Genomic DNA, 449,415 nt, shown 5'->3' with positions numbered 1-449,415 from the left:
GTACATGGGTCTGATGCCGCCCGAATGGGACATCCCCCGCCTGACCGAAATCACCCCGAACGTACCCAAAGGCGCGCTGGTCGCTGCCGTGCGTCAGCTGATCATCTTTACCAACGCGACGCCCACCGGGTGGCGGCACATCGGGCAAACCGCCTTTGAAGGTTTCGACCCCGGCCGCGACCCGGCCACGCTGTTACGGGCGGGCGATGAGGTCCGGTTCGCGACGATCTCTCCGTCAGAACTCGCCGCGCTGGAAGCGGACAATGCCGATGGCCGCGGCGGCGCACGGGTCGAGGCGCTATCATGACGGCCTTGATTATCCATCAGGCCAGCGCGGGCCTCACCCTGCAGGACATGGGCCGCCCAAACCGCTTGGCTCAGGGGCTGTCCCGCGCCGGGGCCGCGGACCCATTGGCACTGATCGAAGCGGCGGCGCTGCTCAACCTCCCTGCTCCGGTATCATCGCTGGAAATGCCCATGATGGGAGGCACGTTCGAGGTCACCGCGCCCACCCGCGTCGCCCTGACCGGCGCGCAGATGCAGGCCAGCATGAACGGTGCGCCAGTCAATTGGAACACGACCGTCACCCTGAAGATCGGTGACCGCCTGACCATCGGCCCCGCGCGCAAGGGAACATATGGCTATCTGACGCCTGCGAACGGATTTGCGACCGAACCCGTGATGGGTGGTCAAGGCACGCATCTGACCGCCGGGATTGGCGAACGACTGACGCAAGGCGCGCAGATCGCATTGCATCCCGACGATGCGCCAGACCGACCGCCGATGGTCCTTCGCCCGGACGAACGCCTGTCGGGCGGCCCCATCCGGGTAATGCCCGGGCCTCAGACCGATCTATTCGACAGCGCGACGATCAACCGCTTCTTTGCGACCGCATTCACCCGCTCGACAACTGGCAACAGACAGGGCGTGCGGCTGGACTTTGACGACGCGCCCTTTGCCAGCGAAACCAAATCGCTCGCCTCGGACGTCATTCAGCCCGGCGATATCCAGATGACAGGCGACGGCATCCCCTATGTGCTGCTGACGGAATGCCAGACGATGGGCGGCTATCCCCGGATCGGCACTGTGATCCCGCAAGACCTGCCCCGCGTGGCCCAGGCCGCGCCCGGTACCGCTCTGACCTTCCAGCGCATCACTCTGGAACAGGCCGATGCGCTTTGGCAGCCGATGACCGAGACGCTCAAAGCGCTCCGCAAACGCGTTCAGCCGTTACGGCGCGATCCGCATGACATCCCGGACCTGCTGTCCTATCAACTGATCGGCGGCATGGTCCGCGGAGACGAGGGAGACGCCACATGACCCGGACAATCGACCTGAACGCCGACATGGGCGAAAGCTTTGGCCTTTGGGTCATGGGCAATGACGCGGCCCTGCTGGATATCGTGACCTCGGCCAATATCGCCTGTGGCTTTCACGCGGGCGACGCAGACGTGATGGCCCGCACTTTCCGGATGGCGCAGGATAAGGGCGTCGGCCTTGGCGCGCATCCCGGCTTTGCCGACACGCAAGGTTTCGGACGGCGCCGCATCGCCCTGTCAGCCGAAGAGCTCACGAACCTGATCACCTATCAACTGGGTGCCGCACAGGCGATGGCCCGTGCAGCGGGTGGAGAGGTCCGGCATCTGAAGCTGCACGGCGCGCTGGCGAACATGGCGTCCGAAGACATCGACATGGCGCGCACCTGCTATGCCGCCGCTGAAAAAACCCAGCCCGGAATTGTCGTGATGACGCTGGCCGGAACCGCCCAGCAGGCCGCCGCCGAAGACCTTGGCCTGACCTTCGCAAACGAGATTTTCGCCGACCGCGCCTACAACGATGACGCCACGTTGGTAGACCGGAAATTGCCCGGCGCGGTGATCCATGACGCCGCACTGGCCGGACCCCGCATCGCCGACATGGTCCGCGAAGGGGCGATCATCACTGCGAACGGAAAACGCATTCCGACCCGGATCGACACGATCTGCCTGCACGGCGACACGCCCGAAGCCATTGAAATCGCAAAGTCCGTGCGCGACGCCCTGACCGCCGATGGCCTCACCCTCGCCAAACTGTAACGCCAGCTTCTTAGGCAAAAATCGCAAGGCAGCCGCCCGGTTTTTCAGCAAATGCTTGCCAATCGCGCGCTGACCCGCTTTGCTGTGGGTCGGAATGCCCGTCCGGTTCTACGCCGCATCGAACCGGGCACTGGGGGCCAACGGGGTAAGGCGGCGGACCAATGACATGACAATCTCCTTTCACTTGAACGGAGAGCGCGTGGACCTGACAGACGAGGTTCCACCCACGACCACCCTATTGGACTGGCTGCGCGAAACGCGTGGGCTGACGGGCACGAAAGAGGGCTGCAACGAAGGCGATTGCGGCGCCTGCACCGTTATGGTGACCGACCCCGACAGCGAACAGGGCCTGAAGGCGTTGAACGCCTGCATTCTGTTCATGCCCCAATTGCACGGCAAGGCGGTCCGCACGGTCGAAGGCTTGGCCGGGCCGGACGGAACGTTGCATCCCGTGCAACAGGCGATGGTCGATCACCATGGCAGCCAGTGCGGCTTCTGCACGCCCGGATTTATCGCGTCGATGGTGACGGCGCATACGGCAGGCAAGACGGAACATGACACCGTTCTGGCAGGAAACCTGTGCCGCTGCACCGGCTACGCCCCGATCATCCGCGCGGCCGAAGCCGCCGCTGACGCGCCGATTCCTGACTGGCTGTCGGACACTGCGCCCGATGTTGCGCCGCTGACCATTGCGCCGCAATCCTCGGACGAACTCGCTGCCATCTACGCCGCCCAGCCCGACGCCACGCTGATCGGCGGCGCCACGGATGTAGGCCTTTGGGTCACCAAACAACTGCGAGAGTTGGACCGCGTGATCTTCCTGAACCGCTGCGCAGACCTGAAGATCATCGACGTGACCGCGCCTGACACGATCCGCATCGGGGCCGCGGTCACCATGGCGGAACTGCTGCCGACTCTGGACGAATATTACCCAAGCTATGCCAGTATGGTGCGCCGCTATGGCTCTGAACAGGTGCGTCAGGCCGCGACCATCGGCGGCAATGTCGCCAATGGATCGCCAATCGGGGACAACCCGCCCGCGTTGATCGCACTGGACGCGACGCTGCACCTGCGCCATGGGAACACCCGCCGCGACTTGCCGATCGAGGAGTTCTTCATCGACTACGGCAAACAGGACCGCGTCCCCGGCGAATTCGTCGAAGCAATCACCATCCCTAAGACTGCGCCGCACCTGGCCTGTTACAAACTGTCCAAGCGGTTTGATCAGGACATCTCCGCCGTCATGGGGGCCTTCAGCATCGCGGTCGAGGATGGCAAAGTCGCCAGCGCCCGCATCGCATTTGGCGGCATGGCAGGCACTCCCAAACGCGCAACGCATGTCGAAACAGCCCTCACCGGCCAGCCATGGACCGAAGAGACTGTGATGACCGTCGCCGATGAATGGGCTAAGGATTTCACGCCCATGTCCGACATGCGGGCCAGCGCGGAGTATCGCCTGACCACCGCCAAAAACATGCTCCAACGCTACTTCCTTGAAACCCAAGGACAGGCACGCAGCGTGCGAGAGGTGATGCCATGAGCATGGGCAAACCCCTTCCCCACGACACCGCACACCTGCACGTCACCGGCGCGGCGCGGTATATCGACGACATCCCGACACCTACTGGGTCGCTGCATCTGGCTTTTGGGCTATCCCCCGTGGCGCGTGGTAAGCTGAATGGTCTGGACCTCGATGCGGTCCGAAATGCCCCCGGCGTGATCGCGGTGCTAACTGCGGATGACCTGCAGTTTGCCAACGATGTCTCCCCTTCGATCCACGATGAGCCTTTGTTGGCTACCGACAGGGTGCACTATGTCGGCCAACCGCTTTTTGTTGTGGCTGCGACCACCCATCTGGCCGCCCGTAAGGCCGCCAAGCTTGGCAAACCGGACATCTCAGAAGAAACACCTATCCTGACCGTCGACGAAGCCCTTGCCGCCAACAGCAGGTTCGAAGGCGGTCCTGTCACCTGGACCAAGGGTGACGCAGGATCGGCCATCGACGCTGCGCCGCGCAAGATCACTGGCACGTTGGAAGTCGGTGGACAGGAACACTTTTACCTTGAAGGTCAGGCCGCGCTGGCTCTGCCGCAGGATGGAGGAGAGATGGTCGCCCATTCCTCCACCCAGCACCCGACCGAGATCCAGCATAAGGTCGCCGAAGCGCTTGGTCTTCCGATGCATGACGTTCGCGTGGAAACCCGCCGGATGGGCGGCGGCTTTGGCGGCAAAGAAAGTCAGGGGAACGCGCTGGCCGTTGCCTGCGCCGTGATGGCCCGCGCGACCGGCAAGCCCTGCAAGATGCGCTACGACCGTGACGACGATATGGTCATCACCGGCAAACGTCACGATCTGCGCATCGAATACCGCGCCGGTTTCGACGACACCGGGCGGCTGACGGGGGTAGAATTTCGCCATCTGTTCCGCTGCGGCTGGGCTCAGGACCTGTCCCTGCCCGTCGCGGACCGTGCGATGCTGCATGCCGACAACGCTTACCTGCTGGAAAACGTCCGGATCGAAAGCCATCGTCTGAAAACCAACACCTGTTCTGCCACCGCGTTTCGAGGCTTTGGCGGGCCGCAGGGGCTGGTCGGGATCGAACGGGTGATGGATCACATCGCCCATGATCTGGGTATGGACCCGCTGGCGGTGCGGCAGGCGAATTACTATGCCGACGCGCCAGTGGATGGCGATGGGGGGCTGTCTGCCCCCAGCCGCCTGTCGGCGTCTTCCCCCGAGAATATTTCCCCGACCGAAGAAGATAAGGATTTGACCAGCCGTGGCGCGGAAGAGACGGGACCGCAGCAGCCCGTCGCCACGCCCAACGCGCAGACCACGCCCTATGGAATGGCGGTCGAAGATTTCATCCTCAACGCCATGACTGCAGAACTGGCCGAAACCTGTGACTATGCCGGACGCCGCGCGCAGGCCGAGGTCTGGAACGCCGCCAACCCTGTGCTGAAACGCGGGATCGCCCTGACGCCGGTGAAGTTCGGGATTTCCTTCACGCTGACGCACCTCAATCAGGCAGGTGCCTTGGTGCACGTGTACCAAGACGGCTCCGTTCAGGTGAACCATGGCGGGACCGAGATGGGGCAAGGCCTGTACCAAAAGATGGCACAGGTCGCGGGTTCTGTCTTTGGCGTATCCCCGGCTGCCATCAAGGTCACGGCGACAGACACTGGCAAAGTGCCCAATACCTCGGCTACGGCGGCATCGTCCGGGTCTGACCTGAACGGTATGGCCGTGAGGATTGCATGTGAAACAATCCGGGACCGGATTGCTGCCTGTCTGGCCGAATTGCATCAGGTCGCGCCCCAGACGGTGAACTTTGAAGGTGATCAGGTTCAGGTCGGGGCCGAGCGTATCAGTTTCGAAAAAGCGGCCCAGATCGCCTATGAAAACCGGATCAGCCTGTCGTCGACCGGCTACTACAAGACCCCCGATCTGGCGTGGGATCGTCTGCGCGGTCAGGGTCGACCGTTTTTCTACTTCGCGCACGGGGCTGCCTGTACCGAAGTGGTGATCGACACCCTGACCGGCGAATACCGCATCCTGCGCACCGACATCTTGCATGATGTCGGCCGGTCTCTGAACCCGGCAATCGACATCGGCCAGATCGAAGGCGGCTATGTCCAAGGTGCGGGCTGGCTGACGACCGAAGAACTGGTCTGGGATGACAAGGGGCGGCTGCGGACACACGCACCGTCGACCTACAAGATCCCGGCGTGCGGGGATCGGCCGGATATCTTCAACGTCGCACTGTGGGACGGCGACAACCGGGCCGAGACGATCTATCGATCCAAAGCCGTCGGCGAGCCGCCGTTCATGCTGGGCACTTCGGCGTGGCTCGCGCTTTCGGATGCTGTGGCGGCCTGCGGAACAGGATATCCGGCACTGGACGCCCCCGCCACGCCCGAACGTGTTCTGGCGGCAATCGAACGGGTGCGCCATGGTTGATCTGGAAGCGTTGAAACGCGCACTGCACGCGCATGGCAAGGTGGTCCGCGTCGTGATCGCAGGCGTCAAAGGCTCGACCCCCAGAGAGGTCGGCGCTGCGATGATCGTATCGCGCGAGGGCTTGGTCTCGGGCACCATTGGCGGCGGCACGTTAGAGCATGAGGCCATTACCAAGGCGCGCCACCTATCCGCCCCGGTCGTGGATAACCGCGCGCTTGGTCCCGACCTGGGTCAATGCTGCGGCGGGGCCGTGACGCTGGTCTATGATCGCTTCGATACGATGCCGGATGTACAGAACGGCCTGATCCTGCGACGGATAACCGGGACGAACGAGGCGCCGCTGGCCTTGCGTCGCAAACTGGCAGAGGCACGCAACGGCAACTTGGAAACCGGGACCCAACTGATCGATGGTTGGCTGATCGAGCCGGTTCAGACGCCCACAACGCCACTTTGGGTCTGGGGCGCGGGCCATGTCGGCCGCGCCATGGTGACCACGGCGGCCCCCCTGCCCGACCTCGACATCAAGTGGATCGACACCAGCCCCGACCGCTTCCCGGAAAGGGCGCCTGAAAGTGTCACCGTCCTACCGGCCGCACGTCCCGAACGGCTGGTCGCGCACGCGCCGGCAAACGCCAGCCACCTGATCCTGACCTATTCGCACGCGCTGGACCTTGCGCTATGCGACGCGCTGCTCCGCCATGACTTCGCCTTTGCGGGATTGATCGGATCGCGCAGCAAATGGGCGCGCTTCCGCCATCGCCTGTCTGCCGCGGGCCATTCGTCTGCCCGGATAGACAGCATTACCTGCCCGATCGGAGATCCGAGCATGGGCAAACATCCACAAGAAATTGCCATCAGCACCCTCTGGGCGCTAAAAACACAAATGGCGCGACAAGACGCCCTAAGGGATATGACAGGGTGACGGGACCACTCCTTTCCATCAAGGGCCTGACCAAGGCCTATCCGGGCGTCGTGGCCAACGACGACGTATCGTTCGATATCCAACCCGGCGAAGTGCATGCGCTGCTGGGCGAAAACGGTGCTGGCAAATCGACACTGGTCAAGATGATCTACGGATTGGTCAAACCCGACAGCGGCACGATGACCATGTCGGGTGAGGCCTTTGCCCCATCGGAACCCAAAGTCGCCCGTGCCCTTGGCGTCGCGATGGTGTTCCAGCATTTTTCGTTGTTCGACGCGCTGAACGTGGCCGAGAATATTGCCCTTGGCATGGCCGAACCGCCCGCGATGCGTGATCTGGCGGCGCGGATCCGGGACGTGTCAGACCAATACGGCCTGCCGCTGGACCCATGGCGCGTGGTGGGCGACCTGTCCGCAGGCGAACGCCAGCGGGTTGAGATCATTCGCTGCCTTCTGCAGAACCCCAAGCTGCTGATCATGGATGAACCCACGTCCGTGCTGACCCCGCAAGAGGTTGAGATCCTGTTCGAGACCCTGCGCAAGCTAAAGGCCGAGGGCACCTCGATCCTGTATATCTCGCATAAGCTGGAAGAAATCCGCGCCCTTTGTGACGAGGCGACCATTCTGCGGCTGGGCAAAAAGGTCGCCAACTGTACGCCCCGTGACACCACCGCGCGGGAAATGGCGGAACTGATGGTCGGCGCGGAACTGCATGTCCCCAGCCGCGACACCCGCGAACCCGGAGAGGTTCGGCTGGCCCTGAACAACCTGTCGGTCGCTTCGCCCGGTCAGTTCGGCACGTCCCTGAAAAACATCAGCTTCGAGGTCCGTGCGGGCGAGGTTCTGGGCCTTGCCGGCGTGGCGGGCAACGGCCAGGACGAATTGCTGGGCGCGCTCTCGGGCGAGTTGCGATCGGCATCGAACATGGTGGTTCTGGACGGGACGGAGGTCGGATCAACGGGCCCCGCCGCCCGCCGTCGCATGGGTCTGTTGACGGCACCTGAGGAACGGCTAGGTCACGCGGCTGCGCCCGACATGTCGCTGACCGAAAATGCCGCGCTGACCGCGGCGGAGCGTCGCAAAATCGTCAGCAGTGGATTCATCAACTGGGGCAAGGCGCGAGGTTTCGCACGCGAGGTGATCGAACGCTTTGACGTGCGCACGCCCGGAACGGAAAACGCCGCCCGTTCGCTGTCCGGTGGCAACCTGCAGAAGTTCGTCATCGGGCGAGAGGTCATGCAGGACCCGCAGGTTCTGATCGTCAACCAGCCGACATGGGGCGTAGACGCCGCCGCTGCGGCCACCATCCGACAGGCGATCCTTGATCTGGCAACAGGGGGCGCGGCGGTGGTCGTGATCTCTCAGGATCTGGACGAATTGATGGAAGTCTCGGACCGGTTCGCTGCGCTGAACGAAGGACGTCTGAGCGATATTCGCCCTGCCAAGGGGCTTACGGTCGAAGAGATCGGCCTGATGATGGGCGGTGCCCACGGGATGGAGGTGGCGGATGTTTAAAGCGACCTCAATTGATACGGCCCGGTGGCGGATGTCGGATGCCTCCGGCGGGAGTATTGCTGGAAAGATGAACGAGGGTCGTCGGCCCTTGACGGCGGAGGGTGCGCGATGATCCATCTGGAGAAGCGGCGCCAGCCTTCGACCGTCTTTGCATGGGCCACGCCGATTCTGGCGGTTGTGGCGACGATGATCTTTGGCGGGTTGCTGTTTGCCGCCCTTGGCAAGGACCCCTTCGTCTCCATCCGGACGATTTTCTGGGATCCGCTGTTCGGGCAGCATGCGTTCTATTACCGCCCGCAACTGCTGGTGAAAGGCGGGCCGCTGATCCTGATTGCGATTGGCCTGAGCCTTGGGTTCCGGGCCGGTATCTGGAACATCGGGGCTGAGGGGCAGTACATCCTTGGCACGATCTGCGGCGCGGGCGTGGCGCTGGCCTTCTATCCCATGGAGGGCTGGTTCATCTTCCCGCTGATGATCCTTGCAGGCGCTTTGGGCGGCATGGTCTGGGCGCTGATCCCGGGCATTCTGAAGGTCAGGTTCGGGACCAACGAAATCCTCGTGTCGCTGATGCTGGTCTATGTGGCCGAGCAATTGCTGGCCTCCATGTCGTTGGGATTGCTGAAAAACCCCGAAGGCTTTGGCTTTCCCGGGTCGCGCAACCTGCAACAATACCCGTCGGCGCATAATGCGGAAATCATCGCGGGTACCGGCATGCACTGGGGCGTGGCCGCGGCGTTTATCGCAGTGATCTTCGCCTATATCCTGCTGTCACGGCACCAGCTGGGCTATCACATCCGCCTGACGGGTGAAGCCCCACGCGCGGCCAAGTTCGCGGGCGTATCCCCTTCGCGTCTGATCCTCTTCTGCCTTGGCATCTCGGGCGCCTTCGCCGGTCTGGCGGGGATGTTCGAAGTGTCGGGCCCAGCCGGCCAGGTCTCGATCGACTTCAACACCGGTTACGGCTTCACCGCGATCATCGTGGCCTTCCTTGGACGGTTGCACCCAGTGGGCATCCTGCTGGCAGGTCTGTTGATGGCGCTGACCTACATCGGTGGGGAAATTGCGCAATCGGGTCTGGGTCTTCCGGCGGCCGCCATTCAGATGTTCCAGGGCATGCTGCTGTTCTTCCTTCTGGCGGTGGATGTTCTGACGTCTTACCGCATTCGATTTGGTCAGGGAGAGGCCGCGTAATGGACCTGTCAGCCATCAATCCCGTCCTTCTGATCGCCTCGCTCATGGTCGCGGCGACCGCCGTGATGATCGCCGCCATTGGCGAGTTGATCGTCGAACGCGCAGGCGTGCTGAACCTTGGTGTCGAGGGGATGATGATCACCGGCGCCATCTGCGGCTTTGCCATTGCGGTCCAAACCGGATCGCCAACTTTGGGCTTTATCGCGGCGGCGGGCGGCGGGGCTTTGTTGTCGTTGCTGTTTGCCTTCCTGACCCAATTCGCACTAGCCAATCAGGTCGCCTCGGGGCTGGCACTGACGCTCTTCGGTCTTGGACTGTCGTCCCTACTGGGGCAGGGCTATCAGGGGATCAAACCACCTTCGACCCCCCGGATCGATATTCCCGTGCTGACCGATCTGCCGGTCATAGGCCGGATCATTTTCGGCCACGATCTGATGGTCTATTTGGGCTTGGCGCTGGTCGCTGCGGTCTGGGCGTTCCTGAAATACACTCGCGCCGGGCTGGTTCTGCGCGCAGTCGGCGAAAACCACGATGCGGCCCATGCGCTTGGCTACAAGGTCGTGCGCATCCGCGTGATGGCCATCGCCTTTGGCGGGGCCATGGCGGGCCTTGGCGGGGCCTACATCAGCCTTGTCCGCGTTCCGCAATGGACCGAAGGCATGACGGCTGGCATCGGCTGGATTGCCCTTGCCCTGGTCGTTTTCGCCAGCTGGAAACCATGGCGCGTTCTGCTGGGCGCGTATCTATTTGGCGGCGTCACGGTGCTGCAGTTGAACCTGCAGGCGGCTGGGATCGCCATCCCGGTCGAGTATCTGTCGATGTCGCCATACATCATCACCATTATCGTGCTGGTCATCATGTCCGCCGATAAATCGCGTGCGCCTGCCTCTCTGGGTCGTGTCTTCCACGCGACGCACTAATGGCAGTAACCTCAAACCCAAAGAAAAGTCTGAAAGGGAAAATCATGAAACTTACGAAACGCGCATTGATGACCGGGGCCGCCATGGCCCTGAGCCTCGTCGCCACCGGCGTCGCGGCAGAAAGCCATAGCGAAAAAACCAAGGTCGGCTTTGTCTACGTCGGCCCCGTCGGCGACGGCGGCTGGACCTATGAACACGACAAAGGTCGTCAGGCTGTCGAAGAGCACTTTGGCGACAAGGTCGAAACCGTGTTCGTCGAATCCGTGCCCGAAGGCCCGGACAGCGAACGCGTCATGACCCAGATGGCGCTGGACGGCGCTGACCTGATCTTCACCACCTCCTTCGGCTACATGGACCCGACGATCAACGTCGCGGCCAAGTTCCCCGATGTGAAGTTCGAACACGCGACCGGCTACAAGACCGCCGATAACGTGTCCGTCTATTCCGCACGCTTCTACGAAGGCCGCGCGGTTCAGGGCACCATCGCGGGTCACATGACTGAATCGAACATCATCGGCTACATCGGGTCCTACCCGATCCCCGAAGTTATCCGTGGCATCAACTCGGCCTACATCCACGCCAAGAAGGTGAACCCGGATGTGGAGTTCAAGATCGTCTGGGCCTTCACTTGGTTCGATCCCGCGAAAGAAGCTGACGCCGCAAAGGTTCTGATCGAACAGGGCGCGGACGTGATCCTGCAGCACACCGACTCCACCGCGCCTCAGGCCGCAGCACAGGAAGCGGGCAACGTGATCACCTTTGGTCAGGCTTCCGACATGTCGGAATATGCGCCCAAGCCGCGTGTATCCTCGATCATCGACAACTGGGCCCCCTACTACATCGCCCGGACCCAGGCCGTCATGGATGGCACTTGGGAATCCACCAGCACCTGGGACGGTATCGGCGCAGGCATGGTTGAAATCGGCGAGATCTCGGACGCCGTTCCGGCGGACGTGAAGGAAGAGGCGCTGGCGCTTAAAGAGTCGCTGGCATCCGGCGAATACCACGCCTTCACCGGCCCGCTGAAAAAGCAGGACGGCTCTGACTGGCTGGCCGAAGGCGAAACTGCCGATGACGGTACGCTGGCTGGCATGAACTTCTACGTCGAAGGCATCGAAGGCGAAATCCCGCAGTAAACCGGGAAACGTTTCGCATCAGACGGGCGCGGGGAAACTCGCGCCCGTTTTTCGTCGCGGGATATCGGATAGGGCAGGCCGTCGGGCAGCCCTTGACCCTGTCCGGCAATTCCCGTTTCGATAGGCCCATGAATTCAACCGATATCCTGATCATTGGCGGTGGTGTTGCGGGCCTTAGCGCCGCTGCAGCCCTTGCCCCCCACGCACATGTCACGGTGGTGGAGGCCGAAGACCATCTTGCCTATCACGCCTCTGGCCGCTCGGCCGCGATGTTTCTGTCATCTTATGGCAACGCCACGGTGCGCGCGCTGAACGAAGCAAGCGAACCCCACCACAAAGCCACAGGCGTTCTGTCGCCGCGTCCCATCCTGCTGGTCGCCGGGGCCGACGACGCCGATGCCTTCGACACTGAAAAAGACAGCTTCGGGATGGAGCAGATCAGCCCCCAAGACGCACAAGCCCTCTGGCCGATCCTTGATCCGGCCAAAGCCCCCCTGACCGCGATCCGGGGCGATACAAGCGATCTGGACACCGACCTGCTGATCCAAGCCGCCCGGAAAACGGCCCGCGCGCACGGGGCGGAGGTTCTGACGGGTGCGCGCGTCACCGCCATCACCCGCGATCACAAATGGCAGGTCACGACCTCCAAAGGGGTCTTCCAGGCGCAGACCATCATCAACGCCGCAGGCGCTTGGGCGGATGACATCGCGGCGCTAGCAGGGATAGCCCCGATCGGGCTGACCCCTTTCCGCAGGTCCATGGCACGCATTCCCCTGCCCGATGGTATGGACCCGACGAATTGGCCCTTCACTGATGCGGTCAAAGAGGAATGGTACGCGAAACCCGACGCGGGCCAGCTGATCGTCTCGCCTTCGGAAGAAGACCCAAGTGCCCCGATGGATGCTTGGGCCGACGATATGGTGATCGCTGAGGGCCTCGCCCGGTTCCAAGACATGACCACGATGGAGGTCACGCGTCTGACAACCACATGGGCCGGATTGCGCACCTTCGCACCGGATCGGGCGCTGGTAATCGGGCGCGACGCAGCCCAGCCAGAGTTTGTCTGGCTGGCGGGACAAGGCGGCTATGGCTTTCAGACGGCCCCGGCTGCGGCACAGCTATGCGCCGCGATCATCCAAGGCTTGCCATCTGATCTGCCGGACGGCACGGTCAGGGCCCTTGATCCCAAAAGGTTCGCCAAATGACGGAACGCACCCTGCCCCCGACCGCCTCGGTGACGGAAAAGACGTCGGACGGCCGGCTGATCATGCCCGCCGCCCTGCGCAACATCACCGCGATTTCCGACCTCGTGGCACAGGTCATCGACGGCGAGGCGATCACAAACGCGCTGGAAATCGCCTCGGGCACCGGGCAGCACATTCTGCACCACGCGAAACGGCATCCGGAGATCACATGGCAACCGACCGACGTGGATGAAGAGCGGATCACCTCGATCAACGCTTATGCCGCGGAAGCGCCAGAGGGGAATATCCTGACCGCGCAGTATCTGGACGCCACGAAACCCGGCTGGTCAGACAGTCTGCCCCCGCAGGGCTTGATCGTTTTGGTGAACCTGCTGCACCTGATTTCAACCCCAGAGGCGCAGACGCTGATCCGCGAGGTCGGTAAAACGCTCAAGGTCGGCGGCACCTTCGTGCTTTACGGCCCGTTCATGCGCGGCGGAGAGCTGACGTCAGACGGTGACCGCCAGTTCCACGCGGACCTGACCGCCGCAGACCCAGAGATCGGGTACAAAGACGACTTTGACGTCACCGACATGATCCACGCCAGCGGGATGAGCCTGATCAGCTTGGTCGAAATGCCCGCCAACAACCTTGCCTTTGTTGCCCGGCGGGATTTCTAAGTCGGATTTATCCCAGATTTAACGGGTCGGCACCGGCGTATCGCCGCGGTAGTCGTAGAACCCTTTGCCGGTCTTGCGACCCAGCCAGCCCGCTTCGACGTATTTCGTCAGCAGCGGACAGGGGCGATACTTGGTATCCGCCAGCCCGTCGTGCAGCACGTTCATGATCGCCAGACAGGTGTCGAGCCCGATGAAATCCGCCAGTTCCAGCGGACCCATGGGATGGTTCGCGCCCAGCTTCATCGCCTCGTCGATCGACCGCACGTTGCCCACGCCTTCATACAGCACATAGACCGCTTCGTTGATCATCGGCACCAGCACGCGGTTTACGATGAATGCAGGAAAATCTTCGGCGGACGAGGCCGTCTTGCCCAGCTTTTCGACGACCGCCAGACAGGCTTTATACGTCTCTTCATCCGTGGCAATGCCGCGGATCAACTCGACCAGCTGCATCACCGGCACGGGGTTCATAAAGTGGAATCCCATGAACTTTTCCGGCCGATCCGTCCGGCTGGCCAGACGCGTGATCGAAATGGACGATGTATTCGAGGTCAGGATCGTCTCGGGCTTAAGGTGCGGGACGAGGTCCTTGAAGATCGCGTCTTTCACCGTCTCCCGTTCGGTCGCGGCTTCGATCACCAGATCGCTTTGCCCCAGCTCGGGCAATTTCAGCGTGGTCTTGATCCGGTCCCGGCCCGCCTTGGCGTCTTCTTCCGAAACCATGCCACGCCCGACCTGACGGCCTAGGTTCTTGTCGATCTGCGACATCGCCTTGTCCAGCGCGTCCTGATTGATGTCGTTCAGAAGAACGTCATAGCCCGCCAGCGCGCAGACATGGGCAATGCCATTCCCCATCTGGCCTGCGCCGATAATGCCAACTGTCCGGATCTCCATCCCGCTCTCCTTCTCTGGTTGCCGCTACAGTGACCAAACCATGCCGCCGCCGCAAGTACCCGACATTTGCATCGAATGCCGAATTTAGGGGCTTGGTAAGGAATCACGGGCATTAGAGGCAAGGGGTTAACAATGGGTGGGCATCATGACCTGCGATCACATCGGGCGTCGTCCGATCAATTATATGCCGTGCCGCTATGGCACGTCGCAAATTTCGTTCCGCGGTCCCAAGCCGGACCTTCGCGCGCCCTATGTGCTGTTCATGGGCGGTACGGAGACGTACGGGAAATTCGTGATCTCGCCCTATCCAAACCAAACAGCCCGTCAACTTGGGCTGTCGGCGGTCAATCTTGGTGTCTGCAACACCGGGCCCGATCTGTATCTGAACGAACCGACGCTGACGGCATTTAGCCGCAACGCAAAAGCGACGGTCGTGCAACTGACCAGCATACAGAACCTGACCAATCGGTATTTCAGCGTTCATCCCCGTCGAAACGACCGATTTGTTCAGGCGGCAGAGCTGTTGCGCACCATCTACCGCGATGTCGAGTTTTCAGAGTTTCATTTCACCGGCCATCTGATGCATCACCTGCATCATATAGACCCCAAGCGTTTCGATATCCTGAAGGTAGAGTTGCAACAGGCGTGGTGCGCGCGGATGAAGGCGTTGATCCTGACCCTGTCTGGTCCGGTCGTCCTGCTGAACCTCACGGGGCTTCCCGACGCTTTGGGCCTGCTGCCGACCGACCAGATGATCCAAGACCTGCGTCCGCTGGTCCATGACATCTTGGACGCACCAGTCAGTCCGGCGGCGCGGGATGAAGGCACCGATCGGATGATCCACGCGCCGCTGGAAAAGGCCGCGGCGGAACAGCTTCTTAGCCAGCGTGGTCACGATGAACTGGCCGAAGCACTGGCGACTAAGCTTCGGCCTTTCGTGCCACAATCAGATCAGTCCATCCCCGCCGAATGAAATCGCCGAATGAAAAAGGCCCGCCAAATCGGCGGGCCTTTCATATCTTGCGTAGGGCGGGGGTTACCCCGCCTGTGCCTTACAGCTTTTCGGTCAGTTCCGGGACCGCGTCGAAGAGGTCTGCAACCAGACCATAGTCGGCCACCTGGAAGATCGGCGCTTCTTCGTCTTTGTTGATCGCGACGATGACCTTGGAGTCTTTCATACCCGCAAGGTGCTGGATCGCGCCGGAAATACCGACAGCGACATACAGCTCGGGCGCGACGACTTTACCGGTCTGACCAACCTGCCAGTCGTTCGGGGCATAGCCCGAGTCGACGGCGGCACGGGATGCACCAACGGCAGCACCCAGCTTGTCGGCCAGCTTCTCGATGATCTCGAAGTCTTCTTTCGACCCAACACCACGACCACCGGACACCACGACACCAGCCGAGGTCAGTTCCGGACGGTCGGATTCGGCCATCGCGTCTTCGACCCACTCGGACAGGCCCGGGTTGTCAGCCGCTGCGGTGTCTTCGACCGAAGCAGAGCCACCGTCACCAGCCGCATCGAAGGTCGAGGTCCGGAAGGTGATGACCTTCTTCTCGTCCTTGGATTTCACGGTCTGGATCGCGTTACCGGCGTAGATCGGACGCTCGAACGTGTCGGCGTCAACCACGGCGGTGACATCGGTCAGAACCATGACTTCCAGCAGGGCTGCGACGCGGGGCATGATGTTCTTCGCGTCGGTCGTCGCGGGGGCGACGATGTGCGAATAATCACCGGCCAGCGACACGATCAGCGCGGCAACAGGTTCTGCCAGACGGTGACCATACAGGTCATCCTCGGCCACCAGCACCTTTGCGACACCGTCGATCTTGGCAGCTTCGCCAGCGGCGTCTTTCGCCTTGGCGCCAACGGCCAGAATGGTCACGTCACCCAGCGCTTTCGCACCGGCAACAGCCTTGGCGGTGGCGTCCAGCGCCAGTTCGCCATCATTGATTTCAGCAAGCAGAAGAACGGACATTACACGATCCCCTTCTCTTTGAGTTTCGCCACAAGCGTATCGACATCTTCGACCATCTCGCCCGCGCTGCGCGCTTCGGGTTCAGACGTCTTGACGATTTCCAGACGCGGAGAGACATCGACGCCGTAATCATCGGCGGTCTTCTCATCCAGCGGCTTTTTCTTCGCCTTCATGATGTTCGGCAGCGACGCATAGCGCGGCTCGTTCAGACGAAGGTCAGCGGTGATGATGGCGGGCATCTTGACCTTGATGGTCTGCAGACCGCCGTCCACTTCACGCTTCACAACGGCGCTGTCGCCGTCGACGTCCAGCTCGTTCGCGAAGGTCGCCTGGGACCAGCCCAGCAGCGCCGACAGCATCTGGCCGGTGGCGTTCATGTCGTTGTCGATGGACTGTTTGCCTGCGATCACCAGACCGGGCTGTTCTTCGTCCACGACACCTTTCAGGATTTTCGCAACCGCCAGCGGTTCGATATCCGTGTGCACGTCGTCCGCAGCAACCACCAGGATTGCACGGTCCGCGCCCATGGCCAAAGCAGTCCGCAGGGTTTCCTGCGCCTGCTTCACACCGATGGAAACCACGACAACCTCTTCGGCTTTCCCGGCTTCTTTCAGGCGGATGGCCTCTTCGACGGCGATTTCGTCGAAGGGGTTCATCGACATTTTGACGTTGGCAAGATCGACACCGCTGCCGTCCGCTTTGACCCGGACTTTCACGTTGTAGTCGATCACGCGTTTGACAGGCACAAGCACCTTCATCTGCGGTCTCTCCCTTGATAATAGCGTCAGCCCCCCGGGATCCGGAGGGCGCTCCCGGGTTTGATATAGTCTCTCTTTCGGACAGGACAGGCCAAAAGCGACGTGACGCCGCGACCTGACGCCGCGATATTCCGATTTGCAGTAGATATTTCCGCAGTGTGAAATATGTGAGCGATCACAATTCTGGTTAAGATGACAGGGAATCATCGAAGGACGAATCTCTTGGCCCCTCGCCTCTCCCTCCGCCTAGCCCCTGTGATCCTTTCGCTGGCCTGTGCCCTGCCCGTCGCCGCGCAACAGGCCACGGATGCGATCCCACCAGAAATGACGACAGACCTGTCCGCGCCCATCACCGACCCGGCCCTGCGTACGGCGCAAGAAGCCAAGCAGGCAGGCCGCCCCGTCACGGCGCGAAACTGGATGATCTCTGCCGCCCATCCCATGGCCGTGCAGGCGGGTGCGGATGTCTTGCGTCAGGGCGGCACCGCCGCCGATGCCATGGTCGCCGCGCAGGCGATGTTAGGATTGGTCGAACCGCAATCATCCGGCCTCGGCGGAGGCGGGTTTGTATTGTACTTCGATGCGGAAAGTGGACGCCTGTCATCGCTGGACGGTCGGGAAACCGCACCCAGAGACGCGACCCCCCGCCTGTTCCAGACCGAAGGCGGCGAACCGATGGGCTTTTTCCAGGCGGTCGTTGGCGGTCTGTCCGTCGGGGTTCCCGGCACGCCTGCGCTGATGGAAGGGGTGCACCAAAGATGGGGCCGCCTGCCATGGCCAGATCTTCTGGCCCCTGCGATTTCCGCCGCAGATCAGGGATTTGAAGTCTCTGCCCGCCTTGCCGCGATGGTCGGCTTTGATCAGGACCGCCTGATCCTGCACCCGAAAACCGCAGGCTATTTCCTGCCAGAAGGCGACCCGATCAACGCGGGTGACCTGCTGATCAACACCGCCTACGCAGACACCCTGCGCGCTTTCGCCACCGGCGGTGCGCAGGCATTTTACGAAGGTCCCTTGGCCGAAGAAATCTCCATGGCCGTCGCGAATGCGATTCAGCCCGGCCTGCTGACGCCATGGGATATGCGCAACTACACCATCAAAGATCGCGACCCGACCTGCCTGCCTTTCCAAGGGTACGAGGTCTGCGGCATGGGCCCACCTTCTTCGGGTGGGCTGACCGTGGCGCAAATTCTGGGCACGGCAGACGCTTTCCGAAATGGTGATCTGGGGGCGTCTGCCATCGCCTCGGACCCGGCGTTAAGTGTCGGGACCGAACAGCATCTGGATGACCTGACCCTGTTGGGGAATGCCGCGCGCCTCGCTTTTGCCGACCGGGGTCGCTACATCGCCGACAGCGACTATGTTCCGGTGCCAGAGGCCGGATTGATCGCGCCCGATTATTTGTCCACGCGCGCAGCCGAGGCCAGTGAAACACAGGCCATCGAAGCCGCCCACCCCGGCACGCCAGAATTCGACCACGCGATAGACTGGGCCGACCATCAGGGACGCGCCCTTCCATCGACAACGCACATGTCCATCGTCGATCAATACGGCAACGCACTGTCGATGACCTCGTCCGTGGAAAACGCCTTCGGCAGCCGCGTGATGGCCGCCGGTTTCTTGCTGAACAACCAGCTGACCGATTTTTCCTTCCGCTCTCATATTGACGGTACGCCGATTGCAAACCGCGTCGAACCGGGCAAGCGCCCGCGGTCTTCCATGGCTCCGACAATCGTGCTGAAGGACGGCAAGCCCGTGCTTGTCATAGGCTCTCCGGGCGGCAGTCGGATCATCGGATATGTCGCGGAAACCATCTGGCGGCATCTGGTCGAAGGCCACGACATCCAGCAGGCCATCGCCCTGCCCCATGCGGTTAACCGGTTCGGCACCTATGACATCGAAACAGGGCCAGATGCCGAATCCCTTGCGACGCAACTGCAGGCAAGGGGGTTCGAGACGCAAATTCGCGGGCTGAACAGCGGCTTGCATGGCATCGCCATAACCAAACAGGGGCTGCAGGGTGGTGCGGACCCCCGGCGCGAAGGCATCGCTTACGGCGAATAGCGACAAGAGGTCGGTTTCAGGCACCAATATGTCGGCTGGACAAAGCGCGCCCCGCGCCGCCTGCTAAACCGGTCCAAGATCAAGAAAGGGCGCGTCCATGAAATCGCACGTCAAAGCACTTGTTGTCGGGGGTGGCGCTATCGGCACCTCCATCGCGTATCACTTGGCTCGGGCGGGCTGGGAAGATGTGATGCTGCTGGAACGGGACGAACTGACGTCCGGGTCGACTTGGCACGCCGCCGGTCTGCTGCCGCTGTTCAACATGTCCTACGCGACGACCCACATCCACAAATACTCGGTCGAATTCTACAAGTCGCTTGAGGCCGAAACCGGCCTGAACGCAGGCTTTTCGATCGTCGGCAACCTGCGCATGGCCCAGACGCAAGAGCGTATGGACGAATACATGCTCTACGCGTCCACCGCCGAAACCGCCGAAGTGCCCTATGAATGGATGACCCCCAACCAGATCAAGGAGCGTTGGCCGCTGGTCCGCACCGAAGACCTGAAGGGCGCGATCTATCACCCCACCGATGGCTATATTAACCCCGCCGACGTCACCATGGCCATGGCCAAGGGGGCCCGTCAGCGCGGCGTGATGATCGAACGCAAATGGCAGGTCGACGGCTACGAATGGACCGGGTCCGAATGGCGTGTCACCATTACCAAGATGGTCGAAAAAGGCGGCAACCTTGTGCCGTCCGAAGAACAGCAGGTCATCACCGCCGAACACGTGGTCACCGCGACCGGTAACCACGCACAACGCACGGCGAAACTGCTGGGTATTAAGATGCCCGCCATCCCGGTCGAACACCAGTTCATCGTGACCGAACCCGATCCGGCGCTGGTCGAATACCGCCAAAACGGCGGGGCCGAGCACCCGGTTCTGCGCGACGCCGACGCCAAATGGTACGTCCGCGAAGAACGCGGCGGCTGGATCCTTGGCCCGTACGAACGTAACGCCCCGGCCCGCTTTGCCTATGGTGTGCCCGATAGCTTCCGCGCCGACCTGTTCCCGCTGGATCTGGAGCGGATCGAAGAAGAATACATGTCGATGATCCACCGTCTGCCGTCCTCGGAAGAGGTCGGTCTGAAAGACGATTTCAACGGCCCTATCTGCTACACCCCCGACGGCAACCCGCTGATCGGCCCGGCCCCCGGCCTGCGCAACATGTGGCTGGCCGAAGGCTTTAGCTTCGGCATCACCGCCGCGGGCGGCACCGGCTACTACCTTGCTCAGATGATGGTCGAAGGAGAGGCCGAGATCGACATGGCGTCGCTCGACCCCAAGCGCTACGGCTCTTGGATGACGACCGACTATGCGATCGCCAAGAACGAAGAAGCCTACGAACACGTCTTCATTCTGCACCACCCCGATGAAGAACGCGAAGCCGCCCGCGCCCTGCGGACCTCTCCGGCTTACGACCGCCAGAAAGCAGCGGGCGCGCAATTTGGTCAGATCAACGGTTGGGACCGCCCCAACTACTACGCGCCCGAAGGCTTCGATGATCACGCATCGCGCAGCTTCCGCCGTGGTGGCTGGTGGCAATATGCGGTGGAAGAGGCGAAGGCGATCCGCGAAGGCGTCGGCCTGATCGACGCGACCGCCTTTACCAAGCACCTGCTGAAAGGCCCCGGCGCGACCGCGTTCCTCGATTGGTTCACCTGCAACAAGCTGCCCAAGGTTGGTCGCATCAACCTGACCTACGCGCTGACCTCTGCGGGCACCACGCGCACCGAATACACCATCGTGCGTCTGGCCGAGGATGAATATTACCTCGTCTCTGCCGGGGCATGGACGGCCTATGACAGCGACTATCTGATGAAGGCGATCGAAGATAAGATCCCCGAATTCGGCTACATGTCCTGCCACGACGTGACGACGCAATGGGGCGTCTTTGCCATCGCGGGCCCGAAAACCCGCGACGTGCTGGGCGCGCTGATCCGCGACGCAGAGCCCGAAACGGCCCTGTCGAACAAGCGTTTCCCATGGCTGTCGATGCGCAACATCGAACTTGGCATGTGCCCTGTCCGTGCGATCCGCGTCGCCTATACCGGCGAATTGGGCTGGGAACTGCATCACCCGATCGAAATGCAGAACTACCTGTGGGATCAGCTGATGGCGGCGGGCGAACCGCATGGCCTGAAGCTGGTCGGTGGCCGCGCACAAAACTGGCTGCGTCAGGAGAAATCCTATCGCGCGTTCGGCACCGAACTAGGCCGCGACGCGACCCCGGCCGAAGCCGACCTGCCCCGCTTCATCGACATGTCGAAAGACTTCCACGGCAAGGACGCGATGGAGAAGACCGGCATCCGCGCCAAATGCGTCACCCTGCTGATCGACGGCCCCGACGATGCGGACCCCTGGGGCCGCGAGGCGCTGTACAATGGCGACACCAAAGTTGGTCGTCTGACCTCGGGTGGTTATTCGGTCGCTTTCGGCAAATCCATCGGCATGGGCTATGTCACCCCCGATCTGGCGGTGCCGGGCACCAAGCTTAAGGTCAAGATGTTCGACCAGCTCTGGGATGCTGAAATCACCGAAGACAGCCCCTATGACCCCAAGAACGAAACGATCCGCAAGGACGTTTGACGCGAAACATGGTCTGGCGGCTAAGGCCGCCAGATGCCTCCGGCGGAATTATTTGGATCAAGCTGAAAGTGCGGCCCCCTGCCGGCCCCGGCCTTCGGGGTGCAACAGGGGGCTTTCACCTTGAGCGGTCATCGGCGTCCCCGCCTGTACCGCACCTTCAGTCAATCAAGCCAAGGTTAACAAATCCCTTTCAGCTTGATGAAAATATCCCTGGGGGAGTCCGCAGGACGGGGGCAAAGCCCCCACGTTTCGATCAGCCAAGCCGCTCGGCAAATTGGTCGAAGCACTCCAGTGCCTTGGCCGCGTACATCATCGCCGGACCGCCGCCCATCTGGATCGACATACCCAAGACATCGGCCACTTCTTCCCGCGTGGCCCCGGCTTTGATCAGCGTTTCGACGTGCAGCGCAATACAGGCCTCGCAATGGGTCGAGACAGCGATGCCAAGGGCCACGAATTCCTTGACTTTGAATTCGAGAACGCCGTTTTCCTTCACCGCTGTGGTCAATCCGGCGAAGCCCTTCGACGCTTCTGGCGCAGCCTTGTAAAGCGCGCGCAGCTGGTCACGGGTACTGTCGATTTTCTGGGTCCAATCCATGGTCGCAATCTCCTTGTTTCAGAGACCGTAGAACACATGCGAATTCGGCGATCTTTGACGCAGATCAGATGCGGCAAGCCCCTAGCGCCAAAGATAAAACCGGCGCGGCGCCTGTGAAGCGAGGATCAGAAGACCGCCTGCAATCGCCCAGTTCTTGACCACGATCGTGACCTGCCAAGGATCGGCGCGTAGTTGAAAGTGAAAGTAGCTGGTGAACAGACAATAGAGTGCGCCGACCAAGGCCCAGATCTGGATGCGCGGGCCAACGATCAGACAGATGGCGGCAAGCAAGTTGAACAGGGCCACCGGCCAGACCAGCACACCGGGCAGGCCAATCGACGCGATCATCTGGACAACGGGCTCTGGATCACTGACCTTTTGCACAGCGCCGCCCAGAAACAGGAACGCGATCAGCAGCCGCCCGATCAGGTTGCCCAAATCCGCCATCACCCGCGACCGATATAGGGCATCTTGGTCGCCATGATCGTCATGAACTGTACATTCGCCTCGGCCGGCAGCGTCGCCATCGAAAGCACGGCCTGCGCCGCATGAGATACATCCATCGACGGCGGCGGATTATCGGGGTTCGCGTCGATGATCCCCTGTAGCAAATCCGTCCGCGCATTCCCGATGTCGATCTGCCCACACGCGATATCAAACGCCCGCCCGTCCAGCGATAGCGTCCGCGTCATCCCCGTCACCGCGTGTTTCGTCGCCGTATAGGCCAGCGACCCTTCGCGTGGCACATGGGCCGAGATCGAGCCGTTGTTGATGATGCGCCCCCCTTGAGGGGATTGCGTCTTCATCTGTCGAAACGCGGCGCGCGCAGCAAGGAACATGCCCGTCAGGTTCACGTCAACCACCTGCCGCCATTCGTCCAGAGTGATCCCGTCTATGGTATCCGCCCGACCAAACATGCCAGCATTCTTGAACAAAACATCCAAGCGTCCGGTCTTGCCGACAAAATCCGCGACAGCCCCTTCGACAGCCGCTTCCTCCGTCACATCGGCCGGCAGGATCACGGCGTTAGCTTGATCCCCAAAAGCGCCTTCCAACGCCTCTTTCCGCCGGGCGAGACAGCCGACCGTCCAACCCGCCTGCAGAAACGCCTCAGCCGTTGCCTTGCCTATGCCGCCGCTAGCACCTGTGATCAAAATGGTTTTCATGTCTCGGCCTCCTGATCTGCAGACAATTCCAAAGGCGCGGGCGCAACGCGCAGGTCTTCAACGCTTAGCGGATAGGATGGACGCGACAGCATGTTGCGCACCACCCAATGCAACCGCGTTTCAGCCCGCGTGATTGCCACATAGGCCAGCCGTTTCCACAAGGGTTGGCCCGCCTCTGACCGGCCCACCCGCGCCGCGGCGAATAAATCGGGTGCAAAGACCTGCACGTTGTCCCATTGAGAGCCCTGCGCCTTGTGGATCGTCACCGCCGCCCCGTGCAGAAAGGTCGCCCCCATACGCGCGGCATAGGGGATGAAAGGCTCTTCCTCGTCCGGTTTTTCGATCTTTACGATCGACGCCGCCGAGACCTGAGGACTTTCCGCCCCCACCACATGCAATCGCGAAAATCCTGGCTTGGATCCGGGGCCCAGATAGACGACCTGAGCCCCCTTGATCAGCCCGCGCGCCTCAAGATCCAACCGCTTCTTACGATGCTTCAATGGCAGCTCAAGCCCGTCACAGATCAGCGGTTCTCCGGGCAAGAGCGCATCTTCGGGCGCGTCATGGACCCTGCGAAACGCGTTCAATAACCGGATCCGCGTGACATTGCGCCAGACCAGAACCGGCGAACGCGCCATCAGATCTACATTCACCCGCTGCGCCCAGACGACGCGATCATCCTGCTGCGCCTGGTCCCGGATCATCTGTTCGAAATCCTCGAACGTCAGCGCCGGATCGGCCAGCGCATGGGCGAGGTCGAGAATGGGGTTATCCGCGTCCTGCCGGTGGACACGGTCCAGATGCAGCACCTGCGGCGCGGCCAGCCTGTCGAACACCATCTGCCCCGATTGGCCAACGGGCGCCAACTGAGCAGGATCGCCAAAGAGCAAAAGGGTGGGAAAGATTTCGCGAAGGTCATCGAATTGCTTGTCGTCCAGCATCGACGCCTCATCGATCAAACCGATGTCCAACGGATCGTCCCGGCGTTTCCAGCCTGTTATAAAGTCAGAGCCTCGCAACCCCGCCGTCGCCAACGCGCCCGGCACGGATTTATTGGTCTGATAGAACTCAAACGCCCGATCCAAGGCGGCATCGGTCAGCCCTTCAATGATTGGGCGATCACCCTCTCCTGCCAGCCATTCGGCGATCTTTTCGTATTCCGGGTCATAGACAGGCGTATAAAGGATGCGGTGGATCGTCGTCGCAGGCACCCCACGCAACCGCAGGACCGAGGCCGCCTTGTTCGTCGGTGCCAGAATCGCCAGCGTGCGGCGATCCTTATGCTTGCGCGGCTCATAATCGCCCGAAATCAGCGTCACCCCGGCCTCTTGTGCGGCTTGCGAAATTGCAGACAGCAGCAAGGTCTTGCCCGATCCGGCTTTCCCCGTCACGGCCAGCACGCGCCCCTTGCCGCCGCCCGGTGGACGCGTGTCGCCCTCAACTAGGTCCACACCTTCGCTGGCCAGCGCCTCGGCGATGCGATCAAAGGCGTCGGCCTGATCATGAGAGAATGTGACGGAGGGCAAGCTCATGCAGCGGACGCTACAGCGAACCGACGGCAGAGGCCAGATGCGCAAAGGGGGCTTTACCCTCGCGCGGCGGGGCCGCTCTCCCCCAAGAATATTCTGAGCACGAGGAAGTTAGGGGATTGAAAACCATGCTGCGCGATCCTGAAGGCGGGGACGTCGATGGTCGCGCAAGGGGATGCCCTCCGTTGGAGCCTCAAGCCATATATGGCCGGTAGACCCTTCGGAGGGTGAACCCATGTCCATCCTCTTGCCCGAAATATCCCGGGGGCCGCAACAGGCGGCGGGACAGAAGCCCGTCTGACCTATTCGGCCGCGACATCCTTGGGATCGGCCAGATCGACCACATCCATCATGATGGCATTCAGTTGGAAATCCTTAGGCGTGTAGACCCGGGCAACCCCCATGGCCAAAAGGCGCTTTGCGTCGTCTTCTGGAATGATGCCGCCGACGATAACGGGGATGTGGGTCAACCCGGCCTCGCGCATCCGGTTCATGACGTCTTCGACCAAGGGCAGGTGCGATCCCGACAGGATCGACAGGCCGACCACATGGGCTTCTTGTTCTTGGGCGCGGGTCACGATCTCTTCGGGTGTCAGGCGGATACCGTCGTAGTTGATATCCATGCCGCAATCGCGGGCGCGGAAGGCGATCTGTTCGGCGCCATTGGAATGGCCGTCGAGGCCTGGCTTGCCGATCACGAACTTCAACCGACGGCCCAATTTGTCGCTGACCGCGTTCACCGCATCGCGGATATCGTCCAAGCCTTCGGTCTGGTTCGACACGCTGGCCGACACGCCCGTCGGGCCGCGATATTCGCCGTGCACCGCCCGCATCTGCGCGGCCCATTCGCCAGTGGTCACACCAGCCTTGGCCGCCGCGATCGACGCGGGCATGCAGTTTTCGCCTGCCGCCGCAGCCGCACGCAGATCGGCCAGAGCTTTCTTCACCGCCTCTTCGTCGCGTTCGGCCCGCCAAGCGTTCAGGCGTTCCACCTGATCGGCCTCGACCGCCGGATCGACCGTCATGATGCCACCGTCTTCGCCCATCAGGGGCGAAGGCTCGGCCTCGGTCCATTTGTTCACGCCGACGACGATGGTTTTGTCAGTCTCAATCCGGTTCACGCGCTCTGCGTTCGATTCGACCAGACGCGACTTCATATAATCGATGGCCGCAACGGCCCCGCCCATGGAGTCGAGGTTCGCCAACTCGGCCCGCGCACCTTCTTTCAGCGCTTCGACCTTGGCATCCACTGCAGGATTGCCGTCGAACAGGTCGCCATATTCCAGAAGGTCCGTTTCATAGGCCATGATCTGCTGCATCCGCAGCGACCACTGCTGATCCCATGGACGCGGCAGGCCAAGCGCTTCGTTCCACGCGGGAAGCTGCACGGCGCGGGCGCGCGCCTTTTTCGACAGGGTCACCGCCAACATTTCGATAAGGATACGGTAAACGTTATTTTCCGGCTGCTGTTCAGTCAGGCCCAGAGAGTTCACCTGAACGCCGTACCGGAAGCGGCGGAACTTGGGGTCTTCTACGCCATAGCGTTCGGCACAGATCTCATCCCACAGGTCCACGAAGGCGCGCATCTTGCACATCTCGGTGACGAAGCGGATACCCGCGTTCACGAAGAAAGAGATCCGGCCAACCACGGTCGGGAAATCTTCGGCGGGCACGCGGGGCCGAAGTTCATCCAGAACCGCCATGCCGGTGGCCAGCGCATAGGCAAGCTCTTGTTCCGGCGTCGCACCGGCCTCTTGCAGGTGATAGGAACAGACGTTCATGGGGTTCCACTTGGGAACCTCGCGATAACAATACTCGGCCACGTCAGCGATCATCTTCAGCGACGGCGCGGGCGGGCAGATATAAGTGCCGCGGGACAGGTATTCTTTGATCAAGTCGTTCTGAACCGTGCCCTGAAGCACTTTAGGATCGGCGCCCTGCTCTTCCGCGACAGCAATATAGAGCGACAGCAGCCAAGGTGCCGTCGCATTGATGGTCATCGAGGTGTTCATCTCGGCCAGCGGGATCTGATCGAACAGCGTGCGCATGTCGCCAAGGTGGCTGATCGGCACGCCGACCTTACCGACCTCGCCCTTCGCCAGCACGTGGTCACTGTCGTATCCGGTCTGCGTCGGCAAATCGAAGGCCACGGACAGACCCGTCTGACCCTTTTTCAGGTTGCCCCGATAGAGCTCGTTCGAGGCCTTCGCGGTGGAATGGCCCGAATAGGTACGAAACAGCCAGGGGCGGTCTTTCTGAGGCTCGGTCATCTGGGTCTCCGGCAGGTGGCAACGGGATTCTGTCGCGCAATTAAATTACGTCTAGCGATAGTTATCGGAAAGAATATGGCGATGTCAATTCGCCGCAATGCGGCGTAACCTGATCCTAGCCGATTGACCCTGATCTGCCCCGGTCTTTCCGGCCAAACAGGTCTAAAATGGCCAAAACACCAAGGTTTCGACCGTTGCGCCACAACGTCACGGTCATAAAATTACAAAATACCACCGTTCGATGTTGCAATGTTGCGCGGTGACCGATATTCGAAAGTTCACGCCGCGATTCTGCATTGCGGCAAACATCTAACTCAGGAGGTCCACATGGCTCTGGATACCGATTCCGCGATTGCCGCTTACGACGCGCCCAAAAAAGACCTGTATGAAATCGGCGAGATGCCGCCCTTGGGCCATGTACCCAAGCAAATGTACGCCTGGGCGATCCGCCGCGAGCGTCATGGTGAGCCGGCGAAATCTTTCCAGAAAGAGGTCGTCGACACCTGGCAGATCGACAGCCACGAAGTGCTGGTTCTGGTGATGGCTGCGGGTGTGAACTACAACGGCGTCTGGGCCGGTAAAGGTGAGCCGATTTCACCCTTCGACGTACATGGTCAGGACTACCACATCGCGGGTTCCGATGCCTCGGGCATCGTCTGGGCCGTGGGCGACAAGGTGAAGAACTGGAAAGTGGGCGACGAGGTCGTGATCCACTGCAACCAGGACGACGGCGACGACGAAGAATGCAACGGCGGCGACCCGATGTTCTCTCCGACCCAGCGTATTTGGGGCTACGAAACGGGCGACGGCTCTTTCGCGCAGTTCACCCGCGTTCAGGCGCAGCAGCTGATGCCGCGTCCCAAGCACCTGACTTGGGAAGAGGCCGCCTGCTACACGCTGACGCTGGCCACCGCGTACCGGATGCTGTTCGGTCACCACCCGCATGAACTGAAGCCCGGTCAGAACGTTCTGGTCTGGGGTGCGTCGGGCGGTCTGGGATCCTATGCGATCCAGCTGGCGACCACCGCAGGGGCCAACGCGATCGGTGTGATTTCCGATGAATCCAAGCGCGACTTCGTCATGGCGCAAGGTGCCAAGGGCGTCATCAACCGCAAGGACTTCAACTGCTGGGGCCAGCTGCCTACGGTGAACAGCCCCGAATACAACGAATGGCTGAAAGAAGCCCGCAAGTTCGGCAAGGCGATCTGGGACATCACCGGCAAAGGTGTGAACGTCGACATGGTCTTCGAACACCCCGGTGAGGCGACCTTCCCCGTGTCGACTCTGGTTGTGAAAAAGGGCGGTATCGTCGTGATCTGTGCCGGCACCTCGGGCTTCAACACGACCTTCGACGTGCGCTACATGTGGATGCACCAGAAGCGTCTGCAGGGGTCGCACTTTGCCAACCTCAAGCAGGCCGCATCGGCCAACCGTCTGATGATGGAGCGTCGTCTGGACCCCTGCATGTCGGAACTGTTCCCCTGGGACGAGATCCCCGAGGCGCACATGAAGATGATGCGCAACGAACACAAGCCGGGCAACATGGCTGTTCTGGTGCAATCGCCGCGTCCGGGCCTGCGGACCGTCGAAGACGTGCTGGAAGCCGGCAAGGCCTGAGCGTTAGGGGGGCTTTGCCCCCCGGCTTTCAGCCTCCCCCAAGGAATATTTATGATCAAGTTGAAAGGGCGGGCCTGCGCAAGGTCCGCCCTTTTCCGTGGGATCAACATGGACAACCGCCCTTGGCCTGCGGATAGTCAGGCAAACGACAGCGGAGTTTGCCATGACCATCCATATCGGGGCCGAGAAGGGCCAGATCGCCGAAACCGTTTTGATGCCGGGCGATCCGTATCGCGCCAAATGGGCCGCCGAGACCTTTCTGGACGGCGCCGAACTGGTGAACGAAGTGCGTGGGATGCTTGGCTTTACCGGCACATGGAAGGGCCACCGCGTCACGATCCAAGGCTCTGGCATGGGGATGCCGTCCCTGTCGATCTACGCCAATGAGCTGATCAAGGATTATGACGCGCAGACCCTGATCCGCATCGGATCCTGCGGTGCGATGCAGCCGCATGTGAAAATCCGCGACGTGATCCTCGCCATGTCGGCGTCGTCGATTTCGACCCCGTCGCTGGGGTTCTTCAAAGAAGTGAACTTTGCCCCCACTGCGAACTTTGACCTGCTGGCAAAGGCCTTTGTCGCAGCGCAGGCGCGCGGCATCCCCACCCACACCGGCGGCATCTATTCAGCCGATGTCTTCTATGCCGAACGTCCCGATCTGGACGAGGCGATGGAGCGGCACGGCATCCTGGCGGTCGAAATGGAAGCGGCAGAGCTTTACACTCTGGCCGCCCGCTATGGCCGCCGGGCGCTGGCTGTCCTGACCGTGTCGGACCACCTGAAAACACACGAGGCCCTACCGTCGGAAGACCGCGAAAAAAGCTTTGGTGACATGGTCGAAATCGCGCTGGAAGCAGCCTTCGCCTGACGACCCTCAGGCCGGGGGCGGCGCCGTCCCCGGTGTCTTGGCGGGCTCTTTCTTACGGAACAGCCCCTGACCTTCTGGCCCGTACCATTCCTCGTTCCGGGTGGCGAACATCGTGGCGGCAATGGCCACAAAGGCCAGCGTCGATCCGGCCAGCAGCGCGTAATCCTCGCTTTGCAGGATCAGGTAGAGCACGGCGTAGACCAGAACCAGCATTGCCCCAAGAACCAGCGATCTGCGGCCCAGCCCCAATCCGATCCAACCGAACAAGGTCAGCAGCGCCGTCACCGCCCCAGCCGATACCAAGTAGGCAAGCGCGAACCCGATCTGCTCGGCGTAGGACACCATCAGCAGGACAAAGGTCGCCTGCGCCAGACCGATCAGGAAATATTGCACCGGATGCACCGGGGTGGCGCGGTTGCGATCGACCAGCAGTACGGTCAGGAAGGTCAGCGCGATATAAAGAATGCCGTAGCGCGCTGCACGGTAGGCTTTTTGGTAGAAATCATTCGGCTCGATCAGGCTGACGCCAAAGCTCATCTGATCCAGCATATAAGGTGTCACATCGCTTCGGCTGATCTGCTGCAGGGATCGCGCCAGATGTGGCACGGTCCATTCGGCGGCAAACCCTTGATCGTTCACCTCGGATTGGTCAGGGAGGAAGCTGCCCGTGAAACTGGGGTGCGGCCAGTCCGATCGCATAATGACCTTGCTGGTCCGCCCGACCGGCGCAACCATCAGCGAGGCAGCCCCGTTCAGCCCCAGTTCCATCCGGTATCTGCCGCCCTCGCGCGGGTCGCCGATCATTGCGATGATGCCGGGCGTGTCGGGATTTCCCGATGGCTCCATCGGGATCGTACCAGAAGGACCCTCCAGCACCGCGTCGCGCCGCAGACCGTTGCTGTTCGACACGAACAAAGTCAGCCGGGCATCTTCCCAATGCACGGTCGCGTCCCCCAGCGTCAGCGCCGCAAGGCTTTCAGCGGGAAAATCAAACTCCATCACCAGATCGGCGCGATAAACCGGGGCCGAGAAGATGCCGCGCTGGCGCACCTCGGTCTGGGACGTGATCTGCACGTCGAAGCGATCAGGATAAACCTGAAGCGCGGGCCGGACTTCGGTCACCTGCCGTCGCACGGTATCGCGCAGGGGCTGGCCCGTGGCCGGGTCGATCAGCGTCTGGCCGGTATCCGGATCGGTCCGGTCTCGCGTAAACTCACGCGTGACCTCTTCTGACACCGGGATCGTCAGCTTTGGGCCGCCGATGGACTGCTGCCCGCCCCATGTCTGGCCGATCTCTTGGATGACATCGCGCGACAGGCGTTTGCGGTCGCCGACCACTTCGGCGACGAAAAACAGGGGGATGAACATCAACAGGATCAACACCCCGACGATCAGAAAACGGGCTCCGAAACCGCGGCGCATGGGCTGTCCTCCTGCTGGTCACTGTCAGGTTAGCGGCCTGCAGGGCATTGGTCACGGGATTTGCAGTGCTAAAGCCCGTGGGTGCCAGAGTATCCGTTGCGCGGCGGGCTGTGCCATCCGTCCAAGGCGTCGTCGGCGGGCTGAAACGCTTCGATCAAAAGCGGATAACAGGCCGCCGTATCCGAAGAATGCTCGGCGCTGCAATCCCCGCCGGGACAGGCCGACAACGCGCCGATCAGGTCAATCTCGGCGAAGAATTCCAGATAATCACCGGCCCGCACCGGGCTGGCTTTCATAAAGTATTGCCCGGTGTCGCGGGTGAACCCGGTGCACATGAAGACGTTCAGCACGTCGTGCACCATCATCGCCGCCTGATCGACATCCACGCCAAACGCCCCGACCGCCGCGCGGGTCAGGTTGGAATGGCAGCAATGGTGGTAATCAGTCCCGGACAGAAGGTGATGGGTATGCGGATCGCAGCGTGTGCCGATGACGTCGTGCACCCGGCCCCCGAAGTCATCTGCACCATACCACTCCAAAGTATCCGCTGTGAGCGTCGCCATGGGTCGCAGGTCGGGAAAGCTGCTCCACATCCTGTCGCCGGTGTTCAGATGGGTGCCATGCAGCGCGCGCGTTTTGCCGGAATAGAACTTCTCGGACGGGTCGGCAGCGGACCAGAGGTTCAGATCGCCGACCTGAGGTCCATCCACACAGGTGATCCGGAAAAAACACCCTGCGGGCACTTCGAATGCCACCGCATCTCGCGGCGGCGCGACCCATTCGCCGATCTTGCGCGCCCCGTCCCGCGCCCGGGAATACAGCGCCAGATCCGGCGCCGGCAGCGTTTCAGTCGGGTAGCAGATCACTGGCGCAATGGCGCGGCGGGTTGCGGCATCTTGGGGTTCGTTCATGCGCCAACCCTGCCCTGCCCCCTGCATTTGCGCAATCACGAACAGCCCACTGTGCGCCCTGACGGTTGCCATGTGCGCGCGTCGGGACAATTGTACCCCCAGACATTCCCCGAAGGAGACAGCAATGTCCGATGACACCTACACCCCGCCCAAGGTCTGGACCTGGGATCAGGAAAGCGGTGGCCGTTTCGCCAGCATCAACCGCCCCATCTCGGGCGCGACCCACGACAAGGACCTGCCCGTCGGCAAACACCCCTTTCAGCTTTATTCGCTGGCCACGCCCAACGGCCAGAAGGTCACCATCATGTTCGAAGAACTGCTGGCCGCCGGACATGAGGGCGCAGAGTATGACGCTTGGCTGATCAACATTGGCGACGGCGACCAGTTCGGGTCGGGCTTTGTCGAAGCGAACCCGAACTCGAAAATCCCGGCGCTGGTCGACCATTCCGGCGAGAAACCCCTGCGCGTGTTCGAGTCGGGCAATATCCTGCTGCACCTCGCGCAGAAGTTCGACGCCTTCCTGCCCAAGGATTACCGCGCCCGGACCGAAGCGATGAACTGGCTGTTCTGGCTGCAAGGCTCGGCCCCCTATCTTGGCGGCGGCTTCGGCCACTTCTACGCCTATGCGCCGATCAAGATCGAATACGCCATCAACCGCTTTGCCATGGAAACTAAGCGTCAACTGGACGTACTGGAAAAGCAGCTGGCAGATAACAAGTTCTTGGCAGGCGACGACTATTCGATCGCCGATATGGCAACCGCGCCGTGGTATGGCCGGATGGTCACTGACGGCGCTTACAAGGCCAAAGAATTCCTGTCGGCCCACGAATATACCAACGTGATCCGGTGGGCCGAAACGATCTTTGATCGTCCGGCGGTCAAGCGCGGGCGCATGGTCAACGCGGCCTTTGGCGATCCGTCCAAGCAACTGCGCGAACGCCACGACGCCAGCGATTTTGAAACCAAAACGCAAGACAAGCTGGACGCGCAGGGCGAATAACCCGGACAGTCTGTAAGGCCTCGTCGCGCGGATCACCCGGCGGCGGGGTCTTTGTTGAGAATGCAGCGACCGCGGTCCACAAAGATATAGGCCAATGGCGTCGTCCACAGCAGCGTGCCAAAAATCGCGGTTTTCTCAATGATGCCGTCGTAGGCCGTTGGCGCCATAAGGTACCACCCCGCGAAGACGATCCAGATCACCGCAGCGAGGACGAACAGCACGGCATACAGCCGCGACAACCGCGCTGCCCCACGCGCCATTCCCAAAGGTCCGATCAGGTACAAAGGCCCCAGCCCAAAGCTGATCCAGGTGTGCACGCTATAGGTCTCACCCGGCTCCACCTCATTTTTGAACTGGTCGAACAGCCCGATCATCGACACCAGCAGCGCCAGTGTCGCAAGGCACAGGATCCCCACGGACCAGCCCAGGCCGCCCATCGGCACATGCGCCGCCGCGATGGCAAGGCTGACCAAACCACAGGCGCAAATGTAGAACCCGACATCCATGATGATCTTGTGCGGCCCACGGCCCAGATCACTAAGCGTACTGGCGATAAAATCATGCTCTGCCACAAGCGCAGACCAGATCGTTGTCAGGATCGGAGCAAAGCAGCCGATTGCGCCGACCAGCCCGAAGAAGATCAGGATTTCCGCCCGCTCGTGCGGTGCGACCGCTACGTTCTTCATCATCCGCCCGACCCCTTCGCTGCGCCACACAGATCACTTAGGGCATTCGAAGGGCATCAACACTGCCGAACGAAAAAAGACGCGAGGTATCACCACCTCGCGTCTTTCCTAATCACGTGATCCCCGGCTCCCCCACCGGGGCTCCAACGTGGATCAGATCACCACCACGTCCAGCGGAGGGAAGCCGTTGAACCCGACCGATGCATAGGTCGAGGTGTAGGCGCCGCAGTTGCGGATGATGAAACGATCACCCGAGCGCAGGCCAACCGGCAGCTCGACAGGGCGTTTTTCGTACAGCACGTCGGCGCTATCGCAGGACGGGCCAGCCAGAATGCAGGGGCCGGTTGCTTCGTGATCGCGGTCGGTCAGGAACTGGTAGCGGATCGCTTCGTCCATGGTTTCGGCCAGACCCGAGAATTTACCGATGTCGAGGTAAACCCAGCGGTGCAGGTCGTTGTCGGATTTCTGCGACACCAGCAGCACTTCGGCAGCAATCGCGCCCGCTTCGGCAACCAGACCACGGCCCGGCTCTGCCATCACGTGCTCGACATTGTCGAAGCGCTCTTCGATCAGTTCCATCACGCGGGCAGCATAGGCCGTCGGACGCTGGATTTCTTCGCCGTAGTAGGCGGGGAACCCACCACCGATGTTCAGCAGGGTCAGCTCGTGACCTGCGTCGACAGCGGCTTTCCAGACAGCAGCAACCTGATCCAGCGTGGTGGTCCACATTTCCGCGCGTTTGGTCTGCGAGCCAACGTGGAACGAGAAACCGACCGGGCGCAGGCCCAGATCACGCGCCATGTCCATCAGCATGACGGCTTTGTCGCGGGCACAGCCGAATTTACGCGACAGCGGCCAGTCAGCTTCGGATGCGTCGACGATCAGACGGATGTACACGTCGGAACCCGGTGCGAATTCCGCGATCTTTTCCAGCTCTTCTTCTGCGTCGGCTGCGAACAGGGTCACGCCGGCGTTGAAGGCGAACTCGATGTCGCGGACTTTCTTGACGGTGTTGCCGAAGGAAATGTTTTCCGGACGGGCACCCAGGGACAGGCACAGCTCGATCTCGGCGCGCGATGCGGCGTCGAAGCCGGAACCGAGGTCGACCAGACGCTCGATGATTTCACGCTGCGGGTTTGCTTTGACGGCAAAGTGAATGCGTGCGCGGCCCAGGCCAGATTTCAGGGCGTGGTACTGCTCTTCCACGCGATCGACGTCGATCACCAGCGTTGGGCGGTCGAAAACAGTCGAACGGATGAAGGATTCAACACGGGTTTCACGGCGTACAGAAGTGCGGGCCGAAAAGTCGGCTACGTATGCGTTCATTGGTCATCTCCAATCAGACCCGGCCATTCCGATTTAATCGGCTCAGACCGCTCAGTTCCAAGGGAGACGTTACCGTCGCTACGTAACCGCAGGGCTTATCGATTTAGCCCTCTCGCCAGAGGCGCGTGCGTTGGCGTCTTTTGTAATTGCGCATATCGGGCCAAACATAGATTCGATCAATAGGAAAAATGCGTCGAATTGCGATTTTTTCCGTCACGTCCCCAAGATCCCGCATAACCCATTGTAAAAAAGAAAAACTCTGCCACATCCGGGAAAAGAAATGTGGCAGAGTTGCATCTGTTTCGGCGCTGGCCTGCGATCAGGCCGCTTTGACGTACTCGAAATACTCAGATGCCTTTTCGTCGCGCACCAGTGTCGGCGTGGGCGAGAAATATTCATAGGCTTGGTTCAGGGCGTTCAGGGCTGCCTGTGCTTTACGCAGCTCGGCCTCGGTGGGTTTCACGATCTTTTCCATAGGTGCCTCGTTTAGGATCAAAGGCCCCTCCCTGCCGACAATCTGCGCCTTCAAAGGGCGAAAAACATCAGCCAAAACAACATTGCCGCATTGCAGCATTTGCAGGCCTCAAACCTCGCGCCCCGCGACCCGGCCGCTGAAGATGCACCCCCCAAGGAACGTCCCTTCCAACGCGTTGTAGCCATGGTAGCCACCGCCGCCAAATCCAGCGACCTCTCCTGCGGCATAAACACCATCAATGACCTGACCCGCGCTATCCAGCAGCCTGGCCCGCACGTCCGTATGCAACCCGCCGAGCGACTTACGTGTCAGGATGTTCAGCCGGACAGCAATCAACGGACCGGCCTTTGGGTCCAGAATGCGGTGCGGTTTCGCGGTGCGCACCAGCTTATCCCCCAGATAGCGCCGCGCCCCATGGATCGCAGTCACCTGCGCATCTTTGGAGAACGGATTTTCCATCTCGCGATCCCGCGCTTCGATCTGTCGGCGCAGATCCGCGGCGTCCAGTCGCGTGTCCGGCTCCAGCTTGTTCATACCTGCGACCAGTTCATCCAGCGTATCCGCCACGACGAAATCAGCGCCCTTGTCCTTGAACGCTTCGACTGGACCAGTTGCCGCCTTGTTCAGCACCCGCTGCCGGATCACCTCACCCCACTTGCCTGAGGTGAAGTCAGGGTTCTGTTCCGACCCCGACAGCGCAAATTCCTTCTTGATGATCGCCTGCGTCAGTACGAACCAGCTATGGTCCTGCCCCGTCGACAGGATCCGCCGCAGCGTCGCCAAAGTATCGAACCCCGGCAGGCAAGGGGCCTCCATCCGTTGGCCATATGCATCGAACCACAGCGACGAAGGCCCGGGTAGAATACGGATACCATGGTTCGGCCAGATCGGATCCCAGTTCTGGATACCCTCGCAGTAATGCCACATCCGGTCGCCATTGATCAGCGCGGCCCCTGCCCCTTCGGCAATGCCCTGCAACTGGCCATCGACATAATCGGGCACCCCCGAAACCATTCGTTTAGGCGCAGGCCCCAGCCGATCCGCGGGCCAATACCGCCGAACCTTGTCATGGTCGCCACCGATACCGCCCGAGGTCAGGATCAAACTGTCACCTGTCGCTTCGAAATCCTCGACGACCTCGCGCGACGTACTGACTCCGCGCGGCGCGTCTGTGGGCACCAGCACCTCGCCCGCAACCCGGCGGGCCTTCAGATCAAGGTCTGTCACCCGATGCCGGAAGGCGAACGTCAGCTTGCCCTCGGCCTCCAGTTCTTTCGCGCGTTTGACAAAAGGCGCGATAACGCCCGGTCCGGTACCCCATGTCAGATGAAACCGCGGCACCGAATTGCCGTGCCCATGCGCCAGCGCCCCGCCTCGTTCGGCCCAGCCGACCACAGGAAACCATCGCATCCCCATGCCCGCCAGCCAGTCGCGCATCTCTCCGGCTGCGAAATCCAGATAGGCTTCGGCAACCGCACGCGGGTTGGCATCCTCAGGCCGATCGAACCCGGCAGAGCCCATCCAATCCTGTGCGGCAAGATCACGACTATCCCGGATCTTCATGCGCCGCTGTTCCGGCGTATCCACCATGAACAACCCGCCCAAAGACCAGAACGCCTGCCCACCCAGCGATTGTTCGCCTTCCTGATCGATCAGCAAAACTTGACGGCCCCGACCTGCCGCCTCGGTCGCCGCGACTAGCCCCGCCAGACCACCGCCAATGACAATGACATCCGCCTTCAGCTGGCGCATCGGATCACTCGCCGATGCCCAAACGTTTCATCCGGCGATACAGCGTCGCACGACCGATCCCCAGGGCCCGCGCAGCCTCGGACACATTGCCCCCGGCCCGCGTCAGCGCCCGCATGACAGCCGCGCGTTCGGCCTTCTCAAACCCTGAAGGTCCATCACCATGGCCGAACAGATCGCTTGCCGGTCGCGCCTTAATCGGGCCCGAGGTCGCCATGCCATAGGCCTGCCGTGCCGACCGGGTCGCCCCGATCACGATGTCGTCCTGATCCACGGCCAACAGCGCGGTCACATCCCTATCTTCCCCTCCGGCCACAATGATCCGTGCCTTGGGAAACGACGCGCGGAAGAAATCCGCCTCAATCGTGCGCGCGGTCTGGGCGACCGTCGCCGCAATAATCCGATTGAACGCTTCTGTCTGATCCGCCCGGGCCGAGGACACGTCCAAGGCCGCCACGATCCGCCCATCGGGGCCAAAGATCGGCGCGTCCATACAGCTCATCGCGGTGTTGCGCGCAAAGAAATGTTCGTCGCGATGGATCGTCACTTGCCGCCGGTCCGTCAGACAGGTGCCGATTCCGTTGGTTCCTTCGCTGGCCTCTGACCAATCCGCCCCCAAAGCCAGCCCCCAGTGATCGAACGCGGCCGCATCCCCATCAGAACAACGACGGTCCAGCACGATCCCCTGATCGTCCGTCAACACAACGCCACACCCGGACTGCCCGACCAACCCGAACAGGTGATCCAGCTTCGGCCCGGCGACGCGCAGAAAATGCTCCAGCCGGTCTTGGTGCTGACGCACGTCCGCCTCACTCACCCGTTCTGGCGCGCGTTCCTCCCCGGGGTTCAGCCCATGATGCTCCAACGACCGCCACCATGACGCCGCCAAAGCCGACCGCGCCCCGGCAGAGCCCGATTGCACCGCCGAAATCACCCGATCGATATGGCTGTGTTTGGTCATGATGGTGTCCTCCGCCGGATAGCCTAGCGGGGGAAAAGCTTTGTGGCAAACTCCGCATTTCCGCCGCCCCCATCATCCTCTTGCCAAAAATAGTCCTGCGGGAAGCCGCAAGCCGGGGGCAAAGCCCCCAAAAGCAAAAGGGCGACCCTCAAGGCCGCCCTTCCGTAAGATTTGACGATCGGATCACACGGTCCGTTCGACCATCATCTGCTTGATATGCGAAATCGCCGCCGCCGGGTTCAAACCCTTCGGGCAGGTCTTGGCGCAGTTCATGATCGTGTGGCAGCGGTACAGCTTGAAGGGATCCTCCAGCTCATCCAGACGCTCACCCGTTGCTTCATCGCGGCTGTCGATGATCCAGCGATAGGCATGCAGCAACGCGGCTGGCCCCAGATACCGATCACCGTTCCACCAATAAGACGGGCAAGAGGTCGAGCACGACGCGCACATCACGCATTCATACAGGCCGTCCAGCTTCTTGCGGTCCTCGATGGACTGCTTCCACTCTTTCGCGGGGCGGTTCGTCTTGGTCTCCAGCCACGGCATGATCGACGCGTGCTGCGCATAGAAATGCGTCAGGTCGGGGATCAGGTCTTTCACCACCGGCATGTGCGGCAGCGGATAGATCGTCACGTCGCCCTTGATCTCGTCCAGCCCGTAGATACAGGCCAGCGTGTTGATCCCGTCGATCATCATCGCGCAAGAGCCACAGATCCCTTCGCGGCAGGACCGGCGGAAGGTCAGGGTCGGATCGATCTCGTTCTTGATCTTGATCAGCGCGTCCAGAACCATCGGGCCGCACTTGTCCATATCCAGGAAATACGTGTCGACCCGCGGGTTTTCCCCATCATCGGGCGACCAGCGATAGATCTTGAACTTGCGGATGTTCGTCGCGCCGTCCGGCTTGGGCCATGTCTTGCCCGTCCGGATGCGAGAGTTCTTGGGAAGGGTGAATTGTACCATGTCGTCCTCCTTAGAACGTCCGCGCCTTGGGCGCGATCCGCTTGAGTTCGATGCCACCCTCTGCCTCGGTCGACAGCGGGTCGGTGATGACGGGGCGATAGGTCAGATCGACCTTGTTACCCTCAACGCGGCTGATCGTGTGCACGCGCCACTTGTCGTCGTCACGCTCGGAATAATCCTCGTGCGCATGTGCGCCGCGGCTTTCGTGCCGCGCTTCGGCGCCGACGATCGTGGCCAGTGCGTTCGGCATCAGGTTGGTAAGTTCCAGCGTTTCCATCAGGTCGCTGTTCCAGACCAGGCTGCGATCAGTGACTTTCAGATCGCCCATCTTGCCAGCGATTTCGGTCATCTTATCGACGCCTTCCTTCAGCGTCTCAGACGCGCGGAAAACGGCTGCATCGGATTGCATCGTGCGCTGCATTTCCAGACGCAGTTCAGCGGTCGGCGTGCCGCCCGAAGCGTTGCGCAGTGTGTCAAAGCGGTCAAACGCCTTGTCGACCTGTGCTTTGTTGGTCGAGGGCACGGCACTATCGCGGTCCACAACTTCGCCAGCGCGGATCGCGGCGGCGCGGCCAAAGACCACGAGGTCGATCAGAGAGTTCGAGCCAAGACGGTTCGCCCCATGCACGGAGGCACAGCCCGCCTCACCCACGGCCATCAGACCGGGGACAACGGCATTCGGGTCGTCAGAGGTCGGGTTCAGCACTTCGCCCCAATAGTTCGTCGGGATACCGCCCATGTTATAGTGCACGGTCGGCAGAACCGGGATCGGCTCTTTGGTGACGTCCACACCGGCGAAAATCTTCGCGGATTCGGAAATACCCGGAAGACGTTCTGCCAGCGCTTCGGCAGGCAAGTGCGACAGGTTCAGGTGAATATGGTCCCCATGCTCACCCACACCACGACCTTCGCGGATCTCCATGGTCATCGAGCGCGAGACATAGTCGCGCGGCGCAAGGTCTTTGTACTGGGGCGCATAACGCTCCATGAAACGCTCGCCTTCAGAGTTGGTCAGATAACCACCCTCACCGCGTGCGCCTTCGGTGATCAGACAGCCAGAACCGTAGATGCCCGTCGGGTGGAACTGCACGAATTCCATGTCCTGCAGCGGCAGACCCGCGCGCGCCACCATACCGCCACCGTCGCCGGTGCAGGTGTGGGCCGAGGTGGCCGAGAAATACGCACGGCCATAGCCGCCCGTCGCCAGCACCACCATCTTGGCGTTGAAGACATGCATCGTGCCGTCGTCCAGCTTCCAGCAGACGACACCGGTGCAGACACCATCATCCGACATGATCAGGTCGATGGCGAAATATTCGATGTAGAACTCAGCGTTGTTCTTCAGCGACTGACCATACAGCGTGTGCAGGATCGCGTGGCCGGTCCGGTCGGCGGCAGCACAGGTCCGCTGCACGGCAGGGCCTTCGCCAAACTCGGTGGTGTGGCCACCAAAGGGACGTTGGTAAATCTTGCCCTCTTCGGTCCGCGAGAAGGGCACGCCGTAGTGCTCCAGCTCGTAAACGGCCTTGGGGGCCTCACGGGCGAGGTATTCCATCGCGTCCGTATCGCCCAGCCAGTCCGACCCTTTAACGGTGTCGTACATGTGCCACTGCCAGTGGTCGGGCCCCATGTTGGACAGGGACGCGGCGATGCCACCCTGCGCAGCCACGGTGTGCGACCGGGTCGGGAAAACCTTGGTCACGCACGCCGTGCGCAGACCCTGTTCCGCCATACCCAGCGTGGCACGCAGACCAGCGCCACCGGCGCCAACCACGACCACGTCATAATCATGCGTTTCGTATTCGTATTCAGCCATCGGAAACCTCGGGACTTACAGGGCCAGCTTGATCAGCGAAAAAATCGCGAACGCAGCAATGGCATAGGACAGGATGGTCACGCCGATGATCGTCAGGCGTCCGGCCAACCCGTGCACGTAATCTTCAATCGCCATCTGCGCGCCGTTCTTGAAGTGCGTCATGCCAACGATAAAGGTCAGCGCCGCAATCACGGACGGAAATGGACGGGAGTAATAGGCGACGACCTCTTCATAAGGGGCGCCAATGATATAGCCGGTGGTGAAGACGAACAAAGGCACCAGGATCAGCAGGGCGATCGACGTGACCTGCATGGACCAATGATGTGCGGTCCCGGTCTTTGATGCCCCCATACCTACGGCTCGCTTGCGGTCGGTCAGAAAACGCATGGCTGGCTCCTTTCTTATACGATGATCGCGGTCAGCAGGGTCAGAACGACCGACCCGCCGATGACAACCCAGCCCATCTTGTCCGAGCTTTCGACATCCAGCAGATAGCCGTTGTCCCAGATCAGGTGACGAACACCGGCCAGCGTGTGGTACCAAAGACCAAGGCAAGACAAGAGCATGATGATATCGCCGACCCAGCTTGTGATCACGAAATCTGCTACCTTGAAGTAGTCAGGCCCGGACGCGGCGGCCAACAACCACCAAGCAATCAGAAAAGCGGCGCCAATCAGCGCGTTCCCTGTGATCCGCGTCAGGATCGAGGTGACGGAATTCAGCTGGAAACGGTAGTATTGCCCCAGCATGAACGGCGACAGAGGGCGATTGCCCCGGTTCACATCGGCCATGAGGTCCTCATTCGGAATATCTGTTGGTGGTTCTAGTGATTTTTGTCAGCTTGTCATTAGGTCAGGGTCAAACCGTCGCAGAAAATGCAGGATTCCGACCCTAAAAGTTGTACGTGTGATCACAACAGACGCGCGCGTGATCACAACGGGCGACTCGTTTAACCAATTGGCAACCGCATGAGCGAATTACAGCGGCATCAGCGCCCAGTAATCCAGATCCAGCAGGACCTGGCTGTGGTATTTGCCGTTTTCGTCTTTCAGCTCGCCGACCGACGCGTCGTCGACAGCCACCAGCCGCAGCCGGATCGCGCCTACGCCGGGGGCCGAGGTCTCGGCCTTGTCCAGAACTTCCGACCACGCCTTGATCGTCTTCCCGCTGAAGCACGGGTTCGCATGTGCCCCACCGTTAAGGCCCACGATCATCTGCGCATTGGCCAAGCCGTTGAAAGACAGTGCCCGCGCCATCGAAATGACGTGACCGCCATAGATCAGCCGCTGCCCATCAGGCCGGAAGGTCGCGTCGAAATGCACTTTGGCCGTGTTCTGCCACAGGCGCGTGGCCATCATATGCTCGGCCTCTTCGATGGTGACACCGTCGACGTGGCCGATCACCTCACCAACCGCATAGTCACCGAACCGGTGCGGTTCCCCGGCAAGGGTGAAGTCGTAGTTAGTGAAATCCAAACCTTCGGGGATCACCAGATCCTTAGGATCAATGACCTTAGCCAAATCCGGCACAACAGCGTCTGGCGCAGGCGCATCGACATCATTCTTCCGCACCATCACCCAGCGGACATATTCCATCACGACTTCGTCGTTCTGGTTCATACCCCGGGTCCGCACGTACACCACGCCCGTCTTGCCGTTCGAGTTCTGCTTCAGCCCGATCACCTCGGACGACGACCGCAGCGTGTCACCCGCATAGACCGGCTTCAGCCAGCGCCCCTCCGCATAGCCAAGGTTGGCCACCGCGTTCAGCGACACATCCGGCACCGTCTTGCCAAAGACCACGTGGAACGCCGCCAGATCGTCGATGGGCGAAGCAGGCAGCCCACAGGACCGCGCGAATTCGTCCGAAGAATACAGCGCATGCCGCATCGGATAGAGCGCGTGGTACATCGCCCGCTCCCCGCCCGACACGGTCCGAGGCACCGCATGGTCGATGACCTGCCCGATCTTGTAATCCTCGAAAAAACGGCCCGCGTTCGTCTTGGTCATCACAGCTCTCCCAGCTTCACGTCGGGGTCATAGTCACCGGCGACGTCCTTGGTAACGGCCTGCCCACAGCGCATCACGCCCGTGGTCGCGTCATGGGCATAGGTCGGGCCGCCATAAAGCTCCCACCCCTTGGCCAAAGCCGCCGTCACCTTGTGGCAAAAGGCTGACGTGTCGTCCGCTGTCAAAAACCGGTAGGCTTTCATGATCTTCCCCTTAATCGCGGCTTACCCGAAGGTCGGATAGCCAAGCCACGTATGAATCATCCCGATCACGCCCAGCAGCACGATCGAAATCGCGGCGAACATGATGTCCTTGCCGATCTTGCCCTTGGCAGGCGGCACCCAGCCCGGCTCGGCCCGGTTGATCACCACCATCTCGGCCACGGCCCAAAGGCCCAAGCCACCGAACAGCACGAAGGACGGAACATCCCCGTTCACCAGCAGATGCGCGATGGTCCACAGCAGGAACCCGGTCAGCATCGGATGGCGCATCTTGTAGAACAGCGCGCCCTTCTTCGGCCCCGGAGACGTAAAGTACAGCGCCGCGATCATCAGCAGGTTGTTGATCCCCACGGTCGCAGAATGACGGCCCCAGAACACCGCGCCATCCGCCGCACGATAGCCAAAGATCATCAGCAGGATCGACACGACCAGCGCGACCGCAACGATCCCTTTGCCTTTGTCGCCCATCGACGCGCGATGCGCCGGGGCCAGACGTTTATAGAAATGGGCCAAGGCCCAAAGAAGAACCCCAAGGATCAAAAGGATCATAACGTGCGCCCCGCTGGCTAAGACAAATGTGCCGACACCCTGACGGGCTTAGCCCATCTTCGCAATCGCCTCTGCCTTCGCCAGCGTCTTTTTGGCGGTCTCGACATGCAGGTTCTCAACGATCTTGCCGTCCACGACAGCAACGCCCTGCCCTGTCCGCTCGATCTCCTCGTGCGCTTCGATCTGACGTTTGGCCAGATCGATCTCGGCTTCCGTTGGGGCAAAGGCAGTGTTCGCGCCCGCGACCTGCGCCGGGTGGATCAGCGTCTTACCGTCAAAGCCCAGGTCGCGGCCTTGTTCGCATTCCGCAGCCAGGCCTTCTTCGTCCAGATACTGGTTATAAACGCCATCGACGCAGATCACGTCATGCGCCCGCGCGGCTAGCAGCATCTGCTGCAGCGCGAACATCATCGGTAGACGATCCGCGCGGGACCGGCAGTTCAGTTCTTTCGCCAGATCGTTGGTGCCCGCGACAAACCCGGTCAGACGGGGATGCGCCGCGATTTCCAGCGCGTTCAGCACGCCCAGCGGCGTTTCGATCATCGCCCACATGGCGGTGTTGCCGCCCAGCAGCTCATCCAGCGCCTCGATATGCTTCACGCTGTCGACCTTGGGCAGCAGGAAGGCATCCGCGCCCGCGTCCTTCAGAACCTTGACGTCGTCGGCCCCCCATTCGGTGTCCAAGCCGTTGATCCGAATGATCTTGGCCCGGTTGCCATAGCCACCGTCCTGAAGCGCCTTTTTCAGCGTTTCGCGCGCTTCGCCCTTGGCATCCGGCGTCACCGCATCCTCAAGATCAAAGATGATCGCGTCGCAGGCCAGCCCGCGCGCCTTGTCCAACGCCCGCTCTTTCGAGCCGGGGATATAAAGGACGGAACGATAAGGGCGATAGGCAGTGTCCATGGGGCAACTCCGAGTCGCGGCCGGTATGGCCGGGTAACAATCTTGCGCACCAATGCCACTTTTTAAGGGAAAAGTTCAAGGCCCGTTTCGCCGCGTCGCAGAGAAAAGGCGCGCGCGACATCGCGACCGTCCACCGTGCGGTCGATTAACCACTTATTCGCACCTTGGGCGCAAATTGGTCGCGAGGAAGGATTGCGCTGGTCAGAGGACAAAGCCGCCAAAGCTGCGGCCCAAGGAAAGGACTGCACTATGCCCAAGTATCTGTCGATGACCCTGCTGGCCGCCGCCTGCCTGACACCTGTTGCCGCCACCGCCAACTCTGGTTGTGCCCCGCGCGACGTGGTGCTTAGCCGCCTCGCCTCGGCGTTTGGCGAAACCCGCCAATCCATCGGCCTCGGATCAAACAACCAGATGGTCGAAGTTTTTGCATCAAAAGAAACCGGTTCATGGACGATCACCGTCACCCGTCCCGGCGGCATCACCTGCCTTGTCGCCAGCGGCGAAGCCTTCGAAACCCTGTCAGAAGCGCTGCCAAATCAGGACAAGGACGCCTAGCAGAATCGCCCGCATTTTCGGTCAAAACGGCTGAGAAACATCCAGATGCTGCCCGTAACCGCGCGACCACGGGGTAAAAATTTATCCCGCAAGCTGCTGAAATAGAAACCAATCCTAAGGGTTTTTCCGCTCTTTCCCGCATGTGATGCGCCACTTGGCCCGGCCTCGGACTTGCACTGAGGCCGCAAAACTCCTACGCATCGCCAAAGTTTCATGAGATTGGAGATACATTCCATGGCACGACCCAAGATCGCCCTTATCGGCGCAGGTCAGATCGGCGGCACGCTCGCCCACCTCGCAGCATTGAAAGAATTGGGCGACGTCGTTCTGTTCGACATCGCGGAAGGCACGCCCGAGGGTAAGGCCCTCGACATCGCCGAATCCGGTCCCTCCGAAGGCTTCGACGCGACCCTGAAGGGCACGCAGGACTACGCCGACATCGCTGGCGCAGACGTCTGCATCGTCACCGCCGGCGTGCCGCGTAAACCCGGCATGTCCCGCGACGACCTGCTGGGCATCAACCTGAAGGTCATGAAGTCCGTCGGCGAAGGCATCAAAGCCAACGCCCCCGACGCATTCGTCATCTGCATCACCAACCCGCTGGACGCGATGGTCTGGGCCCTGCAGAAATTCTCTGGCCTCCCGGCCGAGAAAGTTTGCGGCATGGCCGGTGTTCTGGACAGCGCACGCTTCCGTCACTTCCTGTCGGTCGAATTCGGCGTGTCCATGAAGGATGTCACTGCATTCGTTCTGGGCGGCCACGGCGACACCATGGTCCCCTCCACCCGCTACTCCACCGTGGCCGGTATCCCCCTGCCCGATCTGGTCAAGATGGGCTGGACCACGCAGGAAAAACTGGACGCGATCATTCAGCGTACCCGTGACGGCGGCGCCGAAATCGTTGGCCTGCTGAAGACCGGTTCGGCCTTCTACGCACCGGCCACCTCGGCCATCGAAATGGCCGAAGCTTACCTGAAAGACCAAAAGCGCGTTCTGCCCTGCGCCGCATATTGCGACGGCGAACTGGGTGTGAAGGACATGTACGTGGGCGTGCCCACCGTGATCGGCGCTGGTGGCATTGAAAAGATCGTGAACATCAAGCTCAACAAAGAAGAGCAGGAAATGTTCGACAAATCGGTCGATGCCGTGAAGGGTCTGGTCGACGCATGTAAGGGCATTGACAGCTCTCTGGCCTGATCGCCTTGACGGAAAAGTCACAAAGACCAAACGCGGCCCGGTTGTCCCACGACGACCGGGCCGCTTTGATTGCGCAGGCCGTGTCGCTGTTCGAGGCAGAGCAAGCCGACAAGGCGGAACCGATCTACCAACAGGTGCTGGCGTCTGACCCCGACAACATTCCGGCCCTGATCGGCGCAGCCCACTGCGCGTCGAACCTACGGCGCGACGCAGAGGGGGCGCTGGCGATTTTGGACCACGCCCTAAAGGTCGCCCCGTCAAACGACCACGTCCACCAGTCACGCGCCGCGATACTGAACACCAAGGGCGATTTTGCCGGTGCCGTCGCCTCTGCCCGCCGCGCGATCGAGTTGAACCCCAGAAACGCGCTGGCTTACGTCAATCTGACGGAATCCACCAAGATCACTTCGGGCGACCCCTTGTTCGCGCAGGCCGAGCGCACGCTGGAGCAAGGCGGCCTGGCGCGGGAACACCTCGTCGCGCTGCATTTCGCTTTGGGGAAGGCCTATCAGGATTGTGGAGAGCTGGACCGCGCCTTTCAACACTTTGCCAGCGGCAACGATCTGAAGCCGGAGTTTACCGGTCAGGCGAATTACACCCAAGTGGCCGAGCGTCAGAAAGCACTTTATTCGCCCGCCTTCTGCGCCGAGTTCAAAGGCGCGGTGCGCGCTACCCCGCGGCCGATTTTCATCATCGGCATGCCACGATCCGGCACCACCCTGCTGGAACGTATGCTGGCCGCGCATCCGGACGTCACCACCGCCGGTGAGCGCCCCGAGATGAATGCGCTTAGCGAAAGCCTGTACGCGAACGCGTTGAAGACCCGCGGCGATCTGGCTCCGGATGATGCGATCCGACAGGCGATGACCCGCGACAACCTAACCAAGATCGCGCGAAGCTATATCACCAAGATCGCCAAGGTCGCGGATGCCAAAAGTCAGAACATCATCGACAAGATGCCCGCGAATTTCTGGACGCTTGGCCTGATTACCACGGTGTTCGCCGACGCGCCCATCCTGCACATGCAGCGCCACCCTTTGGATACCGGGCTGTCGAACTACCTTGCCAATTTCCGGGGCGGGCTGGACTATTCTAACCGGCTAGACACGCTCGGCTTCTACTACCGCCTTTACAATGACCTGATGGACCACTGGCAGCAGGTACGCGGCGACCGGATCCTTCGCATCAACTACGAAACGCTTGTTTCGGACCCCGAGGGGGAAACCCGCCGCATCCTGAAGTTCTGCAAGCTTGATTGGTGCGATGCCTGCGTGCACCCCGAGGATACCCAAGGTGTGATCGCCACGGCCAGCCGATGGCAGGCGCGGCAAAAGATCAACACCGCATCCGTTCAAAAGTGGCGACGCTATGAAGACCAACTGTCTCCGCTGATCGACGCGCTTGGCGGGTGGGAGTGGATCGATGCGCATGAACAGGAACGGTTCGCACGCACCGATGATGGCGGTCAGTCCTGACGCGACATCACCTCGTCCAGCACCCGCGCGACCAGCATCGCCGACCCAGCCATCACCAATGACCGACCGATCTGGGAGGCCACATTGTCAGGCGCAACCTTGTCTGCCCCATCCCGCGCAACACCGACGGCCCGAGCGACGCGACCGCTTGCACCATCGCCGCGGCCGGTGGGATTGGGCAGGTCCAGCGCCGAGGGGCGGATACGGGTCAGGGCGAACCCGGCGGCCACCACGGCGGCCCCTGCGGCAAATGGCTTCCACCATTGCGATTCCAAATCGGGCATGATGTCTTTCGGCTGATATTCGGTTAGTTTGTCGGCAAAGCTCATGGGTGTCTCCTTTGCGGGTCAACCACGCAGGGGGCGCACCGGTTCCGGCGAACGCAAGTGAGTCGCCTGTGATCGGACAGAAACGGTGCAGTGAATCGCCGATAGACACCGGGAACCCAAGCTTTTTAACCTTTGGTCAATGTTTGCGCGGAGCGTTGTGATCACACCGATAAAGCGTGTGATCACAAAGAGGTCTATTTCGGCTGTTTCCTGCAAACAGTGTCAGAAAATGATTCATCCGCCCCGCGCACTATGTCACACCCGGACACAATCGTATCTGAAACGAGGGACGGATTTCATGAACATCCATGAATACCAGGCGAAGGCAATTCTTCGCGACTACGGCTGCCCGGTGTCGGACGGCCGTGCGGTATTGAAAGCCGAAAACGCAAAAACCGCTGCTGGCGAACTTGATGGACCGCTTTGGGTCGTCAAGGCGCAGATCCACGCAGGTGGCCGCGGCAAGGGCAAATTCAAAGAAGCCGACGCTGGCGAAAAGGGCGGTGTCCGCCTAGCCAAATCGGTAGAAGAAGCAGCCGAAGAAGCCAAGAAGATGCTGGGCCGCACGCTGGTCACGCACCAGACCGGCCCCGAAGGCAAGCAGGTCAACCGCATCTACATCGAAGACGGCTCTGACATTGACCGCGAGCTTTATCTGGCCCTGCTGGTGGACCGTCAGACCTCTGCCGTGTCTATCGTCTGCTCGACCGAAGGTGGCATGGACATCGAAGAGGTCGCCGCTGCGACCCCGGAAAAGATCCTGTCGTTCTCGATCGAACCCGCGACCGGCTACCAGCCGTTCCATGGCCGCAAAGTGGCATTCGCTCTGGGTCTGGAAGGTCAGCAGGTCAAGCAGATGGTCGGCCTTCTGGGCAAACTGTACCAAGCCTTCACCGAGAAGGACATGGAGCAGCTGGAAATCAACCCGCTGATCGTGATGCCCGATGGCAACCTCAAGGTTCTGGACGCCAAGGTCGGCTTCGACGGCAACGCCCTGTACCGTCACAACGACATCATCGCCCTGCGCGATGAGACCGAGGAAGACCCCAAGGAACTGGCAGCGTCGAAATACGACCTGAACTACATCGCACTAGACGGTGAAATCGGCTGCATGGTGAACGGCGCAGGTCTGGCCATGGCGACGATGGACATCATCAAGCTGTATGGTGCTGAACCGGCAAACTTCCTCGACGTCGGTGGCGGCGCCACCAAAGAGAAAGTTACCGAAGCGTTCAAGATCATCACCTCTGACCCCAACGTCAAAGGCATTCTGGTCAACATCTTCGGCGGCATCATGCGCTGCGACGTCATCGCCGAAGGCGTTGTCGCTGCGGTGAAAGAAGTGGGCCTTCAGGTTCCGCTGGTCGTCCGTCTGGAAGGCACGAACGTCGAAAAGGGCAAAGAGATCATCAACACCTCTGGCCTGAACGTCATCGCGGCGGACAACCTGTCCGACGGCGCTGAGAAAATCGTTAAAGAAGTGAAGGGCTAAGATCATGGCAGTCCTCGTAGACGAAAACACCAAGGTTATCTGTCAGGGCTTCACCGGCTCTCAGGGCACCTTCCACTCGGAACAGGCGATCGCTTACGGCACCAAGATGGTCGGCGGCGTGACCCCCGGTAAGGGCGGCACCACGCACCTTGATCTGCCGGTCTTCAACTCGGTCCACGAAGCGGTCGACGTCACGGGCGCGAATGCGTCGGTGATCTACGTTCCGCCGCCGTTCGCCGCGGACTCGATCCTCGAGGCGATCGACGCAGAGGTCCCTCTGATCGTCTGCATCACCGAAGGCATCCCGGTGCTGGACATGATGAAGGTCAAGGCCGCTTTGCAGAACTCCAAATCGCGCCTGATCGGCCCGAACTGCCCCGGTGTCATCACCCCTGACGCCTGCAAGATCGGCATCATGCCCGGCCACATCCACAAGCGTGGGTCAGTTGGCGTTGTGTCCCGCTCCGGCACCCTGACCTACGAAGCGGTCAAGCAGACATCGGATGCGGGTCTGGGCCAGTCTTCGGCTGTTGGTATCGGTGGTGACCCGATCAAGGGGACCGAACACATTGACGTGTTGGAAATGTTCCTGGCCGATGATGAGACCGAGTCCATCATCATGATCGGTGAAATCGGTGGCAGCGCGGAAGAAGAAGCCGCGCAGTTCCTCGCTGACGAGAAGAAGAAAGGCCGCTGGAAGCCCACCGCTGGGTTCATCGCGGGCCGCACCGCCCCTCCGGGTCGTCGCATGGGCCACGCAGGCGCCATCGTCGCCGGCGGCAAAGGCGGCGCGGAAGACAAGATCGAGGCGATGAAATCCGCCGGGATCGTGGTCGCCGATAGCCCCGCCGGTCTGGGTGAGGCTGTTCTGAAAGCGATCAAGGGCTAAGTCCCTCAAGACACGAAGGTTCCGGGCGATCCCCGCCCGGAACGGTTTTTAAAGGATCGGCCATGGGCCACTTGGACAGGAAGTTCGCCGCGCTGTGTCTGGCATCCCGCAAGGATGGCACCGACATCGCCGCGCTGCGCCCCTGCCCTTCAAGAAAGGTCAACGCATGACCTTTGGCACCGCCGTCCGCACCTGTTTCCGCAAATACGTCACCTTTTCTGGCCGCGCGACACGGCCCGAATACTGGTGGTTCATGCTGTTCATCATCGTCGGTGGGTTTGTCACCAATATGCTGGATGGCTACCTTTTCGGCTTTACCACCACCCCCGTCAGCGAGACCGAATTCGAGGTCGAGAGCAATGGACCCATCGCCTCTCTCTTTTCGCTCGTGACACTGTTGCCGATCATCGCCGCAGGCTGGCGCCGGATGCACGACACGGGTCGGTCCGGCCTTTATCTGCTCTACCCGATCCTTGTCTGGATCGGCATCGGCACCTTTGCCAGCATGGCCGGACTGACCGGGTCCATCATGTCCGGCGACTTTGCCGCACTGTTTGCAGGGCTGACAGGCATCATCATGATCATCTCGATGATCATCGCGCTGTTTTCGCCCTTCATCGTCATCTGGTGGCTGACACGCCCCACGCAACCTGGGCCCAACGACTATGGCCCCAACCCTAACGAGGTCCCCGCATGACCGAACAAAATCCCAATGACGTCTTCCATGCCTCCAGCTTTATGCAGGGGCACAACGCGGAATATCTGGAGCAGTTGCACGCCAGATGGGCCAACGATCCGGCGTCGGTTGACGAGGCATGGGACGAGTTCTTCCGCCAGCTTGGCGATAGCGAAGTCGACGCCAAGAAAGAAGCCGCAGGCCCCAGCTGGGCGCGCATGGACTGGCCGCCGCAACCCAGTGACGAACTGACGGCCGCGCTGGACGGTCAGTGGCCCGTGCCCGCCGAAATGGCCGCCGCCGGGGATAAGATCAAAGCCAAAGCCGCCGAGAAGGGCGTCGCGGTCGATGATGACGCGGTGAAACAAGCGGTGCTGGATTCGGTTCGCGCGCTGATGCTGATCCGGGCCTACCGTATTCGTGGGCATCTGGCGGCGGATCTTGACCCCCTGGGTATGCGGGACGAAACCAACCACCCCGAGTTGGACCCCAAATCCTATGGCTTCAAAGAAGCCGACATGGATCGCCCGATCTTTTTGGACAATGTTCTGGGTCTGGAAGTCGCATCGATGCGCCAGATCGTGGACATCGTGAAACGTACCTACTGCGGCACCTTCGCCCTGCAGTACATGCATATTTCGAACGCGGAAGAAGCCGGCTGGCTGAAAGAGCGCATCGAAGGCTACGGCAAGGAAATCACCTTTACCCGTGAAGGCCGCAAGGCGATCCTGAACAAGCTGGTCGAAGCCGAGGGTTTCGAGAAATTCCTGCACGTCAAATACATGGGCACCAAACGCTTTGGCCTTGATGGCGGCGAAGCGCTGATCCCCGCGATGGAGCAGATCATCAAACGTGGCGGCAACCTTGGCGTCAAAGACATCGTCATCGGCATGCCTCACCGGGGCCGCCTGTCGGTTCTGGCCAACGTCATGAACAAGCCGTACCGCGCGATCTTTAACGAATTCCAGGGCGGGTCGTTCAAACCCGAAGACGTCGATGGCTCGGGCGACGTCAAATACCACCTTGGCGCGTCTTCCGACCGTGAGTTTGACGGCAACGAAGTGCACCTGTCGCTGACGGCGAACCCGTCGCACCTTGAGGCCGTTAACCCCGTCGTTCTGGGCAAGGTCCGCGCCAAGCAGGACCAGTTGAACGATCACGACCGCACCGCTGTCATGCCGATCCTGCTACACGGCGACGCGGCCTTTGCCGGTCAGGGCGTCGTGGCGGAATGTTTCGGTCTGTCGGGCCTGCGCGGTCACCGCACCGGCGGCACGATCCATATCGTGGTGAACAACCAGATCGGTTTCACCACCGCGCCGCACTTCTCGCGCTCCTCCCCCTATCCGACCGATATCGCGATGATGGTCGAGGCGCCGATCTTCCACGTGAACGGAGACGATCCCGAGGCCGTGGTGCATGCCGCCAAGGTTGCGACCGAATTCCGCCAGAAGTTCCACAAGGACGTGGTCATCGACATCTTTTGTTATCGCCGCTTCGGCCATAACGAAGGCGATGAGCCGATGTTCACCAACCCGATCATGTACAAGAAGATCAAGGGTCATAAGACGACCCTGTCGCTGTACACCGACCGTCTGGTCAAGGACGGCCTGATCCCTGAAGGTGAGATCGAGGATATGAAAGCCTCGTTCCAATCCTACCTGAACGAAGAGTTCGAGGCCGGGAAGGATTACAAGCCCAACAAGGCTGACTGGCTGGATGGCAAATGGTCCGGGCTGGAGCGTGAGAAAGACGATTACCAGCGCGGCGAAACCGCCATCAAACCTGAAACGATGGAGCAGATCGGGAAGGCCCTGACCCAACTGCCCGACGGTTTGCCGACCCACAAGACTGTCGAACGTCTGATGGAATCCAAGAAGCAGATGTTCGAATCTGGCACCGGCTTCGACTGGGCCACCGGTGAAGCTCTGGCCTTCGGGTCGCTTCTGACCGAAGGCTACCCCGTGCGTCTGGCCGGTCAGGATTCGACCCGCGGCACCTTCTCTCAGCGTCATTCGGGCATCGTCGATCAGAACACCGAAGAACGTTACTATCCGCTGAACAACATCCGCGAAGGCCAAAGCCGCTATGAAGTCATCGACTCTATGCTGTCGGAATACGCGGTGCTTGGGTTCGAATATGGCTATTCGCTGGCCGAACCGAATGCTCTGACCCTGTGGGAAGCGCAGTTCGGCGATTTCGCCAACGGCGCGCAGATCATGTTCGATCAGTTCATCAGCTCTGGTGAGTCGAAATGGCTGCGGATGTCGGGCCTCGTCTGCCTGCTGCCGCATGGCTATGAAGGTCAGGGCCCGGAACACTCCTCTGCCCGTCTGGAACGCTTCTTGCAGATGTGTGGTCAGGACAACTGGATCGTGGCGAACTGTACGACGCCTGCGAACTACTTCCACATCCTGCGCCGTCAGCTGCACCGGTCGTTCCGTAAGCCGCTGATCATGATGACGCCGAAATCGCTGCTGCGCCACAAGCTGGCCGTATCGGATGCCGACGAATTCACCACCGGCAGCTCGTTCCACCGGGTGCTGTGGGATGACGCGGACAAACAGTACGGCAAGAACCGTTCGTCGACCGATCTGGTTGAAGACAAGAAGATCAAGCGCGTCGTCATGTGTTCCGGCAAGGTCTACTTTGACCTGCTAGAGGCCCGCGACGAAGCCGGTCTGAAAGACGTCTACATCCTGCGCCTGGAGCAGTTCTATCCCTTCCCTGCGATTTCGCTGGTCAAGGAACTGGAGCGTTTCAAAGGGGCCGAGATGGTCTGGTGTCAGGAAGAGCCCAAGAACCAGGGCGCCTGGACCTTTGTGGAGCCGAACATCGAATGGGTCCTGACCCGCATCAAGGCCAAGCATCAGCGCCCGACCTACGCCGGCCGCGTCGCCACCGCATCGCCCGCAACGGGCCTTGCCGCCCAGCACAAGGCCCAGCAGGCCGCGCTGGTCAACGACGCGCTTGGGATCGACAGCTAACAACCGACTTTCAGGGCGGCGGGGTGACCTGCCGCCAGACCAGAGACAACCGAAGATAAGGAAAGCCACCGATGACCACCGAAATCCGCGTGCCCACCTTGGGCGAAAGCGTCACCGAGGCCACCGTCGCCACATGGTTCAAAAAACCCGGCGACACGGTCGCCGTGGATGAAATGCTGTGCGAACTGGAAACCGACAAAGTCACGGTAGAGGTGCCCTCGCCCGCCGCGGGCACCCTGTCCGACATCGTCGCCGAAGAAGGCGAAACCGTTGGTGTGGACGCCCTGCTGGGCAATATCTCGGAATCCGGCAACGCCGGGCCCGAGGAAACCAAACCGCGCGACGAAGGCACCAAATCCACCGAAGCGGAAGAGCCCGCCAATGGCGGTGACACCGGCGGCAGCGGCGAAACCGTCGCTGTTATGGTCCCGTCGCTTGGTGAATCGGTCTCTGAAGCCACCGTCGCGACCTGGATGAAGAAAGAAGGCGACAGCGTCGAAGCAGACGAAATGCTGTGCGAGCTGGAAACCGACAAGGTGTCCGTCGAAGTGCCCGCCCCCGCCGCTGGCGTGCTGGGCAAAATCCTGAAGAAAGAAGGCGAAACCGTCGAAGCCGGTGGTCAGCTGGCGGAAATCACCGCAGGCTCTGGCGGCGCAAAGTCGGCTCCCAAGGTCGAAGAAGAAGGCGCAAAAGGCGAAGCCTATCAGACCTCGCCGAACTCCGGCTCGCGCTCTGACGTCGAAGATGCACCCTCGGCCAAGAAAGCCATGGCCGAAGCAGGCGTGTCCCGCGATCAGGTCACCGGCACCGGTCGCGACGGTCGCATCATGAAAGAAGACGTGGCCAAGGCAATCTCTGCCGCGTCTTCGTCCTCCTCGTCGTCGCAACCTGCCTCGGCCCCGCGCGCGCCGGTATCGGCTGACGATGCGGACCGTGAAGAGCGGGTGAAAATGACCCGTCTGCGTCAGACCATCGCCCGCCGTCTGAAGGACGCGCAGAACGCCGCCGCGATCCTGACCACCTATAACGAGGTCGATATGACCGAGGTGATGGCGCTGCGGTCCGAATACAAAGACCTGTTCGAGAAGAAGCACGGCGTCCGTCTGGGCTTTATGTCCTTCTTCACCAAGGCCTGTTGCCACGCGCTGAAAGAGGTTCCCGAGGTCAACGCCGAAATCGACGGCACCGACATCGTCTACAAGAATTTCGTGCACATGGGCATCGCGGCCGGCACCCCGCAGGGTCTGGTCGTTCCAGTCATCCGCGACGCCGACAGCATGTCCTTTGCCGAGATCGAAAAAGCCATCAACGAAAAGGGCAAGCGCGCCCGCGACGGCAAACTGTCGATGGCGGAAATGCAGGGCGGCACCTTCACCATTTCGAACGGTGGCGTCTACGGCTCGCTCATGTCCTCGCCGATCCTGAACCCCCCGCAGTCCGGTATCCTCGGCATGCACAAGATCCAGGACCGCCCGATGGTCATCAACGGTGAGATCAAGATCCGCCCGATGATGTATCTGGCCCTGTCCTACGATCACCGCATCGTCGACGGCAAAGGCGCCGTGACCTTCCTTGTCCGCGTGAAAGAAGCGCTGGAAGATCCCCGTCGTCTGCTGATGGACCTCTGATTAATGGGGTAATTCCCATCCTACAGCGGGCCGTGCGACTTAACGCGCGGCCCGATTTATGTGAGCCGCCAGAATGCCCCGCCGCAACCGAGATGACACCCGCGCCGAATTGCGTCGCCTCACCCCCGGGATGGACCTCTACCGTGATTGGCGGATGGCCATGTGGCGGGCCCTTCACGGCCCCGACGCCCAGATCGACCCCAACGAATTCAACGTGACTGGCGCAGTCGTAATGGATGAATTCGACGCCTACACCGGCCCGCACTACGGCCATTTTCTGAAAGACATCCAAGGCTGGTACGCCGCCACCGCTAGCGATCTGACTTATTTCATGAAGACCGGCGATCAAGAAACGCAGCAAGCCGTCGCAACCTTCTTGGCTGACTTCAAATCAAACCTCGGCTTCAGCCTGTTCGACGAAGCCGGACTTTGGCACCGCACCGTGAAAAAGGTACTGACGCGGGGGCACATCGCCAACGACCAAGAATGGGCTATCATTCAGGATATTCTGATAGACACGGATCAGACGACGGTTTCCCCCGAAGATCTGACCCGTATCGCGTCACTGACCCAAGACTACGAGGCCCACCAATGACCCCCGAACTCGCCGCACTTGCCGCCACCGCCTTTATCCATCTGGTCGCCGTCGGCTGGTCGCAGAAGGAACTGACCAAGGATGTGGGCACCGATGGCAACGCCGGGCCGCGCGATGGCGATCTGGATATCTCGACCCGCACCGCCCGCCTGCGCCGTGCGCTGGCCAATCACACTGAAAACATCGGCCCCTTCATCATCGCCGTTGTTCTGGTCGAATTGACCGATACCAACAGTCTCCTGACGGCCATCGCCGCTTGGGTCTTCGTCGCCGCCCGCACGCTGTACCTGCCCGCCTACGCCTTTGCCTGGGTGCCATGGCGTAGCGCGATCTACACCGTCGGCCTGATCGCGACATTCACCATGATCATTCGGAGCTTTTTCTGATGACCCCTGAACTTACCGTCCTTGCTCTTGCCGCGCTTCTACAGGTCGCTCAGATCGCGTTGATGTCAGTGACCGCCAATATGGAACTCGACGCGGGCAAGACGCTTGGCCCGCGCGACCCGGATCGTCTGGGCAAGCCTCTGATGGAGCAGGTCAGCCCCCGCACCGGGCGCATCCACCGGGCGATGAACAACCATTTCGAAGGTCTGATCCTCTTTGGCATCGCCGCGCTTCTGAGCGCCCATGCCGGATCGACGGCCTTTACCACCATATGCGCCTGGGTCTACCTGATCGCTCGGGTCCTCTATGTCCCTGCCTATGTCTTTGGCTGGGTCCCATGGCGCAGCTTCATCTGGATGGCGGGCCTCATCGCAACGACGCTGATGATCCTCGCCACGCTCTTTTAACCATCCTCTTGCCATAAATATTCCCGGGTGAATTAAGCCAAAGGCTCAAGAGGGGCAGCGCCCCTTTCCCTTAGGACCAGACAGGGCTAAACCCAAGGCAAGTGCACCGCCGAACAGACCAAGGAGACGTCCCATGGCAGCCTATGATGTGATCGTGATCGGAGCAGGCCCGGGCGGCTATGTCGCGGCTATCCGCTGCGCCCAGCTGGGCCTGAAAACCGCCTGTGTCGAAGGACGCGAAACCCTTGGCGGCACCTGCCTGAACGTGGGCTGTATCCCGTCCAAGGCAATGCTGCACGCCACGCACAACCTGCACGAGGCAGAGCATAACTTTGCCACCATGGGCCTGAAGGTGTCCGCACCCAAGGTCGATTGGAAGACCATGCAGGAGTACAAACAATCCGTTGTCGACAGCAACACCGGTGGGATCGAGTTCCTGTTCAAGAAGAACAAGATCGACTGGCTGAAAGGCTGGGGATCGATCCCCGAGGCCGGCAAGGTCAAAGTGGGCGACGAGGTCCATGAAGCCAAGAACATCATCGTCGCCTCCGGGTCTGAACCCAGCAGCCTGCCGGGGATCGAGATTGACGAGAAGATCGTCGTTTCCTCGACTGGGGCGCTGGAACTGTCGAAAATCCCGAAGAAAATGGTCGTTGTCGGCGCCGGTGTCATTGGTCTGGAAATGGGCTCTGTCTACGCGCGTCTGGGCACCGAAGTGACGGTTGTCGAATTCCTCGACCATATCACCCCCGGTATGGACAAAGAGGTGCAGCGCACCTTGCAGAAACTGTTGAAAAAGCAAGGGATCGAGTTCATCCTGAACTCTGCCGTGCAATCGGTTGAAACGACCAAGACCAAGGCCAAGCTGACCTACAAATCCCGCAAAGACGACAGCGAGACGACGCTGGATGCCGATGTGGTTCTGGTTGCCACGGGCCGCAAACCCTACACCGATGGTCTGGGCCTGTCCGATCTGGGGATCGAGATGACCGACCGCGGCCAGATCAAGACCGACGATCACTGGGCGACCAACGTCAAAGGCATTTATGCCATCGGCGACGCGATTACCGGACCGATGCTGGCCCACAAGGCCGAAGATGAAGGCATGGCCGTCGCCGAGGTGATCGCAGGCAAACATGGCCACGTGAACTATGGCGTGATCCCCAGCGTGATCTACACCCACCCCGAAGTTGCGATGGTTGGCATGACCGAAGAGCAACTGAAAGACGAAGGTCGCGCCTACAAGGCGGGCAAGTTCTCTTTTATGGGCAACGCGCGGGCCAAGGCGCTGTTCGCGGCAGATGGGTTCGTGAAAATCCTCGCCGACAAGGATACCGACCGCATTCTGGGCGCACATATCGTCGGCCCCTCGGCCGGGGACCTGATCCACGAAATCTGCGTCGCGATGGAATTCGGTGCGTCGGCACAGGATGTGGCGCTGACCTGCCATGCGCACCCGACGGTGTCCGAGGCCGTGCGCGAAGCCGCGCTGGCCTGCGGCGACGGCCCGATCCACATGTGATCGGCAGCCAGATCAGAAACCAGAACGCCGCCCCAACCGGGCGGCGTTTTTCGTTTCAGCCTTTCAGGGGAAATCCGGCCTCGACCATCAGCGCGTTGCTGCGCTCTTCCACCCGCGACTCAAGTTCGCTGATGAATTCGTTGCGGCTCAGACCCGGGCTGATCGGGTCCAGAAACTCGACCACCGCTAGGCCCGGCTTCCGCAGGATGCCCTGCCGGGGCCAGAACACGCCCACATTGGTGGCGGCCGGTACGCAGACCTGACCAGTTTCTTCGTAGATCACAGCGGACCCGACCTTGTAAGGCATAACCACCCCGGGTGCCACGCGTGTGCCCTGCGGATAGATGATCAACTGGCCGCGCGGCGCGTCACCTGCCGTAACACCCCTCATCATCTGGCGGATCGCCTCGGCCCGCTTGCCACGATCCACTGGCACGCAGCCGATGCGCAACGCAAACCAGCCCAGGATCGGCGCATAAACCAAGCTGGCTTTCATGATGAACTTGGGTCGCGGGACTTCGCTGACGATCAGGATGATGTCGAAAAAACTTTGGTGTTTGGCGGCGATCAGAACCTCGCCTTCTGGAATTGGGCCGCGTACTTCGGATCGCAGCCCGACCATCCAGCGCGCCGACCAGCGCACGTAGCGGCAATAGGCATTCACAGCATCATAGGCCGAGTCGCGCCGGAAGATCGCCAGCGGCGTGTAGTACAGCGCCATGATCGCCATCGCGAGGTACATCTGCACGATGAAGATCAGCGACCGGATATATTGGATCATGTCAGCGCCCCCAGCACCCGAAGCGAGGCGCGCAGTGTCGCCAGATAGGCCACGCCTGCCCCGATCACCGGGATCAGGATCGGCAGGAACCATTCCCCACCCTGAAATCCGAGGCCGGTCAAAAAGCCGATGTCCTCTCCGGCCGAAGGCAGGAATAAGATCGCCAGTGTACCCAGAACGACGCCGGTGAAAGCCCCGGCCAATGTCCGCAGCGTGAACCGACGCACGAAAGCGCGGGCGATGTAACGATCTTCGGCGCCAACAAGGCGCAGCACTTCGATCACACGCGCGTTTGAGGCTAGGGCAGAGTTCGCCGCCAGCGTGATAATCGCCGCCATCGCCCCGCCGATCAGCAGGATGGAAAACACCCCGAGCGTTCGCAGGCGATTGGCCGCCGCCACCAAGGGCCGCCGCCAGCGTGTGTGATCGTCCAGCAGCGCGCCGGGCGCTTCGGCCTGAAGCCGCAGGCGCAGACCAGCGGCATCAAAGCCGTCGTCCGTTTCGATCACTTCGATCAACTGCGGGATCGGCAGCTCTTCTACCGGCACGTCTGCGCCGAACCACGGGGCCAGCAGGGCGCGCTGTTCTTCGGCTGTCAGGGCGCGCGCCTCGGCCACCCCTTCGGTGGACCGCAGCACGCGCAGGGCGGCATCCGTCTGCACCTGCATCTGATCTTCGGGCGCGGATATCCGCACGGTGGAGGCACGGGCCAAGTCCTCTCCCCACCGGTCAGCAAGACGCCCCGCCGCCAGGGAAAGCGCCAGGGCAAAGACCGTCAGAAAGGCCATAACCGCCGCCGCGAACAGCGTCAGGTGTGCCGATTGGCCAGAGGGTGGAACGACGCGGTCGGCTGACCCATCGCCCGACAGAAATTCCTTGATCAGCGTCGGCGCCCTCACAGGTCCGCCCCCGCAAGCTGCAGGCGCCGATTGGAAATCCGCAGAACCCGCGCCTGCACATGCTGTTTGGCGGCGCGGATCAGGCCCAGATCGTGGCTGGCAATCAAAACGGTTTTGCCCATGCGGTTCAGCTCGACCAGCAATTGCAAAAGACGCTGCGACATTTCCCAATCGACGTTCCCGGTGGGTTCGTCCGCCAGCACAACGTCCGGCGACAGGATCACGGCCCGTGCCAACGCCGCCCGCTGCCGTTCCCCGCCAGACAATTGCGGCGGCAGCGCGTTGGCCCGCGCACTAAGTCCGCACCACGTCAGCAGATCGGACAGGTTCTCTGCCTCACTCTGCACGTCGCGGCCAGCGACCGTCAGGGGCAGCGCGACGTTTTCATAAAGGCTCAGGTGGTCCAGAAACTGGCAATCCTGATGCACCACGCCGATCCGACGCCGCACCTGGGCCACGTCGTCGCGCGTCATCTCTCGGACGTCTTGGTCGAAAATCCTGACATATCCGGCAGTTGGCACCAGCGCGCCATAGCAAAGCTTTAGGAACGTCGTCTTGCCCGAGCCGGACGGACCTGTCAGGAAATGAAATGACCCCGGCGCGAGTTTCAGCGACACGTCGCTCAACAACTCCCCTCCGCCGTAGGAATAGGCCAGATTTTCCAACTCGATCACGTTTTGCCCTCACTCTGCCCGTCTTATCTGCACCAGAGGCGCGCAGGATTCAATTGGATCAAGCTGGCTGACGATTGCGTTTTTACCACAAGAGAATACAAGATAAGGTAATGTTAATGAGCTACCGGCAGATGCAGGCGGAAGTGCGATGCGGTTAACTTGCCCGAATTGCGGCGCGGAATACGAAGTTCCGGACGAGGTGATGCCCGCGTCCGGTCGCGATGTGCAATGTTCCAACTGCGGTGACACGTGGTTTCAGTACCATCCGGACCACATGCCGGAAGACGCGGCACAGGATGCGCCCGCCCAGACGGCCAGCAGCCGCTATGACGATGCCGAGGACGAAGATTTCGACGACGGCTGGGATGACGGCAGCGCTGACGACACGGCGGATGAGGAAGAGGACCTGGGCGATGCCTCCGACTGGGAGGACGAGACACCAGAGCCCGCGCCGGTGCCCGAAGAACAGCAACCCCTGCGCCGCAAACCCCTGTCACCCGAAGTTAAATCGATCCTGCAGGAAGAGGCGCAATACGAATCCCGTGCGCGTCAGGGCGATCCGCTGGAAAGCCAGCCGGACCTTGGCTTGGGCGTGCCAGACCCGGCCACGGCCAAACGCGAAAGTCTGGCCGAAAATCGGCTGGCCCGCGCCCGCACGACCCAAGCCGCAGAGCCGCCCCGCCCTAAGACAGAAGACAGCGGGTCGCGGCGTGAGTTGCTGCCGGATATCGAAGAGATCAATTCCACTCTCCGGCGCAAGGGCGAAACCATGCGCCGTCCGGAACGCACCAGCGCCCGTGCCGCTGCCAAGCAGCAGCGCAGCGGGTTCCGTCGCGGGTTCATGTCGATCCTGATCCTCGCCATCGTCGGCGCGGTCATCTATCTGCAAGCGCCCAAGATCGCGGCAGCCATTCCACAATTGGCCGGTGCGATGGAAAGCTATGTCGCTGCGGTGGATCAAGGCCGTGTCTGGCTGGATACCAAGGCCGCAGAACTGGCGCAGAAACTGGACGACATGTCGACCGAGGTCGCCCCCGACACGGGCGCCGAGCCTGCGCCCGACGCCAGTAATTAATCGCTTTTCCGAATTAGATCAGAACCGCTCTAGAAGGCGCTTTAGGTATTCCCGCTCGATCTCGGGGCGGTCACCTTCGCCGGATCGACGGCGCAGTTCATCCTCAAGCTCCAGCGCGCGGCGATAGACGTCGCGGTCCTGCAGCATGTCCTGCTGGCTGCCCATGTCACCGTTAGTGCCAGAGCTGCGGCCAAGCGGATCGTTCTGTTCCCCACCGGCGTTGCCATTGGCCTCGCCCTGCTGACCCTGAGCCTGACGACGTTCTTCGGCCATCGCCTCGCCCATGTTGCGGATACCTTCGCGCAGCGCGTCCATGGCTTCGGATTGCTGATCGATCGCCTCGGCCAGATCATCCCCGCGCAGCGCCTCTTCGGCCCCGCGCATGGCGCGTTCGGCGCGTTCCAATGCTTCGCGTGCGGCCTCTCCGGCCTCACCGCCCATGCCGGGCAGGTTGTTGCGCTGGCGGTTCAATTCGTCGCGCAGCGCCTGCTGGCGACCAGCAAGATCACCGGCCATGTCGCCTTGGCCCTGACCCTGTCCGGGTTGTTGCTGACCAAATTGCTCGCCACCCTGCTGGCCTTGGCCTTGTTGCTGACCTTGACCCTGTTGACCCTGACGTTGCCCGGGCTGCATGCCCTGACCGTGCTGCTGGCCCTGACCTTGATTGCCGTCGCGCCCTTGGTTTTGCGGGTTGTCACCCTGACCGGCATTCGGGTTGAACTGTTCTTGCAGGTCACGGAACGCCTGATCCGACAGGCCTTGCTGATCGCGCAGGGTTTCCGACAGCCCTTCCATCGCCTGCTGACCCGGCGATTGCTGCTGACCCTGCTGACCTTGGGTGACGCGCATGTTTTCCATCATCTGCTGAAGCTGTTCCAACGCTTCCTGCGCCTCGGCCATGCGGCCCTGCTCCATCAATTCCTGGATGCGGTCCATCATCTGCTGCAGATCGTCCTGAGACAGACGCATCGCATTTTCCATCTGCTCGGCCGACAGCTCTTCGCCCATCTGGCCATCTTCGGCCGCTTCGCGAGACAGCTGGCGCATGTAATCCTGCGTGGCGTCGCGAAGTTCCTGCATCAGCTGCGCAATCTCTTCGTCAGAGGCACCGTTTTTCATCGCTTCGGACAGACGTTCCTGCGCGCGCTGCATCCGTTCGCGAGCGTCTTCCAGATCGCCGTCTTCGATCAACAGCGCCAGATCCCATAGATCCTGCGCCATGGTTTCGACCTGTTCGTCACTCAGTGAGGCATAGCGGCTGACCGTATCCATCCGGCGCAGCAACACCCGCATCCGCAGATAGACCGTTTCACTGCGGAACAGACCTTCGGGTTCCCACGACACGGCTTTCATCACCTGAACGATGCGGCGCACGTTGTCGCGGTTCCATAGCAGGTCACGGCGCTGTTCGATCAGTGAAGCTGCCAACGGGTCAAAAAATCGACGCCCCGCCAGACGGGTTTCGAAAGGGTCCGACGCGCCGGTCTGGCCCGCCGCATCCGTCGCACGCAGGGTCACCTGCACGGGCAGATTAGCCCATGGGTGCAGGGACAGGTCTTCGATCAGTTCCTGAGTGAAAGCGGTGCGGTCACCAGCGATCGGCAGGGGCAGCGGCAGGCGGATCACCTCACGGTCTTCCGGGGCGATCTCAAGGCCGTAGCGGCGGTCGACATTGGCCAGATCCAGCGTGATCTCGGCCTCTCCCATCTCGATGCCGTAGTCGTCAGACGCCTCGAAAGGCAGTTTGAACTCGCCACGAATGCTGGCCTCGGCCTCTCCGGTCACGGTGACGGTCGGGGCGGTGTCGGGCGTCAATGCGACGGTCCAAGCCTCACCGCCGGGACCGTTGATGGACAGTTCGCCATCCTGTTCCAGATCGAAAGCCTGCGTGATGGCGGCAGGGTCTTCTTGGGCGTTCGTCACTGTCTGGTCCACAGACAGGGCGCCGACCTCACCATACAATCGGATGGTCGCCTTGCTGCCCTGCGGCACGCGGATTTCGCCGTTCTGATCGGCAAGATAAAGGACAGGCAGGCCGGTGTAGACCGGGGGTTCGATCCAACCTTCCCAGCTAGGACCCGCAGCCAGCGCCGCCCCGCCACCCGGGGCCATGCCCGCGACAGACCCGACGCGCCAGAACGACCCGAACAGCATCGCGACCATCAAAATCGCCAAGGCGACAAAGCGCAGGCCGAACCGGTCGCGGCTGCTGACACGCAGGTCTGGATCCACGGCGCGGGCGGCTGCGGCGCGGTCCGCCATGCGTCGCTGATGCGCCTGCCAAAGAGATTCCGACCCGAAATCGCCAGACCCGATGGTCTGTGCATCGCGCAATGTCTGCAAAGGACGGCCATTCAGCGACCCGTCCAGCCGCAGCAGCGCTTCTTCCCGCTTGGGCCAGCGGAACGTCCAAAGGCCGTAGCCCAGAAAAGCAACGGCCAGCAGCCCAAGAACACCACCGACGGCCCAGACGACCTCGACCCGAACCATGTCGTGAAGGCCCAGCATCAGCAGGCCCAGTGTCAGGATAAGGACGGTCCAGAGCGGCCAGAAAGATCGCGCCAATCGTTCCGCCACCATGCCCATGCGCGTCAGCGAAAGGGGCCGCGCAATGCGGTTCAGGGTGTCGGCGAAAAGGGTGCGATCTGACATGCGGCTCCTTCGGCCGGGGGCGGATGGCCCCCTATAGCCATGCAGGAAGCGTATCGCGGTTTATCATCTCGTCAAAGGTTGGACGGGGTCTGATGACAGCGAATTGATCCCCATTGACCAAAACTTCAGGGATCAGGGGGCGCGAATTGTATTCGCTGGACATCACGGCCCCATACGCCCCGGCCGAGCGGAAGGCGACAAGGTCCCCTTCGCCAAGTGGCGGCATCATTCGCTGCTTGGCGAAAGTATCGCCCGATTCGCAAACGGGACCGACAATATCGTACGGCTGGTAATCAATGCCCGCGTCCGGTTCGACCACCGAGACGATATCGTGATGCGCCTCGTACATGGCGGGACGGATCAAGTCGTTCATCGCCCCATCGAGGATCAGGAAATCCCGACCTTCGCCGGACTTTACGTAGATCACCTTGCTGACCATGATGCCCGCATTGCCTGCGACCAGTCGGCCCGGCTCAATCTCGATCTCGCAGCCTTTGTCACCCAGAGTTTCGCGGATCAGATTGCCGTAATCCATCGGCAGCGGCGGCGCCTCATTGCCACGGGTGTAGGGAATGCCAAGGCCACCGCCCAGATCAAGGCGCTGGATGTCATGGCCATCGGCGCGCAGGGCATCCGTCAGCTCACCGACCTTCTGAAATGCCAAGCGGTAGGGTTCCAGATCGGTCAGCTGAGAGCCGATGTGCACGTCGATGCCGACAGCTTTCAAACCCTTCAGGCTTTTGATGTGATTGTAGACCTCGCGCGCCCGCGCGATCGGAATGCCGAACTTGTTCTCTGACTTGCCCGTCGCAATCTTGGCATGCGTTTTTGCGTCCACATCGGGGTTCACACGCACCGTCACCGGGGCGATTTTGCCCATCGACAGGGCGACGCGGTTCAGTCGCTCCATCTCTGGCTCGGATTCCAGATTGAACTGACGGATGCCACCTTCCAACGCCGCGCGCATCTCCTCTTCGGTCTTACCGACGCCGGAAAAGACGATTTTCTCGCCCGGCACACCCGCCGCGATGGCCCGCGCGTATTCGCCGCCTGACACCACGTCCATGCCGGCGCCAGCCGCCGCCAAAGTCTTTAGGATCGCCTGATTAGAGGCCGCTTTCATCGCGTAGCAGACCATATGCGGCATGCCATCCAACGCCTCATCAAACAGGCGGAAATGGCGGGTCAGCGTCGCGGTGGAGTACAGATAGAACGGCGTGCCGACCTCGGCCGCAATTTCGGCCACGGGGACATCTTCGGCATACAGCTCGCCATCGCGATAAAGGAAATGATCCATAGCGGTCCTTTGCGGGGGCCTTAGACGGCCCGTGTTCTTAGGAAAAGATAAAGCGGCAGCCCGCAGCTGACGCCGATCAGGCAGGTCGCGGGGATGGCCAGCAAGGCCACCCAATTGCGACGCACTGCGACCTCGGCCAGAATCCAGAGGATCAGCGCGATCGCCGCGATCACCAGATCAAGTGACAGGCCCATAACTGCGTCATTTGCCGTCCACGCGGCCACCAGCGCGGCCCCGTCAAAGCCGTTTTCGCCGAACCACGACACGAAGTAATACATCGGATGCACCGCGCCCCAGATCGCCAGAGCGAGATATAGGATGCGCAGTACAGACATCAGAACATAACCCCGACCGCGGCGCGGCCACTGACTGTGATGCCGGGCTCGGGCGTGGCTTCGGGCTTTTCCGGTTCACCATCGACGCCGCAGGCCGCGACCAGCGCGGCCAAAGCGACCAGCGCGATGATCGTGACGAAACGGGTCATTTCAGCGCCTCTTGCCAGCGGGCGATCTGTTCGCGCACACGCGTCGGCGCCGTGCCGCCATAGGACATGCGCGACGCGACGGAATTATGCACGCCCAGAACGTCGAACACGTCTGCGGTGATCTTGTCGTGCACCGATTGCATGTCCTCAAGGGTCAGGTCTGGCAGGTCGCAGCCCTTGCCCTCGGCCATGGCAACCAACGATCCGGTCACGTGATGCGCATCGCGGAACGGCATGTTCAGTGCACGCACCAGCCAATCGGCCAGATCGGTCGCAGTCGAGAAGCCCGACCCCGCCGCAGCTTCTAGCGACGGGCGATTGGCGGTCATGTCGCTGACCATCCCGGTCATCGCAGCCAGCGCCAGCATCAGGTTGTCGGCAGCGTCAAAGACCTGTTCCTTGTCTTCCTGCATGTCCTTGGAATAGGCCAGCGGAAGCCCCTTCATCACCGTCATCAACGCGACGTTCGCCCCGAAAATCCGCCCGATCTTGGCACGGATCAGTTCCGCCGCATCGGGGTTTTTCTTCTGCGGCATGATCGACGACCCGGTCGAAAAGCGGTCGGACAGGGTGACGAACCGGAACTGGGCCGAAGACCAGATCACCAGTTCTTCCGCCATCCGGCTCAGGTGCATCGCGCAGATCGAGGATGCGGCCAGAAACTCTAGCGCGAAATCACGGTCCGACACGGCGTCCAGCGAATTGGCCATCGGGCGGTCAAAGCCCAAGGCTTGCGCGGTCATGTCCCGGTCAATCGGGAAAGACGTGCCCGCCAACGCCGCCGCACCAAGCGGGGATTCGTTCATCCGCACCCGCGCATCGCGGAACCGCGACAGATCTCGCCCAAACATTTCCACATAGGCCATCATGTGATGGCCCCAAGTCACAGGCTGAGCCGTCTGAAGATGGGTAAACCCGGGCATGACCCAATCGGCCCCGGCCTCTGCCTGACCCAGCAGCGCCTGCATCAAAGCTTGCAGGCCGTCGATCGCCGCATCGACCTGATCACGCACCCACAACCGGAAATCGGTGGCCACCTGATCATTGCGCGACCGGCCCGTGTGCAGACGCCCCGCGGGTTCGCCGATCACCTCTTTCAGGCGCGCTTCGACGTTCATGTGGATGTCTTCCAGCGCGGTGGAAAAGGCGAACTGGCCCCCTTCGATCTCTGACAAGATCGTGAGAAGCCCTTCCCTCATAGCCTCTGCGTCCTTATCGCTTACGATGCCTGTCGCAGCCAACATGGCCGCATGGGCGCGTGAACCGGCAATGTCCTGTGCCGCCATTCGCTGATCGAACCCGATCGAGGCATTGATCGCCTCCATAATTGCATCGGGTCCGGCGGCGAAACGGCCACCCCACATCTGGTTCGCGCTCTTGTCGGTCATAAGCCACCCTTGAGAGGTAAAATGAGAAACCTGTTCAAAGCGCTCCTTTATACGGGGTTGATCGTTACTGCAAACGCCGGCTGGCCCAATCTGGCGCAGGCGCAAGGGATTTCCGATCTACGTGACGGCGATCTGCGCAAACTGGTGGTGCATTCCGAAGCGAAGCCGATGCCGACCGTCGAATTCGACGGGCCGGATGGCAAGGTCAGCTTGGCCGATTATGCAGGCAAGATCACGGTGGTGAACTTCTGGGCGCTGTGGTGCGCCCCCTGCCGCGAAGAAATGCCGACGCTGGAATCCTTGTCGCAAGAATACGGCGGCGATGATTTTGCCGTGGTCACGGTAGCAACGGGGCCCAATGCGCCGCCCGCCATTGACGCCTTTTTCGACGATATCGGCGTGACCACACTGCCGAAATATCGTGACCCCCGCAGCGGTCTGGCCCGTGCCGCTGGCGTTCTGGGCCTTCCTGTGACCGTGATTCTGGATCGCGACGGGCAGGAACTGGCCCGGCTAACCGGCACTGCCGATTGGCATAGCGACAGCGCCCGCATGATTGTCGAGGCCCTGATCGCCAAGGACACGGCCGGGTAGACCATCCAACTTTCGCCGCACATCTTAGCGGTTTTTTAAGGCCCCGACCGGCACACTGTAGGTGGTTGGTGATATGGGGCCCGACAGATGGCACGTGACAAGAACGCAGTATTCGACATTCCCAGTGAACAACTGGATCCGCTTAGCTACGCAGTAGCGTGCCGTGATCGGGGCACCGTAGGAATGGTTCAGGCCGCTTTGAAACATGGGCATGTGGCCTTGGCTTACCAGCCCGTGGTTCAGGCCCGGGCCCCCGATCGCATCGCCTATTACGAAGGGCTGATCCGCATATTCGACGAAACCAACCGCATCATTCCGGCGGGCGATTTCATCGGCGCTGTCGAAACCACGGAAACAGGCCGCCTGATCGACTGCGCTGCTTTGGACATCGGTTTGAAAACGCTGGCGGATTGTCCGGATATCCGACTGGCCCTGAACCTCTCGGCCCGCTCCATCGGCTATCCCGCATGGATGCGCATCCTGCGCAAGGCCCTGATGCAGGACCGGACCATTGGCGAACGACTGATTCTCGAAATCACGGAAAGCTCGGCCATGCTGATCCCGGAACTGGTCGTCAATTTCATGTCGCAGATGCGCCGCCACGGGATCAGCTTTGCGCTTGATGACTTCGGCGCTGGCTTCACGTCGTTCAGGTACCTGCGCGATTTCCTGTTCGACATTCTCAAGATCGACGGCCAATTCGTCCGCAACGTGGCGCGGGATCCTGACAATCAGGTGCTGACCCGCGCCCTGATCGCCATCGCTGAACAGATGGATATGCTGACGGTTGCCGAACAGGTCGAAACCGAACCCGATGCCGACTGGATGATCAGCTCCGGCATCGATTGCTTGCAGGGATTCCATTACGCCGCGCCAACGCTGCGCCGCCCATGGGAAAACCCCAAGGCGTCCGTTGCCGCTGGATAAGCCGCGACACAACGGCTGATCGGCAAGGGGCTGATTGAGAATCGCAGCGATTTACGCTAGGCGAAGGGCATGGAGACGTGGGGGGAGAATTCCCTGCGTCATTTATCGGAGGATCATCCATGACCAATGTCGTCATCGCTTCGGCAGCCCGTACCCCTGTCGGTTCTTTTCTCGGCTCTTTCGCAAACACCCCGGCGCACGAACTTGGCGCGACCGTTCTGGCAGAATTGGTCAAGCGCGCAGGCATCAGCGCCGATGAAGTATCGGAAACCATCCTGGGTCAGGTTCTGACCGCAGGTCAGGGCCAGAACCCCGCCCGTCAGGCCCATATCAACGCCGGCCTGCCCGAAGCATCGGCAGCATGGGGCATCAACCAGGTCTGTGGCTCGGGCCTTCGCGCCGTGGCACTTGGCGCGCAGCACATCCAGCTGGGTGACGCGGATATCGTGGCCGCAGGCGGTCAGGAAAGCATGTCGCTGTCCACACACGTCGCGCACCTGCGCGCAGGTCACAAAATGGGTGACGTGAAATACATCGACTCGATGATCAAAGACGGCCTGTGGGACGCGTTCAATGGCTACCACATGGGCCAGACCGCTGAAAACGTTGCGGAAAAGTGGCAGATCAGCCGCGAACAACAAGACGAATTCGCCGTCGCCAGCCAGAACAAGGCCGAAGCCGCGCAAAAGGCTGGCAAGTTCCAAGATGAAATCGTTCCCTTCACCGTGAAAACCCGCAAGGGCGAAACGGTCGTGGATCAGGACGAATACATCCGCCATGGCGCAACGATCGAAGCCATGCAGAAACTGCGCCCGGCCTTCACCAAGGACGGTTCAGTCACTGCGGCCAACGCCTCTGGCATCAACGATGGTGCCGCGGGCGCCCTGCTGATGACAGCCGAAAACGCCGAAAAGCGTGGCATCGAACCGCTGGCCCGTATCGTATCCTACGCGACCGCCGGTCTGGACCCAAAGATCATGGGCGTCGGCCCGATCTACGCGTCGCGCAAAGCGCTGGAAAAAGCGGGCTGGAAACCATCTGACCTCGACCTCGTCGAAGCGAACGAAGCCTTTGCTGCACAGGCCTGCGCCGTGAACAAGGACATGGGCTGGGATCCCGAGATCGTGAACGTCAACGGCGGCGCGATTGCCATCGGCCACCCGATCGGCGCATCCGGCGCACGCGTTCTGAACACGCTGCTGTTCGAAATGAAGCGTCGCGGGGCGAAAAAGGGTCTGGCGACCCTCTGCATCGGCGGCGGCATGGGCGTTGCCATGTGCCTAGAGCGCGACTGATAAAGATTGTGACGGGCCCCACGCGGGCCCGTTCTTCATTATGATCCCAGATAACCCCGATCAAATCGTCTTTTCCGGCGGCGGACTGCGCTGTTTCTGGCAGGGCGGCTTTCTGTCCGAGATCGAAAAGCACCGCACGCTGCGCCCTAAACGGGTCACCGGCGTATCTGGCGGGGCCTTGGCCGGGGCCGCATGGCTATCAGGCACCGAAGACCGCCTTTTGAACGTCATGTGCGACGCTTTCGAAAAACGCGACAGCAACATCGGCCTGTTCGACCCCGACGACGATGGCATCACCCCGCACCAGCGCCTGTATTGCAGCGTGGTCGAAGAGGTGTTTGACGACACCCTGACGCAAAAGATCGCAGACGGCCCGCAATTCCAGATCCTGATCGCGCATCCCCCCTCGACCGGTCTGCCCACGTTGACCGGCACCGCTCTCGCCGCCGCCTATGAGGTCGAACTGCACACAATCAATTCGCCGCATTTCAACTGGGCCGAAAAGATGGGGCTAACGGCCAATCTGGTCGACGCGAACGAAGCCGCGCGCAACGGCAAGCTGGTCGATCTGATCAACGCCGCCGCCGTGATCCCCCCGGTGTTCGAACCAGAGCTATGGAACGACCGCCGCGTCGTCGACGGCGGCATGGCAGATCAGGCCCCGATGCCCGACCCGGACCATGGCGATACGATGATTCTGCTGACGCGGGATTACAAACGCATCCCCGAGATCGAGGGCCGCACCTATATTTCGCCCAGCGAAGAAACCGCTGCGGACAAAATTGATTTCACCGATCCGACAAAACTGCGCGATACTTGGTCGCAGGGGGTCAAAGACGCCCAAAAATACTTAAGAAACGCTTAGGTAATATTGTTGCGCATCTTGGCCCGCCACGGTAACAACCTTACCTGAACAATGCCTTAGTGGAGGACATCATGGCACGCACAGCACTCGTCACCGGAGGATCGCGCGGCATTGGCGCAGCGATTTCCAAGACTTTGAACGACGCAGGGTACACCGTCGCCGCGACCTATGCGGGCAACGACGAAGCCGCCGCAAAGTTCACCGAGGAAACCGGCATCAAGACCTACAAATGGAACGCGGCCGATTACGACGCGTCCAAGGCCGGTATCGAACAGGTCGAATCCGAACTGGGCCCCATCGACGTGGTCGTCGCCAACGCAGGCATCACCCGCGACGCGCCGTTCCACAAAATGACGCCCGCCCAGTGGAAAGAGGTCGTCGACACCAACCTGACCGGCGTTTTCAATACCGTGCACCCTGTGTGGCCCGGCATGCGGGAACGCGGCTTTGGTCGGATCATCGTAATCTCTTCGATCAACGGCCAGAAAGGTCAGTTCGGCCAGGTGAACTATGCAGCGACCAAGGCAGGCGATCTGGGCATCGTGAAATCTCTGGCGCAGGAAGGCGCGTCCAAGGGCATCACTGCAAACGCCATCTGCCCCGGATATATCGCTACTGACATGGTCATGGCTGTGCCTGAAAAGGTCCGCGAAGCCATCATCGGCCAAATCCCGACTGGTCGCTTGGGTGAGCCCGAGGAAATCGCGCGCTGCGTGGCTTTTCTGGCCGCTGACGACGCGGGCTTCATCAATGGCTCGACCATCACGGCGAACGGCGGTCAGTTCTTCGTCTGATCCCGACCAAAACGAAACGTCAAAGGCGCCGCGTCCCAGACCGGCGCCTTTTTCGCGGGTTTCTAGCTTCTTCTGGTCGATAAATACCGTCGGGGGAGTCGCGCCAGCGACGGGGGCAGCGCCCCCTGAGCGTTGACGCCCAAGCCGCGGTCGCGCAAGAGGACGACTATGACCAAACCTCGCGCCACTGCCATCGGATTTACCGCGGTCCTTCTATGGGCCCTTCTGGCGCTGTTCACTGTTGGCAGCGCGCCGCTCCCACCGCTGCAACTTAACGCCATCTGCTTTGCCATTGGCGGCACGATCGGGGTGATCTGGACCGCAGCGACCGGACAGCTGACAACTTTGCGCAATATCCCACTGCCCGCGCTGGCCTTGGGCACCATCGGCTTGTTCGGCTATCACGCGCTGTATTTCGCGGCGCTTCGGAACGCGCCACCGGCCCAGGCGGGATTGATCGCCTACCTATGGCCGCTGTTGATCGTGCTGTTTTCTGGCCTTTTGCCGGGAGAGCGTTTGCGCGCGGGCCATTTGATCGGCGCGCTGGCGGGCTTCGGTGGTGCGGCGCTGATCATCGGGGGCGTGAATGATGTGTCGTCCGACTACCTGCTGGGCTATGGCCTTGCGCTGGCCTGCGCGCTGACATGGTCCGGCTATTCGGTTCTGTCGCGCAGGTTCGGCACCGTTCCGACCAGTGTCGTCACGGTTTTCTGCCTGATCACGGCAGTTCTGTCCGTGCTGTTGCACCTGATATTTGAGACCACGACAGCCCCCGCCGGGGCTATCGGCTGGTTCTCGGTCATCGCGCTTGGCCTCGGCCCGGTGGGCCTCGCGTTCTACACGTGGGACATCGGCGTCAAGAAGGGTGACATACAGATCCTCGGCGTGGCGTCCTATGCCGCGCCGCTGCTGTCGACCTTGGTCCTTGTCGCCGTGGGAATTGCCGAACCAACTGCGCGGCTGGCCTTCGCCACCGCGCTGATCACGGGCGGCGCAGCACTTGCTGCCGCCGCCAGCTTGCGTCAGCCCAAACCCGTCGTCCCGCAGGACACGCCCAAGGGCTGATCAGTGCATGGAAAGTCGGCTGATCTCCTCCTTCAGCCGCAGCTTTTCCTTCTTTAACTGTTTGATTTCCAAGGTCGAAACCCCGGGCGACCGCTGCGCATCTTCGACAGCGACCGAGAGGGATGCATGTTTCTTCTTCAGTTCTTCCAGGTGCGAACTCAAGCTCATTCTAGTCTCCTCTCTGTTGCGAATAACAACAGTGGACCACAGTTTTACAATTCTGTCACGCTGCGCCTGCAACCATCTGCCGACACCGTTAAAGAAGTGTTAAAGCCCGAGTTCCGCGAAGCTTGACGCTTGGGAAAGAAGTGCTGTCGCCTCAGGGGTATAGTCGACGCCATCCGTTTCGTGGGCGGTCCCGCTATGCACCACCAACCCGGGGCGGAGACGAAACGCGGCGCGCCCACCCTTGCGCCCCTGTAGAATGAAAAGCTGGGAGTCACGCCCCACACGGGGAATCAACGGCGTCAGAATAAGCGAACCGAGTCGCGCACTGAACGGCCCAAACAAATCCGGCAATCGTTCGGTCCGATGAATAAAGCTGACCGTCCCCTGCGGTTTGCACCGCCGCGCGGCCGCATCGACCCAAGCCTCCAGCGGCGTATCCTCTCCCATCGCAGTTTCACGTCCGGCGTCTGCGGCAGGCGTGGTCTGGTCGCGCCGAAAATATGGTGGGTTGGCGATGACATGATCAAACGTTTCCTGACGCAAGGTTGGGGGCATCATGGTCAGATCGCCGTCGATCACATCGAACGACTGCTGATTTTCTTGGGCGTTCTGCCGCGCCAGCGCCGCGTATTCCCCTTGCCGCTCTAACCCTACCAGACGCAGACCGGGCACCCGCACCCCAAGGCACAGCGCCGCCGCTCCGACCCCGCAGCCCAGATCCAAAACGCTCTGCCCTGCCGTGGCGGATACGGATGCAGCCAGAAACACCGGGTCGACCCCAGCGCGATAGCCGCGTCGCGGTTGATGCAGAATGACACGACCGCCCAACATGGTGTTGCGCGTGATCTCTGCTGCGTCGTTCATGCTTCCAGCTCGAACCCGTTGTCAGTCAGCACGCGTTGCGCGCGGGTCAGATCCTCGGCCCGCACCATCAGGCGGCGCGGCAAAATGCCAATGGACCCGTCAAGGACGCTCATATTTACGTCCATTTCGAACCAGTCTATACCCTCGCCCTGAAGCAAAGCTTGGGCAAAGGCCATGTCGGCCATATTGTTCGTACGTAAAAGTTGTTCCACGGTTCGGACATAAGACCATAAGTGCCCTGTTTGTCGAGACGCGCATGTCACGACGCGGGCCGCCACGAAGTTCAAGGGATACCCCGGCTTGGATAAACCGGTCGAAAAACCGCACGAAGCGATCGCCGTCCTGCTGGCGGACGATCTGGATAACGTGAACGCCCTGATCCGAGAGCGCATGGCGTCGAAACACGCGCCCCGTATCCCCGAGGTGACCGCGCATCTGATCGACGCTGGTGGCAAACGTATTCGTCCGATGCTGACCTTGGCCGCGGCGCGGTTGTGCGGCTATGACGGCCCCTTCCACATCCATTTGGCGGCCACGGTCGAATTCATCCATACCGCCACGCTGCTGCATGACGACGTGGTGGACGAAAGCGCACAGCGACGTGGTCGTCCGACCGCGAACCTGCTGTGGGATAACAAATCTTCGGTGCTTGTCGGCGATTACCTTTTCGCTCGGGCGTTTCAGTTGATGGTCGAACCGGGACATCTGCGGGTGCTGAACATCCTGTCCGACGCCGCCGCCACGATTGCTGAAGGCGAAGTGCTGCAGCTGACCGCCGCGCAAAATCTTGGCACGACCGAAGATGTCTATCTGCAAGTCATCCGCGGCAAGACCGCCGCGCTTTTCTCGGCCGCGACCGAAGCCGGGGCCGAGATTGCTGGCGCAGATACCGCTCAGGTTCAGGCGCTGTTTGATTACGGTGACGCGCTTGGCATCGCGTTCCAGATGGCCGACGACCTGCTCGACTGGCAGGGCGACGCGGCCACTACCGGCAAGAACGTCGGGGATGATTTCCGTGAACGCAAACTGACCCTGCCTCTGATCCGCGCGATTGCCGCAGCGGATGCCGATGAACGCGCCTTCTGGGTGCGGACCATCGAAAAGGGCAAACAGACCGATGAGGATCTGACGACCGCCCGCGCGCTGCTGGACAAACACGGTGCGTTGGAGTCGACCCGTCACACCGCACTTAACTGGGCGGACCGCGCCAAATCATCGCTGGACGCCCTGCCCGATCACATCCTGAAAACGCATCTGTCCGATTTGGCAGATTATGTTGTTGCGCGGCTACGTTAAGGCCCGCGCCGCTTGACCCCAGCACCGGTTTTGGGCAAGTCAGGGCGCGGCCCGTGTCTGGGCCCCGCCAAAGGGCCACGGAAGGGATCACCATGACCAGAATCGACGCCACGTTCGACCGCCTCCGCGCTGAGGGGAAAAAGGCTTTCGTCGCGTATATGATGGCCGGCGACCCGGATGAGGCCAAGTCGATGGACATCCTGCGCGCCATGCCGGACGCAGGCGTGGACATCATCGAACTGGGCCTGCCCTTTACCGATCCCATGGCAGACGGCCCAACGATCCAGCTGGCTGGTCAGCGCGCGCTGAACGCAGGCATGACGCTGCAGAAGGTGTTGGACATGGCGACAGAGTTTCGCCGGGAAAACGACACCACGCCGATCGTGCTGATGGGCTATTACAACCCGATCTTCAGCCGCGGCGTGGACAAATTCCTGACCGACGCAAAGGCCGCTGGCATTGATGGCCTGATCGTCGTGGACCTGCCGCCAGAAGAAGATTACGAGCTTTGTATTCCGGCGCAGAAGGCCGGTCTGAACTTCATCCGCCTGGCGACCCCGACAACCGACGACAAGCGTCTGCCCAAAGTGCTGCAGAACACCTCGGGCTTTGTTTACTACGTGTCGATCACCGGCATCACCGGCTCGGCCGAAGCGCAGGCGGATGACGTCGCCCCCGAAGTCGCCCGCATCAAGGCACAGACCGACCTGCCCGTGATCGTTGGCTTCGGCATCAAGACGCCCGAGACGGCGAAGGCAATTGCTTCGGTCGCTGACGGCAGCGTTGTCGGCTCTGCCATCGTGGCGGAAATCGCCAGCGGCAAATCGACCGAAGAGGTTGCGGCCTACGTGAAGGCTCTGGCCGACGGCGCGCATAGCGCCTGATCACCCTCTATTGAAGCCCCCCTTCCCCGTTGCTAAACCCAAGCAACCAAGGGGGAGGTTCCTATGCCCGTCATCACCTGCATTGACGATCTGAAGCAGCTGCACAAAAAGCGCACGCCCAAGATGTTCTACGATTACTGCGAAAGCGGGTCGTGGACCGAACAGACCTTCCGCGAGAACACTTCGGATTTTAACGACATCCGCCTGCGCCAGCGCGTCGCCGTGAACATGGAAGGCCGCACGCTGGCCACCAAGATGATCGGTCAGGACGTATCGATGCCCGTCGCACTGGCCCCCGTGGGGCTAACCGGCATGCAGAACGCTGACGGAGAGATCAAGGCCGCCAAAGCGGCCGAGGCCTTCGGCGTACCCTTCACACTGTCCACCATGTCGATCTGTTCGATCGAAGATGTGGCCGAAGCGACGACCAAGCCCTTCTGGTTCCAGCTTTATACAATGAAGGATCAGGATTACCTGCACCGCCTGATCGGCCGCGCGAAGGATGCCAAGTGTTCGGCGCTGGTCATCACTCTGGACCTGCAAATCCTTGGTCAGCGGCACAAAGACCTGAAAAATGGCCTCTCCGCGCCGCCAAAACTGACCCCTGCCGTCATCGCCGACCTGATGACCAAATGGAAGTGGGGGATCGAGATGCTGCAGACCAAGCGGCGCGGCTTCGGCAATATCGTCGGCCATGTGAAGGGCGTCGAAGATACGTCCAAATTGGGCGAATGGACCGCGCAGCAGTTTGACCAGAAACTCGACTGGTCCAAGATCGAAGAGATCAAGAAGATTTGGGACGGTCCCGTGATCCTTAAGGGTATTCTGGACCCCGAAGATGCGGTGATGGCCAAGAAGGTCGGCTGCGATGCGATTGTCGTGTCGAACCACGGCGGGCGTCAGCAGGATGGCGCGCTGTCGTCGATCCGCGCACTGGACCCGATCCTGCAAGCCGTCGGCGGCGATCTGGAGGTGCATCTGGACAGCGGCATCCGCTCTGGTCAGGACGTTCTGAAAGCCATCGCCATGGGCGCCACCGGAACCTACATAGGCCGCGCCTTCGTGCATGGGCTTGGTGCGCAGGGTCAGGCAGGCGTCACCAAGGCGCTGGATGTCATCCGGAATGAGCTTGATATCTCGATGGCGTTCACGGGCAAACGTGACATCAAAGACGTAGGCCGCGACAGTATTCTGGTGCCCGAAGGATTTTCGGGCACTTGGGCGTAACCCTTTAGCCCCATCGGAACAGTCAAAAAGCAGGGCGGCGTGCTGTAAAAATGCACAGCCGTCGCTTGAAGTGACGCCAAAACGATACAGCTTTATCCTGTAGCTATTTCCGTCAGCCGGAAAAGCTGCTAAATAACAGAAAACCAAAAAGACATTCGGCAGTCACCCATGATCCACCACCTCAAATCTGCATGGAGCGGATTCGTACAGCCTATGCTGCAACGCCCAAAGCGTTTGCAGGTGGCCGCGCTGTGCTATCGTGGGGCCGATGACGACACCGAAGTGCTGATGATCACCAGCCGCGGTACAGGCCGCTGGATCATTCCCAAAGGATGGCCAATCAACGGCATGAACTCCGCCGAGGCGGCGCTTCAGGAAGCCTGGGAAGAGGCTGGCGTGCGTGAAGGTAAAACCCCCGGTGCGCCGATTGGATCGTACACCTACGAGAAGAAAAAGAACGGCTGGGGCATGATGGTCGACACGCTCGTCTATCCTGTCTGGGTCAAAGAGCTGCGTGACGACTATCCCGAAGCGGGCCAGCGCCGCCGGAAGTGGGTTCACCCGTCCGAAGCCGCCGCGCTGGTGGACGAGCCCGAATTACAACGCATCCTAGAAGAGTTCCGTCCCGTCGCCTGACGGATTTGATCCGCAGACGTTTTCGCATTAGTCACCCTAAGACCTAGGGGGTCCAAACATGTCGAATTCAGAAGATCACTCACGTCATTTGGAAACGCTGGACCGCGATCTAGGGCGGCTGTCGAATATCGAACTGGCCTCGTCCTACATCGCGCGCCCCCTTGTCGGGCCGGGCATCGCATTCCTTTTCATTCTGGGCGCAGCCCTTGGCGCGCTGCTTTTGTTCGGGTCGACCAGCAACACGCTGATCGTCGTAATCGCGGCGGCCTTTGGCGCATACATGGCGCTGAACATCGGCGCGAACGACGTGGCCAACAACATGGGCCCTGCGGTCGGTGCTAATGCCCTGACGATGGGCGGGGCGATTGCCATCGCCGCCATCTTCGAAAGCGCGGGCGCCCTGATTGCCGGGGGCGACGTGGTATCGACCATCGCCAAGGGGATCATCGCGCCTTCCAGCATGGGCACGACCGAGGTCTTTATATGGGCCATGATGGCAGCCCTTTTGTCGTCCGCCCTGTGGGTCAACCTTGCCACATGGATCGGCGCGCCGGTGTCCACCACGCATTCGGTCGTTGGCGGCGTGATGGGCGCAGGCATCGCCTCGGCCGGGTTCGCAGCGGTCAACTGGCCGACGATGAGCGCGATTGCAGCAAGCTGGGTGATTTCCCCGCTGCTGGGTGGCCTCGTGGCGGCTGGTTTCCTGTGGTTCATCAAGTCGAACATTATCTACCGCGAAGACAAGATAGCGGCGGCCCGCCGATGGGTGCCCGTATTGGTTGGCGTGATGGCAGGGACTTTCGCCAGCTACATCGCGCTAAAAGGCATCAAGAAACTGATCAAGATCGACATCCTGACGGCGCTTGGTATCGGGGCGGCGATTGGCGTGCTGTGCTGGATGATCATGATCCCGGTGATCCGCCGTCAGTCCGAGGGGCTGGAAAACCGCAACAAATCGCTGAAGGTCCTGTTTGGCATCCCGCTCGTCGTCTCTGCGGCACTGCTGTCGTTTGCGCATGGTGCGAATGACGTGGCCAATGCGGTGGGCCCCTTGGCGGCCATCGTTCAAGCCTCGGCCGCCGGGGATTTCACCCAAGCCGTGTCGATCCCCTTCTGGGTCATGCTGATCGGCGCCTTCGGGATTTCCTTTGGTTTGTTCCTGTTCGGACCCAAGCTGATCCGCGTGGTCGGCAGCCAGATCACCAAGCTGAATCCAATGCGCGCCTATTGCGTGGCGCTGTCTGCCGCGATCACGGTGATCATCGCCAGTTGGCTGGGCCTGCCGGTGTCGTCCACGCATATCGCGGTCGGTGCGGTCTTTGGCGTCGGGTTCTTCCGGGAATGGGATGCAGAGCGTCGGTTGCGCAAGGCGCGCGGAAGCGTGCCCAATCGCCCGAACCTGTCACCCGAAGAACGCCGCCGCCGCAAGCTGGTCCGCCGCTCGCACTTCATGACGATTGTCGCGGCTTGGGTGACCACGGTGCCCGCTGCCGCCCTGCTGTCCGCTGCGATCTTCCACGTGATCCGGATCGTCGCGACCTGATCCTAGCCCGCAGCCAGCGCCAACCCGTCGACCACACCGGTAAAAGCCTCCGACCGCGAAAGCTGCGCGGTCGGGCAGACCTCCTGCGCGGTGTCCTGCACCAGCCGCATCAGGCTAGACCCGCCGACCAGCACCACGGAACCGATCTGCATGGGCGAGACCTGTGCAGCTTGAAGCGTTTCATAGATCGTCATCTTCAGGGGATCAGTGAATTCGGCCAAGGCCGCATTCAACCCGCCCTTGGTCAGACGTAACGACAGGTCGCGCTCTACCACACTCAGGTCGATCTGCGCGGGCCCGTCACCATTCACAGCGATTTTCCCTGCCTCTACCGCAAAGGCGACATCGTGGCCCAAATGGTCGCGGATCACTCGCTGCAACCGCTCCAGCTTTGGGCGTTCGACGGCGAACTTCACCAAGTCTTCGACCATCCTTTCGGTCTCTCGCGTGTAGAGAAACGGGATCGCCGACCACGTCGCCAGATCGGTGTAGATCGCTTGCGGCACGGGCAGTCGCCCTTCCCCCATCTCGCGTCGCAGTTCGGTACCCTTGCCCAGTTCGGGCATCGCCGTCGTCAGCGACAGCGCACGGTCGAAATCCGTGCCGCCCAGCCGGATACCGTGGCTGGCGATGACCTCGACCCCATTGGCCCCACGCCGGAATACAGTGAAGTCAGACGTACCACCGCCGATATCGACGATCAGACCAAGGTCTCCGGAGTTCCCGACGCTCGACAGCGCGGCCGCTTCGGGCTCGAACAGGAAATCGACTGTGGTGAATCCTGCGGCAACATAGCAGGCGCGCAGATCGTCTTCGGCCTGTTGGTCCCGAACCGGGTCGTGATGAAACCGCACTGGTCGCCCAGACAGCACGGCATCGAAAGATAGCCCAGACTGATCCTGCGCCATGTCTCGCAGACGCTTTAAAAACGCGGTGACCACATCGGCCAGCGTCTGGCGCCGTCCACCCATCAAACGGCTTTCGTGAAATAGCGGCGTCCCCAGCACCGATTTCAGCGCCCGCATATAGCGCCCTTCGACCCCGTCAATCAGCGCCTGTCCGGCCGCACGGCCAATCTGCATGGCACCACCCACCGGAAAAAACACCGCCGTCGGCAACGTGTCTTCGCCATGCTCAAGCAGCACACGCCGAACCGCGCCACCGTCCATATAGGCGACCGCAGAATTCGAGGTTCCAAAATCGACAGCAAGACGGGGCATGGGATATCCTTGTCGCGGGCCAGCGGCCCGACTAGACAAGGTGCACCGGAATAGCAACTGGTCCACATGCTGTCCGGGCGATTTCCCCTTCCCAACCTTCCAGAATCCGTGTAAGCGCGCGACTTCATGCGGTCATACAGCCTTGGAGGATGACCGCCTAACCTTAGGAGAATAGACTGATGGCTGGAGAAATTCCTGATCTCGTAGCCCAGGAACGTGCGGGGACGGGCAAGGGCGCCGCTCGCGCAGCGCGTCGCGCTGGCATGGTTCCGGGTATTGTTTACGGTGGCGACAACGATCCGCTGCCGATTCAAATTCCGTTCAACGATCTGCTGAAAAAGCTGAAAGCAGGCCGTTTCCTCGCGACCCTGTGGAACCTCAAGGTCGAGGGCCACGAAGACGTCCGCGTGATCTGCCGCAACGTGCAGCGCGACGTCGTCAAGGACCTGCCGACCCACCTGGACCTGATGCGCCTGCGTCGTACGTCCCGCGTGAACCTGCACGTCCCCGTTGAGTTCATCAACGAAGACGAAGCACCCGGCCTGAAAAAAGGCGGCGTTCTGGCCGTTGTTCGTGCCGACGTGGAACTGAACGTCGTTGCTGGTGATATCCCCGAAAAGCTGGTCGTCGATCTGGCTGGCCTGCAGATCGGTGACACCGTCACGATCAGCAGCGTTGAGCTGCCGCAGGGTTCCAAGCCCGTCATCGACCGTGACTTCGTGATTGCCAACATCTCTGCACCGACCGGCCTGCGCGCCGACGATGAAGAAGAAGTTGAAGAAACCGTCGCGACCGAGGTCGAGCCCGATCCCGAAGCGTGATCGCTTGATCATCGAATTGAAACGGCCCTGCATCTGCGGGGCCGTTTTTCTTTGCGCTATGGCCCCTTAGCGTGCCACGCTTGGCGTGTTCAATCAGGAGCGTTCCATGCCCGGCCATGTCCATGTTGTCAGCGATTATACCTGTTCCCCAGATGACCTTTGGGCCGTCACCAAAGACCTAGATGCGCTTGTGGAAATGAACGCCAAGATGGTCAGGATGGAAGGCGTGCCCTCGGGCGACATGTATCCGGGTCAGCAGATCAATGCGCAGGTGTCTCTCTTCGGAAGACTGCCGTCCCAACCCTACGGGATTACCATTCTTGAGGTCGACGACGAACAACGCATGTTCAGATCGACCGAACAAGGCAGCGGCGTCAAAAGCTGGAATCACGTGGGCCGCGTCGAAGAAACGTCCCACGGCGCGCGCCTGATCGACGACATCGAAATCGAGGCGGGATGGAAAACGCCTCTGATCGTCGGCTGGGCCAATATGATGTACCGCGCGCGCCACAAGCCCCGGCTTAGATTGCTGGACCAGCGCGGGGCGCTTCGCTAAACCGGGGCCACGCATCCATAGGGGGCTAGGCGCTTGGAACTCTTTGTTGGTCTTGGAAATCCCGGCGGAAAATACGCGGGCAACCGACATAATATCGGGTTCATGGCGTTGGATCGTATTGCTGACGATCATGGCTTTGCCCCGTGGCGTTCCAAGTTTCAGGGGCAGGTCAGCGAAGGCAATCTGGATGGCGAAAAGGTCATCCTGCTGAAGCCCACAACCTTCATGAACCTTTCCGGTCAGGCGGTAGGAGAGGCGATGCGGTTCTACAAGCTGACACCGGACGACGTGACGGTGTTCCATGACGAGCTGGACCTTGCCCCTGGCAAGGTGCGCGTCAAACAGGGCGGCGGCCATGCCGGCCATAACGGCTTGCGGTCGATCCATCAGCATATCGGGGCGGACTATCAGCGCGTCCGGCTGGGCATCGGGCATCCGGGCCACAAGGATCGGGTCGCGGGTTATGTCCTATCCGATTTCGCCAAGGCCGATCAGGACTGGCTGGACGATGTCATCCGGGGTGTCGCCGACGGGGCCGCGCAACTGGCCAAGGGCGATGCGTGCAAGTTCATGAATGCCGTCGCGTTGCGCACCGCGCCGCCGCGCAGTTCAACCGGCGACAAGTCCGCCGCCAAAGCAAAAGCCGCAGATGTTGCCGGCGCGGCCACTAAAACGGAAGAAGAGGCACCGGACAGCCGGTCAGCCCTTCAGAAGCTGGCCGATAAATTCAGATGAGCCTTCAGGCGCTGTTTGATCGTCAGGCCGAGGCGTGCAGCCGCCTAGGTTCACCTTTCATGGCGCGAATGTTGCGGATTTGCGGGGCGCGATTGGCCCCCGGCCATCCAGTTTCCGACCGCCTGCTTCAATGGCCGGGCGATGCCACCGCCTACGGCGACGCGATTGCCCTACGCTTTGCTGGTGGGCTTCACGCGCTGGTTCTGATGGGGCGCGATGACGGACTGATTGCGGCCTACCCGCCCAATGACACATCCGACGGCACCCTTTGGGCGGCGATCCGTGCGGCAATGGACGCGCACACCGACCACCTGATGCACTGGCTGGACAGCGCGCCCCAGACGAACGAGGTCCGGCGCAGCGCCGCCATGATCTCGGCCGCGCACATATTGGCGGCGCGCTGTCCGGGCCTACCCCTGTGCCTGTCAGAATTAGGCGCGTCGGCCGGGTTGAACCTGTTCTTTGACCGCTTCGCCCTGTCCCTTCCCGATGGCACCACGCGGGGCGCACCGCAGCCCGTTCTGACCTTATCGCCGGATTGGTCAGGGCCGCTGCCCCCAAAGGCACCGTTCACCGTCGCCGAAAGACGCGGTGTCGATCTGAACCCGCTGAACCCGACTGAACCCAACGACGTGTTGCGCCTGCGCAGCTACACTTGGCCGGATCAGCCTGAACGAATGCAACGGCTTGAGGCCGCTCTGTCGATCGCTGACCCCGTCGTCGAAAAAGGGGACGCCGCCGAATGGCTGGCACGCCGACTGGCCACGCCCATGCCCGGTCGCCTGCACCTGATCTATCACACGATCGCTTGGCAATATTTTCCACCCGCAACCGACGCCGCCTGCCGCGACGCCTTGGCCACTGCCGGGGCTAAGGCGACCCCCGAGGCACCTATCGCCCACCTATGGGTCGAAGCCGAAGGCACCGCTCCGAACGCAAGGATCCGACTGACCCTCTGGACCGGAGAGGCCGAGCCGGACATCATGGACCTAGGATCGATGAACCCCCACGGCATAACGCTAAAGGCCACCGACGCGATGAAAGGCAGACCCCGATGACCCGCCAAGACCCCAGCGTGAACGTTCTGGGCAAGCCTTTGGAAACCTGTTCGACCCAGCCGCTGACGGGCTATTTCCGCGATGGGCACTGCAACACCTGCGCCGAAGACACCGGGTCCCACACCGTCTGCGCCATCATGACCGACGAATTTCTGGCCTTTTCGAAATACGTAGGCAACGACCTTAGCACCCCGCGGCCTGAATTCGGCTTCGCCGGTCTGTCGGCTGGGGACGCATGGTGCCTGTGCGCATCGCGGTTTCTGCAGGCCCATGATGAGGGCTGCGCGCCGAAGGTGCGGCTGCAATCGACGCATAAAAAGGCATTGGAGATCGTGCCGCTGGAAATCCTGAAGGAGTACGAGGTCGCGCAGGACTGACAGTGCGACTACGGCTAAGCGGCTTTGGGACTGCCGTCTCCTGAGCTGCCAGAGCCTGCTTCAGGCAACTCCACCACCTGATCGATAAACAGCGCCAGCAATTGCGACCGCCCCGACACCCCCGCCTTGCGATAAATCGCGTTGGTCTGGGCTTTGATCGTTCCGTCACTGACCCCACGCAGTTGCGCGATTTCCGAGATAGAAAACCCCTTTACCGAAAACAGGGTGACGTCACGCTCCGCAGGTGTCAGCCCCCATTGGTCGAAGGTTTCTTCAAGCATATCCATGAACGCGCCAGACGCGCGGCGCAGCTTTTCGCGGGCGCGCTCTTCGCTGCGGATTGTCCGCCGCAGGACGACGGCACCCAAGATCACGCCCGACATCAATCCGGCAGCGACCAGCAGTTCGATGATTTCACGCATCTGCCATGACATCGGGCGGCTACGGATGCCGATCACCGATGACAGAATGTCCGAGATAAAGAACAGCGCACAGGACACCTGGAAAACGACCAGAATAAACAGCCCCAGAGCGCGCCGGTTCATAAGATTCCACGCGGCTGACACAACAGATCAATCGTCACCATCGCCTCCATCATCACCATCGCTGTCGCCATCGCTGTCGCCGTCGCGGTCCCCGTCGTCGCCGTCATCACCATCGTCATCATCCCCGCCGCCGGAACCGGACTTACCACTGCGATCAGACTTATCGTCATCATCGTCGTCATCATCTTGATCGTCTTCGAAATAGTCGCGCAGCACCTCTCCGGTGCGATCGTTCACGATGATCTCACGTTCGCCATTGGGTCCACGCGCTTCGATCCGGGTCCGGCCCAGCCACGTACGCTCGACCTTGATCCGGCTGAAACCCTGCGTCTGAAGGGACTGGATCAGACCCTGCACACGATCCTGCGCAACGGCTGCCGTCGCCAGCAGAACTGTCGAAATGGCAATGAACATCGCGGATCTGATAGTCGTCATCAAAGTTTCCTTTGCACCCATAGGCCCCCTACGCTGGCAGGAGGCCTTGTTTTTCACACCACGCCTCAATCGTGGTCCGATCCGTGGCCACCATCGTCGCCGCGACCGCTATCGTGGTCACCGTTATGGTCGCCCCCATGATCATCGCCGTGATCATCGCCGCGGTCGTGGTCTCTGCCCGACCCGCTATGATCATCACCGCGCTCACCATGGTCATCATCCCCGTGGTCACCGTCATCGTCTGATCCATGACCGCGATGGCCATCATCGTCACCACGCAGGAAATTCGCCTGCGAAAGACGCGTGAAGATGCCGGGCCGATTGCTGTCGTCCGCGTCCAGCGCTCCGACTTCGGATTTCAGCATACCGCCGGTCACGTTGTCGATGACGTACTCGTGCTTTTCGACGCCATTGGTCGCTTCGATCTTGGTTTGGGACAGCCCCGTCTTCACCTCGATCCGAGAGAACCCTTGTTCCGATAGCTGCGCCACCAGCGCGTCCGACGCGGATTGAGACAGGGCCATCGTGCCGGTAATGGCGAACGCTAAGGCAACGATCGTGTTGCGGGTCATATTGGTCATTGGTCTAGCCTTTTCGAAAATCGACGCCGACGATGGCGACACCGATCACATCCCCGATCCGGCGGGGCAGGCATATTGTCCCAAAAGTACAAACCCCCGGCTATAAACCGGGGGTCTGCATGCATAAACCAAATGTCTAAACCGGGGTTAGTCGGCGGACCGGCCTTCCGTATCGGACATATCGAAGCCAAGGAACCGCGCCACGGTCTGCACGTCTTTGTCACCGCGACCGCACATGTTCATGACGATGATGTGGTCCTTGGGCAGCGTCGGCGCGATCTTCATCACATGCGCCAGTGCGTGGCAGGGCTCCAACGCGGGAATGATGCCTTCGGTCGAACAGGACAGTTGGAACGCCTCCAGCGCCTCCATGTCGGTGATCGAGACATATTGCGCCCGGCCAATGTCATGCAGCCACGAATGCTCGGGGCCAATACCTGGATAATCCAACCCGGCCGAGATCGAATATCCTTCGAGGATCTGACCGTCGTCATCCTGCAGCAGATAGGTCCGGTTGCCATGCAGCACGCCCGGACGTCCGCCCGTCAGTGACGCGCAATGCTCCATATCGTCGTTGACGCCCTTGCCCCCGGCTTCGACGCCTATGATCTGAACGGATGGGTCATCTAGGAACGGATAGAACAGACCCATGGCATTAGACCCGCCGCCAATGGCCGCGATGATCGTGTCGGGCAGACGGCCTTCGCCTTCCTGCTCGGCCAGTTGCCAGCGGACTTCCTTGCCGATGATCGACTGGAAATCACGGACCATGGCCGGATAGGGATGCGGGCCAGCGACGGTGCCGATGCAATAGAACGTCTCGTGCACATTGGTGACCCAGTCGCGCAGCGCATCGTTCATTGCGTCTTTCAACGTCCCCCGACCCGAGGTCACGGGAACCACTTCGGCCCCCAGCAACCGCATACGGAACACGTTGGGCGCCTGACGCTGCACGTCATGCGCGCCCATGTAGATCACGCATTTCAAACCGAACTTGGCGCAGACGGTCGCCGTGGCCACACCATGCTGCCCCGCACCGGTTTCCGCGATGATCCGGGTCTTGCCCATGCGGCGCGCCAGAATGATCTGGCCCAGCACGTTGTTGATCTTGTGCGCGCCGGTGTGGTTCAGCTCATCCCGCTTGAGGTAGATTTTGGCGCCGCCCAGATGTTCGGTCAGCCGCGCGGCATAATACAGCGGCGACGGGCGACCGACGTAGTTCTTCCACAGATCATCCATCTCGGCCCAGAAGGTGTCGTCGGTCTTGGCCTTCTCGTACTCGGCTTCAAGATCAAGGATCAGGGGCATCAGCGTTTCCGACACAAAGCGCCCGCCGAATTGCCCAAACCGACCTTTTTCGTCCGGTCCGTTCATGAAGGAATTGAAAAGATCGTCCATGACCATCCCCGCCATCAAGTTTCCGCCCGTAATTATTGGCAAAGCCACATGAATTCCAGCCCTAGTTTCCCCCGCCCCCGCGGCATTATAGGTTTGGTCCATGGAATCGGCTGCTGACTGGCACAGCGCGGTCGCCCTGCTGGACTGGCAGGTCGATCTGGGCGCGGACGAAGCGATCGGGGATACCCCCATCGATCGCTTTGCCGTGGCCGAGGAACTGGCCGCCAATCCCCCAGCAAAAGCCAAGGCGCAGGCGCACCTTCAACCGGTCGAGCGCAAGGAAATCGACGCGGTCGAAGTAGCCCGACACGCGGCTGGTGCGGCAACGTCTCTGGACGAATTGAGACAGGCACTGGCCGGGTTTGACCACTGCGCGCTGAAGCGCGGCGCCAAATCGCTGGTCTTTGGCGACGGAAACCCCGCCGCTCGCGTCATGATCCTTGGTGAAGCGCCCAGCCGCGAAGACGACCGGGCGGGGCAGCCGTTCACAGACCGAACCGGAGCTTTGCTGGACCGGATGCTGGCGGCAATTTGTCTGAACCGCGGATCGGAAGACCCCGAAACGGCCGTCTACATCACAAACGTCCTGCCTTGGCGACCACCACAGAACCGCGACCCTGCGCCCGAAGAAATCGCGATGATGCTGCCGTTCCTGCAAAAGCATGTCGAACTGGTCGCGCCTGATTTCTTGGTGATGATGGGGAACATCGCCTGTCTGGCAGCGGTCAAGAAACAGGGCATCATGCGCCTGCGCGGCACATGGGACGAGGCGTTCGGCATCCCCGCCCTGCCCATGGTGCACCCCACGAATATTAACCAGCCCCATGCCAAGCGTGACGCGTGGAAAGACCTTTTGTCCCTGCGCGTGCGCCTGAACGCAAAGGCCTGACGCTGATGCCTTTTGACCCTCTGTTGCTTTTGGCCTTTTTGCCTGCGGGTTTGGCGCTGAACCTCACGCCCGGCGCGGACATGATGTTTTGCTTTGCCCAAGGGCTGCGGCGGGGGCCGCGTGCAGCTTGGGCCGCATCGCTTGGTATCTCACTTGGCTCTTTCGTGCATGCAACCGTCGCGGGCCTTGGCCTTGCGGCCCTGATCGCGGCACATCCCGGCATCCTCACCGTGATCCGCTGGATCGGCGTGGTCTATCTGTTGTGGCTGGCGCTCAACTCCCTGCGCCAGACCCGTCAGGACGTGCCTGATCATCTGCCAAGCCACGCCTTGCGCGAAGGGTTGATGGTTAACCTGACGAACCCCAAGGTGATCCTGTTCGTGCTGGCCTTCATTCCGCAGTTCATCGACCCCGCGCGTGCGCTTTTGCCGCAATTCCTGACCTACGGCGCCATGCTTGGGCTGGGCGGGTTCATCATCAACGGGCTGGTCGGTCAACTGGCGGGCGGCGCGGGTAACCGATTGGCCCGGTCAGACAGATTCGCAACATGGCTGGGCCGCATCAGCGCCGGGGTTTTCGGCCTGCTGGCCCTGCGCCTTGCCACGCTGGAGGCAAAATGACCAAAGAGTTCATCCCTATCGGTATCGCCGTCCTGACCGTGTCGGACACCCGCACGCTGGCCGAAGATAAATCCGGCGACACGCTGGTTCAGCGGATCGAAGATGCGGGCCACCGACTGGCCGCGCGGGCCATCACCACCGACGACCGCGACAAGATCAGCGCCCAGCTGCGCGACTGGATCGCCGATCCGGCCATCGACGCAATCGTGTCGACCGGAGGCACTGGCCTGACAGGACGCGATGTGACCGTCGAAGCGCACAGGGACGTCTACGAAAAAGAAATCGACGCCTTCGGGACTGTCTTCACCATCGTCTCGATGAAAAAGATCGGGACCTCGGCGGTACAAAGCCGCGCCACCGCTGGCGTCGCGGGCGGCACCTACCTGTTTGCCCTGCCCGGCAGCACTGGCGCCTGCAAGGACGCTTGGGACGAAATCCTCGTCCACCAGTTCGACTACCGCCACAACCCCTGCAACTTTGTCGAGATCATGCCCCGGCTCGACGAACACCTGCGGCGAAAGTAGTCAGTTTATTTTCGACGGAATCCCGCACGTCCGACGTAAAAAGGATGTCACGTGGTCGTGGCTTGGCAAACCAAGCCACGGGCGTACCATGTGTGGGTGCCCCTTTTTGGAAGTTTTGAATGCGGTTTCTTAGACATAGCCTGACAGGTCTGTTCCTGATTGCAGTGACCCTTGGCCTGCTGGTCTTTGCTGTGGCCAACGTGCGCGACGCGGTCGTGGCCCGTATGTCGGATGAACCCCGCATGCCGACGGCGCGCGAACGGGTGTTTTCGGTGAACCTTGTGCAGGCACAACTGGAAACCATTACGCCCATCATGACCGTCTTTGGTGAGGTTCAAAGTCGCCGGACACTGGAAATCCGCGCGGCATCGGGCGGCACCATCGTCGAACTGGCCGAAGGTTTCGAAGACGGCGCACGCGTCACTGCCGGTCAGGTTCTGGCGCGCATCAACCCGGCCAACGCGCAATCCGCGCTGGACCGCGCCACCAACGATCTGGCCGATGCCGAGGTTGCGGCACGCGACGCAAGGTCTGCCGTAGAAATAGCGCGCGATACGCTGACCTCGTTGCAGGAACAGGCAGATTTGCGGCAACGCGCGTATGAACGGCAGGTCGATCTGGCGGATCGCGGCGTCGGCAGCGCCTCTGCTGTGGAAACGGCCGAACTGGCTGCGGCCTCTGCCCGGCAGGCGGTTCTATCGGCCCGCAACGCGCTGGCCCAAGCTGAAACGCGCGTCGATACGGCGGCCAACGCCCTGAACCGCGCCCGCATCGCGCAGGCAGAGGCACAGCGCGATCTGGACGACACGGTGATCCGCGCTGAATTCGATGGCACCCTGTCGGAAACCAACGCGGTCCAAGGGGGCCTCGTTTCAGCCAATGAACAGCTGACACAGCTGGTTGATGACAACGCGCTTGAAGTAGCGTTCCGCGTCTCCACCTCGCAATACGCCCGTCTTCTGAATGAAGATGGTGAGCTGTTACAGGCGCCAGTTACCGTTACGCTGGACGTCTCTGGTATCGCCTTGGCCAGCGAAGGCACGATCACCCGAGACAGCGCCGCAGTCGCCGAAGGGCAGACCGGACGCCTGATCTTTGCCCGCCTCGACACCGCACGCGGGCTGAAGCCGGGTGATTTTGTCACTGTATTGGTCACTGAACCCCCGCTGGAACGCGTGGCCCGCCTGCCCGCGACCGCCGTAGATGCCGCCGAAACCGTTCTTGCCATCAACGCCGAAGAACGGCTTGAGGTGCTGCCGGTGACCCTGATGCGACGTCAGGGGGATGATGTTTTGGTTCGGTCTCCGATCATCGAAGGCCGCGAGATCGTGGCCCAACGATCCCCTCTGCTGGGGGCAGGGATCAAAGTTCGTCCGCTGCGCACTGGCCCGCAGGCCGAAGCAGCGACCCCATCTTTGGTGGAACTGACGCCCGAACGACGTGAAAAGCTTAAGGCCTTCGTGAACGGCAACACCCGCTTGCCGTCTGACGTCAAAACCCGGATCCTGACGCAGCTTGATGCCGACCGCGTCCCCGCCGCAATGGTCGAACGCATCGAATCCCGGATGGGAGGCTGACATGATCCCCGCCCCGGAACGCGCCCAAGGCATCCTGTCGTACTTCACCCGACACAGGACCGCCGCGAACCTTCTGCTGGTCGTTCTTCTGACTTTGGGCATCGCCGCCGTACCGCAGATGCGGGCGCAGTTTTTTCCCGACACTATCATTGATGACATCAACGTATCTGTCACATGGGACGGGGCCGGCGCAGAAGATATCGACAGCGCCATCGTCCAGATCATGGAGCCGACCTTACTCGCGGTCGAAGGCGTGGAAAGCTCATCTTCGACCTCGACAGAAGGCCGCGCCTCGATCAATCTGGAGTTCGAGCCGGGCTGGGACATGTCGCGCGCGGGCGACGACGTGCAGGCGGCAGTGGACGCAATCACCAACCTGCCCGAAGAAGCCGAAGACCCGAACATTCGCCGCGGTGGCTGGCGCGACCGGGTCACGGATGTGGTCATCACGGGACCAGTCGCCGTCGATCAACTGGGTCGATTTGCCGATGAATTCGTGACCCGCCTCTTTGCAGAAGGCGTCACCCGCACCACCATCCGTGGCGTCGCCGCGCCGCAGACATTGATCGAAGTGCCCTCGGTCAACCTGATTGCCTATGACGTGACCATGGCCGAGATCGCCAGCGCCATCGCGGCCGAGGTCGATGCAAGCCCCGCAGGCGACGTGACGGGTGCGAATGCCCGCGTGCGTACCGGGGTCGAAAAACGGTCTGCCGATCAGATCGCGGGTATCGTTTTGCGGTCGAACACCGATGGGTCGAACCTGATCGTCGGCGACGTGGCGACGATCACCGTCGAAGGCGCCGCACGTCTGCGCGGCTATTTCGTGGGCGACAACCCTGCCATTTCCGTGCGCGTGGACCGATCAGATCAGGGCGACGCGATCGAAATCCAGAACATCGTGCAGGACGTTGCAGATCGCATGGTCACAACCCTGCCCGAAGGCACATCGATCGATCTGATCCGCACCCGGGCCGAAGCGATCACCGGTCGCCTGAACATCCTGCTGGACAACGGCCTGATGGGGCTGGGTCTGGTGCTGGTCCTGCTGTTCCTGTTCCTTAACGCGCGCACGGCGTTCTGGGTCGCGGCGGGGATCCCGGTGTCGATGCTAGCCGCCATCGCGCTGATGTATCTGGGCGGGCTGACGATCAACATGATCTCGCTTTTTGCGCTGATCATCACGACCGGTATCGTGGTGGATGACGCGATTGTCGTGGGCGAACATGCGGATGCCCGTGCCCGCAAGCTAAGGGAAGAGCCTATTGTCGCCGCCGAAAATGCCGCCCGCCGCATGGCGATGCCGGTCTTTTCCGCGACGCTGACCACGGTCATCGCCTTCTTTGGCTTGACGGCTATCGGCGGACGATTTGGCGACATGATCGCAGATATTCCGTTCACCGTGATCGCGGTACTGATTGCATCGCTGGTCGAATGCTTCCTGATCCTGCCGCGCCACATGTCCCACGCGTTGGAACACACCGACAAGGAACATTGGTACGACTGGCCCTCGCGTCAGGTGAACAAAGGCTTCGGCTGGGTCCGCGACACGCTGTTCCGCCCCTTCATGGCCGCCGTCGTCTGGGCGCGGTATCCGGTGCTGGCGCTGGTCACGGTCGCCCTGTCGACCCAAGCCGTTCTGTTGATCAGCGGGCAGGTGCCATGGCGGTTTTTCAATGCGCCCGAACGTGGGTCGATCAGCGGCAACTTTATGATGGCCGAGGGCGCCACCCGCGCCGATACGATCGCGCAGCTGCGGCTGCTGCAACAGGCGGTCAACGATCTGGCCGGGGAATACGAGGCCGAGCATGGCCGCAACCCCGTCGATTACGCGCTGGCCGAAATCGGCGGCAACACCGGGCGCGCATTGACCGGGTCCGACACCAAAGACGCAGACCTTCTGGGCAGCATCGCGATTGAACTGATCGACCCGGATTTCCGCCCCTATTCCTCCTTCGCCTTTCTTGGCGCCCTGCAGGACAAGGTCGAACGCCACCCCATGCTAGAAGAACTGTCGTTTCGCGGCTGGCGCTCTGGCCCTGGGGGTGATGCGTTGGACGTGCAGTTCTACGGCGCGAACGCGGGCACGCTTAAAGACGCCGCCGAAGCGCTTAAAGAAGCGCTGATCCCCTTCCCCGAGGTGTCCGCCGTCGAAGACAGCATGACCTACGACAAGGAAGAGCTGATCTTGGAACTCACCCCGCAGGGGCAGGCGCTTGGCTTCACCATCGATGGCTTGGGGCGGGTGTTGCGCAACCGCCTGAACGGGATCGAAGCCGCGACCTATCCCGAAGGTCCGCGCAGCGCGACGATCCGCGTCGAACTACCCGAGGACGAACTCACTGCCGATTTCCTTGACCGGACACAGATGCGCACAGCCGCGGGCAGCTATGTGCCCTTGGCCGACATCGTCCGTGTCACGCGGCAGACCGGGTTTTCGACCGTGCGGCGCGAAAACGGGTTGCGTCTGATTTCCGTGAACGGCGACATTTCCGAAGACGACCCCGCCCGCGCGGCTGAGATCATCGAGGCGCTGCAGACAGACATCCTGCCGACCATCGCCAGCGAACAGCAGGTCGAATGGCGTCTGTCGGGGCTAAGCGAACAAGAAAGCGATTTCCTGACCGATGCCCGCAACGGCGCGATCCTTGTTCTGCTGGGTATTTACCTTGTTCTGGCGTGGGTGTTTTCCAGTTGGACCAGACCGATGGTCGTCATGGCGATCATCCCCTTCGGCTTGGTTGGCACTATTTACGGGCACTATTTGTGGGACGTACCGCTGTCGATGTTCACGGTCGTCGGGCTGCTGGGCATGACCGGCATCATTATCAACGACTCGATCGTTCTGGTGACGACGATTGACGAATATTCGGAAACGCGTGGCTTGGTGCCATCAATCATCGACGGGGCGGCAGATCGTTTGCGGCCCGTGGTCTTGACCACTTTGACAACGGTTCTGGGTCTGGCCCCGCTACTGTACGAACAATCCAGCCAAGCGCAGTTCCTGCGCCCGACGGTGATCACTCTGGTCTATGGCTTAGGCTTCGGGATGGTGCTGGTTCTGATGATCGTTCCGGCCTTGATGGCGGTTCAGGATGATATCGGGCGGCTGGTGCGGTCTTGGCGACGTGGAATGCGGGCTGACCGTGCCCGCCCCCTGCGGGCCGTGACCCTAGGCGCAAGCGCGGCGACAGGTCTGTGGCTGATTGCTACGATGGGCTGGACCTTGTGGAGCGGGAGCCTGCCCGAGCCCTTGGCCGCCGCAGCGCCGCTGGGATCGCCGATGATGTCCGCGCTGGTGCTGTTCGTTCTTGGTGCCGCGCTAATCACCTTTGTGATCTACGTCATCAGCGCCATATCGCTGGGATTGACCCGACGGCGCGCCGCCTAAAAGGGCAAAGATCATCGAGCCGGGCAGCCGTTGATTTCGACGGCAGAGGCATCACCCAGAACCGTCAGGCGCAGTGCTTCGCGGTCCAGCATCATCGCACCGCCGGTCATCGCCATCATGTCGACCTCGGCGATCAGACGATTGCCCTGACGTTTTGTGACTGACTCGGATACCCAGATCGACGGGTCACGAGGCTCAAAAACAACGACCTCATTCCCACCAGTGGACGGCAGTTCGATCTGCGCCCGCAACCGCATCTTTTTGCCCGCAGGCGCCACGTCGCAGGACACGTTGCGCACCCGGCCCTGCCTCGCGGTGAAGGGCCGTTCAGCCAAAGCCGCCACGATCGCCGCGTTTCGTCGCGAGGTTTCAGGCAAAGGCAGCGCAGACAGATCCACCCCCAAAGGCACACAGATGTCGGAACATATCCCGATCTGCAACTGGCCATCCAATTCAACTGCCCCGCCCTGTGCAGGCTGAACATGCAGAGGAAGGATCACGCGGTCGCTGTACCCGATGGATCGCATTCCGTTTTGGAAAAACACCTCAGGCTTCGGCCATATCACGTCGACACGCGCCACGTTGCTGGACCCGGACCACGAAAATATGGGCGGAACGCCCGCATCGCCCGGCGCACGCCAGTAGGTTTTCCATCCGTCTTTCAGGGTCAGTTCCAACCCGACGATATGGCTGCCATCCCCCTGCTGCCATCCCTGCACCAGACGTGCCGACAGATTGTCGGCATAGGGGTTTGCCAAAACCGAAACCGGAAGCAGGGCAGCCAGCCCAAGTGTGAGTGCGCGCAACATTTTCATGCCATCAGAGATGGCGGTTCGGCAATTCAATGCCAACTCACAAATAGGCGATAGGATGTTGCAACAGCTCAACCGTTGAAACCGGGCCACAAAGATCCCACACTCAAAAGTATGAGCAGCCAGCAAAACCAGCCCCTCCGGTACTGACTTGGAACAGACACTGGACCTTAGTGGAAAAATCCTGATCGCCATGCCTGACATGGGCGACCCCAGATTTGCGCGGTCGGTCATCCTGATCTGCGCCCATTCCGACGAAGGCGCGATGGGGCTGATCATCAATCACCCCACGGGCGATGTGGACCTTTCGCATCTGGCCGATCAGCTTGATCTGGACCGCGCGCCTGATTTCCGCGACAGACCGATCCATGCGGGCGGGCCGGTCGAAACGGAACGCGGGTTCGTTCTGCATTCCCGCGATTATTCCAGCGCAATTTCGACCTTGCCCGTGACATCGGAAATCGCGCTGACCGGCACCTTGGATATCCTTGAAGATATCGCACAGGAAAACGGCCCGGATAAGACGTTGATCATGTTGGGGTATTGCGGCTGGGGGCCGGGACAGCTGGAAAGCGAACTGGCTCAGAATGCTTGGCTAACCGGTGATGCGCCGTTCGATCTGCTTTTCGGCACCCCTGACAAGAAGAAATGGGAAGTCGCGCTGGCGAACGAAAACATCGATGCGCTGGCCCTGTCGTCGACCGCAGGTCACGCCTAACGCGGCGCGGCCGCCCGGCGCAGACGATCATTGATCGCACGACCCAGACCTTCGTCGGGTACGGGCGCCACGGCAATCCGGGTCGCGCCCATGGCATCCAATTGATGGAAATGGCGAAACAGGTTTGCCGCGGCCTCTGCCAGATCAGCATTTTCCGACAGGTTCAGATCACACTCCACCGGGCCGAAACCGACGAAGGTTTCCTCCGGCTCTGGCTGCGTCACATTGATCCGAACCCGCCCCACGGGCGCATAGTGGGATGCCATCTGCCCCGGCGCGGTGATCGCCCCGGCCTCTTCCCTGACCGCTAAGGGGCGGCCAAGAACCTCGGCCAAAGCTTCTGCCGGCACGCCGCCTTCCCGCAGGATCATCGGGGATGCGTCTGCAAAACCAACGATGGTGCTTTCCAACCCGACCGAACATTCGCCGCCATCCAAAACCGCATCGATCCGCCCATCGAGGCCCGCAATAACGTGCGCCGCAGACACTGGGCTGACGCGCCCGGAAGGATTGGCCGACGGCGCGGCGACCCCCCGGCCGAAGGTTTGCAACAGCGCCCGCGACACAGGGTGGCCCGGCACCCGCACCGCCAAGGTCGGAAGGCCAGCGGTGACCAAGGCCGACACCGGCGCATCGTCACGCAGCGGCAGCACCAGCGTCAGTGGGCCCGGCCAGAACGCGTCTGCCAATCGCTTTGCCGAATCCGACAGATGACCCAAGGGGGAAATCTGATCGACATCAGCCACATGGACGATCAGCGGATTAAAGCTGGGACGCCCTTTCGCCTGATAGATCGCGGCGACCGCACGGTCGTTCGCAGCATCGCCAGCCAGCCCGTAAACCGTTTCGGTCGGCATACCGACAAGACCGCCGTCGTCCAGAATCGCAGCGGCGCGGGCAAGTCCTGACGAATCCGGCTTGATCACTTCGGTCACTGCAACACCTTCAAATGACGCCGCGTTTAAGGGCACTCAGCAGTCGCGTCTCTAGTCTTTCGGCCCAAAGCCGTGCATAGAAGACGACGTGCCGCTTGCCAAGCAAACGCCGCAGTTATGAGGAGGTCCTTATGCCATATCGCTCCCCCGTATCGGAATATTCGTTCGTTCTGGAAAATGTTGTCGACTTCGCCAAAATCGCGGAGACCGAGAAGTACGCAGAGGCGACGCCGGACACGGTCGACGCTATCCTGACCGAAGTTGCCAAGCTGGCCGATGACAAGCTGGCCCCCCTGAACCGAAATGGTGACCTGTATCCGGCACGGCTGGAAAACGGCGTTGTACGCACCTCCAAGGGGTTTGACGAAGGCTTCAAGGCGATCACCGAAGGCGGCTGGGTCGGTCTGGCGGCGATGCCGGAATACGGCGGCATGGGCCTGCCCCTGACGTTGAACTGCGCGGTCAACGACATGTTCGCGGCGGCCAATATGTCGCTGGGTCTGAACCCGCTGCTGACCCAAGGCCAGATCGAGGCGCTGGAACACCACGCGCCCGAATGGATGAAAGAGATGTATCTGCCCAAGCTCACCTCGGGTGAATGGACGGGCACGATGAACCTGACCGAACCGCAAGCCGGTTCAGACGTGGGCGCGCTGACCTCCAAGGCTGAACCGAAGGGCGACGACACCTACGCCATCACAGGTCAGAAGATCTATATCTCTTGGGGCGACCACGATTTTGGCGGCAACGTCTGCCATCTGGTTCTGGCGCGCCTGCCCGATGCGCCCGCAGGCACCAAGGGCATCAGCCTCTTTATGGTGCCCAAGTACATCCCCAACGACGACGGCAGCCTTGGCGATGCAAACTCGCTGCGCGTCGTGTCGCTGGAACACAAGATGGGCATCCACGGGTCGCCCACCTGCGTTATGGAATTCGACGGCGCGACCGGCTGGCTGGTCGGCAAGGAAAACAACGGCATGGCTGCGATGTTCACCATGATGAACAACGCGCGTCTGGGCGTCGGCATTCAAGGTATCGGCATTGCCGAAGGCGCAATGCAGCACGCCATTGGATATGCACTGGACCGTAAACAGGGCCGCACCCCGCTGGACGGTAAAGACGGGGGCACCGGCACCATTCTGGACCACGCCGACGTGCGCCGCATGGTTGCCACGATGAAGGCCGACACCTTCGCCGCCCGCGCTATCGCGCTGGCCTGCGGTGTCGCCATCGACATGGCCAACGCCACCGGAGAGAAATCCTGGGACGCCCGCGCCGCCTTCCTGACGCCCATCGCCAAGGCCTTCGGGACCGAGGTCGGCATTCGCGTGTCCGAACTGGGCGTGCAGGTGCATGGCGGCATGGGCTTTGTCGAAGAAACCGGCGCTGCGCAATATTCGCGCGATGTTCGGGTGACCGCCATCTATGAGGGCACCAACGGCATTCAGGCCATGGACATGGTTGCGCGCAAGATGATCGACGGTGGCGACACCGCCAACACCCTGATTGACGAAATCGAAGCCACCGCCGAAGCCGCCCGCAGCACCCTGCCCGAACTTGGCGAAAACGTCTGGCAAGCGGCAGAAACCCTGCGTGAGGCCACCGAATGGATGGCCGATCAGGGCGATCTGAACGAACGTTTCGCAGGGGCTGTTCCCTACCTGATGGGCTTTGCCCGTGTGCTGGGCGCGCATTATCACCTAAAGGCCGCAATGGCCGAAGGCGACAACGGCCCACGCACCCGGCTGGCACGTTTCTACATCAACCGCCTTCTGCCGGAACACGTCGGCCACCTGGCCCACGCTGTCACCGGGGCCGAAGACCTTTATGCGCTAACGACCGAGGACCTGACCGCGTGAGCCCGTCTGACTTCGCCCCGCTCGCCTTTCCCTGGTCCGAAATTCCCGGCCGGGGTGAGGCGGTCGAGGTGGCCGAAGGCGTCCTGTGGTTCTCCATCACCCTGCCGATGGCGCTGAAGTGGGTGAACATCGTCGCGCTGGACGACGGTGACAGCTGGACAATCATCGACACGGGTACCTATCGGCCCGACACGGTCGAAGAATGGCAGGCGATCATCGCGGGGCCGCTAAAGGGCAAACCGATCAGCCGCGTCATCTGCACACACCACCACCCTGACCACGTCGGGATGCTGGGCTGGCTGATGACGCATCACGGTGCCGAACACTGGGCGTCCCGGACGACCTACCTGCTGACCCGGATGCTGGTGCTGGACGAAGAGAAGTACCCTTCGGACGCAGCAATCCAATATTGGAAACGCGCGGGGATGCCCAAGGATCGTCTGGATAAACGACGCACTGAACGGCCCTTCAACTTCTCGGACATCGTGCATCCCGTGCCTGTGGGTCACACCCGCATTCAACAGGGCGACGTGATCCGCGCAGGCGGCCGTGACTGGGACGTGCACATGGGCAATGGCCACGCGCCAGAGCATGTAACCCTGTGGTCGCGCGACGACAATCTGGTGATCGCGGGCGATCAGGTTCTGCCGACGATCAGCCCCAATGTCGGCGTCCAGCCCGCCGAACCCGACGCCGACCCGTTGGCCGAGTGGCTTGAAGCATGTGAACGGCTGTCCCATCTGGCACGCGAAGATCAGCTGGTCATCGGCGGGCACAAGCTGCCCTTTACCGGGCTGCCGCGCCGAATGAACGACCTGATCGCCAACCACCACACCGCGTTGGACAGGCTGTCGAAACACATCGAAACCCCGAAGGTCGCTGTGGATTGCTTCTCTCCGCTTTTCAAACGCGAAATCGTCGACGCGATCTACGGCCTCGCCATGGTCGAGGCTTATGCCCACCTACAGCATCTGCACAAGATCGGGCGGGCGACCCGTACGCTTGGCGATGACGGCGCATTCTACTGGCAGGCCACATGATGGATGAAAAGATCGCAACATCCGCCGAAGCTCATGAAAACGATGCCCTGCCCCGCCGCCACGACGCCCTGCCCGAGGGCGAGCGTGATCTGCCGAATCATGTAACCGAGAAACCTGTTTCCGCCAAAAGCCCGGCGGAATGGGCCTATGAACGGCTGGTGCTGTATATTCAGGCATTCGAAGAAAATCTTGATGCCGATCACGAAGTCGCCATGGGCTTTGTCGGAGGAGAGGCCGGCGTGCTGCGGATCGAAGGCATGGGGTTTTTCGACCCTGATATCATCACCTTTTACGGGCAGGACGGCTCTGGCGCAAAGACCCAATTGGTTCAACACTTTACACAACTTTCCGTGACACTCCGCGCCATGCCCAAGGTCATTCCGATGGACCCGCCGCGCCGGATCGGGTTCCGCTTGCGACGGGATCTGGAAAAGTCGACGCAGGCCCCGCCTCAGACGTGACAGCCCGGCGCAAATCCGCTAATCAGCGCTTAGTTCAAAGACAAGGATCATCCCAATGGCCGAACATAAGCACGGTGAAATGGACATCGAAGTTCAGGAAAAAACCTTTGAAGGTTTCGTCAAAGCCTCGACTTGGGTCGCTGGTATCTCGATCGGCATTCTGATCTTCCTCGCCCTTTTTAACAGCTAATTTCCAATCGGGCGGCTGATCGCCCGGACAGGAGACGACGATGAAGCGCCTGTTTCTTGCCCTGGTAGCGGTCGCCGCTCTTGCGGGCTGTATCCGTAATCCCGAATTTCAGCCTCCGGCAGAAATGGCCGCGCTGGCGGTTCCGAACCGGGGCCCGAACGAACTGGTTCTGTACACCGTCGTCAATCGCCGCACCGGTGCCGGGGCTCACACGGCTCTTGGCGTGAACGCATCGGAACGTGTGCTGTTCGACCCTGCAGGCGGCTTCAAGGCGGAAAACGTCATACGCTCGGGCGATGTACTTTACGGCTTTACCCCACCTGTCGAAAAAGCCTTTTCCAGTGCGCACGCACGCTCCACCTTTTTGGTGAACAAGGTTTCCATTCCGGTCAGCGCCGAAGTCGCGCAGATGGCCTTGCAGAAGGTCAAAACCAACGGCCCAGTCGGGTCGGCCCATTGCGCGCAAAGCACCTCGTCGATTTTGCAGACACTGCCCGGCTTTCAGTCGATCAAACCGACCTATTATCCGGTGCAACTGGAAAAGCAGTTCAAGGCCGTGGCGGGCGCACGCAGCACGCAGATCGTCGAAAACGATTGATTTCCAAAGGTGTTGCCGGGCGTCAGCCCAGCAGCCAGATCATCGCGTAAAGCGCGCCGAACCCGCATAGGATCGCGGCCAGTGTCCGACCCGTGGTCAATCCAACCACGACGGCAGCGATGGCGGCGATCAGGCGGGGGGGATCGATCTCTCCACCAGTAGCACCGGGCCAAACGACCAGCGGCGCGACCAACGCAGGCAGCACAGCAGCGGCGGTATAGCGCAGGTGGCGCAGCAGCCATTCCGGCATCGCCCGCCCGCCGACGATCCCCAGAAAAACGAACCGCAAGCCAAAGCTGCCCAGCCCAAGCGCGGCAATCACAAACCAAAGCTCTACGCGGTCGATCATGCCGACACCTCTTTTTGTCGGCGCGCCACCCACAGTTCGGCCTGCGCCCCGGCGATCATGCCCAGCAGCCCGGCGATCAGAAGGCCTAGGTTCAGCGGCAAGCCTACGAACACCAGCGACGCGGTCACGGCAACGATCGCGGCCGTCAGATGCGGCACAGATCGCAGCATCGGCGCGATCATGGCCAGAAACGTGATCGGCAGAGCAAAGTCCAAAGCGTATTCCGGCGGGATCGCGTTTCCGATCAGCGCACCGACCACGGTCAGCACGTACCACATGGGGCAGATCGGCGTGACGACCCCAAAGAAATAGGCGACCTTCTGCGGGACAGTCAGCGCAGGCTCTTTGTCAAACTTCGCCGAGGCTAAGGCAAAGCTCTGATCTACAAGGAAATACGCCACCAAAGCACGCTGCCACAGCGGCGCCTTACCCAGATGCGGCGTTAGCGTCGCGGAATACATCGCCATTCGCAGATTGATTGCCAGCGCCGACAGGATCACGATCACCGTCGGTGCATCGTCGCGCAGCAGTTGCAACGCGGTGAATTGCGCCGCGCCCGCGATGACCACCACGGAAAAACCCAACGCCTCTAATACATTCAACCCCGCTTCGGCCGCGACCACGCCAAACAGGATTGAGAACGGACCAACCACCAGCAAAAACGGCGCGCCGTCGCGAAATCCGCGCCAAAACATATGGGAAGTGGTGGAGGGCATGTGGTTTTACACGTAAGGAAGTCCGAAACCGTTCCTATGCCCTCGATCCAACCTATGCAATTGCAGCCCACCCACAAACACGCCCTTGCGCTGATCCCAGGCCGCGCCGCATGAACGCGCCGTGCGTGGTCATTCTGGCCGGTGGATTGTCACGGCGTATGGGCGGGGCCGACAAGGCGTTGCAGACGTTGGCGGGTCGTCCTCTGATCGGCCATGTAATGGACCGGATCGCGCCGCAAGCCGGGCAAATCGCCGTGAACGTGAACCGCGCAGACCCCGCCTATGAAGCGCTTGGGGTCGATCTGTTGGCGGACGTGGTCGAAGATCATCCCGGTCCCTTGGCTGGCATCCTGACCGCGATGCGTTGGGCCAGCACCGATGATTTCGTCATTACCGTCCCAGCCGATGCGCCGTTCCTTCCCGGCGATCTGATCCCGCGCCTAATGCTGGCGTCAGGCGACCCGACAACGACGCCCGCAATCGCCGCAAGCGCAGGCCGCGATCATCCGGTGTGCGGTTTGTGGCCCACCGCCTTGGCCGCTGATCTGGCCTTGGCGATCGAACAAGGCAGCCGCAAGGTCACCGACTGGACCTCTGCCGTTGGCGCGCACCGGGCAGAGTTTCCTGCGACAACGCCCGACGGGTTCTCCAACGTCAACACGCCGGACGATCTTGCCCGCGCGCAAGCTTATCTGGATAATACCGCATGAAGGTTATGGGCATCGCTGGCTGGAAGAACTCTGGCAAGACCGGGCTGATGGAGCGGCTGGTGTCGCATTTCACCGCAAAGGGCCTATCCGTATCGACAGTGAAACACACGCACCACAGCGTCGATCTGGATCAGCCGGGCAAGGACAGCTATCGACACCGCGAAGCCGGGGCGCAGGAAACGCTGGTGGTATCCGGCTCTCGTTGGGCAATCCTGCACGAACTTCGCGATGCGCCAGAGCCTGAGTTGCCGGAGTTGTTGTCCAAACTGGCACCGGTCGATCTGATTTTGGTCGAAGGCTACAAGCGCGGCCCCCACCCCCGGATTGAGGCGCATCGGCAAGCCACCGGACAGCCCTATCTGGCCGCGGACGACACCGGCATCGTTGCCGTCGCCGCAGACGCGCCAGAGCTATGTGACCAAAGCCAGCCGGTCTTTGACCTGAACGATACGCAGGCCATTGCAGCGTTCATTCGGGACTATCTGCAGATCAGTTAAAGACCCCGGCGACCCGTCCCAGCAGCATGAAGGCACGGGACGTGCGGGTTTCGGACAGTTCGGTGATTTCCTGATCGCTGGCGGTCTTTTCGAACTCCACAAACATCTGATCGAACCGCCGCAGGAAATGATGCGCCGCGTCGCGGAACACAGGGTCCTGCCGCATCCGACCTGCGGTCAATGCCAGCGAGGACCGATCGCGGATGCCGCCCAATGCGGCGACCACCCGCCCACGTTCGCCCGCAGCAAAGCGACGCCAGATCTCGGGCCGGGCCATGTCAGGACGCAGATCATCCATGTAGATCCCGTCCTGAGACAGCAGGGTCAGGATATCCTGTGCCGCCTGGATCAGGTTCGCGGCTTGCCGATCGGTCAGCGCACGGCGAAGCGCGGCAAAACCGACCTCGTCTTCGGCCGTTTCGGGAAAATTCAGCGCGCGGATGAACGTGGCCCGCGGCAGCGGCGCGACGTCATTTTCCGGCGCGACCTCCAGTGGCAGGTCGACCTGTTCTTCGGCGGGTGGGACGGGCGTCGGTTCAGCCACGGGCTTGGGTGCTTCGGCCGTACGCGTGGTGTGGAACGTGGCCAGCGCGGATTCGGTCTTGCGTTGCGCGGCGGCGATTTCATCCAGCTTCTGCGCAATGCTGCCTTCGCCATGCCCCTGACTGCGCTGCATCTCGGCGATATAGCTTTCTCGGATTGCGTCGATCGCGGCGCGCAGTTGTTGGCTTTCCTCGCGGATCGTACGGCTGGATCGCGCGGCGACCGCTGCCACCCAGAACATCGCGATCGGCAGGAATACCGCCATCAGCACCATGATGAAAATCAGCGGATCAAATGATCCCTCCTGCGCCCCATCCGGGTTGCGCAGAAACAAGAAGAAGGCGCCTGACCCCAACAACCACAGGACAGACACGACGATAGCGATGCGTTCAGCGGGCGACTTTTCCTCTGGCGCGCGCTGGTCGTAGACACCCACAGGTGTCGGGGAAGGATCGGAATCGTCGGTCATGCTGCGCCCAAGCTGGGGATCACCCCTTAACTGTATTCGATCTTCAGGATCTCGTAAGACCGTTCGCCCCCGGGGGTCCGCACCTCGACCGAGTCGCCTTCGTCCTTGCCGATCAGCGCACGCGCGATGGGCGATTTGACGTTCAGCAGGCCCTTTTCGATGTTGGCTTCGTATTCGCCGACGATCTGCCAGACCTTTTCTTCGTCCGTGTCTTCGTCAACGACCGTAACCTTGGCGCCGAATTTCACCGTCCCCGACAAGGTCTTGGGGTCGATCACATCCGCCAAAGAGATCACGCCCTCAAGCTCTTTGATCCGGCCTTCGATGAACGACTGTTTTTCGCGTGCCGAATGATATTCCGCGTTCTCGGACAGATCGCCTAGCTCTCGCGCTTCGGCGATGGCTTTGATGATCTCGGGACGCTCCACGCTTTTCAGGTGCTTCAATTCCGCCTCCAACGCGACGAAACCTTCGCGAGTCATCGGGATCTTTTCCATGCGGTCCTCCACGGGTAATAACGAAGGGGCCTTTGACCAAGGCCCCTTTGCACGCTTTCAGTTCTGGATAATTCACCCAATCAGCCCGCCAATTGCAAGGGGAATGGCCCAAACCGCGCGTCCCCCCGCCAAGAATCGCAGGACAAGGCCGCCGAGCGCCCTATTTAGCCAAACAGAAGACGAAAAACCGTGACTTTGGACCTGCAAAAGCCAAAATGACACGCCGTTACAATTGACCCGCCGCGCTGCGGCACGATATTCACGGCGAAACATAATTTCTCAGACGAGCCGCCTAGGGAGAGGAAAGAACATGACCGATGTGCAGCGCGAGACGATGGAATACGATGTGGTCATCGTGGGGGCTGGCCCCGCGGGCCTCAGCGCCGCCATTCGCCTGAAACAGCTGGACGCTGACCTAGAGGTCGTCGTTCTGGAAAAAGGCTCTGAAGTGGGCGCGCATATCCTGTCGGGTGCCGTGCTGGATCCCTCGGGTCTGGATGCGCTGATCCCTGACTGGAAGGAAAAGGGCGCGCCGCTGAACGTCCCCGTCAAAGAAGACAACTTCTATATGCTGGGCGAAGCAGGCAAGCTGCGCGTGCCGAACTTCCCCATGCCGCCGCTGATGAACAACCACGGCAACTATATCGTGTCGATGGGCAACGTCTGCCGCTGGATGGCTGAACAGGCCGAAGAACTGGGCGTCGAGATTTTCCCCGGCATGGCCTGTTCCGAACTGGTCTATGGCGAAAACGGCACCATTAAGGGCGTCGTCGCCGGCGAATTCGGCCGCAACCCCGATGGCACCGAAGGCCCGGGCTATGAGCCGGGGATGGAGCTGCACGGCAAATACGTCTTCCTGTCCGAAGGCGTGCGCGGGTCTCTGTCCAAGCAGGTGATCGAAAAATACGGCCTGTCCGATGGCAAAGAGCCGCAGAAATACGGCCTTGGCATGAAAGAGATCTGGGAAATCGATCCCGCCAAGCACCGCGAAGGCACAGTGACCCACACCATGGGCTGGCCTCTGGGCGGCGAAGCGGGCGGTGGGTCCTTCATCTACCACTTTGAGAACAATCAGGTTCTGATCGGTTTCGTGGTTCACCTGAACTACAAGAACCCGCACCTGTTCCCTTACATGGAATTCCAGCGCTTCAAACATCACCCGATGGTGGCCGAGCTGTTGGAAGGCGGCAAACGCGTCGCATACGGCGCACGCGCGATTTCTGAAGGCGGCTATCAATCGATGCCCCAGATGGTCGCACCCGGCGTGGCACTGCTGGGTTGTTCCGTCGGCATGGTCAACGTGCCCCGGATCAAGGGCAACCATAACGCGATGCTGTCCGGCAAAGCGGCGGCCGAAGCGGCCCATGCCGCGATCAAGGCCGGCCGGTCTGGTGATGAACTGCACGACTACGAAGAAGAAGTCCGCAAGGGCGCCATCGGCAAAGACCTGAAAAAGGTCCGCAACGTCAAACCGCTGTGGTCCAAGTACGGCCTGTTCCCGTCGCTGGCGATTGGCGGGTTCGACATGTGGACCAACACTTTCGGCTTCTCGCTGCTGGGAACGATGAAGCACGGCAAGACGGATGCGGAAGCCACCGAACTGGCATCGCAGCACAAGCCGATCGACTATCCCAAGCCCGATGGCAAACTGTCCTTCGACCGTCTGACCAATGTCAGCTTCTCGATGACGAACCACGAAGAAAGCCAGCCGGCACACCTGAAGCTGAAGGACCCGAACGTCCCGGTGCACGACAACCTGCCGAAATACGCAGGCCCTTCGGCGCGGTATTGCCCGGCGGGTGTTTATGAATTTGTAACCGAAGACGGCAAGGACCCCAAGTTCGTGATCAACTTCCAGAACTGCGTCCACTGCAAGACTTGCGACATCAAGGACCCGCAGCAGAACATCGTCTGGACGACGCCACAGGGCGGCGACGGGCCGAATTATCCTAATATGTAAGCAGCGAATTTTCGCCGCTGTCGTCAAACGATCACAATTTTCCAATGCGGGGCGTCAAATTGGCGCCCCGCATTGCATTTGTTCATTTCCGTCCCTTACGCTGTGAGAACCCCAAACAGGTGAGGGATGAGATGATCAGACTTCCAAGAATGACCGCACTCGTGCTGGCCGCCACCACGGCGTTGACCGCACCCGCTTTTGCAGGAAACTCGGGGGATTATCTGGCCGCAAGACAGGCGCAGGTGTCGGGCGATTATGATGCGGCCGTCTATTATTACGTGCGCGCCTTGGGCGATGACCCAAAGAATCCCCAGTTGCTGGAAGGCGCGGCACTGTCGCAACTGTCCTCCGGTGCGCTGGACCGCGCCGTCCCGATTGCGGAGCGTATGGAACGCAATGCCATCGACAGCCAGATCGCCCGGGCGATTCTTGCAGCACACGAATTTCAGACCGATCAGTACGACGCCATCATGGCCCGTGTGGCGGAAAACCGTGGCGTTGGCCCGCTGGTCGACGGCTTGATGGTTGCTTGGGCGCAGTTGGGTCAGGGCGATATGGGCGCAGCGCTAAAGTCGTTTGATCAGGTCGCCACGACCAAAGGCCTGCGCGGTTTCGCGCTGTATCACAAGGCCATGGCGCTTGCGATGGTCGGCGATTACGAGGCTTCTGAATCGATTTATTCCGACGAAAGCGCGGGCCCGCTGCAGATGACGCGTCGCGGTGCCATGGCGCGGATCGAAGTTCTTAGCCAGCTGGACCGCAACATAGAAGCGCTGCGCCTGCTGGACGCGCTTTTCGGCAAGGATCTGGACCCCGGTCTGACCAAGATGCGGTCAAATCTGGTTGCTGGTGAGGTGCTGCCGTTCACGCATGTGACCCGCATCACCGACGGCGTGGCTGAGATTTTCTATTCCGTCGCCGCCGCGCTGAAGGGTGAAGCGTCGAACGACTACACCCTGATCTATTCCCGCGTGGCCGAAAACCTGCGCAAGGACCATATCGACGCCCTTCTGCTGTCCGCAGAGTTGCTGGAAGACATGGGCCGGCCCGAACTGGCCACCCGTGCCTATCGCCAGGTTCCACGCGACAACCCCGCCTTCCATGCCGCCGAATTGGGCCGCGCCGAAGCATTGCGTGCGTCTGGCCGCCCCGACGCCGCGCTGGAGGTGCTGGACCAGCTCGCCGAAAGCCACCCGGATATGCCGATCGTTCACACCACACGGGGCGATCTGCTGCGATCCATGAACCGATTGGTTGACGCCATCACAGCCTATGACACGGCAATTTCGTTGTACGACAAGGACGACCGCAGTCAGTGGTTTGTCCTTTACGTGCGCGGCATCAGCCACGAACGTCTGGATCACTGGCCCGAGGCAGAGGCTGACTTCCGCGCCGCTCTGAAGTTCAACCCAGAGCATCCGCGCGTGCTGAACTACCTTGGCTATTCTCTGGTCGAAAAGCAGGAAAAGCTGGAAGAGGCGCTGTCGATGATCGAACGCGCCGCCGAAGCGCGGCCCGACAGCGGCTTTATCCTCGACAGTCTGGGTTGGGCGCTCTACCGCCTTGGCCGCTATGACGAAGCCGTCAGCCACATGGAACGCGCCTCGGAACTGATGCCTGTCGATCCGATCGTGACGGATCACTTGGGCGATGTCTTCTGGGCCGTCGGTCGGTTCCTTGAGGCTGAATTCCAGTGGCAGCGCGCCCTTTCCTTCGATCCTGACACCAAGGACGCAGAACGCATCCGCCGCAAGCTTGAAGTCGGGCTGGACGCCGTTCTGGCCGAAGAAGGTTCCGAACCGCTGAAGGTTGCACAGGAAAGCTCGAACGGCGGCTAAGATGACCGCCGATCATGTGCAAAAGGACCGGGTCGAAGAATTCGCCCCGGCCAAGATAAACCTGACCCTGCATGTCACAGGCCAACGTTCTGATGGCTATCACCTACTAGATTCGCTCGTCGTCTTCGCGGATGTGGGTGATCGGCTGACCATCCGCACTGCGCCGCAGGCATCGATGACAGTCACCGGCCCCTTGGCCGACGGCGTACCGGATGACGCACGCAACCTTGTCATGAAGGCCTTGGCCTTCGCAGACACGACAGCCCATGTGGATTTGGAAAAACACCTGCCCGCTGCCGCTGGAATAGGGGGCGGGTCGTCTGACGCCGCAGCGACTTTGCGCGGCGTGGCCAAATTGACAGGCCGTGGCACCCCGAGCGACGCGTACCGACTGGGCGCAGATATTCCGGTATGCCTGATCGCCTCAGTTGCGCGGATGCAGGGTATCGGGGAAATCGTCACACCCCTGCCCCCACTCCCACCGCTGCACGCGGTGCTGGTCAATCCACGCGTCGACGTGCCGACCCCTCAGGTCTTCAAGGCCATGACAAAGCGTGACAATCCACCGATGCCCGCACTGCAAGACTGGCCCGACACCGCCAGCCTGATCGACTGGCTCAAGACCACCCGCAATGACATGGAACCCGCAGCATGCGCCATCGCGCCGGTGATTACCGATGTGCTGACGCGCCTGTCGAAGGACCCGGCGTGTCTGTTGGCCCGCATGTCCGGCTCTGGCGCAACCTGCTTCGCCCTGACCGACACCCGCGACAAGGCCGAGGCTATGGCGTCACGATTGGCCGATACCTCGTGGTGGGTTCAGCCCGTCACGCTGCGCTAGCCCTTGGCGGCTGCCACGAAGTCCCTGATCTTTTCGGCATCCTTGACCCCGGGGGCAGACTCCACGCCGGAAGACACATCGACCTGCCGCGCGCCGGTCAAGCGCACCGCCTCGGCTACGTTGCCGGCATGCAATCCGCCGGCCAGCATCCACGGCCGCGTCCAGTATTTGCGGCCCGTCAGCAGACGCCAGTCAAAGGCCAGACCATTCCCACCCGGCAGGTCAGCGCCCTTAGGCGGCTTGGCATCAATCAGGATCTGATCGGCAACTTGCTCGTAGGTGGCAATCACTGCCAAATCTTCCGGGCCGGCGACGCCCACGGCCTTCATCACGGGCAACCCGGTCCGCGACCGAAGTTCTACCACGCGCTCTGGGCTCTCGTGCCCGTGCAACTGAAGCATGTCCAAAGGCACCTGATCGACCAGCGCGTCGATCAGCGCGTCATCTGCATCGACGACCAATGCGACCTTGGCCAACCCGACAGGCGCGCCGAGGGCCAGATCGCGCGCCACATCCAATGACACGTTACGCGGAGATTTCGAGAAAAAGACGAACCCGCCATAGACGGCCCCTGCCCTTGCAGCGGTGTCCACGTCCTCGGGGCGGCTGAGGCCGCAGATTTTCACTCGGGTATCCATGGCGCAGACCTAGGCCAAGCGGTCGGATCAGTCCAGCAGCGCCAGAACCTCGTCCTTGCCTTGGTTCTTTTCGCCCTTCAGCTTTTTGACTTCACGCTCCAGCTTACCAACCTCGCGTTCTTTGCGGCTGACCTCGGCGCGGTGCTTGTGTTCACGCAGCCATTCCCAGACGAAGCCAATCAGCAAGCCAGCCACCACGCCGCCAAAGATCACCACGAACAGCGGCAGGCTGGTCGACGGGTTCATTCCGATCACACGCGCCAAGCCTTCGGGCAACAGCTGAAGTTGCACAAATTCGCGGTTCGCCAAAGCCACCGCGATCAGCACCACCGCAAGGCAGAGCAGGAAAAGATACCGGATGTATTTCATGTCAGGCTTGTCCGTTCAGACGATCACGCAGCAGCTTGCCAGTTTTGAAAAACGGCACGTGCTTTTCTTCCACATCAACCGCTTCACCCGTCCGCGGGTTCCGGCCAGTGCGTGCGTCCCGCTTTTTGACCGAGAACGCGCCAAAGCCGCGCAGTTCCACCCGATCGCCCCGCGCCATCGCTTCGATGATTTCGTCGAAGATCACGTTGACGATCTTTTCGACATCCCGCTGGTAAAGGTGCGGGTTTTCGTCAGCGATTTTCTGAATCAGCTCAGAACGGATCATTGGTTTTATCTCCCTGGTCACGTGGCAGCGCAATCGGACACCTCACGACTATAGGAGCATTTGTGAGGTCCCGAAACGGGGTCCCGCCGTAAAGCCCCGGATTTTTTCATGCAAAATCCGCGTTTTGCGACCTTGAAATGCATAATTTCTGCTTGGACGGCAAAGGTTAACGCCGGAATCACAAACGCCGCAACGCAGCAAAGTCAGTGATTCGACGCAAGTGCGTGCGCAGCAAACAGGAAGAAATCCAGTATACCCAAAAGAAAAAGGCCCCGACACTGCCGGGGCCTTTCCAAATTTTTGTCAGCGTCAGCCTTAGTCGTCGGACTTCAGCGCTGCGCCCAGAATGTCGCCCAGCGATGCGCCGGAGTCGGAGGAACCGTACTGTTCCACGGCCTCTTTCTCTTCGGCGATTTCGCGTGCTTTGATCGACAGACCCAGACGGCGGGTCTTGCTGTCGACGTTGGTCACGCGAACATCAACGTGGTCACCGACCGAGAAACGCTCGGGGCGCTGATCGGCACGGTCACGGGACAGGTCAGAGCGGCGGATGAAGGACTTCATGCCTTCGTATTCCACTTCGATACCGCCATCTTCGATCGAGGTGACCTCAACCGTGATGATGGAACCGCGCTTCACGCCACCAACCGCGTCAGCAAACTTGTCGCCGCCAACGTTTTTGATGGACAGAGAGATACGCTCTTTGTCGGTGTCAACTTCGGACACGACCGCCTGAACCATATCGCCTTTGCGGTAGTTCTGGATTGCATCTTCGCCACGCTCGTCCCACGAAATGTCGGACAGGTGAACCATGCCGTCGATGTCGCCGTCGAGGCCGATGAACAGACCGAATTCGGTGATGTTCTTGACTTCGCCTTCGACCAGCGTGCCCTCGGGGTGCGTTTCTGCAAACACTTCCCACGGGTTGCGCATCGTCTGCTTGAGGCCCAGGGACACGCGGCGCTTGGCACCGTCGATTTCCAGAACCATGACTTCGACTTCCTGGGAGGTCGAGACGATCTTGCCGGGGTGCACGTTCTTCTTGGTCCAGGACATTTCGGACACGTGGACCAGACCTTCGACGCCGGGCTCCAGCTCAACAAATGCACCGTAGTCGGTGATGTTGGTGACGCGACCGGTGTGCACGGATTCCAGCGGGTACTTCGCAGCAACCAGATCCCACGGATCTTCCTGCAGCTGCTTCATGCCCAGCGAAATGCGGTGCGTGTCTTTGTTGATCTTGATGACCTGAACCTTGACGGTTTCGCCGATCGACAGGATCTCAGACGGGTGGTTCACACGGCGCCATGCCATGTCGGTGACGTGCAGCAGACCGTCAACACCGCCCAGATCGACGAATGCGCCGTATTCGGTGATGTTTTTGACGACGCCTTCAACAGCCTGACCTTCTTCAAGGTTGCCGATGACTTCGGCACGCTGTTCGGCACGCGATTCTTCCAAGATTGCGCGACGCGACACAACGATGTTGCCACGACGACGGTCCATTTTCAGGATCTGGAACGGCTGCTTCAGACCCATCAGCGGGCCAGCGTCGCGCACGGGGCGCACGTCAACCTGCGAACCGGGAAGGAACGCAACTGCGCCACCCAGATCGACGGTGAAGCCGCCTTTGACACGACCAAAGATCGCACCTTCGACGCGAGCGTCGTCGGCGTAGGCTTTTTCCAGACGGTCCCAGGCTTCTTCGCGGCGGGCCATTTCGCGGGAAACAACTGCTTCACCACGAGCGTTTTCAGCTGCGCGCAGGTAAACCTCGACTTCGTCGCCAACAGCGATTTCAGGGGTTTCACCGGGGTTTGCGAATTCTTTCAGATCAACGCGGCCTTCCATTTTGTAGCCGACGTCGATGATGGCTTGGCCCGCTTCAATCGCGATGACCTTACCTTTGACAACCGAACCCTCTTCGGGGGTGTCCATTTCGAAGCTTTCATTAAGGAGGGCTTCGAATTCCTCCATGGATGCGTTCTGAGCCATGTGGCTATGAGTTCCTTTTCAAGGTTTATACTGGCCGAGCGGTTGTCTCCGCCGGTCTTGGGTTGGTCATTTGAGCAGCCGGAAATGAGAAAGGGCCGGTAGTTCCGACCCTGCTCGCTTCTCTGATCGCGGCTTGGTGCCTTTTCGACAGGGGCGCGGATACCGTCCCCAGCCCAGTAAATCAAGCCTAAAGTGCCCTTGCCACAGGTTCCGGCAAGGGCCTGCTGTCCGGTCCGGCCAGTAGGCCGAGACCCTTAGCCGCGCTTGGAGGCGGTCTGCGCGTCCGGCTGTGCGACCGAACGGGTGCACAGACAATCGGCAGCGAAATCCAGCGTGCGCCAATCGGGCGTCTGGTCTTGGGGCTGCGTAACGGGCTGAGCGCCCGCGTCCACTTGGGGGAGGTTGCTTTGATCGGTCATTTTAGCCTGCCTATGTAAGACCTTGATAACATTAACACACAAACCAATCTGACCCGAACTTTCGGTGCGATGTAACGCCCCGGATCCGACCCTATCGGCCATGCACCCCCGCACGCGATTCTGCACGCGTTTGACGAGGTGACGGGCAGGTATGCCACGGCACGGATTTCCTCAACGGTTTTCGTCTGGCTTGCGCTATTTTCCGCTGACGGGTGTGCCGGCCACTCTGCTCGTTGCTCTAGGCTACTTTCCAAGCGTGTCAGAAAGAAGGCGGGCACGCTGCGAACCCCGACCAAGTCGCTTCAAATCTGCACCAAGCCCGTCAGATGCCTGTTTACTCGGCAGTGGGATGAACGCCGGTCTTGTCGACGACGATATCGATGGCCGCCTGCACCGCTGCGTCGATGTCCATATGAGAGGTATCCAGCGTGATCGCATCCGGCGCAGCGATCATCGGGGCCGAGGCCCGCGCCGAATCTCGTGCATCGCGTTCGCGCAGGTCAGCCAGCACATCCGCCAGTTCGACGTCATGCCCGGTTTCCACCAATTCCTTGTGCCGACGCTGCGCACGCACGTCATCCGATGCGGTGACAAAGAATTTCACCTCGGCCTCCGGGCAGATGACCGTTCCGATGTCACGCCCATCCAGCACCGCCCCACCCTGTCGACGAGCAAAGGCGCGTTGGAAGTCAACCAAGGCCGCGCGGACATCCGGGATCGCGGCCACGACGCTGGCGGCGCGTGCCACTTCAGGCGTGCGCAAATCGTCAGCCGCCAGATCGTCCGAGGACAGCGTGCGCGCAGCCTCCATCGCGTCGGTTCCGTCCAATGTCCGGCGCCCCGTTGCACGATAGATCAGCCCGGTATCCAGATGCGGCAACCCAAACGCCTGCGCGAGGGCGCGGGAAATCGTCCCTTTACCGGCTGCGGCAGGTCCGTCGATGGCAATCGTCAGTCTCATGCATACCTCGGAGCTTCGGACGTGAAGAATTCGGGGCTTCTTGATGCCAGCCTTTGCCACATATGGCCAGCCCGCGTCAGCTTACACCCGCGTAATCTGCGCCCCAAGCGTGGTCATCAGCGGTTCAAATATTGGAAAGGACGTGGCGATAGGCCCGCCATCATCCAGCGTCACCGGCGCGTTCGACGCCATGCCCAGACACAAGAACGACATGGCGATCCGGTGATCCAGCTGGGTCACGACAGTCGCACCGCCCGGCACATTGCCATGCCCCTTGCCGGTGACGATCCACCAGTCTTCGCCTTCGTCCACATCAATTCCGTTGGCCCGCAGGCCCACGGCCATCGCGTCGATCCGGTCGCTTTCTTTGACCCGCAGCTCTTTGACGCCGCGCATGACGGTCCGCCCTTCCGCAAAGGCCGCAACGACTGATAGGACAGGGTATTCATCAATCATCGAGGCCGCGCGCTCTGGCGGGACTTCAATGCCCTTCAGGTTTGGCGAGAATCTTGCGCGCAGGTCCGCCACTGGCTCTCCGCCCTCTTCGCGCGGGTTCTCGTAGGTCAGGTCAGCGCCCATATCGCGCAGCGTGTCGAACAATCCGGCCCGCGTCGGGTTCAAACCGATGTTCGGGACCAGCACGTCAGACCCCGGCACGATCAACGCCGCACAGACCGGGAAGGCCGCAGAGGATGGATCGCGCGGCACCACGATCGTCTGGCCCGTCAGTTCCGGTTGCCCGGTCAATGTGATAACCCGGCCTTCTTCCGTTTCTTCGGTCGTGATGGTTGCGCCAAATCCGGCCAACATCCGTTCGGTATGATCGCGGGTGGCCTCTTTTTCGATCACCACCGTCTGGCCCGGCGCGTTCAACCCCGCCAGCAACACCGCCGATTTCACCTGGGCCGAGGGCACCGGCACCACGTAGCGCACAGGCACGGCATCTGCGGCCCCTACGATGGTCATCGGCAACCGCCCGCCTTCACGGCCCACGGCCTGCGCACCGAACAGAGCCAGCGGATCGGTCACCCGCGCCATCGGGCGCTTGTTCAAACTGGCATCGCCAGTGAACGTCGCGGTGATCGGTGACGTCGCCATTGCGCCCATGATCAGACGCACCCCGGTGCCAGAGTTGCCGCAGTCGATCACATCCTCAGGTTCGGCAAAGCCGCCAACACCGACGCCATGCACCCGCCATTCGCCGCCGCCCAAATCCTCGACCTCTGCGCCAAAGGCCTGCATCGCTTTCGCGGTGTCCAAAACGTCCTGGCCTTCTAACAGCCCGGAAATCCGCGTTTCCCCAATCGACATCGCCCCAAGGATCAGCGACCGGTGCGAGATTGACTTGTCCCCCGGCACATCGGCCACGCCGGTCAAAGGGCCAGAGGCCGTGGCTTGCATTGGGATCGGTGTGCCATGGGCGGACATGATGGGGCCTCCTACATCGTCGCGGCGTTTTAGCCTGCGGTGTTAGCGCCGTAAATCGCGGAAATCTTATGCCGTGATCGGTTCGATCACCCGCCGCTCGGTCACGATCAAATCCAGCGGCTGGTCCGTCGGCTCTAGCGGCAGGTGATCCGCCTCTTGCGCGCCATAGGCGAACCCGATGGCCATGACCGGGCCCTTATTTCTCAGCCACTCCAGCGTGCGGTCGTAAAAACCGCCGCCATACCCCAACCGCCCGCCACGTCGGTCGAAGGCAACCAGTGGGACAATGACGATCTGGGGAATGATGGGCAGGATTTCTTCTGGCACCTGTGCACCGAAAGGCCCGTCGACCAACGGTATCTCGGGCACCCATTGCGCAAAGATCAGCGGCTGGCCCGCACCTTGTATGACTGGCACCCCGACCTCTCCGTAGGCCGAGGCCTCGGCCATGGCACCGCGGGGATCGATCTCGGTTTTGATGGGCAGGTATCCTGCAACTGGCACACCGCGATGGCCTGCCAAGACTTCGGATAACATGCCGGACGCGCCGCCGCGGTTCATCTTGTGGGCTGCGGATCGGCGGGCAAAGGCCGCACGCCGCGCTTCGGTCTTTTCGTCAACAAGGCTCACAGCAGGATCACACCGGCAAGGCCAAGGAAGGCAAAGAACCCAACGATATCCGTCACCGTCGTCACAAACGCGCCCGAGGCCAGAGCCGGGTCAACGCCCACACGGTCAAGGATCACGGGGATGACCGTCCCGGCCAAACCGGCGACGACAAGGTTAATCACCATCGCAAGGGCGATCACGTATCCAAGGGCGGGCGATCCAAACCACAGGATGCCGACGATCCCCATCACCACCGCAAAGATCACCCCGTTGATCAGACCCACGGCGCATTCCCGGCGGATAACCCGCCAGACGTTCGCGCCCGTAAGGTCCTTGGTCGCGATAGATCGCACCGCAACGGTCAATGACTGCGTACCCGCATTGCCCCCCATTGACGCCACGATCGGCATCAGCACGGCCAGCGCCACGAACTGCGCGATCGTCGCTTCGAATTGCGCAATCACCAATGATGCCAGAATCGCCGTCACAAGGTTCACCGCCAGCCAAGGAAAGCGGCGCTTTGTCGTTTCGATCACGCGGTCGGCCAGAGAGCTTTCCTCGCTCACCCCGGCCAGACGCAGGATGTCTTCGTCGTGTTCTTCATCCAGCACGATCATCGCGTCATCGATGGTGATCACGCCCACCAGACGGTCGTCATCGTCCACAACGGGGGCCGAGATCAGGTGGTACTGGTTGAACGCATAAGCCACGTCGCCTTCGTCCACCGCCGCGTTGAAGGTCCGGAAGGACGGCTCGGTCAGGTCCAGCAGTGGCGTCTTGCGCGGGCTGGCCATCAACATGCCCAGAGTTGCGTGGCCCACAGGCTTGAACCGCGGATCGGTCAGGATGACGTGGTAGAATTGTTCCGGCAGATCATCGCGGCGGCGCATGTAATCAATCGCCTGCCCGACGTTCCAATGTTCCGGCACCGCGACGACCTCGCGCTGCATCAGACGACCGGCGGACTCCTCGGGGTAGGACAGCGCCTGTTCAACGGCCACCCGATCGCTGTCTTCCAGCGCGTCAAGGATCGCTTCTTGCTGCTCGTCCTCTAGGTATTCGACCAGATCGACGACGTCGTCGGAATCAAGCTCTCGAACTGCCTCGGCCAGAACGTCTGGCTTCAGCATCGAAATGACCTCTTCCCGGACGTTATCGCCCAGTTCCGAAAGGATTTCCCCGTCGAATTCCTTATCGTACAGCAGGATCAATCGACGCCGGTCATAAGCGTTGATCTGTTCCAGAAGGTCGGCGATGTCGGCGGCGTGCAGCGGCTCCATCAGCTCGACCAGCTGGTCGCGGTTGTCGGTATCGACCGCGTACAGGATCGCCGCTACGACCTTGCGGTCCAGCGTGTAGGAATCCTCTTCGGGACGCTCGTACTCCTCGACAAGCTCTTCGGGTTCGCTCATTGGCCGCTCCTTCGCGGGGTAGTCATAGTGGACAACCTATTGCGAAAACAATGGTCGTCCGCCCTTTTCTAATGCGTTTACGCGCTTGCGCCCACAGGCTACGCTGCAGCGCGGAACCGGAGACGACAATGCCCCAGCCCACCCTTCTGACAGGCCGTGTCCTGCGCACCCTTGCAGATCCCTTCACGACCCATGCGACCGAGGCGTTGCGCATCGAAACCGACTGGGGCGTTATGCTGGATAATGGGCTGATCGCTGACATCGGCCCGGTCGCCGACCTGCGCCGAAATTGGCCCGACGTGACCGAGATTTCCTATGGGCGCGACCTGATCTGTCCAGGGTTCGTCGACGCCCATGTGCACTATCCCCAGACCGCGATCATTGCGTCATGGGGCAAGCGGCTGATCGACTGGCTGAACAGCTACACATTTCCCGAGGAAATGCGCTTTGCCGATCCGGCGTATGCGGCAGAGGTCGCGGCACGGTATCTGGATCTGACGGCGGCCAATGGCACCACGACAGTCTGTAGCTTCTGCACGATCCACCCCACCTCAGTCGACGCGCTGATGGGCGCGGCGCAGTCACGCGGTCAGCGGATCGTCGCGGGCAAAACCTGCATGGACCGCAACGCGCCCGATGACCTGCAAGATACCGCACAATCCGCCTATGACGACAGCAAGGCGCTGTTGGAGAAATGGCACGGGGTGGACCGCCTGTCCTATGCCATCACCCCGCGTTTTTCGCCGACCTCGACACCTGAACAGATGTCGGCCATCGGTGCGCTCTGGGCCGAACATCCTGAGTGCCTGATGCAGACCCACCTGTCGGAACAGACCGATGAAATCGAATGGGTCCGCAGCCTGTACCCGGATGCGCGCGATTATCTGGACACCTACGAACAACACGGTCTGCTTGGCGCAAACGGACTTTATGGCCACGCCATCCATCTGGAGCCGCGCGAACAGGACCGGTTGAAAGAGGTCGGCGCGGCGCTGGTCCATTGCCCGACCTCGAACACGTTCATCGGCTCTGGCCTGTTCGATATGGCTGGACTGAAGGCGGCAGGTCAGCGCGTGGGATTGGCAACTGACACCGGCGGCGGATCGTCTTTCTCTATGTTGCGCACCATGGCCGCCGCTTACGAGGTTGGCCAACTGCGCGGCACGCCGCTACATGCCGCGCAACTGATGTGGCTGGCGACGGCAGGTTCGGCCGAAGCCCTGCGGCTGGGTGACAAGATCGGGACGTTGGAAAAAGGTAGGGAGGCAGACCTAGTCATCCTCGACCTCGCCTCCACCCCCGCGATCGCGCAGCGGACCGACCGGGCCGACGACGACTGGGAAGAGGTCTTCGCCACTATCATGATGGGCGACGACAGGGCCGTACGGGCGACGTGGATCGGCGGTCGGGTCGTCTGATCGCGAAGGTGGGTTACAAACCCACCCTACCCCGCGAGCGCCCGCGCCAAACGGTTCGCATGACCAACCACACGGCCCAGATCGATTGTCGTCACATGCCCGTCACGGACAACCTGACGACCTTCGATAAACAAATCCCGCACGCGTCGTGGACCGGCCAGAAGGATCGCGGCAGGATCCCACGATCCGGCGCTTTCTACACCTGACACATCCCAGACGGCGATATCCGCCCGTGCGCCCACCTGAATCCGGCCACAGTCAGGCCGACCCAACACATCCGCCCCGCCGCGCGTCGCGATTTCCAATGCTTCCCGCGCGCTCATCGCGTCCGCGCCCAGGGACACGCGTTGCAACAACATCGTCTGCCGTGCCTCACCGATCAGGCTGGCCGCGTCGTTGGATGCTGATCCATCCACGCCCAAGCCGACAGGCACACCCGCATCGCGCATCGCCCGGACCGGAGCGATCCCCGACCCAAGGCGGCAATTCGAACAGGGGCAATGCGCCACCCCGGTACGAGAGCCCGCAAAAAGGTTGATCTCTTGCCCATCCAACTTGACGCAATGCGCGTGCCAGACGTCAGGTCCGGTCCAGCCAAGGTCTTCGGCATATTGGCCCGGGCGACAGCCGAACTGTTCCAGCGAATAGGCGATGTCTTCGTCGTTTTCCGCCAGATGCGTGTGCAGCATGACACCCTTGTCACGCGCCAAGATAGCAGCATCCCGCATCAATTCACGGCTTACAGAAAACGGTGAACAGGGCGCGACACCGACGCGGACCATCGCCCCCTCGGACGGATCATGGAACGCTTCGATCACCCGAATGCAATCCGACAGAATCGCATCTTCCTTCTCGACCAAAGAATCCGGGGGCAGACCGCCGCTGCTTTCCCCGATACTCATGGCGCCGCGTGTCGGATGAAACCGCATCCCGATCTCTTGCGCGGCCTCAACGGTGTCGTCCAGACGCGACCCGTTGGGGTATAAATACAGGTGGTCCGAGGTCAGCGTGCACCCCGACAGCATCAACTCAGCCATGCCGGTCAGGGCCGAGATCCGCATCTCCTCGGGTCCGAAACGCGACCAGATGGGGTAAAGCGTCTTCAGCCATCCGAACAACAGCGCATCCTGACCGCCGGGCACGGCACGCGTCAGGGTCTGGTACAAATGATGGTGCGTATTGACGAGGCCCGGGGTCACGACACACCCCTGCGCCAACACCGTGTCACCCTGCGTTGTCAGGCCAGTGCCCACAGCGGCGATCACCCCGTCACGGATCAGAATATCGGCCCCCGACAACTCTTGCCGATCCTCATCCATGGTCAGGATCGTATCGGCTCCTTGGATCAGGATCTCGGACATGGGCACCTCTAGACGAAGGGTTTCAACAACTCCAAGGCCTCAGCGTGCAGCGTTTCGTTGGCCGCCGCAATGGCCCGCCCACCATGATGCGCCGGGCCACCCGACCAATCCGTCACGATTCCGCCCGCAGCAGTAACGACCGCCATCGGGCCCTGAATGTCATAGGCGTTCAACCCGGCCTCGATCACCAGATCAGCCTGTCCCAACGCGACCAGAGCATAGGCATAGCAGTCCATGCCATAGCGGGTCAGCCGGGCCTGTGCCGCCACAGCCTGAAAGGCCTGACGATCCGCTTCGGTCCCAACCTCGGGGAATGTCGTAAAGATTTTCGCCTCAGCCACTTTTGAGACCGTACTGGTACGCAGTGGCATCGTGCCATGCGGCCCGGTCAGGCTGGCGCGGCCAAAGCCGCCTTCGAACCGTTCGCCGATGTAAGGCTGATCGACGATACCGAACAAAGGCCCACTGTCGTCCGACACGGCGATCAAAACGCCCCAGGTCGGCGTGCCCGAGATAAAGCCGCGTGTGCCGTCGATCGGATCCAAAACCCAGGTCAGCCCGCTGGTGCCTTCGGTTTCGCCAAACTCTTCGCCCAGGATCGCGTCGTCGGGACGGCGGCGGGCTAAAACGTCCCGCATCGCACGTTCGGCGGCGTGATCGGCGGCGGTGACAGGGTCAAATCCGTCGTCCAGCTTGTTTTCGGCGCTGAGGCCGAAGGTACGAAAATAGGGAAGGATGGCGGCGCGGGCGGCGTCGGCCATTTCGTCTGCGGTCGCGATGATCTGCTGTCGGTCCATGCCTTGGCTATAAGTCAGACCGCAGAATTAGAAAAGGCGCCCCGTGGCGCCCCATCTTTAGGATCGACGGTGCTTTCAGGCGACGTCGCTAAGAACCCGGGCCAGTTCGAACAGGCGACGGCGCTGCGCTTCTGGAATGGCGTAGTAAGAGCGCACCAGATCCAGCGCTTCTTTATCGCCCATGATGTCGGCGGGGATACCGTTCTGCTGCTTCGGCGCGTCTTCGTTCAGACCTTCGAAGAAGAAGTTCACCGGAATATCCAGCGCATCGGCGATGTCCCACAGACGGGATGCGCTGACACGGTTGGCGCCTGTCTCGTATTTCTGAATTTGCTGGAACTTGATCCCGACACGTTCAGCGAGCTGTTGCTGAGTCATGCCGACAAGCCACCTGCGGTGCCGAATGCGTTTTCCGACATGAACATCAACTGGGTGCGTCATTGCGCTCTCCTCGAACTCACCGAAGTGGAGAAAAATCTGAAACTAAATGTCACAAAAAAAGATCAACCAAAGGTTGCTAAAACTGCTCCACACCCACGAAAAGGTCTAAGAAGGTTACCATTAATAGTCATTCGCGCAAGTAAATTACCGAAACCGGGTCGAAAGTGACGTTGGGGCAAAGTTACGTAAACATCCCTTAGAGGCAACAATACTGACCCTTCGTAACGATTGGACACACCGCAGAAATTTGCACAAGTTTCAAACAGATCCGATAACTGACCCCCGAATCAACCCACGGAACACCATGCGCGCCTTCGTCCTGACCGAGCTTAACCAAGACCCCGTCCTTTCCGATACGCTCATTCCAGAACCCGCAGAAGGCGAGGTACGGATCCGTACGGCGGCCTGTGGTTTGAACTTTGCCGATCTGCTGATGATGAAGGGCAAATATCAGGACAATCCGACCCCTCCCTTCACAATGGGCATGGAAGCATCCGGTCAGATCGATGCCCTTGGCGCGGGCGTCACGGGTTTGTCGGTGGGCGACCGGGTGGCTGTCTTTGGCGGGTCGGGCGGTCTGGCCGATTACGGGACCTATCCGGCAGAAAAGATCGTGCGCCTGCCAGATGCCGTCAGCTTTGAGGACGCGGCCGCGCTACAGATCGCCTATGGCACCAGCCACGTCGCGCTGGACCACAAGGCGCGGCTGCAACCCGGCGAAACTCTGGTTGTGCTTGGGGCCGCTGGCGGCGTCGGCCTGACCGCGGTCGAGCTGGGGCACATTATGGGCGCAAAGGTCATCGCGGTTGCCCGAGGCGACGCCAAGCTAGAGGTCGCGCGCAAGGCCGGGGCGGATCACCTGATCGACGCCACCGATCCGGAATTGCGTGAAAAGCTCAAGGCACTTGGCGGGGCCGATGTCGTCTATGACGCTGTCGGGGGCGATCCGTTTCGGGCCGCCTTCCGCGCCATGAAGCCCGAAGGGCGGTTGCTGGCGATCGGCCACGCCTCGGGTGACGTGCCGCAGATCCCGGCGAACCACCTGCTGGTCAAGAACATCGACGTTCTGGGGTTCTACTGGGGCGGCTACCTCAAGTTCCGCCCGAAGGTGATCACCGATAGCCTTGCGACCCTGTTCGAATGGGCGGCCAGCGGGAAAATCCGCCCGCACATCAGTCACACCCTGCCGCTGGACCGTGCCGCAGAGGGGTTGGAACTGCTGCGATCCCGCGCCTCGACCGGCAAGGTCGTGATTACGATGTAACCGCCTGAAGCTGCCGTTCAGCATGAAGCGGCAGCGCGTCATTGCCGGAAAAGCCCGCGCGCAACATCACCTGCAGGCGGTCCACGATCTGCGGCGCACCGCGATCCTGCGCATACATGCAGATTTTATGCTCTCCCATCTGGGGCAGCTCTCCGTTGTGCGCGACTTCGGTCAGCTGACCGGGGATCGTCCCTTCCAGCATGGCACCGATTGCAAGGTCGGCCGAGATCGTCGCCTCGACCGTGCGGTCCTGTTCTGTGTCGACCGAGTTTTCCCAGTCGATACCAGCGTCGTCCAATGATCGGATGGCCGAGGTTCGGAACAAACAGGTCCGGGCCGCCGCATATCGCAACGGCCGCTGCCGCCAGGCCGTTCCGCCCGGCGCACCGATCCAGCACAGGCGACGTTCGTCCAGAACCTCACCGTCACCATCGGGCGCGGCTTCGGTCGTCAGGATCAGATCGACCAGCCCGCGCGCGAAATCGCCCTTCAGCTTGCTGGTGTAGCCCGAGATAAGCTGCACCTTGACCCGTGGAAATTCTGCGTTGAACCGCTTTAGCACGCGGGGGATGACCGGATAGACGATGTCGTGCGGCACGCCGATCACGATCTCTCCTTCGAAGGCGTCGCTGGTCAGGCGCGACATGGCCTCATCGTTCAGGTCGATGATCCGCCGAGCGTACCCCAGCAATTGCTCACCCTCTGCCGTCAGCGCGATCCGGCGCGTCGTCCGGTCCAACAGGGTGACCCCCAACAATTCTTCCAGCCGCTTCAACTGCATCGACACAGCCGACTGCGTGAAGTTCAGAACGCCGGCTGCACGCGTGACACCACCGTGATCGGCGACGGCCACAAAGCTGCGCAGGGCAGTCATATCAAGATTACGCATTCATCAATCCCCGTGATGAAAATCGTCAGAAACATTCATTTCAAAAACAGAACACACTCAGCCATATACATCAACATGAATTATGCAAACGGACTTATACATCACGATTAGAAAGGTTACACCATGTCGACGATGTCCAACTCTTCCGCCCTTTCCGGGCTGCACCGCTCCTTTTCCTTCATCGGGGCGACTTTCTCTTTGCTGGCGCTGTCTCGGTCGCGTCAGGCGCTGGCCGATCTGGATGCTCGCGCGCTTGAGGACATCGGCGTTTCGCACCGCGATGCGCACAAAGAAGCCGCGCGCCCGGTCTGGGATGTGCCCTCCAACTGGCTGAAGTAACAATCTTCACCAACCAAGGGCAGAGAGCCTTGAAAACGCGCCTCAGCTTCCCGATATTGAAACGGAAAGTCCCATCCCGGACTTAGGTTTCAATATCGGAGGCTTTAATGGCTGAATACAACACTATGCGCGCTGCAGCAGGCACACGCTCTGCGGCCATTGACGAGGGCCTTCGCGCGCACATGAACAAGGTCTACGGCACGATGTCCGTCGGCATGGTTCTGACCTTCCTCGTCGCATGGGCCGTCGGCACCTCGCACGCCCTTCTGTCGGTTTTCCGTGACCCCGCGACCCTACAGCCCAACATTCTGGGCTGGATCGTCATGTTCGCACCGCTGATCATGGTCTTTGCCTTCGGCGCGATGATCAATCGCTTGTCCGCCGCTGCGGCACAGGTCTTTTTCTACGCCTTCGCATCCGTCATGGGTCTGTCGATGGCTTGGATCTTCGTGGCCTTCACCGGCTTCTCGATCGCGCAGGTATTCCTTGTGACCGCCATCGCCTTCGCGGGCCTGTCGCTCTACGGTTACGTGACCAAGAAGGACCTGTCCGGCATGGGCACCTTCCTGATCATGGGCGTGATTGGCCTGATCGTGGCATCGGTGATCAACATCTTCATCGCATCGTCCGCACTGCACTTTGCGATCACGATCATCGGCGTTCTGATCTTCGCTGGCCTGACCGCCTACGACACTCAGAACATCAAGAACACCTACCTGCAGCACGCGCATTCGGGTGACAGCGAGTGGCTGGGCAAAGCGGCAATCATGGGCGCGCTGAACCTCTACCTCGACTTCATCAACATGTTCATGTTCCTGCTGCAACTGCTGGGCAACCGCGAATAATCGCGGCGACATAAACGCCAAAGGGCCGGTCATCGCGACCGGCCCTTTTTTGTTGCTTAGCCCAAGCGGCGCATTTCAACCGCTGGGAACAGAACGCCCGTCGGCAGCCTCACATCGATGCGGCCCACGCTTTGGAACCCCAGCGCCTCGTAGAACGGCTGCGCCGTCAGCGTGCTTTGACACCGCAAGTCCGTCACCTGCGTCGCCGCGGCGGATTCCAGCACCCGCTCCATCAGAATCCGGCCATAGCCTTGGCGGGCCACTAATGGGTCCACAGCCACATGCCGTATGTGACCCACGCCAAGACGGCCCGGCGCACCATGGGGCGACACATCGGTCCACCCTCCGCAGGCAAGGATACGGTCGTCCTCTTCCACGACGAAATAGGTGCCACAGCTCAAAAGCCTTGGGTTAGCTTGCGAAATCAGCGGCAGCACCTGTTTCAACAGGCCCGGATCATAATCCTTCGCCAGAAGCGCACGATACGAACGCGCCAGCACCCGCGCGACCGCCTCTGTGTCCGCGGGCATGGCCGCGCGGGTCTTGACCTTGACGGTCACGTCCGACGTCAAAGGAAGATGCGGTTGGGATGTCTGAAGCGTGGTCATGGGGACCTCCTTTATGCTCGCTTCTGGGGAAAGCAGCGCGCGGGTCCCAAATGAAGAAAGCCGCGCTCTGCGGCGCGGCTTTCATGTCTTTTAGAGGGTTTCGATCTTACTTGATCTTGCCTTCTTTGTACTCGACATGCTTGCGCACCACGGGGTCGTACTTACGTACGACCATCTTTTCGGTCATGGTTCGCGCGTTTTTCTTGGTCACGTAGAAATGGCCCGTGCCCGCGGTCGAGTTCAGACGGATCTTGATAGTCGTCGGCTTCGCCATTTTAAGTCTCCTACACCGGGCACGCTTCGCGCCCGCGAAATCTCATGAAGCCCGCCTTTTACGGGGAATCGCGCAGGTGTCAACGGGAAAACCGTTATCTCTGCCGATTCAGCCCGCGACCCCCAACAAAAAAAAAGGGGCGACCAAAGCCGCCCCTTTTTCTGATTGGCTATTCGATCAATCGACAGGTTGCTGACCTTCACCACCCACGGGACCGGTGTTGTCTTCCATCGTGTCCATCTGCTGCATGGTTTCCTGATCATCGGCCGCGACAAATTCAGGCGCGGACTCAAGATCAGCCTTGGTGGCCGAGGTCATCAGACGCGGCATGCCGTCTTCTTCGTCAACGACGTCCAGCGCGGCCATCTGCAGCGCCACTTGCTTTTCGCCAAGACCAAGGAAGCCACCGACGCCGATCACAACGCCTTTGACACTGCCATCAAGACCGATGATCAGATCGTTGATGTCACCGACATTTTCATCGGCAGAGTTGTAAACGGCTGCCCCCAGCAGATCTTCGGCCAGCATCGTGTTGCTGTCCTGCATGGTGATCTGACCTTCAACCGGCTTGGCATCTTCGGCCTGCGCCATGTCGGTCTGATCATCGGAGGCCATCCCGGCTGCGGGCATATCTTCAGAGTCCGCGGTCATCATCGGATCGCCAGCTTCGTCGCCTTCATCCGTGGCCGTTTCGGTATTGTAGCCGTTGTTCACGCGGTCCGCGGCCTTGTCGAGGTCCGAGTCGTTCAATTCGTCAGCAGCGGCCTGCATATCCATCTGCTCGTCCGAACCGGCATCTTCGGTCTCGGCCATATTCGTCGTGGCGTCCGTCTGGGTGTTCGCGTCGACATCTGCAGATGCGCTATCAGCAGGCTGTTCGGGGATCAGCGTACCACCACCGTTATCGGCGGATTGGGCAAAACCTGCCACCGGCGCGGCGGCGATCAGGGCAATCAGGGCACCGCGGCTCGCGGTTTGCATGAAGCGGGTCATAAGGGGTCTCCTTTGCTCAGATGCGCGGCGGGCCCTCATGACCCATGCGCTATGGCAGACCAACCCCGGGCTTGTCGGTCATGTTCCGTGACCCTGCCGCCACAGGCGATCCTTCGCCCGCTGCAATGCAGAAGACAGGCAGAATTCGACCGATGAAGCCATCAGGGCAAGTCGAAACCAGATCTGAACAAAAATACGCACGGAGGGCCTATAAGCCGGATTCTGTCCCCCGGCTGACGCCGGTTGGATGACCATTCATCTAGATACGCCGTTACCGACGCATCTCTAGCTGCCAACCCGGATTTCTGGGCCAAGGCGACCCTGCGGTTAACCGCGCGAAATCCCTATTCGGCATTGCTCCCGGTGGGGCTTGCCATGCGGGTCCGGTTACCCGTCCCCCGGTGCGCTCTTACCGCACCGTTTCACCCTTACCCCGAAAACGGGGCGGTCTGTTCTCTGTGGCGCTATCCCTAGGGTTACCCCCGCCGGGCGTTACCCGGCACCATTGCCTTGTGGAGTCCGGACTTTCCTCGAGGCATAGACCCCGCGGCCATCCGGCCCTCCGTGCGACGATCCGCCTAGCCTGCGCCCCGCCCTCGCGTCAAGCGCCCTGTCTGGCAAAATCCGACATAGACGCGCACGGTTCCCCCTGACATTATCCCCCCCGAACCGGAGGATCTGATGCGCAAATTCCTTGTCATACTTGATGACAGCCGCGAATGCCTGAACGCGATGCGCTTTGCCGCCATGCGCGCCGCGAAGACGGGCGGTGGCGTGGCCATCCTGTCGATCATCTCTCCGGAAGAATTCCAGCACTGGATCGGCGTGCAGGACATTATGCGCGAAGAAGCCCGCGAACGGATCGAAGTGCATTACGAAGTCTTCGCCAAATGGATGCGCGACCGTCAGGGCATCAATCCCGAGCTGGTGATCCGCGAAGGTGAGGCTGTCCCCGAAATCCTCGCGCAGATCAGGGAAGACCCCGAAATCGGCGTTCTCGTCCTAGGCGCTGGCAACGAAAAGAACGGCCCCGGCCCATTGGTCAGCCAGATGGCCCGCACCTCGGGCTCTTTGCCGGTTCCCATCACCATCGTGCCGGGCGATCTGTCCAAAGAACAGCTTGAGGCGATCACCTGAGCGTTATGCACAAGGTGCAATGACGCCTTTTTAGAATCGCTCTAAACATTGACTTCGGGCGGTCGAAGGCGCATATCGGGAACCTGAGAGATTAAGGGGACTGACAGATGTTTATTCAAACAGAATCCACGCCGAACCCGGCCACGCTCAAGTTCCTGCCCGGTCAGACTGTGCTTGAAGCGGGAACCGCAGACTTCCCCACCGCCGACACCGCTGGGAAATCGCCGCTGGCCAGCCGCCTGTTCGCCGTCGATGGTGTGACTGGCGTGTTCTTTGGCACCGATTTCGTCACCGTGACCAAAGCGGACGCGGTTCAGTGGGACCATATCAAACCCGCCCTGCTGGGCGCCATCATGGAGCATTTCCAGTCCGGTCAGCCGGTCATGGACGATGGCACCGCGCCCGTGTCTGGCCACGCAGAACACACCGGCGAAGATGGTGAAATCGTCGGCCAGATCAAGGAATTGCTGGACACCCGCGTGCGTCCCGCCGTGGCGCAAGACGGTGGAGACATCACCTTCCACGGTTTTGAACGCGGTATCGTCTACCTGCACATGCAGGGCGCCTGCGCGGGCTGCCCGTCGTCGACCCTGACGCTGAAAATGGGGATCGAAAACCTGCTGCGTCACTACATCCCCGAGGTGACAGAGGTCCGCCCCGTTGCCGTCTAAGCCGACGATCTTAGCCTTTGATACATCGGCCGCGCATTGCGCGGCCGCTTTGCTGTCGGGCGGTCGGATCGCGGCAGTCCGCTATGAAGAAATGGCCAAAGGTCAGGCCGAACGGCTGGTGCCGCTGCTTCAGCAAACGATGGAAGACGCTGGCGCGGATTGGGCAGAGCTTGATGCGATCGCCGTTGGGGTCGGCCCGGGCAACTTCACCGGCGTGCGAATTTCGGTCGCAACGGCGCGCGGACTTGCCCTTAGCCTTGGCATCCCGGCCATTGGAATCAGCGCTTTCGACCTGCTGCACAACGGCACAGGGCGTCCCGATGGCATCGTGCAAATTCCCGCGCTGCGCGGCAGTTCCTACTGGCAGGCCTATGCCAAAGGCCAAGCTGTCGGCGCGCCGTCGCATGGGTCAGACCCACAAATGCTTCCTTCCGACGGTCAGGCAATCATCGGGCCAGACGCCGATGACCTTGCGGTTCGGTGGTCTAATGGCGCGCCTCAGCTGTTCAAGACGGTGACGGCAACGCTGTCTTGGCCGACAGCGCTTGAAGATTTGGCCCATCTGGCCGCGACGCGGCTGGCGCTGTCTAACGATCACCCTGCCCCTGCGCCCGTTTATGTCCGCCCCGCCGAAGCCGCCCCGCCACGCGACGCGCCGCCGGTTATCGTTTCATGACGCCGGATGACCTTGCCCGCCTTCACGCGGCAGCCTTCACAACCCCGCGTCCGTGGACGGCGCCTGAATTTGCAGCACTTCTGGACAGCCCACACACATTCTTGATCGCGCGCAACGACGCCTTTGCCTTGGGTCGCGTCATCGCGGACGAGGCAGAGCTGCTGACCATCGCCACCGACCCCGCGCACCGTCGCAAAGGTCTTGGATACGAATGTCTTATGGCCTTCGACGCAGCCGCCCGCGATCGCGGTGCAACCACCGCCTTTCTTGAAGTTGCGACCAATAATCAGGCCGCTATCGCGCTTTACACCCGGGCCGGATGGCAGCCCACGGGCCTGCGCCGAGGGTACTACGCTGCGCCGGACGGTTCACGGATCGACGCCCAAAACATGGGCAAAACCATAGGCTGACGTGGCGCAATATTCAGCGTTTGCCCTGCGTTAAGGCAGGATTCACCCTTGACCCTCGGACGGGGCAAGGCGTTAATCCCACCTGATCAGTAACGATCTGTCTGCGGGGCGGACAAACCGCCCTCTGCCAACCGGGAGAAGACAATGACCCTTATGACAAAATTCCTCGGCGCTGCTGCTGCCGTCGCCCTGAGCGCGGGCGCAGCCCTCGCCGATCCTGCCCTGATCTACGATCTGGGCGGCAAATTCGACAAATCCTTCAACGAAGCCGCCTTTGGCGGTGCTGAGCGCTGGAAAGAAGAAACCGGCGGCACCTACAAAGACATCGAAATGCAGTCCGAAGCTCAGCGTGAACAGGCCCTGCGCCGGTTTGCCGAAGCGGGCTTCAACCCGGTTGTGACCACCGGTTTCAGCTTCTCGACCCCGATTGCGGCGGTTGCGGCTGACTATCCGGACACCAAGTTCGTCACCATCGACGGCTATGTGGACCCCGAAGAACATCCCAACGTCAAATCCATCCTGTTCTCGGAACATGAAGGCTCGTACCTCGTCGGCATGATGGCGGCGATGGCTTCCGAATCCGGCACCGTCGGTTTCGTAGGCGGCATGGACATCCCGCTGATCCGTAAGTTCGCTTGCGGCTACGCGCAGGGCGTCAAGGCCGTGAACCCCGATGCGACCGTGATCTCCAACATGACGGGCACCACGCCTGCCGCTTGGAACGACCCGGTCAAAGGCTCTGAACTGGCCAAAGCACAGATCGGCCAAGGCGCTGACGTGATCTATGCGGCGGCTGGCGGCACGGGTCTGGGCGTTCTGCAGACCGCAGCCGACGAAGACATCCTGTCGATCGGCGTGGACAGCAACCAGAACCACCTGCACCCGGGCAAGGTCCTGACCTCCATGCTCAAGCGCGTTGATAACGCCGTTTACGAATCCATGTCGGCCGGTGCCGATCTGGAAGGCGGCGTCGAAGTTCTGGGTCTGGCCGAAGACGGCGTGGGCTTTGCACTGGACGAAAACAACGCTGAACTGGTGTCGGACGAGATGAAAGCATCTGTCGAAGACGCCAAGATGAAAATCGCGTCGGGCGAACTGTCCGTGCACGACTATTCCTCGGACGATACCTGCCCCGCGCTGGACTTCTGATCCGAGTAAAGACCTTGGGGCCGCGCGATCCGTGCGGCCCCATTTCTACTTTCTAGTATCCGTACTGCATCTGACAGGTAGGGGCATGGCACTCAGTCCGAGCTGCACCGCCCGGCGGCACGCCGGGCAGCGCCCGACCCTCCCCCCGGGAGGGCGCATTGTCGACGCCCCGCATCGGAAATCTGTCATAAGGGCGCGTAGGCTCCGCCCATCTCAATTCGTGCAAACGCCCTCCCAGGCTCGGGCGCTGCCCTCATCACTCAGTTCCGAGGGATCATTGAAATGACCGCCCCCGCCATCGAACTTAAAGGCATCTCCAAAGCCTTCGGCCCGGTTCAGGCCAACAAAGACATCTCGATCCGCGTCATGCCGGGCACGATCCACGGCATCATCGGCGAAAACGGCGCGGGCAAGTCGACCCTGATGTCGATCCTCTATGGTTTCTACAAGGCCGATAAGGGTGAGGTTTTCATCAACGGCAACAAAACCGAAATCCCCGACAGCCAGGCCGCCATCGCCGCCGGTATCGGCATGGTCTTTCAGCACTTCAAACTGGTCGAGAACTTCACCGTCGTCGAAAACGTGATCCTTGGCGCCGAAGACGGCGCGATGCTGACGCCCTCGATCTCCAAGGCGCGCAAGTCGCTGAAGCAGCTGGCCGAAGAATACGAGTTGAACGTCGACCCCGACGCCCTGATCGAAGACCTTTCGGTCGGGCACCAGCAGCGGGTCGAAATCCTCAAGGCGCTGTACCGCGAAGCCGACATCCTTATCTTGGACGAACCCACCGGGGTGTTGACGCCGGCAGAGGCCGACCACCTGTTCCGCATCCTCGATAACCTGCGCAAAGAGGGTAAGACGATCATCCTGATCACTCACAAGCTGCGCGAAATCATGGAATACACTGACACCGTGTCGGTGATGCGCCGGGGCGAGATGACCGCCACCGTCAAAACCGCCGAGACCAGCACCGAAGAGCTGGCAGAGCTTATGGTGGGCCGCAAGGTTCTGCTGCGAGTCGACAAGAAACCGGCCGAGCCGAAGCAGGTCGTTCTGTCCGTCAAAGGCCTGCGCGTCACCGATGGCGCAGGGGTCGAACGCGTCAAAGGCGTCAGCTTCGACATCCGCGCCGGAGAGATCTTTGGCATCGCCGGCGTCGCGGGCAACGGCCAGTCGGAACTGATGGAGGTGCTGGGCGGTATGCGATCCGGCACCGGAACCATCACGATGAACGGCGACCAGATCGACCTGACCGGCAAATATTCTGACGGCCAGTCGCGCCGCGCGCGTTCTATCGGCCACGTGCCCGAAGATCGCCACGACGAAGGCCTGATCCTTGACTACACCGCATGGGAAAACACCGTCTTCGGCTATCACCGCGATCCGAAATGGGCCTCCGGTCCGCTGATGAACAACGCGGCCATCGTCGAAGAAGCCAAGGGCAAGATGGAGCGGTTTGACGTCCGTCCCCCGATCCCGACGCTGAAGGCCAAGAACTTCTCGGGCGGGAACCAGCAGAAGATCGTTCTGGCGCGGGAAATCGAGAACAACCCCGACCTGCTACTCGTCGGCCAGCCCACCCGCGGCGTCGACATCGGCGCGATCGAATTTATCCACCAGGAAATCATCCGCCTGAGGGACGAAGGCAAAGCGATCCTTCTCGTCTCGGTTGAGCTGGATGAGATCATGTCGCTCTCGGACCGGATCGCGGTGATGTTCGACGGCAAGATCATGGGCGAACGTGATCCGTCGAACACCGACGAACGAGAACTGGGCCTGCTGATGGCCGGTATTTCGGGCGAACCGGACAAACCCGACTGGAAAGCGGTCGAAGAAAACCTCAAAGCGGTCGAACACGGGGAGGCCCCGAAAAATGGATAAGATGCCAGCATGGGCCGACGTGGTCCTGATCCCGCTGATTTCGCTCCTGCTTGCGGCTTTCCTGTCCGCGCTTGTGATCCTCGCCATCGGGGAAAGCCCGGTGCAGGCGTTCAATCTGATGGTCGAAGGGGCGCTGATGCGGTCTTCCGGCTGGGGTTACACGCTCTACTACGCGACGAACTTCATCTTCACGGGCCTCGCCGTGGCCGTCGCCTTCCATGCCCGGATGTTCAACATCGGCGGCGAAGGTCAGGCGATGCTAGGCGGACTGGGCGTCGCACTGATGTGCCTTTACGTGCCATGGCCGCACTGGACGTTCGCGATGCTGGGGTCGACCATCGGGGCCGCGGCCTTTGGCGCGCTTTGGGCGCTGATCCCTGCCTACCTGCAGGCGAAACGCGGCAGCCACATCGTGATCACCACGATCATGTTCAACTTTATCGCCGCCGCCCTGCTGAACTACCTGCTGATCGGCCTGCTGAAACCAGTGGGTTCGATGGAGCCCGCGTCGGCCAAGTTCGACCCTGCCTTCGCCCTGCCGACGTTCCAAGACATGTTCGCCACCCCCGACAATCCACTGTTCCGCGGCGCACCGGCGAACGTCAGCTTCTTCCTTGCGCTGGCCGCGTGTCTGTTTGTCTGGCTGCTGATCTGGCGCACGCGTTTGGGCTATGAGATTCGCGCCTACGGCTGGTCCCAATCCGGCGCCAAATACGCGGGCATCAGCGGCACGAAGATCATCATCATCTCGATGCTGATCTCGGGCGGTCTGGCGGGCCTGATGGCCGTCAACACCACGCAAGGTGAGGCCGAGCGCCTGATCCTTAACATGACCGAAGGCGCGGGCTTTATCGGTATCGCCGTGGCGCTGATGGGCCGCAACCACCCCTTCGGCGTGCTGCTGGCCGCGATCCTGTTTGGGTTCCTGTACCAGGGCGGCGCGGAACTGGCGCTATGGACGAACATCCCGCGCGAATTGATCGTGGTGATCCAAGCGCTGGTGATCCTGTTTACCGGGGCGCTCGACAATATGGTGCGCATGCCGCTGGAACGAATTTTCCTGGCCCTGCGCCGGACGGAGGGCTGATCCATGGATTTCGCAACTATCCTTCAGGTCCTCGACTCGACCATCCGCCTTGCCACGCCGCTTCTGCTGGCCTGTCTCGCAGGCCTGTTTTCGGAACGCGCGGGCATCTTCGACATCGGGTTGGAAGGCAAGATGCTGATCGCCGCCTTCTTCTCGGCTGCCATCGCCTTTACGACCGGATCGGTCTGGCTGGGCCTTCTGGCCGGGATTGTATCGTCTATGGTTCTGTCGGCGCTGCATGGCATCGCGTCGATCACCTTCCGGGGGAACCAGTTGATCTCGGGCGTAGCCATCAACTTCTTGGCTGCCGGGATGACTGTGCTGATTGCGCAGGACTGGTTCGCCCAAGGCGGACGCACGCCTTCTCTGGTCGGCGCTGCACGATTCAACCCGATCACCCTGCCCTTTGCGGAAACCCTACAGGGCGTGCCGATCCTTGGGCCGATCTACCATGACCTGATCTCGGGCCACACGATCCTTGTCTACGTCGCAATGCTGATGGTGCCGCTGACGTGGTGGGTGCTGTATCGCACGCGCTTTGGCCTCCGTCTGCGCGCAGTTGGCGAAAACCCGGCTGCGGTAGATACGGCTGGTGTGTCTGTCGTCGGCCTACGCTTTGCCGCCGTCGCGATTTGTGGCGTGCTATGTGGCATCGCGGGCGCCTACCTTGCCACCGGCCTGCAAGCAGGCTTCGTCAAGGACATGGCGGCGGGCCGAGGCTACATCGCGCTTGCCGCCCTGATCTTTGCCAAATGGCGCCCGTGGTACGCGCTGATGTCGACCCTGTTGTTCGGCTTCCTTCAGGCGGTCGCCCTGCGCCCCGACCTGATCCAAAGCACGATCGGCATCCGCGTACAGGTCCAACTGTTGGACGCCCTGCCCTATATCCTGACAGTCATCATCCTTGCGGGCTTTGTCGGGAAAGCGATCCCGCCCCGCGCTGGCGGCGAACCCTATGTGAAGGAACGCTAACCCTTAGGGCACCAATCGCCTTGCGGCACCGCAGCACGGCGGGCTAGGAAGGGACATGCAAGTCTACCTGCCAATAGCCGAGGTTTCGGTGAACGTCTTCCTGCTGCTAGGCATTGGCGGCTTGGTGGGCATCTTGTCAGGCATGTTTGGCGTCGGCGGCGGGTTTCTGATTACGCCGCTGCTGTTTTTCGTGGGCATCCCCCCGGCCGTAGCTGTCGCAACGTCTGCGAATCAGATCGTCGCCTCGTCGGTTTCTGCGGTTCTGGCGCACTTGAAACGAAAGACCGTCGATCTGAAAATGGGCACCGTGCTGCTGGTGGGCGGCATGATAGGGTCCGGCATTGGCATCATCATCTTTAATTACCTGCGCAGCCTTGGTCAGGTCGATCTGCTGGTAAACCTTTGCTACGTTGTCTTTCTGGGCACTGTCGGCGGCCTAATGTTTTTCGAAAGCCTGCGCGCCCTGCGTCGCAGCCGCCGCGCACCAGGCACTCCCGGCCCGCGTAAGGCGCGCAATCACAACGGCTGGATCTATATTCTGCCGTTGAAGATGCGGTTCCGCACGTCGGGCCTGTATATCTCGGTCATTCCACCGATCCTTGTTGGGATGTCCGTGGGCGTTCTGGCGGCGATCATGGGCGTCGGTGGCGGCTTTATCATGGTCCCGGCGATGATCTACCTGCTGCACATGCCGACCAAGGTGGTGATCGGCACATCGCTGTTTCAGATCATCTTTGTCACCGCCTTCACCACGCTGCTGCACGCCGTCACGAACCAGACAGTCGACATGCTTCTGGCCCTCGCCTTGCTTCTGGGCGGTGTCGTCGGCGCACAATTCGGCACGACGATCGGCGCCCGAATGAAGGCTGAACAGCTTCGCATTCTGCTGGCCGTGCTTGTCCTCGCGGTTTGCGGGAAACTGGCGCTGGACCTGCTATTGCCGCCGCGCGAACTTTTCGAACTGGCAACTGGCTGATGCGCGTAATCCTGACATGTCTGGCGCTGATCTTCGCCACCGCCGCCGCCGCGCAAGAAGAGGTCGTGCTGGGCCTGTCCCAGAACCGCGTCCGCATCACCGCGAATTTCGACGGCTCTGAAATCCTGATCTTTGGCGCGATCAAACGCGAAAGCCCCGTGGCCGACCCGCCGTTAGAGGTCATCGTCACACTCGCCGGGCCATCGACGCCGATTACCATCCATAAAAAAGATCGTCGCCTTGGGGTCTTTGTGAATGCCGAAACCGTAGACCTGACCGCAGCCCCCAGTTTTTACGCCGTGGCCAGCACGGGCCCGTTGGACGACATCCTACGACAGACCGAAGACCTGAGGCATTCGATCTCGATCCCCCGCGCGATCCGATCGGTCGGTGCGGCGTCGGTCACCGAAAACCCGCAGGAATTCACCGAAGCCCTGATCCGCATCCGCGAAGACCAAGGCGTCTATCAAATCCTGGAAGGCGAGGTATCGCTGGAACAGCAGACCCTGTTCCGCACGCGTGTTTCGCTACCGTCGAACCTGACCGAAGGCAGTTATGATACGCGCGTCTTCCTGTTGCGAGACGGGCATGTCGTTTCGCGCTTTGACACGGTGATTGATGTGAACAAGGTCGGTCTGGAACGCTGGCTGTTCCAACTGTCGCACCAACAGCCGCTTGGATACGGGATCTTGTCGCTGGCACTGGCAATTATCGCGGGCTGGCTGGCCTCGGCGATCTTCCGGGCGATCCGAACGGGTTAAGCCGGGGTCGTCTGCCCCAGTGACAGCGTGTGTTCCCGCAGCCACGCCATGAAGCCCCGCGGATCGGACGACAGCCTCTCCATATCCTTGTCGGAAATCGGTTCGCCCACGACAGGGGACTGAGGCTTGTTGCAGCTGTGCACGATTTCATGCAGCAGCAATGCCTGACGCAGGATCGGGCTGATCCGATTGGCCATCTGGTACCAGCGGCTGTTCGAACCGGGGAAGAACATCGGAACCACCCGCGCACCCGAACGGCGGATCATCTGTGCGGTGAATACGTTCCACTCTGCCTCGACCGCGGGGCCGAACATCGTCTCAGACGCGGCTACGACGCCAGATGGGAACAGCGCGATCAACCCGTTGTCTTTCAGGTGCGCCATCGCCTTGGCGCGCATTTCAACGGATTTACGCTGCGCGTCCGCATCATGCGGGAACGGCACCGGGATCATATAGCTCGACGCGACTTCATCGATGCCGGTCAGCAACTGCCGCGTCAGGATCTTGTAATCGTTGCGCACACGTCCGATCAGATCGGCAAAGATCATACCGTCGACCATCCCGTGCGGGTGGTTCGCCACAACGACGACAGGCCCTTCCTTCGGGATGCGCGCCAATTGCTCTGGCGGCGTCAGAAGATCGATCCCCATGACGTCCAGCGTCGCCCGCCAAAACGCCTGACCCTGAGGCGCGCCAGCCTTCTCGAACTTGCGGATCATCCGCAGGATCGAGATCTTGCCGGTGCCCCATTCGATCGCGCGAATGATGTTACGACGCACCGGGTCTTCGAAAGACGTGGAATAGGTCAGCGACCGGCGATCATATTTGGTGAACGTCAGTTTGGACGACGCGTCAGCCTCGCCCGCAGGGGTCTGCGGGGTTCGTGTCGAACCATTCTGTAAGCTGTCTACCAAGGGTCGCCCCTGCGTCATCCACTTTGGTCGGGCTTTAGGCCAGCGACATCACATATCTTCCCCGAACCGGTCTGCCACCAACTCTTGCAGCGCGTCTGCAAGGGCGGTTGCCTCCGGGCCCGAGGTCTGGACCTCAATAGTGGTTCCCTTCGACGCTGCCAACATCAAAAGACCCATGATGCTATCGCCGCTCGCGCTCATCCCATCACGGCTGATTTCCGCCCGTGCATCAAAATTTTCAACCACTTCCACCAGCTTGGCAGAGGCCCTGGCATGCAGCCCTTTTTCGTTCACGATTTCGAACGTGCGCGTCACGGTATCTGTCATGGGATCAGTGGGTGCTGAGGTTCTGGCTGTCGATGTATTTGCGACCCGCTTCGGTCGCGGCCTCGACAGCGGCAGCCAGAGGCTTGCGGCGGCTTTTGGCCAGTTTGATCAGCAGGGGCAGGTTCGCACCGTAAAGGATCCGGCGATCATGCGGGCGACAGGCCATCATCGACAGGTTGGAGGGTGACCCGCCAAACATATCGACGACCACAACGACGCCATTCCCCTGATCGACTGCATCGGCAGCTTCGCAAATTTCGGATTGTTTCGCACCACGGTCACAATTCGCGTCTATTGCGATAGTGCGAATCCCCGCTTGGGTGCCAACAACATGTTCAACGGCCGAGAGGTATTCGCGCGCCAGCCCACCATGGGCGACGATCACGATGCCGATCTCGGGCGCATGCCCGTCGTGTAGGATGTCTGCGCGGATTGCGCTGGATTTGTTCATTACCACCCCTTAGCCCTGTGCCGCACCGCGGCGTTCGAGCTCTCGATGTCTAATTGACACCTGCCAGCCATCTTCTGCAAGGGCCTTGGCCAACAGTTCTGTGACAGTCACAGACCGGTGTTGTCCACCTGTACAGCCGAAGGCGACGGAGAAATATGATTTGCCTTCATTGACATAAGCCGGAAGCAGCATAAGGACCAAGCCCTTCACGCGCTCAAAGAACTCTGTGAACTGTGTGTCTGACGCAACGTAATTCTGCACCGCAGCGTCCTGTCCGTTCATTCCGCGCAGCGACTCATCCCAATAGGGGTTCCGAAGGAATCGCGTATCCAGCACCATATCGATCCCGCGCGGCAGCCCACGCTTGTAGCTGAAGGAATGGATCGAGATCGCCAGCGACTTAAGGTCGGCGGGTTTGAACCACCTCTCGATCTCGGCCCTCAGATCGTGCGGCGACAGTTCGGTCGTATCGATCAACACGTCCGCCCGTGCCCGGATTGGCGCCAGCAGATCAAGTTCGATGGCGATACCATCGCGCGGCGTTTCCGCAGGTGCCATCGGGTGCCGCCGCCGTGTTTCGGAATAACGGTTCACCAACACCTCGGGACTACAGTCGAGGTACAGAACCTCCAGCGGATGGTTCCGATCCGCCCCAAGTGTATCGATCGCCTCAATCAGCGCGTTAGTGGAAAAATCCCGATTGCGCACATCGATCCCAAGCGCGACAGGCCGCTGCGCCGACCCACCGTCGATCAATCGCGGGACAAGTGAGAGTGGTAAGTTATCGATCGCCTCATACCCAAGGTCTTCCAAGGCGCGGATCGCCGTGGACCGGCCAGCCCCGGACGGCCCCGTCACAAGCACCCGCCGAAGGGCGGGGCTGGTATCATGTTCTACAGGCTTCCGGGCGACGCTCATCAATGTCCTTTCGTCACGCATAACGGCCATATCTCAGATATTGCATAAGCGCGGCGGCGAAATAGGGGCTCTCAACATAGTGAAGCACAGGAAGGGTAATGCCTAGTAAACATGTGCTGCGCTGCGGCGGAAGGCGATCGGTTTCCGGCGTGGCCAAATCGACCACGGCAGAGACTTCTGCCGCCTCGACATGGTCTGCCTTCAGGATACCAATCCCGCGCGCCTCGATCTGGCCTGCGATGGCTGGCGGAACAGATGCCACCAGCCCCGCCCCAACGCGGCGCAGCACCGTCCGATCGTCAGCGACCAGAACGGCCCCAAGCGCCATCAACCCCACGGACAACATCGATTTGCCGGCACCCGACGGCCCCTGAATAAGCAAGGCCCGCCCGTTCAGCGCGACCGTGTTGGCATGCAGGATTGTCTGGTCGGGGGCCTGTGTCTGACCACCCCCGCCCATCAGATCGGCAGGCCCACGACGAACCGCGCGCCCAAGGGGTCCGAGGTAATGTCGGCATCTGTCGGGCGGATATTCTCGGCCCAGATCACACCACCATGCGCTTCGACGATCTGTTTTGAAATCGCAAGACCAAGACCGGAGTTGTTCCCAAAGTCATTGGCGGGCCGATGCGAATAGAAGCGTTTGAAAATTTTCTGCAGCGCATTGTCCGGAATACCCGGGCCGGTGTCTTCGACCACCACCAGCACGCGGTTTTCACGCCTGCGCACCCAGACACGGATCGCGTCGCCATCTTCGCAGAAACTGGCCGCGTTGGTGATCAGGTTCACGAAGACCTGCGCCAATCGCGCCTCAAGCCCCGCAAGAATGATCTTGTCGTCCGGCAGGTCCGAGATGAAATCGATCCCCTTCTCGGACGCTTGTTCCCCCAGATATTCGGTGAGGTTGCGAAGCATCTTGACCAGATCGAAAGCCTCCTGCTCCTCTTTCACCAGCTCACTGTCCAGACGCGACGCGTTGGAGATATCGCTGACCAGCCGGTCCAGTCGCCGTACATCGTGATCAATCACATCCAAAAGCTGTATGCGTTGATCTTCACGTTTCGCCAACCGCAGGGTCACAACGGCGGACCGTAGCGACGCCAGCGGGTTCTTGATTTCATGCGCGACGTCTGCGGCGAATTGTTCGTTCGCATCGATCCGTTCGTACAGCGCCGAAACCATGCCACGCAAAGCGCCCGACAGCCGCCCGATTTCATCCGGGCGCGCCGTCAAATCCGGAATACGCACCCGCGCGGGGGCCACGCTGTTTCCCTTTTTGTCACGACCGACCTCGGCCGCCGCGGCCAGATCGGCCAGCGGGTTCGCAATGGTAGAGGCCAGAACAAGGCTCAACCCGATGGAAACAAGGGTAGCAATGACGAACATCTGCAGCACGCGTTCCCGTTCGCTGCGCACGATCGCATCGATCTGCCCGGCTGACGACGCCAAAGCGACCGCCCCAACCGCCGCGCCATCCTGCACAACCGGAGAGGCCACCGCGATAAAGCTGCCCGCGTCGCCACGTCCAATGCTGACCTGCGTTTCGCCCGACATAGACGGTGCAACCAAGGAACGCGCCTGATCTTCGACCGGCTCCTCCACGACTTCGCGCTTACCGCTGGAGAAGACAGAGGTCATGCCGTCCCAGAGGAACGTCAGGAAATCGATAATGATCGTGTTGTCCTGCGCCGGATCACGAGACCTGACGCTGGCCGAATTCGCGTCGCCGGTCATTTGCCCGATCAGCGCGCCATCGGGGGCGAACACATACAGTTCCAACCCGGCGCGCAGGTCGAGGCCATCCAAGGTCGCCGCGATGATCCGCTGATCGATAATGTCGCGTGCGCTGGTCGTGCCGGACGACAGGTCGCGGCCTTCCGGGATCGCTGAATCCTCGACCGGGGCGGCAACGGTCAGACCGACCTCGAAGACATCGGCGATCAACTCGGCTTCACTGACCAGAGAGGCCGCGCGTTGTGTCACCAGTGAATCGCGCGAAGCTGACAGGTAGAGGATACCCGCCACCAGCACGTTCAAGGCAATCAGATTAAAGATGATGATCTTGCGCGTAAGCGGAGAGGCTTTCAGCGAAAACAATCCCCGCCGTTCACGGCGGGCCCGAAGCTCCTCGTCGACGGTGGCGTTCGGGGCGACGAAATCATCGCCCAGAACGACATCGCCGCCGGTATCAGGCGTGTCGTCGCGCAAACTGATCCTTTCGGCGAGTGCCATCACTCTTCGTTATATCTGTATCCGATACCGTAGAGCGTCTCAATCGCCGAGAATTCGGGATCGACCGAGCGCATCTTCTTGCGAAGGCGCTTGATGTGGCTGTCGATCGTGCGGTCATCGACATAGACCTGATCGTCATAGGCCACGTCCATCAGCTGATCGCGCGACTTCACAAAGCCCGGACGCTGTGCCAGCGCCTGAAGCAACAGGAATTCGGTAACGGTCAGCGACACGTCCAGCCCGTTCCAGGTCACAGCGTGGCGCAGCGGGTCCATCCGCAGCTGACCGCGTTCCATCACCTTGGTTTCTTCGGTCTCGGGCACCACTTCGCCGCCGATCGCATCCTGACGACGCAGCAGCGCGCGGATACGTTCCACCAACAGGCGTTGGCTGAAGGGCTTTTTGACGTAATCGTCCGCGCCCATGCGCAGGCCGAGAACTTCGTCGATTTCATCATCCTTAGACGTCAGGAAGATGACGGGCATCGACGTTTTCTGCCGCAGACGTTGCAGCAGGTCCATGCCGTCCATGCGGGGCATCTTGATGTCCAGCACAGCCATATCCGGCAATTTCTTGTTGAATGCGTCCAACGCGGCCTGCCCGTCGTTGTATGTCTCAACCTCGAAACCTTCTGCTTCAAGGGTGATGGCGACAGACGTCAGGATATTCCTGTCGTCGTCGACAAGGGCGATCTTAGACATCGCTATTTTCCTTATACTGCTCAGCGTTCTTGCTTATTTTTTCCTCATTAATTGCCTGTTCCACCTTTACAATCAATCCCTAAACGCGAATCGCCGACATACTCTCGACTCAAATGTGGCGAAAATGTCTTAGAATTGCCTGAATCGATCTCGGAATCTTGCGCAGAAAAATCCAAGGATTCCGGGCTGGTTGCGCTAAACCGACCTTGATGGCGCTAACTGCGCCAAAGCGTCCTGTTCATTCCTGTGAAGCACGTGCTAAGAGCGCCGCCATCGGCGCGCCGTGCGGGGCTTGGCCCAAGGCACAGGCAGAGGAGACGCCGGTTTGGCGCTGCTACAGGAGCTTGGCACATGAATTTCGGACGGGTGAACCCCAAATTCCGCGTGGAAGATCAAGGCATCGAAGGCCTCGGCAACGTCTATTATAACCTGACGGAGCCAGCACTGGTCAAAACCGCGGTTTCGAACGGCGAAGGCGAATTGGGTCAGGGCGGCACGTTCCTGGTCACCACCGGCAAGTTCACGGGCCGGTCGCCCAAGGACAAACATGTTGTTCGCACCGACAGCGTGGCCGACACCATCTGGTGGGAAAACAACCGCGAAATGTCGACCGAAGGTTTCGACACGCTCTATGCCGATATGCTCGAGCATATGAAGGGCAAGGACTACTACGTCCAGGACCTGATCGGCGGCGCGGACCCAGCCTATTCGATCAACGTGCGCATGATCACCGAACTGGCGTGGCACAACCTGTTCATCCGTCACATGCTGCGCCGTCCGCAGCGCGATGCGCTGGACAGCTTCCTGGCGGAATACACCGTCATCAACTGCCCCAGCTTCCAAGCTGATCCGGAGCGTCACAACTGCCGCACCGAAACCGTCATCGCGATGAACTTTGACAAAAAGCTGATCCTGATCGGCGGCACGGAATACGCGGGCGAGAACAAGAAATCCGTCTTCACCCTGCTGAACTACATCCTGCCCGACAAAGGCGTGATGCCGATGCACTGCTCGGCCAACCATGCCAAGGACAACCCTGTCGATACCGCGATCTTCTTTGGCCTGTCCGGCACCGGCAAGACGACCCTGTCCGCAGACCCGAACCGCACGCTGATCGGCGATGACGAACACGGCTGGTCCGATCGCGGCACCTTCAACTTCGAAGGCGGCTGCTATGCCAAGACCATCAACCTGAGCGCCGAGGCAGAGCCGGAAATCTACGCGACCTGTTCGATGTTCGGCACCGTGATCGAAAACATGGTCTACGACGAAGACACGTTCGAACTGGACTTCGAAGACGCCTCGCTGACCCAGAACATGCGTTGTGCCTACCCGCTGGACTATATCTCCAACGCGTCGGAAACGGCTTTGGGCGGTCACCCCAAGAACATCATCCTGCTGACCTGCGACGCCTATGGCGTTCTGCCTCCGATCAGCCGTCTGACCCCGGCGCAGGCGATGTACCACTTCCTGTCCGGCTTCACGTCCAAGACGCCCGGCACCGAACGTGGCGTGGTTGAACCCGAACCCACTTTCTCGACCTGTTTCGGCGCGCCCTTCATGCCGCGTCGCCCCGAAGCCTATGGGAACCTGCTGCGCGAAAAGATCGCCAAGCATGGCGCAACATGCTGGCTGGTGAACACCGGCTGGACTGGCGGCGCCTTTGGTCAGGGATCGCGGATGCCGATCAAGGCAACCCGTGCGCTGCTGACGGCCGCGCTGGACGGGTCGCTGAACGATGCGACCTTCCGCAAGGATCCGAACTTCGGCTTCGAAGTGCCCGTGACCGTACCCGGCGTCGATGCGACCCTGCTGGACCCGCGCGCAACGTGGAAAGACAAGGCTGCCTATGATGCGCAGGCGCAGAAACTGGTGAACATGTTCTCTGAGAATTTCGCCCAGTACCTGCCCTACATCGACGAAGACGTGAAAGCTGCAGCCATCGGCTGATGCGGCAACCGCTGACATACCTCGCGAAACGCCTCGCCCTTTTGGGCGGGGCGTTTTGGCTTGGCACTGGCGCCTACGCAGCCGAGACGATGTTCAAAGCGCCGATCGAGGCGTTGGAATACGGCGTGATCTGCGACTACCTTCCCCAAGGCGAAGAGATTCCGGCACCCGAAACCAACGCGGGTAAAGTGCGCCGGGGCGGCGATCCGGTCCTGTTCGACATCCAGACCGATGTGGTGCCTGCCCGTGCTGGCGTTGCCTTTGGCATCAGGATGCAAGCCGCCGAGTCGATGGGCACGCGCACGGTTATGATGCTGACCCGCCATCCCAGTTTTGGCGAAGGCTATCTCGACGCGGAAAGCTGGCCGTCGACCCTGACCGGCGGCATCCCAAGCGCGCGTTATTTCGTGTTCGAATTCGCCTATGAAATGACACCGGGAGATTGGACCATGGACGTCTATCTGGACGGCGAAAGGATCGTGCGCAAAGGCTTCACGGTCATCGATCCCGAAGGCGTTGGGGCCGCAGCCGATCCCTGCCCGGGACGGCCACAGGTTTCCTAACCCATCAGCCCACGCCGGACGAGGTTCCCGCCGGCGACGAGCAGCACGACCAATGTGGCGCGGCGAAACGCGGCCTGATCGATCCGGTCCTGCACCGCGAAACCTACCGCCATGCCCAGCAATGCGGGTGGCAATAGCGCCAGCGCAAAGGGGATGGTTTCCGCCCGCACCACCCCGCTGGCGATATGCGCGCCGAACAGGGCCAGAGCGCCAAGGCCGTAAATCACCCCCTGCACCCGCACGTGTTCCTTTTTTGGGGTGCCAAGCGCGGTCAGGTAAGCCACGGTCGGCGGCCCCCAGACACCGGAAAAGCCACCGATGAACCCGGCAAAGGTTGCCACCGCGACCTCGATCCAGCGGGCGGGATTTGCGCCAAGGGTCAATTGTTTGCCCATCAACTGCGTCACCGCAAAGATCACGATGGGCAGACCGATCATCAGCAGCATCACGTTCGCCGGGATCACGCGCACCATCTGCGCCGAAATGACAAGCGCGATAAAACCGATGCCCAGGAAGACTTTGAACTTCTTCGCGGAGGCCCAAGCCTCTGCCGGGCCTTGCCGCATCGCCTGCCAGCCATTGGTCGCAAGCGTCGGCAGGATCAGCCCGGCCAGCGCCAGTTCCGGCGACACGAATGACCCCATCCCCGAGATCATGATCATCGGCATGGCAAAACCGACCATACCCTTGACGACACCCGCCAAGAAGCCGACGCTGAGGCATGCGATCAACGCGGGCCACGGGATGAGAGTAAGTAAACTGTCCATCCCATGCGATTACGCCTACCTGCGACGCCATGCCACTGGAAATTGCGCCGCGCAACATTAGGTCGCGGCAATGTATCACGGCGCAAATTTGTTGCGCTGCACCTGCAAAATAGCTAGGACCACTCGGGACAGAAAAGGGGAAGACATATGGCGCATGACGGACAAGATATGATCCGCACTGGCAACGTTATTCTGCCAGAGCTTCTGAAACTGACCGAAGCAGCGGTTAAACCGGCCGAAGAGCTTCTGAACAAAGCACAATCCAGCGTTCGCGCGATGGTCCTGAAGGACGGTGACAAGATCACCACTGCGGCGGTCGAGGCTGAACAGACCGCGACTCACGGTCTTGCCTGGCTGGCGACTTATGTCGAATCCCTGCGGCAGATGCAGAAATGGGCCGAAAAGCTGCAAGGAGAAGGCAAGTTCGGCGAAATCGAACAGCTGATCCACCAGATCGCCTTTGGCGAATACCTCTGGCAGATTTACGGCGGCATGCAGATGTCGCAGCAAGAGGTCGTGCGCCTGCAGGATCTGGGCCTCAGCCAAGACGATCAGCGCCTGATGATGGACGACGCGGTCATGACCCTGACCCAGTCCGGCAATACGCAGGCCGCACGGTCGCGTCTGACCGAACTGATGGTCGAACAGCAGGGCGCGACGATGTTCGGCGCCTCGGGTCTGGATGAAGAACTTGAGATGATCCGCGACCAGTTCCGTCGCTACGCGGTCGACAAGGTCGAACCCTATGCCCACGAATGGCACCTGAAGGACGAATTGATCCCGATGGAAGTCATCAACGAACTGGCCGAAATGGGCGTTTTCGGTCTGACCATTCCCGAAGAATTCGGCGGTCTGGGCCTGACCAAAGCGTCGATGGTCGTCGTGTCGGAAGAACTGTCGCGCGGCTACATCGGCGTCGGCTCTCTGGCCACCCGGTCCGAAATCGCGGCCGAACTGGTTCTGGCAGGCGGCACCGACGCCCAGAAAGAACAATGGCTGCCGGGCCTCGCCTCGGGTGAAATCCTGCCGACCGCCGTGTTCACCGAACCGAACACCGGGTCCGACCTCGCTTCGCTGCGGACGCGCGCGGTGAAGGACGGCGATGATTACCGTATCACCGGCAACAAAACGTGGATCACGCACGCTGCGCGGACCCATGTTATGACCGTTCTGGCCCGGACCGATCCGGCAACGACGGATCACAACGGCCTGTCGATGTTCCTTGCTGAAAAGACGCCCGGAACCGACGAAGACCCCTTCCCCACCGAAGGCATGACCGGCGGTGAGATTGAGGTGCTGGGCTATCGCGGCATGAAGGAATACGAACTGGGCTTCGACAACTTCCACGTCAAAGGGGAAAACCTTCTGGGTGGCGTCGAAGGTCAGGGCTTCCGCCAGCTGATGAAAACCTTCGAAGCGGCCCGTATCCAGACCGCCGCCCGCGCCATCGGCGTGGCACAGGCCGCACTGGATGTCGGCCTGCAGTACGCGCTGGACCGTAAGGCGTTCAACCAGCCGCTGGCGAACTTCCCGCGCGTGTCTGGCAAACTGGCGATGATGGCGGTGGAAATCGCCGTGGCGCGTCAGCTGACCTACTTCTCGGCCTACGAGAAGGACAATGACCGCCGCTGCGACCTAGAGGCTGGCATGGCCAAGCTGCTGGGTGCCCGCGTTGCTTGGGCCTGCGCCGACAACGCGCTGCAGATCCACGGCGGCAATGGCTTCGCGCTGGAATACACGATCTCTCGGATCCTGTGCGACGCGCGGATCCTGAACATCTTCGAAGGCGCTGCCGAAATTCAGGCGCAAGTCATCGCACGCCGTCTTCTGGCCTGAACCCCGGCCAAAACAACCATCAACGCCGCCGCAAAGCCCGACTTTGCGGCGGCTTTTTCATGCGCTCACCCAAAAAATCAGGAAAAAATTTACACGCGGAGTCAGCGTCTTGCGCGGAAAACACCGCAAAAATCAGAAGAATTTTGAAACTGGCGCGGCGGGGTGTCCGTACCTCTGGGCATAACCGGATGACAATGAAGTCGTCTGACACAAAACCAGAGGACGTATGATGAAAACCAAGATTTTTGCCGCCGCCGCCGCCGCAGGTATCGCAACCACCGCATTTGCCATGGAAAACCCCACCGTTGGTGGCGCGCCCATGATGGCTGACATGACCATCGCCGAAAACGCCTCTGCCGCGCCGAACCTGACCACGCTGGTCGCAGCGGTCAAAGCCGCCGGTCTGGCCGACACGCTGATGAGCGAAGGCCCCTTCACCGTCTTCGCCCCGACGAACTCTGCCTTTGGCATGATTTCCGAAGCCTCGCTGAATGCGCTGCTGGAAGAGGGCAACAAGGCACAGCTGCAGCAGATCCTGACTTGCCACGTCGTCGCGACCGAAGCCTTTTCGACCGACATCGCGGGCATGATCTCGGATGATGGTGGCATGCACGTCGTGCCGACCGTCGGTGGCTGCGCCCTGCAGGCCTACATGGAAGGCGGAGAGCTGAAGCTGAAAGATGAAAACGGTCGTGTGGCTACCGTCACCACCGCAGACGTCGACCAATCGAACGGCGTGGTCCACGTGATTGACCGCGTAATCCTCCCTGCCGGCCAAGCTGGCTAACCCCCCGACACGTTACGTGTCTTGGTCAGGGCGGTCCTTCGGGGCCGCCCTTTTTCCGTTGCGTCACCATCTGCGTTGACAAGTCGCAAGGCGCTGGCCTAGCTGTCGCCATGACAGAAAAACCTTGCATCATTTGTGTCGCGATCACCGGCTCTGTTCCGATGAAGGCCGACAACCCGGCTGTTCCGACGACCGTCGAAGAACAGATCGAATCCACCCACGAAGCCTTTGAAGCTGGCGCAGCCATCTGCCACGCTCATGTGCGCAACGATGACGAAACCCCGTCATCCGACCCGGAAAAGTTCGCGCGCCTGAAAGAAGGTCTGGAGAAACATTGCCCCGGCATGATCATCCAGTTTTCCACCGGCGGCCGCTCTGGCGCAGGCAAGGAGCGCGGCGGGCATCTGCCCCTGCGCCCGGATATGGCATCGCTGTCGGTCGGGTCGAACAACTTCCCCACCCGCGTCTACGAGAACCCGCCGGATCTGGTGGAATGGCTGGCGTCGGAAATGCTGACCTACGACGTGAAGCCCGAAATCGAGGCTTTCGATCTGTCCCATATCCACCATGCCGCGCTGATGCACCGTCAGGGCAAACTGGCGGATTATCCCTACGTGCAATTCGTCATGGGCGTGAAGAACGCCATGCCCGTGGACCGTCCGACCTTTGATTTCTATATCGAGACGATGAAACGCCTGCTGCCCAACAGCGAATGGTGTGCGGCTGGCATCGGCAAGGACCAGATCACCGTCAACGAATGGACCGTCCCCGCGGGTGGCCATGCGCGTTGCGGGCTGGAAGATAACATCCGTCTGGACAAGAACACTTTGGCCCCGTCCAACGCCGCGCTGGTGAAACGCGTGGTCGAGATTTGCGACAAACACGAACGCCCCGTCGCCACATGGCAGCAGGCGCGCGACATCCTTGGCCTGAAACAACCGGCCTAAGACACCGTTTTATGCATGACAAAAGGGGCGGTCCGCTGGACCGCCCCTTTTCGTTTCCAATGGCTGCACGCCTTAATAAAGCATCCGCAGCAGGAACAGCGTGATCCCCGGGAACAGCACCAGCAGCGCCACGCGGAAGATATCCGAGGCCACAAAGTACATCACGGCACCATAGGTCTTCACGATCGGCGTTTCCCGGTCCATCGAATTGATGACGAACAGGTTCATCCCCACTGGCGGGGTGATCAACCCGACTTCGACCACGATCAGCACGATGATCCCGAACCAGATCGCAAATTCCTCGGCCGGCAGACCAAAGTCCAGCGCCGACACGATCGGGAAGAAGATCGGGATTGTCAGCAGAATCATCGACAGGCTGTCCATCAGGCAGCCGAACACCAGATACAGCGCAAGGATCAACACCAGAACCATCCACGGGTTGAACCCCTGCTCAACCACCCAAGACGCCAGTTCCTGCGGCACCTGCGTCAGCGCAAGAAAGCCGTTGTAGAAGGCCGCGCCCAGCACGATGAAGAAGATCATCGCGGTGCTTTTGGCCGTGGCGTAAAAGCTGTCCAGCCACGCCTTGCCCCGCAACCCGCCATTGACCCAAGCGATCAAGCCGGTCCCCGCCGCGCCGACGGCTGCGCCTTCGGTCGGGGTGAAGAGGCCAAGGTAGATACCGCCCACGACGACAAGGAATACGATCAGCACGGGCAGAACGTCGATCATCGCCCGGAACCGCTGCGCCATCGGCACCGGCGCGCGGACACCCGCACTGTCGGGGTTCAGGCGCACGTAAATCGACACGGTGATCATATAGCCGATGGCCGCCAGAATGCCGGGCACGAAAGCCGCAAGGAACAGCTTGGCAATATTCTGTTCGGCGAGGATGGCGTAGATCACCAGAATGACCGACGGCGGGATCAGGATCCCCAAGGTGCCACCCGCCGCCAGAGTGGCCGACGAAAACCCGCCCGAGTAGCCATAGCGCTTCATCTCCGGCAGGGCGACTTGCCCCATGGTGGCCGCGGTGGCCAGTGACGACCCGCAGATCGCGCCAAAGCCCGCACAGGCCCCGATGGCCGCCATGGCCACACCGCCGCGCAGGTGGCCCAGCCAATTCTCAGCCGCCTTGAACAGCGCCTGTGACATGCCGCCAAGGGTCGCGAATTGCCCCATCAGCAGGAACATCGGCACGATCGACAGCGAATAGCTGGAGAATGTTGAATAGGTTTCGGATTTCAGACGCGCCAGCGCCACGACCGTACCGCCAGTGACATAGTACATGCCGCCAAAGCCTACGACGAACATGGCCAGCCCGATGGGCATCCGCAGGAAAATCAACAGCATCAGGACGGGGAATGAAATCAACCCGATGTCAAAGTTCGTCATCAGTGTGCCCCACCTTCAAAGCCCAGAATGTCCCGGCCAGAGACCAGTTCGATCACGCGCATCACTGCGACATACACCGCCACGACCGCTGCCACGGCAGCCATCGACAGCGACGCCGCATAGGCCCACCAGACCGGAAATTGCAGCAGCATGGTCGTTTCGTTGTACCGCATTTTGCCTGCCATCCCTTCGTAGAGCTTCCACGCAATCACGATCAGCACGACGGCAAAAACGGTCTCCCACAGGGTGGCCAGTCCACGGGTCACCTTAAGCGGAAATTGTGAGGTCAGGATATCGACGGTCGCATGGCCGCCAGTGATCTGCGTCAGCGGCAGGAAGGCAAAGATGCAAAAGGCGATCCCCGCCTCGACCAGTTCGAAATCCCCCAGAACGGGGCCAACACCCGCATCCAGCACCGACTGCGCCAAGCCGCCCATAAGACCAGCGTCGATCAGCGCGTGCATGAAGGTGTTCAGACCACGCCCGATCACCGACACGCAGGTCAGAAGGATCAGGAAGGTCAGGACGATCCCGCCCAAAATCGCTGCGATCCGCGCCAGCGTCATCATCGCCTTTTTCATCGTCATGCCCCGGACTTGGAAAAAGAAGACCGGGCCAAAGGGCCCGGCGTGAAAGGGGCCGCCAGATCGGCGGCCACCTTTGGATTACTTGGAGTTCTCTGCAATCAAAGCTTTGGCTTCGTCCAGCAGCGCCTGACCATCAAGGCCGTTGCTGGTGACTTCTTCAACCCACCATGCTTCGATCGGGGCGGCAGCGTCTTTCCATTCCTGGATTTGCTCGTCCGTCAGGTCGATGATGTTGTTGCCACGCTCTTTCGCGAAATCGAAACCCTGCTGGTCAGCTTCCTGCATGACCTTGCCCGCGAAGGCCGAGAAGTCTTCGCCAGAGTTGTCGTCGATCACCTTCTTCAGGTCATCCGGCAGCGCGTCGTACTTGTCCTTGTTCATCGCCCAGATGAACGTGGTGGTATAAAGCGCGTTGTTCGGGAACGTGGTGTGGTTTTCCACCAGTTCCGACACTTTCAGCGCGGTGGTGACTTCCCAAGGGATCACGGTCGCGTCGATCACGCCTTTGGACAGCGCTTCGGGCACGGCCGGAACCGGCATACCGACGGTGGTGGCGCCCATGTCGGTGAACAACTTGTTGGTCACGCGGGTCGGGGCACGCAGCTTGACGCCATTCAACTCGGACACGCTGGTGATCGGGTCTTTAGAGTGGATCAGACCCGGGCCGTGAACCCAGACGCCCAGCATCTTGAGGTCGGCGAACTCGGTATCCAGCATGTTCTTTTCAACATACTGCCAGTAAGCGCGGCTGGTGTCTTCACCGTTGGTCATGATGAACGGCATCTCGAACGCTTCCGAGCTGGGGAAGCGGCCGGGGGTATAGCCAGTCACAGTCCAGATGATGTCGGCCACGCCGTCCATGACCTGATCCACCAGTTCCGGCGGACGACCGCCAAGCTGCATGGCGGGGTAACGGTCGATCTTGATGCGACCGTCCGAATCCGCTTCGACGCGGTCCGCCCAGACGTCCAAGATCAGCTTCGGCACAGACGCCTGCGCCGGCAGAAATTGGTGTAGTTTCAGGGTGACTTCCTGTGCCATGGCGACCGTACCGGTGCCAGCGATCAGGGCTGCGGTGGCAATCCCGCGAAGTGCCGTCTTCATGAATGACATAATTTCCTCCCGTCATCTCCAACGCGCGAGGAAAGGTCCGATAGCACGCCGATGATCCTGTTTTTCAGGCTTTATCGGTGTACTGCACGCGTTCTGCGACAGGAAGATGCCCTTGTGGATAGGGCCTGTCAAACGTTCATCACGTGAAACAGGTGATTTCCTTGTAAACAAGTTGCAGTGACACATGTTTACAAGGAAACAAAATTTTCTTGGGGTGGGCAAGACTGGCGCCTGAAACGTTTCAAACCCGAATCAGTCCCGGAAAACTAAAGATTTGGGATCAGCGCGACCGGCGCATTGGCATCCACTTCAAAGTCGACAGCTGGGCCATCCATGGGCACGGTCTGACGCTTGAAGTCGTAGACCATAAGGTCGTCTTCTTCCTCGGCGGCGACGATCAGACACTGCCACAGGTGCACACCGCCATCATAGACATCGACCAGCCCGCGCAACTGGGGCGTATCGGCCCGCGACACCGCAAACCCGTGATCTTCCATCCGCAGGATGGGGTAGCGATCTTCGCCAATGACCACGCGCAACCGCGCGCTTTTCTTCAACGCAGACATACGGGCGCTATCCAAACCCGCTTGGATGTCTTTGGAAATAAATGTGCTCATTAGCGACCCTCCGCGCAACAATGATGCGGCACAAATGGTGTGCGTCAAGTTAACCGGACGAAATGTGTCGATTTGACCCGTATTTTATGTCGCCCGCGCTTTGACCTTGGGGCGCAGCACATGCGGGATCGTTTCGTCGTATAGCGCCGAGTCCTTGAAATCCCGGATCTCGCCCAGCACCGGCCCGACCATGATCAACGCCGTGCGGGTGATCTTTTCCGCCCGAACCTTGGCCTGAATGTCAGACAGGGTCCCCCGGATGAACATCTGGTCTGGCCAGCCGACGCGATAGGCCACGACGACCGGACAATCGGTCCCGTAATAAGGCGCCAACTGCCGTTCGATTTCCCGCAGGTTCCGCACGCCCAAATGGATCGCCAGCGTCGCACCGGTGCGGGCGAAATTTTCCAGCGTCTCGCCCGACGGCATGGCTGTGGATTTCATGCTGACACGCGTCAGGATGATCGATTGCGCCACCTCCGGCACCGTCAGTTCCTGACCAAGCGCGGCCGCAGCCGCGGCATAAGCGGGCACACCCGGGATGATCTCGTACCCGATACCATCCGCACGCAGTCGGCGGATCTGCTCGGCGATCGCGCCGTACAGCGACGGATCACCGGAATGCACCCGCGCCACGTCTTCACCCCGCTGATGCGCCGCGACAATCTCGGCATGGGTGTCTTCCAGCGTCATCGGCGCAGTGTCCATGACGCGCGCCCCTTCCGGCGCACAGGCGACGACAGCTTCGGGAACCAGCGACCCGGCATACAGACAGACCGGACATTCACCGATCACCCGCTGCGCCTTAAGCGTCAGCAATTCCGGATCGCCCGGACCCGCACCAATGAAATAAACGGTCATGCCTTCTGATCCTTCGTTTCTGCGCTGTCCTGCGTCAGGTCACTGGGTTCCCACAGCGCGCCCGACCCGATGTGGCGATTGCCCACATCCACCAAATCCCCGTCGATCCGCCGCGCATATCCGCGTGGCGTAAACATGCGTGGCCCTTCGCCCAGCTGCGCCAGCCGCGAATTCGACGACCCCACCAGAACGACGGTCAGCATGTCGACTTCGTCCACGTCCAGCGCGTCCAACCGGCGATAGCGGATGTTTTCCTCGGGCCGCCCCAGCGACGTCGCCAGCATCACAGGCGTATCCGCCGGGCGGTGCTGCAACAGGATATCCCGCCCCTCCGCCAGCAGGGTGCGCCGGGTTTTCGAAACAGGGTTGTAGAACGCGATGACGAAATCACCCTCGGCTGCGGCCTTCAACCGGCGCAGGATGTCATCGCGCGGGGTCAGCAAATCCGACAAGGAAATCGCGCAGAAATCATGCCCCAAGGGCGCACCGGCCCGCGCAGCCGCGCCTTGCAACGCCGAAACACCGGGGGAACAGATGACCTCGACCCGGCGCGCGGCATCGCTTACGCCGCCTTCGGCCGTGCCGCGATCCAGCAGTTCGAACACCAGCGCACCCATCGCATAGATGCCCGCATCGCCCGAACAAACCAGCGCCACATTGCGCCCTTCACTCGCCCGTTCCAGCGCATAACGGCATCGGTCCTCTTCTCCGCCCAAGGGGAAATCCGACCGGTACTTGCCCGCAGCCAAAGGCCCCAGCAGATCGATATAGAGGCCATAGCCCACCAGTTCCTCGGCCTCGGAAATCAGGCGCGACACTTCGGGCGTACGCCACGCCGCCTGCCCCGGACCAATGCCCACGACAGACACCCGGCCACGGGCGCGGCCCGCAAATTCGGTGACAGGCGCAGGGGCCGCCGCAATCGCGCAGGTCGCGTTGGCCGTCTTGCGCTTTTCAAGCGCAAAGTGGCTCTCATCTCCAGCAAGACACAGCGCCGCGCCTTCGGACACGCCGTGGCAGCCGACCTCGGCAAAAACCACGTCGGACGGGTTCGCCAGAAAATCCGCCTGACGTTCCAACTCTGCCGCCGTGAACAGGCGCAACGGCACGTCCAGACGTTTCGCCAATTCGATGATCGCAGGCTCATCCGCCTTCAAATCAATCGACCCGACAGCCGCGACAGACCCCTTGGCAATATTCGCCTCGGCCAAAGATGCCTGGACCAGTTCCCACAGCTCTTCCGGGTCGGCATTGCGCGCGCAGCCGACGCCGATGCAGAACCGCTGCGGGTGATACACCAGCCGCCGGGGGCCGCCTGTCGCCTCCTGCTCTCTGACGCACAGCTCGACCGGATCAGACCCATCCCGAGGCTCGACGCCAAAGATGTTGTCCCCCGAGACCGTCAGCCCCGCCCCATTCACCAGCGCCGCCATCGCGGCCTGAGCGTCCCCGCGGTTTGCCAACCGATAGCCAGCAGGCGGTTCGTCCAGCGCGACGCCAATCGCAATATCTCCGGCCGTCGTCACCGCAGGCACCGCCCCCAGCACATCCGCGATCTGGCGTGCCAGCCGGTTGCCCCCACGATGACCGCCCAGCAAGGGCACGACCACCGATCCATCGTCGCTGACCGACACGACCGGCGGTTCGACCTTCTTGTCCGCCAACAGCGGCGCCACGGCCCGAACAAGGATTCCGCTGGCGCAGACCCCAACAACGGGCCGCCCCGCCGCGAACATGTCACGGGCGAAATCCAGCGCATTGGCAAACTCGTGGTCAGCGCCCTCGACCCGGCCTTCGCGTCCCCACAACGGCACGCCCAAGGCATCCGCCACGCGCCGCGCAACCGCAGCCCCCGAGGACGACACCGCCATAACGACCAAATCTACAGCCACGGGTCATCCCCCTTGTTCAGCAAAATCATCGAAAAGTAAGGCGCAACATCCGGCGCATCCGCCAGAGTGCAAACCACTTCGTCTTTCAGCCCGACCCGGGCCACGTACATCGCCTTGTCCGACAACCCCAGATCGTCGAACACGCCCCGCACCTTGGCCATGTGACGACCGATCTTCATGATCGCCACGGCTTCGGCCCCGTCGATCCGGTCGCGCAACTCTGCCTCTGGCAGGGGGCCCGGCAGAACCGTCAACCGTTCATTGCGCGCGACCAAAGGCCGACCGGCCCGTGCCGAACAGGCACTGACAGAGGTCACACCCGGCACAACCTCGACATCGTAACGATTCGACAACCGCGCAAAAAGGTACATGAACGACCCATAGAAAAACGGATCGCCTTCGCACAGGCAGACCACATCCTGACCGGCATCCAAGGCCGCCGCAATCTGCGTGGCACCCTTGTCATAGGCCTCCTGCGCAGGGCCGCGTTCGACGGTCATCGGCACGTCCATGACGATTTCCTGCGCGCCCGGCGCGATCAGATCCGCCGCGATGGACCGTGCGAAACTCGACCCGCCCGCCAAGGCCGGATAGGCGACGACGCCAGCGCCTTCGATCAGACGTGCCGCCCGCAAGGTCATCAGATCGGGGTCGCCGGGGCCAAGGCCCACGCCGTAAAGCTTGCCACTCATCGCTTCACAAGGCTCCATTGTGTGACCGTCATCGCGGGCTTCCAACCGGACAAACGGCCAACGGCCTCGGCCCGCGCGATCTGAAGCTTGCACAGCTCTCCGCCATGTTTGGCGTGCAGGGACAGCATCACCTGTTCACTCTCGATCGTCACCGCATTGGCCACCAGCCGCCCCAAGGGACGCAGCGCGGCCCAAGCTGCGTCAAAGACCTCTTCGCTGATCCCGCCACCGATGAAGACAGCGTCCGGCGCGTCCAGCCCGTCAAGCGCGGCAGGCGCTTCGCCATCGATCAACCGCAGCCCCGGTGCGCCCAGCGCCAGCGCGTTTTCCGCGGCCATCGCCCGACGATCCGCGCGCGGCTCGATCCCGACGGCCCGCGCGTACCGCGCGCCCCGCATCCATTCGACGGCCACCGATCCGCAACCCGTGCCAATGTCCCACAACAGTGCGCCACGCATCGGCATTAGCTTGGCCAGCGTCACGGCACGAACCTCACGCTTGGTCATCGTGCCGTCCGACACGAAAAGCTCATCCGCCAGCCCCGGCACCCGCGGCAACAGGGCCGCATCCGGCGCAGCGATGCATTCGACGGCCAGAGTGTTAAAGGCCGGCACCTCATGCACCCAGTCCTCTGCAACCCCGTCAAACCGCGCCTCGTCCACGCCGCCCATATTGGCCAGCACAGTCATCTTGGACCGGCCAAAGCCACGATCGGTCAGGAACGTGGCGATCTGACCCGGAGTCTCCGCGCCGGTCGTCAGGATCAATAGTCGCGCATCCGGTTGGATAAAAGCGATCATCTGTTCGACCGGACGGCCATGCACGGTCAGCGTTTCCAGATCCGCCATCGACCAGCCCATCCGGGCCGAGGCCAGCTGGAACGCCGACAGTTGCGGATGATAAACGATCTGATCCGACGGGATCGACCGCCCGATCCGCGCCCCGACCGAGAACCAAAGCGGATCGCCCGTGGCCAGCACGACAACGCGGCGGCCCTTGTACCCAAGCAGCACATCAATCAGCGCATCGAATGGCGACGGCCAGGCAACCCTCTCGGCCTGCACGACGTCCGACAGTTCGTGATGGCGATCACCACCGATGATGACCTCTGCGGCCTCAACGACGGCTCGGGTCGCGGGCACCAGACCGTCCAGCCCGTCTTCACCGATCCCAACGATATGCAGCCAAGCATCACTCATGTCGTGCTCCCTTCAACCTTTGCGTCGTTGAGTATTTTTGGAAAGATGAAGCATGGGCGCACAGCCCCTTCACCTTTCTGCAAATACTCCCGCCGGAGGCGTCCTGTCCGTCCCAACTGCACCGCCATCAGACTTTCTCTCCGGGCAGGCCAGCGGCCAGTGCGTTCACCGCAGCCGACGCGATGGCCGACCCACCGCGGCGTCCGCGCAGGGCCACGAAATCACACCCTCGCGGGCGGTCGGCCAGTTCCGCCTTGCTTTCCGCAGCGCCGACAAATCCCACCGGAAAACCTAAAATCACCGCCGGTTTCGGTGCGCCGGCGTCCAGCATTTCCAGCAGATGAAACAGCGCCGTAGGGGCGTTGCCGATCGCCACGACCGCGCCCTCTAGATGCGGTTCCCACAATTCCACCGCGGCAGCAGATCGCGTGTTGCCAATACGTTTTGCGCGGTCCGGCACCTCGGCCGCGTTCAGGGTAACGATGACCTCGTTCTGTGACGGCAGGTTGCGACGGATCACCCCGGCCGCGACCATTTCGCAGTCGCACAGCACCGGCGCACCCGCAAGCATAGCGGCGCGACCTGCCTCCCAAGCTGTCGCGGAAAACGCCAGACGATCCGCCACATCAACCATACCGCAGGCATGGATCAGGCGAATTGCCAACGCATCCATACCCGGCGAGAACCGGTCCAGTCGCGCCTCTCGCCGGACGGTCGCAAAGCTTTCGGCGTAGATCGCCATCGGGTCTTTTTCATACGGGCGCATGGGGGCCACCGGTCTTTCGCTTGTGTCTTTTGTGTCGGCGTCGGTTGCGGCCGCGCGCAGCTGATCCTCAAAGCCCAGACCGAGGATCCACGCCTCTTCCGTCTCGATCACGCGACGGTCCTCATCGCTTAGCCCTGCGGGACCGGCAAGCGCATCGCCAAGCTGTCCGCGCTGATCCAGTCGCGCAAACGCACGGGCTGAGACGCGGACCTGTGCGCTGTCCAAAGGCTCGTCGTCCGCTCTCTCTGCATGGGCGACATCCTGCAGGAGCGAGGGGTAGACCTCGGCCAGAATGATATCTGGCTGGTCTTCCCCGGGCGCGAACAAGCCGGTTTCAAACGGCCAGACACCCACTTTGCCCGCCAAAGCCGGAACAGACCGCAGCGCCGCCAAAGCTGGCAGACCAAGAATGACCTGAGAGCCCACCGACCCCGCATAAGCCAGTTGCCAGACCGTCTTTGCCCCCTTGGCGCGACTGTCGGCCAGCCGTCGTTCACTGGGATGATCCGTACCCTGCCGCACCGTGGCGCGGGTGGGGATGTTGGGGAAATCCGCCGTCTCTGGCCGCCCCCAGAAAGGACCGGTGCCGTCGTAAAGCCTGTTGATATCTTCCGCCACGGCGAAGCGGTTCGAGGCATTGTCCGGCCCGTCCTGCACACAGCTTGCGAACCAATCCCAAAGGTCCAAGGCGCGGGCAGAGCCGCAAACACGTTGGGCCACACCCGCCGGGTAGCCAAAGGGGAAATCGAACCCCACCAGTACGCGCCGCCCCTCGGTGGCCTCATCCGTCAGGAACCGGGCCAGCCAATCGACAGCCGCAGACCGTGTACGCAGATAGACTGGAGCCTCACCCTTTCCGTCACGCATTACGCCAACCCAGATCGCGTCCTTGCTGGGCGCGGCCGGGCTGGGTGCGTTGCGGGCCGACCAGTCCACAACGACATGCGTATCGAAAAGGGGCGATGTCATTTCCGCCGGGCGCTTTCCGGCCCGTGCGGGTGTTTGGCATGGGGGTATTCCGCGTGGTGATGCGCGTGCCCATGGTCGTGATCATGGTGGTGGTGCCCATGTCCATGCCCGTGATCATGGTGATGATGGTGATGGCCAGCCATCTCCAACCGGCACTCCCCCGTGCAGAAAGTATCGCACAGCGCACAATCCGCCACATTCGATCCCGGCGCCGACGCCCCCTGCCCTTCGACATGGTGGTGATGGCTTTCCTGCACCGCGCCGACTTCGTCTTCAAAGCCCACGACCTCGACCCGGTACTTGCAGACCACGCAGGTCGGCGGCGGGACATCGGCAAATGCCGGATGCTTCCGATCCTCGGCCGAGATGTGGCGGTGTTCGCCATTCTCCAAGGCCAGCACCTGTTCGCGATAGGCGCAGACACCGCAGTTCGGAATCGGCGCGCCGCTGTTCAATTCGCGCACGCGCTCGGCGAAGGTTTCCAGCACCTTCGGGTGGTCGTTCAGATAGCCTGCCTTAATGAACTCGATCTCGGGGTGCTTTTCGGCAACCTTGTCCGTAAAGCCGTAGATCCGGTCGATCAAGATGCCCGTGAACAGGAAGTACGGAAAGACCACGACCCGTTTATAGCCCAGCTTGACCACGTGGTTCAGACAGGGTTCGACCAGCGGGAAGGTCACACCGGAATAGCCGACCTCGCACCAGCCAAAGCCCAGACCTTCGTGCAACAGACGCGCCACCTTGGCGACATTGGCGTTGGCATCGGGATCAGAGGCTCCGCGCCCGATCACCACAAGACAAGTTTCATGCCGCGACACGTCATCGCCCGCCGCAGCCAGCGCATCTTCGATCCGCGACGCAGCGGCAGCGATCATCTTGGGATCAACGCCAAGCTCACGGCCATAAGAAATCTCCACACCATGCTTTTCGGCGTAGGTGTTCAGAACCGTCGGGATATCGTTCTTGGCATGCATCGCGGCGAACAGCATACCCGGCACCGCCAGAATGCGGTCGCAGCCGGCCTCTCTCAGCTTGTCCAGACCATCCCGGATCACCGGGTTGGCAAACTCCAGATAGCCGTATTCCACGGGCCAATCGGGCAGCAGGTCGGGCAGCTTGTCCGCCAGAACCGCGAATTCGTCGACGGCCGCCTGACTACGAGAGCCGTGGCCACAGATCATCACACCGGTTTTCATGGCTTATGCGTCCTGCAATTCTTCTTCGCCGATCTCTTCGGCGTCATCTTCGGCTTCGGCCTCGGCCTTGCCCTTCAGGCCTTGCCACAACCCGATGGCAATCGCCGCGCCGATCGCGGCTGCGCCCAGCCAATGCCCATGGCCCGCCACTTCGCCCAGATGGCCGATATGCGCCAGCGCGGGGCCAGCAGACAACGTCATCAGAATAGTCAGTACAGTGCGCATCGCGGGTCCTTTCCCTGTCTGTCGGAAAGGCAGCATCAGCCGCTTTTGCGGTGATCACCGACCCGGCCTCCGATCCCCTGTTTGGGTCGATACGGATGATCCGGCACCTCTCCGGCCCCTTTTGGGCATCGTGGGGTCTCTATAATTCGCGGCTGACTGACTCGCAACGCATGTTCCCGACACATCACCCGCGGCCCACGACCAATTCTGTGCATCACCGCAGAACGCTTGCGCGCCTGTCCCGGTGGACCGCGGCGCGGCGTGGAATACATCTGCCTCAACATAGGAGATGATGATGGGACAATTGATCGACGGCACATGGGAGGTCGAAAACCTCGCGGCCCTGTCCAAAAGCGGCGAATTTAAACGCAAAGCCTCCAGCTTTCGCGACTGGATCACAGCGGATGGCAGCGATGGCCCTGACGGGGCTAAGGGCTATCCCGCAGAGAGCGGACGCTATCATTTGTACGTCTCATACGCATGCCCTTGGGCGCATCGCGCATTGATCTTCCGCAACCTCAAAGACTTGGCCGACCATATCGACGTGTCCGTCGTGCATCCCGAAATGCTGGACGACGGCTGGACCCTATCGGACGATTACCCCGGTGCCACGGGCGACAAGTTGATGGGCAAGGACAAGCTGCACCAAGTCTATACCGAGGCCGATCCAAACGTGACCACCCGCGTGACCGTGCCGATCCTGTGGGACAAGAAAACCGGCCAGATCGTGTCGAACGAAAGCGCGGACATCATCCGCATGTTCAACAGCGCGTTCAACGACATTACTGGGAACACCGACGACTACTATCCCGAAGCCCTGCAAGACCGGATCGATGAGATCAACGCCCGCGTCTATGACACGGTCAACAACGGCGTCTACAAATCAGGCTTCGCCTCCAGCCAAGAGGCCTACGATACCGCCGTGTCGGAATTGTTCGACAGCCTCGACTGGCTAGAGGGCATTCTGGCAGAAAACCGTTACCTGACCGGAGACACGATCACCGAAGCCGACTGGCGGCTTTTCACCACGCTGATCCGCTTCGACAAGGTCTACAACATTCACTTCAAATGCGCCCGTAACCGGATCGTCGATTTCCCGAACCTCTGGGGCTATCTGAAAGAGCTCTACCAGAAGGACGGCGTAGCCGAGACGGTGAATTTCGACCATATCACGCGGCACTATTACTACAGCCACGATCACATCAATCCCTATCGCTTGGTGCCCATGGTCCCTGATCTGGACCTGACGGCCCCGCACGGTCGCGGCTGATCCACACCCTGAAAGATGACAGACCCCGGTGCCACCATGCGCCGGGGTCTTTGCTTGCGTCGCCCGGAAAATTCAGTACGCCGCGTTGCCATTTGCCCTGATTTCGCGTCAATGGGGGCCACGTTTCACTGGGGCGGCTTGCGCGTGCGATCCGCTGACACACCGCAGGACGACCGCCGGATGCAGGCAGATCACGACACTCGGGACCACGGCGGCCGGATCGACCGCGCAATGGCGACATTCGGCGGTACACGCGACGATTGGATCGATCTGTCGACCGGGATCAACCCGGTGCCCTATCCCCTGCCCGACCTTCCCGCCCCGCTCTGGACAGCCCTGCCCGATGCGGCGGCGTCACAAGCATTGATCGCCGCCGCCCGCCAGTTCTGGTCGGTCCCCGAAGGCGCATCGATCCTGCCCATCCCCGGCGCATCAATCGCTATCGCGCAAGTCCCCCGGTTGGCGGTGCCAGCAACGGTGATGATCCGCACGCCCAGCTACAACGAACACGCCGCCGCCTTTCAGGCTGCCGGATGGAGCGTCACCGACACCGACGCCGCCAAGGCGCGCGTGCTGGTGCATCCCAACAACCCCGACGGCCACTGGTTCACGGACGCCGATGCGAACGCCCCGCTGACCGTAATCGACGAAAGCTTTTGCGATGTCGAACCAGCCCGATCCCTGATCTCTTGCACCACGCGGCCCGGCACGATCGTGCTGAAAAGTTTTGGTAAATTCTGGGGTCTTGCCGGGTTGCGACTGGGCTTTGCCATTGGCGATCCGGACCTGATCGAAACATTGGCAAACCGAATTGGTCCCTGGCCCGTCTCTGGCCCCGCGCTTCAAATCGGGACCCACGCGCTGACGAACCCCTCATGGGCCGATCAAACCCGCAGGTACCTTGCCGCGGAAAGCCCCCGGCTGGATAAGCTGGTCGCCCAGACCGGCGCGCAACTGATTGGCGGCACGACGTTGTTTCGGCTTTACGATCATCCCCGCGCCCAAGACCTGCACATCCATTTGGCCAAGCACCACATTTGGACCCGCGTCTTTCCGTGGTCCGACACCGCGCTGCGATTAGGCCTGCCCGCACCCGCAGACTGGGGCCGCGTCGCCACCGCATTGGAAAGCTTCGCATGATCCTGACTGCAGCCCTGATCCTGGACGCGATATTTGGCGAGCCTGAGTGGCTCTGGTCGCGCATCCCCCATCCAGCCGTGCTGATCGGCAAGGCCATCGGTCGCGCGGATCAGATGTTCAACAAGGGCGCTGCGCGGAAAACCAAGGGCGTTATGTTCTGTATCGTCCTGACCCTGTCGGCCCTGATCATCGGCGGTCTGATCCAAGCTTTCGGCCCCATCGTCGAAGCCATCGCCGCTGCCATCCTACTAGCGCAACGGTCGCTGACCGATCACGTGCGCGATGTGGCCAACGGCCTGCGGATTTCCCTCGCCTCGGGCCGGGTGGCCGTGGCGCGCATCGTCGGGCGGGACACACGCGACATGGACCAGCCCGCCGTCGCCCGCGCCGCGATTGAAAGCGGGGCCGAGAATTTTGGCGACGGGGTCATCGCCCCGATCTTCTGGTTCGTTGTAGGCGGTCTGCCCGGCATGCTTGCCTACAAGGCGGTGAACACCGCCGACAGCATGATCGGCTATCGCACCGAACGCCACGCCGACTTTGGCTGGGCCAGCGCACGCTTTGACGATCTGCTGAACTATCTTCCCGCACGCCTGACCGCCCTGCTTATTCCCTCAGCCAGCCTTCGCTGGCCGGACTGGTCCGCCTTGAAACGCGACGCGGCCCTGCATCGATCCCCCAACGCCGGCTGGCCCGAAGCCGCCATGGCCCAGACCCTGAACGTCGCGCTGTCGGGTCCGCGCGCCTATCACGGCACATGGCAGGACTTTCCATGGGTCAACGGCGCGGCGGATCGGATGATCGGACCAAACCAGATCGACCGCGCGACGACCCTGTTGTGGCGGGCCTGGGCGATCGTGCTGGGCTTTTCGATCCTCTTCACACTTTAGAAAACGTCATCATGCGAACCGGTTGCAGCATTGCCCGAACCGCCGTAGCTGTTACGATAAAGCCGAACGCCAGATAGGATCCCATATGCGCAACGTTCTGACCGCCCTCGCCTTTCTGCTGACAGCCCAGCCAGCCCTTGCCGCCTGTGGCGGTGGCTTTGGCAGCTTCGTCAACGGCCTTAAGGCCGAGGCGGTTCAACGCGGGCACGCGGCCTCGACCGTGGATGCCTTCTTTGCGGGCGTGCGCCACGATCCCAGCGTGATCAAGGCAGACCGCGCGCAGGGCGTGTTCCAGCTGGACTTCACCACCTTTGCCCGTCGCCTGATCTCGCAAAGCCGCCTGAATTCAGGCATCGCGAACGGTCAGCGCTACAGCAACGTCTTCGACCGGATCGAAGCCGACTACGGTGTGTCGCGGGGCGTGCTTCTGGCCTTCTGGGCGTTCGAGACGGACTACGGGTCGTTCCAAGGCGATTTCAACACGCTTAACGCTCTGACGACGCTGGCGCATGACTGCCGCCGCCCCGAATTGTTCCGCCCGCAGATCTTTGCCGCGTTGGAGCTGTATGAACACGGCGATTTCGACCCCGCCCGCACCACTGGCGCCTGGGCCGGGGAAATTGGGATGGTCCAGATGTTGCCCGGCGATATCATCGAAAACGGTGTCGACGGCGATGGTGATGGACATGTCAGCCTGAAAACATCCGCCCCGGATGCGCTGATGTCGGGGGCCAAGATGCTGCGCCACCTTGGCTGGCGTCCGAACGAGCCGTGGATTCAGGAAATCACCGTTCCCGATCAGATGGACTGGTCTTGGACCGGGCTGCGCACCACCCTGACCCCGTCCGAATGGGAAAAGGTCGGCGTACGCCCCCGCTCAGGCCGCTGGCTGTCGAACCAGCCCGCTTCGGTGATCATCCCGCAAGGGCGCAAGGGTCCGGCCTTCCTTGCCTACCCGAACTTCAGCGTCTATTTCGAATGGAATCAAAGCTTTACCTATGTTCTGACCGCCGCCTATTTCGCCACACGTCTGCAGGGCGCACCCGTCTTTAACGCAGGCAACCCGGAACCGGGCCTGTCGGGCGCGCAGATGAAGCAGTTGCAGCAGAAACTGTCGGCACGCGGGTATGACGTGGGCAAGGTCGACGGCATTCTGGGCGCGAACACCCGCGAAGCGGTTCAGGCGATCCAGAAAGAATTGGGCATGCCAGCCGACGCATGGCCCACCGCGGCGCTTTTGAACCGGTTGTAAACGCAAGGGGGCCGCATAGGCCCCCGCGCATCACCGGCGGCGACCATCCCGGGTCAGGCCAAGGTCTTTCAACAGATAATCAGGCAAAGTCTGCAAGGCCCGCGCATCCCTGCGCAGGCGGCGGTATTCGCACATCGCGGCCCAGATCAGAGTGATCAGCGGCGGGTGGGATGTTGTCCGGCGGCGGGGAAGGGCGAAAGGGGGCATGGTCGGTCTCCTGTAAGTGACCCATGCATTCTGCTGCCCCCGCGCCGCGCAATTATCGCAAAATCTCGCACGGCATGATAATATCTCGCAAATTGTCACTCACAATTGCGCAGGCTTCGCAGATCATGAGAAATACATGGACCTAGACAACTTCGACCATCAAATCTTGGACCTCCTGCGCCAAGACGCCCGTCGCACGGGGTCTGAATTGGCCGAAGAGGTCGGATTGTCCCCCGCCGCCTGCCTGCGTCGCCTTCAACGCCTGCGCAAAATCGGCGCGATCGAGCGCGAGATTGCGGTGCTGTCGGCCAAGGTCACCGGCCAGCGCGTCACGCTGATTGTCACGCTGACCCTGCACCGCGGCCGACCTGACATGCGCGCCCGGTTCCGCGACTATTTTGGCAAGCTGCCCGAGGTCAAAAACCTGTACCATGTCACCGGAGAGGACGATCTGGTGCTGACGGTTGAGTGTCGCACGATGGAGGATTACGCCGACTTTGCCGAAAAGCATTTTCGCATGGACGAAATCCGCGGGTACGAGACGACCGTCGTGTTGCAGACGCTGATCTAAGCAAAGACTTAGGCGACCAGCGCTTCGGCCTTTTTCAGGTCGACCGACACAAGCTGGCTGACGCCCTGCTCCTGCATCGTCACGCCGAACAACCGATCCATTCGCGCCATTGTCACCGCGTGGTGCGTGATAATCAGGAACCGCGTGTCAGTGCGGCGGCACATTTCGTCCAACATATCGCAGAACCGGGTGACGTTCGCGTCGTCCAAGGGCGCGTCGACTTCGTCCAGCACGCAGATCGGGGCGGGCGTCACAAGGAACACCGCAAAGATCAGCGCCATGGCGGTCAGGGTCTGTTCACCGCCCGACAGCAGCGACAGGACCGAAAGTTTTTTGCCCGGCGGCTGGCACATGATCTCTAGTCCGGCTTCCAGCGGGTCATCGGATTCCACCAGCACAAGGTTCGCCTCACCCCCGCCGAACAGGTGCCGGAACAACATGCCAAAGTTGCGGTTCACCTGCGCGAATGCCTGCAACAGGCGATCCCGACCTTCGCGATTCAGCCCGGCAATCCCGCTGCGCAGGGTGGCGATGGCTTCGGTCAGGTCGGTCTTTTCGTTGACCAGATTGCCGTGCTCTTCGGCGATTTCCTTGGCGTCTTCTTCGGCGCGCAGGTTCACGGCACCCAGCGCATCGCGCTGCCGACGCAACCGGTTCAGATCGTTTTCAATCGCATCCGAAGGGGGCATCGAAGACACCTCAACCCCAAGGCTTTCCAACAGCTGCTTGGGCGTCATTTCCTGCGCTTCGGCGATCCGTTCGGCCGCGCCCTCAACCGCTTCTTGCGCGGCGTCGACCTTGGCTTCGGCCCGCGCCCGCGCTTCCCGCGCTTCCGACGCCGTGCGTTCAGCATCACGCTCTGCCGCGACGGCTTCGCGCAAAGCGGCTTCGGACAGGGTCAGCGCATTCGTCGCCTCGGCCTTGCGGGCTTCGGCCTTGGCAATCGCGCCGTTCAGGTCTTCGCGTTTGGCGGCCAGCGTCGCGGGCACGTCCTGCGCGGTCTTCAACTCGGCTTCGCTTTCCTCGCGGCGCAGATCAATCTCGGCGATGCGCTTGTCAGCCGACTCCAGCCGCAGCTTCCAGCCGCTCATTTCCTTGACCACTTCCTGTGACCGTCGCACCCGCGCCTCGCCTTCGCGGCGCACTTCGTCATGCGATGCGCGATGCGACATCATGGTGACGCGGGCGGCTTCGACCGCCATCTTGATCTCGTCCACCGTGCCACGGGCCTGATCCAGATCGGGCAGGTCTTTCAACGTACGCTCGGCCTCTTTCAGCTGTTTATGCGCGGCCAGCGCCTCTTCTTCGTAGCGGCTGACCGACAGGCTCAGGTTCTCCAGCTTGCCTTCGGCCATAGAGGCATCTGCCTCGGCCCGGTTCAGCTTGCGCGTGGCTTCGGCCACCAATTGGTCGGCCTGACGCCGGGCATCGCGGGCGCGTTTGTCGGCGTCGGTCAGATCAGCCAGACGCTTCGACAGAACCTCGTGCGCAGACCGCGCGCCATCTGCCTGAGCGGAGGCACGTTCCAATTCCTGCTTTAACTCTTCCAGGCGGTTCATCTGCTGCAACCGCAGGGCGGCGGCGGAGGGCGCGTCCTCGGCCCAGGCGCGATATCCGTCCCAACGCCACAGGTCGCCTTCGATCGATACCAACCGCTGACCGGGCTTCAAGAGCGGCTGCAAACGCACCGCATCATCTGCATCGATCAACCCGACCTGAGAAATCCGGCGGCGCAGAACCTCTGGCACTGTCACGACCTCGGCCAAGGGCATCACGCCCGATGGCAGGTCGTTGGTCGACGCGTACTGCGGCAGCGACACCCAGCCCGACGGGCCGTCCTCATCCACTACAGGGGCGCGCAGATCATCGGCCAGCGCGGCGCCCAAGGCTTTTTCATAGCCAGACGACACGCGCACATCATCCAGAACCTGACCACCTTCGGCCGCCTCACGCTGCACCAGCTTGGCCAATGCGGTGGTTTCGGCCTGCAATGCATTGACCTCACCCTGCGCAGAGGAAAACGCGGCCCGCGCTTCGGCTTCGCGCACTTGGGTGTCGGCGCGGGCGGCTTCGGCCTGCGCCAGCGTTTCTTCGGCGTTGGTGGATGTCTTTTGCGCTGTAGTCAGCTGCGCCTCGGCCGCTTTGCGATCCTCGGCGGCCTGCGTCAGAACCTTCCGGGCCTGCGCCACGGCGTGCTGCGCCTTTTCACCTTCGGATTCGATCCGCGCGACGTTGCGCAGGCTGTCGTCGTACATCCGCTGTGCCGACTGATGCCGCGCGGCCAAGCGGGCCACATCTTCGGTCAGGGTCGACAGATCGTCTTCGCGCTGCGCCAGAACGGCCCCGGCCTGCCGCGCAATCTCGGCCAGTTCGGCCAGTTTGCCCTCGTGACCTTCGCTGGCCTTGGCCAGTTCCTTCTGTTCCCATTCCAGCCGCTGAATCGTTTCGCCCGCATCGCGATTCAGGCCCAGTTCCCGTTCCCGGTCCTTAATCAGCTGTTCGATCCGCGCCTTCAGCGTGGCGATGGTCTCCACCGCGCGGGCCTCATCCTCGGCCAAGGCGTCGCGTTCGACCTGTAGGCGTTGCAGGATTGCCCCGGCGATAGCTTCCTCTTCGCGCTTGGGCGGCAACGCCTCTTCGGCCACGACCCGCGCCTGAGAGGCTTTGACTGCCGCCGCCTCTGCCTGCGCGGCCGCGGTGACCTGCGCCTTCAGGCCCTCTTTCGCCGCCGCCCGCGCTTCGTCCGCCTCATTCCAGCGGCGATACAGCAACATACCTTCAGCCCGGCGCAGATCAGCCCCGATCGACCGATAGCGCTGCGCCTGCCGCGACTGGCGTTCCAGCGTCGCCAACTGCTGGCTCAGCGTTTCGATCACGTCATCGACGCGGGTCAGGTTCTGTTCCGCGCCTTTCAGCTTCAACTCGGCCTCGTGCCGCCGTTGATACAGGCCCGAAATCCCCGCCGCTTCTTCCAGAATACGGCGGCGCGACTTGGGCTTGGCATTAATCAACTCGGCAATCTGACCCTGACGCACCAGCGCAGGGGATTGCGACCCGGTCGAGGCATCGGCGAACAGCATCTGCACATCGCGCGCCCGCACGTCCTTGCCGTTGGTTTTGTAGGCTGACCCAACATCCCGTGTGATCCGCCGCACGATTTCCAACTGATCACTATCGTTGAACCCCGCCGGCGCCAACCGTTCCGAATTGTCCATGGTCAGGCAGACTTCGGCAAAGTTCCGGGCCGGGCGCGACGATGCCCCGGCAAAGATCACGTCTTCCATCCCGCCGCCGCGCATGGCGGTGGGGCGGTTTTCGCCCATGACCCAGCGCAACGCTTCCAGCAGATTGGATTTGCCGCAACCGTTCGGCCCCACCACGCCCGTCAGACCATCATGGATCAACAGCTCTGTCGGATCGACAAAGCTTTTGAAGCCTGTGAGTCTGAGTTTGGAAAAGCGCAACAGCGACACCTTGAACGATTCTGATCCATTCAGGGTGACGCAGGACAACGCGCTGAGTCAACGTCGCCGCAGCCAAATATGGAGGCTGCGGCGATGATATCCACAAGATATTGGTAATGCGCACCCCCAAAAGGGCACGCACCAGACAGATCAGCTGTCGGTATTCGCCGGGGCGAGGCGCACCAACTGACCGTCTTCGAAATCGGTCACGGCAAGGATCGATCCGTCGCTATCGACGGCCAGATCCCGCACGCGGCCCAGATCGGGGGCCAGACGCTCTTCGCCGGTCACAACGCCATCTTCCATCTCAAGACGGACGATCCCGCCGGGATACAAGGACGAGATAAACAGATCGCCGTTCCAGTCGCCAAAGGCCTCGGCCTCGTAGACCATCATGCCAGCGGGCGCGATGACCGGGTCCCAGAAATAGACCGGCTGCTCCATCCCGTCCTGCTGCGAAATCCCGGTGCCAATCGCGTCACCGCTATACTGCTCACCATAGGAAATCACCGGCCAGCCGTAGTTCTTGCCAGCCTCGGTCAGGTTCAATTCGTCCCCGCCCTTGGGGCCATGTTCGATGGTCCACAGCTGGTCGCCCATCATCCAAGCGCCCTGAATGTTGCGGTGGCCATAGCTGAAGATTTCGTCCATCGCGCTGTCGTCGCCGACGAAGGGGTTATCCTCGGGGATAGACCCGTCCAGATTGATCCGCACGACTTTGCCGAAGTGATTGTCCAGATCCTGCGCCATCACGCGATATTCCTGCGTGAAATGTTCGCCGGTCGTCACGAAAGCATGGCCGTTGCCATCAAACACGATGCGGGACCCAAAGTGCATTGGCGCATCCACTGCGGGCGATTGGACAAAGATATCCTCGGCATCGGTGATCTCGGTCAGATCCTCGCTCAGCACGCCGCGACCGGCTGCAGTGGCATAGTTGCCGTCAACCGGCTTGGCATAGGTCCAATAGATCATGCGATCGTCGGCAAAATTCGGGCCCAAGGCCACGTCCAGCAGACCACCCTGTTCCGCCACTGCAATCTCGGGCAGGCCGCTGATCGGATCGGACATCGTGCCATCCGCCGCGATATGGCGCAGGTTGCCCGCGCGTTCGGTTACCAGATAGCCGCCGTCATTCGGCAGAACCTCGATCCCCCAGGGATGCACAAGGCCGCCTGCAACGGTGGTGCGCTCCACCTGCACGTCAGAGCTGAGCAGCTCGGCCCGGAACTGGTTTTCCATGGCAGGTTCAAAATCTGTGTTCCGCTCACCCCAGCTGTGGGTGGATTGGCCCAGAACAGGCGCGGCGGCAAGAATGGCAACACTTGAAAACAATGCGATACGAGAGGTCATGTCGTTCCTTTTGCGATGATGGATTTGTCACCCAACGCACCGATCCCACGGCGGTTTCATCACGAATGTTTCAAGGCCCCGCCCTTGACCCCAATTTGCTTGACCTAAGGCGCGTCCCGCCGCAAACACGACGCGATACGGTTCCCCAGCAGGATGCGACCCATCCGGGGATAATCGGGAATGCGGACAGGACGACCTAACCAAGGGTCCTTAGCCGCAGCCGCCCCCGCGACTGTAAAGCGGTAGCAGGTCTGACAGACGCCACTGGGCAGCCCTTGGGCACCCGGGAAGGCAAAGACCCGCAGCGACCGCCAGCCAGGAGACCGGCCGTAGCCCATGGACCCAACCCGCTGTCGGGGATGACAGCGAAGGAGAGACAAAATGCCTGCCAAGATACCCGCCACCGTCGTCACCGGATTCCTCGGCGCCGGAAAAACCACCATGATCCGCCACATGCTGCAGAACGCGAACGGCAAACGGATCGCGCTGATCATCAACGAATTCGGCGACCTTGGCGTAGATGGTGACATCCTGCGCGGCTGCGGCGATGAAACCTGCCGCGAAGAAGACATCATGGAGCTGTCGAACGGCTGCATCTGCTGCACCGTGGCCGACGACTTCATCCCGACGATGGAAAAGCTGCTGGACCGCGACGACGCGCCCGACCACATCGTGATCGAAACCTCTGGTCTGGCTCTGCCGCAACCGCTGGTCCGCGCCTTCAACTGGCCCGGTATCTCGACCCGCGTCACCGTGGACGGTGTGGTCACGGTCGTCGACGGCCCCGCGCATCACGCGGGCACCTTTGCCCATGACGTGGCGGCCGTGGACGCACAGCGCGCCAAGGACGAAAACCTCGACCATGAAACGCCCCTGTCAGAGCTTTTCGAAGATCAGCTAGCCTGCGCCGACATGATCGTGGTGAACAAATCCGACCTGATGGACACGACCGCCCTGACCACAACCACCCAGACGCTGACCGACGCGGTCCGCCCCGGCGTGCGCATCGTGCAGGCGTCGATGGGCGCCCTCCCGACCGAGGTGCTGCTGGGTCTGGAAACCGCCGCGGAATCCGACATGGAGGCCCGGCACGAGGTGCACCACCATCATCACCACGACGATGACGAAGACGACGATCACCACCACGATCATGAACACGAACACGGCCATGACGAGTTTGAATCCTTCGTCGTCACCCGTGGCGAAATCACCGACGCCAAGGCCTTTACCGAACAGGTCGCGGAAACCATCCGCACCCACGGCATCCTGCGCCTCAAAGGCTTTGCCGCCGTGGAAGGCAAACCCATGCGCCTGACCCTGCAGGCCGTCGGCCCCCGGATCGACACCTACTTCGACCAGCCCTTCGGCAGCGCTGCCCGCGAAACCCGGCTGGTCGTCATCGGTCAGACCGGCCTTGATCGTGCCGCCATCGAAAAGGCGCTCGCCGCATAACGGAGGCCCCCATGATCATCGTCGAACCCGGCAACCCGCTGGACCCGGTGCCCTCGGCCCTGCTGGACGCGAGCCAATCTTTGATGCGGCGGCTCTTCAACCCCGAGGAAAACCATTTCCTCAGCCACGAGGCGCTGGCCCAGCCCGACGTCCGGTTCTTCATCGCGCGCGACGGGTCTGAAACCCTTGGCTGCGCGGCGCTGAAAATCTGCGACGGCTACGGAGAGGTCAAAAGCTTCTTCGTCACCGACGCCGCCCGTGGCCGTGGCATCGGCGCCGCACTGGTCCGCCAGATCGAAGACACCGCCCGCGCCGAAGGCCTGACCCTGCTGCGCCTTGAAACGGCCGAGTTGCTGGACGCCGCCATTCGCCTTTACGACCGCCACGGCTTTGCCCGCCGCGGCCCGTTCGGCGATTACTCGGAAAACGGTACCTCGGTCTTCATGGAAAAGAAAACGGCCGAATAGTTGGGCGCCAGTCTATCGCTTGCTGTCAGGCGTTCGTTTAACTGGGACCCAAGTCGAACCCGACTTAGACGTGGGCGGCAACTGCCGATTATCGGCAACCGTGGCGAAGTTGTTAGTCTGACCCCCTCTTGGTCCCTGCTCGCGGTAGATACCTCCGTTTTTTCCGGTAGTTTGACCGGGTCGCAATCCTTTAGCCATTCTGGCCTCCTTAGGTTCGTTGATGCTCAACGGCGTCACCTTAACACATCCACCTCCGACCACGAAGTACATTAAGAGAACAAAAGCGGACATTAAATAAACATGCATCTTCTCGCCGCCACCCCCGGACGTATCGACGACAACGAAGCGGTCGATCTGCAACAGACGCCCGCCGATCTGGTGGTGATCTCTGCCGCCGACACGGAACTCGCCGCCCTGTCCCACGCCCGCACGGTGATGGACGACGCACCGTCCCTGCGGCTGGCCAACATGATGAACCTGCAGCACCCGCTGTCGGTGGACCTGCATCTGGACGACACGGCGACGAAATCCAAATTGGTGATCGCTCGCATCCTCGGCGGCGCGGCCTATTGGAAATACGGGCTGGAACAATACGCCGCCCGGCTACGCGAAGCGGGCGTGCCCTTCGCCGCCCTGCCTGGTGACGACAAACCCGACGCTGACCTGCGCAGCCTCTCGACCGTGGCAGAGGATGACTACACCGCTCTCTGGCAAGCCTTGGTCGAAGGCGGGCCAGAAAACGCCCAGACCTTCCTGACCCACGCCAAGGCGATGATCGACGGCACTGACCGTCCCGCGCCCGCGAAACCGCTGCTGAAGGCCGGGCTCTACTGGCCCGGCGCGACTGACCCAGACCTTGCGATGCTGCAACAGGTCTGGTCCCCCGACGCGCCCACCGTCCCGATCATCTTCTACCGCGCGCTGCTGCAAGCGGGCGACCTTGGCCCCGTGAACCGCCTGACCAAAACGCTTCTGCGCGCCGGTATGAACCCCCTGCCCGTCTACGTCGCATCGCTGAAAGACCCGGTCTCTGCCGCGACCCTCGATCACCTCTTCACCGAAACAACGCCCGAACTGATCCTGAACCTGACCAGCTTTGCCGTCGGATCGCCCCACGGCGACGACACCGGACAGAACCCGCTGACCGCGCCTTCGGCCAACCAAAGCCCGGTGTTTCAGGTCGTTCTGTCCGCCACCTCCGAAGAGGTCTGGTCCGACACCCTCACCGGCCTCTCGGCCCGCGATATCGCCATGAACGTGGCCCTGCCCGAGGTCGATGGCCGCATCCTGTCCCGCGCCGTCGCGTTTAAGGGCGAAACCCACTTTGACGAGGCCACCCAATGCCCCATCGCGGGCTGGCAGACCCGTGGCGACCGCATCGATTTTGTCACCAAGCTCGCCGCCAACTGGACCCGCCTGCGCCGGACAGAAACCAAAGACCGCCGCGCCGCGATCATCCTTGCGAACTATCCCAACAAGGACGGACGGCTGGCCAATGGCGTCGGCCTAGACACCCCCGCCGCCACGGTTCATGCCCTCAACCTGCTGGCGGACCAAGGCTACACCGTCGAAAACCGCCCCGCCGACAGCGACGCGCTGATGGCCGAGATAACCTCTGGCCCCACCAACTACCTGACTGATCGCACCGACCGCGAGGGCGGCACATTCCTGCCCCTCGACACCTATCTTGACCACTTCAACGCCCTGCCTTGGGACGTGAAGGAACAGATCACCAGCCAATGGGGCAAACCCGAAGACGACCCTTTCGTCACGACGCTCGCCCCCGACGACGCCTCTTTCAGCTTGATGGAAATATCCCCCCCGGAGGGTCGGCCGGCCACAGGCACCAAAGGCTTCAAACTCTCGCTACACCCCCACGGCAACGTCATGGTCGGCGTCCAGCCCGCCCGCGGCTACAACATCGACCCGGAGGAAACCTACCACTCCCCCGACCTCGCCCCGCCGCACAATTACCTCGCCTTCTACATCGCGCTGCGGGAAGTCTGGGGGGCCCACGCACTGATCCACATGGGCAAACACGGCAACCTTGAATGGCTGCCCGGCAAGGCCATCGCCCTGTCGGAAACCTGCATCCCCGAGGCGGTCCTTGGCCCCGTCCCACACATCTACCCCTTCATCGTCAACGACCCCGGCGAAGGCACCCAAGCCAAGCGCCGCGCGCAGGCGGTGATCATCGACCACCTGACCCCGCCCCTGACCCGCGCCGAAAGCTACGGGCCGCTGCGCGATCTCGAAGCTCTGGTCGACGAATACTACGAGGCCGCAGGCGTCGATCCCCGTCGGATTGAGCATCTGCGCAAGGAGATCCTGTCGCTGACTTCAGTTTCCGGCGTCGACCAAGACGCGGGTTTTACGGGCGATGAAGAAACCGATCTCGCCAAGCTCGACGCATGGCTGTGTGACCTGAAAGAGGCGCAGATCCGCGACGGTCTGCACATCTTCGGCCAGTCCCCTGAAGGGCGTTTGTTCCGAGACCTCCTGATCGCCCTCACCCGCATCCCACGCGGCGATGGCAAGGGGCAGGACGCCTCTCTGCCCCGCGCCTTGGCCGCGGACCTAGGGCTGGAGTTCGACCCGCTCGATTGCGACATGGCCGCCACATGGGACGGCCCGAAGCCAGAGGCGCTGGCTTCACTGTCCGACGACACATGGCGGACGGCTGGGGATACGGTTGAAAGGCTGGAACTGCTGGCGATCAAGCTGATGGAGGGCCTCGGAACAAAGGACAGCGCCGACCCGCGGCATGGCGCAGATGCGCCGCCCCAGGGGGGCGGGTCGGCGCAGTCCGGTTCGCTGCGCGCTCCGGACGGGACGGACCTCATCGGCCCCGCCTCCGCCGCCGTCCTCACCCACATCCGCGACGTGATCGCCCCGACGCTCAAAGCCTGCGGGCCGGACGAAGGCACGGGCCTCCTTACCGCGCTTGGCGGGCACTTCGTCGCCCCGGCGCCGTCCGGCGCACCGACCCGTGGCCGCCTCGATACGCTCCCCACAGGCCGCAACTTTTTCAGCGTCGATAGCCGCGCCGTGCCAACGCCCACCGCCTGGAAACTAGGATGGAAATCCGCCAACCTTCTGATCGACCGCCACCTGCAGGACCACGGCGATTATCCCCGCACGATGCTGCTAACCGCTTGGGGCACCGCCAACATGCGCACCGGGGGCGATGACATCGCCCAGGCGCTGGCCCTGATGGGCGTGAAGCCAAAATGGGACGCCGCCAACCGCCGCGTCACCGGGTTCGAGATCATCCCTGACACCGCCCTTGGCCGGCCCCGGGTGGACGTGACCCTTCGCATCTCTGGCTTCTTCCGCGACGCCTTCCCGCAACTGATTGCCCTGTTCGACAGCGCCGCCCGCGCCGTGCAGGACATGGACGAACCCGACGACATCAACCCCGCAGCGGCCCGCACCCGTGCGGGCGAGGCGACGCACCGGATCTACGGCTCCAAACCCGGAGCCTACGGCGCGGGGCTACAGGCGATGATCGACGAAAAGCTGTGGAACGACACCGCCGATCTGGCCGAGGCGTATCTGTCCTGGGGCTCTTACGCCTACGGTGCCAAGACCGAAGGCGAGGCCGACCGCGCGGGCTTGGCCCAACGCCTGACCCAGACCGAAGCGATCGTTCAGAACCAAGACAACCGTGAACACGACCTGCTGGACAGCGACGATTACTACCAGTTCGAAGGCGGTGCCTCGGCTGCGGTTCAACACCTGCAAGGCGCGGCACGACCAATCTATCACAACGACCATTCCCGGCCCGAACGCCCCGTGATCCGCACGCTGGACGAAGAGATTGCGCGGGTCCTGCGATCCCGGGTCGTGAACCCCAAGTGGATCGATGGGGTGAAACGCCACGGCTACAAAGGCGGGTTCGAAATCGCCGCAACGGTCGATTACCTTTTCGCCTTTGCCGCCACGACCGGAGCGGTCAAGAACCACCACTTCGATCTGGTCGAACAAATGTTCCTTGAAGACGACGAGACCCGCCAGTTCATCGCCGATCACAACCCATCCGCGCTGGAAGAAATCGCCGAGCGTTTGCAAGAAGCCATCGACCGCAACATGTGGACCCCGCGCTCCAACTCTGCTCGTGCGCGGATCGAAGGGTTGCGGCGGCAATGACCCCGCAGCCCAAACGCCTGTCTGCTGACGACGACCTAAGCCCGGTGCTGGCCCTGCTGAACCGCGCCTTCGCCTACATGGAGGGCCGAATCGATCCGCCGTCGTCGCTGACCCGGATGACGCTGGACGACCTGCGCAGCGACGCCGCAGGGAAAGAGCTTTGGGTCATTCCCGGCGAGGACCTTACCCCGCTGGCCTGTGTGATCCTGACGCCGAAACCGGACCACCTTTACATCGGCAAACTGGCGGTCAATGCCAGCGCACGGGGACAGGGCCTTTCGCGCATTCTGATCAACCATGCCGAAGATCGCGCCCGGGCTCTTGGGCTGCCCGCGTTGCAGTTACAGACCCGGGTGGAGCTGGCGGACAATCACGCGACCTTCCAGCGGATGGGTTTCACCCAGATCGGCGCCACGGCGCATGAAGGTTTTGACCGCCCGACATCCCTGACCTTCGCGCGTCCGGTCCCTGAACTCAGCTAACCGCAGCGGCGCACCACAGGCATGCGATACCCGCGCCTTCCCTTCAGAACAGCATCGACCTCGCACGCGTCGACCGGCGCGGCGGCACAGGACAACCGCCCCACCAAAACCGCCGCGTCCCCGGCCATGTCTGTCACGCGGCACCCGGTGACCAGCTGCATGGCAATTGCGGCCCGCCCGGCCAAAGGCCCGATCCGGGGGGCAAACTGGCTGTTGACCCTTACCGCCTGCGCCTGATCGCCACTGCGATAGACCTGAAAGCGACTGCCTTCGACCACGACGTCGGACGACACCGCCCCCCGAAAGCCCGAGGTCGGCGCGGCACAGCCAGCCAGCAACACAAGAAATAATAAACGCCCCATGCCTTCAGCAGACCACAGCCATGGTTAACAAGACGTGAACCCCGAGACGACAAATCAGGTGCGACACCCTGTCCCTTCATATTCTGATTTTGGAATAATATAAACATTCCATCTTTTGAATGCGTATAGGGAATCACGAATATGTCTATCCAGTCACGCCCCGCAGACAGCTATAACCCGCTCTACTTCCTCGCCTCGGTCGGGGCGGGTGGTCTGGCTGTCACCTTCTTCATGTACCTGTTCTTCTGGGTTCCCCATCCCGGCCAGCCTGTCCCGGTCTTCGAAGACATCATGGCCGCTTGGGCCAAGGGCAACCCGGCCCAACAGATTGCCATCGTGATCGCCATGGCTGGCATCGCCTTCTTCGCCTTTCTCAACATCAAGGCGCTGATCTGGAACCTGTCCCGCTTTGCCGCGTGGTCCAAGACCGAGGCCTACACCAAACTGCGCACGACCAACGCCGAAGCCACGCTGATGGCCCGTCCGCTGGCGCTGGCGATGTCGGTGAACGCGCTTTTCATCGTGGGTCTGGTCTTCGTGCCGAAGCTCTGGACGATTGTGGAATACCTGTTTCCCGCAGCCGTGGTGGCCTTCATCCTGATCGGCATCCTCGCCTTCCGTGAAATCGGTCGCTATCTGGGTCGCATCCTGTCCAGCGGTGGGGCCTTTGATATGACCCAGCACAACAGCTTTGGTCAGCTTCTGCCCGCCTTCGCCTTTGCCATGACCGGCGTCGGCCTTGCCGCCCCTGCCGCCATGTCGCACTCCACCCAAACCGTCGGCGCAGCAATCGTCCTGTCGACCTTCTTCGGCACCGCCGCACTGGTCTATGCCGTGATCGCGCTGATGACCGCCATGTCCTCGATGTTGCACCACGGCACCGCGAAAGAGGCCGCGCCGACCCTCATGATCGTCGTTCCGCTAATGACCATCCTTGGCATCCTGCTGATGCGGCAGGACCACGCGCTGCATTTGACCTTTAACGCGCATACCAACGCCGGTGACACGATGGTCTTTCTTGCGCAGTTCATCAGCGTTCAGGTGCTGTTCCTGCTTCTGGGTCTGACGGTGATGACCAAACAGGGCTACTTCAAGGATTTCGTCTTCGGCTCCAAAACCTCGGCGGGCTCCTACGCTCTGGTCTGCCCCGGCGTTGCCTTCAACGTCCTGATGTTCTTCTTCGTGCACAAAGGTCTGGTGGCCGCTGGCGTGGTCGATAAGTTCTCTCTGGTCTACTGGGCGCTGATCGCCGTGGCGCTTGCGTCCCAAGCCGCGATGATCGCACTGGTCATCCGCCTGAACCGCCAGCACTTTGGTCAGGCCAAAGCCATTGCGGCGGTCCCCGCCGAATGAGCTTCCCTTCCCTGCGACCTGAAAGGGCGGCCTGCCTTGGCCGCCCTTTCTCTTGCTACGCCCCCCGGCCCACGCTACGCCTGTTGTCCAAACAGGAGGCCAAAGATGACCCAAGACCCCGACCGCCACGCCGAGAAGATGGCCAAGAAAAAAGCCGCGCGTGACAAGATCATGGCGACCAAGACCGATCAAAAAGGCCTGGTGATCGTCCATACCGGCAAGGGCAAAGGCAAAAGCTCTGCGGCCTTCGGGATGATCTTCCGTTGCATCGCCCATGACATGCAGTGCGCCGTCGTCCAGTTCATCAAAGGCGGCATGTCCACTGGCGAACGCGATCTGATCGTGTCGAAGTTTTCGGACACCTGCGCCTTTCACACCATGGGCGAAGGCTTCACCTGGGAAACCCAGGACCGCACCCGCGATACCGAAATGGCCCAAGCCGCTTGGGAAAAGGCCAAAGAGCTGATCCGCGACCCCGCTAACAAGATGGTTCTGCTGGACGAAATCAACATCGCCCTGCGCTATGACTACATCGACATCAACGAGGTGACAGAGTTCCTGACGACCGAAAAGCCCGAGATGACTCATGTCGTGCTGACCGGTCGGAACGCCAAGGAAGAGTTGATCGAAGTCGCGGATCTGGTGACCGAGATGGAGCTGATCAAGCACCCCTTCCGCTCGGGCATCAAAGCCCAGATCGGTGTGGAGTTTTAAGCTTCGGGCAGCGCAAGTCGTCGCATGTGCGGCGTGCGCGGCCCGAAAAAACTCCGTGGCCGCATCGGGCTAGCCAAATCTCTCACAATCCATAGCCCAGCCTCCATCTTCTTCTGGTCGACAAATACCCTTGGGGTGAGGCCGCAGGCCGAGGGGCAAAGCCCCTTCCCCGCCACCAAACGAAAAAGGCCCGGAGACATCTCCGGGCCTTTCTAATTCCATGAGCAGAAACGCTTAGTGCAGCTTCTTCTCGACCGTGTCGATCGAGTCGTCGATCATCTTGTTCGCATCGGCCGCTTTGATCTGGCTTGCGATCACTTCACGGGCAGCGGCAGTTGCCACTACGATTGCGCGATCGCGAACTTGCTTGACGGCGGACGCCTCAGCAGAAGCGATCTGATCTTCAGCGGAAGCCAGACGGCGTTCAATCGAAGCTTTCAGGTCAACTTTGGCCTGCTCAGCAGCCTCGGCGGCTTCTCTCTTGGCGGTGTCGACAATGCGATCTGCCTGAGCCTGAACTTCTTTCTGCTTCCGCTCGTAAGACGCCAGCAGGGCCTGAGCTTCTTCGCGCAGCGATTTCGCTTCGTCGAGCTCGGCTTTGATCTGGTCGGCGCGCTTGTCCAGCATGCCACCGATGATGCCGGGGACTTTGAAATAGAACAGGACCGCGATGAATAGGATGAACGCCAGCAGCACGATAAAGTCGGTATTGCCGAGCGAGAAGAACGGGCCGGATGCAGCAGCAGCGGGCGTTGCGGCCAGCAGGGCGATCGGTAGGGCAGCGTAGCGCATGATCTTAACCTTTCATCCGGTCTGCAACGGCCTTGTCGACCGCTTTGTCGTCAGCCGAGAAGCCAAGGGCCGACACCAGCGCAGCGGCGGTATCTTTGGCAACGGCTTCGACGCTTTCCATCGCGTTGGCGCGAATTTCGGCAATCGCCTTTTCGCCCTCGGCCGTTTTGGCAGCAATCTCGGCGTCTGCTTTCGCGGTCGCCTCGTCCAGCTCGGCTTGGATTTCGGCGCGCGTGTCCGCGACGATCTTGTTCGCCTCGATCCGCGCGTCAGCCAGAGCCTTTTCATACGCGGCCTCGGCTTCGACAGCTTTCTGCTTCAGGTCTTCCGCAGCAGCGATGTCGTTGGTGATCGTGCCCGCACGTTCGGCCAGAACAGCCGAGATACGCGGCAGGGCCACGCGGCTGAGGATAAGGTAGATCACGACCAGAGTGACGATCAGCCAGAAGATCTGGTTGCCCCAGTGGTCGAAGTTCAGCTGCGGCATACCGGGCGCGGATGCGACTTCGGCAGCTTGCCCTGCAGCTTCGGTGGTTGCGGTGGCCATATCGTCCTCCGGTGGAACGTCGGGTGGAATTCTGTCGGTCTTTCCCGGTGGTCAGGACCGTTAGGCTGGTCCGGGGCCTCGCTATGGGCGGAACCGTAGCTCCGCCCCAGCGTAAGGAATGTGCTTAGCGCGTCTTAGACAGCGAACATCAGCAGCAGAGCGACGAGGAATGCGAAGATGCCCAGTGCTTCTGCGAATGCGATGCCGATGAAGAGCGTTGCCGTCTGCGATGCAGCGGCAGAGGGGTTGCGCAGTGCGCCGGCAAGGAAGTTGCCTGCCACGTTACCCACACCGATTGCGGCTGCGCCGGAACCGATTGCTGCGAGGCCTGCGCCGATGTGTGCGAGATCGCCTTCCATGATGTATCTCCTTACGATTGGAAGTTTCGATTGAGGGTTTCGAACCTTAGTGGCCCGGATGCAGAGCATCCTTCAGGTACACGCAGGTCAGAATGGTGAACACGTAAGCCTGAATGAAGGCCACGAGAACTTCGAGCCCGTACATCGCGGTGATCGCGACAACGGATACGGGGCTGATCACGGCGATGGCGGCAAAGCCCGCGAACACCTTGATCACCGCGTGGCCCGCCATGACGTTGCCGGCCAGACGAATGGAATGGCTGACAGGGCGGACGAAATAGGAAATCAGTTCGATGATGGCCAAGATCGGGCGCAGCGGCAGCGGCGCCGACGATACCCAGAAAAGGCCAAGGAACTTGGTGCCGTTCTTCATGAAGCCATAGATCGTCACGGTCAGGAACACGGCCAGCGCCAGCACGACGGTCACGGCAAAGTGCGACGTGGTGGTGAAGGACATCGGGATCAGACCAAGGAAGTTGGCGAACACGATGAACATGAAGAGCGTCATGACATAGGGGAAGAAGCCGACGGCATCTTTGCCCGCCACGTCTTCGACCATCTTGTAGACGAAACCATAGGCCATTTCGGCAATCGACTGACCCTTCGAGGGGATCGTCGCGCGGCGAGAGGTCATCATGACCATCAGGATCGTCATCGCGACAATCGCGAGGAACATCCACAGCGTCACGTTGGTGATCGTGTACCAGTGCACTTCGCCATCACCGAACAGCGGCTTGACGATGAACTGATCCATCGGGTGGAAAACCAGACCACCTTCTTCGCCGTGTGCTGCCGTTTCAGTCGCCATCTCGGTCCCTTTCGCGATCCGCCGGGGCATCCCCGGCCGCATTGTCCCCGCTGTATTCAGCCGCGGTGCGCATCATCGTCTTGATGCCCGCAGCCAAGCCCAGCAATGTAAAAATCAGCATCATGAATGGGATTGTGCCGAACAGAATGTCCAACCCGTACCCGATGCCGAAACCGATCCCCAGACCGGCCACAAGCTCGATCACCATGCGCCAGGCGAGGTTCGCCGCCGAATAGTGCTCGTCCCCCCGGGGTTTCGGAGCCAGACCTTTTTTCGCCTCTGCGATCCGGGCTTCCAGATCAGTCATCTGACGTTTTGGGTCTTGATCGGCCACAATTGCCCCCAAGGAAAAGTTGACGCCTTGCTAAGCCGAGGGGTGATTTTAGTCAAGTTGACTCATCGCACCAACGATCGGTGCGTAAACTGTTGTTTAATATCAGTTATTTTTGATGGCGGGATTCGCAAATTTGGCGCCATTTGTCGCGGGTTAGCCAAACTTGGGCGAAAATCGTTATTCAACTTTTTGGTTGAGAATTGACTCGGCGGCATGTTCGAACGCTCAACCCAGTGGTTGACCACCAACACTTCTTGACCACAGATGAACGGTATGAGCGCCCAACTCGACACAGCTTTCGCCGCATTGGCCGACCCGACCCGCCGGGCGATCCTGACCATGTTGTTAGAAGACGACATGGCCGTCACCGATGTGGCCGAACCTTTCGACATGTCATTGGCCGCCATTTCCAAGCACCTGACAATTCTGACCAAGGCGGGCCTGATCTCTCAGGAAAAACGCGGACGAGTGAAATGGTGCAAGCTGGAGCCGGACGCATTGAAGGCGGCCAGCGTGTGGATGCAGGGGTTCGGTCAGTTCGAGCCGGTGAACCTTGATGCGTTCGAGCGGTTTTTGGAAACCGAATTCCCCAGCCCCGACCTGACCGACGAAGAAGAGTGACCTAATCCTTCAACAGAAGGATCAGCGACAGGATCGTCAGCACCACACCCGCAAGGATCGCCAGCGGCGGCAGGCCCGATCCTTTGGCGATTTCCCACAAGATCACCCAACTGGGCACCAGATAGGTATAGGCCATCACCTTGGCCGAAGGCAAACGCAGCGACGCGTATTGCATCAGAACAAAGGTCATCGCGGACGCGCAGATCGCCACATAGAAGATCGTGATCCAGACGATCCCCGGCAGCGCCAGCCAATCGGTCGCCATGATGTCCTGCGCGCCGTAAGCCCCGACCATGATGATCGCGCCGCATAGCATCCCGAAAGTAAACACAATCGCCGGCTCGCCCCGGTTCAGCTTGGGCACCAACGGGGTGTAGATCGCATGCGCCACGCAGCCCCAGAAATAAATCAGCTCTCCGCGCCCGATCTCGAACCCCAGCAGCGCCTCGATATCCGCGCGAAAGATCACCCAGAGCGCGCCAATGGCCCCGATCATCAGCGCCATCGCCATCCGTGGCGTCGTGATCTGCCGCAGCAGCAGCCATCCAAAGCCCGCCGCCATCACCGGGACCAGCGTAAAGACAGCCGCGGCGGCAACGGGATCGGCGGTCTTCAGCCCTTCGAACATGAGCACGAAATAGGTGCCGAAGACCCCGCCCATCAGCAGGTAACGCCAGAACCCTTGAAAGGCGGATCGGGGAATGCCCGTGGTCAAAGCCGCCGCCGTTCCGACGATCACGGCGGCGATGACGAACCGCACGACGTTCAGTGCGGCGGGCTCGATATACGGCGCGGCCAGCACGCCTAACGAAAACGACCCGGCCACGAGCGCCGAGAACGCCAGCATCGCCAGATGTCCGCTTTGTGCGGGGGTCATTCCGTCGGGGCCCTCAGGTGCGCTGTGTGTTCCTTGAGGTACCTTAGGAAGGTCTGCACCTTATTCGTCCGGTGCAGGTCCATGTGGGTCACCAGCCACAAACGGCTGTCCCAATCCGGCAGCGGCGCATGCACCTGCACCAGATCGCGGGAATTGCATTCAAACGTGCGCATGAAGCCCAACCCCACCCCGTCGATCACCGCGTGGCGCGTGGCCACATCATCGCCCGACCGGAAGACGATCTGATGCTGCGGAATGTGGTCGCGCATCCACCGCGCAAAAGGCGCGCGGCTGGTGGCGTCGTCGTGCCCGACAAACCGGTGCCCCTCCATCTGATCGGGGATCGACGGCATTCCATACTGGTCGATGTAATCCTTGCTGCCATAGATCGCGTATTGCAGCGTCAGAAACGGCTGCACCACGTTGTCCGGCTGACTGGGTGGGCTGCCGGCGCGGATGGCGACATGCGCTTCGCCATATTCCAGCCGGAACAGGCGCGCGCTGGTCAGATAGCGCAGGATGACCTCGGGGTAGTCTTTCTGGAACTTGGCCAGCACCGGCACCATGATTTCGGACAGCCCGCCAATGGTGGTCACCACCAGTTCGCCCGACACCTCGCTACCGCGCCCTTTGATCCGCCCCGCCAACTGGCTGAACTGATCATCCGTCGCCTGCGCAACGCGCAACAAATCCTGTCCCGCTTCGGTGGGCGTGTACCCCCGTGCATGGCGTTGGAACAATTTGACACCCAACCGCTGCTCTAACGCGTCGATATGACGGATCACCGTTGCATGGTGCACGCCCAGCACATCTGCCGCGCCCGATACGGTGCCCAGCCGGGCCACCTGAAAAGCGGTGCGAATTTCATCCCAATTGTCCATGCGGCGCTCCGGATATTGCGTGACGTGCGTGAAAGAACAGATCGCACCACAAAAAACGCGTTTCGTGCGCAAGCGCAAGAGGCAGACCCATGCGGTCTATCTTCATTCCGTCTTTGCACATGCTATATACCACCGCATGGACGCGCTTTGCCGAGACTGCCTGACCCCCTTCGACGCGCCTGCGCGAACGGGCCTGCGCTGCCCGAAATGCCGATCCCCCCGCTGCGTCGCGCATGAAGAGCTGAACAGCCTGACCATCGCGCACATGGATTGCGACGCCTTCTACGCATCTGTCGAAAAACGCGACAATCCGGAACTGGCCAGCAAACCCGTCATCATTGGCGGCGGTCGGCGTGGCGTGGTGTCGACCGCCTGCTATGTCGCGCGGATCAGGGGCGTCCGATCCGCCATGCCAATGTTTCAGGCGCTGAAGCTGTGCCCCGATGCCGTCGTCATCAAACCGCGGATGGAGGCGTATGTCGAAGCCTCGCGCGAAATCCGCGACATGATGGAAGAACTGACGCCCAGCATCGAACCGCTGTCGCTGGACGAGGCGTTTATTGACCTGACCGGCACCCATCGCCTGCACGGTCACCCGCCCGCCTATATGCTGGCGCGCCTGATCAAACGAATGCGGGATGAGCTGCGGCTGACCGGGTCCGTCGGGCTTAGCCACAACAAGTTTCTGGCCAAGGTGGCCTCTGACCTCGACAAGCCGCACGGATTTTCGGTGATCGGAGAAGCCGAGACCGCCGATTTCCTGCGCGACAAACCCGTCCGCCTGATCTGGGGTGTCGGGGCTGCGACGCAGGCGTCGCTGGAAAAGGCCGGTATCCGGACGTTCACGGACCTTCTGCGATGGGACCGGGTAGACCTGCACGCGCGGTTCGGGTCGATGGGCGAACGGCTGTGGCATCTGGCGCGCGGGCAGGACCGGCGGCGGATCACCCGCAATGCCCCGATGAAGTCGATTTCTAACGAAACGACATTCTTCGAAGACACCAACGACCCCGACCTGCTGGATGGCCACCTGTGGCGTCTGGCCGAAAAGGTGGCAGATCGCGCCAAGGCCAAGGCGTTGGCTGGCAGGGTCGTGACACTAAAGTTGAAACGCAAGGATCACACTTCGCTGACCCGCCGTATCTCGTTGCGCGATCCCGCGCAGCTTGCCGATACGATCTATCGCACTGCGCGGGGTCTGTTTGACGCTGTGGGCAACGAAGGGCCCTACCGTCTGATCGGGGTGGGCATCGCGGACCTCGTGCCGGAACACGACGGGGGCGTGTCTGGCGACCTGCTCGATCCGGATGCCTCGCGTCGGGGACAGGCCGAACGTGCAACGGATGCGATCCGCAAACGCTTTGGCCCTGACGCGATCCTGAAGGGGCGCGCGCTGCGCTGACCCTTAAAAGTCCTTGGGCGCCTGCACCCAAGTGCCGGGCGCCTTCCAGCGGGCGCGCTTCTTGGCCACGGGCCGGACGCGGGTGTGCTCTAGCTGTTCGGTCATCCGCGACGCGGTCATGAACGATTTCGCGTAAATTCCAATCATAGTCTTTTCCTTCTTTGAAACATGCGGTCCTGCTTAGGACCGGGTAAAAATGCGACGTTCCCACACGGGGCTTGGCGATCTTCGGCGGGCCTTGGACAAGGTCGCCGCATTGGGCAATCCCGCGGCCAACATGAAAGTTTTTGTTTCTCTTTGCGTCATGGCACCACCCTTTCTGTTCCGGTGTCATGCCCTGTTATATGGCCCTATTCGAATTCACCGCTATTCAGGAATTTCCAGATCTTGTAAGATTAACTTACAATGGACTGGACCAACCTACCCCCGCTGACGGCGCTGCGTGCGCTGGCCGCCTATGCCGACACCGGATCAATGGCCGAGGCGGGCGCGCGGCTGAACGTCAGCCACGCGGCGATCAGTCAACAGATCAAAGGGTTGGAGGACAGGCTGGCCCTGACCCTGCTGGATCGCAATCGCGGCAACGGGGCCCTGACCCCCGAGGGCCGCGCGCTGGCCGACAGCGCTCTGCAAGGCTTTGCCGACATCGCGAACCTTTGTGCCGAGCTTACGGGCCGGGATGCGGATCGGCCGCTGCATATATCGACCACGCCGTCCTTTGCCTCGACTTGGTTGATGCCACGGCTTGCGACCTTTCATGCCAAGCACCCCAATGTATCGCTGATGGTCGACCCCTCGCCCGAGGTGCGCAGCTTTGCGCCCGGCGGCCTCGACATGGCGATCCGGTACGGCAAAGGCGACTGGCCGGGGCTGGAGGCCGAGATGCTGATCCAGACACGCATCGCCATCGTCGCGGCAAAATCGCTGGTCGGGGACCGTGCATTCTCCAGCCCCGCCGATCTGACCGATTACCACTGGCTGCAGGAGTTGGGCACCAACGAGGCCTCGGAATACCTGACGCTGCATGGGGCGACCCTGAACCGGGCAAAGGGTCTGACATCGCTGCCCGGCAACATGATGTTGGAAGCGACCCGCGCAGGCCAAGGCATCGGCATCACCGCCCGCGCCTGGGTCGATGCGGATATCGAAGCGGGCCGGTTGCGGTTGCTTTTCGAAGGGGACAAGCGGAAGGGCTATTTTCTGGTGCATCGTCCCGGCGTGATGCGGCCCACGGCCCGCGCCTTTTATCGCTGGCTGCGCGCGGAAACCAAGCGCGCGACCTGAGCCAGACAGATGACCCGCCGAAATAGGTAGGTCAAAAATGTCTAATTTGATGCAGGTCAAAGTTTCCACCTGCCGCGCCTGCCACAAGCATTCCAGATTTCTAATGCAATACGAGTGAGTCTCCCGTGGCAGCCACCGACCAGAACGACCCGGAAAAGCTTTACGCCGCCCGCGAACCGATCTTCCCCCGCCGCGTGTCAGGCACATTCCGTAACCTCAAGTGGGTCATCATGATTTTGACCCTAGGGGTTTACTATCTGACGCCTTGGATCCGGTTCGACCGCGGCCCGAACCTGCCCGATCAGGCGGTTCTGATCGATCTGGCAAACCGGCGATTCTTTTTCTTCTGGATCGAGATCTGGCCGCACGAATTCTACTTTATCGCGGGCCTTCTGGTCATGGCGGGGCTTGGGCTGTTCCTATTTACTTCGGCCCTGGGCCGTGTCTGGTGCGGCTATACCTGCCCGCAGACCGTCTGGACCGACCTCTTTATCCTTGTCGAACGCTGGATCGAAGGTGACCGCAACGCCCGCCTGCGCCTGCACCGCCAAAAGAAATGGGATGTTCGCAAGGTACGCCTGCGCCTGACCAAGTGGGTATCGTGGTTCCTGATCGGCATGGCGACCGGCGGGGCCTGGGTGTTCTACTTCGCCGACGCGCCGACCCTGCTGCGCGATCTGGTGACACTGAATGCGCACCCCGTCGCCTATACGACGATCTTCGTACTGACGATGACCACCTTCATCTTTGGCGGGTTCGCCCGCGAACAGATCTGCATCTACGCCTGCCCTTGGCCTCGTATCCAAGCCGCTATGATGGACGAAGACACCATCACCGTCGCCTATCGTGAATGGCGGGGCGAACCGCGCGGCAAAGGCAAACGTCGCACCGCCAAGGCCGAAGCTGCCGCCGAAAACCCCGAGGCTGTCACCTATGCCGCCGGAGAGAAACACGGCGGCACCTCGCCCCTGATCCCGATGCCCGGGATGCCCAAGGGCGTTGGCCGCGAACCCCAGCAGGACCTTGGTGACTGCATCGATTGCAATGCCTGCGTCAACGTCTGCCCCATGGGCATCGACATCCGCGACGGGCAACAACTGGCCTGCATCACCTGCGCGCTGTGCATCGATGCCTGTGACGACGTCATGGCCAAGATCGGCAAGCCGCGCGGTCTGATCGACTATATGGCGCTGACCGACGAACAAGCCGAACGCGCCGGGGCGAAACCCCGCGCCATCTGGAAACATATCCTGCGGCCCCGCACGATCATGTACACCGCCCTGTGGTCGCTGGTCGGTGTGGCGTTGGTGGTGGCCCTCTTCATCCGTCCCGATATCGACATGACCGTCGCACCTGTGCGCAACCCGACCTTCGTCACGCTTTCGGACGGGTCGATCCGCAACACTTATGACGTGCGCCTACGCAACAAACACGGTGAAGAACGGCCTTTCCGAATGTCCCTGACGGGCAACGATTCCCTGCGTGTGCAGATCGAGGGCACACCCTATGAAACCGTGACCGTCCCGGCCGATACGGCTAAACTGGTCCGCGTCTACGTCGTCGCGCCGCCCGAATCCGAGGCGGCAGAGGATGAGCGCACCAATTTCCGGTTCTGGGTCGAAGACATTACCAACGGCGAACGCGCCCACACCGACAGCATCTTCAACGGAAGGAGCAACTGATGACCGAAGCAGTAGACAACGGGTTCCGCCTGAAGGGCTGGCATGTGCTGGCCGGGTTCGTCGGCGCCTTTGGTGTGATCATCACCGTCAACGTCGTCATGGCCACTCAAGCCGTGCGGACATTCCCGGGGCTGGAGGTCAAGAACTCTTACGTCGCCAGCCAGCAGTTCGACGACAAACGCGACGCGCAGATGGCACTTGGCTGGACGGTCTATGCCGATTGGCAGGACGGCATGGTGCATCTGTCAATCACCGACGCCAACGGCCCGGTCCGCGTTAAAGACCTGCATGCCGTCGTTGGCCGCGCCACCCACGTCAAGGAAGACGTCGAGCCGGTATTCGCCTTCAACGGTCAGGTCTACGAGGCCCCGCTGGATCTGGGCGCGGGCAACTGGAACATCCGCATGACCGCCGTGGCACAGGACGACACGCCCTTCGAACAACGCGTTATTCTGCATGTGAAACGGTAGATCATGACCACCGCCGCGATCTCTGCCTGTCCAGCCTGTTCCGCCGCGCCTTCGGCCCAGGACATCGCCGCCCGCGCGGCGATACAGGACGTGAAACTGACCCTGTCACTGCCGACCATCCACTGTTCGGCCTGCATCTCGGCTGTGGAGCAACGGTTGAACGCCCATCCCGGCGTCAACGATGCGCGTGTGAACCTGACGCTGAAACGCGCACAGATCGATGCAGACGCCGCCGTCACGGCAGAGGAACTGGTGCACGCCTTGGCCGGTATCGGATACGAGGCGCACGAGCTGGACCCCGGCAGCGCCGCCGTGACTGCCACGGATCGCGCAGGACGTGATCTGCTGATGCGGCTGGCGGTTGCGGGCTTTGCATCGATGAACGTGATGCTGTTGTCGGTGTCGGTCTGGTCCGGCGCGACGGATGCAACTCGCGACCTGTTCCATTGGATCAGCGCCTTCATCACCCTTCCCACCATTGCCTTTTCCGGCCAGCCATTTTTTCGCAGCGCGTGGTCCGCGCTGAAGGTGCGCCGCCTGAACATGGACGTGCCAATCACGCTGGCTATCCTGCTGGCGCTGGCGACCTCGCTTTGGGAAACCACCCTGTCGGGTGAGCATGCCTATTTCGACGCGGCACTGGCCCTGACCTTCTTCCTGCTGGCTGGCCGCTATCTGGACCACCGCACCCGCGCCATCGCAAGATCCGCCGCCGAGGAACTTACTGCGCTGGAAGTGCCGCGCGCATGGCGCGTCGTGGACGGTGAGGAAATCCAGACCCCCGTAAGTGAACTGGCCATCGGTGACCTGATCCGCGTCCGTCCCGGCGCGCGCATGCCCGTGGACGGAGAGATCGTTGACGGAACCTCTGAATTGGATCGGTCGCTGCTGACGGGAGAAACCCTGCCTGTTCAGGCCGGTGTCTGCACCCATGTCAGCGCGGGCGAGGTCAACCTGACCGGCCCGCTGCTGCTGCGCGCAACGGCTGTGGGCGAAGACACGTCGCTGCACCGGATGGCCGACCTTGTCGCCATCGCGGAATCGGGGCGGTCACGGTACACGTCGCTCGCCGATAGCGCGGCAAAGCTTTATGCGCCGGGCGTGCACATCCTGTCGGCACTCAGCTTTGTCGGATGGTATCTGTACACTTGGGATGTGCGCACCGCGCTGAATATCGCCGCGGCCGTACTGATCATCACCTGCCCCTGCGCGCTTGGCCTTGCTGTGCCAGCTGTGACGACCGCCGCCTCGGGTCGGTTGTTCCGCCGTGGCATGCTGGTCAAACACGAAACCGCGCTAGAGCGTCTGGCACAGGTCGACACGGTCGTCTTTGACAAGACCGGCACGCTGACCACCGGGACCCCCATCGTCACGAACCTTGATGACGTGGACGACGATACCCTCTCCATCGCCTTGGCTTTGGCCGAAGGGTCGTCCCACCCCCTGTCCGTCGCCCTGACCAAAGACATCCGCGCCAAGGGTCTGACAGCCGCGCCTGTGCGTGACCTGACCGAACGTCCCGGCTTCGGGACCGAAGCGCAACTGGACGGCCAGCGTCTGCGCCTTGGCCGTGATGGATGGGCGGGGCAATCGACCAAAGGCGGCACCGTGGCGGTCCTGTCCATCGGCGACCGCACCGTCACCTTCACCTTCGCCGATGCCCTGCGCCCCGGCGCGGCAGAGGCCGTGGCAGACCTGATCGCCATGGGCATCAAAGTCGCCCTGATTTCGGGCGACCGGCGCGACGCGGTCGGAGACTTGGCGCAGCGCCTGCACATCACCGACTGGACGGCAGAGGCCTTGCCCGGCGACAAATCCGCCCGCATCCAAGCGCTGCAAGACAGCGGTGCGCATGTGCTGATGGTCGGCGATGGCTTGAACGATACGGCGGCTTTGGCGGCGGCCAATGTCTCGATCTCTCCGGCCTCGGCCTTGGACGCGGCGCGGGTCGCGTCGGACATCGTTTTGCTGGGCGGGGATCTGTCGCCCGTGCCGCAGGCGATCGTCACCGCCCGCAAGGCCACAGCCCGCATTCGCGAAAACTTCCGCATCGCGACGCTGTACAACATCATTGCGGTGCCGCTGGCCATCGCAGGCCTTGCCACACCGCTGATCGCTGCGCTGGCCATGTCCGCGTCGTCGATCACCGTGTCTTTGAACGCATTGAGGTTAAGATAATGGACGTGCTTGTCTGGCTGATCCCGATTTCCCTGTTCCTTGGGGCAATCGGGCTGATCGGGTTTCTCTACACCCTGAAGTCGAACCAATACGACGACCCGGAAGGCGATAGTCAGCGCATCCTGTCTGACGAATGGGACGATCACCCCAAGCCCTGAGCGTCACCCAACACAACAACCAACAACGAAAAACCGCCGGATCCGCCGGCGGTTTTTTGCATTTCAAAAGGCGTAAAACTTAGCTTGGCCCGATCATGAAACAGGTCTGATTCCGGGCTTGCAGGCGGCGACAGGCAAGGTCTGCCATCTCACGCTCCATGCCTAGGAAATTCGCCTCGAACCCGGTGGGTTTGCGCACAACCTTGCGCAGCGCACCATCCAGCGCGACGGTTTCCTTCAGCGCCGTCTGAAGCAGCACACGTTCTGCCGCGTTGTGCGATTTATAGCGTCCGATGTTGATCCCCCAGTGCCGCCCACCCGAGGTGGAGACGCGGGTCACGACGCGGGGCATTTCTGGCGCCATGGTGGTTTCTTCAGTCAAAGCACGGTTGAACAGCCCCGCAGGACGGGCGACCGGCGCGATCACCCCATGCGCGGCCGACGCGGCAGAGGCATCCATGACATCGCCCTGCGCCGGTTTGCGTTCGGCCTTGGGCAACTGCGGCATCAGGCTGGCCTTCTGCGCGACCTCGGCCACGACGGCCTCGATCGTGTCGTCCATGGCGACCAGCACGGGCGTATCGACACTGCCCGGGCGCGCCTTGGGACGCGGGGACCGGGTGACGGCGGTGTTCAGGCGAATGACCTTACCCGCTGCACGCAGTTTGCCGTCCGCTTCTTTCAGGGTCTTCACCTCGGCATAGACGGGGGCGTCGGGCGCACGTTTCGGCGCGTGGGATGGCGCACGCTTGAACCCAAGGTCCAGCAACTCGGCAACCTTAGCGTTGCGCGACGCGGTGGAGCGTCCGCCAAAGACCGTTGCGATGATCCGCTCATCACCACGCACGGCCGAGGCAACGAGGTTGAAGCCAGCAGCGCGGGTATAGCCCGTCTTGATCCCATCGGCCCCTTTATAAGCGGCCAGCAAGCGACGGTTCGTGTTCGACACCGTCTTGATGCCCGCGTCGGTCTGAGTGCGAGAAAAGAGGTTATAATATTCCGGGTAGTCGAACAGGATGTGACGCCCCAGCAGGGTCATATCCCGGGCCGAGGACAGGTGACCGTTTTCGGTCAGGCCATGCGCGTTCTTAAAGGTCGTCCGCGTCATGCCAAGCGCCTTGGCGGTGCGGTTCATCCGGCGGGCAAAGCTGGCCTCGGATCCTTCCAGCGCCTCACCGATGGCAGTTGCGGCGTCGTTCGCGGATTTCACGGCCGCCGCGCGGATCAGGTAGCGCAGCTTGATCTTCTGGCCTGCGACCAGACCCAGTTTGCTGGGCGGTTCGCTGGCGGCGTTGCGGGAAATGCGAACGGGCGTGTCCAAGGTGATTTCGCCGTTCTTCACCGCTTCGAACGCGATGTAGAGGGTCATCATCTTGGTCAGCGATGCGGGATGCAGACGGGCGTCCGCATTGCGGGAATGCAGAACCTCACCCGTGCGGGCGTCCATCACCATGGCAGCGTAGGGGGCAGCCTGCGCCATTCGGACCGACAGGCCCGGCGCCATTGCGAATAGCGTACAAAGGAAAAGGAAAACGCATGCCCGCCAAGGGGTCGGCTTTTGATGCCGCTCCATCTTGTCTCTCACTTCACTGCCTCAACCGCCGATTATTCCGGCTGGTCATTTATAATTACTGACACTCTAACATACGATTACCCGCCGCCAAACACCAATTTTATAAGGCATTCCCGGTTTTGCGCATTCCTTTAACCCAGCATTTAGTGGTGCTGGATTGGGCGCCCACAAAACAAGCAATTGAGTCAAAATTATGGCCCGGTACACCTGTGGATCTGGCAAATCACCGCGCAGGGTTCTTTGCCCTATCCAACCGCGTCGAGGATGTCGGTCAGCCCCGACAGATCGTTAATCTGGTAAAACTTTGGATGATCTTCCGGCGCCTCGGCGTGTTCCAGCGCCCATGTCAGCTGCCCGGGCACAAAGACACCCCAGCCCCCGGCGTCGATCATGGGCACGACGTCAGATTTCATCGAATTACCGACCATCATGCCCCGCTGAGGCCCCTCGGCATGTCGATCAAAGATGTCCTGATACACAGGCGTGGTTTTGTCCGACACGATCTCGACCGCGTCGAACAGATCACCCAGCCCTGATTGCGCCAGTTTCCGTTCCTGATCCAGCAGATCGCCCTTGGTCACAAGGATAACGCGGTACCTATCGGCCACCTGCCCCACCACATCTTCGACGTGCGGCAATAACTCGATCGGATGGGCAAGCATGTCCTGACCTGCGGCGATCAGCTGCGCGATCACCTCTCCGGGAACGCGGTTATCAGTCACTTCAAGGGCCGTTTCGATCATCGATAGAACAAAGCCTTTGATGCCGAATCCGTAGTGCCCGATGTTGCGTCGCTCTGCCTGCAGCAGGCGGTCGGCCAGATGATCGGGATCGGCATGGTCGGCCAAAAGCTCTGCGAAACGGTCCTGCGTTAACTGAAAGAACCGTTCGTTGTGCCACAACGTATCATCAGCATCGAAACCGACCGTCGTTAGATTTTGCGCCATTTGGCCCCCAAAATTCCGCGAAGGGCCCACTGCCCCCCTTTCAAACCTTGATCCGCACGTTATATAGATGAGCCAAATCCCGGAACCCTTGCACAGCAACCTTGTTGGAAAACCGATGATCCAAACGCCGAAAAACGCGCGTTCCCTGATCACGCCGCATGTCATGTCTTCTTCTGACGATGACGGCGGTGATACCTCGGTTATTGTCGAAACCAAGCCCAAGACCAAGCGCCCGCCGCTGTACAAGGTCTTGCTGCTGAACGACGATTACACCCCGATGGAATTTGTCGTGGCGGTATTGGAACGGTTCTTTGGCCTGAACCACGCACAGGCGTTCGAAATCATGCTGACCGTGCATAAGAAGGGCGTCGCGGTTGTCGGCGTCTTCAGCCACGAGATCGCGGAAACCAAGGTGGCGCAGGTCATGGACTTTGCCCGCCAGCATCAGCATCCGCTGCAATGCACCATGGAAAAGGAATAACGGGGTTTGACCCTGCATCCCCGGCTTGATCTGGCGCTGGCCCCCGGTGGGCTAAGCTTGCCCGAAGGGCGTATCGCCGTCATCGGTCCACGCGCCGGTCAGGGGCTCGACCCTTTGCCTAAAGACCGGGTCGAAGTCATCACCCGCCAGTTCCCCGATTTCCAAGCGTTTGAACGGCAGGGCTACACCTGCCGCGTCGCGCCGGATGGGCGCTACGACATGGTCGTCGTCATGGTGCCGCGCGCCAAAGCCTTGGCCCGCGCATGGGTTGCGCAGGCGGCTGAGATCACTGACGGTGTGATCGTTGTCGACGGCGTCAAAGACGACGGGATCGAGTCGATCTTGAAAGACTGTCGCAAACGCGCTGATGTGATGGGCCCCATCAACAAGGCACATGGTAAGCTGTTCTGGATGCAGGGCGGCGATTTTGCCGATTGGGCCGCTGCACCGACCACCTTGCCCGAAGGCTTTAAGACCGCGCCGGGGACCTTCTCGGCCGATGGGATCGATCCGGCCTCGGCCCTGCTGGCCGGGTCCTTGCCCGAACAGCTGGGGCAACATGTCATCGATCTGGGTGCTGGCTGGGGGTATCTGTCTGCACAGTTCCTATCGAAGCCCGGTGTCGCACAGCTTGACGTGGTCGAGGCGGATCATGCCGCGCTGACCTGTGCGCGTGAAAACCTGAACGACCCGCGCGCCACCTTTCATTGGGCTGATGCCACTGATTGGGCGCCCTCGGCCAAGGCCGATACGGTCGTGATGAACCCGCCCTTCCACACGGATCGGAAGGCGAACCCCGATCTGGGTCGCGCCTTCATCCGCACCGCGGCCGCCAGCCTGACGCCGCGTGGCACGCTTTGGATGGTTGCGAACCGGCATCTGCCTTATGAACCCGTTCTGGACGAATGCTTTGGCGCGCACGAAGAGGTCGCGGGCACGGGCGCCTTCAAGGTCATCCGCGCCACGTCGCCGCGCGGGAAAGCTGCCGCTCGTATCACGCGGCGTAATCGACTAACCTGATCCGGGTTTTCTTCCCTTAAGGAGCTTTTGATGTCCTTTTCCATTGCAGGAAAGACCGCCATCGTCACGGGGGCTGCCAATGGTATCGGCCTTGCCATCGGAAAGCATTTCGCCGACCGCGGCGCGAATGTCATGTTCGCTGACCTAGACGAAGAAGCGCTGATCAAAGAACTGGGCGAAAACCCCGAAGGCGAAAACATCCGTTATTTTGCGGGCGATTTGCGCGAAAAACTGACCATCGCAAACCTTCTGTCAGCTACCATCGATGCCTTTGAAAGCGTCGACATTCTGGTCAACGGATCGCGTCAGGTGATCGCCTCGGACCCGCTGAACCCTGACGATGACGCGGTCGAAACGTTGTTGCAGCAGAACCTGATGACGTCGCTGCGGCTGTCGCAGACCATTGCAAAGCGGATGATCAAGCAATCCGAAGGTCAGGAGAGCGGGCCAGCCGGGTCGATCGTGAACCTGTCGTCCATCGCGGCGCGGCGCACCCACCCCGACCTGATGGCATTTTCCGTGTCGACCGCAGCGCTGGATCAGATGACCCGGTCGCTGGCCGTGGCCTTGGCCCCGCACCGCATCCGGGTGAACGCGCTCGCCTTCGGGTCGGTGATGAGCGAAAGCCTGAAGACCACGCTGAAGGACAACACCGATTTCCGCAACGATATCGAAGAACACACACCCCTCAACCGGATCGCCCCTGCGGCGGAACTGGCCGAGGCGGCGCAGTATCTGGCTTGCGACGCCTCCAGTTTCATGACCGGACAGGTGCTGACCGTGGACGGTGGACGTACGCTACTGGATCCGGTGGCCGCACCGGCCCACTGATCGGCCCATTGGACGGGTCAGGATGCCTCCGGCGGGAGGTATTTTTGGAAAGATGAAGGAGCGGCCGATGTCCGACGCCATGCAATCCGAAAAAACGCGCGCCTCTGAATGGTTCCGGACGCTGCGGGATCAGATCGTCGCGGCCTTTGAAGGGCTGGAAGACGGCCAGACCAACGGTCCGCTGTCGGACCAGCCCGCTGGTCGGTTCGAAGTGACGGAAACCAAACGCTCGGCCCCCGATGGCGGGGACGCCGGTGGCGGATTGATGAGCGTCATGCGCGGCGGTCGCGTCTTTGAAAAAGTCGGCGTCAACGTCTCGACCGTCTACGGAGAGCTGGGGGCCGAGGCGCAGGCCGCCATGGCCGCGCGCAAAGGCCTGCCCGGCATGACCGAGGACCCGCGTTTCTGGGCCAGTGGCATTTCGCTGGTGGCGCATATGCAGAACCCGCATTGCCCTGCTGTGCATATGAACACGCGAATGTTCTGGACCCCGCATGGCTGGTGGTTCGGCGGCGGGTCGGATTTGAACCCCTGCATTGAATACGCCGAAGACACGGCGCATTTCCACGCTGTTCAAAAAGCGCATTGTGACCCCCACGGAGAAGGCGAATACGACCGTTTGAAGGCCTGGGCGGACGAATATTTCTATATCCCGCACCGTGGTCGCGCCCGTGGCGTTGGTGGTATTTTTCTGGACGATCACTGCACCGGCGATTGGGACGCGGATTTCGCGTTTATCCAAGATATCGGCAAGGCGTTCCTGCCCGCCTATCAGCCCCTGATCGAAAAGCGCCGCAGCACCGTCTGGAGCGATGCGGACAAGGACACGCAGCTGATCCACCGCGGGCTATATGCGGAATATAACCTTGTCTACGACCGCGGGACCAAATTTGGACTGGCCACCGGTCATGACGCCAATGCCGTTTTGATGAGCCTTCCGCCGCTGGCGAAATGGGTCTGATCAGGTGTTCATCTTGTTGGTAGTCAGCTTGATATCGACCACCAGCGAATAGGTATCTTCGGTCTCGACCACCTCGGGACGGGTGCCAAGTTGGGACGCAAAGGCATCAATCAGCTGGCGACCTAGGCCGGAGCTGGAGGTCGAGGCGTCTTCGTCCTGTTCACCGGTTGTGTTGCTGACGCTGAACCGGCAGCTGTCATCACCGGTTTTCGTCAGCTTGATCTGGATCTCAGGCTCTGTCCCCGACTTCAGTTGCCCGGTGTACTTAATCGCGTTGGTCACCGTTTCCGTTGCCAGCAAAGACAGCGGCACAGCCTGTTCGGGCGACAGGATGACCTCTTCGATGTCTACGTGGACCTTGATCGGTGAATTGGGCGGCAGGGCGGATTTGACGACCTGATCAAGGATGTCTTCCAGCAACCCGTCCGCCCGCAGGTTCGCCAGACGCGCTGTGTGGTAGAGGTTTGAGTGTACCGTTGCCAGACCGAGCACGCGGTCATGCACGCGCCGCAGGGTCGCCTTGGTTTCATTCGTGGGCGACTTGCGTACTTCCATATTGATGATCGACGCGATCAGCTGAAGGTTGTTCTTCACCCGGTGGTGGACTTCTTTCAGCAACACGTTCTTTTCGTGCAGGTTATTTTCCAGCTCGGCCGTGTCGCGGGTGATCCGTTCCACCATCGTATCGAAGGTTTCTTCGATCTGCACCAGTTCCGTCGGCGCGCGGCCTGTTTCCAGCAAACCGGGGCGACCGACCTTCTGCGTGGCGCTGAAGTTGCGCATCTTCTGACGCAGCTGGCGCATGTGACGGATGACAAGGCGGTGGACCGCGAAATAGGCCACCACCAAGGACACCACCCACATCAACAGCGGAAACGCCAGAGCGGTGCGGCTGACGAAGCTGTCTTCGGGGCTTTTCAGTTCCGACGGCCAGACGGATACCGCAAATACGAGGCCCGGAATGATCGGGGTGGTGGAATACACACGCAAAATGCCGTCCCGGTCGTAAGCGCGGAACGAACTGAATTGTTTATAGAGCTGAGAGTTCAGGTCGCGAAACGCCGGCAACCGTGACGATGCGGTTGCGATATCGCCGACCGACAGCAGAATCTGGCCCTGATTATTGATGGTGATCAGGTCGTCCGGTTGGTTGGGGCCCGAAAAGTTAGCTTGGAAGCGCGCGTTGCTTCTGGGCAGGGACAGCGTGATGAACCCGCGATAGGTCCCGTCTTCGAACACCGGCTGGCCGATGACCATTACGGATTCCTTGCTGATCTTTCCGCTTTCGGTCGCCGTCATGCGCGGACGCGGATCGTCCTGAAATTGTTGATACGTGACGGAGTCACGGACGTCGAACATCGTCCCACGCGAATTGCATCGCGTGACACCGTTCGGCTCCACGTAGGCGGCAAGAACAAAGGCGGGGTGAGAGCGGATGAAGCCGCTCATCAATGTCGAACAGGCTTCCGCGTCCCCCTGAAGGGACGACAAAGCGCCACCCAGCACGCGGGCCGAGGCGAAGCCTTCGTGGATCAGATCGCTTTGACGTTCGATGGCGGCAACGGTCTGTCCAAGATAGGCCGCGCGCACCAGCGCTTCGGCGTTATCGACGACAGACCGGGTCTGGTACAAAGAAATAAGTCCAATAGGCAGTAGCGCGATGGACAACATCGCGACCACCCGGACGCCAAGCCGGTCAGTGAAGGGGATCTTCACGGCCCGAGCCTCACATGGATTTCATTTTTGCGGCGGACATAACCGCCATCGTCGACTGATCCGTTAATTCCATCGTGTCGTTCTCACCAATGCTCAGCAGCTCGCTCAGCTTTGCACGACCGCGGTTGGCACGACTTTTGATCGTTCCGACGGCACAGCCACACATATCTGCCGCTTCTTCATAGGAGAATCCCGACGCCCCCACCAGCAACAAAGCTTCGCGCTGTTCGTCCGGGAGGGTTTCAAATGCCTTTTCGAAATCTTTCATGGCCAGACGACCATCGTGGTCCGGCTTGGTCGCCAGATTGGCAGAAAACGTGCCATCCACGTCGGCCACTTCGCGGCCAGACCGGCGCCGTGCCGAATAAAACGTGTTGCGAAGGATGGTGAACAACCAGGCGCGCAGGTTGGTCCCTTCCTTGAACTTCTCAATGTTAGTCCATGCTTTGACGATGGTGTCCTGAACCAGATCGTCGGCCTGAGCCGAGTTTCGGCAAAGGCTCATTGCAAACGCACGCAACGATGGCAGGTGCGATACAAGTTCCTCGCGGGGATCTTGGCTCATTACTTGGCCTCCCCACCGGAATCCTGCTTCTTTAGCTGATCTAACAGCATTTTGAAGCGGTCGGGGAGATCTTCGTCCAGTTTTTGCTGGTAGACACGTTTCAGATTTTCGTCGATCTGCCTCAGAACGTGTTCATTTTCGCTGTCGTGCGCCATTGCTATGTCGTGACCATTCAGAAGTTTTTTTGCATATTCCGGGAACCTAACGCATACCTCTAGTGTTGAGTTCCAAGAAATATTGGGAAGGTACTGAAAAAAATGAACCAAACGGTGGGGTCCGAGGAATTTGCGATGAACGTCGCAACAGAGCTTCCTTATCTTAGACGGTATTCCCGCGCGTTGACCGGGAGCCAAACGTCAGGTGACAACTACGCCGCTGCCACGTTGGAAGCCATGCTGGAAGACCCCGATCTTGTTGATCGGCACAAGTCGACCCGCGTGGCCCTTTTCGGTGCGTTTCATGCCATCTGGACGTCTTCGGGTGCGCCCGTCGCCGTGGACGAGATCGGGATTGCCGCAAAAGCTCAGGACCATTTGAAATCATTGACGCCCAACACGCGCGAAGCGTTGTTGCTGTTTACGATCGAAGAATTTTCGTTCGAGCAGATCGGCGAGATCATGAAGATCAGCAAGTCCGAAGCCGAAGAACTGGTGACCATCGCACAGCGCGAATTGGCACAAAGCGTCACTGGCCGCGTGATGATCATCGAAGACGAAGCCATCATCGCGATGGACCTGCAATCGATCGTGGCCGAGATGGGTCATGCGGTCACTGGTGTGGCCCGGACTCGCGACGAAGCGGTCGCTTTGGGCAAATCCGAACGCCCTGATCTGATCTTTGCCGACATCCAACTGGCCGATAACTCCTCGGGTATCGATGCGGTGAACGATCTGCTGGCGGCCTTGGGTGATGTTCCGGTCATCTTTATTACGGCCTATCCCGAACGTCTGCTGACCGGCGAAAAGGCCGAACCGGCGTTTCTGATCACCAAACCTTATTCCGAAGAGCAGGTCCGTCTGGCGGCAAGCCAAGCGATGTTCTTCTCGTCGACGGAAACCCTTAAGGGCTGATCTGTCTGTCAGACGCTGAAATTTTAAGGGCGGCCTAATCGGGCCGCCCTTAGTCTTTTGTTCCGGTCATTACGGCGTCTTACCGCGGACAGCGCGTGCAATCATCGCCACGATGAACAACACGATGAAGACGACGAACAGGATTTGCGCGACGCCGGCCGATGCGCTGGCAATGCCACCAAAGCCGAAAACTGCAGCCACAATGGCCACGACGAAAAACAGTAGAGCCCAATAAAGCATTGGATTTCCTTTCTTTTCTGCGACGGACTGTCCGTCGTATGTTCTGCTGGATCAACATCGAACCGCAACGTCTGGTTCCATCGAGACGTGTGCCAAACAGAAGATGACTTTCATCCGCACATTTTTTTAAAATTGTTTGGAACCAACCGCGGCGCGTAGCGTTAAACATGCAAGGCGTCCCCAAGCGTCTGTCCCCAGAGACTGGCGGGGCATCCCCGATTTACCTCGCCCCGCCAGTCCCAACTCTCCCAGCAAGCAAACTAAATTAACTCCAGCGCGGAACTCACGCCTGCGTTGTGCGTTGTTTTTGCAGCGTAAAGGAGAATGACATGTTGGAAGTCACCGGCCTTGGCGGCCTTATCATCCTTGCCCTCGATATCTGGGCGATTGTTTCGATCATCGGATCGAGCGCATCGACTGGGAAAAAGGTTTTGTGGACCCTGCTGGTTCTTATCCTGCCTGTCGTCGGCTTTATCATCTGGCTTATCGCCGGTCCCCGCAGCAAAACGGGCGTTGCCTGATAATCGCCATCTGACATGCCCAAGCCGCGCCAATTTGGCGCGGCTTTTTGCATGCCATCGCCTTTCCGGAACGGCTTAACGCAATACATCAACCCAAGGTAACAACGACCAAGTAAGCATGAGCTCTAGCCGCCCCATAAAGCTGATCACCCAAATCGCGAATGCGGTGAACGAACAGAACCTGACCCTGACTGCGGCCGGCGTCGCGTTCTGGGCAATGCTCGCACTGTTCCCGGGATTAGCCGCTATTATCGCCATCTGGGGCCTTCTGGCGGACCCGCAGGTCTTGATCGAACAACTGGACCTTATCCGCACCATTTTGCCCGAAGACGTCACACGGCTTGTTGAGTCTCAGATCAACGCGCTGATGAACGCAGGTGGGGATCGCCTTGGCTGGGCCGGTCTGGTGTCCACATTCTTGGCCATCTGGTCCACGCGCTCGGGCGTGGCAGCCCTGATGCTGGGGCTGAACGCCATTCACGGACGGCAAAACCGCAATAGCCTGCGTCACTACCTGACCGCATTGATCTTGACCACCGCCCTTCTGGGCGTATCTGTCGTGACTTTGTCCGCGGTGGTGATCGCGCCAATTATTTTCGCCATCATTCCACTTGGCACGGTGACGGCCTTGTTGGTCGAAACCTTCCGGTGGGTCGCAGCAATTTTCGTTCTGATGGCTGGCTTGGCGGTGATTTACCGCTTTGGCCCCAATAACCGCGGCGAACGGATGAAATGGGTGACGCCCGGTGCGGTGCTGGCCGTCGCGCTGTGGGCGATCGCGTCCTACGGTTTTTCGTTCTACCTGTCGAACTTCGGTAATTACAACGAAGTCTACGGATCGATTGGGGCCGCGATCGCCATGCTGGTCTGGCTGTTTATCAGCGCTTTCCTGGTTCTGCTGGGCGCGGTGGTGAACCTGCAACTGGCCGAGGTTTATCCGCCCAAGGCCAAACTGTCGCCCACCCGCGCTTAGCCGCCGCGGACCGTGTCTATCATCAGTTGAACATTGTCCGGATCCGCGTCCGGCGTGATCCCGTGCCCTAGGTTGAAAATGTGCGGCCCCTTGGAAAAGGCCTGCACGATTTCCCGCGTCTCGTCGATCAGGGCCTGCCCGCCCGTCACCATATGGGACGAGGCGAGGTTGCCCTGCACGCAGCCGTCAACCTGCACATGCTCGGCCGCCCAAGTGGCCGACACCGAATTGTCCAGCGCCACGCAATCCGCATCCGTCGCCTTGGCAAAGCCGATATATTTGTCGCCGGCTTCGCGCGGGAAGGCGATGACGGGGATACCGGGGTGGCGGGCTTTCAGCTCTGCGATGATCTTTTTCGCAGGCTCCAGCGCGAAATCGTCGAAATCCTGACCCTTCAGCGAACCGGCCCAGCTGTCGAACAGTTTGACCACCTCGGCACCGGCGTCGATCTGGCGCGACAAGTATTCGATCGTGCCATCCGTCAGCAGATCGATCAGCGCGGAAAACGTCTGGCGATCCTCGTCCTTCAAGGCATGGGCGGGGGCCTGATCGGGCGTACCCCGTCCTGCGATCATGTAGGTGGCGACAGTCCAAGGCGCACCCGCGAAACCAATCAGCGTGGTTTCTTTGGGCAGCTCCTGCGACAGGATCGAGACGGTCTCATAGATCGGCGACAGTACCTCGTGCACGTCCGACGCCGGTTTCAGCGCATCGAAATCCGCTTTGGAGGTGACGGTCGACAGACGCGGGCCTTCGCCGGTGACAAACCACAGGTCAGCCCCAAGCGCCTGAGGCAGAAGCAGAATGTCTGCAAAAAGGATCGCCGCGTCGAACCCATAGCGCCGGATCGGCTGTAGCGTGACCTCGGCCGCAAGCTCTGGGTTGTAGCAAAGCGACAGGAAATCCCCGGCCTGCGCGCGGGTGGCGCGGTATTCCGGCAGATAGCGTCCAGCCTGACGCATCATCCAGATGGGGGGCACGTCCTGCACTTCGCCACGCAGGGCTTTCAGAATGGTCTTGTCGCTCATGAGATCCTCCGTCGCCCCTCTCGTCGTCGGGACGGGCGCGGAAGTCAAGCAAATGGCCGCAGCACAGGGCCTTGCAGGGGCGATTGGCCGCGTCTAAACGATCCCCATGCAAGGTAAACGTCCCAATCCCGCCCGCCCGCTGAAAATCGGCACCCGTGGTTCCCCGCTGGCTCTGGCCCAAGCGCATGAAACGCGCGACCGTCTGGCGGCCGCCTTCGACCTGCCCACTGAGGCGTTCGAGGTCGTCGTGATCCAGACCACTGGCGACCGCATTATCGACCGACCATTGAAGGAAATCGGCGGAAAAGGCCTGTTCACTCGCGAAATCGAACAGGCGATGCTGCGCGGCGATATCGATATCGCCGTCCATTCGATGAAGGACATGCCCGTCCTGCAGCCCGAAGGCTTGGTGCTGGATTGCTATTTGCCGCGTGAAGACGTCCGCGATGCCTTCGTGTCGAACGATTTTCAAAAGCTGGCCGATGTGCCCGAGGGCTCCAAGGTCGGCACCTCGTCGTTGCGTCGCCGCGCACAGCTGCTGGTGAAGCGACCGGACCTTGAGGTGGTGGAATTCCGCGGCAACGTGCAGACCCGCCTGCGCAAATTGTCCGATGGCGTGGCGGTTGCAACCTTCCTTGCGATGGCTGGCCTGAACCGCCTTGATCGGGCTGAGGTCGCGCAATCCGCCCTGTCGCCAGAAGATATGCTGCCTGCCGTCGCCCAAGGGGCCATCGGCATCGAACGCCGGGAAGACGATCATGTCACGGCGGAAATGCTGTCTGCCATCCACGACAAACCCACGGCCGAGCGGCTGGCGGCGGAACGTGCCTTTCTGGCGGCGCTGGACGGGTCTTGCGAAACCCCGATCGCGGGTCTGGCGGAACTGGACGGCGGCACCCTGCGCCTGCGTGGTGAAATCCTGCGGCCCGATGGGTCCGAAGCCTTCGCGGATGACCGCACCGCGCCTATCGAGGACGGGGCAGAGTTGGGACGCGCCATGGCGAACGATCTGCTGAAGCTGGCAGGCGAAGGGTTCTTCGACTTCCGGACCGCTTAACCGGGCGTGCAATCGCCTTCGGTGTGGCAGGCAAACAGCGCGACCATCTGCTCTGGCTCGGGGTCTTGGAACAGCCATTGCTGACAGGGCTGCACGTCTAACACGTAGGCGTCATCCTTGATCTGAAGAAACGCCAAGACCGAGGCGCGCTGCGGTGGCAATGTCGCGCACCATTCCGATACACAGTTCAACGTCACATCGACCGGTGCCGAGAAATTCCCTGTGAACCCGTCGTCGCGCAGGTAGCGACCAACAAGCTGCGCGGTGAAGGATACGACCTTCGGCTCACCCGTTTGCGCCTGCTCGGAAGGCGGCATCTGATGGGCCAAAACTCCGCTGACAACCACGTAGGGTTCCGACGCTTCGGCGGCGGCCTTATAGCTGCTCAGAGCATCCGGGCGCATACACGACAGGGCCAGCGCGCCATTTGCCGACATCATCAAGGCCAGCGTAGCAGAGATCACATGTTTCAAATCTTGTCTCCCAACTCCTCCAGCACGGCGCGGTAGACGTCTCGCTTGAAGGGGACGATGTTGGCGACCAGCTCGTCTTTGGGCAGCCAGCGCCATTCGGAAAATTCAGGATGCTCGGTCTGGATATTCACGTCCGCATCCGTGCCGTTGAAACGCATCACAAACCATTTCTGTTCCTGACCGCGAAACCGGCCCTTCCACAGCTTGGGCACCAGATCATGCGGCAGGTCATACGGCACCCAGCCTGCGGTTTCGGCCACGATGGTCACCTTGTCGGCCGTCACGCCCGTTTCTTCCCACAATTCGCGGAGCGCCGCATCGCGCGGATCCTCTCCCTTGTCCACACCGCCCTGAGGCATCTGCCATGCCGGACCCGGATTATCGATCCGCTGCCCAACGAAGACATGGCCATCGGCATTGGCCAGCATGACCCCAACGCAGGGGCGATAGGGAAGTTTGGCGATCTCTTCGGGGGTCATTGGGCGGCTCCTTGTCAGTCGTCTCAGGGTTGCCAGCCTGCGGCCGGGAACTCAAGCGGGATTAGGGGCCGCATGACACTGGCTTGCAGCGACACCTTTCGCGCGGCGCAGTGGCTGGGTGGCGTGTTGTCATCATTCTTCACGACAGGGGCAAATGTCTGCGGCGGAGGGGGCTCTGCCCCCGCTACGCTCCCCCGAGGGTATTTGCCGACCAGAAGAAGATCAGGCCCAGATGTCTTCGATCTCGGCGCGGATCCAATCGCGGAAACGCGCGAAATGGGGCAGGTCGGTGCTGCGGTCGGGGTAGATCAGCGTATAGGCCTGCCCTGTCGGGAAATCCCCGGGCAGCGCGCGGAGCAATTTGCCTTCGGCGATGGCCGAACGGGCCAAGATTTCCGGCACCAGCGCGACGCCCAACCCCGCGATGGCAGCGTCCAGCACCATGTCAAAGTGATCGAACCGTGCGCCACGCAGGGCGAGCCGGGGATCAAGGCCCACGGCCCGGCACCAATCCGGCCATAGCGTCGGGCGGGTGGATTGCTGCAGCAGCGGCAAGCGCAGAATATCTTCGGTTTCAAGCGGCGCCGGCACTAGCGAGGGGGAAGCGACAACGGCAAGGTCTTCGTCCAGCAGGTGATCGTGCGATGCGCCGCTCGCCCTGTGGTGCGTCCGCTGGATCGCCAGATCGAACGGTTCGCTGTCGAAATCCACAGGCGCCAGCCGTGCAGCCATATCCATCGTCAGCCCCGGAGTCGTCGCCTGAAACGAGCGGAGGCGCGGGATCAGCCACAACCGCGCGAAGGTCGGCAATACGGCGATCCGCAACACCCGCGCCTGCCCGCCGAAAGCCATGACCGTCATGGCGGCATCGTTCAACTGGGTCAGAACCGGCTCTGCCTCTCGGAGGAAGGCGCGGCCTGCATCCGACAGGGTCATCCGCTGGCGGGCCCGAATGAAAAGGGCGACCCCCAGTTTTTCTTCCAACCCGACAATGGCACGGCTGACGGCACTTTGCGTGCGACCCAGTTGAGCCGCCGCATGAATGGTCGTGCCTGCACGGGCACAGGCGCAAAAGGCCTCGATCTCGGCCAAGGAGGGCGTGTAGCTGTGGCGCATGATTGGAAGATATATGCGAAAAACTCATCAACTGAGAAGCGAAACTTGTTATCAATCACCTTTCAGGCCGGATATAAGCCCCATCAAACTCATAAGGAGGATGAAATGCCCGATGACGCACGCCCTGTCCTGAAGGACAAAGACCGCCCGAATATGTCCAGCTTTAGCTGGGAAGACCCCTTCCTGCTGAACGAACAACTGGAAGAAGACGAACGTATGCTGGGCGATGCCGCCCGCGCCTTCTGTCAGGACCGTCTCGCCCCCCGGGTTGAGAAGATGTACCTTGAAGAAGGCGTCGAGCCCGAAATTTTCGCCGAGATGGGCGAAGCAGGCATTCTGGGCGTCACCGTCCCCGAACAATACGGCGGCCTGGGCGCAGGGTATGTGTCCTACGGTCTGGTGGCGCGCGAAGTCGAACGCATCGACTCTGGCTTCCGCTCCATGTGCTCGGTCCAGTCGTCTCTTGTGATGTATCCGATCTATGCCTACGGCAGCGAAGAGCAGCGAATGAAGTACCTGCCTAAACTCGCCAGCGGTGAATGGATCGGCTGCTTTGGCCTGACCGAGCCCGACGCAGGATCGGACCCCGCAGGTATGAAAACCCGCGCCAAGAAAACCGACGGCGGCTACGTGCTGAACGGGTCCAAGATGTGGATCTCCAACGCGCCGATCGCGGATGTCTTCGTTGTCTGGGCCAAGTCCGAAGCGCATGACGGCGCGATCCGTGGCTTCGTGCTGGAAAAAGGCATGAAAGGCCTGAGCGCCCCGAAAATCGGCGGCAAACTGTCCCTGCGCGCCTCGATCACCGGGGAAATTGTGCTGGACAACGTAGAGGTCGGTGAAGAGGCACTATTGCCGCACGTTTCTGGCCTGAAAGGTCCGTTCGGCTGTCTGAACCGCGCGCGCTATGGCATCGCTTGGGGCGTCATGGGCGCCGCCGAAGATTGCTGGACGCAATCGCGCCAGTACGGTCTGGACCGCAAGCAGTTCAACAAGCCGCTGGCTGGCACGCAGCTGTACCAGAAAAAGCTGGCCGATATGCAGACCGAAATCACCCTTGGCCTGCAGGCCGCGCTGCGCGTTGGCCGCCTATTCGACGAAGCCAAGGCCGCGCCTGAAATGGTGTCGCTTATCAAACGCAACAACTGTGGCAAGGCGCTGGATATCGCGCGGATGGCGCGGGACATGCACGGCGGGAACGGCATCCAGATTGAATACAAGGTCATGCGTCACGCCGCGAACCTTGAGACGGTAAATACCTACGAGGGCACGCACGACGTTCATGCGCTGATCCTTGGTCGGGCGCAGACCGGGCTGCAGGCATTTTTCTAAACCTACCCGATAGCAGGGCTTGCTTTCCAAGCCCGCTGATTGGAAAAAGATCAAGCAAGGGGCGCTTCGGCGCCCTTTGCGACTCTTGGGAGGGGCAAATGTTTTCGCACGTCACAATCGCCGTCAGCGATCTTCATCGCGCCGTTTCGTTTTATGACAAGGCGTTAGAACCTTTGGGCGTGCGCCAATGTTATTACGACGCCGAAAAGCGGATCGCACGTTACCGTGGCGCGGATCGGTTGTTCCCGCAGCTTATGCTGGTCGAACCGTTCAACGGCGCAGCAGCCAATCCGGGCAATGGACCAATGATGGCCTTCCAGTGCGAGTCTCGCAAACAGGTGGATGAGCTGCACGAACTGGCCCTGACCTTGGGCGCTCGCGACGAAGGCGAACCGGGCCCGCGCGAACGGTACCACGAGAATTTCTATGGTGGTTACGTGCGTGATCTGGACGGCAACAAGGTTTGTTTCGTCTGCCACGATCCGGCTTGGGTCGGATCGCGCTAAGCCAAGATCAGGCGTGCATCGTCGCCGCGGCCAATAGCTGCTGGGTATAGGGATGGCTTGGCGCGTCGAAGATCTGTTCGGCTGTGCCGACCTCGACCACGTCACCCTGCTTCATCACCATGACCCGGTGCGACATGGCCCGAACCACGTTCAGATCGTGACTGATGAACAGATAGGCCAGCCCATATTTCCGCTGCAGTTCGCGCAACAGATCCACGATCTGCACCTGCACGGTCATATCCAAGGCAGAGGTCGGTTCATCCAAAACCAACAGCTTGGGCCGCAGGATCATCGCCCGCGCGATGGCAATCCGCTGGCGCTGGCCGCCGGAAAATTCGTGTGGATAACGATCCATCGTTTCGGGATTCAACCCAACCTCGACCATCACCTCGGCCACTAGTTCGCGCACGGGCTTGTCTGACGTGCGGCGATGAACAGACAGACCTTCGGCGATGATCTGCGCGCAGGTCATCCGAGGCGACAGCGATCCAAAGGGGTCCTGAAACACGATCTGCATGTCAGAGCGTTTGTTGCGCATCTCTCTGGTCGACCAGCTTCTGACGTCTTCACCGTCAAAATGGATGCCCCCCTCGGACTGGATCAGGCGCATGATGGCCAGCGCCAGCGTCGTCTTGCCGGACCCGGATTCGCCCACGATGCCGAGCGTTTCGCCCGCTCGAACCTCGATCGAGGCTTGGTTGACCGCCTTCACATGCCCCACGGTCCTTTTGAACAACCCTTTCTGAATCGGGAACCAGATGCGCAGATCGTCGGTCCTGGCCACGACCGGGGCGTTGTCGGCGGCCGGATCAGGCGCGCCGGCGGCATGCGCGGCCAGCAAGGTTTGGGTATAAGGGTGCTGAGGGTTGTCAAAGATGTCGGCCGTAGGTCCGGTTTCGACGATCTCACCGTCCTTCATCACGCAGACCCGATCCGCGATGCGGCGGACGATGTTCAGATCATGGGTGATGAACAGCATCCCCATACCTTCGCTGGCCTTCAATTCGGCGAGCAGGTCAAGGATCTGCGCCTGAATGGTCACGTCCAGCGCCGTGGTCGGTTCATCCGCGATCAACAGTTCCGGCTTGTTCGCCAGCGCCATGGCGATCATCACGCGCTGACGTTGCCCGCCAGAAAGCTGGTGCGGATAAGACCCAAGGCGGCTTTCGGGATCGCGGATGCCCACACGGTCCAGCAATTCGACGATCCGCTTGCGGACCGCGTCACCTTTGAGCCCCTGATGAAGCTCAATCGACTCGGCCAGCTGCTTTTCCAATGTGTGCAGCGGATTCAACGAGGTCATCGGTTCCTGAAAGATGAAACTGATGTCGTTCCCGCGGACCTGCATCAGCTTGGCGCGGGACACGCCCACCATCTCTTCGCCCTTGAAGGTGACCGAGCCTTCGACATGAGAGTTGTCACCAAGCAGTTGGACCGTGGAGAGCGCCGATACCGACTTGCCCGAGCCGGATTCGCCCACCAGCGCAACAGTTTCGCCCTTGTTCACATGGAACGACACACCGCGCACGGCGGGGATCAACTGTCCGTCCTGCTTGAAGGACACGCGCAGGTTCGTGACGTTCAGCATCGGCGTCATTGGAACGTCTTTCTGGGGTCAAACGCATCGCGGACCCCTTCGAAAATGAAGACCAGAAGCGACAACATCAGCGCAAAGACGAAGAAGGCGGTGAAGCCCAGCCAAGGCGCCTGAAGGTTCTGTTTCGCCTGCAATGTCATTTCACCCAAGGACGGGGCAGACGACGGCAACCCATAGCCAAGGAAGTCGAGAGAGGCGAGCGACCCGATGGTGCCGGTCACAATGAACGGCAGCATGGTCAGCGTCGCCACCATGGCGTTGGGCAGCATATGGCGGAACATGATTGTCATGTTCGACACGCCAAGCGCGCGAGCGGCCCGGACGTATTCAAGGTTCCGCGCCCGCAGGAATTCGGCCCGCACAACACCCACAAGGGCCGTCCAGCCAAAGGCCACCATCAGCACGACCAACAGCCAGACAGAGCGTCCAAGGATCGCGAACAGGATGATGATCACGTAAAGCTGCGGCACGCCCTGCCAGATCTCGATCACCCTTTGGAAAATCAGGTCAAGCCGTCCGCCAAAGAAGCCTTGGATCGCGCCCGCGAAAATCCCGATGAGCGACGCAAAGGTCGTCACGATCAGCGTAAAGACAATCGACAGGCGGAAGCCATAGATCGCCCGCGCCAGAACGTCGCGTTTGGTATCATCGGTACCCAACAGGTTCGCGCCCCGCTGGTCGGCCGGCAGAATGCCCCAGTGGCTTTCGCCATCCGCATCCACATAGCTGCCGATCACATTGGGCGGCAAAGGCGCAGCCCCGGAGCGTTCCACAGGCGTATCATAGGAATAAGGAATGATCGGCCACAGGGCCCAGCCCTTATTGATCTCTTCGCCTTCGATGATGCCGTCCTGCGCGTCTTCGAAATATCCCTCTGGGTCATCGAAACACAGGTCCAGCCCCCCAGTTTCGATCAGGCATTTCACCTCTGGATCACGATAGATCGCTTCGGTCCGGAAATCGCCCCCGAAGGTTGTTTCAGGATAGAATTTGAAGGTCGGGAAATAAAGCTGGCCTTGGTATTTCACCAAGAACGGTTTGTCGTTTGCGATGAATTCAGCAAACAGCGACAGGCCAAACAGGACGATGAAAATCATCAGCGACCAATAGGCCCGACCGTTCCGGCGAAAGTTGCGCCAGCGGCGTTTGTTCAGCGGCGACAGTTCGAACCGGCCGCGCTTGGTCGCGGGAGCGACGGGCGGCGGGGCGTCTTGGCCCGGCATGCGATCGCCCAAGGGGTTGATATCGGTTTGCGTCACGCCCTACCCCTCCCGGCTTTCGAAATCGATACGGGGATCGACAAAGACGTACATCAGGTCCGACAGAATGCCGACGACCAGCCCGATCAGGCCAAAGACAAACAGCGATCCGAAGATGATGGGATAGTCGCGGGCCACGGCGGCCTCGTAACCCAGACGCCCCAACCCTTCGAGGCTGAAAAGCGTTTCAATGATGATCGACCCGCCGAAGAACACCCCGATAAACACGGCCGGGAAGCCCGCGATGACGATCAGCATCGCGTTGCGGAAGACGTGACCATAAAGCACCCGACGTTCCGACAGACCTTTGGCGCGGGCTGTCATCACATAGTGCTTTTTAATCTCATCAAGGAACGAGTTCTTGGTCAGCAGCGTCAGCGTCGCAAAGCTGGAAATGGTCGAGGCCAGAACCGGCAGCGTGATATGCCAGAGGTAGTCGAGGATCTGCTGATACCACGTCAGATCGGCAAAATTGTCCGACACCAGCCCACGCAGCGGGAAGATGCGGTAATACGACCCGCCCGCGAACAGCACCAGCAGCAGGATCGCGAAAAGGAACCCGGGGATCGCGTAGGCCGCGATGATCAGCCCGCTGGTCCATGTGTCGAACCGGGTGCCGTCGCGCACGGCCTTGCGGATGCCAAGCGGGATCGAGATCAGGTAAGCGATCAGCGTGGACCACAAACCAAGCGTGATGGATACGGGCAGACGGTCGATCACCAGTTCGATCACGTCGGCCTTGCGGAAGTAGCTTTCGCCGAAATCCAGCCGCAGATAGTTGCCCATCATAGTAAAGAACCGTTCGACCGGCGGTTTGTCGAAGCCGAACTCTTTCTCCAGCTGGGCGATAAACTCAGGCGGCAGGCCACGGGCCCCTGCGTAATCACCCTGATAGGTCGCCCCTGCGGCGCTGTCTTCCATCCCGATGTCGGTGCCAGAGCCCGAGAAGGATCCAAAGACATCCCCCTGCCCCTGCTGCTGCGCGATGATCTGTTCAATCGGCCCGCCCGGCACGAATTGCACAAGCGCAAAGTTGATCACCATGATCCCCAACAGCGTGGGAATCACCAGCAACAGGCGACGAAGGATGTATGCTCCCATTTTGGTGGCTTACCGCAAGGCGCCCGCGGCTTTCAATGCCTCGGCCTTCTCGGGATTAACCCACCAGAAATCCATCTCGCCCACGTCAAAGGGCGGCATGTCTTCGGGATGTTCGTACATGTTGAAGTACGCCAGCCAGTTATCCGACTTGTAATAGGCCGGAACGACGAAGAATTCATAACGCAGCGCCCGGTCCAATGCGGTCAGGGCCGTCGTTTCTTCATCGGTCGTTTCGGCAAACAACGCCTTGTCGATCAGCGCGTCGATCAGCGGGCTGGAAATACCTGCGGGGTTGAAGACGCTGACAGCAGCCTGTTCAGACCCGTAAAGCTGCATCAACCCCGTGCCCGCGCCAATGAACGTCCGGTAGCCGTCGAACACGATGTCATAATCGCGGTCGCGACGGCGCAGCGTGTACTGGCTGGGATCGACCTTTTGCATTTCGGCATTCACGCCCATCTGCTGCAGATTCTGCACATAGGTCCCGATCAGGCTTTCCATGGTCGGCGACCCGGAAGAGTTGATGGGGATCACGATATCCAGCGTGTTCCCGTCCGCGTCCCGGCGAATACCGTCAGAGCCGACAGAATACCCGGCCTCATCCAGCAGACCCATTGCGGTGCGCAGGTTGCGGCGGTCCACCACCCGCGTCGGAGAGGACGTGTGCGGCATACGTACGGGTTCTGAAATCATCTCGGGCGGAACGATATCGCCCATGGACTGCAGCAACTCCAACTCGGCGCCCTCTGGCAGGCCGCGGGCATGCTGCACGGTGTCCTGAAAGAAAGATTCGCGCTGGCTGAACAGACCGTACTGCAGGCTCTCGTTCGACCATTCGAAGTTGTAGGCAAGCGCCAGCGCCTCGCGGACGCGTTTGTCGGCGAATTTCTCGCGATCCAAGTTGAAGACAAAGCCAACGTTGGTCGGCGGGTTGCCGTCCGGGATTTCTTCCTGCACGACCCAGCCTTTTTCCACGGCGGGGAAGTCATAGCCGGTCGACCATTGTTTCGAGTTCGCTTCGGCCCGGAAGGTATATTCACCCGCCTTGAAGGCCTCAAACGCCGCCGTTTCATCGGCGAAGTATTCGACCCGGATCTCATCATAGTTGTGGCGCCCGACGTTGATCGGCAGGTCCTTGCCCCAGTAATCTGGGTTCCGCTTGTAAACGATGCGACGATTGATGTCGTAGCTGTCCAGCATGTAAGGGCCCGAACCCGGAGAGGTTTCCATACGAGGCTCATCCAGACGCGCGCCGGTTTCTTCGAACCATTTCTTGGACCACACGCTGGTGGCCCCGACCTGCGAAATCAGGGACCGGCGCGAAATCTCGGGTGCGAAGGTGAATTTGACGCGGTGGGTGTCCAGCACCTCGGCCCCGATGACGCGTTGTTTCACGGCGTTGGCATAGGACGGCAGCCCCTGTTCCAGCGACAGGTTGTGGGAAAATACGACGTCTTCGGCCGTCAGGGGCGTGCCGTCGGAAAACTTGGCTTCGGGCCGCAGGTTGAAGATCACCCAGTTCTGGCCTTCGTCGTATTCAATCGTTTCGCACAGCAGGCAATACGACGTCGCGTATTCATCCGCAGGTGCACCGCCATCCAGCAGCGTTTCGTACATCATGGACGACAGCGCGCCCGCCCGGCCCTTGCGGGAATAGGGGTTCATGCTGTCGAAGGTGCCCGACGCGTCGATCGAAAAGCTGCCGCCCTTGGGCGCATCCGGGTTCACATAGGAAAAATGCTCAAAGTCCTTCGGGTACTCTAGCTCTCCGTAATAGTTGTAACCATGTGCGGTGATGACGGTTTCACCGGCATCGTTGGTGCTGACCTCAACATGGCTTTCGCCCCGGACCGTGGTCGCCAGCAGGGCGATCCCCAGCGCCCCAAGGGCCATGACCCCGAAGCGACCCATGCGGGTCTGTGTGGCTGCAATCGCTTGGGATTTCTGACGGCGCATCTGGCGGGGTCCTCCTAAGATCGGTTCCGGATCTAGTGTCGAGGTAGGCTACTTGCGCCCAGCGTCGACATTCAAGTTGAGATTGCGTGACAAGCGCGTGAACTACGCGAACAGGACCTTGTCAAAACACCATCGACCAAAGAAAAAGCGCACCGGACGGGCCGGTGCGCTTTCATAAATTCGTTGCTGGTCAGCTTAGCCGCTGATCGACTGCAGGTAGGCAACCAGATCAGCACGATCTTCAACCTTGCGCAGACCGGCAAAGGACATCTTGGTGCCCGGCGCCGCGTTCCGCGGGCTTTCCAGGAAGGCGTTAAGGGCTTCTGGCGTCCAGGTTTCCCAAACAGCCGACATCGAACCGGAGTAGCTGAAGCCGTCAACCGTGCCGACTGCGCGGCCCACGACACCATCAAGGTGCGGGCCAGTCGCGTTCGAACCGTCGATCTTGTGGCAGGCTTTACACTTGCCGAAAACCTTCGAACCCGCTTCGACATCAGCCGAAGCCAGCAGGGTTGCGAAATCGGGGCCTTCTTCTTCGGCCGCGCCGGTGTCTTCTTCGCCGGTTTCGATCACGTAAGCCTGTGCGATTTCTTCATCGCCATGGCCGCCCGTTTCGGTCGTGTAAAGAAGTTCGGCAGCCCAGTTCCCCAGAAGGAAAACCAGAAGCGTCCCACAAATGGCGCCGCCAGCTTTAGTCAGTGTCATGGTATCGAACATTAAAGCCGCATCCCTGATGTTTCGTCACGTTTCCGGCGCGTATCTATATGCTTCCCCTCCCCTTGCGCAAGGTGTAGTTACCGCGACCAATCGCCCGAGGGCCGCATCCGCCACGCCGCGCAGAGGAAAAGACCATGACCAAACCCCTGATCGCGTTCCAAGGGGCGCTTGGCGCCTATTCTCACGAAGCCTGCGCCGCAGCGCGGCCCGACCACGATCCGCTGCCCTGCCGCACGTTCGAAGAATGCATCGACGCGGTGCTGGACGGAACGGCCGACCTAGCGATGCTTCCGGTCGAAAACTCGACCTACGGTCGTGTGGCGGACATCCATTCGCTGTTGCCCAAAAGCGGTTTGAACATCATCGACGAAGCTTTCGTGCGGGTCCGGATCGCGCTGATGGCGAAACCCGGTGTCACGCTGAACGACATCAAATCGGTCCGCGCGCATCTGGTTCTGCTGCCTCAGGCCAAGGCCTTCCTGAACGAACGTGGCATCCGCGCCATTGCCGCTGCCGACAGCGCCGGGGCCGCCGAAGAACTGGCTGCATCAAATCATCTTGATCAGGGCGTGTTGGCCAGCGATCTGGCCGCGCAGACCTACGGGTTGAACGTGCTGGCCCGCGATATCGAAGACCACGGCCACAACACCACCCGATTCCTCGTCATGTCGAGAGAGCCGGACTACACCCGCCGCGGCCCCGACAAGATGATCACGACCTTCGTGTTCGAAGTCCGCAACATCCCCGCCGCGCTTTACAAAGCCATGGGCGGGTTCGCGACCAACGGCATCAACATGACCAAGCTGGAAAGCTACATGGTCGGCGGATCGTTCACCGCCACCCAGTTCTATGCGGATATCGAAGGCCACCCCGAAGACGCCAACGTCAAACTGGCGATGGATGAATTGCGGTACTTCACCTCGATGGTCGAAATCCTTGGCGTCTACCCCGCGGACCGTCAGCGCGCGGGGCTTGTGTAACCAAGTCCGGTCGTACGTCCGAAGCTAGACCGACGCTTAGGCCGTCTGCGTCTGCTTATAGCTGGACGAAATGTCGTCCGAGAATTCAGCCAGACGCGTCTGCATCCGCTTTTCAACATTGCCTTTGGCCAACTTCAGCGACTGCACCAGCAAACGCGCGGACAGGGTCTGGGGCTTCAGCTCTACCCCGAGTTTCAGGCGCGTTTTGGTGGGGGACAGGGCGATCAGCTCAACTTCGCAAGTGCCGTTCATCCCGCCCGACGTCGCGGTGAAATCCATCTGAGTCGGCGCTTCAAGGTCTTCTAGCTGCACCTCGACACTGCGCTTTTTGCCGCGAAAATCGAAATCCGCCTGCCATGTCATGCCCGGGGCCTTGGCGTCCAGATTGTCCAGACGCTTGACCTGCGCGCCACGACGCATCGCTGCGCGTTCGTACAACTGGAAATCCGAAACACGCTGAAAGACGTGTTCAATCGGGGCGTTAATATCTTCGCGAGTGCTGAATTTCATGCTCTTAGCCTTTGTGTCGGGGCCCTCTTGACCGGGGCCGAACCCCAAATCGGGGCTGATTTTCATCCACTATACACCAAGTTCGTCAATCAAGTGTATCCGCAACCCAGTTCCGAATAAGAAATTCTGCGATGGCACCGCGCCGCAACGGTCGCGCCAGTTCGGACGTGCCTGCCAGAACATCCACCATTTCTTCGCGCGTGAACCAGCGGGCGTCTTCCAACTCGACCGGATCGATCGTGATGTCCTGCGCGGTCGCTTCGCCGATACAGCCGAACATCAGCGAATTCGGGAAGGCCCACGGCTGGCTGGACAGATACCTGACGGCCCCTACCGGCACGCTGGCTTCTTCCATCACTTCGCGACGGACGGCGTTTTCCAGCGTCTCACCGGGTTCGACAAACCCTGCCAACAAAGACCACATGCCATCCGGCCAGCCGGGCGACCGCCCAAGCAGCAGGTTGTTGCCATGGGTGATCAACATGATGACGACGGGATCGGTCCGCGGGAAATGCTGGGCACCGCAGCTGTCGCAGGTTCGCTGCCATCCGGCCTGCGTGATCCGGCTGGGCCTCCCACATTTTGCGCAGAACCCATGTGACGCATGCCAATTGAACAACGCACGGGCGGTGGCGACCAACTCTCCATCACGGCGACCGATGCGGGACAGGATGCCGCGCAGATCGGCAAAGGCATAGTCGCCGTCAATCTCGGGGTGTTGCGGCAGGGGCGCCTGCTGAGGCCGCCCGGGCCCCAGATCAACCGGAGCGTCCGGCGGCGACCATTCCGAGATATCCTGCGCAAAGACAAAGCCCGCGTTTTCACGGCCCAGCAGGATCGGCTCACGCTCTCTGCCCTGCAGAACTGGGGCATCCATAGGTAGGCGCGCCAATCCGGCCTCACCCGCCATCAGGGGGAAACCGCGCCACAGCAGGATGCAGGTACTGTCAGGCGATCTGCGGGCGGCGACCAGAACCTCGTCTTGGTTGCGCAGCTCTGCGGCCCGGTCCAGGCCGGATGTCCCGAATGTTACCTCTTCTGCGTGCCGCATCGTCGTCCCCTTCGCTTACTGCAGGCGGACCCTGCCCCGCGGAAGCCGTCAGCGCAATCCTGCCCATCGCACAAAATCACGGCACGATCCGCGCGGCTTGGTCTAATCTGATCGCGCAGAGGTCAGCGTCTCTTGGCAGAAATGCCCTGTCGTTCAACTGTCACGAGATACTGCCAGTCTTCACACCAAAGAATCAGGCCCGTTCATCCGGCCTCGACAACAGGAGTGTCCCCATGTCCGTTCGCACCACCACAGCCCTGTCGCGCCGCAGCTTTCTGGCGTCCACCGCAGGCGCGTCGCTGATCGCGCTACATCCCTTTTCGGCCCGAGCCGCCGGATCGCAGGCGCATTTGCGGATCATGGAAACCACCGACCTGCACGTGCACGTTTTTCCGTACAATTATTACGCGGACAAACCCGACGACACCGTCGGCCTGGCCCGCACCGCCGCGCACATTCGGGAGATCCGAGCCGAAGCGACCAACACCATGCTGATCGACAACGGCGACTTTCTTCAGGGCAACCCGATGGGCGACTACATCGCGTATGAACGGGGCATGAAGGAAGGCGACAGCCATCCGATCATTCAGGCGATGAATGCGCTGGGATATGACGCGTCGACCCTTGGGAACCACGAATTCAACTATGGCTTGGATTTCCTGTTGAAATCGCTGGCGGGCGCTGACTTCCCGGTTGTGTCGGCCAACATCGCCAAGACCATGGGCGCCGATCCGACCAAGGACGAAACGCTTATCCCGCCTTACGTCATCCTTGATCGCAAGCTGACCGACGGCACCGGGGCAGAACATGACATCAAAATCGGCCTGATCGGCTTTGTCCCGCCGCAGGTCATGAACTGGGACCGCAAGCATCTGGAAGGTAACGTTCAGGCCCGCGACATTGTCGAGACCGCCGCCGCCTATGTCCCCCAGATGAAGGAAGAAGGCGCGGATATCATCATCGCGCTGTCGCACTCTGGCATCGGCAGTGCCGATCATGAAGAGGGGATGGAAAACGCCTCTGTCCCGCTGGCGCAGGTGGATGGGATCGACGCGTTGGTCACTGGCCACTCGCACCTTGTCTTCCCCTCGCCGACCTATGCCGATTATGCCGCCGTCGACGTGGAAAAAGGCCTGATCCACGGCAAACCCGCAGTCATGGGCGGCTTCTGGGGGTCGCATCTGGGCGTAATTGACCTGATGCTGGAAAACGAAGGCGGCGAATGGCGCGTGGTCATGTCGGAAACCTCGACCCGGCCCATTTCCAAACGGAATGAAGATCGGTCCATCACACCGCTGGTCGAGAGCGTCGAACCGGTACTGGCCGCCGCCCAGAAAGAGCATGACGAGACGCTGGATTACGTCCGCCGCGCCGTCGGCAAGACCGACACGCCGCTGCACTCCTATTTCGCGTTGGTCGCCGATGACCCCTCGGTTCAGGTCGTGACCAATGCACAGAAGTGGTACATCGAAGAAATGATGAAGGGCACCGAATGGGAAGCCCTACCAATCCTTTCGGCTGGCGCGCCTTTCAAAGCAGGTGGGCGCGGGGGGCCAGACTATTACACGGACGTGCCCGTGGGTGACGTGGCCATCAAGAACGTGGCCGACCTGTATCTGTACCCCAACACCATCCGCGCGGTGAAAATAACTGGCGCGCAACTGCGTGGCTGGCTGGACCGCTCGGCGGGCATGTTCAATCAGGTTGAGGCCGGAGCCACCGATGCACCGCTGCTGAACCCGGATTTCCCCAGCTATAATTTCGACGTCATGGACGGCGTGACCTACAAGATCGACCTGACGAAACCGATGATGTTCAACCGGGACGGAGAGCAGATCAGCGATGAAAGCCGCATCGTCGACCTGATGTACCAAGGCCAGCCCGTGACCGACGACATGGAATTTGTCGTCGCGACCAACAACTACCGTGCCTCCGGCGGTGGTGCCTTCCCCGGGGCCAAGGGCGACACGGTCATCTTTGAAGGCCCCGACACCAACCGCGACATCATTGTCCGCTACATCGTGGAAAAGGGCACGATCAGCCCCAAGGCAGACGGCAACTGGACCTTTGCGCCGATGGACGACACCACCGTGTTGTTCGAAACCGGTCCGGCCGGGGCCCAATACGCGGACAGCGTTCCCGGCGTCACGATCGAGCCCGCGGGCGAAGGCGAAGGAGGCTTTGCGCTGTATCGCATCACCCTGTGATCTGTAAGGAACGGTTGCCTTCGCCTCCGGCGGGGATATTTGTATCAAGCTGAAAGAGGGGGCGCGCGTCGCCCCCTTGCCGTTTCAAGAAGGAGAAGGGACATGCAGGTTTATCTGTCAGGCGAAATTCACACCGATTGGCGGGACGAGGTCGAAGCGGCCTGTCAGGGCCTAGACGTGACTTTTTCTGCGCCCGTCACCGATCACGCCGCCAGCGATGATTGTGGCGTCGCCATCATGGGCGCCGAGCCGGATAAATTCTGGCACGATCACAAGGGCGCCAAGCTGAACGCCATCCGCACCCGCAACGCAATCGAGGCGGCAGATGTAGTCGTCGTGCGCTTTGGCGAGAAATACAAACAGTGGAACGCGGCCTTTGACGCGGGCTATGCCGCCGCGCTTGGCAAATCCCTGATCATCATGCACGGGGCCGATCATCAGCACGCGCTTAAGGAAGTCGATGCTGCGGCGCTGGCGGTGACCGAGACGCCGCAGCAGGTTGCGGATATTCTGCGCTATGTGCTGACCGGGTCACTGCCCGGTTAAGGTCAGCCGTTCGGGTCGGGGATCTTAGCACCCCGCTGCACCGCGGGGCGGTCCATGAAGCGGTCAATCCAGGCAGGGACGTGTTTCAGATCGTCCCAGCCGACCACCTCTTTCGCGCCATAAAACTCCAGCGCATTTACCCATGGGCACAGCGCGATATCGGCAATGGAATATTCGTCGGCGATCCAGTCGCGATCAGCCATCCGATCCTCTAGCACGGCCAGCAGGCGCTTGGCCTCGTTGATATAGCGTTCCTGCGGACGCGGGTCCTCGATCTCGGACCCGGCGAATTTGTAGAAGAACCCAAGCTGGCCGAACATCGGCCCCACGCCGCCCATCTGGAACATCAGCCATTGGATGATGCCCGCCCGGTCAGAAGCCGAGCTGCCGATGAATTTGCCCGACTTCTCTGCGAGGTAGATCAGGATGGCACCGCTTTCGAATAGGCCCAGCGGGCCATCGGGGCCGTTCGGATCGATGATCGCAGGGATTTTGTTGTTCGGGTTCAGCGACAGGAATTCAGGGCTTTTAACGTCCTTGTCCGCCAGCGTGACCAGATGCGGCTCATACTCCAGCCCGGTTTCTTCCAGCATGATCGAGGCTTTGACGCCGTTCGGCGTGGGGAAGGAATACAGCTGGATCACGTCCGGATTGGTCGCAGGCCAGCGTTGCGCAATGGGAAAATCATCGGGAAACATCGGGTACCTCTTGGTTTGTTATCCTCAAAGTTAGGGCGACAGGCAAAAAGTTAACAGGGATACCAATGTGTAAATTTCTGCTATGCTTTCTGCGTCGGCGCACTGGGGGCCGATAGCACTACGGAGAAGCAAGCATGCTAAACGAATTCAAGGCCTTCATCGCCAAGGGCAATGTCATGGACATGGCCGTCGGTATCATCATCGGCGCGGCTTTCACGGCCATCGTGAAATCCATGGTAGACGACCTGATCAACCCGATCGTCGGCCTGTTCACGGGCGGTGTGGATTTTACCAACAACTTCGCCGTCCTGTCGGGCGACGGCACCTATGACAGCCTTGAAGCGGCACGGGAAGCCGGTGCAGCCGTCTTTGCTTATGGGTCTTTCATCATGGCGGTCTTCAACTTCCTGATCATCGCCTTTGTCGTCTTCATGCTGGTTAAGGCCGTAAACCGCGCCAAGGATCAGGTGATGCGCGAAGAAGAAGCCGCCCCGGCCGAAGAAAAGCCCGCAGGCCCCACCCAATTGGACGTGCTGCTGGAAATTCGCGATTCTCTGAAAAACAGCGCCTAAGGGGGCTTTGCTCGAAGAAACCCTCGCCATTAGACGAGATAAAGGAATATCTTCCGGCCAAACACTGGCCGGAAGACAGATATGACCCTAGACGACATCGACCGCCGCATCCTGCGCGTACTGCAAAAACAGGGCCGTATGTCCAACGCCGACCTGTCTGAAAAGGTCGGTCTTTCGCCCTCGGCCTGTCATCGCAGGGTGCAGCGGCTGGAAACCTCTGGCGTGCTGCGCGACTACGTTGCGCTTTTGGATCCGCGCAAGATCGGGCTGCCCACCACCGTATTTGTAGAAATCCGCCTGCAGGGGCAGGCCGACGAGGTTCTGGACACGTTCGAGGCCGAGGTGAAGCGCGTTCCCGAGGTGCTGGAATGCCACCTGATGGCGGGCACGGCGGATTACCTGCTGAAGGTCGTGGTCGAAAGCACCGAAGATTTCGCCCGCATCCACCGCCAGCACCTGTCGCGCCTGCCCGGCGTGCTGCAGATGCAGACCAGTTTCGCCCTGCGCACGGTCTTTAAGACCACGGCGCTTCCGGTCTAACCTGCGGCGGGGGGATCACATGGATTACGATTACATCATCGTTGGCGCGGGCAGCGCCGGATGCGTTTTGGCAAAACGGCTTAGCGAAGCGGGGCACAAAACCCTGATCCTCGAAGCGGGCGGGCGCGACAATTACCATTGGGTCCATATCCCGATGGGCTACCTTTACTGCATTGGCAATCCACGCACCGACTGGATGTACAAGACCCAGCCGGAACCGGGCCTTGGCGGGCGATCGATCCTATACCCGCGTGGCAAGGTGCTGGGCGGGTGTTCGTCGATCAACGGGATGCTGTACCTGCGCGGCCAAGCGGCGGATTATGACGGCTGGCGGCAATTGGGTCTGCCCGGGTGGGGTTGGGACGATGTGCTGCCCTTCTTCAAGAAGTCAGAAGATTACGTCGATGGCCCCACCGAACATCATGGCGCGGGCGGTGAATGGCGGGTCGAAAATCAGCGGCTGCACTGGGATCTGCTGGACAATTGGATCAAGGCAGCCGTGGCAGCGGGCATCCCCGAGACCAGCGATTTCAACACCGGCGACAACGACGGCGTGGGGTATTTCCGCGTTAACCAGCGCGGCGGCTGGCGGATGAACACGGCCAAGGCGTTTTTGCGCACCACCTCTGGCCCGAACTTGCGGGTGGAAACCCACGCGATGACCACCAGGCTACTGACCCAAGGCCGCAAGGTCACCGGGGTCGAATATCGCCGCAACGGGCAGCTGCATCAGGTCCATGCCAAGGCCGAGGTTATCCTGTCGGCAGGGGCCGTGAACTCCCCGAAGATCCTACAATTGTCGGGCATCGGACACGGTGAGCATCTGCAAAAACTCGGCATCGACGTAGTGCACGACCAGCCGCATATTGGGGGCAATCTGCAGGATCACCTGCAACTGCGCTGTTCTTGGCGGCTAACCGGCGCCAAGACGCTGAACACAATGGCAAACACCTTGTTGGGCAAACTGACCATTGGCGCGGATTATGCTTTGCGTCGACGGGGGCCGATGACGATGGCACCGTCGCAACTGGGGGCCTTCACACGGTCACGCCCCGATCTGGCGACACCCGATCTGGAGTACCATGTCCAGCCACTGTCACTGGACGCCTTCGGGCAACCACTGCACAGCTATCCCGCCATCACGGCCAGCGTGTGTAACCTGCGCCCCGAAAGCCGCGGTCGGATCGACATCGCGTCTGCAGACCCCGAGGCCGCGCCCTTGATCGCCCCCAACTACCTTAGCACCGACGGCGACCGCCGCACCGCCATCGACGCAATCCGCCTGACCCGCCGCATCATGGAACAGGACCCCCTGTCCCGATATGCCCCGGAAGAAGTCAAACCCGGGGCACACTACCAAAGCGACGCCGACCTGGCCCAAGCCGCCGCCGAGGTGGGAACCACTATTTTCCACCCCGTCGGCACCGTTCACATGGGCGCCGATGACAGCGCGCCGCTGGACGCCAGCCTGAAGATGCGCGGGATTGAAGGGTTGCGCGTTGTCGACGCCTCCGTCATGCCTCGGATCACCAGTGGCAACACAAATGCCCCCACCATCATGATCGCCGAAAAAGCCGCCGACATGATCCTGACCGAGGCCCGCAGATGACGTCCCCCACCATCGCAATCGCCTATTTCTCTGGCTCTGGCGCAATCGCGCAAAGCGCCGAACTGATCGCCGAAGGCGTCCTGTCCGCCGGGGCCGAAGCCAAGCTGGTCGATGTGATCGACCTACGCCCAGACGGCTGGACCACGCTGCACGATGCCGATGCGATCATCATGGGCACGCCGACGTACATGGGCGGCCCGGCCTCTGGCTTCAAAGCCTTCATGGATCAGACAGGAGAGTCGATCTGGACCGATCGCCTATGGGAAGACAAGCTGGCGGGCGGCTTTACCGCAGGGGTGAATACAGCAGGCGACAAGCTGTCGACGCTACAGGCGCTGAATGTTTTCGCCATGCAGCACGGCATGATCTGGATCGGTCAAGAAGTCATCGGCGCGCCAGTCATGCCCGAAAACGAAGGGCTGAACCTTTCTGGCACATTCCTAGGCCTCGCCGTCAATGCCAACACCAAGGGCCTGACCGAAGGGTGCCAGGAATCGTCGCGTATTTACGGTCAGCGCGTCGCAAAATTGGCAAAACGCTGGACCCGCTGACCCTACCCCACGGCATTTAAACAAAAACAAACCCCCGGGGCTGGGCCACGGGGGTCGCTTGAACTTGCGTTCGGTGAAGAAGCTTAGAGCATACCTTCGCGTTGCGCTTTTTTGCGTGCCAGCTTGCGGGCACGGCGGATCGCTTCGGCTTTCTCGCGCGCTTTCTTGACGGACGGCTTCTCGAAATGTTGCTTGAGCTTCATTTCGCGGAACACGCCTTCGCGCTGCAGCTTTTTCTTCAGGGCACGAAGCGCCTGATCGACATTATTGTCACGAACACTAACCTGCATGTGGTTGTCACCACCTTCCTAAGTTTGAGTTGCATAAGTTGCAGGAGGTGGCCGTATAGCCAACTTTGCCCTATCTGTCTAGTAGACCGACTTCACGAGGCTATGATGACCGACCCTAAGGACAAAACGCCAACGGACCAGATAATCGACGCCATCCTGTCGCACGTCGTTTTCGACGGCTGGTCCCAGACATCTTTCGATGCCGCCGTTGCAGACACTGGAATTGATCCCACCGTCGCCCGCGGCCTGTTTCCCCGCGGCGCCCGCGACGTGGCCCGCGCCTGGCACGACCGTGGCGATGCCCGCATGGCCAAACAAATGGCCGAGGCCGACCTGAGCGACATGCGCTACAGCGAAAAGGTCGCCCATGCGGTCAAACTGCGAATCATGGCGATAGAAGACAAAGAGGCGCTGCGCCGCGCGACGTCGCAGAACATACTGCCGCTGAACGCACCCGATGGGGCCAAGATGCTATGGCAGACCGCCGATGCGGTCTGGACCGCGCTTGGCGACACGTCGGAAGATTACAACTGGTACACCAAACGCGCGACGCTGTCGGGCGTGATCGGGTCCACGCTTCTGTTCTGGCTGGGCGACAACTCGCCCGATAACCAGCCGACGTGGGATTTCCTCGACCGTCGTATCGAGAACGTCATGCAATTCGAGAAATTCAAATCCAAGGTCACCTCCGGCCCGCTTGGCCGCGCCCTGTCGGCCCCCGGATCGCTGTTGAACATGATCCGCGCCCCGCGCCGCCGGGACGACCTGCCGGGACAAAGCCGCTGATGTAATCGCCCCGGTGGACATTCCGATGCCCGCCGGAAATAGTCCCGCCAAATTAGCGGAGGACCCCATGACCGATATGCGCGCGATCGAAATCACCACCCCCGGCGACCCCGAGGTCCTGAAACCCACCACCCGCCCCCGGCCCGACCCCAAGGCCGGTCAGGTCATCATCAAGGTCGCCTATGCTGGTGTGAACCGCCCCGACGCGCTGCAACGTGCTGGAAAATATGCCCCGCCGCCAGATGCCAGCGACCTGCCCGGCCTGGAAGCCTCTGGCGAAGTCGTGGCGATTGGCGAAGGCGTCAGCTGGCCCAAGGTGGGCGATCAGGTCTGCGCCCTGCTGCCCGGTGGCGGCTACGCCGAATACGTCGCGACGCCCGCGGCCCATTGCCTGCCGGTCCCGAAAGGCATGAGCCTGAAAGAGGCCGCCTGCCTGCCCGAAACCTATTTCACCGTCTGGACTAACGTCTTTATGCGCGGCGGCCTTAAGGCTGGGGAAAAATTCCTGATCCACGGCGGGTCCTCCGGCATCGGCACGACGGCGATCCAGCTGGCCAAGCACTTTGGCGCGCGGGTCTTTGCCACCGCGGGCAACGCTGACAAATGCGCGAAATGCGTGGAACTAGGCGCCGAACGCGCCATCAACTACCGCGAAGAAGATTTCGCCCAAATCCTGAAGGACGAAGGCGGCGCGAACCTGATCCTCGACATGGTCGGTGGCGACTACATCCCGCGCAACGTCAGCGCGCTTGAGATCGAAGGCCGTCTGGTCTTTATCGCCTTCCTCGGCGGCCCCAAGGCCGAGCTGAACTTTGCACAAGTCATGGCCAAACGCCTGACCATCACCGGATCGACCCTGCGCCCGCAGTCGGACGCCGCCAAAGCTGAAATCGCATCGCAACTGCGCGAACATGTCTGGCCGCTGCTGGATGCTGGCCGTATCGCGCCAGTCATGGACAGCGAATTCCCACTGGACGATGCTGCCAAGGCCCACGCCCGGATGGAAACCTCTGACCACATCGGCAAAATCGTCCTGAAGGTCGGCTGACCCCATCCTCTTGCCCGAAATATCCCGGCCCGAAATATCCCGAAAGTCCGGAGGGCAGTGCCCTCCGGTACGCCTTAGCGAATCTTCTCCAGCAGCGCATCCTGAGCCCGGCAATCGCGGATCACGTCATCCCCACAGCGCCGCGGCTGCAGCTTCATGTCCAGGCAAATCCGCGCCTCCTGAATGCGTCCTGACCGACAGGTGATCGTGATCTCTTCGCGCTTTAGCCCTGGGTTAGCTTCCAAGAACGCTTCCTCCACGACAGACGCGGGCAGTCGCACATCCCGCCCCAGATCGCGCAGAACCTGCGGCCGCTCAATCTTCTCATAGGCCAACCGCATCAGCCCGTAATATTGCGACGCCTCAACCCCAACACAGGTGCCGTGCTTTTTCCACTGGTGCCACGCCACACCCGGCGCGCCCATGATATCCGCCATCTCTGCCGTCATGCCGCGTGACGGCGGGCGTTTGGCTGTGGGACAATAAGACGGGTAACCGTCCTCGTACTGCGGCCACAGCCCATGCAGAACCCAGCCGAAATCCTTGTCATCGGTACATTGCGGCGATCCGCGGTCGTCCCCGTCCAGCGCGCACCATGTCGGTGACCAGCTAAGCGACAGCACGAAATAGTCGAAATCCCCGGCCGCTTCACCATCGGCCCGCACGCCAAACGGCAGCAGGGTCAACAGACAGATCACGAAAAGTCTAAGCATTATTGCCTCTTTCATTAGTGCCGCGGTTCGACTATATCGCCTCCAAGTTCCCCCACAACGGAAACCCGCACCGCAAGGTGCCGACTGTCCCGGCAGTCGACGGAATTTCTGTATCCGGGCCCGACACGACGTAAGGAGTATCACCATGGGCAAACCGATTATGGCCAAAGCCACTGCCGTCTGGCTGGTGGATAACACGACGCTCAGCTTCAAGCAGATCGCCGACTTTACCGAAATGCATGAGCTTGAAGTGCAGGGCATTGCCGATGGCGACGTGGCCGCTGGTGTGAAGGGCTTTGACCCGATCGCCAACAACCAGCTGACGCAGGAAGAAATCGACAAGGCCGAGGCTGATCCGCTTTACAAGCTGAAGCTCAAGTTCAACCCGGCGGCTGTCGGCGAAGAAAAGCGCCGTGGCCCGCGCTACACCCCGCTGTCCAAACGTCAGGACCGCCCGAACTCGATCCTCTGGCTGGTGAAGTTCCACCCCGAACTGTCCGATGGCCAGATCTCCAAACTGGTGGGCACCACGAAGCCGACGATCCAGTCGATCCGCGAACGCACCCACTGGAACATCGCCAACATGCAGCCGATCGACCCGGTCGCGCTTGGCCTGTGCAAACAGTCCGAACTGGACGCCGCCGTTCAGAAAGCCGCTGCGAAAAAAGCCGCCGAAGGCGAAGCGATGTCGGACGACGAACGCCGCAAGCTGCTGTCGACCGAACAATCGCTCGAAATGGAAGCAGAGCCGCGCATCCCGACCGCTATCGAAGGTCTGGAAACTTTCTCCCTGTCCGATGACGACGACACGGAAGACAAAAAAGACGACGAACTGGTCGATGCGGACAGCTTCTTCAACCTGCCGAACGACAGCGATGATGAGGATGAAGACGACAAGTAATCGTCACCCCCTCGAAAGAAGCAAAGGCGCGGTGCTTCGGCCCGCGCCTTTTCTTTTGGCCAAAGGTTGCGCAATGTCCGGCGAACGACACCGACGCGGACCTAAAACATGAAATTTGCTGTCATAGGCGCTGGCCTGATCGGATCAGCCGCCGCCCGCCATCTGGCCACCCAAGGCGCTGAGGTCACCCTGATCGGCCCGGATGAACCCGCCGACAAAACAACCCACACGGGCCCCTTCGCGTCGCATTATGACGAAGGCCGTATCACCCGTGGCCTCGACCCGTCACCCTTCTGGTCCCGAGTGTCCCGAGCGTCCATCGCGCGGTATGCACAGATCGAAGCCGCATCCGGCATCCGCTTTTATTCCCCCGTCGGCTGCATGATGGCCGGGACGTCAGACAGCCGGCAGGCTGCGGATATGGAACAGATCGCCGCCCGCGATGGTATCCCCTGCACCCGGTTGGATCGCGCCCAATTGGCCCACCGCTTCTCTTTCTTCGATTTCCCGGACGACACCATCGGGCTGCTGGAAACAAAGGACGCCGGCCATATCTCCCCCCGCCGCTTGGTCAGCGCTCAGATCAAGCTGGCCAAGGCAAACGGGGCGCAGCACATCGCCGAAGCGGTTATGGATTACAATGACACCGATCAGGGCGTCAGCGTCCGAACCGCGACCCAAACCCTAAAGTTCGACCGCATCCTTCTGGCCACCGGCGGCTTCTCGAACCCATTTCTCGGCGATCAGCTTTCGCTAACCATTTACGGGCGCACCGTGGTCCTTTTCGAGGTATCCGAGGCCGAGGCCAAACGCCTCTCCACCATGCCCTCGCTCATCTACCTGGAACCGCCGGAAAACCACCCCTACCTGCTACCGCCAATCCGCTATCCTGATGGGCGCTATTATCTGAAGATGGGCGGCCCGACCGAAGACCCTGTCCTGTCAACTAAGGCCGAGCTGACGGAATGGTTCCAATCCCCCGGCGACACTAAGGCCGGGACCGAGATCGAGGCGATGCTGCGCGCCCGGATGCCTGATCTGCAGATCGATGCGGTCAGCACAATGTCTTGCGTCACCAGCTATACGCCCAACGAATTGCCCTACCTACGCTCACTTTCGCCCCGCGTCTTCACCGCGACCGGCGGCTGCGGACGTGCCGCGAAAAACTCCGACGAACTCGGCCGCCTGGGCGCAGGGCTACTCACCGACACGCCTTTACCGGTCTGGGCAAAGGACGCCGGCTAACGCTTCATCTTTCCAGAAATACTCCGGGAGGTGCGGAGGGCAGCGCCCTCTGCGATCACAGCTCTTTCCGCGCGCGCAACGCCGCCGTGATGGTGCCATCGTCAAGGTAGTCCAACTCGCCCCCGATCGGCACGCCCTGCGCCAAGGAGGTCAGGCGCACCTGCCCCTCCAACTGGTCCGCGATGTAATGCGCCGTGGTCTGCCCATCCACCGTGGCGTTCAGAGCGAGGATCACCTCGGTCACGCCCTCATCCGCCACGCGCTGGATCAAGCGGGGAATCCCCAGTTCATCCGGCCCAATCGCATCCAAAGCCGACAAGGTCCCGCCCAGCACATGGTATTTGCCGCGAAACACGCCAGAGCGTTCCATCGCCCACAGATCCGCCACGTCTTCGACCACACAGATCTCACCAGTCGCACGCTTTTCGTTGGCGCAGATGTCGCAGACAGACGCAGACCCTATGTTCCCGCAAACTGCACATTCGCGCACGCTCACAGCCACATGGTGCATCAGATCAGCCAAAGGCGTCAGCAACAGCTCTTTCTTGCGGATCAGCTGCAGAACCGCGCGCCGGGCTGACCGGGGCCCCAGCCCCGGCAACCGCGCCATCATGTCGATCAGCGCATCGATGTCATTGCCAGCGCTCAATCAATGACCTCAGAATGGCATCTTGAAATCGGCGGGCAGGCCCAGACCGTCGGTCAACTTGGCCATCTCTGCCTGATTCTGTTCGGACGCCTTGGACTGCGCATCCTTGATCGCGGCAAGGATCAGATCCTCCACGACTTCTTTTTCGTCGGGGTTAAAGATCGACGGATCGATATCCAGCGACTTCAACTCGCCCTTCAGCGTGGCAACCGCCTTGACCAGACCGGCCCCGGACTCGCCCTCGACCGTCATGTGGTTCATCTCTTCCTGCAGCGCGACGACCTTTGTCTGAAGCTCCTGCGCGGATTTCAGCATCTTCGCCATGTCGCCCATCTGGCCCAAGCCTTTGAACATCTTTCTCTCCTGATTGTCTGGCGGGTCCGCTCAATCGTCCTCGAACGGATCCCATTCATCCTCGACCTCGGCAAGCGCGTCAGTGGCCGCCTCGGCCGCCACGTCCTCTGCCGTGCGAATGTCCTTGATCGCCGCCTTGGGAAAGGCCGAAATCACGGCCTGCACCATCGGGTGTTCCTTGGCGGCTTTTTCCAACGCCAGCTTCTTGGCATTGGCCTTCTCTGCAATAGTCTCCGCGCCGCCTTCATTGGCCACGATCACGGCCCAGCGGTTGCCCGTCCAGCCCTGCAGGCGCGACCCGAGCTTTTGCGCCAGATCCCGCGGGGCATCATCCGTAGGGACAAACTCGATCCGACCGGGGCTATAGCTGACCAGCCGCAGGTTGTTTTCCACCTCGACCTGCAGAACGCCGTCGCGGTTGGCGCGGATCAGTTCGACCACATGTTCGAAGGTCGGAAACCGCGCCAGCGCCTGATCGACATATTCGGCGAGCATCGCAACCGGGCCATGCACTCGTCCACCGGGCGCAGGTCCACCGATCGCCGATGTGCCGCCACCGGCAGGTCCGCTGCCTGCCGACACACCGCCCCCACCACCCGAAGGCCCGGCAGGCGGCATAGGCTGTTCTTTCAGCTTGCGCACCAATTCTTCGGGTGACGGCAATTCGGCCACATGGGTCAGACGGATCACCGCCATCTCGGCCGCCATCATAGCGTTTGGAGCCGCGGCCACCTCTTCCAGCGCCTTCAGCAGCATCTGCCACATCCGCGTCAGCGACCGCATGCCCAGCCGTTCGGCCAAGGACACACCCCTCGCACGCTCGTCCGGTGAAATCGTCGGATCATCCGCCGCATCGGGCGTGATCTTCACCACGGAAATCCAATGCGTGATCTCGGCCAGGTCGCGCAGCACGGCCATCGGGTCAGCACCATCGGCATATTGCGCGCTCAACTCTTCGATCGCGCCCGCTGCATCGCCCCGCATAACCATTTCGAACAGGTCCAGCACCCGCCCCCGGTCCGCCAGACCCAGCATCGCGCGGACCTGATCGGCGGTGGTCTCTCCGGCACCATGAGAAATCGCCTGATCCAGCAGCGACGTCGCATCCCGCGCCGACCCTTCGGCAGCGCGCGTAATCAGAAACAGCGCGTCATCCGCGATTTCTGCCCCTTCGGCCCCGGCGATCTTGCGCAGCAGGGCAATCATCACCTCGGGCTCAATCCGGCGCAGGTCGAACCGCTGACACCGCGACAGCACCGTCACCGGTACCTTGCGAATCTCGGTGGTGGCAAAGATGAACTTCACATGCTCTGGCGGTTCCTCAAGCGTCTTCAACAGCGCGTTGAACGCGCTGGTCGACAGCATGTGAACTTCGTCGATGATATAGATCTTATACCGGGCCGAAGCCGCGCGGTAATGGACCGAATCGATGATTTCCCGGATGTCGTTGACCGATGTGTTGGACGCCGCGTCCATCTCCATCACGTCGACGTGGCGGCCTTCCATGATAGCGCGGCAATGTTCACATTCGCCACATGGGTCCGTCGTCGGCCCGCCATTCCCGTCCGGCCCGATACAGTTCATGCCCTTGGCGATGATCCGCGCGGTGGTTGTCTTACCGGTTCCGCGAATCCCCGTCATGATGAACGCCTGCGCGATCCGGTCGGCAGCAAAGGCGTTGCGCAGGGTGCGCACCATCGCCTCTTGTCCAACGAGGTCGGCAAAAGTCTCGGGGCGGTATTTCCGCGCCAGCACCTGATAGGCGGGTTTCGTGTCGGTCATGGGGTCTCTTTCTTCCTGCCCAACTTAAGGAGTGCCGGGTTCAACGTCCAGCGGATGCGGTCAGAGATTTTGCACTTCCCCTACGCCCGGAACCTCCTACACTTCTCTGGAACAGAAGGATGATCCCATGCGTCTCAGAGGCACCCGCAAAAGCTCTAACATCGAAGATCGCAGACGGTCCGGCGGACGCGGCGGCGCGATCGGCGGGCTGGGAATCGGTGGCGTGCTTTTTGTTCTCGCCATCGGATACTTCACCGGTATCGACGTGACCCCGCTGCTGAACGGCGCACCGCAAAGCCAGCCCAGCCAGACCCGAGAGCTGACGCCACAAGAAGCGCAGGCAGGCGATTTCGTCGCCTCTGTCCTTGCTACGACCGAAGACGTCTGGTCACAGGTCTTTCCACAACAGGTCGGCGAAAATTACGACGCGCCGACGCTGGTTTTGTTTTCGCACCAGACGTCCAGCCCCTGTGGCGGAGCCTCGGGTGCGACCGGGCCGTTCTACTGCCCCGCGGATGAAAAGGCTTATCTCGACACCGCCTTCTTCGCGACACTGGCGCAACGTCTCGGGGCCAAGGGGGATTTCGCCGCCGCCTATGTGATCGCGCATGAAGTCGCCCACCACGTTCAGAACGAACTGGGCATCCTCGGTCAGGTCAACGAAGCCCGCCAGAGGTCCAGCCAGACCGCGGCTAACGCCCTAACCGTGCGCTTGGAACTACAGGCCGACTGCCTGTCCGGCGTCTGGGCCACCTACGTCGACGGCCTGCTTGATCCCGGCGATATCGAAGAAGCGCTGAATGCCGCGCGCCAGATCGGTGACGACACGCTGCAGCGCAATGCTGGCCGCGTGCCACAGCCCCACACGTTCACCCACGGCACATCCGAACAGCGCGCCCGCTGGTTCGCCACCGGATACGAGTCGGGCAACATCGCAAGCTGCGACACGTTCAATACGGATCGCCTGTAGGGAAAGGGTGAGAGGCTGGACAACGACCCAAGCGAGGCTCGTTACGGCTGCTTCCTTCCGGACCTGACCGGGTTGGCGAGGTGCCTGCCCGCGCCAACCTCTCAAGGCGCATATAGGAAACGGGGGCCGCTTGCGCAACCCCCGCTATTTCTTCTGGTCAAAAATACCCTCGGGGGAATTGGCGCATTGCGCCAAGGGGGCAGAGCCCCCAGCCCCCCTTAACCGCGAAGCGACCCGCCCGTGGCCTTGCCGACTTTTTCGACGACCTTGGCGGCAATCGCCTCGATCTCGGCCTCTTTCAGCGTCTTGTCCTGCGGCTGGATGGTCACGGTCACGGCGATGGATTTCTTACCCTCACCCAGCGACCCGCCGATGAATTCGTCGAAAACGCGTACATCTGCGATCATCGCCTTGTCGGCCCCGGCAGCCGCGTTGACCAGCGTCAGCGCCTCCACCTCTGCGTCGACGACAAAGGCAAAGTCCCGCTCGACCGCCTGCAGATCGCTGATCTGAACCGCGCCGCGCGATCCGCCAGTGTTCCGCGGCTGGGGCACTTCGCCGGGCCAAAGCGTAAAGCCGACGACAGGGCCCTTGATGTCCATGTCGCGCAGGACGCGCGGATGGATTTCACCAAAGACACCCAGCACCTTTTTCGGGCCCAGACAAATCACACCGTGACGCCCCGGATGCCACCAGCCATCGCCAGTACGCAAAATCTGCGTCTTTGCCGGTGCGCCGATAGAGGCAAGTAACGCCTCCACGTCCGCCTTGGCATCGTAAAGGTCCACGGCCCGCGAAGCACCATGCACGTCTTTCGGCCCCGTCCGCCCCACAAGAATACCCGCGACCGCGTCGACCTGATCCGTCGGCTCACCGCCCGTCCACGTCGCGCCGATTTCGAACAAGGCCAGATCGCTCATCCCGCGCGCTTGATTGCGGCCCGCGGCTTGCAACAGACCGGGCAGCAGTGACGGGCGCATATGGCTCATGTCTTGCGAAATCGGGTTGGCGACCATCGACGCATCCGACCCACCACCGAACAGCGCGGCCGAAGCCTTGTCGATGAAGGAATAGGTCACGCATTCGTTGTACCCCAAGGCCGCCGCCGTGCGTCGCGCCACCTGTTCGCGTTTCTGCGAAACGGTCAGCACAGGCGCGGGCACGCCGGTCGAGGACCGCGCCAAGGGCTTGGCCTCCAGCTTGGTCAGGGACGCGATCCGCGCGACCTCTTCCACCAGATCAGCCTCTCCCAAGACGTCGGGCCGCCACGACGGCACATGCGCCATGTCACCTTCCATGACAAACCCCAGACGTTCCAGCGTGGCGCGTTGGTCTTCTGCAGGGATCTCCATCCCCACCAGCGACGAACAGCGCGCGGTGTCCAGCTTGTAGGCGCGGCTGACGTCAGGCACCTCGCCCGCGACGACGGTGTCCGTGACCTCGCCCCCGCACAGTTCGACAATCAGCGCACAGGCGCGGTCCAGACCTTCCATGTTAAAGCCCGGATCGATGCCGCGTTCGTTGCGATACCGCGCATCCGAATTGATCTTAAGCCCGCGCCCCGCATGGGCAATCGACACATAATCCCAGAAGGCGGACTCGACGAAGACATTGGTCGTATCCATCTGACAGCCAGTCGCCAGACCGCCCATGATGCCACCGACGCTTTCCACACCGTTGTCATCCGAAATCACCAGCGCACCTTCGGGTACGATGTAATCCTTCTCGTCCAGCCCGTGGAAGGATTCTCCGCCAGCCGCACGATGCACGCGCAGATCGCCCTGCACCTTGTCCGCATCGAAAACGTGCAGAGGGCGGTTCAGGTCATGGGTGAACAGGTTCGTCACATCGACCAAGGCCGAGATCGGGCGCAGACCGATGCTTTTCAGCTTTTGCTGCAACCACGCCGGGCTGGGGCCGTTTTTCACACCCTTGATCAAGCGGCCCGCAAAGACGTGGCAGCCATCTTTGGCGTTGTCATCAATCACCACGTTGACAGGGCAATCGCCCGAGGCATCCAGCGAATACTCCGGCATCGGCTTCAACGTGCCCAGCCCCCGCGCGGCCAGATCCCGCGCAACGCCACGCACACCCAAAGCATCCGGGCGGTTCGGCGTGATCGCGATTTCGATCACCGGATCGACGGTGTCAGGACGGTTTTGCGCCAGCCAATGGGAAAACTCTTCCCCGATCTCGCCCGAAGGCAATTCGATGATGCCGTCATGTTCGTCCGACAGCTCAAGCTCCCGCTCGGACGCCATCATGCCGTGGCTTTCCACGCCGCGGATTTTCCCGACCGAAATCGTGATATCCAGCCCCGGAATATACATGCCCGGCTTGGCCAGAACGACGGTGATCCCTTCACGCGCATTTGGCGCGCCGCAAACGATCTGCTTTTCGCCCTCGTCCGTCTGCACCATGCAAACCCGCAGCTTGTCCGCGTCGGGGTGCTGTTCGGCGCTGGTGACCTTGGCGATGGTAAAGCCCTTCAGCTTGGCAGTCGGGTCCTCGACGCCTTCGACCTCCAGCCCGAGGTCGGTCAGGGTTTCGACGATGTCGTCCAGCGACGCGTCGGTATCCAGATGTTCTTTCAGCCACGACAGGGTGAATTTCATGTCAATTCTCCAGGCGGGAGGCGACGTCTTTGGTGTCGCCCATGGAAATAAGTTTAATCTCGCGCACAAGGCGCAGGGTCGGTTTGACCGCGAAAAGGACCGATCCGATCACGAACAGCCATGTCGCGGGTGTCATCAGGCTTTCGTAGAAAAACAGGATCGACCCGACGATAAAGCAAAGCGCAGCCCCGAAATCGACCAGCGTGTAGACCAGCTCGAACAGCGCGTAGACGCGGCGCGTCTCTTGGCTTTTCTCACGGTTTTCGTGTTGGAACAGGCGCGATTGGGTCATCGGTTTAGGTTACACCCCACCCCGGATCGTCGGCACCTGTAGCGCCGAGAACCCATAGTGTCGCAGCCAACGCAGATCGCTGTCAAAGAACGCGCGCAGGTCGGGGATGCCGTATTTCAGCATCGCGATCCGGTCGATCCCCATGCCGAAGGCAAAGCCCTGCCATTCCGCCGGGTCCACGCCCGCCGCTGCCAGCACCTTGGGATGCACCATGCCGGAACCCAGCACTTCCAGCCAGTCGTCGCCTTCGCCGACCTTCACCGTGCCACCTTCCCACGAACACTGGATGTCGATTTCAGCCGACGGTTCGGTGAACGGGAAGTGCGACGCGCGGAAGCGGGTTTTGACGGGCGTGCCGAAATAGGCGGTGAAGAATTCCTCCAGCACCCACTTGAGGTTCGCCATCGAAATATCGCGGTCAATCGCCAGACCTTCGACCTGATGGAACATCGGCGTATGCGTCTGATCATAATCCGCGCGATACACCCGCCCCGGAGAGATCGTGCGGATCGGTGCGCCCTGTGCCTGCATCGCCCGGATCTGGACCGGAGAAGTATGGGTGCGCAGCACGTGCGGCGGACGGTCATCGCCCTCTTCGCGGTGCATGTAGAACGTGTCCATCTCGGCCCGTGCCGGGTGGTGCGACGGAATGTTCAGCGCGTCAAAATTGTACCAATCTTCTTCGATCTGCGGCCCTTCGGCGACCGAGAAACCCATGTCGGCAAAGATCGCCGTGCATTCTTCCCAGACCTGAGACACGGGGTGCACCGTGCCCACGCGACGGTCCCGTGCGGGCAGGGTCACGTCCAGCCATTCGGTCCGCAGCCGTTCGTCCAGCGCGGCATCGGCCAGCGCGACCTTCTTGGCGGCCAGAGCCGAGTTGATTTCATCCTTCAGCGCGTTCAGCGCGGGGCCAGCCACCTGACGCTCTTCAGCGCTCATTTTGCCAAGCTCGCGCATCTTCAGGCTGATCTCGCCCTTTTTGCCGACGGCCTGAACCCGCAGGTCTTCCAGCGCGGCCTCGTCCGAGGCCCCGGCAATCGCATCCAGATACTTGGCTTTCAGATCGTCCATGCGACGCTCCTTCTGTCTGTCGCGCACGTGCTACCGATACCTGTGACAAAGGGCAAGCCGCAGCATCCGCGCGACTTTGGGCAAAAGCTTACGAAAAGCTGAATGAAGCGACACCGCGCCGCCCCAATCCCACCCCGGTTTCGGCCCGCACGCGGGACAAAACCCGATCCATCGGATGGCACCGCGCCACCCCAACCCGGATCGAAAGGAAGCCCCATGCACCTGCTGAAAATCGCCCTGATCGCCTCTGCCCTTGGACTGACGGGCCAAGACGCCACCGCCGCAGGCACCTACCAACCGCCGCGTGTCCCCGCCAATGTGCAGGCAACCGGCACCCAGTGGATCACCACGCAGGACGGGTGCTCTTATTCCCGGACGCAGGCTCCGGGGTACCCGGTGCAATGGGTTCTGATCCTGAACCCGCACCACATCGGACAGCCGGATTCGCATGACAAATGCGCTCCGGTTCTGGGCGGCTAACCCCGCCCCGGCAGCGCGGCCTGACCGTCCAGCAGGCCGCGCTGCCCAAGTATGACGCGCTGAAATGCCCAAAGCTTGCCTAAAATTGGCCCGGTTCGCATGGCTGACTACAGGCTTCGCAACTGGATGCCGTCATGCGCGATTTCGTTCAATCACCGGCCAGCCGCCGGTTTCGCACCCCGATGATCCTGCGCCCCATTGCCTTGGGGGGCAGCGCACTGTTGCGACTGACGACCAAGGCCCTGCGCCCCCCGAAATCCCCCGGCCTGCGCACCGTCGACCGGATGACCACCGACCAGCTTTCCCAACAACTTGGTATGACCGTCCTGACGGGCCACCCGGATCAGAAGGCCCTGAAGCCGCACCTGCAAGAGGTCGCACAAAACTGGCGGGATCACGATTGGGGCCGGATTGGCCAGCGCCTGTCGCGGCTGGACCGGGCGCATGCCGCCCTGCCGTCGGGCGATCGGATGGCCCCCGCCATAGGCCGCGCGCTGTTCCGGCATCTGGCCGGGCCGCAGGTCTGCGCGATGATCGACCGCGGGCAAAGCGTCAGCCCCGATGACTTGCCAGATGCGCTGATGGCTCCGCTGTTACGCGTGCTGCAACAGCTGCAAATCGACCCAACGCTGCATTTCCTGACCGCCCAATTTCAGCTTGAAATGGGTTGGGCACGCCATGGCGACGATTACGCGGACTTTGCGTTGGACGGGGCGCTGACCGCTGCCGAAGAACACTTTCGCGCCGCCAGCGCGATTCTGGACCGGATCGCCCCGCGCGCCCCGCACTCCGGCTATTATGCCGAGCTGGACTACCGCACCATCGCCGCCAACGGCACGACCATGGACGAGTTGAACCGCGCCGCGCTGCGCTGGTCGCGTGCCGATCCCGCGTCTTTGGTGCCTTACGCGACGCACGGGCTGCACCTTCTGCCCCGCTGGTACGGAGAGCCCACGTCGCTTCAGGATTATGCCGACAGGTCGTGGACCAAAACGCACGAAAAACTGGGCGCAGCCGCCTATTCCGCGATCTACCTTGCCGCCATCGAAAACGATCTTGAGGCCGCGCTGACCTTGAATATGCAAGTGTTCCGCGAAGGCCTGATCGACATGATGGAGGAATGTGACGATCCCGATCTGACGTGCAATGCCATCCTGCGCACCCTTTGGACCATCAGCGCAGAGCCGTACACCGACGGGGGCCGCGAACCCAAAGCCTTGCGCGATATACGGCACAGGATGCGCGCACTGTTCTGCGATCTGGCGCGCACCACCTTGGGGCCAGTGATGCCAGACGTCTGGGGGGGCCGCTGGACCGAAGCCAAGATCATGCACGCTCTCGCCGAAGCTTTCGCCGCGGAAATCGCCGCCGGAAAGGCCGTCGCAATCGGCCTCGATGGCGCACAAATCCTCGATTAAGCCATTAAGACCACAGGCAACGAAAAAGGCCGCCCAATCGGACGGCCTTTGAAATTCGTTATGTGCCAGACTTAGGCCAGCGCGGCTTTCGCCTTGTCGACGATCGCGCCGAATGCATCGGGCTCGTGCACGGCCAGATCGGCCAGAACCTTACGGTCGACTTCGATACCTGCCAGCGACAGACCGTTGATGAAACGCGAATACGTCAGCGCTTCGTCATGCGAACGGACAGCTGCGTTGATCCGCTGGATCCACAGCGCGCGGAAGTTCCGCTTGCGGTTCTTACGGTCACGGGTTGCATACTGGTTGGCCTTGTCGACGGCCTGGGATGCCACTTTGAAGGTGGTGGAGCGGCGGCCATAATAGCCTTTCGCTGCCTTCAGAACCTTCTTGTGACGTGCGTGGGTTACGGTACCGCCTTTAACGCGAGACATATTCTATCCTCCCTATCAGCGGTCGTAAGGCATCATCGACTTGATGATGCGTGCATCGGGCTCGGACATAACAGTCGTGCCACGTGCGTCACGGATAAATTTCTTATGGCGCTTGATCATGCCATGGCGCTTACCAGCCTGGCCGGCGATAACCTTGCCGGAGGCCGAAATCTTGAACCGCTTTTTGCAGCTCGACTTCGTCTTCATCTTGGGCATTTCCGTCTCCTTAAACTTAAACGGGTTTTAGCGCGACTCGGTATGCCACTTGGACCGGACGCGCGGATGAGCGGGCCGTATAGGACCCAAACCGCAATATCGCAAGCAGAATCTGAGGGTGCTGGCCAGCCCGCCGAGGCTCTAGGGGATCACCCGCGCGATGACCCGGATGATAACATGCGGCACCTCGGCCAGCGTCATTTCCGTCGGGTGGTTCTGCCAGCCATAGCCAACGATGGCCGCCCCGATGATCACCACGACCAGCGCGGTCCAGGGTGTGCGCCGTTCCGCAAAGGCCGCGACAGCCGACGGAATCGACAACATCAGCACCGCGATGCCCGTCACGAGGATCAGATCGGTATCCATGTCTCCACCCATGGACCCAGCCTATTCCGGGTCAGAGGCAAAGATCAAACGTTCCTCACAGGGTGCCACACGCAGGATGTTCGTCGACCCCGGCACGTTGAAAGGCACACCCGCCATCACAAGGATCTGGTCCTGTTCGGTGGCGAACCCATGGCTCCGCGCCGCGCGGGCCGCGTTCACAACGGCCTGTTTAAAACGGGACAACACGCCGGTCATATAGCAGTTCACGCCCCAAGACAGAGTCAGCTTGCGCGCCGTTCCCCGTTGGGCCGTCAGTGCGATGATCGGCACGCGCGGGCGTTCGCGGGATGTCAGAAGCGCCGTCTTGCCGCTGTCGGTGAAACAGCAGATGGCCTGAATACTGGTGGTTTCAGCAATCTCGCGCGCGGCGGCGACGATACCGTCCGCGACCGTGCTGCGATCGACCCGGCGCGAGGCTTCGATAATCTCGGTATAGTTCGGGTCACGTTCGACCTCTTGCGCGACGTTATCCATCGTGGTGACCGCTTCGACCGGATATTGACCGGCCGCGGACTCTGCCGACAGCATCACGGCATCGGTGCCTTCATAAATCGCCGCGGCGACGTCCGACACCTCGGCACGGGTGGGCATCGGGCTTTCGATCATCGATTCCAACATCTGGGTGGCCACGATCACCGGTTTCGCGGCTTCGCGGCATTGGCGGATCAGCTTTTTCTGGATGGGCGGCACGTTCTGCACCGGAAGCTCAACGCCCAGATCGCCGCGCGCCACCATGATCCCGTCAGATACCTCAAGAATGGCATCGAAGGATTTCACCGCCGCAGGTTTCTCGATCTTGGACAGGATCGACGCGCGGCCCCCTGCCAGCTCTCGCGCCTCGGTCACGTCTTCGGGCCGCTGAACAAAGCTTAGCGCCAGCCAATCGACACCCAGCTGACAGACGAACTCCAGATCGGCACGGTCCTTGTCGGACAAGGCGGCCAGCGGCAGCACCACGTCCGGCACGTTCACGCCCTTACGGTTGGAAATCGTGCCACCAGCGATCACCTCGCAATCTGCGAAATCATCACCACAGTCCAAAACCTTCAAACGGATTTTCCCGTCGTTCACCAGAAGGTTGGCGCCAACTTCCAGCACCTGAAAAATCTCGGGGTGCGGCAGGGTCACACGGGTGGCGTCGCCCTCAGCCTCGGCGAGGTCCAGACGAAACTTTGCGCCCTCTTCCAGCTCTTCTTCGCCATTGGCAAAAACACCGACGCGCAGTTTTGGCCCCTGCAGGTCGGCAAGGATGCCTATGGTGCTGTCCAGATCACGCTCAATCTCGCGGATGATCCGGTGACGTTCGCGGATCTCGTCATGGCTGCCGTGGCTCATGTTCAGGCGAAACACATCCGCGCCCGCCTCGTGCAACTGACGGATCATGTCGTAATCCGAAGATGATGGACCAAGGGTCGCCACGATCTTGGTATTGCGCTGCCGTTTCATGCCTGCCCTCTGCGTCCTGTGCCTGCCACTTGGTGGGAATCTAACAAGCTGCCCGGACACTTGCCAGCTATAGTGACAGCACAATGACATCCGGGGCTAAGATTGACCTTCATTGCGCAGCCTGTCAGCCTGCCGCCCAAATACCCACAGGAGCAGACAATGGACCGTCAGACCCAGATCGAAATCGAAGCCGCCGCATTTCGCACCCTGCGCAATCACCTGATGATCGAACGCCCCGACGTGCAGAACATCGATATGATGAACCTTGCAGGCTTCTGCCGGAACTGCCTGTCACGCTGGATGCAAGAAGCCGCGGCCGAAAAAGGCATCGAGATCACCAAGGAACAGGCCCGCGAAGCCTTCTACGGCATGCCCTATGACGAGTGGAAGTCCCGGAACCAGACCGATGCATCGCCCGAGAAACAGGCGGCTTTCGACAAAGCCTTCGCAGAGAACGTGAAGCCCAAGAATTAACGGGACAACGCTCGTTAACCCAGTATACTTGCAGCAGATAAGATCGACTGCGGCATCAATTTCGCCGCCTTTTTAAAATACGCGTATTCTGGCGTTACCAACGAGGAACAAATGAAAATTTCGCTACTTCGCACTTGTGCGGTGTCTATTGCTATTGCCGCGTCTCCGGTTGCGGCACAGGACTTCACCGGCGCATACATCGGTCTGGGCCTCGGCGGCGCGGGCTTCACAACACCCGAGTCTGAAACCGGATCGCCATATGCTACGTCGACCACCCGGGCCACGTCGATCATCGCAACCTTGCAGGGCGGCTACAACATGGCTGCAGGCAACGTCATCTACGGTGCCGACCTGACCGGAATGTTCGGCAACCTCTCTGGTCAGTCCCGATCCGCCTCAATCGCCGGACTGGGGGCGACATTCGACGCGGTGCGCGAAACCAGCCTGAAATCCTTGGTCATGCTGAACGGGAAAGTGGGCACAGTGTCCGGAAACACCCTGTTCTATGGAACAGCGGGTGTTGCGGCTGGCCGCGTCACGAAACAATTCACGGCATTCAACCCTGCTGGCTCGAATACAGTGTTCGGCGGCGGCGACGGTTACTACTCGAAGACACAGGTTGGCTTCAACGTGGGCGTCGGCATGGAGTGGAAGATGACCGAAAACGTCTCGCTGGCGGCTGAAGCCCGGTACTACGACCTTGGCCGCAAGACGATGACCTATTCGCCAGCCCTGTCCCCGTCGGTGACACACATCAAGGGCGGGGTCGTCAGCTTCAAAGTGAACTACTGGCTGAAATAAGACCGCGAAAACCAAATCAAAAGGGCCAAGGACACTGCTGTTCTTGGCCCTTTTTCTTGGGGCATCGCTTAGCTCAGACCACCGTGGCAGTCACCGCCCCGTCCATATTGATTGTAACACCAGTGACATAGCTGGCCCTGTCGGACGCCAGAAAAACAGCCATGTTTGCGATGTCTTCCGGCTCTGCCATGCGGCCCATCGGGATACGGCTCACGGCCTGCTTTTCGGCCTCTTCGACGGTGGTGCCAGCCTGCTCTGCCTGCGCTTTCAGGCCTTCCTGCAGCCGGGTCGTCCGGGTGGCGCCGGGGTTTAGCCCCACCACACGCACCCCGGAGTCAGCATAAGCCTGCCCCAGCCCGGCCGTCGCAAGCATCAGCGCCGCATTGGCCGATCCGCCCGGCAGGTGAATGGACGACGCGACCTTACCGCCCGCGCCGATGATGTTGACGATCCGTCCCGTTCCACGCGCGGCCATGTCCTTGACGACTGGGTCGATGACATTGACGTAGGTAAAGAACTTCGCGTCCATCGCGGCACGCCAGTGATCAGGTGTCAGCTTGGCGGGAACCGTCCGCTGCGCGGCGCCGGCGCTGCAGACCAAGATGTCGATATCACCGATCAACTCGTGACAAGAGGCGACCAGACCGGCGGCCTCTTCAGCGGATCGCAGATCGGCAACCAGACCCTGCCCACCGCCAAGATCCGCCAGCGCGGCGTCGACCGACGCTTGCGACCGTCCTGCAATAACGATTTGAACGCCCTCGGCCATCAGCGCCTTGGCACAGGCCAGCCCAATCCCCTTGGTGCCCCCCGTGATCAGCGCAGTCTTTCCAGTAAGTCCCAGATCCATTGGCCAGCCCTCCCGTTTAGCCACACCGGCCCTCACGTCCGGTTCTCCAAACATAGGGCGCGTCTGGCCTACGCGCCACGGTCAACCGAATGATCCCGGCCAGATACCAAACACGCGCATCAAAACAAAAAACCCGGGCGCGAACGCCCGGGCTAAGGTTCTCAGACTGAAGGGAGGAGGTATCAGCCCTTGGAGAATTCCGGATAGGCTTCCATGCCCAGTTCGGCCATGTCGAGACCCATGATCTCGTCTTCTTCCGAGACGCGGACGCCCATGACCATCTTCAGGATGAACCACACGATCGCGGACATAACGATGGTTGCCAGACCGATGACGATGATACCGTACAGCTGTGCGCCGATGGTTGCTTCGTCGTTGGTCAGGACCACGGCCAGCGTGCCCCAGATACCTGCAATCAGGTGGACCGGGATGGCGCCGACGACGTCGTCGATCTTCATCTTGTCCAGCATCGGAACCGCGAAGACCACGATCACGCCGCCGATCATACCGATGATCGTTGCCCAGCCCAGGGTCGGGGTCAGCGGTTCGGCCGTGATGGAGACCAGACCGGCCAGTGCGCCGTTCAGAACCATCGTAAGGTCAGGCTTCTTGTACAGGATCTGCGTCAGGATCAGGGCTGCAACTGCACCACCTGCCGCTGCTGCGTTGGTGTTGGAGAAGATGCGCGACACGTCAGCCACGTCACCAACCGAGCCCATCGCCAGCTGAGAGCCGCCGTTGAAGCCGAACCAACCCAGCCACAGGATGAACGTACCCAGAGTTGCCAGAGCAAGGTTCGAACCGGGCATCGGGATGGTTTTGCCATCTTTGTACTTGCCGATACGCGGGCCGATGATGATGGCGCCGGTCAGAGCCGCCCAGCCACCGACCGAGTGCACGATCGTGGAGCCTGCGAAGTCCGAGAAGCCAGCTTCGCCAACGAAGCCACCACCCCAGGTCCAGGATGCGGTCAGCGGGTAGATGATGGACGTCAGGATGATCACGAAGATCAGGAACGGCCACAGTTTTACACGCTCGGCCACGGTACCGGACACGATGGACGCGGTTGCGGCACAGAACATCAGCTGGAAGAAAAAGTCCGAACCGGTCGAGGCATAGCCATAGTCGTCAGCCGCATCGGCGGTCACGCCAACGGCTTCCAGAACACCGGGGCCCCAAACGCCCGACAGGACGCCTTCGACGGTCCAGGTACCCAGCGGGTACATCAGGTTGTAGCCGATCAGGTAGTAAAAGATCGACGCCAGACCGAACAGCGCGACGTTCTTGGTCAGCTGCATGGTCACGTTCTTGCCGCGGACAAGACCCGCTTCAAGCATCGCAAAGCCGCAGGCCATGAAGAACACGAGGAAGCCGCCGATCAGGAACAGCAGCGTGTTGAAGATAAAGACGCTGTCAGTGGACGGGTTCGTGCCCGGAACGGGGCCGTCCTGCGCCAGGCCAAGGCTCGGCGCGGCGATCAGCGCGGCGGCAAGGCCCAGTTTGGTAAGAGTTTTCATCACGTATTTCCTTTCCCTGTCCGCAGCCGTTACAGCGCGTCCGCGTTGGTTTCGCCGGTCCGCACACGAACCGCCTGCTGGACGTCCAGCACGAAGATCTTGCCGTCCCCGATTTTCCCGGTCTTGGCGGTGTTCGTGATCGTTTCGACGACCTGGTCGGCCATTTCGGCAGCAACCGCGATTTCCAGTTTGATTTTCGGCACGAAATTCACGGCGTATTCTGCGCCACGGTAGATCTCGGTATGTCCCGACTGAGACCCGAACCCTTTAATTTCGGTCACCATCATGCCGCGCACGCCGATTTCAGTCAGCGCCTCGCGGACCTCCTCGAGCTTGAACGGTTTGATTGTTGCAATGATGAGTTTCACTGATTTTCCCTTCCATATCTCGGAGCGCAGGCCCCGGCTTTGGCAGGTACAGATAAGGCGGACCCGCTTTCTTATCGAAAGGTGAAGGCCCGGATTCACCGCCGAAAACCTCAGCATTTGCACAATATTTAATCGTTATCCAAATGATGCTCAATTTTCAGGCAATTTTTGAACGATCAAATTTCGGCAAACGGCTCAACATCTAAGGGAACAGCGCGTATATCTGTCCGAAATAACCGTGAACGGGCAGACAAGATGAGTGATTCAGGACGCCGCAAGCCACCTCTCGTGGCCGACCGACGGTATAGCGGATCGGGCAAAGGCAAAGCGGCCGGAGGCAAAGGCTCTGGTAGCAAATCCGGCGCGTCCAAAAAGACCGCCACGAAAGCCAAGCCCAGAAAAGCTCCTGCCCGCAAACCCACGCGTCGCGGCCCCATCGGATATATCGCGGCGCTGTTCCGTTGGGTATTCCGGCTGGTATTCGGCATGGCATGGCGTCTGACGGCTGTCATCGTGCTGATCATCGCCGTCGCCGTCGCCTTTGTCGCCGTGTCTATGCCCCCGCTGGAAGATCAGCTGGACGGTCGCGCCCGCGGCTCTGTCACGATGCTGGATCACGAAGGTCAGGTCTTTGCATGGCGCGGCGATCAGTTCGGCGGCGTCGTGACGGCTGAAACTGTATCGCCTCACCTCAAGAACGCGATCGTCGCGACCGAGGATAAGCGCTTTTATCGTCATTTCGGGATCTCTCCTCGCGGCATCGCATCCGCCGTGCGGATCAACCTGCGTGAAGGGCGCGGGCCTTTGTCCGGCCACGGCGGGTCGACCATCACGCAACAGACCGCCAAGCTGCTGTGCCTTGGCGAACCCTACGACCCGGAAAAGTGGGAAAACGAAACCGCGTACGAATCCGACTGCCGCGAAACCACCCTGTATCGCAAAATCAAAGAGGCGATCTTTGCCATGGGGATGGAGGCCGCCTATTCCAAAGACGACATCCTGACCATCTATATGAACCGTGCCTTCCTTGGCGCGGGCGCACGTGGGTTCGAAGCCGCCAGCCAGCGCTATTTCGGCAAATCCGCCGCTGACGTCGCCCCGGCCGAAGCGGCCATGCTGGCCGGTCTTCTGGTCGCGCCCACCCGCTACGCCCCCACCGCCGATCTGGCACGGTCGCAGAACCGCGCGGCCGTCATCGTCGGGTTGATGGAGGAACAGGGCTATCTGACGACTGCCCAAGCCAACGACGCACTAGCCAACCCTGCCGAACTGTCCGAAGCCGCCGAAGCCAAAGCGGGCGGTTACTTTGCCGATTGGGTAATGTCTTCGGGTCCGGAATTCCTGACACGCAAGACCACCGAAGACGTGGTGATCCGCACGACGCTGGATCAGCGCCTGCAGCGCGCCGCCGAAGAAGGCATGAAGTACATCTTCGAAAACAAGGTCAAAGAGGGCTCAAAAGCGCAGGCCGCAGTTGTAGTGATGAGCGCCGATGGCGCCGTCCGCGCCATGGTCGGGGGGCGCCGCACCAAGGTCTCGGGCGCGTTCAACCGCGCCACGCAAGCGCTGCGCCAAACCGGGTCGGCCTTCAAACCCTTCGTCTACGCCACCGCGCTGGAGTTGGGCTATCATTGGTACGACACGGTCGAAGACACGCCGTTGACGATGAACATCCCCGGCTCTGGCCCGTGGTCGCCCGACAATTACGATCGCAAGTTCCGTGGCACAGTGACGATGGCACAGGCGCTGCAAGGGTCGTTGAACATCCCCGCAGTGCGCATTGCCGACAGCGTAGGCCTTGAGAACGTGCGCAAGATCGCATCCGACTTTGGCATCGAATCCGATCTGGCACAGGGTCCGGCCTTGGCTCTGGGCGCCTCTGAATCGACGTTGATCGAAATGACGGGCGCTTACGCTGGTATCCTCAACGGCGGTTCTTCGGTCACGCCTTACGGCCTGGTCGAACTGCGCCTGCAGGGCCAGTCAGAGGCGCTGATGGACGCCACCGGCGGTATCGGCGAACGCGTCATCCGCGAATCGGCCGCCAGAGAGTTGATCTGGATGATGAACAATGTCGTCACCCAAGGTACCGGCGGCCGCGCGGCGCTACCCAACCACGAGGTCGCGGGCAAAACCGGCACGACCTCGGCGGCGCGGGACGCGTGGTTCATCGGGTTCACCGCCGACTATGTGGCTGGAGTGTGGATGGGGTACGACGACAACACGCCCTTGACCGGTGTCACCGGGTCGGGCCTACCGGCAGAGATCTGGCACGAGGTGATGGTCCGCGTTCACGAAGGCATCCCGCCCCGCCCGTTGCCCATGGCCCGCCCGGAAGCGCCCGCGCCTGAACCACAGGTCGCCGACAGCAACCGTGTGCCGCAGAACCAGCAGCCGCGTCAGGATCCGCTCGAACGGTTGATCCGCAATATATTTGGTATTCGAAACTAAGGTTTCAGCGATGAAGGCCGGGCGCTTAGCCCGCCTTCTGAACCGCAGCAATCAGCCGGTCGATATTGCCACGGTTGGCATCCAGCATGGCACCGATTTCCGTCTTTTCGGACAGGCGCATCGAAATGCCTTCGATCACCATGTCAAAAAACAGATTGCGTCCAGACCGGTCCGAGACAAGGAACTTGATCTCGAACGGCTTCTCGCCCTTCAGGTAGGCGGTGCCCGTGACCTCTTTCCAGGTTTTCACCTGACGGACGCCATTGACCTCGATCCGGCCGCCGACGAATTCCTGAAACCGCTTGCCGTATTTGCGCGCGATGTAACCTTGGAACGCCTTGGTATAAGCCTGCATCTGCGCAGGCGACGCGCGCCGGGCATCCGCCCCAAGCGTCGATTGCGCGATGATCGCCACATCGGCGTAGCGCGCAAAAATCCTCTCGAACTCGCGGATCATGCTGCTGACCGACCCGCCGCGCGCGATGACCTTGTTGATGTCCCCAACCAGATTATCGACCAAAGACTTGGCCGCCGCATCACTCATCCCAAAGGCCGGCAGCGCGGCGCAGGTCGCGAGGACCGAAGCAATCATGGTCCGGCGTGTCAGCTTACTGGTCATAGGGGTCATCATAGGGATCACCTGCGGCATAAGGATCATCATACGGGTCGGCAGCCCCCGTTCCACCGCTAAGCTGATAGCGACGGTTCTGCAGATAAGTCGAACGGGTCTGCGCATAACTATCTGCCGAGTCATATAAGACCGAACCGACGGTTTGCGAATACCGCCCCCGGTCGCCCAGCTTTTTGGCAACGCTAGCCACCGGGCTTGCGTATTTCTCGGGCTTGGGCAGTGCGTAGCTTAGCGGATTGGTAAACAGATCGACAACGCGCCCGACCGCGTCCCGTTCGGTGGACGGACCAAGGATCGGCAGTTCAAGGTAGGCGCCTTCGCGCGCGCCCCAGACGTGCAGGGTTTCGCCGAAATCAGTGTCTTCTTCGTAAATTTCAGCCCCGGTCGCGACGTCTATAAAGCCACCCAGCCCAACGGTCGAATTCACGACGAAGCGGAACGAATTAATAAAAGCGCCGCGCAGATCCGCCTGAAGAAGGTTGTTCACCACCAGCTGCGGCGTCGACAGATTGTCGGAAAAGTTGGCGATCCCGGTCACGACCGGCTCTGGCGTGACTGTGACATAGGCTTCTGCGGCGCGACTGATCAGGCCGGTGTCCGAGCCTTTGTTGAACTCATGCGTCCGGCGGTTCGATCCCTCCCACGGGTCATTGATTCCACGCGCGACTTCGGGTTCGCCGCAGGCCGCCAGCAGAAAAAGGCCGGAAAACAATGCCGTACGACGGATAAGGGCTTGGAAAGAAATTTCTGAAATGCTCACAGCAGGACCCCCGACACCCGGTTGGCTTAACATCGCGCCGGGTGTGACACCAGCCAAAGGCCTTGGCCGGGCGATCACATTTGGTCGGGGGTGTCAGATTTGGGGGCAAATCGCACATGGGCCGGGCGCCTCGACGACCAAACGATAGCGGCTTTGCCGAACTGCGCGCTGCACGACGGGTGGATCGACCGATCTACGCCGCAGTCGCGGTGTTCAGCTTTTTCGCCAATCTGCTGATGCTGACCGGACCGATCTACATGCTACAGGTCTATGACCGAGTGTTGGGATCAGGCTCCGTCGAAACGCTGGTCAGCCTCAGCCTGATTGCTGCCTATCTGTTCGTCACGATGGCGATCATAGACATTGCACGGCATCGATTACTGTCACGCGTCGGCGCCCGATTCGAGGCGCGATTGGCAGAACGAGTGATGCGGGCGACAATCGCCCGAAGCAGAACGCACCATGACGCGACGCCGGAGCAAAGCACTCAGGCTTTGCAGTTGCTGCGTAACGCGATCGCCTCTCCAGCATTTATGGCGGCCTACGACCTGCCATGGACGCCCATCTTTCTGATAGGGATCGCAATTTTTCACCCTGCGCTTGGCCTTTTGGCCGTTCTTGGGGGTGCAATTCTGATCGCGCTCGCTCTTGGCAACCAGCTGTCCTCTCGCCATCCGCAGACTGCCGCTCAAAACGCTCAAACACAAACCGACGAACTGACACAGCAGTTTCACCACGGTGCGGATACGATCGCCGCGACAGGTATGGAAAGCGCCCTCATCAGACTTTGGCGACAGCAGCGGGATATCTTTTCGGATCATCAGGTGCAGGCGCTGGATGTAACGGCACTTTTCGGCACGTCGATCCGAACGATGCGCATCTTTCTGCAAACGGCGCTGTTAGGACTAGGCGCATACCTAGTCATCCAGAACGACCTTAGCCCGGGCGCAATGATCGCAGCGTCGGTCCTGACTGGACGGGCGCTATCGCCAGTTGAAACCATTATTTCCGCGTGGCCATCGCTGGATCCCGCGCTCCGCGGCTGGACTGCAGTGGGCAGGCTGTTGTCGGATGTTCCTCCAGTTCCTCCACGAACGCCTCTTCCCGAACCCAGATCGCGGGTGGACGTCTGCGATCTGACGGTGGTTCCGCCGAACCAATCCGTCGCGGCGCTAAGGCTGGTGTCTTTCAGTGTGGGGCCGGGTCAGGTGATCGGGGTGATCGGGCCGTCCGGGTCCGGCAAATCCACTTTGGCCAAGGCGTTGACGGGTGTCTGGCCCGCGGCGGGCGGTTTGATCCGTCTGGATGGCGCGCCACTGGCCCACTATGACCAAGAAACACTGGGTCGTAGCATCGGCGCCCTGCCGCAAACCGTCCAAATGTTCCACGGCACGATTGCCGAAAATATCGCGGGCTTCGCTGAGCCGATCGACTTGTCCGCGGTCTACGCCGCGGCGCAAGTGGCGCAGGCGCACGAGATGATCCTGACCCTTCCCGAAGGATATGACACCCGTCTAAGACATGGCGAAACGGGCCTATCCGGTGGTCAGCTTCAGCGTATTGCGTTGGCCCGGGCAGTCTATGGCGATCCAAAGATCGTCATTCTGGATGAACCGAACGCCCATCTGGATCACGATGGTGAAGCCGCTCTGCTGCTGACGATCCGCCAACTCAAATCCCTTGGAAAAGCATGCATCGTGATGACGCATCGGCCCGCAGCGCTTCAGGACTGCGATGCAGTTCTGGTGTTGGAGGGTGGCCGACGCGTGGCTTTTGGACCTCGGGACGATGTCTTGAAAAAGGTGCTTCTGCCACCAAACAGCGCCAAAATCACCGCCGCCGACAGGTCCGTGTCATGAGGCCGCCCAATCGCGCTTGGTCCCTTTCCGGGCCGCTGATCACTGGCCTTTTCGCGATCTTGATGTTCGTGGGCGGCTTCGGGTCTTGGGCAGCGACGGCTCAGCTATCTGGTGCCATTATCGCTCCGGGCCACGTTATAGCTTCGCGTGTCCCGCAATTCGTTCAACATGAAAAAGGCGGCAGGGTCGCAAAGGTCTTCGTATCCGAGGGCGACACTGTGAAGGCAGGGGATGCGCTGATCGCGCTGGATGAGACTGCGCTGGTCGCCGATCTGGTTGCAGCGAAAGAGGAACAATTCGACCTTCGTATCAGGACGGCAAGGATCGAGGCCGAATTGTCAGACCGTTTGCAGATCGAAATCGGACTTAAGGAGATGAGCCACGCCACGTTCGGCGACCTGCTCGTCCAAAGGATCAAAGCGGAAAACGCCCTGATCGAAGCGCGGGTGGCGAGGGTTGCTCAGGAGACTCATCAACGTCGCCAGAAAATCGCGCAAACCGAAAGCCTCATCAAAGGGTTGCGCGCGCAGACGTCGGCCATCCAAAGCCAACTCAGGCTGATAGAAGCGCAATTGAACGACCAGCTACGGCTGAAAGAACAAGGCCTGTCCCCCGCGTCTCGGGTCGCCGCCCTGCAACGCGAAGCTGCAAGGCTGGCAGGCGCGATTGCCGATATCGACGCCCAAATCGATCAAGCGCAAGGGTTCAAGCAAGAGTTGATGATAGAGGGTGACCGCATGTCTGCAGAAAGGAAAGAACGGCTGCTGCAGGACCTGGTGGGCATCAATCATCAGTCCAGAATTCTAGACACCCGGATCGCGGCGATTGAAGATCAGCGACAAATGCTGCGGATCAACGCGCCGGCCTCTGGTACGATCCACCGACTGTCGGTTGTCGGAGAGGGCATGGTTGTTCAGCCCGGTCAGCCTATCCTTCAAATCGTCCCAAATCGGCGACCCGCGCGGGTCCGCGTCGATGTCGATCCGCAACAGATAGGCGACGTCGTAAACGGACAGCAGGCCCAACTGTCTTTCCTCGCCCTCAGCGGCCCCCTCGGTCCGCTGGCAACCGGCCGCGTCATCCATATTTCAGCTGATCGCCTTCAAAACTCTGACGGGGCGCGTAGCCATTACGCAGTCGAAATCGAAATCACCTCACCAATGGATGGCCGCGACCTTATCCCCGGCTTACCGGTTCGGGCCTTTATCAAGACCCAGACCCGGACTCCATTGTCCTACCTCCTTCAACCCTTCACCGATTACCTGTCAAAAGCGATGCGGGAAGGGTAGCGCGGGCCTTGCAATCGCCGCGCGGCGCAGTAGCGTCGCGGCAAAGCGATGAAAGGAAGCCGCCATGACCAACGCCATCGAAACTCGCCTTGCCGAACTAGGCCTCGCCCTGCCCGACAGCCCCGCCCCGCAGGCGAACTACGTGCCTTACGTTGTCTCGGGCAATCTTGTGTTTGTTTCGGGTCAGGTCTCGATGGATGCCAACGGTTTCATCAAAGGCGTTCTGGGCGACGACATGAGCGTCGAAGATGGCGCCGCCGCGGCCAAGCTATGCGGTTTGTCCCTGCTCGCGCAGGTCAAGGCGGCCTGCGGCGGTGATCTGACGAAATTGAAGCGCGTGGTGAAATTGACCGGGTTCGTCAATTCGACCAAAGACTTCGGCGACCAGCCCAAGGTGGTCAACGGCTGTTCCGACCTTCTGGTCGAGGTGCTGGGTGACGCGGGGCGCCATTCCCGCTCGGCCGTGTCGGCAGGCGCGTTGCCGTTTGGGGTCGCAGTCGAAATCGAAGGCATTTTCGAGATCGAATGACCCTGCCACAAGCGTTTCTGACCCGTCCGCTGGCGCATCGCGCCTATCACGATCTGGCAGCGGGCCGGCCCGAAAACTCGATCGAAGCGATCCGCGCTGCGGTAGACCACGGCTATGGGATCGAAATTGACCTGCAACTGTCCAAAGACGGTCAGGCCATAGTGTTCCACGATTACGACATGACCCGCCTGACGGGTCAGCGCGGACCGATCCAACAGCGCACATCCGAAGATCTGCAAAATATACCACTGATCGGCGGCACCCATACGATCCCGACACTGAAACAGGTGTTGGACGAAGTCGCCGGACAGGTCCCCCTGCTGATCGAGATAAAGGATCAGGACGGAACGCTTGGCCCCGCTGTCGGTCGGCTGGAGGATGCGACGGCCCGTGATCTGAAAGGGTACCAAGGGGACGTGGCCGTGATGTCGTTCAACCCGAATGCCGTCAGGGTGTTCAGCGGCGCGGCCCCGGACGTTCCTGTGGGGCTGACGACCTGCGATTTCAACGCAACCGATTGGCAGCTGATCCCGAAGGCCCGCCGGGAACGTCTGGCAGGCATTCCTGACATCAAAGCTTCGCGCGCCTGTTTCATCAGCCACGACGCGCGGGACCTGACCGCCCCACGGGTAAAGCAGCTGAAACAGCAGGGCCTGCCCGTGCTGTGCTGGACGATCCGATCGCCCGAAGCAGAGGCAGAGGCGCGCAAGATCGCAGATAATGTGACATTCGAAGGCTATGCTGCTTAGCTTGACGCTTGAACGTTGCGACAAATGCATCACGTTTGGCGTATGGATGGTCAGGAATACGATAGCGACACGGTGATCGAGGTTCGCGCCCACGACAGTCTGACCCAGATCGACGCGCGCGACTGGGACGCCTGCGCCTGTGCCGAGGCGACGGACGGCGGCGCGCCGAACGATCCCTTCACGACCCATCGGTTCCTGCTGGCGCTAGAGCAAAGCGGTTCTGTCGGCCCGGGCACCGGCTGGCAGCCCAGATATCTGACCGCCCACGCCGAAGATCAGATGATCGCGGCGGCACCGCTTTATGCGAAATCTCATAGCCAGGGCGAATACATCTTCGATTTCAACTGGGCCCACGCTTACGAGGGCGCGGGTGGCCGGTACTATCCCAAGCTACAGATCGCGGTGCCCTTCACACCCGCCTCTGGCCGTCGCCTGTTAACCAAACCGGGGTTTGAGACGACAGGGCAATCGGCCTTGGTGCAGGGAGCGGTGCAGATCGCGGAGCACCACGGCCTGTCCAGCCTTCACCTGACCTTTTGCACCGCCGAAGAGGTCGCGCCGGGCAAGGCGATGGGGCTGATGCATCGCGCCAGCCAGCAGTTTCACTGGCACAACGACGGCTACGACAGTTTTGACGACTTTCTTGGCTCTCTCAGTTCTCGGAAACGGAAGAATATCCGCAAGGAACGCCAGACCGCGCAGGCTTTCGGCGGCGACATCATTTCGCTGACCGGAGACGACATCCAGCCAGAGCATTGGGACTACTTCTGGGAATTTTATCAGGACACCGGCAGCCGCAAATGGGGCACACCCTACCTGACCCGCGCCTTCTTCGACCATCTACATGATACCATGCGGGACGATGTCCTACTGGTACTGGCCGTGCGCGATGGCGTGCCCGTGGCCGGGGCGTTGAACTTTATCGGCCGACAATCGCTTTATGGTCGCTACTGGGGGTGCACAGAACACCACCCCTGCCTGCACTTTGAACTTTGTTATTATCAGGCGATCGATGCGGCCATCGAACGTGGCTTGGCGCGGGTCGAAGCCGGGGCGCAGGGCGAACACAAACTGGCGCGGGGCTATTTGCCGACCCAGACGCATTCGCTGCACTGGTTCGCTGACCCCAGTTTCGCCCGTGCAATCAAACAATATCTGGATGCCGAGGCAGAGGCCGTAGAGGAAGAGATTGAAATTCTAACCTCCTACGGCCCGTTCCGGCGCGACACCTACGAGGATCAGGAATGAGCAACGCAATCACAACCACCGACATCGACGCTTTGACCGCAGCAGGCTGGAAAGTCGAAGGAGACCGCGACGCAATCCAGAAGGATTTCAAATTCGCGGATTTCACCGCAGCTTTCGCCTTCATGACGCAATGCGCATTCTATGCCGAAAAATGGGATCACCACCCGGAATGGCAGAACACCTACTCTGACGTAAGCGTGCGCCTGACAACCCATGACGCCGGCGGCCTGACGGAATTGGATGCCAAACTGGCGACCAAGATGGACGAAATCGCGGGTTGATCGATCAGATTAGCTGACCGGCCATCGCCGAATAGATACCGGACATATCATTGCGCTGCGCGGCCTCGGCAGCCGTGCGGGCAGTGACCCGCAACCTTTCACGCGCCTCTTCATCTTCGCCCGCGCCCTCGGCCATGCGCCAGCGGATATGCCGCCAATGTGCCGCGCGCAGGGCATCGGCAAGAATATCGTCTGGCAAAGCACTGGCAGAGATGTCGAGCAATTGCCCGCGAATTTCCAGATACGCCTCTTTGGTCGGTGCCATCGAATCCGCCATTGCCGACGCCACTGAAAGACGTTCACGGTAGATGGCAGGCACGTCGCCCCCTTCGCAACAGGTGGCACAAGCCGTCATTAAAACCTTCAGCACTTTGACGTCCCGGTCCCGATCCCCAGCCACCAAGGGCGACACGATCGTACCGACACCCGAGCGCGTTTCGACCAAACGTTCATAGGCAAGCTTTTGAAGGACTTGGCGGATTGGCGTGCGTGAGACGCCAAATTCCGTCGCCAACGCGCCTTCGTGCAGGGTGATCTGATCAGACACAGATTGCATCATGCAGATACGGTGACGAAGCTCGGTCGCGATTTCCGAACCATCTTTACGGTACTGCATATGCGTCTTGCTTTCCTTGTGTCTGTTTAACAGGTAACTCTACTTAATGGTGAACGTTAACAAGTATGACGGCAACGTCATTACACGTCAAAGCAAAAGCCATTGTGCAAATATATCTTATAAAACCGATGATAAAATGATGACCGACGAACACGAAACTTCCGTTAGGGCAATTGTTTCCGGGCCGAATGGCACCCGGATCCTGACGTCGGGATTTCCCGGTCTGCAAAGCGGCATTGATGGGACCGCCTACATCGACCCCCACAACCTTAAGGCGACGATGAGCGCCATCCATTCAGCCGGCGCATCGACGCTTGTGGTGCTGACCGAAGCTGACGAATTGCCCGTGGATGCCATGACCCATCTGGGCGAAGCCGCAAGAAACGCAGGCGTACAGATCGAAACGTTACCGATCCCCGATTACCACGCCCCCAGCGACGAAACGCTGGCGCAGTGGGATGCCCTTGCGACCCGCAGGGATTGGCCCGACACGCAAAACACGCTGGCCTTTTGCTGCCAATATGGCGCCGGACGGTCCGGCACGATGGCGGCCTACGTGTTGATCCGGCAGGGACTATCGAAAGACGAGGCGATCAAAACCGTCAGGGACGGCTTTGCAGAGTCCATCGAAAGCGAAGTTCAGCTGGAATTCCTGGAAAAGATTTCGGCCCGGTTAAAGGACCAAGCGCCTGATCTTGACCCAGATTAAGATGATTCGCATACTCTGCACCAAGTCGACCCGGCTCTCTCGGGTTGGCGGGTCCAGATCGACCGGAACTGGCCACGACGGAGCAGAACGCTGCGGGCTGGCACGACAGTTTCAGGAAGTCGGATAGTCGCTTCCAGAGTGACCTGAGGCCCGCGAGACAGAAGTCTTGCGGGCCTCGTTCAGAGCCTCTCAAATCGCCTCAAGCAGCGCTTCGCCGCCCGACACGTCGCATTGGCCGGGGTTCTCTTCGGCTTGGATGACGCTGACGACGCCGTCCTGAACATACATCGCATACCGCTTGGACCGATTGATCAGCCCCACCGGCGGCGCGCTAAAGTCCATGCCGACGGCCTTGGTGAATTCCGCCTCGGGATCGCCAAGCATGGTGATGCCCGCCTTGTCCGCGCCAGTGTCTTTGCCCCAAGCGCCCATGACGAAAGGATCGTTGACCGACAGGCAGATGATTTCGTCCACGCCCTTGGCTTTGAACTGATCCGCCGTCCGAATAAAGCTGGGCACATGCGCCGTGGTGCAGGTGCCGGTGTAGGCGCCGGGCAGCGCGAAGATCACGACGTTGCGGCCCGACAAACGGTCCTTCAACGAAATCTGCGCCGGGCCCTTGTCGGTCAATTCGACCAATTGGGCATCTGGCAGCGTTTCACCATTGGAAATTGCCATTGGAAGGTCCTCTCGTTATCCATGCGTTCCGAGGCAAGGATAGTACTTGCGTCAGAACCTGCCAGAGCAAAAGAGGGATCGGGCATGTCTCATTTCGTGGTTGTCGGGGCCGGCCAGGCCGGATCGTCATTGGTGGCAAAACTGCGCGAAAAGGGCTTCGATGGTCAGGTCACTCTGATCGGCGATGAAGCCGCGCCGCCCTACCAGCGCCCGCCCCTGTCAAAGGCGTACCTGTTGGGCGACATGCCGCGCGACCGCCTATTCCTGCGCCCCGAAGCCTATTACGCGGAACGCGACATCACCCTGCGGACCGGGGCCGAGGTGACGGGCATCGACCCGAACGCCAAAACCCTGACGGTGGGGGGCGAAACGATCGGCTATGATCAACTGGCCCTGACCACTGGCTCTTTGCCCCGCCGTCTGCCGGACGCCATTGGCGGGGCGCTGGACGGTGTGCATTACGTCCGCACACTGGCCGACGTCGACCGGATGGAGCCGGAGTTCAAAGCTGGCCGCCACGTCTTGATCGTCGGCGGCGGCTACATCGGCCTTGAGGCTGCAGCCGTCGCCGCCAAACAGGGCCTGACCGTGACGCTGGTTGAAATGGCCGACCGTATCCTGCAGCGGGTCGCCGCGCCTGAAACCTCGGCCTTTTTCCGCGATCTGCACGCCAGCCACGGCGTGACCATCTGCGAAGGCGTCGGCCTGACCCGCCTGACCGGCGAAGGCCGCGTCGGTGGGGCGGAACTGACCGACGGCACGGTGTTGAACGTCGATTTTGTCATCGCGGGCACGGGCATCCTGCCGGACACGCGTCTGGCCGAAGCGGCCGGACTGACCTGTGACAACGGCATCGCGACGGACGAACAGGGCCGCACGTCTGATGCAAACATCTGGGCGGCGGGCGATTGCGCATCTTTCCCACACAACGGTGGGCGTCTGCGTTTGGAAAGCGTGCCGAACGCCATCGACATGGCGGAATGCGTGGCCTTGAACATGATGGGCGAGGCCAAGACCTATGTGCCAGAGCCGTGGTTCTGGTCCGATCAGTATGATGTCAAACTGCAGATCGCCGGGCTGAACACTGGCTATGACCGCGTGGTGATCCGTCATGCGGGTGAGGATCTGTCGCATTGGTATTTTGCAGGCGACAAACTGCTGGCCGTTGACGCTATGAACGACGCGCGCGCCTTTATGGTTGCGAAACGGCTTTTGGCCGCAGGCAAATCGCCCGATCCGATGGCGGTTGCCGATCCTGCTACCGAACTGAAGACCCTGTTGCGCTGACATGCGCATCGTCGGGGGCAGCTTTCGCGGTCGCAGGCTCGCCGCTTTGGGCAAGGGCGACGCGGGCGCACATCTGCGCCCGACCTCGGACCGGGTGCGCGAAAGCCTGTTTTCGATGCTGGAAGGAGGCCGCTTTGGCAATCCGATCGAGGGGGCGGTCGTGCTGGACCTTTTTGCCGGCACAGGCGCCTTGGGGTTGGAGGCGCTGTCACGCGGCGCAGCATCGGTAACCTTTGTCGATGACGGTCGGGTGGCGCAGAAACTATTGTCGGAAAACATCACGACCCTTGGCGTGAAAGATGTGACCAAGGTTATCCGCACCTCTGCCCTGCGGTTGCCGGAGGCGACAGGTTCGGCCGGGCTGGTCTTTCTTGATCCCCCATACGGCAAAGACCTTGGCGCGAAGGCGTTGAGTACGGCCAAGGCGCAGGGATGGATCGCGGATGGGGCCCTGATCGTCTGGGAAGAACGCGGACCGCAGGAGGCGCCCGACGGCTTCGACCTGCTGGAACACAAGAGCTATGGTGATACGGTCGTGACCCTGCTGCGAGGCTAAGCGCTGGTGGTTCCCTCGGATGCCTCCGGCGGGAGTATTTTGGGAAAGATGAACCTGGGGGTCAGGCGAACTGTCCGTGACAGAACCAGCCCCGGGACATTGCAGCGCCATGGGCAAAGAACAGCCACAGCTTGTCCCCCGCCGTGGTCGTGACCTGCCAGTAATCCCGTACGCCGCTGCGCCAGTCGGGATCATCCAGCCACCATTCTGGCGCGATACGTTCCGGGCCAGAGGCGTCGTGCAGATCCAGATCGCGTCCGCGCCAACGGAAGTGTTCCGGCAGATAGGGCGTATCGGGGGCGGTCACAGGTTCGGGCCGCCACAGCAACAAGGGCCGTGGCGCGGCAGGCATGGGCCAGTCCTGCGCAGGCTCTGACCACGCCGCCGCCAGCACCTGCGCGGTTTTTTCGGGTATATGAGACGACGCCGGATGCCAGCGGGTGATCTGCTCCATCCCGACCCTTGCGCCGATCCGAGCCACCAGATCATCCTGCGCCGTCGTGCTGGCCAGACGGTCCGAAATCACCTGCCCCGCCGCCAGATGCCCCACCGGTTGGCGCGGTGACAGGGGTTCGTGATGCACCGCCTCTAGCCGCAGCATGTCGATGCCCAGCCCTGCATCGATGTCGTCCAGCTTCATCGCCAGCAGGGGGCGGACCCGCTCTGGATCCGCGGTCGGACGGGCCAGCCCGACGTTGACCCATTGCATCGTATGATCCGTCCGGTAGGCCTGCAACCGGATCAACCGCACGCCCCGCCCTGCCTTGGTCAGCGTGTCGCACAGACGCGGCAGCAGGCGATCAATGCCCGCCAGCATATCGTCGGTCAGGCCAATCGGATCGGGCAGCGTCATGCGGACCGCAAAAGGCCGCGCCTCGGCCACGGGCGATACGGGTTCCGGCACCTGCCCAAGCGCCTGATCGATCCGCAGAACCAGCTGAGGCCCGAACCGGCGGGACAAAGGCGCGCGGGGCTGGTCCAGCAGATCCGACATCCGCCGCAATCCCAACCGCGACAGCTGCGCCAACACGTCCCCATCTAACCGCAGCGCAGCCAGTGGCAAAGGCGCCAGAGCACTGCGCAACTGACCCGGCGGAGCGATGCGCTGGCCTTCGATCCCGGCAGTACGCGCCAAGGGGGCCGCCCCGCCGCGTTCCCAGTGCCGCCGCTTGACCGCGCGGGACCGTGTCGCCCGTGCCTCTTGGTCCACGGCATCGCCACTGCGGTGATGGCGTGCGCCCTGCCCCGCAAACCGCGCCAAGGCCCAGGCCGCCCCCAGCGTATCGGCCACCCCCGCCCGCACCGTCAGACCGGCATTTGCACAATCTCCATCGATGGCGGCCAGCAAAGCCTCCTCTCCGCCGAACAGATGCGCGCAGCCCGTGATATCAAGGCTTAAGCCATCCTCTCCGGCCTCGCCGACCCAGGGGGAATACTTGCCCGCCCAACGACGCAGCGTCGCCAGAAACGCGGCCTCTGCCTGCGGATTGCGCAGACGGGTCACCAGTTCAGGACACATGGCCAGCGCATCGCGCAGCGGCTGATCCCGCCGCAACCCCGCCGCACTGGCCCCGACCGACAGGGACGATAAAACCTGCGCCGGGCCTTGGGTCGCCACCACCGCAAAAGGCATCGCCGGATCGGCCCGCAACCGACGCAGCAGGCGATCGGCCCCCAGCCTTGGGAACCACAGCGAAAGAATCCGGCGGCGTGGGTCGGACATGGGGCAGCAGCAGTTTGTTCACGATACGTTCCAAAAATAGCAACCCCGTGATCCCCTGTCGAGTCATCTGGCCAAGCCACCCCGCAACTGCCATCCTGCCTCCGACAACAGGAGTAGCCTCATGAAAACAAGACACCTTGCCTTCGCCCTCGCCATCATCGGGACCGGAGCGATCGCCCACGCCAATGTCAAAGATCCTCAGGTCAAAGCCCGGATGCAGCTGATGGAGCAGATCAAGGATGCCACCGGCGTTCTGGGGAATATGGCCAAACAACCCAGCACCTATAACCAAGCCACGGCTGCAGCGGCCAAGGCGGACCTGATCGCTGCCTCGACCAAGGTCACCGCCGCGTTTCAGACCCCTGCCACCGACCCTGCATCCGAAGCAAGCCCGAAGATCTGGGAAAACTGGGCAGACTTCACCGCAAAGGCTAATGGGCTGACCTCTGCCGCACAGGCGCTGGACGCAAGCTCCGCCCAAGGTGTCGCGGCGGGTATGGCCGGGATCGGCGGGGCCTGCGGTGCATGCCACAAACCCTACCGCCTGTGATCAGCCGCAATAGATACCGATAATCTTATCCAGATTGTCGAACTCGACATTCAGGCGATCCATGCGATGGTCCATCGTCAACATGGCCCCGGACTGAAAGATGCGCACATCGGGGCCGGGCTCCAACCCGGCCTCAAGCGCGTCAGACACCCTCTCGCCCACCAGCGACTGAAATTCTGACGCATGACACTGATCCACTGCCGGATCAGCCTCAGCCTCGGCCACAGCACAACCAGCCATCAGGGTGATGGGTAGAGCGAACAAAACGTGCTTCATCATTCAGCCTTTCTCAGCCGCCAACATGTCGCAAAAACCTTAGCACGCCGCTGGTCTGAACAAGCTTAACCGTTGATCCTCGGCCAGAAATTGCCCATGGTCCCAGCAACGATTTAAGGGAGACGTTTCAAATGCGCACCAAAGCCGCTGTTGCCGTTCAAGCCGGAAAACCGCTCGAAATCATGGATGTAAACCTCGACGGCCCGAAGGCGGGTGAGGTTCTGGTCGAAATCAAGGCCACCGGCATCTGCCACACGGATGAATTCACATTATCCGGCGCAGACCCCGAAGGCCTGTTCCCCGCGATCCTCGGCCACGAGGGCGCAGGCGTCGTGATGGAAGTGGGCGAAGGCGTCACCAGCCTGAAGCCCGGCGATCACGTCATCCCGCTTTACACGCCGGAATGCCGCGAGTGCTATTCCTGCACCTCGCAAAAGACCAACCTCTGCACCTCGATCCGCGCGACCCAGGGTCAGGGCGTCATGCCCGACGGCACCTCGCGTTTCACAACGCTCGATGGCGACCCGATCCTGCATTACATGGGCTGCTCGACCTTCTCGAACCACACGGTTCTGCCGGAAATCGCGCTGGCCAAAGTGCGTGAGGACGCACCCTTCGAAAAGATCTGCTACATCGGCTGCGGCGTGACCACCGGCATAGGCGCGGTCATCAACACCGCCAAGGTTGAGGTCGGCTCGACCGCTGTTGTCTTCGGTCTGGGCGGCATCGGCCTGAACGTCATTCAAGGCCTGCGTCTGGCTGGGGCCGAGATGATCATCGGCGTCGACCTGAACCCCGGCAAAAAGGAAATGGCTGAACGCTTCGGCATGACCCATTTCGTCAACCCGAGCGAGCTTGACGAAGACATCGTTCCCTACCTCGTCAACCTGACGAAACGCCGGGGCGACCTGATCGGCGGCGCGGATTACACCTTTGACTGCACCGGCAACGTCAACGTCATGCGTCAGGCGCTGGAATGCGCGCACCGCGGCTGGGGTGAATCGATTATCATCGGCGTCGCGCCCGCGGGGGCCGAGATCTCGACCCGCCCCTTCCAGCTGGTCACCGGCCGTGTCTGGAAAGGCACCGCCTTTGGTGGCGCGCGTGGCCGGACCGACGTGCCCAAGATCGTCGACTGGTACATGGACGGCAAGATCGAGATCGACCCGATGATCACCCACACCCTGTCGCTGAATGACATCAACAAGGGCTTCGACCTGATGCACGCGGGTGAATCGATCCGCTCGGTCGTGACCTACTGAACCGAAAAGGGGCGGTCTCAAAGCCTGCCCCTTCTTCTGGTTGATAAATACCCTTCGGGGGGTCAGGGGGGCAGACAGCCCCCCTTTTTCATGCAGGCTTGCGCGCCACCAGATACTGGACACCCACCGCGCCGCCCATCTTTTCGGCCTCGACGATTTCCAAACCGGCTGCCTCCATCGAGGCTATCACCTCTGCTGGTTTCAGGAATGCGACGAACGGCGCCTTGCCGACCAATCGCATCGCGCCAATGACCGGGCGCAGCAATTGGCCCTGCCACGTGCCTGCCAGAACACCGGTCTTGGTCACCAGAACGCCACCGGGCTTCAGGCGATCAGCCATCTCGCGCACCGCTTTGTCCATCGCCGGGATTAGGTGCAGGACGTTAAAGGCCATCACCGCGTCGAACTGGCCGTCGGGCATACGCGCGATGTCATGCTGCGCAAAAGTCACGTTATCCACGTCCTGATCCTTGGCCCTGTCCCGCGCAATATCCAGCAGCGCGCCGCTGATATCCGTAGCCAGAACGCTGCGCGCATGAGGGGCCAGCTTGAACGCGATCGTGCCGGTGCCACATCCGACCTCCAGAACGTCCGAGGTTGGCGTCAGATAAGACGCAGACCGCTCTACCGTGCGCTCGTGTTGCGGCAGATTTTCAATCGGCCGCTTGGCATAACTCGGGGCGACCTTGTCCCAGAATGACTGGCTTTGCATAAGACTTCTCCTGAACCATCTGCCCCTTGCTTACGCCAATCAATTTCACATGGTAATTGCCCATAGGCGTCGCATTGTTATACAAAAATGCATGAATTGGTCCGCCGCAACCTTCGATTGGAACCAGGCCCGCGCCTTTTTGGCGACGGCAGAGCACGGATCGCTCTCTGCCGCGGCGCGTGAGCTGGGTCAAACTCAACCGACGATCGGGCGTCAGGTATCCGCCCTAGAAGAGTCGCTTGGCGTCGCCCTGTTTGATCGCGCAGGACGCGGGTTGATCCTGACAGACGCGGGCAAAGAGCTGCTGACCCACGTGCGGGAAATGGCCGAGGCTGCGGCGCGTATCCCCCTGACTGCCAGCGGCCAGAGTCAGGCCCTGCGCGGCACTGTGTCGATCACGGCCAGCGAGATATTCTCGATGATCCTGCTGCCTTCCATCATTGCCGATCTTGCTCGGGCCGCGCCGGAAATTGAAATCGAATTGATCGCCGCTGATGACCTGCGGGATCTGTCGCGGCGCGAAGCTGACATCGCCATTCGGCACGTCCGCCCGACGCAGCCGCATCTTACTGCTCGGCTTCTTGGCGACGGTCTGGGGTATTTCTACGCCTCGCCCAGTTACCTAGCCCGAAAAGGCCGGCCCGAGTCGCGGCAGGACCTGATAAACCACGACTTCATCGGCTTTCTCGAACCAAAGCTCATGGCGCAGCAGATTGCGCAAATGGGCTATCAGATTGACCCCGAAAAAATCCGCTACCGGACCAACAATGGCCCGGCCCTCTGGGAAATGGTCCGCGAAGGGCTGGGGGTCGGCTTGATGACGTCTGAAATGGCTGAACGGACGCCAGACGTGGAACGTCTTTTGCCAGACCAACCAGCCCTGCGGTATCCGATCTGGCTAGTCACCCACCGAGAGCTGCATTCAGCCCGTCGGATGCGCGTCGTGTTCGACCACCTCGCCCAATCCATCACGGCCCACCTGCGCCGGACCACCGGCTAATCCAACGCTTGGACGCCCCACCGTTACACGCTAGATGAGCGTCAAAGGAGTTCCCATGCCCGAAAAACGCCCGCTCTACGCCGTTCTGATCGACGCCGACAATATCCCGGCGAAATACGCGCAAGCCGTGTTGAAAGAGATCACGACCATCGGCGAACCCGCCCTGCGACGCGTTTATGGGGACTGGGGATCAGACCGGCTGCGTCCTTGGACGGAAAAGGTGCGCGATCTAGGGCTGGTTGCGCATCAGGAAACCGCGAACACCAAAGGCAAAAACGCCAGCGACATCGGCCTTGTCATCGATGCGATGGACATTTTGCACACCGGTCGCTTTGACGGCTTCGTGCTGGTGTCTTCCGATAGCGATTTCACCTCGCTTGCGAACCGTATCCGCGAACAGGGACTGGACGTCATCGGGATCGGCGAAGCCAAAGCGCCAGAAAGCCTGCGCAACGTCTGCAACCGTTTCATCCTGATCGAAAACATTGTCGAAGAGACGCCTGATCAGAAAGACCGCCAGAAAACCGACGGCAAAAAGCAACCGATCGAAGCACAGCCGCTGATCCTGCGCGCGATGGATAAGATCGATACGGACGACGAATGGGTCACGATGGGCCAGTTGGGTCAGTACCTGACGGCCGAGAGTCCAGATTTCGACACGCGTTCTTATGGCAAACGCAAGCTGAGCGATTTGATCGGCGAGCTGAAGATCCTCGAATCCAAACGGGGCCCGGGTAATCAGCTGATGGTCAGGCGTCTGGACTGAAGCATACGCGTTCGACCTGCGCGCCATAGCGGGCAAGAAACATTTCGACTGCCGATTGCGCGACCTTGTGGCAATGATCTTCTGGCAGTTCATCGGCGACACCGAACAGGCGCTGCGTAAAGATGCCCGCCTTGCAGAGTTCGGCGAACTGGTCGGCCGCGTGGTCGGGATCGTCTACGCAAAGCGTCCCAGCTTCGGTCGCACACGTCAGGTAATCCGACAGCATCTGTCGCGCGATCAGCGGACCGTTGCGATAAAATTCTCGCGCCATTTCCGGAAAGCGTTCACTTTCTGCGACGCAGAGGCGAAAGATCGACAGCGACATCGGAGAGTTGAAGAAATCAACAATCTGCATCGCCACGGCCATGAACAGGTCACGGGTCGACAGATCGGGCTGCACCAGCTTCATCGCGGCATCTGCCTGCCGCTTACATTCGCCGCGCGCGACCTCCATGAATAACAGGCGTTTGTCCGGGAAATAGCTATAAAGCGTTGCCTTCGACACTTCCGCCTCTCGGGCGATTTCGTCGACGCTGGCGCCTTCGAAGCCGTGCGCAAGGAACACGCGGCGCGCGCCTTCGACCACCTGATCGAATTTCCGTCCTGTCCGCGTTACGACACGGGTCACACCCATGGAATACTCCCTGCCATCTCCTGACAGATATAACCTTGTTCGTTGAATTCCAGCAAGCGACACCAATCATGATTGTGGAATGTGACAAGGCAGTTTAGAATGGTTCTAAAATGAGGACTCCCAGATGCGTTTTTTCACACAACGTCGCCAGTTCAAGGACCTCTCGGATCAGGAAATCATCGCGCTTGCGATTTCCTCTGAAGAAGATGACGCCCGGATTTATCGCAGCTATGCCGAACGTCTGCGCGGCGAATTCCCCGACACCGCCCGGATATTCGACGGCATGGCCGAAGAAGAAGACCGGCATCGGCAATCGCTGATCGATCTGCACAAACGCCGGTTTGGAGAAACGATCCCCCTGATCCGCCGCGAACATGTGGCCGGGTTTTACGCGCGTCGCCCCGTCTGGCTGGTCGAAAACCTCGGGCTTGAAAAAATTCGGGCCGAGGCCGCAGGCATGGAGGAGCAGGCCGAACGATTTTATCTGGCCGCCGCAAAGCGCACCGAGGATGCCGACACCCGCAAGCTGCTGGGCGATCTGGCCGCGGCCGAGGCCGGACATCAGGAAACCGCCGAACATCTGGAAGACACCCATTTGGGCGACGACGCCCGTTCGGCCGAAGATGAATCCGCCCGGCGCAAGTTCGTGCTGACGTGGGTTCAGCCCGGTCTGGCTGGCCTGATGGACGGATCGGTTTCAACCTTAGCCCCGATTTTCGCCACCGCCTTTGCGACCCAAGACACCTGGACCACCTTCCTGGTAGGCCTCGCCGCTTCGGTCGGGGCAGGTATCTCTATGGGCTTTACCGAAGCGGCGTCGGACGACGGCGAACTCTCTGGTCGCGGGTCGCCGTTCAAACGCGGGTTGTCTTCGGGCGTGATGACGACCGTCGGCGGGTTGGGCCACGCGCTGCCCTACCTGATCCCGCATTTCTGGACCGCTACGATCACGGCCTTTGTCGTAGTGTTCTTGGAACTCTGGGCCATCGCGTGGATCCAGAACAAGTTCATGGATACCCCGTTCTTCCGCGCAGCATTTCAGGTCGTTCTTGGTGGCGCACTGGTCTTTGCAGCAGGCGTTCTGATCGGGTCGGGCTAAGTCTTTGGGTTGACCCTCTGGCCCCGTCCCGCCATCAACTAGGGGACCGGAGGCCAGAATGTATTCCAAGGACAAAATCGCCTATCAGCCCCTGCCCCTGCCCGACCGGCAAGAGGTTACGGATGCGCAAAGCCTAGAGGGTGTAACCGCCTTTCACGACCGCATGAAAACGCGGCACACCATTCGCGATTTCACCGACCGTCCCGTCCCGCAAGACATCATCGAAACAGCCATCGCGACGGCTGGCATGGCGCCCTCTGGGGCAAACCATCAACCGTGGCATTTCGTGGCGATTTCCGATCCCGCGCTGAAATCCCGGATACGGGCCGCTGCTGAGGAAGAAGAAGAGAAGTTCTATGCTGGCGGCGGAGGCGACGAATGGATCGCTGCGCTGGAACCCATTGGGACCGGCGTCTCGAAACCTCATCTGGATATCGCGCCTTGGCTGATCGTGATCTTTGCACAGCGCTATGGCCTGACCGACGACGGCACGCGGTACAAGAACTACTACGTGCCCGAAAGCACGGGCATCGCGACCGGTTTCTTGATCTCGGCCCTGCATCACGCGGGACTGTATTGCCTGACACACACGCCGAACCCGATGAAGTTTCTGACCGAACTTTGCGGGCGTCCGGATCATGAAAAACCGATCATGATCTTGGCCGTAGGTCACGCGGCAGAGGATGCGACCATCCCAGCTGCCGCCAAAGCCAAGAAACCCCTTTCTGAAATCCTAAGCTTCAATCCCCAAGGAACTTAAATGGAAACTCTTTCCGAAAACCGCTGCTTCGGCGGCGTGCAGGGCGTTTACAAACACGCGTCCTCTGTCACCAATTGCGATATGACCTTTGGCCTTTTCCTGCCGGAAGAGGCACAGTTGGGGCCCGTTCCGATCCTATGGTACCTGTCGGGCCTGACCTGCACCCATGAAAACGCCATGACCAAGGCCGGTGCCCAGCAATGGGCGGCGGAACAGGGGATAGCGCTGTGTTTCCCTGACACCTCTCCTCGGGGCGATGACGTCGCGGACGACGAGGCCTATGATCTGGGCAAAGGCGCGGGCTTTTATGTCAACGCAACGCAGGACCCTTGGGCCAAGCATTTCCAGATGTGGGACTATGTGGCCGAAGAACTGCCGACCCTTCTGACACGCAACTTTGACATCGACGGCGATCGTCAGTCGATCACCGGACATTCGATGGGCGGCCACGGCGCGCTGACCATGGCGATGTCGCTGCCGGGGCGGTTCCGCTCTGTCTCTGCCTTCTCGCCGATCTGTAACCCGACGGGGGCCGATTGGGGCCGCAAGCAACTCGGCGCTTATCTCGGCGATAACGAAGAGGCTTGGAAGGCCCACGACGCCAGCCTGCTGATGGCTGACAAAGGTTTTGACGGCCCTGTGCTGATTGATACCGGAACGGCGGACAACTTCCTTGACCTGCTGCGCCCGGAAACGCTGGCCAATGCCGCCGCAGCGCGCCGTCAGCAAATCCAGTTCCGGATGCAGCCCGGCTACGACCACAGCTATTTCTTCGTCTCGACCTTCATGGAAGACCACGTCGCCTTCCATGCAGAGGCGCTTTACGCGTGACGCTGTATATCGACGCGGACGCCTGCCCTGTGAAGGAAGAGGCCGAACGCGTCGCCACGCGCAACAAGGTACCGATGAAGCTGGTCTGCAACGGCGGCCTGCGCCCGTCACAAAACCCGCTGGTCGAGCTGGTGATCGTCGATGCAGGACCAGACGTCGCGGACATGTGGATCGCCGATCATGCGGGCCCCGGCGACGTTGTTGTGACGTCAGACATGCCCCTGGCCGCAAAATGCGTGGCCAGCGGCGCACGGGTTCTGCGCCACAATGGCGAACGGCTGACACAGGCGAACATCGGCGCGCAATTGGCCATGCGCGATCTGATGAGCGATATTCGATCCGCCGACCCCTTTGCCCAAGGGTCCGGCAAGGGCTTTACAAAGGCGGACCGCTCTCGTTTCCTCGACTCTCTGGAACGGGAAATCCGGGCCGCTCAGCGTGACAGCGGAGGCAAGTGAATGGCGATAGAGGCAGTCGTTTTCGATATCGGAAACGTGTTGATCGAATGGAACCCAGAAAGGTTCTATGATGCCGAAATCGGGCCTGCGCGACGCAAAGAGCTTTTTGCGACTGTCGACCTGCACGCCGTGAATGACCGCGTCGATCAGGGCCACGATTTTCGCGAAACGATTTACGATACGGCCAAGGCCAACCCGGAATTCAGCGACGAAATCCGTCTATGGCACGACCGCTGGATCGAAATGGCGTCGCCAGAAATAGACCATTCGGTCCAGGCGTTGCGGGCGCTGCGCGACAATGGTGTCCCGGTCTATGCCCTGTCGAACTTTGGCATCGGTAGCTTTGCCTTGGCCCAATCACACTACGACTTTTTGTCAGAATTCGACCGCCCCTACATCTCGGGCCACATGGGTGTGATCAAACCTAATCCAAAGATCTACCAGATGTTGGAAGACGACAGCGGCACCCGCCCAGACGCGCTTTTGTTCGCTGACGACCGCGCAGACAATATCGCCATGGCCGCGGCGCGCGGCTGGCAAACCCATCACTTCGATGGCCCCACAGCCTGGGTCGAACGACTGGTCACCGAAGGGCTGATACGCAAAGAGCAGATCGCATGAGCATCCCAACGATCACATTCGAGGCCGGAGAGGCCGTACTGGACTGGCTGGCCCTGACCGATGCGCTGGCTGCAGGACACGACCTGCCCAAGGCAGAGGTCGCCGACAGTTTTCTCTATCGTGGCAAAGACACACTCTTGACCCGCTCGGCCTGGATCGACGGGCTGGGTCTGGCCATCAAGGCGGCGACGATCTTTCCCGGCAATCCTGCGCAAGGCAAAGACACCGTCAACGGGATGATGAGCCTTCTGTCCAATACCGACGGCACGTTAGAGGCGATGATAGATTTCCACCTTGTGACCAAGTGGAAGACCGCCGGTGACAGCCTTCTGGCCGCCCGCCGCCTGGCTCGCCCTGACAGTCGCAAAATCCTGATCATTGGCGCAGGTGCTGTCGCCCGGTCCCTGCGCGAAGCTTACGGCGCCGCCTTCCCGGACGCCGAATTCATCATCTGGAACCGGACCAAAGCAAGGGCGGACGCCCTCGCCCAAGCCTTCGACGCAACGACAGCCACAGACGACCTGCAGACGGCCGTGGAAACCGCAGACATCGTTACCTGCGCCACCTCTGGCACAGCGCCGGTTCTGAAAGGCGACTGGCTGCGCCCCGGGCAACACGTCGATCTGATCGGGGCCTACCGCCCGGACATGAGGGAAACCGACGACACAGCCTTGCAGCGGTCCCGCATTTTCGTCGACAGCCGCGACACCACTATCGGGCATATCGGAGAGATCGAGATTCCGCTCGCCTCTGGTGCCATCCAACGCGACGATATCCTTGCAGACTACTATGCCCTGCAAGACTTCCGCCGCGCCCCTGATGACATTACGCTGTTCAAAAACGGGGGCGGTGCGCATCTGGATTTGATGACTGCCCGGCACATCCTTGCGGCTTGGAAGGACGCCCAACAATGATCTGGTTCCTGCTTATCGTGATCGCCGCTGTGGCGCTATTTCCGTTTCTGCAGGAACGCCGCCGCCCAACCATTACCGACGACGCGCGGGTCAATGCGCCGGGGCATTTCGCCGAACTTAGCCAAGGCGTGACCCACTATCGTTGGTTCGGGTTTGAAACCGGTCCTGTGGCGGTTTGCGTCCATGGTCTGACCACCCCCGGGTTTGTCTGGGATGACATCGCCCAAGGTCTGGTCGCCAAAGGCTACCGCGTTCTGACCTACGACCTGTATGGACGCGGCTATTCCGACCGGCCTGATGGTCCACAGGCCGATGCCTTCTTTATTCGCCAACTCGAAGACCTTCTGGCCGATCAGATGGTTGCCGACGACGTCACCCTCTTTGGCTATTCAATGGGCGGCGCGATTGCCTCGTCCTTCGCGGCAAAACATCCCAATCGGCTGCGTCAGCTTGTTCTGGTCGCACCCGCAGGTTTCGGGGGTTTTCCGACCGGCTTCTTTCGTCAAATCCGGAACAATCCGCCCTTTGGCGACTGGCTGGCGCACGCGCGGTTTCCGCGCAAACATCGCGAAGCCTCGGCCAATCTGAAAAAGGCCTACCCTTCCCTGTCAGAAGCCGCTGACCAACAGGCTGAACAAGTGGATTGGGCGGGGTTCATTCCGGCTGTCGTCTCTTCTCTTCGTGGGATTTTGCGCGACATGCAGGAACGCGAACATCGCAAGCTTGCCAAAGAAGACATGCACGTCATCGCAATCTGGGCCGCGAACGATGCCTCGATTCCGCTGTCTGGGATGGGCAACCTGACCAAGTGGAACCGGTCCGCCGTCCAACTCCAGATAGAAGGCGCCACCCACTGGCTGCCCCTGACCCACCCGCAAGAGGTGGTCGAGGCTTTCGCCAGCGCTGCGGAATAATCAGGCGGCCAGCGCTACCGGATCCCGCTTTTCCTTGACCGGCAGATGAACGATTGCCGAAAACGCGCCGACCCCGACGCCAATCCACCACACCAAATTATAGTCGCCATAGACGTCGTACATCCGGCCCCCAAGCCAGACGCCCAAGAAGCCGCCCAGCTGGTGCGAGAAGAAGACGATCCCGTACAGCGTACCCATATACCGCAGCCCATAGATATGCGCGATCAGGCCAGAGGTCAGCGGCACGGTCGCCAGCCACAGCCCGCCCATCGCCACGCTGAAAATCAGCACACTGGCGGGCGTGATCGGCATCATAATGAACGCCGCCGCGACGATGGTCCGCAGAGTGTAGATCCCTGCCAGCAGGTATTTCTTGGTGTAGCGCTTCCCCAGCCAGCCAGCGGTCAGAGTACCGGCAATATTTGCCAGACCAACCAACGAAATCGCCACAGCACCGAGGGCCGAGGTCGTCGTGATCCCGATGTTATGCAGCACCCCGCCCGGCAGGATCGGGCCGCACATTTCGGTCACGAAGGCCGGGAAGTGCGCCGTTATAAAGGCCAGCTGATAGCCGCAGGAAAAGAACCCTAGGAAAATCAGCGCAAAGCTGGGGTCCTTGCCGGCACGAACAAGGATCTGTCCCAAAGATTCTTCCAGATCGGATTTCGTCGCTGTGACCGGCGCGCGCATGAAGGGCAGCAGCAGGATCACGCTAAGGATCATCACCGAGAAGACGACAAAGACGCTCTGCCACGGCATCTGGGTCAGCAACCATTCGGCCAGCGGCGCACCAAAGACCTGCCCCGCACTGCCAGCCGCCGTCGTCACGGCCAGCGCCATCGACCGGTTTTCATCCGAAGAAGCACGCCCAACCACGGCAAGGATGACGCCAAAGCCCGTTCCCGCAATTCCGAAGCCCACCAGAATTTCCAGCAACTGGTGCGCGGCGGGCGTGACTGCGAAAGACGACAGAACCAGACCGGCCGCATAGATCACCGCACCAAGGATGATCGCCTTACGATCCCCCAACCGTTCGGCAAAAGCCCCAAACAGCGGCTGGCCGATCCCCCAGGCAAGGTTCTGGATAGCAATCGCCAGTGAAAAATCTGCCCGGGCCCAAGCGAACTCTTCCGCGATGGGGATCTGGAACACGCCGAATGATGCGCGGACGGCAAAGCTGACCAGAATGATCGCGCAGCCGACCAACAAAACGGGGTTCAACAGACGTGGGGACGGGGTCATGGGGCAATCCAATCTAACAACACGCCTTAAATGCGCCGAAGTTGAACCAACCTTCAATCGACGATTTTTGATGCAACGCATTTGCGCTGCTACTCTTTCCCCGGCTCTCATCCCACGGTAACAGGCTGTATGAGCCATCAAATGCGCGACCTTTACAACGCCCGGTTGAAGTCCGGCGACCTGCACCCCGACCCGGCGCAGGAAGAGGTGATGCCCGAATTCGACCGCATCCTGACCGATCTGGAAGAGACTCCGCAAAAGCGCGGCTTCTTCCGGAAAAAGACCGTCGAGGCCCCGAAAGGCCTTTACCTCTGGGGTGGTGTCGGACGGGGCAAGTCGATGCTGATGGATATGTTCGTTGAATCGCTCGACGTGCCGGTCCGCCGCGTGCATTTCCACGCCTTCATGCAGGAAATCCAGAACGGATTGCACGAGGCGCGCAAGACCAAGACCGAAGACAGCCTAGCCCCAGTGGTCGATAAGGTTGCCGAGGGCCTGCGCGTTCTGGCGTTTGATGAAATGCAGATCACCGATATCGCGGACGCGATGATCGTGGGTCGCCTGTTTGACGAACTGATGAAGCGCGGGATCGTTATTGTTACGACCTCGAACCGGATCCCAGATGACCTGTACAAAAACGGCCTAAATCGCCAACTGTTCCTGCCGTTCATCGATCTGATCAAGGATCGGATGGTCGTGCATGAACTGGCAAGCGAACGGGATTATCGCCAGAACCGTCTGTCCGGCGGTGAAGTCTATTTCACCCCGATCACCGACGACACACGGCAAGCGATCGAAGACATCTGGACCGATCTGACGGGCGGAGAGGCAGAGCCGCTGGTGCTGACCGTCAAAGGGCGCAAGGTCACTATTCCCGCCTATCGCAACGGTGTCGGCCGCGCGACATTTCACGAAATCTGCGGACAGATGATGGGCCCCGGGGATTTCCTTGCCATCGCCGACGCACTGCGCGTTCTGATTTTGGAAAACATCCCACGCCTCGGGCGGTCAAACTTTAACGAGGCCAAGCGCTTCGTCACCCTGATCGACGCGCTTTACGAGGCAAAGGTACGCCTGATCTGCTCGGCCGCTGATCAGCCCGAATCACTCTACGTCGAAGGTGAAGGCGTATTCGAATTCGAACGCACCGCCAGCCGTTTGCGAGAAATGCAGGATGCCGATTGGGGGAAGGGAAAAACCTGATCTGACCCGCAGACCTAACCCCCTGAACAAACGGGGGACCATCACTGATGGTCCCCTCATCTTGTGCCCGAGGTTTAGCTGCGCACTACCCCTATACGAACTGCCGCGTGTATGAAGACTGGAGGGCGGAGGTTCAAAGAGGAAGTATTGCCTGTACAACAACTAACCTCACGGTAAACGAATCATCACGAATCGGTCAATGGGGTGTGATTCGCTTTCTGCGAATCGGGCCAACTTTTTTCACGCTAGACGCGTTTTTAAACCGCGCTTTAACCTTGCTATCCGTTTTCGCGTAAAATTTGCCCAGCAAGGTACAGCGACCCGCAGATCAAAATACGCGCATCAGGGTCTTTCGCCACGATGTCGCCCAAGGCTTCGCTGACGCTGTCACATTCAAACGCCGTCATCCCAACGTCCCGCGCGGCCTGCGCGGTGTCTGCGGCAGGCAGCGTGTTGACCTCTTCCGGGATCGACACGGCAGACAGATGTTCGACATGCGGCGCAAGCGGACGCAGGTAACCGCGCACGTCCTTTGTGTTCAGCATTCCGCAGATCAGGTAGGTGGGTCGCTTGGGCAGGCCCGCAAGATACCGCCCCAAGGCCTCACCAGCCGATGCGTTATGGCCGCCATCCAGCCACAGCTCGGCCCGCCCAGCCAGATCGACCAATGGGCCGTTCCGCAACCGTTGCATCCGCGCAGGCCACTGGACGTTTTGCATCGCGGCCTCGGCGGCCTCTTCCCCGCAACCAAGGCTGCGCAGCGCGGCAACCGCAGCGCCTGCGTTCTGCACCTGATGCGCGCCAGGAAGCGCGGGCAGAGGAAGGTCCAGCAGACCCTGTTCATCCTGATAGACCAGACGCCCCTGCTCTTCCCAGACGTGCCACTGCTGACCATAGGCCATCAGGGGCGCACCCAGCTTGGCGGCCTGCGCCTCGATCACCTCAAGCGCCGCATCAACCTGCGGCCCCACGACACAAGGCACCCCGCGCTTGATGATCCCAGCCTTCTCCGCCGCGATCTGTTCAATGGTGTCGCCAAGAAACTGCGTATGGTCGATCGATACCGGCGTGACGATCGTCAGCGCTGGCTTCGCCACCACGTTGGTCGCATCCAGCCGCCCGCCAAGCCCGACCTCTAACAGCGTGTAATCTGCAGGTATGCGCGCAAACGCCAGCAAGGCGGCACAGGTCGTAATCTCGAAATAGGTGATCTGCTCACCACCATTGGCGCGATAACATTCATCCAGAATATCGCTCAGCGCCTCTTCGGAAATCAGCTTTCCGGCAAGGCGGATACGCTCATGGAACCGTGCCAGATGCGGAGAGGTATAGGCATGCACCGCCTGCCCCGCACCTTCCAAACCGGCGCGGATCATCGCCTGAGTTGACCCTTTGCCATTGGTTCCCGCGATATGGATCACGGGCGGAAGCGCGTCTTGCGGATTGCCCAAAGCGTCCAAAAGCCGCCACACCCGATCCAGCACCAGGTCCATGACCTTGGGGTGCAGGCGCATCATCCGTTCAAGGATGGCGTCAGAGCGTTGGTTCAACCCTTAGTCTCCGGCGGGGTTTGCATCTGCGGTGCAGGGGTGGATTCGTCCGTCTGATCTTCGATCAAGGCTTCAGGTTCCGGCTTGGGCAACGATCCCTTAACCGCAGGCGGCAGCCCCATCAGCATCCGGGTGATCGTAATCAGTTCATCCCGCATGTCATTGCGGTTGGTCACACGGTCCAGCATCCCGTGATCCAGCAGGTATTCTGCGCGCTGGAACCCTTCGGGCAGCTTTTCACGGATTGTCTGTTCGATCACACGCGGCCCGGCAAAACAGATCAGTGCGTTGGGTTCGGCAATCTGCACGTCACCCAACATCGCATAGGATGCGGTCACGCCGCCCGTGGTCGGGTGCGTTAGCACAACGATATAGGGCAGCCCGGCTTCTTTCAGCATCTGCACCGCAACGGTCGTGCGCGGCATCTGCATCAGCGACAGGATACCTTCCTGCATCCGTGCGCCACCAGCGGCGGAAAACAGCACCAAGGGGCGGCCCAGCTGCACGGCACGTTCTGCTGCTGCGATAATCGCATTGCCGACGAACATCCCCATGGACCCGCCCATAAAGGAAAAATCCTGCGCTGCCGCAACGATGGGCGTCTGACCGATTTCACCTTCGGCGACCAGCATCGCCTCGTGTTCGCCCGTATCGCGCTGCGCGGCTTTCATCCGGTCGGGATATTTCTTCTGATCGCGGAAATGCAGCGGGTCGGTGACCGGCTCGGGCACCTTGACCTCGACGAAGATCCCGCCGTCGAACAGCGCGGCAAAGCGGTCACGCGGCGAAATCGCCATGTGATGGCCGCACGACGTGCAGACGTTCAGGTTCTCGGACAATTCCCGGTGGAACAACATGGTCCCGCATTCGGAACATTTGGACCAGAGATTCTCGGGCACTTCGCGACGCGAAAAGATCGAGTTAATGCGCGGCCGAACGTAGTTGGTGATCCAGTTCATATCGCTTTCCGGGCGGTTTCAACTGGCCCTCAGATAGGGCCTTGGACATTGAATTGCAATCAACGCCGAATGGCAACGCGCACGACAAGCCATGTCACCAGCACGATCATCAGATCAACCATCACGTACTGCGCCATCAGCGGCTCTGCCATATCATCGGCGACCTCGACCCAATCGTCGGCCTCCATCGGAAATAGGTACAGCGCCAACCCGCTACCGGCCCGGCCCTGCGTATCCGCAATCAAGAAGGCAAAAGCGTTATTGGCCAGATGAAATCCGATCGCCGCGCCAAGCGTGCCGCTGCGCGCGGTCAGATCGCTGGCCGCCAGCCCAAAGACAAACGCCCACGCGACGTAATAGATAGAATCCTGCGTATCCGTGCCGTTCGCCCAATGGACCCAAGCAAAGGCGATATTCGGCACGATCATCCAGACCCACGTCTGGCGGAAGCGCGCAGCCAGTTGCTGTTGCAGATAGCCGCGATAAAACAATTCCTCGGCCCCCGTCTGGATCAGCAGGGCGATCATCGCCACCGGCAGGATTTTGAGCCAATTGACCAGCGTTTGCATTTCGGCCTCGGCCAAGCCCCAAGGCACGACGAACAGCATCAGAACATGCATCCCGCTGGCCGCGATCAGAGCCAGTCGCAGATCTTGCCACGCCAAGTCGCCGGGACCGACCAGGCTGGCAAATCCACGGTCATGACTGCGCCACGCGACCCAGACCACCAAAAGCGCCAAAATGACGAAGGACACCAGATCATAAAGTACGGCTATCGGCGCGACGCCATCAAAGATGATGTCCGCCACATCGGGTGAGGCGGTCGCCAAAAAGAAATCCAGCAGATCGCGCCCCAGCTTGTACAGAAACTCGATCGCGACAAAGCCGACGGCAGTCGTGATCAGCGCCTTGGATGGTCGCGCGGCTTCGACAAGTGCTTCGTGCGGGGCGTAAGCCTTCATATCAGCGCCGCAGCACGATCCGCGCGCCCAGCCACGCGATGAAAATCAGCCCGATTTCGATTAGGAAAACCGGCCAGAGGGCGGGATCGGACATATCAAGCGGGATAATATAAAGCGCCAGCCCCGACATCTGTCCCGAGGTGCCGATTAGGAACAGGGACGTGAAGTTGTTCACCAGATGCATTGCCAAAGCCGGACCCAACGTCCCCGTCCGCGCGGTCAAATCCGCCGCAGCGATGGCAAAGGCGAAGGTCACGGCAACAACGGCCCAACGATTGTTGTCCAGCGTTGGATCAAGATGCAGCAGCGCGAACAGAATCGACGGCAGACCGATCCACACGATCGGGTGCCTGAAACGCGCCGCCAGTTGCGATTGCAGATAGCCGCGAAAAATCAGCTCTTCTATGCCGATCTGAATGACCAGCATGACCAGCGCCAGCGGCACCCAAGATAGCCAGCGTAAGACGCTTTGGTTCAATTGAACCTCGGCCCCGCCCGGGGTTGGCAACAACATCGCCAAAGCGATGACCGCCGCCTGAACCCCTAGGACCCTAAGGAATTGCGCGCGGGCCGGACCAAGCGGCCCGATAAGTGACAGGATGCCGCGCTTGTGCAGAACGCGCATGACAATGATCAACGCCAGCGTCGGTCCGATAAAGGTCGACAGCGTCCAGACCATACCCGCCGGACCAAGGTCGGGATGCAACGCACCGCCCCCCGGCAGCATGGATCCCGCGATAAACCACAGCATCGCCAGCACGAAGCTAAGCACCGTAATAGCCGCCAGACCCGCGCCAGTCCGCCAAAGTTCTGAACGATCCCGCGCTGGATCGGTAAGGGTCTGCTGTGGCTCGTAACTCATGACGGCCACGCTATCCTTCCACACCAGCAGCCGCAATCGGCCTTGTCTGGCCTTGGCGCGTCATTTATCCCCATGCCAGCCAGTTATCCCGGGGAGGCTTCCATGACCAAGTTCGATAAATCCCGGCTGCCCAGCCGATACGTCACCGAAGGACCGGAACGCGCACCGCACCGTTCCTACCTGTATGCCATGGGCATCTCGGAAGAAGAGATCCACCAGCCTTTGGTTGGCGTCGCCACCTGCTGGAACGAAGCAGCCCCCTGTAACATCGCTCTGAACCGTCAGGCTCAGGCCGTGAAACTGGGCGTAAAAGCCGCAGAGGGCACGCCGCGCGAATTCACCACCATCACCGTCACCGATGGTATCGCCATGGGTCACGAAGGCATGCGCTCGTCGCTGGCATCGCGCGAAGCGATCGCCGACACGGTCGAACTGACCATGCGCGGCCATTGCTATGACGCCATCGTGGGTCTGGCTGGCTGTGACAAGTCGCTGCCGGGCATGATGATGGCCATGGTGCGCCTGAACGTGCCGTCCGTCTTTATCTACGGCGGGTCGATCCTTCCGGGCAAAGCGCCCCAAGTGGACGAAATCCCCGAAGACTTCCGCTCCCGTGACCTGACCGTTCAGGACATGTTCGAAGCCGTGGGCCGTCACCAGAACCACGAACTCTCGGACGCGGCGCTCGACATGCTGGAACGCGTGGCCTGCCCGTCCTCGGGCGCGTGCGGCGGCCAGTTCACCGCGAACACCATGGCCTGCGTGTCCGAAGCAATCGGTCTGGCGCTGCTGAACTCCTCTGGTATGCCCGCACCTTATGAATCGCGCGATCAGTATGGCGAAGCTTCGGGCCGCGCCGTGATGAACCTGATCGAAAAGAACATCCGCGCCCGTGACGTGGTCACCCGCAAATCGCTGGAAAACGCGGCCCGCGTCGTTGCCTGCACCGGCGGCTCGACCAACGCGGGTCTGCACCTGCCTGCCATCGCGCACGAAGCAGGCATCGACTTCCATCTGGATGACGTCTGCGAAATCTTCCGCGACACGCCCTACTTTGTGAACCTGAAGCCCGGCGGCGACTATGTGGCCAAAGATCTGTTCGACGTTGGCGGCATCCCCGTTGTCATGAACGAACTGCGCAAGGCTGGCCTGATCCACGAAGACTGCATCACCGCCTCCGGCAAGACCATCGGCGAAGAACTGGACACCGTGAAGCGCAAAGCTGACGGCAAAGTCATCTACCCGATCGAAACGCCGATCACCAAAACCGGAGGTGTCGTGGGCCTGAAGGGCAACCTTGCCCCCGAAGGTGCCATCGTGAAAGTCGCGGGCATTTCGGCCGAAGACCAGAAGTTCACCGGCCCGGCCCGCGTGTTCGAATGCGAAGAAGACGCCTTCGCCGCAGTGCAAAAGCGCGAATATAAAGAAGGCGAAGTCATCGTCATCCGGAACGAAGGCCCCGCAGGCGGCCCCGGCATGCGCGAAATGCTGGCCACCACCGCAGCTCTGTCCGGTCAGGGCATGGGCAAGAAGGTCGCGCTGATCACCGACGGCCGCTTCTCGGGCGCGACGCGCGGCTTCTGCGTCGGTCACGTCGGCCCCGAGGCAGCACACGGCGGCCCCATCGCCCTGCTGAAAGATGGCGACATGATCACCATCGACGCGGTCTCTGGCGAAATTTCGGTCGATCTGACCGATGACGAGCTGGAAGCGCGCAAGGCCGACTGGAAAGGCCCGCGCGACACGATCTATGCCTCGGGTGCGCTGTGGAAGTACGCCCAGCTTGTCGGCAAGACCTATCTGGGCGCGGTGACGCATCCCGGTGGAAAAGCTGAAAAGCACATCTATGCGGACCTTTAAGGGGTCAGACAAAAAAGGGGCCGGGCACCGCAAGGTGATCCCGGCCCTCTCTTGTGTCGCAGTGCTAAGCTTCAGCGCATGCGGCGAAGCCCCCACCGGCGGGTTGTTCGCCGGATCCGGGGGCACCTCCGGGTCCGTTCTTGAAACCGCGACCCTGGATCAAGGCACCATCACCCTGACACCACCAGCGGGCTACTGCATTGACGGACGGTCGCTGAAGAACCGCGGCGCCCGGCAATTCGCGCTGCTGGCCCAATGCGACGTGCTGCGTCAGGATGAAACGGCGGGCATCACGTCGCTGACCATGCTAACCGTCACCGCTGTCAGATCAGGCCCCGACACACCTTTGCCCAGCGCCGAAAGCATCGCCGAGACCTTCGGCCCGGCGACCGTCTTATATGACGCCGTGATCGACAACGTCCGGGTTGTGCAATTGTCGAACGGCGGGACAAGCGCGACGGATCAGGCCGATCCGGTTCATTGGCGCGGCGTTCTTCAGGCCAACGATCACACCATTGGGCTGGCGGCCTACGCCATGCAGGATGGGTCGGGCGCGGGCCTTGAGGGGCGCAACCTGTTGCTGACTCTTGCACGAAATATCCGCGGCGACAGCCCGGGCGGATAAGGCGCACGCGACTGGCGCGTCAACGGTATAGCCGTGCGTTAACCCTTGCAGTATACATAGTCAGGGCAATCACTCCGGCGGCAGACCGAAGAACGACAGGCATCCATGGCAAGCGCGATTTCGAAATTTCTGGACCACTTTGTGACCCAACGGGAATTGGCCCGTTGGAAAAAGGCGGCCAAGAAAGCGCGCACCGACGACCTGTCTGAGCTTCGCGGCACACGCGCCAAAGCCAAAGCGCTGAAATCCAACCTCGATGCGCTGCTGCACGAGGCGGACGCGCGACTGGCCCTGCCGCTGCTGGGATCAAACGTCTTTCCCCTGCCCCACGGCACCGATTGGTCGTGGCGGCCAGAGTTGTGGCGTGGCCCTGTGCCGGCACGCGGGATCGCCTCGGCCCCGGCGAAATCGCGGCTGGGCCATGAAATCACGCTGCACCACGATTGCATCCATTCCGAACTGTCCCTGCGCCAGTTGCGCAATACGCGCGCCATCGACATTGCGCCCTACGGTCTGCGGATGGACGTTTTCGCCTTTGATGGATCGTTCCTGTCTCTGGTGATCGAAATGCCTGATGATGCGCTGGTGGGCCTGCGCAAAACCCACCTGATCCGCCTGACCATGCGGGTCGAGCTGGAAAAACCGCTGGAAATGTTTGCGCGTCTGAATATCACCCAAGGCCCGAATACCGAACAGATCGTCCGTGAATTCCCCGTGAAGGGCGAAGAGACGATGATCGAATTCGACCTCGCCTATACTGACATCAACGAAGAACGGCTGGAAAAGGCTTGGCTGGACCTGATCTTTGAAGGCCCGGACATGAACCAAGTCACAATCCGCGACCTGACCCTGGCCCGCTGCCCCCGCGCTGAATTCTGAAGGACGTCCCGATGAGCATCCTAAAGGTGACCAAGACCCGCCTGACCAACGGCCGATACGAGGGCGTGATTTCCAATGTGCCCGAAGACCTGCGCCCCGGCGTGTCGGCACGGTTCCGTGACCGCCCCTTGGACGACGTGGCTGTAACCCCTGCAGGCGACGGCACATGGCGTGTCGCCTTCGACATCCCCGTGGCGGCAATCAGTGACGGGATCCAGACAATCACAATCATCGAAACCAATACCGGCGATGTTCTGGACAGTCTTGCCATAATCGCCGGTGAAGCCGCCGACGAAACAATCCAAGCCGAGATTGACCTGCTGCGCGAAGAACTGGACCTTCTGAAACGCGCTTTCCGGCGACATTGCGTCGAAACCGCCTGAATTAGCGCAAATGTGGCGGGAAACGGGGTGTTTCCCTGTTTCCAGTCCATAAACGATCCCGACAATACCCCCATATTGACGATGGCCCGCCCGGATTGTGCCCAGATTGGCGGCGATACCTGATGCCAAGGCAGAATACTGAGTACAGGCAGAAAGGTAAGGCAATGGACCGTCTGACAGAAATGGAAGCATTTGCGACGGTCGTGGATCAAGGTGGTTTCACCGACGCGGCCAAGAAGATGGGGATCAGCAAATCCGCCGTGTCCAAACACGTTTCCTCTTTGGAAGCGCGATTGGGCGCACGTCTTCTGAACCGGACAACACGTCGTGTATCCCCGACCGAGATCGGCTTGGCCTATTATGACCGTGCCCGCCGCGTCCTGAACGACGCCGGAGAAGCCGACGCATTGGTCACCTCGATGCAATCCGCGCCCTCTGGGCTGTTGCGGATCAGCGTGGCGACCGACTTTGGTGTCAATCATCTAAGCCCGGTGTTGGGCGAATTCCTCGCTGAATTCCCGGACATCACGGTGAACATGGTGTTGAACAATCGCTACGTAGAACTGATCTCGGAAGGCTTCGACATGGCCATCCGCATCGGTGAGTTGGAAGACAGCACCCTGCGAGCCCGCAAGCTGACCGAGACGTCGAAGCGTATGATCGCGGCCCCGGCCTATTTTGAAAAATATGGCCGTCCGCAGAAGATCGACGATCTGAACGAACACAAGCTGTTGCACTACAGCTCGCAGGCCTCTGGCAACGTCTGGAAGCTGACCGCGCCGTCTGGCGAAAAGCGTCAGGTGCGCACCGCAGGCTGGCTGTCGGTCAACGATGGGCAATCCCTGCTAAACGCCGCCATCGCGGGTCTTGGCATCGCTTACCTACCGTCCTTCCTTTATGCCGATGCGCTGAAAGACGGGTTGGTGGTCGACGCGATCCCGGAGCTTCCTGCAGAAACGCAAGGCATCTATGCGGTCTACCCGCCGGGCCGGTTCACCCAGCCCAAGGTGCGTGCCTTCATCGACTTCCTTGTCCGGTCCTTTGCTGAAAAAGGCCCCGACATCTGGTGACACGACTTTAGGTTTCCTTCCCCCGCCTTACCCAAGGCCACCTACAACCCGGCGTTTTCGCCGGGTTTTTCTTTGGTTATTCGATCGACAGAAGGATCGCTTCGACCCGTCGGTTTGCGGTACGGCCTTGCGCGGTCAGATTGCTTTGAACAGGGGCAAGATAGCCCGCGCCCCGCGCCGTGATCTGGGTTTCGGGGATATCGTAAGCCCGGATCAGACGCTGCCGCACCGATTCTGCCCGGCGTTGCGACAAGGCGATATTCGCATCCAACGAACCAACCGCATCGGTATGGCCGACCAACGCCAGACGACTAGCGGGATTTTGGATCAGGTAATCCGCCAATGCGGAGAGCGAGCTGTAATCCCGTTCGCTCAACGCATCTGCACCCGTTGCAAATTCCAGATCAGACAGAACAACGTGGCCAGAGTCGACAAGGCGCGACACGAACACATTGCTCGAGATCGGCGTGGATGGTGCGGGTGTCGTAGCGTCGCTGGCCTGCGCCGCACCCTCACCCCGAGGAGAGGCTGCGCCGTTCTCGACCACCTCGAACAACTGGATATAACGGTTGCTGCGGCCCTTACTGACCAGAACATACAGATATTCGGTCTGCGGGCCGAAGGATTTGGTCGCCGTCAGCACCCGGAAATCGAACAGATCGACGTTCATTGCAGGCGCCGCCAGAACCGGCAGGTCAAAGCGGAAATCAAACCCACCGCAATCCTCGCCCGCGCAATCCAGCACGATCTCGTATCCAGCCGCAGTGATCTCTTCTCGCAGGTCTTGGACGATCCGCAGGGTCGGCAATGTCGGAGACGGGATCAACCAAGCACGGCGCCGCAACGGCCCCTCGACCACAACGGTTGGATCGTCGGCCCCATAAGGCGCAATCGGCACAGCAACTGATCCCAGCGCGTCCCGATCATCGAAGGTCGCACTGGCGGCATCAGGCAGGCTTGGCTCAAAAGCCCACGCAGGCGCCCCGAAAAGGCCCGCGATCAGCGCAACACAGGACCAGCGCAAGACCCTAGCGTGCCTGAGAGTGGTACTCATCATTCGGTCGCATGTCCGTGGCGCTAGCCACCCGGTTCGTCATGTTGAAAAAGGCCGCCACGTTGGCGATGTCCCAGATATCACGATCGGTGAATCCATGATCGCGCAGGGCCTGACGGTCGGCCTCTTCGATCTTGCGGCTTTCCGTGGTGACCTTGGCGGCAAAATCCAGCATCGCGCGCTGGCGCGGCTCCAGATCGGCGACGCGATAGTTCATCACCATCATCTCGCCCAGCTTGGGATCGCCCGACAATTCGCGCACTGCCGCCCCATGCGCCGTCAGACAGTAGAAACACCCGTTGATCGAAGACACAACGACGGCGATCAACTCACGCTCAAGCTTGGTGATCCCGCTATCAGCCAGCATCAGATCGTTATAGAGCGCGGTGAATGCGTTCAGCTTGTCGATGTCAAAAGCGTGCGCTTTCAAGACGTTCGGCACCATCCCCAGCTTGTCCTGACAGATGTCAAAATACTTCTGCGTCGGCGCGGGCAGCGGGTCGACCATGGGTAGGTTCAACGCGGTGGGCAGGTCGCTTTTGCTCATCTCAGCTTTCCTTGATCCGATAATGGTACTGACCCACCTTGGTCATTCCCAGCTTGGCATACAAGGCATTCGCCGCCTCATTCGCCTGTACGCAAAGCACCGCGAAATGCGTCGCGCCTTCTTGGGCGGCCCATTGCGCGGCGTGCACGCTCATTGCGCGGCCCATACCGGCGCGGCGGGCCGAGGGGACGATTTCCAGCGCGTGCATCATGCCGATACCCTGCGCCACGCCCACATAGCAGGTGCCGCCGGGGGAATTGTCATGCCGTCCGATCAGCGCGGTCTTGGGGCAATCGGCACGCTCCATCACGGCGATCCGATCCGGGCCTACGCCACCCTGCGCCCAGAAATCCAGTTGGATCGCCAAAGGCTCCCAAACCGCAAGGCTGGCCTGTTCGATGTCCGTGTCCTCATGGATCAGGTCCTCGACCGGCGCGCTTAGCACATTGGTCTGATCGACCATGGCGTACCCTCGCGCCGCCAGAATATCGTCCAGTTCCTCATCGCCCGCCCGCAGGGAAAATAGTGGCTTCTGACCAAACTCCCGCATCCGCGTTTCAGCAATGGCGATATCATCAGAGGTCACGTCGCCGATCACCGTCGCTGCCGTCACGCGTTTACCGCCGCCCGGGGATTTACGCAGCATGAAAGGCCCACACTCGATCTTCTCTGCCGCGGGCCAGGTCGCATCGGCGCAAGCGAAGTAATCAATAAGATCAGGCATCAGGAAACACCTCGGACAATTTCACCATCGCCGCGTCCAGCCGCGCACCATCCTGCCCCCGCACAACCACGTTGGCCCCATAGACGCCATCCGTTTGAAACGGATACGAGCCGAAGGACAGGTCCGAAAACTCTGCCGCCAGATCACGCAGCGGACTGGCGATTTCGCTTTCGGGACGCATGACGCGCAACGATTGGCTTAGCAGCGGTGTGCCGCCTGTCAGGGTCGGAAGGACCGATGCGACCATGGCCTGAAACACGGCAGGCACCCCGGCCATGACATGTACATTTTCCACCGTGAACCCCGGCGCGGTCGACACCGGGTTATCAATCAGCGCCGCCCCATCCGGGATCCGCGCCATCCGCAGCCGAGCCTCGGTCAACTCTACCCCGCGTGCACCATAGGCGTCGGCCAGCAGTTGCCGCGCATCATCGCGCACGTCGATGGACCGACCGAACGCCTCGGCAATGCAATCTGCGGTGATGTCATCATGCGTCGGCCCGATCCCGCCCGAGGTGATGACCGTGTCAAACGCCTCGGACAGCGCGCGGACGGCCGCGACGATTGCAGGCGCGTCGTCCGACACCACCCGCACTTCTTTCAGGTCGATACCGACCTTGACCAGTTCTTGCGCCAGATGGTGCATATTGGCATCGCGCGTGCGGCCCGACAGGATCTCATCCCCGATGACCAGCATGGCGGCGGTTGGATTGGGCATGAAGGCTCCTGACTTTGTCTTTCCGTTTGAAAAGGGTATAGGCCCGCCCCATGCGCTTTCAAACCCCTCTCGTTCCTGCGCGGCTGATCCGCCGCTACAAACGTTTCCTAGCCGATATCCAACTGGACGACGGCACCGAGGTGACTGCCCATTGCGCAAACCCGGGATCGATGATGGGTCTGGCCGAGCCGGGCACGCGCATCTGGGTGGAACCCAATGATGATCCGAAGAAAAAGCTGAAATACGGCTGGCGGCTGGTCGACCACGAAAACGGGCATTTCACCAGCGTCGACACCTCTCTGGCCAATCGCGCGTTGAAAGAGGCGTTCACAGCCGGCGAGATTGCGGATTTCGCGGATTACCCCACCATTCTGCCCGAACAGAAATACGCCGAGAAAAGCCGGATCGATTTCCTGTTCCGCGCCCCCGACCGCCCGGATTTTTATGTCGAGGTGAAGTCCGTCACCCTGATGCGCCAACCCGGGCTGGCAGAATTCCCTGACAGCGTCACCGCGCGGGGCGCCCGGCACATGGCCGATCTGGCGCAGATGGTTCAGGCCGGGCACCGCGCGATGATCCTATACCTCGTTCAGCGCACCGATGCAGATCGCGTCGGCGCGGCGGGGGATATCGACCCGACCTATGCCCGCGCGGTCACCGATGCCCTGACCGCCGGGGTCGAAGCCCGCGCAATCGCCGCGCATATCACGCCCGAGGGGATCGAGATTGCCGGACCCCTGCCCTTTGACAGGCCCAAGGTCTGAAGGCACCCATGAATTCGCACGCCTGCGGATACTGCATCGCAGCGCGACACCCCAACACGTTGTATCGATGCCAAAAGTGACCTATTTATGGAGCAAAGACTGAAAGGGCTGAAAGTGGACGACAAAAGCCAGATCACACGCGATGGTATCCGCATCTATCAGGACGCGGACTTCGCTGGCATGCGCAAGGCTGGTGCACTGGCTGCGCAAATTCTGGATGAGATCGCCGAACACGTCTTTCCCGGCCAAACCACCGGAGAGCTGGACCGCATCATCGAAGACAAGGTGAACGCGGCTGGCGCGACCTCGGCCACGATTGGCTATAAGGGGTATCAGCATGCTTCGTGTATCTCGATCAACCACGTGGTCTGCCACGGTATTCCCGGCGACAAAAAACTGAAGGATGGCGACATCCTGAATATCGACGTCACGGTGATCGTCGATGGCTGGTATGGTGACACCAGCCGTATGTACGTGGCGGGCAAGCTGTCGCGGAAGGCCGAACGCCTGATCCAAGTGACCCATGATGCCCTGCTGAAGGGGATCGAGGTCGTAAAGCCCGGCAACACCTTTGGCGACATCGGCTATGCCATTCAGACCTACGTCGAGGCGAACCGCATGTCCGTCGTCCGCGATTTCTGTGGCCATGGCTTGGGCCGCGTGTTCCACGCGCCACCGAACGTCCTGCACTATGGCCGTCCCGGCACCGGACCGACGCTGGAAGAAGGCATGTTCTTTACCATCGAACCGATGGTGAACCTGGGCCGCCCGGAAACCAAGGTTCTGGCCGACGACTGGACCGCGGTAACCCGTGACAAATCCCTGTCGGCGCAGTTCGAACATTCCGTCGGCGTCACGGCGGACGGGTGCGAGCTGTTCACACTGTCGCCCGCGGATATGTTCCACCCAACATACGGCTAAGCCTTTCGGCCAGCCGAAAGGAAAGGGGGGCTGTCTGCCCCCCAAAGATCCTGCGGATCACCCCCCGAGGGATATTTGCATCAAGCTGAAAAAGCCTGAGAGACGCCACAAATTCACAAAGGTCATTGAGGCGTCCCGGAAGGCGTGTGGTTAGACCGCTTCCAGCATCAGGGCGATGCCCTGACCGACGCCGATGCACATGGTGCACACGGCGCGCTTTGCGCCCATGTGGCCCATCGACAGCGACGCCGTCAGCGCCAGACGCGCGCCGGACATACCTAGCGGATGGCCCAGTGCAATCGCCCCACCGTTCGGGTTCACATGATCTGCATCGTCCGGCAGGCCCAGCTGACGCGTGACGGCCAGACCTTGGGCGGCGAAGGCTTCGTTCAGCTCGATCAGGTCGATGTCACCGATGCTTGTCCCGGTCATCGCCATCAGCTTTTCGGTCGCGGGCGCAGGCCCGATCCCCATGATGCGCGGCGGCACACCGGTCGTGGCCATCGCCGTGATCCGTGCGCGCGGCGTTAGACCGTATTTCTTTACCGCCTCAGCCGAGGCAACGATCACGGCACAGGCCCCATCGTTGACGCCCGATGCATTGCCCGCCGTGACCGATCCACCTTCTCGGAAAGGTGCGGGCAGCTTGGCCAGTTTCTCCATCGTGGTCGTACGGGGGTGTTCGTCGGTATCAACGACGATCGGATCGCCTTTGCGCTGCGGGATCGTCACGGGCGTGATTTCTTCTGCCAGACGACCCGAAGCGATAGCCGCTGCAGCGCGTTCCTGCGAGCGTAGGGCAAAGGCGTCCTGCGAAGAGCGGTCGATCTGGAACTGCTCGGCCACGTTTTCCGCCGTCTCGGGCATGGAATCGGTGCCAAAGTGCTTGTGCATCGCCTTGTTCACAAAGCGCCAGCCGATGGTGGTGTCGTAGATCTCGGCCTTCCGCGAAAAGGCGCTGTCGGCCTTGGGCATCACCAGCGGGGCACGCGACATCGACTCGACGCCGCCCGCCATCACGACGTCCACTTCGCCAGACTTCACGGCCCGCGCCGCCGTGCCAACCGCATCGAGGCCAGAGCCGCACAGCCGGTTGATCGTCATACCCGGCACGTCTTCACCCAAGCCAGACAGCAAGGCCGCCATCCGCGCGACGTTGCGGTTGTCTTCACCAGCTTGGTTGGCGCAGCCCATCATGACTTCGTCAACTTTCAGGCCCGAGTTTCGCGCGGCCAGATCGCGCATTACCTGCGCCAGCATGTCGTCCGGGCGGACCGAGGCCAGCGCCCCGCCATACCGCCCAATGGGTGTGCGCAATCCATCGCAAAGATAGGCTTCGGTCATGTCGTTTCCTCCGGAATATGTTCGCCGCGCAACCTGCGCAAATGCCGCGGTGGGGTCAAGCGCCGTGGAAGAACCTTCCGCATTGCGGACAGATTTATAGGAAGGTTCTTGATTTCGGTGACAAAGAGCGCAAGTCTGACGTATGACGGTTCAACCACCGACACCTTTCCCACAAAACGCCAAGGAATGCGTTGCATTTCACCGGACGGAATTGTCCGTGATCCTGTCGCTTTATGGGCGCATGGTCGCAGCAGGCGAATGGCGCGATTATGGGATTTCATCCCTGTCCGAGGTCGCAGTCTTTTCGGTCTTCCGACGAACGGCAGAACACCCACTGTACCGCATCGAAAAACGCCCCGCACTGCGTCTGCGGCAGGGCATGTATTCGGTTGTCGGCATGGACGGGCAAATCCTGAAACGCGGTCAGGATCTGAAAACCGTTCTGCGCGTGTTGGAGCGCAAGTTGATCCGCGCCGTCGACTAGACCCGGCGGATCCTACGCCGCCCCGTGACCGGACCGTCCTTGGCCGCGATACGTTTGATCGCGCTGTCCATATCCTCGTAGGCGACCGCCATGTGATAGGCGTTCGCATGCAGGATCCGCCCGTCACCCACCACGAAGGCCACGTGACCTTTCCAAAAGATCAGATCACCACGCTTTGGCGCGGCATCATCCGCCAGCGCGTCGCCCAGCCCCTTAGCCTGCTGATCACTGTCACCGGGGCACTCAACCTCACAAGCCAGACAGGCCGCCTGCACGAGGCCCGAACAATCAATCCCGAATCCGCTGTTGCCGCCCCATAGATAGGGCACACCCAGATACCTTTCGGCCTCGGCCACCACATCCGTGGCTGGCGTCAGCGGGGCGAGGTGCGGCATCGGCATATGCACCTGCCACGTATCGCCGGTTTCCGGGTCGGGCAGGCCGACCTCGGCCCAGTCGCAATTGTCGTGCGATTTACCCGAGACATGGACCAAAGCACCGATCGGCATCGGCTCTGCCGGGTCGGGGGATTTCAGGGCCGGTTCAACGGACCAATAGCTGTTGCTGATCACCCGATGGGTCGGCGTTTGGGTCATGCGCGTCAGGTCATCGCGCAGGACATAGCCGACATATCCGTCGCGGGCCGCGTAACCGAAGGCATAGTCCACGTCCGTTTCCAGAACCATGAACGCCTGACCAAAGGCCAGTTCACGCTCTCTGGGTCCTTCGTCTGGCTGTGATAGAATCGAAGTCACCGGCGCAGCAACGCGATGTTCGGCCGCTGTGACGAAACGGTCGGCTTTGACCTTCCCCTTGAGAGAAACGTCAGCCACGCGCCCGTTTGATTTCAGAACGCGACGGTCGGTCACAGGCCCAGTGCCTCTGGCAACGCGTCCAGCACGGCCCGAGCGCCTTGTCCGACGCCCCCTTTGGGGCGCCCGGGGGCAGACGCCGGTTGCCAGCCATAGATATCGAAATGCGTATAGCGCGCGGTGTCGCCCGCGAACCGCCGCAAGAACAGCGCCGCAGTAATCGACCCTGCAAATCCGCCCTTGGGTGCATTGTCCAGATCGGCGATCCCCGGTTCGATCATTGCCTCGTAAGGTTCATAAAACGGCATCCGCCAGACGGGGTCACCCACGCGGCCCGCTGCCGCGGTGATTGCCGCAGCCACGGCGTCATCATCGGAATAAAACGGAGCAATATCCGGCCCAACAGCCACCCGTGCCGCGCCCGTCAGCGTCGCCATCGACAGCATCAGGTCCGGCTTATCCTCTGCCCCGTAGACCAATGCGTCGGCCAGAACCAAGCGACCTTCGGCGTCCGTATTATTGATCTCGACCGTTTTGCCGTCGCGGGCGGTCAGGATGTCCTGCGGGCGGAAGGCATTTCCGGAAATCGAATTTTCCACTGCCGGGATCAGAACCCGCAGCTGCACGGACAGGTCCAACGCCATGATCATCCGTGCCAGCCCCAGAACCGTAGCAGACCCTCCCATATCTTTCTTCATCAACCCCATCGACGCGCCGGGTTTAATGTTGAGCCCGCCTGTGTCGAAACACACGCCTTTGCCGACCAACGTCAGCTTGGGGCCAGTGTCGCCCCAGCGCATGTCGATCAATCGCGGCGCACGGGTCGAGGCCCGGCCAACCGCGTGGATCATGGGAAAGTTCTGGGTCAACAGGTCGTCGCCCTTGATGACGTCAAAGCTGGCGCCGAATTCAGTCGCAAGGCCGGAGGCCGCGTCCTCCAACTCATCCGGGCCCATGTCCGACGACGGCGTGTTGATCAGATCGCGGGTCAGTGCTTCGCCCGCTGCAATCGCCTCGATCCGCTTGGCATCGACGCCCTCTGGCGCGACCAATTGCGCGACCGATCCGCCCTGTTCGCGGTAGCGGTCGAAGGCATAAGCCGACAGCAGCCAACCCAGCGCTTCTTGGTCCAGCGCATCGCCGGTCAGATCACTTTGCAACCGATAGGTCCCCGCAGGAAGGGCCATGGCCGCAGCCGCCAGCGCAAACCGCCCGCGCGCCCGATGCGCAGCGGTGCCATAGCCTGCCAGCGCCAACGCAGGCGCGCCATCGGCCCCGGGCACCAGACAAGCGGCCCCAAGCGCGCCGGAAAATCCCTGCGCTTCTAGCCATTTGCGTGTGGCGTCAGCCTGATCGGCAACCCAGTCCTCGAATTGATCCGCGGCAACCAGATACAGCGGCAGTGCATCGGCGTCGGCGGGGGCGAAAGTCATCGGCATCGGAAACTCCTTACATTGCGCCGAAGCCTAGAGTTTGGCCACGTCGCTGCAAGGGGTTTCCATGCCTCAGACGCGCACGCCCTGCATATCCCAAATCTCGGTCAGGGATCGTTCGCCAATGCGCAACAGACGCGACAACGTGGCCGACAGCGCCACCGGATCCCGCGCATCGATGCAATGGGTCACGTCACAGGCCACGCGCGACAGGGTATTCATTCCGATCTGGTCCGCGATCCCGGTTAGCGACCGCGCCGCTTTGCGCATTTCATCATAGCGATCCTGCCGAAACAGGCGTTCCGTCATCGACAGGCGCACAGCCAGTTCTTCCATTGCGCGGCACACAACATCTTCGGCACCGGAATCGCCCAATTGTTCGTACAACGTCTGCAGGCGGTCAGAGTCGAGGCGGACCACCTCTTCCTGCGCCAGAACCTTTACGTCATCCACGTATCTCACCCTCATCTCGTCTTCCCACGGCGCAGGGTTATGACGGCGATCCCTTCCCAAATCCTTTCCTGCCACTCGGAATGTTGATGAAATTCGCATCAAATGCGCTTCAACCTTCGGGCAGTCGCGCTATAACACCCGGTAGCCGTGCGCACTGCGCCGGTGCTCCGCAACTCAGAGAAGGACATACAATGAAGCTTGCCAAACCTCTGCCGAACTTTCTGGTTCAACGGTTCCATGGCTGGAAAGCGACAACCTTTTCCGAAAACAAAGCGTGGTACCGACGCCTTGCAGACGAAGGTCAGCGCCCCCGCGCCATGATCATTTCCTGCTGCGATTCCCGCGTGCACGTCACGGCGATCTTTGGCGCTGATCAGGGTGAGTTCTTCATTCACCGCAACATCGCGAACCTCGTGCCGCCTTACGAACCCGATGGCGCACAGCACGGTACCTCGGCCGCGGTGGAATACGCCGTGACCGCGTTGAAGGTCGCGCATATCGTGATCGTCGGCCACTCAAGCTGTGGCGGCGTACGCGGATGCCTTGACATGTGTTCCGGCCACGCGCCCGAGTTGGAGGAAAAATCCAGCTTTGTGGGCCGCTGGATGGACCTGCTGCGCCCCGGCTACGAACGCGTCAAGGATATCGAAGACGAAACGACCCGCGTTCGCGCCTTGGAAAAAGAGGCGGTTTTGGTGTCTCTCGACAACCTGATGACCTTCCCATTTGTCGAATCCGCCGTGAAGTCGGGCGAGCTGTCTTTGCACGGCCTGTGGAACGACATCGGTGACGGCGGGCTGGAACAATACCTGCCCGACGAAGGTGTGTTCAAAGCCGTCTAAGGCTTAACGCAACTGCTGACCCTGTGGCCAACGTAGCTTGTGCGACAGGGTCACCACCTCTTCGGTCCCGGCATCCATCGTGAACCGCCATTCCAAGACGCCGCGGCGACCATCCACATTCGTGTCGATCGGCGCGGGCGTTGCGTCGTACGTCACGCTCAGGTCTTCCTGTTCTGAATAGGGCACACGGTCACGCAACCGAACATCCCACGCGCGATCCGTCAGATTGCGCAGGGTGATGTCCACGGTTTCATTCTGTTCATTCGACCGCGCAATGACACCCCGGTCACCCTCCTGCCGGTCCCGCACGATACGCTCCAGACGCAGTCCCTCGATAGGGCCAAAGGACAGCTCTGCCTCGTCCCCTTCTGCGATCAGGTCAAGGTACCGTTGGCCGACAAACGTGCCGTTCAGATAGAACCGCGCGTCCCCCGTTCCCAAGATCAGTTCACCAGAATTGTTCGTGATCTCAGCACTGACAAATGCGGTACTGTCAGACAGAGGAACCGCGCGGGCAAAGACCTCCGGTTCGAATTCGACAGACCCCAAGCCAAGGCGCACTGCGTCCGCCTCATTCGCGATGCTGACGGCGTCGGGGTAGTCGTAGGTGACCGCGATACCGTCAAAGCTCGCGCTGGGCGCGACCTCTTCCATGACAGGCTCTGCCAGCATCATGTCGGCCTCACCATCGCGGGCCTTGAGGGAACGGGTCGCCATCGGCACGGGCTGCGGCATGCTTTCGGGATCAAAGATGCGCCGCAGCCAAGGCCAGACCTCTCCCGGCTCCTGCTGCCCCGAAGGACGGACCGTCGACAGGGTCAGCTGCACGTCCGACCAGTTTTCGCCGGTCGACTGCCGAACATAAGCGCCCCGATCCATCGACAAGCTATCGGTATCGCCGGTGAATAGGCGCAGATCATAAGTCGGCTCCCACGATGCTGCGTTGGTGATGTAGGATAGGGTCAGGTCGGCAGTGGTCGCGGCGGCGGCTTGCACGTCGATCACAAGATAGGCCCGGTCCTCATCTTCCGTCTCAAGCGCGGCTAGGGCCGCTTTGGCATCACTCAGTTCTTCCTCAGCCTCCTTGACCGCGCGTTGGGCCGGACGCATCCGAATTTCGGCCTGTTGCACCGCCTGCCGCGCCTGCAAACCTTCTACACCGATCAAATCCACCAGAGCACGCAATTGATCCGGGGACGCCTGCGCCAGACCGTCCGACTGCCCGATCCCGTCCAGAAACGCGATCCGAGAGCGCGCGGCCTCGGCCTCGGCCCGGATGGCGGCCACGGCGTCCTGCGCGGCTTGCAACGCCTGTTCCTTTACCTCGACCTCTGCCTTCGCGGCGGCGATCTGTGCCTGATCCTCTTGCGTGCGCGGCGGCACGAAATCATCGCGATACCGAATAGCCCCCAGGGTCAGCCCCGGTGCGGACAATTGCAAAGTCGCCGGATCGATCATCGGCATATCGGTCAAAATGATCTGATGCCGACCTTCGGGCACGTCGACCTGCGCCACGCGGGTCAGGCTGGCTCCCTGCGGGAAAATCGTCGCCTGCGTAACGTCGCTGCTGACGCTGATGTCATCGGCCCAAAGCGGGGCGGGAAGGGCCAGCAGGGTCAGGGCAAGAGCATAAGGGCGCATGGCAAAGGTCTTTCTGTTGAAACGTCCCACACACTTTGCTGGCAGCGCGGGCGAAGGCCAAGGGACAAGCGCGCAACCGGCGGGATTTGGCCAAGTTTCCAATCCGGCCCGTCCCAGTGCCAACGGAAGTCCGCACAAACGAAAGGGGCGGCCCGAAGACCGTCCCCTTGATACGTCCAAGCCTGAATCGCTCAGCCTTTTTTCAGCACACGCTTGCCCAGCGTCTCGGCGATCTGCACCGCGTTCAGCGCAGCACCCTTCCGCAGGTTGTCAGACACGACCCAGATGTTCAGGCCGTTGTCGATCGTGCTGTCCTGACGGATGCGCGAAATAAAGGTCGCGTAGTCGCCGACGCATTCGATCGGCGTGACATAGCCGCCGTCTTCGCGCTTATCGATTACCATGCAGCCCGGCGCTTCGCGCAGGATGTCGCGCGCTTCGTCTTCGTCCAGATGGTCTTCGAACTCGATGTTGACGGCTTCAGAGTGGCCAACGAACACCGGAACGCGCACGCAGGTCGCGGTGACCTTGATGCTGGAATCGATGATCTTCTTGGTCTCGGCGACCATCTTCCATTCTTCCTTGGTCGAACCGTCTTCCATGAAGACATCGATGTGCGGGATCACGTTGAACGCGATCTGCTTGGGGTACACCTTGGCCTCGTACTCGTCCGTCGGGTTGTAGATCGCCTTGGTCTGGTCCCACAGCTCGTCGATCGCCTCTTTGCCCGAACCGGAAACGGACTGGTAGGTCGACACGACAACCCGCTTGATCCGCGCGCGGTCATGCAACGGCTTCAGCGCCACGACCATCTGCGCGGTCGAGCAGTTGGGGTTGGCGATGATGTTCTTCTTGGCATAGCCATCGACGGCTTCGGGGTTACACTCGGGCACCACCAGCGGCACGTCCGGGTCGTAACGGTAAAGCGAGGAGTTATCGATCACGATGCAGCCCGCCTTGGCGGCCTTGGGCGCATATTCCTTCGTCGGGCCCGAACCCACGGCAAACAGCGCCATGTCCCAGCCGGTGAAATCGAAGGTGTCGAGGTCCTGTGTCTTCAGGGTTTTATCGCCAAAGCTGACTTCGGTGCCCAGCGACCGACGCGAGGCCAGCACGGCAATTTCGTCCACGGGGAACTGACGCTCCGCGAGGATGTTCAGCATTTCGCGGCCCACATTACCCGTGGCACCGGCGACGACGACTTTATAGCCCATCAGAAAAGCTCCTTTCACTTGGGTCGCGCGGCTATACCGCAGGCGCGACGCGGTGCAAAGCTTAATGCGCTGATACGACCTATCAAGGCCTGCGATAGACCTTTTCCCAAAGGCTCAGTCGGTCCGATCCGTCGCAAAGAGGTAAATCACCAGCCCGATGGACTGCGCGATGACGTAGAACATGAACACCGGAACGAATCCCCCACCCATGTAAAGCGGCCCGGTGATCATTTGCGCCAGACCCGCCCCACCGATCGAGAAAAGATTCATCAGCGTGACGCCCCGCCCCACCAGATGCGGCGGCAGGAAGGCGCGACCATGGGCCATGATCATCGGATAATTCGACAGCACAAACCCGGTCAGCGCGAAAAGGATCACGGCTGTCCAGACACCCGCAGGCGGCATCAGCGCCAGCGTCGTCACCAGACCGATCGACGTCACCGCCCCAAAGACGTTCAACCATTTGCGCGTCCCCAGCACCCGATCCAGCGGGCCGTAAGCAAAGGTGCCAACGATCATCGCCACAGCCATGACCAGCGTCGCGTATCCGATCAATCGCGCGTCTGCGCCGTAGTTCTCGGCAAAGAATGGTCCGGCCCAAAGGCCCCGCATTCCGGCGGCTGGCGCATAGTTCACCAGCGTCAGCGGCAGGATCAGCCACAACCCACGGATCTTCAGCACGTCCAGCAGGCTGCCCTTGGGCGCATCAACGATCGCCGGGGGATCCTGAACGGTGCGCAGCAACAAAAGGGCCACGACGACGGATGCCACGGCAAGCAGCCCCATGCTCATCCGCCAGCCGAACGCCTCGACCGCCAAGGCCAGCGGGAGGGAGCCGGCTAGGTTGCCCGCCTGCCCAAAGGCGATGATGAAGGCCGCGAAGGTGGCGAACATCGCGGCAGGATAGACCCGCGCAAGGATATAATAGGACGCCATCAGAACCGGCGAACAGCCAACCCCGATCAGCCCCATGGCCACGACGATCTGCCACGGCGCCTGCGCCAAGGCGAACAAAAGCGCCCCGCCCCCGCCGCCGACCAACAGCAACCAGCCAGAGGTCCGGCGCGGCCCCAGCTTGTCCAGCGCCCAGCCCACCGGGATCTGAAACAGCGCGAAGATCAGGAACCACATGCCCGCCGCCAGCGACAAATCCGCCGCCTTAGCGCCGATGTCTTCGTTCAGGACATTGGTCAGCACCGGCAGGAACGACCGGAAAAACTGGCTTAGCACATAGGCCAAGACCAACAGGATGATATCTATACGCATGTCAGAAGGGTCAGGTCAGATGCACCGGCCGCCGTCCACCAACATGCAGACGCCGGTCACCATCGATGCCTCGTCCGAGGCCAGATACAGCGATGCGTTTGCAATGTCCTGCGGAGTCGACATGCGCCCGATCGGAATGGTCGACAGGAACTTGGCCCGCATCTCTGGCGTGTCTTCGCCCATGAACGTCGGCAGCAAAGGCGTTTCGCCCGCCACGGGGTTCACCGCGTTCACGCGGATACCATGCGGGGCCAGTTCGACGGCCATGGTTTGCGTTGCGGTGTTCACCCATCCCTTGGACGCATTGTACCAGTTCAGGTTCGGCCGCGGGCTGACCCCCGCGGTCGACGAAATCTGAACAAAACAACCCGATTTCCGCGCTTTCATCTGAGGCACCAAAGCCCGCGCTGTCAGATAGATCGACCGGACGTTGACGTTTAGTACGCGGTCAAATTCGTCCTCTTCCACGTCTTCCAGAGGCTTGGGCATATGCGACACACCCGCGTTGTTCACCATGATATCGACATGGCCCCAGGCATCGTTCGCCTGCGCGACCATCGCGTTCACACTGTCGGTTTTCGACACGTCCACCGCACAGCCGATCCCGTCGAGCTGCTCTGCCATCGCCATGGCGGCATCGCCCTGAATATCCGCGACCATCACCCGCGCGCCCTCTTCCACGAAGCGCCGGACGATACCCTCGCCAAAGCCTTGTGCGCCGCCCGTTACGATCGCGGTCTTGCCATCCAGTCTCATGATGATCCTCCCAAATTTTGTGCGGACAGTCTGCCGATCTTTGCGAATTGGCAAGCGCCGCGATCGGCACACCCGTCCATGTTATCCATGATACGCCGCGACCGTCTTCAGCGTGGTAAAGCCGTACAGCGCCTCGAACCCCTTTTCGCGGCCGTGGCCTGATTTGCCGATCCCGCCGAAGGGCAGTTCGACGCCGCCGCCAGCCCCGTAATTGTTCAGAAACACCTGCCCCGCCCGGATCGACCGGGCCATGCGCATCTGCCGCGCACCGTCCCGCGTCCAGACCCCAGCGACCAGACCGTAATCCGTGCCGTTCGCAATCGCGACAGCCTCGGCCTCATCCTCAAAGGGGATCATCACCTGCACGGGGCCAAAAATTTCATCCTGCGCCAAGGCGTGATCTTGGGCGACCCCGGCATAAAGCGTCGGTGCCACGTAATAGCCGTCACTCGGCAAATCATTCAAAGTGGCCTGACCGGCGATCTCCAGCCCCTGCCCCTTGTCCAAGAACCCCTCGACCAGACCCTTCTGCTTCGCCGAGATCACAGGCCCAACGTCCAGATCGTCTACGGCCTTGCCGACCCGCAGCCCAGCATAGCGCGACGCCATCGCTTCGCGCACCTGCTCGTAAACCTTGCGCTGCACCAAAATGCGTGACGACGCCGAACAGGTCTGTCCGCAGTTCTGGATGCCTGCATTCACAAGGAACGGTAGCGCCGCCTCCAAATCCGCATCGTCGAACACGATCTGCGGCGACTTGCCCCCCAACTCCAGCGTCACGGGAACCACGTTTTCAGACGCAGCCCGCTGCACCATACGCCCCGTCGCGACAGAGCCCGTGAACGACAGATGATGCACGCCGGGATGCGCGGTCAGCGCCGCGCCGGCCTCTGCGCCCAGCCCCGGAACCACGTTCAGCGCACCGTCCGGCAGCCCAACCTGCCGCGCCAGATCAGCGAAGGCCAAGGCGGTCAGACAGGCATCCTCGGCCGGTTTCAGCACACAGGCATTGCCCGCAGCCAAGGCCGCGCCCACCGATCGCCCGATGATCTGCATCGGATAGTTCCACGGTACGATATGTCCGGTCACCCCATGCGGCTCACGCAGGGTGTAAACGGTATAGCCGTCCAGATAGGGGATGGTTTCGCCGTGCAGCTTGTCCGCTGCGCCACCGTAGAATTCCAGATACCGCGCCAAGGCCACCGCGTCCGCACGCGCCTGTTTCAACGGTTTGCCCACATCGGCCGCTTCGATCCGCGCCAGCACGTCGACCTTTTCCGCGACCAAGCGGCCCAAAGCCATTAGGATACGCCCCCGCTCGGCCGCCGGGGTCCGGCCCCATGCGCCTTGCCACGCCTTCGTCGCCGCGCCCACCGCAGCGTCAATGTCGGCGGCTTGACCGCGGGCGATCGCGCCGATCTCCTCTCCGGTCGACGGGTCGAACAGCGGCAGGGTTTGACCACCTGACGGGGCTATCCACTGACCGTCGATCAAGCATTGAGACGGATCGAACCATAGGTCTTTCATGTGATGTCCTTTCAAACCGTCTCCGGAAGCTCCGGTGCGGCGGCAATCAATTCGCGGGTGTAGGGATGCTGCGGATTGGCGAAGACCTGTTCGGTTAGCCCCTGCTCAACAATCTCTCCAGCTTTCATCACCAGACAGCGGTCGGTGATGACGCGCACGACGCTCAGGTCGTGGCTAATGAACAAGTAGCTCAGCCCGAACTTTGCCGAGAGGTCAGCCAGCAAGTCCAAAATCTGCGCCCGCACCTGCACGTCGAGCGCCGAGACCGCCTCGTCCAGCAGGATTAGATCAGGTTTGATGATCAGCGCACGGGCGATCGCGATCCGCTGACGCTGCCCGCCGGAAAACTCGTGGATGTACTTGTACCGGTCCGAACCTGACATCCCGACCGACACCAGCGCCTCTTCAATCGCGGCGTCACGGGCCTTGCCTGTCGGTGGTGTGTCGAGCAGGTGAAACGGTTCACAGATCAAACGGTCGACCCGGTGGCGTGGGTTGAACGACCCATAGGGGTCTTGGAACACCACCTGCATCCTGCGACGGACGTTTCGGTTGGGCTTATGGCCGGTAAAAACAGGCTCTCCGTCCAACAAAATTTCCCCGCCCTGCACCTCTTCGAGGCCCAGAATCGCCCTTGTTAGGGTCGATTTCCCGCAGCCGGACTCTCCGACCAGGCCTAGGCTTTCGCCCCGCTTTAGGTCGAATGACACACCGCGAACAGCCTCGAAACTCCCCGGGGATCCGAACAGGGTTTTGCGTGGCAGGCGATAGGCGCGCCGCACGTCTTGGACACGCAACAAAGGCTGATCTTCAGTCTGGACCGATCGGTCTGGGGTGTGGGTCGACGCTTTTAGCAAAGAGATCGAATAAGGATGCTGCAAGGCGCCGAAGATCGCAGGACAAGGGCCGCGTTCCACGACACGGCCCTTCTGCATAATGACAATTTCGTCCGCCATGTCTGCCACAACCGCAAGGTCATGAGAGATCATCAGCAGACCCATCCCATCCTCTTTCACCAGCCGTTTCAGCAGGTCGAGGATCTGGGCCTGAGTGGTCACGTCCAGCGCAGTCGTCGGCTCATCCGCGATCAGCAACTGAGGACGGAGCGCAATCGCCATTGCGATCACTACGCGCTGCCGTTGCCCGCCCGACAACTCATGCGGATAGCGGGTCAGTGGAAAGCGATCAGCCGGTAATTCGACCCTATTCAAGGCGTTTTCAGCCCGCTTCAGCGCCTCGGACCGACTGACGTTTTCGTGGATCAGGATGGTCTCCGCCACCTGATCGCCAATCGTGCGGATCGGATTCAGCGCGGTCATCGGCTCTTGGAACACCATGCCAACTTCGTTCCCGCGCAGCTTGCACAGCTCCGGCTCTGACAGGGCAAGCATATCGTGACCAGACAGTCTGACTGTCCCTGTCGCCGTCGATCCGTCTGGCAACAGCTGCATAGCGGTGAAGGCGGTCATGGACTTGCCGGACCCGGATTCTCCGATCACGCCGACGATCTGACCGGGATCGACTGAGAGTGTCACATCACGCAGGATCTGATGACGCCCGATATCCAGCGACAGGTTTTCGATCTGCAGAAGGCTCATGACCGGCCCCGCAATTTGGGATCGAACAGATCACGCAGCCCGTCGCCCATCAGGTTCAGCCCCAGAACCGTCAAAAGGATCGCAAGCCCCGGGAACAAGGCCATATGCGGTGCGAAGGAAATCATCGTCTGGCTTTCCGCCAGCATCCGCCCCCAAGACGGTGTGGGCGGCTGCGCACCAAGACCGACATAGGACAAACCGGCCTCGGCTAAGATACCCAGCGAAAACTGGATTGTTCCCTGCACAATCAACAGGTTCGTCACGTTGGGCAGAATGTGTTCAACCGAAATCCGCGTGGCCCCTTTGCCCGCGACCCGAGCCGCCAGAATGTAGTCACGCTGCCACAAAGACAGCGCACCGGACCGCGTCAGACGGGCAAAGACAGGGATGTTGAAAATGCCGATCGCGATGATCGCGTTGATGGCCGAGGGACCGAAAACAGCTGTAATCAGGATCGCGATCACCAGCGACGGGAAGGCAAAGACCAGATCGTTGGCGCGCATGATGACCTCGTCCAACAACGATCCCTTTTTCGCCGCCGCCCAAAGGCCCAAAGGCACGCCAAAGGCCATGCCGATCCCCACGGCGACCACGGCCACGGCAATCGACACCCGCGCGCCCACCATAATCATCGACAGGATATCCCGCCCGAAATGATCTGTGCCCAACAGGTTCCGGGCCGAGGGCGGCTTGATCTTGTTCGCGATGTCGATCCCGGTCACGTCGAAGGGCGTCCAAATGAACGACACCAAGGCCGCCAAGACGAACACCAAGGTCAGACAGGCCCCGATCACAAGGTTCCGCGACCGCAACGCGCGGCCCCAAAGCCGGACCGGCGCCGCAGCAGGGGGCAGTGTTTCCGTGCGCAAGTCCGTCATCGCGCGTGCCTCAACCTCGGGTCGACCAGCGCGTAGGCGAGATCGACAAGAAAGTTCACCAACACCACGGCAAACACCAACAGCATCACAACGGATTCCACGACGATCAGGTCGCGCGCCGAAATCGCCTGAAAGATCAACCGTCCAAGACCCGGCAGGTAAAACACGTTCTCAATGATGATCCCGCCCGCCAGAAGGAACGAAAATTGCAGGCCGATGATCGTCAGCACAGGGATCAGCGCATTGCGCAGCGCGTGCCGCCACAGGGCCTGCCGCTTGGACAGCCCCTTGGCCCGCGCTGTGCGCACGAAATCTTCGGACAGCGTATCAAGCAAGGAGGACCGCATAACCCGCGCCAAGATCGACGCCTGAGGCAAGGCCAAGGCGATGGCGGGCAGCGTCAGCGATTTCATCGATATCCAGAACCCTTCGTCCCAACCCGGGAAACCACCTGCCGAAAACCAGCGTAGATTGATGGCGAACACGACGACCATCAGCATCGCGAACCAGAAATTCGGAATGGCGACGCCCAGCTGGGTGATCCCCATTACGCCCACATCTACCGCAGACCCCCGGCGCGAGGCCGCCCAGATGCCCGCCGGAAAGGCGATCAAGGTCGACAACGTCAGCGCATAGATGGCCAAGGGAAGTGACACCCACAGCCGATCACCGATCATATCCGCCACCGGCGTGCGATAGGTGTAAGACGTGCCGAAATCACCGCTCAGCATACCGCCGACCCAAGATGCATATCGTGTCCAAAGCGACCCGTTCAGCCCAAGCTGATCACGCAGGGCGTTCAGCGTATCTTCTTGCGCGTTGACGCCCAGCATGAAGGCCGCGGGGTCGCCGGGCAGGATTTCGACCGCCAGAAAGATCACGACCGACGCGACGCAAAGGCTGATCGCCAAGGATAGCAATCTGGTCAGGGCATAGCGCACCATGCGTCAGGCCACCTGAAACTGTGATTTAGGGAAAGAACCACGCGCCCTTGGGCGCAGTGGGAAAGGCCCGCCGGACATCCGCGCACATTTGGCGCAGGCGATATCCGGCGGGCTGATCGTCATTCGGCCCAGTGGACCGCCGTCATATCGGCGGCTTGGGTCGGCGCATTTTCCCACAGACCTTCAACACCCGTCTTGGCGACCGTGATCAGCGGCAGCTGGAACAGGTAAGCGTTGACGTAATCTTCGGCGATGGTGGTCTGCGCTTGCTTGAACATCTCGGACCGCGCGTCGGGATCGGACTCCAGATTAATCTTTTCGATCAGCGCTTGGAATTCAGCGTTGTCGTACTGGAAGTAGTATTCGGGCCGGGCATAGATGTTGATGTCCAGCGGCTCCGTATGGCTGACGATGGTCAGGCCATAATCATACCCGCGGAAGGTCGATTCCAGCCATTGCGCCCATTCGACGTTCTCGATCTCGGCCTCGATACCCACCTGACGCAGTTGCGCGGCGATGATTTCCCCCCCACGACGGGCGTAGGACGGCGGCGGCAGCGTCATCTTGAGCTTCAGCGGCAGGGTTACGCCCGCTTCTTCCAGCAGCATCTTGGACTTTTCGGGATCAAAGTCGGACATTCCGGTCAGGTCGAGGTAATCAGGATGGTGCGGCGCAAAGTGCGTCCCGATGGGCGTTCCGTAACCAAACTGCGCACCGTCGATGATTTCCTGACGGTTGATCGCGTGCGCGATTGCCTCACGCACCTTCACGTTGTCCAGCGGCGCCTGCTTGTTGTTGATGGCAAGGATCGTCTCGCCCTCGGTCGAGCCAACCAGCACCTTAAAGCGCGGATCAGCGTCGAACTGCGGCAGGTTTTCCGGGGCCGGGAAGGCGGCGAAGACATCGACATCTTCGGCCATCATCGCGGCGAATGCGGCGGTCGGGTCGCTGATGAACTTGAAGGTCACTTCCTCAAGCATCGCAGGCTCACCCCAATACTCGGGGTTTTTCTTCAACTCGATCCGGTCGCCCTGAACCCAGTTGTCAAACATGAACGCACCGGTGCCGATAGGCGTGGTCTTGATGTTCTCGATCGACTCGGGCGCCACGATGACTGCATCGCCCCAAGCCATGTTGAACAGGAAGTTTCCGTCAGGGTTTTTCAGCGTCACGGTCACGGTCGTCGGATCCGTCGCTTCAACGCTTTCGATCCCGGCGAACAGCGCCTTTTGTGCGTTCACGCTATCTTCGGCCCGTGCACGGTCCAGCGAAAACACCACGTCCTCGGCATCCATCGTGGTGCCGTCATGGAACTTCACGCCTTCGGCCAGATGGAAGGTATAGGTCTTCCCGTCTTCGGAAATGTCCCAGCTGCGCGCCAGACCGGGGCCAACAGACCCGTCAGAGCCGAAGCGGGTCAGGCCTTCGAAAACGTTGGAATATACGACCGAGTCAATCGCCCCTGCCGCGGCGGACGTCGGATCAAGGTGCGGCGGTTCTAGCTGCTGGCCGACAGTGATGTCGGTCTGCTGCGCCAACGCCATCGTCGCGCTAAGCGCCAAGGCGGCGACACTGGTCATGGCAAAGGACGTGTAGGTCATCATATTCTCCCTGCTCCCCGGCTACGGGGTTTCAGGTGGTCCAAGAAGCGCAAGCAGGCTGAGGGCCATAACCTGCGCCGAGGCCACCATGTCATCTACACCGACATATTCATCCGGTTTGTGCGCAAGGTCCAGAATTCCGGGGCCATAAGCCACGCAATTTTTTAACTTTCCTATCCTGTCTATATGCTTCTGGTCATAAGTGCCCGGCGAAACAACGTAATCCGGGTCTTTTCCGAGTGTCTGACGAATCGCTTGGGTCACCGTCGTGACAACAGGCGCCCCCTTGTCCGTCATGGTTGGCAGGACGCGGTGCATCTCGCGGATGTCGTAGGAAAAACCGTCGCGGCCCGCCTTGACCCGCTCCAGCACGTCGTGGATTTCGGCCTGCACCTCGTAGATGTTTTCTTCGATCAGGAACCGTCGATCGATCACCATACGCGCACTATCCGGCACAACCGGACTGGGCAACCCGGTGCTGTCGCGCGGGATTTCTTCCTGACCGCCGTGCAGCGAATTGATGTTCAGCGTCGATTGGCGCGCGCCCGCAGGCACCACCGGCATATCCGTCCGCTTTTGCGCCAGTGCCGGGAACAGGGTCTGTTCCATCTCGTGCAGGACGGCTCCCATATGGCGCACAGCACAATCGCCAAGAAACGGCATCGATCCGTGCGCGATTTCCCCATGTGTTTCGATTTCAGCCCACCAGACACCCCGGTGACCCAGACAGATCCGGTCGACGTTCAGCGGTTCCGGGATGATGACATGATCGACACGTTTGAAATGCCCCTGTTCGGCCAGATAGGCGACGCCACCAAAGCCACCAGATTCCTCGTCAGCCGTACCGCTGATCTCGATCGCGCCCTGCCAATCCGGCACCACTGCCAGAAACGCCTCGGCCGCGATGATCGACGCGGCCAGCCCGCCCTTCATGTCGCACGCGCCGCGACCATATACCTTGCCGTCGATCAGTTCTCCGCCAAAAGGATCGGTGGTCCATCCCTTACCGACGTCCACCACATCGATGTGAGAATTAAAGTGCACGCATTCGCCGGGCCGCGCGCCTTCCCGTCGGGCGACGATATTCCAGCGCGGATAGGCGTCGCAGTCGCCGGGGGCCCCCTTGGCGCGGATCAGTTCCGTGTGAAAACCGGACCGCAAAAGCCGCCGATCAAGGTAATCGCAAATTTCGCGATAGTTCTCTCCGGGCGGGTTCAGCGTGGGGATTCGGATCAAATCCTGCGTCAGCGCGATCAGATCATCGCGGCGCGACTCGATCTCGGCGGCAATTGCCTGCTGAACGTCTGTCAAATCTTGGGCCATCTGCATGATGACAGATTGCCCAGACTGGACTACGGTCTCAATACCGTAGATCTACGGGGATAGCCTATGACCGACACAGACCAGATCGCCTTTGACCACGCCCCCATCGGCCTTGTCCTGACCGAGGCACGCACCATCAAGTCCTGCAATGAAACCTTCGCGCAGATGACAGGCCACAGCGTCAACAGCCTGATCGGGCAAAGCTTTCGCATGTTCTACGACAGCGACCGCGCCTTTCGGGACACTCGCGACATTGGGCTGACGGCTCTGACCTCGGGCGAAACCTACACCGACGAAAGGCTTTTGCGCCACGCCAGCGGACGCGGCATCCTTGTCCGCTTCCACGCGCGCACCCTGACACCGACCGATCCGTTGGACCGGCTGGTGATGTCTTTCAGCCTTCTGGGACAGGACACGCCGCATCACACGCTGACGCCGCGCGAACGCACTGTCATCGCCGGATTGTCAAAGGGACAGACCAGTAAGGAAATCGCCCGCGACCTTGGTCTGTCACCCAGAACCATCGAAGATGTGCGCGCCAGATTGCTGCACAGATTCAAAGCTCGTACCGCGGCCGAGCTGCTTTCAAGGCTCAACGGCCCGGCATTCTGATCACTTTTCATGTCTGGTTTATCAAACCGTGAAAAAGACATCGGCAATACATTGAAAAGCCGGGCAATTCGTGCATCTGTCATCTCTTGAGCCAGGAGCATGCCCATGAAAGCCGAAGCCCCGGCCGGTCAGATCGACAGGCTGAAGGATTTGTACGACCTGCACGTTCTGGACACCGATCCGGAAGACAAGTTTGAAGACGTCGTCAAACTTGCGTCGCAGATTTGCGGCATGCCGATTTCGCTGGTCTCGCTGGTCAGCGACGACCGCCAGTGGTTCAAGGCCAGCGTCGGCATGGAGGCGCCCGAAACGCCGATCGAACAGGCGATCTGTGCCCATGCCATTCTGGAAGACGACTTTCTGGAAATCACCGACACCCGTGTCGACAGTCGGACGCACGACAACCCGCTGGTCACCGGGCCGGACAACCTGAGGTTTTACGCGGGCGCGGTCCTGCGCACATCCCGCGGCAATCCCATCGGAACGCTGTGCGTATTGGACACCAAGCCCAATGAATTGACCGAACTGCAGCGGGAAACCCTGCGCGTTCTGGCGCGTCAGGTCATGGCCCAACTGGAATTGCGCCGCGCCCTGCGCGAGGCCGAAGTGCTGCGGCGAGAGGTCGATCACCGCGTCAAGAACTCGCTTCAGTCCGTATCGGCGATGACGCGGATGCAGGCACGGTCGGTCAAATCAGAAGAAGCCCGCGAAGCGCTGGACCTGACCCGCCGCCGGATCGAAACGGTCGCTCTTTTGCACCAACAGCTTTATTCAGCACAGGACGGCAACCACGTCGCCGTCGATGATTTCCTGCCGCGCGTCGCGCAACTGCTACAGAATTCCGTCCCCGATCGTATCAGCATTGATTGCAAAGTGGATCAGGTGACACTGACCGCCGCTCATGCGGCGGCATTAGGCGTAATCGTCAACGAATTCACCGCGAACTCTGTCAAACACGGGTTCGGCGAAGACCAGTCCGGCACGATCAGTTTTGATCTGCACCGCGAAGCGCCCGATCTCGCCATTCTGACCTGTCAGGACACGGGCACCGGGCTGTCCGACACGAAACCCGCGACGCCGGGCATGGGCCTGCGGATTATCGACGCCTCCGCCCATCAACTGGGCGGAAGCTCTCAGATCGAATCCACCGGCGAAGGACTGCGGGTCACGATCCGTATACCGCTGGACCCGGCCGCCGATGCAACAATATCAGACCAGCGTGTCGCAAGCCGTGCGAATGGCTGAGATATTGGCGCCGTAAGGTGCAGGGTCCGAAACCGACCCGCCCTTAAACACGGCAGATCCTGCCACCAACACATCGGCACCCGCCTCTTTCATCGCGGGCGCTGTGTTCGGGTCCATGCCGCCATCAATCTCGATGTGAATTGGCCGGTCCCCGATCGCAGCGCGCAGCTGGCGCACCTTACCGGTCATGTCGATGTATTTCTGCCCGCCGAACCCGGGGTTCACGGTCATCACGCAAATCAGATCGACAAGGTCGAGCACCTCGGCGACGGCGGACGCCGGCGTGCCCGGGTTCAGCGCGACACCAGCTTTCATCCCCGCCCCCCGGATCGCTTGCAGCGTCCGGTGAATATGCGGCCCGGCCTCGACGTGCGCCGTCAGAATATCGGCACCTGCATCCGCGAAAGCATCGATATACGGATCGACGGGTGCGATCATCAGATGCACGTCCATCACGGTCTTGATGTGCTTGCGGATCGCCTTCACCAGCGGCGGCCCGAACGTCAGGTTCGGCACGAAATGCCCGTCCATGACATCCACGTGGATCCAATCGGCACCCTGCGCTTCGACTGCCTCGATCTCGGCCCCGAAATTCGCAAAATCCGCCGCCAGGATAGAGGGCGCAATCTTAAGAGAACGATCAAAAGCCATCGCGAGGCTCCTCTTCATCTTTCCAAAAATACTCTCGCCGAAGGCATCGGTCGCGCCAGCGACTGACCTCAGCCGTGCAGCTCGGCGATCCGGTCGACCTCTTCCGACGATCCGAACACGAACGGGCGACGCTCATGCAATTCCTCGGCGGTCAAATCCATGATCGGCTTCACACCATCCGTCGCCTTGCCACCTGCCTGTTCGACAAGGAACGCCATGGGCGCCACTTCGTAAACCATACGCAGGCGTCCGTTTTCATATCCCTGCCGCGCGTCAGACGGATACAGGAACGTACCGCCCCGCGTCAGGATGCGATGCGTTTCAGCCACCAAGGACCCTACCCAGCGAAAGTTCATGTCTTTGCCCTTGGAGCCGTCCTTGCCGCGCTCATTCTCTTCGACATAGGCAAGCACCGGCTGCGTCCAATGCCGCCGGTTCGACGCGTTGATCGAAAACTCTTTCGCCGCCTCGGGCAGTTTCATCGCCTTTTCCACCGGAACGAACTCGCCAGTCTCGGGCTCCAGCACGAACAGCATCGTGCCACTGCCAAACGTAATCGCCATCAGTGTCTGCGGCCCGTAGGCAATGTATCCCGCACAAATCTGGTCCCGCGCAGGGCGCAGGAAGCTGGCGCTTGCATCATCCGCCGCCTCAAAAATCGAAAAGATCGTGCCGATAGTGACGTTCACGTCGATGTTCGACGACCCGTCCAATGGGTCCGTAGCCAAGGCATAGCGGCCCCCGTCATCCAGCGTCAGAACTTCTTCCTGCTCTTCCGAGGCGTAGTATTTGACGCCCGTGCCCTTCAGCGCGGCTTCAAACATCTCGTCCGCCATGACGTCCAGTGCCTTTTGCTGGTCGCCGTCGCTGTTTTCACCGACGCCCGCGCCGAGTTTGCCGGCCAGTGGCCCGCGCGCGATGATGCCGGACAAGCGGATGCTGGTCGCGCAAAGCGCATGGATCATGGGGCGCATGTCTTCGGGGATAAGGCTGGGATCGATCGCGGGCATGGGCATCTCCGTCTGTATAAAGCGCTTATGCCCGATCCGACGGCGGTGCAAAACCCGAAACAGCGGCGCAAACGGAAAGGCCCGGGGGTTTTGCACCCCCGGACCCCTGCAGGATATTTTTCTGACCAAAGAAGATCAGGAATTAAGCCAGAGACTGGCCGCCATCCGCAATGATCAACTGACCGTTCACATAGCCCGACAAAGGTGAGGCGAGCCAAAGGGCCGTCCCCGCGATTTCATCGACGGTCCCCATGCGGCGCAGCGGGTTGGCGTTATTGATCCGCTCGATCCGATCGGGGTCTTCCCAAAGCGCGCGGGCGAAATCGGTTTTGATCAGCCCCGGCCCGATCGCGTTGACGCGAATGTTTTTCGGACCCCATTCAAGCGCGAGGGCACGCGCCACGGCAGCATCCGCCGCTTTGGTGACGCCATAAGCGCCCAAGGTGGTCGAGCCTTTGATGGCCGCCACAGAAGAAATGATGACGACAGAGCCGCCACCGTTTTCGGCCATCTGCGGCAGCACCATTTTGCACATCGAGTTGATCGTGCGCACATTGGTGATCAGCATCTTGTCGAACACTGCGTCGTCGAGGTCCTGCATCGGACCATAGACCGGATTGATCGCGGCATTCGGCACCAGCACATCGATGCGACCCCACTCGCGGATCGTCGTATCGACAAGGTTTTGCAGATCGTCGGGATTGCCGATGTGGCAGGGGACGACCAACGCCTCCCCGCCCTTGGCACGGATCGCTTCGGCCACTGGTTCACAGGCTTCGCGCTTGCGCGATGAGACGACGACCTTGGCGCCAGCCTCGGCGAACATCTCGGCCATCGCGCGGCCAATCCCGCGCGATGAGCCTGTGATCAGCACGACCTTGTCCTTCAGGTTCAGAAGGTCGGTCATGGGATCAGTTCCGGTAAGGCTTCAGTTCCAGCTTAGCGACCGTTTCGCGGTGCACCTCGTCCGGGCCGTCGACCAGACGCATGGTCCGGGCGTTGGCAAAGGACGCGGCAAGGCTGAAGTCTTGGCTGACGCCGCCACCGCCGTGCACCTGCATCGCACGGTCAACAACGCGCTGCACCATGTTCGCCGCGACAACCTTGATCATCGCGATTTCCTTGCGCGCGACTTTGTTGCCGACGGTGTCCATCATGTAGGCGGCGTGCAGAACCAGCAGACGCGCCTGTTCGATTTCCATGCGGCTTTCGGCAATCCAATGCTTGGTCACGCCCATGTCGGCGATCCGCTTACCAAAGGACGTCCGGTGCATGGCGCGTTCGCACATCATCTCAAGTGCGCGTTCCGCCTGCCCGACCGAACGCATCGCGTGGTGGATGCGGCCAGGCCCAAGCCGGCCTTGGGCGATTTCGAACCCGCGGCCTTCGCCAAGCAGGATGTTCGACACCGGCACGCGCACGTCTTTGTATTCGACCTCGGCGTGGCCATGCGGCGCGTGGTCATACCCGATCACGGTCAGCGGGCGGATCACCTTCACACCGGGGGTGTCGAAAGGAACAAGAATCATCGACTGCTGCTTGTGCGTTTCGGCGTCCGGATCGGTTTTGCCCATCAGGATCGCGATCTTGCAGCGCGGGTCCATCGCACCCGAGGACCACCACTTGCGGCCGTTGATGACGTATTCGTCGCCTTCACGAACAATACGCGTCTCGATGTTGGTCGCGTCAGACGACGCCACCGCAGGTTCAGTCATCGCAAAGCACGACCGGATTTCGCCGTCCAGCAGCGGCTGCAGCCATGTCTTCTTATGCTCGTCCGTACCGTACATGAAGATCGTCTCCATGTTGCCGGTGTCGGGCGCGGAACAGTTGAAAGGCTCGGACCCGATGGAAGACCGGCCCATGATTTCACACAGCGTGCCGTATTCCAGCTGGGTCAGGCCTGCGCCTTTGTAGCCACCGGCTTCATGGGTCAGGAACATGTTCCACAAACCCGATTCCCGGCCCTTTGCCTTCAGCTCTTCCATGATTGGAACGGGCTGCCAGCGGTCGCCTTCGGCCACTTGCTCTTTGTAGATTTTCTCTGCCGGATAGACGTGATCGTCCATGAACTTCAGCAGCGTTTCGCGCATTTTCTTGGCGCGATCGGAAATCGGGAAATGATCGTACATTCGGGGTCCTCCTCCTCGTTGGCGGTAATGGACACCCCTTTGCGATCCATGTCAACATGCGGAAGAACATTCCGTAAAGCGGAATATTGACCGCATCAATCCGCCCGGTAGTATGCGCGAAATTCGGATCGCCGTCGGGAGGAGCAGATCATGACCCAGTCACAAACCATCGGTGTAGACCGTCTTACGCCCAAAACGATCGAAGGCGAAGAGCTGTTGAGCTTTGGCCCGCGCATGGTCGAAAACGCGGCCCGCATGGGCGAAAAACCCTGTGTGATCGACGAGACCCGCACGATCAGCTGGGCGGAATTCGGTGACCTGATTGCCCGCATCGCTGGCCGTTTGCAGGACATGGGGATTGGCCCCGGAACCATGGTTGCATCGCTTGCCGAGAACTCTGCCATGAACACCGCGCTATATGCGGGCGTCGTCTATGCAGGCGCTTGCATGGTCCCGCTGCCTTTCTCGGCCACCGAAGACGCACTGATCAAAGAACGCGCCGATTGCGGTGCAACCCTGCTGTTCACCACGCAAAAATACTGGGATGTGGCCAGCCGCCTTGGCGCGGACGAATTGATCGACTTGGCCAAGCTGGAAGACTGGGTCGGCGACGCGCCCGCAATCGATCCGGTACCCGTAAAAAAAGACGATCTGTTCGATATGATTTATTCCAGCGGGACGACCGGAACGCCCAAGGGAATCGTGCACGACCATCTGTTCCGCGCGCGCCAATTTTCCCGTACGGCATCGTATGGTCTGGAGGAGGATGGCGTTCTGATGCTGTCCACGCCCCTTTATTCCAACACTACACTGGTTGCCGCCATCGCCGGTCTGGTGCGCGGCGCGACACTGGTGTCGATGGCCAAGTTCAACACGATTGACTTCCTGACGCTTAGCGAAAAGCACCGCGCAACCCACGCCATGCTGGTGCCGGTGCAATACATGCGCCTGATGGACGAGCCGCGGTTCGACGAATTCGATCTCTCGTCGTACCAATGCAAAATGTCGACCTCTGCCCCTCTGCCCGGGGTTGTGATCGAAAAGGTGATGAAACGCTGGCCCGGCAACATCATGGAATTCTACGGCATGACCGAAGGCGGGCCCGCCACCGTTCTGGATTGCGCCGCCCATCCGGACAAATGGGACACCGTCGGTCAGCCCCAGCCCGGCGCTGACATGCGCGTCATCGACGAGGACGGGAACGAATTGCCCTACGGCGCATACGGCGAAGTGGTCGGCCGCTCAGGGTCGATGATGCCCGGCTATCACAACAACCCCGACAAAACGCGCGAAGCCACATGGGTGTCCCCGGACGGAGAGCATTTCGTACGGACCGGTGACATGGGCCGTTTCGACGAAGACGGTTTCCTGCACCTGCTGGATCGCAAGAAAGACATGATCATTTCCGGTGGCTTCAACATCTACGCCGCCGATCTGGAGGCCGTCCTGCGCAAACATCCCGACGTGTCGGACGTGGCCGTCATCGCCATCCCGTCGCGCGACTGGGGCGAGACCCCGTTGGCGCTTGTCGTGCCCGCCAGCAAAGACGCGGATGCAGAAGCGATCCGCACTTGGACCAACGACCAGCTGGGCAAAACGCAGCGCGTGTCCGCCGTTGAATTCCGCGACGACCTGCCCCGGTCCGAGATCGGCAAGATCCTCAAGCGGGAGCTGCGCGAACCCTACTGGGACGGTCAAGCCACCTAATCCGCATTGCGGAATCGAATTCCAATTTTGTTGATTGCGCCGGAAAGCTGTGTAATCGTTTCCGTCAGGGAGAGGACATATCGTGAGATTTGAAGGAAAAGTCGCCATCGTCACCGGTGCGGGCAGCGGCATTGGCCGTGCCACCGCACGTCGTTTCGCGAACGAAGGGGCACGCGTCTGCCTTGTTGACGTGAACGAAGCCGGGCTGACCGACAGCCTGCCAGACGGCGATCACATGACCATGGCCTGCGACGTCTCGGACGAAGCGCAGGTCGAAGCTGTCGTCAAAGCCGTCATGGACAAATGGGGCCGCATCGATGCGGTTGCCAACAATGCGGGTATCGCCTGTTCCAAAGAACCGATCACCGACAACCCGATGGACGTCTGGACCAAGGTGCTGGGCGTCAACCTCATCGGCGTGGCGCATTTCATCAAACATGCGGGCCGGGTCATGTGCGATCAAGGCTCGGGGGCTATCGTCAACACGGCCTCGGTCGCGGGCATCCGGTCCGGCGCAGGCGGCAACGCTTACTCGGCCTCCAAAGCGGGGGTCATCAACCTGACCCAGACCGCCGCCTGTGACCTTGGCGGGTTCGGCGTCCGCGTCAACGCAGTCTGCCCCGGCCTGATCGAAACGGGCATGACCAAACCGATCTTCGACATCGCCCGCGACAAGGGCAAAGAGGAAAAGCTGGGCTCTCGCTGTGAACTGCGTCGCTATGGCCGCCCGGAAGAAATCGCCGCGGCGATCTGTTTCCTCGCCTCGGACGATGCCTCCTACATCACCGGGCAGGCCCTGCCTGTGGATGGTGGCAACACCGCATCGCTGAACCTGCCGGGCATGAAGGTCTGAACCGTCCAATGACTGACCTGCACTTCAAGAACTGGCCCCCCGGACTACCGCACCACATCGATGTGCCTGCGCAAAGCGTGGCGCAAAACCTGATGGATACCGCCGCCCGCCTGCCGGACAAGGTCGCCATCCACTACTACGGCGCGCAAATCACCTATGGCGCGCTGATGGATCAGGTTGACCGCATCGCCGGCTGGCTGCAGGCCCAAGGGGTCAAGAGGGGCGACCGCGTGCTGCTCTATATGCAGAACGCGCCGCAGTGGATCATCGGCTACTACGCGATTCTGCGCGCCGATGCCGCCGTGATCCCGGTCAACCCGATGAACCGTCAGGCCGAGTTGGAGCATCTGGCCCGCGATACCGGCGCCCGCGTCGCCATCGCCGGGTCCGAGTTGGTCGACTACATCCAGTCCTTGGTCACCGACGGCCTGCTGGATCACGTCTTGGCTGCGGCCTATGCGGACATGGCCGACCCGACCAGCGACATCCGCCTGCCGGACGCGCTGGCAAGCCTATCCGACACCGACGTCGAAGGCCCCGGCGTGACCCGCTGGCGCGATGCTGAACAGCAGAACAACACGCCCCAGCCGCATCAGGCGACGGTCGAGGATCTGGCTGTCATCCCCTATTCTTCTGGCACCACGGGCAATCCCAAGGGCTGCACCCATCGCCACCGGTCCGTGCAGGCGACGATCCACGCATATGTCTATTGGTCGCCCTTCACCCAAGACGAAATCCTGCTGGCAGTCCTGCCCTATTTCCACGTCACGGGCATGCAAAACTCGATGAACGCGCCGCTTCAGGCAGGCTCGACCATCGTGCTGATGACCCGCTGGGATCGCGACACCGCCGCCCGGCTGATCGCGCGCCACAAAGTCACGATGTTCCGATCCATCACGACCATGGTCATCGACATCCTGAACGCGCCGAATTTCGACGACTATGACCTGTCATCGCTGACCTCGATGGGCGGCGGCGGCGCGGCCATGCCCGAAGCGATCGCCGCCAAGCTGAAGGACCGGATCGGCTTGGATTTCGTCGAAGGTTACGGCCTGTCGGAAACCATCGCGGCCACGCATATCAACCCCAACCACGCCCCCAAGATGCAATGCCTCGGCATCCCCCTCTTTGACGTGGACGCGCGCGTTCTGGACGTGGAAACCGGCGAAGAACTGGGCCCCAATCAGGCCGGTGAAATCGTGATGAACGGCCCACAGGTTTTTGAAGGCTACTGGCAAAACGAAGAAGCGACGAAAGCTGCCTTCATGACGCTGGATGGCAAATCATTCTTCCGCACCGGGGACATCGGATATTTTGACGAAGGCGGTTATTTCTTCATGACCGACCGCGTCAAACGCATGATCAACGCCAGCGGCTTCAAGGTCTGGCCGGCCGAGGTCGAGGCGCTGATGCACCACCATCCTGATATTGCCGAAGCCTGCGTCATCGGCGCGCCCGACCCGCGTCGCGGCGAAACGGTGAAGGCCGTGATCGTGCCGCGTCAGGGCGCGACCCTTTCAGAAGAAGACGTGATCGCTTGGTGCCACGATACGATGGCCGCCTATAAATGCCCCCGTCTGATCGAATTCACCGACGCTTTGCCCAAGTCTGGGTCAGGCAAGGTTCAATGGCGCGAACTGGCCGAAGCCGAAGCGCGTAAGACACAAGGTCAGACCGGAACGTAAAAGACCGGATTTCGCAGTTGCTTCCGCACTGCGGAAATAAATATACTTATCCGAAGCGGAGGATAACGGTGCGTAAAAGAGCGACAGACAACGCGGCGGATGCCAGCGAAAAATCCGACGGTGACCGTCAGTTCGTCACGGCGCTGCACCGTGGCCTTGAAATCCTGCGCGCCTTCCGGCCATCGGACAAAGCCGGGCTTGGCAACTCTGAACTGGCGGAACGCACGGGCCTTCCGAACTCGACCGTGTCGCGGCTGACCTTCACGCTGCTGAAATCCGGGTATCTGGTCTATGATGACGGCACCGGACGCTACCGTATGGGCGTGCCGGTCCTGTCCTTGGGCTACGCCTGCCTTGCTGGAATGCAGGTGCGCGAAACGGCACAGGTCTACATGCAGGAACTGGCCGACAAGGCCGGGGATGGTGTTCTGGTCGCACTTGGCGGGCGGGACGACATGTCGATGACCTACCTCGCTGCCGCCCGGTCCAAGGGCGTGATCTCGCTGCAGCTCTCTGTTGGCTCTCGTATCTCCCTCGCCCGCTCGGCGATCGGTCAGGCGTACATCGCCGGCACCACCGATGCCGAACGTGCCGAGATCGTCGATCGTATCCGCACCCGTTACGAACCTGACCGCGTGAACGAAGTTCTCGAAGGTCTGGATGAGGCGCGCGAACAGGTGGCCAAGAAGGGGTTCTATACCATGATCGGCGGCTGGCAGCGGGACGTGAACGCCGTCGCCGTACCTTATCGCAGCCAACAGCCCGACACGCCCATGCTGGCCTTTAACCTTGGCGGATACAGCTTCGCCCTGCCCAAGGAACGTCTGGAAAATGATCTGGGCCCGCAGCTTGTCGAACTGGTCCATATGGTGAACCGCGTCGGCTATTAAGTCCCAGCTTCATCTTTCAGAAAATACTCCCGCCGGAGGCATCCGGCGAGAGCCACACTCGTAGCGCCGGCCCTTAGGGCACCAACGCGATCTTCCCGACCGCTCCACGGTTCATCACCCGCGTCAGAACATCCGCCGCATCGGCCAAAGGATACCGCCCTTCGATCAGCGGCTTAACCTTGCCGTCGGTGTACCAGCCGAACAGTTCCTTCATGTTGGCGACGTAAGCGGCCGGATCGCGACGCGTCCAGTTGCCCCAGAAAACACCCACGACCGAATATTCCTTGACCAGCGTCAGGTTCACCGGAAGCTGCGGGATCTCCCCACTGGCAAAACCAATGACCAGCAAACGACCGTCCGGCGCCATAAAGCGCGATGCAGCCTTAAACGCATCGCCACCGACGGAATCATAGACGACATCCGCGCCCTTGCCGCCCGTCAGCGCCTTCACCTCGTCCTTGAGGTTGTCGTAGCCGATGACGTGATCCGCCCCCTGCTCTTTCGCGATCTGCTTTTTCTCGTCCGAGGAACAAACCGCGATGACATTCGCGCCCATGACCTTACCGATCTGAATGGCCGCTGTGCCGGTTGCCCCAGCCGCGCCAAAGATGACAAACGTTTCGCCCGGCTGGATATTCGCCCGTTGCTTCAGCGCGTGATGCGACGTGCCCCAGGCGATGATCATTGCGCAGGCATCTGCCGCATCCATCCCGTCGGGCAAGGCAAAACACGTGGCCTCACTCGCCAGCGCCTTCTCTGCGTATCCGCCCGAACAATAGGTGACGACCCGGTCGCCCACGTTGAACCGCGACACTCCATCGCCAACAGCAATGATCTCACCCGCGACCTCGCTGCCGGGAGTGAACGGACGCTCTGGTTTGACCTGATACAGTCCCTGCACCGTCAAACCATCGGGATAGTTCACGCCTGCGGCTTCGGTCCGGATCAGCACCTGGCCATTGCCGGGGGTGGGGTCTTCGACCTCTTTGTATTTCAGGTCCGACAGCGGACCGAATTCTTCACAAACAATTGCTTTCATCTGTTCCTCCCTTTGTCGCACTGATGTGCGGCTTTGCCCATTCGTATCAACTCCACAGCGCTAGGCCATTGAATTCAGGCATATTTCACAAAAAACTTCGTCATTTCCGCCATGCAAAACTATATATTCCGTCAGGCGGATAAACGCTGCGGAATATTTGCGGAATTTACTTCCACTGCATAGATCGGACAGCTAAGTTTTCGCAACAAAACGGGAGGAGTCGCCATGAAAGGCATGATGATGCACCAGCCACTGCTGGTGTCGGAAATTCTCGAATTCGGCGCAGGGGCATACCCGCGGTGTGAAATCGTATCGGTGCGAACCGAAGGCGACGTCCACCGCGAAACCTACGTCGAATTCCGCGACCGCACGGTTCAGCTGGCCCACGGCCTGCGCGAAAAACTGGGGATCGAACTGGGCGACCGCGTCGCCACGCTGGCTTGGAACGGCTACCGCCATATGGAGCTGTATTACGCCATCTCGGGCATCGGGGCGGTCTGCCACACGATCAACCCGCGCCTGTCGGCCGAACAGTTCATCTATATCGTCAGCCATGCCGAAGATAAGGTCCTGTTCCTTGACACGACCTTCATCCCGATCATCGACGCGGTCAAAGACCACCTGCCCAAAGACCTGAAGTTCGTCATCATGACGGATCGGGAACATATGCCCGACACCTCGTTCGACGCGATGTGCTATGAAGAGCTGCTCGAAGGTCAGTCGACCGAAATCGAATGGCCGATCTTTGACGAAAACACTGCCTGCGGCCTGTGCTACACCTCGGGCACGACAGGCAACCCGAAGGGCGCGCTGTATTCCCACCGTTCGACCGTGTTGCACGCCATGATGATGTCGGTGATGCAGACCACGACCTTCAACGAAGGCCTGTCGGTTCTGCCGGTTGTGCCACTGTTCCACGTGAACGCATGGGGCCTGCCCTATTCCGCGCTTCTGTCCGGCATGAACATGGTGATGCCCGGCGCCGCACTGGACGGACCCAGCCTGTTCAAGCTGATGGACGACGAAAAGGTCTTCTCGGCCTGGGGCGTTCCGACGATCTGGCAGGGCCTGATGGCCGAGATCAAGAAGCAGGGCCGCAAGCCCGAGGGCTTTGGCGACGTGGTCATCGGCGGCTCTGCCGCGCCGCGCTCGATGATCGAAGGTTTTGAAAAAATGGACGTCTCTGTCGGCCACGCATGGGGCATGACGGAAATGTCGCCCGTCGGCACCCATGGCATCATGCCCAAGTGGATGGACGACGAACCCTTTGAGACCCGGATAGACTATAAATCCAAACAGGGTCGCCGCTGCTTTGGCGTCGAACTGAAGATCGTCGACGAAGATGGCAATCGTATGCCGCACGACGGCAAATCGATTGGTGAGCTGTACGTGCGCGGCAACACCGTCGTCGCCGGCTACTTCAAAAACGAAGAAGCCACGGCGAAGGCACTGGACGCGGACGGATGGTTCGGCACGGGCGACGTGGCCAGCATCGACGAAAATGGCTTCATGACCATTCAGGACCGCGCCAAAGACCTGATCAAATCGGGCGGTGAATGGATTTCGTCGATCGATCTGGAAAACATGGCCATGGCGCATCCTGCCATCGCTCAGGCCGCGGCGATCGGCGTCAAACACCCCAAGTGGGACGAGCGTCCGATCCTTGTTGCCGTGCTGGAAGAAGGCGCGGACAAGCCCACGCTGGAAGAGGTCAACGAACACCTGTCGTCCGAATTCGCGAAATGGCAGCTGCCCGACGATATCGTCTGGGTCGATGCGATCCCGCTGACGGCGACGGGCAAGTTCTCCAAGTTGAACCTGCGCAAGGTGCTTGAGGATTATCAGCATCCGGAACTGCGCGAATCCGCGTGATCCCGCTGTAACCCATCAAGGGGCGTCCGAACCGGGCGCCCCTTTTTGCTGCGCGCAAGCCCGGTGCTGCGTTTGACAAATCCGCCGCTTTGACATCATCACCGCCTATGCGCGCGATATCCCCACTTCATGCTGTTCTGGTTGTTCTGGCCATGGCCTGTATCGTGCTTGGGGACACCGGCGGCAAACACCTGACGAGCCAAGGGATCAGCCCCTATTTCGCCGCTTGGGGACGGTTCGCACTGGCCGCCGTGGCACTGGCGCCTTTCGCCCGGATCACCCGCGCCGACCTGCCCGCCTTTACCGACCGCAGAGTTCTGGTGCGCACGGCCCTGATCGTCGCGGGCATCGCGTCAATCCTGACGGCGTTGAGAACGGAACCGATTGCCAATGTCTTCGGGGCCTTCTTCGTCGGGCCGGTCGTTGCCTATTTCGGATCAGCAATCTTGTTGAAGGAACGTGTCACGCCAACCCGCGCCATCCTACTTCTGATCGGGTTCTTGGGCGTTCTACTGGTGGTGAAACCCGGGTTTGGCATGTCTTCTGGCATGGGTTTCGCCCTGATGGCGGGCTGTTTTTACGGCAGCTACCTGATCGCCACTCGACTGGTGGCAGGCGTCTACCGCCCTAGATTGCTGCTGTTTTCACAACTGGCCGTGGGCGCGGTGGTCCTGACGCCCTTTGCGATCCTCAACTGGCCGCAAGAGGTGCCGCCCCTGTTCACAGCCGCCTTTGTCCTGTCGGCAGGTGGATCGGCCTTGGGCAATTACCTGCTGCTGATTGCCAGCCGCAGCCTGCCCGCAAACGTCGTGGCACCGCTGGTCTATTCGCAAATCCTTTGGGCGATGGTCATCGGCTGGGCGGTATTCGGTGACTGGCCAGACGGGCTGGCCTTTGTCGGGCTGGCGATCATTCTGGCGTCGGGACTGTTCGGACTACGGCTGGCGCTGAAGGGGCGGTAATAGGGGGCGCTGCCCCCTCTTGCGCCACGGCGCAATTCACCCCCGAGGTATTTACCAACCAGAAGAAGAAAGGGGCCCGCGCAATGGGGCCCCTTCCAAGAGTTCCGATATGAGTGAAGCCTCAGACTTCAAGCCATTCCTTACGCACGTCGTCACGCGTGGCGAATTCGGCCGGGGTGCCCCCGTAGACGATTTCGCCGTGTCCCATGACGTAGACGCGGTTGGCAATACGCAGCGCGATCGACAGCTTCTGTTCGACCAGAAGGATGGCGACACCCGTCTTGGCGATCTCGGCGATGGTATCGCCGATCTGCTGCACGATCTTGGGCGCAAGGCCTTCAGTCGGCTCATCAATGATGATCAGCTCCGGGTCACCCATCAGCGTCCGGCACATGGTCAGCATCTGCTTTTCACCACCCGATAGAACGCCTGCGGCGTTGTCGGCGCGGTTGCGCAGGTTGGGGAACATGTCGAGCATCTGGTCAATCGTGTACTTGCCCGGGTTCTTCATGTCCTTGACGCCCAGAACAAGGTTCTGGCGCACCGTCATCGTCGGGAAGATATCCCGGCTTTCCGGCACGTAGCCCAGGCCAAGACGGCTGATCTTGTGACTTTCCAGCCCCGAGATGGGCTGACCCTTGAACAGGATCTCACCCTTGGGCTCGACTTCGCCCATGATGGCCTTGGCGGTGGTGGAACGCCCCACACCGTTACGGCCAAGCAGGGCGATCACCTCACCGGGCATGATCTCCATGTTGACGCCGCGCAGAACGTGACTCTTTCCGTAGAAAGCATGAAGGTCTTTCACTTCGAGCATTGGCTGGGTCATACGGTTTCCTCCGGCAGGGCTTCGTCACCCAGATAGGCTTCGCGCACCTTGGCATCGCCACGGATTTCCGACGGCGGTGCGGATGCGATGATTTCGCCATACACCAGCACCGAGATACGGTCGGCCAGATCGAAGATCACGCCCATGTCGTGTTCCACGATGACCAGCGTCTTGCCCTCGGTCGAGCGGCGGATCAGATCCACGGCCCGGTCGGTTTCCGAATGGCTCATCCCCGCAGTGGGTTCGTCCAGCAGGATGACCTCGGCCCCACCCGCGATGGTGATCGCGATTTCCAGCGCGCGCTGATCTGCATAGGGCAGCAGGGCGGCCGGGGTGTTAGCCTTATCGACCAGCGAACAATGTTCGAGGATCTCATAGGTCCGTTCCTGCACCGCCTTGGACGCGGTGACGGATTTCCAGAAGGAATAGCCCTGCCCCATGGAGTGCAACACGCCACAGCGGACGTTTTCACGTACCGACATATTGGCAAAGATGTTGGACACCTGGAAAGACCGGGACAGCCCCATCCGGTTGATCTCGAACGGAGCAACGCCCGAGATCAAGGTTCCGTTGAGCGACACCGTCCCCGACGTAGGCGTATAAAGGCCCGAGATCAGGTTGAACAATGTCGACTTGCCTGCACCGTTCGGCCCGATGATCGCGTGGCGTTCACCTTTGGCGATGTCCAGAGACACGTCATTGATGATCTTCGCGGGACCGAAGCTTTTGCACAGGTTCTTTAGCGAAAGCGCAGGTGCAGTCATGCCAGCGTCTCCTCTTTCTCACGTGTCGCGAGGCGCATCAGGTAACCCCCGATGACCAGCGGCACGGCGATGACGATCCATGTGACAAGGTCGTTGTACATGAAGTGCAGACCGAAGGGTTCGTAGGCCTCACCCCAGCCATTGGACCAGCGGATGGCGACTTCGACCAGAACGATCAGGCCGATCAGCATCAGCAGACCACCAGCCACCTGAACCGCCCACTTGCGCAGCAGTTCGGCCGAGTTGGCACCGCGGACACCGTCCCAGAAACCAAAGACGATCCCTGCGATGCCGCGCGGGGCGTACATCACGATCAGAACGAACATCAGACCAAGGTACAGCAGCCAGGCTTCGGTAAAGTCGGACAGCATCGACGACATGTAGGTCAGAACGATGGCGCCCATGATCGGACCTGCGAAGTAGGTGATGCCACCCACATAGGCCATAATCAGAACAAAGCCCGACGGGATCAGAGACAGCGCTTCGGGGGTGAAGATTTCATAGTTCACCGCCGACATGCCGCCAGCAAGACCAGCGAACCCGCCCGAGATGGTGAATACCAGCCAGCGCACCCGCGTCGGGTTATAGCCGATGAATTCCACACGCTGCGGGTTGTCCCGCGTCGCTTCGGACAGACGACCCAGAGGCGTCCGGGTAAAGGCGTACATCGCGATTACAGACACCACGACCCAGAAGGTCATGAACCAGTAGATGTCCGACATCGGACCCATCGACAGGCCAAAAACCTCCGGACCATTCATCCGGTCACCGTTGATACCCTGTTCGCCGCCGAAAAGGCTGTCGAACATAAAGGCGCCCGAGAAGACGAGTTCGGCCACACCCAGCGAAATCATCGCGAAAGTCGTGCCCGACCGCCGGGTCGAAAACGACCCGATCACAGCCGCCGCAAGACCGCCGCCGATGAAGCCCAGGATCGGCAGGAAGAAGGTCGGGATATAGGCCCAGATGCCTGCCCCTTCCTCGATCCAGTTCATGGCGTGCATACAATAGTACCCGCCAAGGCCGAAATAGACCGCGTGGCCGAAGGAAAGCATGCCCCCCCTGCCCAGCAGCATGTTGTAGGCCAGCGCGAACACGATGTTGATCGCCATCTGGTGGATCAGCGTCAGCACGGTCCGCGACGGATCGGTCATCGGAATAGCCAGCAGAACCGCAATCGCGATCAGGAAAGGCAGGGTCCGCTGACGGAACTTGGCACCAGAGGTCGGGCCAAGATTTTCGTAGCTTTGGGTTGTGTCGCTCATAGCTCCTGCTCCCCCATCAGACCGCGTGGGCGGAAGATCAGCATCAGCACCAGAAGCAGGAAGGGCATCACGGGCGCCAGAGACGAGATCGTGATGTCACCCACTTCGGATGTCGGGCTTAGGCCGAGGAAGCCGAAGATATCCGCGAAGGACGCGTTGATACCGACTGCAAAGTTCTGGATCAGGCCGATCAGGATCGACGCAAGAAACGCGCCTTCCAACGATCCGATCCCGCCGACGACGACCACCACGAAGACGATCGGGCCCATCTGGACGGCCATTGCAGGGTCGGTCACGAAGATGTTGCCCGCGATCACACCAGCAAGGCCAGCCATCGCACAGCCGATGCCAAAGACGGTCATGAAGATCAACGGCACGTTGTGGCCCAGATGGCCCACCATGTGCGGATGGGTCAGCGCGGCCTGAATGATCAGACCAGCACGGGTCTTTTTCAGCAGGAACCAAAGGCCGACCAGCATGCTGATGGCGATGACCAGCATGAACATCCGGTACGCCGGGAAAGACGCGCCATAGATGGTGAAGGCAGGGAAATTCAGAAGGTCCGGAATACGATAGTCGACGGCGGTCTTGCCGTAGAAGATCTTGACGATCTCTTCGATCAGGTAGGCCAGGCCAAAGGTGAACAGCAGTTCGGCCACGTGCCCATTGGCGTGAACCTTGCGCAGCCCGTATCTTTCGACCACAGCTCCTACCAGTCCGACCAGAACCGGGGCGATAAAGAGCGCGATCCAGAAACTGGATGCGTCCATGATTGTGAAGGCGAAGTAAGCGCCCAGCATATAAAAGCTCGCATGCGCGAAGTTCAGCACGCCCATCATCGAAAAGATCAGGGTCAGGCCGGACGACAGCATGAACAAAAGGAGCCCGTAGATCACGCCGTTCAGCAGCGCGAATACGATCGTTTCCATGTCGACCTCGTTGAGTGTAGTTGGGGCGCCGCGCTGTACGGCACGACGCCCCGATCAATTGATTATGAAATGTCCGAGATTACGGCTTCTCGGGACGCTCCATCTCACAGGTGGTCGGCTGTTCGGCCGCAGCGGCTTCGATGGTACCGCCGTCCAGCAGTTTCCAGCCCAGCTCAATGTTGTCGACGCCGTATTTCACGTCATCGGACACGGTCGAGATGTACAGGTTCTGCTGCGCCTGGTGATCTTCGGCACGCATGGTCACGGTACCGTAAGCGTCATCATGGCTCATGCCTTCCAGCGCGAAAGCGACCGGGATCGGATCGTTGGAGCCGGCAGCTTCAGCTGCTTCTGCGAACATACGCAGCGCAACGTGAGCACGGTGGTAGTAGTAATCGTACTCGGGGAAGCGCTCTTTGTACTCTTCGATCAGGGCATACTGCTCTTCGTCGGCTTCGAGGTTGGTGATACCTTCGGTCACCTGGTACAGACGGTCGATTGCGCCTTCACCCAGTGCGGACACGGCACCCAGCGACCCACCGTAGAAGGTGAAGTACGGGATGTCAGAGCCTGCTTCGGCAGCGGCTTTCATCAGCAGCTGCATGTCGGCACCCCAGTTGCCGGTGATGACGGCATCAGCACCCGAAGAAATGATCTTCTGGATGTAGGGGGTGAAGTCCTTAACCTTACCCAGCGGGTGCAGTTCGTTACCGACGATCTCGATGTCGGGACGCTTTTCGCCGATTTGGCTTTCAGCGGCAGATGCGACGGCCTGACCAAAGACGTAGTCCTGACCGATCAGGTAGATCTTTTTGATGTCATCCTGCTCTTGGATGTAGTCGGTGATAGCCGCCATTTTCATGTCGGCGTGCGCGTCAAAGCGGAAGTGCCAGAAAGAGCAAGCTTCGTTGGTGAAGGCCGGCGTCACGGCAGCGTAGTTAAAGAAGACAACTTCGTCGCCCGGGTTACGCTGGTTGTGCTTGTTGACGGCGTCGATGATGGCCGATGCAACCGAAGAGCCGTTGCCCTGGAACACATAGCGCGCGCCATCGTCGATGGCTTTCTGCAGCTGGACCAGCGATTCCTTCGGGTTGATCTTGTTGTCGTATCCGGTGACTTCGATCATCTCACCGTTCACGCCACCATTGGCATTGATTCTTTCAGCTTCTAGCAGGAAGCTGGTGTAGGCAGCCTCGCCCGAGGGACCAAACGGACCCGACAGCGGATCGATAAAGGCCATTTTGACGTCTGCCATCGCGGCAGAAACGGCGACAACGGATACTGCGGCCGCGAGTGCGGCTGTTTTGATAGACATAAATTTCCTCCCGTTAAGAAAGCCCGGTGTTGGCCCGGTACGTTTCTGAAGCCGATCAAAAGGTTTCCGACCCGCCTTGTCAAGCAATCAGTGAAATTCTATTCTGCAATGCAAAACATCACGCATCTGGGAGGAGCGGATATGTCGTCGTTTTCGAACGACCTGGACCAATTCAGGTCCGAGGTCGCAGGCTTTATTGCCGAAAAATGCCCGCAAAAACTGAAGGATATGCCCGCGAACGAGCGGACGATCTGCTGGGGCGGGAAACGCTTCACCTTCTCGTGTGATGAGCAGCGAATCTGGATGGAAAACGCGGCCGAGGTCGGTTTGACCGCCCCAAGATGGCCCACCGAATACGGTGGCGCGGGGCTGACTCGGGCTCAGGAAAAGGTGTTCCGCGAAGAAATGGCCAAGGCCAAGGCGCCGTCGCCCTTGGAAAGCTTTGGCCTTTGGATGCTTGGGCCTGCGCTGCTGGAATTCGGCACGCATGAACAGAAACTGAAGTATCTGCCCGACATCACCAACGGACGGATTCGCTGGTGTCAGGGCTATTCCGAACCCGGCGCAGGCAGTGACCTTGCGTCAGTTCAGACCCGCGCCGAAGACAAAGGCGACCACTGGGTCGTCAACGGGCAGAAAATCTGGACCTCCTACGCCGATAAGGCCGACTGGATCTTCGCCCTCGTCCGCACCGACCGCGAGGCCCCGAAACACAAGGGCATCAGCTTCATGCTGATCGATATGGAAGCCGAGGGCGTCAGCACCAAACCGATCAAGCTGATCTCGGGCTCTTCCCCTTTCTGCGAGACCTTCTTTGATGACGTCACCGTTCCCAAGACGGATGAACAGGGCAATTCCCGCATCGTCGGCGACTTGAATCGCGGCTGGGACGTGGCGAAACACCTGTTGACCCACGAACGTGAAATGATTGGCGGTGGTGGATCTGGTGCTGCCAGCGGCATTCTTGGCGGTCGATCTTTGGGGGCGTTCATCGACACGCTCGATGAACACATCATGGACGATCCGGTCATCCGCGCCGAAACGATGGAGCTTGAAGTCGACACGCTCGCCATGGGTATGACGATGGAACGCTATAAGGATATGGCGAAGCAGGGTGGCGTTGGCCATGCTTCGGCCATGTTGAAGTATTCCGGCACGGAACTGAACAAGCGGCGCTATGAACTGCTGATGTCGATCACCGGATCGGAAGGCACGGAATGGGATGGGGACCACGGCTCTCTGGCCCCGGAATGGCTGCGCACCAAGGCGAACTCGATCGAAGGCGGGACGAGCGAAGTGATGCTCGACATCCTGTCCAAACGCGTTCTCGAACTGCCGTCTTCGTAAAGGAATATCACTATGGTTGCTTCGCTTGTCCCGACCGAGGATGAAGTCATGCTGCGCGACGCCGCGCGCGGGTTTCTGCAGGAAAGCTCTCCGATCACGGCCTTCCGCGCCAATCGCAACGCGGGCCGGACCTATGATCCGGGTCTGTGGAAAGAAATGGCCCAGATGGGCTGGACCGGGGTTCTGATGCCCGAAGATGCGGGCGGGTCCGACATGGGCCACCGCGCCGCCGGTATTCTGGCGGAAGAGATGGGAGAGGTCCTTGCCGCCTCGCCCTTTATCTCGACCGCAGTGATGGCCGCGACGGCGTTAAAGTCCGCCGCCAATGATCGGCTGGCTGGGATCGCCGATGGCACCTCGATCTATGCGCTGGCGCTGGACGAAGGCCCGAAACACGCCCCCCTGCGCACCGCGATGCAGGCCCAGAAATCGGGCAACGCGTTCAAACTGTCTGGCCGTAAGGTCTTTGTCGCCGATGGCGGCGCGGCCAACCGTGTGCTGGTTCTGGCCCGCACTGGTGGCACGGCGGGTGAGGCCGAGGGTCTGACCCTGTTTGATATCGACGCCGACCGCGCGGGCCTGACCCGGACGGCCAAGCATACGGTCGATGAACGCGACCACGCACAGATGGACTTCGACAGTGTCGATGCTACCGGCGACGACGTGGTGGGCGAAGTGGACGGCGGCATGGCCGCGCTTGCCACCGCGTTGAACGCGGGCCAAGCTGCGTTGTCCGCCGAACTGCTGGGCGTCAGCGCCGGCGCCTTCGGCATGACCACCGGTTACCTGAAGGAACGCAAACAGTTTGGTCGCACCATCGGGTCGTTCCAAGCGCTGCAACACCGCGCCGCCCACCTGTTCGCCGAGATCGAGATTACAGCATCGGCCATCGCCAACGCGGGCCGGATCATGGACGAAGATCCTGAAAACGCCGACGTCGCTGTTTCCATCGCCAAGGCCCGGGCCACGCAAACCGCGAAACTGGCCGTCAGCGAAGGTGTTCAGATGCACGGCGGCATCGGCATGACCGACGAATACGACATGGGCTTTTTCATGAAGCGCGCGCGCGTCGGGGCCGAATGGCTGGGTGACTATGGCTATCACGCCGCACGGGTCGCCAAGGCCCGGGGCTTCTGATGTCGGATCTTCTGGCATCAAAGCTCTTTGACCTGACAGGCAAGACGGCACTGGTCACCGGCGGCGCCTCGGGCATCGGCCTTATGGCGGCCGAGGCGCTGATGGGCGCGGGATGCGACGTGATGATCGCGTCGCGCAAAGCTGCGTCCTGCGAAGGCGCGGCAGAGCATCTGAACGGCATGGGCCTATCCGGTAAAGCCGTGGGATTTGCCGGCGACGTCGGCAGCGAAGACGGCGTGCACGCGCTGGTGAAAGAGGTCGAAGCGCGCACCGACGCCTTGCCCATCCTGCTGAACAACGCGGGCAAAACGTGGGGCGCGCCGTCGATGGAGGAATTCCCCTACGACGCATGGTCCCGTGTGCTGGACGTCAACGTCACGGGCATGTTCTACCTCACGCAGAAATTGCTGCCCCTGCTGCGCAAGGCCGCCACCCCCGAAGACCCGGCCCGCGTTCTGAATACCGGATCGATCGTCGGCATCCAGCCGCGGGGCGGCACAGCCTATAGCTATGGCGTGTCCAAGGGCGCGGTGCACCACATGACGACGCTGATGTCGTCGGAACTGGCCCCGCAGTACATCACCGTCAACGCCATGGCCCCCGGCCCCTTCATGTCCAAGATGATGGCCTTCGCCATCGGGACCGAAGAACAGCGCGAAAAGGCGGGCAAGAATATCCCGCTGGGACGCGTCGGCACGCCCGAAGATATCGCGGGCGTGGTGCTGTACCTCTGCTCGCGCGCCGGGGCCTACATCTCGGGCCACACCATTCCGGTGGCAGGCGGGCTGAACGCTGCCGTCGCCGCCAAAGCCGCATCAGCAAAAGAGGATTGAGGATGAGCAAAACCGTCACCCGCGAAGAATTCGAAGCCATGGTGGGCCAGGAAATCGGCGTGTCCGACTGGTTCGAGATCACGCAAGAGCGGATCAACACCTTTGCCGACTGCACCGAAGACTGGCAGTACATCCACGTCGACCCGGAAAAGGCGGCGGAAACGCCCTTTGGCACCACGATCGCCCACGGTTTTCTGACCATGTCGATGCTGTCCGCCATGGTTTACCAGATGCCGTCGATGGAAGGCGTCACCATGGGCGTGAACTACGGCATGAACAAAATGCGCTTTGTGTCGCCTGTGCCGGTCGGGTCCAAGATCCGCGGCCGGTTCGTTCTGTCGAAGTTCGAAGAAATCCGGCCCGGTGAGGTTCAGACCACGACCACCGTCACGGTCGAGATCGAAGGCAAAGACAAACCCGCCCTCGTCGCCGAGTGGCTGGGGCGCAGATATTTCGGAGGAGAATAAATGAGCATTCGTTTTGACGGCCGCGTGGCCATCGTCACCGGCGCAGGCGTGGGTCTGGGCCGCAGCCACGCGATTGGCCTTGCCAAACTGGGCGCCAAGGTCGTGGTCAACGATCTGGGTGTCGCTACGGACGGCACCGGATCGTCCAGCGAACAGGCGCAGGCTGTCGTGAAAGAGATCGAGGCGATGGGCGGCGAAGCCATGGCCCACGGCGCCAACGTCACGGACGAGGCGCAGGTCAAAGACATGGTCGATCAGGCCATCGCCAAATGGGGCAAGGTCGACATCCTTGTCTGCAACGCTGGTATCCTGCGCGACAAGACCTTCACCAAGATGGAACTGGACGACTTCCGCAAGGTGGTCGACGTGCACCTGATGGGGTCCGTCGTGCCGACCAAGGCGCTGTGGGATCACTTCCGCGAAAACGAATACGGTCGCATCGTCTACACAACCTCGGCCTCGGGCCTTTACGGCAACTTCGGTCAGTCGAACTATGGCGCGGCCAAGTCCGCCATGGTCGGTCTGATGAACGTGCTGGTGCAGGAAGGTCAGAAATACAACATCAAGGCCAACATCCTGGCCCCCACAGCCGCCACCCGGATGACCGAAGGTCTACTGCCGGAACAGATTCTGGACCTGCTGCGCCCCGAAACCATCACCCCCGGCATGTTGACGCTGGTGCACGAAGACGCGCCCAACCGCATGATCCTTGGCGCGGGCGGCGGCTGCTTTGCCGAATGCCGCATCTACGAAACCGAAGGCGTAGCCTTTGGCGATGATGAGTTGGACCCCGACACCATCATGGCGCGGATGGACGACATCCGCAGCGAAGACAACCAGCAGATCATGCCCGGTGCCTTCGCCCAAACCCGCAAATACGCAGCGATGGCGGCTGAAAAGCGCGGCATCGAACTACCCAAATCGTAAAGTTCATAGGGAGGAACTATCATGCGTGACGCAGTTATCGTCTCAACAGCCCGGACCCCGATCGGCAAAGCCTTTCGCGGCGCCTTCAACAACACCCAAGCGCAGGAACTGATTGGTCATGCCGTGAAGCACGCGGTTGACCGCGCGGGCCTCGACGGGTCCGAAATCAGCGATTGCCTTGTCGGCGCAGCGCTTCAGCAGGGTTCGACCGGGGGCAACATCGGTCGTCAGGCCGTGATCCGCGCAGGTCTGCCCGTGACCATCGCCGGCATGTCGATGGACCGCCAGTGCGCGTCCGGCATGATGGCCATCGCCACTGCGGCCAAACAGGTCATCCACGATGGCATGGACATCTGCATCGGCGGCGGTGTGGAATCCATCTCGCTGGTTCAGAACCAGAACATGCGCACCGACCGTGCCCGTGATCCGTGGATCCACGAAAACAAGCCCGAGCTTTATATGACCATGCTGGAAACGGCAGAGATCGTGGCCGAACGCTATAACGTGTCGCGTGAAGATCAGGACGAATATGCCCTGCGCTCGCAACAGCGCACGGCTGCCGCCCAGCAGGCCGGCAAGTTCGACGACGAAATCGTGCCGCTGACCACCACCATGGGCGTGATGGACAAGGAAACCAAAGAGGTTTCGTTCAAAGAGGTCACGCTGGAAAAAGACGAAGGCAACCGTCCGTCCACCACGCTGGAAAACCTGCAGTCCTTGGCCCCCGTGTTCAAAGACGGCCAGCAGATCAAAGAAGGCAAATACATCACCGCCGGTAACGCATCCCAGCTGTCCGACGGCGCCTCTGCCTCTGTTATCATGGAAGCGAAAGAAGCCGAAAAGCGCGGCCTGCAGCCTCTGGGCCGCTACGTTGGCGTGATGGCCGCAGGTCTTGGGCCGGAAGAAATGGGCATCGGCCCGATCTACGCCGTGCCGAAGCTGCTCGAAGCGCATGGGCTCAAGATGGATGACATCGGCCTGTGGGAACTGAACGAAGCCTTCGCCTCGCAGGTTCTGCAATCGCAGCGCGTTCTGGGCATCCCGGACGAAATCCTGAACGTCAACGGCGGCGCGATTTCCATCGGTCACCCCTACGGCATGTCCGGCGCCCGCATGGTCGGCCACGCGCTGATCGAAGGCAAACGCCGTGGCGCAAAATACGTTGTCTGCACCATGTGTGTCGGCGGCGGCATGGGCGCCGCTGGCCTGTTCGAAGTTCTGTAAAATACCGCTGGTCCCAGAGCCTCTCCGGGGCCAGCCCACCCAAAGGTCCCCAACACCTAAATGCCCACACTCTATTTAATCCGCCACGGCCAAGCCTCTTTCGGGGCCGACGATTACGACGTGCTGTCGCCCATCGGCCATGAACAGGCCGAAGCCTTGGGCCAGTGGTTCGCCACTCAGAACATCACGCCGGATCTGGTCGCCCACGGCACCCTGCGCCGTCAGAAGGAAACGCTGGCTGGCATTCAGAAGGGGCTGGGCATCGACTTGCCGCCCGAAGAACACCCCGGGCTGGACGAATATGACTTTGGCGAATTGCTAAAGGCGAAATACGCGGCGGGTGACGCACCCGAAGGCATGATGACCGATCACAAAAGTCACTTTCGCACCCTGCGCACCACCGTCGCCGAATGGCAGCGGGATGAGATCCCGAACCCGCCCGAAACATGGGGCCAGTTCACCAACCGTGTCGACACCGCGTGCCGCGCGCTGATGCGCGACGGGGTCGAAACGGTCTTTGCCGTGTCCTCGGGTGGCGCGATTTCCCAGGCCATTTCGGCCCTGCTGGAAACCCCCGGCGTGCACCAGACCAAGATGCAGCTACAGATGAAAAACACCGCCGTGAACCGTTTCGTGTTCACGCCGCGATCCACCTATTTCCACGGGTTCAATGAAACCCCGCACATCACGGCGGCCAATGCGGACCGCCTTCTGACTTACGCTTGAGGAGGGGTAACGATGACCAAACAGGATCCAACCAAACTGGACACCGCCGCCGTGGAAAAATGGCTGACTGAAAATCTGCCGGGGTTCGAAGGCCCCATCACGGCCGAGAAATTCAATGTCGGCCAGTCGAACCCCACGTTCCGCCTGATCACGCCCAAACATAACTACGTCCTGCGTCGCAAGCCGCCGGGGGTTCTGCTGAAATCCGCACATGCCGTGGATCGCGAATTCCGCGTGCAAAAGGCGCTGTTTGACACTGATGTACCCGTCACCAAGGTGCACGTGCTGTGCGAAGACGACGATGTCATCGGCTCGATGTTCTACGTCATGGACGAAGTCGACGGCCGCCACTTCAACCTGCCGTCCCTGCCAGAGCTGCCCAAGGACGATCGGTGGGCCATCCACGATGAAATGTCCCGCGTCCTTGCCGCCATTCACGGCGTCGATCTGCAGGCCACCGGGCTGGATGATTACGGCCCCGCGGGCAACTATTACGAACGTCAGATCGGCCGCTGGACCAAGCAATACCGCGCGTCTGAAACCGACACGATCCCCGCGATGGATGAGCTGATCGAATGGCTCAATAACAACATCCCCGAAGACGACGGTCTGCGCACGCTGGCACACGGCGATTACCGCATCGACAACATGCTGTTCGAAAAGGACCGCCCCCGCGTCGCCGCCGTTCTGGATTGGGAACTGTCGACCACAGGCCACCCCTATGCCGACGTCGCCGCTGTGATCATGCAATGGTCCATGCCGGGCGATGCCAACAGCCGTGGCCTTGCCGGGATCGACCGTAAGGCCGAGGGCCTGATGACCGACGAAGAATTCCTGGAAAGTTACTGCAAACGCGCAGGCATTCCGGGCATCGACAAGTTCGGCTTCTACCTCGCCTTCACCTTCTTCCGCATGGCGGGCATCATCCAAGGCGTCTACAAACGCGCGCTGGATGGCAACGCCTCGAACCCGGAACGGGCCAAACAGATGGGCGCCGCAGTGCCCCGTTTCGCCGAAGCCGGGCTGAAAGCGGCCAAAACGGTATAATTGATGAACGACATGAGAATAGACCCCCGGCTGGTCGAAGACCCCTACCCGCTGCAATCGCACCTCGGCTTCAAGCTGACGCAATGGAGCGAAGGCTTCGCCCGTTTTGAGCTACCGCTAGAGCCGTTTCTGATGAACCGCTATGGCATCCTGCACGGCGGCATTCACAGCGTGATGGCCGATACGGTCATGGGCTATTGCGGCTGTTATACGGGCGACCCGGACAACCGCGAACTGGCGATGACGCTGAACCTGAACGTGAACTTCGTCGGCCCCATGAAAGGCGACCTGCTGATAGCCGAAGGCCGGGTCACTGGTGGTGGGGCAAAGACATTCTTTGCCGAGGCCGTGGTCAAGGACGAATTGGAAAACATCGCTGCACGCGCGACGGGCGTTTTCCGGCGGCGGGGCAAGTAATCAGACCCGCAGCCAATCCTGCGGCAGGATATCGGGATTGCTAAGCTTGGGGTTCGAAAACCACGTTTTCGGACCCACAACGATCTTATCCGGGTTGGCGTTCAACCACGCCCCCCACCAGCTGAAAGAACTGTTGGCAAGGATGTTGTGATCGCACAGCGACATCAGCCGCATGTCTTCGAAATCCGCGTCTTCCCCGTTGTGATCGATGACGACCTTCTGTCCCGGCAGGATCAGGTTGTCGCGCGCCCAGTCAGGCTCGTCCGAGAAGACGTAGATCACCGGCGCATCCGACAATTGCGGCAGCAAAGCCTGCAGCGCGCGGTCGTAATAGGCCTGATCGCAAATCCCATGCGTCGCATTGCCCACGTAGTCGCCCCGCCGCACATGCAGCGACACAGACGGTGCCTGCGCGATCTGATCGGCCAGCTCAGCATTCCGGCCCGTCGGGGCGGGCAAGGCGAAATCCTGACGGATCTGCGCCGAATGGCGTCCAAAGTATTTTTCCGACTGCCAGTAGCCGTGCAGATAGCTGTCGTCGGGCAGGTCAAAGAACCCTGCGTTAAAGCCCAACCCCTTTTCGCGAACGTAGGTCGGATTGCGTCCGAAATGCCGCCATAGGGTGTAGGCCACGGGCCGGTCGTGTTTCGACGGCGGCATCGGGGCCTCGACTGTCGGCAAATCCCAGATCCGGGTCAAAGACCTCTCACCCTTTGCGATCGCCAGACGGTCATCCAGCACCACATCGGTCCCAAGCTCCAACGCCAACGCCCGACCAGCCGCGTATTGGAACATCTGATTGCCCGTACGCCCGTGAAACCGCGTATAGATCATTTCACTTATCCTGACAGTCGCTTAACAGCCGCGCGATAACGTGCACGGTGCCAGCTTCGTTTGATTTCAGCCCAAACGGATTGATGGCTCTGGATCGTGCTAGAGCCTTTGGCGGTCGCAGCACTGGCAACCGGCGCAGGCGCTATCGTCAAGGTGTCGATACCTGTCAGCCACCGCATCTGGAGGAAACTGTCGACCGGTCGATCAATCTGCGCCGTCATGGACAACAGCCGTGCCGCTGCATCGCGACCCACGATCTGCAACCCGGTGGTCAGACCAATCACCTTTGGCCGAAACAACTGTATCGAACCGGAAGAGGCGACCAAATCCTGCACCTCTTCCTTATCGCGCAATGGAAAGCGGATCAGGCGATTTTCATCAATGTGGTCCCGCGACAGGTCCAATGACGCCTGAAATCCGTCGCCCAGAACGATGTCGTCTTCGACGATCAAGCCCGCCTTGTCACCGCTGTCCACGATCCGCTGCCACGCTTTTCTATGCGACAGAAAACAACCGATTTCACCCAACGACAGATCGAACGGATACTTCGGTTGGTACAAACTGCCTGAGTATAGTTCAGCAAGTTCACCGGCATCCAAATCACGCCCTACGACCGCATCCAATATCTGTGGGTTCGGAAGGGCCTGACACAATGCGTCCACCAAAGGCTTGCGCGCTTCGCTGGTCGCCATGTGGATGATGTAGCTGGTCAACATAGGGCGTTGGTATGGGCGTTAGGCCATAAAATCCAGCACTTTGAACTTCGTGAGTCGCATCGCAAAAAGCCCCGGCCATATGACCGGGGCTTTCTGACTAAACCCAATGCCGCACCGTCAAAACGGTATCCGCAGACCTACGCTTAGCACCGCTGCCGAATGTTTGAACTGAAACGGCGTGATCGGGGTCGACGTGCCCATCCCCGGCAACGGCGTGGACCCGCCCCGTGCTGTGCCAAAGTCGATGTATTGCAGCATGCTTTCCAGATAGATCGGCTTGGCGGCTGTTTTGCTGACATTCACCGAAACACCGACACCCGCAGTCCAGGCGAAGCTGTAGGATGTACGCCCCTCGAACGTACGAACCGGACGGACTGCGGCGGCATTCGTCCGCGTCCAGTCACCAACCGAATTCGCTGCGATACCGATACCGCCCAGCAGGAAAGGCTGGATACGCGCCTCGGGTTGGGTCGCTTCCATAGGGGCGTAAATCGCGTTCGCCATCAGCGCGGTCGATCTGACGCTGGCGCTTGTGATATCCGCGTGGGGCCCGGGCACGGTCGGGACCGTGTAGGACCATGTCCCCGTCACGCTTTGCCGTCCTGTACCCGTCAGCGCCAGTTCACCGCGCAGACCCGGCGCCATCGTGGCACCGATCGCAACTGTCCCGACAAACGGCTTTTTGCCGTTGAGGTTAAAATAGACATCAGGATCCCCCGGCCCCGGCGAATGCCACATACCCTTGGAATAGCTCGACTTACCTCCGCCGACCGACAGTCTGAGGTAAGGGTCCTTCAGGCTGAGACCCGATAAAGAGTCGGCCTGCACCTGACCGGACAAGATGACTCCGACAGCCAAAACTGCCGAAAAAATCAATTCACCCATTCGTTTCATATGCGTTGTCTCCAGCAATACATCTGCAAGATGCAAAAGGGGCTGACTCCTGTCAGCCCCGATATATTATGTTTTTAATATGTGTATTAACCGTGCCCATCCAACGCGGCCAACCGCACCGCCTCGGCAGAGGCCGCGAGCGCGTCAATCTGCGCGTCCGTCAGGTCGTGACCTAGGATGATCGACACCGCCTCGGCTGTATCGTCCGAAATCGTGACGGTCTTGTCAGATGCCAGCCCCAGATAGATCGACGCAAGCGTCCCCAGATCGTTGATCACACCGTAGGTCGACAAAGAGTTCGTGCCGCTTAGCGCTGCGTCCAGCAAGGCAAGGTTCTGCAACGGAGAATCGTAAAGGGTCAGATTGTCCCAATCGTTTCTTAGCGCGCTGATCGCGTCCTCCAGGGACAGGTTGTAGAAATCCAGCATGGCAGGCGTGAAGGTCGACAGTGCCTCTTCCAGCGCTTGGTTCAACACGTGCGCCGGTGATCGCGCAACGTTCAGGCGACCCAGTTCAACCTCCGGGATGCCCTCTTGGGCCCAATCCGGTTTCCCACCGGCGTCACCCGACGGCTGGCCATATTCCGGCCCCCGACCATCGGAATCGCCCTCATCGGAATCTCCAGCGTCGGTATCGTGGTCGTGGCCATCGCTGTGCCCCCCGCTCCCTCCGGAGCCCTGACCATTGGCCCCTCCGGCACCCTGACCACTTCCGTCGCCGTTGCCGTTTCCATTGCCATCCTGAGCGTAGGCAACCGAACCGGTGAGATCTGGGAAAACCATCGGCAGGGCGACAGTGGCCGCAGCGGCAAGAACGAGGACCGAGGCACCGCCCCGGAGTTTTGTAAGCAGCGTTTGATTTTTCATAACAGGCTCCATGTCGTTACCCGTTAATCATGCTGCTTTTTGAATGTGAATTCCTTGACGTAGGTCAGAGATATTTTCTGATAATTTTAGTAAGGTATAAGGTTTTGCCGGGACTCGCGGACCAATACGCCGCAAGCAAACAAAAAAAGCCCCCTCGACGCCGAGGGGGCTTAATTCTCTCAGAAGATCAGCAGCTTATTCAGCCGCGTCTTCTTTTGTCATCTCTTCGCCGGTCTCTTGGTCGACCATCTTCATGGCCAGACGCACCTTACCGCGATCGTCAAAGCCCAGAAGCTTCACGAAAACTTCCTGACCTTCTTTCAGAACGTCCGAAGGATGGTTCAGGCGGCGATTCTCGATCTGGGACACGTGCACCAGACCGTCGCGCTTGCCAAAGAAGTTCACGAAGGCACCAAAGTCTACGATCTTTACGACCGTACCTTTGTAGATGTGACCTTCTTCCGGCTCTGCCACGATCGAATGGATCATGTCATAAGCCTTCTGAATGGCTTCGGCATTCGGCGACGCGATCTTGATGATGCCGTCGTCGTTGATGTCGACCTTGGCTCCCGAAACCTCGACGATTTCGCGGATGACCTTACCGCCAGACCCGATGACTTCACGGATCTTGTCGGTCGGAACCTGCATCGTTTCGATCCGCGGCGCGTGGGCCGAGAATTCGCCAACGCCGGACACGGTCTTGTTCATCTCACCCAGGATGTGCATCCGGCCAGCTTTCGCTTGGGCCAGTGCCTTTTCCATGATTTCGGGCGTGATGCCTGCGACTTTGATGTCCATCTGCAGCGACGTGATACCTGCTTCGGTACCGGCCACTTTAAAGTCCATGTCGCCCAGGTGATCTTCGTCACCCAGAATGTCGGTCAGGATCGCGAACTCACCGTCGTCTTCCAGAACCAGACCCATGGCCACACCGGCAACAGCTGCCTTCAGCGGAACGCCTGCGTCCATCATGGACAGCGATCCACCACAGACCGACGCCATCGAGGACGAGCCGTTGGATTCCGTGATCTCCGACACGATACGGATCGTGTAGGGGAAGTCGGTCGCAGCCGGCAGAACCGCCTGCAGCGCGCGCCATGCCAGCTTGCCGTGACCGATTTCACGACGGCCGGGCGAACCAACGCGGCCAACTTCGCCAACCGAATACGGAGGGAAGTTGTAGTGCAGCAGGAAGTTGGATTTGAAGTTGCCGTGCAGCGCGTCGATGAACTGTTCGTCATCGCCGGTCCCCAGCGTGGTCACAACCAGACCCTGCGTTTCACCACGGGTGAACAGGGCCGAACCGTGGGTCCGCGGCAGAAGGCCGGTTTCGACCTCGATCGCACGCACCTGATCCAGGGCACGACCGTCGATCCGCTTGCCTTCTTTCACGACGGTGCTGCGCAGCACGGTCGATTCCAGCTTTTTCAGCGCGGACCCGAGGTTCGCATCTTCAAGCTGCTCTTCGCTCAGCGCTGCCTTGATCTCTTCCTTCGCGGCGGCAACAGCGGCAACGCGCTCTTGCTTGTCCGTGATGGCATACGCGGCCTTCATCTTGTCTTCGCCAGCGGCTTTGACGGCCTCGTAGAGGTCCGAGTAATCCGGCGGCGTGTAGTCGAAGGGCTCTTTCGCGGCGTCTTCGGCCAGCGAAATGATCAGGTCGATGACCGGCTGAATCTGCTCGTGCGCAAAGTTCACGGCGCCCAGCATTTCCGATTCCGTCAGCTCGTAAGCTTCGGATTCCACCATCATCACGGCGTCTTTGGTGCCCGCCACAACCAGGTCGAGCCGCTGCTCGGGGTTGTTGCGCAGGTCGTGCATGTCGTCCACGGACGGGTTCAGCACATACTCACCATCGACAAAGCCGACGCGTGCACCGGCGATCGGACCCATGAAGGGCGCGCCGGAAATCGTCAGGGCGGCAGAGGCGGCGATCATCGCCACGATGTCCGGATCGTTGACCAGATCGTGGGACAGAACGGTGCACATCACCAGAACTTCGTTTTTGAAACCCGGCACGAACAGCGGGCGGATCGGACGGTCGATCAGACGCGCGGTCAGCGTTTCTTTCTCGGTCGGACGCGCTTCGCGCTTAAAGAAGCCACCCGGCACTTTACCGGCGGCATAGTATTTCTCTTGGTAGTGAACCGTCAGCGGGAAGAAATCCTGACCCGGCTTCGGTTGTTTGGCGAAGGTCACGTTCGCCATCACGCTGGTTTCCCCCAGCGTCGCGATCACGGTACCATCTGCCTGACGGGCAACCTTGCCCGTTTCCAGAGTGAGGGTTTCATCGCCCCACTCCATCGTTTTCGTCGTTACGTTGAACATCATCGTTTCCTGTATGGGAGCACTCCCGGCCCCTGCCGGGTCTCCCGTTTGAATGGCGGCCCCATTGCCGCCGCCCCCAATCCTTTGCACGACGCCGGGGGCCGGGGCGTCACGTCTCAGATGCGGCGCGGATACAGGAAACGCGCCAAGATTGCAAAGAAGAAAGCTGTGACAGGCCGCCCGGCCCCCTTCAGGACATGTGCCGCGGCTGTTTGGTGATCCCATAGGCCTTGCGCGCCGTCACCAGCCGCAGGTCGTCCGGGTCCATCCCGATGCTCATCATCGTGCGGCGATCGAACCGGTCACGGGCGGTGGCCGGGTCGTGGGCCGTGCCGAACAGCCGGTCAATCCAGCCCATGCCAAAGGTCACGTGATAGGTGGCCTCGTGATCCTGATAATGGTGCGCCATGTGGCTGCGGGTCAGGCGCTTGCCGAACCAGCCTTTGGGCACATTCAGATGCGCCAGCGTGTGGCAATATTCATAAAACGCGAACGCACTGGCCGACCCGACGAACAGCGCCACCCAAGAAAACAGCATCGCATCGCCCAGACCGATCAGCGGCCACAGCCCCAGAACATGCAGCGTGAAAGATCCCGCCGCGACTTTCAGCGGGAACCAATGGTCGTCGCCGGTAAAGAACTTCTCATCCTGCGGGAATTCGTGATGGCCGATATGGCTACGATAAAGGCGGTTGAAGACGCCCTGATCTTTCGGCGGTTCGCGGTGATAGATAAAGCGGTGGATCAGATACTCCAGCACCCATTGCGCGACCACGCCATAGGCCAGCGCCAACAACAATGCCGGTTGGAACCATTGGATCAGCGCCAGCACCCCGGCCAGCCAGAAGGGAAACAGGCGGTGCAACCCGCCCATGTGAAGACATATGCGCAATGCTTGGATCATGATGCTCCTCCACACTCAAGGATGACGGATAAGCGTTGCGCGGGTCAATCATGACGCCACGCACGAAAACGCCCGCACCAATCGGTACGGGCGTTTCAAATTCTATCAAACTCATGCAGCGGGGACACAGACCCCGGTGAAAGAGCTTAGCGACGGATGCCGAGACGCTTGATCAGGTCAAGGTAACGAGCTTCGTCCTTGCCTTTCAGGTAGTCCAGCAGCTTACGACGCTGAGCAACCATCTTCAGCAGACCACGGCGGCCGTGGTTGTCTTTTTTGTGCTCTTTGAAGTGCTCAGTCAGAGTCGAGATGCGCGACGTCAGGATGGCAACCTGTACTTCGGGCGAACCGGTGTCGCCGTCTTTGGTTGCGTATTCCTTCATCAGGCGCGATTTTTCTTCAACAGTGATCGACATCAGGGTCTCCTTGATCAAAGGGTGGTGGGCGCAAGCCGGGATGTCGTCCAGCAAGGTCCATAACTGAATCGCCACCGGAAAACCGATGGCAATCCGGGGCGTTTAGGCCATCCCGCTTCGGAAATAAAGCCTTTTGTTGTTGTGTCGCGGCGTCCCATCACGACGCCTTTGGTCCACCACATGTCACCCTCTGGCATCACGCCCGGGTCATCAGTCCAGCGGCGGTACTTTCATGCATCAGGATGATGTCCTGTATGCTGATCGTGATCCCCGGTGGCAGCGTCGCGATAATCTTGCCGTTCAGCATCACCCGCGTTTCATCCTCGCCGACCTGAACATCGACCTCAGCATCCATCGCGTCGTCAGGCGTGACAAGGATCAACTGATCTTCGTCACCCTCAAAATCCATGATCTGCGCCGCATCATCGCCAGAGCCGATCCAATCACCTAGAACGGCCTGATCCGCCCCTGCACCCAGCGTCAGCACATCAGCCGCACCGCCAAGAATGACGTCACGCCCCGCACCACCGTTCAGATAGTCTGTTTCAGGCTCTGAATCGGGCGAATCCGCCTGCTCCAGCGTATGGGTGAACCCGCTGATCCAATCATCGCCCGACCCGCCAAATAGCGTGTCCTGACCCTGACCACCGGCAACGACGTCACCGTCCAGACCGCCATGCACCGCATCATTGCCAGAGCCGCCATGCAGGCGATCCGCCCCGGCCCCGCCATGCAGCACATCCTGACCCTGACCGCCCGACAGGTCGTCATTCCCCAGATGACCATACAGCTTATCGTTGCCCGCCCCGCCGAACAGGCTGTCGTCGCCGCTTTGCCCATGCAGGGTGTCCGCCCCGGATTGCCCGTCGATCACGTCAGCGCCGGTCATACCGTGGATGATGTCGCCACCATCGTCGCCCATGATCACGTCATCGCCCGAATAGCCACCGATCTGGTCGCCGCCATCGGTCCCGGAAAGATGTTCAGACAATTGTGATCCCGACAGGATGTCCCCATCCAGCAGGTCGAACAAAGACTGGCCCGAAACCTCCAGCTCTTCCTCGGGATCGGGGGTGTCATCGACCTCTGCAAGGTCTTCACCCGATATCCCGACGAACGCAGACGCCCCGACCAGCATCAGCCCCATTAATCCGGCAAGCATCAGCATGGCAATTTCCCCAAGTTGACCCAGCGATAGGCGCATTTGTTCCTTAAAAGCAAAGCTTTCCGGACCTTGTGGTTAAGCGAAGGAAAACAGGAAAATCACGAAGCCTTGGAAATCAACGACCTAAGATCCCAAGGTTCGGGCTTTTGTGCGTAGGCGATGTAAAGCGGATGACGCGGATGCCCCGCCTTGCTTAACCCCAGATGTTGCGCGGCACAGCCAAGATCGGCCAGCAGATGCGCCACCTCTGCCCCGCGCCCCAGATGATCACCATGCGCGCCCCAGCCTGCCACGACCTGATCCGCCCATGCGACGCCATCCCGGATCGCAGCGTCGTTCGCCACGCCCACCGGCTGCGCCGCCCGTTTCAGGTCGCGTGGATCCGTGGCGCGAAACGCAAAGATATTCGTCACGCGAAAGCCGCCAAAACCCAAGACCCGCGCGCGCCGTTCACAGCGTTCGACCGTGGGGTCGTTCTGCACCTCGGTCGCCTTGGACGGGTTCAGCATCACGAACATCACCCGCGGCAAACCCTCGTCCCAGACCCGTGTCAGGGAATAGCGGTAAAGATCGCAGGGCGAGTACTCCGCGACCGAGGCCGCGTCGCCCTTTTGGAATTGTCGGCTGACAATCAAAGCACGAAAACGCGGTTCGGATGCAATTCGCCCGCTTTGTAATGCCCAACCGCGACTGGAACACCATCATGGCTGGCCCAGCATTCTTCGCCGTATTCAACGTCATGCGCGATAACCAGACCGGGGTTGCCGTTCTTCAGCCGCGCAAGACTTTCGTCAGTCGCCTTGACCTCGGGCATGCAATCCAGCGCGATGTCCATGGGCAGCAACAACTGATCAATGTCTTCGCTGCGCGCCAGTTCTTCGATCCGGTCCATGCTCACGCCGTCTTCGACAACGAATGGCCCGGACCACGTGCGGCGCAGCTTCAGAACATGCCCGTGACAGCCCAACGCTTCACCCAGATCGCGCGCGATGGACCGGACGTACCCGCCCTTGCCACAGACCAGTTCCAGCACGACGTGATCCGCATCAGGGCGCGAAACCATTTTCAGGCTTTCGACCCACAGGGGACGCGCGGCCAGTTCGATATCTTCGCCGTCGCGCGCCAGTTTGTAGGCGCGCTGACCATCGATCTTCACGGCGGAAAACTTGGGCGGCACCTGCATGATCTGGCCAGAGAATGCCTCCAGCGCATCGATGATCTGGTCATCCGACGGACGCGCGTCACTTTCGGCGATCACCTCGCCTTCGGCATCATCAGTTTTCGTTGCCTGCCCCAGCCGCACGGTAAACTCATAGGCCTTCAGCGCGTCGGTGATATAGGGAACGGTCTTCGTCGCCTCGCCCAACGCCACGGCCAACACGCCCGTCGCCTCGGGGTCCAGCGTTCCCGCATGCCCGGCCTTCTTGGCCTGAAACGCCCATTTCACCTTGTTCACCACCGCGTTCGAGGTGATTCCGGCGGGCTTATCAATCACCAGCCACCCATGGACGTCGCGGCCCTTGCGTTTGCGTGCCATCCTCTTTCCTTTGCGAAAGCTGTCGCGCTTGTCAGTCAAAGGCGGGGGACTAGCCAATCAGGCCCCGCTGGTCAATTCCAACCGGTCAATTCCCGGCTGCATCCTTCGGACGGTCGACAACGACCCCGACAATCGGCCCCATCCGCAGCCCCAGATCGTTGCGCCCGATCGACGGCGCATAAAGCCGAGAGATATTGCCATCGAAATACAGCGCCTGCGGCAATTCCAGATAGTCCCGGAAAAACGATCCAAACTCGTGGAATGTGACCGGCAGGTCAGACATGACGAACCACGCCTTGGTGCCATCTGCATTCACGCCCACCCCGTTGCGGATATACCGCGACGTGCTGTCCGCCAGAAACCGGGGATGCAATTCACCATCGATCACCAGCATCGGGCCGGACTGCGTGGCATTGGGGCAATTGTCGCCCTCACGCTCCGCATAGGCGGTGGATTCGATCACCTCGACCCGGCCCGGTGCAAAACAGAAAACACCGTTGGGCAGCATCCCGAAGTTTCCGGGCCCCGCGCTGGTGATCACACCCTGCGTTTCTTCGCCGTCCTCGCGGTAATGGCCTACGGGGCTGCGATCATCGTGATACATGCCCGCGTTCATGGCAAAGGCCAACTGCTTGCCCTGCCCAGCCAGCCGCGCGTCCACAGCAGCAAAGGTGCCATAGGGGTTGCCGCCCGGGTCCATCAGGAACAGGCGCAGTTCTTCCGCGGTCGCGTCGACCTCGCAATAGGTATACCCAAGGTCCTTATAGCTGACCTTTTCGCAAGTCGCGGCCCCCGCGCCCTGCGACCAGAGCGCCAGCGCCGACCCCAAAACGACGCGCCACATGATCACTCGTCCACGTCGCGACGCACGTTTTCCTGTGCGAACATGCGACGGGTTTCGTCCATCCGGTCGAACGTCTCGTCCAGTCGAAAACGCAGATCGGGCGTATATTTCAGACCCAGCTTCTTGCCGATCATGCGGCGCAGCTCGTTCTTGTTACGCGCCAGCAGATCGACGGCCACATCCTGACCCGTTCCGCCCAAGGGCATCACATAGGCGGTCGCGATCTTCAGATCGGGCGACACGCGCACCTCACCGACCGTGATCGACAGGCGGTTCAGCTCGGGGTCGTGGATATCGCCCTGCATCAGGATTTCCGACAGCGCACGCCGGACGGTTTCGCCCACGCGCAGCTGACGCTGAGACGGTCCGGGACCGTCGTGATGGATGTTTCTGCTCATGCTCAGCATCTAGACCGAACCGCCCCCTTTGCCAAGCGTCGCCGCTGGCGGTAAGCAAGGCGTGAACGGATAGGAGCGTGACGTCATGGGCGATTTGCCAGGGATTGTGGTGACAGGCGCATCGGGGCGCATGGGCCGGATGCTGATCGAAACGGTGCAGGCCAGCGACAAGGCACGTCTGGTCGGCGCGCTCGAACGCGCCGGCCATGACTGGATCGGCAAAGACCTCGGGACCTGCCTTGGCGGATCAGACATGGGCGTCATCGTCTCCGACGACGCCGAGGCCGCGTTTGACGGCGCGCAGGCGGTTCTGGATTTCACCGCGCCCTCGGCCACGGTGGCTTTTGCACAGGCCGCCGCCAAAACCGGCGCCGCGCATATCATCGGCACCACGGGCTTTACCGATACCGATCTGAAGTCCATCGCCGACAGCGCGTCCAAAACAGCCATCGTGCGCGCAGGCAATATGTCCCTAGGCGTCAACCTGCTGACAATGCTGGTAAAAAAGGTGGCCGCCGCGTTGGACGACGATTTCGACATCGAAGTGGTCGAAGCGCACCACAACCGCAAGGTCGACGCGCCCTCTGGCACCGCGCTGATGCTGGGCGAAGCCGCCGCCGAAGGACGCGGGGTCAAACTGGAAGACGTCGCTGACCGGGGCCGCGACGGCATCACCGGCGCACGGAAAAAGGGCGACATCGGATTCGCCGTCATCCGCGGCGGTGGCATCGTGGGCGAACATGACGTGATCTTTGCCGGACCCGGAGAGCGCATCACCCTGCGACACGTCGCCGATGACCGCGCGCTTTTCGCCCGCGGGGCGTTAAAGGCGGCGCTGTGGGCGCAGGGCAAAGCCCCGGGCGAATATTCGATGCTGGACGTACTGGGCCTTTAAACCAAAAAAATCTCTGAGGCCTCGCGCCCCATACCTGCTTCTTCTGGTCAAAAATACCCTCGGGGATGAATGGCCCTTGGGCCAGAAGGGGCAGCGCCCCTTTAACCGCGCGTCAGAAATCGACCGCGATCCCCTTCTTCTCCCAATCGCCATAGCGCACCGGCTCTGGCCCATCACGGCCACCCAGCTCGGGCGGCAACTCCTGCGCCTGCGCCGCGCGCCGCCGCTCCTCGGCCTCGGCCAAAGCGCGTTGGGCGGCAGGGGGCAGATCGGGACGGGTAGCGTCGTCAGACATCTTGGGCTTCCTTCTTTTCCGCCCCATGATATATGCCGACCCTTACCACCCGCAAGGAGAGCGCGATGAAACCGCCCCGGACGCCCCGATCCTCTGACACAGGTACCGGCACTGGAAAGCTCAGCGCTGGCCGCGGCAAAGGCCGCGTGCAGGATGGCAAACCGCGCTATCAGGACGACAAGGGCAAAAAGGGCGGTAAGTCCGGTGGAAAACCCAGTGGAAAACCCAGCGGAAAGTTTCAGGGAAAACCGGGGGGCAAGCCGGGCTTCAAACCGCGTGGCGATAAACCCGAAGGGGTGCGACCGCCTCGCCCTCTGGATCCGCGCCGCGCCGCGCACCGCCTTGTCTGTGCGGTGCTGGAAGATCACGAAAACCTTGCTGAACTGACGGGCCGCATCGGTCCGCTCGCCCGGATGGAGCCCGCGCACCGCGCCCGTGCCCAGCGGCTAGCGACCGAAACCTTGCGTAACCTTGACGCGCTGGATGACATGCTGGCGCAGCACATCGACCGGATGCCCGCCCCGCCCGTCCAAAACGTCCTGCGCATCGCCGCCTACGAACTGGCCCAAGGCGAAGCGGCGCATGGCGTGGTCAACGGCGCTGTCACCCACGTCTCCTCCATGCCGCGCCACAACCGCGCCAAGGGGATGGCCAATGCCGTGCTGCGCAAACTGGCGGATCAGGCTACTGACGCTTGGGCAAATCGCAAACCCTCGCGCCTGCCCGACTGGCTGCGCGAACCGTTGGTCATGGCTTGGACCGACCAGACCGTCACCGCGTTCGAGGCCGCGCACCAGCGTGGCGCGCCGCTTGACCTGACACCCGCCAAACCTGAATTGGCAGAGCCCTTGTCGAAACAGCTCGACGCGCAAATCCTGCCCACCGGCAGCCTCAGAATAGACCGACCGGTCCAAGTATCGACCCTGCCCGGTTTCGACGCGGGATCTTGGTGGGTACAAGACGCCGCTGCTGCGATCCCGGCACGGATATTAGACCCTAAAGCAGGCGAAAAGGTGCTGGACCTCTGCGCCGCACCGGGGGGCAAAACGATGCAGTTGGCCGCCGCGGGGGCGCAGGTGACCGCTGTCGACATCTCGGCCGCGCGCACCGAACGCATCGCAGAAAACCTGCAGCGCACTGGCCTGCGCGCCAAGATGATCACGCAGGACGCCTTCGACATGACCGACGACGGCTGGGACGCGATCCTGCTGGACGCGCCTTGCTCTGCCACCGGTACGATCCGCCGCCACCCCGACCTGCCATACGCGCAGGATGGCAGCGGGATCAGCGACCTGATCGACCTGCAAGCGCGCATGATAGACCACGCGCTATCGCTGCTGAAACCCGGCGGACGGCTGGTTTATTGCACCTGTTCGCTGATCCCCGACGAAGGCGAGGTTCAGGTCGACGAAGCTCTGGCCCGCCATCCCGGCCTGACCACCGATCGTGACGCGCTGACCCAGCCCGGCATCGACCCCGCGTGGATCACGCAAGAAGGCGGATTGCGTCTGCGCCCGGACTACTGGGCAGATCAGGGCGGCATGGACGGGTTCTACATCGCGATGCTGCGCAAACCGGCGTGATCGCGAAAAAACTCCCCGGATTCCCCGGTGACGTTTTGCCCCTCGGACGATAAGCTATCCGTCGGTCACCGGACCAAAATCGCCCAAAGGCCAAAAGGCAGGCATAATGTCGGACAGTATTCCACGCACGGTCAGCACGCCCGGCCGCATGGACCGCCTTGTCGCGCGGATGACGTCCTTTGCCCGCCCCGCACCGGGATTCGCAATCCAGCCTGAACCGCGCTCCTTCGGCAGCTTTGCCCGTGGACGTCAGTTACTGGCCGGGAACTTCATGTTCGCAGGCGCGCTGATCGAAGACGCGGGCGGCGATATCTGGGCGCTGAACACCCCCTCTGACGCGTTCGAGGCCGAATTGCAGGGCTTCGGCTGGCTGGACGACCTTGCTGCGGTCGCTGATTCCCGCACCCGCGATCTGGCGCAGAAATGGATCACGAAATGGATTGCGCGCTATGGCAAAGGCCACGGCCCCGGCTGGACCCCGGACCTGACCGGACGCCGCTTGCTGCGCCTGATCCATCACGCTGAATTCGCGCTGTACGGTAGGGACGAGGCCGCGCGGACCGCTTACTTTCGCAGCCTCACCCATCAGGCGCGATTTCTGGCGCGCCGCTGGTCCAGCGCCTCCCCGGGTCTGGCCCGATTCGAGGCGCTTTGCGGGCTGATCTGCGCCAGTCTGACATTGGACGATCAAACCCAGATCGCCGCCAAGGCCCTGCCCGCCCTGCGCAAGGCCTGCCGCGAAGACATCGACAAATCCGGCAGCATCGACAGCCGCAACCCAGAAGAGCTTCTGGAAATCCTGACGCTGTTGAACTGGACCAGCGCCACGATGCAGGACGCCCGTCAGGACGGCGACAGCACCATCCGCGACACCATTGCCCGCATCGCCCCAACCCTGCGCACCCTGCGCCACGCCGATGGCGGGCTGGCACGTTTCCACGGCGGCGGCCGCGGGATGGAGGGGCAGCTAGATCAGGCGCTGGCGGATTCGCAGGTGAAACATCGCCATTCCGATGGGCTGGCTATGGGATACGCGCGCCTGTCTGGGGGACGCACCAGCGTTATCGTCGATGCCGCGCCTCCGTCGAAAAAGACCGGATCACAGATCGCCCATGCCTCGACCCTTGCGTTTGAACTGACCTCTGGCCGCCGCCCGGTGATCGTGAACTGCGGGTCAGGCATCAGTTTCGGCACCGAATGGCACCGCGCAGGCCGCGCGACGCCCAGCCATTCGACATTGTGCCTGCAGGGCCGGTCCAGCGCGCGCCTTGGTCCACGGGGGCGTGGGCGTTTTGAGCCGCTACTGGACGGCCCCCGCACCGTGCCCGTCCGCATGACCCGCGCCAATGATGGTCTGCGCCTGCAGGTCGGCCACGACGGTTATGCCGCCGCCACCGGCCTGACCCATGCCCGCACGCTGGAACTGACCGGCGATGGCCGGGCCATCGCGGGCGAAGACCTTTTGCTGGCGGTCGACGCCAACGCGAAGGAACGGTTCGACGACGCCATCGACGAAGATCACCCCGATGGCATCCCCTACCAAGTGCGGTTCCACCTGCACCCCGATGTGGAGGCGCAGCTGGATCTGGGCGGTATCGCGGTGTCTCTGGCGCTGAAATCCGGGGAACTTTGGGTCTTCCGCCATGACGGCAGCGGCGAATTGCGCCTTGAACCTTCCGTGTTTCTGGAGAAAAACCGCCTCAAGCCGCGTGCGACCACCCAGATCGTGCTGTCTTCACTGGCAAAGGACCCCCGCAGCCGCCTGCGCTGGTCCCTGTCAAAGGCACAGGATACCCCGGTTTCCGTCCGGGATTTGCATCGGGATGGTCTGGACGCGGCGGACTGAATTGCGACCTGCTACCTGACCTCTGCCAAGGGACACCTGCCTGACATGACCGACCTTACCCCCGTGCGCCGCGCGCTAATCTCTGTTTCCGACAAGACCGGGCTGGTCGATCTGGCCAAAGAACTGGCAGGCATGGGGATCGAACTGCTGTCGACCGGCGGCAGTGCCGGGATGCTGCGTGATCAGGGGCTGGATGTCCGCGATGTCGCCGATGTCACCGGATTTCCCGAAATGATGGATGGCCGCGTCAAGACGCTGCATCCCAAGGTCCACGGCGGCTTGCTGGCCCTGCGCGACAACGACAACCACGTTGCCGCGATGAACGACCACGGCATCGAAGGCATCGACCTGCTGATCGTGAACCTCTACCCGTTCGAAGAAACCGTCGCCAAAGGCGCGGACTACGATACCTGCATCGAAAACATCGACATCGGTGGCCCCGCGATGATCCGCGCCGCCGCCAAGAACCACGCCTTTGTCACCACCATCGTGGATGTCGAAGACTACGGTGTTCTGGTGGACGAACTGAAGGCCAACGACGGACAGACCAGCCTTGCCTTCCGCAAGCGCCACGCCCAGATCGCCTATGCCCGCACCGGCGCATACGACGCCGCTGTGTCCACTTGGATGGCCAGCGCGATTGGCGAAGAGACCCCGCGCCGTCGCGTCTTTGCAGGCACGCTGGCGCAATCCTTGCGCTATGGTGAAAACCCTCACCAGTCCGCGGCCTTCTACACCGACGGATCGGTCCGCCCGGGCGTGTCCACCGCCGAACAGCATCAGGGCAAGGAACTGTCCTACAACAACATCAACGACACCGACGCGGCGTTTGAACTGGTGTCGGAATTCCTGCCCGGCAACGGCCCGGCCTGCGCGATCATCAAGCACGCAAACCCCTGCGGCGTCGCGCGCGGTTCGTCCCTGCTGGAAGCCTACCAGCGCGCTTTCGACTGCGACCGTACCTCGGCCTTCGGCGGCATCATCGCGCTGAACCAGACGCTGAACGCTGAAACCGCCGAAGAAATCGCCCAGATCTTTACCGAGGTCGTGATCGCCCCCGGCGCCGACGACGCCGCGCGCGAAATCTTTGCCAAGAAAAAGAACCTGCGCCTGTTGACGACCGATGGCCTTGCCGATCCGAAGACCGCAATCCTGTCCTACCGTCAGGTCGCCGGGGGCCTTCTGGTGCAGGACAAGGACAACGGCCGCATCGACATGGACGATCTGAAAGTCGTGACCAAGCGCGCGCCGTCCGACAAGGAAATGGCCGACATGCTATTTGCATGGACCGTCGCCAAACACGTCAAATCCAACGCCATCGTCTACGCCAAGGACGGCGCGACCGTCGGCATCGGCGCCGGCCAGATGAGCCGCGTCGACAGCTCCACCATTGCAGCCCTCAAGGCACAGCGCATGGCGGACGAAGTGGGACTGAGCGAAACGCCAGCCAAAGGGTCGGTCGTCGCCTCTGACGCCTTCTTCCCCTTTGCCGACGGCCTGCTGGCTGCGGCCAACGCAGGCGCGACGGCGATCATCCAGCCCGGTGGGTCGATGCGTGACCAAGAGGTCATCGACGCCGCAGACGAAGCAGGTCTGGCCATGGTGCTGACCGGCATGCGCCACTTCCGGCACTAAGACCTGATGCGCCTGCTTTACACCATCGCCGTGGCTACATTCGCCATCGACCAGCTGTCGAAATGGATCGTCGTACACGCGATGAACCTGATCGAACGCGGCGTGATCGAGGTCGCGCCGCCCCTGCTGACCCTGCGCATGGCGTGGAACACGGGCATCAACTTTGGCCTCTTTTCCGACGGGGCCAACAGCAGCCGCTGGATCCTGATCGGCATCGCGCTTGTGATCTCGATCGGGGTGCTGATCTGGGCGCATCGGGAAAAGCCCCGGCGCGCTGGTTTGGTGGCAGCGGGCCTTCTGGTCGGCGGCGCGCTTGGCAACGTGATCGACCGCATCGTCTATGGCGCTGTGGCCGATTTCCTGAACATGTCCTGCTGCGGGATCAACAACCCGTTCGCCTTCAACGTGGCCGACATCGCCATCTTTATCGGCGCGGCCACGCTGGTCCTTATCCCGGCCGAGAAAGGCGCGTGACCTTCCCTGCCGGATACGTTAAAGATTTGTCCCAGACTGCCAGCGGGCCTGCACCACAATGGCCCAAACGACCTAGGGGGAAGTGATGACGGCGACAAAACGCATTGCGTTGCCGATTTTTCTGATTGCGACCATGGGCCTGACGGCCTGTGGCGGCGTCGAACGCGACATTACCCTGCGAAAGATTCGGAACACCTCGAACGGCCCGGACGAATTCACCATCGTCCCGAACAAACCGCTCGAAGCGCCGACGAACTTTGTCGAACTGCCCGAACCGACGCCCGGTGGCACGAACCGCACCGACCAACAGCCGATGGCCGAAGCCGTAGCTGCCCTTGGCGGCAACCCCAACGCGCTAGAAGACCGCGGCGTTGGCGCATCTGACGGCGCGCTGGTCACCGCAGCATCCCGCCGCGGTGTCGATCCGACGATCCGCGCCAAGCTATCGGCAGAAGACGAAGACTTCCGTCGTGGCAAAAGCCTCTGGACCAAGTTCCGGATCTTCGGGGGCGACGAATACTACCGCGCTTACGAAAAGCAGACCTTGGACCGTCAGGAAACCAAGCGGCTGTGGCGTCGTGCGGGTGCTCAGACCCCGTCGGCCCCGCCCGAAGGCCGGTGATCGCGCGATCCTTGACGCACGCAGGCGCCACTCTGGCCACACGCCGATCAACACGGGGCATCACGCCTGCGTCAAACCACTGACATTCTTGAAGGCCCGAGTTGCACGCTCGGGCCTTTTTCCTATCTTTGATCCAAACCGTGTCAGGCCCCGCCCCGGCCGGAAGCACCGACAGGATAAAGGACCGCGCATGCGCCCGAATATGTTAGCCCGACTTGCCACCTCTCTGATTGTGTTTGCCGGCACACTGGGGGCCGCTCAGGCCTCGGACGATCTGGTGACGGATTTCGAACTGGATAACGGCATGCAGGTCGTGGTGATCGAAGACCACCGCGCCCCTGTCGTGGTGCATATGGTCTGGTACAAGGCCGGGTCGGCGGACGAGACGCCCGGTGTTTCGGGCGTGGCGCATTTTCTGGAACACCTGCTGTTCAAAGGCACCGACAAGATGGCCCCGGGTGAGTTGTCAAAAACGGTCGCTGAAAACGGCGGCACCGATAACGCCTTCACCAGTTACGACTACACCGCCTATTTCCAACGTGTCGCGGCAGACCGCCTTGGCCTTATGATGTCGATGGAAGCCGACCGGATGAAGAACGTCCGCCTGACCGAGGCTGACATTCTGACCGAACGTGAGGTCATCATTGAGGAACGCAACCAGCGGGTCGAAAACTCTCCGGCGTCGCTGTTCCGCGAACAGACCTCTGCCGCGCAATACCTCAACCACCGCTACGGTGTGCCGATCATCGGCTGGCGTCACGAGATGGAGACGCTCGGCCTTGAGGACGCGCTGGATTACTACCGCACCTATTATTCCCCGAATAACGCGATACTTGTCGTGGCCGGTGACGTCACCCCGGACGAGGTGCGCGACCTGGCCGAAGAACACTATGGCCCGATCCCCGCGAACCCCGATCTGCCGGAACGCGCGCGCCCGACCGAACCGCCGCAAACCGCAGAACGCCGCCTGACCTATACCGACCCGCGTGTCGCGCAGCCCTACGTTAACCGCAGCTACCTTGCCCCTGAACGCGACCCCGGTGATCAGAAAACCGCCGCCGCCCTGGTGATGCTGTCTGAACTTCTGGGTGGCGGGCAGACCAGCTACCTGAACGAAAAGCTCGCGTTCGAACAGAAAAAGGCGATCTATACCTCGGCCTATTACGGTGGGCTGTCGTTGGATGACACGACCTTTGGCGTCTATGTCGTGCCCGCCGAAGGTGTCAGCCTGCCAGAGGCCGAAGAAGCCATGGATGCCGCCATTGCCCAGTTTTTAGAAGACGGGGTGGATGCCGAACAGCTTGAGCGTATCAAGATGCAGATTCGCGCCAGCCAGATTTACGAACGCGACAATGTCGAGGCACTGGCCCGCCGCTATGGCTCTGCCATGACACAGGGTCTGACCATCGAAGACATTCAGGCCTGGCCCAACATCCTGCAAGAGGTGACCGAAGCCGACATCCTGATCGCCGCGCGCGAGGTGCTGAACCGCGACCGCGCCGTGACCGGATACCTAATGGCCCCCGAACCAGAGCCTACCCCTGAACCCGCGTCGGCCCCCGCCGCCGATGCCGCCCCCGCCGAGGAGGTCAGCCAATGATCCGCGCCCTATTCGCTGCAGCCCTTGCCGTGACCTTCGCCCTGCCCGCCCGGGCCGAAGTCGAGATCCAAGAGGTCACCACCCCCGGTGGCCTGACCGCCTGGCTGGTTGAAGAACACTCCATCCCCTTCACCGCGCTGGAAATCTGGTTCCGCGGCGGCACGTCTCTGGATCGCCCCGGCAAACGCGGCGCGATCAACCTGATGACCGCCACGCTGGAAGAAGGTGCAGGCGATCTGGACGCGCTGGCCTTCACCCGCGCCAAGGAATCGCTGGCCGCATCCTTCAGCTATGATGTGGGCGATGACACGCTGACCGTGTCGGCCAAGTTCCTCACCGAAAACCGCGATCAGGCCGTGGACCTGCTGCGCGACAGCCTGATCAACCCGCGCTTTGATCAGGACGCGCTGGACCGTGTCCGCGGTCAGGTCGTGTCGATCATCCGGTCGGATGCCAAGAACCCCAACGACATTGCCAGCAATGCGTTCAACAATATGGCCTTTGGCGATCACCCCTACGGCTCTGACGCGAACGGCACGGTGGAAAGCGTTACCGCCCTGACCCGTGATGACATCTTGCAGGCGCATCAGGACACCCTGACCCGCGACCGCATCTACATCGGCGCAGTGGGCGACATCACCCCGGAAGAGCTGTCCACCCTACTGGACAATCTGCTGGGTGACCTGCCCGAAACTGGCCCCGCCCTGCCCGAGGCGGTTGAACCCGCCCTGACCGGCGGCGTCACGGTTATCCCCTTTGACACCCCGCAATCCGTGGCTCTTTTCGGTCACGCCGGGGTCGAGCGGGACAGCGAAGATTTCTTCCCGGCCTACCTGCTGAACACCATTCTTGGCGGTGGCGGTTTTGAAAGCCGCCTGATGACCGAAGTGCGTGAAAAGCGCGGCCTGACCTACGGCACCTACAGCTTTATCGTCGATAAGGACCACGCAGACCTTTGGATGGGCCAGGTGCAATCCGCCAACAACCGTGTCGCCGAAGCGATCGAGGTCATTCAGGATATCTGGGCCGACGTCTCTGAAAACGGCGTGACCGAAGAAGAACTGGAAGCCGCCAAGAAATACATGACCGGCGCCTATCCGCTGCGCTTTGACGGCAACGGCCCGATCGCCAACATCATCACCGGTATGCAGATCGAAGACATGCCGCTCGACTATCCCGCAACCCGCAACGACAAGGTCAACGCGGTCACGCTGGAACAGGTGAACGACGTGGCGAAACGGTATCTGCGCCCCGAAGACCTGCGCTTTGTCGTGGTCGGTCAGCCCGAAGGCCTGACCAGCACGAACTGAGTCGATTTTGGCGGGCGGCCCTGCGTCGCCCGCCCCTTGGGCCGCGCGATCCGACCCCAATTGCGCAATGACCCCGCGCGGTAATTAACGCTGGGTCAAAAACTGCCAAAAATTCTTACGGTCAGCGCGGGTTCAAATCGAAATGCATATCAGTGGTTTACCCAAACCCACGACATCAGACGCCAAATCGCGACACTTTTCCCACATCATAGCTATTGATCTAGAAACTATCGCGATTAGTTAGCGCTCACTGGTTTCCCGTACGACAGCTTCGCTGTCTTTTCGATGTGAAGGAGCGCGCATGTTGCCGCTAAACGTTACCGATTACCGCCTGTCAAACATGACTGCAGTGGCACCCGTTTTACTGCCGACGAAGTGCGATCAAGCGCGCCGCGACACCGAATACGTGGAGTGCACTTCATGACATCCACCGATGCGATGATGGGCAGTTTCCACATGCCCGAACCGTTGATCGACACATCGACGCGCCTGCCCGAGCCCGCCAACCAAAACGGTACGGTGCACTATCCGGCAGCCTCGGTTCAGGGCACCAGCTGGATGCTGGACGCGCTGGATGATCTTGCCGCCTGTGCCAGCTATTTTCGTATGCCCGATGTCGCGCGCGAACTGCGCGATGTGCGCATCAGCCTGACCGCCCGACTTCAGGACAACTCGCCAGAACCCGAGCAAAAGCTGCCTTAAAGCAGCGCTGCCCCCGGACGCATCTCTGCCGCGCGGATCCCGCGGCAGTTCACCTGCCCCGCGTCCCGATACTGCGCCACCACCGGATGACCCGCATCCAGCACGCCCGCCCGCACCAGCAAGGCGGTGATCGCGCATTCTGCAGCCCGCGTGGTGCCATCGGCGATCTTCAACGCGATGCCCAACCCCTGTTCAGGCAGGATCGCGACATAGACCGCCTCGGCCCCGGTTTTCACCGACACACGACCCCCCATCGCCCGCATCAGATCGGTACAGGCGCGGCCCTCACCAGCCACCAGAACCGGGTGCTGCGCCATGGCCCGCGTCAAACGGGCAGCGGCACGATCCCGCGCCCCATTGCGCTGATGCGCCGTGGCAAAATACGCCATGCCTCGCGCCAGCCCTGTCAAGGACACCGCGAAATTCGGCGCAGAACAGCCATCGATGCCATAGCCGGGGCTGTCTTCGCCACAGACCTCTTCAAACGCCGACCGCACGGCTTTCTGCACCGGGTGATCCACGTCGATATATTCGGACCCCGCCCCCAGATGCTTGTTCAGCGTCAGAAACCCGGCGTGTTTGCCCGAACAATTGTTGTGGTACTGGCACGGCTCCTCGGCCCGGCGGATCAGACGGTGCATCGCCTCTTTGTCCTGCGGCATATGCGACCCACAGCGCAGGTCGCTTTCGCTTAGCCCCAGATCAGCCAGCCACGATGCCACCATATCCGTGTGCACCGACGCGCCCGAATGCGATGCGCAGGCCAAAGCGACCTGCACTTCGCTCAGCTCTGCGCCTGATTCCAGCAGGGGAAGCGCCTGAATCATCTTGCAGGACGATCGCGGGAACATCACAAGATCGGGATCGCCAAACGCCTCGATCACCTGACCGGATCCATCGCAAATCACCGCATGTCCAAGGTGCACGCTTTCCAGACGGTCCCCGCGCCAAAGCTCTGCAAATTCTACCGCTCTCGACATCTTCCCGCTTTCCTTGCAAAATCTCGCCACTCGCTCTTTCGTCATTGGCAGATTTTTGACTAATGTAGCAATGTCGAAGTACATCAAAGTGCCGTCAGCACCCTTCAGAGGCGCGACGGACAAGGTAGAGGCAAGGACGGCTTGGAGGCTGGAGTGATGATTTCCCGAAATGTGCTGGGTGTGACCGCGGCGGCCCTGATGGGTGCCATGTTGGTGTCGACCCCCGCCATAGCGCAGCAGGTCAGCGAAAATATCGTAAGCGAAGAAGGCGATTGGGCCGTCTACGAAGACGCCGATCCGAAAGAATGCTGGGCCGTCGCCGCGCCCAAAGAAACCGTGAACACGCGCGACGGTCGTGTCGTCACGGTGACCCGGTCGCAGATGCTGCTGATGACCTTCTTCCGCCCCGGCGCGGGCGTTGATGCGCAGGTCACCTTTACCGGCGGCTACCCCTTCGCCAACGGGTCGACCGTGAACCTGAACGTCGATGGCACCGAATTCGAACTGATCACTCAGGGCGAATGGGCTTGGCCGGAAAACAAATCCGAAGACGCCAAGATCGTGACCGCCATGAAACGCGGCGCAACGGCCATCGTCACGGGCCGCTCGTCTCGTGGAACGCAGACCCGCGACACCTTCTCTCTGACCGGGTTCACCGCCGCGGTGACCGAGGCCGAGAGCCGCTGCCAATAACCCCATCTTGATCGCAGCACCGGGTGGGGGGAGTTTCCAAGCCCGCCTGAATCGCGTATAGCGCGGGCTTCCTGAAGGAGCCCGCCCATGACCGATGCGCCAAATCCAGCGCCCCAAGCGCCGATCACGCAGGACGTGATGACCATCCCCCGCAAGGACGCGGGCGGAAAACCGAATATCATCGGCCTGACCCGTGACGCCCTGCGCGACGCGCTGATCGACATGGGCACCCCGGAAAAACAGGCCAAGATGCGCACGGGGCAAGTCTGGGCTTGGCTTTACCACTGGGGCGTCCGCGACTTTGCCGAGATGACGAACCTTGCCAAGGACTACCGCGCCAAGCTGGCCGATCACTTCGACATCACCCTGCCGGAAATGGTGTCGAAACAGGTCAGTGCCGATGGCACTCGCAAATACCTTGTCCGCATCGCTGGCGGGCACGAGGTCGAGGTCGTCTATATCCCCGAGGCCGATCGCGGCACGCTTTGTATCTCGTCTCAGGTCGGCTGCACGCTGACCTGTTCCTTCTGCCACACGGGCACGCAGAAACTGGTCCGCAACCTGACCGCTGGCGAAATCGTCGGTCAGATCATGCTGGCCCGCGACGATCTGGGCGAATGGCCCGAACCCGGCGCGCCCAAGGACGAAACCCGCCTGCTGTCCAACGTCGTTCTGATGGGCATGGGCGAACCGCTTTACAACTTCGACAACGTCCGCGACGCGATGAAGATCGCCATGGACGGCGAAGGCATTTCCCTGTCCCGCCGCCGCATTACGCTGTCCACGTCCGGCGTGGTCCCCGAGATTGCCAAGTGCGCCGAAGAAATCGGCTGCCTGATGGCCGTGTCCTTCCACGCCACCACGGACGAGGTGCGGGACAAACTGGTCCCGATCAATAAGCGCTGGAATATCGAAGCGTTGTTGAACGCCCTGCGCGAATACCCCCGCCTGTCGAACTCCGAACGGATCACCTTTGAATACGTGATGCTGAAGGACGTGAACGACAGCGACGAAGACGCGCGGCGACTGGTCCGGCTGATCAGCGGCATCCCGGCCAAGATCAACCTGATCCCCTTCAACGAATGGCCCGGCGCGCCCTACCAGCGTTCCGACTGGTCCCGGATCGAGGCGTTCGCCGACATCGTGCACAAGGCAGGCTATGCCTCTCCCATCCGCACACCGCGGGGCGAAGACATCATGGCCGCCTGCGGTCAGTTGAAATCCGCCACCGAACGCGCCCGCAAAAGCCGCGCCCAGATCGCGGCAGAAACCGGCCTCTAAGAAAAGGGCGCGCCACCCGGCACGCCCCTCTCTTCTTCTGGTCCCAAATACCTTGGGGGAGGCCTAAAAGGTCGGGGGCGAAGCCCCCAAAAATCACTCCGCAACGAGTGGCGTGTCATCCGTCACGGGCAGGGCCGGATCCCCATGCTCGCCCGTCTCCAGCGCCTTGCGCACACCGGCCTCGTAATCCGGGTGAACCTTCTTCAGCACCGCCAGCCAGCGTTCTTTCACACCGTCTGACACAGGCGCCATGCCGCCCGCCATGTTGCGGTGCAACCTGTCACGCTCTTCATCGTTCAGAACCTCGGAATACAGCGCGCGTGGCTGCACGAAATCCACATCGCTTTCTTCCTGCTTGAACCGCGCGGCGACTGCCTCCGGATCGATGCGCAGCGGCGGTTCGGCCACGGTTTCATCCGCCACCGGACCGTCATGCTGGTTCGGCTCGTAATAGGCGTCGGGATTGCCAAAATCGTTGGTAAAGAACCGCATCGCGCCGTCCTTGTGATAGTGATGCACCTTGGCGTTCTTCGGCGCATTGGCCGGCAGCGCCTCGTAATGGGTGCCGATCCGATAGCGGTGCGCATCCGCATAGGACATCACCCGCGCCTGCAGCATCTTGTCAGGCGAAAACCCGATGCCCGGCACGATGTTGTTGGGGTTATAGGCCGCGTTTTCGACCAGCTGGAAATAGTTCTCGGGGATGGTGTCCATCTCCAGCTCGCCCACTTCGATCAGCGGGTAATCCCCATGCGGCCAGACCTTCGTAAGGTCGAAGGGGTTGAATTCCGTCTCCAAGGCCTGCTCTTCGGTCATGACCTGAATGTACATGGTCCACTTGGGAAAGTTCCCCGCCTCGACCATATTCCACAGCTCTTCCTGATAGCTTTCGCGCGTCTGGCCGATGATCTTCATCGCCTCGTCGTCGGTCAGCGTCTCGTGCCCCTGCTGGGTCTTGAAATGGAACTTGACCCAATGCCGCTCTCCTTCGGCATTCCACATGGAAAAGGTATGCGACCCATAACCGTTCATATGCGCGGGTGATTTCGGGATCCCGCGATCCGACATCAGGATCGTCACCTGATGCACCGACTCGGGCTGGGCCGCCCAGAAATCGAACATCGCCTCGGGGCTGCGCATGTTGGTCTTGGGGTGACGTTTCTGCGTGCGGATAAAGTCGGGGAACTTAAAGGCATCGCGGACAAAAAAGATCGGCGTGTTGTTCCCGACCATGTCCCAGTTGCCGTCCTCGGTATAGAACTTCAGCGAAAAGCCCCGCACATCGCGTTCAGCATCCGCCGCCCCGCTTTCGCCCGCGACGGTGGACCAGCGCGACAGCACTTCGGTCTGCTTGCCGACCTCGGCAAACAGCTTGGCGCAGGTGTATTTGGTGATGTCGTGGGTGACGGTGAACTTGCCCTGAAGGCCCCAGCCCTTGGCGTGCACGACCCGCTCGGGAATACGCTCGCGGTTCTGATGCGCCAGCTTCTCCAGCAGGTAATGGTCCTCCATCAACAATGGCCCGCGCGGGCCCGCGGTCATCGAGGTTTCATTGGTGGGAAACGGCTTACCAGAGGTTGAGGTAAGGGTCGGGCGCTTGGTCATCGCGAACTCCTGAGGCATGGGGTTGGGCCGCGCAAATGGCGCAGCTGTCTACGGAAAGAACCCGCCGCCGCTTGGAATCGTTCCAAGGTTTTCCCGATCCTCCCCCATGGCCCACTCCGAACGCGAAAAGGGCGCGCCGCAGCACGCCCCATCCTCTTGCCAAAATATCCCGGAAAGGGTCGCAAGGCCGGGGGCAGCGCCCCCACCCCGCTTAGCTGACCTTGACCACCAGCTTGCCAAGGTTCTTGCCCTTCAGCAGCCCCTTGAATGCCTCGGGGGCGTTTTCCAGACCCTCTTCGACGTCCTCGACGTAGGCGATCTCTCCATTGGCGACCATCGGGCCGACCTCTTTCAGGAACTCGCCAAACCGCGACACGTGATCCGTCTGCAGCAGACCCTGAATGGTCAGACGTTTGACCAGCGCATGGCGCCACAGCTTCTGCAACGGCATGGACCCGGTTTCGTCCGATTCGCCGGAATACCAAGCGATCATCCCGCAAACGATCACCCGCGCGTGCAGGTTCAAAAGGGGGATCACACCGCCCAAGGTCGGGCCACCGACATTTTCGAAATAGATATCGATGCCGTCCGGGCACTCGGCCACCAAGGCTTCGCGCATGGCTTTGGCGTCTTTGCCCCGATGGTCAATACAGGCGTCAAAGCCAAAGGTCTCGACCGCCATCTTGCATTTCTCTTCGCCACCCGCGACGCCGATCACGCGCAGCCCGGCCTTTTTCGCCAGCTGACCCACCATCGACCCGACAGGCCCCGTCGCGGCCCCAACGACCAGCGTTTCGCCTTCTTTCATCTTGGAATAGGCGGTCATCCCGGCCCAAGCGGTAAAGCCCGGCATCCCCAGCACACCCAGAGACGTCTGGATCGGCGCCTGATCGGGATCGACCCTGCGCATCATCTTGGCGGGCTGCACGCCATGCGTGGCCCAACCGAACATACCGAACGCATGATCGCCGACTTTGAATTTGGGATCGTTGGACGCGATGACCTCGCCCACAGCCCCGGCCTCCATGGTGCCACCAATAGGCACGGGCGCGGCATAGCTGGGGCCGTCATCCATGCGACCACGCATGTAAGGATCCAGCGACATGTATTTCACCGCGACCAGCACCTCGCCTTCGCCGGGGGTGGGCATATCCACCTCTTCCAGACGAAAATTCTTGTCCTCGGGGAAACCACTGGGCCGTTCGGCCAGCACGATACGCTTCATTGTGTCCGACATTGTCTGTCTCCTCCCAAACATTTGCGAAAAATATATCCGGTGTGCAGAATATCGACCCGCGCGGCGATGCCAACCGAATTTCTACGGTCCTGCCGCGAGGAAACCGTGACAAACCGCATCCGGCGCATTACCTATGCCCGACCATGGCCAAGGAAAAAGAAAATCCCAACTACAAGGTGATCGCCGAAAACCGGCGGGCACGGTACGATTATGCCATCGAGGAAGATATCGAATGCGGCATCATCCTTGAAGGATCCGAGGTCAAATCCCTGCGTCAGGGCGGATCAAACATCGCCGAAAGCTATGCAACCGTCGATGACGGAGAGCTCTGGCTGGTGAACAGCTACATCGCGCCCTACGAACAGGCGAAGATGTTCAAGCACGAAGAACGCCGCCGCCGCAAACTTCTGGTCAGCAAGAAAGAGCTATCGAAGCTGTGGCAGGCCACAGCGCGCAAGGGCATGACGCTGGTGCCGCTGGTGATGTATTTCAACCATCGCGGCATCGCCAAGCTTAAGATCGGGATCGCCAAAGGTAAGAAGAACCACGACAAGCGCGATACCTCGGCCAAGCGCGACTGGAACCGTCAGAAGCAGCGGTTGCTGAAGCAGGGCTAACAAGCTGCTTTCGCCTCATCCCTGCTAGCGCCTGCATCAATCAAATGTACCGCCCGGCGGATACGCCGGGCAGCGTCCCATTGCCCGGCAGGGGATTGCGCAGCAATCGCCCGAAAGGGGGGCCGCCCCCCTGGGCGGCGCTCATGCGCCACCCGCGGACGTTCGCAGCCCTCATCGCGGACCACCACCCCACTTGATCCACCACCCCCCGCCCTGTAGGCATTTCACGGACAGTAAGGAGCGCGACATGCAGGACGATCCCAAGACTTTGGTTTCCACCGATTGGCTGGCCGCCCATTTGGACGACCCCGATCTGCGCATCCTTGACGCCAGCTGGTACCTGCCCGCGATGAACCGGGACCCCAAGGCCGAATACGACGCGGCCCATATCCCCGGCGCGCGCTTCTTCGACATCGATGAAATCAGCGACCTGCGGTCCGACCTGCCGCACATGGCCCCCCCGGTCGAAAAGTTCATGTCCCGCATGCGCGCCATGGGCGTCGGCGACGGCCATCAGGTCGTGATCTATGACGGCATGGGCGTCTTCTCGGCCCCGCGGGTCTGGTGGTTGTTCCGCCTGATGGGTCAGGAAGACGTGGCCGTGCTGGACGGGGGCCTTCCCAAATGGCAGGCCGAAGGGCACCCCACCGAAGACATGCCCCCCGTAGTCCGTGATCGCCATATGACCGTCCGTCGTCAGAACCACCTGATCAAGGACGTCACGCAGGTGTCGGCTGCATCAAAGCTGGCGGATACCGTGATCCTCGATGCGCGCTCCGCGGGCCGCTTTGAAGGGACCGACGACGAACCCCGCCCCGGCCTGCGCAAAGGCCATATCCCCGGCTCCAGCAACCTGCCCTATGGCGATCTGCAGACCGACGATGGCACGATGAAATCCCCCGAAGATATGGCAAAGGTGTTCGAGGCGCGCGGCGTCACCACCAAGACACCCGTCATCACCTCCTGCGGCTCGGGCGTGTCGGCCGCGATCATCAATCTGGGGCTAGAGATCATCGGCAACCGAAACCATGCTCTTTACGACGGGTCCTGGGCCGAATGGGGCGCCTTCCCCACCCTGCCCGTCGCCACTGGCAGCGAAAGCGACTGATCTTGCTGGAAAACCTGACTGCGCAACCCGAAGACGCCATCCTTGCCATGATGGACGCCTTCCGGGCGGACCCCCGCGCCGACAAGATCGACCTTGGCGTCGGCATCTACCGTGACGCGGCAGGCACCACGCCTGTCATGGCGGCTGTCAAACAGGCCGAACAAGCGCTCTTGGATCAGCAGGCGACCAAGGCCTACACCTCGCTAGGGGGAGACCCGGCATTCACCCGCGCCATCGCGGATCTGGTGCTGGCCGACAGCATTGATCCCGCCTTGGTCACTGGCGTGGGCACCGTGGGGGGCACTGGCGCGGTACGTCAGGGGCTTGACCTCGCGCGGCTGGCGAACAAGGGCGCGACGGTCCATATCCCCGATCCAAGCTGGCCCAACCACCGCGCGATCGTTCAGGCTGTCGGGCTAGGCTGCAAGACCTACCGCTATTTCGACGCCGAAACGGGCGGGCTGGATCACGATGGGCTGATCGCCGACCTCGCCGCCATTTCGGCGGGCGATATCGTTCTTCTGCACGGCTGCTGTCACAACCCTACCGGCGCAGACCCGGACCCCGCGCAATGGGACCAGATCATCGACACGATCAAGGCCAGCGGCGCAACCGTCATGATCGATCTCGCCTACCTAGGCTTTGGCGATGGGCTGGACCAAGACGCGCAGGCCACCCGCAAAATCGTGCAACAGATCCCCGAGGTCATTATCGCCGTCAGCTGTTCCAAGAACTTCGGCCTGTACCGTGACCGCGCGGGCGCTGTGCTGGTCACCGCCCCCACGGCTGAGGCCGCGCAGACGATCTATGGCAACCTCGCCACGCTGAACCGTCTGGCCTATTCCTTCCCCGCCGATCACGGCGCGAAGGTGACCGAGATGATCCTGAACGACGCCACCCTGCGCGGCACTTGGGCCACCGAACTGTCGGACATGCGGGTCCGGATCAACACCCTGCGCGCTGAACTGGCCACCGCCCTGCGCGACGCCACCGGATCAGACCGCTTTGCCTTTCTTGGATCGCAGCGCGGGATGTTTTCCCGGCTCGGCGCGACCCCGGAACAACTGCGGATCCTGCGTGAAGACCACGGGATTTATATCATCGGGGATGGTCGCATGAACATCGCGGGCCTGTCGTCCAAGGATATCCCGCGTCTGGCACAGGCGATCGCGACGGTCTGCGCTTAACGCCGACCTTCGCGCAGCCACCCGGCCAGGATCAGCGCCGACGCCACCAGCAGCACAAGCCACGCAGGCATCAACGGCACCTGACGCACGTCGCGCGTTTCGAACGCATCGCGTGGCGTCAGACCCAGCCAGCCACGGCCCGATGCAGGACGCCCGGGACGCACGTCACGGATGCTGGGGATGCCGTCGCTTAGGTTCCGCACACCGCCACGCGTTGCTTCTACCGTCGGCTCCAACAGCTCTCCATCCGCGATGGTTTGCTCGAACTCTCGTGGGGCGGACGGGCCGATGCCGATGACCGATTCCAGCTCGCCTTCGGCCAGACGATACAAACCGATTTCCGGCGCGGTATAGTCGGTCGTCCAGACGCCGGGCGCGGTTTCTGTCAGGGTCAGGTCTTCAATCTCTCCATCCGGGCGCATGATCGTCAGGGGACCCACGCTGTCGTCCAAGGTGCGACGGATGATGCGCATCGACTGGCCTTCGGCTTCGGCGGTCAGCGCCTCTTCCTCAAGCTCCGGTTCTTTCATCATCCAGTGCGCCAGCCGCCGCAGCAATTCTAACTGCGGGCCACCGCCTTCATATCCGCGGTTCCACAGCCACGCGTGGTCCGAGGCCAGCAGCGCCACGCGCCCTTCGCCCACACGGTCAAGGATCAACAGCGGGCGGTCATCTACGCCGGACATCACCACTTCTCCGTCGGACCCGCTGGCATCCACGTCGATATGCCGCATCCAGCGACCCCAGTCGCCAGACCATTCGGCCTCTAGGTTCGACGTCACGGGATGCCGACGGCCAAGGTCCGTGACGGTGGGGCGATAGGCTTCTTCCATGACACGGGCCGTCGACGGCTCGGCCGGGAGGATCGCGTTCAACGGGGAGCGATAGAGCGAGTCGGCCGACGCAAAGTCGGGCCCCGCAGCGACCAGAACCGCGCCACCCCGATCCACGTAATCCGCGACGTTCTGCAGATAGATCGAAGGCAGGATCCCGCGCCGCTTGTAACGGTCGAAAATGATCAGGTCGAAGTCGTCGACCTTGTCCATGAACAGCTCACGCGTGGGAAAGGCGATAAGGGACAGTTCCGACACCGGAACACCGTCCTGCTTGGCCGGGGGACGAAGAATGGTGAAATGCACCAGATCGACTGAACTGTCGGATTTCAGCAGGTTGCGCCACGTCCGCCCACCGGCATGCGGCTCCCCCGACACCAGCAGCACACGCAGCCGATCCCGCACGCCGTTCATCTGCACGATGGCCGAATTGTTGCGCGCGGTCAGCTCGCCCTCGGCCTCTGGCGTGGAAAACCGGATCACGTTGCGCCCTCCGTGCGGCAGCACCAAGGGCAGTTCCAGATCGACACCGGTGGCGACCATGAATTCCTGCGGCTCACCCCCGTCGATCGAGATATTTAGCGGCACCTGCGCCGCCTCGGGCGCGTCGCCTGCATCTTCGATCCGCAGGGTCAGCGTGACCTCTTCGTCCAGAATGGCGAAGGCCGGGGCGTTGCGGACGATCAGACGGCGGTCCCAATCCTCCGGCTCTCCGGTCAGCAGCAGGTGCAGCGGCGCGGGCAGGTCGGGGGCCTGATCCAGATCGTGCAAACGCCCGTCCGACAAAAGGATCATCCCCGCCACGCGGGCGCGCGGTTCTTCGGCCAGCGCGTCGGCTAGGGCGGTCATCAGGCGCGTGCCCTCATCCCCCGGTGCATCGGCCAGCGTAACGCGGCGCACCTCGGTATTCGGGCGGGCGGCGATGCGGGCGGCCAGCGCTTCGGCGGCTTCTTCCGTCTGTTCGGCGCGGTCCGACAACCGCTGCGATGCGGTGCGGTCTTCGACAAGGATCACGATGTCGGTCAAAGGCGTGCGATCTTCTTGCCGCCACGACGGCCCGGTCAACGCGGCGATCACCACGACGGCGGCCAGCCCCCGCAACGCCCAGCCTGCCAGCCCTCGCCAAACGGCCAGCACCACGCCAACCACGGCGATGGCGGCGAAGATCCCAACCAGAACCCACGGCAGCAAAGGAGAGAAGACGATCGTTCCGGTCATTGACCCAACCTGTCGAGAAGCGCAGGCACATGGACCTGATCGGATTTATAATTCCCTGTCAGCACATGCATGATCAGGTTCACGCCAAAGCGGTACGCGATTTCGCGTTGCCGTTCGCCCGAATAGCCCCGGCCAATCGGCACCAGCGGTCCACCGCGGTCGTCCACGGCCCAAGCCGCCGCCCAGTCGTTTCCGCCAATCACCACCGGCGTCACACCGTCATTGAGGTTGCGAAACGGCATCCCTTCGACAAATTCGGCATCCGGCGGCGCGGCTTCGACCCAGACGGATCGGCCCACATGCCGCCCCGGAAAGTCCCGCAGCAGATAGAAGGTGCGCGTCAGAACATGGTCTTCGGGCACTGGCTCCAGCGCGGGGATGTCCAGCGGCGCGGCCAGCGTCTGCAGCTTGCGCCCATTGGGCGATGACGTGCCGAACCCCGCCACATCCGCATCGCGCGTGTCGAACAGGATCATCCCGCCCGTACGCAGATAGCGGTTCAGTTTCTCATAGGCGACGTCCGACGGAACCGGCTGATCCGGCGTGATCGGCCAGTACAGCAGCGGGTAAAACCCCAGCTCATCCGTCTCAAGGTTCACCGACATCGGCTCTGCCGGCTCAACGGAGGTGCGGAAGTTCAGGACCTGCCCCAGCCCGCGCAAGCCGGCCTGCGCCACGTCGTCCACCTGCGGGTTGCCGGTGATGACATGGGCCAGCACGACCTCTGACGTCGCTTCCATCGCGCGCGACAAATCCTCGGACGCCTCCTGCGCCTTGGCACCCGGTGCCGCCACCATCAGCGCCAGCAGAACCACGGCCATGCCCGATCCGACCCGGCCACCGGACAAACGCCCGGACAAGGCCAAAGTCGCCAGAACATCGGCCGTCAGCAGCACCAGCGACAGGGCCAGCAACCAGCCACCAAGGGGTTGTTCTTCGACGCGGGTCATCCCTTCGACCCGCAGGCGGGACGGCCACTGAACCGGCATCAACTCGGCCTCGGCCCCCAGCACATTGCGCGCCAAGGTCCGGTCGCTGCTTTGATACAATCCCGGCTGCAACGCGCCGCTAAGATCGCCATCAATCAACTGCTCTCCGGCGACACCGGGCAGAGTGCCCGCGCGAACCACCCGGCCATCCGCCGTCAGGATCTGCACGGGTTGCCATGTGGTGCCTTCCAGATCAGCGGCCTCGGGGCGTGTCGCTGCCGATGACACCGACAGCCGCTCCAGCATCTGCACGAACAGGCCCGACAAGGGCAGCGTGGACCATTCCGCATTGGCGGTGACATGGAACAGCACAACCTGCCCCTGACCGATGGCCTTGCGCGTCACCAAGGGCGTACCATCCGACAGCCGCGCGATCACGCGTTGGGCCAGCGACGGGTCCGGTTGCGCCATGACCTGACTGGCCACGGTCACGTCGTCCGGCACGTCCAACCCGTTGAACGGGCTGTCCGCGTCGAAGGGGGCCAGTGTCTTGGGTTCGCCCCAGCTCATCGCGCCGCCAACATTGCGGCCACCGGCGCGCAGGCGCACGGGCATAAGCGGGTCTTCGGCGTCGCGGCTGACATCACTGGCCGCCAGTCGCGGCCCGGCAAAACGCAGCAGCAATCCGCCGTCGGACGCCCAATCGGTCAGCGCTTCTTCTTCCAGCGCGGACAGGGCGGCCACGTCGGCCAGAACGATCACATCGGGGTTGGCAGGCAGGATGTCGGTCAGCGGGCCTTCCAGCAGGTCCACCGACGGCTCTAGCGCCTTGCGCAGGTAATGCATGGGCGACAACAGGTCGAGCGTTTCGCCCTCCTGCCGGGTGCCGATCAGCGCGACTTCGCGGCGGCGGAAACTGTCGTCAGACAGGGTCGTCGCCCCGGCGGTCCGTTCACCGGCAATGGCCATATGGGTGACCCGCGCGCGCAGTTCGGCCGGTAGGGACAGGGCAGCGGTAGCCACCGTCTCTCCGTCTGCGAACATCATCGGCAGGTTGGCCAGCGTGCGCATCGTGCCAGACGGATCGCGTCCCATGGCCTGCACGGTAATCTCACGCTCCCCCAGTGCCAGCGGGCGGACGGCAGTCACGGATAGCGCGCCGTCTTCGATCACCACGGGGCGCAGGCCCAAGGCGGGGCGCGGGCTTTCGTAGATCGTGACGGTGCCGCGATCTTCTAACGCGTTCAGCAGGGCAAATCGGCCATCGCGGTCTAGCCCGTCGGAAATCCAATAGGTGTCGAAATCCGTATCGGGCAGCGCCTCGGCCACCGCGCGAATATCCTGCGCAGTCGGCGCCCATGCGCGGGCGTCAAAGCCGGGAAGACGGCTGCGCCATGTGTCGGCAGCGCGGAAGACAGGCGTTTCAGGCGTCGTCAGGCGAATGACAGAGGCGGTGCGCCCCTGACGCCCAGCCTCGGCCAGTACGCCATCGATCAGATCGCTTTGCGCATCCCAATCGCGGGCCGACGCCCACGAGCCATCAAGCACCACAAGCAGCGGACCATTGCCCGTCTCTGCCTCGTCCGAAGGGTTCAGCACCGGGCCGGCGAGCCCGATAATCACAGCCGCGACCGCCAGCATCCGCAACAACAGCAGCCACCATGGCGTCCGGTCGGTGACTTGTTCGTCATCCGTCAGCCCCAGCAGCAGCGCCACACCGGGAAACCGCCGCCGGATCGGCGCAGGTGGAATAGCGCGCAGCAGGATCCACAGGATCGGCAGCGCCGCCAAAGCGACCAGCAACCAAGGTGCGGCAAATCCGATGGGGCCCAAGGTCATGACGTCCCCCGATCCAGCGCCTGATAAATGGTCAGCAGCGCCGATTGCGCCGAATGATCCGTGTGGTGGATCATGTATTGCCAGCCCGTCGCGCGGCACAGCTGGTCCAGCCGATCTTTGCGTTCGGCCAGCCGCACAAGGTACCGGTCGCGCAGGTCGTTGGCCTTCAGCGTTTCATGTTCGACAGTGCCGCCGATCGATTGGAAAATCGTGCGGCCTTTGAAGGGAAAGGATTCCTCGGCCGGGTCCAGAACCTGCAGCAGCACACCCCGGATGCCACGGTCAGCGGCCTTGGTCAGGGCCAATTCGACCTGATCCATATCGCCCAGATAGTCCGACACGAACAACGCCCGCGCATTGGGGATCATCGCGCGGTGTTCCGGCACGCCATAATCGCCCTCCGCCGCCTGAGAGAAGAATTCGGCCAGTCGCAGGATTTGGTTTCGCGCACGCCGTGGCGGCAGCAGCGTCCCGGTCAGGCCAACACGTTCGCCACCCCGGATCAACAGGATCGCCGTGGCCAGCGCCAGCAGGCGACCGCGTTCGCATTTCTCGGGGAACCGCGCGTCGGACGAAAACCGCATCGACGCCGCCTGATCGACCCACAGCATCACCGATTGCGCGATCTGCCATTCGCGTTCGCGCACATACCGTTCGTCACTGCGCGCCGATCTGCGCCAATCGACCCAGCGGCGCGGATCGCCCGGCTGCGCGGGGCGGTACTGCCAGAAATCATCCCCCAGCCCCGACCGGCGACGCCCGTGATCGCCCAGCAGGACGGTGCCCGCCAGATGTTCAGCCCGCGCAAGCAGGGGCGGCAGGCTGGCTGCCTGCGTTTCCGCCCGTTCGCGTAATTCGCGAGGGTCCTGAACAAGGGTGGGGGTTTGGCTCACGCGGCGGCCTCGGCGCCGGTCACGGTGGCGGCGGTTTCTTCGATCAGCGCGGCAAGACTGTCACCCCGGGCGCGCGCGGCAAAGTTCAGGCCCATCCGGTGCGACAACACGGGCCGCGCCATCGCGACCACATCTTCGGTCGAGGGCGCAAGCCGCCCGTTCAGCATCGCCCGCGCCCGCACGGTCATCATCAGCGCCTGCGCGGCACGCGGACCGGGACCCCAGTTCACCGTTTCGCGCACGCGGGTCGAGGCCGAAGGATCATCCGGGCGGCACGCCCGCACCAGATCGAGGATCTGTTCCACAACCGATTCCCCAACGGGCATCCGGCGCAGCAGTTTCTGCGCGTCGATCAGTTCTTGCGCGGTGAACACCTGATGAGCCTCTTCTTCCTCGACGCCGGTGGTGGCGATCAGGATAGCCTTCTCGGTTTCCCGATCCGGATATTCGACGTCGATCTGAACAAGGAAACGGTCCAACTGCGCTTCGGGCAGCGGATAGGTGCCTTCCTGTTCGATGGGGTTCTGCGTGGCAAGCACGTGGAAGGGATGGCCCAGATCACGGTCTTCGCCCGCAACGGTCACCTGCTTTTCCTGCATCGCCTGCAACAGTGCCGACTGCGTCCGCGGCGAGGCGCGGTTGATTTCGTCCGCCATCAGCAACTGACAGAAGATCGGCCCCTGCAAGAAGCGGAACGACCGCGATCCATCCTCGGCCGTTTCCAGTACTTCGGAGCCCAGAATATCGGCAGGCATCAGGTCGGGCGTGAACTGAATGCGATTCCCGTCCAGCCCCATCACCGTCGACAGCGCATCCACCAGACGGGTTTTCCCCAGACCCGGCAGACCGATCAGCAACCCGTGGCCACCGCACAAAAGCGACGCCAAGGTCAGTTCGACCACCTTTTCCTGCCCGATGAACCGTCGTTCGATGGATTTCCGGGCTGTGGCCAGCTTGGCTTCGACCGCTTCGATCTGGGCAACTAGGTCGTCGTCTTGGATTGCGGTCATGGCAAAGGCTCCGTCGGGGACTATGTTTGGGATAAGTCTATCGCGCGAAAGAGGGATGACAAAAGGAATGAGTGCACAAAATAACGTGAAACCCTCGGCAGACGCGATTGCTGCCTCGGTAAAAGCAGCAGCCAAAGGGCGCGGGCTACCCCCGGTGGACAAATGGGACCCGCCCGACAGGGGCAAGATCGACATGAAGATCACGCGCGATGGCATCTGGTTTCACGAAGGAACGCCCATCAATCGCCCGGAATTGGTCCGCCTGTTTTCGACGATTCTGCGCCGCGACGACGACCGCTATATGCTGGTCACCCCGGTCGAGAAGGTCGAGATCGAGGTCGAGGACGCGCCCTTTCTTGCCGTGGATTTCGAGGTCGCGGGGACCGGAGAGGCGCAGGCGCTGACGTTTCACACCACGGTGGGCGATCAGGCGACGGCAGGGCCTGACAACCCGATCCGGGTGGTCCGCGATGCGGAAACGGGCGAGCCGTCGCCCTACGTCACGATCCGGCGCAGGCTTGAGGCGCTGATTGACCGCAAAAGTTTCTACCGGCTGATTGATCTGGGGGTGCATCGGGAACATGAAGGTGCCTCTTGGTTTGGCCTCTGGTCACAGGGCTCGTTTTTTCCCATCATCCCGTCAGATGAGTTAACGACCGATTAACCAAGCGGTCGCAGCCTGAAGGAGCGACCGCCCTGCCCCGTTTTTGTGCGAATATTTCGTTTTTGTGGAAGGACTTGGACCTGCCGTCACGCGTCTACGCGGCGCAGGCTGCCGGATTCGAGGCGGTGGAGATCCTGTTTCCCTATGATATCCCCGCGCCCGAATTGCGCCGGGCGTTGGACCTGTCAGGCCTGCCGCTGGCGCTGATCAATTGCCCGCCGCCGAACTACACAGGCGGCAACCGAGGCTTCGCCGCCGTCCCCGCCGACCGCGACCGATTCCGCACCGATTTCCGCCGCGCGCTGCGCTATGCGCAGACCCTCAAGGCGCAGCACCTGCACATCATGTCGGGCGTAGCAACAGGCGACGACGCGCGAGCCTGCCTGATCGACAACCTGACATGGGCCTGCGCAGAATCGCCCGACCAATCCCTGACGATCGAGCCGATCAACCCAGTCGATATGCCCGGCTATTTCCTGAACGATTTCGATCTGGCGGCTGACATTATTCGCGCCGTAAACGCCCCCAACCTCGGCCTGCAATTCGATGCCTACCACGCGCATCGGATCACTGGCGACGTCATGGGCACATGGGCCAAGCACCGCGATCTGGTGCGCCACGTGCAATTCGCCGACCACCCCGGACGGCACGAACCCGGAAGAGGAGAGATCGACCTGACCACATTTTTCGCGCAACTGGACACCGAAGGCTATGACGGCTGGGCCGGCGCGGAATATGCGCCCTCGGCCGATCCGGACGAAACTTTGTCGTGGATGCTGAAATCCTCCTGACAGAATGCTGTCAGGAGGGGTATGTCATACCCACCCCATCGAAACACTTGATGGAGACAAATCGATGACCACCGAAACCACCGTCTGGACCGAAATCCCCGTATCCGACATCGCCGCCGCCGTAGATTTTTATGGCGAGGTATTCCAGTGGACCCTGTCCATGGACGACACCGGCCCGATGCCGATGGCCAACTTTGCGTCCGACATGAAGGGCTGCCACGGCCACCTGTACCCCGGCGCCCCTGCCAAGGACGGCAGCGGCCCTACCATCCATCTGGCCGTTCCTGACAATCTTGAGGCCGCGACCGAACGTCTGCAAAAAGCTGGCGGCACGGTCGTCATGGGGCCGATCCCGATCCCGGTGGGTCGGTTCACCAAATGCACCGACCCCGATGGCAATTCCATCGGTCTGTTCGAACGGGCCGCCTGATGCGACGCGCCGACCGCCTGTTTCAGATCGTCCAGTTTCTAAGGGGCGGTCGGCTTGTCACTGCAAGGCAACTGGCTGAAAAGCTGGAAGTTTCCGAACGCACCATTTACCGCGACGTGGCCGACCTGATCGGCTCTGGCGTCCCTGTCGAAGGGGAGGCCGGGGTCGGGTATGTCATGCGCGGGGGATATGACCTGCCGCCGCTGATGTTTACCCAAGACGAAATCGTGGCGCTGGTCGCCGGCGCCCGGCTGATCCGCGCCTGGGGCGGGCTGTCCATGGCCGCCGCCGCCGAAGAGGCGCTGGTCAAGATCAACGCGGTCCTGCCCGACGATGCCAAGACGCGGCTGGAACGGGTGCAGATCCACGCCCTGACCTTTGACGGGATCGATGATGTTGTGCGCGACCGGCTGGACCGGATCGAGGCCGCGATCAACGCCCGCCACCGGATCGACATCGACTATACCAAGGACACGGCCAAAGACGGGGGCGCCACCGATCAGCGTCTGCTGCGCCCGCTTGGGCTATTTTTCTGGGGCAAGGTCTGGACGCTGGTCGCGTGGTGCGAATTACGCAATGATTTTCGAAACTTCCGCGTGGACCGTATCGACCGGATGGAGCTGGGAGAGCCGTTCAAGGACGACCGCGACAAAACCCTGATGGCCTTCTACGACCTGCAGCGACGGCGCGGCTATTCCCCGCCCTCATCCGGGCCGGTCATCTGATCCCTGACCCCTAGTGCCCGATGGCAGGGACATCCTGACAGGCGGCGTCTGCCGGTTCGATTTCGATCACCGAATGGTGGATGTGAAACCGATCCGCCAGCAGCGCCTTGGCGGCCAGCCGCACCTCATCCCCGAACCCATCTTGGCGAACCACATGCGCCTCTAGCGCGGTTTCGTGTTCCTGCATCCGCCACAGGTGAAGGTGGTGAACGTCCGTGACCCCCGGAATGGTGCGCAGCGCGTCCAGCACCTCTTGCGTCTGGGTCTTATCGGGGCTGCCCATCATCAGGATGCGGATGGCGGGCATCACCTCAGACCCGGCGTGCCACAGGATGTAGGCCGCGATGCCAAGCGTGACGATGGGGTCGATCAGCCGCCAGTCATAAAGCAGGATCAGCGTTCCCGCGACGATCACCGCAACCGACCCAAGCGCATCAGCCACGTTATGCAGAAAGGCCGCGCGGACGTTCATGCTGTCCTTGGACATGCGATAGGTCAGCAGCGCCGTAACCGCGTCGATCACTAGCGCCAGCCCGGCAACAATCACCACGATCCAGCCTTCGACCGGCTGCGGATCGATCAGGCGCATCACCCCTTCGGAGGCCAGCCAAACCGACACCATGATCAGCGTGGTGTAATTGACCAAGGCCGCGACGACCTCGATCCGGCCATAGCCGAAGGTCATCCCCGCATCCGCAGGCCGCCGGGCAATCCGCCGCGCGGCCAGCGCCAGAATTAATGAAATTGCGTCAGAAAGGTTGTGGATCGCATCCGCAATCAGCGCGAGAGAGCCGGAGATCACGCCCGCAACGATCTGCGCCAGCGTCAGGATCAGGTTGATCCCGGTGGCCAGCCACAGGTTCTTGTCACCCCCGTCAGCGGGCAAAGCGTGGTGATGGTGCGAATGATCGTGGGGCATCTTGCGGCCAGAACGTCAGATCGAGCGCCAAGTGGCAAGCCCGATCTGGGTTACGCGGCCTGACCAGCGGCCTCGATCTGGTTTTCGCTTTTCTTCCCGGCTTTGGCCGCAGCGACCAAGGCCCGGAACAGCGCACGCTGGCGACGGGCATAAAACAGATGCTCTGGGTGCCACTGAACACCTAGGGCAAAGGGATCGCTGACCCGTTCGATGGCTTGGATCATGCCGCCGCTGTCGCGCGCGGCCACCCGCAGACCTTCGCCCAGCTTGTTCACCGCCTGCGAATGCAGCGCGTTGACCTTCATCGGGTCAGCCCCGGTGTGTTCGATCAATCGCGTATCCGGCAGCACCCGCACGGTTTTGCGCGGCAGGACGGTGCGGTAATAGCGGCTATCGGAATAGGTGGCATAGGCATCCTGATCCAAAGTACCGCCGAGGGCGATGTTGATCATCTGCGACCCGCGGCAGATGCCCAGAACGGGTTTGTTCTGCTCTTGCGCCTCACCCACCAGACGCCGTTCCAGCGCGTCGCGGGCAGGGTCGAGCCGGGCAGAAGCAACAACCTCGCCGCCGTATAGGTCGGGGGAAATATCGTCGCCCCCGCCGATGATAAGACCGTCGATGCTGCTGACATCCGCAGGACGGCCTGCGCCCCAGCGGACGGCCTTACCGCCCGCCAGCCAGACGTTCAGCGCGACCAGCGGAAAGATGCGCCAGCCAGAGCGTTTCGAGGTGGTGACACCGATCAGAGGGCGGCTCATGCGAAATCCACCTCTTTGACCAGACCGGCATCAGACAGGATCTCTCCGCAGCGTTCCGCCCAAGGCGAACGGCGCAGGGTGATGGACCCGTGCTGATCCAACCATTCGGACATCAGACGATCCAGCAGATCACGGTCGGCGGCAATCGTTTCGACCAGACGCCAGCGATCCCATTCCATCGCCAGCGACCAGTTCTTTTCGTCGATCCGGCTGTCGGGCAGACGGAAATGGAACGTCGGCCGGGCCGAGGTCGGATCATCACCCAAGGCATCGCGCACGGTTTTTTCATCCAGCCACGCAAAGATCGGCAGCATATCCAGCCCATAGTTCCGGCTGGGTGCGTGTTCCAGATACAGCTCCATCGCGCGGGCAGGTTCCACGACGCCCGCGTCGCAGAAGGCTTTGACCAGATCGGTGGGATATGGATCGGTGAAGGGCAGAACACGACGGCTCAGGTCGATGGGTTCGGCCTTACGCATCCAGTCTTCGATCAGCGCGTAGGCGATCAGGGGGGCGGTAATATCTTCGGCGTTGCAGCTTGCGATGGCCGGGTTGAAGTGCACGCCAAACCCATAGGCCATACCAGATCGGGTGCCTTCGGCCCCCTCTTTGCGCAGGGCGTCGCGCAACTCATCCAGCTTGACCATCTGGTCGCGGGTTAGCGGTTCCGTCACCAGTTCCACAGGGATCACGGCCTTGCCCACGTCCAGCCCGATCTTCTTGGCGGCACTGTCGTCGGCATAACGCAGGGCAGTGTCGAGGTAGATCTCGATCTTGCCGATTTCGGACCCGGTGACTTCCCACGCGTGCTCGTCTGTATTCTCGGCCTCACCACCCAGAACGCGGGTGGCGATCTTGGCCGTGTCTTCGGCAGAAACGCCGGAATATTCGATCTCAACCCCGGTTAGACGGGGGTTCCCGTCGAAATCCGTGTCCTTCGGAAGGGGTTTGAAAGTACTGTCTGTCATGTTGCCCTCTTTTTAGGACAACCAGTTGACCCCGTTTGGGTTCCCGCCTCAGGCGAAAAGCGCCACCAACTGCTGGGCCGAGGCCAGAAGCATCCCATCCCGCGACCGGATTTCCATGTCCTGCACGGAATAGCCGTCAGCCGAGTGTTTGGATGTCGTGCGGGTGACCTGCCAGTCGTTGTCGGTGGGCATCCGCGCCACATCCAGCGCCCAAGTGATCGTGCTGACCGGAGCCCCGGCAGTGAACGTCGCCATGGCCGCGGGCGGCAGGTTGTCGGCGTTACAGATAAAGGCGATTTCCGGGTCGACGTCGTCACGGGCGGCAAGGCGGGTCCAGACGATCATCTCGGGCCGGTCAGAGCCAGAGGCCAGTTGCGCGCCGTCGGCCAACCGTGCTTCGAAATTCTTGAAGAAGCTCGGGCCAGAGGACCGGCGGATCAGCTGGGGGCTGTCGTCGGGGCCGGGCACATTCTGGTCGGCCAGATAGTCGTGGGTGTAGGCGCTTTCGCGGGGGCCGCCGAACACAAAGGTGCAGCGCGCGCCCAGCTTGTCGGCGCTGATGCAATCGACCTGAACAAAGGAAGACGACCGCCCTGCGCGGATCAACTCGACCTTAAATTCGACCTCTTCACTGATGGGCCGCAGAAAGCTGACCTGCATCGACCGCAGGGCGGGCAGCTCTGGCAGTGCCTTGCGTGTCGCAGCCAGCGCCAGCGCGGCGGTGATCCCGCCAAAGGCCGTGCGGCCCTGCATCCAGTGCGGCGATATCCGCGCGGCGATCCGGCCATCCTGACCCGAAAGGTCGCGCACCATGTCGCCCAGAGACGGAACGATTTCGTCGGTCATAAGCACCCCAAGCATAGAAAAAGGGCCGGGATTTCCCCCGGCCCTCTGATCATTGGATTAAGCAGCGAAGGCCACACGGCTAAGGTGATAATCGGTATCCCCCAGCTGCGCGTCGATCATGATGATGCGCTTAGCATAATGCGAACCGGGATATTCCCAAGTCATCGCGATACCACCGTGCAGCTGGATCGCTTCTTCGGCCACCAGACGACCGGCGCGACCGATCAGGTTCTTGGCCATCGAGCAATAGCGCGACGCGTCTTTGCCACCCAGTTCTGCAGCGGCCTTGATGACGATCGAGCGCGACTGCTCAATCTCGGTGAGCATGTCCACGGCACGGTGCTGCAACACCTGGAACGTGCCGATCGGACGACCGAACTGTTTGCGCTGACCAAGGTATTCCACGGTCATCTTGTGCAGCACGTCCATCGCGCCCACGGCTTCGGAGCACAGCGCCACGATGCCCGCGTTGATCGCGTCTTGAACCGCTTCATCCGCCTTTTCCAGCAGCAGCTTGGCAGGTGCGTTTTCCAGCACGACTTCGGCCGCGCCAGCACCGTCCATCATGGCATAGCCCGTGACCGACGCGTCAGACGCCGCCACTTCGTAGACGTTCAGGCTGTCACCTTCCTTGGCCGCGACCAAGAAGACATCAGCCGCCTGCCCGCCATAGACGATGGATTTCCGGCCCGAGACTTTGTCGCCGCTCGCCGTCGCTTGGATCGACGCCATGTCGTAAGGCGCATCCACTTCGCCCAGACCCACTGCATAACGGGTTTCACCGGAGAGCAGCGCCTCTTGATCCGCGCCTGCGGCGGTCATCAGGCGGGATGCCATCAGCGCGCCCAGAACAGGCTCGGGGCACAGAACGCGGCCCAGTTCTTCGAACACCACAGAGATGTCGAAGCCCGTGCCACCCATGCCACCGGCCTCTTCGGGTGCCAGCGCAAAGAGCGCGCCCAGTTCCGTCAACTCGCCCCACTTGGCAGGGTCATGGAACGGTTCGGCATAGGCCACCTTGTTGCGGTGGTCGATCTGGTACTTATCGCCAAGGTAACGACGCAGGCTGTCCTGCAGCATCTGGCGATCTTCGGTCAGGTCAAAATTCATCTGATTACAGTCCCAGCATAGTCTTGGTCAGGATGTTTCGCTGGATCTCGTTCGAGCCACCGAAAATCGACGTCTTACGGTTGTTGAAGTAGCGCGCGGCGTTGTTCGCCTGCCCTTCGGGTGCGACATCAAGGTTCGAGCCGGAGAGCGACCCCGGGAAGGGTGCCGCGTTGGCCCCGAGTGCACGGCGGCGCAGGTCCTTGAACTCTTGGTTGATGACGGTGCCCTTGATCTTGAGGATCGAGGTTTCCGGCCCCGGTGCGCCCTGCTTTTGTGCCGTGAACAGCATCCGCAGGTTCGTCAGCTTCATCGCTTCCAGATCAATTTCGGCCTGCGCGATGCGGGCAGCGAACAGCGGATCTTCGATCAGCGGCTTGCCGTTGCGCATGACCTTTTTCGCCAGTTCTTTGGTTTCTTCCAGCTCCAGCATGGAGAAACCGACGCCTGCGATCCCGGTACGTTCGTGGGTCAGCAGGTACTTGGCGATGGTCCAGCCTTTGTTTTCTTCGCCGACAAGGTTTTCGTACGGGACACGTACGTCGGTAAAGAAGACTTCGTTCACCTCATGGCCACCCTCGATCAGCTTGATCGGGCGCACTTCGACGCCGGGCGTGGACATGTCGACGAGGATGAAGGAAATGCCTTCCTGCTGCTTCACGTCTGGATCAGTACGACACAGGCAGAAGATCATGTTGGCGTGCTGGCCAAGCGTGGTCCACGTCTTCTGACCATTGATGACCCATTCGTCACCCTCACGCACGGCGCGGGTTTTCAGCGACGCAAGGTCCGACCCGGCACCCGGTTCGGAATAGCCCTGACACCACCAGTCGTCGCCATTCAGGATGCGCGGCAGGTAATAGTCTTTCTGCTCTTGCGTGCCGAATTTCTGCAGCACGGGGCCAAGCATGTTAAGGCCAAAGGGAACGATCCGCGGTGCATAAGCGGCGCAGCTTTCCTCTTCGAAGATGTGCCGTTCAACCGGACCCCAGCCGGGGCCGCCGTATTCCTTGGGCCAAGTCGCCGCCAGCCAGCCTTTTTCGTTCAGGATCGCGTGATAACGCTCCATGATCTCTTTGGTCAGCTCGCCGCCGTTCTTCACGGCATCGCGGATGTCATCAGGCAGGTTTTCTTTAAAAAAATCCTGGACTTCCTGGCGAAACGCCTCTTCTTCGGGGGTGAAGTTCAGATCCATATCTAACGCTCCTTACGAGTTCATATCGGCAAAGGTCGTACCGTCATCGGCCATTTTGCGCAGAAGCGCGGGCACCTGCCAGTAGTTCGGGTCTTCCTTTGCATATTCTTCGATGCGGCGCACAAGCTCTTTGGCGCCGATAGTGTCGGCATAGTGAAGCGGGCCGCCGCGATGACGCGGGAAGCCGTACCCAAAGAGGAACACCATATCCACGTCGATCGGACGCTTGGCGGTGCCGTCTTCGACCACACGGGCCGCTTCTGAGATAAAGGCAGTCATGTAGCGATCTACGATGTCCTGATCCGTAAACTCTTTTGGCGTGATGCCCTTTTCGGCGCGGACTTCGTCGATGATGTCGTCCACCTCGGGGTTGGGCACCGGCGCACCGGTTTCGTACAGATAGTAGCCCTTGCCGGTTTTTCGACCATGGCCGACGCGTTCGCTGATCCGGTCAGCGATATCGCCGCCATAGCGTTCGTCGGCAGGCAGGCCTTCTTCCTTACGGCGCTGACGGGTCATGTAGCCGATATCAAGGCCAGCAAGGTCGCCGACCTTATGCGGGCCCATGGCCATACCAAAGCCTTCCAGCGCATTGTCGACCTGTGCGGGCGACGCACCGTCCAGCACGAGGTAGGAAATCACCTTGCCGTAGTGGCCAAGGATACGGTTGCCGATAAAGCCGTCGCAGACCTGTGCGAGCACACCGACCTTTTTCAGCTTTTTCGCCAGTTCGAACCCAGTGGCCAGCGCGTCGGGCGCAGTTTTCGCACCCTGCACGATTTCCAGCAGACGCATCACATGAGCGGGGCTGAAGAAGTGCAGGCCCAGCACGTCCTGCGGACGGTTGGTCATGTCGGCAATGGCGTTGATGTCCAGATAGGACGTGTTCGACGCAAGGATCGCACCGGGTTTGCAGATGGTGTCGAGCTTGCCGAAGATGTCCTTCTTGATCTCCATCTTCTCGAACACGGCTTCGATCACCAGATCGACATCGGCCAGGTCTTCCATGTTCAATGACGGCTCTAGCTTGGCCAGTGCCGCGTCACGTTTGTCCGACGACATCTTGCCGCGCGACACCGCCCCGTCGAGGTTCTTGGTGATCGTCGCAACGCCACGGTCCAGACCTTCCTGCTGCACTTCGATCAGGCGCACCGGGATACCCGCCATCAGGCAGGAGGTCGTGATGCCCGACCCCATGGTACCGCCGCCGATCACGCCGATTTTGTTCAGCGGACGGGTGTCGCCTTTGGCTTCGGGGATGTTCGATACCGCGCGCTCGCCGAAGAACGCGTGGATCAGGCCAGCACGTTGGGGCGAATTCAGGCAGGTCATGAAATGCTCCCGCTCGGACTTCAGGCCTTCGGGCAGGGGTTTGACCGAATCCGCAATGGCGCGAACACATTCGGCCAAGTTGATCAGATGCGGGTTCTTCTTTTCGACCATGGCCAGCGTCTGTTCGATGGCCGCGTCGTCAGGTTTCACGTCAATCTCGCTGGTGCGGCGGGTTGGCAAGGTACCGTCGATGACCTCTTGCCCCATGGCCAGCGCAATCTCGCGCGGGTCGCCGGGCTCGACCACGCGGTCGATTGCACCCTTTTCCAGACCTTCTTCAACAGGCGCATGGCGGCCCGACACGGCGATATCCAGCGTGTACGCGATCGAGGCCACACGCGGCAGACGCTGCGTGCCGCCCGCGCCGGGGATGATGCCCAGCAGAACTTCGGGCAGGCCGAACTTGGCCCCTTTCATCGCGACGCGCGCATGGGTGGACAGCGCGGTTTCATAGCCACCGCCCAGCGTCGTGCCGTGCATGATCGAGATGACGGGGATTTCGCTGTCTTCGATGACGTTCAGCACTTCGGTCAGCGACGGCTGCTTTGGCGGCTTGCCGAATTCGCGGATGTCGGCACCGGCGATGAACGTGCGGCCCGCGCAGTACAGCGCGATGACCTTGGCTTTGCCTTCGCCGTTGATGCCTTCGATAGCCTTCACCAGACCTTCGCGCACGGCGATGCCGGTCGCGTTGACGGGCGGGTTATCGACACAGATCAGGGCGATATCGCCCTCATACCCATAAGAAACGGCTTCGCTGGTTGCTGTGGATTCGGCCATGTCACTTCCTTCGCCCTGTTAATTTCATAAGGGAAAAGGCTGCACGGCGTGAACCGACAGGTCAGACTCCTCCCTCTTGGGGTTGGAACCTAGGGTGCCGAGCCAGAGTCGTCAATCAGCGGAATTGTGTTTTGCAGTGCAGAATAGTGCTGCGACGCAGGGTTATTTGCGCACTCAGCCGGGGATGATCTCGAACTTGACCACGTCGACCATGCCCCGATCGGTGATCTTCAGCGCGGGGATCACGGGCAGGGCAAGGAAGGCCAGTTGAAGGAACGGCTCGTTCAGCGTGACCCCCAAACCCTTGGCCGCATCGCGCAACTGGATCAGGTTCTGGTGGACAACCTCGAACGGCTGGTCGGACATCAGGCCCGCGACCGGCAACGCCAGTTCAGCCAGCACCTTACCGTCCTGAACCACGACAAATCCGCCCTGCAATTCAGCCAGACGGTTCGCGGCAAAGGCCATATCGTCGTAATCCGCACCCACGACCGCGATGTTGTGGTGATCGTGACAGACGGTCGAGGCGATGGCCCCGGCCTTCAGCCCAAAGCCTTTGACGAACCCGGTGGCGCTGTTGCCGTTCACGCCGTGGCGTTCGATCACCGCAATCTTGATCAGGTCGCGGTCAAGGTCGGGCCGTTTGTCCCCATCGGTGATCTCAATCTCTTCGCTGAGGTATTCGGTGATGATCTTGCCTTCGACGATCCCGATCACGTCCGTCTTGGTCCGGTTGCCCCCGGTGCGGAAGGTGTCCGCCGTGATCGTCTGCGTCTTGACGGAGTTCTGACCGACCGGCTGCGTGATCTTTCGCGCGGCAAAGCCCGCGTCGTCCATCACCTGACCGCCAGAAAACACCATTGAGGCCCGGCAATCCGTCACGTCGTCCAGCACCACGATATCCGCCCGTTTGCCCGGCGCGATCTGGCCGCGGTCCTTCAGCCCAAAGGCCTCTGCCGCCGACAACGACGCAGCGCGATAGACGGCGAGCTCCGGGCAACCAAGGTCGATCAGCGTGCGGATCATATAGTCCAGATGCCCGTGTTCCCCGATATCCAGCGGGTTCCGGTCGTCAGTGCACAGGCACATGTAGGCGCTGGTGATGTCGGTCAGCAGCGGCTGCAGCGCGTGCAGGTCTTTGGACACCGACCCTTCGCGGATCAGCACGCGCATCCCCTTTTGCAGCTTTTCGCGCGCTTCTTCTTCGGTGGTCGCCTCATGCTCTGTCCGGATGCCCGCACTGACATAGGCGTTCAGGTCCTTGCCCAGAAGCTGAGGACAATGGCCATCAATGTGACGCCCCCGGAACGCTTCGAGTTTCGCCATGCACCCGGGGTCCTGAAAGATCACACCGGGGTAGTTCATGAATTCTGCCAGACCGATAACCTGAGGATGGTCGGCGAGCGGCAGCAGATCATCCGCCTCAATCCGCGCACCGGCGGTTTCCATGTGCGACGAGGGCACGCAGGACGACAGGTTCACCCGGATATCCATGATCGTTTCGGTCGCAGATTGCAGGAAATATTTGATCCCCGGCACGCCGATGACGTTGGCAATCTCATGCGGGTCACAGATCGCTGTGGTGACACCGCGCGGGCCGACGCAGCGGTCAAACTCATGCGGCGTGACGAGGGAGCTTTCGATGTGCAGATGCGTGTCGATAAATCCGGGGACCAGCGTCTTGCCGGTGACGTCGATGACCGTCTTGCCGTCGTAATCCGCGCCGATCCCGACGATGGTGTCACCGCAAATCGCCACGTCGCCTTTGATTTTCAGGCCGGTGACCATGTCCCAGACCTCTCCGCCGCGCAGCACCAGATCGGCGGGGGCATCGCCGCGCCCTTGAGAGATAAGATCGGACAGGGGTTGAGTCATGGATGCGGTCTCCTTCGGTTGGGGGTTTTATCGGACGGGGCGAGGATGGGGTAAAGGGGTGTGGTCTTCTTTGAGGGCTGCGCTCGTCCGCGGGTGGCGCGTTAGCGCCGCCGTCACGCCAAAGGCGTGCCGTTTATTTATTGAACAGGCGCACCTTTGGTGCGACGGGGCGGACGGCGCTGCCCGGCGTTGCCGCCGGGCGGGACGATTGTTCGACGTCGCTCCCCCCCTTTACGCCACGCCCGTCCCGTCCGATAAATCCCCCAACCAAGGAGCCACCTCATGAGCCTGTTCCAAATCCCCACCCATCCCGACGTCCCGGTCATCGGCGAAAGCCAAGGCTACCCTGTGCGCCGCATCTTCTGCGTCGGCCGCAACTACGCCGATCATGCCATCGAAATGGGCGGCGTGCCGGATCTTGAGGCGCCGTTCTACTTTACCAAATCGCCCGCCCACCTTTGCCTGACCGGCGCGACCGTGCCCTACGCCCCCGGCACCAGCGACCTGCACCACGAAATGGAACTGGTCGTCGCGCTTGGAACACCTGCGTTCCGGGTCAACAAGGATGATGCGCTTGGCATGGTCTACGGCTACGCCTGCGGGCTGGACATGACGCGTCGCGACCGTCAGCAGGACGGCAAGGACAAGCGCCGCCCGTGGAGCCTTGGCAAAGACTTCGAAGACGCCGCGGTGATTGCGCCCCTGACCAAAGCCGCGGATTTCGGGCCGGTGGAAAAACAGGCGATCACCCTGTCGGTGAACGGCGACACCCGCCAATCCGCCACGCTGGACCTGTTGCTGCATTCCATTCCGGCGGTGATCGAACACCTGTCGCAGTATTATCACCTTGGACCCGGCGACCTGATCTATACCGGCACGCCCGCAGGCGTCGGCGCCGTGCAGGAAGGCGATCACCTCCACGGAGAGATCGACGGTCTGACCCCCATCGACCTGACGATCGGAAAGGCGGAATAACTGCCTCAGGATTGATACAGGTCACGTTTCTTTGCAATTGCAGAATAATTGCCGCAAAGCAGCGAAAACCTGTATGATCGGGGCATGAGTCGCAAACCTCGCCTATCTGCCGATGACTGGCTGAATGCCGGACTGAAGGCCTTGGCGGCCTCGGGCCCCGAAGCCTTGAAGGCCGAACCTTTGGCGCGTGCTCTCGATACGACCAAGGGCTCGTTCTACTGGCATTTCGAAGATGTGCCGCGGTATCGGCAGGCGCTTTTGTCGATGTGGCGCGATATTGCGGCCAACCTGCCCAACCAGCCCCACGAAAAGGCCGAAGCGGTCGCGCAGCTTAAGGCGCTGATGTCAGACGGTTTTGGTGGCGATCAGGCGACGGAAACCGCGATGCGCAACTGGGCCAGTACCGACCCGGACGCCGCCGCCACGATTGCCGAGTTGGACGCCCAACGGCTGGACCATCTGGCCGACCTTCTGCGGCAGCTGGACGTGACCAATCGCGATATGGCCATCAGCCTTTATGCAGCCAAGGTCGGAATGGACACCGTGTCGCCCGCATCGCGCGATGACGATGCGCTGGCCTCCTTGGTCGATCTGGTGCTGGCGCTGCGCTAATTGATTCCCGCGGAAAACCGATCGACAAAACGTTGACGCGCCTCTGGCAGCGGTTTTCGGCCCAATTCCGGCGCTAATGTTTCAGCCAAGAAGAACCCCGTCACGCGGAAGCCTTCGGCAATTTCGGCGTCCGGGGCGTCACCTTCGCGGCGCAGACAGGGCGGCAGAGGCAACAGCTTGTCCGCCCAATCCCCCGCCCCTTTCCGCGTCACCGCCCGCCCGGTTCTGGGAGAGATGAACTCTAACCCCTCGGTCGCGCCCGTCACGGCGCAGACGTTGAGGTCGAGCCCAAAGCCCATTTCTTCCAGCAGTGCCAGCTCCCAATGCAGATAGGCCAGCGGCCAAAGGTCCATCTGACCCAGCAGGTCCATCAGACCTTCGGTACGGGCATAAAGCGGGCCGTGCACTTCACGCTCGGGCAGGGTGAAGCCTAGCATCGCTGTGACCGCGTTCAGGCCGGCCAAGGCCAGACGGTCATTCATCACCAGCGCGGCGCGCGATCGGATGGGTTCGATCACGAAGGCGCCCATGTGCTCTTCCAACCGGGCCTTCCATGTCACGTCGACCTGCGCACCCGGTTGCAGAACCGGGGCCATCTTGCGCGACGCCCCGCCCCGGACGACGCCCGCATGGCGACCGTGGTCGGGGGTGAACACCTCGACGATCGCGGCGCTTTCGCCGTGTGCCCGTGCGGACAGGATGATGCCGTGATCTCTCCACTCCATGCGCTCTTATCCGCGCCCTTGCGCGATCTCGCAAGTTCGCGCAATTCTGCCGGGATGAGATTATCGCCCCTCGCCCGCACTTTGGCCGCCCTGATTGCCGTGATGACCTTCGCGTCTCTCGCCGCGCAATTCGCGGCGTCGCAACTGGTGCACGCCGAGGAAAACGCGCTGCAAACCCTTTGGCGGCTGGGGCGGTTTTTTACCATCCTGACCAACGTCATGGTCGCAGTGACCTTCACGGCCCTCGCCCTCCGGGGCGTCGTCGCCTCTGCCCGGTGGCTGGGCGGGGTGACGCTGTGGATCGCGATCGTCGGGGTGGTCTATCACCTGCTGCTGGCCGCCACCGACAGCCAGGAAACCGTGATCGGGTATTGGGCGAACATTGGATTGCATACAACCGTGCCGCTGGCGGTCGTGGCATGGTGGCTGGCTTTTGGACCACGCACGGGGCTGAACGTGACGGCGGCGTTGATGTGGATGGGCTGGCCGCTGGTCTATGTCTGCTACGCCTTGGGGCGCGGTCAGTTCGACGGCACCTACCCCTATTTCTTCACCGACCCGACCAACATCGGCTGGATGGGCGTGGCGAAGTGGACGGTGATCCTAGCGCTGGCGTTCGTTGTCGGAGGACTGATCCAGATCGCCCTGGCCCGCCTGATCCGACACACGGACCCCACCTAGACCTGTCAGTCAGACAGCCCCGGTTCATCCAGCAGGTGCCGCCCGGCCTTGTCTTCAACCTCGATCACCCAGAGGTCGGGGTCATAGCCGCGCTGACGGGTCACGGCGGCATCGACCTCTGCCTCGTCCCCGTCGACCAGAACGATCCAATTCCGCGCACCCGTCATGATGTCGAAAGACCGCTGGAACGCGACCGCCTTGCCATCCAGCGTGGCCAGTTTGACCAGAACCGCGCCCCCTGTGTCGTCACCATGCGACACCACGAAGGCCGGAATGTCCTGCAACCGCAGGCGGGTCAGATAGGCGTCCACCCACATGCGCGCGGTCAGGCGCATGGATCAGTTCCCGTCCTTGAAATCCAGACCCATCTCGGAATAGCGCTCTGACTCTTCCAGCCAGTTCTGACGCACCTTCACCTGCAAAAACAGGTGCACCTTGCGGCCAAGAAACTCTTCAAGCTCTTCACGCGAGGCCTTGCCGATGGCTTTGATCTTCTCGCCCTTGTTGCCCAGAACGATGCCCTTATGGCCATCCCGCATGACATAAATCATCTGGTCGATGCGGGCCGAGCCGTCTTTGCGTTCTTCCCAATGCTCGGTCTCGACCGTCATTTGATAGGGCAATTCCTGATGCAGCCTCAGGGTCAGCTTTTCGCGGGTGATTTCTGCGGCGATCATGCGCATGGGCAGGTCCGCGATCTGATCCTCGGGATAAAGCCACGGACTTTCCGGCATCTCTCCGGCCAGCCATTCGCGCAGGTCCTGCACGCCATGCCCCTTCTCGGCCGAGATCATGAAGGTCTTTTCGAAAGTATAGGCTTCGTTCAGCTTTTCCGTCAGATCCAGCAGCACGGGCGCTTCGACCCGGTCGATCTTGTTGATGGCCAGAACAATGCGGCGGCCCTTCATGTCGTTCAGCGTGTCCAGAATGCGCTGCACGCCGCCGGTAATGCCGCGATGCGCCTCGACCAGCAGCACGGTGATATCGGCGTCGGACACACCGCCCCAGGCGGCGGCGACCATCGCACGGTCCAACCGGCGGCGCGGCTGGAACAGACCGGGCGTATCGACAAAGACGATCTGACTGTCGCCTTCGATGGCCACGCCGCGGATACGCGCGCGGGTTGTCTGAACCTTGTGAGTGACGATCGACACCTTGGCCCCGACCATGCGGTTGGTCAGGGTGGATTTGCCTGCATTAGGCTCTCCGATCAGGGCGACGAATCCGGCGCGGGTTGTCATGGGCGGGCTTTCAATTGTTGGGTCGCGGGCATTGGGCGACAGGATAACAGGTTTTGATCAGCCTCAAACCGTATCCAGACGCAAAGCGCAATGGTCCGAGACCTCGGGTGTTCTGACGACTTCGAAATCGGCGTCTTTCAGCGGACCGTTCACCAACATGTAGTCGGCGAATTTCTCGGGCTTTTCGTAAAACGACGTGCGGGTACCATCGTGCCCGCGCGACGTGACCAGATCATAGGGCGTGGTCCGCGCCAGAATGCGCAGCGTTTCGGACCCGGGCAGCACGTTGAAATCACCGCAGACGACGGTCGGGTCGCCCGGTTGATGCACCGCCTTGACCATGTCGCCAAAACGCCGCGCCTGTTCGCTGCGCAGCGGCGTATCCATCTTGCCTGCCATATCGCGCAGCCCATGCATGTGCCCGACGGTCAGGAACCCCTGATCCGGATGCCAGACGCGCGCCACATGCCCGGTACGCGACCGGGGGTGATCCCCGAAACCATCCGTGCCGAAGGTGCCATGCACGAACCCCTGCACCTGCCCGACCAAAGTCAGTCGCGGGTGGATGAAAGTCGCCAATCCCCAGTAGGTTGGCACCGCCTGATCACCGTGCCACAGGTTGCCACGCGCGGCGGGGCAAAAGGTGATCGCATGGCCGGGCAGGGCCTTCGCCACATCGTCGATCACATTGGCACGCTGCGGTAGCTGCATCCCGTCATCACGGTATTCCAGCAAATCGGCAGGGCTGTCCGGTGTCTGCACGACCTCTTGCAGGCAAAGGATATCCGGCTGCGCGTCGGCAAGATACGCCACCATGTTGTCCACCAGCCGCCCGCCCCAGGCATTCAGGCTGATCACCCGCATCAGCCTAGCAACTGGTCCATCAACGCCTTGGCCGCAGCCTGTTCAGCGTTGCGTTTCGATCCGGCGACGGCGACGGCTTTTTCGCCCGACTGCAACCGGGCCTCAATCTTGAAAACCGGGGCATGGTCCGGGCCTTCGCGCCCGACCTCGGCATAGACTGGCGGGGGAAGGCCACGGCCCTGCGCCCATTCCTGCAGCGCGGTCTTGGCGTCACGGGCGTCGGCGTCCACGGTGGTAATCCTGTCACCCCAAAGACGCAGGATCATATCGCGCGCCACGTCGAACCCGGCATCCAGATAGACGGCGGCGATCACCGCCTCCATCGCGTCACCCAGAAGCGCCTGTTTGCGACGACCGCCAGACATCTGCTCCGACCGGCCCAGTTTCAGCACTGCGCCAATGTCGATCACGCGGGCCACGTCGGCGCAGGTTTCCTTGCGGACCAAAGCGTTGAAGCGTGGGGCCAACTGCCCTTCGGACGCGCCACGATCCTTGGCCAAAAGCGCCTCGGCCATGACAAGGCCCAGCACCCGGTCGCCCAGAAATTCCAGCCGTTGGTTGTCGTCACGGGTGGGGGACGAGACAGACGAATGCGTCACCGCCCGCACCAGAAGTTCGGGCCGGGCAAACTCATGCCCGATCCTTTTGCTGAACTCCTGAAGATCCGCCGAGAGTTTGACCATGAGCCCTTAGTCGATCGCCTCAAAGAAACGGTCGCCGCGCCACGTCCAGAAGAACAGCATCGACCGCCCCGCAGAGGAGAACATGACCCGGTCAGCCCGACCGATCAGGTTTTCGTAAGGCACCATGCCCACGCCAAAGGAGGTCTGGGTCACGCGGCTGTCCAGCGAATTGTCGCGGTTGTCGCCCATGAAGAAGTAATGCCCATCCGGCACGGTAAAGACCTTGGTGTCGTCCAGATCTTCGCCATTGCGGATGTTCAGTGTCGAATAGGTCACCCCGTTGGGCAGCGTTTCGATCTGACGCTGTTTGACGCAGGTGCCAAATTCGCCAACCGGATCGTTGGAACAGCGGGGAAAGCGCTGCTCGGGGCCCTGCGGTTCCTTCATCTCAGAGAAGGTGCCGCCGTCCTGAACCTGCACCGGTTCGCCGTTCAGATGCAGCACGCCGCCCTTCAGCTGAACCGTATCGCCCGGCATGCCGATCAGACGCTTGATGTAATCCTGATGGGTCACCGGATGACGGAACACGACAACGTCGCCCTGCTCCGGCTCGCCCCCAAAAAGGCGGGAATTGTCGCGATCAAGGAACCCGCAGATATCCTTGGCGTCGATATCCACGCCAAAGCGCGCGATCTTGATGTTCGGGCAAGAGGCGTAGGAATAGCCGTAGGCCATCTTGTTCACGAACAGAAAGTCGCCGATCAGCAGCGTGTCTTTCATCGACGAAGACGGGATCCAGAAGGGCTGAAAAAACAACGTGCGGAACACGCCCGCGATCAGCAACGCCCAGAAGATCGTTTTGATCGTTTCCCAGATCGCGCCCATGAAGCCCTGTGACTCTTCACTCATGCCGTGCTGTCCTTCCGCGTTGCAGCCAAGGGGTACATGCGGGCCGGGGCGTGGCGTGTCAAGCGCCGCCCGGCGCGGTTGCGCCGGTGGGCGCGATGGGGCGCGCCTCGATCACCACAAAGGCCTGCGCCCAGGGGTGGTCATCGGTTAGCGTGACGTGGATGATGGCCTCGTGTCCCGGTGGGGTCATCTGGGCCAGACGCTCGGCCGCCCAACCGGTGACCTGCATGACGGGCTGGCCCGTACGCAGGTTGCTGACGGCCATGTCTTTCCACGAAATGCCCATGCGCAGCCCCGTGCCCAAAGCCTTGGAGCAGGCTTCTTTCGCCGCCCAACGTTTCGCGTAGGTGCCCGCCACATCGCGGCGGCGGTTGGCCTTGGCCTGTTCGACATCCGTGAAGACACGGTTGCGAAACCGGTCGCCGAAGCGATCCAGAGTGCCTTGTATCCGGTCGATATTCGCCAGATCTGTACCGATGCCTAAGATCATAAGACGCCCGCTGCCAGCCTGCCTAAAGGTCGAGGTGGTCAACCCTTAGCGGCTTGGGCGTCGGATGTCAGGCGCTAGGTTGAACCCGCGCCCGAATCGACACGTTTGATCGTGCCTTGTCACCCGCGCCGGGGGCCGGCGGCGGGACCAGCGGCAAATCCGCCAGGTCGCGCATCGTCATCCGCTGGATGTCCGGATGCGCCATTGGATCGCCCGGCGCAGGGGTCTGCACAGGGGCGAAGAGGGTTTTGAACCAATTTGTCATGGTTTTCTCCTTTCTTTCAGATAGGCTGAATATAGGGATCAATTTTCACTTAAAAACTGCACCAGAACTGTATAGGTATATAGAAAATCTAAATGACTGACCTTCGGAACGCCCCTTTGAACGGACTGCGCGCAGCCGAGGCGGTGTATCGCACCGGGTCGCTGTCCGCTGCCGGGAAAGAACTGGGCGTGTCCCCCGGCGCCGTCAGTCAGCAGGTCGCGCGGCTGGAAGACGCTCTGGACCTTGCCCTGTTCGATCGTCGCCCCACGGGCATGATCCCGGCAGAGGGCACGGCCGAGGTTTTTCGCCTGCTCAGCCAAGGCTTCGACCAGATCGCCGCTGCCATCGACCTGACGCGTCGCGACAAGCAATCGACGCTGACGATCTCGGTCGCGCCGATCTTTGCCGCGCGATGGCTGATCTGGCGGCTGCCCGATTTTTCAAAAGCGCATCCCGATATCCGCGTGCGGTTCGACAGTGACGTGACGCTGGTCGATCCGAATACGGGCGCGGCGGATTTCACCATCCGGATCGGGCGCGGCCCCTACCCGAACGTGACGGCACAACCGCTGTTCCCGCAGCGAGTGGTCCCCGTCTGCCATGCCGATCTGGCGGCAAAGCTGACCACGCCCCAAGACCTGCGGCATGTGCCGATCATCCGCGAAAGTCACGGTATGTACGATTGGCGCGCTTGGCTGACGCCTGACGATCCTGCCCCGGACGAATTGCCCGGCGGGCCGGTGTTCAACGAAGGATCGTTGTGTCTGGACGCGGCGATGACCGGGTCGGGCGTGTTTCTGGCGTTTGAAACGCTATGCTCGGACGCGCTGCGCCGGGGCCAGATCACAGCGCCTTTCCCGCGCTGGACGGAAACCGGACAGACCTATTGGCTAGTGTCTGCCCGCGACCGGTCGTTCACGATCCCGCAAAAGAAGTTCCGAAACTGGCTGATGCGCGCGATCGAGGCCGAGGGGCTGGGCACCGCCGAACTGAGCTGATCCGCGATCAGTCCTCGGCCTTGGCGTAAAGGTGTACGATCCGATCTTCCTGCACACCTCCGATGGCAAGGAACCCGTCATGATCGGCGCGGTCGAAATCCGTCAGATCAAGGTCGGGGAAGGCAAAGTACTTTGACAGCTCCACATTGGGTTTCGTCGCGGCAAAGATCACCCGTTTAATCCCTGCAAACCGCATGGCAGACAGGCACATTTCGCACGGTTGCAGGGTTGTCAGCAGGGTGCAGCCCGACAGATCAGGATCAGCCAAGGCGCGGGTTGCGCGACTCATCGCGACGATTTCGGCATGCCTTGTGGGGTCGTGGTGCAGGTGCACCTCGTTCTCGGCAATCGCCAGAAGGGTGTCGCCGCGCATGATCGCCGCTGATATCCCGGCTTTCCCACCATCCTCTGCCGCCTCTAATGCCCTGTCGATCAGGCGGTCCATGGTGGCAATTTCGGCGGCGGTGGCAGGGGGCGTATCGGTCACGGGGTATTTCCTTTGGCTGGGCCAGAAGGGTAAGGCCGCCTGCTCTCGCTTCAAGGTGGACCAACCCGATTGCCCTGCGCCCCGTCAGTACCGGCTAAGCAGCGACAGGATTTCGCCGGTCGCCTGATTTAGCTGAAAGGTCAGTTCGCGATCCGTTTGATACCCATCCTGTCCCGCGACGGACACGGGCAGATAGAACACCAGACCACGGGCGGGATCATACTCGGCCTCCAGCATGTCGAACTCTACCCCGCCAAAGCCGATGTCCTGATAGGTCAGCACCCGGCACTGTCGCCAACCGCCGTCGCCATAGGGCGGCGACAGGATCAGGATGTGATAACCGCCGACCGCTGGCTCTCCGATATCGATCAGAGCCAGACGCACGTCACCGTTTGCGAAGGTCCGGGTGTTTTCGGACCAAGGTTCGGCAATGGCATCTGCCCGCGCGCGCCAGTCACATTCCTGCACACTTTGGGCAACGGCAGCTTGGGCGATAAACAGGCTGAGTACGGTTAGGATCAGGCGCATGGGACATCCCTTCTATGGTCCGGTCTCACCAGCATAGCAGAGAAAGGCCTGACAAGCGCGCCACTTATGCCGCGCCGCGCGCCTCATCCATCAGGCGGCGCATTTCGACGATAGCAGGCTCTAACCCGCGAAAAATCGCCTCTCCGATCAGGAAGTGGCCGATGTTCAATTCCATCACCTCGGGCAGGGCGGCGATGGGTTTGACCGTGTCGTAAGTCAGCCCGTGGCCCGCGTGCACCTCAAGCCCCAGCGAATTGGCGAATGCCGCCATGTCGGTCAGACGCGTCAGTTCTTCATCACGCGCGTCGAACCGGCCTTCGGCATGGGCGTCGCAATAGGCCCCCGTGTGCAATTCGATCACCTCGGCCCCAATGCGGTGGGCGGCTTCGATCTGGCGGCGGTCCGCGGCGATAAAGATCGACACGCGACACCCGGCCTCGCGCAGCGGCGCAATGAAATGGGCTAGCCGGTTTTCTTCACGCGCAACTTCCAGCCCGCCTTCGGTCGTCCGCTCTTCGCGTTTCTCGGGGACGATGCAGACGGCATGTGGTTTGTGACGCAGGGCAATCGCCTGCATTTCGTCCGTGGCGGCCATTTCAAAGTTCAGCGGCAGGGTCAGCGCGCCCATCAGCGCCTCGATATCCGCATCCGAGATATGGCGGCGGTCTTCGCGCAAGTGCGCCGTGATGCCATCCGCACCGGCACGTTCTGCGATTTCTGCCGCGCGCAGGGGATCGGGATAGGCGCTGCCACGCGCGTTCCGCACAGTTGCCACATGGTCGATGTTCACACCCAGCCGCAATCTCGACATCTCACGCGTCCCCCTTGGTTCCATTTGCCTCGGTACTGGCGGCCTTGGCCTTGGGCGGTTTGCCAGCATCGGATTTGGCCCGGATGGCCGCCAGTTTCTTTTTCAAAACCCCGCGACGCCGCGCCTGATAGGCCCGGATCAGCGGTACGGACAAGTAATAGGCCGCCAGCCCAGAAATCACACCCGGAATGATCCCACCGATCATGTAAGGGTAGAAAATGTCGTGATAAAAAACGCCGAGGGCGGTCCAATCCGCATCCACATCAGTGAAAAGCGCGATTACGTTGTCCTTGAGGTCTTCGGCCGCGAACAGGAATTTCTGCACAAAGGTATCTTCGTCCCCGGCCGCATGAGGATGACGCCCCAGCAGGAACAACCCGATCTGCGTCGACAGCAGCGCGATCGGCACATAGGTCAGCGGATTGCCGACAAAGGTCGCCAGAAGCGCAGCAAGGATGTTGCCACGCACGATAAAGGCGATCAGGGCGGCGACGAAAAAATGCAGGCCGTAGAACGGGGTGAAAACCGTCACCACGCCCGCGAAAATCCCGCGGGCAATCTTTTCCGGCGTATCGGGCAACCGCCGCATACGGTGTTTGACGTAGGTAAAAGCCCGCCCCCAGCCACCACGGGGCCAGAAGAATTCAAACGCAATCAGCCAGAGCGGACGTCTATCCCGACGTTTGAAGACCAACGGTCTCTCCCATTCCGTCTGGCGCCGCAGGAGCGCGCGCCGCCGACAGGTTTCGATACCGCGATACTGCCGCAATGTCCGACTCTGCCTCGAGCGCCGAGGTGACATTGTGCAGATGCTCAGCATCGCGCAAATCTATGTCGATCAGAATCCTGTAAAAATCCGGTTTCTTGTCGACGAAATTCATGTCCGAGATATTAGCCTTCTGTTCCCCGATCAATGTGCAAATGCGCCCCAGCGCACCAGCATCGTTGCCGACGGTGATCGACAGTGTCACGGGGTTGACGGCGGCGTGTTTGCCGCTGTGCCAATGCAGGTCCAGCCAGCGATCCGGCTGATCCTCGTAGTCGCCCAATACCGGGCAATCGATGGCGTGCACAACGACACCGCGCCCCTTCCAGGTGATGCCGACGATCCGTTCCCCCGGCAAAGGCTGACAACAGCCCGCCCGTTCAAATTTTTGCCCCGGCGACAGGCCGATGACCGCGCGGTCCTGCCCAATGCCGACACCGTCGTCCGGCACCAATTTGGGGTAAAGGACCTGAACCACCTCGGTCGCGCTCAACTCGGCCGAACCTAGGCGCGCCAGCAGCACGTCGCGCCCGGACAGCCGCAGCTTTTCCGCGGCCTTATCCAGCGCCTTGTCGGTGGCCTTCTTGCCGATGTGTTCAAAGGCCGAGCGCGCCAGTTCAGCGCCCAGCCGCATGAAGCGTTCCTTGTCGACCATGCGCAGCGCCCGGCGGATCGCGGTCTTGGCCTTGCCGGTCGTGGCGATGTCCAGCCAAGTCGCCTGTGGTTCCTGACCTTCGGCGGTGATGATTTCGACCGACTGGCCGTTTTTCACCCGCGTCCAAAGCGGCACGCGCATCCCATCGATCTTGGCGCCCACACAGGCCGACCCGATCCGGGTGTGGATCGCATAGGCAAAGTCGATCGGCGTCGCGCCCTTGGGCAGCTTGACCACTTCGCCCTTGGGGGTGAAGCAGAAGACCTTGTCCGAATACATCTCAAGCTTGACCGCTTCGAGGAAGTCTTCGTGGTCTTCTTCGTTATCGAACTGTTCCGATAGGGATGCGATCCAGCGGGCGGGGTCCACCGCAAAGGGGTTCGCCGCAGGAACACCGTCCCGATAGGACCAATGCGCCGCAACGCCCGATTCCGCGACTTCGTTCATTTGCTGGGTGCGGATCTGCACCTCCACCCGCTTGCCGTCGCGGCCAGACACCGTCGTGTGGATCGACCGGTAACCGTTCGATTTCGGCTGAGAGATATAGTCCTTAAACCGCCCCGGGATTGACCGCCAGCGGCGGTGGATCACGCCCAGCACGCGGTAGCAGTCATCTTCGGACCCGGTGATGATACGGAACCCATAGATGTCGGACAGACGAGAGAAGCTCTGGTCCTTTTCCTCCATCTTGCGCCAGATCGAATAGGGCCGCTTCGCCCGACCAAGGACTTTGCCTTCGATCTCGGCCTTGGCCAGTTCCGCCCGCATGTCGCCGGTGATCCGCTGGATCACGTCGCCCGATTCCTGCTCCAGCGTGATATAGCGGCGCATGATCGAATTGCGGGCGTCGGGATTTATGACCTTGAAGGCCAGATCTTCCAGTTCTTCCCGCATCCACTGCATACCCATGCGCCCGGCCAAAGGCGCAAAGATGTCCATGGTTTCGCGTGCCTTCTGCATCTGCTTTTCGGCACGCATGGATTTGATCGTCCGCATGTTGTGCAGACGGTCGGCCAGCTTGACCAGCAGCACGCGCAGGTCGCGCGACATGGCCATGAACAGCTTGCGGAAGTTTTCGGCTTGTTTCGTCTCGGTCGAGTTCAGCTGAAGATTGGTCAGCTTGGTCACGCCGTTGACCAGTTCAGCGACCTGTTCGCCGAATTTGTCGGACACGATCTGATAGGACGCCTTGGTGTCTTCGATGGTGTCGTGCAGCAGCGCGGTGACGATGGTGGCGTCGTCCAGATGCTGCTGCGCTAGAATGCAGGCGACCTCAATCGGGTGCGAGAAATAGGGCTCTCCGCTTTTGCGGAACTGCCCTTCATGCATCTCGCGCCCGAAATCATAGGCGTCGCGAATCAGCTTTTCGTTGGTCCGGGGGTTATAGGCGCGGATCAGCGTGACAAGATCGTCGGCAGGCTTCAGATCCACCCGATTTTACCTTTCCCCGAGGGTATTAGCCCTGACCGCCTTGCGCCTCCATCAGCGCGCGCAGCAGTTTTTCTTCGCTCATGTCGTCTTCGACGGGTTTGTCGGCCGACTCGGCCCCCATCAGCAGCGCCATGCTGTCCTCTTCGGGTTCATCCACCTCGATCTGATTCTGGTTGGCCTCGATCAGACGTTCGCGAAGTTCTTCAGCCGACTGGGTTTCCTCTGCGATTTCGCGCAGGGACACGACCGGATTCTTGTCGTTGTCACGATCCACAGTGATGGCAGAGCCAGCCGAGATTTCGCGCGCACGATGGGCGGCGAGCATCACAAGCTCAAAGCGGTTCGGTACTTTATCAACACAGTCTTCAACGGTCACACGGGCCATAGGGCACTCCGGATTGGTCGGGATGAGGAGGTGTCATACGCCCGTGATCCCTTATTGACAAGCAGGATCCGCCAGTTTCACCACGGATTTCCGGTCATTTTCGGTCAAATCCGCGTGCATCTGCGCGATTGTCAGCCCCAGAACGGGGTGCACCCAGTCGGGACAAATCTCGTTCAGCGGCACCAGAACAAAGCTGCGGTCCTGCAATCTGGGATGCGGCAGGATCAGCCCGTCAGGCGCGGCCTGCATCTGCTGGTCGATGCTAAGGTCGGCCCAATGCCGCCACGTGCCGACATCCGGGACCACATGATCCGCGTCGGCAATGAGGTCCAGATCGACGGTCCGTGGGCCCCAGCGATCCCGTCGGACGCGCCCATGCTCGGCCTCAATCTGGTGCAGAAGGGGCAGAACGTCGGCCGCGGGCAGATCACTGTAGACGCAAAGCGCGGCATTCAGGAAATCGGGCCCCGATCCGGCGGGAAAGGCGGGGGTAGAATACCAGCTCGACAGCGCCGTGACCGGGCCGATCAGCTCACCAATCCGCGCCACGGCAGATTGCAGGTTTTCATAGGTAGTGACGCCCTCTGGCGACAGATTTCCGCCGATCGCGACCAATTTACCAAAGGTCATATAGCCAACGTCCTATACTTATGATCGGTCTGTGCTTATTGCTTGGCGAAATGTTAGCAAATAAACTTTAGACACTGCTACAGCCCTTATTTGTCTTTAAGTTTCGTATTTCAGTGCTGGGCGTGTCTTTAGAAAGGTTATGTATGTTCTACAAGGACGAACGACTGGCGTTGTTCATTGATGGTTCCAATCTGTACGCCGCCGCGAAATCGCTGAATTTCGACATCGACTACAAGCTTCTGCGACAGGAATTCATGCGCAGGGGCAAGTTGCTGCGCGCCTTCTACTACACCGCGATTCTTGAGAATGACGAATATTCTCCGATCCGTCCGCTGGTTGACTGGCTGCACTACAACGGCTTTTCGATGGTGACGAAACCCGCCAAAGAATACACCGACAGCATGGGCCGCCGTAAGGTGAAGGGAAACATGGACATCGAACTGACCGTCGATGCCATGGAACTGGCTCCCCGCGTCGATCACATCGTACTGTTTTCTGGCGATGGCGACTTCCGCCCGCTGGTGGAAAGCCTGCAGCGTCAGGGCGTGCGCGTGTCGGTGGTTTCCACGATCCGTAGCCAGCCGCCGATGATTTCCGATGAACTGCGCCGTCAGGCCGACAACTTTATCGAGTTGGACGACCTGCGCGACGTCATCGGCCGCCCCCCGCGCGAAACTCCGCAGGAGTTAGAGCGTGAGACGGCCAGCGAAGACTGATCCGCGACACAAGACACCAAAAGGGCCAGCGACATCCGCTGGCCCTTTTCGTTTGTTCAAACGGTGCTTTGGCTACAGCCTCAGGAACGCGATCCCCACCGACATCAGGCTAAAGCCAGAGGCGACGGTCCGCGCGATGTTATACACCTGCCACTTGCCCGAATATTCGGTCCAGGTCGCCTGCGCCGCGTCGACATCCGCTGGCACATCGACCAACGCCAAGGCCTCGTTCATCGGGACGTTGACCATCATGGTCAGCATCATCGCCGCAACGATATAGATCACGCCCGCCACCGCGAACAAACTGCCTGCGCCGCTATTACCAGCCTTCCACGCCAGAAACGCAGTGATCAGAAGGACTGGCCCGGTGCCGAAGAACGCCGGTGCAAAGACCGCATTTCGGACACTGCCATTCATCGCCTGCATTGCTTGAATCGCCACCCGCGGGTCCGTCGCATCCAGCCCCCACATGGTCGAACAGACCCACGCGTAAAAGAACCCAAAGATCGCCCCGGTCAGGATCAGCGACACCAAGGCCGGCGCCTTCACACCAACACCCATCGACCGTTCCATCGCGATACTCGCCATACTCTTTCTCCTAATTTCCGTAATCACAAATACGCCTTGCCTTATCCGTAATCTTAGTTACGGATATTGGTCAAGAGGTTTTTCAAGATGAAGCAAGACAAACGCGCCCGCCGCGCAGAAGAGATTGAAGCCGCGGCCTATCAGGTGCTTGAGGACAAAGGCTTTGCCGGGCTGACGATGCTGGCCGTGGCCAAGGCCGCGAGGGCGTCCAACGAAACGCTGTACCGATGGTACGGCGACAAACAGGGGCTTTTCGCGAAACTGATCGAAGGCAACACAAGCCAGGTTCAACAGGTTCTGGACGGCGTGCAGGGCAAGTCCGCGCCGGACAAACTGGCCGCCCTTGGCCCCGCGCTTTTGACCATGTTGCTAGGCCCCCGTGCCGTCGCCCTGAACCGCGCCGCGGCGGCCGACCCAAGCGGAGAGCTTGGCAAAATCCTTTCTGCCAGCGGCCGCGCGACTGTCGGGCCTTGGATCGCCCAAGTTGTCACCTCAGGTATCTCGGCGGGCGACCTGCCCAAGGCTGACCCGACCGAATTCATCGAAACCTATTTCGCGCTTCTGATTGGCGACACGCAGATCCGACGCGTCACCGGCGCGATGGCGCAACCCGACTCTGACTGGGTCCAAAGCCGCGCTGACACCGCCCTGCGCCGCACAATTGCGCTATTCACCCGGTCATGACCTAGACCTTGGAGCCTACAGGCCTTAGGTCTCGGACATAAGGAGAGCCGCGATGACCAAGCCCCCCCTGACCCTTTACCTGGCCGCCCCGCGCGGGTTCTGCGCCGGTGTGGACCGTGCCATCAAGATCGTCGAAATGGCGATCCAGAAATGGGGTGCGCCGGTCTATGTGCGCCATGAAATCGTGCACAACAAATTCGTGGTCGACGGGCTGCGCGATCAGGGCGCCGTCTTTGTCGAAGAACTGGACGAATGCCCCGACGACCGCCCTGTGATCTTTTCCGCCCACGGCGTGCCCAAGGCCGTCCCGGCCGAGGCCGCGCGCCGCGAAATGATCTATGTCGACGCCACCTGCCCGCTGGTGTCCAAGGTGCATATCGAGGCCGAGCGTCATCACGATAACGGTCTGCAGATCGTCATGATCGGCCACGCGGGCCACCCCGAAACCATCGGCACCATGGGCCAGCTCCCCGCCGGAGAAGTGCTGCTGGTCGAAACCGAAGCCGACGTCGCCACGCTGAACGTGCGCGATCCGAACCAACTGGCTTTTGTCACCCAGACGACCCTGTCGGTTGATGACACCAAAGGGATCGTTGCGGCCCTTCAGGCCCGGTTCCCCGCCATCGTCGGCCCACACAAGGAAGACATCTGTTATGCCACGACCAACCGCCAAGAAGCGGTCAAGGCCATGGCGGGCAAGATCGACGCAATGCTGGTCGTCGGCGCGCCGAACTCGTCGAACTCTCGCCGTCTGGTCGAGGTCGCAGACCGCAACGGCTGTTCCTACGCGCAGCTGGTGCAGCGCGCGGACGACATCGACTGGCGGGCGATCGAAGGCATCCGGTCCATCGGCATCACTGCCGGGGCCTCTGCCCCCGAAGTGCTGGTGAACGAAGTGATCGACGCCCTGAAAGCCCGGTTCGACGTCACGGTCGAGGTCGTTGAAACCGCGCAGGAAAAGGTCGAATTCAAAGTCCCCCGCGTGCTAAGGGTTCCGGCATGATGCGTCCGGTACTTGGCATCCCGCTGGCCCCTCTGGCGCTAGGTGTGGCGGGTCTGATCCCCTTTATCGCCGGGGCGTTGCTTCGCCTTGGCGTCATCTCGACCGTGCCCTTGATGCCTGGCGAACTGGCCACAGATGGCGCGGCGCTGATCCTGGGCTATGGCACCATCATTCTGGCCTTTATGTCCGGTATCCTCTGGGGCTTTGCCACGAAATCCGATGACCCGATGTTATATGCGCTGTCGGTCGTCCCGGCACTTTGGGGCTTTCTCAACAACGGCGAAGGCAGCGACAGCCTGATCTGGCTGATGACCGGGTTCATCCTGCTGTGGCTGCTAGAGTTCGTCTATATCCGCCGCAACCTGACCCCAGAGTGGTGGCGTCGAATGCGGTCGGGCCTGCAATTCATTGTTCTGATTTGCATCTACCTCGGCACCATGTCCCCGCCGACACCCTGACAGAGGTAAGACCATGTCCCTGCAATTCCTGCTAACCGCCCTGATTGTTGTCTTGGTCCCCGGCACCGGGGTCATCTACACGCTGGCCATGGGATTGGGCCGGGGGCGAGTGGCCGCGCTTTGGGCGGCGCTTGGGTGCACCTTCGGCATCGTACCCGCCCTGCTTGCCGCAATGCTGGGTCTGGCCGCAGCGCTACATGCATCCGCCGTTTTGTTTCAGGCCGTCAAATTCGCTGGTGTCGCCTATCTTTTGTGGCTGGCGTGGCAAGCGTTGAAATCTGGCGGCGCGTTGAACGTGCAGGAAGACTCCGGCGAAACGAACGGCTGGCGCATCGCGTGGCGCGGTGTGCTGATTAACGTCCTGAACCCAAAGCTTTCGATCTTTTTCTTGGCCCTGCTGCCACCCTTCCTGTCCGGCGACCCCGCTAGCGTCGGCACCGAAATGGCGGTGATGGGCGGCACCTTCATGGCACTGACCTTCGGCGTGTTTGTCATCTATGGCCTTTTCGCCGCGCAGGCCCGAGAGGTCATTCTGGGCAACGCCCGCCTGATGAGATGGATCAACCGCAGCTTTGCCGCGATCTTTGCCGCGCTGGCCGGACGACTGGCCCTAGACCGCGCATGAGCGCCGACGCCCGCACGATTGCCGTCTACGATGACGCGGCCGAACGCTATGGCCGCCGCAGTGGTGAGCCGTGGGAGGTTGAGGCGCTGGAGCGGTTCTTGCTGCGTCTGCCCCAAAACGCGCTGATCCTCGACCTTGGGTGCGGACCTGGCCACTTCTCGGAACAGATGGCTGCGGCGGGCTATCGTGTCGACCCGGTCGATGCCTCTGACGGGATGGTCCGCTTGGCCCGGTCTCGTGGACTGGACGCACGGGTGGCGCGGTTCGACCAGATCGACGGCACAGACCACTACGAAGGCATCTGGGCAAACTTCTCGCTGCTTCATGCGCCGCGTGTAGAAGTGCCCGATCATCTGAACCGGCTGCACACGGCGCTAAAGCCTGACGGCGTGATCCACATCGGCTTCAAGGTCGGCCCGGGCGAAGGTCGTGACAGCCTTGACCGCTTCTACACCTATTGGGAGGTAGAGGAGATGCGCGCGGCCCTGACCCAAGCCGGATTTGCGGTGGACAATCACGTCCCACGCGGCAAAAGCATCGGTTTGGACAGCAGCCCCTTTGGCTGGGCCCTGATGACAGCGACGAAAAAGGACTGACCCGTGGCAGAGTATTACGCGTTCACCGATGGGGCCTGTTCAGGCAATCCCGGACCGGGCGGCTGGGGTGTGCTGTTGCAGGCACGCGACGGCGACACCGTGGTCAAAGAACGCGACCTGAGCGGTGGGGAACCCGACACCACCAACAACCGGATGGAACTGCTGGCCGCGATCAACGCCCTAGAGGTTCTGGGCCGCGCCACCGACATCACCGTCGTCACCGACAGCGCCTATGTCAAAAACGGGGTGACCAGCTGGATCCATGGCTGGAAGCGGAACAACTGGAAAACCTCGAACAAGAAGCCGGTGAAGAACGCCGACCTCTGGCAAAGGCTGGACGAGGCGCAGGCGCGCCATCAGGTGACGTGGAAATGGGTCAAAGGTCACGCCGGTCATCCGGAAAACGAACGCGCCGATGAATTGGCGCGCGCCGGAATGGCCCCATTCAAGTAAGCGGTTTAACCGACGCCCATGCTGACCAGCCAGGCGACAAGGGCAAGGCTTAGCCCAACCTGCACATAGCCCAGCATTGTGAACAGACCGTCCCGCGCCAAAAGCCCAATCGCAAACAGCGATATCGCCCCGGCAAAGACCGAGGTGACCATCGGCAGCACCTCAAGAAACGGGATGATCAGCGTGATCCCGATGATCGTCAGTAAGGTGACGATATTGGCGGGCCGCGACACGAAATAGGTCAGCCGCTTATGCGTTCGCGCGTCGATCCAAGCACAGGGCTTGCGCAGCCAGCCAATCGCGCGATCTAGCTTGTCTGATTTGACCTCGCGCCGTTTCAGGAACTCTGGCAGCCAGACGTGACGCCGCCCGGCAAGCTTTTGTATCGTGATCAGGAAAATGAAGATCGCGCCGATTGTGGGCAGACCAAATATCCCCGACAGCGGCGATACGAGGATCAGAGCAGGCACAAGGATCGTCGGGGCAAAACTGCGCGAACCGACTTCATTAAGGATATCGCGCACGCTGACGCAATCGCCCCGTTCAGCATCCTGCAGGGCATCTAGGATATCGTTCAGGCTGCGAATTTCGCTGCTATTGGCGCTGTCGGGCGGGGTGGTTACGGCCATGGTCATACCTTGGCAACGCCCGGAACCGGCTTTGGTTCAGGACTGGGCTTCGGATTCTTCGCGAGCCAGCAAATCTGCCAGCCCCTCCCGGTAAGTGGGGTATTTCAACTCAACGCCAAGGTCTGTCTTGATTTTGTCATTCCTGACCCGTTTGCTTTCGGCATAAAAGCTGCGCGCCATAGGCGTCATGTCCGCCGTCTCGAACGGTTCTTCTGGGGGCAGCGGCAGCCCCAGCAATTCCGCTGCATGGCCGATCACGTCTTGGGGCGGCGCGGGGTCATTATCGCAAAGGTTATAAACCGCGCCCGGATCGGGCCGCGCGATCGACGCGGCCAGCACCTGCGCGATATCTTCGACATGGATGCGCGAAAAGACCTGTCCCGGCTTGATGATCCGCCGCGCGGTCCCGGCCCGCACCTTGGAAAACGGCCCGCGTCCGGGGCCGTAGATACCTGCCAACCGAAAGATATGCAGGGGCAGGTTGTCGATCGCTTGCCATTCGGCCTCGGCTGCGACGCGCCATTTGCCACGCCGGGTCGATGGGGTCAGGGCGGTATCTTCATCCACCCAATCCCCATCGTGATCGCCATAAACGCCGGTCGTCGACAGATACCCTGCCCAGTCGAGTTGCGGGGCGATCTGTTGAATGAACGGCCCGTAGGCCCGCAGCATCGGGTCGCCCTCTTCGTCCGGCCCGGCCGAGATCAGAAGGTGCGTTGCCTGCGCCCATTCCTCTGGCGCTGTCTCTGGCGACACATGCGGGATCACACCTGCATCGCGCATCTTGTCGGCCTTATCGTCAGACCGGGTCGTGCCGTGGATCACCCACCCCTGCGGGATCAAAATCTTGGCCAGTTCAGCCGCCGAATAGCCATGCCCGAGGGACAGCAGAACACCTGTCATCGCGTCTCATCCTTTCCCTGCAGCAGGGCATTCAGCGCCTGCTGCAGCGGTGTATCGTCGTCAAATTTCAGCCGCACCGGAACTGTCAGAACTTTCTGACGAAACTGAAATGGTAACCGCACCGCGTCTTTTTCCGTGGTCACCAGCTGCGCATGTAGCTTGGATGCATCGCTTTCCAACCGTGCCATCAGCGCCGGGGTTAGCGGCTGATGGTCACTTAGCGCCTCTCCGTGCAGAAGGTTTGCGCCCATGGCGCGCAGCGTGGCAAAGAACTTCTCTGGATGGCCGATACCCGCGAAGGCCAAAACCTTCGCGCCCTCCCAGTCCATACCGGTCTGCAAGGGTTCCAACCGTGCCGTCAGATGCGGCAATTCAAGCGCCGGGTTGGCCGTGACGAATCCGCTTTGTGCCGCCTCGTCCCCGATCGAGATGACCATGTCCGCCCGCGCCAGTCCGACCACCACCGGTTCCCGCAGCGGCCCGGCAGGCAGACAGCGCCCATTGCCGAACCCTTTGCGCGCATCGACGACGATCAGGCTAAGGTCCTTGGCGACCGCCGGGTTCTGAAACCCATCGTCCAAAATGATCGCTTGGGCCCCGGCCCCGACTGCCGCCTGCGCGCCCGCGGCCCGATCCTTTGCCACCCAGACGGGGCCAAAGGCCGACAGCAACAAAGGCTCATCCCCGACATCGTCTGCGCCGTGGGTTTTGGGATCGACCTGCACCGGACCGTCCAGCCGCCCACCGTATCCGCGCGACACGACATGCGCCGTGACGCCCCTGTCGGCCAACATGGATTGCAGCGCAATCACCGTCGGCGTTTTGCCCGTTCCGCCCGCGCTCAGATTGCCTACGCAGATTACAGGAACGTCCACATTCTTGGATGGGCCAGCGGCCAACCGCCGCGCCGTACCCGCCGCATAGAGCCACCCCAAGGGCGCCAACAGAGGCGCCAGCAGGCCCGGCCGATCGGGCGGATTATCCCAGAACTCAGGCGCGCGCATCGCCAGTCGCCCGGCCTTTGACCAGCGCCTCGTCCAGAATGTCTTCCAACGTTTGCAGCACCTTGTCCGTCACCTCTGCGCCTTCGGTCGCAACCTCCCACGCGGCTTGCGCCATGCTGGCCGACTGGTCCGGCGCGTTCAATCGCAACACCGCCGCCGACAGGGAAGACGCGTCCTTGACCAGCCGCGCCGCACCCGCCTTGGCGAACTTGGAATAAGACCGGATAAAGCGGCTGACGTTGGGCCCATACACAATGGCCGACCCAAGCGCCGCGGGTTCATAGGGATCGCGACCGCCATGTCCTGCGGTCAGCGACGATCCCATGAAGGTGACCGGCGACAGGCGATACCACATCCCCATTTCGCCATAGGTATCCGCCACAATGATCTGGGTCGTTTCCTCGGGAAAACCGCCTTCGGACCAGACCACATAGCGCAACCCCTGATCCTTCAGCGACGCCACCATGGCCGCCCCGTCTTCGGGACGACGCGGGACAAGGATCAGCATCATCCGGTGCGCGGCGCGCAGGGCCTGACGGTGGGCTTCGATCACAATGGGGAATTCATCGGGCTGAACCATCGCGGCCAGCCATACCGGGCGGATGGCAAGGGATTCCGACAGCTCTGCCCTGTCCGCCTCGTTGCAGCGCAACGCTGGCCCACCTTCCTGCAATGGGCCCGTGACGTCGATCACCTCGGGATCGACACCAGCACGGATCAGCATCTTGGCCACATTGGCCGTGTTGGCATAGATCGCGCGAAAGCTGTTCAGGATGGCCCGGTCGGACCGGCGCCGCCACGGCAGACGGCTTTCTTCGAAGCCTGACACATCCGCCCCGACCATCACCATCGGCACCTCTGCCGCGCGGGCCGCATTCAGCACCGCCGACCTAAGGTGCCCCGTCTGCCAGACACAGGCCTGCGGCTTCCAATGTTCGATAAACCCGCGCGCAGCGGCAGAGGATTCCTCGGGCAGCGGTTGGAAAATCACGTTGTCGGGCACGCTGTCCGGCCACCCCGCTAAGGGCGGCAGGGTCAGCAGCATATTCACGTCGGGCCGCAAGGATTGCGCCCGCTTGGCCAGTTGAAACAGTGATACAACCTGATCCGGATCGGCCGCATGGGCCCAGATCAAAGACCCCTCGGGCCGGTCAGGCCGCGGCACGTCAGCCGCAACGGCACGGCGAGAGGATGGCAAATCTTAGGACCCCAGTTCTTCGGTCGAAGAGGCCGCAGCTTCTTCGTCACGCAGGCGGTGCAGGTGCGCGATGTAGTACCGCATATGCGCGTTGTCGACCGTGCGCTGCGCGATATCCTTCCACGCGTCGTAGGCGCTGGCGTAATCGGGAAAGATGCCCACGATGTCGATGTCGTCGACGTTCTTGAACACGTTCTTTGTAGGATCGACCAGTTCTCCGCCGAAAACCAGATGCAGACGTTGCGCCATGAAAAGCTCCTTGGACAGGGCCAGATTTTACAGGGCCATATCGGGGGCGGCCCATGGCCCGCAACCTGCGGGCTCTGGCGTGAAAGGTCAAGTTTTAGGGGGCAGGGGTTAAGCTTGCGTGACGCCCAATGCCGTCAAAAGCCCGGCATGTAACCCCGGCCCTGCCGCCACCACGCCCGGCACCTGAGGATGCGGGTTGTTGAACATTAGCGCGCCGCCCCGCTTGTCCGACGTCACCGCCCCGGCTTCGCGCAGGATCAGGTCACCTGCGGCGATGTCCCATTCCCAGCTATCGCGAAAGGTCAGCATGGCGTCGAAACGCCCTTCGGCCACCAGCGACAGGCGATAGGCCAGTGACGGGCGATAGTGGCGCGACACCTGCGGGACACCGCCGGGCCAGTGCTGCATGTCATAATTCGGCTTGGCTGCCAAAACCCGCGCGCCATCCACCCTGTCGCGGCCAGACACCTTGATTGGTTTCCCATTCAGTGTTGCGCCCTGCCCTGCCGCCGCCGCATACAACCGATCCTTCATTGGCAAATAAACCACGGCCGCCACGACGCGACCGGCCTCTGCAATGGCTAGCGAATGCGCCCAGGTGTCGTTGCCTTGGATAAAGCTGCGCGTTCCATCGATGGGGTCGATGATGAAAACGCGCTCTCGGCCCAGCCGGTCACCGGTGTCGGCGCTTTCCTCGCTTAGCCAGCCATAGCTTGGGCGTTCATGGCGCAGCAGACGCCCCAGCGTGTCGTTCACCGCCAGATCGGCCTCGGTCACGGGGCCCTGATCGCCGGGTTTGTCCCATCTTTTGGCCGTCTCGCCGGAGAACCCCAGCGCGATCTTGCCCGCGTCCCGGGCCGCACGTGTCAGAAGGGCCAGATCACTGTCCGGCAATAGACATATCCTCGATCAGGATCGACGGGACGACATGGCTTAAGTGCGCACGGGCATCATTGGCCGGAATGATCCGGGCCAGCATATCGATCAGGTTGCCCGCGATCGTGCCTTCGCTGACGGGATGAGAGATCTGGCCGTTCTCAATCCAGAACCCTGACGCCCCGCGTGAATAATCGCCCGTGTTGGGGTTGATCGTCGCCCCGATCAGCGACGTCACCAGAAATCCGGTACCCATCTGCGCGATCAGGTCTTCGCGGCTGGCAGACCCCTGCGTCAGCGCAATATTCCAGTTCGACGGCGATGGAGGAGAGGTCATGCCCCGCGCCGCGTTTCCGGTCGACGTCATGCCCAGTTTCCGCGCGGTCGCCAGATCCAGCGTCCAGCCGGTCAGAACCCCGTCCTCAACGATGGCGCGGCGACGCGTAGGCAAACCTTCGCCGTCAAAGGGACGCGATCCGGTCACCCGAGGGCGATGGGGATCTTCGATCACCGACAGACCAGCGGGCAGAACCTGCTGCCCCAGCTTGTCGCGCATGAAGGACGCGCCGCGCGCAATGGCCGATCCGTTCACGGCCCCCAGCAGGTGGCCAATCAAACCACCGCTGATCCGTTGGTCGTACAGCACCGGATACCGCCCGGTTTTGGGCTGCACCGGGTTCAGGCGGGCCGCCGCACGTTCCCCGGCCTTTTGCCCGATCTCTTCAGGGCTGCGCAGGTCCGATTGATGCAGCCGCATATCGCCGTCGCTGTCCCGCTCCATCCCGGTGCCGGTCCCCGCGATGGCGGTGCAATAGGTCTGACGGTGGCTGCGCGCATACCCGCCCGCAAATCCATTGGTGGCCGCTAGGTATACGCGCGATTGGCCATAAGCCGCCCCCGCACCCTGAACCTGACTGACGCCCTGAACGGCCAGTGCCGCGGCCTCGGCCCGCAGGGCGTCGTCTTTCAGGTCATCCGGCGACGGCTCTCCTGCGTCGTCTTCCATGTCCAGCGTGGCCAAATCGCAACCAATACCGATCTGATCTGCATCTGCCAGACCGATGTAGGGGTCCTCGGGCGCCTCGCGTGCCATGGCAACGGCGCGTTCGGCCATCTGCTGCATCGCCTCGGCCCGCAGGTCAGAGGTCGAAACACAGGCCTGACGCTGCCCCAGAATGACGCGCAACCCGATCTCGACGCCCTCGGACCGCTCCGCCTCTTCCAGCTTGCCGGCCCGGACCCCGATCGATGTCGAAGACCCGTCCCGCGCCATCGCATCGGCAGCGTCTGCACCAGCGTCCTTGGCGGCTTTCAGGAATTGGGCGGTCAGATCTTCAAGGTCATGCATCATCAATAAGTCCCCGTCGCAACACCAAAGGAGGTAGACGCGAAACCGCGCTGACACAAGGTCTGCCCGGCCATTTGACCGACCAGAAGCCCCCACGGGGCCAATCTTTCAGGCGAAGTTACTGCAGCGGCAGCGGCATCCCGTTGACGCTAAGCGCACCCTGCGGCGTCACCTCGATCGTGGCGGAATATTCGTCCGCCCCCGGACCCTGCCGACCCAGCTGCTGGATCATGCCAGAGCCGATCATGACCTGCTGCATCGGGATTAGACCCATTTGCCCCAGCTTACCCAACAGTGTCGTGACACCATCCATGCGGATATCAGCCACGCCGTCGAAGGCGGGCAAGGACGGGTTCAGCGGGAACACCTTGGTGTTGTCGATATCGAAATCCGCCGTTGCTTCGACCAGCGCACCGGCGGCCCGCAGGCGCAGCTGTTCCAGCACAAGGCTGGTCAATTCTCCGGGTGCACCACCGGTACGATCCAACTGGGACATCGCCCGTTCGTTCATCAGGTCGACGAACAGCCGGGTGGTGCCGGTAAACGACGTCTCGATCGTGATCGGATCATGTGGCAGCGCATTCGTCGGATCTGCCATCATCCACAGGGGTTCCGGCACGGCCAGATCGGTGATCGTCACGCTGGCGGCAAAGGGCTGTTCTTCTGCCCCGGCGATGACGGGCAAGCTGATACCAAGCCCCAGCGCCGCGGCCGATGTATTCACCGGGAAGGGGATTTGATTGCCCGCCACCGACAGGTTCAGGTCGCGCGACATCAGATCGTAGGACAGCCCTTCATCGGACATCCCCAGATGATAAGTGCCGCCGCCGCTAGAGGTCTGAACCCGCGCCTCGGCCCGTTCATCGGCGAAATAGAACTCACCTGACCCGCCGCCGAATTCGGCATCGGCATTCACGGTATATCCGTTGCGCAGGGCCACATCGATGGCTAGCGGGTTCACCTCTGGCGGCACGACACCCATCGACGTGGTCGTCAGGTCGGTCATCTCACCGGACCACATCAGCCGATTTTCCACATCTCCGTCGATCTCAGTCAGTTCGACGTCATAGGTCAGCCGCGCCACCTGCATCGTCTGATCGACCCGAGAGGTGCCATCGGTCATCGCAATCGACGTCTGGCCCGATGCGCCCTCCATGCTGAAAGACACGGTGCCCGGCACAGGGAAATCCCCCTGCGCGGATGTCACCTCTTCCAGCGAAATGGCGATCCGGTCGGCGATGTAATCGTATGTAATGTCACCCGGCTGACCCGAGGCGATGGTGCGGTGCCCCTCCATCATCAGGTTCATCGTCGCGGTAAAGTCTTCGTCCCCGGCACCATCACCGCGCACGGTGATCGGCGACGCCACGGGCATTTCAATCGACACGGTGCCGTCACCTTGGTCGATCAGCGCCAACTCTCCCATCCCGATGACGACGGTTCCCCCAACGATCCCGCGATCAGGATCAGAGGGGATGAACATGGTCATCTCAAATTTAGGAAAGCGTATGTCGGTGCCGTCGGTTTCGGGCTCGACCTCGACGGTATAGCCGAAGGACGACAGATACCCGGCCCATTGCGCCCAGACGTCCGCAGGGGTCACATCCGCCGTCGCGGAGGAAGGAAGTGCCGTTACCAGACCCAGTGCAATCGTAGACGTAATGTGGCGAATATGATGACCCATCTGACGACGGCCTCCCGCTTCTTGGTGTTTTGGGCAGAATCAGGGGTTCATCCCCGTCAGTCAAGTCATCGTGACCTTTACGTGAGTGTATGGGGGTGTTTACCAACGATAAACGAGTCGAAAGGGCCACACATGACCGATCTGACAGGGAAAGTCGCGCTGATCACAGGCGCAAGCCGCGGCATAGGCGAAGCCGCCGCACGAGAATTCGCAGCCGCAGGGGCCAAGATGGTGCTTGTCGCCCGGTCGCGCGACCGCATCGCGGAACTGGCCGGAGAGATCGGCCACGACGCCGTTGCGGTGCCCTGCGACATCGCCCGCTATTGGGAAGTCGAAGCCGCGGTGAACGCCGCAATCGAAGCCTTTGGCCGGATCGATATCCTGATCGGCAACGCGGGCGTCCTGCAACCGATAACCCATTTGGCAGACGCTGACCCCGATGAATGGGGGCAGGTGATCGACGTCAACATCAAAGGCGTTTTCAACGGCATGCGTGCCGCGATCCCCGTGATGGCCGCGCAGGGCGGCGGGACGATCATCACCGTGTCCTCGGGCGCGGCCCATGCGCCCCTGGAAGGCTGGAGCGCGTATTGCACCTCCAAGGCCGGGGCGGCGATGCTGACCCGCGCGGCGCATCTGGAAAACGCCGACAAAGGCCTGCGCATCATGGGCCTGTCCCCCGGCACCGTCGCCACGCAGATGCAGCGCGACATCAAGGCCAGCGGCGTGAACCCCGTCAGCGAATTGGAGTGGGAAGATCACATCCCGCCCGAATGGCCTGCGAAATGCCTGCTGTGGATGTGCGGTGACCAAGCCGATACGCACCTTGGCGAAGAAATCTCGCTTCGTGACGAAGGCATCCGCCGCAGCGTCGGGCTGATCGCATGATCGAAGTCAGCAAAGACGGCGATCTCTGGACCGTCACGATCAACCGGCCCGATAAGGCAAACTCCCTTACCGGCGCGATGCTGGAAGAGCTGGCCGAGACGTTCGAGTCAGCCCAGTCGGCCCGCGCCGTGATCCTGACCGGCACGGGCAAGGTCTTCTCTGCCGGGGCCGATCTGGAAGAAGCGCGGGCCGGTCTGGCGACGTCGCCTTTGTGGGAACGTCTGTCATCTGCCGTGGCCGCGCTGCCGGGTCTGTCGATTGCCGCGCTGAACGGCACCTTGGCAGGCGGCGCGATGGGCATGGCGCTTGCTTGCGACATCCGCATCGCCACGCCGGGGGCCAAGTTCTTCTACCCGGTGATGAAATTGGGGTTCCTGCCGCAACCGTCGGATCCCGGCCGCATGTCCGCCCTGATCGGCCCTGCCCGGACCAAGCTGATCCTGATGGGCGGTCAAAAGATCACCGCAGACGACGCGCTGACCTATGGATTGATCGACCGCATCGTAGAGCCGGAGGCGCTGATCGACACCGCGCGTGACATCTGCACCGACACTCTGGCCGCCAAGCTAGAGATCGCGGCAGGCATCAAAGGCATGTGCAGCTAACGCTTGCGCCGTCGTCCGGGTGTTTTCGAATGAAACCCGGGCGGCCGCTTTGCCACCCAAGCCGCGAATTTCGCCAACCTTGGATGCGCGCGTAACTTTTCGGGCGTGTCAAAGTCACGGGCCAGCTCGGCCTCGGTCAGCGTGGCGTGGATTTCGTTGTGACAAATCTGATGCACCCGCACGGTCGGCCCGTGCTTCCCGCCCCTTAGCTTGGGCACCAGATGGTGCAGGGATGACCGCGCATCTGGCGGTATCGGGCGCAGGCACAGGGGACAGATCGGATCGTCGCTCATCCCGGTGATATAGGCGCGCCAGTTTCCACTGCCAGACATCATCGCCACCGCGCCCTCTGGTTCCCGCCCTTGTCTTTCACGCGCCACACGCGCACAACCCGATGCATGGCAACAGGTCTGGTCATAGGCGGCGGCCCGGCGGGTCTGATGGCGGCAGAGGCGATGGCCGATGCGGGCCTGAGCGTCATCGTGACCGAGGCCAAGCCAAGCCTTGGACGCAAGTTCCTGATGGCGGGCAAATCGGGCCTGAACCTGACCAAGGACGAAGCGCCCGACATTTTCCTGAACGCCTACCGCGACGCGACGCCCAATCTGACCCCTGCACTGACGGCCTTTGGCCCGGACGCTGTGAAAAGCTGGGCCACCGATCTCGGCCAAGACCTGTTCACCGGCACCACGGGCCGGGTCTTTCCCAAGGCGATGAAGGCGTCCCCGCTTCTGCGCGCGTGGCTCACCCGGCTGCGCGACAAGGATGTCGATCTGCGCACGCGCTGGCGCTGGACCGGATGGGACGACGCGAGCGTGATGTTTGACACGACCGATGGCCCGCAAAACCTTTCACCGGATGTCTCCGTTCTGGCCTGCGGCGGGGCAAGCTGGCCGCGCCTTGGATCCGACGGTGCATGGGCCACGCATTTCGACATCGCGCCCTTCCGCCCCGCCAATGTCGGCCTGCGCGTTGCTTGGTCGGATCACATGGCAAGCCAATTCGGGCAGCCGTTGAAATCCATCGCCCTGACCACCGGCGACGACACGACCCGGGGCGAAATCACCATCACGCGCCGGGGCCTAGAAGGCGCGGGCATCTACACCCTGTCGCACCTGCTGCGCGATGGCGCCCCGCTGACGATCGACCTTGTTCCGGATATCCCGCTGGACCGTTTGCGGGACAAGCTGGCCCGCCGCCGTCGCGGCGACAGCCTTGCGTCCCACTTGCGTCGGTCGATCAAACTCGACCCCGCCAAACGGGCGCTGCTGATGGAATTCGGCCGCCCCCTGCCCGACGATATCGCCCCGCTGCTCAAGGCGCTGCCCATCCGCCACCAAGGCGCGATGGACATGACGCACGCGATTTCCACCGCCGGGGGGCTAAGGTTCGACGATCTGGACGACACGCTGATGCTGCGCGACCGTCCCGGCACCTTCGCCGCCGGAGAGATGTTGGATTGGGAAGCCCCGACAGGCGGCTATCTTCTGACCGCCTGTCTGGCCACCGGCCTGCACGCAGGGCGCGCGGCGGCGGCTTATGCCTCTTGTTCGGACGCGACCGCGCGTTTGTAAGCGTCCCGGCCACGCATATCCTTGCCGTAGGCCATCAGCTTATCGCTTTCGATCGGGAACTTGGCACCAAAACCCCAGCCCAAAGTATGGGTCAGCAGGATGTCCGGCACGCTCATCTGATCGCCCATCAGGAACGGCCCTTGGAACCGTTCTTCGATGCCCTTCAGGTTCCGCGCCCATTCCCATTTCGCCGTGTCTTTGACCCCTTCGACCCGCTTGTCTTCGGGCAGAATGAACCCGTGGCGGGTGGCGGCCCAGATGATCGCCTCTAGGTCATCGAGGATTTGGAAGGTCAGCGCATCCTGCTTGGCCCGCGCGATCGTGCCCGCAGGCGCGGTCATCGCGCCGTGCTTGTCCGCCAGATAGGTCAGGATCGCCGCGCTGTCGGTAATCGCCTCACCATCGTCCAGCAGAACCGGCAACTTGCCGAGGGGCGAATGCTCTTTCACCTCGGGGGTGTGTTGCTTGGCGCGGATGCGGTCGTAGCTTTGGCCAAGCTCCTCCAACATCCAGATGACGCGAAAAGTACGGTTATTGGCCGAACCGATGACAGTATACATGGTGAATCCTCCCTTTGAGAGGGAGTGGACACGATCCCCGCAGCCGCGTCCAGCAGCGCCGCTACGTCACGCCTTGCGCTGACCCACCTGTGCGACGCCCAGAACGTCCAGCACCTTCGCTTCGATATCCGCGGCATTCAGACCGGCGGTGGCATACATATCGGCGGGCGAGGCCTGATCAATGAACGTATCGGGCAGCACCATCGACCGATAGCGAAGACCTGTGTCAAACGCGCCTTCTTCGGCCAGAAGCTGTGCGACATGGCTGCCAAAGCCGCCAATCGCGCCCTCTTCGATGGTGATCAGCGCCTCGTGATCTTCGGCCAGTTGCAAGATCAGATCACGGTCCAGCGGCTTGGCAAAGCGGGCGTCGGCGACCGTGGGGCGAATGCCCTTCGCCTCAAGCGCCTCACATGCGGTCATAACCTCGGACAAGCGCGTGCCGAACGACAAGATCGCAACGCGCGCCCCTTCGCGGATCATGCGGCCTTTACCAATCTCCAGAACATCACCCGCCTCGGGCAATTCGACGCCCACACCTTCACCGCGCGGATAACGGAAGGCAATCGGGCCGTCATCATAGGCGGCAGCGGTGGCCACCATGTGTTTCAACTCTGCCTCGTCCGCAGCGGCCATGACCACCATGCCCGGCAGATTCGACAGGAAAGCGACGTCGAAAGACCCGGCGTGGGTCGCACCATCCGCACCAACCAGCCCGGCGCGGTCGATGGCGAAGCGCACTGGCAACCGCTGGATCGCCACATCATGCACGACCTGATCGTAGCCACGCTGCAAGAAGGTCGAATACATCGCGCAGAAGGGCCGCATTCCGGCGGCTGCCAGTCCGGCGGCAAAGGTCACGCCATGCTGTTCTGCAATCCCCACGTCGAAACAGCGCGACGGATAGCGTTCCGCCATCAGGTTCAGACCTGTGCCATCGGGCATCGCCGCCGTTACGGCACAGACGCGCGGGTCCAGCGCGGCCAGACGCACCAACTCCTTGCCGAATACGGACGTGTAGGACGGGGCGTTAGACGGCGCTTTCTTCTGCTCACCCGAGATCACGTCGAACTTGGCCGTGGCATGGCCCTTGTCGTTCGCGCGTTCGGCAGGGGCGTAGCCTTTGCCCTTTTTGGTCATCACGTGGATCAGCACCGGACCATCGGCACGATCCTTCACAGTCCGCAGCACCGGCAGCAGTTGCGACATGTCATGCCCGTCCAGCGGACCGATGTAGCTGAACCCCAGTTCTTCAAAAAGCGTCCCACCGACGGTCATGCTTTTCAGCATGTCCTTGGCGCGCTTGGCCCCTTCTTGGAACGGCGGAGGAAGCAGGCTCGCCATGCCTTTGGCGGCAGCCTTCAGATCGTGGAATGGGGCCTCGCCATAAAGGCGCGACAGGTAGTTGGACAGCGCGCCCACCGGCGGGGCAATCGACATATCGTTGTCGTTCAGAATAACGATCATGCGCTTTTTCAGATGGCCCGCGTTGTTCATGGCTTCAAACGCCATGCCCGCGCTCATCGCGCCATCGCCGATCACAGCAATCGCATCGCCCAGCCCATGTTCCGGCGCGCCGCCCAGATCACGGGCGACGGCAAAGCCCAAGGCGGCAGAGATGGACGTGGACGAATGTGCGGCGCCAAAAGGATCGTAGGGCGACTCGGACCGTTTGGTGAAACCCGACAACCCGTCCTTTTGGCGGATCGTGCGGATACGGTCGCGGCGACCGGTCAGGATCTTGTGCGGATAAGACTGGTGCGACACGTCCCAGATGATCCGATCCTTCGGCGCATCCCAGATCGCGTGCAGCGCAACGGTCAGTTCAACCACACCAAGGCCTGCCCCCAGATGCCCACCGGTTTCCGACACGGCGGCAATCGTTTCGGTCCGCAGTTCATGCGCGACCTGACGCAATTCGGCATCCGAAAACTGTTTCAGATCGGCAGGCGTCTGGACCTTATCCAAAAGCGGCGTGTCGGGTTTCTGGCTCATGAGCCCTCCGGGGGCGGATTAGCTTTGGCGCGCAATAACGAAGCGGGCGGCCTCTCGCAAGGTGTCGGCCTTGTCGCCATAAGGCGCAAGCGCGTCACAGGCGGTGTCGACCAGACGCTCTGCTTCGGCCTTAGCGCCATCGAGCCCCAGCAGGGACACGAAAGTCGCCTTACCCGCGTCGCCATCCTTGCGAAGCCGCTTGCCCGTCTCGGACTCGTCACCTTCAACGTCCAAGATGTCGTCGGCGATCTGAAAGGCAAGACCAAGGGCGCGGGCATATTCGCCCATCGCGCCGGTGTCTGCGCCCGCCATCACCGGCCCCGCCTGCGCCGACCACTCGATCAAAGCGCCGGTTTTCTTGGCCTGCAGGTCTGTGATCTGGGGCAATGTCAAAGGCGTGGCGGCAGTTTCGGCGGCGATATCCATCGCCTGCCCCAGCACCATGCCCAGCCCACCAGACGCGCGGGCAAGGCTGGCCGTCAGCGTGACGACACGGTCAGCAGGCAATGCCGCGTGGGCCACCAGATCAAAGGCCAGCGATTGCAGCGCGTCGCCAACCAGAACCGCGGTCGCCTCATCCCATTTCACGTGAACGGTCGGCAAACCGCGGCGCAGATCGTCATCGTCCATGCAGGGCAGATCGTCGTGCACCAGTGAATAAGCATGCATCGCCTCAATCGCCGCAGCCGCATCCATCGCTGGCACCGGATCGACACCGTGCAAAGCCGCCCCTTCACAGACCAGAAACGCCCGCAGCCGCTTACCCCCGCCAGAGGCATGGCGCATCGCGGCGCCGATATCACCGGGATAGGGGGCCAGCGCCGCCTCTAGCCGCGCGGTGACGGCGGCGGCGACCTCGGCGATCCGAGCGTCGAACATGTGTTACAGACCTGCCGCCGGAGTCGTCCCCGTGGCGTTGCCATCGGCGTCTGCCGTGATCGCCTCGACCTTTTCTTCGGCAGCTTTCAAACGCTCTTCACAGCGCTTCTTCAGCGCCGCGCCGCGTTCGTACAGCTTGATCGAATCTTCCAACGGCACATCGCCACGCTCCAGCTGGCCGACGACCTGCTCCAGCTCTCGCATGGCGTCTTCAAAGGACATCTGGTCTACGGGTTTCGCATCGCTCATTGCGCGGCTCCTGTCGCTTGGATCGGGCGCACCATAGGCTGGGTCGCGGTCAGGTTCAATTCGCCTGAGCCGCAATCAGCGCATCAACGTGAACCGAGGCCGAGGCCGCCAAAGCAGGCAGGTTGTAGCCACCCTCCAGACAGGACACGACACGCCCGCCACAGACCCGCGCCGCAAGGGCCATCAGCTCTTGCGTGATCCAAGCGAAGTCATCGGTGCTAAGCGCCAGACCCGCCAGCGGATCGTCCCGATGCGCGTCGAACCCGGCGGAAATGAACAGCATCTGTGGATCAAACGATTCGATCAAAGGCAGGATCCGAGAGGTCATGAGATTGCGATAGACCTCGCCATCCGTGCCTTCTGACAACGGGATATTGGTGATCTGATCATGCGCCCCGCGTTCATGCTGCGCGCCGGTGCCGGGGTACAAAGGCATCTGGTGGGTCGAGATGAACTGCGTCCGCGGCTCGTCCGACAGCAGGTCCTGCGTACCATTACCGTGGTGCACGTCGAAATCGATGATGCTGACCCGCTCCAGCCCATGCTTCTCCAGCGCATGTTTCGCCGCGATCGCCACGTTCCCGAACAGGCAGAACCCCATCGGAGAGGTCTTTTCCGCGTGATGCCCCGGCGGACGCGTGGCGACGAAGGCGTTCTGAACCTCGCCCCCCAGCACCATATCCACCGCCGCGACAGCTCCGCCCACCGCACGGCGGGCAGCGCTCAACGATCCCGACGACATCCATGTGTCGGCGTCCAATTGCACCTGTCCCGTTTCCGGCGCGGCGGACTGGATCGCATCCAGATGGCTTTGCGGATGACACAGCAAAATCGAAGCGTCATCGCACAGTGGCGCATCAACCCGCTGCAGGTCTTTGCCGTCCAGCGCCTTCAGCACCTCGTGCAGGCGCGCGACCTGTTCGGGGTGGCCATCAGGCGTGACATGGCCATGGCAATCGGGATGGGTAATCAGGGCTGTGGTCATCTGCTCCTCCTAGTCGTGGACCAGCATATAGCCTTCGCCCCGGACCGTCTGTAGGTAACGCGGTTGTTTTGGATCATCCTCGATCTTCCGCCGAAGCCGGGTGATCTGAACATCGACCGCGCGCTCCTGCGCTTGGCCGTCTTTACCCGTGCCGCGCCCCAGTTCCTCGACCAGCCGCATCCGGCTGATCGGTTCCCCCGGTGAGGCCGAGAAGATGCGCATCAACTGCACCTCGGTTCCGGTCAATCGGACGGTGCCATTGGCATCGCGCATTTCGCCCCGATCGATGTCGTATCGCACGTCACCCATGGTCAGCACCTTGGGCTTCGCGATCTCGGCCTCCGGCTCTGGCATACGGCGCAGAATGGCATTGATCCGCAGCAGCAACTCTTTCGGCTCGAACGGTTTGCCAAGGTAATCGTCCGCTCCGGCCTCCAGCCCCGCGATCCGGTCCTTGGTTTCGTCCCGCGCGGTCAGCAGCAGAATCGGCGTCGACATGGTTTCGCGCAACGACCGGGTCAGCGACACCCCGTCCTCTCCGGGCATCATCACGTCCAGCACGATCATGTCGAATTCCAAACCCGCCAGCAGCCGCCGCGCATGGGCCGCATCCCGCGCGGCGGAAATTAGGAACCCGTTGCGTTTAAGGTATTTTGTCAGCAATTCGCGGATGCGCTCGTCGTCATCCACGACCAGCAGGTGGGGCATTGGTTCGGCCATGGATCAGCCCTCCCGCAGCCCGGAATACAGGCGGCGCAACTCGGGCTCCATCATAGCCTCCAGCACCTGACGGAACCCTGCGACGGCATCCGGACCCGCCTTGCGATAGGCCGCGCGCATCCACGCGCGCTGCGCCTCGGATAGACGGGTTTCCAGCGCCTGCCCGGCCTCGGTCAGGAACAGATGCCGTTCGCGTTTGTCCGCCACACCGACGCGGCTTTCCACCAACCCGTCTTCGATCAACGTGCGCAGAACCCGGTTCAACGACTGTTTGGTCACGCCCAATATCGCCAGCAGCCGGTTCACGTTCATGCCCGGCGACCGGCTGATGAAATGCAGTGCCCGGTGATGCGCCCGGCCATAGGAGATGCCTTCAAGGATCTGGTCCGGGGCCGAGGTAAACCCCCGATAGGCAAAGAACATCGCTTCGATCCCCTGCCGCAACTGTTCGTCGGTCAGGAATAGAAGGCTCTCACCTGAATGGATGTCACTCATGTTACCCCGTTCACAAAGCGCCTCGATTTTCGTCACAATAAGTCAGTCTTGTTGACATTCCAAGGACCAACTGTTAGCGAGTCGCAGATTTCGGCGCAATTTTATGTCCGCAGCGGACCAATTGCGCGCAACAAATGGAAAGGTATTGGCCATGGAAGGCGCATACGACGATCGCGACGGCAAGATCTGGATGGACGGCAAACTGGTGGAATGGCGCGACGCCAACGTCCACCTTCTGACCCATGGCCTGCACTACGCGTCTTCGGTCTTCGAAGGCGAACGTTGCTACAATGGCAAGATCTTCAAAGGCGTCGAACATTCTGAACGCCTGAAGAAGTCCGCCGAATACCTCGACTTCGAAATCCCCTACTCGGTCGAAGAAATCGAAGCGGCGAAATACGCCATGCTGGAAGCCAACGGCTGGACCGACGCCTATGTGCGCGCGGTCGCATGGCGTGGTGCCGGTGAAGACATGGGTGTCAGCGCCCGCCGCAACCCGGTGCGTCTGGCCATCGCAGGCTGGGAATGGGGCAACTACTACGGCGACGCCAAGATGAAGGGCGCCAAGCTCGACATCGCCAAATGGAAGCGCCCCAGCCCGGAAACGATCCCCGTGCACGCCAAGGCGGCTGGTCTTTACATGATCTGCACCATGTCCAAGCACGAGGCCGAGAACAAAGGCTGCTCCGACGCGTTGTTCATGGATTACCGCGGCTATGTCGCCGAAGCGACCGGCGCCAACATATTCTTCGTCAAGGATGGTGAAGTGCACACGCCCAAGCCTGATTGCTTCCTGAACGGCATCACCCGCCGCACCGTGATCGGCATGCTGGAAGAAAAGCAGATCACAGTACACGAACGTCACATCATGCCGGAAGAGCTGGAAAGCTTTGAACAATGCTGGCTGACCGGCACCGCCGCCGAAGTGACCCCCGTTGGCCAGATCGGTGACTTCAACTTCGAAGTCGGCGCCATGGCGAAGGACATGGTCGAAAGCTACGAGAAACTGGTGCGCAGCTAACCGGATGCTCCGGTCCGCCAGCATCGCCCAAGCCATCGACCGCGCCGACCTTAGGGACGGCGCGGTCATTTCGTTCCACCACCACCTGCGCAACGGCGACGACGTGATGCGGCAGGTGCTGGAAACAGTCTCTAACAAGGGACTTCGGGGGCTGACGATTGCGCCCTCGTCGCTGTTCCCCTGTCACGCGTCCCTTATCCCCTACCTTGAAAACGGCACCGTCACCGGTATCCACACGGCCTATATGACCGGCCCATTGGCCGATGCCGTCGCCGCCGGGGCGCTGGCCAATCCCGCGATCCTCACCACCCACGGCGGCCGCGCCCGTGCGATTGAATCCGGCGCGCTCAAGATCGACGCCGCCTTCATCGCCGCCCCCGCTGCCACGCCCGAGGGCGACCTGACCGGTGCGACCGGCCCCAACGCCTGCGGCCCGCTTGGTTACGCAATGGTCGATGCAGCCCACGCCCATACCATCGCCGTCACGGATCACCTGACCGACAGCCTGCCCCGCACCTGCATCCCCGCAGCTCACGTCGACCAACTGGTCGTCTTCGACAGCATCGGCGACAACGCGGGCATCGTGTCGGGCACAACTGGGCGCGCGCCTTCCCCTGACGGACTGCGGATCGCCAATATCACCGCCCAACTCATCGCCGCCTCTGGCCTGCTCAAAGACGTCTTCAGCTTTCAGACCGGCGCAGGCGCCACGTCCCTTGCCGTTGCCGACGCCTTGCGCCCGATGATGAAGGACATCCAAGGCAGCTTCGCCGCGGGGGGCATTACCGGTCCTCTGGTCGACATGCACCGCGACGGGTTGTTCCTCGAATTGCGCGATGTGCAGGCTTTTGACCTGTCGGCAGTGCAAAGCTACGCCAACGACCCGCAACATTACGGGATGAGCGCGTCTGACTACGCCAACCCCGACCGCGCCGACGCCTTTGCCCACCAGCTCGACGTGATGATCCTTGGCGCCGCACAGGTGGACACCGATTTCAACGTAAACGTCACCCGGTCCGGCGACGGTCGGATCATCGGCGGATCCGGTGGTCACGCCGACACGGCCGAAGGCGCCAAGCTGGCGATCGTCACAACGACCACGCGCGCCGGACATTTCCCAAAGGTCGTGGATCGCCTGACGACGCTGACCACACCGGGCCACACCATCGGCGCCGTCGTCACCGAAGCTGGCATCGACATCCACCCAAACCAACCCGGCCTGCGCGCGGCCGCCCAATCAGCTGGCCTGCCCCTTATCGCCCTGCAAGACATCGCAAACCAAAACGACCACACGCCCAAAACCGGACGCGTGGTCGCAATCTGCCAAGACCGGCGCGGCAATCAGATCGATCTGATCCACCAGCGCTGATCCTGCGTTCATCTTTCCAGAAATACTCCGGGGGTCCGGGGGCAGCGCCCCCGGGCGTCCGGTTTAGGCGCCCCGATTAACCCGGCGACATGCCCCGCAAACGCTCACTCCGCCGACGCAGAATTTCCAGCGTCGCCAGCAGCGCGATCGAGATACAGACAAGGATCGTCGCCACCGCCAGAATGGTCGGCGAAATCTGTTCCCGCAGGCCGATGAACATCTGCCACGGCAGCGTCTTCTGCGCCGCGGACCCAACGAACAACACCACGACCACCTCGTCAAAGGACGTGATGAAGGCGAACAGCCCGCCCGAGATCACACCGGGCAGGATCAACGGCATCTGCACCCGGAAGAACGTCGTCACAGGGTCCGCCCCCATGTTCGCCGCCGCGCGGGTCAGCGACCGGTCGAACCCGACCAGCGTTGCGGTCACGGTGATGATAACAAAGGGGATCCCCAGAACCGCGTGGGCCAGGATCACCTTAATGTAGCCGACCAGCGATTTCGACATGCCGACGGTACCTTCAAGGAAATTGCCAAGCGTCGAGTAGAAGAAGAACATCCCCGTGGCCGAAATGATCAACGGCACGATCATTGGTGAAATCAGCACTGCCATGATCGGCCGTTTGAACGGCACATGAGACTGCGACAGACCGATCGCGGCCAGCGTCCCCAAGGATACGGAAATGATCGTCGCAATCGGCGCGATAATCAAAGAGTTCTTCAGCGCCAACTGCCAGCCGTCAGACTGGAAGAAGTCGCGGTAGTGCTTCAGCGAATAGCCTTCCGGGTCCAGACGCAGCATCTCTGGCGTGAAGGTAAAGAAATCCTCGGCGTTGAACGACAGCGGCAGCACGACCAGAATCGGCGTGATCAGGAACACGAAAATCGCGCCCGCAAGGAACAGGAAGAAGTTCCACCACAGCGTCTGCGCCGGGGTGTAATAGATCGGCACGCCATCACGATATCGCCCACGTCCGATCCAATACGCAAACCAGGACAGGATCGCCCCGATGATCGCGCCGCCAACCAGCCCGCCAAGGCCGCCAAAGATCAGGCCGACGACCCCAAACAGGGCGATGACGCCCCACCGGCCCATCGCCTTATTCGACACCATCGTGTTCAGGACATAGCCCAGAACCACACCGATGATGGCACCGGCCACAAGACCCATCCAGGGATTGCCCAGTACGTTGCCCGTCAGGAACCCTAGGATCAGCCCCATGCCCCCGACCATCGGCAGCGTGAAGGTGGTCAGATTTGGTCGGCCCGTGCTTATTGTCAGATCGCTCATGTCCCTTACCCCAGCTTCACGTTGTCGATGCCGACGATCCGGTCGTACGCCCAGTAAAGGACCAGAACGACCACCAGCAGAATTGTCCCAAGCGCGGCCGCGAGGCCCCAGTTCAGAGAGGACGAGATGTGGTACGCAATCCGGTTCGAAATGAACGTACCAGTGTTACCACCCACGATTTCCGGCGTGATGTAGTAGCCAATCGCCAAGATGAAGACGAGGATCGAGCCCGCACCAATACCCGGCACCGACTGCGGGAAATAGACCCGCCAAAACGCCGTCCAGTTGGTTGCGCCCAAGGATTTCGCCGCGCGCAGATAGGTGGGCGGAATGGTCTGCATCACAGAATACATCGGCAGGATCATGAACGGCAGCAGGATGTGCGTCATCGCAACGATCGTACCGAACTGGTTGTTGATCATCGTCAATCGCGCGTCGTCCGCGACCAATCCCAGCCAGACAAGCGTGTCGTTTATCACCCCTTGTTGCTGCAACATCACCTTCCATGCGGATGTCCGCACCAGCAGCGATGTCCAGAAAGGCAACAGCACCAAGATCATCAGCAGGTTCGCCACCCGCATCGGCAGGTTCGCCAGCAGCCATGCGACCGGATAGGCCAGCAGGATACAAGACCCGGTGATGACCAGCGACATGAACAGCGTCCGTTTGAACAGAGTGCCGTAAATCTGCTGGTTCTCGGGGCGCGCTTCGATCCCGTCCGGGGTGACCTGCATATCCGCCGCATTGGCGAAGTAGCCGGGCGTCACACGGGGCGAATACAATTGGATGGTTTTCCAGACTGCGGGATCCAGCCAATCCTCATCCGCATCCTCGAACTGCGCCTGCAGATCTACGGTCTCGAACTCTCCCACCGCGCCCGCGGCAGCGGACAACAGGGGCGCATTGCCCTCGACCTCTCCGCCATGCGTCAGGTCATGATGCAGCGCCGCAAACATGAAGTCGGGAACGTCTTCTTCCAGAAGCTCGTCTTCTTCTTCGATGTTGAAGGCAACCCAGTTCTCCCACGCATTTTGCGTAAAGCGCAGCCCGTCAAAGGCGTCGTCTTCGGCCAGCGCGGCCCAAGTGGCCGGGTCTTCCCAAGCCGGGTCCAGCGCGACGAACTGGTCGGTATAAAGGTCGGTGTCAAAGCGGTCGACGCGGCGGCCCGTCTTACGGAACAGCGACGACACGCCGGTCTGTTCATAGTTCAGACGGGTGCCAAGGCGCGTGTGCTCCTTGCGTTCAGAGGCGAACCACATGTCCAGATAAAAGGCCATCCAAGTGGCATCATCCGGCAATTCCGTTTCCTCGGGGTCCCAGTCCGACAGTTCGACCACCGTGAGAGGTAGCGTATCCGCCACGATGTCGTTCTTGACCGACCGCAACAGCATGTCACCGATCGGGATCACGAAGGTCACGAGGACAAAGATCAAAAGCGGCGCGATCAGCGCCAGTGCCCGCAATTTCTGACGCCGCAATGCGCGGGCCAGCGATTTTTTCAGGGGCGTGCCGTCGGCCGCCAGCATGGGGCCGGAATTGGTGGTGTCAGCCATGTCAGACGCCCTCCACTAGGATTATGTCGCTGTCGGCCGTGCGATGTCTGATCTGCACAACCTCTTGATATTCTGGGGAATGATAGGCGCGCTTGGCGTCTTCGAATGTCGGGAATTCTATGACGACGTGGCGGTCTTTCATCGGACCTTCGGGCGCTTCCGAGGCTCCTCCGCGGACGATAAACTGTCCGCCATAGCCTTCTAGGATCGGCGTATCCCGCTCCACGTATTCTTTGTAGGCCTCAGGGTCTTTCACCGTGATATGGCCAATGATGTAGCCTTTCGGCATTTCATGTCCCCGTTGGTTCGCCGCATTTTGCGGTCATTCTGGGTGTGATCCCGGCGATAAACACCGCCGGGATCGGTGCGGCGGGGATCACCCCGCCGCTTAGGCTATTATTGAGCCAACCACGCCTGGAATTTGGCGTCGATGTCATCACGGTAGTCAGCCCAGAACTCGTAGTTGTACAGGAACGTGTTCTGCGCGTTGTTGGGATCGGTCGGCATGTGCGGAGCCATGTCGATGCCCAGCTCGGCGTGCTGACCGACCAGCGGTGCGGAGGACGCACGTGCCGGACCGTAGGAGATGTACTTCGCCTGATCTGCCAGACGCTGGGTGTCGGTCGCGAACTTCACGAAGTCCATGACACGGGCCAGACGCTCTTCGCTCAGGCCGGTCGGGATGATCCAACCGTCAAGGTCGAACACCTGCGCGTCCCACATCATTGCAACCGGCTGGTCCTGCTCTTCGATGACCGAGAACAGACGACCGTTGTAGGTCGAACCCATGAAGATTTCGCCATCAGCCAGCAGCTGCGGCGTGTCGGCACCGGCGGACCACCAGATCACGTCGTCCTTGATGGTGTCGAGCTTGGCCAGAGCCTGATCCTGACCTTCCGGGGTTGCCAGAACGTCATAGACTTCGTCTTTGGCGACGCCGTCACACAGCAGGGCCCATTCCATGTTGTTGATCGGACGCTTTTCCAGCGCGCGCTTGCCCGGATAGGTTTCCAGATCGAAGACGGAGCAGATGTCGGAGGGTGCATCGACACCTTCCGGAACCATGTCGGTGCGATAGCCGAAGGTGGTCGAATAAACGATCTGCGGGATGTAGCAGTCAGACACCAGCATGTCGCCAAAGTCGTCGGACGCGGACGAACCGTCGTCGCCATCTGCCAGCATTTCGTCAAAGTCGATTTCCATCGCCAGACCTTCGTCGCACAGACGGATGGCGTCAGCGGCCACAACGTCAACGAGGTCCCAGGTGATGTTGCCGGCTTCGTTCATGGCGCGCAGCTTGGCCACGGCTTCCGCCGAGGATTCGTCCCACACCACGTTCACGTCAGGATGCATTTCCTGGTAGGGCTCGACGTACGCTTTCTGCTGCGAGTTCTGGTAAGCACCGCCCCAGGAAACGAGCGTCATGTCGTTTGCCATGTGGCTTTCTGCGAATGCTACACCAGCTGCAACGGTCAGAGCCGTCGAAGTAAGAAGGGTCTTAGTCAGTTTCATACTGGTCTCCCTGTTTTCCCGTTTAGAATTTGTTCGCCATGCGCCACGGGTTGGACGCGGAGGCTACTAAGATCGACGCCGCACGGCGCCGAAACTGAATTTTCGGATCAGGCGTCAAGCGCGCGGCAGTCCTCGGCCAACCAGCCGATTTCGATCTGCTCGCCTTTTTGCAGACGGCGCTGATCCGGGGCATTCCGGGTCTTGATGACGAAATCATCTTTGCCCGCGACACGCAGACGCGTGCGGAAAATGTCGCCCATATAGATGAACTCGAGCACCTCTGCCTTCAGCGTATGCGCGTCGGGCGACAGGCGGTCCTTGTTCATCTCAACACGTTCAGGACGGATCGACACCAGCGTCTTATCGCCGGGCTTCGACACGTTCACGGGCTTGGCGTCGATGACAGAGCCATCGTCCAGCTTGACCGTGCAATGATCGCCTTTGATTTCCTGAACGATGCCTTCCAGCGTGTTATTTTCACCGATGAACTGCGCAACAAAGCTGTTCTGCGGACTTTCATACAGCTCATCCGGCGGCGCCAGCTGCTGAATACGGCCGTCATCGAACACAGCGACACGGTCCGACATAGTCAGCGCTTCGGTCTGGTCGTGCGTCACGTAAACCGTGGTGATGCCCAGATTGTGGGCAATGCTGGTGATTTCGAACTGCATGTGTTCGCGAAGCTGTTTGTCCAAAGCACCCAGCGGTTCGTCCATCAGAACCAACTCAGGCTCGAACACCAGCGCACGGGCCAATGCGATCCGCTGCTGCTGACCACCGGAGAGCTGGGCCGGACGACGTCCGCCAAAGCTGCCCATCTGGACCATGTCCAAGGCGCGTTTGACCTTGGCTTCACGATCCGATTTGCTCATCCGTCGCACTTCGAGAGGGAAGGCAAGGTTCTCGGCCACCGTCATATGCGGGAACAGCGCGTAGTTCTGGAACACCATCCCGATCCCACGTTTGTGCGGCGGAATGTTGTTGATCGGTTTACCGTCCAGCCGGATGTCGCCATGCGTCGCGGTTTCAAAACCGGCAAGCATCATCAGGCAGGTGGTTTTCCCTGACCCCGAGGGTCCGAGCATTGTCAGAAACTCGCCCTTGGGCAGTGACAGGTTCAAATCTTTGACGACAAGAGTTTCGCCATCATAGCTTTTCTGGACGCGGTCGAATTCAACGAACGCATCGGCAGTGTTCATGTCAGCCAAAACTGGCTCCCCGTTGTATTTCCGCGGCTTTTGCCGCTGTTGTACTGCCAGTTAAGACTCCGCAACGCCGTTCTTGCAACCGGAACGCGGCAGTTTTTTCGGCATTTGCGACGTTTTTCATCGCTCTTGAGGCTGACCTAGAGCGATCAGCCCCAAAGTCCAGTTACCCGAGGACCGACTTCACGGCCCGCGCGGTCTTGCCAGCGATCTCTTCGACTTCTGAGTCGGTCAGGCAGAAGGGCGGCGCAAAGCCCAGAATGTCGCCCTGCGGCATGGCGCGGGCGATCACCCCCTGCTCCAACAGCTTGGCCGAGACCTGCGGGCCGATCTTTTCGGACGGGTCAAAGAACTCGCGCGCCTCGACGTCGCGCTGAAATTCCACCGCCGCGATCATGCCTTCGCCACGCACCTGGGCCACATGTGCATGGTCGCCCACCGCATCGCGCAGCGCGTCGTTCAGCACCTTGCCCACGCGACCGGCATTTTCGATCAGCTTTAGATCGTCGATCAATTTCAGGTTCGCGATCCCGGCCGCTGCCCCGATCGGGTGCGCGGAATAGGTCCAGCCGTGTCCGATGGGGCCGTTTTCGTCCGTCCCCTGCTCTAGCACCTTCCACATCTTGTTGCCGACGATGGACCCGGACAATGGCGCATAGGCCGACGTCAAACCCTTGGCGATGGTGATCAGGTCAGGGCGCATCCCGTAGTGATCCGACCCGAACATACTGCCCAGACGGCCAAAGCCGGTGACGACCTCATCTACGATCAGTAGGATATCGTGCTTGTCCAGAACCTTCTGGATCGCGGGCCAATAGCCTTCGGGCGGCGGAACGATACCGCCAGTGCCCATCAACGGCTCACCGATAAACGCGGCAATCGTATCCGCGCCTTCGCGTTCGATCAGCGCCTCAAGCTCGGCCACCAGATGGTCGACATAGGCTGCCTCGCTCATCCCGGCATCGGGGCGGCGCATATAATAGGCCGCCTCTGTATGGATGACGTTTGCCAGCGGCAGGTCGAATTTCTTGTGGAACAGCTCCAACCCGGTAAGCGACCCGGTCATCAGGCCCGACCCGTGATATCCGCGCCAGCGGCTGATGATCTTCTTCTTTTCCGGGCGACCAAGGATGTTGTTGTAGTACCAGACCAGCTTGACGTTGGTTTCGTTCGCATCCGACCCGCCAAGCCCAAAGTAGACCTTGCTCATCCCCTCCGGCGCGCGATCCAGCACCATCTTTGCCAATGTGATCGACGCCTCGGTCCCGTGACCGACATAGGCGTGGTAATAGGCCAGCTCTTTCGCCTGTTCGGCGATGGCTTCGGCGATCTCGGGGCGGCCATAGCCGACGTTCACACAGTAAAGGCCGGCAAACGCATCCAGCAGGCGGGTGCCGTCCCGGTCGGTGATATGACAGCCTTCAGCCGTCTTGATCACGCGGTTCGGTGACTCGCCACGGGCGTGCTGTGCCAGATGCGTCGAGGGGTGAAAGAACGCCTCGCGGTCCCATTGATCCAATTGATCGTTGCGCAGCATAATTGCACTCCTTTTCATCAAAATTCCCCTCAGACCTCGCACCCGAGCGCAAGACTTGCAACCCGATCGCCTCTCCAGCACCATCGCCAGACCATCTGGAAAGACCTGACATGATTCACAAAAACATCCCCTTCAGCGCCGAAGAATACGACCGCCGCCTGGCCAAGACCCGCGCCGCGATGGAGGCCAAAGGCGTTGAGGTGCTTTGCGTCACCGACCCGTCCAACATCGCATGGCTGACCGGCTATGACGGGTGGAGTTTCTATGTGCACCAAGGGGTTGTCGTCTTTCTGGACCGCGATCCCTTTTGGTGGGGCCGCGCGCAGGACCGCAACGGCGCGATCCGCACCGTCTGGATGGAAGACAGCCGTTGCTATGGCTATGCCGACCACTTTGTCCAATCGACCGAACGCCACCCGATGGAAGAATTGGCCGCCCAATTGCGCGCCATGGGCGTGGCCAGTGCCCGGATCGGGGCCGAGCTGGACAATTACTACTATTCCGCCAAGGCCCACGCGGTTCTGACCCACGAACTGCCCGATGCCACCTTCATCGACGCAACCGCGCTGGTGAATTGGTGCCGCACCGTAAAATCAGAAGAAGAACTGGTGTTCATGCGTAAAGCCGCGCGGATCAGCGAAAAGATCGTCGACGGCTGGTTAGAGCGGGTCGAGCCGGGCATTCCCAAGAACCAGATCGTCGCCGAAATCCAACGTGATGCAATTTTAGGCGTTGGCGAGGATTGGGGCGATTATGCCGCCATCGTGCCCCTGCTGCCCTCGGGCACCGACGCCGCCGCCCCGCACCTGACATGGGATGGACGCCCCTTCCAAAAAGGCGAGGCGACATTCTTTGAAATTTCTGGCTGCTACCGCCGATACCACGCGCCCTTCTGCCGGACGGTGTTTCTGGGCGAACCGCCCGATCTGTTCAAACACGCCGAAGCCGCGCTGGTCGAAGGTTTGGAAGCAGGTCTTGAAGTTGCCCGCGCAGGCAACCGCGCCTGTGACGTTGCCAACGCTTTGGCCGCACCGCTGGAAGCCGCCGGGATCACCCGCGGCGCGCGCTGCGGCTACCCCATCGGCCTGTCCTACCCGCCCGACTGGGGCGAACGCACGATTTCCCTGCGGTCCGAGGATGAAACCATCCTAGAGCCGAACATGACCTTCCACTTCATGCCCGGCCTCTGGATGGCCAACTGGGGACTGGAGATCACCGAATCCATCCGCATCACCGAAGACGGCCCGGCCGAGTGCCTTTGCGACCGTCCCCGAGAAATGTTCGTCAAGAAATGACCGACCTAGCCGCCACCCGATCTCTGCTAGGCGATCTGATTGCGATCCCGACCATCTCGGCCGACAGCAATCTGGAAATGATCGCCATGCTCGCCTCCTACCTTGGGGACCAAGGGGCGGAGGTCGAGATCCAGACCGATGACTCGGGCAAAAAGGCCAACCTGCTGGCCCGGATCGGCCCGGATGAACCCGGCGGCATCCTTCTGTCCGGTCACAGCGACGTGGTGCCTGTCGAAGATCAGGCCTGGACAGGCGATCCCTTCGGAATGTGGGAAGACGACGGTAAACTGTTCGGGCGTGGCACCTGCGACATGAAAGGTTTCATCGCCGCCGCCACCGCCATGGCCCCCCGTTTCGCCGCCAACGACCTGCGCCGGCCGGTGCATTTCGCCTTCACCCACGACGAAGAGGTCGGCTGCCTCGGCGCGCGCAACCTCACCGAAATTCTGAAAGGCCGTGAAACGCTGCCGTCTATCGCGATCATCGGCGAGCCGACGGAAATGCGCATCATCGAAGGCCACAAGGGCTGCTGCGAATACACCACGCGGTTCACCGGCTTCGAAGGTCACGGCAGTCGCCCTGAACTGGGCGTGAACGCGGTGGAATATGCGGTGCGCTATGTCTCTCGGCTATTGGATTTGCGCGAACACCTGCGCCACCGCGCCCCGCCCGGGTCACTGTTCGAACCACCGTGGAGCACGATAAACATCGGTCGCCTGACCGGCGGGCACGTCCACAACGTCATCCCCGGCCGGGCCGAGGTTGATTGGGAAATGCGTCCCGTCAACGACGGCGACATGGATTTCGTGAACGACAATCTGCGCACCTTCATCGCGCGCACCCTGCTGCCGGAAATGAAGCGCGTCTTTCCCGACGCCGACATCACCACCGAAGTCATCGGAGAAGTCGTCGGGCTAGAGCCGATGGACAGCAACACCGCCCGCGATCTGGTAGCCTATCTGACCGGCGCGAACGGCACCGATCTGGTGTCCTTCAGCACCGAGGCGGGATTGTTCCAGCAACTGGGCATGTCGGCCGTCATCTGCGGGCCGGGGTCCATCGCGCAGGCACATAAACCGGACGAGTTCATCGAGTTGGACCAGCTGGATCAATGCCTGACCATGCTGCACAAACTGGCTGATCAGCTGGCCGCGTAATTTGACCGATCCGTCAGACGCGCCCAGCTGTATTCCGCCGCAAGCCACGCCCGCCGCAATGGCCCCAAGGGGAAGCGTGGCGGCGGTGTGCGGAAGGCTGCGGGCAAAACGCTCTGCGGTTCTTTGCCCTGCACCAGATCCGCCAGCCTCGCCCCCAGATAGCTGCCCATCGCGACCCCGTTGCCATGATAACCGAAGGCGGCAAAACCACCCGAAAGCCCCGGAATAGAGCCGCAATAAGGCGTCAGCGACGCGGTCAGGCACACCATCCCTGACCAACGATGTGGCGTTTCCACGTGACGCCATTCCGGGAACACCTGATCAAAGTCGCGCCGCACCCTGTGCGCGATCCGCGCTTCGTTCGCGGCACTGGTGATCAACCCGCCGCGCTGGCCAAAGACCATCCGGTTGTCGGGCGTCAGGTGGAAATAGTGCAGCAGGCGACGTTCTTCATACGACATCTGCCGCGTGGTCCAGCCTTGGGCGGCCAGTTCATCGTCGCTCATCTGTCGCGTCGCGATGACCGAGCTTTGGGCAGGAAGCGTCCGCGCGCGGATCCAATCCGGCACGTTTTCCGAGGTATAGCCGTTCGTCGCCAGCACGACCTTGTCCGCCAGAATGGTCGCGCGGTCTGTAACCACCTGCACGCCGCCCGAAACGCCTTCGATCTGCCGCACAGGGCTATGCCCAAACACCTGAACGCCCGCATCAATAGCCGCCTGCAACAGCCCCTGCAGATACTTACGCGGGTGAAGCGAAAACCCCAGCGGCACAGACACCGCCCCGTGCCAGCGCCCGCCCATGCCGCGTGCGGTCATCTGATCGGCAGGGATAACCTCGGGCTGCACGTCATAGGCTTCGGCAAATTCCTCGGCCAGCGCGGGCAGTCGGCGGGCCATGGCGGGGGAATGGGCGACGATGGCCTCTCCATGCTCTTGCCTGTCCGCGTCGATCCCCAAGCGATCCAGCAACGCGCCAACGTGGGATATCGCCGCCACCTCGGCCCGCCGCACATCTTTGGGATCGCCGAACCGGCGTAGCTGGATATCCGGCGCACGCGATCCACCCAGACAACAGAACCCGCCATTGCGCCCCGATGCGCCAAACCCCGGAAACTCTGCGTCCAGCAGCACGACTTCGACACCGTTCTCTGCCAAGTGCAGCGCCGCATTCAGCCCGGTATAGCCACCACCGATCACCACCACATTCGCCCGATTTAGGGTCGAAACTGGCGGAAATTCCAAGGCTGCGTCCGGCACCGCCCCGGCCCAGTGGTTCCCCGCGATCACGTCGCGAGAATAGGCATAGTCGCCATAGATGCGTGTCATGCGCGTTCGGCCGCTTTCTCGTCCCGGATCCGCTGAACCGCGGCGCGTTTGGAAATCAGCGACGCGGCGATGACGCCCACAGTGACGATGGCGATCATGATGGTCGACAGAGCGTTGATTTCCGGCGACACGCCCAGCCGCACGGCCGAGAAGATCTTCATCGGCAGCGTGGTCGACGACGGACCCGCCGCGAAAGACGCAATCACCAGATCGTCCAGCGACAGGGTGAACGCCAGCAACCAGCCCGAGATCACCGCAGGCGCGATGATCGGCAGGGTCACCAGCCGGAAGGTCTGGAAGGGCGTCGCGCCAAGATCCAGAGCGGCCTCTTCCAGCGATTGATCGAACGCCACCAACCGCGACGACACCACCACCGAGACATAGCACATCGCAAAGGTCGTATGCGCCAGCACGATGGTCAGCACGCCCCGGTCCAGATCGATGCCGATGAACAGTAGCAGCAGCGACAGGCCAAGGATGACGTCTGGCATCACCAGCGGGGCAAAGACCATGCCGGAAAACAGCGTCCGCCCCGGAAACCGATGGATGCGCACCAGAACATAGGCCGCACATGTCCCAAGGATCGTGGCGAGGGTCGAGGTCATCACCGCGACCTTCAGCGTCACCAGCGCCGCGTCCAGAAAGGCTTCGTTCTGCAACAGCTCTCCGTACCATTTGGTCGAAAAGCCCGCCCAGACGGTCACCAGCTTGGATTCGTTGAACGAATAGATGACCAGAATGACCATCGGCAGATACAGGAACGCGAACCCAAGGGTCAGCGATACGACGTTGAAAGACGACAGACGGTTCATGCCTCGGACTCCGCCTGCTTCTGCTGGTTGCGCTGGAACAGCACGATCGGGATCACAAGGATCAGCAGCAGGATCACTGCCACGGCCGAGGCCACAGGCCAGTCGCGGTTCGAGAAGAACTCTTCATACAATACCTTACCGATCATCAGCGTCTGCGACCCGCCCAGCAGCGACGGGATCACGAATTCCCCAATCGCGGGAATGAACACAAGGAAACACCCGGCGATGACGCCCTGCTTCGACAAGGGCACGGTGATCAGCCAGAAGGCTTTGAACCGGGAACAGCCAAGATCCTCGGCAGCTTCCAACAGCGATCCGTCCAGCTTTTCCAGCGCAGCGTATACCGGCAGGATCATGAACGGCAGGTAGGTGTAGACGATGCCGATATAGACCGCGATGTCCGTGTTCAGGATGGTCAGCGGTTCGCTGATAAGACCCGTCCACAGCAGGAACGCGTTCAGCAGCCCGTTCTGGCTAAGGATCCCCATCCACGAATAGACGCGGATCAGGAAAGACGTCCAGAACGGCAGGATCACCAGCATCATCAGCGTCGGGCGCCAATGTTCGGGCGCGCGAGCCATGCCATAGGCGATGGGGAACCCGACAAGCAGGGTCAGAAAGGTCGAGATCAGCGCGATCTGGAGCGACGACAGATAGGCCTTCCAGTATAGATCGTCGGTGGTCAGGAAGACGAAGTTTTCGAAATCCAGCTCGGCAAAGAAGTCTTTGATGCCCTGCCAGCCCATCGACCAGTCCCATTGCGGAAAATAGGGCGGACGCGCCAGCGCCACGTCGGACAGCGCGATTTTCACCACGATCACAAAAGGGATCAGGAACAGCGCCAGCAGCCAGACGTAGGGGATGGCGATCAAGATCAGGCGGCGCATGAAATCCCCTCAAGCGTTTGGTCGGAGCGCGAAGGGGTGCGCCGACCCGAGGGGGGGCGCAAATGCGCCGGCCCATGGGGGCGGGTCGGCGCAGCCCGGCGTCCCGCCGGGCGGGACACATTATTCGAGCCCTCAAAATAATCCAGCTCAGCCGTGCTTATGTTTCGCCCGAAGCTCACCGGTCCAACACCACCGCTGCGGTCTCGCTCCACGACACCCAGACCTTGTCTTCCCACGTAAATGGCCGCCGCGAAATGCGACGCGTGTTAGCCTGCTGCGCCTTGATGATATGCCCGGTGGGCAGTTTGACGTGATAGGTCGACAGGTTGCCAAGGTAGGCGATGTCGAGGATCTCTCCCTGCAAAACATTCGCCCCCGTGGGCCGCTCGGCCGAGATCGAGACCTTTTCAGGCCGGATCGCCAGATAACAGGTCGCGGCCAAGCCAAAGTTCTTGTCGGTCTTGGCGGCCAGTGACGGCTGATCCTCGGCCCAGTCCACCTGAACGCGGTCACCGACCTGATGCGCCTTGCCTTCGATGATGTTCACGTCACCGATGAAATCCGCCACATATACCGTCTCGGGCGCTTCGTAGATGCGGTCGGGCGTGGCGACCTGCATCAGCTTGCCTTCGTCCATCACGGCCACGCGGGACGCGACGGTCATCGCCTCTTCTTGGTCGTGGGTGACGATCACGAAGGTAGTGCCGGTCTTTTCCTGAATGTCCATCAGTTCGAACTGCGTCTCTTCGCGCAGTTTCTTGTCCAGCGCGCCCAAAGGTTCGTCCAGCAGCAATAGTTTCGGCGCCTTGGCCAAGGACCGCGCCAGCGCCACCCGCTGCCGCTGCCCGCCGGAAATCTGGTGCGGCTTGCGTTTGGCGAACTTGGTCAGTCGCGTCAGCTTGAGCATCTCATCAACGCGGGCAGAAATCTCGTCCTTGGGGCGCTTTTCGCGCTTCAGACCAAAGGCGATGTTTTCCCAGACGCTCAGATGCGGAAACAACGCGTAGCTTTGGAACATCATGTTCACCGCGCGCTGGTTCGGCGGCACCGGGCCGATATCCTGACCCGACAGCATGATCGTACCCTTGGTGGGCGTCTCAAACCCGGCCAGCATGCGCATCAGGGTGGTCTTACCGCAGCCCGACGGCCCCAGCAGGGCAAAGAATTCTTGCGCGTAAATGTCGAGATCGATGTTGTCGATCGCGGTGAAATCGCCAAACCGCTTTGTCACGTTCTGAAAACTGATCAGCGGCTTTTCCTGCGGGTCGTCCCACGGGGCGAAGATTTTTTGTGGCATGTGGCCTCAGGGTAAGGGGAATGGCCCGCGCAGGATAGCGCAGGCCATAATCTTGTGCGCGGGCGTTTAGGTGCCCGACTTGATCTTGGTCCACAGACGGGTCAGCGACCGCTGTTCTTTGGGACCAAACGGCGTAACCGTGTAGGTGTTTTCCAGCGTCTCTTCATTGGGATAGATCGCGGTGTCCCCAATGACGTCATCGTTCAGGAATTCCTGCGACGCCTTGTTGCCGTTGGCGTAGTAGACGTAGTTCGACGCCGCCGCCATGTTCTGCGCGTCCATGATGAAGTTCAGGAACTTATGCGCAGCCTCGGGGTTCGGCGCGTCGACCGGAATGGCCATCTGGTCGAACCACATCAGCGCGCCCTCGGACGGCACTTCGTAGGTCACTTCGACGCCATTGTCGGCCTCGGCCGCACGGTCGCGGGCCTGTAGCACGTCACCGGACCAACCCAATGCGACGCAGATGTCGCCATTGGCCAGCGCGTTGATGTATTCCGAGCTGTGAAACTTCTGGATGTAGGGGCGGACGGCCATGATGACCTCTTCGGCCTTTGCCAGGGCTTCTTCAGACTTGTCATCCGGGCCACCTTCCCAACCGGCGTAGGTCAGCGCGGCGGGGATCACCTCGGTCGGGGCGTCCAGCAGATGGATACCGCAGTCCGCCAGCTTCTCGGCCTTGGCCGGATCAAAGATCAGCGACAGCGTGTCCAGCGCGGCGTCATCGCCCAGCGCCTCTTTCACCTTGCCGACGTTCGCACCGATCCCGGTGGTGCCCCACATGTAGTTGATCGAATATTCGCCGTTCGGATCATAGACATCCGTCCGCTTCTGGATCGTGTCCCACATGTTTTCCATGTTGGGCAGCTTGGATTTATCCAGCGGCTGGAACGATCCGGCCATGATCTGGCGCTGTAGGAAGGTGCCCGTCGGCACCACGACGTCATAACCCGAGCCGCCGGCCAGCATCTTGGTTTCCAGCAGTTCGTTGCTGTCGAACACGTCGTAAACCAGTTCGATCCCGGTCTCTTCTTCGAACTTCGCCAGAAGCTCTTCGTCGATGTAGTCGGACCAGTTATAGACGTGCACTTCGTCTGCCATGGCGGCTGTGCCCAGCGTCACGGCGGCAGTCAATGCGATGAGTGACTTTGTCATTATGTAACTCCCTATGGACGTCAGTGAAGTAGCGTCCTTGGGAAGTGATCCAAGCAACAATTTCACGCCGTTGCAATATGGCGTTTTCCAGATCACGGGCGTAGCGTCGCAACAAATTCGAAATCGGGAGATTTTCATGCAGCCGATCACCAACCACCTGCCGACCGCCGAACTGCAGGCACTGGATGCCGCCCATCACATGCACCCCTTCAGCACCCAGTCCGGGTTCAAGACCAAGGGCGCGCGGGTCATCACCGGGGCCAAGGGCGTGATGTTGCGCGACAGCGAAGGCCAAGAGATTCTGGACGCCATGGCAGGCCTTTGGTGCGTCAACATCGGCTATGGCCGCGACGAACTGGCCGAGGTCGCCGCGCGCCAGATGCGCGAACTACCTTATTACAATACGTTTTTCATGACGACGCATGTGCCCGCCATCGCGCTGGCCAAACGCCTTGCCGATCTGGCACCGGGCGACCTGAACCATGTCTTCTATGCCGGATCGGGATCCGAGGCGAACGACACCAACCTGCGGATGGTGCGCACCTATTGGGCAGAGAAGGGTCACCCCAATAAACAGATCGTGATTTCGCGCTGGAATGCGTACCACGGGTCGTCAGTCGGGTCCGGATCGCTTGGCGGGATGAAGGGAATGCACCAGCAGGGCGGCATGCCGATTCCCGGCATCGCACACATCGATCAGCCCAACTGGTGGTCCGAAGGCGGCGACATGAGCCCCGAGGAGTTCGGCCTTGAACGTGCCCGCCAACTGGAAGCCAAGATTGACGAGTTGGGCGAAGACAACGTCGCAGCCTTTATCGCCGAACCCGTTCAGGGTGCAGGTGGCGTGATCGTCGCGCCTGACACCTACTGGCCCGAAATCAGCCGCATATGCCGCGAACGCAACATCCTGCTGATCGCGGACGAGGTGATCTGTGGCTTTGGACGCACCGGCGAATGGTTCGGGTCGCAAAAGCTGAACATCACGCCCGACATCATGACCATCGCCAAGGGCCTGTCCTCCGGCTACCAGCCCATCGGCGGATCGATCGTCAGTGATGAGGTGGCTGAGGTCATCGGCAACTGCGAATTCAACCACGGCTACACCTATTCCGGTCACCCGGTCGCCTCGGCCGTCGCCTTGGAAAACCTGCGCATTCTGGACGAAGAAGGCATCGTGGACCGCGTCCGCAACGACACCGGACCCTATCTGGCCGAAAAATTCCAATCCCTGACCGATCACCCCATGGTCGGCGAAGCCAAGATCGTCGGCATGATGGGATCGATCGCCCTGACCCCCGACAAATCCGCCCGCGCACCGTTCGAGGCCGAGGCAGGCACCGTGGGCTACATGACCCGCGAACGCTGTTTCGCGAACAACCTGATCATGCGCCACGTTGGCGACCGGATGATCATCTCTCCTCCGTTGGTGATCTCGAAAGACGAGATCGACACGCTGATCGACCGGGCCTGGCAATCGCTGGACGAAGGCATGGCGGCTGTCAAAGACGCGGGGCTGTGGAAGGCGGGCTAACCGGCTCGCCCCCTCCTGATGAAGATCACCCGCACCGATATCGTCTTTGCCGTGCTGGCCGCCGTGACCGGCGCCATTGCCTATGCGCAGAACGGCCTGCCAGAGGTTTTGGACGCCTTTGGCAGTGCCGCAACGCTTCTTGTGCAGATCATTCCGCAACTGGTTGCGGGCCTTTTGCTGGGCGGGCTCGTCACCCGTCTGGTCAGCCGTGAAAAGGTCGCGCAATGGCTTGGCGGCAGCTCGGGTCTGTTCGGGCTGCTGCTGGCGACCTTTGTCGGCTGCCTGACACCCGGCGGCCCGTTCACGTCCTTCCCGATTGTCTATGCCCTATGGGTTGCCGGGGCGGATGCGGGGGCGCTGATCGCCTTCATCTCGGCTTGGTCGCTGATCGGGTTCAACCGGATCATCATCTGGGAACTGCCGCTGATGGGCGTGGAATTCACGGTCATCCGCGTCATCGCCTGCCTGCCGCTACCAATCATTGCCGGGCTACTGGCGCGGTGGCTGGCCCGGTCGCATCTGTTCCGACTGGCCGATCCAGAGGGCCGTGAATGATCGGATCACTGGTTTTCGTCTGGGCGATCGTCGCCGTCCTTGCCTATTTCGTGTTCCAACGCGAAGGGACCACGGGCCTAAAGGCAGGCGCCGATTCTGCCGTGACGATGGCCAAGGGGCTGCTGATCCGTATGCCGCTGGCCCTGCTGACCGCGTCCTTCCTGATCCATATTATCCCGGTCGATCCAATGTCGAACCTGATCGGGCCCGCCTCGGGGCTGCGTGGGATCATCCTGTCGTCCGTGGCCGGAGGGTTGCTGCCCGGGGGGCCGATGACCTCTTTCCCGATTGCGATCGTCTTTCTGGAATCGGGCGCGGGCATCCCGCAGATGGTCGCGCTGATCGCGGGCTGGTCGGTCTTTGCGCTGCACCGCATTCTGGCCTACGAGGCGCCGATCATGGGGCTGCGGTTCATCGCGCTGCGCGTCGGCTCCAGCATCCTGTTGCCGGTCATTGCGGGCCTGATCGCACAGCTTATCGTCAGCGCGATAGGCGCAGCCTAGCTGTGCAGGTTCTTCGCCTGCCGTGCCTTTTCACGACGGATGCCAAGCTGACGTTCCCGTAGGATAATCGCAAGCCCCGCCAGAATGATCAGCGCCGCGCCAAACAGCATCTGGCCTGTCGGCACCTCCATAAAGATGAAGTAGCCGATCAGGATCGCGAACAGCATCGACGCATAGTCGAAGGGCGCCACCAGACTGGCATCGGCAAAACGATAGCTGGAGGTCAGGAATATCTGCCCGGTCCCGCCGATCAGACCGGAGATGACCAACGCGATCAACTGCGGGCCAGATGGCATCGCCCAACCGAACGGCAGCGTGCACAGCGCCAACACGGTCGATGTGCAGGAAAACCAGAACACGATGGCCGAGACCTCTTCGGTCTGGACCATCTTGCGGATGAAGATCTGCGCCAAAGCCCCGCAGACGGCCCCCAGCAACACGATGATCGCGCCGACTGCCTCCATCGTCTTGACCGTGTCACCGCCCAGAGAGGTCACCCGCGGCGCAAGAACGATCAGCACGCCAACAAGGCCCAGCACGACCGCGCTGATCCGGAAAACGCCGACCCTTTCGTCCAGAAACATCGCGGCAAAGACAACCACAAGCAAAGGCATCGCATAGGTCAGCGCCGTGACCTCGGGCAGCGGCAGGAACGCCAGACCCGCGAACATCGACCCCATGGCACAGGTGCCAATGAACCCGCGCCAGACATGCGCCATCGGGTTCGCCGCCTTCAGCCCCGTTTTCAGATCCCCCCGCACCGCCAGCCAGCCAATGATGATCGGCAAGGCAAAGAACGATCTAAAGAACACCGCCTCGCCTGCGGGAATGTCGGTCGACACCCATTTGACCAGCGATTGCATGACGATGAAACAAATCACCGCGATCAGTTTGTAGGCGATACCGCGAAGGGGCTGCATAGGGCTGTTCCTGTTGACCTGCCCCGATCAATCTGCGGAACCCACGGCGCCGTCAATGACGGAACCGCCCTTGCATTTCGCACAGCGGGCGGCATTTATGCCTCCACGAGGTCCGGAGGGAGACGCCGATATGTATGAATCCAACCATCTGTGCGCCCTTCTGGCCCGTCACGCCGTTCTGACCCCCGACCACATATTTGCCTACCGCCCCGGTCTGCCCAACGTCACCTATGACGACCTGTTCAGCCGGGCCGAACGGACGGCCAAGGCGCTGATCGCCCATGGGCTGCAACCCGGCGACCGGGTGGCCGTGCAGGTCGACAAATCCATCGAAACAATCGCGCTCTATATTGGAACGGTCATGGCGGGCGGTATCTTTCTGCCGCTCAACACCGCCTACACCGGGGCCGAGGTCGCGTATTTCCTTGGCGACGCCACACCCCGCATCGTCGTCTGCGACCCCGCGCGCAAAGACGAAATCGCCCCCCTGTCGCAGGCCACTTGCCTGACGCTGGCCGCCGATGGCACCGGCACGCTTATCGACGCACTGCCCGACACGCCCGGGTTCGACGCTGTCCCGCGGGACGCCGATGATCTGGCGGCGATCCTTTATACCTCTGGCACCACGGGCCGGTCCAAGGGCGCGATGCTGAGCCATGCGAACCTTGCGTCAAACTCGGAAACCCTGCGCGAATACTGGCGCTTCACCCGCGATGACGTGCTGATCCACGCGCTGCCGATCTTCCACACCCACGGGCTGTTCGTGGCAACCAATATCGCGCTTTTCGCTGGCGCCTCGACAGTCTTCCTGCCGAAGTTCGACCCGGACGCGATCATCGCTGCGATGCCTAATGCCACCGCCATGATGGGCGTGCCGACCTTTTACACCCGCCTGCTGGAAGACGACCGCCTGACGCCTGATCTGGCATCCAACATGCGTCTGTTCATCTCAGGCTCTGCCCCGATGCTGGTGGACACGCACGAAAAATGGTTGACCCGTACAGGCCACAGGGTGTTGGAGCGTTACGGCATGACGGAAACCAACATGTCGACCTCCAACCCCTATGACGGCGAACGCCGCATGGGCACCGTGGGCTTCCCCCTGCCCGGCGTCGAACTCCGCATCATGGACGACGGCCAAGAGGTCGCCACCGGAGAGATCGGCGTGATCGAAGTTCGCGGCCCCAACGTTTTCCAAGGCTATTGGCAGATGCCCGAGAAAACAGCGGAAGAGCTGAAAGAGGACGGCTGGTTCATCACCGGCGACCTCGCCACCCGCGACGCCGAAGGCTACGTCACCATCGTTGGACGGTCCAAAGACCTGATCATCACCGGCGGCTTCAACGTCTACCCCAAGGAAATCGAGGCGCTGATCGATGACATCCCCGGCGTCGTTGAAAGTGCGGTCATCGGCGTCCCGCACCCCGACTTCGGCGAAGGTGTCGTCGCGGTCATTGTCCCCGAAGGCGACCCTGATCCGGGTGCGATCCGCGATACGCTGACCCGCGATCTGGCCAAGTTCAAACAACCGAAAGAGCTGATCTTTGTCGACGCCCTGCCCCGTAACACGATGGGCAAGGTGCAAAAGAAACAGCTGCGCGAAGATTACGCGGACCTGTTCACCGAGTAATCACACGTCAAACTCAGGTCGTGGAAGGTGCCTTGGACAGCTTCTTCCACAGCCCGTGGCCCCGCCCGATCAGCTCACCCTCGGCCCAGACCTCGCCTTCCATGAAAACCAGCGATCGGGTTTCTTTAACGATCTTGGGGTGGCATTCGACGAACTGGCCTATCTTCGCCGCGCCTAGAAAGTCATAGCTGAAGTTCACCGTCGCGACCGGGTTCATCCCATGCGCCATCCGCGCAATGCGCCCCAACCCGCGATCCGCCAGCGTCATCAACATACCACCCTGCACCACACCATTGATGTTGCGGTGCTTGGCCTCTGCGCGGAAACCCACCCATTGAGGGGCATCGCCGTTTTCACGGAAATACAGCGGGCCGATATGGTCGATGAACCCCTCGTCATGCACCAATTGCCAAGTATCGTCGGGGGTTACGGGGGTGTGGGTCATCTTGCATCCGGCTGTAATTGTGCCCGGTGCTGTTACCATGGGCCGTGCCCGGACAGGAAGCCCAACCCGCCGACACGCGAAACCCCTTGCGATTCGCGAAAACCAAGCCTATATCGCCCTCAACAGCGGCGTGTCGGGCCAACGGTCAGACGCTCCACCGGAAGCATCGACGGGCCGCGCGCCCGTTTTTTTGTACCCGGAGTCCTGATGGACCTTATTGCCAAAACCGCTATCGACCGCCGTCTGGCCGAGATCGTCAAACCCGTCATCGAAGACCTTGGGTTTGAACTGGTCCGCCTGCGTCTGATGGGTGGTCAGACCAAAACGCTGCAGATCATGGCCGAACGTCCCGATGGTGGGATCGAAGTCGATGAATGCGCCGAAATTTCGAACGCCGTCAGCGCCGTGCTGGACGTCGAAGACCCGGTGACCGACGCCTACACGCTGGAAGTGTCGTCCCCCGGGATCGACCGCCCGCTGACCCGCCTGAAGGATTTCGATACCTTTGAAGGCTATGAAGCCAAGATTGAAACCGCCGAACTGATCGACGGCCGCAAACGCTTTAAGGGCACGCTGGCTGGCGTTGAGGGCGACGAAGTCTTGGTCAACATCGAAGAAGGCACCGTAGGTCTGCACTTTGACTGGCTGGCAGATGCCAAGCTGGTCCTGACCGACGACCTGATCAAAGAAATGCTCCGGGCCCGCAAGGCGGCCGGGCTGGTCGAAGACGACCTAGACGAATCCCAGTTTGACGACATTGAGACAGAGACAGGTTCCGAGGAGGACTGAAAATGGCGATTACCTCTGCAAACCAGCTTGAGCTGCTGCAAACCGCCGAGGCCGTGGCCCGCGAAAAGATGATCGACCCCGGTCTGGTGGTCGAAGCGATGGAAGAATCGCTCGCGCGCGCAGCCAAATCCCGCTACGGCGCGGAAATGGATATCCGCGTGTCCATCGACCGCAAAACTGGCCGCGCGACCTTTACCCGCGTCCGCACCGTGGTCGAAGACGAGGAACTGGAAAACTACCAGGCCGAAATGACCGTCGAAACGGCCAAGCAGTACATGGCCGATCCGCAGGTGGGCGACACCTACGTCGAAGAAGTGCCCCCCGTCGACATGGGCCGGATCGCCGCCCAGTCCGCCAAGCAGGTCATTCTGCAGAAGGTCCGCGAAGCGGAACGTGACCGCCAGTACGAAGAATTCAAAGACCGCGCTGGCACTATCATCAACGGTGTCGTGAAGCGCGAAGAATACGGCAACGTCATCGTCGATGTGGGCGCTGGCGAAGGCATCCTGCGCCGCAACGAAAAGATCGGCCGCGAAAGCTATCGCCCGAACGACCGCATCCGCTGCTACGTCAAAGACGTGCGCCGCGAACAGCGTGGCCCGCAGATCTTCCTTTCCCGGACCGACCCGCAGTTCATGGCCGAGCTGTTCAAGATGGAAGTGCCGGAAATCTACGAAGGCATTATCGAGATCAAGGCCGTGGCCCGTGACCCCGGTTCGCGCGCCAAGATCGCCGTGATCTCCTATGATGGCTCGATCGACCCGGTCGGCGCCTGTGTGGGTATGCGTGGTTCGCGCGTGCAGGCCGTTGTGAACGAACTGCAGGGCGAAAAGATCGACATCATCCCGTGGAACGAAGATCAGCCCACCTTCCTTGTGAACGCGCTGCAACCGGCCGAAGTCACCAAGGTGGTTCTGGACGAAGAAGCCGAACGGATCGAAGTTGTCGTGCCCGAGGAACAGCTGTCGCTGGCCATCGGCCGTCGCGGTCAGAACGTGCGTCTGGCGTCCCAGCTGACGAACCTCGACATCGACATCATGACCGAAGAAGAAGAATCGGCCCGCCGTCAGAAGGAATTCGAAGAGCGCACGAAGCTCTTTATGGATGCCCTCGACGTTGACGAATTCTTCGCCCAGCTTCTGGTTTCCGAAGGCTTCACCAATCTGGAAGAAGTGGCTTACGTCGAACTGGACGAACTGCTGGTCATCGACGGTGTTGACGAAGACACCGCAGGCGAGCTGCAGGCTCGTGCCCGTGACGTGCTGGAAGCGCAAGCCAAGGCAGCCATCGAAAAAGCCCGCGAACTGGGGGCCGAGGACAGCCTTATTGAATTCGAAGGCCTGACCCCCCAGATGGTACAGGCACTGGCCGAAGACGGCATCAAGACGCTGGAAGACTTCGCAACCTGCGCCGACTGGGAACTGGCTGGCGGCTGGACCACCGTTGAAGGTGAACGCACCAAAGACGACGGCCTGCTGGAACCCTTCGACGTTTCGCTGGAAGAAGCACAGCACATGGTCATGACCGCACGTGTCATGCTGGGCTGGGTCGACCCCGCGGAACTGGAAGCCGAAGACGCATCTGAAGAGGTCGAGGTTCAGGCAGACGCCTGAACCCCGTAGCCCCGATGAGCAGAGGCGGCCAAACCAAAGACCGGTCCGACGGTCCTGAACGGAAATGCATCGTCACCGGCGAGGCACAGCCCAAAGATGGGCTGATCCGTTTTGTCGTCGGTCCGGACAACATGATCGTGCCCGACCTTATGGAAAAGCTTCCCGGTCGGGGTATATGGATATCTGCGGACCGCGCTGCGCTGGAACAGGCGGTGTCGAAGAAATTGTTTGCCCGCGCGGCCAAACAGCCGGTCACCCTGCCTGATGGCTTGGTCGACATGGTCGAAACCGCGATGGTGAACAGGGTGACCAGCATGCTGGCCATGGCCCGCAAGTCGGGCGATGCGGTCGCAGGCTACGAAAAAGTTAAGGACTGGCTGTCCAAGGATTATGCCGATGTGCTGATCCAGGCCAGCGACGGATCGGAACGCGGCAAGAACAAACTGTCCACGCCGCACGGTGGCCGTTTCATCGGTTGGCTGACCTCTAATGAGCTGGGGTTGGCCTTCGGACGCGAAACTGTCATACACGCCGCCTTAGGAACTGGCGGTCTGAGCAAAAGAGTTGTAGAGGAAGCCGCAAGACTCAAAGGTCTGCGCGGCTAATGCGGCGGGAGGGTCCCGCCCGGAAGGATTGAAGAACCACATGAGTGATAACGACGGCAAAAAGACTTTGGGTGTACGCGGCGGTCCCCGTTCCGGGGCAGTGAAGCAGAGCTTCAGCCATGGCCGCACCAAAAGTGTCGTGGTGGAAACCAAACGCAAACGCGTCGTGGTGCCGAAACCGGGTGCCTCTGGCAAACCGGCTGCCGGTAGCGGATCCGTCGGCGACCCCTCCAAGCGTCCCGCTGGCATCACCGATGCCGAAATGGAACGCCGCCTGAAGGCTGTTCAAGCCGCCAACGCCCGCGCCGCCGAAGAGGCAGCCGCCCGCGAAGCCGAAGAAAAGGCCCGCGAGCAAGAGCGTGAGCGTCGTCGCGAGGAAGCCGAACAAAAGGCCCGCGAAGAGAAAGAGCGCGAAGAAGCGCTGAAGGCCAAGGCCGAAGAAGAAGAGCGTCAGAAGCGCGAAGCCGAGGAAGCCGCCCGCCGGGCCGCTGCCGAAGCCGCCGCGCCTGCGCCCGCCGAAGACGGTGGCCGTGCAGCCAAGCAGCCCCCTCGTGGTGGCGGCGCGCCTGCCGACCGTCCCGGTGGCGGACGCCCCGACAACCGCAACACCGACCGCGACGATCGCGGTGGCCGTGGCAAAGGCCGCGACGATGGTCGCCGCTCGGGCAAGCTGACGCTGAACCAGGCGCTGTCTGGTGGCGAAGGTGGCCGTCAGAAATCCATGGCCGCGATGAAGCGGAAACAGGAACGTGCGCGTCAAAAAGCGATGGGCGGCCCCGTCCAGCGCGAAAAGGTCGTGCGTGACGTTCAGGTCCCCGAGGCGATCATGGTCGGCGAACTTGCCAACCGTATGGCCGAACGTGTGGGTGACGTCGTCAAATCGCTCATGCAGATGGGCATGATGGTCACGCAGAACCAGACGATCGACGCCGACACCGCGGAACTGATCATCGAAGAATTTGGTCACAACATCGTCCGCGTCTCGGACTCCGACGTCGAAGACGTCATCAAGGAAGTCGAAGACAAAGAAGAAGACCTGAAACCACGCGCCCCGGTCATCACGATCATGGGCCACGTCGACCACGGCAAAACCTCGCTTCTGGATGCGATCCGGAACGCCAAGGTTGTGGCTGGCGAAGCGGGCGGGATCACCCAGCACATCGGCGCCTATCAGGTGAAAACCGACGGCGGCCAGATGCTGACCTTCCTCGACACGCCCGGCCACGCCGCGTTCACGTCGATGCGGGCCCGTGGTGCTCAGGTCACGGACATCGTGGTTCTTGTGGTTGCTGCCGACGACTCGGTCATGCCGCAGACGATCGAAGCCATCAACCACGCCAAAGCTGCTGGCGTTCCGATGATCGTGGCGATCAACAAAATCGACAAACCTGCCGCCGACGCCAACAAGGTCCGTGCCGAACTGCTGCAACACGAAGTGATCGTGGAACAGATGTCCGGTGAGGTTCAGGACGTCGAAGTGTCGGCTCACACCGGTCAGGGTCTGGATGAACTGCTTGAAGCCATCGCGCTGCAGGCGGAACTTCTGGAACTGAAGGCAAACCCCGACCGCGCCGCCCAAGGTGCCGTCATCGAAGCACAGCTTGACGTGGGCCGTGGCCCGGTTGCGACCGTTCTGGTCCAGTCCGGTACGCTGCGTCAGGGCGATGTCTTCGTCGTGGGTGAACAGTACGGTAAGGTCCGTGCGCTGGTGAACGACAAGGGCGACCGCGTCAAAGAAGCCGGCCCCTCGGTCCCGGTCGAGGTGCTTGGCCTCAACGGCACGCCCGAAGCTGGCGACGTTCTGAACGTGACCAGCACCGAAGCGCAGGCCCGCGAAATCGCCGAATACCGCGAAAAAGCGGCCAAGGACAAACGCGCCGCCGCCGGTGCCGCGACCACGCTTGAACAGCTGATGCAGAAGGCGAAAGAAGACGAAAACGTCGCCGAGATGCCTGTGCTGGTCAAAGCGGACGTTCAAGGCTCTGCCGAAGCGATCGTTCAGGCGATGGAAAAGATCGGCAACGACGAAGTCCGCGTTCGCGTGCTGCACGCAGGCGTGGGTGCCATTACCGAATCCGACATCGGCCTTGCCGAAGCTTCGGGCGCACCGGTCTTTGGCTTCAACGTCCGGGCCAACGCGCCTGCACGGAACGCCGCGAACCAGAAGGGCGTGGAAATCCGCTACTACTCGGTCATCTATGACCTTGTGGACGACGTGAAAGCCGCCGCCTCGGGTCTGCTGTCCGCAGAGATCCGCGAAAAGTTCATCGGCTACGCCAGCATCAAAGAAGTCTTCAAAGTTACCGGAGTGGGCCGCGTTGCGGGCTGTCTGGTCACCGAAGGTGTCGCCCGCCGCTCTGCCGGTGTGCGTCTGCTGCGCGACGACGTGGTGATCCACGAAGGCACGCTTAAGACCCTGAAGCGCTTCAAGGACGAAGTGGCCGAGGTTATCTCGGGTCAGGAATGCGGCATGGCCTTCGAGAACTACGAAGACATCCGCGAAGGCGACGTGATCGAAATCTTCGAACGCGAAGAGATCGAGCGTACGCTCTGATCCACATCGGATAAGCAACCAAAAACGCGCCGCCTGAAT

458 protein-coding genes, 2 other RNA genes and 1 riboswitch (1 of these 461 only partly in view) are annotated in these 449,415 nt (G+C 61.2%); of the genes, 218 read left to right on the top strand and 242 right to left on the bottom strand.

Translation table 11 applies throughout. From position 1 onward, the window contains the following. From ACI3GR_RS12110 to ACI3GR_RS12055, 12 genes are all read left to right on the top strand, one after another. Window positions 1–307, top strand: the final stretch of a protein-coding gene (locus ACI3GR_RS12110; RefSeq protein ID WP_407494814.1) for a 5-oxoprolinase subunit B family protein. It extends 476 nt beyond the left edge of the window; 307 of the gene's 783 nt are visible here — the last part of the coding sequence; its start codon lies off the left edge, out of view; it ends in the stop codon at window positions 305–307. Then, complete coding sequence (locus ACI3GR_RS12105) at window positions 304–1,320, top strand: 5-oxoprolinase subunit C family protein (RefSeq protein ID WP_407494813.1); 1,017 nt, start codon at window positions 304–306, stop codon at window positions 1,318–1,320. The genes ACI3GR_RS12110 and ACI3GR_RS12105 overlap by 4 nt, the downstream gene beginning before the upstream one ends. After that, window positions 1,317–2,075, top strand: a complete 759-nt coding sequence (locus ACI3GR_RS12100) for a LamB/YcsF family protein (RefSeq protein WP_407494811.1) — start codon at window positions 1,317–1,319, stop codon at window positions 2,073–2,075. The genes ACI3GR_RS12105 and ACI3GR_RS12100 overlap by 4 nt, the downstream gene beginning before the upstream one ends. A 166-nt stretch (window positions 2,076–2,241) precedes the next feature. Continuing rightward, complete coding sequence (locus tag ACI3GR_RS12095; protein ID WP_407494809.1) at window positions 2,242–3,615, top strand: xanthine dehydrogenase small subunit; 1,374 nt, start codon at window positions 2,242–2,244, stop codon at window positions 3,613–3,615. After that, a complete protein-coding gene (xdhB, locus tag ACI3GR_RS12090) occupies window positions 3,612–6,035 on the top strand; it encodes a xanthine dehydrogenase molybdopterin binding subunit (RefSeq protein WP_407494807.1) in 2,424 nt (807 codons plus the stop codon). Before ACI3GR_RS12095 ends, xdhB begins: the two co-directional genes overlap by 4 nt. Next, complete coding sequence (gene xdhC / locus ACI3GR_RS12085; protein WP_407494805.1) at window positions 6,028–6,957, top strand: xanthine dehydrogenase accessory protein XdhC; 930 nt, start codon at window positions 6,028–6,030, stop codon at window positions 6,955–6,957. The genes xdhB and xdhC overlap by 8 nt, the downstream gene beginning before the upstream one ends. Continuing rightward, the gene (locus tag ACI3GR_RS12080) at window positions 6,954–8,471 is read left to right on the top strand and encodes an ABC transporter ATP-binding protein (RefSeq protein ID WP_407494803.1); all 1,518 of its coding nucleotides are present in this window, start codon (window positions 6,954–6,956) and stop codon (window positions 8,469–8,471) included. The genes xdhC and ACI3GR_RS12080 overlap by 4 nt, the downstream gene beginning before the upstream one ends. Before the next feature lie 108 nt (window positions 8,472–8,579). Then, the gene (locus ACI3GR_RS12075; RefSeq protein ID WP_407494801.1) at window positions 8,580–9,662 is read left to right on the top strand and encodes an ABC transporter permease; all 1,083 of its coding nucleotides are present in this window, start codon (window positions 8,580–8,582) and stop codon (window positions 9,660–9,662) included. After that, a complete protein-coding gene (locus ACI3GR_RS12070) occupies window positions 9,662–10,582 on the top strand; it encodes an ABC transporter permease (RefSeq protein ID WP_407494799.1) in 921 nt (306 codons plus the stop codon). The genes ACI3GR_RS12075 and ACI3GR_RS12070 overlap by 1 nt, the downstream gene beginning before the upstream one ends. Window positions 10,583–10,626: 44 nt before the next feature. Continuing rightward, the gene (locus tag ACI3GR_RS12065; RefSeq protein WP_407494797.1) at window positions 10,627–11,718 is read left to right on the top strand and encodes a BMP family ABC transporter substrate-binding protein; all 1,092 of its coding nucleotides are present in this window, start codon (window positions 10,627–10,629) and stop codon (window positions 11,716–11,718) included. 128 nt (window positions 11,719–11,846) lie between these two features. Continuing rightward, window positions 11,847–12,923 carry an NAD(P)/FAD-dependent oxidoreductase gene (locus tag ACI3GR_RS12060; protein ID WP_407494795.1) on the top strand — a complete coding sequence of 359 codons (1,077 nt, stop codon included), beginning with the start codon at window positions 11,847–11,849 and terminating at the stop codon, window positions 12,921–12,923. After that, entirely contained in the window at window positions 12,920–13,582 is a 663-nt protein-coding gene (locus ACI3GR_RS12055; protein WP_407494793.1) for a DUF938 domain-containing protein, read from the top strand. Before ACI3GR_RS12060 ends, ACI3GR_RS12055 begins: the two co-directional genes overlap by 4 nt. An 18-nt stretch (window positions 13,583–13,600) precedes the next feature. On the opposite strand, the gene ACI3GR_RS12050 is transcribed toward ACI3GR_RS12055, so the two are convergent. Further along, window positions 13,601–14,476 (bottom strand): 3-hydroxybutyryl-CoA dehydrogenase, encoded by an 876-nt coding sequence (locus tag ACI3GR_RS12050; RefSeq protein WP_407494792.1) that lies wholly within the window; start codon window positions 14,474–14,476, stop codon window positions 13,601–13,603. Between the two features lie 145 nt (window positions 14,477–14,621). Here ACI3GR_RS12050 and ACI3GR_RS12045 point away from each other — a divergent pair, with 145 nt between their 5' ends. After that, a complete protein-coding gene (locus tag ACI3GR_RS12045) occupies window positions 14,622–15,449 on the top strand; it encodes a DUF6473 family protein (RefSeq protein WP_407494790.1) in 828 nt (275 codons plus the stop codon). 79 nt (window positions 15,450–15,528) lie between these two features. On the opposite strand, the gene ACI3GR_RS12040 is transcribed toward ACI3GR_RS12045, so the two are convergent. Both ACI3GR_RS12040 and ACI3GR_RS12035 read right to left on the bottom strand, forming a co-directional pair. Then, window positions 15,529–16,455, bottom strand: a complete 927-nt coding sequence (locus ACI3GR_RS12040) for an electron transfer flavoprotein subunit alpha/FixB family protein (RefSeq protein WP_407494789.1) — start codon at window positions 16,453–16,455, stop codon at window positions 15,529–15,531. Then, the gene (locus tag ACI3GR_RS12035; RefSeq protein ID WP_407494788.1) at window positions 16,455–17,213 is read right to left on the bottom strand and encodes an electron transfer flavoprotein subunit beta/FixA family protein; all 759 of its coding nucleotides are present in this window, start codon (window positions 17,211–17,213) and stop codon (window positions 16,455–16,457) included. Before ACI3GR_RS12035 ends, ACI3GR_RS12040 begins: the two co-directional genes overlap by 1 nt. Before the next feature lie 222 nt (window positions 17,214–17,435). Here ACI3GR_RS12035 and ggt point away from each other — a divergent pair, with 222 nt between their 5' ends. Together ggt and ACI3GR_RS12025 are read left to right on the top strand one after the other, a co-directional pair. Next, window positions 17,436–19,277: a gamma-glutamyltransferase gene (gene ggt, locus ACI3GR_RS12030; RefSeq protein ID WP_407494786.1), complete on the top strand. Its 1,842-nt coding sequence runs from the start codon at window positions 17,436–17,438 to the stop codon at window positions 19,275–19,277. A 97-nt stretch (window positions 19,278–19,374) separates the two neighbouring features. Next, on the top strand, window positions 19,375–21,867 hold the full coding sequence (locus tag ACI3GR_RS12025; RefSeq protein ID WP_407494784.1) for a GcvT family protein: 2,493 nt from the start codon (window positions 19,375–19,377) through the stop codon (window positions 21,865–21,867). Window positions 21,868–22,120: 253 nt separating this feature from the next. Here the strand turns inward: ACI3GR_RS12025 and ACI3GR_RS12020 are convergent, their stop codons facing one another. The 5 genes from ACI3GR_RS12020 to ACI3GR_RS12000 all read right to left on the bottom strand — a co-directional run bounded on the left by ACI3GR_RS12020 (window position 22,121) and on the right by ACI3GR_RS12000 (window position 27,430). Then, the gene (locus tag ACI3GR_RS12020; protein WP_407494782.1) at window positions 22,121–22,465 is read right to left on the bottom strand and encodes a carboxymuconolactone decarboxylase family protein; all 345 of its coding nucleotides are present in this window, start codon (window positions 22,463–22,465) and stop codon (window positions 22,121–22,123) included. Window positions 22,466–22,546: 81 nt separating this feature from the next. Beyond that, a complete protein-coding gene (locus tag ACI3GR_RS12015; protein WP_407494781.1) occupies window positions 22,547–22,912 on the bottom strand; it encodes a DoxX family protein in 366 nt (121 codons plus the stop codon). After that, window positions 22,912–23,631: an SDR family oxidoreductase gene (locus ACI3GR_RS12010; RefSeq protein ID WP_407494780.1), complete on the bottom strand. Its 720-nt coding sequence runs from the start codon at window positions 23,629–23,631 to the stop codon at window positions 22,912–22,914. The genes ACI3GR_RS12015 and ACI3GR_RS12010 overlap by 1 nt, the downstream gene beginning before the upstream one ends. After that, window positions 23,628–25,163: an ATP-dependent DNA helicase gene (locus tag ACI3GR_RS12005; RefSeq protein WP_407494778.1), complete on the bottom strand. Its 1,536-nt coding sequence runs from the start codon at window positions 25,161–25,163 to the stop codon at window positions 23,628–23,630. Before ACI3GR_RS12005 ends, ACI3GR_RS12010 begins: the two co-directional genes overlap by 4 nt. A 299-nt stretch (window positions 25,164–25,462) precedes the next feature. Continuing rightward, window positions 25,463–27,430 (bottom strand): protein meaA, encoded by a 1,968-nt coding sequence (locus ACI3GR_RS12000; RefSeq protein ID WP_407494776.1) that lies wholly within the window; start codon window positions 27,428–27,430, stop codon window positions 25,463–25,465. A gap of 327 nt (window positions 27,431–27,757) precedes the next feature. Here ACI3GR_RS12000 and ccrA point away from each other — a divergent pair, with 327 nt between their 5' ends. Next, window positions 27,758–29,047: a crotonyl-CoA carboxylase/reductase gene (gene ccrA, locus ACI3GR_RS11995; RefSeq protein ID WP_407494775.1), complete on the top strand. Its 1,290-nt coding sequence runs from the start codon at window positions 27,758–27,760 to the stop codon at window positions 29,045–29,047. A 163-nt stretch (window positions 29,048–29,210) separates the two neighbouring features. Continuing rightward, window positions 29,211–29,915 carry a purine-nucleoside phosphorylase gene (deoD, locus tag ACI3GR_RS11990; RefSeq protein WP_407494773.1) on the top strand — a complete coding sequence of 235 codons (705 nt, stop codon included), beginning with the start codon at window positions 29,211–29,213 and terminating at the stop codon, window positions 29,913–29,915. A 6-nt stretch (window positions 29,916–29,921) separates the two neighbouring features. Here deoD and creD read toward each other — a convergent pair whose 3' ends face one another. Together creD and ACI3GR_RS11980 are read right to left on the bottom strand one after the other, a co-directional pair. Further along, on the bottom strand, window positions 29,922–31,337 hold the full coding sequence (gene creD / locus ACI3GR_RS11985; RefSeq protein WP_407494772.1) for a cell envelope integrity protein CreD: 1,416 nt from the start codon (window positions 31,335–31,337) through the stop codon (window positions 29,922–29,924). Window positions 31,338–31,405: 68 nt separating this feature from the next. After that, on the bottom strand, window positions 31,406–32,248 hold the full coding sequence (locus ACI3GR_RS11980; RefSeq protein WP_407494771.1) for an urea carboxylase-associated family protein: 843 nt from the start codon (window positions 32,246–32,248) through the stop codon (window positions 31,406–31,408). A gap of 124 nt (window positions 32,249–32,372) precedes the next feature. On the opposite strand from ACI3GR_RS11980, the gene yghU reads away from it, so the two are divergent. Further along, window positions 32,373–33,248 carry a glutathione-dependent disulfide-bond oxidoreductase gene (gene yghU, locus ACI3GR_RS11975; RefSeq protein WP_407494770.1) on the top strand — a complete coding sequence of 292 codons (876 nt, stop codon included), beginning with the start codon at window positions 32,373–32,375 and terminating at the stop codon, window positions 33,246–33,248. A 32-nt stretch (window positions 33,249–33,280) separates the two neighbouring features. On the opposite strand, the gene ACI3GR_RS11970 is transcribed toward yghU, so the two are convergent. The 13 genes from ACI3GR_RS11970 to ACI3GR_RS11910 all read right to left on the bottom strand — a co-directional run bounded on the left by ACI3GR_RS11970 (window position 33,281) and on the right by ACI3GR_RS11910 (window position 44,906). Beyond that, window positions 33,281–33,937: a DUF998 domain-containing protein gene (locus tag ACI3GR_RS11970; RefSeq protein ID WP_407494768.1), complete on the bottom strand. Its 657-nt coding sequence runs from the start codon at window positions 33,935–33,937 to the stop codon at window positions 33,281–33,283. Window positions 33,938–34,087: 150 nt separating this feature from the next. Next, window positions 34,088–35,260 carry a type III PLP-dependent enzyme gene (locus ACI3GR_RS11965; RefSeq protein WP_407494766.1) on the bottom strand — a complete coding sequence of 391 codons (1,173 nt, stop codon included), beginning with the start codon at window positions 35,258–35,260 and terminating at the stop codon, window positions 34,088–34,090. Between the two features lie 319 nt (window positions 35,261–35,579). Beyond that, window positions 35,580–35,735: a hypothetical protein gene (locus ACI3GR_RS11960; protein ID WP_407494764.1), complete on the bottom strand. Its 156-nt coding sequence runs from the start codon at window positions 35,733–35,735 to the stop codon at window positions 35,580–35,582. 108 nt (window positions 35,736–35,843) lie between these two features. Next, window positions 35,844–37,487: an FAD-binding dehydrogenase gene (locus ACI3GR_RS11955; RefSeq protein WP_407494763.1), complete on the bottom strand. Its 1,644-nt coding sequence runs from the start codon at window positions 37,485–37,487 to the stop codon at window positions 35,844–35,846. A gap of 4 nt (window positions 37,488–37,491) precedes the next feature. Beyond that, window positions 37,492–38,445, bottom strand: a complete 954-nt coding sequence (locus ACI3GR_RS11950) for a helix-turn-helix domain-containing protein (RefSeq protein ID WP_407494762.1) — start codon at window positions 38,443–38,445, stop codon at window positions 37,492–37,494. Between the two features lie 183 nt (window positions 38,446–38,628). Then, a complete protein-coding gene (locus ACI3GR_RS11945) occupies window positions 38,629–39,408 on the bottom strand; it encodes a succinate dehydrogenase iron-sulfur subunit (RefSeq protein ID WP_407494761.1) in 780 nt (259 codons plus the stop codon). A gap of 10 nt (window positions 39,409–39,418) precedes the next feature. Next, on the bottom strand, window positions 39,419–41,224 hold the full coding sequence (gene sdhA, locus ACI3GR_RS11940) for a succinate dehydrogenase flavoprotein subunit (protein ID WP_407494760.1): 1,806 nt from the start codon (window positions 41,222–41,224) through the stop codon (window positions 39,419–39,421). A 15-nt stretch (window positions 41,225–41,239) separates the two neighbouring features. After that, entirely contained in the window at window positions 41,240–41,611 is a 372-nt protein-coding gene (sdhD, locus tag ACI3GR_RS11935; protein ID WP_407494758.1) for a succinate dehydrogenase, hydrophobic membrane anchor protein, read from the bottom strand. A 14-nt stretch (window positions 41,612–41,625) separates the two neighbouring features. Next, window positions 41,626–42,015: a succinate dehydrogenase, cytochrome b556 subunit gene (gene sdhC / locus ACI3GR_RS11930; RefSeq protein WP_407494757.1), complete on the bottom strand. Its 390-nt coding sequence runs from the start codon at window positions 42,013–42,015 to the stop codon at window positions 41,626–41,628. A gap of 186 nt (window positions 42,016–42,201) precedes the next feature. Further along, window positions 42,202–43,233, bottom strand: a complete 1,032-nt coding sequence (locus ACI3GR_RS11925) for a MaoC family dehydratase (protein WP_407494755.1) — start codon at window positions 43,231–43,233, stop codon at window positions 42,202–42,204. Next, window positions 43,233–43,436, bottom strand: coding sequence for a DUF1737 domain-containing protein (locus ACI3GR_RS11920; protein ID WP_407494753.1), 204 nt, complete (start codon window positions 43,434–43,436; stop codon window positions 43,233–43,235). The genes ACI3GR_RS11925 and ACI3GR_RS11920 overlap by 1 nt, the downstream gene beginning before the upstream one ends. 21 nt (window positions 43,437–43,457) lie before the next feature. Beyond that, window positions 43,458–44,003: an NnrU family protein gene (locus ACI3GR_RS11915; protein WP_407494751.1), complete on the bottom strand. Its 546-nt coding sequence runs from the start codon at window positions 44,001–44,003 to the stop codon at window positions 43,458–43,460. Between the two features lie 48 nt (window positions 44,004–44,051). Continuing rightward, window positions 44,052–44,906, bottom strand: a complete 855-nt coding sequence (locus tag ACI3GR_RS11910) for an HpcH/HpaI aldolase/citrate lyase family protein (protein ID WP_407494750.1) — start codon at window positions 44,904–44,906, stop codon at window positions 44,052–44,054. 249 nt (window positions 44,907–45,155) lie between these two features. Between ACI3GR_RS11910 and ACI3GR_RS11905 the strand changes: the two genes are divergently transcribed. The 3 genes from ACI3GR_RS11905 to ACI3GR_RS11895 all read left to right on the top strand — a co-directional run bounded on the left by ACI3GR_RS11905 (window position 45,156) and on the right by ACI3GR_RS11895 (window position 48,133). After that, the gene (locus ACI3GR_RS11905; RefSeq protein WP_407494749.1) at window positions 45,156–45,461 is read left to right on the top strand and encodes a hypothetical protein; all 306 of its coding nucleotides are present in this window, start codon (window positions 45,156–45,158) and stop codon (window positions 45,459–45,461) included. A 234-nt stretch (window positions 45,462–45,695) separates the two neighbouring features. Beyond that, window positions 45,696–46,658 carry a malate dehydrogenase gene (gene mdh / locus ACI3GR_RS11900; RefSeq protein ID WP_407494748.1) on the top strand — a complete coding sequence of 321 codons (963 nt, stop codon included), beginning with the start codon at window positions 45,696–45,698 and terminating at the stop codon, window positions 46,656–46,658. A gap of 41 nt (window positions 46,659–46,699) precedes the next feature. Continuing rightward, entirely contained in the window at window positions 46,700–48,133 is a 1,434-nt protein-coding gene (locus tag ACI3GR_RS11895) for a tetratricopeptide repeat-containing sulfotransferase family protein (RefSeq protein ID WP_407494746.1), read from the top strand. Here the strand turns inward: ACI3GR_RS11895 and ACI3GR_RS11890 are convergent. Continuing rightward, window positions 48,124–48,462 carry a hypothetical protein gene (locus tag ACI3GR_RS11890; RefSeq protein ID WP_407494745.1) on the bottom strand — a complete coding sequence of 113 codons (339 nt, stop codon included), beginning with the start codon at window positions 48,460–48,462 and terminating at the stop codon, window positions 48,124–48,126. The two genes, ACI3GR_RS11895 and ACI3GR_RS11890, sit on opposite strands and share 10 nt — an antisense overlap. A 298-nt stretch (window positions 48,463–48,760) precedes the next feature. Here ACI3GR_RS11890 and sucC point away from each other — a divergent pair, with 298 nt between their 5' ends. From sucC to lpdA, 9 genes are all read left to right on the top strand, one after another. After that, window positions 48,761–49,954 (top strand): ADP-forming succinate--CoA ligase subunit beta, encoded by a 1,194-nt coding sequence (gene sucC, locus ACI3GR_RS11885; protein ID WP_407494744.1) that lies wholly within the window; start codon window positions 48,761–48,763, stop codon window positions 49,952–49,954. 4 nt (window positions 49,955–49,958) lie between these two features. Next, window positions 49,959–50,843 (top strand): succinate--CoA ligase subunit alpha, encoded by an 885-nt coding sequence (gene sucD, locus ACI3GR_RS11880; protein WP_407494742.1) that lies wholly within the window; start codon window positions 49,959–49,961, stop codon window positions 50,841–50,843. A 166-nt stretch (window positions 50,844–51,009) separates the two neighbouring features. Beyond that, window positions 51,010–51,540 (top strand): DUF805 domain-containing protein, encoded by a 531-nt coding sequence (locus tag ACI3GR_RS11875; RefSeq protein ID WP_407494741.1) that lies wholly within the window; start codon window positions 51,010–51,012, stop codon window positions 51,538–51,540. After that, on the top strand, window positions 51,537–54,506 hold the full coding sequence (locus tag ACI3GR_RS11870) for a 2-oxoglutarate dehydrogenase E1 component (RefSeq protein ID WP_407494740.1): 2,970 nt from the start codon (window positions 51,537–51,539) through the stop codon (window positions 54,504–54,506). The genes ACI3GR_RS11875 and ACI3GR_RS11870 overlap by 4 nt, the downstream gene beginning before the upstream one ends. A 71-nt stretch (window positions 54,507–54,577) precedes the next feature. Next, complete coding sequence (odhB, locus tag ACI3GR_RS11865; RefSeq protein ID WP_407494738.1) at window positions 54,578–56,134, top strand: 2-oxoglutarate dehydrogenase complex dihydrolipoyllysine-residue succinyltransferase; 1,557 nt, start codon at window positions 54,578–54,580, stop codon at window positions 56,132–56,134. Window positions 56,135–56,207: 73 nt separating this feature from the next. Further along, window positions 56,208–56,729: a hypothetical protein gene (locus ACI3GR_RS11860; protein WP_407494736.1), complete on the top strand. Its 522-nt coding sequence runs from the start codon at window positions 56,208–56,210 to the stop codon at window positions 56,727–56,729. Beyond that, on the top strand, window positions 56,726–57,115 hold the full coding sequence (locus tag ACI3GR_RS11855; RefSeq protein WP_407494735.1) for an MAPEG family protein: 390 nt from the start codon (window positions 56,726–56,728) through the stop codon (window positions 57,113–57,115). The genes ACI3GR_RS11860 and ACI3GR_RS11855 overlap by 4 nt, the downstream gene beginning before the upstream one ends. Then, window positions 57,115–57,522 (top strand): MAPEG family protein, encoded by a 408-nt coding sequence (locus ACI3GR_RS11850; protein ID WP_407494733.1) that lies wholly within the window; start codon window positions 57,115–57,117, stop codon window positions 57,520–57,522. The genes ACI3GR_RS11855 and ACI3GR_RS11850 overlap by 1 nt, the downstream gene beginning before the upstream one ends. A 133-nt stretch (window positions 57,523–57,655) precedes the next feature. Further along, entirely contained in the window at window positions 57,656–59,044 is a 1,389-nt protein-coding gene (gene lpdA, locus ACI3GR_RS11845) for a dihydrolipoyl dehydrogenase (RefSeq protein WP_407494732.1), read from the top strand. Window positions 59,045–59,099: 55 nt separating this feature from the next. On the opposite strand, the gene ACI3GR_RS11840 is transcribed toward lpdA, so the two are convergent. From ACI3GR_RS11840 to ACI3GR_RS11830, 3 genes are read right to left on the bottom strand one after another with little or no spacing between them, the layout of a single operon-like run. After that, entirely contained in the window at window positions 59,100–59,825 is a 726-nt protein-coding gene (locus tag ACI3GR_RS11840) for a lysophospholipid acyltransferase family protein (protein WP_407494730.1), read from the bottom strand. Then, complete coding sequence (locus ACI3GR_RS11835; protein WP_407494729.1) at window positions 59,822–60,724, bottom strand: cell division protein FtsX; 903 nt, start codon at window positions 60,722–60,724, stop codon at window positions 59,822–59,824. Before ACI3GR_RS11835 ends, ACI3GR_RS11840 begins: the two co-directional genes overlap by 4 nt. Continuing rightward, window positions 60,721–61,398, bottom strand: coding sequence for a cell division ATP-binding protein FtsE (locus ACI3GR_RS11830; RefSeq protein ID WP_407494728.1), 678 nt, complete (start codon window positions 61,396–61,398; stop codon window positions 60,721–60,723). The genes ACI3GR_RS11835 and ACI3GR_RS11830 overlap by 4 nt, the downstream gene beginning before the upstream one ends. 148 nt (window positions 61,399–61,546) lie before the next feature. Between ACI3GR_RS11830 and ACI3GR_RS11825 the strand changes: the two genes are divergently transcribed. Beyond that, window positions 61,547–62,473, top strand: a complete 927-nt coding sequence (locus ACI3GR_RS11825; protein ID WP_407494726.1) for a zinc-ribbon domain-containing protein — start codon at window positions 61,547–61,549, stop codon at window positions 62,471–62,473. A gap of 18 nt (window positions 62,474–62,491) precedes the next feature. Here the strand turns inward: ACI3GR_RS11825 and ACI3GR_RS11820 are convergent, their stop codons facing one another. Genes ACI3GR_RS11820 through argH form a run of 5 tightly spaced genes read right to left on the bottom strand, consistent with a single transcriptional unit; the run spans window position 62,492 to window position 68,294 of the window. Further along, window positions 62,492–65,125 (bottom strand): TIGR02302 family protein, encoded by a 2,634-nt coding sequence (locus ACI3GR_RS11820; RefSeq protein ID WP_407494725.1) that lies wholly within the window; start codon window positions 65,123–65,125, stop codon window positions 62,492–62,494. A 31-nt stretch (window positions 65,126–65,156) separates the two neighbouring features. Continuing rightward, window positions 65,157–66,422, bottom strand: coding sequence for a diaminopimelate decarboxylase (gene lysA / locus ACI3GR_RS11815; protein ID WP_407494724.1), 1,266 nt, complete (start codon window positions 66,420–66,422; stop codon window positions 65,157–65,159). A 20-nt stretch (window positions 66,423–66,442) separates the two neighbouring features. Next, the gene (locus tag ACI3GR_RS11810) at window positions 66,443–66,757 is read right to left on the bottom strand and encodes a DUF2834 domain-containing protein (protein WP_407494723.1); all 315 of its coding nucleotides are present in this window, start codon (window positions 66,755–66,757) and stop codon (window positions 66,443–66,445) included. After that, the gene (locus ACI3GR_RS11805) at window positions 66,757–66,906 is read right to left on the bottom strand and encodes a hypothetical protein (protein ID WP_407494722.1); all 150 of its coding nucleotides are present in this window, start codon (window positions 66,904–66,906) and stop codon (window positions 66,757–66,759) included. Before ACI3GR_RS11805 ends, ACI3GR_RS11810 begins: the two co-directional genes overlap by 1 nt. Continuing rightward, window positions 66,903–68,294, bottom strand: a complete 1,392-nt coding sequence (gene argH, locus ACI3GR_RS11800) for an argininosuccinate lyase (protein WP_407494720.1) — start codon at window positions 68,292–68,294, stop codon at window positions 66,903–66,905. Before argH ends, ACI3GR_RS11805 begins: the two co-directional genes overlap by 4 nt. A 21-nt stretch (window positions 68,295–68,315) precedes the next feature. Here argH and ACI3GR_RS11795 point away from each other — a divergent pair, with 21 nt between their 5' ends. From ACI3GR_RS11795 to yddG, 6 genes are all read left to right on the top strand, one after another. Continuing rightward, the gene (locus tag ACI3GR_RS11795; RefSeq protein WP_407494719.1) at window positions 68,316–68,888 is read left to right on the top strand and encodes a TlpA disulfide reductase family protein; all 573 of its coding nucleotides are present in this window, start codon (window positions 68,316–68,318) and stop codon (window positions 68,886–68,888) included. 87 nt (window positions 68,889–68,975) lie between these two features. Next, a complete protein-coding gene (locus ACI3GR_RS11790; RefSeq protein WP_407494718.1) occupies window positions 68,976–69,815 on the top strand; it encodes an EAL domain-containing protein in 840 nt (279 codons plus the stop codon). A 119-nt stretch (window positions 69,816–69,934) separates the two neighbouring features. Beyond that, the gene (locus ACI3GR_RS11785; RefSeq protein ID WP_407494717.1) at window positions 69,935–71,110 is read left to right on the top strand and encodes an acetyl-CoA C-acetyltransferase; all 1,176 of its coding nucleotides are present in this window, start codon (window positions 69,935–69,937) and stop codon (window positions 71,108–71,110) included. Window positions 71,111–71,150: 40 nt separating this feature from the next. Then, window positions 71,151–71,975, top strand: coding sequence for a patatin-like phospholipase family protein (locus tag ACI3GR_RS11780; RefSeq protein ID WP_407494716.1), 825 nt, complete (start codon window positions 71,151–71,153; stop codon window positions 71,973–71,975). 71 nt (window positions 71,976–72,046) lie between these two features. Further along, window positions 72,047–72,769: an acetoacetyl-CoA reductase gene (gene phbB / locus ACI3GR_RS11775; protein WP_407494715.1), complete on the top strand. Its 723-nt coding sequence runs from the start codon at window positions 72,047–72,049 to the stop codon at window positions 72,767–72,769. Between the two features lie 168 nt (window positions 72,770–72,937). Then, complete coding sequence (gene yddG / locus ACI3GR_RS11770; RefSeq protein WP_407494714.1) at window positions 72,938–73,834, top strand: aromatic amino acid exporter YddG; 897 nt, start codon at window positions 72,938–72,940, stop codon at window positions 73,832–73,834. Here the strand turns inward: yddG and ACI3GR_RS11765 are convergent, their stop codons facing one another. The 3 genes from ACI3GR_RS11765 to ACI3GR_RS11755 all read right to left on the bottom strand — a co-directional run bounded on the left by ACI3GR_RS11765 (window position 73,835) and on the right by ACI3GR_RS11755 (window position 75,078). Continuing rightward, entirely contained in the window at window positions 73,835–74,002 is a 168-nt protein-coding gene (locus ACI3GR_RS11765) for a YdcH family protein (protein ID WP_407494712.1), read from the bottom strand. Window positions 74,003–74,101: 99 nt separating this feature from the next. After that, on the bottom strand, window positions 74,102–74,866 hold the full coding sequence (locus ACI3GR_RS11760) for a tRNA1(Val) (adenine(37)-N6)-methyltransferase (protein ID WP_407494710.1): 765 nt from the start codon (window positions 74,864–74,866) through the stop codon (window positions 74,102–74,104). Continuing rightward, window positions 74,863–75,078 carry a putative signal transducing protein gene (locus tag ACI3GR_RS11755; RefSeq protein ID WP_407494709.1) on the bottom strand — a complete coding sequence of 72 codons (216 nt, stop codon included), beginning with the start codon at window positions 75,076–75,078 and terminating at the stop codon, window positions 74,863–74,865. The genes ACI3GR_RS11760 and ACI3GR_RS11755 overlap by 4 nt, the downstream gene beginning before the upstream one ends. Before the next feature lie 88 nt (window positions 75,079–75,166). Here ACI3GR_RS11755 and ACI3GR_RS11750 point away from each other — a divergent pair, with 88 nt between their 5' ends. The 5 genes from ACI3GR_RS11750 (at window position 75,167) to ACI3GR_RS11730 (ending at window position 80,452) form a co-directional block, all read left to right on the top strand. Continuing rightward, a complete protein-coding gene (locus ACI3GR_RS11750) occupies window positions 75,167–76,162 on the top strand; it encodes a polyprenyl synthetase family protein (protein ID WP_407494708.1) in 996 nt (331 codons plus the stop codon). Window positions 76,163–76,254: 92 nt separating this feature from the next. After that, window positions 76,255–77,046: a tryptophan synthase subunit alpha gene (trpA, locus tag ACI3GR_RS11745; protein WP_407494707.1), complete on the top strand. Its 792-nt coding sequence runs from the start codon at window positions 76,255–76,257 to the stop codon at window positions 77,044–77,046. 63 nt (window positions 77,047–77,109) lie between these two features. Further along, window positions 77,110–78,273 (top strand): alpha-hydroxy acid oxidase, encoded by a 1,164-nt coding sequence (locus ACI3GR_RS11740; RefSeq protein WP_407494706.1) that lies wholly within the window; start codon window positions 77,110–77,112, stop codon window positions 78,271–78,273. A gap of 168 nt (window positions 78,274–78,441) precedes the next feature. After that, window positions 78,442–78,909 carry an NUDIX hydrolase gene (locus tag ACI3GR_RS11735; RefSeq protein ID WP_407494705.1) on the top strand — a complete coding sequence of 156 codons (468 nt, stop codon included), beginning with the start codon at window positions 78,442–78,444 and terminating at the stop codon, window positions 78,907–78,909. A gap of 58 nt (window positions 78,910–78,967) precedes the next feature. Beyond that, window positions 78,968–80,452 carry an inorganic phosphate transporter gene (locus ACI3GR_RS11730; RefSeq protein ID WP_407494703.1) on the top strand — a complete coding sequence of 495 codons (1,485 nt, stop codon included), beginning with the start codon at window positions 78,968–78,970 and terminating at the stop codon, window positions 80,450–80,452. A 2-nt stretch (window positions 80,453–80,454) separates the two neighbouring features. Here the strand turns inward: ACI3GR_RS11730 and ACI3GR_RS11725 are convergent, their stop codons facing one another. Then, window positions 80,455–81,672, bottom strand: a complete 1,218-nt coding sequence (locus tag ACI3GR_RS11725; RefSeq protein ID WP_407494702.1) for an Hsp70 family protein — start codon at window positions 81,670–81,672, stop codon at window positions 80,455–80,457. A gap of 179 nt (window positions 81,673–81,851) precedes the next feature. Between ACI3GR_RS11725 and ACI3GR_RS11720 the strand changes: the two genes are divergently transcribed. The 5 genes from ACI3GR_RS11720 (at window position 81,852) to ACI3GR_RS11700 (ending at window position 85,219) form a co-directional block, all read left to right on the top strand. Beyond that, window positions 81,852–82,493: a 50S ribosomal protein L25/general stress protein Ctc gene (locus ACI3GR_RS11720; RefSeq protein WP_407494701.1), complete on the top strand. Its 642-nt coding sequence runs from the start codon at window positions 81,852–81,854 to the stop codon at window positions 82,491–82,493. A 106-nt stretch (window positions 82,494–82,599) separates the two neighbouring features. Then, the gene (locus tag ACI3GR_RS11715; protein WP_407494700.1) at window positions 82,600–83,049 is read left to right on the top strand and encodes an Rv1443c family protein; all 450 of its coding nucleotides are present in this window, start codon (window positions 82,600–82,602) and stop codon (window positions 83,047–83,049) included. Between the two features lie 33 nt (window positions 83,050–83,082). Then, window positions 83,083–83,784, top strand: a complete 702-nt coding sequence (gene pth / locus ACI3GR_RS11710; RefSeq protein ID WP_407494698.1) for an aminoacyl-tRNA hydrolase — start codon at window positions 83,083–83,085, stop codon at window positions 83,782–83,784. Further along, the gene (locus ACI3GR_RS11705; protein WP_407494696.1) at window positions 83,781–84,842 is read left to right on the top strand and encodes a DUF2332 domain-containing protein; all 1,062 of its coding nucleotides are present in this window, start codon (window positions 83,781–83,783) and stop codon (window positions 84,840–84,842) included. The genes pth and ACI3GR_RS11705 overlap by 4 nt, the downstream gene beginning before the upstream one ends. Beyond that, complete coding sequence (locus ACI3GR_RS11700; RefSeq protein WP_407494695.1) at window positions 84,839–85,219, top strand: DUF2237 family protein; 381 nt, start codon at window positions 84,839–84,841, stop codon at window positions 85,217–85,219. Before ACI3GR_RS11705 ends, ACI3GR_RS11700 begins: the two co-directional genes overlap by 4 nt. Window positions 85,220–85,233: 14 nt before the next feature. Here ACI3GR_RS11700 and ACI3GR_RS11695 read toward each other — a convergent pair whose 3' ends face one another. The 4 genes from ACI3GR_RS11695 to trpB all read right to left on the bottom strand — a co-directional run bounded on the left by ACI3GR_RS11695 (window position 85,234) and on the right by trpB (window position 88,178). After that, entirely contained in the window at window positions 85,234–85,764 is a 531-nt protein-coding gene (locus ACI3GR_RS11695; protein WP_407494694.1) for a helix-turn-helix transcriptional regulator, read from the bottom strand. A 27-nt stretch (window positions 85,765–85,791) separates the two neighbouring features. Then, a complete protein-coding gene (locus ACI3GR_RS11690; protein WP_407494693.1) occupies window positions 85,792–86,199 on the bottom strand; it encodes a hypothetical protein in 408 nt (135 codons plus the stop codon). A gap of 65 nt (window positions 86,200–86,264) precedes the next feature. Beyond that, window positions 86,265–86,780: a hypothetical protein gene (locus ACI3GR_RS11685; protein ID WP_407494692.1), complete on the bottom strand. Its 516-nt coding sequence runs from the start codon at window positions 86,778–86,780 to the stop codon at window positions 86,265–86,267. A gap of 147 nt (window positions 86,781–86,927) precedes the next feature. Beyond that, window positions 86,928–88,178, bottom strand: a complete 1,251-nt coding sequence (trpB, locus tag ACI3GR_RS11680; protein ID WP_407494690.1) for a tryptophan synthase subunit beta — start codon at window positions 88,176–88,178, stop codon at window positions 86,928–86,930. A gap of 100 nt (window positions 88,179–88,278) precedes the next feature. On the opposite strand from trpB, the gene ACI3GR_RS11675 reads away from it, so the two are divergent. The 5 genes from ACI3GR_RS11675 to ACI3GR_RS11655 all read left to right on the top strand — a co-directional run bounded on the left by ACI3GR_RS11675 (window position 88,279) and on the right by ACI3GR_RS11655 (window position 95,179). Beyond that, window positions 88,279–89,067, top strand: a complete 789-nt coding sequence (locus ACI3GR_RS11675; RefSeq protein WP_407494688.1) for a uracil-DNA glycosylase — start codon at window positions 88,279–88,281, stop codon at window positions 89,065–89,067. Between the two features lie 5 nt (window positions 89,068–89,072). Continuing rightward, window positions 89,073–89,687 (top strand): LysE family translocator, encoded by a 615-nt coding sequence (locus ACI3GR_RS11670; RefSeq protein WP_407494687.1) that lies wholly within the window; start codon window positions 89,073–89,075, stop codon window positions 89,685–89,687. Beyond that, window positions 89,684–90,211: a molybdenum cofactor biosynthesis protein B gene (gene moaB / locus ACI3GR_RS11665; protein ID WP_407494685.1), complete on the top strand. Its 528-nt coding sequence runs from the start codon at window positions 89,684–89,686 to the stop codon at window positions 90,209–90,211. Before ACI3GR_RS11670 ends, moaB begins: the two co-directional genes overlap by 4 nt. A 119-nt stretch (window positions 90,212–90,330) precedes the next feature. Continuing rightward, on the top strand, window positions 90,331–91,788 hold the full coding sequence (locus tag ACI3GR_RS11660) for an efflux RND transporter periplasmic adaptor subunit (protein ID WP_407494683.1): 1,458 nt from the start codon (window positions 90,331–90,333) through the stop codon (window positions 91,786–91,788). Between the two features lies 1 nt (window position 91,789). After that, window positions 91,790–95,179, top strand: coding sequence for an efflux RND transporter permease subunit (locus ACI3GR_RS11655; protein ID WP_407494681.1), 3,390 nt, complete (start codon window positions 91,790–91,792; stop codon window positions 95,177–95,179). A gap of 11 nt (window positions 95,180–95,190) precedes the next feature. Here ACI3GR_RS11655 and ACI3GR_RS11650 read toward each other — a convergent pair whose 3' ends face one another. Then, complete coding sequence (locus ACI3GR_RS11650; RefSeq protein WP_407494680.1) at window positions 95,191–95,988, bottom strand: protein-disulfide reductase DsbD domain-containing protein; 798 nt, start codon at window positions 95,986–95,988, stop codon at window positions 95,191–95,193. 154 nt (window positions 95,989–96,142) lie between these two features. Between ACI3GR_RS11650 and ACI3GR_RS11645 the strand changes: the two genes are divergently transcribed. Beyond that, window positions 96,143–96,709, top strand: a complete 567-nt coding sequence (locus ACI3GR_RS11645; RefSeq protein WP_407494679.1) for a YqgE/AlgH family protein — start codon at window positions 96,143–96,145, stop codon at window positions 96,707–96,709. On the opposite strand, the gene ACI3GR_RS11640 is transcribed toward ACI3GR_RS11645, so the two are convergent. Next, the gene (locus tag ACI3GR_RS11640) at window positions 96,706–97,644 is read right to left on the bottom strand and encodes an L-threonylcarbamoyladenylate synthase (protein ID WP_407494677.1); all 939 of its coding nucleotides are present in this window, start codon (window positions 97,642–97,644) and stop codon (window positions 96,706–96,708) included. The two genes, ACI3GR_RS11645 and ACI3GR_RS11640, sit on opposite strands and share 4 nt — an antisense overlap. Before the next feature lie 131 nt (window positions 97,645–97,775). On the opposite strand from ACI3GR_RS11640, the gene ACI3GR_RS11635 reads away from it, so the two are divergent. Genes ACI3GR_RS11635 through ACI3GR_RS11615 form a run of 5 tightly spaced genes read left to right on the top strand, consistent with a single transcriptional unit; the run spans window position 97,776 to window position 101,792 of the window. Beyond that, complete coding sequence (locus ACI3GR_RS11635) at window positions 97,776–99,503, top strand: acyl-CoA dehydrogenase family protein (protein ID WP_407494676.1); 1,728 nt, start codon at window positions 97,776–97,778, stop codon at window positions 99,501–99,503. Next, on the top strand, window positions 99,500–100,543 hold the full coding sequence (locus tag ACI3GR_RS11630) for an MBL fold metallo-hydrolase (protein WP_407494675.1): 1,044 nt from the start codon (window positions 99,500–99,502) through the stop codon (window positions 100,541–100,543). Before ACI3GR_RS11635 ends, ACI3GR_RS11630 begins: the two co-directional genes overlap by 4 nt. Beyond that, a complete protein-coding gene (locus ACI3GR_RS11625) occupies window positions 100,543–101,004 on the top strand; it encodes a DUF6173 family protein (protein ID WP_407494912.1) in 462 nt (153 codons plus the stop codon). Before ACI3GR_RS11630 ends, ACI3GR_RS11625 begins: the two co-directional genes overlap by 1 nt. Before the next feature lie 55 nt (window positions 101,005–101,059). Then, window positions 101,060–101,194, top strand: coding sequence for an aa3-type cytochrome c oxidase subunit IV (locus tag ACI3GR_RS11620; RefSeq protein WP_407494674.1), 135 nt, complete (start codon window positions 101,060–101,062; stop codon window positions 101,192–101,194). 40 nt (window positions 101,195–101,234) lie between these two features. Then, the gene (locus ACI3GR_RS11615; protein ID WP_407494673.1) at window positions 101,235–101,792 is read left to right on the top strand and encodes a lipoprotein; all 558 of its coding nucleotides are present in this window, start codon (window positions 101,235–101,237) and stop codon (window positions 101,790–101,792) included. A gap of 22 nt (window positions 101,793–101,814) precedes the next feature. Here ACI3GR_RS11615 and ACI3GR_RS11610 read toward each other — a convergent pair whose 3' ends face one another. Both ACI3GR_RS11610 and ACI3GR_RS11605 read right to left on the bottom strand, forming a co-directional pair. Beyond that, a complete protein-coding gene (locus ACI3GR_RS11610) occupies window positions 101,815–102,141 on the bottom strand; it encodes an AzlD domain-containing protein (RefSeq protein WP_407494672.1) in 327 nt (108 codons plus the stop codon). Then, window positions 102,138–102,857: an AzlC family ABC transporter permease gene (locus tag ACI3GR_RS11605; protein ID WP_407494671.1), complete on the bottom strand. Its 720-nt coding sequence runs from the start codon at window positions 102,855–102,857 to the stop codon at window positions 102,138–102,140. Before ACI3GR_RS11605 ends, ACI3GR_RS11610 begins: the two co-directional genes overlap by 4 nt. A gap of 110 nt (window positions 102,858–102,967) precedes the next feature. Here ACI3GR_RS11605 and mobA point away from each other — a divergent pair, with 110 nt between their 5' ends. Together mobA and mobB are read left to right on the top strand one after the other, a co-directional pair. Beyond that, complete coding sequence (gene mobA / locus ACI3GR_RS11600; RefSeq protein ID WP_407494670.1) at window positions 102,968–103,567, top strand: molybdenum cofactor guanylyltransferase MobA; 600 nt, start codon at window positions 102,968–102,970, stop codon at window positions 103,565–103,567. Continuing rightward, the gene (gene mobB / locus ACI3GR_RS11595; RefSeq protein WP_407494669.1) at window positions 103,564–104,064 is read left to right on the top strand and encodes a molybdopterin-guanine dinucleotide biosynthesis protein B; all 501 of its coding nucleotides are present in this window, start codon (window positions 103,564–103,566) and stop codon (window positions 104,062–104,064) included. Before mobA ends, mobB begins: the two co-directional genes overlap by 4 nt. Here mobB and ACI3GR_RS11590 read toward each other — a convergent pair. Both ACI3GR_RS11590 and greA read right to left on the bottom strand, forming a co-directional pair. Next, window positions 104,057–105,076 (bottom strand): hypothetical protein, encoded by a 1,020-nt coding sequence (locus ACI3GR_RS11590; RefSeq protein WP_407494667.1) that lies wholly within the window; start codon window positions 105,074–105,076, stop codon window positions 104,057–104,059. The two genes, mobB and ACI3GR_RS11590, sit on opposite strands and share 8 nt — an antisense overlap. A gap of 26 nt (window positions 105,077–105,102) precedes the next feature. After that, a complete protein-coding gene (gene greA / locus ACI3GR_RS11585) occupies window positions 105,103–105,573 on the bottom strand; it encodes a transcription elongation factor GreA (RefSeq protein ID WP_407494665.1) in 471 nt (156 codons plus the stop codon). A 310-nt stretch (window positions 105,574–105,883) separates the two neighbouring features. Between greA and ACI3GR_RS11580 the strand changes: the two genes are divergently transcribed. The 3 genes from ACI3GR_RS11580 to ACI3GR_RS11570 all read left to right on the top strand — a co-directional run bounded on the left by ACI3GR_RS11580 (window position 105,884) and on the right by ACI3GR_RS11570 (window position 110,212). Beyond that, on the top strand, window positions 105,884–107,533 hold the full coding sequence (locus ACI3GR_RS11580; RefSeq protein WP_407494663.1) for an electron transfer flavoprotein-ubiquinone oxidoreductase: 1,650 nt from the start codon (window positions 105,884–105,886) through the stop codon (window positions 107,531–107,533). A gap of 149 nt (window positions 107,534–107,682) precedes the next feature. Next, a complete protein-coding gene (locus ACI3GR_RS11575; RefSeq protein WP_407494661.1) occupies window positions 107,683–109,371 on the top strand; it encodes a tetratricopeptide repeat protein in 1,689 nt (562 codons plus the stop codon). A gap of 1 nt (window position 109,372) precedes the next feature. Further along, window positions 109,373–110,212, top strand: a complete 840-nt coding sequence (locus ACI3GR_RS11570) for a 4-(cytidine 5'-diphospho)-2-C-methyl-D-erythritol kinase (RefSeq protein ID WP_407494659.1) — start codon at window positions 109,373–109,375, stop codon at window positions 110,210–110,212. Here the strand turns inward: ACI3GR_RS11570 and ACI3GR_RS11565 are convergent. From ACI3GR_RS11565 to mgtE, 9 genes are all read right to left on the bottom strand, one after another. Continuing rightward, a complete protein-coding gene (locus ACI3GR_RS11565; RefSeq protein ID WP_407494657.1) occupies window positions 110,209–110,850 on the bottom strand; it encodes a phosphoribosylanthranilate isomerase in 642 nt (213 codons plus the stop codon). The genes ACI3GR_RS11570 and ACI3GR_RS11565 overlap by 4 nt on opposite strands. A gap of 27 nt (window positions 110,851–110,877) precedes the next feature. Continuing rightward, window positions 110,878–111,219, bottom strand: a complete 342-nt coding sequence (locus tag ACI3GR_RS11560; RefSeq protein ID WP_407494655.1) for a lipopolysaccharide assembly protein LapA domain-containing protein — start codon at window positions 111,217–111,219, stop codon at window positions 110,878–110,880. Window position 111,220: 1 nt separating this feature from the next. Further along, window positions 111,221–111,505: an integration host factor subunit beta gene (gene ihfB, locus ACI3GR_RS11555; protein ID WP_407494654.1), complete on the bottom strand. Its 285-nt coding sequence runs from the start codon at window positions 111,503–111,505 to the stop codon at window positions 111,221–111,223. A gap of 315 nt (window positions 111,506–111,820) precedes the next feature. Then, complete coding sequence (gene rpsA, locus ACI3GR_RS11550) at window positions 111,821–113,500, bottom strand: 30S ribosomal protein S1 (RefSeq protein WP_407494653.1); 1,680 nt, start codon at window positions 113,498–113,500, stop codon at window positions 111,821–111,823. A gap of 254 nt (window positions 113,501–113,754) precedes the next feature. Beyond that, entirely contained in the window at window positions 113,755–113,919 is a 165-nt protein-coding gene (locus ACI3GR_RS11545) for a hypothetical protein (protein ID WP_407494652.1), read from the bottom strand. 334 nt (window positions 113,920–114,253) lie between these two features. Continuing rightward, complete coding sequence (locus ACI3GR_RS11540) at window positions 114,254–114,880, bottom strand: (d)CMP kinase (RefSeq protein ID WP_407494651.1); 627 nt, start codon at window positions 114,878–114,880, stop codon at window positions 114,254–114,256. Between the two features lie 81 nt (window positions 114,881–114,961). Continuing rightward, the gene (gene aroA, locus ACI3GR_RS11535) at window positions 114,962–116,308 is read right to left on the bottom strand and encodes a 3-phosphoshikimate 1-carboxyvinyltransferase (protein WP_407494650.1); all 1,347 of its coding nucleotides are present in this window, start codon (window positions 116,306–116,308) and stop codon (window positions 114,962–114,964) included. Window positions 116,309–116,374: 66 nt separating this feature from the next. Then, window positions 116,375–116,938 carry a 5-formyltetrahydrofolate cyclo-ligase gene (locus ACI3GR_RS11530; RefSeq protein WP_407494649.1) on the bottom strand — a complete coding sequence of 188 codons (564 nt, stop codon included), beginning with the start codon at window positions 116,936–116,938 and terminating at the stop codon, window positions 116,375–116,377. After that, window positions 116,935–118,329, bottom strand: coding sequence for a magnesium transporter (gene mgtE / locus ACI3GR_RS11525; RefSeq protein WP_407494648.1), 1,395 nt, complete (start codon window positions 118,327–118,329; stop codon window positions 116,935–116,937). Before mgtE ends, ACI3GR_RS11530 begins: the two co-directional genes overlap by 4 nt. Window positions 118,330–118,457: 128 nt before the next feature. Here mgtE and guaD point away from each other — a divergent pair, with 128 nt between their 5' ends. Then, entirely contained in the window at window positions 118,458–119,747 is a 1,290-nt protein-coding gene (gene guaD / locus ACI3GR_RS11520) for a guanine deaminase (RefSeq protein WP_407494647.1), read from the top strand. Between the two features lie 26 nt (window positions 119,748–119,773). Here the strand turns inward: guaD and ACI3GR_RS11515 are convergent, their stop codons facing one another. From ACI3GR_RS11515 to ACI3GR_RS11505, 3 genes are all read right to left on the bottom strand, one after another. After that, window positions 119,774–121,108 (bottom strand): 8-oxoguanine deaminase, encoded by a 1,335-nt coding sequence (locus ACI3GR_RS11515; RefSeq protein ID WP_407494645.1) that lies wholly within the window; start codon window positions 121,106–121,108, stop codon window positions 119,774–119,776. Between the two features lie 8 nt (window positions 121,109–121,116). Next, complete coding sequence (gene hisN / locus ACI3GR_RS11510; RefSeq protein WP_407494644.1) at window positions 121,117–121,905, bottom strand: histidinol-phosphatase; 789 nt, start codon at window positions 121,903–121,905, stop codon at window positions 121,117–121,119. Window positions 121,906–121,980: 75 nt separating this feature from the next. Next, entirely contained in the window at window positions 121,981–122,346 is a 366-nt protein-coding gene (locus tag ACI3GR_RS11505) for a helix-turn-helix domain-containing protein (RefSeq protein ID WP_407494643.1), read from the bottom strand. A 304-nt stretch (window positions 122,347–122,650) separates the two neighbouring features. Here ACI3GR_RS11505 and ACI3GR_RS11500 point away from each other — a divergent pair, with 304 nt between their 5' ends. Then, complete coding sequence (locus ACI3GR_RS11500; RefSeq protein WP_407494642.1) at window positions 122,651–123,610, top strand: NADPH:quinone oxidoreductase family protein; 960 nt, start codon at window positions 122,651–122,653, stop codon at window positions 123,608–123,610. Here ACI3GR_RS11500 and ACI3GR_RS11495 read toward each other — a convergent pair. Beyond that, the gene (locus tag ACI3GR_RS11495; protein ID WP_407494641.1) at window positions 123,600–124,499 is read right to left on the bottom strand and encodes a LysR family transcriptional regulator; all 900 of its coding nucleotides are present in this window, start codon (window positions 124,497–124,499) and stop codon (window positions 123,600–123,602) included. The two genes, ACI3GR_RS11500 and ACI3GR_RS11495, sit on opposite strands and share 11 nt — an antisense overlap. 123 nt (window positions 124,500–124,622) lie before the next feature. Between ACI3GR_RS11495 and ACI3GR_RS11490 the strand changes: the two genes are divergently transcribed. Further along, window positions 124,623–124,838 carry a DUF1127 domain-containing protein gene (locus tag ACI3GR_RS11490; RefSeq protein WP_407494640.1) on the top strand — a complete coding sequence of 72 codons (216 nt, stop codon included), beginning with the start codon at window positions 124,623–124,625 and terminating at the stop codon, window positions 124,836–124,838. Window positions 124,839–124,945: 107 nt separating this feature from the next. Beyond that, on the top strand, window positions 124,946–125,683 hold the full coding sequence (locus tag ACI3GR_RS11485; RefSeq protein ID WP_407494639.1) for a Bax inhibitor-1/YccA family protein: 738 nt from the start codon (window positions 124,946–124,948) through the stop codon (window positions 125,681–125,683). 56 nt (window positions 125,684–125,739) lie between these two features. Here ACI3GR_RS11485 and ACI3GR_RS11480 read toward each other — a convergent pair whose 3' ends face one another. From ACI3GR_RS11480 to rnpB, 4 genes are all read right to left on the bottom strand, one after another. Beyond that, window positions 125,740–126,291: a GNAT family N-acetyltransferase gene (locus tag ACI3GR_RS11480; protein WP_407494637.1), complete on the bottom strand. Its 552-nt coding sequence runs from the start codon at window positions 126,289–126,291 to the stop codon at window positions 125,740–125,742. 106 nt (window positions 126,292–126,397) lie between these two features. After that, on the bottom strand, window positions 126,398–126,565 hold the full coding sequence (gene rpmG / locus ACI3GR_RS11475) for a 50S ribosomal protein L33 (RefSeq protein ID WP_007814563.1): 168 nt from the start codon (window positions 126,563–126,565) through the stop codon (window positions 126,398–126,400). Between the two features lie 177 nt (window positions 126,566–126,742). After that, a complete protein-coding gene (locus ACI3GR_RS11470; protein ID WP_407494633.1) occupies window positions 126,743–127,558 on the bottom strand; it encodes a PRC-barrel domain-containing protein in 816 nt (271 codons plus the stop codon). A gap of 195 nt (window positions 127,559–127,753) precedes the next feature. After that, window positions 127,754–128,124: RNase P RNA component class A (rnpB, locus tag ACI3GR_RS11465), an RNA gene on the bottom strand. Between the two features lie 115 nt (window positions 128,125–128,239). Between rnpB and ACI3GR_RS11460 the strand changes: the two genes are divergently transcribed. The 10 genes from ACI3GR_RS11460 to ACI3GR_RS11415 all read left to right on the top strand — a co-directional run bounded on the left by ACI3GR_RS11460 (window position 128,240) and on the right by ACI3GR_RS11415 (window position 137,278). Next, a complete protein-coding gene (locus ACI3GR_RS11460) occupies window positions 128,240–128,695 on the top strand; it encodes a universal stress protein (RefSeq protein ID WP_407494632.1) in 456 nt (151 codons plus the stop codon). 107 nt (window positions 128,696–128,802) lie between these two features. Then, complete coding sequence (locus ACI3GR_RS11455) at window positions 128,803–129,366, top strand: NifU family protein (RefSeq protein WP_407494630.1); 564 nt, start codon at window positions 128,803–128,805, stop codon at window positions 129,364–129,366. After that, window positions 129,356–130,042, top strand: a complete 687-nt coding sequence (tsaB, locus tag ACI3GR_RS11450; protein WP_407494629.1) for a tRNA (adenosine(37)-N6)-threonylcarbamoyltransferase complex dimerization subunit type 1 TsaB — start codon at window positions 129,356–129,358, stop codon at window positions 130,040–130,042. Before ACI3GR_RS11455 ends, tsaB begins: the two co-directional genes overlap by 11 nt. Then, window positions 130,039–130,452: a GNAT family N-acetyltransferase gene (locus ACI3GR_RS11445; protein ID WP_407494627.1), complete on the top strand. Its 414-nt coding sequence runs from the start codon at window positions 130,039–130,041 to the stop codon at window positions 130,450–130,452. Before tsaB ends, ACI3GR_RS11445 begins: the two co-directional genes overlap by 4 nt. A gap of 144 nt (window positions 130,453–130,596) precedes the next feature. After that, window positions 130,597–131,601 carry a BMP family lipoprotein gene (locus ACI3GR_RS11440; protein ID WP_407494625.1) on the top strand — a complete coding sequence of 335 codons (1,005 nt, stop codon included), beginning with the start codon at window positions 130,597–130,599 and terminating at the stop codon, window positions 131,599–131,601. 282 nt (window positions 131,602–131,883) lie between these two features. Continuing rightward, complete coding sequence (locus ACI3GR_RS11435) at window positions 131,884–133,482, top strand: ABC transporter ATP-binding protein (RefSeq protein ID WP_407494624.1); 1,599 nt, start codon at window positions 131,884–131,886, stop codon at window positions 133,480–133,482. Next, window positions 133,475–134,569 (top strand): ABC transporter permease, encoded by a 1,095-nt coding sequence (locus ACI3GR_RS11430; RefSeq protein WP_407494623.1) that lies wholly within the window; start codon window positions 133,475–133,477, stop codon window positions 134,567–134,569. The genes ACI3GR_RS11435 and ACI3GR_RS11430 overlap by 8 nt, the downstream gene beginning before the upstream one ends. Window positions 134,570–134,572: 3 nt before the next feature. Further along, window positions 134,573–135,541 carry an ABC transporter permease gene (locus ACI3GR_RS11425; protein ID WP_407494622.1) on the top strand — a complete coding sequence of 323 codons (969 nt, stop codon included), beginning with the start codon at window positions 134,573–134,575 and terminating at the stop codon, window positions 135,539–135,541. Between the two features lie 55 nt (window positions 135,542–135,596). After that, window positions 135,597–136,517, top strand: a complete 921-nt coding sequence (locus tag ACI3GR_RS11420; RefSeq protein ID WP_407494621.1) for a sulfite exporter TauE/SafE family protein — start codon at window positions 135,597–135,599, stop codon at window positions 136,515–136,517. Then, window positions 136,517–137,278 (top strand): TIGR02186 family protein, encoded by a 762-nt coding sequence (locus ACI3GR_RS11415; protein ID WP_407494619.1) that lies wholly within the window; start codon window positions 136,517–136,519, stop codon window positions 137,276–137,278. The genes ACI3GR_RS11420 and ACI3GR_RS11415 overlap by 1 nt, the downstream gene beginning before the upstream one ends. On the opposite strand, the gene ACI3GR_RS11410 is transcribed toward ACI3GR_RS11415, so the two are convergent. The 7 genes from ACI3GR_RS11410 to ACI3GR_RS11380 are packed head-to-tail and all read right to left on the bottom strand — an operon-like array spanning window position 137,275 to window position 142,821. Then, on the bottom strand, window positions 137,275–138,192 hold the full coding sequence (locus tag ACI3GR_RS11410; RefSeq protein WP_407494618.1) for a lysophospholipid acyltransferase family protein: 918 nt from the start codon (window positions 138,190–138,192) through the stop codon (window positions 137,275–137,277). The genes ACI3GR_RS11415 and ACI3GR_RS11410 overlap by 4 nt on opposite strands. Window positions 138,193–138,240: 48 nt before the next feature. Then, window positions 138,241–138,519 (bottom strand): HPr family phosphocarrier protein, encoded by a 279-nt coding sequence (locus ACI3GR_RS11405; protein WP_407494616.1) that lies wholly within the window; start codon window positions 138,517–138,519, stop codon window positions 138,241–138,243. Window positions 138,520–138,523: 4 nt separating this feature from the next. Further along, complete coding sequence (locus ACI3GR_RS11400) at window positions 138,524–138,970, bottom strand: PTS sugar transporter subunit IIA (protein WP_407494614.1); 447 nt, start codon at window positions 138,968–138,970, stop codon at window positions 138,524–138,526. 9 nt (window positions 138,971–138,979) lie between these two features. Continuing rightward, window positions 138,980–139,888, bottom strand: coding sequence for an RNase adapter RapZ (gene rapZ / locus ACI3GR_RS11395; RefSeq protein WP_407494612.1), 909 nt, complete (start codon window positions 139,886–139,888; stop codon window positions 138,980–138,982). Window positions 139,889–139,901: 13 nt separating this feature from the next. Further along, on the bottom strand, window positions 139,902–140,348 hold the full coding sequence (locus tag ACI3GR_RS11390) for an HPr kinase/phosphorylase (RefSeq protein ID WP_407494610.1): 447 nt from the start codon (window positions 140,346–140,348) through the stop codon (window positions 139,902–139,904). Continuing rightward, complete coding sequence (locus ACI3GR_RS11385; RefSeq protein ID WP_407494608.1) at window positions 140,348–142,120, bottom strand: sensor histidine kinase; 1,773 nt, start codon at window positions 142,118–142,120, stop codon at window positions 140,348–140,350. The genes ACI3GR_RS11390 and ACI3GR_RS11385 overlap by 1 nt, the downstream gene beginning before the upstream one ends. After that, entirely contained in the window at window positions 142,120–142,821 is a 702-nt protein-coding gene (locus tag ACI3GR_RS11380) for a response regulator transcription factor (protein WP_407494606.1), read from the bottom strand. Before ACI3GR_RS11380 ends, ACI3GR_RS11385 begins: the two co-directional genes overlap by 1 nt. Window positions 142,822–143,172: 351 nt before the next feature. Here ACI3GR_RS11380 and ACI3GR_RS11375 point away from each other — a divergent pair, with 351 nt between their 5' ends. Both ACI3GR_RS11375 and ACI3GR_RS11370 read left to right on the top strand, forming a co-directional pair. Then, window positions 143,173–144,771 (top strand): phosphoenolpyruvate carboxykinase, encoded by a 1,599-nt coding sequence (locus tag ACI3GR_RS11375; protein ID WP_407494604.1) that lies wholly within the window; start codon window positions 143,173–143,175, stop codon window positions 144,769–144,771. Next, window positions 144,771–145,334, top strand: a complete 564-nt coding sequence (locus ACI3GR_RS11370) for a DUF3859 domain-containing protein (protein WP_407494602.1) — start codon at window positions 144,771–144,773, stop codon at window positions 145,332–145,334. The genes ACI3GR_RS11375 and ACI3GR_RS11370 overlap by 1 nt, the downstream gene beginning before the upstream one ends. On the opposite strand, the gene ACI3GR_RS11365 is transcribed toward ACI3GR_RS11370, so the two are convergent. Then, window positions 145,331–146,101, bottom strand: a complete 771-nt coding sequence (locus ACI3GR_RS11365; RefSeq protein ID WP_407494600.1) for a sulfite exporter TauE/SafE family protein — start codon at window positions 146,099–146,101, stop codon at window positions 145,331–145,333. The two genes, ACI3GR_RS11370 and ACI3GR_RS11365, sit on opposite strands and share 4 nt — an antisense overlap. A 147-nt stretch (window positions 146,102–146,248) precedes the next feature. Between ACI3GR_RS11365 and ACI3GR_RS11360 the strand changes: the two genes are divergently transcribed. From ACI3GR_RS11360 to ACI3GR_RS11350, 3 genes are all read left to right on the top strand, one after another. Next, window positions 146,249–147,937 carry an acyl-CoA dehydrogenase family protein gene (locus ACI3GR_RS11360; protein ID WP_407494598.1) on the top strand — a complete coding sequence of 563 codons (1,689 nt, stop codon included), beginning with the start codon at window positions 146,249–146,251 and terminating at the stop codon, window positions 147,935–147,937. Between the two features lie 229 nt (window positions 147,938–148,166). Further along, window positions 148,167–148,724, top strand: coding sequence for a fasciclin domain-containing protein (locus ACI3GR_RS11355; RefSeq protein WP_407494596.1), 558 nt, complete (start codon window positions 148,167–148,169; stop codon window positions 148,722–148,724). Between the two features lie 110 nt (window positions 148,725–148,834). Beyond that, window positions 148,835–149,671 (top strand): 3-oxoadipate:acetyl-CoA acetyltransferase, encoded by an 837-nt coding sequence (locus ACI3GR_RS11350; protein ID WP_407494594.1) that lies wholly within the window; start codon window positions 148,835–148,837, stop codon window positions 149,669–149,671. Window positions 149,672–149,743: 72 nt separating this feature from the next. Here ACI3GR_RS11350 and ACI3GR_RS11345 read toward each other — a convergent pair whose 3' ends face one another. From ACI3GR_RS11345 to ACI3GR_RS11295, 11 genes are all read right to left on the bottom strand, one after another. Then, a complete protein-coding gene (locus ACI3GR_RS11345; RefSeq protein WP_407494593.1) occupies window positions 149,744–151,066 on the bottom strand; it encodes a TRAP transporter large permease in 1,323 nt (440 codons plus the stop codon). Further along, a complete protein-coding gene (locus ACI3GR_RS11340; RefSeq protein WP_407494592.1) occupies window positions 151,066–151,653 on the bottom strand; it encodes a TRAP transporter small permease in 588 nt (195 codons plus the stop codon). The genes ACI3GR_RS11345 and ACI3GR_RS11340 overlap by 1 nt, the downstream gene beginning before the upstream one ends. Window positions 151,654–151,731: 78 nt before the next feature. Then, on the bottom strand, window positions 151,732–152,766 hold the full coding sequence (locus ACI3GR_RS11335; RefSeq protein WP_407494591.1) for a TRAP transporter substrate-binding protein: 1,035 nt from the start codon (window positions 152,764–152,766) through the stop codon (window positions 151,732–151,734). A 266-nt stretch (window positions 152,767–153,032) separates the two neighbouring features. Next, window positions 153,033–153,383: a hypothetical protein gene (locus ACI3GR_RS11330; RefSeq protein WP_407494589.1), complete on the bottom strand. Its 351-nt coding sequence runs from the start codon at window positions 153,381–153,383 to the stop codon at window positions 153,033–153,035. A gap of 84 nt (window positions 153,384–153,467) precedes the next feature. After that, window positions 153,468–154,244, bottom strand: coding sequence for a precorrin-4 C(11)-methyltransferase (cobM, locus tag ACI3GR_RS11325; RefSeq protein ID WP_407494588.1), 777 nt, complete (start codon window positions 154,242–154,244; stop codon window positions 153,468–153,470). After that, entirely contained in the window at window positions 154,241–156,136 is a 1,896-nt protein-coding gene (gene cobJ, locus ACI3GR_RS11320) for a precorrin-3B C(17)-methyltransferase (protein WP_407494587.1), read from the bottom strand. Before cobJ ends, cobM begins: the two co-directional genes overlap by 4 nt. Next, window positions 156,127–156,828 carry a precorrin-2 C(20)-methyltransferase gene (gene cobI, locus ACI3GR_RS11315; RefSeq protein WP_407494586.1) on the bottom strand — a complete coding sequence of 234 codons (702 nt, stop codon included), beginning with the start codon at window positions 156,826–156,828 and terminating at the stop codon, window positions 156,127–156,129. The genes cobJ and cobI overlap by 10 nt, the downstream gene beginning before the upstream one ends. Next, window positions 156,825–158,027, bottom strand: coding sequence for a precorrin-6y C5,15-methyltransferase (decarboxylating) subunit CbiE (gene cbiE / locus ACI3GR_RS11310; RefSeq protein WP_407494585.1), 1,203 nt, complete (start codon window positions 158,025–158,027; stop codon window positions 156,825–156,827). Before cbiE ends, cobI begins: the two co-directional genes overlap by 4 nt. A gap of 127 nt (window positions 158,028–158,154) precedes the next feature. Further along, entirely contained in the window at window positions 158,155–158,793 is a 639-nt protein-coding gene (locus ACI3GR_RS11305) for a precorrin-8X methylmutase (RefSeq protein ID WP_407494910.1), read from the bottom strand. Between the two features lie 965 nt (window positions 158,794–159,758). Further along, the gene (locus ACI3GR_RS11300) at window positions 159,759–160,958 is read right to left on the bottom strand and encodes a sirohydrochlorin chelatase (protein ID WP_407494583.1); all 1,200 of its coding nucleotides are present in this window, start codon (window positions 160,956–160,958) and stop codon (window positions 159,759–159,761) included. Between the two features lie 3 nt (window positions 160,959–160,961). Beyond that, window positions 160,962–161,183 (bottom strand): DUF6732 family protein, encoded by a 222-nt coding sequence (locus tag ACI3GR_RS11295; protein ID WP_407494582.1) that lies wholly within the window; start codon window positions 161,181–161,183, stop codon window positions 160,962–160,964. A 295-nt stretch (window positions 161,184–161,478) separates the two neighbouring features. On the opposite strand from ACI3GR_RS11295, the gene ACI3GR_RS11290 reads away from it, so the two are divergent. The 4 genes from ACI3GR_RS11290 to ACI3GR_RS11275 all read left to right on the top strand — a co-directional run bounded on the left by ACI3GR_RS11290 (window position 161,479) and on the right by ACI3GR_RS11275 (window position 165,735). Continuing rightward, window positions 161,479–162,453: a glutathione S-transferase family protein gene (locus tag ACI3GR_RS11290; RefSeq protein WP_407494581.1), complete on the top strand. Its 975-nt coding sequence runs from the start codon at window positions 161,479–161,481 to the stop codon at window positions 162,451–162,453. A gap of 180 nt (window positions 162,454–162,633) precedes the next feature. Further along, window positions 162,634–163,593 (top strand): threonine-phosphate decarboxylase, encoded by a 960-nt coding sequence (locus ACI3GR_RS11285; protein ID WP_407494908.1) that lies wholly within the window; start codon window positions 162,634–162,636, stop codon window positions 163,591–163,593. Then, window positions 163,590–164,483 (top strand): adenosylcobinamide-phosphate synthase CbiB, encoded by an 894-nt coding sequence (gene cbiB, locus ACI3GR_RS11280; protein ID WP_407494579.1) that lies wholly within the window; start codon window positions 163,590–163,592, stop codon window positions 164,481–164,483. The genes ACI3GR_RS11285 and cbiB overlap by 4 nt, the downstream gene beginning before the upstream one ends. 85 nt (window positions 164,484–164,568) lie before the next feature. Further along, window positions 164,569–165,735: a lytic murein transglycosylase gene (locus ACI3GR_RS11275; protein WP_407494578.1), complete on the top strand. Its 1,167-nt coding sequence runs from the start codon at window positions 164,569–164,571 to the stop codon at window positions 165,733–165,735. 30 nt (window positions 165,736–165,765) lie between these two features. On the opposite strand, the gene ACI3GR_RS11270 is transcribed toward ACI3GR_RS11275, so the two are convergent. Next, the gene (locus ACI3GR_RS11270; RefSeq protein ID WP_407494576.1) at window positions 165,766–165,942 is read right to left on the bottom strand and encodes a YjiS-like domain-containing protein; all 177 of its coding nucleotides are present in this window, start codon (window positions 165,940–165,942) and stop codon (window positions 165,766–165,768) included. A gap of 136 nt (window positions 165,943–166,078) precedes the next feature. On the opposite strand from ACI3GR_RS11270, the gene ACI3GR_RS11265 reads away from it, so the two are divergent. Continuing rightward, the gene (locus ACI3GR_RS11265) at window positions 166,079–166,513 is read left to right on the top strand and encodes an Lrp/AsnC family transcriptional regulator (RefSeq protein ID WP_407494574.1); all 435 of its coding nucleotides are present in this window, start codon (window positions 166,079–166,081) and stop codon (window positions 166,511–166,513) included. A gap of 8 nt (window positions 166,514–166,521) precedes the next feature. Here the strand turns inward: ACI3GR_RS11265 and smc are convergent, their stop codons facing one another. Together smc and ACI3GR_RS11255 are read right to left on the bottom strand one after the other, a co-directional pair. After that, complete coding sequence (gene smc / locus ACI3GR_RS11260; protein WP_407494906.1) at window positions 166,522–169,977, bottom strand: chromosome segregation protein SMC; 3,456 nt, start codon at window positions 169,975–169,977, stop codon at window positions 166,522–166,524. A gap of 150 nt (window positions 169,978–170,127) precedes the next feature. Next, window positions 170,128–171,330 (bottom strand): PQQ-dependent sugar dehydrogenase, encoded by a 1,203-nt coding sequence (locus ACI3GR_RS11255; RefSeq protein WP_407494572.1) that lies wholly within the window; start codon window positions 171,328–171,330, stop codon window positions 170,128–170,130. Between the two features lie 121 nt (window positions 171,331–171,451). After that, window positions 171,452–171,676, top strand: a riboswitch (cobalamin riboswitch). Window positions 171,677–171,711: 35 nt separating this feature from the next. On the opposite strand from ACI3GR_RS11255, the gene cobW reads away from it, so the two are divergent. From cobW to ACI3GR_RS11235, 4 genes are all read left to right on the top strand, one after another. Next, complete coding sequence (gene cobW, locus ACI3GR_RS11250) at window positions 171,712–172,782, top strand: cobalamin biosynthesis protein CobW (RefSeq protein ID WP_407494570.1); 1,071 nt, start codon at window positions 171,712–171,714, stop codon at window positions 172,780–172,782. 11 nt (window positions 172,783–172,793) lie between these two features. Further along, on the top strand, window positions 172,794–173,249 hold the full coding sequence (locus tag ACI3GR_RS11245; protein WP_407494568.1) for a GNAT family N-acetyltransferase: 456 nt from the start codon (window positions 172,794–172,796) through the stop codon (window positions 173,247–173,249). Window positions 173,250–173,549: 300 nt separating this feature from the next. Then, window positions 173,550–177,398, top strand: a complete 3,849-nt coding sequence (gene cobN / locus ACI3GR_RS11240) for a cobaltochelatase subunit CobN (protein ID WP_407494566.1) — start codon at window positions 173,550–173,552, stop codon at window positions 177,396–177,398. Further along, window positions 177,395–177,880, top strand: a complete 486-nt coding sequence (locus ACI3GR_RS11235) for a GNAT family N-acetyltransferase (RefSeq protein WP_407494564.1) — start codon at window positions 177,395–177,397, stop codon at window positions 177,878–177,880. Before cobN ends, ACI3GR_RS11235 begins: the two co-directional genes overlap by 4 nt. Here the strand turns inward: ACI3GR_RS11235 and ACI3GR_RS11230 are convergent. Next, entirely contained in the window at window positions 177,877–178,242 is a 366-nt protein-coding gene (locus ACI3GR_RS11230) for a hypothetical protein (protein WP_407494562.1), read from the bottom strand. The two genes, ACI3GR_RS11235 and ACI3GR_RS11230, sit on opposite strands and share 4 nt — an antisense overlap. Before the next feature lie 141 nt (window positions 178,243–178,383). Here ACI3GR_RS11230 and ACI3GR_RS11225 point away from each other — a divergent pair, with 141 nt between their 5' ends. Further along, window positions 178,384–179,595, top strand: a complete 1,212-nt coding sequence (locus ACI3GR_RS11225; protein WP_407494560.1) for a TsoY family (seleno)protein — start codon at window positions 178,384–178,386, stop codon at window positions 179,593–179,595. Window positions 179,596–179,700: 105 nt separating this feature from the next. Further along, on the top strand, window positions 179,701–180,309 hold the full coding sequence (gene cobO / locus ACI3GR_RS11220; protein ID WP_407494558.1) for a cob(I)yrinic acid a,c-diamide adenosyltransferase: 609 nt from the start codon (window positions 179,701–179,703) through the stop codon (window positions 180,307–180,309). A gap of 234 nt (window positions 180,310–180,543) precedes the next feature. Here cobO and ACI3GR_RS11215 read toward each other — a convergent pair whose 3' ends face one another. The 5 genes from ACI3GR_RS11215 to ACI3GR_RS11195 form a co-directional block, all read right to left on the bottom strand. After that, entirely contained in the window at window positions 180,544–181,101 is a 558-nt protein-coding gene (locus ACI3GR_RS11215) for a F0F1 ATP synthase subunit B (protein ID WP_407494557.1), read from the bottom strand. A 4-nt stretch (window positions 181,102–181,105) separates the two neighbouring features. Further along, a complete protein-coding gene (locus tag ACI3GR_RS11210) occupies window positions 181,106–181,648 on the bottom strand; it encodes a F0F1 ATP synthase subunit B' (protein WP_407494555.1) in 543 nt (180 codons plus the stop codon). Window positions 181,649–181,782: 134 nt separating this feature from the next. Then, window positions 181,783–182,007, bottom strand: coding sequence for a F0F1 ATP synthase subunit C (locus ACI3GR_RS11205; RefSeq protein WP_011048925.1), 225 nt, complete (start codon window positions 182,005–182,007; stop codon window positions 181,783–181,785). 46 nt (window positions 182,008–182,053) lie between these two features. Beyond that, window positions 182,054–182,815, bottom strand: coding sequence for a F0F1 ATP synthase subunit A (locus tag ACI3GR_RS11200; protein ID WP_407494552.1), 762 nt, complete (start codon window positions 182,813–182,815; stop codon window positions 182,054–182,056). Continuing rightward, entirely contained in the window at window positions 182,805–183,149 is a 345-nt protein-coding gene (locus tag ACI3GR_RS11195) for an AtpZ/AtpI family protein (protein WP_407494551.1), read from the bottom strand. The genes ACI3GR_RS11200 and ACI3GR_RS11195 overlap by 11 nt, the downstream gene beginning before the upstream one ends. A gap of 273 nt (window positions 183,150–183,422) precedes the next feature. On the opposite strand from ACI3GR_RS11195, the gene ACI3GR_RS11190 reads away from it, so the two are divergent. Continuing rightward, a complete protein-coding gene (locus tag ACI3GR_RS11190) occupies window positions 183,423–183,770 on the top strand; it encodes an ArsR/SmtB family transcription factor (RefSeq protein ID WP_407494549.1) in 348 nt (115 codons plus the stop codon). Between the two features lies 1 nt (window position 183,771). Here the strand turns inward: ACI3GR_RS11190 and ACI3GR_RS11185 are convergent, their stop codons facing one another. Continuing rightward, complete coding sequence (locus ACI3GR_RS11185; RefSeq protein ID WP_407494547.1) at window positions 183,772–184,647, bottom strand: DMT family transporter; 876 nt, start codon at window positions 184,645–184,647, stop codon at window positions 183,772–183,774. Beyond that, window positions 184,644–185,528, bottom strand: a complete 885-nt coding sequence (locus tag ACI3GR_RS11180; RefSeq protein WP_407494545.1) for a LysR family transcriptional regulator — start codon at window positions 185,526–185,528, stop codon at window positions 184,644–184,646. Before ACI3GR_RS11180 ends, ACI3GR_RS11185 begins: the two co-directional genes overlap by 4 nt. Window positions 185,529–185,664: 136 nt before the next feature. On the opposite strand from ACI3GR_RS11180, the gene ACI3GR_RS11175 reads away from it, so the two are divergent. Further along, window positions 185,665–186,930 carry a DNA polymerase IV gene (locus ACI3GR_RS11175; RefSeq protein WP_407494543.1) on the top strand — a complete coding sequence of 422 codons (1,266 nt, stop codon included), beginning with the start codon at window positions 185,665–185,667 and terminating at the stop codon, window positions 186,928–186,930. Window positions 186,931–186,933: 3 nt separating this feature from the next. Here ACI3GR_RS11175 and ACI3GR_RS11170 read toward each other — a convergent pair whose 3' ends face one another. Next, the gene (locus ACI3GR_RS11170; protein WP_407494541.1) at window positions 186,934–187,077 is read right to left on the bottom strand and encodes a hypothetical protein; all 144 of its coding nucleotides are present in this window, start codon (window positions 187,075–187,077) and stop codon (window positions 186,934–186,936) included. A 258-nt stretch (window positions 187,078–187,335) separates the two neighbouring features. On the opposite strand from ACI3GR_RS11170, the gene ACI3GR_RS11165 reads away from it, so the two are divergent. The 5 genes from ACI3GR_RS11165 (at window position 187,336) to ccoS (ending at window position 192,702) form a co-directional block, all read left to right on the top strand. After that, window positions 187,336–188,214: a LysR family transcriptional regulator gene (locus ACI3GR_RS11165; protein ID WP_407494539.1), complete on the top strand. Its 879-nt coding sequence runs from the start codon at window positions 187,336–187,338 to the stop codon at window positions 188,212–188,214. Window positions 188,215–188,339: 125 nt separating this feature from the next. Beyond that, window positions 188,340–189,896 (top strand): RdxA/RdxB/FixG family protein, encoded by a 1,557-nt coding sequence (locus ACI3GR_RS11160; protein WP_407494538.1) that lies wholly within the window; start codon window positions 188,340–188,342, stop codon window positions 189,894–189,896. Then, complete coding sequence (locus tag ACI3GR_RS11155) at window positions 189,896–190,366, top strand: FixH family protein (RefSeq protein WP_407494536.1); 471 nt, start codon at window positions 189,896–189,898, stop codon at window positions 190,364–190,366. The genes ACI3GR_RS11160 and ACI3GR_RS11155 overlap by 1 nt, the downstream gene beginning before the upstream one ends. Window positions 190,367–190,369: 3 nt before the next feature. Beyond that, window positions 190,370–192,544: a heavy metal translocating P-type ATPase gene (locus ACI3GR_RS11150; protein ID WP_407494534.1), complete on the top strand. Its 2,175-nt coding sequence runs from the start codon at window positions 190,370–190,372 to the stop codon at window positions 192,542–192,544. Next, window positions 192,544–192,702: a cbb3-type cytochrome oxidase assembly protein CcoS gene (gene ccoS / locus ACI3GR_RS11145; RefSeq protein WP_407494532.1), complete on the top strand. Its 159-nt coding sequence runs from the start codon at window positions 192,544–192,546 to the stop codon at window positions 192,700–192,702. Before ACI3GR_RS11150 ends, ccoS begins: the two co-directional genes overlap by 1 nt. Window positions 192,703–192,781: 79 nt before the next feature. Here the strand turns inward: ccoS and ACI3GR_RS11140 are convergent, their stop codons facing one another. Further along, window positions 192,782–194,206, bottom strand: coding sequence for a D-alanyl-D-alanine carboxypeptidase family protein (locus ACI3GR_RS11140; RefSeq protein ID WP_407494530.1), 1,425 nt, complete (start codon window positions 194,204–194,206; stop codon window positions 192,782–192,784). A 314-nt stretch (window positions 194,207–194,520) separates the two neighbouring features. Further along, window positions 194,521–195,222 (bottom strand): HAD family hydrolase, encoded by a 702-nt coding sequence (locus ACI3GR_RS11135; RefSeq protein WP_407494528.1) that lies wholly within the window; start codon window positions 195,220–195,222, stop codon window positions 194,521–194,523. Between the two features lie 163 nt (window positions 195,223–195,385). Here ACI3GR_RS11135 and clpS point away from each other — a divergent pair, with 163 nt between their 5' ends. The 4 genes from clpS (at window position 195,386) to hemF (ending at window position 198,515) form a co-directional block, all read left to right on the top strand. Continuing rightward, window positions 195,386–195,703, top strand: a complete 318-nt coding sequence (clpS, locus tag ACI3GR_RS11130; protein WP_407494904.1) for an ATP-dependent Clp protease adapter ClpS — start codon at window positions 195,386–195,388, stop codon at window positions 195,701–195,703. A gap of 6 nt (window positions 195,704–195,709) precedes the next feature. Next, a complete protein-coding gene (locus ACI3GR_RS11125; protein ID WP_407494527.1) occupies window positions 195,710–196,723 on the top strand; it encodes a class I SAM-dependent methyltransferase in 1,014 nt (337 codons plus the stop codon). Window positions 196,724–196,753: 30 nt separating this feature from the next. After that, window positions 196,754–197,554: an SDR family NAD(P)-dependent oxidoreductase gene (locus tag ACI3GR_RS11120; protein ID WP_407494526.1), complete on the top strand. Its 801-nt coding sequence runs from the start codon at window positions 196,754–196,756 to the stop codon at window positions 197,552–197,554. 67 nt (window positions 197,555–197,621) lie between these two features. After that, window positions 197,622–198,515, top strand: a complete 894-nt coding sequence (hemF, locus tag ACI3GR_RS11115; RefSeq protein WP_407494525.1) for an oxygen-dependent coproporphyrinogen oxidase — start codon at window positions 197,622–197,624, stop codon at window positions 198,513–198,515. On the opposite strand, the gene ACI3GR_RS11110 is transcribed toward hemF, so the two are convergent. Genes ACI3GR_RS11110 through ACI3GR_RS11100 form a run of 3 tightly spaced genes read right to left on the bottom strand, consistent with a single transcriptional unit; the run spans window position 198,516 to window position 200,951 of the window. After that, window positions 198,516–200,231 carry a sensor histidine kinase gene (locus ACI3GR_RS11110; protein WP_407494523.1) on the bottom strand — a complete coding sequence of 572 codons (1,716 nt, stop codon included), beginning with the start codon at window positions 200,229–200,231 and terminating at the stop codon, window positions 198,516–198,518. A 10-nt stretch (window positions 200,232–200,241) separates the two neighbouring features. After that, complete coding sequence (locus ACI3GR_RS11105; protein ID WP_407494521.1) at window positions 200,242–200,796, bottom strand: RNA polymerase sigma factor; 555 nt, start codon at window positions 200,794–200,796, stop codon at window positions 200,242–200,244. Next, entirely contained in the window at window positions 200,796–200,951 is a 156-nt protein-coding gene (locus ACI3GR_RS11100) for a NepR family anti-sigma factor (RefSeq protein WP_407494519.1), read from the bottom strand. Before ACI3GR_RS11100 ends, ACI3GR_RS11105 begins: the two co-directional genes overlap by 1 nt. Window positions 200,952–201,053: 102 nt before the next feature. Between ACI3GR_RS11100 and ACI3GR_RS11095 the strand changes: the two genes are divergently transcribed. Further along, complete coding sequence (locus ACI3GR_RS11095) at window positions 201,054–201,866, top strand: response regulator (protein ID WP_407494518.1); 813 nt, start codon at window positions 201,054–201,056, stop codon at window positions 201,864–201,866. A gap of 69 nt (window positions 201,867–201,935) precedes the next feature. Here ACI3GR_RS11095 and ACI3GR_RS11090 read toward each other — a convergent pair whose 3' ends face one another. Beyond that, window positions 201,936–202,106: a DUF1328 domain-containing protein gene (locus ACI3GR_RS11090; protein ID WP_407494516.1), complete on the bottom strand. Its 171-nt coding sequence runs from the start codon at window positions 202,104–202,106 to the stop codon at window positions 201,936–201,938. A gap of 329 nt (window positions 202,107–202,435) precedes the next feature. On the opposite strand from ACI3GR_RS11090, the gene ACI3GR_RS11085 reads away from it, so the two are divergent. After that, a complete protein-coding gene (locus ACI3GR_RS11085; protein WP_407494515.1) occupies window positions 202,436–202,627 on the top strand; it encodes a PLD nuclease N-terminal domain-containing protein in 192 nt (63 codons plus the stop codon). A 118-nt stretch (window positions 202,628–202,745) separates the two neighbouring features. After that, window positions 202,746–203,600 carry a YihY/virulence factor BrkB family protein gene (locus ACI3GR_RS11080; protein ID WP_407494513.1) on the top strand — a complete coding sequence of 285 codons (855 nt, stop codon included), beginning with the start codon at window positions 202,746–202,748 and terminating at the stop codon, window positions 203,598–203,600. Here ACI3GR_RS11080 and hemE read toward each other — a convergent pair. Then, window positions 203,597–204,628 carry a uroporphyrinogen decarboxylase gene (gene hemE, locus ACI3GR_RS11075; RefSeq protein WP_407494511.1) on the bottom strand — a complete coding sequence of 344 codons (1,032 nt, stop codon included), beginning with the start codon at window positions 204,626–204,628 and terminating at the stop codon, window positions 203,597–203,599. The two genes, ACI3GR_RS11080 and hemE, sit on opposite strands and share 4 nt — an antisense overlap. A 106-nt stretch (window positions 204,629–204,734) precedes the next feature. Here hemE and hemC point away from each other — a divergent pair, with 106 nt between their 5' ends. Next, entirely contained in the window at window positions 204,735–205,685 is a 951-nt protein-coding gene (gene hemC / locus ACI3GR_RS11070; RefSeq protein WP_407494509.1) for a hydroxymethylbilane synthase, read from the top strand. On the opposite strand, the gene ACI3GR_RS11065 is transcribed toward hemC, so the two are convergent. The 3 genes from ACI3GR_RS11065 to ACI3GR_RS11055 form a co-directional block, all read right to left on the bottom strand. Continuing rightward, window positions 205,682–206,158 carry a hypothetical protein gene (locus ACI3GR_RS11065; protein ID WP_407494508.1) on the bottom strand — a complete coding sequence of 159 codons (477 nt, stop codon included), beginning with the start codon at window positions 206,156–206,158 and terminating at the stop codon, window positions 205,682–205,684. The two genes, hemC and ACI3GR_RS11065, sit on opposite strands and share 4 nt — an antisense overlap. Next, window positions 206,155–206,637 carry an RNA pyrophosphohydrolase gene (locus ACI3GR_RS11060; protein ID WP_407494507.1) on the bottom strand — a complete coding sequence of 161 codons (483 nt, stop codon included), beginning with the start codon at window positions 206,635–206,637 and terminating at the stop codon, window positions 206,155–206,157. The genes ACI3GR_RS11065 and ACI3GR_RS11060 overlap by 4 nt, the downstream gene beginning before the upstream one ends. Window positions 206,638–206,859: 222 nt before the next feature. Then, window positions 206,860–207,753 carry a LysR substrate-binding domain-containing protein gene (locus ACI3GR_RS11055; protein ID WP_407494506.1) on the bottom strand — a complete coding sequence of 298 codons (894 nt, stop codon included), beginning with the start codon at window positions 207,751–207,753 and terminating at the stop codon, window positions 206,860–206,862. 105 nt (window positions 207,754–207,858) lie between these two features. On the opposite strand from ACI3GR_RS11055, the gene ACI3GR_RS11050 reads away from it, so the two are divergent. Then, complete coding sequence (locus ACI3GR_RS11050; RefSeq protein WP_407494505.1) at window positions 207,859–209,085, top strand: acyl-CoA dehydrogenase; 1,227 nt, start codon at window positions 207,859–207,861, stop codon at window positions 209,083–209,085. Window positions 209,086–209,183: 98 nt separating this feature from the next. Beyond that, a complete protein-coding gene (locus ACI3GR_RS11045; protein ID WP_407494503.1) occupies window positions 209,184–209,591 on the top strand; it encodes a VOC family protein in 408 nt (135 codons plus the stop codon). Between the two features lie 7 nt (window positions 209,592–209,598). Here ACI3GR_RS11045 and ACI3GR_RS11040 read toward each other — a convergent pair whose 3' ends face one another. The 5 genes from ACI3GR_RS11040 to ACI3GR_RS11020 form a co-directional block, all read right to left on the bottom strand. Continuing rightward, window positions 209,599–211,188: an ABC transporter ATP-binding protein gene (locus tag ACI3GR_RS11040; protein WP_407494502.1), complete on the bottom strand. Its 1,590-nt coding sequence runs from the start codon at window positions 211,186–211,188 to the stop codon at window positions 209,599–209,601. Then, window positions 211,185–212,411 (bottom strand): ABC transporter permease, encoded by a 1,227-nt coding sequence (locus ACI3GR_RS11035; protein WP_407494902.1) that lies wholly within the window; start codon window positions 212,409–212,411, stop codon window positions 211,185–211,187. The genes ACI3GR_RS11040 and ACI3GR_RS11035 overlap by 4 nt, the downstream gene beginning before the upstream one ends. Window positions 212,412–212,450: 39 nt before the next feature. Continuing rightward, complete coding sequence (locus ACI3GR_RS11030; RefSeq protein WP_407494500.1) at window positions 212,451–213,548, bottom strand: microcin C ABC transporter permease YejB; 1,098 nt, start codon at window positions 213,546–213,548, stop codon at window positions 212,451–212,453. 9 nt (window positions 213,549–213,557) lie between these two features. After that, entirely contained in the window at window positions 213,558–215,504 is a 1,947-nt protein-coding gene (locus ACI3GR_RS11025) for an extracellular solute-binding protein (RefSeq protein ID WP_407494498.1), read from the bottom strand. A gap of 195 nt (window positions 215,505–215,699) precedes the next feature. Further along, a complete protein-coding gene (locus ACI3GR_RS11020; RefSeq protein ID WP_407494496.1) occupies window positions 215,700–216,221 on the bottom strand; it encodes a c-type cytochrome in 522 nt (173 codons plus the stop codon). A 134-nt stretch (window positions 216,222–216,355) separates the two neighbouring features. On the opposite strand from ACI3GR_RS11020, the gene ACI3GR_RS11015 reads away from it, so the two are divergent. Continuing rightward, window positions 216,356–217,201, top strand: a complete 846-nt coding sequence (locus ACI3GR_RS11015; protein ID WP_407494494.1) for a prephenate dehydratase — start codon at window positions 216,356–216,358, stop codon at window positions 217,199–217,201. A 36-nt stretch (window positions 217,202–217,237) separates the two neighbouring features. On the opposite strand, the gene ACI3GR_RS11010 is transcribed toward ACI3GR_RS11015, so the two are convergent. Both ACI3GR_RS11010 and nudC read right to left on the bottom strand, forming a co-directional pair. Continuing rightward, complete coding sequence (locus tag ACI3GR_RS11010) at window positions 217,238–217,711, bottom strand: SRPBCC family protein (RefSeq protein WP_407494492.1); 474 nt, start codon at window positions 217,709–217,711, stop codon at window positions 217,238–217,240. 85 nt (window positions 217,712–217,796) lie between these two features. Continuing rightward, on the bottom strand, window positions 217,797–218,762 hold the full coding sequence (gene nudC / locus ACI3GR_RS11005) for an NAD(+) diphosphatase (RefSeq protein WP_407494490.1): 966 nt from the start codon (window positions 218,760–218,762) through the stop codon (window positions 217,797–217,799). Between the two features lie 233 nt (window positions 218,763–218,995). On the opposite strand from nudC, the gene ACI3GR_RS11000 reads away from it, so the two are divergent. Both ACI3GR_RS11000 and ACI3GR_RS10995 read left to right on the top strand, forming a co-directional pair. Then, window positions 218,996–220,969: a bifunctional 2',3'-cyclic-nucleotide 2'-phosphodiesterase/3'-nucleotidase gene (locus ACI3GR_RS11000; protein WP_407494488.1), complete on the top strand. Its 1,974-nt coding sequence runs from the start codon at window positions 218,996–218,998 to the stop codon at window positions 220,967–220,969. Window positions 220,970–221,071: 102 nt separating this feature from the next. Continuing rightward, the gene (locus ACI3GR_RS10995; RefSeq protein WP_407494486.1) at window positions 221,072–221,515 is read left to right on the top strand and encodes a YtoQ family protein; all 444 of its coding nucleotides are present in this window, start codon (window positions 221,072–221,074) and stop codon (window positions 221,513–221,515) included. Between the two features lie 2 nt (window positions 221,516–221,517). Here ACI3GR_RS10995 and ACI3GR_RS10990 read toward each other — a convergent pair whose 3' ends face one another. Then, entirely contained in the window at window positions 221,518–222,213 is a 696-nt protein-coding gene (locus tag ACI3GR_RS10990; protein ID WP_407494484.1) for a glutathione S-transferase N-terminal domain-containing protein, read from the bottom strand. A gap of 134 nt (window positions 222,214–222,347) precedes the next feature. Between ACI3GR_RS10990 and mscL the strand changes: the two genes are divergently transcribed. From mscL to ACI3GR_RS10970, 4 genes are all read left to right on the top strand, one after another. Beyond that, entirely contained in the window at window positions 222,348–222,785 is a 438-nt protein-coding gene (gene mscL, locus ACI3GR_RS10985) for a large conductance mechanosensitive channel protein MscL (RefSeq protein ID WP_407494482.1), read from the top strand. Between the two features lie 81 nt (window positions 222,786–222,866). Then, window positions 222,867–223,325, top strand: coding sequence for an Lrp/AsnC family transcriptional regulator (locus tag ACI3GR_RS10980; protein WP_407494480.1), 459 nt, complete (start codon window positions 222,867–222,869; stop codon window positions 223,323–223,325). A gap of 19 nt (window positions 223,326–223,344) precedes the next feature. Next, window positions 223,345–224,934: a GMC family oxidoreductase gene (locus tag ACI3GR_RS10975; protein ID WP_407494478.1), complete on the top strand. Its 1,590-nt coding sequence runs from the start codon at window positions 223,345–223,347 to the stop codon at window positions 224,932–224,934. Continuing rightward, window positions 224,931–225,485, top strand: a complete 555-nt coding sequence (locus tag ACI3GR_RS10970; protein ID WP_407494476.1) for a flavodoxin family protein — start codon at window positions 224,931–224,933, stop codon at window positions 225,483–225,485. Before ACI3GR_RS10975 ends, ACI3GR_RS10970 begins: the two co-directional genes overlap by 4 nt. 83 nt (window positions 225,486–225,568) lie before the next feature. Here the strand turns inward: ACI3GR_RS10970 and rpsU are convergent, their stop codons facing one another. Further along, on the bottom strand, window positions 225,569–225,775 hold the full coding sequence (gene rpsU, locus ACI3GR_RS10965) for a 30S ribosomal protein S21 (RefSeq protein ID WP_066602373.1): 207 nt from the start codon (window positions 225,773–225,775) through the stop codon (window positions 225,569–225,571). Window positions 225,776–225,880: 105 nt separating this feature from the next. Between rpsU and ACI3GR_RS10960 the strand changes: the two genes are divergently transcribed. Next, on the top strand, window positions 225,881–226,561 hold the full coding sequence (locus ACI3GR_RS10960; protein ID WP_407494474.1) for a COQ9 family protein: 681 nt from the start codon (window positions 225,881–225,883) through the stop codon (window positions 226,559–226,561). A gap of 67 nt (window positions 226,562–226,628) precedes the next feature. Beyond that, on the top strand, window positions 226,629–227,609 hold the full coding sequence (locus ACI3GR_RS10955) for an NAD(P)H-quinone oxidoreductase (protein ID WP_407494472.1): 981 nt from the start codon (window positions 226,629–226,631) through the stop codon (window positions 227,607–227,609). 74 nt (window positions 227,610–227,683) lie between these two features. Here the strand turns inward: ACI3GR_RS10955 and ACI3GR_RS10950 are convergent, their stop codons facing one another. Next, window positions 227,684–228,322 (bottom strand): ribonuclease T2 family protein, encoded by a 639-nt coding sequence (locus ACI3GR_RS10950; RefSeq protein ID WP_407494470.1) that lies wholly within the window; start codon window positions 228,320–228,322, stop codon window positions 227,684–227,686. 145 nt (window positions 228,323–228,467) lie between these two features. On the opposite strand from ACI3GR_RS10950, the gene ACI3GR_RS10945 reads away from it, so the two are divergent. Beyond that, window positions 228,468–229,223: a DUF1013 domain-containing protein gene (locus ACI3GR_RS10945; protein ID WP_407494468.1), complete on the top strand. Its 756-nt coding sequence runs from the start codon at window positions 228,468–228,470 to the stop codon at window positions 229,221–229,223. Between the two features lie 108 nt (window positions 229,224–229,331). Further along, entirely contained in the window at window positions 229,332–230,468 is a 1,137-nt protein-coding gene (locus ACI3GR_RS10940; RefSeq protein WP_407494467.1) for an NAD(P)/FAD-dependent oxidoreductase, read from the top strand. A 55-nt stretch (window positions 230,469–230,523) separates the two neighbouring features. Here ACI3GR_RS10940 and recR read toward each other — a convergent pair whose 3' ends face one another. From recR to ACI3GR_RS10925, 3 genes are read right to left on the bottom strand one after another with little or no spacing between them, the layout of a single operon-like run. Next, on the bottom strand, window positions 230,524–231,117 hold the full coding sequence (recR, locus tag ACI3GR_RS10935) for a recombination mediator RecR (RefSeq protein ID WP_407494466.1): 594 nt from the start codon (window positions 231,115–231,117) through the stop codon (window positions 230,524–230,526). Between the two features lie 9 nt (window positions 231,118–231,126). Then, complete coding sequence (locus ACI3GR_RS10930; RefSeq protein WP_407494465.1) at window positions 231,127–231,471, bottom strand: YbaB/EbfC family nucleoid-associated protein; 345 nt, start codon at window positions 231,469–231,471, stop codon at window positions 231,127–231,129. A gap of 30 nt (window positions 231,472–231,501) precedes the next feature. Further along, window positions 231,502–233,253, bottom strand: a complete 1,752-nt coding sequence (locus ACI3GR_RS10925) for a DNA polymerase III subunit gamma/tau (RefSeq protein WP_407494464.1) — start codon at window positions 233,251–233,253, stop codon at window positions 231,502–231,504. A gap of 127 nt (window positions 233,254–233,380) precedes the next feature. Here ACI3GR_RS10925 and ypfJ point away from each other — a divergent pair, with 127 nt between their 5' ends. Beyond that, entirely contained in the window at window positions 233,381–234,223 is an 843-nt protein-coding gene (gene ypfJ, locus ACI3GR_RS10920) for a KPN_02809 family neutral zinc metallopeptidase (protein WP_407494462.1), read from the top strand. A 6-nt stretch (window positions 234,224–234,229) separates the two neighbouring features. Here the strand turns inward: ypfJ and ffs are convergent. The 4 genes from ffs to pheS form a co-directional block, all read right to left on the bottom strand. Then, an RNA gene (ffs, locus tag ACI3GR_RS10915) (signal recognition particle sRNA small type) lies at window positions 234,230–234,326 on the bottom strand. Between the two features lie 115 nt (window positions 234,327–234,441). Further along, the gene (gene pheT / locus ACI3GR_RS10910; RefSeq protein WP_407494460.1) at window positions 234,442–236,838 is read right to left on the bottom strand and encodes a phenylalanine--tRNA ligase subunit beta; all 2,397 of its coding nucleotides are present in this window, start codon (window positions 236,836–236,838) and stop codon (window positions 234,442–234,444) included. 1 nt (window position 236,839) lies between these two features. Continuing rightward, a complete protein-coding gene (locus ACI3GR_RS10905) occupies window positions 236,840–237,130 on the bottom strand; it encodes a YrhK family protein (protein ID WP_407494458.1) in 291 nt (96 codons plus the stop codon). A gap of 9 nt (window positions 237,131–237,139) precedes the next feature. After that, window positions 237,140–238,204: a phenylalanine--tRNA ligase subunit alpha gene (pheS, locus tag ACI3GR_RS10900; RefSeq protein WP_407494456.1), complete on the bottom strand. Its 1,065-nt coding sequence runs from the start codon at window positions 238,202–238,204 to the stop codon at window positions 237,140–237,142. A gap of 216 nt (window positions 238,205–238,420) precedes the next feature. Between pheS and ACI3GR_RS10895 the strand changes: the two genes are divergently transcribed. Beyond that, the gene (locus tag ACI3GR_RS10895; RefSeq protein WP_407494455.1) at window positions 238,421–238,684 is read left to right on the top strand and encodes a hypothetical protein; all 264 of its coding nucleotides are present in this window, start codon (window positions 238,421–238,423) and stop codon (window positions 238,682–238,684) included. Window positions 238,685–238,818: 134 nt separating this feature from the next. Continuing rightward, the gene (locus tag ACI3GR_RS10890; protein WP_407494453.1) at window positions 238,819–240,102 is read left to right on the top strand and encodes a hypothetical protein; all 1,284 of its coding nucleotides are present in this window, start codon (window positions 238,819–238,821) and stop codon (window positions 240,100–240,102) included. A gap of 71 nt (window positions 240,103–240,173) precedes the next feature. On the opposite strand, the gene rplT is transcribed toward ACI3GR_RS10890, so the two are convergent. From rplT to pyk, 4 genes are all read right to left on the bottom strand, one after another. Further along, on the bottom strand, window positions 240,174–240,536 hold the full coding sequence (gene rplT / locus ACI3GR_RS10885) for a 50S ribosomal protein L20 (RefSeq protein ID WP_407494451.1): 363 nt from the start codon (window positions 240,534–240,536) through the stop codon (window positions 240,174–240,176). A 15-nt stretch (window positions 240,537–240,551) separates the two neighbouring features. Beyond that, window positions 240,552–240,752 (bottom strand): 50S ribosomal protein L35, encoded by a 201-nt coding sequence (gene rpmI, locus ACI3GR_RS10880; RefSeq protein WP_407494450.1) that lies wholly within the window; start codon window positions 240,750–240,752, stop codon window positions 240,552–240,554. A 141-nt stretch (window positions 240,753–240,893) separates the two neighbouring features. Next, window positions 240,894–241,130: a hypothetical protein gene (locus ACI3GR_RS10875; protein WP_407494448.1), complete on the bottom strand. Its 237-nt coding sequence runs from the start codon at window positions 241,128–241,130 to the stop codon at window positions 240,894–240,896. A gap of 9 nt (window positions 241,131–241,139) precedes the next feature. Further along, complete coding sequence (pyk, locus tag ACI3GR_RS10870; RefSeq protein WP_407494446.1) at window positions 241,140–242,585, bottom strand: pyruvate kinase; 1,446 nt, start codon at window positions 242,583–242,585, stop codon at window positions 241,140–241,142. 159 nt (window positions 242,586–242,744) lie between these two features. On the opposite strand from pyk, the gene ACI3GR_RS10865 reads away from it, so the two are divergent. Together ACI3GR_RS10865 and ACI3GR_RS10860 are read left to right on the top strand one after the other, a co-directional pair. Continuing rightward, window positions 242,745–243,059 carry a DUF1244 domain-containing protein gene (locus ACI3GR_RS10865; protein WP_407494445.1) on the top strand — a complete coding sequence of 105 codons (315 nt, stop codon included), beginning with the start codon at window positions 242,745–242,747 and terminating at the stop codon, window positions 243,057–243,059. A gap of 111 nt (window positions 243,060–243,170) precedes the next feature. Continuing rightward, window positions 243,171–243,860, top strand: coding sequence for an outer membrane protein (locus ACI3GR_RS10860; protein WP_407494443.1), 690 nt, complete (start codon window positions 243,171–243,173; stop codon window positions 243,858–243,860). Between the two features lie 73 nt (window positions 243,861–243,933). Here the strand turns inward: ACI3GR_RS10860 and ACI3GR_RS10855 are convergent, their stop codons facing one another. The 3 genes from ACI3GR_RS10855 to ACI3GR_RS10845 all read right to left on the bottom strand — a co-directional run bounded on the left by ACI3GR_RS10855 (window position 243,934) and on the right by ACI3GR_RS10845 (window position 246,595). Then, complete coding sequence (locus tag ACI3GR_RS10855; RefSeq protein WP_407494441.1) at window positions 243,934–244,710, bottom strand: SDR family oxidoreductase; 777 nt, start codon at window positions 244,708–244,710, stop codon at window positions 243,934–243,936. A 182-nt stretch (window positions 244,711–244,892) separates the two neighbouring features. Further along, a complete protein-coding gene (locus ACI3GR_RS10850) occupies window positions 244,893–246,227 on the bottom strand; it encodes an ammonium transporter (RefSeq protein WP_407494439.1) in 1,335 nt (444 codons plus the stop codon). Window positions 246,228–246,256: 29 nt separating this feature from the next. Beyond that, window positions 246,257–246,595, bottom strand: a complete 339-nt coding sequence (locus ACI3GR_RS10845) for a P-II family nitrogen regulator (protein WP_009806359.1) — start codon at window positions 246,593–246,595, stop codon at window positions 246,257–246,259. Between the two features lie 255 nt (window positions 246,596–246,850). Between ACI3GR_RS10845 and ACI3GR_RS10840 the strand changes: the two genes are divergently transcribed. Further along, window positions 246,851–249,046, top strand: a complete 2,196-nt coding sequence (locus ACI3GR_RS10840; protein WP_407494437.1) for a transglycosylase domain-containing protein — start codon at window positions 246,851–246,853, stop codon at window positions 249,044–249,046. Window positions 249,047–249,071: 25 nt separating this feature from the next. Here the strand turns inward: ACI3GR_RS10840 and ACI3GR_RS10835 are convergent, their stop codons facing one another. After that, complete coding sequence (locus ACI3GR_RS10835) at window positions 249,072–249,665, bottom strand: MlaC/ttg2D family ABC transporter substrate-binding protein (protein ID WP_407494435.1); 594 nt, start codon at window positions 249,663–249,665, stop codon at window positions 249,072–249,074. Then, on the bottom strand, window positions 249,655–250,437 hold the full coding sequence (locus ACI3GR_RS10830; RefSeq protein ID WP_407494433.1) for an MlaA family lipoprotein: 783 nt from the start codon (window positions 250,435–250,437) through the stop codon (window positions 249,655–249,657). Before ACI3GR_RS10830 ends, ACI3GR_RS10835 begins: the two co-directional genes overlap by 11 nt. A 116-nt stretch (window positions 250,438–250,553) precedes the next feature. On the opposite strand from ACI3GR_RS10830, the gene ACI3GR_RS10825 reads away from it, so the two are divergent. From ACI3GR_RS10825 to ACI3GR_RS10800, 6 genes are all read left to right on the top strand, one after another. Then, window positions 250,554–252,296, top strand: a complete 1,743-nt coding sequence (locus ACI3GR_RS10825) for a type I secretion system permease/ATPase (protein ID WP_407494431.1) — start codon at window positions 250,554–250,556, stop codon at window positions 252,294–252,296. After that, on the top strand, window positions 252,293–253,585 hold the full coding sequence (locus ACI3GR_RS10820) for an HlyD family type I secretion periplasmic adaptor subunit (protein ID WP_407494900.1): 1,293 nt from the start codon (window positions 252,293–252,295) through the stop codon (window positions 253,583–253,585). Before ACI3GR_RS10825 ends, ACI3GR_RS10820 begins: the two co-directional genes overlap by 4 nt. Before the next feature lie 64 nt (window positions 253,586–253,649). Then, entirely contained in the window at window positions 253,650–254,114 is a 465-nt protein-coding gene (locus tag ACI3GR_RS10815; protein ID WP_407494429.1) for a RidA family protein, read from the top strand. Continuing rightward, window positions 254,111–254,863, top strand: a complete 753-nt coding sequence (locus ACI3GR_RS10810) for a glycerophosphodiester phosphodiesterase family protein (protein WP_407494427.1) — start codon at window positions 254,111–254,113, stop codon at window positions 254,861–254,863. The genes ACI3GR_RS10815 and ACI3GR_RS10810 overlap by 4 nt, the downstream gene beginning before the upstream one ends. 42 nt (window positions 254,864–254,905) lie before the next feature. Beyond that, on the top strand, window positions 254,906–256,111 hold the full coding sequence (locus ACI3GR_RS10805) for a GNAT family N-acetyltransferase (protein WP_407494899.1): 1,206 nt from the start codon (window positions 254,906–254,908) through the stop codon (window positions 256,109–256,111). Then, the gene (locus ACI3GR_RS10800; protein WP_407494425.1) at window positions 256,108–256,392 is read left to right on the top strand and encodes a 4a-hydroxytetrahydrobiopterin dehydratase; all 285 of its coding nucleotides are present in this window, start codon (window positions 256,108–256,110) and stop codon (window positions 256,390–256,392) included. Before ACI3GR_RS10805 ends, ACI3GR_RS10800 begins: the two co-directional genes overlap by 4 nt. Window positions 256,393–256,396: 4 nt before the next feature. Here the strand turns inward: ACI3GR_RS10800 and ACI3GR_RS10795 are convergent, their stop codons facing one another. After that, complete coding sequence (locus ACI3GR_RS10795; RefSeq protein ID WP_407494423.1) at window positions 256,397–257,008, bottom strand: GntR family transcriptional regulator; 612 nt, start codon at window positions 257,006–257,008, stop codon at window positions 256,397–256,399. A 139-nt stretch (window positions 257,009–257,147) separates the two neighbouring features. Here ACI3GR_RS10795 and ACI3GR_RS10790 point away from each other — a divergent pair, with 139 nt between their 5' ends. Continuing rightward, window positions 257,148–257,717: a protein-tyrosine phosphatase family protein gene (locus ACI3GR_RS10790; protein WP_407494421.1), complete on the top strand. Its 570-nt coding sequence runs from the start codon at window positions 257,148–257,150 to the stop codon at window positions 257,715–257,717. Window positions 257,718–257,906: 189 nt separating this feature from the next. On the opposite strand, the gene ACI3GR_RS10785 is transcribed toward ACI3GR_RS10790, so the two are convergent. Beyond that, complete coding sequence (locus tag ACI3GR_RS10785) at window positions 257,907–258,395, bottom strand: peroxiredoxin (RefSeq protein ID WP_407494419.1); 489 nt, start codon at window positions 258,393–258,395, stop codon at window positions 257,907–257,909. 84 nt (window positions 258,396–258,479) lie between these two features. Here ACI3GR_RS10785 and ACI3GR_RS10780 point away from each other — a divergent pair, with 84 nt between their 5' ends. Both ACI3GR_RS10780 and rsmD read left to right on the top strand, forming a co-directional pair. After that, window positions 258,480–259,682 (top strand): NAD(P)/FAD-dependent oxidoreductase, encoded by a 1,203-nt coding sequence (locus tag ACI3GR_RS10780; RefSeq protein WP_407494417.1) that lies wholly within the window; start codon window positions 258,480–258,482, stop codon window positions 259,680–259,682. Between the two features lies 1 nt (window position 259,683). Then, window positions 259,684–260,238, top strand: a complete 555-nt coding sequence (rsmD, locus tag ACI3GR_RS10775) for a 16S rRNA (guanine(966)-N(2))-methyltransferase RsmD (protein WP_407494416.1) — start codon at window positions 259,684–259,686, stop codon at window positions 260,236–260,238. A 61-nt stretch (window positions 260,239–260,299) separates the two neighbouring features. Here the strand turns inward: rsmD and ACI3GR_RS10770 are convergent, their stop codons facing one another. After that, window positions 260,300–261,961 carry a Y-family DNA polymerase gene (locus ACI3GR_RS10770; RefSeq protein WP_407494414.1) on the bottom strand — a complete coding sequence of 554 codons (1,662 nt, stop codon included), beginning with the start codon at window positions 261,959–261,961 and terminating at the stop codon, window positions 260,300–260,302. 121 nt (window positions 261,962–262,082) lie between these two features. Here ACI3GR_RS10770 and ACI3GR_RS10765 point away from each other — a divergent pair, with 121 nt between their 5' ends. Further along, window positions 262,083–262,511 (top strand): c-type cytochrome, encoded by a 429-nt coding sequence (locus ACI3GR_RS10765; protein WP_407494413.1) that lies wholly within the window; start codon window positions 262,083–262,085, stop codon window positions 262,509–262,511. On the opposite strand, the gene ACI3GR_RS10760 is transcribed toward ACI3GR_RS10765, so the two are convergent. Then, window positions 262,512–262,790: an I78 family peptidase inhibitor gene (locus ACI3GR_RS10760; RefSeq protein ID WP_407494412.1), complete on the bottom strand. Its 279-nt coding sequence runs from the start codon at window positions 262,788–262,790 to the stop codon at window positions 262,512–262,514. Between the two features lie 128 nt (window positions 262,791–262,918). Here ACI3GR_RS10760 and ACI3GR_RS10755 point away from each other — a divergent pair, with 128 nt between their 5' ends. Further along, window positions 262,919–264,049, top strand: coding sequence for an S-(hydroxymethyl)glutathione dehydrogenase/class III alcohol dehydrogenase (locus tag ACI3GR_RS10755; protein WP_407494410.1), 1,131 nt, complete (start codon window positions 262,919–262,921; stop codon window positions 264,047–264,049). Window positions 264,050–264,137: 88 nt separating this feature from the next. Here ACI3GR_RS10755 and ACI3GR_RS10750 read toward each other — a convergent pair whose 3' ends face one another. Next, window positions 264,138–264,761, bottom strand: coding sequence for a class I SAM-dependent methyltransferase (locus ACI3GR_RS10750; RefSeq protein WP_407494409.1), 624 nt, complete (start codon window positions 264,759–264,761; stop codon window positions 264,138–264,140). A gap of 91 nt (window positions 264,762–264,852) precedes the next feature. Here ACI3GR_RS10750 and ACI3GR_RS10745 point away from each other — a divergent pair, with 91 nt between their 5' ends. Then, window positions 264,853–265,761: a LysR family transcriptional regulator gene (locus tag ACI3GR_RS10745; protein ID WP_407494408.1), complete on the top strand. Its 909-nt coding sequence runs from the start codon at window positions 264,853–264,855 to the stop codon at window positions 265,759–265,761. 55 nt (window positions 265,762–265,816) lie between these two features. Further along, window positions 265,817–266,527, top strand: coding sequence for an NYN domain-containing protein (locus tag ACI3GR_RS10740; RefSeq protein ID WP_407494406.1), 711 nt, complete (start codon window positions 265,817–265,819; stop codon window positions 266,525–266,527). Here ACI3GR_RS10740 and ACI3GR_RS10735 read toward each other — a convergent pair. After that, on the bottom strand, window positions 266,511–267,161 hold the full coding sequence (locus ACI3GR_RS10735; protein WP_407494405.1) for a TetR/AcrR family transcriptional regulator: 651 nt from the start codon (window positions 267,159–267,161) through the stop codon (window positions 266,511–266,513). The genes ACI3GR_RS10740 and ACI3GR_RS10735 overlap by 17 nt on opposite strands. A 124-nt stretch (window positions 267,162–267,285) precedes the next feature. Here ACI3GR_RS10735 and mbfA point away from each other — a divergent pair, with 124 nt between their 5' ends. From mbfA to ACI3GR_RS10700, 7 genes are read left to right on the top strand one after another with little or no spacing between them, the layout of a single operon-like run. Beyond that, a complete protein-coding gene (mbfA, locus tag ACI3GR_RS10730; RefSeq protein ID WP_407494403.1) occupies window positions 267,286–268,260 on the top strand; it encodes an iron exporter MbfA in 975 nt (324 codons plus the stop codon). A 58-nt stretch (window positions 268,261–268,318) separates the two neighbouring features. Further along, window positions 268,319–269,020: a nitroreductase family protein gene (locus tag ACI3GR_RS10725; RefSeq protein ID WP_407494402.1), complete on the top strand. Its 702-nt coding sequence runs from the start codon at window positions 268,319–268,321 to the stop codon at window positions 269,018–269,020. After that, window positions 269,021–269,851, top strand: coding sequence for an S-formylglutathione hydrolase (gene fghA / locus ACI3GR_RS10720; protein ID WP_407494401.1), 831 nt, complete (start codon window positions 269,021–269,023; stop codon window positions 269,849–269,851). Further along, window positions 269,848–270,309, top strand: a complete 462-nt coding sequence (locus tag ACI3GR_RS10715) for a YaiI/YqxD family protein (RefSeq protein WP_407494400.1) — start codon at window positions 269,848–269,850, stop codon at window positions 270,307–270,309. The genes fghA and ACI3GR_RS10715 overlap by 4 nt, the downstream gene beginning before the upstream one ends. Next, the gene (locus ACI3GR_RS10710; RefSeq protein ID WP_407494399.1) at window positions 270,310–270,930 is read left to right on the top strand and encodes an HAD family hydrolase; all 621 of its coding nucleotides are present in this window, start codon (window positions 270,310–270,312) and stop codon (window positions 270,928–270,930) included. It begins immediately after the preceding gene. Beyond that, window positions 270,927–271,844, top strand: coding sequence for an ornithine cyclodeaminase family protein (locus tag ACI3GR_RS10705; protein WP_407494398.1), 918 nt, complete (start codon window positions 270,927–270,929; stop codon window positions 271,842–271,844). The genes ACI3GR_RS10710 and ACI3GR_RS10705 overlap by 4 nt, the downstream gene beginning before the upstream one ends. Beyond that, the gene (locus ACI3GR_RS10700; protein WP_407494397.1) at window positions 271,841–272,758 is read left to right on the top strand and encodes an alpha/beta fold hydrolase; all 918 of its coding nucleotides are present in this window, start codon (window positions 271,841–271,843) and stop codon (window positions 272,756–272,758) included. The genes ACI3GR_RS10705 and ACI3GR_RS10700 overlap by 4 nt, the downstream gene beginning before the upstream one ends. Here the strand turns inward: ACI3GR_RS10700 and ACI3GR_RS10695 are convergent, their stop codons facing one another. Beyond that, the gene (locus ACI3GR_RS10695) at window positions 272,759–274,000 is read right to left on the bottom strand and encodes an MFS transporter (protein WP_407494396.1); all 1,242 of its coding nucleotides are present in this window, start codon (window positions 273,998–274,000) and stop codon (window positions 272,759–272,761) included. Window positions 274,001–274,129: 129 nt separating this feature from the next. On the opposite strand from ACI3GR_RS10695, the gene zapE reads away from it, so the two are divergent. Further along, window positions 274,130–275,203: a cell division protein ZapE gene (zapE, locus tag ACI3GR_RS10690; protein ID WP_407494395.1), complete on the top strand. Its 1,074-nt coding sequence runs from the start codon at window positions 274,130–274,132 to the stop codon at window positions 275,201–275,203. A 278-nt stretch (window positions 275,204–275,481) separates the two neighbouring features. Here zapE and ACI3GR_RS10685 read toward each other — a convergent pair whose 3' ends face one another. The 4 genes from ACI3GR_RS10685 to ACI3GR_RS10670 are packed head-to-tail and all read right to left on the bottom strand — an operon-like array spanning window position 275,482 to window position 279,536. Next, window positions 275,482–276,753 carry a bifunctional folylpolyglutamate synthase/dihydrofolate synthase gene (locus ACI3GR_RS10685; RefSeq protein ID WP_407494393.1) on the bottom strand — a complete coding sequence of 424 codons (1,272 nt, stop codon included), beginning with the start codon at window positions 276,751–276,753 and terminating at the stop codon, window positions 275,482–275,484. Beyond that, window positions 276,750–277,712: an acetyl-CoA carboxylase, carboxyltransferase subunit beta gene (accD, locus tag ACI3GR_RS10680; RefSeq protein ID WP_407494392.1), complete on the bottom strand. Its 963-nt coding sequence runs from the start codon at window positions 277,710–277,712 to the stop codon at window positions 276,750–276,752. The genes ACI3GR_RS10685 and accD overlap by 4 nt, the downstream gene beginning before the upstream one ends. A 59-nt stretch (window positions 277,713–277,771) precedes the next feature. After that, window positions 277,772–278,674 (bottom strand): CPBP family intramembrane glutamic endopeptidase, encoded by a 903-nt coding sequence (locus tag ACI3GR_RS10675; protein ID WP_407494391.1) that lies wholly within the window; start codon window positions 278,672–278,674, stop codon window positions 277,772–277,774. 1 nt (window position 278,675) lies between these two features. Continuing rightward, window positions 278,676–279,536, bottom strand: coding sequence for a CPBP family intramembrane glutamic endopeptidase (locus ACI3GR_RS10670; protein ID WP_407494389.1), 861 nt, complete (start codon window positions 279,534–279,536; stop codon window positions 278,676–278,678). Between the two features lie 102 nt (window positions 279,537–279,638). On the opposite strand from ACI3GR_RS10670, the gene ilvD reads away from it, so the two are divergent. The 5 genes from ilvD to ACI3GR_RS10645 all read left to right on the top strand — a co-directional run bounded on the left by ilvD (window position 279,639) and on the right by ACI3GR_RS10645 (window position 284,353). Further along, a complete protein-coding gene (gene ilvD / locus ACI3GR_RS10665; protein ID WP_407494387.1) occupies window positions 279,639–281,396 on the top strand; it encodes a dihydroxy-acid dehydratase in 1,758 nt (585 codons plus the stop codon). Further along, window positions 281,383–282,021 (top strand): hypothetical protein, encoded by a 639-nt coding sequence (locus tag ACI3GR_RS10660; RefSeq protein ID WP_407494385.1) that lies wholly within the window; start codon window positions 281,383–281,385, stop codon window positions 282,019–282,021. Before ilvD ends, ACI3GR_RS10660 begins: the two co-directional genes overlap by 14 nt. Window positions 282,022–282,126: 105 nt before the next feature. Further along, window positions 282,127–282,900, top strand: a complete 774-nt coding sequence (locus tag ACI3GR_RS10655; protein WP_407494383.1) for a DUF6478 family protein — start codon at window positions 282,127–282,129, stop codon at window positions 282,898–282,900. Between the two features lie 11 nt (window positions 282,901–282,911). After that, a complete protein-coding gene (locus ACI3GR_RS10650) occupies window positions 282,912–283,283 on the top strand; it encodes a hypothetical protein (protein ID WP_407494381.1) in 372 nt (123 codons plus the stop codon). A gap of 164 nt (window positions 283,284–283,447) precedes the next feature. Next, window positions 283,448–284,353 carry a LysR family transcriptional regulator gene (locus ACI3GR_RS10645; RefSeq protein ID WP_407494380.1) on the top strand — a complete coding sequence of 302 codons (906 nt, stop codon included), beginning with the start codon at window positions 283,448–283,450 and terminating at the stop codon, window positions 284,351–284,353. A 76-nt stretch (window positions 284,354–284,429) separates the two neighbouring features. Here ACI3GR_RS10645 and ACI3GR_RS10640 read toward each other — a convergent pair whose 3' ends face one another. From ACI3GR_RS10640 to ACI3GR_RS10625, 4 genes are read right to left on the bottom strand one after another with little or no spacing between them, the layout of a single operon-like run. Continuing rightward, the gene (locus tag ACI3GR_RS10640; protein WP_407494378.1) at window positions 284,430–285,410 is read right to left on the bottom strand and encodes an OmpA family protein; all 981 of its coding nucleotides are present in this window, start codon (window positions 285,408–285,410) and stop codon (window positions 284,430–284,432) included. Further along, a complete protein-coding gene (locus tag ACI3GR_RS10635; RefSeq protein WP_407494376.1) occupies window positions 285,382–285,954 on the bottom strand; it encodes a peroxidase-related enzyme in 573 nt (190 codons plus the stop codon). The genes ACI3GR_RS10640 and ACI3GR_RS10635 overlap by 29 nt, the downstream gene beginning before the upstream one ends. Before the next feature lies 1 nt (window position 285,955). Then, window positions 285,956–286,678, bottom strand: a complete 723-nt coding sequence (locus ACI3GR_RS10630; protein WP_407494375.1) for a GNAT family N-acetyltransferase — start codon at window positions 286,676–286,678, stop codon at window positions 285,956–285,958. Further along, on the bottom strand, window positions 286,671–287,396 hold the full coding sequence (locus ACI3GR_RS10625) for a competence/damage-inducible protein A (protein WP_407494374.1): 726 nt from the start codon (window positions 287,394–287,396) through the stop codon (window positions 286,671–286,673). The genes ACI3GR_RS10630 and ACI3GR_RS10625 overlap by 8 nt, the downstream gene beginning before the upstream one ends. Before the next feature lie 50 nt (window positions 287,397–287,446). On the opposite strand from ACI3GR_RS10625, the gene sfsA reads away from it, so the two are divergent. Both sfsA and map read left to right on the top strand, forming a co-directional pair. After that, window positions 287,447–288,160: a DNA/RNA nuclease SfsA gene (sfsA, locus tag ACI3GR_RS10620; RefSeq protein ID WP_407494373.1), complete on the top strand. Its 714-nt coding sequence runs from the start codon at window positions 287,447–287,449 to the stop codon at window positions 288,158–288,160. Between the two features lie 87 nt (window positions 288,161–288,247). Further along, window positions 288,248–289,081 (top strand): type I methionyl aminopeptidase, encoded by an 834-nt coding sequence (gene map / locus ACI3GR_RS10615; RefSeq protein WP_407494372.1) that lies wholly within the window; start codon window positions 288,248–288,250, stop codon window positions 289,079–289,081. A gap of 150 nt (window positions 289,082–289,231) precedes the next feature. On the opposite strand, the gene pcaF is transcribed toward map, so the two are convergent. After that, entirely contained in the window at window positions 289,232–290,425 is a 1,194-nt protein-coding gene (gene pcaF, locus ACI3GR_RS10610) for a 3-oxoadipyl-CoA thiolase (protein WP_407494371.1), read from the bottom strand. Between the two features lie 142 nt (window positions 290,426–290,567). On the opposite strand from pcaF, the gene ACI3GR_RS10605 reads away from it, so the two are divergent. Further along, window positions 290,568–290,909, top strand: coding sequence for a DUF2794 domain-containing protein (locus ACI3GR_RS10605; RefSeq protein WP_407494370.1), 342 nt, complete (start codon window positions 290,568–290,570; stop codon window positions 290,907–290,909). On the opposite strand, the gene ACI3GR_RS10600 is transcribed toward ACI3GR_RS10605, so the two are convergent. From ACI3GR_RS10600 to ACI3GR_RS10590, 3 genes are all read right to left on the bottom strand, one after another. Beyond that, the gene (locus ACI3GR_RS10600; protein WP_407494369.1) at window positions 290,906–291,778 is read right to left on the bottom strand and encodes a C40 family peptidase; all 873 of its coding nucleotides are present in this window, start codon (window positions 291,776–291,778) and stop codon (window positions 290,906–290,908) included. The genes ACI3GR_RS10605 and ACI3GR_RS10600 overlap by 4 nt on opposite strands. Continuing rightward, window positions 291,775–293,160 (bottom strand): leucyl aminopeptidase family protein, encoded by a 1,386-nt coding sequence (locus ACI3GR_RS10595; RefSeq protein WP_407494367.1) that lies wholly within the window; start codon window positions 293,158–293,160, stop codon window positions 291,775–291,777. The genes ACI3GR_RS10600 and ACI3GR_RS10595 overlap by 4 nt, the downstream gene beginning before the upstream one ends. Before the next feature lie 66 nt (window positions 293,161–293,226). Continuing rightward, the gene (locus tag ACI3GR_RS10590) at window positions 293,227–293,622 is read right to left on the bottom strand and encodes a hypothetical protein (protein ID WP_407494365.1); all 396 of its coding nucleotides are present in this window, start codon (window positions 293,620–293,622) and stop codon (window positions 293,227–293,229) included. A 176-nt stretch (window positions 293,623–293,798) separates the two neighbouring features. Here ACI3GR_RS10590 and ACI3GR_RS10585 point away from each other — a divergent pair, with 176 nt between their 5' ends. After that, window positions 293,799–294,449, top strand: coding sequence for a carbonic anhydrase (locus ACI3GR_RS10585; protein WP_407494364.1), 651 nt, complete (start codon window positions 293,799–293,801; stop codon window positions 294,447–294,449). A gap of 3 nt (window positions 294,450–294,452) precedes the next feature. On the opposite strand, the gene ACI3GR_RS10580 is transcribed toward ACI3GR_RS10585, so the two are convergent. The 10 genes from ACI3GR_RS10580 to ACI3GR_RS10535 form a co-directional block, all read right to left on the bottom strand. Continuing rightward, a complete protein-coding gene (locus ACI3GR_RS10580) occupies window positions 294,453–296,090 on the bottom strand; it encodes a mucoidy inhibitor MuiA family protein (protein WP_407494362.1) in 1,638 nt (545 codons plus the stop codon). 191 nt (window positions 296,091–296,281) lie between these two features. Further along, on the bottom strand, window positions 296,282–297,304 hold the full coding sequence (locus tag ACI3GR_RS10575; RefSeq protein ID WP_407494361.1) for an aspartate-semialdehyde dehydrogenase: 1,023 nt from the start codon (window positions 297,302–297,304) through the stop codon (window positions 296,282–296,284). Between the two features lie 114 nt (window positions 297,305–297,418). Then, complete coding sequence (locus ACI3GR_RS10570) at window positions 297,419–298,570, bottom strand: MFS transporter (protein WP_407494360.1); 1,152 nt, start codon at window positions 298,568–298,570, stop codon at window positions 297,419–297,421. Window positions 298,571–298,585: 15 nt separating this feature from the next. Beyond that, window positions 298,586–299,326, bottom strand: a complete 741-nt coding sequence (locus ACI3GR_RS10565; RefSeq protein WP_407494359.1) for an SDR family oxidoreductase — start codon at window positions 299,324–299,326, stop codon at window positions 298,586–298,588. An 81-nt stretch (window positions 299,327–299,407) separates the two neighbouring features. Beyond that, window positions 299,408–300,853 carry an aldehyde dehydrogenase family protein gene (locus ACI3GR_RS10560; RefSeq protein ID WP_407494357.1) on the bottom strand — a complete coding sequence of 482 codons (1,446 nt, stop codon included), beginning with the start codon at window positions 300,851–300,853 and terminating at the stop codon, window positions 299,408–299,410. 11 nt (window positions 300,854–300,864) lie between these two features. Then, a complete protein-coding gene (locus ACI3GR_RS10555; protein WP_407494356.1) occupies window positions 300,865–302,451 on the bottom strand; it encodes an ABC transporter ATP-binding protein in 1,587 nt (528 codons plus the stop codon). Further along, on the bottom strand, window positions 302,448–303,329 hold the full coding sequence (locus ACI3GR_RS10550) for an ABC transporter permease (protein WP_407494354.1): 882 nt from the start codon (window positions 303,327–303,329) through the stop codon (window positions 302,448–302,450). Before ACI3GR_RS10550 ends, ACI3GR_RS10555 begins: the two co-directional genes overlap by 4 nt. Continuing rightward, complete coding sequence (locus tag ACI3GR_RS10545; RefSeq protein WP_407494352.1) at window positions 303,326–304,273, bottom strand: ABC transporter permease; 948 nt, start codon at window positions 304,271–304,273, stop codon at window positions 303,326–303,328. Before ACI3GR_RS10545 ends, ACI3GR_RS10550 begins: the two co-directional genes overlap by 4 nt. Before the next feature lie 119 nt (window positions 304,274–304,392). Next, complete coding sequence (locus ACI3GR_RS10540; protein WP_407494350.1) at window positions 304,393–305,874, bottom strand: ABC transporter substrate-binding protein; 1,482 nt, start codon at window positions 305,872–305,874, stop codon at window positions 304,393–304,395. Between the two features lie 21 nt (window positions 305,875–305,895). After that, complete coding sequence (locus ACI3GR_RS10535) at window positions 305,896–307,203, bottom strand: acetylornithine deacetylase/succinyl-diaminopimelate desuccinylase family protein (protein ID WP_407494348.1); 1,308 nt, start codon at window positions 307,201–307,203, stop codon at window positions 305,896–305,898. 60 nt (window positions 307,204–307,263) lie between these two features. Between ACI3GR_RS10535 and ACI3GR_RS10530 the strand changes: the two genes are divergently transcribed. Beyond that, window positions 307,264–307,809: a LuxR C-terminal-related transcriptional regulator gene (locus tag ACI3GR_RS10530; RefSeq protein WP_407494346.1), complete on the top strand. Its 546-nt coding sequence runs from the start codon at window positions 307,264–307,266 to the stop codon at window positions 307,807–307,809. A gap of 105 nt (window positions 307,810–307,914) precedes the next feature. Then, entirely contained in the window at window positions 307,915–309,054 is a 1,140-nt protein-coding gene (locus ACI3GR_RS10525) for a histidine kinase dimerization/phosphoacceptor domain -containing protein (protein ID WP_407494344.1), read from the top strand. Here ACI3GR_RS10525 and rpe read toward each other — a convergent pair. From rpe to ACI3GR_RS10505, 4 genes are all read right to left on the bottom strand, one after another. After that, window positions 309,019–309,705, bottom strand: coding sequence for a ribulose-phosphate 3-epimerase (rpe, locus tag ACI3GR_RS10520; protein ID WP_407494342.1), 687 nt, complete (start codon window positions 309,703–309,705; stop codon window positions 309,019–309,021). The two genes, ACI3GR_RS10525 and rpe, sit on opposite strands and share 36 nt — an antisense overlap. A 68-nt stretch (window positions 309,706–309,773) precedes the next feature. Continuing rightward, on the bottom strand, window positions 309,774–310,721 hold the full coding sequence (locus ACI3GR_RS10515) for a class 1 fructose-bisphosphatase (RefSeq protein ID WP_407494340.1): 948 nt from the start codon (window positions 310,719–310,721) through the stop codon (window positions 309,774–309,776). Window positions 310,722–310,857: 136 nt separating this feature from the next. Beyond that, complete coding sequence (locus ACI3GR_RS10510; RefSeq protein WP_407494338.1) at window positions 310,858–311,622, bottom strand: SDR family NAD(P)-dependent oxidoreductase; 765 nt, start codon at window positions 311,620–311,622, stop codon at window positions 310,858–310,860. 4 nt (window positions 311,623–311,626) lie between these two features. Next, on the bottom strand, window positions 311,627–312,847 hold the full coding sequence (locus ACI3GR_RS10505; protein ID WP_407494336.1) for an acyl-CoA dehydrogenase family protein: 1,221 nt from the start codon (window positions 312,845–312,847) through the stop codon (window positions 311,627–311,629). 150 nt (window positions 312,848–312,997) lie between these two features. Between ACI3GR_RS10505 and ACI3GR_RS10500 the strand changes: the two genes are divergently transcribed. The 4 genes from ACI3GR_RS10500 (at window position 312,998) to ACI3GR_RS10485 (ending at window position 317,982) form a co-directional block, all read left to right on the top strand. Further along, window positions 312,998–314,554, top strand: a complete 1,557-nt coding sequence (locus ACI3GR_RS10500; RefSeq protein WP_407494334.1) for a class I adenylate-forming enzyme family protein — start codon at window positions 312,998–313,000, stop codon at window positions 314,552–314,554. An 82-nt stretch (window positions 314,555–314,636) separates the two neighbouring features. After that, window positions 314,637–315,407 (top strand): SDR family NAD(P)-dependent oxidoreductase, encoded by a 771-nt coding sequence (locus tag ACI3GR_RS10495; protein WP_407494332.1) that lies wholly within the window; start codon window positions 314,637–314,639, stop codon window positions 315,405–315,407. An 8-nt stretch (window positions 315,408–315,415) separates the two neighbouring features. Then, the gene (locus tag ACI3GR_RS10490) at window positions 315,416–317,092 is read left to right on the top strand and encodes a long-chain-fatty-acid--CoA ligase (protein WP_407494330.1); all 1,677 of its coding nucleotides are present in this window, start codon (window positions 315,416–315,418) and stop codon (window positions 317,090–317,092) included. A gap of 68 nt (window positions 317,093–317,160) precedes the next feature. Next, window positions 317,161–317,982, top strand: a complete 822-nt coding sequence (locus ACI3GR_RS10485) for an IclR family transcriptional regulator (RefSeq protein ID WP_407494328.1) — start codon at window positions 317,161–317,163, stop codon at window positions 317,980–317,982. A 73-nt stretch (window positions 317,983–318,055) separates the two neighbouring features. On the opposite strand, the gene ACI3GR_RS10480 is transcribed toward ACI3GR_RS10485, so the two are convergent. Next, window positions 318,056–319,021, bottom strand: a complete 966-nt coding sequence (locus ACI3GR_RS10480; RefSeq protein ID WP_407494326.1) for an NADPH:quinone oxidoreductase family protein — start codon at window positions 319,019–319,021, stop codon at window positions 318,056–318,058. A 225-nt stretch (window positions 319,022–319,246) separates the two neighbouring features. Between ACI3GR_RS10480 and ACI3GR_RS10475 the strand changes: the two genes are divergently transcribed. Together ACI3GR_RS10475 and ACI3GR_RS10470 are read left to right on the top strand one after the other, a co-directional pair. Further along, window positions 319,247–320,893, top strand: a complete 1,647-nt coding sequence (locus ACI3GR_RS10475) for a long-chain fatty acid--CoA ligase (RefSeq protein WP_407494324.1) — start codon at window positions 319,247–319,249, stop codon at window positions 320,891–320,893. Between the two features lie 107 nt (window positions 320,894–321,000). Continuing rightward, entirely contained in the window at window positions 321,001–321,855 is an 855-nt protein-coding gene (locus tag ACI3GR_RS10470; RefSeq protein WP_407494322.1) for a DMT family transporter, read from the top strand. A 121-nt stretch (window positions 321,856–321,976) separates the two neighbouring features. On the opposite strand, the gene ACI3GR_RS10465 is transcribed toward ACI3GR_RS10470, so the two are convergent. From ACI3GR_RS10465 to ACI3GR_RS10445, 5 genes are all read right to left on the bottom strand, one after another. Further along, window positions 321,977–322,684, bottom strand: coding sequence for an ABC transporter ATP-binding protein (locus ACI3GR_RS10465; protein ID WP_407494320.1), 708 nt, complete (start codon window positions 322,682–322,684; stop codon window positions 321,977–321,979). Further along, a complete protein-coding gene (locus tag ACI3GR_RS10460) occupies window positions 322,681–323,448 on the bottom strand; it encodes an ABC transporter ATP-binding protein (protein WP_407494318.1) in 768 nt (255 codons plus the stop codon). Before ACI3GR_RS10460 ends, ACI3GR_RS10465 begins: the two co-directional genes overlap by 4 nt. Continuing rightward, window positions 323,445–324,713: a branched-chain amino acid ABC transporter permease gene (locus ACI3GR_RS10455; protein WP_407494316.1), complete on the bottom strand. Its 1,269-nt coding sequence runs from the start codon at window positions 324,711–324,713 to the stop codon at window positions 323,445–323,447. The genes ACI3GR_RS10460 and ACI3GR_RS10455 overlap by 4 nt, the downstream gene beginning before the upstream one ends. Further along, window positions 324,710–325,642, bottom strand: a complete 933-nt coding sequence (locus ACI3GR_RS10450; RefSeq protein ID WP_407494314.1) for a branched-chain amino acid ABC transporter permease — start codon at window positions 325,640–325,642, stop codon at window positions 324,710–324,712. The genes ACI3GR_RS10455 and ACI3GR_RS10450 overlap by 4 nt, the downstream gene beginning before the upstream one ends. Before the next feature lie 79 nt (window positions 325,643–325,721). After that, window positions 325,722–326,957 (bottom strand): branched-chain amino acid ABC transporter substrate-binding protein, encoded by a 1,236-nt coding sequence (locus ACI3GR_RS10445; protein ID WP_407494312.1) that lies wholly within the window; start codon window positions 326,955–326,957, stop codon window positions 325,722–325,724. A gap of 141 nt (window positions 326,958–327,098) precedes the next feature. On the opposite strand from ACI3GR_RS10445, the gene ACI3GR_RS10440 reads away from it, so the two are divergent. The 9 genes from ACI3GR_RS10440 to ACI3GR_RS10400 are packed head-to-tail and all read left to right on the top strand — an operon-like array spanning window position 327,099 to window position 335,082. Continuing rightward, window positions 327,099–328,304, top strand: coding sequence for an acyl-CoA dehydrogenase family protein (locus tag ACI3GR_RS10440; RefSeq protein ID WP_407494310.1), 1,206 nt, complete (start codon window positions 327,099–327,101; stop codon window positions 328,302–328,304). Between the two features lie 12 nt (window positions 328,305–328,316). Further along, entirely contained in the window at window positions 328,317–329,441 is a 1,125-nt protein-coding gene (locus ACI3GR_RS10435) for an acyl-CoA dehydrogenase family protein (protein ID WP_407494308.1), read from the top strand. Further along, a complete protein-coding gene (locus ACI3GR_RS10430; protein WP_407494306.1) occupies window positions 329,441–330,274 on the top strand; it encodes an SDR family oxidoreductase in 834 nt (277 codons plus the stop codon). The genes ACI3GR_RS10435 and ACI3GR_RS10430 overlap by 1 nt, the downstream gene beginning before the upstream one ends. 2 nt (window positions 330,275–330,276) lie before the next feature. Beyond that, complete coding sequence (locus ACI3GR_RS10425) at window positions 330,277–330,741, top strand: MaoC family dehydratase (RefSeq protein ID WP_407494304.1); 465 nt, start codon at window positions 330,277–330,279, stop codon at window positions 330,739–330,741. After that, window positions 330,742–331,668 (top strand): SDR family NAD(P)-dependent oxidoreductase, encoded by a 927-nt coding sequence (locus ACI3GR_RS10420; protein WP_407494302.1) that lies wholly within the window; start codon window positions 330,742–330,744, stop codon window positions 331,666–331,668. Window positions 331,669–331,689: 21 nt separating this feature from the next. Beyond that, window positions 331,690–332,892 carry an acetyl-CoA C-acyltransferase gene (locus ACI3GR_RS10415; protein ID WP_407494300.1) on the top strand — a complete coding sequence of 401 codons (1,203 nt, stop codon included), beginning with the start codon at window positions 331,690–331,692 and terminating at the stop codon, window positions 332,890–332,892. A 60-nt stretch (window positions 332,893–332,952) separates the two neighbouring features. Then, entirely contained in the window at window positions 332,953–333,618 is a 666-nt protein-coding gene (locus tag ACI3GR_RS10410) for a histidine phosphatase family protein (RefSeq protein WP_407494298.1), read from the top strand. Between the two features lie 12 nt (window positions 333,619–333,630). Next, window positions 333,631–334,665, top strand: a complete 1,035-nt coding sequence (locus ACI3GR_RS10405; RefSeq protein ID WP_407494296.1) for a phosphotransferase family protein — start codon at window positions 333,631–333,633, stop codon at window positions 334,663–334,665. A gap of 12 nt (window positions 334,666–334,677) precedes the next feature. Further along, window positions 334,678–335,082 (top strand): PaaI family thioesterase, encoded by a 405-nt coding sequence (locus tag ACI3GR_RS10400; RefSeq protein WP_407494295.1) that lies wholly within the window; start codon window positions 334,678–334,680, stop codon window positions 335,080–335,082. Here the strand turns inward: ACI3GR_RS10400 and ACI3GR_RS10395 are convergent, their stop codons facing one another. From ACI3GR_RS10395 to rbfA, 12 genes are all read right to left on the bottom strand, one after another. Beyond that, window positions 335,083–335,916, bottom strand: a complete 834-nt coding sequence (locus ACI3GR_RS10395) for an alpha-1,2-fucosyltransferase (RefSeq protein WP_407494294.1) — start codon at window positions 335,914–335,916, stop codon at window positions 335,083–335,085. It lies immediately after the preceding gene. Window positions 335,917–335,921: 5 nt separating this feature from the next. After that, window positions 335,922–336,632, bottom strand: a complete 711-nt coding sequence (locus tag ACI3GR_RS10390) for a glycosyltransferase family 25 protein (RefSeq protein WP_407494293.1) — start codon at window positions 336,630–336,632, stop codon at window positions 335,922–335,924. Window positions 336,633–336,749: 117 nt separating this feature from the next. After that, on the bottom strand, window positions 336,750–337,526 hold the full coding sequence (locus tag ACI3GR_RS10385; protein ID WP_407494292.1) for an outer membrane protein: 777 nt from the start codon (window positions 337,524–337,526) through the stop codon (window positions 336,750–336,752). Between the two features lie 86 nt (window positions 337,527–337,612). Then, window positions 337,613–338,392, bottom strand: a complete 780-nt coding sequence (locus ACI3GR_RS10380) for a hypothetical protein (protein WP_407494290.1) — start codon at window positions 338,390–338,392, stop codon at window positions 337,613–337,615. A gap of 195 nt (window positions 338,393–338,587) precedes the next feature. Further along, window positions 338,588–340,720 carry a polyribonucleotide nucleotidyltransferase gene (gene pnp, locus ACI3GR_RS10375; protein ID WP_407494289.1) on the bottom strand — a complete coding sequence of 711 codons (2,133 nt, stop codon included), beginning with the start codon at window positions 340,718–340,720 and terminating at the stop codon, window positions 338,588–338,590. 190 nt (window positions 340,721–340,910) lie between these two features. Beyond that, complete coding sequence (locus tag ACI3GR_RS10370) at window positions 340,911–341,624, bottom strand: sterol desaturase family protein (RefSeq protein ID WP_407494287.1); 714 nt, start codon at window positions 341,622–341,624, stop codon at window positions 340,911–340,913. 146 nt (window positions 341,625–341,770) lie between these two features. Then, window positions 341,771–342,040 carry a 30S ribosomal protein S15 gene (rpsO, locus tag ACI3GR_RS10365; RefSeq protein WP_407494286.1) on the bottom strand — a complete coding sequence of 90 codons (270 nt, stop codon included), beginning with the start codon at window positions 342,038–342,040 and terminating at the stop codon, window positions 341,771–341,773. A 196-nt stretch (window positions 342,041–342,236) separates the two neighbouring features. Further along, entirely contained in the window at window positions 342,237–343,208 is a 972-nt protein-coding gene (locus tag ACI3GR_RS10360; protein ID WP_407494284.1) for a calcium-binding protein, read from the bottom strand. 95 nt (window positions 343,209–343,303) lie between these two features. Next, the gene (locus tag ACI3GR_RS10355; RefSeq protein ID WP_407494898.1) at window positions 343,304–343,837 is read right to left on the bottom strand and encodes a DUF1643 domain-containing protein; all 534 of its coding nucleotides are present in this window, start codon (window positions 343,835–343,837) and stop codon (window positions 343,304–343,306) included. Then, window positions 343,837–344,742 (bottom strand): tRNA pseudouridine(55) synthase TruB, encoded by a 906-nt coding sequence (gene truB / locus ACI3GR_RS10350; RefSeq protein ID WP_407494283.1) that lies wholly within the window; start codon window positions 344,740–344,742, stop codon window positions 343,837–343,839. Before truB ends, ACI3GR_RS10355 begins: the two co-directional genes overlap by 1 nt. A gap of 85 nt (window positions 344,743–344,827) precedes the next feature. Next, complete coding sequence (locus tag ACI3GR_RS10345; protein WP_407494281.1) at window positions 344,828–345,586, bottom strand: phosphodiester glycosidase family protein; 759 nt, start codon at window positions 345,584–345,586, stop codon at window positions 344,828–344,830. A gap of 2 nt (window positions 345,587–345,588) precedes the next feature. Continuing rightward, window positions 345,589–345,984 (bottom strand): 30S ribosome-binding factor RbfA, encoded by a 396-nt coding sequence (gene rbfA, locus ACI3GR_RS10340; protein ID WP_407494280.1) that lies wholly within the window; start codon window positions 345,982–345,984, stop codon window positions 345,589–345,591. 85 nt (window positions 345,985–346,069) lie between these two features. Here rbfA and dapB point away from each other — a divergent pair, with 85 nt between their 5' ends. Continuing rightward, entirely contained in the window at window positions 346,070–346,879 is an 810-nt protein-coding gene (gene dapB / locus ACI3GR_RS10335) for a 4-hydroxy-tetrahydrodipicolinate reductase (RefSeq protein ID WP_407494279.1), read from the top strand. 112 nt (window positions 346,880–346,991) lie between these two features. On the opposite strand, the gene ACI3GR_RS10330 is transcribed toward dapB, so the two are convergent. Beyond that, window positions 346,992–347,174 carry a DUF1674 domain-containing protein gene (locus ACI3GR_RS10330; RefSeq protein ID WP_407494278.1) on the bottom strand — a complete coding sequence of 61 codons (183 nt, stop codon included), beginning with the start codon at window positions 347,172–347,174 and terminating at the stop codon, window positions 346,992–346,994. A gap of 65 nt (window positions 347,175–347,239) precedes the next feature. On the opposite strand from ACI3GR_RS10330, the gene ACI3GR_RS10325 reads away from it, so the two are divergent. The 8 genes from ACI3GR_RS10325 (at window position 347,240) to ACI3GR_RS10290 (ending at window position 356,946) form a co-directional block, all read left to right on the top strand. Then, window positions 347,240–348,757, top strand: coding sequence for an RsmB/NOP family class I SAM-dependent RNA methyltransferase (locus ACI3GR_RS10325; RefSeq protein ID WP_407494277.1), 1,518 nt, complete (start codon window positions 347,240–347,242; stop codon window positions 348,755–348,757). A 106-nt stretch (window positions 348,758–348,863) separates the two neighbouring features. Beyond that, window positions 348,864–350,603: a heparinase II/III family protein gene (locus tag ACI3GR_RS10320; protein WP_407494275.1), complete on the top strand. Its 1,740-nt coding sequence runs from the start codon at window positions 348,864–348,866 to the stop codon at window positions 350,601–350,603. 45 nt (window positions 350,604–350,648) lie between these two features. After that, window positions 350,649–352,238 carry a bifunctional phosphoribosylaminoimidazolecarboxamide formyltransferase/IMP cyclohydrolase gene (gene purH / locus ACI3GR_RS10315; protein ID WP_407494273.1) on the top strand — a complete coding sequence of 530 codons (1,590 nt, stop codon included), beginning with the start codon at window positions 350,649–350,651 and terminating at the stop codon, window positions 352,236–352,238. A 6-nt stretch (window positions 352,239–352,244) separates the two neighbouring features. Beyond that, window positions 352,245–352,712, top strand: coding sequence for a signal peptidase II (gene lspA, locus ACI3GR_RS10310; protein ID WP_407494272.1), 468 nt, complete (start codon window positions 352,245–352,247; stop codon window positions 352,710–352,712). An 85-nt stretch (window positions 352,713–352,797) separates the two neighbouring features. Continuing rightward, window positions 352,798–353,334, top strand: a complete 537-nt coding sequence (locus tag ACI3GR_RS10305) for a DUF3035 domain-containing protein (RefSeq protein WP_407494270.1) — start codon at window positions 352,798–352,800, stop codon at window positions 353,332–353,334. Window positions 353,335–353,536: 202 nt separating this feature from the next. Further along, window positions 353,537–354,934 (top strand): M16 family metallopeptidase, encoded by a 1,398-nt coding sequence (locus ACI3GR_RS10300; RefSeq protein WP_407494268.1) that lies wholly within the window; start codon window positions 353,537–353,539, stop codon window positions 354,932–354,934. Continuing rightward, window positions 354,931–356,244, top strand: coding sequence for a M16 family metallopeptidase (locus tag ACI3GR_RS10295; RefSeq protein ID WP_407494266.1), 1,314 nt, complete (start codon window positions 354,931–354,933; stop codon window positions 356,242–356,244). Before ACI3GR_RS10300 ends, ACI3GR_RS10295 begins: the two co-directional genes overlap by 4 nt. Before the next feature lie 420 nt (window positions 356,245–356,664). Continuing rightward, on the top strand, window positions 356,665–356,946 hold the full coding sequence (locus ACI3GR_RS10290) for a hypothetical protein (RefSeq protein ID WP_407494264.1): 282 nt from the start codon (window positions 356,665–356,667) through the stop codon (window positions 356,944–356,946). On the opposite strand, the gene ACI3GR_RS10285 is transcribed toward ACI3GR_RS10290, so the two are convergent. After that, complete coding sequence (locus ACI3GR_RS10285; RefSeq protein ID WP_407494262.1) at window positions 356,943–357,926, bottom strand: asparaginase; 984 nt, start codon at window positions 357,924–357,926, stop codon at window positions 356,943–356,945. The genes ACI3GR_RS10290 and ACI3GR_RS10285 overlap by 4 nt on opposite strands. A gap of 156 nt (window positions 357,927–358,082) precedes the next feature. Between ACI3GR_RS10285 and ACI3GR_RS10280 the strand changes: the two genes are divergently transcribed. Then, window positions 358,083–358,619 (top strand): invasion associated locus B family protein, encoded by a 537-nt coding sequence (locus ACI3GR_RS10280; RefSeq protein ID WP_407494260.1) that lies wholly within the window; start codon window positions 358,083–358,085, stop codon window positions 358,617–358,619. 87 nt (window positions 358,620–358,706) lie between these two features. Then, window positions 358,707–359,900, top strand: coding sequence for a dual-specificity RNA methyltransferase RlmN (gene rlmN / locus ACI3GR_RS10275; protein WP_407494258.1), 1,194 nt, complete (start codon window positions 358,707–358,709; stop codon window positions 359,898–359,900). 93 nt (window positions 359,901–359,993) lie between these two features. Here the strand turns inward: rlmN and ACI3GR_RS10270 are convergent, their stop codons facing one another. Both ACI3GR_RS10270 and ACI3GR_RS10265 read right to left on the bottom strand, forming a co-directional pair. Further along, window positions 359,994–361,505: a catalase gene (locus ACI3GR_RS10270; protein WP_407494256.1), complete on the bottom strand. Its 1,512-nt coding sequence runs from the start codon at window positions 361,503–361,505 to the stop codon at window positions 359,994–359,996. A 211-nt stretch (window positions 361,506–361,716) separates the two neighbouring features. Next, window positions 361,717–362,742, bottom strand: a complete 1,026-nt coding sequence (locus ACI3GR_RS10265; protein WP_407494254.1) for an NADP-dependent oxidoreductase — start codon at window positions 362,740–362,742, stop codon at window positions 361,717–361,719. 143 nt (window positions 362,743–362,885) lie between these two features. Between ACI3GR_RS10265 and smpB the strand changes: the two genes are divergently transcribed. From smpB to ACI3GR_RS10250, 3 genes are all read left to right on the top strand, one after another. Continuing rightward, entirely contained in the window at window positions 362,886–363,359 is a 474-nt protein-coding gene (gene smpB / locus ACI3GR_RS10260; RefSeq protein WP_407494896.1) for an SsrA-binding protein SmpB, read from the top strand. Window positions 363,360–363,606: 247 nt separating this feature from the next. Continuing rightward, a complete protein-coding gene (sseA, locus tag ACI3GR_RS10255) occupies window positions 363,607–364,467 on the top strand; it encodes a 3-mercaptopyruvate sulfurtransferase (RefSeq protein WP_407494252.1) in 861 nt (286 codons plus the stop codon). A 2-nt stretch (window positions 364,468–364,469) separates the two neighbouring features. After that, the gene (locus tag ACI3GR_RS10250) at window positions 364,470–365,654 is read left to right on the top strand and encodes an amino acid aminotransferase (RefSeq protein WP_407494250.1); all 1,185 of its coding nucleotides are present in this window, start codon (window positions 364,470–364,472) and stop codon (window positions 365,652–365,654) included. Here ACI3GR_RS10250 and ACI3GR_RS10245 read toward each other — a convergent pair. Genes ACI3GR_RS10245 through ACI3GR_RS10230 form a run of 4 tightly spaced genes read right to left on the bottom strand, consistent with a single transcriptional unit; the run spans window position 365,651 to window position 372,376 of the window. Continuing rightward, a complete protein-coding gene (locus ACI3GR_RS10245; RefSeq protein WP_407494248.1) occupies window positions 365,651–367,705 on the bottom strand; it encodes a hypothetical protein in 2,055 nt (684 codons plus the stop codon). The two genes, ACI3GR_RS10250 and ACI3GR_RS10245, sit on opposite strands and share 4 nt — an antisense overlap. Next, window positions 367,702–370,473, bottom strand: a complete 2,772-nt coding sequence (locus ACI3GR_RS10240) for a DUF4159 domain-containing protein (protein ID WP_407494246.1) — start codon at window positions 370,471–370,473, stop codon at window positions 367,702–367,704. Before ACI3GR_RS10240 ends, ACI3GR_RS10245 begins: the two co-directional genes overlap by 4 nt. Next, window positions 370,470–371,366, bottom strand: coding sequence for a DUF58 domain-containing protein (locus tag ACI3GR_RS10235; protein ID WP_407494244.1), 897 nt, complete (start codon window positions 371,364–371,366; stop codon window positions 370,470–370,472). Before ACI3GR_RS10235 ends, ACI3GR_RS10240 begins: the two co-directional genes overlap by 4 nt. After that, window positions 371,363–372,376, bottom strand: coding sequence for an AAA family ATPase (locus ACI3GR_RS10230; RefSeq protein ID WP_407494242.1), 1,014 nt, complete (start codon window positions 372,374–372,376; stop codon window positions 371,363–371,365). The genes ACI3GR_RS10235 and ACI3GR_RS10230 overlap by 4 nt, the downstream gene beginning before the upstream one ends. A gap of 67 nt (window positions 372,377–372,443) precedes the next feature. Here ACI3GR_RS10230 and ACI3GR_RS10225 point away from each other — a divergent pair, with 67 nt between their 5' ends. The 4 genes from ACI3GR_RS10225 (at window position 372,444) to ACI3GR_RS10210 (ending at window position 374,986) form a co-directional block, all read left to right on the top strand. Continuing rightward, complete coding sequence (locus tag ACI3GR_RS10225) at window positions 372,444–373,040, top strand: DUF1285 domain-containing protein (RefSeq protein ID WP_407494240.1); 597 nt, start codon at window positions 372,444–372,446, stop codon at window positions 373,038–373,040. A gap of 74 nt (window positions 373,041–373,114) precedes the next feature. Further along, on the top strand, window positions 373,115–373,831 hold the full coding sequence (locus ACI3GR_RS10220) for a hydroxypyruvate isomerase family protein (protein ID WP_407494238.1): 717 nt from the start codon (window positions 373,115–373,117) through the stop codon (window positions 373,829–373,831). Between the two features lie 64 nt (window positions 373,832–373,895). After that, a complete protein-coding gene (locus tag ACI3GR_RS10215) occupies window positions 373,896–374,261 on the top strand; it encodes a VOC family protein (RefSeq protein ID WP_407494236.1) in 366 nt (121 codons plus the stop codon). Then, window positions 374,261–374,986: a helix-turn-helix transcriptional regulator gene (locus ACI3GR_RS10210; protein ID WP_407494234.1), complete on the top strand. Its 726-nt coding sequence runs from the start codon at window positions 374,261–374,263 to the stop codon at window positions 374,984–374,986. Before ACI3GR_RS10215 ends, ACI3GR_RS10210 begins: the two co-directional genes overlap by 1 nt. 10 nt (window positions 374,987–374,996) lie before the next feature. Here ACI3GR_RS10210 and ACI3GR_RS10205 read toward each other — a convergent pair whose 3' ends face one another. The 8 genes from ACI3GR_RS10205 to ade all read right to left on the bottom strand — a co-directional run bounded on the left by ACI3GR_RS10205 (window position 374,997) and on the right by ade (window position 384,769). Continuing rightward, on the bottom strand, window positions 374,997–375,905 hold the full coding sequence (locus tag ACI3GR_RS10205) for a cation diffusion facilitator family transporter (protein ID WP_407494232.1): 909 nt from the start codon (window positions 375,903–375,905) through the stop codon (window positions 374,997–374,999). Window positions 375,906–375,955: 50 nt separating this feature from the next. After that, entirely contained in the window at window positions 375,956–376,666 is a 711-nt protein-coding gene (locus ACI3GR_RS10200; protein WP_407494230.1) for a gamma-glutamyl-gamma-aminobutyrate hydrolase family protein, read from the bottom strand. After that, window positions 376,663–377,634 carry an amidoligase family protein gene (locus tag ACI3GR_RS10195; RefSeq protein WP_407494228.1) on the bottom strand — a complete coding sequence of 324 codons (972 nt, stop codon included), beginning with the start codon at window positions 377,632–377,634 and terminating at the stop codon, window positions 376,663–376,665. Before ACI3GR_RS10195 ends, ACI3GR_RS10200 begins: the two co-directional genes overlap by 4 nt. A gap of 48 nt (window positions 377,635–377,682) precedes the next feature. Then, window positions 377,683–378,480 (bottom strand): thioesterase family protein, encoded by a 798-nt coding sequence (locus ACI3GR_RS10190; protein WP_407494227.1) that lies wholly within the window; start codon window positions 378,478–378,480, stop codon window positions 377,683–377,685. A gap of 57 nt (window positions 378,481–378,537) precedes the next feature. Continuing rightward, entirely contained in the window at window positions 378,538–379,590 is a 1,053-nt protein-coding gene (locus tag ACI3GR_RS10185) for an acyl-CoA dehydrogenase family protein (RefSeq protein ID WP_407494226.1), read from the bottom strand. Window positions 379,591–379,594: 4 nt separating this feature from the next. Next, window positions 379,595–380,782, bottom strand: a complete 1,188-nt coding sequence (locus ACI3GR_RS10180) for an acyl-CoA dehydrogenase family protein (RefSeq protein ID WP_407494223.1) — start codon at window positions 380,780–380,782, stop codon at window positions 379,595–379,597. Window positions 380,783–380,794: 12 nt separating this feature from the next. After that, a complete protein-coding gene (locus ACI3GR_RS10175; protein WP_407494221.1) occupies window positions 380,795–382,894 on the bottom strand; it encodes a 3-hydroxyacyl-CoA dehydrogenase NAD-binding domain-containing protein in 2,100 nt (699 codons plus the stop codon). 174 nt (window positions 382,895–383,068) lie between these two features. Continuing rightward, the gene (ade, locus tag ACI3GR_RS10170; RefSeq protein ID WP_407494219.1) at window positions 383,069–384,769 is read right to left on the bottom strand and encodes an adenine deaminase; all 1,701 of its coding nucleotides are present in this window, start codon (window positions 384,767–384,769) and stop codon (window positions 383,069–383,071) included. Between the two features lie 282 nt (window positions 384,770–385,051). On the opposite strand from ade, the gene ACI3GR_RS10165 reads away from it, so the two are divergent. Beyond that, a complete protein-coding gene (locus ACI3GR_RS10165) occupies window positions 385,052–385,744 on the top strand; it encodes a fumarylacetoacetate hydrolase family protein (protein WP_407494218.1) in 693 nt (230 codons plus the stop codon). Between the two features lie 84 nt (window positions 385,745–385,828). Next, window positions 385,829–386,356 (top strand): TetR/AcrR family transcriptional regulator, encoded by a 528-nt coding sequence (locus tag ACI3GR_RS10160; RefSeq protein ID WP_407494216.1) that lies wholly within the window; start codon window positions 385,829–385,831, stop codon window positions 386,354–386,356. On the opposite strand, the gene recO is transcribed toward ACI3GR_RS10160, so the two are convergent. Then, window positions 386,353–387,081 (bottom strand): DNA repair protein RecO, encoded by a 729-nt coding sequence (recO, locus tag ACI3GR_RS10155; RefSeq protein ID WP_407494214.1) that lies wholly within the window; start codon window positions 387,079–387,081, stop codon window positions 386,353–386,355. The genes ACI3GR_RS10160 and recO overlap by 4 nt on opposite strands. A gap of 54 nt (window positions 387,082–387,135) precedes the next feature. Between recO and ACI3GR_RS10150 the strand changes: the two genes are divergently transcribed. Continuing rightward, complete coding sequence (locus ACI3GR_RS10150) at window positions 387,136–387,762, top strand: Pr6Pr family membrane protein (protein ID WP_407494212.1); 627 nt, start codon at window positions 387,136–387,138, stop codon at window positions 387,760–387,762. Between the two features lie 5 nt (window positions 387,763–387,767). Here the strand turns inward: ACI3GR_RS10150 and ACI3GR_RS10145 are convergent, their stop codons facing one another. The 7 genes from ACI3GR_RS10145 to ACI3GR_RS10115 all read right to left on the bottom strand — a co-directional run bounded on the left by ACI3GR_RS10145 (window position 387,768) and on the right by ACI3GR_RS10115 (window position 392,154). Then, window positions 387,768–388,097, bottom strand: coding sequence for a DUF1491 family protein (locus ACI3GR_RS10145; protein ID WP_407494210.1), 330 nt, complete (start codon window positions 388,095–388,097; stop codon window positions 387,768–387,770). A gap of 3 nt (window positions 388,098–388,100) precedes the next feature. Next, on the bottom strand, window positions 388,101–389,003 hold the full coding sequence (gene era, locus ACI3GR_RS10140; RefSeq protein ID WP_407494209.1) for a GTPase Era: 903 nt from the start codon (window positions 389,001–389,003) through the stop codon (window positions 388,101–388,103). 63 nt (window positions 389,004–389,066) lie between these two features. Next, a complete protein-coding gene (locus ACI3GR_RS10135) occupies window positions 389,067–389,867 on the bottom strand; it encodes an endonuclease/exonuclease/phosphatase family protein (protein ID WP_407494207.1) in 801 nt (266 codons plus the stop codon). Then, window positions 389,867–390,550, bottom strand: a complete 684-nt coding sequence (gene rnc, locus ACI3GR_RS10130) for a ribonuclease III (RefSeq protein WP_407494205.1) — start codon at window positions 390,548–390,550, stop codon at window positions 389,867–389,869. The genes ACI3GR_RS10135 and rnc overlap by 1 nt, the downstream gene beginning before the upstream one ends. Before the next feature lie 6 nt (window positions 390,551–390,556). Beyond that, window positions 390,557–391,399 (bottom strand): signal peptidase I, encoded by an 843-nt coding sequence (gene lepB / locus ACI3GR_RS10125; RefSeq protein WP_407494202.1) that lies wholly within the window; start codon window positions 391,397–391,399, stop codon window positions 390,557–390,559. Between the two features lie 58 nt (window positions 391,400–391,457). Next, entirely contained in the window at window positions 391,458–391,889 is a 432-nt protein-coding gene (gene acpS, locus ACI3GR_RS10120; RefSeq protein ID WP_407494201.1) for a holo-ACP synthase, read from the bottom strand. A gap of 67 nt (window positions 391,890–391,956) precedes the next feature. Beyond that, window positions 391,957–392,154: a hypothetical protein gene (locus tag ACI3GR_RS10115; protein WP_407494199.1), complete on the bottom strand. Its 198-nt coding sequence runs from the start codon at window positions 392,152–392,154 to the stop codon at window positions 391,957–391,959. 92 nt (window positions 392,155–392,246) lie between these two features. Between ACI3GR_RS10115 and ACI3GR_RS10110 the strand changes: the two genes are divergently transcribed. Next, complete coding sequence (locus ACI3GR_RS10110) at window positions 392,247–393,152, top strand: LysR substrate-binding domain-containing protein (RefSeq protein ID WP_407494197.1); 906 nt, start codon at window positions 392,247–392,249, stop codon at window positions 393,150–393,152. Between the two features lie 7 nt (window positions 393,153–393,159). On the opposite strand, the gene ACI3GR_RS10105 is transcribed toward ACI3GR_RS10110, so the two are convergent. From ACI3GR_RS10105 to folK, 7 genes are all read right to left on the bottom strand, one after another. Further along, window positions 393,160–393,639, bottom strand: coding sequence for a nucleoside deaminase (locus ACI3GR_RS10105; protein WP_407494195.1), 480 nt, complete (start codon window positions 393,637–393,639; stop codon window positions 393,160–393,162). An 84-nt stretch (window positions 393,640–393,723) separates the two neighbouring features. Further along, entirely contained in the window at window positions 393,724–394,167 is a 444-nt protein-coding gene (locus ACI3GR_RS10100; protein WP_407494192.1) for a hypothetical protein, read from the bottom strand. A 64-nt stretch (window positions 394,168–394,231) separates the two neighbouring features. After that, window positions 394,232–394,978 carry a pyridoxine 5'-phosphate synthase gene (locus tag ACI3GR_RS10095; RefSeq protein ID WP_407494190.1) on the bottom strand — a complete coding sequence of 249 codons (747 nt, stop codon included), beginning with the start codon at window positions 394,976–394,978 and terminating at the stop codon, window positions 394,232–394,234. Window position 394,979: 1 nt separating this feature from the next. Then, the gene (locus tag ACI3GR_RS10090; RefSeq protein ID WP_407494188.1) at window positions 394,980–395,672 is read right to left on the bottom strand and encodes a DUF2062 domain-containing protein; all 693 of its coding nucleotides are present in this window, start codon (window positions 395,670–395,672) and stop codon (window positions 394,980–394,982) included. Beyond that, window positions 395,650–397,830 carry a RelA/SpoT family protein gene (locus ACI3GR_RS10085; protein WP_407494186.1) on the bottom strand — a complete coding sequence of 727 codons (2,181 nt, stop codon included), beginning with the start codon at window positions 397,828–397,830 and terminating at the stop codon, window positions 395,650–395,652. Before ACI3GR_RS10085 ends, ACI3GR_RS10090 begins: the two co-directional genes overlap by 23 nt. Window positions 397,831–397,855: 25 nt before the next feature. Beyond that, a complete protein-coding gene (rpoZ, locus tag ACI3GR_RS10080; protein WP_407494184.1) occupies window positions 397,856–398,215 on the bottom strand; it encodes a DNA-directed RNA polymerase subunit omega in 360 nt (119 codons plus the stop codon). 51 nt (window positions 398,216–398,266) lie between these two features. After that, complete coding sequence (gene folK, locus ACI3GR_RS10075) at window positions 398,267–398,845, bottom strand: 2-amino-4-hydroxy-6-hydroxymethyldihydropteridine diphosphokinase (protein WP_407494181.1); 579 nt, start codon at window positions 398,843–398,845, stop codon at window positions 398,267–398,269. 143 nt (window positions 398,846–398,988) lie between these two features. On the opposite strand from folK, the gene ACI3GR_RS10070 reads away from it, so the two are divergent. Continuing rightward, a complete protein-coding gene (locus tag ACI3GR_RS10070) occupies window positions 398,989–399,561 on the top strand; it encodes a LabA-like NYN domain-containing protein (RefSeq protein ID WP_407494180.1) in 573 nt (190 codons plus the stop codon). Between the two features lie 72 nt (window positions 399,562–399,633). On the opposite strand, the gene ACI3GR_RS10065 is transcribed toward ACI3GR_RS10070, so the two are convergent. Then, window positions 399,634–400,149, bottom strand: a complete 516-nt coding sequence (locus ACI3GR_RS10065) for an anthrone oxygenase family protein (protein ID WP_407494178.1) — start codon at window positions 400,147–400,149, stop codon at window positions 399,634–399,636. Window positions 400,150–400,236: 87 nt separating this feature from the next. On the opposite strand from ACI3GR_RS10065, the gene ACI3GR_RS10060 reads away from it, so the two are divergent. Genes ACI3GR_RS10060 through rnhA form a run of 6 tightly spaced genes read left to right on the top strand, consistent with a single transcriptional unit; the run spans window position 400,237 to window position 403,968 of the window. Further along, the gene (locus ACI3GR_RS10060; RefSeq protein ID WP_407494177.1) at window positions 400,237–400,833 is read left to right on the top strand and encodes a TetR/AcrR family transcriptional regulator; all 597 of its coding nucleotides are present in this window, start codon (window positions 400,237–400,239) and stop codon (window positions 400,831–400,833) included. Window positions 400,834–400,885: 52 nt separating this feature from the next. Then, window positions 400,886–401,836, top strand: a complete 951-nt coding sequence (ispH, locus tag ACI3GR_RS10055) for a 4-hydroxy-3-methylbut-2-enyl diphosphate reductase (RefSeq protein ID WP_407494175.1) — start codon at window positions 400,886–400,888, stop codon at window positions 401,834–401,836. After that, complete coding sequence (locus ACI3GR_RS10050) at window positions 401,833–402,294, top strand: DUF3429 domain-containing protein (protein WP_407494174.1); 462 nt, start codon at window positions 401,833–401,835, stop codon at window positions 402,292–402,294. The genes ispH and ACI3GR_RS10050 overlap by 4 nt, the downstream gene beginning before the upstream one ends. Window positions 402,295–402,307: 13 nt before the next feature. Beyond that, window positions 402,308–402,919 (top strand): LysE family translocator, encoded by a 612-nt coding sequence (locus ACI3GR_RS10045; protein ID WP_407494173.1) that lies wholly within the window; start codon window positions 402,308–402,310, stop codon window positions 402,917–402,919. After that, complete coding sequence (locus ACI3GR_RS10040; protein WP_407494172.1) at window positions 402,916–403,515, top strand: class I SAM-dependent DNA methyltransferase; 600 nt, start codon at window positions 402,916–402,918, stop codon at window positions 403,513–403,515. The genes ACI3GR_RS10045 and ACI3GR_RS10040 overlap by 4 nt, the downstream gene beginning before the upstream one ends. A 3-nt stretch (window positions 403,516–403,518) precedes the next feature. After that, window positions 403,519–403,968 carry a ribonuclease HI gene (rnhA, locus tag ACI3GR_RS10035; RefSeq protein ID WP_407494169.1) on the top strand — a complete coding sequence of 150 codons (450 nt, stop codon included), beginning with the start codon at window positions 403,519–403,521 and terminating at the stop codon, window positions 403,966–403,968. Between the two features lie 5 nt (window positions 403,969–403,973). Here the strand turns inward: rnhA and ACI3GR_RS10030 are convergent, their stop codons facing one another. The 8 genes from ACI3GR_RS10030 to ACI3GR_RS09995 form a co-directional block, all read right to left on the bottom strand. Further along, the gene (locus ACI3GR_RS10030) at window positions 403,974–404,597 is read right to left on the bottom strand and encodes an exopolysaccharide biosynthesis protein (protein WP_407494167.1); all 624 of its coding nucleotides are present in this window, start codon (window positions 404,595–404,597) and stop codon (window positions 403,974–403,976) included. A 36-nt stretch (window positions 404,598–404,633) separates the two neighbouring features. After that, window positions 404,634–405,500, bottom strand: coding sequence for an SDR family oxidoreductase (locus ACI3GR_RS10025; RefSeq protein ID WP_407494166.1), 867 nt, complete (start codon window positions 405,498–405,500; stop codon window positions 404,634–404,636). Then, window positions 405,497–406,504, bottom strand: coding sequence for a tetraacyldisaccharide 4'-kinase (gene lpxK, locus ACI3GR_RS10020; protein ID WP_407494164.1), 1,008 nt, complete (start codon window positions 406,502–406,504; stop codon window positions 405,497–405,499). Before lpxK ends, ACI3GR_RS10025 begins: the two co-directional genes overlap by 4 nt. After that, entirely contained in the window at window positions 406,491–407,702 is a 1,212-nt protein-coding gene (locus tag ACI3GR_RS10015; RefSeq protein WP_407494163.1) for a 3-deoxy-D-manno-octulosonic acid transferase, read from the bottom strand. Before ACI3GR_RS10015 ends, lpxK begins: the two co-directional genes overlap by 14 nt. Before the next feature lie 3 nt (window positions 407,703–407,705). Further along, window positions 407,706–407,951, bottom strand: a complete 246-nt coding sequence (locus tag ACI3GR_RS10010; protein WP_407494161.1) for a DUF4170 domain-containing protein — start codon at window positions 407,949–407,951, stop codon at window positions 407,706–407,708. Window positions 407,952–408,059: 108 nt separating this feature from the next. After that, window positions 408,060–408,845, bottom strand: a complete 786-nt coding sequence (locus ACI3GR_RS10005) for a 3'(2'),5'-bisphosphate nucleotidase CysQ (RefSeq protein WP_407494159.1) — start codon at window positions 408,843–408,845, stop codon at window positions 408,060–408,062. Continuing rightward, window positions 408,832–410,178, bottom strand: a complete 1,347-nt coding sequence (locus tag ACI3GR_RS10000; RefSeq protein WP_407494156.1) for a TldD/PmbA family protein — start codon at window positions 410,176–410,178, stop codon at window positions 408,832–408,834. Before ACI3GR_RS10000 ends, ACI3GR_RS10005 begins: the two co-directional genes overlap by 14 nt. Before the next feature lie 115 nt (window positions 410,179–410,293). Then, window positions 410,294–411,859, bottom strand: a complete 1,566-nt coding sequence (locus tag ACI3GR_RS09995) for a hypothetical protein (RefSeq protein WP_407494155.1) — start codon at window positions 411,857–411,859, stop codon at window positions 410,294–410,296. Window positions 411,860–411,991: 132 nt separating this feature from the next. On the opposite strand from ACI3GR_RS09995, the gene ACI3GR_RS09990 reads away from it, so the two are divergent. Beyond that, a complete protein-coding gene (locus ACI3GR_RS09990; protein WP_407494153.1) occupies window positions 411,992–412,747 on the top strand; it encodes an SDR family oxidoreductase in 756 nt (251 codons plus the stop codon). Further along, window positions 412,744–413,352, top strand: coding sequence for an enoyl-CoA hydratase/isomerase family protein (locus tag ACI3GR_RS09985; protein WP_407494152.1), 609 nt, complete (start codon window positions 412,744–412,746; stop codon window positions 413,350–413,352). The genes ACI3GR_RS09990 and ACI3GR_RS09985 overlap by 4 nt, the downstream gene beginning before the upstream one ends. Here the strand turns inward: ACI3GR_RS09985 and ACI3GR_RS09980 are convergent. Beyond that, entirely contained in the window at window positions 413,349–413,684 is a 336-nt protein-coding gene (locus tag ACI3GR_RS09980) for an HNH endonuclease family protein (protein ID WP_407494151.1), read from the bottom strand. The two genes, ACI3GR_RS09985 and ACI3GR_RS09980, sit on opposite strands and share 4 nt — an antisense overlap. A 66-nt stretch (window positions 413,685–413,750) precedes the next feature. Here ACI3GR_RS09980 and ACI3GR_RS09975 point away from each other — a divergent pair, with 66 nt between their 5' ends. Next, window positions 413,751–414,926, top strand: coding sequence for a TIGR03862 family flavoprotein (locus ACI3GR_RS09975; RefSeq protein WP_407494149.1), 1,176 nt, complete (start codon window positions 413,751–413,753; stop codon window positions 414,924–414,926). Here the strand turns inward: ACI3GR_RS09975 and ACI3GR_RS09970 are convergent. The 7 genes from ACI3GR_RS09970 to ACI3GR_RS09940 form a co-directional block, all read right to left on the bottom strand. Further along, complete coding sequence (locus ACI3GR_RS09970; protein WP_407494146.1) at window positions 414,890–415,486, bottom strand: glutathione S-transferase family protein; 597 nt, start codon at window positions 415,484–415,486, stop codon at window positions 414,890–414,892. The two genes, ACI3GR_RS09975 and ACI3GR_RS09970, sit on opposite strands and share 37 nt — an antisense overlap. Before the next feature lie 66 nt (window positions 415,487–415,552). Further along, window positions 415,553–417,481 (bottom strand): 1-deoxy-D-xylulose-5-phosphate synthase, encoded by a 1,929-nt coding sequence (dxs, locus tag ACI3GR_RS09965; protein ID WP_407494143.1) that lies wholly within the window; start codon window positions 417,479–417,481, stop codon window positions 415,553–415,555. A gap of 18 nt (window positions 417,482–417,499) precedes the next feature. Continuing rightward, entirely contained in the window at window positions 417,500–418,360 is an 861-nt protein-coding gene (locus ACI3GR_RS09960) for a polyprenyl synthetase family protein (RefSeq protein ID WP_407494141.1), read from the bottom strand. A 3-nt stretch (window positions 418,361–418,363) separates the two neighbouring features. After that, the gene (locus ACI3GR_RS09955; protein WP_407494139.1) at window positions 418,364–418,609 is read right to left on the bottom strand and encodes an exodeoxyribonuclease VII small subunit; all 246 of its coding nucleotides are present in this window, start codon (window positions 418,607–418,609) and stop codon (window positions 418,364–418,366) included. Window positions 418,610–418,664: 55 nt separating this feature from the next. After that, complete coding sequence (locus tag ACI3GR_RS09950) at window positions 418,665–419,594, bottom strand: histone deacetylase family protein (RefSeq protein WP_407494137.1); 930 nt, start codon at window positions 419,592–419,594, stop codon at window positions 418,665–418,667. A gap of 9 nt (window positions 419,595–419,603) precedes the next feature. Further along, window positions 419,604–420,314 carry a response regulator gene (locus ACI3GR_RS09945; RefSeq protein WP_407494135.1) on the bottom strand — a complete coding sequence of 237 codons (711 nt, stop codon included), beginning with the start codon at window positions 420,312–420,314 and terminating at the stop codon, window positions 419,604–419,606. A 3-nt stretch (window positions 420,315–420,317) separates the two neighbouring features. After that, window positions 420,318–420,809 carry a MarR family winged helix-turn-helix transcriptional regulator gene (locus ACI3GR_RS09940; RefSeq protein WP_407494133.1) on the bottom strand — a complete coding sequence of 164 codons (492 nt, stop codon included), beginning with the start codon at window positions 420,807–420,809 and terminating at the stop codon, window positions 420,318–420,320. 151 nt (window positions 420,810–420,960) lie between these two features. Here ACI3GR_RS09940 and ACI3GR_RS09935 point away from each other — a divergent pair, with 151 nt between their 5' ends. Further along, a complete protein-coding gene (locus ACI3GR_RS09935; protein ID WP_407494131.1) occupies window positions 420,961–421,830 on the top strand; it encodes a branched-chain amino acid aminotransferase in 870 nt (289 codons plus the stop codon). A gap of 4 nt (window positions 421,831–421,834) precedes the next feature. After that, a complete protein-coding gene (locus tag ACI3GR_RS09930; protein WP_407494129.1) occupies window positions 421,835–423,199 on the top strand; it encodes a citrate lyase subunit alpha in 1,365 nt (454 codons plus the stop codon). A 76-nt stretch (window positions 423,200–423,275) separates the two neighbouring features. Here ACI3GR_RS09930 and ACI3GR_RS09925 read toward each other — a convergent pair whose 3' ends face one another. The 6 genes from ACI3GR_RS09925 to ACI3GR_RS09900 form a co-directional block, all read right to left on the bottom strand. Further along, window positions 423,276–424,493: an ABC transporter permease gene (locus ACI3GR_RS09925; protein WP_407494126.1), complete on the bottom strand. Its 1,218-nt coding sequence runs from the start codon at window positions 424,491–424,493 to the stop codon at window positions 423,276–423,278. A gap of 5 nt (window positions 424,494–424,498) precedes the next feature. After that, window positions 424,499–426,046 carry an ABC transporter permease gene (locus ACI3GR_RS09920; protein WP_407494124.1) on the bottom strand — a complete coding sequence of 516 codons (1,548 nt, stop codon included), beginning with the start codon at window positions 426,044–426,046 and terminating at the stop codon, window positions 424,499–424,501. 1 nt (window position 426,047) lies between these two features. Continuing rightward, window positions 426,048–426,335 carry a DUF1330 domain-containing protein gene (locus tag ACI3GR_RS09915; protein WP_407494122.1) on the bottom strand — a complete coding sequence of 96 codons (288 nt, stop codon included), beginning with the start codon at window positions 426,333–426,335 and terminating at the stop codon, window positions 426,048–426,050. Window positions 426,336–426,442: 107 nt separating this feature from the next. Then, window positions 426,443–427,558, bottom strand: a complete 1,116-nt coding sequence (locus ACI3GR_RS09910; protein WP_407494119.1) for an extracellular solute-binding protein — start codon at window positions 427,556–427,558, stop codon at window positions 426,443–426,445. A 107-nt stretch (window positions 427,559–427,665) separates the two neighbouring features. After that, window positions 427,666–428,757 (bottom strand): ABC transporter ATP-binding protein, encoded by a 1,092-nt coding sequence (locus tag ACI3GR_RS09905; protein ID WP_407494894.1) that lies wholly within the window; start codon window positions 428,755–428,757, stop codon window positions 427,666–427,668. Between the two features lie 172 nt (window positions 428,758–428,929). Next, entirely contained in the window at window positions 428,930–430,300 is a 1,371-nt protein-coding gene (locus ACI3GR_RS09900) for an aspartate aminotransferase family protein (protein WP_407494117.1), read from the bottom strand. Between the two features lie 110 nt (window positions 430,301–430,410). Here ACI3GR_RS09900 and ACI3GR_RS09895 point away from each other — a divergent pair, with 110 nt between their 5' ends. Both ACI3GR_RS09895 and argE read left to right on the top strand, forming a co-directional pair. Then, window positions 430,411–431,595, top strand: a complete 1,185-nt coding sequence (locus ACI3GR_RS09895) for a M24 family metallopeptidase (RefSeq protein WP_407494115.1) — start codon at window positions 430,411–430,413, stop codon at window positions 431,593–431,595. Further along, window positions 431,592–432,752, top strand: coding sequence for an acetylornithine deacetylase (gene argE / locus ACI3GR_RS09890; RefSeq protein WP_407494113.1), 1,161 nt, complete (start codon window positions 431,592–431,594; stop codon window positions 432,750–432,752). Before ACI3GR_RS09895 ends, argE begins: the two co-directional genes overlap by 4 nt. On the opposite strand, the gene ACI3GR_RS09885 is transcribed toward argE, so the two are convergent. From ACI3GR_RS09885 to ACI3GR_RS09865, 5 genes are all read right to left on the bottom strand, one after another. Next, complete coding sequence (locus ACI3GR_RS09885) at window positions 432,737–434,080, bottom strand: NAD(P)/FAD-dependent oxidoreductase (protein WP_407494111.1); 1,344 nt, start codon at window positions 434,078–434,080, stop codon at window positions 432,737–432,739. The genes argE and ACI3GR_RS09885 overlap by 16 nt on opposite strands. Beyond that, entirely contained in the window at window positions 434,077–434,892 is an 816-nt protein-coding gene (locus ACI3GR_RS09880) for an ABC transporter permease (RefSeq protein WP_407494109.1), read from the bottom strand. Before ACI3GR_RS09880 ends, ACI3GR_RS09885 begins: the two co-directional genes overlap by 4 nt. After that, window positions 434,889–435,779 carry an ABC transporter permease subunit gene (locus tag ACI3GR_RS09875; RefSeq protein ID WP_407494107.1) on the bottom strand — a complete coding sequence of 297 codons (891 nt, stop codon included), beginning with the start codon at window positions 435,777–435,779 and terminating at the stop codon, window positions 434,889–434,891. Before ACI3GR_RS09875 ends, ACI3GR_RS09880 begins: the two co-directional genes overlap by 4 nt. A 175-nt stretch (window positions 435,780–435,954) precedes the next feature. Then, complete coding sequence (locus tag ACI3GR_RS09870) at window positions 435,955–437,076, bottom strand: ABC transporter ATP-binding protein (protein WP_407494104.1); 1,122 nt, start codon at window positions 437,074–437,076, stop codon at window positions 435,955–435,957. Window positions 437,077–437,142: 66 nt separating this feature from the next. Continuing rightward, a complete protein-coding gene (locus ACI3GR_RS09865; protein ID WP_407494102.1) occupies window positions 437,143–438,231 on the bottom strand; it encodes a polyamine ABC transporter substrate-binding protein in 1,089 nt (362 codons plus the stop codon). A 136-nt stretch (window positions 438,232–438,367) separates the two neighbouring features. On the opposite strand from ACI3GR_RS09865, the gene ACI3GR_RS09860 reads away from it, so the two are divergent. The 3 genes from ACI3GR_RS09860 to ACI3GR_RS09850 are packed head-to-tail and all read left to right on the top strand — an operon-like array spanning window position 438,368 to window position 440,820. Beyond that, the gene (locus ACI3GR_RS09860) at window positions 438,368–439,762 is read left to right on the top strand and encodes an aspartate aminotransferase family protein (protein ID WP_407494101.1); all 1,395 of its coding nucleotides are present in this window, start codon (window positions 438,368–438,370) and stop codon (window positions 439,760–439,762) included. An 18-nt stretch (window positions 439,763–439,780) separates the two neighbouring features. Continuing rightward, entirely contained in the window at window positions 439,781–440,317 is a 537-nt protein-coding gene (locus tag ACI3GR_RS09855; RefSeq protein WP_407494099.1) for a permease, read from the top strand. Next, on the top strand, window positions 440,314–440,820 hold the full coding sequence (locus ACI3GR_RS09850; RefSeq protein WP_407494097.1) for a hypothetical protein: 507 nt from the start codon (window positions 440,314–440,316) through the stop codon (window positions 440,818–440,820). The genes ACI3GR_RS09855 and ACI3GR_RS09850 overlap by 4 nt, the downstream gene beginning before the upstream one ends. On the opposite strand, the gene ACI3GR_RS09845 is transcribed toward ACI3GR_RS09850, so the two are convergent. Then, complete coding sequence (locus ACI3GR_RS09845) at window positions 440,817–441,740, bottom strand: DMT family transporter (protein ID WP_407494096.1); 924 nt, start codon at window positions 441,738–441,740, stop codon at window positions 440,817–440,819. The two genes, ACI3GR_RS09850 and ACI3GR_RS09845, sit on opposite strands and share 4 nt — an antisense overlap. A gap of 130 nt (window positions 441,741–441,870) precedes the next feature. Here ACI3GR_RS09845 and ACI3GR_RS09840 point away from each other — a divergent pair, with 130 nt between their 5' ends. Then, on the top strand, window positions 441,871–443,370 hold the full coding sequence (locus tag ACI3GR_RS09840) for a malonate--CoA ligase (RefSeq protein WP_407494095.1): 1,500 nt from the start codon (window positions 441,871–441,873) through the stop codon (window positions 443,368–443,370). Between the two features lie 13 nt (window positions 443,371–443,383). Here ACI3GR_RS09840 and ACI3GR_RS09835 read toward each other — a convergent pair whose 3' ends face one another. Continuing rightward, window positions 443,384–443,815, bottom strand: coding sequence for a PaaI family thioesterase (locus tag ACI3GR_RS09835; protein WP_407494093.1), 432 nt, complete (start codon window positions 443,813–443,815; stop codon window positions 443,384–443,386). 207 nt (window positions 443,816–444,022) lie between these two features. Between ACI3GR_RS09835 and rimP the strand changes: the two genes are divergently transcribed. Genes rimP through infB form a run of 4 tightly spaced genes read left to right on the top strand, consistent with a single transcriptional unit; the run spans window position 444,023 to window position 449,376 of the window. Then, entirely contained in the window at window positions 444,023–444,604 is a 582-nt protein-coding gene (gene rimP, locus ACI3GR_RS09830) for a ribosome maturation factor RimP (protein WP_407494091.1), read from the top strand. Window positions 444,605–444,606: 2 nt separating this feature from the next. Then, window positions 444,607–446,217, top strand: coding sequence for a transcription termination factor NusA (gene nusA / locus ACI3GR_RS09825; protein WP_407494088.1), 1,611 nt, complete (start codon window positions 444,607–444,609; stop codon window positions 446,215–446,217). A 14-nt stretch (window positions 446,218–446,231) separates the two neighbouring features. After that, window positions 446,232–446,822, top strand: coding sequence for an RNA-binding protein (locus tag ACI3GR_RS09820; RefSeq protein ID WP_407494086.1), 591 nt, complete (start codon window positions 446,232–446,234; stop codon window positions 446,820–446,822). 40 nt (window positions 446,823–446,862) lie between these two features. Beyond that, window positions 446,863–449,376: a translation initiation factor IF-2 gene (gene infB, locus ACI3GR_RS09815; RefSeq protein ID WP_407494085.1), complete on the top strand. Its 2,514-nt coding sequence runs from the start codon at window positions 446,863–446,865 to the stop codon at window positions 449,374–449,376. Window positions 449,377–449,415: the final 39 nt, after the last annotated feature.

Origin of the sequence: Pseudooceanicola aestuariicola (assembly GCF_045763785.1) — a bacterium.
Lineage (GTDB): Bacteria > Pseudomonadota > Alphaproteobacteria > Rhodobacterales > Rhodobacteraceae > Pseudooceanicola.
This window is presented reverse-complemented; position numbering and strand designations above follow the sequence as displayed.

Coding starts and splice junctions, on each gene's coding strand:
- ACI3GR_RS11785 (WP_407494717.1), top strand. CDS start 69,935: ATGACCAATGTCGTCATCGCTTCGGCAGCCCGTACCCCTGTCGGTTCT.
- ACI3GR_RS11440 (WP_407494625.1), top strand. CDS start 130,597: ATGACCCTTATGACAAAATTCCTCGGCGCTGCTGCTGCCGTCGCCCTG.
- ACI3GR_RS12015 (WP_407494781.1), bottom strand. CDS start 22,912: ATGGCGGATTTGGGCAACCTGATCGGGCGGCTGCTGATCGCGTTCCTG.
- hemE (WP_407494511.1), bottom strand. CDS start 204,628: ATGAGCGACAAGACCATTCTGAAAGCCCTGCGTGGCGAAGTGCAGGAC.
- ACI3GR_RS11965 (WP_407494766.1), bottom strand. CDS start 35,260: ATGAACGCATACGTAGCCGACTTTTCGGCCCGCACTTCTGTACGCCGT.
- ACI3GR_RS11910 (WP_407494750.1), bottom strand. CDS start 44,906: ATGGACACTGCCTATCGCCCTTATCGTTCCGTCCTTTATATCCCCGGC.
- ACI3GR_RS10475 (WP_407494324.1), top strand. CDS start 319,247: ATGAAAGGCATGATGATGCACCAGCCACTGCTGGTGTCGGAAATTCTC.
- ACI3GR_RS10950 (WP_407494470.1), bottom strand. CDS start 228,322: ATGCTTAGACTTTTCGTGATCTGTCTGTTGACCCTGCTGCCGTTTGGC.
- cobN (WP_407494566.1), top strand. CDS start 173,550: ATGCATCTTCTCGCCGCCACCCCCGGACGTATCGACGACAACGAAGCG.
- rpmG (WP_007814563.1), bottom strand. CDS start 126,565: ATGGCGAAGCCGACGACTATCAAGATCCGTCTGAACTCGACCGCGGGC.
- ACI3GR_RS11485 (WP_407494639.1), top strand. CDS start 124,946: ATGGCTGAATACAACACTATGCGCGCTGCAGCAGGCACACGCTCTGCG.
- truB (WP_407494283.1), bottom strand. CDS start 344,742: ATGGCACGCAAACGCAAGGGCCGCGACGTCCATGGGTGGCTGGTGATT.
- ACI3GR_RS10185 (WP_407494226.1), bottom strand. CDS start 379,590: ATGAATTTTGACCTGACCGAAGATCGCCAGATGCTGCAGGACAGCCTG.
- ACI3GR_RS11570 (WP_407494659.1), top strand. CDS start 109,373: ATGACCGCCGATCATGTGCAAAAGGACCGGGTCGAAGAATTCGCCCCG.
- ACI3GR_RS10820 (WP_407494900.1), top strand. CDS start 252,293: ATGAGGCCGCCCAATCGCGCTTGGTCCCTTTCCGGGCCGCTGATCACT.
- ACI3GR_RS11840 (WP_407494730.1), bottom strand. CDS start 59,825: ATGATCCAATATATCCGGTCGCTGATCTTCATCGTGCAGATGTACCTC.
- ACI3GR_RS10905 (WP_407494458.1), bottom strand. CDS start 237,130: ATGACCCAATCGCGCCTGTTCCAACACGAAAACCGTGAGAAAAGCCAA.
- ACI3GR_RS11050 (WP_407494505.1), top strand. CDS start 207,859: ATGCCCGATGACGCACGCCCTGTCCTGAAGGACAAAGACCGCCCGAAT.
- ACI3GR_RS10635 (WP_407494376.1), bottom strand. CDS start 285,954: ATGAGCAAAAGCGACCTGCCCACCGCGTTGAACCTACCCATGGTCGAC.
- ACI3GR_RS11030 (WP_407494500.1), bottom strand. CDS start 213,548: ATGGGAGCATACATCCTTCGTCGCCTGTTGCTGGTGATTCCCACGCTG.
- ACI3GR_RS12060 (WP_407494795.1), top strand. CDS start 11,847: ATGAATTCAACCGATATCCTGATCATTGGCGGTGGTGTTGCGGGCCTT.
- ACI3GR_RS11105 (WP_407494521.1), bottom strand. CDS start 200,796: ATGAGCCAAGATCCCCGCGAGGAACTTGTATCGCACCTGCCATCGTTG.
- ACI3GR_RS11505 (WP_407494643.1), bottom strand. CDS start 122,346: ATGACGCACCCAGTTGATGTTCATGTCGGAAAACGCATTCGGCACCGC.
- ACI3GR_RS11035 (WP_407494902.1), bottom strand. CDS start 212,411: ATGCCGGGCCAAGACGCCCCGCCGCCCGTCGCTCCCGCGACCAAGCGC.
- ACI3GR_RS10890 (WP_407494453.1), top strand. CDS start 238,819: ATGCGCGATTTCGTTCAATCACCGGCCAGCCGCCGGTTTCGCACCCCG.
- ACI3GR_RS10280 (WP_407494260.1), top strand. CDS start 358,083: ATGATTTCCCGAAATGTGCTGGGTGTGACCGCGGCGGCCCTGATGGGT.
- ACI3GR_RS09865 (WP_407494102.1), bottom strand. CDS start 438,231: ATGACAAAGTCACTCATCGCATTGACTGCCGCCGTGACGCTGGGCACA.
- ACI3GR_RS11920 (WP_407494753.1), bottom strand. CDS start 43,436: ATGAAAGCCTACCGGTTTTTGACAGCGGACGACACGTCAGCCTTTTGC.
- ACI3GR_RS10160 (WP_407494216.1), top strand. CDS start 385,829: ATGAGTCGCAAACCTCGCCTATCTGCCGATGACTGGCTGAATGCCGGA.
- pyk (WP_407494446.1), bottom strand. CDS start 242,585: ATGAAACGGCAGCGCAATACCAAGATCGTGGCGACCCTTGGTCCATCA.
- ACI3GR_RS11025 (WP_407494498.1), bottom strand. CDS start 215,504: ATGCGCCGTCAGAAATCCCAAGCGATTGCAGCCACACAGACCCGCATG.
- sdhD (WP_407494758.1), bottom strand. CDS start 41,611: ATGCGTTTTCTGACCGACCGCAAGCGAGCCGTAGGTATGGGGGCATCA.
- ACI3GR_RS09835 (WP_407494093.1), bottom strand. CDS start 443,815: ATGACCCACACCCCCGTAACCCCCGACGATACTTGGCAATTGGTGCAT.
- ACI3GR_RS12105 (WP_407494813.1), top strand. CDS start 304: ATGACGGCCTTGATTATCCATCAGGCCAGCGCGGGCCTCACCCTGCAG.
- ACI3GR_RS11540 (WP_407494651.1), bottom strand. CDS start 114,880: ATGAGACTGACGATTGCCATCGACGGACCTGCCGCAGCCGGTAAAGGG.
- sucD (WP_407494742.1), top strand. CDS start 49,959: ATGGCAGTCCTCGTAGACGAAAACACCAAGGTTATCTGTCAGGGCTTC.
- ACI3GR_RS12000 (WP_407494776.1), bottom strand. CDS start 27,430: ATGACCGAGCCTCAGAAAGACCGCCCCTGGCTGTTTCGTACCTATTCG.
- ACI3GR_RS10660 (WP_407494385.1), top strand. CDS start 281,383: ATGCGGACCTTTAAGGGGTCAGACAAAAAAGGGGCCGGGCACCGCAAG.
- ACI3GR_RS11870 (WP_407494740.1), top strand. CDS start 51,537: ATGACCGAACAAAATCCCAATGACGTCTTCCATGCCTCCAGCTTTATG.
- ACI3GR_RS11760 (WP_407494710.1), bottom strand. CDS start 74,866: ATGAACGACGCAGCAGAGATCACGCGCAACACCATGTTGGGCGGTCGT.
- ACI3GR_RS10205 (WP_407494232.1), bottom strand. CDS start 375,905: ATGCCCCACGATCATTCGCACCATCACCACGCTTTGCCCGCTGACGGG.
- ACI3GR_RS10215 (WP_407494236.1), top strand. CDS start 373,896: ATGACCACCGAAACCACCGTCTGGACCGAAATCCCCGTATCCGACATC.
- ccoS (WP_407494532.1), top strand. CDS start 192,544: ATGGACGTGCTTGTCTGGCTGATCCCGATTTCCCTGTTCCTTGGGGCA.
- ACI3GR_RS12095 (WP_407494809.1), top strand. CDS start 2,242: ATGACAATCTCCTTTCACTTGAACGGAGAGCGCGTGGACCTGACAGAC.
- ACI3GR_RS10325 (WP_407494277.1), top strand. CDS start 347,240: ATGAAACCGCCCCGGACGCCCCGATCCTCTGACACAGGTACCGGCACT.
- mgtE (WP_407494648.1), bottom strand. CDS start 118,329: ATGAGCGAACCCGAAGAGCTTGTCGAGGAGTACGAGCGTCCCGAAGAG.
- ACI3GR_RS10650 (WP_407494381.1), top strand. CDS start 282,912: ATGAGCATCCTAAAGGTGACCAAGACCCGCCTGACCAACGGCCGATAC.
- ACI3GR_RS11730 (WP_407494703.1), top strand. CDS start 78,968: ATGTCGAATTCAGAAGATCACTCACGTCATTTGGAAACGCTGGACCGC.
- ACI3GR_RS09955 (WP_407494139.1), bottom strand. CDS start 418,609: ATGAGCGATGCGAAACCCGTAGACCAGATGTCCTTTGAAGACGCCATG.
- ACI3GR_RS11080 (WP_407494513.1), top strand. CDS start 202,746: ATGAGCTCTAGCCGCCCCATAAAGCTGATCACCCAAATCGCGAATGCG.
- dapB (WP_407494279.1), top strand. CDS start 346,070: ATGGGCGATTTGCCAGGGATTGTGGTGACAGGCGCATCGGGGCGCATG.
- rapZ (WP_407494612.1), bottom strand. CDS start 139,888: ATGAGCGTCGCCCGGAAGCCTGTAGAACATGATACCAGCCCCGCCCTT.
- ACI3GR_RS11010 (WP_407494492.1), bottom strand. CDS start 217,711: ATGAAATTCAGCACTCGCGAAGATATTAACGCCCCGATTGAACACGTC.
- ACI3GR_RS10545 (WP_407494352.1), bottom strand. CDS start 304,273: ATGGTGCGCTATGCCCTGACCAGATTGCTATCCTTGGCGATCAGCCTT.
- ACI3GR_RS12075 (WP_407494801.1), top strand. CDS start 8,580: ATGATCCATCTGGAGAAGCGGCGCCAGCCTTCGACCGTCTTTGCATGG.
- ACI3GR_RS12070 (WP_407494799.1), top strand. CDS start 9,662: ATGGACCTGTCAGCCATCAATCCCGTCCTTCTGATCGCCTCGCTCATG.
- ACI3GR_RS11060 (WP_407494507.1), bottom strand. CDS start 206,637: ATGACCCCCGAAGAGATCGCCAAACTTCCCTATCGCCCCTGCGTTGGG.
- sdhC (WP_407494757.1), bottom strand. CDS start 42,015: ATGGCCGATGTGAACCGGGGCAATCGCCCTCTGTCGCCGTTCATGCTG.
- ACI3GR_RS11330 (WP_407494589.1), bottom strand. CDS start 153,383: ATGAGCACATTTATTTCCAAAGACATCCAAGCGGGTTTGGATAGCGCC.
- trpB (WP_407494690.1), bottom strand. CDS start 88,178: ATGGACGATCTTTTCAATTCCTTCATGAACGGACCGGACGAAAAAGGT.
- ACI3GR_RS11175 (WP_407494543.1), top strand. CDS start 185,665: ATGGACGCGCTTTGCCGAGACTGCCTGACCCCCTTCGACGCGCCTGCG.
- ACI3GR_RS11255 (WP_407494572.1), bottom strand. CDS start 171,330: ATGACCTCTCGTATCGCATTGTTTTCAAGTGTTGCCATTCTTGCCGCC.
- ACI3GR_RS10290 (WP_407494264.1), top strand. CDS start 356,665: ATGACATCCACCGATGCGATGATGGGCAGTTTCCACATGCCCGAACCG.
- ACI3GR_RS10040 (WP_407494172.1), top strand. CDS start 402,916: ATGAGCGCCGACGCCCGCACGATTGCCGTCTACGATGACGCGGCCGAA.
- ACI3GR_RS10410 (WP_407494298.1), top strand. CDS start 332,953: ATGCCCACACTCTATTTAATCCGCCACGGCCAAGCCTCTTTCGGGGCC.
- ACI3GR_RS11915 (WP_407494751.1), bottom strand. CDS start 44,003: ATGATCCTTTTGATCCTTGGGGTTCTTCTTTGGGCCTTGGCCCATTTC.
- ACI3GR_RS11675 (WP_407494688.1), top strand. CDS start 88,279: ATGGAATCGGCTGCTGACTGGCACAGCGCGGTCGCCCTGCTGGACTGG.
- ACI3GR_RS10795 (WP_407494423.1), bottom strand. CDS start 257,008: ATGCAGTACCGTAAAGATGGTTCGGAAATCGCGACCGAGCTTCGTCAC.
- ACI3GR_RS11795 (WP_407494719.1), top strand. CDS start 68,316: ATGAGAAACCTGTTCAAAGCGCTCCTTTATACGGGGTTGATCGTTACT.
- ACI3GR_RS10530 (WP_407494346.1), top strand. CDS start 307,264: ATGACCGACACAGACCAGATCGCCTTTGACCACGCCCCCATCGGCCTT.
- nudC (WP_407494490.1), bottom strand. CDS start 218,762: ATGCGGCACGCAGAAGAGGTAACATTCGGGACATCCGGCCTGGACCGG.
- ACI3GR_RS09895 (WP_407494115.1), top strand. CDS start 430,411: ATGATTCACAAAAACATCCCCTTCAGCGCCGAAGAATACGACCGCCGC.
- ACI3GR_RS11230 (WP_407494562.1), bottom strand. CDS start 178,242: ATGGGGCGTTTATTATTTCTTGTGTTGCTGGCTGGCTGTGCCGCGCCG.
- ACI3GR_RS10395 (WP_407494294.1), bottom strand. CDS start 335,916: ATGATCTATACGCGGTTTCACGGGCGTACGGGCAATCAGATGTTCCAA.
- ACI3GR_RS12055 (WP_407494793.1), top strand. CDS start 12,920: ATGACGGAACGCACCCTGCCCCCGACCGCCTCGGTGACGGAAAAGACG.
- ACI3GR_RS10175 (WP_407494221.1), bottom strand. CDS start 382,894: ATGGCCGAATCCACAGCAACCAGCGAAGCCGTTTCTTATGGGTATGAG.
- ACI3GR_RS10925 (WP_407494464.1), bottom strand. CDS start 233,253: ATGACCGACACGAAACCCGCCTATCAGGTGCTGGCGCGGAAATACCGC.
- ACI3GR_RS10535 (WP_407494348.1), bottom strand. CDS start 307,203: ATGCAGATGGCCCAAGATTTGACAGACGTTCAGCAGGCAATTGCCGCC.
- ACI3GR_RS10445 (WP_407494312.1), bottom strand. CDS start 326,957: ATGTCTATCAAAACAGCCGCACTCGCGGCCGCAGTATCCGTTGTCGCC.
- ACI3GR_RS10060 (WP_407494177.1), top strand. CDS start 400,237: ATGAAGCAAGACAAACGCGCCCGCCGCGCAGAAGAGATTGAAGCCGCG.
- ACI3GR_RS09940 (WP_407494133.1), bottom strand. CDS start 420,809: ATGAGTGACATCCATTCAGGTGAGAGCCTTCTATTCCTGACCGACGAA.
- ACI3GR_RS11500 (WP_407494642.1), top strand. CDS start 122,651: ATGCGCGCCTTCGTCCTGACCGAGCTTAACCAAGACCCCGTCCTTTCC.
- rnc (WP_407494205.1), bottom strand. CDS start 390,550: ATGGTCAAACTCTCGGCGGATCTTCAGGAGTTCAGCAAAAGGATCGGG.
- ACI3GR_RS10210 (WP_407494234.1), top strand. CDS start 374,261: ATGCGACGCGCCGACCGCCTGTTTCAGATCGTCCAGTTTCTAAGGGGC.
- ACI3GR_RS10755 (WP_407494410.1), top strand. CDS start 262,919: ATGCGCACCAAAGCCGCTGTTGCCGTTCAAGCCGGAAAACCGCTCGAA.
- ACI3GR_RS11670 (WP_407494687.1), top strand. CDS start 89,073: ATGCCTTTTGACCCTCTGTTGCTTTTGGCCTTTTTGCCTGCGGGTTTG.
- ACI3GR_RS10700 (WP_407494397.1), top strand. CDS start 271,841: ATGATCTGGTTCCTGCTTATCGTGATCGCCGCTGTGGCGCTATTTCCG.
- ACI3GR_RS10490 (WP_407494330.1), top strand. CDS start 315,416: ATGACTGACCTGCACTTCAAGAACTGGCCCCCCGGACTACCGCACCAC.
- ACI3GR_RS10970 (WP_407494476.1), top strand. CDS start 224,931: ATGACGTCCCCCACCATCGCAATCGCCTATTTCTCTGGCTCTGGCGCA.
- rpsU (WP_066602373.1), bottom strand. CDS start 225,775: ATGCAGGTTAGTGTTCGTGACAATAATGTCGATCAGGCGCTTCGTGCC.
- ACI3GR_RS11495 (WP_407494641.1), bottom strand. CDS start 124,499: ATGCGTAATCTTGATATGACTGCCCTGCGCAGCTTTGTGGCCGTCGCC.
- ACI3GR_RS11430 (WP_407494623.1), top strand. CDS start 133,475: ATGGATAAGATGCCAGCATGGGCCGACGTGGTCCTGATCCCGCTGATT.
- ACI3GR_RS10765 (WP_407494413.1), top strand. CDS start 262,083: ATGAAAACAAGACACCTTGCCTTCGCCCTCGCCATCATCGGGACCGGA.
- ACI3GR_RS10770 (WP_407494414.1), bottom strand. CDS start 261,961: ATGTCCGACCCACGCCGCCGGATTCTTTCGCTGTGGTTCCCAAGGCTG.
- moaB (WP_407494685.1), top strand. CDS start 89,684: ATGACCAAAGAGTTCATCCCTATCGGTATCGCCGTCCTGACCGTGTCG.
- ACI3GR_RS10230 (WP_407494242.1), bottom strand. CDS start 372,376: ATGACCGCAATCCAAGACGACGACCTAGTTGCCCAGATCGAAGCGGTC.
- pnp (WP_407494289.1), bottom strand. CDS start 340,720: ATGTTCAACGTAACGACGAAAACGATGGAGTGGGGCGATGAAACCCTC.
- rplT (WP_407494451.1), bottom strand. CDS start 240,536: ATGTCTCGCGTTAAAGGCGGTACCGTAACCCACGCACGTCACAAGAAG.
- mdh (WP_407494748.1), top strand. CDS start 45,696: ATGGCACGACCCAAGATCGCCCTTATCGGCGCAGGTCAGATCGGCGGC.
- ACI3GR_RS10975 (WP_407494478.1), top strand. CDS start 223,345: ATGGATTACGATTACATCATCGTTGGCGCGGGCAGCGCCGGATGCGTT.
- ACI3GR_RS10565 (WP_407494359.1), bottom strand. CDS start 299,326: ATGAGACTGGATGGCAAGACCGCGATCGTAACGGGCGGCGCACAAGGC.
- ACI3GR_RS10045 (WP_407494173.1), top strand. CDS start 402,308: ATGTCCCTGCAATTCCTGCTAACCGCCCTGATTGTTGTCTTGGTCCCC.
- ACI3GR_RS10875 (WP_407494448.1), bottom strand. CDS start 241,130: ATGGGTGGAGACATGGATACCGATCTGATCCTCGTGACGGGCATCGCG.
- ACI3GR_RS12100 (WP_407494811.1), top strand. CDS start 1,317: ATGACCCGGACAATCGACCTGAACGCCGACATGGGCGAAAGCTTTGGC.
- ACI3GR_RS11860 (WP_407494736.1), top strand. CDS start 56,208: ATGCCCCGCCGCAACCGAGATGACACCCGCGCCGAATTGCGTCGCCTC.
- ACI3GR_RS09885 (WP_407494111.1), bottom strand. CDS start 434,080: ATGACACGCATCTATGGCGACTATGCCTATTCTCGCGACGTGATCGCG.
- ACI3GR_RS11780 (WP_407494716.1), top strand. CDS start 71,151: ATGATCCCAGATAACCCCGATCAAATCGTCTTTTCCGGCGGCGGACTG.
- ACI3GR_RS09855 (WP_407494099.1), top strand. CDS start 439,781: ATGAAGATCACCCGCACCGATATCGTCTTTGCCGTGCTGGCCGCCGTG.
- ACI3GR_RS11460 (WP_407494632.1), top strand. CDS start 128,240: ATGCGCAAATTCCTTGTCATACTTGATGACAGCCGCGAATGCCTGAAC.
- ACI3GR_RS11350 (WP_407494594.1), top strand. CDS start 148,835: ATGACAGAAAAACCTTGCATCATTTGTGTCGCGATCACCGGCTCTGTT.
- ACI3GR_RS10065 (WP_407494178.1), bottom strand. CDS start 400,149: ATGGCGAGTATCGCGATGGAACGGTCGATGGGTGTTGGTGTGAAGGCG.
- ACI3GR_RS10940 (WP_407494467.1), top strand. CDS start 229,332: ATGAAATTTGCTGTCATAGGCGCTGGCCTGATCGGATCAGCCGCCGCC.
- purH (WP_407494273.1), top strand. CDS start 350,649: ATGACCGACCTTACCCCCGTGCGCCGCGCGCTAATCTCTGTTTCCGAC.
- ACI3GR_RS09875 (WP_407494107.1), bottom strand. CDS start 435,779: ATGCGCCGCCTGATCTTGATCGCCATCCCCTACGTCTGGCTGCTGGCG.
- odhB (WP_407494738.1), top strand. CDS start 54,578: ATGACCACCGAAATCCGCGTGCCCACCTTGGGCGAAAGCGTCACCGAG.
- ACI3GR_RS11355 (WP_407494596.1), top strand. CDS start 148,167: ATGAAAACCAAGATTTTTGCCGCCGCCGCCGCCGCAGGTATCGCAACC.
- ACI3GR_RS11210 (WP_407494555.1), bottom strand. CDS start 181,648: ATGGCCACCGCAACCACCGAAGCTGCAGGGCAAGCTGCCGAAGTCGCA.
- ACI3GR_RS10165 (WP_407494218.1), top strand. CDS start 385,052: ATGAGCCTGTTCCAAATCCCCACCCATCCCGACGTCCCGGTCATCGGC.
- ACI3GR_RS11100 (WP_407494519.1), bottom strand. CDS start 200,951: ATGGCGCACGACAGCGAAAATGAACACGTTCTGAGGCAGATCGACGAA.
- ACI3GR_RS11000 (WP_407494488.1), top strand. CDS start 218,996: ATGTCCGTTCGCACCACCACAGCCCTGTCGCGCCGCAGCTTTCTGGCG.
- ACI3GR_RS11655 (WP_407494681.1), top strand. CDS start 91,790: ATGATCCCCGCCCCGGAACGCGCCCAAGGCATCCTGTCGTACTTCACC.
- guaD (WP_407494647.1), top strand. CDS start 118,458: ATGCCCCAGCCCACCCTTCTGACAGGCCGTGTCCTGCGCACCCTTGCA.
- pheT (WP_407494460.1), bottom strand. CDS start 236,838: ATGAAATTCACCCTGTCGTGGCTGAAAGAACATCTGGATACCGACGCG.
- ACI3GR_RS10860 (WP_407494443.1), top strand. CDS start 243,171: ATGAAAATTTCGCTACTTCGCACTTGTGCGGTGTCTATTGCTATTGCC.
- accD (WP_407494392.1), bottom strand. CDS start 277,712: ATGAACTGGATCACCAACTACGTTCGGCCGCGCATTAACTCGATCTTT.
- rpoZ (WP_407494184.1), bottom strand. CDS start 398,215: ATGGCCCGTGTGACCGTTGAAGACTGTGTTGATAAAGTACCGAACCGC.
- ACI3GR_RS11140 (WP_407494530.1), bottom strand. CDS start 194,206: ATGGCGCCGGGCCTGTCGGTCCGAATGGCGCAGGCTGCCCCCTACGCT.
- ACI3GR_RS11580 (WP_407494663.1), top strand. CDS start 105,884: ATGACCGATGTGCAGCGCGAGACGATGGAATACGATGTGGTCATCGTG.
- ACI3GR_RS10465 (WP_407494320.1), bottom strand. CDS start 322,684: ATGACCCAGCCAATGCTCGAAGTGAAAGACCTTCATGCTTTCTACGGA.
- ACI3GR_RS11855 (WP_407494735.1), top strand. CDS start 56,726: ATGACCCCCGAACTCGCCGCACTTGCCGCCACCGCCTTTATCCATCTG.
- ACI3GR_RS11360 (WP_407494598.1), top strand. CDS start 146,249: ATGGCGCATGACGGACAAGATATGATCCGCACTGGCAACGTTATTCTG.
- ACI3GR_RS10815 (WP_407494429.1), top strand. CDS start 253,650: ATGACCAACGCCATCGAAACTCGCCTTGCCGAACTAGGCCTCGCCCTG.
- sfsA (WP_407494373.1), top strand. CDS start 287,447: ATGCGCTTTCAAACCCCTCTCGTTCCTGCGCGGCTGATCCGCCGCTAC.
- ACI3GR_RS11850 (WP_407494733.1), top strand. CDS start 57,115: ATGACCCCTGAACTTACCGTCCTTGCTCTTGCCGCGCTTCTACAGGTC.
- ACI3GR_RS11055 (WP_407494506.1), bottom strand. CDS start 207,753: ATGCGCCACAGCTACACGCCCTCCTTGGCCGAGATCGAGGCCTTTTGC.
- ACI3GR_RS10585 (WP_407494364.1), top strand. CDS start 293,799: ATGAAGCTTGCCAAACCTCTGCCGAACTTTCTGGTTCAACGGTTCCAT.
- ACI3GR_RS10675 (WP_407494391.1), bottom strand. CDS start 278,674: ATGAAGGCTTACGCCCCGCACGAAGCACTTGTCGAAGCCGCGCGACCA.
- ACI3GR_RS11610 (WP_407494672.1), bottom strand. CDS start 102,141: ATGATCGACCGCGTAGAGCTTTGGTTTGTGATTGCCGCGCTTGGGCTG.
- ACI3GR_RS11415 (WP_407494619.1), top strand. CDS start 136,517: ATGCGCGTAATCCTGACATGTCTGGCGCTGATCTTCGCCACCGCCGCC.
- trpA (WP_407494707.1), top strand. CDS start 76,255: ATGACCAGAATCGACGCCACGTTCGACCGCCTCCGCGCTGAGGGGAAA.
- ACI3GR_RS10435 (WP_407494308.1), top strand. CDS start 328,317: ATGGTTGCTTCGCTTGTCCCGACCGAGGATGAAGTCATGCTGCGCGAC.
- ACI3GR_RS11720 (WP_407494701.1), top strand. CDS start 81,852: ATGGCTGGAGAAATTCCTGATCTCGTAGCCCAGGAACGTGCGGGGACG.
- ACI3GR_RS10810 (WP_407494427.1), top strand. CDS start 254,111: ATGACCCTGCCACAAGCGTTTCTGACCCGTCCGCTGGCGCATCGCGCC.
- nusA (WP_407494088.1), top strand. CDS start 444,607: ATGGCGATTACCTCTGCAAACCAGCTTGAGCTGCTGCAAACCGCCGAG.
- ACI3GR_RS10440 (WP_407494310.1), top strand. CDS start 327,099: ATGTCGTCGTTTTCGAACGACCTGGACCAATTCAGGTCCGAGGTCGCA.
- ACI3GR_RS10560 (WP_407494357.1), bottom strand. CDS start 300,853: ATGAAAGACCTATGGTTCGATCCGTCTCAATGCTTGATCGACGGTCAG.
- ACI3GR_RS10745 (WP_407494408.1), top strand. CDS start 264,853: ATGAATTGGTCCGCCGCAACCTTCGATTGGAACCAGGCCCGCGCCTTT.
- ACI3GR_RS10645 (WP_407494380.1), top strand. CDS start 283,448: ATGGACCGTCTGACAGAAATGGAAGCATTTGCGACGGTCGTGGATCAA.
- ACI3GR_RS10960 (WP_407494474.1), top strand. CDS start 225,881: ATGACCGACCCTAAGGACAAAACGCCAACGGACCAGATAATCGACGCC.
- ACI3GR_RS10200 (WP_407494230.1), bottom strand. CDS start 376,666: ATGAGCCGCCCTCTGATCGGTGTCACCACCTCGAAACGCTCTGGCTGG.
- ACI3GR_RS10705 (WP_407494398.1), top strand. CDS start 270,927: ATGAGCATCCCAACGATCACATTCGAGGCCGGAGAGGCCGTACTGGAC.
- ACI3GR_RS11020 (WP_407494496.1), bottom strand. CDS start 216,221: ATGTTCGATACCATGACACTGACTAAAGCTGGCGGCGCCATTTGTGGG.
- ACI3GR_RS09980 (WP_407494151.1), bottom strand. CDS start 413,684: ATGTCTGGCAGTGGAAACTGGCGCGCCTATATCACCGGGATGAGCGAC.
- dxs (WP_407494143.1), bottom strand. CDS start 417,481: ATGAGCCAGAAACCCGACACGCCGCTTTTGGATAAGGTCCAGACGCCT.
- rlmN (WP_407494258.1), top strand. CDS start 358,707: ATGACCGATGCGCCAAATCCAGCGCCCCAAGCGCCGATCACGCAGGAC.
- ACI3GR_RS09905 (WP_407494894.1), bottom strand. CDS start 428,757: ATGAACACTGCCGATGCGTTCGTTGAATTCGACCGCGTCCAGAAAAGC.
- ACI3GR_RS10605 (WP_407494370.1), top strand. CDS start 290,568: ATGACGGTTCAACCACCGACACCTTTCCCACAAAACGCCAAGGAATGC.
- ACI3GR_RS11605 (WP_407494671.1), bottom strand. CDS start 102,857: ATGCCCTCCACCACTTCCCATATGTTTTGGCGCGGATTTCGCGACGGC.
- ACI3GR_RS10945 (WP_407494468.1), top strand. CDS start 228,468: ATGGGCAAACCGATTATGGCCAAAGCCACTGCCGTCTGGCTGGTGGAT.
- ACI3GR_RS10505 (WP_407494336.1), bottom strand. CDS start 312,847: ATGTACGATCATTTCCCGATTTCCGATCGCGCCAAGAAAATGCGCGAA.
- ACI3GR_RS10840 (WP_407494437.1), top strand. CDS start 246,851: ATGAGTGATTCAGGACGCCGCAAGCCACCTCTCGTGGCCGACCGACGG.
- ACI3GR_RS12035 (WP_407494788.1), bottom strand. CDS start 17,213: ATGAAGGTGCTTGTGCCTGTCAAACGCGTGATCGACTACAACGTGAAA.
- ACI3GR_RS10695 (WP_407494396.1), bottom strand. CDS start 274,000: ATGACCCCGTCCCCACGTCTGTTGAACCCCGTTTTGTTGGTCGGCTGC.
- ACI3GR_RS10735 (WP_407494405.1), bottom strand. CDS start 267,161: ATGGGTGTGACCCGTGTCGTAACGCGGACAGGACGGAAATTCGATCAG.
- ACI3GR_RS11590 (WP_407494667.1), bottom strand. CDS start 105,076: ATGACCGACGATTCCGATCCTTCCCCGACACCTGTGGGTGTCTACGAC.
- ACI3GR_RS11945 (WP_407494761.1), bottom strand. CDS start 39,408: ATGGTACAATTCACCCTTCCCAAGAACTCTCGCATCCGGACGGGCAAG.
- cobI (WP_407494586.1), bottom strand. CDS start 156,828: ATGAGTGGCAAGCTTTACGGCGTGGGCCTTGGCCCCGGCGACCCCGAT.
- ACI3GR_RS11420 (WP_407494621.1), top strand. CDS start 135,597: ATGCAAGTCTACCTGCCAATAGCCGAGGTTTCGGTGAACGTCTTCCTG.
- ACI3GR_RS11405 (WP_407494616.1), bottom strand. CDS start 138,519: ATGACAGATACCGTGACGCGCACGTTCGAAATCGTGAACGAAAAAGGG.
- ACI3GR_RS11805 (WP_407494722.1), bottom strand. CDS start 66,906: ATGACCCGTTTCGTCACGATCATCGCGCTGGTCGCTTTGGCCGCGCTG.
- ACI3GR_RS11155 (WP_407494536.1), top strand. CDS start 189,896: ATGACCGAAGCAGTAGACAACGGGTTCCGCCTGAAGGGCTGGCATGTG.
- cobW (WP_407494570.1), top strand. CDS start 171,712: ATGCCTGCCAAGATACCCGCCACCGTCGTCACCGGATTCCTCGGCGCC.
- ACI3GR_RS11290 (WP_407494581.1), top strand. CDS start 161,479: ATGGGACAATTGATCGACGGCACATGGGAGGTCGAAAACCTCGCGGCC.
- argH (WP_407494720.1), bottom strand. CDS start 68,294: ATGACCGACAAGAGCGCGAACCAGATGTGGGGTGGCCGTTTCGCCGCC.
- ACI3GR_RS11425 (WP_407494622.1), top strand. CDS start 134,573: ATGGATTTCGCAACTATCCTTCAGGTCCTCGACTCGACCATCCGCCTT.
- ACI3GR_RS11960 (WP_407494764.1), bottom strand. CDS start 35,735: ATGGAAAAGATCGTGAAACCCACCGAGGCCGAGCTGCGTAAAGCACAG.
- ACI3GR_RS10095 (WP_407494190.1), bottom strand. CDS start 394,978: ATGTCGAGATTGCGGCTGGGTGTGAACATCGACCATGTGGCAACTGTG.
- smpB (WP_407494896.1), top strand. CDS start 362,886: ATGGCCAAGGAAAAAGAAAATCCCAACTACAAGGTGATCGCCGAAAAC.
- ACI3GR_RS10625 (WP_407494374.1), bottom strand. CDS start 287,396: ATGCCCAATCCAACCGCCGCCATGCTGGTCATCGGGGATGAGATCCTG.
- ACI3GR_RS11575 (WP_407494661.1), top strand. CDS start 107,683: ATGACCGCACTCGTGCTGGCCGCCACCACGGCGTTGACCGCACCCGCT.
- ACI3GR_RS11725 (WP_407494702.1), bottom strand. CDS start 81,672: ATGCCCCGTCTTGCTGTCGATTTTGGAACCTCGAATTCTGCGGTCGCC.
- ACI3GR_RS12020 (WP_407494782.1), bottom strand. CDS start 22,465: ATGGATTGGACCCAGAAAATCGACAGTACCCGTGACCAGCTGCGCGCG.
- rpsO (WP_407494286.1), bottom strand. CDS start 342,040: ATGTCGATCACTGTTGAAGAAAAATCGCGCCTGATGAAGGAATACGCA.
- lepB (WP_407494202.1), bottom strand. CDS start 391,399: ATGAGTGAAGAGTCACAGGGCTTCATGGGCGCGATCTGGGAAACGATC.
- ACI3GR_RS10385 (WP_407494292.1), bottom strand. CDS start 337,526: ATGAAACGAATGGGTGAATTGATTTTTTCGGCAGTTTTGGCTGTCGGA.
- mobB (WP_407494669.1), top strand. CDS start 103,564: ATGAAGGTTATGGGCATCGCTGGCTGGAAGAACTCTGGCAAGACCGGG.
- era (WP_407494209.1), bottom strand. CDS start 389,003: ATGACAACCCGCGCCGGATTCGTCGCCCTGATCGGAGAGCCTAATGCA.
- ACI3GR_RS10265 (WP_407494254.1), bottom strand. CDS start 362,742: ATGTCGGACACAATGAAGCGTATCGTGCTGGCCGAACGGCCCAGTGGT.
- cobO (WP_407494558.1), top strand. CDS start 179,701: ATGACCCAAGACCCCGACCGCCACGCCGAGAAGATGGCCAAGAAAAAA.
- ACI3GR_RS11120 (WP_407494526.1), top strand. CDS start 196,754: ATGTCCTTTTCCATTGCAGGAAAGACCGCCATCGTCACGGGGGCTGCC.
- mobA (WP_407494670.1), top strand. CDS start 102,968: ATGAACGCGCCGTGCGTGGTCATTCTGGCCGGTGGATTGTCACGGCGT.
- ACI3GR_RS10405 (WP_407494296.1), top strand. CDS start 333,631: ATGACCAAACAGGATCCAACCAAACTGGACACCGCCGCCGTGGAAAAA.
- ACI3GR_RS11275 (WP_407494578.1), top strand. CDS start 164,569: ATGCGCAACGTTCTGACCGCCCTCGCCTTTCTGCTGACAGCCCAGCCA.
- ccrA (WP_407494775.1), top strand. CDS start 27,758: ATGGCTCTGGATACCGATTCCGCGATTGCCGCTTACGACGCGCCCAAA.
- ACI3GR_RS11285 (WP_407494908.1), top strand. CDS start 162,634: ATGCAGGCAGATCACGACACTCGGGACCACGGCGGCCGGATCGACCGC.
- ACI3GR_RS12025 (WP_407494784.1), top strand. CDS start 19,375: ATGAAATCGCACGTCAAAGCACTTGTTGTCGGGGGTGGCGCTATCGGC.
- ACI3GR_RS10420 (WP_407494302.1), top strand. CDS start 330,742: ATGAGCATTCGTTTTGACGGCCGCGTGGCCATCGTCACCGGCGCAGGC.
- lysA (WP_407494724.1), bottom strand. CDS start 66,422: ATGGATCATTTCCTTTATCGCGATGGCGAGCTGTATGCCGAAGATGTC.
- ACI3GR_RS10305 (WP_407494270.1), top strand. CDS start 352,798: ATGACGGCGACAAAACGCATTGCGTTGCCGATTTTTCTGATTGCGACC.
- ACI3GR_RS10850 (WP_407494439.1), bottom strand. CDS start 246,227: ATGAAAACTCTTACCAAACTGGGCCTTGCCGCCGCGCTGATCGCCGCG.
- ACI3GR_RS12040 (WP_407494789.1), bottom strand. CDS start 16,455: ATGTCCGTTCTTCTGCTTGCTGAAATCAATGATGGCGAACTGGCGCTG.
- ACI3GR_RS10590 (WP_407494365.1), bottom strand. CDS start 293,622: ATGAGGGTGAGATACGTGGATGACGTAAAGGTTCTGGCGCAGGAAGAG.
- mscL (WP_407494482.1), top strand. CDS start 222,348: ATGCTAAACGAATTCAAGGCCTTCATCGCCAAGGGCAATGTCATGGAC.
- hemC (WP_407494509.1), top strand. CDS start 204,735: ATGCAAGGTAAACGTCCCAATCCCGCCCGCCCGCTGAAAATCGGCACC.
- ACI3GR_RS10135 (WP_407494207.1), bottom strand. CDS start 389,867: ATGCGGGTGATCAGCCTGAATGCCTGGGGCGGGCGGCTGGTGGACAAC.
- ACI3GR_RS11015 (WP_407494494.1), top strand. CDS start 216,356: ATGACCAAACCCCTGATCGCGTTCCAAGGGGCGCTTGGCGCCTATTCT.
- ilvD (WP_407494387.1), top strand. CDS start 279,639: ATGACCAAGTTCGATAAATCCCGGCTGCCCAGCCGATACGTCACCGAA.
- ACI3GR_RS09960 (WP_407494141.1), bottom strand. CDS start 418,360: ATGTTCGACGCTCGGATCGCCGAGGTCGCCGCCGCCGTCACCGCGCGG.
- ACI3GR_RS09870 (WP_407494104.1), bottom strand. CDS start 437,076: ATGCCACAAAAAATCTTCGCCCCGTGGGACGACCCGCAGGAAAAGCCG.
- ACI3GR_RS11335 (WP_407494591.1), bottom strand. CDS start 152,766: ATGTCATTCATGAAGACGGCACTTCGCGGGATTGCCACCGCAGCCCTG.
- hemF (WP_407494525.1), top strand. CDS start 197,622: ATGTCCGACGCCATGCAATCCGAAAAAACGCGCGCCTCTGAATGGTTC.
- ACI3GR_RS11270 (WP_407494576.1), bottom strand. CDS start 165,942: ATGCCCCCTTTCGCCCTTCCCCGCCGCCGGACAACATCCCACCCGCCG.
- ACI3GR_RS10510 (WP_407494338.1), bottom strand. CDS start 311,622: ATGACCGACCTTCTGAACCTGAAGGACAAGGTCGTGCTGATCACAGGC.
- ACI3GR_RS11820 (WP_407494725.1), bottom strand. CDS start 65,125: ATGTCAGATCGCACCCTTTTCGCCGACACCCTGAACCGCATTGCGCGG.
- ACI3GR_RS10580 (WP_407494362.1), bottom strand. CDS start 296,090: ATGCGCCCTTATGCTCTTGCCCTGACCCTGCTGGCCCTTCCCGCCCCG.
- ACI3GR_RS09950 (WP_407494137.1), bottom strand. CDS start 419,594: ATGACCACAGCCCTGATTACCCATCCCGATTGCCATGGCCATGTCACG.
- ACI3GR_RS11735 (WP_407494705.1), top strand. CDS start 78,442: ATGATCCACCACCTCAAATCTGCATGGAGCGGATTCGTACAGCCTATG.
- ACI3GR_RS10050 (WP_407494174.1), top strand. CDS start 401,833: ATGATGCGTCCGGTACTTGGCATCCCGCTGGCCCCTCTGGCGCTAGGT.
- ACI3GR_RS11690 (WP_407494693.1), bottom strand. CDS start 86,199: ATGACGACTATCAGATCCGCGATGTTCATTGCCATTTCGACAGTTCTG.
- cobM (WP_407494588.1), bottom strand. CDS start 154,244: ATGACCGTTTATTTCATTGGTGCGGGTCCGGGCGATCCGGAATTGCTG.
- ACI3GR_RS12005 (WP_407494778.1), bottom strand. CDS start 25,163: ATGAGCTTGCCCTCCGTCACATTCTCTCATGATCAGGCCGACGCCTTT.
- zapE (WP_407494395.1), top strand. CDS start 274,130: ATGAGCCATCAAATGCGCGACCTTTACAACGCCCGGTTGAAGTCCGGC.
- ade (WP_407494219.1), bottom strand. CDS start 384,769: ATGACTCAACCCCTGTCCGATCTTATCTCTCAAGGGCGCGGCGATGCC.
- ACI3GR_RS11300 (WP_407494583.1), bottom strand. CDS start 160,958: ATGAAAACCGGTGTGATGATCTGTGGCCACGGCTCTCGTAGTCAGGCG.
- ACI3GR_RS10320 (WP_407494275.1), top strand. CDS start 348,864: ATGTCGGACAGTATTCCACGCACGGTCAGCACGCCCGGCCGCATGGAC.
- ACI3GR_RS10345 (WP_407494281.1), bottom strand. CDS start 345,586: ATGTGGCGCGTCGTTTTGGGGTCGGCGCTGGCGCTCTGGTCGCAGGGC.
- ACI3GR_RS11740 (WP_407494706.1), top strand. CDS start 77,110: ATGCCCGTCATCACCTGCATTGACGATCTGAAGCAGCTGCACAAAAAG.
- ACI3GR_RS11150 (WP_407494534.1), top strand. CDS start 190,370: ATGACCACCGCCGCGATCTCTGCCTGTCCAGCCTGTTCCGCCGCGCCT.
- ACI3GR_RS09935 (WP_407494131.1), top strand. CDS start 420,961: ATGGAAGGCGCATACGACGATCGCGACGGCAAGATCTGGATGGACGGC.
- pcaF (WP_407494371.1), bottom strand. CDS start 290,425: ATGACCGAAGCCTATCTTTGCGATGGATTGCGCACACCCATTGGGCGG.
- ACI3GR_RS10400 (WP_407494295.1), top strand. CDS start 334,678: ATGAGAATAGACCCCCGGCTGGTCGAAGACCCCTACCCGCTGCAATCG.
- ACI3GR_RS10855 (WP_407494441.1), bottom strand. CDS start 244,710: ATGGATCTGGGACTTACTGGAAAGACTGCGCTGATCACGGGGGGCACC.
- ACI3GR_RS11565 (WP_407494657.1), bottom strand. CDS start 110,850: ATGGATACCCGAGTGAAAATCTGCGGCCTCAGCCGCCCCGAGGACGTG.
- ACI3GR_RS09900 (WP_407494117.1), bottom strand. CDS start 430,300: ATGCTGCGCAACGATCAATTGGATCAATGGGACCGCGAGGCGTTCTTT.
- ACI3GR_RS11790 (WP_407494718.1), top strand. CDS start 68,976: ATGGCACGTGACAAGAACGCAGTATTCGACATTCCCAGTGAACAACTG.
- ACI3GR_RS11515 (WP_407494645.1), bottom strand. CDS start 121,108: ATGTCCGAGATCCTGATCCAAGGAGCCGATACGATCCTGACCATGGAT.
- ACI3GR_RS11455 (WP_407494630.1), top strand. CDS start 128,803: ATGTTTATTCAAACAGAATCCACGCCGAACCCGGCCACGCTCAAGTTC.
- ACI3GR_RS11400 (WP_407494614.1), bottom strand. CDS start 138,970: ATGAACAAATCCAGCGCAATCCGCGCAGACATCCTACACGACGGGCAT.
- ACI3GR_RS10180 (WP_407494223.1), bottom strand. CDS start 380,782: ATGGATCTGAACTTCACCCCCGAAGAAGAGGCGTTTCGCCAGGAAGTC.
- ACI3GR_RS10380 (WP_407494290.1), bottom strand. CDS start 338,392: ATGAAAAATCAAACGCTGCTTACAAAACTCCGGGGCGGTGCCTCGGTC.
- pheS (WP_407494456.1), bottom strand. CDS start 238,204: ATGGACGATCTGAAAGCCAAGTATCTGGATGCGATTGCCGGGGCCTCG.
- ACI3GR_RS09925 (WP_407494126.1), bottom strand. CDS start 424,493: ATGAGCGATCTGACAATAAGCACGGGCCGACCAAATCTGACCACCTTC.
- ACI3GR_RS11385 (WP_407494608.1), bottom strand. CDS start 142,120: ATGGCACTCGCCGAAAGGATCAGTTTGCGCGACGACACGCCTGATACC.
- cbiB (WP_407494579.1), top strand. CDS start 163,590: ATGATCCTGACTGCAGCCCTGATCCTGGACGCGATATTTGGCGAGCCT.
- xdhC (WP_407494805.1), top strand. CDS start 6,028: ATGGTTGATCTGGAAGCGTTGAAACGCGCACTGCACGCGCATGGCAAG.
- ACI3GR_RS10710 (WP_407494399.1), top strand. CDS start 270,310: ATGGCGATAGAGGCAGTCGTTTTCGATATCGGAAACGTGTTGATCGAA.
- ACI3GR_RS11955 (WP_407494763.1), bottom strand. CDS start 37,487: ATGCGCCAGCTGAAGGCGGATGTCATTGTCATTGGCGGTGGTCTGGCG.
- ACI3GR_RS10190 (WP_407494227.1), bottom strand. CDS start 378,480: ATGACCGACGAAATCGTTCCGTCTCTGGGCGACATGGTGCGCGACCTT.
- ACI3GR_RS10760 (WP_407494412.1), bottom strand. CDS start 262,790: ATGATGAAGCACGTTTTGTTCGCTCTACCCATCACCCTGATGGCTGGT.
- ACI3GR_RS10100 (WP_407494192.1), bottom strand. CDS start 394,167: ATGCGCCTGATCCTAACCGTACTCAGCCTGTTTATCGCCCAAGCTGCC.
- ACI3GR_RS09920 (WP_407494124.1), bottom strand. CDS start 426,046: ATGGCTGACACCACCAATTCCGGCCCCATGCTGGCGGCCGACGGCACG.
- yghU (WP_407494770.1), top strand. CDS start 32,373: ATGTCCGATGACACCTACACCCCGCCCAAGGTCTGGACCTGGGATCAG.
- ACI3GR_RS11165 (WP_407494539.1), top strand. CDS start 187,336: ATGGACTGGACCAACCTACCCCCGCTGACGGCGCTGCGTGCGCTGGCC.
- ACI3GR_RS11085 (WP_407494515.1), top strand. CDS start 202,436: ATGTTGGAAGTCACCGGCCTTGGCGGCCTTATCATCCTTGCCCTCGAT.
- deoD (WP_407494773.1), top strand. CDS start 29,211: ATGACCATCCATATCGGGGCCGAGAAGGGCCAGATCGCCGAAACCGTT.
- ACI3GR_RS11490 (WP_407494640.1), top strand. CDS start 124,623: ATGTCGACGATGTCCAACTCTTCCGCCCTTTCCGGGCTGCACCGCTCC.
- rpsA (WP_407494653.1), bottom strand. CDS start 113,500: ATGGCTCAGAACGCATCCATGGAGGAATTCGAAGCCCTCCTTAATGAA.
- ACI3GR_RS10785 (WP_407494419.1), bottom strand. CDS start 258,395: ATGGCAATTTCCAATGGTGAAACGCTGCCAGATGCCCAATTGGTCGAA.
- ACI3GR_RS10550 (WP_407494354.1), bottom strand. CDS start 303,329: ATGACGGACTTGCGCACGGAAACACTGCCCCCTGCTGCGGCGCCGGTC.
- rsmD (WP_407494416.1), top strand. CDS start 259,684: ATGCGCATCGTCGGGGGCAGCTTTCGCGGTCGCAGGCTCGCCGCTTTG.
- ACI3GR_RS10010 (WP_407494161.1), bottom strand. CDS start 407,951: ATGGCGCAACGTCTGCATCTGGTTTTCGGCGGAGAACTGGTCGATCCT.
- ACI3GR_RS10750 (WP_407494409.1), bottom strand. CDS start 264,761: ATGCAAAGCCAGTCATTCTGGGACAAGGTCGCCCCGAGTTATGCCAAG.
- ACI3GR_RS09930 (WP_407494129.1), top strand. CDS start 421,835: ATGCTCCGGTCCGCCAGCATCGCCCAAGCCATCGACCGCGCCGACCTT.
- ACI3GR_RS11200 (WP_407494552.1), bottom strand. CDS start 182,815: ATGGCGACTGAAACGGCAGCACACGGCGAAGAAGGTGGTCTGGTTTTC.
- ACI3GR_RS10575 (WP_407494361.1), bottom strand. CDS start 297,304: ATGGGCTATAAAGTCGTCGTCGCCGGTGCCACGGGTAATGTGGGCCGC.
- xdhB (WP_407494807.1), top strand. CDS start 3,612: ATGAGCATGGGCAAACCCCTTCCCCACGACACCGCACACCTGCACGTC.
- ACI3GR_RS11810 (WP_407494723.1), bottom strand. CDS start 66,757: ATGTCTGTACTGCGCATCCTATATCTCGCTCTGGCGATCTGGGGCGCG.
- ACI3GR_RS10955 (WP_407494472.1), top strand. CDS start 226,629: ATGACCGATATGCGCGCGATCGAAATCACCACCCCCGGCGACCCCGAG.
- ACI3GR_RS10670 (WP_407494389.1), bottom strand. CDS start 279,536: ATGAGTTACGAGCCACAGCAGACCCTTACCGATCCAGCGCGGGATCGT.
- ACI3GR_RS10025 (WP_407494166.1), bottom strand. CDS start 405,500: ATGACAGGTGTTCTGCTGTCCCTCGGGCATGGCTATTCGGCGGCTGAA.
- ACI3GR_RS10805 (WP_407494899.1), top strand. CDS start 254,906: ATGGATGGTCAGGAATACGATAGCGACACGGTGATCGAGGTTCGCGCC.
- cbiE (WP_407494585.1), bottom strand. CDS start 158,027: ATGAGTGATGCTTGGCTGCATATCGTTGGGATCGGTGAAGACGGGCTG.
- mbfA (WP_407494403.1), top strand. CDS start 267,286: ATGCGTTTTTTCACACAACGTCGCCAGTTCAAGGACCTCTCGGATCAG.
- phbB (WP_407494715.1), top strand. CDS start 72,047: ATGGCACGCACAGCACTCGTCACCGGAGGATCGCGCGGCATTGGCGCA.
- ACI3GR_RS09880 (WP_407494109.1), bottom strand. CDS start 434,892: ATGAACCGTCTGTCGTCTTTCAACGTCGTATCGCTGACCCTTGGGTTC.
- ACI3GR_RS10895 (WP_407494455.1), top strand. CDS start 238,421: ATGCACCTGCTGAAAATCGCCCTGATCGCCTCTGCCCTTGGACTGACG.
- ACI3GR_RS09910 (WP_407494119.1), bottom strand. CDS start 427,558: ATGAAACTGACTAAGACCCTTCTTACTTCGACGGCTCTGACCGTTGCA.
- ACI3GR_RS12065 (WP_407494797.1), top strand. CDS start 10,627: ATGAAACTTACGAAACGCGCATTGATGACCGGGGCCGCCATGGCCCTG.
- lpdA (WP_407494732.1), top strand. CDS start 57,656: ATGGCAGCCTATGATGTGATCGTGATCGGAGCAGGCCCGGGCGGCTAT.
- ACI3GR_RS11765 (WP_407494712.1), bottom strand. CDS start 74,002: ATGAGCTTGAGTTCGCACCTGGAAGAACTGAAGAAGAAACATGCATCC.
- ACI3GR_RS11375 (WP_407494604.1), top strand. CDS start 143,173: ATGAATTTCGGACGGGTGAACCCCAAATTCCGCGTGGAAGATCAAGGC.
- ACI3GR_RS10990 (WP_407494484.1), bottom strand. CDS start 222,213: ATGTTTCCCGATGATTTTCCCATTGCGCAACGCTGGCCTGCGACCAAT.
- ACI3GR_RS10295 (WP_407494266.1), top strand. CDS start 354,931: ATGATCCGCGCCCTATTCGCTGCAGCCCTTGCCGTGACCTTCGCCCTG.
- ACI3GR_RS11700 (WP_407494695.1), top strand. CDS start 84,839: ATGACCCGCCAAGACCCCAGCGTGAACGTTCTGGGCAAGCCTTTGGAA.
- ACI3GR_RS11185 (WP_407494547.1), bottom strand. CDS start 184,647: ATGACCCCCGCACAAAGCGGACATCTGGCGATGCTGGCGTTCTCGGCG.
- ACI3GR_RS09985 (WP_407494152.1), top strand. CDS start 412,744: ATGATCGAAGTCAGCAAAGACGGCGATCTCTGGACCGTCACGATCAAC.
- ACI3GR_RS10780 (WP_407494417.1), top strand. CDS start 258,480: ATGTCTCATTTCGTGGTTGTCGGGGCCGGCCAGGCCGGATCGTCATTG.
- ACI3GR_RS12010 (WP_407494780.1), bottom strand. CDS start 23,631: ATGAAAACCATTTTGATCACAGGTGCTAGCGGCGGCATAGGCAAGGCA.
- ACI3GR_RS11625 (WP_407494912.1), top strand. CDS start 100,543: ATGGATGAAAAGATCGCAACATCCGCCGAAGCTCATGAAAACGATGCC.
- ACI3GR_RS10500 (WP_407494334.1), top strand. CDS start 312,998: ATGACCCAGTCACAAACCATCGGTGTAGACCGTCTTACGCCCAAAACG.
- ACI3GR_RS10630 (WP_407494375.1), bottom strand. CDS start 286,678: ATGCCTGATCTTATTGATTACTTCGCTTGCGCCGATGCGACCTGGCCC.
- folK (WP_407494181.1), bottom strand. CDS start 398,845: ATGACCTTTGGTAAATTGGTCGCGATCGGCGGAAATCTGTCGCCAGAG.
- ACI3GR_RS11190 (WP_407494549.1), top strand. CDS start 183,423: ATGAGCGCCCAACTCGACACAGCTTTCGCCGCATTGGCCGACCCGACC.
- ACI3GR_RS09850 (WP_407494097.1), top strand. CDS start 440,314: ATGATCGGATCACTGGTTTTCGTCTGGGCGATCGTCGCCGTCCTTGCC.
- ACI3GR_RS11925 (WP_407494755.1), bottom strand. CDS start 43,233: ATGACCAAGACGAACGCGGGCCGTTTTTTCGAGGATTACAAGATCGGG.
- ACI3GR_RS11295 (WP_407494582.1), bottom strand. CDS start 161,183: ATGCGCACTGTACTGACTATTCTGATGACGTTGTCTGCTGGCCCCGCG.
- ACI3GR_RS11090 (WP_407494516.1), bottom strand. CDS start 202,106: ATGCTTTATTGGGCTCTACTGTTTTTCGTCGTGGCCATTGTGGCTGCA.
- ACI3GR_RS12045 (WP_407494790.1), top strand. CDS start 14,622: ATGACCTGCGATCACATCGGGCGTCGTCCGATCAATTATATGCCGTGC.
- ACI3GR_RS10430 (WP_407494306.1), top strand. CDS start 329,441: ATGTCGGATCTTCTGGCATCAAAGCTCTTTGACCTGACAGGCAAGACG.
- ACI3GR_RS11380 (WP_407494606.1), bottom strand. CDS start 142,821: ATGTCTAAGATCGCCCTTGTCGACGACGACAGGAATATCCTGACGTCT.
- ACI3GR_RS11620 (WP_407494674.1), top strand. CDS start 101,060: ATGGCCGAACATAAGCACGGTGAAATGGACATCGAAGTTCAGGAAAAA.
- ACI3GR_RS10455 (WP_407494316.1), bottom strand. CDS start 324,713: ATGAGCGACACAACCCAAAGCTACGAAAATCTTGGCCCGACCTCTGGT.
- ACI3GR_RS11435 (WP_407494624.1), top strand. CDS start 131,884: ATGACCGCCCCCGCCATCGAACTTAAAGGCATCTCCAAAGCCTTCGGC.
- argE (WP_407494113.1), top strand. CDS start 431,592: ATGACCGACCTAGCCGCCACCCGATCTCTGCTAGGCGATCTGATTGCG.
- ACI3GR_RS09840 (WP_407494095.1), top strand. CDS start 441,871: ATGTATGAATCCAACCATCTGTGCGCCCTTCTGGCCCGTCACGCCGTT.
- ACI3GR_RS10070 (WP_407494180.1), top strand. CDS start 398,989: ATGTTCTACAAGGACGAACGACTGGCGTTGTTCATTGATGGTTCCAAT.
- ACI3GR_RS10030 (WP_407494167.1), bottom strand. CDS start 404,597: ATGGCCGTAACCACCCCGCCCGACAGCGCCAATAGCAGCGAAATTCGC.
- ACI3GR_RS11365 (WP_407494600.1), bottom strand. CDS start 146,101: ATGGACAGTTTACTTACTCTCATCCCGTGGCCCGCGTTGATCGCATGC.
- ACI3GR_RS11950 (WP_407494762.1), bottom strand. CDS start 38,445: ATGACCAAACACAGCCATATCGATCGGGTGATTTCGGCGGTGCAATCG.
- ACI3GR_RS11560 (WP_407494655.1), bottom strand. CDS start 111,219: ATGAAATACATCCGGTATCTTTTCCTGCTCTGCCTTGCGGTGGTGCTG.
- ACI3GR_RS10145 (WP_407494210.1), bottom strand. CDS start 388,097: ATGCGCCTGACCGCGCGCATGTGGGTGGACGCCTATCTGACCCGCCTG.
- ACI3GR_RS10115 (WP_407494199.1), bottom strand. CDS start 392,154: ATGACAAATTGGTTCAAAACCCTCTTCGCCCCTGTGCAGACCCCTGCG.
- ACI3GR_RS09990 (WP_407494153.1), top strand. CDS start 411,992: ATGACCGATCTGACAGGGAAAGTCGCGCTGATCACAGGCGCAAGCCGC.
- ACI3GR_RS11905 (WP_407494749.1), top strand. CDS start 45,156: ATGCCCAAGTATCTGTCGATGACCCTGCTGGCCGCCGCCTGCCTGACA.
- clpS (WP_407494904.1), top strand. CDS start 195,386: ATGTCTTCTTCTGACGATGACGGCGGTGATACCTCGGTTATTGTCGAA.
- ACI3GR_RS11225 (WP_407494560.1), top strand. CDS start 178,384: ATGTCTATCCAGTCACGCCCCGCAGACAGCTATAACCCGCTCTACTTC.
- ACI3GR_RS10300 (WP_407494268.1), top strand. CDS start 353,537: ATGTTAGCCCGACTTGCCACCTCTCTGATTGTGTTTGCCGGCACACTG.
- ACI3GR_RS11980 (WP_407494771.1), bottom strand. CDS start 32,248: ATGAACGAACCCCAAGATGCCGCAACCCGCCGCGCCATTGCGCCAGTG.
- ACI3GR_RS11685 (WP_407494692.1), bottom strand. CDS start 86,780: ATGACCAATATGACCCGCAACACGATCGTTGCCTTAGCGTTCGCCATT.
- ACI3GR_RS11650 (WP_407494680.1), bottom strand. CDS start 95,988: ATGTTGCGCGCACTCACACTTGGGCTGGCTGCCCTGCTTCCGGTTTCG.
- ACI3GR_RS11635 (WP_407494676.1), top strand. CDS start 97,776: ATGCCATATCGCTCCCCCGTATCGGAATATTCGTTCGTTCTGGAAAAT.
- ACI3GR_RS11470 (WP_407494633.1), bottom strand. CDS start 127,558: ATGACCCGCTTCATGCAAACCGCGAGCCGCGGTGCCCTGATTGCCCTG.
- ACI3GR_RS10995 (WP_407494486.1), top strand. CDS start 221,072: ATGCAGGTTTATCTGTCAGGCGAAATTCACACCGATTGGCGGGACGAG.
- ACI3GR_RS11695 (WP_407494694.1), bottom strand. CDS start 85,764: ATGAACCGGCGCGCTCTGGGGCTGTTTATTCTGGTCGTTTTCCAGGTG.
- ACI3GR_RS10825 (WP_407494431.1), top strand. CDS start 250,554: ATGGGCCGGGCGCCTCGACGACCAAACGATAGCGGCTTTGCCGAACTG.
- ACI3GR_RS10555 (WP_407494356.1), bottom strand. CDS start 302,451: ATGAGCCTTCTGCAGATCGAAAACCTGTCGCTGGATATCGGGCGTCAT.
- ACI3GR_RS10570 (WP_407494360.1), bottom strand. CDS start 298,570: ATGCGTATAGATATCATCCTGTTGGTCTTGGCCTATGTGCTAAGCCAG.
- ACI3GR_RS11045 (WP_407494503.1), top strand. CDS start 209,184: ATGTTTTCGCACGTCACAATCGCCGTCAGCGATCTTCATCGCGCCGTT.
- lspA (WP_407494272.1), top strand. CDS start 352,245: ATGCGCCTGCTTTACACCATCGCCGTGGCTACATTCGCCATCGACCAG.
- sseA (WP_407494252.1), top strand. CDS start 363,607: ATGCAGGACGATCCCAAGACTTTGGTTTCCACCGATTGGCTGGCCGCC.
- ACI3GR_RS11545 (WP_407494652.1), bottom strand. CDS start 113,919: ATGACCGATCAAAGCAACCTCCCCCAAGTGGACGCGGGCGCTCAGCCC.
- ACI3GR_RS11660 (WP_407494683.1), top strand. CDS start 90,331: ATGCGGTTTCTTAGACATAGCCTGACAGGTCTGTTCCTGATTGCAGTG.
- ACI3GR_RS10110 (WP_407494197.1), top strand. CDS start 392,247: ATGACTGACCTTCGGAACGCCCCTTTGAACGGACTGCGCGCAGCCGAG.
- ACI3GR_RS11615 (WP_407494673.1), top strand. CDS start 101,235: ATGAAGCGCCTGTTTCTTGCCCTGGTAGCGGTCGCCGCTCTTGCGGGC.
- ispH (WP_407494175.1), top strand. CDS start 400,886: ATGACCAAGCCCCCCCTGACCCTTTACCTGGCCGCCCCGCGCGGGTTC.
- ACI3GR_RS10480 (WP_407494326.1), bottom strand. CDS start 319,021: ATGAAAGCAATTGTTTGTGAAGAATTCGGTCCGCTGTCGGACCTGAAA.
- ypfJ (WP_407494462.1), top strand. CDS start 233,381: ATGCGTCTCAGAGGCACCCGCAAAAGCTCTAACATCGAAGATCGCAGA.
- ACI3GR_RS10595 (WP_407494367.1), bottom strand. CDS start 293,160: ATGCCGATGACTTTCGCCCCCGCCGACGCCGATGCACTGCCGCTGTAT.
- ACI3GR_RS09945 (WP_407494135.1), bottom strand. CDS start 420,314: ATGGCCGAACCAATGCCCCACCTGCTGGTCGTGGATGACGACGAGCGC.
- acpS (WP_407494201.1), bottom strand. CDS start 391,889: ATGATCTTAGGCATCGGTACAGATCTGGCGAATATCGACCGGATACAA.
- yddG (WP_407494714.1), top strand. CDS start 72,938: ATGACCAAACCTCGCGCCACTGCCATCGGATTTACCGCGGTCCTTCTA.
- ACI3GR_RS11180 (WP_407494545.1), bottom strand. CDS start 185,528: ATGGACAATTGGGATGAAATTCGCACCGCTTTTCAGGTGGCCCGGCTG.
- ACI3GR_RS11265 (WP_407494574.1), top strand. CDS start 166,079: ATGGACCTAGACAACTTCGACCATCAAATCTTGGACCTCCTGCGCCAA.
- ACI3GR_RS10150 (WP_407494212.1), top strand. CDS start 387,136: ATGAGATTATCGCCCCTCGCCCGCACTTTGGCCGCCCTGATTGCCGTG.
- ACI3GR_RS10515 (WP_407494340.1), bottom strand. CDS start 310,721: ATGCCCATGCCCGCGATCGATCCCAGCCTTATCCCCGAAGACATGCGC.
- ACI3GR_RS11705 (WP_407494696.1), top strand. CDS start 83,781: ATGAGCCTTCAGGCGCTGTTTGATCGTCAGGCCGAGGCGTGCAGCCGC.
- ACI3GR_RS10360 (WP_407494284.1), bottom strand. CDS start 343,208: ATGCTGATGCTTGCCGGATTAATGGGGCTGATGCTGGTCGGGGCGTCT.
- ACI3GR_RS10640 (WP_407494378.1), bottom strand. CDS start 285,410: ATGATGAGTACCACTCTCAGGCACGCTAGGGTCTTGCGCTGGTCCTGT.
- ACI3GR_RS12050 (WP_407494792.1), bottom strand. CDS start 14,476: ATGGAGATCCGGACAGTTGGCATTATCGGCGCAGGCCAGATGGGGAAT.
- ACI3GR_RS11390 (WP_407494610.1), bottom strand. CDS start 140,348: ATGGGCGGGGGTGGTCAGACACAGGCCCCCGACCAGACAATCCTGCAT.
- ACI3GR_RS09860 (WP_407494101.1), top strand. CDS start 438,368: ATGCAGCCGATCACCAACCACCTGCCGACCGCCGAACTGCAGGCACTG.
- ACI3GR_RS11245 (WP_407494568.1), top strand. CDS start 172,794: ATGATCATCGTCGAACCCGGCAACCCGCTGGACCCGGTGCCCTCGGCC.
- ACI3GR_RS10390 (WP_407494293.1), bottom strand. CDS start 336,632: ATGTTGACCAGCTACATCATCCACATGGCGACCAGCGAAGCGCGCAAG.
- hisN (WP_407494644.1), bottom strand. CDS start 121,905: ATGGACCGACAGCAGATCATCGCGACCGCAGACGAAATGGCCGACGCC.
- ACI3GR_RS10285 (WP_407494262.1), bottom strand. CDS start 357,926: ATGTCGAGAGCGGTAGAATTTGCAGAGCTTTGGCGCGGGGACCGTCTG.
- aroA (WP_407494650.1), bottom strand. CDS start 116,308: ATGTCCGCCCATGGCACACCGATCCCAATGCAAGCCACGGCCTCTGGC.
- ACI3GR_RS10725 (WP_407494402.1), top strand. CDS start 268,319: ATGTATTCCAAGGACAAAATCGCCTATCAGCCCCTGCCCCTGCCCGAC.
- ACI3GR_RS11875 (WP_407494741.1), top strand. CDS start 51,010: ATGACCTTTGGCACCGCCGTCCGCACCTGTTTCCGCAAATACGTCACC.
- sucC (WP_407494744.1), top strand. CDS start 48,761: ATGAACATCCATGAATACCAGGCGAAGGCAATTCTTCGCGACTACGGC.
- ACI3GR_RS10370 (WP_407494287.1), bottom strand. CDS start 341,624: ATGATCCAAGCATTGCGCATATGTCTTCACATGGGCGGGTTGCACCGC.
- sdhA (WP_407494760.1), bottom strand. CDS start 41,224: ATGGCTGAATACGAATACGAAACGCATGATTATGACGTGGTCGTGGTT.
- ACI3GR_RS10425 (WP_407494304.1), top strand. CDS start 330,277: ATGAGCAAAACCGTCACCCGCGAAGAATTCGAAGCCATGGTGGGCCAG.
- ACI3GR_RS10835 (WP_407494435.1), bottom strand. CDS start 249,665: ATGACCAGTAAGCTGACACGCCGGACCATGATTGCTTCGGTCCTCGCG.
- ACI3GR_RS11445 (WP_407494627.1), top strand. CDS start 130,039: ATGACGCCGGATGACCTTGCCCGCCTTCACGCGGCAGCCTTCACAACC.
- ACI3GR_RS10980 (WP_407494480.1), top strand. CDS start 222,867: ATGACCCTAGACGACATCGACCGCCGCATCCTGCGCGTACTGCAAAAA.
- ACI3GR_RS11215 (WP_407494557.1), bottom strand. CDS start 181,101: ATGCGCTACGCTGCCCTACCGATCGCCCTGCTGGCCGCAACGCCCGCT.
- ACI3GR_RS10450 (WP_407494314.1), bottom strand. CDS start 325,642: ATGGAAACGATCGTATTCGCGCTGCTGAACGGCGTGATCTACGGGCTC.
- ACI3GR_RS11825 (WP_407494726.1), top strand. CDS start 61,547: ATGCGGTTAACTTGCCCGAATTGCGGCGCGGAATACGAAGTTCCGGAC.
- recO (WP_407494214.1), bottom strand. CDS start 387,081: ATGGAGTGGAGAGATCACGGCATCATCCTGTCCGCACGGGCACACGGC.
- ACI3GR_RS10930 (WP_407494465.1), bottom strand. CDS start 231,471: ATGTTCAAAGGCTTGGGCCAGATGGGCGACATGGCGAAGATGCTGAAA.
- ACI3GR_RS09975 (WP_407494149.1), top strand. CDS start 413,751: ATGGCAACAGGTCTGGTCATAGGCGGCGGCCCGGCGGGTCTGATGGCG.
- ACI3GR_RS10525 (WP_407494344.1), top strand. CDS start 307,915: ATGAAAGCCGAAGCCCCGGCCGGTCAGATCGACAGGCTGAAGGATTTG.
- ACI3GR_RS11235 (WP_407494564.1), top strand. CDS start 177,395: ATGACCCCGCAGCCCAAACGCCTGTCTGCTGACGACGACCTAAGCCCG.
- ACI3GR_RS10240 (WP_407494246.1), bottom strand. CDS start 370,473: ATGACCTTGGGCCCCATCGGATTTGCCGCACCTTGGTTGCTGGTCGCT.
- rbfA (WP_407494280.1), bottom strand. CDS start 345,984: ATGAGCAGAAACATCCATCACGACGGTCCCGGACCGTCTCAGCGTCAG.
- ACI3GR_RS11305 (WP_407494910.1), bottom strand. CDS start 158,793: ATGCGCCCGTATGAAAAAGACCCGATGGCGATCTACGCCGAAAGCTTT.
- ACI3GR_RS11890 (WP_407494745.1), bottom strand. CDS start 48,462: ATGAGCTTTGCCGACAAACTAACCGAATATCAGCCGAAAGACATCATG.
- ACI3GR_RS10540 (WP_407494350.1), bottom strand. CDS start 305,874: ATGACCTACACGTCCTTTGCCATGACCAGTGTCGCCGCCTTGGCGCTT.
- ihfB (WP_407494654.1), bottom strand. CDS start 111,505: ATGATCCGTTCTGAGCTGATTCAGAAAATCGCTGACGAAAACCCGCAC.
- ACI3GR_RS11040 (WP_407494502.1), bottom strand. CDS start 211,188: ATGACGCCGATGCTGAACGTCACGAACCTGCGCGTGTCCTTCAAGCAG.
- ACI3GR_RS10330 (WP_407494278.1), bottom strand. CDS start 347,174: ATGTCTGACGACGCTACCCGTCCCGATCTGCCCCCTGCCGCCCAACGC.
- ACI3GR_RS10470 (WP_407494322.1), top strand. CDS start 321,001: ATGCGCGCGATATCCCCACTTCATGCTGTTCTGGTTGTTCTGGCCATG.
- ACI3GR_RS09970 (WP_407494146.1), bottom strand. CDS start 415,486: ATGTATACTGTCATCGGTTCGGCCAATAACCGTACTTTTCGCGTCATC.
- ACI3GR_RS09995 (WP_407494155.1), bottom strand. CDS start 411,859: ATGGGTCATCATATTCGCCACATTACGTCTACGATTGCACTGGGTCTG.
- ACI3GR_RS11345 (WP_407494593.1), bottom strand. CDS start 151,066: ATGACGAACTTTGACATCGGGTTGATTTCATTCCCCGTCCTGATGCTG.
- rpmI (WP_407494450.1), bottom strand. CDS start 240,752: ATGCCCAAGATGAAGACGAAGTCGAGCTGCAAAAAGCGGTTCAAGATT.
- ACI3GR_RS11170 (WP_407494541.1), bottom strand. CDS start 187,077: ATGATTGGAATTTACGCGAAATCGTTCATGACCGCGTCGCGGATGACC.
- ACI3GR_RS11480 (WP_407494637.1), bottom strand. CDS start 126,291: ATGACCACGCTTCAGACATCCCAACCGCATCTTCCTTTGACGTCGGAC.
- creD (WP_407494772.1), bottom strand. CDS start 31,337: ATGCGCCGCGGTTTCGGAGCCCGTTTTCTGATCGTCGGGGTGTTGATC.
- ACI3GR_RS11205 (WP_011048925.1), bottom strand. CDS start 182,007: ATGGAAGGCGATCTCGCACACATCGGCGCAGGCCTCGCAGCAATCGGT.
- ACI3GR_RS09820 (WP_407494086.1), top strand. CDS start 446,232: ATGAGCAGAGGCGGCCAAACCAAAGACCGGTCCGACGGTCCTGAACGG.
- ACI3GR_RS10790 (WP_407494421.1), top strand. CDS start 257,148: ATGACCGACGAACACGAAACTTCCGTTAGGGCAATTGTTTCCGGGCCG.
- fghA (WP_407494401.1), top strand. CDS start 269,021: ATGGAAACTCTTTCCGAAAACCGCTGCTTCGGCGGCGTGCAGGGCGTT.
- infB (WP_407494085.1), top strand. CDS start 446,863: ATGAGTGATAACGACGGCAAAAAGACTTTGGGTGTACGCGGCGGTCCC.
- greA (WP_407494665.1), bottom strand. CDS start 105,573: ATGGAAAAGATCCCGATGACTCGCGAAGGTTTCGTCGCGTTGGAGGCG.
- ACI3GR_RS10245 (WP_407494248.1), bottom strand. CDS start 367,705: ATGACCGGAACGATCGTCTTCTCTCCTTTGCTGCCGTGGGTTCTGGTT.
- ACI3GR_RS11135 (WP_407494528.1), bottom strand. CDS start 195,222: ATGGCGCAAAATCTAACGACGGTCGGTTTCGATGCTGATGATACGTTG.
- ACI3GR_RS10195 (WP_407494228.1), bottom strand. CDS start 377,634: ATGACAGACAGTACTTTCAAACCCCTTCCGAAGGACACGGATTTCGAC.
- ACI3GR_RS09845 (WP_407494096.1), bottom strand. CDS start 441,740: ATGCAGCCCCTTCGCGGTATCGCCTACAAACTGATCGCGGTGATTTGT.
- ACI3GR_RS09915 (WP_407494122.1), bottom strand. CDS start 426,335: ATGCCGAAAGGCTACATCATTGGCCATATCACGGTGAAAGACCCTGAG.
- rimP (WP_407494091.1), top strand. CDS start 444,023: ATGGACCTTATTGCCAAAACCGCTATCGACCGCCGTCTGGCCGAGATC.
- ACI3GR_RS10415 (WP_407494300.1), top strand. CDS start 331,690: ATGCGTGACGCAGTTATCGTCTCAACAGCCCGGACCCCGATCGGCAAA.
- ACI3GR_RS10740 (WP_407494406.1), top strand. CDS start 265,817: ATGCCCGAAAAACGCCCGCTCTACGCCGTTCTGATCGACGCCGACAAT.
- ACI3GR_RS10270 (WP_407494256.1), bottom strand. CDS start 361,505: ATGACCAAGCGCCCGACCCTTACCTCAACCTCTGGTAAGCCGTTTCCC.
- ACI3GR_RS10655 (WP_407494383.1), top strand. CDS start 282,127: ATGGCAAGCGCGATTTCGAAATTTCTGGACCACTTTGTGACCCAACGG.
- ACI3GR_RS11370 (WP_407494602.1), top strand. CDS start 144,771: ATGCGGCAACCGCTGACATACCTCGCGAAACGCCTCGCCCTTTTGGGC.
- ACI3GR_RS11970 (WP_407494768.1), bottom strand. CDS start 33,937: ATGATGAAGAACGTAGCGGTCGCACCGCACGAGCGGGCGGAAATCCTG.
- ACI3GR_RS11715 (WP_407494700.1), top strand. CDS start 82,600: ATGCCCGGCCATGTCCATGTTGTCAGCGATTATACCTGTTCCCCAGAT.
- lpxK (WP_407494164.1), bottom strand. CDS start 406,504: ATGCGCGCGCCTGAGTTCTGGGATAATCCGCCCGATCGGCCGGGCCTG.
- map (WP_407494372.1), top strand. CDS start 288,248: ATGGAGCAAAGACTGAAAGGGCTGAAAGTGGACGACAAAAGCCAGATC.
- ACI3GR_RS10000 (WP_407494156.1), bottom strand. CDS start 410,178: ATGATGCATGACCTTGAAGATCTGACCGCCCAATTCCTGAAAGCCGCC.
- ACI3GR_RS10800 (WP_407494425.1), top strand. CDS start 256,108: ATGAGCAACGCAATCACAACCACCGACATCGACGCTTTGACCGCAGCA.
- ACI3GR_RS10225 (WP_407494240.1), top strand. CDS start 372,444: ATGAGTGCACAAAATAACGTGAAACCCTCGGCAGACGCGATTGCTGCC.
- ACI3GR_RS11095 (WP_407494518.1), top strand. CDS start 201,054: ATGAACCAAACGGTGGGGTCCGAGGAATTTGCGATGAACGTCGCAACA.
- ACI3GR_RS11340 (WP_407494592.1), bottom strand. CDS start 151,653: ATGACGATGAAAAAGGCGATGATGACGCTGGCGCGGATCGCAGCGATT.
- ACI3GR_RS10865 (WP_407494445.1), top strand. CDS start 242,745: ATGGACCGTCAGACCCAGATCGAAATCGAAGCCGCCGCATTTCGCACC.
- rpe (WP_407494342.1), bottom strand. CDS start 309,705: ATGGCTTTTGATCGTTCTCTTAAGATTGCGCCCTCTATCCTGGCGGCG.
- ACI3GR_RS10460 (WP_407494318.1), bottom strand. CDS start 323,448: ATGACTGCACCTGCGCTTTCGCTAAAGAACCTGTGCAAAAGCTTCGGT.